403 protein-coding genes, 3 rRNA genes, 9 pseudogenes and 2 riboswitches (2 of these 417 running past the window's edge) are annotated in these 457,606 nt (G+C 72.5%); of the genes and pseudogenes, 167 read left to right on the top strand and 248 right to left on the bottom strand.

Translation table 11 applies throughout. From position 1 onward, the window contains the following. From PV796_RS33725 to PV796_RS33700, 6 genes are all read right to left on the bottom strand, one after another. A protein-coding gene (locus PV796_RS33725) for an ABC transporter substrate-binding protein (protein WP_274917510.1) crosses the window boundary here: on the bottom strand, positions 1-694 show its 5' portion. Its footprint begins 395 nt before the window's first position; 694 of the gene's 1,089 nt are visible here — the first part of the coding sequence; its start codon is at positions 692-694; its stop codon lies beyond the left edge, outside the window. A 245-nt stretch (positions 695-939) separates the two neighbouring features. Continuing rightward, positions 940-1,401: a cyclic nucleotide-binding domain-containing protein gene (locus tag PV796_RS33720; protein ID WP_274917508.1), complete on the bottom strand. Its 462-nt coding sequence runs from the start codon at positions 1,399-1,401 to the stop codon at positions 940-942. A gap of 125 nt (positions 1,402-1,526) precedes the next feature. Further along, on the bottom strand, positions 1,527-4,373 hold the full coding sequence (locus PV796_RS33715; RefSeq protein WP_274919344.1) for an NHLP bacteriocin export ABC transporter permease/ATPase subunit: 2,847 nt from the start codon (positions 4,371-4,373) through the stop codon (positions 1,527-1,529). 40 nt (positions 4,374-4,413) lie between these two features. Beyond that, complete coding sequence (locus PV796_RS33710) at positions 4,414-6,693, bottom strand: NHLP family bacteriocin export ABC transporter peptidase/permease/ATPase subunit (RefSeq protein ID WP_274917507.1); 2,280 nt, start codon at positions 6,691-6,693, stop codon at positions 4,414-4,416. Further along, entirely contained in the window at positions 6,690-7,496 is an 807-nt protein-coding gene (locus tag PV796_RS33705; RefSeq protein ID WP_274917506.1) for an HlyD family efflux transporter periplasmic adaptor subunit, read from the bottom strand. The genes PV796_RS33710 and PV796_RS33705 overlap by 4 nt, the downstream gene beginning before the upstream one ends. A 228-nt stretch (positions 7,497-7,724) precedes the next feature. Next, a complete protein-coding gene (locus tag PV796_RS33700) occupies positions 7,725-7,940 on the bottom strand; it encodes a type A2 lantipeptide (RefSeq protein ID WP_274917504.1) in 216 nt (71 codons plus the stop codon). 675 nt (positions 7,941-8,615) lie between these two features. Between PV796_RS33700 and PV796_RS33695 the strand changes: the two genes are divergently transcribed. Next, positions 8,616-9,656, top strand: coding sequence for a PHP domain-containing protein (locus tag PV796_RS33695; RefSeq protein WP_274919343.1), 1,041 nt, complete (start codon positions 8,616-8,618; stop codon positions 9,654-9,656). A 56-nt stretch (positions 9,657-9,712) separates the two neighbouring features. On the opposite strand, the gene PV796_RS33690 is transcribed toward PV796_RS33695, so the two are convergent. From PV796_RS33690 to PV796_RS33675, 4 genes are all read right to left on the bottom strand, one after another. Beyond that, positions 9,713-10,624 (bottom strand): LysR family transcriptional regulator, encoded by a 912-nt coding sequence (locus PV796_RS33690; RefSeq protein WP_274917503.1) that lies wholly within the window; start codon positions 10,622-10,624, stop codon positions 9,713-9,715. A gap of 49 nt (positions 10,625-10,673) precedes the next feature. Beyond that, a complete protein-coding gene (locus PV796_RS33685) occupies positions 10,674-11,867 on the bottom strand; it encodes a glycine C-acetyltransferase (protein WP_274917502.1) in 1,194 nt (397 codons plus the stop codon). A gap of 57 nt (positions 11,868-11,924) precedes the next feature. Beyond that, positions 11,925-12,953 carry an L-threonine 3-dehydrogenase gene (tdh, locus tag PV796_RS33680; RefSeq protein ID WP_274917501.1) on the bottom strand — a complete coding sequence of 343 codons (1,029 nt, stop codon included), beginning with the start codon at positions 12,951-12,953 and terminating at the stop codon, positions 11,925-11,927. A 218-nt stretch (positions 12,954-13,171) separates the two neighbouring features. After that, a complete protein-coding gene (locus PV796_RS33675) occupies positions 13,172-13,966 on the bottom strand; it encodes a VOC family protein (protein ID WP_274917500.1) in 795 nt (264 codons plus the stop codon). Between the two features lie 213 nt (positions 13,967-14,179). Here PV796_RS33675 and PV796_RS33670 point away from each other — a divergent pair, with 213 nt between their 5' ends. The 4 genes from PV796_RS33670 to murJ all read left to right on the top strand — a co-directional run bounded on the left by PV796_RS33670 (position 14,180) and on the right by murJ (position 19,734). After that, the gene (locus tag PV796_RS33670) at positions 14,180-16,591 is read left to right on the top strand and encodes a SpoIIE family protein phosphatase (protein WP_274917498.1); all 2,412 of its coding nucleotides are present in this window, start codon (positions 14,180-14,182) and stop codon (positions 16,589-16,591) included. 100 nt (positions 16,592-16,691) lie between these two features. Further along, positions 16,692-16,883 carry a hypothetical protein gene (locus tag PV796_RS33665; protein WP_274917496.1) on the top strand — a complete coding sequence of 64 codons (192 nt, stop codon included), beginning with the start codon at positions 16,692-16,694 and terminating at the stop codon, positions 16,881-16,883. Positions 16,884-16,978: 95 nt separating this feature from the next. Then, positions 16,979-17,485, top strand: a complete 507-nt coding sequence (locus PV796_RS33660; protein WP_274917494.1) for a DinB family protein — start codon at positions 16,979-16,981, stop codon at positions 17,483-17,485. Between the two features lie 440 nt (positions 17,486-17,925). Beyond that, a complete protein-coding gene (gene murJ, locus PV796_RS33655; protein WP_274917493.1) occupies positions 17,926-19,734 on the top strand; it encodes a murein biosynthesis integral membrane protein MurJ in 1,809 nt (602 codons plus the stop codon). Between the two features lie 47 nt (positions 19,735-19,781). Here the strand turns inward: murJ and PV796_RS33650 are convergent, their stop codons facing one another. Beyond that, positions 19,782-20,240: an Lrp/AsnC family transcriptional regulator gene (locus PV796_RS33650; RefSeq protein ID WP_274917492.1), complete on the bottom strand. Its 459-nt coding sequence runs from the start codon at positions 20,238-20,240 to the stop codon at positions 19,782-19,784. A gap of 179 nt (positions 20,241-20,419) precedes the next feature. Between PV796_RS33650 and PV796_RS33645 the strand changes: the two genes are divergently transcribed. Together PV796_RS33645 and PV796_RS33640 are read left to right on the top strand one after the other, a co-directional pair. Then, positions 20,420-21,064: an AzlC family ABC transporter permease gene (locus tag PV796_RS33645; RefSeq protein WP_342456971.1), complete on the top strand. Its 645-nt coding sequence runs from the start codon at positions 20,420-20,422 to the stop codon at positions 21,062-21,064. Next, on the top strand, positions 21,057-21,386 hold the full coding sequence (locus tag PV796_RS33640) for a branched-chain amino acid transporter permease (RefSeq protein WP_274917490.1): 330 nt from the start codon (positions 21,057-21,059) through the stop codon (positions 21,384-21,386). The genes PV796_RS33645 and PV796_RS33640 overlap by 8 nt, the downstream gene beginning before the upstream one ends. A gap of 180 nt (positions 21,387-21,566) precedes the next feature. On the opposite strand, the gene PV796_RS33635 is transcribed toward PV796_RS33640, so the two are convergent. Together PV796_RS33635 and PV796_RS33630 are read right to left on the bottom strand one after the other, a co-directional pair. After that, the gene (locus PV796_RS33635; protein ID WP_274917489.1) at positions 21,567-22,601 is read right to left on the bottom strand and encodes an alpha-hydroxy acid oxidase; all 1,035 of its coding nucleotides are present in this window, start codon (positions 22,599-22,601) and stop codon (positions 21,567-21,569) included. After that, a complete protein-coding gene (locus tag PV796_RS33630) occupies positions 22,588-23,283 on the bottom strand; it encodes a nitroreductase (protein ID WP_274917488.1) in 696 nt (231 codons plus the stop codon). Before PV796_RS33630 ends, PV796_RS33635 begins: the two co-directional genes overlap by 14 nt. A gap of 111 nt (positions 23,284-23,394) precedes the next feature. Between PV796_RS33630 and PV796_RS33625 the strand changes: the two genes are divergently transcribed. Next, entirely contained in the window at positions 23,395-23,826 is a 432-nt protein-coding gene (locus PV796_RS33625) for a PPOX class F420-dependent oxidoreductase (RefSeq protein ID WP_274917487.1), read from the top strand. 211 nt (positions 23,827-24,037) lie between these two features. Continuing rightward, positions 24,038-24,205 (top strand): hypothetical protein, encoded by a 168-nt coding sequence (locus PV796_RS33620; protein WP_274917486.1) that lies wholly within the window; start codon positions 24,038-24,040, stop codon positions 24,203-24,205. Between the two features lie 168 nt (positions 24,206-24,373). Here PV796_RS33620 and PV796_RS33615 read toward each other — a convergent pair whose 3' ends face one another. The 4 genes from PV796_RS33615 to PV796_RS33600 all read right to left on the bottom strand — a co-directional run bounded on the left by PV796_RS33615 (position 24,374) and on the right by PV796_RS33600 (position 29,431). Then, positions 24,374-25,261: a GNAT family N-acetyltransferase gene (locus PV796_RS33615; protein WP_274917485.1), complete on the bottom strand. Its 888-nt coding sequence runs from the start codon at positions 25,259-25,261 to the stop codon at positions 24,374-24,376. Between the two features lie 32 nt (positions 25,262-25,293). Next, positions 25,294-26,745, bottom strand: a complete 1,452-nt coding sequence (locus PV796_RS33610) for an amino acid permease (protein ID WP_274919342.1) — start codon at positions 26,743-26,745, stop codon at positions 25,294-25,296. A gap of 169 nt (positions 26,746-26,914) precedes the next feature. After that, positions 26,915-27,871, bottom strand: a complete 957-nt coding sequence (locus PV796_RS33605) for a hypothetical protein (protein WP_274917483.1) — start codon at positions 27,869-27,871, stop codon at positions 26,915-26,917. 219 nt (positions 27,872-28,090) lie between these two features. Then, on the bottom strand, positions 28,091-29,431 hold the full coding sequence (locus PV796_RS33600) for an MFS transporter (RefSeq protein ID WP_274917482.1): 1,341 nt from the start codon (positions 29,429-29,431) through the stop codon (positions 28,091-28,093). A gap of 599 nt (positions 29,432-30,030) precedes the next feature. Between PV796_RS33600 and PV796_RS33595 the strand changes: the two genes are divergently transcribed. After that, a complete protein-coding gene (locus PV796_RS33595) occupies positions 30,031-30,573 on the top strand; it encodes a winged helix-turn-helix domain-containing protein (protein WP_274917481.1) in 543 nt (180 codons plus the stop codon). A 57-nt stretch (positions 30,574-30,630) separates the two neighbouring features. Here the strand turns inward: PV796_RS33595 and PV796_RS33590 are convergent, their stop codons facing one another. Beyond that, positions 30,631-32,364 (bottom strand): enoyl-CoA hydratase-related protein, encoded by a 1,734-nt coding sequence (locus PV796_RS33590; RefSeq protein ID WP_274917479.1) that lies wholly within the window; start codon positions 32,362-32,364, stop codon positions 30,631-30,633. 378 nt (positions 32,365-32,742) lie between these two features. Between PV796_RS33590 and PV796_RS33585 the strand changes: the two genes are divergently transcribed. The 8 genes from PV796_RS33585 to PV796_RS33550 all read left to right on the top strand — a co-directional run bounded on the left by PV796_RS33585 (position 32,743) and on the right by PV796_RS33550 (position 39,494). Continuing rightward, positions 32,743-32,907: a hypothetical protein gene (locus PV796_RS33585; protein ID WP_274917478.1), complete on the top strand. Its 165-nt coding sequence runs from the start codon at positions 32,743-32,745 to the stop codon at positions 32,905-32,907. A 121-nt stretch (positions 32,908-33,028) separates the two neighbouring features. Continuing rightward, a complete protein-coding gene (locus PV796_RS33580; protein WP_274917477.1) occupies positions 33,029-34,270 on the top strand; it encodes a hypothetical protein in 1,242 nt (413 codons plus the stop codon). Next, a complete protein-coding gene (locus PV796_RS33575) occupies positions 34,267-34,806 on the top strand; it encodes a hypothetical protein (protein WP_274917476.1) in 540 nt (179 codons plus the stop codon). Before PV796_RS33580 ends, PV796_RS33575 begins: the two co-directional genes overlap by 4 nt. Further along, the gene (locus PV796_RS33570; RefSeq protein WP_274917474.1) at positions 34,803-36,026 is read left to right on the top strand and encodes an MFS transporter; all 1,224 of its coding nucleotides are present in this window, start codon (positions 34,803-34,805) and stop codon (positions 36,024-36,026) included. The genes PV796_RS33575 and PV796_RS33570 overlap by 4 nt, the downstream gene beginning before the upstream one ends. Before the next feature lie 263 nt (positions 36,027-36,289). Beyond that, positions 36,290-36,700: a hypothetical protein gene (locus PV796_RS33565; protein WP_274917472.1), complete on the top strand. Its 411-nt coding sequence runs from the start codon at positions 36,290-36,292 to the stop codon at positions 36,698-36,700. Positions 36,701-36,800: 100 nt separating this feature from the next. Next, positions 36,801-37,403: a carbonic anhydrase gene (locus tag PV796_RS33560; RefSeq protein WP_274917471.1), complete on the top strand. Its 603-nt coding sequence runs from the start codon at positions 36,801-36,803 to the stop codon at positions 37,401-37,403. Positions 37,404-37,419: 16 nt separating this feature from the next. After that, positions 37,420-38,874 carry a SulP family inorganic anion transporter gene (locus PV796_RS33555; RefSeq protein ID WP_274917470.1) on the top strand — a complete coding sequence of 485 codons (1,455 nt, stop codon included), beginning with the start codon at positions 37,420-37,422 and terminating at the stop codon, positions 38,872-38,874. A gap of 173 nt (positions 38,875-39,047) precedes the next feature. Further along, complete coding sequence (locus PV796_RS33550) at positions 39,048-39,494, top strand: nitroreductase family deazaflavin-dependent oxidoreductase (protein ID WP_274917469.1); 447 nt, start codon at positions 39,048-39,050, stop codon at positions 39,492-39,494. Between the two features lie 141 nt (positions 39,495-39,635). Here the strand turns inward: PV796_RS33550 and PV796_RS33545 are convergent, their stop codons facing one another. The 3 genes from PV796_RS33545 to PV796_RS33535 form a co-directional block, all read right to left on the bottom strand. Then, positions 39,636-41,711, bottom strand: a complete 2,076-nt coding sequence (locus PV796_RS33545; protein WP_274917468.1) for an ABC transporter permease — start codon at positions 41,709-41,711, stop codon at positions 39,636-39,638. A gap of 100 nt (positions 41,712-41,811) precedes the next feature. Next, the gene (gene modA, locus PV796_RS33540; RefSeq protein WP_274917467.1) at positions 41,812-42,600 is read right to left on the bottom strand and encodes a molybdate ABC transporter substrate-binding protein; all 789 of its coding nucleotides are present in this window, start codon (positions 42,598-42,600) and stop codon (positions 41,812-41,814) included. 183 nt (positions 42,601-42,783) lie between these two features. Next, positions 42,784-43,179 (bottom strand): TOBE domain-containing protein, encoded by a 396-nt coding sequence (locus tag PV796_RS33535; protein WP_274917466.1) that lies wholly within the window; start codon positions 43,177-43,179, stop codon positions 42,784-42,786. Positions 43,180-43,517: 338 nt separating this feature from the next. On the opposite strand from PV796_RS33535, the gene PV796_RS33530 reads away from it, so the two are divergent. Further along, positions 43,518-43,940, top strand: a complete 423-nt coding sequence (locus tag PV796_RS33530) for a TOBE domain-containing protein (RefSeq protein ID WP_274917465.1) — start codon at positions 43,518-43,520, stop codon at positions 43,938-43,940. 18 nt (positions 43,941-43,958) lie between these two features. On the opposite strand, the gene PV796_RS33525 is transcribed toward PV796_RS33530, so the two are convergent. The 3 genes from PV796_RS33525 to PV796_RS33515 all read right to left on the bottom strand — a co-directional run bounded on the left by PV796_RS33525 (position 43,959) and on the right by PV796_RS33515 (position 48,330). After that, positions 43,959-44,471 (bottom strand): molybdopterin-dependent oxidoreductase, encoded by a 513-nt coding sequence (locus PV796_RS33525; RefSeq protein ID WP_274917464.1) that lies wholly within the window; start codon positions 44,469-44,471, stop codon positions 43,959-43,961. A gap of 221 nt (positions 44,472-44,692) precedes the next feature. Next, positions 44,693-47,491 (bottom strand): molybdopterin-dependent oxidoreductase, encoded by a 2,799-nt coding sequence (locus PV796_RS33520; protein ID WP_274917463.1) that lies wholly within the window; start codon positions 47,489-47,491, stop codon positions 44,693-44,695. Beyond that, on the bottom strand, positions 47,488-48,330 hold the full coding sequence (locus tag PV796_RS33515) for an FAD binding domain-containing protein (RefSeq protein ID WP_274917462.1): 843 nt from the start codon (positions 48,328-48,330) through the stop codon (positions 47,488-47,490). The genes PV796_RS33520 and PV796_RS33515 overlap by 4 nt, the downstream gene beginning before the upstream one ends. A 205-nt stretch (positions 48,331-48,535) precedes the next feature. Here PV796_RS33515 and PV796_RS33510 point away from each other — a divergent pair, with 205 nt between their 5' ends. Next, positions 48,536-50,044, top strand: coding sequence for a helix-turn-helix domain-containing protein (locus tag PV796_RS33510; RefSeq protein WP_274917460.1), 1,509 nt, complete (start codon positions 48,536-48,538; stop codon positions 50,042-50,044). Positions 50,045-50,078: 34 nt separating this feature from the next. Here PV796_RS33510 and PV796_RS33505 read toward each other — a convergent pair whose 3' ends face one another. Both PV796_RS33505 and PV796_RS33500 read right to left on the bottom strand, forming a co-directional pair. Further along, positions 50,079-50,486, bottom strand: coding sequence for a TOBE domain-containing protein (locus tag PV796_RS33505; protein ID WP_274917459.1), 408 nt, complete (start codon positions 50,484-50,486; stop codon positions 50,079-50,081). A 32-nt stretch (positions 50,487-50,518) separates the two neighbouring features. After that, entirely contained in the window at positions 50,519-51,403 is an 885-nt protein-coding gene (locus tag PV796_RS33500; protein WP_274910934.1) for an IS982 family transposase, read from the bottom strand. 163 nt (positions 51,404-51,566) lie between these two features. Here PV796_RS33500 and PV796_RS33495 point away from each other — a divergent pair. The 7 genes and pseudogenes from PV796_RS33495 to PV796_RS33465 form a co-directional block, all read left to right on the top strand. After that, a pseudogene (locus PV796_RS33495) lies at positions 51,567-51,931 on the top strand (TetR/AcrR family transcriptional regulator); the annotation flags it as partial. Positions 51,932-51,976: 45 nt separating this feature from the next. Then, positions 51,977-52,759, top strand: coding sequence for a GNAT family N-acetyltransferase (locus PV796_RS33490; protein ID WP_274919341.1), 783 nt, complete (start codon positions 51,977-51,979; stop codon positions 52,757-52,759). A gap of 179 nt (positions 52,760-52,938) precedes the next feature. Next, the gene (locus tag PV796_RS33485) at positions 52,939-53,124 is read left to right on the top strand and encodes a hypothetical protein (RefSeq protein ID WP_274917458.1); all 186 of its coding nucleotides are present in this window, start codon (positions 52,939-52,941) and stop codon (positions 53,122-53,124) included. Positions 53,125-53,135: 11 nt separating this feature from the next. After that, positions 53,136-53,837: a hypothetical protein gene (locus PV796_RS33480; RefSeq protein WP_274917457.1), complete on the top strand. Its 702-nt coding sequence runs from the start codon at positions 53,136-53,138 to the stop codon at positions 53,835-53,837. Then, the gene (locus PV796_RS33475) at positions 53,834-54,820 is read left to right on the top strand and encodes a DUF6895 family protein (protein ID WP_274917456.1); all 987 of its coding nucleotides are present in this window, start codon (positions 53,834-53,836) and stop codon (positions 54,818-54,820) included. Before PV796_RS33480 ends, PV796_RS33475 begins: the two co-directional genes overlap by 4 nt. After that, the gene (locus PV796_RS33470; RefSeq protein WP_274917455.1) at positions 54,817-55,761 is read left to right on the top strand and encodes a DUF6895 family protein; all 945 of its coding nucleotides are present in this window, start codon (positions 54,817-54,819) and stop codon (positions 55,759-55,761) included. Before PV796_RS33475 ends, PV796_RS33470 begins: the two co-directional genes overlap by 4 nt. Further along, the gene (locus tag PV796_RS33465) at positions 55,761-56,834 is read left to right on the top strand and encodes a serine hydrolase domain-containing protein (RefSeq protein WP_274917454.1); all 1,074 of its coding nucleotides are present in this window, start codon (positions 55,761-55,763) and stop codon (positions 56,832-56,834) included. Before PV796_RS33470 ends, PV796_RS33465 begins: the two co-directional genes overlap by 1 nt. On the opposite strand, the gene PV796_RS33460 is transcribed toward PV796_RS33465, so the two are convergent. Continuing rightward, positions 56,818-58,848: an ATP-binding protein gene (locus PV796_RS33460; protein WP_274917453.1), complete on the bottom strand. Its 2,031-nt coding sequence runs from the start codon at positions 58,846-58,848 to the stop codon at positions 56,818-56,820. The genes PV796_RS33465 and PV796_RS33460 overlap by 17 nt on opposite strands. A 388-nt stretch (positions 58,849-59,236) precedes the next feature. On the opposite strand from PV796_RS33460, the gene PV796_RS33455 reads away from it, so the two are divergent. The 5 genes from PV796_RS33455 (at position 59,237) to PV796_RS33435 (ending at position 63,565) form a co-directional block, all read left to right on the top strand. Beyond that, positions 59,237-59,824, top strand: coding sequence for a carbonic anhydrase (locus tag PV796_RS33455; protein ID WP_274917452.1), 588 nt, complete (start codon positions 59,237-59,239; stop codon positions 59,822-59,824). Positions 59,825-59,951: 127 nt separating this feature from the next. Further along, positions 59,952-60,422, top strand: a complete 471-nt coding sequence (gene cynS / locus PV796_RS33450) for a cyanase (protein WP_274917450.1) — start codon at positions 59,952-59,954, stop codon at positions 60,420-60,422. Between the two features lie 140 nt (positions 60,423-60,562). Then, the gene (locus PV796_RS33445) at positions 60,563-61,060 is read left to right on the top strand and encodes a nucleoside deaminase (protein WP_274917449.1); all 498 of its coding nucleotides are present in this window, start codon (positions 60,563-60,565) and stop codon (positions 61,058-61,060) included. Between the two features lie 202 nt (positions 61,061-61,262). Continuing rightward, positions 61,263-62,699, top strand: a complete 1,437-nt coding sequence (locus PV796_RS33440) for an MFS transporter (RefSeq protein ID WP_274917448.1) — start codon at positions 61,263-61,265, stop codon at positions 62,697-62,699. Positions 62,700-63,418: 719 nt separating this feature from the next. After that, on the top strand, positions 63,419-63,565 hold the full coding sequence (locus PV796_RS33435) for a hypothetical protein (protein WP_274917447.1): 147 nt from the start codon (positions 63,419-63,421) through the stop codon (positions 63,563-63,565). Positions 63,566-63,681: 116 nt separating this feature from the next. On the opposite strand, the gene PV796_RS33430 is transcribed toward PV796_RS33435, so the two are convergent. Further along, positions 63,682-64,122 carry an SPW repeat protein gene (locus PV796_RS33430; protein ID WP_274917446.1) on the bottom strand — a complete coding sequence of 147 codons (441 nt, stop codon included), beginning with the start codon at positions 64,120-64,122 and terminating at the stop codon, positions 63,682-63,684. Positions 64,123-64,261: 139 nt separating this feature from the next. Next, the gene (ribA, locus tag PV796_RS33425) at positions 64,262-64,909 is read right to left on the bottom strand and encodes a GTP cyclohydrolase II (RefSeq protein WP_274917445.1); all 648 of its coding nucleotides are present in this window, start codon (positions 64,907-64,909) and stop codon (positions 64,262-64,264) included. A 3-nt stretch (positions 64,910-64,912) separates the two neighbouring features. Between ribA and PV796_RS33420 the strand changes: the two genes are divergently transcribed. Both PV796_RS33420 and PV796_RS42460 read left to right on the top strand, forming a co-directional pair. Continuing rightward, on the top strand, positions 64,913-65,809 hold the full coding sequence (locus PV796_RS33420) for a creatininase family protein (protein WP_274917444.1): 897 nt from the start codon (positions 64,913-64,915) through the stop codon (positions 65,807-65,809). Then, positions 65,793-66,818 carry a RibD family protein gene (locus PV796_RS42460; RefSeq protein ID WP_446750648.1) on the top strand — a complete coding sequence of 342 codons (1,026 nt, stop codon included), beginning with the start codon at positions 65,793-65,795 and terminating at the stop codon, positions 66,816-66,818. The genes PV796_RS33420 and PV796_RS42460 overlap by 17 nt, the downstream gene beginning before the upstream one ends. Here PV796_RS42460 and PV796_RS33410 read toward each other — a convergent pair. From PV796_RS33410 to PV796_RS33390, 5 genes and pseudogenes are all read right to left on the bottom strand, one after another. Beyond that, positions 66,732-67,562: pseudogene (locus PV796_RS33410) on the bottom strand (lysylphosphatidylglycerol synthase domain-containing protein); the annotation flags it as partial. The gene PV796_RS42460 and the pseudogene PV796_RS33410 sit on opposite strands and share 87 nt — an antisense overlap. Continuing rightward, on the bottom strand, positions 67,562-68,434 hold the full coding sequence (locus PV796_RS33405) for an SAM-dependent methyltransferase (protein ID WP_274919340.1): 873 nt from the start codon (positions 68,432-68,434) through the stop codon (positions 67,562-67,564). The pseudogene PV796_RS33410 and the gene PV796_RS33405, both read right to left, overlap by 1 nt. Beyond that, positions 68,431-69,540, bottom strand: coding sequence for a glycosyltransferase family 4 protein (locus PV796_RS33400; RefSeq protein WP_274917442.1), 1,110 nt, complete (start codon positions 69,538-69,540; stop codon positions 68,431-68,433). Before PV796_RS33400 ends, PV796_RS33405 begins: the two co-directional genes overlap by 4 nt. Before the next feature lie 19 nt (positions 69,541-69,559). Next, positions 69,560-69,958 carry a 6-pyruvoyl trahydropterin synthase family protein gene (locus PV796_RS33395; protein WP_274917441.1) on the bottom strand — a complete coding sequence of 133 codons (399 nt, stop codon included), beginning with the start codon at positions 69,956-69,958 and terminating at the stop codon, positions 69,560-69,562. Between the two features lie 36 nt (positions 69,959-69,994). Next, positions 69,995-70,993, bottom strand: coding sequence for a zinc-dependent alcohol dehydrogenase (locus PV796_RS33390; protein ID WP_274919339.1), 999 nt, complete (start codon positions 70,991-70,993; stop codon positions 69,995-69,997). A 121-nt stretch (positions 70,994-71,114) separates the two neighbouring features. Here PV796_RS33390 and PV796_RS33385 point away from each other — a divergent pair, with 121 nt between their 5' ends. Further along, on the top strand, positions 71,115-71,861 hold the full coding sequence (locus PV796_RS33385) for a CDP-alcohol phosphatidyltransferase family protein (protein WP_446750647.1): 747 nt from the start codon (positions 71,115-71,117) through the stop codon (positions 71,859-71,861). A gap of 7 nt (positions 71,862-71,868) precedes the next feature. On the opposite strand, the gene PV796_RS33380 is transcribed toward PV796_RS33385, so the two are convergent. Then, positions 71,869-72,270, bottom strand: a complete 402-nt coding sequence (locus PV796_RS33380) for a hypothetical protein (RefSeq protein ID WP_274917440.1) — start codon at positions 72,268-72,270, stop codon at positions 71,869-71,871. Positions 72,271-72,332: 62 nt separating this feature from the next. Then, on the bottom strand, positions 72,333-72,512 hold the full coding sequence (locus tag PV796_RS33375) for a hypothetical protein (RefSeq protein WP_274917439.1): 180 nt from the start codon (positions 72,510-72,512) through the stop codon (positions 72,333-72,335). 257 nt (positions 72,513-72,769) lie between these two features. On the opposite strand from PV796_RS33375, the gene PV796_RS33370 reads away from it, so the two are divergent. Then, positions 72,770-73,546, top strand: coding sequence for an alpha/beta fold hydrolase (locus PV796_RS33370; RefSeq protein ID WP_274917438.1), 777 nt, complete (start codon positions 72,770-72,772; stop codon positions 73,544-73,546). Between the two features lie 5 nt (positions 73,547-73,551). Here the strand turns inward: PV796_RS33370 and PV796_RS33365 are convergent, their stop codons facing one another. Further along, complete coding sequence (locus tag PV796_RS33365; protein WP_274917436.1) at positions 73,552-74,433, bottom strand: siderophore-interacting protein; 882 nt, start codon at positions 74,431-74,433, stop codon at positions 73,552-73,554. A 38-nt stretch (positions 74,434-74,471) separates the two neighbouring features. After that, a pseudogene (locus PV796_RS33360) lies at positions 74,472-75,116 on the bottom strand (ATP-binding cassette domain-containing protein); the annotation flags it as partial. Positions 75,117-75,291: 175 nt separating this feature from the next. On the opposite strand from PV796_RS33360, the gene PV796_RS33355 reads away from it, so the two are divergent. The 3 genes from PV796_RS33355 (at position 75,292) to PV796_RS33345 (ending at position 78,700) form a co-directional block, all read left to right on the top strand. Further along, complete coding sequence (locus tag PV796_RS33355; RefSeq protein ID WP_274917435.1) at positions 75,292-76,125, top strand: TetR/AcrR family transcriptional regulator; 834 nt, start codon at positions 75,292-75,294, stop codon at positions 76,123-76,125. A gap of 332 nt (positions 76,126-76,457) precedes the next feature. Continuing rightward, complete coding sequence (locus PV796_RS33350; protein WP_274917433.1) at positions 76,458-77,606, top strand: right-handed parallel beta-helix repeat-containing protein; 1,149 nt, start codon at positions 76,458-76,460, stop codon at positions 77,604-77,606. 65 nt (positions 77,607-77,671) lie between these two features. Further along, complete coding sequence (locus PV796_RS33345) at positions 77,672-78,700, top strand: methyltransferase (RefSeq protein ID WP_274917432.1); 1,029 nt, start codon at positions 77,672-77,674, stop codon at positions 78,698-78,700. 108 nt (positions 78,701-78,808) lie between these two features. Here the strand turns inward: PV796_RS33345 and PV796_RS33340 are convergent, their stop codons facing one another. The 7 genes from PV796_RS33340 to PV796_RS33310 all read right to left on the bottom strand — a co-directional run bounded on the left by PV796_RS33340 (position 78,809) and on the right by PV796_RS33310 (position 84,133). After that, positions 78,809-79,141, bottom strand: coding sequence for a TcmI family type II polyketide cyclase (locus PV796_RS33340; protein WP_274917431.1), 333 nt, complete (start codon positions 79,139-79,141; stop codon positions 78,809-78,811). A 61-nt stretch (positions 79,142-79,202) separates the two neighbouring features. Then, a complete protein-coding gene (locus tag PV796_RS33335) occupies positions 79,203-79,679 on the bottom strand; it encodes an SRPBCC family protein (protein ID WP_274917429.1) in 477 nt (158 codons plus the stop codon). A gap of 2 nt (positions 79,680-79,681) precedes the next feature. Further along, complete coding sequence (locus PV796_RS33330; RefSeq protein ID WP_274917427.1) at positions 79,682-79,942, bottom strand: acyl carrier protein; 261 nt, start codon at positions 79,940-79,942, stop codon at positions 79,682-79,684. A gap of 12 nt (positions 79,943-79,954) precedes the next feature. Continuing rightward, positions 79,955-81,208 carry a ketosynthase chain-length factor gene (locus PV796_RS33325; protein WP_274917426.1) on the bottom strand — a complete coding sequence of 418 codons (1,254 nt, stop codon included), beginning with the start codon at positions 81,206-81,208 and terminating at the stop codon, positions 79,955-79,957. Next, complete coding sequence (locus PV796_RS33320) at positions 81,205-82,473, bottom strand: beta-ketoacyl-[acyl-carrier-protein] synthase family protein (protein ID WP_274917424.1); 1,269 nt, start codon at positions 82,471-82,473, stop codon at positions 81,205-81,207. Before PV796_RS33320 ends, PV796_RS33325 begins: the two co-directional genes overlap by 4 nt. Next, positions 82,470-82,913 carry a cupin domain-containing protein gene (locus tag PV796_RS33315; protein ID WP_274917423.1) on the bottom strand — a complete coding sequence of 148 codons (444 nt, stop codon included), beginning with the start codon at positions 82,911-82,913 and terminating at the stop codon, positions 82,470-82,472. Before PV796_RS33315 ends, PV796_RS33320 begins: the two co-directional genes overlap by 4 nt. 92 nt (positions 82,914-83,005) lie before the next feature. Then, positions 83,006-84,133 carry a SchA/CurD-like domain-containing protein gene (locus PV796_RS33310; protein ID WP_274917422.1) on the bottom strand — a complete coding sequence of 376 codons (1,128 nt, stop codon included), beginning with the start codon at positions 84,131-84,133 and terminating at the stop codon, positions 83,006-83,008. 291 nt (positions 84,134-84,424) lie between these two features. Here PV796_RS33310 and PV796_RS33305 point away from each other — a divergent pair, with 291 nt between their 5' ends. Further along, complete coding sequence (locus PV796_RS33305; protein ID WP_274917421.1) at positions 84,425-86,059, top strand: FAD-dependent oxidoreductase; 1,635 nt, start codon at positions 84,425-84,427, stop codon at positions 86,057-86,059. A 125-nt stretch (positions 86,060-86,184) separates the two neighbouring features. Here the strand turns inward: PV796_RS33305 and PV796_RS33300 are convergent, their stop codons facing one another. Together PV796_RS33300 and PV796_RS33295 are read right to left on the bottom strand one after the other, a co-directional pair. Further along, positions 86,185-86,838: an FAD-dependent monooxygenase gene (locus PV796_RS33300; protein WP_274917420.1), complete on the bottom strand. Its 654-nt coding sequence runs from the start codon at positions 86,836-86,838 to the stop codon at positions 86,185-86,187. Positions 86,839-86,896: 58 nt separating this feature from the next. Beyond that, positions 86,897-88,600: a chloride channel protein gene (locus PV796_RS33295; protein WP_274919337.1), complete on the bottom strand. Its 1,704-nt coding sequence runs from the start codon at positions 88,598-88,600 to the stop codon at positions 86,897-86,899. Positions 88,601-88,815: 215 nt separating this feature from the next. Between PV796_RS33295 and PV796_RS33290 the strand changes: the two genes are divergently transcribed. Beyond that, a complete protein-coding gene (locus PV796_RS33290; RefSeq protein WP_274917419.1) occupies positions 88,816-89,307 on the top strand; it encodes a MarR family winged helix-turn-helix transcriptional regulator in 492 nt (163 codons plus the stop codon). 308 nt (positions 89,308-89,615) lie between these two features. Here the strand turns inward: PV796_RS33290 and PV796_RS33285 are convergent. The 5 genes and pseudogenes from PV796_RS33285 to PV796_RS33265 form a co-directional block, all read right to left on the bottom strand. Then, positions 89,616-90,449: pseudogene (locus tag PV796_RS33285) on the bottom strand (helix-turn-helix domain-containing protein); the annotation flags it as partial. Then, positions 90,446-90,955 carry a hypothetical protein gene (locus PV796_RS33280; RefSeq protein ID WP_274917418.1) on the bottom strand — a complete coding sequence of 170 codons (510 nt, stop codon included), beginning with the start codon at positions 90,953-90,955 and terminating at the stop codon, positions 90,446-90,448. The pseudogene PV796_RS33285 and the gene PV796_RS33280, both read right to left, overlap by 4 nt. 20 nt (positions 90,956-90,975) lie before the next feature. Beyond that, positions 90,976-92,031: a DNA polymerase III subunit beta family protein gene (locus PV796_RS33275; RefSeq protein WP_446750704.1), complete on the bottom strand. Its 1,056-nt coding sequence runs from the start codon at positions 92,029-92,031 to the stop codon at positions 90,976-90,978. 51 nt (positions 92,032-92,082) lie between these two features. After that, positions 92,083-93,690 carry an MDR family MFS transporter gene (locus PV796_RS33270; protein WP_342456937.1) on the bottom strand — a complete coding sequence of 536 codons (1,608 nt, stop codon included), beginning with the start codon at positions 93,688-93,690 and terminating at the stop codon, positions 92,083-92,085. Positions 93,691-93,718: 28 nt separating this feature from the next. Then, positions 93,719-94,315: an NADPH-dependent FMN reductase gene (locus tag PV796_RS33265; protein WP_274917416.1), complete on the bottom strand. Its 597-nt coding sequence runs from the start codon at positions 94,313-94,315 to the stop codon at positions 93,719-93,721. Positions 94,316-94,432: 117 nt separating this feature from the next. Between PV796_RS33265 and PV796_RS33260 the strand changes: the two genes are divergently transcribed. Next, positions 94,433-95,167, top strand: a complete 735-nt coding sequence (locus PV796_RS33260; protein WP_274917415.1) for a TetR/AcrR family transcriptional regulator — start codon at positions 94,433-94,435, stop codon at positions 95,165-95,167. Positions 95,168-95,230: 63 nt separating this feature from the next. Here the strand turns inward: PV796_RS33260 and PV796_RS33255 are convergent. Continuing rightward, positions 95,231-96,519 (bottom strand): annotated as a pseudogene (locus PV796_RS33255) (transposase). Positions 96,520-96,835: 316 nt separating this feature from the next. On the opposite strand from PV796_RS33255, the gene PV796_RS33250 reads away from it, so the two are divergent. Together PV796_RS33250 and PV796_RS33245 are read left to right on the top strand one after the other, a co-directional pair. After that, the gene (locus tag PV796_RS33250; protein WP_274917414.1) at positions 96,836-97,258 is read left to right on the top strand and encodes a hypothetical protein; all 423 of its coding nucleotides are present in this window, start codon (positions 96,836-96,838) and stop codon (positions 97,256-97,258) included. A gap of 420 nt (positions 97,259-97,678) precedes the next feature. Continuing rightward, positions 97,679-97,996, top strand: a pseudogene (locus PV796_RS33245) (helix-turn-helix domain-containing protein); the annotation flags it as partial. 24 nt (positions 97,997-98,020) lie between these two features. Here PV796_RS33245 and PV796_RS33240 read toward each other — a convergent pair. Beyond that, complete coding sequence (locus PV796_RS33240; protein WP_274917413.1) at positions 98,021-98,557, bottom strand: hypothetical protein; 537 nt, start codon at positions 98,555-98,557, stop codon at positions 98,021-98,023. A 419-nt stretch (positions 98,558-98,976) separates the two neighbouring features. On the opposite strand from PV796_RS33240, the gene PV796_RS33235 reads away from it, so the two are divergent. Further along, on the top strand, positions 98,977-99,510 hold the full coding sequence (locus PV796_RS33235; RefSeq protein WP_274917412.1) for a GNAT family N-acetyltransferase: 534 nt from the start codon (positions 98,977-98,979) through the stop codon (positions 99,508-99,510). Positions 99,511-99,671: 161 nt separating this feature from the next. Here PV796_RS33235 and PV796_RS33230 read toward each other — a convergent pair whose 3' ends face one another. The 7 genes from PV796_RS33230 to PV796_RS33200 form a co-directional block, all read right to left on the bottom strand. Next, positions 99,672-100,232, bottom strand: coding sequence for a hypothetical protein (locus tag PV796_RS33230; protein WP_274917410.1), 561 nt, complete (start codon positions 100,230-100,232; stop codon positions 99,672-99,674). Continuing rightward, positions 100,196-100,762 (bottom strand): hypothetical protein, encoded by a 567-nt coding sequence (locus tag PV796_RS33225; RefSeq protein ID WP_274917409.1) that lies wholly within the window; start codon positions 100,760-100,762, stop codon positions 100,196-100,198. The genes PV796_RS33230 and PV796_RS33225 overlap by 37 nt, the downstream gene beginning before the upstream one ends. A 389-nt stretch (positions 100,763-101,151) precedes the next feature. Beyond that, on the bottom strand, positions 101,152-102,321 hold the full coding sequence (locus PV796_RS33220) for an acyltransferase family protein (RefSeq protein ID WP_274917407.1): 1,170 nt from the start codon (positions 102,319-102,321) through the stop codon (positions 101,152-101,154). 203 nt (positions 102,322-102,524) lie between these two features. Then, on the bottom strand, positions 102,525-104,393 hold the full coding sequence (locus PV796_RS33215) for a trypsin-like serine peptidase (RefSeq protein ID WP_274917406.1): 1,869 nt from the start codon (positions 104,391-104,393) through the stop codon (positions 102,525-102,527). Positions 104,394-104,526: 133 nt separating this feature from the next. Next, positions 104,527-105,777, bottom strand: a complete 1,251-nt coding sequence (locus PV796_RS33210; RefSeq protein WP_274917404.1) for a lytic transglycosylase domain-containing protein — start codon at positions 105,775-105,777, stop codon at positions 104,527-104,529. Positions 105,778-106,506: 729 nt separating this feature from the next. Beyond that, positions 106,507-108,138: a S1 family peptidase gene (locus tag PV796_RS33205; RefSeq protein WP_274917403.1), complete on the bottom strand. Its 1,632-nt coding sequence runs from the start codon at positions 108,136-108,138 to the stop codon at positions 106,507-106,509. A 249-nt stretch (positions 108,139-108,387) separates the two neighbouring features. Then, positions 108,388-108,807 (bottom strand): hypothetical protein, encoded by a 420-nt coding sequence (locus PV796_RS33200; protein ID WP_274919334.1) that lies wholly within the window; start codon positions 108,805-108,807, stop codon positions 108,388-108,390. 490 nt (positions 108,808-109,297) lie between these two features. Here PV796_RS33200 and PV796_RS33195 point away from each other — a divergent pair, with 490 nt between their 5' ends. From PV796_RS33195 to lnt, 11 genes are all read left to right on the top strand, one after another. Then, a complete protein-coding gene (locus PV796_RS33195) occupies positions 109,298-112,711 on the top strand; it encodes an ALF repeat-containing protein (protein WP_274917402.1) in 3,414 nt (1,137 codons plus the stop codon). A 1,073-nt stretch (positions 112,712-113,784) separates the two neighbouring features. After that, positions 113,785-115,329, top strand: coding sequence for an IS21 family transposase (gene istA, locus PV796_RS33190; protein WP_274919657.1), 1,545 nt, complete (start codon positions 113,785-113,787; stop codon positions 115,327-115,329). A 75-nt stretch (positions 115,330-115,404) separates the two neighbouring features. After that, positions 115,405-116,247, top strand: coding sequence for an IS21-like element helper ATPase IstB (istB, locus tag PV796_RS33185; protein ID WP_274911130.1), 843 nt, complete (start codon positions 115,405-115,407; stop codon positions 116,245-116,247). Between the two features lie 207 nt (positions 116,248-116,454). Beyond that, positions 116,455-116,826 (top strand): DUF6188 family protein, encoded by a 372-nt coding sequence (locus PV796_RS33180; RefSeq protein WP_274917401.1) that lies wholly within the window; start codon positions 116,455-116,457, stop codon positions 116,824-116,826. 591 nt (positions 116,827-117,417) lie between these two features. Then, on the top strand, positions 117,418-117,585 hold the full coding sequence (locus PV796_RS33175; RefSeq protein WP_274917400.1) for a hypothetical protein: 168 nt from the start codon (positions 117,418-117,420) through the stop codon (positions 117,583-117,585). Beyond that, a complete protein-coding gene (locus PV796_RS33170) occupies positions 117,582-117,923 on the top strand; it encodes a hypothetical protein (RefSeq protein WP_274917399.1) in 342 nt (113 codons plus the stop codon). The genes PV796_RS33175 and PV796_RS33170 overlap by 4 nt, the downstream gene beginning before the upstream one ends. A gap of 477 nt (positions 117,924-118,400) precedes the next feature. Beyond that, positions 118,401-118,724, top strand: a complete 324-nt coding sequence (locus PV796_RS33165; RefSeq protein WP_274917398.1) for a hypothetical protein — start codon at positions 118,401-118,403, stop codon at positions 118,722-118,724. Positions 118,725-119,425: 701 nt separating this feature from the next. Next, entirely contained in the window at positions 119,426-119,914 is a 489-nt protein-coding gene (locus PV796_RS33160) for a glutathione peroxidase (RefSeq protein WP_274917397.1), read from the top strand. 258 nt (positions 119,915-120,172) lie between these two features. Continuing rightward, positions 120,173-121,756: a sensor histidine kinase gene (locus PV796_RS33155; RefSeq protein ID WP_274917396.1), complete on the top strand. Its 1,584-nt coding sequence runs from the start codon at positions 120,173-120,175 to the stop codon at positions 121,754-121,756. 267 nt (positions 121,757-122,023) lie between these two features. Then, positions 122,024-123,991 (top strand): ABC transporter ATP-binding protein, encoded by a 1,968-nt coding sequence (locus PV796_RS33150; protein ID WP_274917395.1) that lies wholly within the window; start codon positions 122,024-122,026, stop codon positions 123,989-123,991. Positions 123,992-124,221: 230 nt separating this feature from the next. Further along, on the top strand, positions 124,222-125,748 hold the full coding sequence (lnt, locus tag PV796_RS33145) for an apolipoprotein N-acyltransferase (protein ID WP_274917393.1): 1,527 nt from the start codon (positions 124,222-124,224) through the stop codon (positions 125,746-125,748). 24 nt (positions 125,749-125,772) lie between these two features. On the opposite strand, the gene PV796_RS33140 is transcribed toward lnt, so the two are convergent. The 10 genes from PV796_RS33140 to PV796_RS33095 all read right to left on the bottom strand — a co-directional run bounded on the left by PV796_RS33140 (position 125,773) and on the right by PV796_RS33095 (position 134,401). Further along, a complete protein-coding gene (locus tag PV796_RS33140) occupies positions 125,773-126,669 on the bottom strand; it encodes a Gfo/Idh/MocA family protein (protein ID WP_274917391.1) in 897 nt (298 codons plus the stop codon). A gap of 78 nt (positions 126,670-126,747) precedes the next feature. Further along, positions 126,748-127,122, bottom strand: coding sequence for a hypothetical protein (locus PV796_RS33135; protein ID WP_274917390.1), 375 nt, complete (start codon positions 127,120-127,122; stop codon positions 126,748-126,750). A 110-nt stretch (positions 127,123-127,232) separates the two neighbouring features. Beyond that, a complete protein-coding gene (locus PV796_RS33130; protein WP_274919333.1) occupies positions 127,233-127,760 on the bottom strand; it encodes a hypothetical protein in 528 nt (175 codons plus the stop codon). 167 nt (positions 127,761-127,927) lie between these two features. Further along, a complete protein-coding gene (locus PV796_RS33125) occupies positions 127,928-128,596 on the bottom strand; it encodes a uracil-DNA glycosylase (protein WP_274919332.1) in 669 nt (222 codons plus the stop codon). Positions 128,597-128,901: 305 nt separating this feature from the next. Beyond that, entirely contained in the window at positions 128,902-129,672 is a 771-nt protein-coding gene (locus PV796_RS33120; RefSeq protein WP_274917389.1) for an SDR family oxidoreductase, read from the bottom strand. 43 nt (positions 129,673-129,715) lie between these two features. Beyond that, entirely contained in the window at positions 129,716-130,477 is a 762-nt protein-coding gene (fabG, locus tag PV796_RS33115) for a 3-oxoacyl-ACP reductase FabG (protein WP_274917388.1), read from the bottom strand. Positions 130,478-130,707: 230 nt separating this feature from the next. Next, the gene (locus tag PV796_RS33110) at positions 130,708-131,103 is read right to left on the bottom strand and encodes a DUF3037 domain-containing protein (protein ID WP_274917385.1); all 396 of its coding nucleotides are present in this window, start codon (positions 131,101-131,103) and stop codon (positions 130,708-130,710) included. Continuing rightward, positions 131,100-131,924: a HipA family kinase gene (locus PV796_RS33105; RefSeq protein ID WP_274917384.1), complete on the bottom strand. Its 825-nt coding sequence runs from the start codon at positions 131,922-131,924 to the stop codon at positions 131,100-131,102. Before PV796_RS33105 ends, PV796_RS33110 begins: the two co-directional genes overlap by 4 nt. A gap of 91 nt (positions 131,925-132,015) precedes the next feature. Then, on the bottom strand, positions 132,016-132,588 hold the full coding sequence (locus tag PV796_RS33100) for an SRPBCC domain-containing protein (RefSeq protein WP_274917382.1): 573 nt from the start codon (positions 132,586-132,588) through the stop codon (positions 132,016-132,018). A gap of 172 nt (positions 132,589-132,760) precedes the next feature. Continuing rightward, positions 132,761-134,401: an MFS transporter gene (locus PV796_RS33095; RefSeq protein ID WP_274917380.1), complete on the bottom strand. Its 1,641-nt coding sequence runs from the start codon at positions 134,399-134,401 to the stop codon at positions 132,761-132,763. 392 nt (positions 134,402-134,793) lie between these two features. On the opposite strand from PV796_RS33095, the gene PV796_RS33090 reads away from it, so the two are divergent. After that, on the top strand, positions 134,794-135,420 hold the full coding sequence (locus tag PV796_RS33090) for a TetR/AcrR family transcriptional regulator (RefSeq protein ID WP_274917379.1): 627 nt from the start codon (positions 134,794-134,796) through the stop codon (positions 135,418-135,420). Between the two features lie 645 nt (positions 135,421-136,065). Next, on the top strand, positions 136,066-138,117 hold the full coding sequence (locus tag PV796_RS33085) for a S9 family peptidase (RefSeq protein ID WP_274919331.1): 2,052 nt from the start codon (positions 136,066-136,068) through the stop codon (positions 138,115-138,117). Between the two features lie 22 nt (positions 138,118-138,139). Here PV796_RS33085 and PV796_RS33080 read toward each other — a convergent pair whose 3' ends face one another. Next, positions 138,140-138,784: a cysteine hydrolase gene (locus PV796_RS33080; RefSeq protein ID WP_274917378.1), complete on the bottom strand. Its 645-nt coding sequence runs from the start codon at positions 138,782-138,784 to the stop codon at positions 138,140-138,142. Between the two features lie 253 nt (positions 138,785-139,037). Between PV796_RS33080 and PV796_RS33075 the strand changes: the two genes are divergently transcribed. The 3 genes from PV796_RS33075 to PV796_RS33065 all read left to right on the top strand — a co-directional run bounded on the left by PV796_RS33075 (position 139,038) and on the right by PV796_RS33065 (position 142,628). Beyond that, the gene (locus PV796_RS33075; RefSeq protein ID WP_274917376.1) at positions 139,038-139,538 is read left to right on the top strand and encodes a pyridoxamine 5'-phosphate oxidase family protein; all 501 of its coding nucleotides are present in this window, start codon (positions 139,038-139,040) and stop codon (positions 139,536-139,538) included. Between the two features lie 179 nt (positions 139,539-139,717). Beyond that, positions 139,718-141,226: an acyl-CoA synthetase gene (locus PV796_RS33070; RefSeq protein WP_274917374.1), complete on the top strand. Its 1,509-nt coding sequence runs from the start codon at positions 139,718-139,720 to the stop codon at positions 141,224-141,226. Further along, positions 141,219-142,628, top strand: a complete 1,410-nt coding sequence (locus tag PV796_RS33065; RefSeq protein WP_274917373.1) for a carboxyl transferase domain-containing protein — start codon at positions 141,219-141,221, stop codon at positions 142,626-142,628. Before PV796_RS33070 ends, PV796_RS33065 begins: the two co-directional genes overlap by 8 nt. A 390-nt stretch (positions 142,629-143,018) precedes the next feature. Here PV796_RS33065 and PV796_RS33060 read toward each other — a convergent pair whose 3' ends face one another. Further along, positions 143,019-143,972 (bottom strand): LysR family transcriptional regulator, encoded by a 954-nt coding sequence (locus PV796_RS33060; RefSeq protein ID WP_274917372.1) that lies wholly within the window; start codon positions 143,970-143,972, stop codon positions 143,019-143,021. Between the two features lie 75 nt (positions 143,973-144,047). Here PV796_RS33060 and PV796_RS33055 point away from each other — a divergent pair, with 75 nt between their 5' ends. Continuing rightward, entirely contained in the window at positions 144,048-145,052 is a 1,005-nt protein-coding gene (locus PV796_RS33055; protein ID WP_274917371.1) for a DMT family transporter, read from the top strand. Positions 145,053-145,530: 478 nt separating this feature from the next. Here PV796_RS33055 and PV796_RS33050 read toward each other — a convergent pair whose 3' ends face one another. Beyond that, complete coding sequence (locus PV796_RS33050; RefSeq protein ID WP_274917369.1) at positions 145,531-146,862, bottom strand: aminotransferase class I/II-fold pyridoxal phosphate-dependent enzyme; 1,332 nt, start codon at positions 146,860-146,862, stop codon at positions 145,531-145,533. Positions 146,863-146,897: 35 nt separating this feature from the next. Between PV796_RS33050 and PV796_RS33045 the strand changes: the two genes are divergently transcribed. Continuing rightward, complete coding sequence (locus PV796_RS33045) at positions 146,898-147,566, top strand: pyridoxamine 5'-phosphate oxidase family protein (RefSeq protein WP_274917368.1); 669 nt, start codon at positions 146,898-146,900, stop codon at positions 147,564-147,566. A 9-nt stretch (positions 147,567-147,575) separates the two neighbouring features. Further along, positions 147,576-148,253, top strand: a complete 678-nt coding sequence (locus tag PV796_RS33040; RefSeq protein WP_274917367.1) for an FMN-binding negative transcriptional regulator — start codon at positions 147,576-147,578, stop codon at positions 148,251-148,253. Between the two features lie 129 nt (positions 148,254-148,382). Here PV796_RS33040 and PV796_RS33035 read toward each other — a convergent pair whose 3' ends face one another. Beyond that, complete coding sequence (locus PV796_RS33035; RefSeq protein ID WP_274917366.1) at positions 148,383-149,402, bottom strand: NAD(P)/FAD-dependent oxidoreductase; 1,020 nt, start codon at positions 149,400-149,402, stop codon at positions 148,383-148,385. An 82-nt stretch (positions 149,403-149,484) separates the two neighbouring features. Between PV796_RS33035 and PV796_RS33030 the strand changes: the two genes are divergently transcribed. After that, positions 149,485-150,099: a helix-turn-helix domain-containing protein gene (locus tag PV796_RS33030; RefSeq protein ID WP_274917365.1), complete on the top strand. Its 615-nt coding sequence runs from the start codon at positions 149,485-149,487 to the stop codon at positions 150,097-150,099. Between the two features lie 244 nt (positions 150,100-150,343). On the opposite strand, the gene PV796_RS33025 is transcribed toward PV796_RS33030, so the two are convergent. The 3 genes from PV796_RS33025 to PV796_RS33015 form a co-directional block, all read right to left on the bottom strand. Continuing rightward, positions 150,344-151,339 carry a DMT family transporter gene (locus PV796_RS33025; RefSeq protein ID WP_274917363.1) on the bottom strand — a complete coding sequence of 332 codons (996 nt, stop codon included), beginning with the start codon at positions 151,337-151,339 and terminating at the stop codon, positions 150,344-150,346. Positions 151,340-151,583: 244 nt separating this feature from the next. Then, positions 151,584-152,699, bottom strand: coding sequence for an EamA family transporter (locus PV796_RS33020; protein ID WP_274917362.1), 1,116 nt, complete (start codon positions 152,697-152,699; stop codon positions 151,584-151,586). A gap of 101 nt (positions 152,700-152,800) precedes the next feature. After that, on the bottom strand, positions 152,801-153,334 hold the full coding sequence (locus PV796_RS33015) for a Clp protease N-terminal domain-containing protein (RefSeq protein ID WP_274917360.1): 534 nt from the start codon (positions 153,332-153,334) through the stop codon (positions 152,801-152,803). Between the two features lie 463 nt (positions 153,335-153,797). On the opposite strand from PV796_RS33015, the gene PV796_RS33010 reads away from it, so the two are divergent. Then, the gene (locus tag PV796_RS33010; RefSeq protein ID WP_274917359.1) at positions 153,798-154,226 is read left to right on the top strand and encodes a type II toxin-antitoxin system Rv0910 family toxin; all 429 of its coding nucleotides are present in this window, start codon (positions 153,798-153,800) and stop codon (positions 154,224-154,226) included. A 51-nt stretch (positions 154,227-154,277) separates the two neighbouring features. On the opposite strand, the gene PV796_RS33005 is transcribed toward PV796_RS33010, so the two are convergent. Continuing rightward, positions 154,278-154,901, bottom strand: coding sequence for a PadR family transcriptional regulator (locus tag PV796_RS33005; protein ID WP_274917358.1), 624 nt, complete (start codon positions 154,899-154,901; stop codon positions 154,278-154,280). 187 nt (positions 154,902-155,088) lie between these two features. Between PV796_RS33005 and PV796_RS33000 the strand changes: the two genes are divergently transcribed. Next, the gene (locus PV796_RS33000) at positions 155,089-155,910 is read left to right on the top strand and encodes a PhzF family phenazine biosynthesis protein (RefSeq protein ID WP_274917356.1); all 822 of its coding nucleotides are present in this window, start codon (positions 155,089-155,091) and stop codon (positions 155,908-155,910) included. 69 nt (positions 155,911-155,979) lie between these two features. Here PV796_RS33000 and PV796_RS32995 read toward each other — a convergent pair whose 3' ends face one another. Together PV796_RS32995 and PV796_RS32990 are read right to left on the bottom strand one after the other, a co-directional pair. Beyond that, entirely contained in the window at positions 155,980-156,822 is an 843-nt protein-coding gene (locus tag PV796_RS32995) for a CPBP family intramembrane glutamic endopeptidase (RefSeq protein ID WP_446750646.1), read from the bottom strand. A gap of 456 nt (positions 156,823-157,278) precedes the next feature. Further along, a complete protein-coding gene (locus PV796_RS32990; protein ID WP_274917354.1) occupies positions 157,279-158,835 on the bottom strand; it encodes a glutamate-cysteine ligase family protein in 1,557 nt (518 codons plus the stop codon). A 564-nt stretch (positions 158,836-159,399) separates the two neighbouring features. Here PV796_RS32990 and PV796_RS32985 point away from each other — a divergent pair. Both PV796_RS32985 and PV796_RS32980 read left to right on the top strand, forming a co-directional pair. Then, complete coding sequence (locus tag PV796_RS32985; protein WP_274917352.1) at positions 159,400-159,984, top strand: hypothetical protein; 585 nt, start codon at positions 159,400-159,402, stop codon at positions 159,982-159,984. 343 nt (positions 159,985-160,327) lie between these two features. After that, entirely contained in the window at positions 160,328-160,534 is a 207-nt protein-coding gene (locus PV796_RS32980) for a DUF5999 family protein (protein ID WP_342456969.1), read from the top strand. 94 nt (positions 160,535-160,628) lie between these two features. On the opposite strand, the gene gcvP is transcribed toward PV796_RS32980, so the two are convergent. After that, entirely contained in the window at positions 160,629-163,514 is a 2,886-nt protein-coding gene (gene gcvP, locus PV796_RS32975) for an aminomethyl-transferring glycine dehydrogenase (RefSeq protein ID WP_274917350.1), read from the bottom strand. 190 nt (positions 163,515-163,704) lie between these two features. Then, a riboswitch (glycine riboswitch) is annotated at positions 163,705-163,801 on the bottom strand. A gap of 114 nt (positions 163,802-163,915) precedes the next feature. Here gcvP and PV796_RS32970 point away from each other — a divergent pair. Continuing rightward, positions 163,916-164,296: a PRC-barrel domain-containing protein gene (locus tag PV796_RS32970; protein ID WP_274919330.1), complete on the top strand. Its 381-nt coding sequence runs from the start codon at positions 163,916-163,918 to the stop codon at positions 164,294-164,296. On the opposite strand, the gene PV796_RS32965 is transcribed toward PV796_RS32970, so the two are convergent. The 13 genes from PV796_RS32965 to PV796_RS32905 all read right to left on the bottom strand — a co-directional run bounded on the left by PV796_RS32965 (position 164,209) and on the right by PV796_RS32905 (position 179,582). Further along, positions 164,209-165,651 (bottom strand): DNA polymerase IV, encoded by a 1,443-nt coding sequence (locus PV796_RS32965; protein ID WP_274917349.1) that lies wholly within the window; start codon positions 165,649-165,651, stop codon positions 164,209-164,211. The two genes, PV796_RS32970 and PV796_RS32965, sit on opposite strands and share 88 nt — an antisense overlap. A 67-nt stretch (positions 165,652-165,718) precedes the next feature. Further along, positions 165,719-166,324 carry a MerR family transcriptional regulator gene (locus tag PV796_RS32960; protein ID WP_274917348.1) on the bottom strand — a complete coding sequence of 202 codons (606 nt, stop codon included), beginning with the start codon at positions 166,322-166,324 and terminating at the stop codon, positions 165,719-165,721. Positions 166,325-166,509: 185 nt separating this feature from the next. Beyond that, complete coding sequence (locus PV796_RS32955; RefSeq protein ID WP_016571419.1) at positions 166,510-166,980, bottom strand: bifunctional nuclease family protein; 471 nt, start codon at positions 166,978-166,980, stop codon at positions 166,510-166,512. Between the two features lie 53 nt (positions 166,981-167,033). Beyond that, the gene (gene ftsR, locus PV796_RS32950) at positions 167,034-167,780 is read right to left on the bottom strand and encodes a transcriptional regulator FtsR (RefSeq protein ID WP_274917346.1); all 747 of its coding nucleotides are present in this window, start codon (positions 167,778-167,780) and stop codon (positions 167,034-167,036) included. Positions 167,781-167,796: 16 nt separating this feature from the next. Then, on the bottom strand, positions 167,797-168,642 hold the full coding sequence (locus tag PV796_RS32945; RefSeq protein WP_274919329.1) for an FHA domain-containing protein: 846 nt from the start codon (positions 168,640-168,642) through the stop codon (positions 167,797-167,799). 118 nt (positions 168,643-168,760) lie between these two features. Then, on the bottom strand, positions 168,761-169,729 hold the full coding sequence (locus PV796_RS32940; protein WP_274917345.1) for a DUF881 domain-containing protein: 969 nt from the start codon (positions 169,727-169,729) through the stop codon (positions 168,761-168,763). Between the two features lie 5 nt (positions 169,730-169,734). Continuing rightward, positions 169,735-170,067, bottom strand: coding sequence for a small basic family protein (locus PV796_RS32935; protein ID WP_274917344.1), 333 nt, complete (start codon positions 170,065-170,067; stop codon positions 169,735-169,737). Beyond that, positions 170,064-170,996, bottom strand: a complete 933-nt coding sequence (locus PV796_RS32930; protein WP_274917343.1) for a DUF881 domain-containing protein — start codon at positions 170,994-170,996, stop codon at positions 170,064-170,066. The genes PV796_RS32935 and PV796_RS32930 overlap by 4 nt, the downstream gene beginning before the upstream one ends. A 77-nt stretch (positions 170,997-171,073) precedes the next feature. Continuing rightward, positions 171,074-173,569, bottom strand: coding sequence for a mannose-1-phosphate guanyltransferase (locus PV796_RS32925; protein ID WP_274917342.1), 2,496 nt, complete (start codon positions 173,567-173,569; stop codon positions 171,074-171,076). 117 nt (positions 173,570-173,686) lie between these two features. Next, the gene (locus PV796_RS32920) at positions 173,687-174,295 is read right to left on the bottom strand and encodes a CDP-alcohol phosphatidyltransferase family protein (RefSeq protein ID WP_274917341.1); all 609 of its coding nucleotides are present in this window, start codon (positions 174,293-174,295) and stop codon (positions 173,687-173,689) included. Positions 174,296-174,441: 146 nt separating this feature from the next. Next, a 5S ribosomal RNA gene (gene rrf, locus PV796_RS32915) occupies positions 174,442-174,558 on the bottom strand. A 71-nt stretch (positions 174,559-174,629) separates the two neighbouring features. Next, a 23S ribosomal RNA gene (locus PV796_RS32910) occupies positions 174,630-177,750 on the bottom strand. Positions 177,751-178,054: 304 nt separating this feature from the next. Continuing rightward, positions 178,055-179,582, bottom strand: a 16S ribosomal RNA gene (locus PV796_RS32905). The 16S, 23S and 5S rRNA genes sit together here, the layout of an rRNA operon. A 632-nt stretch (positions 179,583-180,214) precedes the next feature. On the opposite strand from PV796_RS32905, the gene PV796_RS32900 reads away from it, so the two are divergent. After that, complete coding sequence (locus tag PV796_RS32900) at positions 180,215-180,664, top strand: PTS sugar transporter subunit IIA (RefSeq protein WP_274917340.1); 450 nt, start codon at positions 180,215-180,217, stop codon at positions 180,662-180,664. Between the two features lie 80 nt (positions 180,665-180,744). Beyond that, positions 180,745-182,415 carry a phosphoenolpyruvate--protein phosphotransferase gene (ptsP, locus tag PV796_RS32895; RefSeq protein WP_274917338.1) on the top strand — a complete coding sequence of 557 codons (1,671 nt, stop codon included), beginning with the start codon at positions 180,745-180,747 and terminating at the stop codon, positions 182,413-182,415. A gap of 94 nt (positions 182,416-182,509) precedes the next feature. Here ptsP and PV796_RS32890 read toward each other — a convergent pair whose 3' ends face one another. Then, positions 182,510-183,436 (bottom strand): hypothetical protein, encoded by a 927-nt coding sequence (locus PV796_RS32890; protein ID WP_274917336.1) that lies wholly within the window; start codon positions 183,434-183,436, stop codon positions 182,510-182,512. A gap of 146 nt (positions 183,437-183,582) precedes the next feature. Continuing rightward, positions 183,583-185,607 (bottom strand): acetoacetate--CoA ligase, encoded by a 2,025-nt coding sequence (locus PV796_RS32885; protein WP_274917335.1) that lies wholly within the window; start codon positions 185,605-185,607, stop codon positions 183,583-183,585. Between the two features lie 277 nt (positions 185,608-185,884). On the opposite strand from PV796_RS32885, the gene PV796_RS32880 reads away from it, so the two are divergent. The 5 genes and pseudogenes from PV796_RS32880 to glpK all read left to right on the top strand — a co-directional run bounded on the left by PV796_RS32880 (position 185,885) and on the right by glpK (position 193,201). Continuing rightward, positions 185,885-188,305 carry a glycoside hydrolase family 31 protein gene (locus tag PV796_RS32880; protein ID WP_274917334.1) on the top strand — a complete coding sequence of 807 codons (2,421 nt, stop codon included), beginning with the start codon at positions 185,885-185,887 and terminating at the stop codon, positions 188,303-188,305. 79 nt (positions 188,306-188,384) lie between these two features. Further along, positions 188,385-189,245, top strand: coding sequence for a M15 family metallopeptidase (locus PV796_RS32875; RefSeq protein WP_274917333.1), 861 nt, complete (start codon positions 188,385-188,387; stop codon positions 189,243-189,245). A gap of 128 nt (positions 189,246-189,373) precedes the next feature. Then, positions 189,374-191,110, top strand: a complete 1,737-nt coding sequence (locus tag PV796_RS32870; RefSeq protein WP_274917332.1) for a bifunctional diguanylate cyclase/phosphodiesterase — start codon at positions 189,374-189,376, stop codon at positions 191,108-191,110. A gap of 154 nt (positions 191,111-191,264) precedes the next feature. Next, positions 191,265-191,537, top strand: a pseudogene (locus PV796_RS32865) (aquaporin); the annotation flags it as partial. Between the two features lie 86 nt (positions 191,538-191,623). Beyond that, positions 191,624-193,201: a glycerol kinase GlpK gene (glpK, locus tag PV796_RS32860; RefSeq protein WP_274917331.1), complete on the top strand. Its 1,578-nt coding sequence runs from the start codon at positions 191,624-191,626 to the stop codon at positions 193,199-193,201. A 131-nt stretch (positions 193,202-193,332) separates the two neighbouring features. Here glpK and PV796_RS32855 read toward each other — a convergent pair whose 3' ends face one another. The 5 genes from PV796_RS32855 to PV796_RS32835 all read right to left on the bottom strand — a co-directional run bounded on the left by PV796_RS32855 (position 193,333) and on the right by PV796_RS32835 (position 198,727). Beyond that, on the bottom strand, positions 193,333-193,944 hold the full coding sequence (locus PV796_RS32855) for a GTP-binding protein (protein ID WP_274917330.1): 612 nt from the start codon (positions 193,942-193,944) through the stop codon (positions 193,333-193,335). Positions 193,945-194,158: 214 nt separating this feature from the next. Continuing rightward, positions 194,159-195,025, bottom strand: coding sequence for an alpha/beta fold hydrolase (locus tag PV796_RS32850; protein ID WP_274917329.1), 867 nt, complete (start codon positions 195,023-195,025; stop codon positions 194,159-194,161). Positions 195,026-195,130: 105 nt separating this feature from the next. Further along, the gene (locus PV796_RS32845; RefSeq protein ID WP_274917327.1) at positions 195,131-195,544 is read right to left on the bottom strand and encodes a DUF742 domain-containing protein; all 414 of its coding nucleotides are present in this window, start codon (positions 195,542-195,544) and stop codon (positions 195,131-195,133) included. 31 nt (positions 195,545-195,575) lie between these two features. After that, entirely contained in the window at positions 195,576-196,001 is a 426-nt protein-coding gene (locus PV796_RS32840) for a roadblock/LC7 domain-containing protein (protein ID WP_274917326.1), read from the bottom strand. After that, the gene (locus PV796_RS32835) at positions 195,998-198,727 is read right to left on the bottom strand and encodes a sensor histidine kinase (RefSeq protein ID WP_274917324.1); all 2,730 of its coding nucleotides are present in this window, start codon (positions 198,725-198,727) and stop codon (positions 195,998-196,000) included. Before PV796_RS32835 ends, PV796_RS32840 begins: the two co-directional genes overlap by 4 nt. A gap of 258 nt (positions 198,728-198,985) precedes the next feature. On the opposite strand from PV796_RS32835, the gene PV796_RS32830 reads away from it, so the two are divergent. Beyond that, positions 198,986-199,483, top strand: coding sequence for a hypothetical protein (locus tag PV796_RS32830; RefSeq protein WP_376568962.1), 498 nt, complete (start codon positions 198,986-198,988; stop codon positions 199,481-199,483). A gap of 28 nt (positions 199,484-199,511) precedes the next feature. On the opposite strand, the gene PV796_RS32825 is transcribed toward PV796_RS32830, so the two are convergent. Continuing rightward, positions 199,512-199,841, bottom strand: coding sequence for a bifunctional 3-phenylpropionate/cinnamic acid dioxygenase ferredoxin subunit (locus PV796_RS32825; RefSeq protein ID WP_274917323.1), 330 nt, complete (start codon positions 199,839-199,841; stop codon positions 199,512-199,514). Positions 199,842-200,006: 165 nt separating this feature from the next. Here PV796_RS32825 and PV796_RS32820 point away from each other — a divergent pair, with 165 nt between their 5' ends. Beyond that, positions 200,007-200,810 (top strand): IclR family transcriptional regulator, encoded by an 804-nt coding sequence (locus PV796_RS32820; protein ID WP_274917322.1) that lies wholly within the window; start codon positions 200,007-200,009, stop codon positions 200,808-200,810. A 37-nt stretch (positions 200,811-200,847) separates the two neighbouring features. On the opposite strand, the gene PV796_RS32815 is transcribed toward PV796_RS32820, so the two are convergent. The 7 genes from PV796_RS32815 to PV796_RS32785 form a co-directional block, all read right to left on the bottom strand. Further along, a complete protein-coding gene (locus tag PV796_RS32815; protein ID WP_274917320.1) occupies positions 200,848-205,530 on the bottom strand; it encodes a hypothetical protein in 4,683 nt (1,560 codons plus the stop codon). A 53-nt stretch (positions 205,531-205,583) separates the two neighbouring features. Further along, positions 205,584-206,537, bottom strand: a complete 954-nt coding sequence (locus PV796_RS32810) for a hypothetical protein (RefSeq protein WP_376569900.1) — start codon at positions 206,535-206,537, stop codon at positions 205,584-205,586. A gap of 109 nt (positions 206,538-206,646) precedes the next feature. After that, on the bottom strand, positions 206,647-208,185 hold the full coding sequence (locus PV796_RS32805) for a hypothetical protein (RefSeq protein WP_274917318.1): 1,539 nt from the start codon (positions 208,183-208,185) through the stop codon (positions 206,647-206,649). A gap of 132 nt (positions 208,186-208,317) precedes the next feature. Then, positions 208,318-208,983, bottom strand: a complete 666-nt coding sequence (pcp, locus tag PV796_RS32800; RefSeq protein ID WP_274917317.1) for a pyroglutamyl-peptidase I — start codon at positions 208,981-208,983, stop codon at positions 208,318-208,320. Between the two features lie 57 nt (positions 208,984-209,040). Next, positions 209,041-210,009: a DUF979 domain-containing protein gene (locus tag PV796_RS32795; RefSeq protein ID WP_274917316.1), complete on the bottom strand. Its 969-nt coding sequence runs from the start codon at positions 210,007-210,009 to the stop codon at positions 209,041-209,043. Continuing rightward, positions 210,006-210,716: a DUF969 domain-containing protein gene (locus PV796_RS32790; protein ID WP_274917315.1), complete on the bottom strand. Its 711-nt coding sequence runs from the start codon at positions 210,714-210,716 to the stop codon at positions 210,006-210,008. Before PV796_RS32790 ends, PV796_RS32795 begins: the two co-directional genes overlap by 4 nt. 157 nt (positions 210,717-210,873) lie before the next feature. Continuing rightward, entirely contained in the window at positions 210,874-211,617 is a 744-nt protein-coding gene (locus tag PV796_RS32785) for a GntR family transcriptional regulator (RefSeq protein ID WP_274917313.1), read from the bottom strand. Positions 211,618-211,809: 192 nt separating this feature from the next. Here PV796_RS32785 and PV796_RS32780 point away from each other — a divergent pair, with 192 nt between their 5' ends. The 4 genes from PV796_RS32780 to PV796_RS32765 all read left to right on the top strand — a co-directional run bounded on the left by PV796_RS32780 (position 211,810) and on the right by PV796_RS32765 (position 214,633). Beyond that, positions 211,810-212,586, top strand: coding sequence for a LamB/YcsF family protein (locus PV796_RS32780; RefSeq protein ID WP_274917312.1), 777 nt, complete (start codon positions 211,810-211,812; stop codon positions 212,584-212,586). After that, entirely contained in the window at positions 212,583-213,296 is a 714-nt protein-coding gene (locus PV796_RS32775; protein WP_274917311.1) for a 5-oxoprolinase subunit B family protein, read from the top strand. Before PV796_RS32780 ends, PV796_RS32775 begins: the two co-directional genes overlap by 4 nt. Further along, positions 213,293-214,186, top strand: a complete 894-nt coding sequence (locus tag PV796_RS32770) for a 5-oxoprolinase subunit C family protein (protein ID WP_274917310.1) — start codon at positions 213,293-213,295, stop codon at positions 214,184-214,186. The genes PV796_RS32775 and PV796_RS32770 overlap by 4 nt, the downstream gene beginning before the upstream one ends. A gap of 156 nt (positions 214,187-214,342) precedes the next feature. After that, entirely contained in the window at positions 214,343-214,633 is a 291-nt protein-coding gene (locus PV796_RS32765; RefSeq protein WP_274917309.1) for a hypothetical protein, read from the top strand. A gap of 60 nt (positions 214,634-214,693) precedes the next feature. Here PV796_RS32765 and PV796_RS32760 read toward each other — a convergent pair whose 3' ends face one another. From PV796_RS32760 to PV796_RS32740, 5 genes are all read right to left on the bottom strand, one after another. Next, entirely contained in the window at positions 214,694-218,326 is a 3,633-nt protein-coding gene (locus tag PV796_RS32760) for a hydantoinase B/oxoprolinase family protein (RefSeq protein ID WP_274917308.1), read from the bottom strand. After that, complete coding sequence (locus PV796_RS32755; protein WP_446750645.1) at positions 218,323-219,183, bottom strand: SGNH/GDSL hydrolase family protein; 861 nt, start codon at positions 219,181-219,183, stop codon at positions 218,323-218,325. Before PV796_RS32755 ends, PV796_RS32760 begins: the two co-directional genes overlap by 4 nt. Further along, entirely contained in the window at positions 219,180-220,400 is a 1,221-nt protein-coding gene (locus PV796_RS32750; RefSeq protein ID WP_274917306.1) for a glycosyltransferase, read from the bottom strand. Before PV796_RS32750 ends, PV796_RS32755 begins: the two co-directional genes overlap by 4 nt. After that, entirely contained in the window at positions 220,397-221,530 is a 1,134-nt protein-coding gene (locus PV796_RS32745) for a glycosyltransferase family 4 protein (protein WP_274917305.1), read from the bottom strand. The genes PV796_RS32750 and PV796_RS32745 overlap by 4 nt, the downstream gene beginning before the upstream one ends. A 113-nt stretch (positions 221,531-221,643) precedes the next feature. After that, positions 221,644-223,068, bottom strand: coding sequence for a HEAT repeat domain-containing protein (locus PV796_RS32740; RefSeq protein WP_274917304.1), 1,425 nt, complete (start codon positions 223,066-223,068; stop codon positions 221,644-221,646). 312 nt (positions 223,069-223,380) lie between these two features. Here PV796_RS32740 and PV796_RS32735 point away from each other — a divergent pair, with 312 nt between their 5' ends. Further along, positions 223,381-224,847 carry a PP2C family protein-serine/threonine phosphatase gene (locus PV796_RS32735; protein WP_274917302.1) on the top strand — a complete coding sequence of 489 codons (1,467 nt, stop codon included), beginning with the start codon at positions 223,381-223,383 and terminating at the stop codon, positions 224,845-224,847. A 403-nt stretch (positions 224,848-225,250) separates the two neighbouring features. On the opposite strand, the gene PV796_RS32730 is transcribed toward PV796_RS32735, so the two are convergent. After that, positions 225,251-226,777 (bottom strand): DNA-binding protein NsdB, encoded by a 1,527-nt coding sequence (locus tag PV796_RS32730; RefSeq protein WP_274917301.1) that lies wholly within the window; start codon positions 226,775-226,777, stop codon positions 225,251-225,253. 284 nt (positions 226,778-227,061) lie between these two features. Here PV796_RS32730 and PV796_RS32725 point away from each other — a divergent pair, with 284 nt between their 5' ends. Further along, on the top strand, positions 227,062-228,195 hold the full coding sequence (locus PV796_RS32725; RefSeq protein WP_274917300.1) for an aminoglycoside phosphotransferase family protein: 1,134 nt from the start codon (positions 227,062-227,064) through the stop codon (positions 228,193-228,195). Positions 228,196-228,521: 326 nt separating this feature from the next. Then, the gene (locus PV796_RS32720) at positions 228,522-230,534 is read left to right on the top strand and encodes an N-acetylmuramoyl-L-alanine amidase (RefSeq protein ID WP_274917299.1); all 2,013 of its coding nucleotides are present in this window, start codon (positions 228,522-228,524) and stop codon (positions 230,532-230,534) included. Between the two features lie 82 nt (positions 230,535-230,616). Here the strand turns inward: PV796_RS32720 and PV796_RS32715 are convergent, their stop codons facing one another. From PV796_RS32715 to PV796_RS32690, 6 genes are all read right to left on the bottom strand, one after another. After that, positions 230,617-231,117 carry a hypothetical protein gene (locus PV796_RS32715; RefSeq protein WP_274917296.1) on the bottom strand — a complete coding sequence of 167 codons (501 nt, stop codon included), beginning with the start codon at positions 231,115-231,117 and terminating at the stop codon, positions 230,617-230,619. Positions 231,118-231,294: 177 nt separating this feature from the next. Then, positions 231,295-231,537: a DUF397 domain-containing protein gene (locus PV796_RS32710; protein WP_274917295.1), complete on the bottom strand. Its 243-nt coding sequence runs from the start codon at positions 231,535-231,537 to the stop codon at positions 231,295-231,297. Positions 231,538-231,624: 87 nt separating this feature from the next. Beyond that, on the bottom strand, positions 231,625-232,806 hold the full coding sequence (locus PV796_RS32705) for a thiolase domain-containing protein (RefSeq protein WP_274917294.1): 1,182 nt from the start codon (positions 232,804-232,806) through the stop codon (positions 231,625-231,627). After that, positions 232,803-233,852 carry a thiolase domain-containing protein gene (locus PV796_RS32700; protein ID WP_274917293.1) on the bottom strand — a complete coding sequence of 350 codons (1,050 nt, stop codon included), beginning with the start codon at positions 233,850-233,852 and terminating at the stop codon, positions 232,803-232,805. The genes PV796_RS32705 and PV796_RS32700 overlap by 4 nt, the downstream gene beginning before the upstream one ends. Then, positions 233,852-234,988 carry an OB-fold domain-containing protein gene (locus PV796_RS32695; RefSeq protein ID WP_274917290.1) on the bottom strand — a complete coding sequence of 379 codons (1,137 nt, stop codon included), beginning with the start codon at positions 234,986-234,988 and terminating at the stop codon, positions 233,852-233,854. Before PV796_RS32695 ends, PV796_RS32700 begins: the two co-directional genes overlap by 1 nt. Positions 234,989-235,012: 24 nt before the next feature. Continuing rightward, on the bottom strand, positions 235,013-235,858 hold the full coding sequence (locus PV796_RS32690; protein WP_274917289.1) for a crotonase/enoyl-CoA hydratase family protein: 846 nt from the start codon (positions 235,856-235,858) through the stop codon (positions 235,013-235,015). Between the two features lie 163 nt (positions 235,859-236,021). On the opposite strand from PV796_RS32690, the gene PV796_RS32685 reads away from it, so the two are divergent. Continuing rightward, positions 236,022-237,650 carry an acyl-CoA synthetase gene (locus PV796_RS32685; RefSeq protein ID WP_274917288.1) on the top strand — a complete coding sequence of 543 codons (1,629 nt, stop codon included), beginning with the start codon at positions 236,022-236,024 and terminating at the stop codon, positions 237,648-237,650. A gap of 93 nt (positions 237,651-237,743) precedes the next feature. Here the strand turns inward: PV796_RS32685 and PV796_RS32680 are convergent, their stop codons facing one another. Together PV796_RS32680 and PV796_RS32675 are read right to left on the bottom strand one after the other, a co-directional pair. After that, the gene (locus PV796_RS32680) at positions 237,744-238,388 is read right to left on the bottom strand and encodes a chorismate mutase (protein ID WP_274917287.1); all 645 of its coding nucleotides are present in this window, start codon (positions 238,386-238,388) and stop codon (positions 237,744-237,746) included. Positions 238,389-238,602: 214 nt separating this feature from the next. Further along, a complete protein-coding gene (locus tag PV796_RS32675) occupies positions 238,603-239,295 on the bottom strand; it encodes an alpha/beta fold hydrolase (RefSeq protein WP_274917286.1) in 693 nt (230 codons plus the stop codon). Between the two features lie 123 nt (positions 239,296-239,418). Between PV796_RS32675 and paaK the strand changes: the two genes are divergently transcribed. Further along, positions 239,419-240,756: a phenylacetate--CoA ligase PaaK gene (gene paaK, locus PV796_RS32670; protein WP_274919327.1), complete on the top strand. Its 1,338-nt coding sequence runs from the start codon at positions 239,419-239,421 to the stop codon at positions 240,754-240,756. Between the two features lie 87 nt (positions 240,757-240,843). Here paaK and PV796_RS32665 read toward each other — a convergent pair whose 3' ends face one another. The 5 genes from PV796_RS32665 to PV796_RS32645 all read right to left on the bottom strand — a co-directional run bounded on the left by PV796_RS32665 (position 240,844) and on the right by PV796_RS32645 (position 247,702). Beyond that, on the bottom strand, positions 240,844-241,644 hold the full coding sequence (locus PV796_RS32665) for a VOC family protein (RefSeq protein WP_274917285.1): 801 nt from the start codon (positions 241,642-241,644) through the stop codon (positions 240,844-240,846). Between the two features lie 79 nt (positions 241,645-241,723). Continuing rightward, on the bottom strand, positions 241,724-243,259 hold the full coding sequence (locus tag PV796_RS32660) for a fatty acyl-CoA synthetase (protein WP_274917284.1): 1,536 nt from the start codon (positions 243,257-243,259) through the stop codon (positions 241,724-241,726). A 111-nt stretch (positions 243,260-243,370) separates the two neighbouring features. Beyond that, positions 243,371-244,921, bottom strand: coding sequence for an acyl-CoA synthetase (locus PV796_RS32655; RefSeq protein WP_274917283.1), 1,551 nt, complete (start codon positions 244,919-244,921; stop codon positions 243,371-243,373). Positions 244,922-244,956: 35 nt separating this feature from the next. Continuing rightward, the gene (locus PV796_RS32650) at positions 244,957-246,060 is read right to left on the bottom strand and encodes an NAD(P)H-dependent flavin oxidoreductase (RefSeq protein ID WP_274917282.1); all 1,104 of its coding nucleotides are present in this window, start codon (positions 246,058-246,060) and stop codon (positions 244,957-244,959) included. Between the two features lie 79 nt (positions 246,061-246,139). Then, positions 246,140-247,702 (bottom strand): phytoene desaturase family protein, encoded by a 1,563-nt coding sequence (locus PV796_RS32645; protein WP_274917281.1) that lies wholly within the window; start codon positions 247,700-247,702, stop codon positions 246,140-246,142. 192 nt (positions 247,703-247,894) lie between these two features. Between PV796_RS32645 and PV796_RS32640 the strand changes: the two genes are divergently transcribed. Continuing rightward, positions 247,895-249,193 (top strand): glycoside hydrolase family 27 protein, encoded by a 1,299-nt coding sequence (locus PV796_RS32640; protein ID WP_274917280.1) that lies wholly within the window; start codon positions 247,895-247,897, stop codon positions 249,191-249,193. 49 nt (positions 249,194-249,242) lie between these two features. Here PV796_RS32640 and PV796_RS32635 read toward each other — a convergent pair whose 3' ends face one another. From PV796_RS32635 to PV796_RS32610, 6 genes are all read right to left on the bottom strand, one after another. Continuing rightward, a complete protein-coding gene (locus tag PV796_RS32635; RefSeq protein WP_274917278.1) occupies positions 249,243-251,231 on the bottom strand; it encodes a serine/threonine-protein kinase in 1,989 nt (662 codons plus the stop codon). Positions 251,232-251,258: 27 nt separating this feature from the next. Further along, positions 251,259-252,191 carry an oxygenase MpaB family protein gene (locus PV796_RS32630; protein ID WP_274917277.1) on the bottom strand — a complete coding sequence of 311 codons (933 nt, stop codon included), beginning with the start codon at positions 252,189-252,191 and terminating at the stop codon, positions 251,259-251,261. Between the two features lie 19 nt (positions 252,192-252,210). Beyond that, positions 252,211-253,410 carry an acyl-CoA dehydrogenase family protein gene (locus PV796_RS32625; protein ID WP_274917276.1) on the bottom strand — a complete coding sequence of 400 codons (1,200 nt, stop codon included), beginning with the start codon at positions 253,408-253,410 and terminating at the stop codon, positions 252,211-252,213. A gap of 212 nt (positions 253,411-253,622) precedes the next feature. Continuing rightward, entirely contained in the window at positions 253,623-254,135 is a 513-nt protein-coding gene (locus tag PV796_RS32620; RefSeq protein ID WP_274917273.1) for an SH3 domain-containing protein, read from the bottom strand. 187 nt (positions 254,136-254,322) lie between these two features. Then, complete coding sequence (locus PV796_RS32615; protein WP_274917271.1) at positions 254,323-255,087, bottom strand: VOC family protein; 765 nt, start codon at positions 255,085-255,087, stop codon at positions 254,323-254,325. A gap of 103 nt (positions 255,088-255,190) precedes the next feature. After that, positions 255,191-256,366, bottom strand: coding sequence for an FAD-dependent oxidoreductase (locus tag PV796_RS32610; protein ID WP_274917269.1), 1,176 nt, complete (start codon positions 256,364-256,366; stop codon positions 255,191-255,193). Between the two features lie 449 nt (positions 256,367-256,815). Between PV796_RS32610 and PV796_RS32605 the strand changes: the two genes are divergently transcribed. From PV796_RS32605 to ku, 3 genes are all read left to right on the top strand, one after another. Continuing rightward, positions 256,816-256,998 carry a hypothetical protein gene (locus PV796_RS32605; RefSeq protein WP_274917268.1) on the top strand — a complete coding sequence of 61 codons (183 nt, stop codon included), beginning with the start codon at positions 256,816-256,818 and terminating at the stop codon, positions 256,996-256,998. 156 nt (positions 256,999-257,154) lie between these two features. After that, positions 257,155-257,391 (top strand): DUF5133 domain-containing protein, encoded by a 237-nt coding sequence (locus PV796_RS32600; RefSeq protein ID WP_274917267.1) that lies wholly within the window; start codon positions 257,155-257,157, stop codon positions 257,389-257,391. Positions 257,392-257,528: 137 nt separating this feature from the next. Continuing rightward, on the top strand, positions 257,529-258,662 hold the full coding sequence (gene ku, locus PV796_RS32595; RefSeq protein ID WP_274917266.1) for a non-homologous end joining protein Ku: 1,134 nt from the start codon (positions 257,529-257,531) through the stop codon (positions 258,660-258,662). 26 nt (positions 258,663-258,688) lie between these two features. Here the strand turns inward: ku and PV796_RS32590 are convergent, their stop codons facing one another. Then, positions 258,689-260,281, bottom strand: coding sequence for an alpha/beta hydrolase (locus PV796_RS32590; RefSeq protein ID WP_274917265.1), 1,593 nt, complete (start codon positions 260,279-260,281; stop codon positions 258,689-258,691). 142 nt (positions 260,282-260,423) lie between these two features. On the opposite strand from PV796_RS32590, the gene PV796_RS32585 reads away from it, so the two are divergent. Further along, positions 260,424-260,876: a DNA-binding protein gene (locus PV796_RS32585; RefSeq protein WP_274917263.1), complete on the top strand. Its 453-nt coding sequence runs from the start codon at positions 260,424-260,426 to the stop codon at positions 260,874-260,876. Between the two features lie 3 nt (positions 260,877-260,879). Next, entirely contained in the window at positions 260,880-261,824 is a 945-nt protein-coding gene (locus tag PV796_RS32580; RefSeq protein WP_274917262.1) for a GNAT family N-acetyltransferase, read from the top strand. Between the two features lie 48 nt (positions 261,825-261,872). Here the strand turns inward: PV796_RS32580 and PV796_RS32575 are convergent, their stop codons facing one another. Continuing rightward, positions 261,873-262,820 carry a LysR family transcriptional regulator gene (locus tag PV796_RS32575; RefSeq protein WP_274917261.1) on the bottom strand — a complete coding sequence of 316 codons (948 nt, stop codon included), beginning with the start codon at positions 262,818-262,820 and terminating at the stop codon, positions 261,873-261,875. A gap of 235 nt (positions 262,821-263,055) precedes the next feature. Here PV796_RS32575 and PV796_RS32570 point away from each other — a divergent pair, with 235 nt between their 5' ends. Beyond that, positions 263,056-263,289, top strand: coding sequence for a hypothetical protein (locus PV796_RS32570; protein ID WP_274917260.1), 234 nt, complete (start codon positions 263,056-263,058; stop codon positions 263,287-263,289). On the opposite strand, the gene PV796_RS32565 is transcribed toward PV796_RS32570, so the two are convergent. After that, positions 263,286-263,603: a hypothetical protein gene (locus tag PV796_RS32565; RefSeq protein WP_274917259.1), complete on the bottom strand. Its 318-nt coding sequence runs from the start codon at positions 263,601-263,603 to the stop codon at positions 263,286-263,288. The genes PV796_RS32570 and PV796_RS32565 overlap by 4 nt on opposite strands. A gap of 326 nt (positions 263,604-263,929) precedes the next feature. On the opposite strand from PV796_RS32565, the gene PV796_RS32560 reads away from it, so the two are divergent. Genes PV796_RS32560 through PV796_RS32550 form a run of 3 tightly spaced genes read left to right on the top strand, consistent with a single transcriptional unit; the run spans position 263,930 to position 265,598 of the window. Then, a complete protein-coding gene (locus PV796_RS32560) occupies positions 263,930-264,694 on the top strand; it encodes a 2OG-Fe(II) oxygenase (RefSeq protein ID WP_376564585.1) in 765 nt (254 codons plus the stop codon). Beyond that, the gene (locus PV796_RS32555) at positions 264,691-265,020 is read left to right on the top strand and encodes an Ada metal-binding domain-containing protein (protein ID WP_274917258.1); all 330 of its coding nucleotides are present in this window, start codon (positions 264,691-264,693) and stop codon (positions 265,018-265,020) included. Before PV796_RS32560 ends, PV796_RS32555 begins: the two co-directional genes overlap by 4 nt. Further along, on the top strand, positions 265,020-265,598 hold the full coding sequence (locus PV796_RS32550; protein ID WP_274917257.1) for a hypothetical protein: 579 nt from the start codon (positions 265,020-265,022) through the stop codon (positions 265,596-265,598). Before PV796_RS32555 ends, PV796_RS32550 begins: the two co-directional genes overlap by 1 nt. Positions 265,599-265,687: 89 nt before the next feature. Here PV796_RS32550 and PV796_RS32545 read toward each other — a convergent pair whose 3' ends face one another. Continuing rightward, positions 265,688-266,608, bottom strand: a complete 921-nt coding sequence (locus PV796_RS32545) for an SGNH/GDSL hydrolase family protein (RefSeq protein ID WP_274917256.1) — start codon at positions 266,606-266,608, stop codon at positions 265,688-265,690. A gap of 177 nt (positions 266,609-266,785) precedes the next feature. Between PV796_RS32545 and PV796_RS32540 the strand changes: the two genes are divergently transcribed. Beyond that, positions 266,786-267,979 carry a PucR family transcriptional regulator gene (locus PV796_RS32540; RefSeq protein ID WP_274917255.1) on the top strand — a complete coding sequence of 398 codons (1,194 nt, stop codon included), beginning with the start codon at positions 266,786-266,788 and terminating at the stop codon, positions 267,977-267,979. Between the two features lie 51 nt (positions 267,980-268,030). On the opposite strand, the gene PV796_RS32535 is transcribed toward PV796_RS32540, so the two are convergent. From PV796_RS32535 to PV796_RS32525, 3 genes are all read right to left on the bottom strand, one after another. Then, positions 268,031-269,257, bottom strand: a complete 1,227-nt coding sequence (locus tag PV796_RS32535) for a cytochrome P450 (RefSeq protein WP_274917254.1) — start codon at positions 269,255-269,257, stop codon at positions 268,031-268,033. Between the two features lie 207 nt (positions 269,258-269,464). Further along, positions 269,465-270,313, bottom strand: coding sequence for a DUF4097 family beta strand repeat-containing protein (locus PV796_RS32530; RefSeq protein WP_274917253.1), 849 nt, complete (start codon positions 270,311-270,313; stop codon positions 269,465-269,467). 84 nt (positions 270,314-270,397) lie between these two features. Next, positions 270,398-270,916, bottom strand: coding sequence for a hypothetical protein (locus tag PV796_RS32525; protein ID WP_274917252.1), 519 nt, complete (start codon positions 270,914-270,916; stop codon positions 270,398-270,400). 497 nt (positions 270,917-271,413) lie between these two features. On the opposite strand from PV796_RS32525, the gene dhaK reads away from it, so the two are divergent. The 3 genes from dhaK (at position 271,414) to PV796_RS32510 (ending at position 273,505) form a co-directional block, all read left to right on the top strand. Next, entirely contained in the window at positions 271,414-272,406 is a 993-nt protein-coding gene (dhaK, locus tag PV796_RS32520) for a dihydroxyacetone kinase subunit DhaK (protein ID WP_274917251.1), read from the top strand. A 74-nt stretch (positions 272,407-272,480) separates the two neighbouring features. Continuing rightward, positions 272,481-273,095 (top strand): dihydroxyacetone kinase subunit DhaL, encoded by a 615-nt coding sequence (dhaL, locus tag PV796_RS32515; protein WP_274917250.1) that lies wholly within the window; start codon positions 272,481-272,483, stop codon positions 273,093-273,095. Then, positions 273,092-273,505 (top strand): PTS sugar transporter subunit IIA domain-containing protein, encoded by a 414-nt coding sequence (locus PV796_RS32510; RefSeq protein ID WP_274917249.1) that lies wholly within the window; start codon positions 273,092-273,094, stop codon positions 273,503-273,505. Before dhaL ends, PV796_RS32510 begins: the two co-directional genes overlap by 4 nt. 16 nt (positions 273,506-273,521) lie before the next feature. Here PV796_RS32510 and PV796_RS32505 read toward each other — a convergent pair whose 3' ends face one another. Continuing rightward, the gene (locus PV796_RS32505) at positions 273,522-274,340 is read right to left on the bottom strand and encodes an SAM-dependent methyltransferase (protein ID WP_274917248.1); all 819 of its coding nucleotides are present in this window, start codon (positions 274,338-274,340) and stop codon (positions 273,522-273,524) included. Positions 274,341-274,779: 439 nt separating this feature from the next. Here PV796_RS32505 and PV796_RS32500 point away from each other — a divergent pair, with 439 nt between their 5' ends. Together PV796_RS32500 and PV796_RS32495 are read left to right on the top strand one after the other, a co-directional pair. Then, on the top strand, positions 274,780-275,325 hold the full coding sequence (locus tag PV796_RS32500; protein WP_274917247.1) for an RNA polymerase sigma factor: 546 nt from the start codon (positions 274,780-274,782) through the stop codon (positions 275,323-275,325). 39 nt (positions 275,326-275,364) lie between these two features. Next, a complete protein-coding gene (locus PV796_RS32495; RefSeq protein ID WP_274917246.1) occupies positions 275,365-276,129 on the top strand; it encodes a hypothetical protein in 765 nt (254 codons plus the stop codon). Positions 276,130-276,153: 24 nt separating this feature from the next. On the opposite strand, the gene amaB is transcribed toward PV796_RS32495, so the two are convergent. The 3 genes from amaB to PV796_RS32480 are packed head-to-tail and all read right to left on the bottom strand — an operon-like array spanning position 276,154 to position 280,410. Beyond that, entirely contained in the window at positions 276,154-277,734 is a 1,581-nt protein-coding gene (amaB, locus tag PV796_RS32490; protein WP_274917245.1) for an L-piperidine-6-carboxylate dehydrogenase, read from the bottom strand. Positions 277,735-277,763: 29 nt separating this feature from the next. Further along, positions 277,764-279,182: a 2-oxoadipate dioxygenase/decarboxylase gene (gene hglS / locus PV796_RS32485; RefSeq protein ID WP_274917244.1), complete on the bottom strand. Its 1,419-nt coding sequence runs from the start codon at positions 279,180-279,182 to the stop codon at positions 277,764-277,766. A gap of 22 nt (positions 279,183-279,204) precedes the next feature. Continuing rightward, complete coding sequence (locus tag PV796_RS32480; RefSeq protein ID WP_274917243.1) at positions 279,205-280,410, bottom strand: NAD(P)/FAD-dependent oxidoreductase; 1,206 nt, start codon at positions 280,408-280,410, stop codon at positions 279,205-279,207. Between the two features lie 199 nt (positions 280,411-280,609). Here PV796_RS32480 and PV796_RS32475 point away from each other — a divergent pair, with 199 nt between their 5' ends. After that, a complete protein-coding gene (locus PV796_RS32475; protein ID WP_274917242.1) occupies positions 280,610-281,578 on the top strand; it encodes a LysR family transcriptional regulator in 969 nt (322 codons plus the stop codon). Between the two features lie 21 nt (positions 281,579-281,599). On the opposite strand, the gene PV796_RS32470 is transcribed toward PV796_RS32475, so the two are convergent. Continuing rightward, positions 281,600-282,010, bottom strand: a complete 411-nt coding sequence (locus tag PV796_RS32470) for an STAS domain-containing protein (RefSeq protein ID WP_274917240.1) — start codon at positions 282,008-282,010, stop codon at positions 281,600-281,602. 336 nt (positions 282,011-282,346) lie between these two features. On the opposite strand from PV796_RS32470, the gene PV796_RS32465 reads away from it, so the two are divergent. From PV796_RS32465 to PV796_RS32450, 4 genes are all read left to right on the top strand, one after another. Further along, positions 282,347-283,108 carry a DeoR/GlpR family DNA-binding transcription regulator gene (locus tag PV796_RS32465; protein WP_274917238.1) on the top strand — a complete coding sequence of 254 codons (762 nt, stop codon included), beginning with the start codon at positions 282,347-282,349 and terminating at the stop codon, positions 283,106-283,108. Positions 283,109-283,208: 100 nt separating this feature from the next. Next, positions 283,209-284,594, top strand: a complete 1,386-nt coding sequence (locus tag PV796_RS32460) for an ABC transporter substrate-binding protein (protein ID WP_446750644.1) — start codon at positions 283,209-283,211, stop codon at positions 284,592-284,594. Then, positions 284,575-285,486: a carbohydrate ABC transporter permease gene (locus tag PV796_RS32455; RefSeq protein ID WP_274917237.1), complete on the top strand. Its 912-nt coding sequence runs from the start codon at positions 284,575-284,577 to the stop codon at positions 285,484-285,486. The genes PV796_RS32460 and PV796_RS32455 overlap by 20 nt, the downstream gene beginning before the upstream one ends. Continuing rightward, positions 285,483-286,331 (top strand): carbohydrate ABC transporter permease, encoded by an 849-nt coding sequence (locus tag PV796_RS32450; protein ID WP_274917233.1) that lies wholly within the window; start codon positions 285,483-285,485, stop codon positions 286,329-286,331. Before PV796_RS32455 ends, PV796_RS32450 begins: the two co-directional genes overlap by 4 nt. Positions 286,332-286,381: 50 nt before the next feature. Here PV796_RS32450 and PV796_RS32445 read toward each other — a convergent pair whose 3' ends face one another. Then, the gene (locus tag PV796_RS32445; protein WP_274917231.1) at positions 286,382-286,885 is read right to left on the bottom strand and encodes an NUDIX domain-containing protein; all 504 of its coding nucleotides are present in this window, start codon (positions 286,883-286,885) and stop codon (positions 286,382-286,384) included. Continuing rightward, a complete protein-coding gene (locus PV796_RS32440; RefSeq protein ID WP_274917230.1) occupies positions 286,882-288,417 on the bottom strand; it encodes an ATP-dependent DNA ligase in 1,536 nt (511 codons plus the stop codon). The genes PV796_RS32445 and PV796_RS32440 overlap by 4 nt, the downstream gene beginning before the upstream one ends. An 82-nt stretch (positions 288,418-288,499) precedes the next feature. Between PV796_RS32440 and PV796_RS32435 the strand changes: the two genes are divergently transcribed. Beyond that, a complete protein-coding gene (locus PV796_RS32435) occupies positions 288,500-289,198 on the top strand; it encodes a histone deacetylase (protein WP_274917229.1) in 699 nt (232 codons plus the stop codon). Between the two features lie 86 nt (positions 289,199-289,284). Continuing rightward, the gene (locus tag PV796_RS32430; protein WP_274917227.1) at positions 289,285-290,604 is read left to right on the top strand and encodes a phosphoribosyltransferase family protein; all 1,320 of its coding nucleotides are present in this window, start codon (positions 289,285-289,287) and stop codon (positions 290,602-290,604) included. A 75-nt stretch (positions 290,605-290,679) separates the two neighbouring features. Here the strand turns inward: PV796_RS32430 and PV796_RS32425 are convergent, their stop codons facing one another. Further along, positions 290,680-291,795, bottom strand: a complete 1,116-nt coding sequence (locus tag PV796_RS32425; protein ID WP_274917225.1) for a baeRF3 domain-containing protein — start codon at positions 291,793-291,795, stop codon at positions 290,680-290,682. 369 nt (positions 291,796-292,164) lie between these two features. On the opposite strand from PV796_RS32425, the gene PV796_RS32420 reads away from it, so the two are divergent. Continuing rightward, a complete protein-coding gene (locus PV796_RS32420) occupies positions 292,165-292,599 on the top strand; it encodes a CBS domain-containing protein (RefSeq protein WP_274917223.1) in 435 nt (144 codons plus the stop codon). 140 nt (positions 292,600-292,739) lie between these two features. Here PV796_RS32420 and PV796_RS32415 read toward each other — a convergent pair whose 3' ends face one another. Continuing rightward, positions 292,740-293,606, bottom strand: coding sequence for a 3-hydroxybutyrate dehydrogenase (locus PV796_RS32415; RefSeq protein WP_274917221.1), 867 nt, complete (start codon positions 293,604-293,606; stop codon positions 292,740-292,742). A gap of 159 nt (positions 293,607-293,765) precedes the next feature. On the opposite strand from PV796_RS32415, the gene PV796_RS32410 reads away from it, so the two are divergent. After that, positions 293,766-294,305: a hypothetical protein gene (locus PV796_RS32410; RefSeq protein WP_274917219.1), complete on the top strand. Its 540-nt coding sequence runs from the start codon at positions 293,766-293,768 to the stop codon at positions 294,303-294,305. A 7-nt stretch (positions 294,306-294,312) separates the two neighbouring features. Here the strand turns inward: PV796_RS32410 and PV796_RS32405 are convergent, their stop codons facing one another. From PV796_RS32405 to PV796_RS32395, 3 genes are all read right to left on the bottom strand, one after another. After that, positions 294,313-294,807: an NUDIX hydrolase gene (locus PV796_RS32405; RefSeq protein WP_274917218.1), complete on the bottom strand. Its 495-nt coding sequence runs from the start codon at positions 294,805-294,807 to the stop codon at positions 294,313-294,315. A gap of 59 nt (positions 294,808-294,866) precedes the next feature. After that, a complete protein-coding gene (locus PV796_RS32400) occupies positions 294,867-295,481 on the bottom strand; it encodes a hypothetical protein (RefSeq protein WP_274917217.1) in 615 nt (204 codons plus the stop codon). A gap of 67 nt (positions 295,482-295,548) precedes the next feature. Then, positions 295,549-296,346, bottom strand: a complete 798-nt coding sequence (locus PV796_RS32395) for a glutamate racemase (RefSeq protein ID WP_274917215.1) — start codon at positions 296,344-296,346, stop codon at positions 295,549-295,551. Positions 296,347-296,481: 135 nt separating this feature from the next. On the opposite strand from PV796_RS32395, the gene PV796_RS32390 reads away from it, so the two are divergent. Beyond that, on the top strand, positions 296,482-297,630 hold the full coding sequence (locus tag PV796_RS32390; protein ID WP_274919324.1) for a glycosyltransferase: 1,149 nt from the start codon (positions 296,482-296,484) through the stop codon (positions 297,628-297,630). Between the two features lie 4 nt (positions 297,631-297,634). Here the strand turns inward: PV796_RS32390 and PV796_RS32385 are convergent, their stop codons facing one another. Continuing rightward, positions 297,635-299,002 carry a TerD family protein gene (locus tag PV796_RS32385; protein ID WP_274917213.1) on the bottom strand — a complete coding sequence of 456 codons (1,368 nt, stop codon included), beginning with the start codon at positions 299,000-299,002 and terminating at the stop codon, positions 297,635-297,637. Between the two features lie 254 nt (positions 299,003-299,256). Between PV796_RS32385 and PV796_RS32380 the strand changes: the two genes are divergently transcribed. From PV796_RS32380 to PV796_RS32355, 6 genes are all read left to right on the top strand, one after another. Continuing rightward, positions 299,257-299,718: a DUF6643 family protein gene (locus PV796_RS32380; protein WP_274917212.1), complete on the top strand. Its 462-nt coding sequence runs from the start codon at positions 299,257-299,259 to the stop codon at positions 299,716-299,718. 41 nt (positions 299,719-299,759) lie between these two features. Continuing rightward, positions 299,760-300,584 (top strand): MOSC domain-containing protein, encoded by an 825-nt coding sequence (locus PV796_RS32375; protein WP_274917211.1) that lies wholly within the window; start codon positions 299,760-299,762, stop codon positions 300,582-300,584. Between the two features lie 118 nt (positions 300,585-300,702). Beyond that, positions 300,703-301,602 carry an MEDS domain-containing protein gene (locus tag PV796_RS32370; protein WP_274917210.1) on the top strand — a complete coding sequence of 300 codons (900 nt, stop codon included), beginning with the start codon at positions 300,703-300,705 and terminating at the stop codon, positions 301,600-301,602. Further along, positions 301,596-302,054, top strand: a complete 459-nt coding sequence (locus PV796_RS32365) for an ATP-binding protein (protein WP_274917209.1) — start codon at positions 301,596-301,598, stop codon at positions 302,052-302,054. The genes PV796_RS32370 and PV796_RS32365 overlap by 7 nt, the downstream gene beginning before the upstream one ends. A 222-nt stretch (positions 302,055-302,276) precedes the next feature. Next, complete coding sequence (locus tag PV796_RS32360) at positions 302,277-302,879, top strand: Rv1733c family protein (protein ID WP_274917208.1); 603 nt, start codon at positions 302,277-302,279, stop codon at positions 302,877-302,879. Positions 302,880-303,046: 167 nt separating this feature from the next. Beyond that, positions 303,047-305,470 carry a right-handed parallel beta-helix repeat-containing protein gene (locus tag PV796_RS32355; RefSeq protein ID WP_274917207.1) on the top strand — a complete coding sequence of 808 codons (2,424 nt, stop codon included), beginning with the start codon at positions 303,047-303,049 and terminating at the stop codon, positions 305,468-305,470. Here PV796_RS32355 and PV796_RS32350 read toward each other — a convergent pair. Further along, a complete protein-coding gene (locus PV796_RS32350; protein WP_274917206.1) occupies positions 305,440-307,860 on the bottom strand; it encodes a hypothetical protein in 2,421 nt (806 codons plus the stop codon). The two genes, PV796_RS32355 and PV796_RS32350, sit on opposite strands and share 31 nt — an antisense overlap. Before the next feature lie 257 nt (positions 307,861-308,117). Between PV796_RS32350 and PV796_RS32345 the strand changes: the two genes are divergently transcribed. After that, positions 308,118-308,966 (top strand): DeoR/GlpR family DNA-binding transcription regulator, encoded by an 849-nt coding sequence (locus PV796_RS32345; RefSeq protein WP_274917205.1) that lies wholly within the window; start codon positions 308,118-308,120, stop codon positions 308,964-308,966. 58 nt (positions 308,967-309,024) lie between these two features. After that, complete coding sequence (locus PV796_RS32340; protein WP_274917204.1) at positions 309,025-309,498, top strand: SRPBCC family protein; 474 nt, start codon at positions 309,025-309,027, stop codon at positions 309,496-309,498. Positions 309,499-309,526: 28 nt separating this feature from the next. Here PV796_RS32340 and PV796_RS32335 read toward each other — a convergent pair whose 3' ends face one another. Then, the gene (locus PV796_RS32335) at positions 309,527-310,687 is read right to left on the bottom strand and encodes a PLP-dependent cysteine synthase family protein (protein ID WP_446750643.1); all 1,161 of its coding nucleotides are present in this window, start codon (positions 310,685-310,687) and stop codon (positions 309,527-309,529) included. Positions 310,688-310,930: 243 nt separating this feature from the next. On the opposite strand from PV796_RS32335, the gene PV796_RS32330 reads away from it, so the two are divergent. After that, entirely contained in the window at positions 310,931-311,218 is a 288-nt protein-coding gene (locus tag PV796_RS32330; RefSeq protein ID WP_274917202.1) for a hypothetical protein, read from the top strand. A gap of 175 nt (positions 311,219-311,393) precedes the next feature. Next, the gene (locus PV796_RS32325) at positions 311,394-311,894 is read left to right on the top strand and encodes an ATP-binding protein (RefSeq protein WP_274917201.1); all 501 of its coding nucleotides are present in this window, start codon (positions 311,394-311,396) and stop codon (positions 311,892-311,894) included. A gap of 12 nt (positions 311,895-311,906) precedes the next feature. On the opposite strand, the gene PV796_RS32320 is transcribed toward PV796_RS32325, so the two are convergent. Next, complete coding sequence (locus PV796_RS32320; RefSeq protein WP_274917200.1) at positions 311,907-312,236, bottom strand: SHOCT domain-containing protein; 330 nt, start codon at positions 312,234-312,236, stop codon at positions 311,907-311,909. Positions 312,237-312,486: 250 nt separating this feature from the next. Between PV796_RS32320 and PV796_RS32315 the strand changes: the two genes are divergently transcribed. From PV796_RS32315 to PV796_RS32305, 3 genes are read left to right on the top strand one after another with little or no spacing between them, the layout of a single operon-like run. Beyond that, complete coding sequence (locus PV796_RS32315; RefSeq protein ID WP_274917199.1) at positions 312,487-313,131, top strand: TetR/AcrR family transcriptional regulator; 645 nt, start codon at positions 312,487-312,489, stop codon at positions 313,129-313,131. Between the two features lie 23 nt (positions 313,132-313,154). Beyond that, entirely contained in the window at positions 313,155-313,742 is a 588-nt protein-coding gene (locus tag PV796_RS32310) for a DUF4865 family protein (RefSeq protein WP_274917197.1), read from the top strand. Continuing rightward, the gene (locus PV796_RS32305; RefSeq protein WP_274917196.1) at positions 313,739-314,716 is read left to right on the top strand and encodes a phosphotriesterase family protein; all 978 of its coding nucleotides are present in this window, start codon (positions 313,739-313,741) and stop codon (positions 314,714-314,716) included. Before PV796_RS32310 ends, PV796_RS32305 begins: the two co-directional genes overlap by 4 nt. Positions 314,717-315,361: 645 nt before the next feature. Here PV796_RS32305 and PV796_RS32300 read toward each other — a convergent pair. Then, positions 315,362-316,573 carry an ROK family protein gene (locus PV796_RS32300; protein WP_274917194.1) on the bottom strand — a complete coding sequence of 404 codons (1,212 nt, stop codon included), beginning with the start codon at positions 316,571-316,573 and terminating at the stop codon, positions 315,362-315,364. Between the two features lie 17 nt (positions 316,574-316,590). Between PV796_RS32300 and PV796_RS32295 the strand changes: the two genes are divergently transcribed. Continuing rightward, positions 316,591-317,967 (top strand): MFS transporter, encoded by a 1,377-nt coding sequence (locus tag PV796_RS32295; RefSeq protein ID WP_446750642.1) that lies wholly within the window; start codon positions 316,591-316,593, stop codon positions 317,965-317,967. A gap of 161 nt (positions 317,968-318,128) precedes the next feature. Then, on the top strand, positions 318,129-318,878 hold the full coding sequence (locus PV796_RS32290) for a maleylpyruvate isomerase family mycothiol-dependent enzyme (protein WP_274917190.1): 750 nt from the start codon (positions 318,129-318,131) through the stop codon (positions 318,876-318,878). A gap of 493 nt (positions 318,879-319,371) precedes the next feature. On the opposite strand, the gene PV796_RS32285 is transcribed toward PV796_RS32290, so the two are convergent. The 3 genes from PV796_RS32285 to PV796_RS32275 form a co-directional block, all read right to left on the bottom strand. After that, the gene (locus tag PV796_RS32285) at positions 319,372-320,037 is read right to left on the bottom strand and encodes a response regulator transcription factor (RefSeq protein ID WP_274917189.1); all 666 of its coding nucleotides are present in this window, start codon (positions 320,035-320,037) and stop codon (positions 319,372-319,374) included. Continuing rightward, entirely contained in the window at positions 320,034-321,290 is a 1,257-nt protein-coding gene (locus tag PV796_RS32280) for a sensor histidine kinase (protein ID WP_274917187.1), read from the bottom strand. The genes PV796_RS32285 and PV796_RS32280 overlap by 4 nt, the downstream gene beginning before the upstream one ends. Positions 321,291-321,405: 115 nt before the next feature. Then, a complete protein-coding gene (locus tag PV796_RS32275) occupies positions 321,406-322,689 on the bottom strand; it encodes a geranylgeranyl reductase family protein (protein ID WP_274917186.1) in 1,284 nt (427 codons plus the stop codon). Between the two features lie 180 nt (positions 322,690-322,869). On the opposite strand from PV796_RS32275, the gene PV796_RS32270 reads away from it, so the two are divergent. Next, on the top strand, positions 322,870-324,231 hold the full coding sequence (locus PV796_RS32270; RefSeq protein WP_274917185.1) for a dipeptidase: 1,362 nt from the start codon (positions 322,870-322,872) through the stop codon (positions 324,229-324,231). An 817-nt stretch (positions 324,232-325,048) separates the two neighbouring features. On the opposite strand, the gene PV796_RS32265 is transcribed toward PV796_RS32270, so the two are convergent. The 3 genes from PV796_RS32265 to PV796_RS32255 all read right to left on the bottom strand — a co-directional run bounded on the left by PV796_RS32265 (position 325,049) and on the right by PV796_RS32255 (position 329,745). Continuing rightward, positions 325,049-326,083, bottom strand: a complete 1,035-nt coding sequence (locus PV796_RS32265; RefSeq protein ID WP_274917184.1) for an NUDIX hydrolase — start codon at positions 326,081-326,083, stop codon at positions 325,049-325,051. A 308-nt stretch (positions 326,084-326,391) separates the two neighbouring features. Beyond that, a complete protein-coding gene (locus PV796_RS32260) occupies positions 326,392-328,392 on the bottom strand; it encodes a serine/threonine-protein kinase (protein ID WP_446750641.1) in 2,001 nt (666 codons plus the stop codon). A 396-nt stretch (positions 328,393-328,788) separates the two neighbouring features. Next, positions 328,789-329,745, bottom strand: coding sequence for an ROK family protein (locus tag PV796_RS32255; protein ID WP_274917183.1), 957 nt, complete (start codon positions 329,743-329,745; stop codon positions 328,789-328,791). Between the two features lie 211 nt (positions 329,746-329,956). Here PV796_RS32255 and PV796_RS32250 point away from each other — a divergent pair, with 211 nt between their 5' ends. Further along, positions 329,957-330,997 (top strand): LacI family DNA-binding transcriptional regulator, encoded by a 1,041-nt coding sequence (locus PV796_RS32250; protein WP_274917182.1) that lies wholly within the window; start codon positions 329,957-329,959, stop codon positions 330,995-330,997. Positions 330,998-331,596: 599 nt separating this feature from the next. On the opposite strand, the gene PV796_RS32245 is transcribed toward PV796_RS32250, so the two are convergent. After that, the gene (locus PV796_RS32245; protein WP_274917181.1) at positions 331,597-332,877 is read right to left on the bottom strand and encodes a DUF6986 family protein; all 1,281 of its coding nucleotides are present in this window, start codon (positions 332,875-332,877) and stop codon (positions 331,597-331,599) included. 226 nt (positions 332,878-333,103) lie between these two features. On the opposite strand from PV796_RS32245, the gene PV796_RS32240 reads away from it, so the two are divergent. Continuing rightward, positions 333,104-333,622 (top strand): DinB family protein, encoded by a 519-nt coding sequence (locus PV796_RS32240; protein WP_274917180.1) that lies wholly within the window; start codon positions 333,104-333,106, stop codon positions 333,620-333,622. Positions 333,623-333,744: 122 nt separating this feature from the next. Here the strand turns inward: PV796_RS32240 and PV796_RS32235 are convergent, their stop codons facing one another. From PV796_RS32235 to PV796_RS32220, 4 genes are all read right to left on the bottom strand, one after another. Next, on the bottom strand, positions 333,745-334,707 hold the full coding sequence (locus PV796_RS32235; RefSeq protein WP_274917179.1) for an electron transfer flavoprotein subunit alpha/FixB family protein: 963 nt from the start codon (positions 334,705-334,707) through the stop codon (positions 333,745-333,747). Between the two features lie 146 nt (positions 334,708-334,853). Next, positions 334,854-335,642 (bottom strand): electron transfer flavoprotein subunit beta/FixA family protein, encoded by a 789-nt coding sequence (locus PV796_RS32230; protein ID WP_274917178.1) that lies wholly within the window; start codon positions 335,640-335,642, stop codon positions 334,854-334,856. Positions 335,643-335,854: 212 nt separating this feature from the next. Continuing rightward, complete coding sequence (locus tag PV796_RS32225; RefSeq protein WP_274917177.1) at positions 335,855-336,361, bottom strand: flavin reductase family protein; 507 nt, start codon at positions 336,359-336,361, stop codon at positions 335,855-335,857. Between the two features lie 231 nt (positions 336,362-336,592). Continuing rightward, complete coding sequence (locus PV796_RS32220; RefSeq protein ID WP_274917176.1) at positions 336,593-336,934, bottom strand: TlpA family protein disulfide reductase; 342 nt, start codon at positions 336,932-336,934, stop codon at positions 336,593-336,595. Between the two features lie 358 nt (positions 336,935-337,292). On the opposite strand from PV796_RS32220, the gene PV796_RS32215 reads away from it, so the two are divergent. Next, complete coding sequence (locus tag PV796_RS32215; RefSeq protein ID WP_274917174.1) at positions 337,293-337,994, top strand: lysophospholipid acyltransferase family protein; 702 nt, start codon at positions 337,293-337,295, stop codon at positions 337,992-337,994. Positions 337,995-338,701: 707 nt separating this feature from the next. On the opposite strand, the gene PV796_RS32210 is transcribed toward PV796_RS32215, so the two are convergent. The 3 genes from PV796_RS32210 to PV796_RS32200 form a co-directional block, all read right to left on the bottom strand. Beyond that, the gene (locus PV796_RS32210; RefSeq protein WP_274917173.1) at positions 338,702-339,790 is read right to left on the bottom strand and encodes a threonine aldolase family protein; all 1,089 of its coding nucleotides are present in this window, start codon (positions 339,788-339,790) and stop codon (positions 338,702-338,704) included. After that, positions 339,769-340,530: an SDR family NAD(P)-dependent oxidoreductase gene (locus PV796_RS32205; protein WP_274919321.1), complete on the bottom strand. Its 762-nt coding sequence runs from the start codon at positions 340,528-340,530 to the stop codon at positions 339,769-339,771. Before PV796_RS32205 ends, PV796_RS32210 begins: the two co-directional genes overlap by 22 nt. 104 nt (positions 340,531-340,634) lie before the next feature. After that, on the bottom strand, positions 340,635-342,032 hold the full coding sequence (locus PV796_RS32200; protein WP_274917171.1) for a DUF6421 family protein: 1,398 nt from the start codon (positions 342,030-342,032) through the stop codon (positions 340,635-340,637). Positions 342,033-342,480: 448 nt separating this feature from the next. Here PV796_RS32200 and PV796_RS32195 point away from each other — a divergent pair, with 448 nt between their 5' ends. The 4 genes from PV796_RS32195 (at position 342,481) to PV796_RS32180 (ending at position 345,898) form a co-directional block, all read left to right on the top strand. Further along, positions 342,481-343,164, top strand: a complete 684-nt coding sequence (locus PV796_RS32195; RefSeq protein ID WP_274917170.1) for a glycerophosphodiester phosphodiesterase — start codon at positions 342,481-342,483, stop codon at positions 343,162-343,164. 147 nt (positions 343,165-343,311) lie between these two features. Beyond that, positions 343,312-344,187 carry an ABC transporter substrate-binding protein gene (locus PV796_RS32190; protein WP_274917169.1) on the top strand — a complete coding sequence of 292 codons (876 nt, stop codon included), beginning with the start codon at positions 343,312-343,314 and terminating at the stop codon, positions 344,185-344,187. 17 nt (positions 344,188-344,204) lie between these two features. After that, positions 344,205-345,101 carry an amino acid ABC transporter permease gene (locus PV796_RS32185; protein WP_274917168.1) on the top strand — a complete coding sequence of 299 codons (897 nt, stop codon included), beginning with the start codon at positions 344,205-344,207 and terminating at the stop codon, positions 345,099-345,101. After that, positions 345,098-345,898 (top strand): amino acid ABC transporter ATP-binding protein, encoded by an 801-nt coding sequence (locus PV796_RS32180; RefSeq protein ID WP_274917167.1) that lies wholly within the window; start codon positions 345,098-345,100, stop codon positions 345,896-345,898. Before PV796_RS32185 ends, PV796_RS32180 begins: the two co-directional genes overlap by 4 nt. Before the next feature lie 24 nt (positions 345,899-345,922). On the opposite strand, the gene PV796_RS32175 is transcribed toward PV796_RS32180, so the two are convergent. Further along, positions 345,923-346,456, bottom strand: coding sequence for a GNAT family N-acetyltransferase (locus tag PV796_RS32175; RefSeq protein WP_274917166.1), 534 nt, complete (start codon positions 346,454-346,456; stop codon positions 345,923-345,925). Between the two features lie 157 nt (positions 346,457-346,613). Here PV796_RS32175 and PV796_RS32170 point away from each other — a divergent pair, with 157 nt between their 5' ends. The 10 genes and pseudogenes from PV796_RS32170 to PV796_RS32130 all read left to right on the top strand — a co-directional run bounded on the left by PV796_RS32170 (position 346,614) and on the right by PV796_RS32130 (position 356,690). After that, complete coding sequence (locus PV796_RS32170) at positions 346,614-347,000, top strand: VOC family protein (protein WP_274917164.1); 387 nt, start codon at positions 346,614-346,616, stop codon at positions 346,998-347,000. Positions 347,001-347,761: 761 nt separating this feature from the next. Next, entirely contained in the window at positions 347,762-348,046 is a 285-nt protein-coding gene (locus PV796_RS32165) for a hypothetical protein (protein WP_274917163.1), read from the top strand. A gap of 563 nt (positions 348,047-348,609) precedes the next feature. Further along, entirely contained in the window at positions 348,610-349,458 is an 849-nt protein-coding gene (locus PV796_RS32160) for a trypsin-like serine peptidase (RefSeq protein WP_274917161.1), read from the top strand. 508 nt (positions 349,459-349,966) lie between these two features. Next, on the top strand, positions 349,967-351,334 hold the full coding sequence (gene dctA, locus PV796_RS32155) for a C4-dicarboxylate transporter DctA (RefSeq protein ID WP_274917158.1): 1,368 nt from the start codon (positions 349,967-349,969) through the stop codon (positions 351,332-351,334). A gap of 1 nt (position 351,335) precedes the next feature. Further along, positions 351,336-351,428: pseudogene (locus PV796_RS42455) on the top strand (VOC family protein); the annotation flags it as partial. Positions 351,429-351,529: 101 nt separating this feature from the next. Beyond that, a complete protein-coding gene (locus PV796_RS32150) occupies positions 351,530-353,080 on the top strand; it encodes an FAD-dependent monooxygenase (RefSeq protein ID WP_274917157.1) in 1,551 nt (516 codons plus the stop codon). A 207-nt stretch (positions 353,081-353,287) separates the two neighbouring features. Continuing rightward, positions 353,288-353,878, top strand: a complete 591-nt coding sequence (locus PV796_RS32145) for a DUF5134 domain-containing protein (protein WP_274917156.1) — start codon at positions 353,288-353,290, stop codon at positions 353,876-353,878. 120 nt (positions 353,879-353,998) lie between these two features. Next, entirely contained in the window at positions 353,999-354,937 is a 939-nt protein-coding gene (locus PV796_RS32140; protein ID WP_274917155.1) for a M56 family metallopeptidase, read from the top strand. Between the two features lie 34 nt (positions 354,938-354,971). Further along, positions 354,972-355,763 (top strand): HAD family hydrolase, encoded by a 792-nt coding sequence (locus PV796_RS32135; RefSeq protein WP_274917154.1) that lies wholly within the window; start codon positions 354,972-354,974, stop codon positions 355,761-355,763. Between the two features lie 150 nt (positions 355,764-355,913). After that, positions 355,914-356,690, top strand: a complete 777-nt coding sequence (locus PV796_RS32130; protein ID WP_274917152.1) for an SDR family NAD(P)-dependent oxidoreductase — start codon at positions 355,914-355,916, stop codon at positions 356,688-356,690. A gap of 93 nt (positions 356,691-356,783) precedes the next feature. On the opposite strand, the gene PV796_RS32125 is transcribed toward PV796_RS32130, so the two are convergent. The 13 genes from PV796_RS32125 to PV796_RS32065 form a co-directional block, all read right to left on the bottom strand. Then, complete coding sequence (locus PV796_RS32125; RefSeq protein ID WP_274917151.1) at positions 356,784-357,734, bottom strand: phosphorothioated DNA-binding restriction endonuclease; 951 nt, start codon at positions 357,732-357,734, stop codon at positions 356,784-356,786. An 89-nt stretch (positions 357,735-357,823) separates the two neighbouring features. Further along, the gene (locus PV796_RS32120; RefSeq protein WP_274917150.1) at positions 357,824-358,153 is read right to left on the bottom strand and encodes a hypothetical protein; all 330 of its coding nucleotides are present in this window, start codon (positions 358,151-358,153) and stop codon (positions 357,824-357,826) included. Positions 358,154-358,253: 100 nt separating this feature from the next. Beyond that, positions 358,254-359,513, bottom strand: a complete 1,260-nt coding sequence (dxr, locus tag PV796_RS32115; protein WP_274917149.1) for a 1-deoxy-D-xylulose-5-phosphate reductoisomerase — start codon at positions 359,511-359,513, stop codon at positions 358,254-358,256. Further along, entirely contained in the window at positions 359,510-359,830 is a 321-nt protein-coding gene (fdxA, locus tag PV796_RS32110; RefSeq protein ID WP_274917147.1) for a ferredoxin, read from the bottom strand. Before fdxA ends, dxr begins: the two co-directional genes overlap by 4 nt. Next, entirely contained in the window at positions 359,827-360,858 is a 1,032-nt protein-coding gene (locus PV796_RS32105; RefSeq protein ID WP_274917145.1) for a 4-hydroxy-3-methylbut-2-enyl diphosphate reductase, read from the bottom strand. The genes fdxA and PV796_RS32105 overlap by 4 nt, the downstream gene beginning before the upstream one ends. Then, positions 360,855-361,934, bottom strand: a complete 1,080-nt coding sequence (locus tag PV796_RS32100) for a polyprenyl synthetase family protein (RefSeq protein WP_274917143.1) — start codon at positions 361,932-361,934, stop codon at positions 360,855-360,857. The genes PV796_RS32105 and PV796_RS32100 overlap by 4 nt, the downstream gene beginning before the upstream one ends. A gap of 77 nt (positions 361,935-362,011) precedes the next feature. Further along, on the bottom strand, positions 362,012-362,869 hold the full coding sequence (locus PV796_RS32095; protein ID WP_274917142.1) for a geranyl diphosphate 2-C-methyltransferase: 858 nt from the start codon (positions 362,867-362,869) through the stop codon (positions 362,012-362,014). Positions 362,870-362,882: 13 nt separating this feature from the next. Beyond that, the gene (locus tag PV796_RS32090; protein ID WP_274917141.1) at positions 362,883-364,040 is read right to left on the bottom strand and encodes a family 2 encapsulin nanocompartment cargo protein terpene cyclase; all 1,158 of its coding nucleotides are present in this window, start codon (positions 364,038-364,040) and stop codon (positions 362,883-362,885) included. Then, the gene (locus tag PV796_RS32085; protein ID WP_274917140.1) at positions 364,037-365,461 is read right to left on the bottom strand and encodes a family 2B encapsulin nanocompartment shell protein; all 1,425 of its coding nucleotides are present in this window, start codon (positions 365,459-365,461) and stop codon (positions 364,037-364,039) included. Before PV796_RS32085 ends, PV796_RS32090 begins: the two co-directional genes overlap by 4 nt. Before the next feature lie 102 nt (positions 365,462-365,563). Continuing rightward, a complete protein-coding gene (gene ispG / locus PV796_RS32080) occupies positions 365,564-366,709 on the bottom strand; it encodes a flavodoxin-dependent (E)-4-hydroxy-3-methylbut-2-enyl-diphosphate synthase (protein WP_274917138.1) in 1,146 nt (381 codons plus the stop codon). Next, complete coding sequence (gene dxs, locus PV796_RS32075) at positions 366,706-368,592, bottom strand: 1-deoxy-D-xylulose-5-phosphate synthase (protein WP_274917137.1); 1,887 nt, start codon at positions 368,590-368,592, stop codon at positions 366,706-366,708. The genes ispG and dxs overlap by 4 nt, the downstream gene beginning before the upstream one ends. Positions 368,593-368,783: 191 nt before the next feature. Then, positions 368,784-370,154 (bottom strand): hypothetical protein, encoded by a 1,371-nt coding sequence (locus PV796_RS32070; protein WP_274917135.1) that lies wholly within the window; start codon positions 370,152-370,154, stop codon positions 368,784-368,786. Positions 370,155-370,689: 535 nt separating this feature from the next. Next, a complete protein-coding gene (locus PV796_RS32065; RefSeq protein WP_274917133.1) occupies positions 370,690-372,057 on the bottom strand; it encodes a peptidase C39 family protein in 1,368 nt (455 codons plus the stop codon). Between the two features lie 154 nt (positions 372,058-372,211). Between PV796_RS32065 and PV796_RS32060 the strand changes: the two genes are divergently transcribed. Continuing rightward, positions 372,212-372,820: a uridine kinase family protein gene (locus tag PV796_RS32060; protein WP_274917132.1), complete on the top strand. Its 609-nt coding sequence runs from the start codon at positions 372,212-372,214 to the stop codon at positions 372,818-372,820. A gap of 494 nt (positions 372,821-373,314) precedes the next feature. Beyond that, entirely contained in the window at positions 373,315-375,207 is a 1,893-nt protein-coding gene (locus PV796_RS32055; protein ID WP_274917131.1) for an AAA family ATPase, read from the top strand. 133 nt (positions 375,208-375,340) lie between these two features. Here PV796_RS32055 and PV796_RS32050 read toward each other — a convergent pair whose 3' ends face one another. From PV796_RS32050 to ribD, 10 genes are all read right to left on the bottom strand, one after another. Next, positions 375,341-376,564, bottom strand: a complete 1,224-nt coding sequence (locus PV796_RS32050; RefSeq protein ID WP_274917130.1) for a hemolysin family protein — start codon at positions 376,562-376,564, stop codon at positions 375,341-375,343. Next, on the bottom strand, positions 376,561-377,934 hold the full coding sequence (locus PV796_RS32045) for a hemolysin family protein (RefSeq protein WP_274917129.1): 1,374 nt from the start codon (positions 377,932-377,934) through the stop codon (positions 376,561-376,563). Before PV796_RS32045 ends, PV796_RS32050 begins: the two co-directional genes overlap by 4 nt. Before the next feature lie 176 nt (positions 377,935-378,110). Then, positions 378,111-378,578 carry a PH domain-containing protein gene (locus PV796_RS32040; protein WP_274917128.1) on the bottom strand — a complete coding sequence of 156 codons (468 nt, stop codon included), beginning with the start codon at positions 378,576-378,578 and terminating at the stop codon, positions 378,111-378,113. A gap of 42 nt (positions 378,579-378,620) precedes the next feature. Further along, positions 378,621-379,469, bottom strand: coding sequence for an ATP phosphoribosyltransferase (gene hisG / locus PV796_RS32035; RefSeq protein WP_274917126.1), 849 nt, complete (start codon positions 379,467-379,469; stop codon positions 378,621-378,623). 52 nt (positions 379,470-379,521) lie between these two features. Then, positions 379,522-379,794, bottom strand: coding sequence for a phosphoribosyl-ATP diphosphatase (locus PV796_RS32030; RefSeq protein WP_274917125.1), 273 nt, complete (start codon positions 379,792-379,794; stop codon positions 379,522-379,524). Between the two features lie 83 nt (positions 379,795-379,877). After that, the gene (gene ribH / locus PV796_RS32025; RefSeq protein WP_274917124.1) at positions 379,878-380,363 is read right to left on the bottom strand and encodes a 6,7-dimethyl-8-ribityllumazine synthase; all 486 of its coding nucleotides are present in this window, start codon (positions 380,361-380,363) and stop codon (positions 379,878-379,880) included. Between the two features lie 45 nt (positions 380,364-380,408). Then, positions 380,409-381,722 carry a bifunctional 3,4-dihydroxy-2-butanone-4-phosphate synthase/GTP cyclohydrolase II gene (locus PV796_RS32020; protein ID WP_274917122.1) on the bottom strand — a complete coding sequence of 438 codons (1,314 nt, stop codon included), beginning with the start codon at positions 381,720-381,722 and terminating at the stop codon, positions 380,409-380,411. Continuing rightward, entirely contained in the window at positions 381,719-382,381 is a 663-nt protein-coding gene (locus tag PV796_RS32015) for a nicotinamide mononucleotide transporter family protein (protein WP_274917120.1), read from the bottom strand. The genes PV796_RS32020 and PV796_RS32015 overlap by 4 nt, the downstream gene beginning before the upstream one ends. Further along, a complete protein-coding gene (locus tag PV796_RS32010; protein ID WP_274917119.1) occupies positions 382,378-383,013 on the bottom strand; it encodes a riboflavin synthase in 636 nt (211 codons plus the stop codon). The genes PV796_RS32015 and PV796_RS32010 overlap by 4 nt, the downstream gene beginning before the upstream one ends. Positions 383,014-383,015: 2 nt before the next feature. After that, positions 383,016-384,110, bottom strand: a complete 1,095-nt coding sequence (ribD, locus tag PV796_RS32005) for a bifunctional diaminohydroxyphosphoribosylaminopyrimidine deaminase/5-amino-6-(5-phosphoribosylamino)uracil reductase RibD (protein WP_274919320.1) — start codon at positions 384,108-384,110, stop codon at positions 383,016-383,018. Positions 384,111-384,296: 186 nt separating this feature from the next. Then, positions 384,297-384,427: riboswitch (FMN riboswitch) on the bottom strand. A 972-nt stretch (positions 384,428-385,399) separates the two neighbouring features. Here ribD and PV796_RS32000 point away from each other — a divergent pair. The 4 genes from PV796_RS32000 to PV796_RS31985 all read left to right on the top strand — a co-directional run bounded on the left by PV796_RS32000 (position 385,400) and on the right by PV796_RS31985 (position 390,456). Continuing rightward, positions 385,400-387,079, top strand: coding sequence for a recombinase family protein (locus PV796_RS32000; protein ID WP_274917118.1), 1,680 nt, complete (start codon positions 385,400-385,402; stop codon positions 387,077-387,079). 969 nt (positions 387,080-388,048) lie between these two features. Further along, positions 388,049-388,504, top strand: a complete 456-nt coding sequence (locus tag PV796_RS31995) for a hypothetical protein (RefSeq protein WP_274917116.1) — start codon at positions 388,049-388,051, stop codon at positions 388,502-388,504. A gap of 47 nt (positions 388,505-388,551) precedes the next feature. Then, complete coding sequence (locus PV796_RS31990; RefSeq protein ID WP_274917115.1) at positions 388,552-389,394, top strand: phage major capsid protein; 843 nt, start codon at positions 388,552-388,554, stop codon at positions 389,392-389,394. A gap of 564 nt (positions 389,395-389,958) precedes the next feature. Continuing rightward, positions 389,959-390,456: a phage terminase small subunit P27 family gene (locus PV796_RS31985; RefSeq protein WP_274917113.1), complete on the top strand. Its 498-nt coding sequence runs from the start codon at positions 389,959-389,961 to the stop codon at positions 390,454-390,456. Positions 390,457-390,670: 214 nt separating this feature from the next. Here PV796_RS31985 and PV796_RS31980 read toward each other — a convergent pair whose 3' ends face one another. Both PV796_RS31980 and PV796_RS31975 read right to left on the bottom strand, forming a co-directional pair. Further along, positions 390,671-390,871 (bottom strand): DUF397 domain-containing protein, encoded by a 201-nt coding sequence (locus tag PV796_RS31980; RefSeq protein ID WP_274917112.1) that lies wholly within the window; start codon positions 390,869-390,871, stop codon positions 390,671-390,673. Then, positions 390,868-391,704, bottom strand: a complete 837-nt coding sequence (locus PV796_RS31975; RefSeq protein WP_274919319.1) for a helix-turn-helix domain-containing protein — start codon at positions 391,702-391,704, stop codon at positions 390,868-390,870. Before PV796_RS31975 ends, PV796_RS31980 begins: the two co-directional genes overlap by 4 nt. A gap of 112 nt (positions 391,705-391,816) precedes the next feature. On the opposite strand from PV796_RS31975, the gene PV796_RS31970 reads away from it, so the two are divergent. The 3 genes from PV796_RS31970 to PV796_RS31960 all read left to right on the top strand — a co-directional run bounded on the left by PV796_RS31970 (position 391,817) and on the right by PV796_RS31960 (position 393,546). Next, positions 391,817-392,029 (top strand): hypothetical protein, encoded by a 213-nt coding sequence (locus PV796_RS31970; protein ID WP_274917110.1) that lies wholly within the window; start codon positions 391,817-391,819, stop codon positions 392,027-392,029. Between the two features lie 201 nt (positions 392,030-392,230). Continuing rightward, positions 392,231-392,368 (top strand): hypothetical protein, encoded by a 138-nt coding sequence (locus PV796_RS31965; protein ID WP_274917108.1) that lies wholly within the window; start codon positions 392,231-392,233, stop codon positions 392,366-392,368. Beyond that, entirely contained in the window at positions 392,365-393,546 is a 1,182-nt protein-coding gene (locus PV796_RS31960; RefSeq protein WP_274917107.1) for a methyltransferase domain-containing protein, read from the top strand. Before PV796_RS31965 ends, PV796_RS31960 begins: the two co-directional genes overlap by 4 nt. Before the next feature lie 52 nt (positions 393,547-393,598). Here PV796_RS31960 and PV796_RS31955 read toward each other — a convergent pair whose 3' ends face one another. After that, positions 393,599-393,847: a GntR family transcriptional regulator gene (locus PV796_RS31955; RefSeq protein ID WP_274917106.1), complete on the bottom strand. Its 249-nt coding sequence runs from the start codon at positions 393,845-393,847 to the stop codon at positions 393,599-393,601. A 173-nt stretch (positions 393,848-394,020) separates the two neighbouring features. On the opposite strand from PV796_RS31955, the gene PV796_RS31950 reads away from it, so the two are divergent. Both PV796_RS31950 and PV796_RS31945 read left to right on the top strand, forming a co-directional pair. Continuing rightward, positions 394,021-394,347 (top strand): hypothetical protein, encoded by a 327-nt coding sequence (locus PV796_RS31950; protein WP_274917104.1) that lies wholly within the window; start codon positions 394,021-394,023, stop codon positions 394,345-394,347. A 419-nt stretch (positions 394,348-394,766) separates the two neighbouring features. Further along, positions 394,767-396,020, top strand: coding sequence for an MFS transporter (locus tag PV796_RS31945; protein WP_274917103.1), 1,254 nt, complete (start codon positions 394,767-394,769; stop codon positions 396,018-396,020). Between the two features lie 10 nt (positions 396,021-396,030). Here PV796_RS31945 and PV796_RS31940 read toward each other — a convergent pair whose 3' ends face one another. After that, the gene (locus PV796_RS31940; protein WP_274917102.1) at positions 396,031-396,519 is read right to left on the bottom strand and encodes an acyl-CoA thioesterase; all 489 of its coding nucleotides are present in this window, start codon (positions 396,517-396,519) and stop codon (positions 396,031-396,033) included. Between the two features lie 146 nt (positions 396,520-396,665). Here PV796_RS31940 and PV796_RS31935 point away from each other — a divergent pair, with 146 nt between their 5' ends. The 3 genes from PV796_RS31935 (at position 396,666) to PV796_RS31925 (ending at position 399,945) form a co-directional block, all read left to right on the top strand. Then, the gene (locus PV796_RS31935; protein WP_274917101.1) at positions 396,666-398,075 is read left to right on the top strand and encodes a uracil-xanthine permease family protein; all 1,410 of its coding nucleotides are present in this window, start codon (positions 396,666-396,668) and stop codon (positions 398,073-398,075) included. Positions 398,076-398,274: 199 nt separating this feature from the next. Continuing rightward, positions 398,275-398,928 carry a DUF5995 family protein gene (locus PV796_RS31930; RefSeq protein ID WP_274919318.1) on the top strand — a complete coding sequence of 218 codons (654 nt, stop codon included), beginning with the start codon at positions 398,275-398,277 and terminating at the stop codon, positions 398,926-398,928. Positions 398,929-399,012: 84 nt separating this feature from the next. Further along, the gene (locus tag PV796_RS31925; protein ID WP_274917100.1) at positions 399,013-399,945 is read left to right on the top strand and encodes a TIGR03619 family F420-dependent LLM class oxidoreductase; all 933 of its coding nucleotides are present in this window, start codon (positions 399,013-399,015) and stop codon (positions 399,943-399,945) included. Between the two features lie 19 nt (positions 399,946-399,964). Here the strand turns inward: PV796_RS31925 and PV796_RS31920 are convergent, their stop codons facing one another. The 3 genes from PV796_RS31920 to PV796_RS31910 form a co-directional block, all read right to left on the bottom strand. Next, positions 399,965-401,680, bottom strand: a complete 1,716-nt coding sequence (locus PV796_RS31920) for a flavin monoamine oxidase family protein (protein WP_274917099.1) — start codon at positions 401,678-401,680, stop codon at positions 399,965-399,967. 190 nt (positions 401,681-401,870) lie between these two features. Then, positions 401,871-402,677, bottom strand: coding sequence for a carbon-nitrogen hydrolase family protein (locus PV796_RS31915; protein ID WP_274917098.1), 807 nt, complete (start codon positions 402,675-402,677; stop codon positions 401,871-401,873). Positions 402,678-402,855: 178 nt separating this feature from the next. After that, positions 402,856-403,770: a LysR family transcriptional regulator gene (locus PV796_RS31910; protein ID WP_274917097.1), complete on the bottom strand. Its 915-nt coding sequence runs from the start codon at positions 403,768-403,770 to the stop codon at positions 402,856-402,858. A gap of 262 nt (positions 403,771-404,032) precedes the next feature. Between PV796_RS31910 and PV796_RS31905 the strand changes: the two genes are divergently transcribed. Continuing rightward, positions 404,033-404,536, top strand: a complete 504-nt coding sequence (locus PV796_RS31905; protein WP_274917096.1) for a nuclear transport factor 2 family protein — start codon at positions 404,033-404,035, stop codon at positions 404,534-404,536. A gap of 87 nt (positions 404,537-404,623) precedes the next feature. On the opposite strand, the gene PV796_RS31900 is transcribed toward PV796_RS31905, so the two are convergent. The 10 genes from PV796_RS31900 to fmt form a co-directional block, all read right to left on the bottom strand. Then, positions 404,624-405,079, bottom strand: coding sequence for an Lrp/AsnC family transcriptional regulator (locus PV796_RS31900; RefSeq protein WP_274917095.1), 456 nt, complete (start codon positions 405,077-405,079; stop codon positions 404,624-404,626). A 10-nt stretch (positions 405,080-405,089) separates the two neighbouring features. Further along, positions 405,090-406,559 carry an amino acid permease gene (locus PV796_RS31895; RefSeq protein WP_274917093.1) on the bottom strand — a complete coding sequence of 490 codons (1,470 nt, stop codon included), beginning with the start codon at positions 406,557-406,559 and terminating at the stop codon, positions 405,090-405,092. A 354-nt stretch (positions 406,560-406,913) separates the two neighbouring features. Then, positions 406,914-408,377 (bottom strand): GuaB1 family IMP dehydrogenase-related protein, encoded by a 1,464-nt coding sequence (locus PV796_RS31890; protein ID WP_274917091.1) that lies wholly within the window; start codon positions 408,375-408,377, stop codon positions 406,914-406,916. Between the two features lie 163 nt (positions 408,378-408,540). Next, the gene (locus PV796_RS31885; RefSeq protein ID WP_274917089.1) at positions 408,541-408,984 is read right to left on the bottom strand and encodes a barstar family protein; all 444 of its coding nucleotides are present in this window, start codon (positions 408,982-408,984) and stop codon (positions 408,541-408,543) included. Next, the gene (locus PV796_RS31880) at positions 408,981-409,454 is read right to left on the bottom strand and encodes a ribonuclease domain-containing protein (protein WP_274917088.1); all 474 of its coding nucleotides are present in this window, start codon (positions 409,452-409,454) and stop codon (positions 408,981-408,983) included. Before PV796_RS31880 ends, PV796_RS31885 begins: the two co-directional genes overlap by 4 nt. 57 nt (positions 409,455-409,511) lie before the next feature. Then, on the bottom strand, positions 409,512-410,501 hold the full coding sequence (locus tag PV796_RS31875) for a sugar-binding transcriptional regulator (RefSeq protein WP_274917087.1): 990 nt from the start codon (positions 410,499-410,501) through the stop codon (positions 409,512-409,514). A 208-nt stretch (positions 410,502-410,709) separates the two neighbouring features. After that, positions 410,710-411,390 (bottom strand): ribulose-phosphate 3-epimerase, encoded by a 681-nt coding sequence (gene rpe / locus PV796_RS31870; protein WP_274917085.1) that lies wholly within the window; start codon positions 411,388-411,390, stop codon positions 410,710-410,712. Positions 411,391-411,536: 146 nt separating this feature from the next. Next, the gene (locus tag PV796_RS31865; protein WP_274917084.1) at positions 411,537-413,759 is read right to left on the bottom strand and encodes an NADP-dependent isocitrate dehydrogenase; all 2,223 of its coding nucleotides are present in this window, start codon (positions 413,757-413,759) and stop codon (positions 411,537-411,539) included. A gap of 146 nt (positions 413,760-413,905) precedes the next feature. Continuing rightward, a complete protein-coding gene (locus PV796_RS31860) occupies positions 413,906-415,345 on the bottom strand; it encodes an RsmB/NOP family class I SAM-dependent RNA methyltransferase (protein ID WP_274917083.1) in 1,440 nt (479 codons plus the stop codon). Between the two features lie 103 nt (positions 415,346-415,448). After that, a complete protein-coding gene (gene fmt / locus PV796_RS31855) occupies positions 415,449-416,387 on the bottom strand; it encodes a methionyl-tRNA formyltransferase (RefSeq protein WP_274917082.1) in 939 nt (312 codons plus the stop codon). A gap of 251 nt (positions 416,388-416,638) precedes the next feature. Between fmt and PV796_RS31850 the strand changes: the two genes are divergently transcribed. Then, entirely contained in the window at positions 416,639-417,184 is a 546-nt protein-coding gene (locus PV796_RS31850) for a hypothetical protein (protein WP_274917081.1), read from the top strand. A 437-nt stretch (positions 417,185-417,621) separates the two neighbouring features. Here PV796_RS31850 and PV796_RS31845 read toward each other — a convergent pair whose 3' ends face one another. From PV796_RS31845 to pyrR, 14 genes are all read right to left on the bottom strand, one after another. Next, complete coding sequence (locus PV796_RS31845; protein WP_274917080.1) at positions 417,622-419,751, bottom strand: primosomal protein N'; 2,130 nt, start codon at positions 419,749-419,751, stop codon at positions 417,622-417,624. A gap of 115 nt (positions 419,752-419,866) precedes the next feature. Further along, positions 419,867-421,075: a methionine adenosyltransferase gene (metK, locus tag PV796_RS31840; protein WP_274917078.1), complete on the bottom strand. Its 1,209-nt coding sequence runs from the start codon at positions 421,073-421,075 to the stop codon at positions 419,867-419,869. A gap of 272 nt (positions 421,076-421,347) precedes the next feature. Further along, a complete protein-coding gene (gene coaBC / locus PV796_RS31835; RefSeq protein ID WP_446750640.1) occupies positions 421,348-422,613 on the bottom strand; it encodes a bifunctional phosphopantothenoylcysteine decarboxylase/phosphopantothenate--cysteine ligase CoaBC in 1,266 nt (421 codons plus the stop codon). Positions 422,614-422,722: 109 nt separating this feature from the next. Then, the gene (gene rpoZ / locus PV796_RS31830; RefSeq protein ID WP_274917076.1) at positions 422,723-422,998 is read right to left on the bottom strand and encodes a DNA-directed RNA polymerase subunit omega; all 276 of its coding nucleotides are present in this window, start codon (positions 422,996-422,998) and stop codon (positions 422,723-422,725) included. Positions 422,999-423,077: 79 nt separating this feature from the next. After that, the gene (gene gmk, locus PV796_RS31825) at positions 423,078-423,698 is read right to left on the bottom strand and encodes a guanylate kinase (protein ID WP_274917074.1); all 621 of its coding nucleotides are present in this window, start codon (positions 423,696-423,698) and stop codon (positions 423,078-423,080) included. A gap of 38 nt (positions 423,699-423,736) precedes the next feature. Next, entirely contained in the window at positions 423,737-424,060 is a 324-nt protein-coding gene (locus PV796_RS31820) for an integration host factor (RefSeq protein WP_016572363.1), read from the bottom strand. A gap of 205 nt (positions 424,061-424,265) precedes the next feature. After that, the gene (gene pyrF / locus PV796_RS31815) at positions 424,266-425,156 is read right to left on the bottom strand and encodes an orotidine-5'-phosphate decarboxylase (protein WP_274917068.1); all 891 of its coding nucleotides are present in this window, start codon (positions 425,154-425,156) and stop codon (positions 424,266-424,268) included. After that, a complete protein-coding gene (locus PV796_RS31810) occupies positions 425,153-426,262 on the bottom strand; it encodes a quinone-dependent dihydroorotate dehydrogenase (RefSeq protein WP_274919316.1) in 1,110 nt (369 codons plus the stop codon). Before PV796_RS31810 ends, pyrF begins: the two co-directional genes overlap by 4 nt. A gap of 77 nt (positions 426,263-426,339) precedes the next feature. Continuing rightward, positions 426,340-429,651, bottom strand: coding sequence for a carbamoyl-phosphate synthase large subunit (carB, locus tag PV796_RS31805; RefSeq protein WP_274917067.1), 3,312 nt, complete (start codon positions 429,649-429,651; stop codon positions 426,340-426,342). Beyond that, positions 429,644-430,801 carry a glutamine-hydrolyzing carbamoyl-phosphate synthase small subunit gene (gene carA, locus PV796_RS31800; RefSeq protein WP_274917066.1) on the bottom strand — a complete coding sequence of 386 codons (1,158 nt, stop codon included), beginning with the start codon at positions 430,799-430,801 and terminating at the stop codon, positions 429,644-429,646. Before carA ends, carB begins: the two co-directional genes overlap by 8 nt. Beyond that, positions 430,798-431,382 (bottom strand): PH-like domain-containing protein, encoded by a 585-nt coding sequence (locus PV796_RS31795; RefSeq protein ID WP_274917064.1) that lies wholly within the window; start codon positions 431,380-431,382, stop codon positions 430,798-430,800. Before PV796_RS31795 ends, carA begins: the two co-directional genes overlap by 4 nt. Further along, positions 431,379-432,665, bottom strand: a complete 1,287-nt coding sequence (locus PV796_RS31790; RefSeq protein WP_274917062.1) for a dihydroorotase — start codon at positions 432,663-432,665, stop codon at positions 431,379-431,381. Before PV796_RS31790 ends, PV796_RS31795 begins: the two co-directional genes overlap by 4 nt. 4 nt (positions 432,666-432,669) lie before the next feature. Continuing rightward, entirely contained in the window at positions 432,670-433,692 is a 1,023-nt protein-coding gene (locus tag PV796_RS31785; protein ID WP_274917060.1) for an aspartate carbamoyltransferase catalytic subunit, read from the bottom strand. A gap of 94 nt (positions 433,693-433,786) precedes the next feature. Beyond that, positions 433,787-434,422 (bottom strand): bifunctional pyr operon transcriptional regulator/uracil phosphoribosyltransferase PyrR, encoded by a 636-nt coding sequence (gene pyrR, locus PV796_RS31780; protein WP_274917059.1) that lies wholly within the window; start codon positions 434,420-434,422, stop codon positions 433,787-433,789. Positions 434,423-434,644: 222 nt separating this feature from the next. Here pyrR and bldD point away from each other — a divergent pair, with 222 nt between their 5' ends. Next, positions 434,645-435,145: a transcriptional regulator BldD gene (gene bldD, locus PV796_RS31775; protein WP_018539834.1), complete on the top strand. Its 501-nt coding sequence runs from the start codon at positions 434,645-434,647 to the stop codon at positions 435,143-435,145. A gap of 212 nt (positions 435,146-435,357) precedes the next feature. On the opposite strand, the gene nusB is transcribed toward bldD, so the two are convergent. The 15 genes and pseudogenes from nusB to PV796_RS31705 form a co-directional block, all read right to left on the bottom strand. Continuing rightward, on the bottom strand, positions 435,358-435,795 hold the full coding sequence (gene nusB, locus PV796_RS31770) for a transcription antitermination factor NusB (protein WP_274917056.1): 438 nt from the start codon (positions 435,793-435,795) through the stop codon (positions 435,358-435,360). A gap of 2 nt (positions 435,796-435,797) precedes the next feature. Then, on the bottom strand, positions 435,798-436,364 hold the full coding sequence (gene efp, locus PV796_RS31765; protein ID WP_274917055.1) for an elongation factor P: 567 nt from the start codon (positions 436,362-436,364) through the stop codon (positions 435,798-435,800). Between the two features lie 63 nt (positions 436,365-436,427). Next, positions 436,428-437,534 carry an aminopeptidase P family protein gene (locus PV796_RS31760; protein WP_274917054.1) on the bottom strand — a complete coding sequence of 369 codons (1,107 nt, stop codon included), beginning with the start codon at positions 437,532-437,534 and terminating at the stop codon, positions 436,428-436,430. A gap of 66 nt (positions 437,535-437,600) precedes the next feature. Further along, positions 437,601-438,224, bottom strand: coding sequence for an AAA family ATPase (locus tag PV796_RS31755; protein ID WP_274917052.1), 624 nt, complete (start codon positions 438,222-438,224; stop codon positions 437,601-437,603). 52 nt (positions 438,225-438,276) lie between these two features. Then, positions 438,277-438,504 (bottom strand): annotated as a pseudogene (locus PV796_RS42085) (hypothetical protein); the annotation flags it as partial. Positions 438,505-438,726: 222 nt separating this feature from the next. After that, positions 438,727-439,167 (bottom strand): type II 3-dehydroquinate dehydratase, encoded by a 441-nt coding sequence (gene aroQ, locus PV796_RS31750; RefSeq protein WP_274917051.1) that lies wholly within the window; start codon positions 439,165-439,167, stop codon positions 438,727-438,729. Beyond that, a complete protein-coding gene (gene aroB, locus PV796_RS31745) occupies positions 439,164-440,255 on the bottom strand; it encodes a 3-dehydroquinate synthase (protein WP_274917049.1) in 1,092 nt (363 codons plus the stop codon). Before aroB ends, aroQ begins: the two co-directional genes overlap by 4 nt. Then, positions 440,252-440,806: a shikimate kinase gene (locus PV796_RS31740; protein WP_274917047.1), complete on the bottom strand. Its 555-nt coding sequence runs from the start codon at positions 440,804-440,806 to the stop codon at positions 440,252-440,254. Before PV796_RS31740 ends, aroB begins: the two co-directional genes overlap by 4 nt. Next, complete coding sequence (gene aroC / locus PV796_RS31735; RefSeq protein ID WP_274917046.1) at positions 440,803-441,987, bottom strand: chorismate synthase; 1,185 nt, start codon at positions 441,985-441,987, stop codon at positions 440,803-440,805. The genes PV796_RS31740 and aroC overlap by 4 nt, the downstream gene beginning before the upstream one ends. A 112-nt stretch (positions 441,988-442,099) precedes the next feature. Continuing rightward, on the bottom strand, positions 442,100-442,936 hold the full coding sequence (locus tag PV796_RS31730) for a shikimate dehydrogenase (protein ID WP_274917045.1): 837 nt from the start codon (positions 442,934-442,936) through the stop codon (positions 442,100-442,102). A 10-nt stretch (positions 442,937-442,946) separates the two neighbouring features. Next, positions 442,947-444,767 carry an endolytic transglycosylase MltG gene (mltG, locus tag PV796_RS31725; RefSeq protein ID WP_274917044.1) on the bottom strand — a complete coding sequence of 607 codons (1,821 nt, stop codon included), beginning with the start codon at positions 444,765-444,767 and terminating at the stop codon, positions 442,947-442,949. A gap of 127 nt (positions 444,768-444,894) precedes the next feature. Then, positions 444,895-445,359 (bottom strand): Holliday junction resolvase RuvX, encoded by a 465-nt coding sequence (gene ruvX / locus PV796_RS31720; RefSeq protein ID WP_189857007.1) that lies wholly within the window; start codon positions 445,357-445,359, stop codon positions 444,895-444,897. A 14-nt stretch (positions 445,360-445,373) separates the two neighbouring features. Beyond that, the gene (alaS, locus tag PV796_RS31715; RefSeq protein WP_274917043.1) at positions 445,374-448,043 is read right to left on the bottom strand and encodes an alanine--tRNA ligase; all 2,670 of its coding nucleotides are present in this window, start codon (positions 448,041-448,043) and stop codon (positions 445,374-445,376) included. After that, on the bottom strand, positions 448,043-448,378 hold the full coding sequence (locus PV796_RS31710) for a DUF6167 family protein (RefSeq protein WP_274917042.1): 336 nt from the start codon (positions 448,376-448,378) through the stop codon (positions 448,043-448,045). Before PV796_RS31710 ends, alaS begins: the two co-directional genes overlap by 1 nt. 8 nt (positions 448,379-448,386) lie before the next feature. After that, the gene (locus PV796_RS31705; RefSeq protein ID WP_274919315.1) at positions 448,387-448,806 is read right to left on the bottom strand and encodes a DUF948 domain-containing protein; all 420 of its coding nucleotides are present in this window, start codon (positions 448,804-448,806) and stop codon (positions 448,387-448,389) included. A 176-nt stretch (positions 448,807-448,982) separates the two neighbouring features. On the opposite strand from PV796_RS31705, the gene PV796_RS31700 reads away from it, so the two are divergent. Next, positions 448,983-451,172, top strand: a complete 2,190-nt coding sequence (locus tag PV796_RS31700) for an ATP-binding protein (RefSeq protein ID WP_274917040.1) — start codon at positions 448,983-448,985, stop codon at positions 451,170-451,172. Between the two features lie 21 nt (positions 451,173-451,193). Here PV796_RS31700 and rpsD read toward each other — a convergent pair whose 3' ends face one another. Next, the gene (gene rpsD, locus PV796_RS31695; RefSeq protein ID WP_274917038.1) at positions 451,194-451,805 is read right to left on the bottom strand and encodes a 30S ribosomal protein S4; all 612 of its coding nucleotides are present in this window, start codon (positions 451,803-451,805) and stop codon (positions 451,194-451,196) included. 182 nt (positions 451,806-451,987) lie between these two features. Between rpsD and PV796_RS31690 the strand changes: the two genes are divergently transcribed. Continuing rightward, on the top strand, positions 451,988-452,740 hold the full coding sequence (locus PV796_RS31690; RefSeq protein WP_274917036.1) for a DUF2470 domain-containing protein: 753 nt from the start codon (positions 451,988-451,990) through the stop codon (positions 452,738-452,740). 28 nt (positions 452,741-452,768) lie between these two features. Here PV796_RS31690 and PV796_RS31685 read toward each other — a convergent pair whose 3' ends face one another. The 4 genes from PV796_RS31685 to PV796_RS31670 all read right to left on the bottom strand — a co-directional run bounded on the left by PV796_RS31685 (position 452,769) and on the right by PV796_RS31670 (position 457,060). Further along, positions 452,769-454,127 carry a replication-associated recombination protein A gene (locus tag PV796_RS31685; protein WP_274917034.1) on the bottom strand — a complete coding sequence of 453 codons (1,359 nt, stop codon included), beginning with the start codon at positions 454,125-454,127 and terminating at the stop codon, positions 452,769-452,771. A gap of 105 nt (positions 454,128-454,232) precedes the next feature. Beyond that, entirely contained in the window at positions 454,233-454,874 is a 642-nt protein-coding gene (locus PV796_RS31680; RefSeq protein ID WP_274917032.1) for a vitamin K epoxide reductase family protein, read from the bottom strand. A gap of 194 nt (positions 454,875-455,068) precedes the next feature. Next, positions 455,069-456,331 carry a histidine--tRNA ligase gene (hisS, locus tag PV796_RS31675; RefSeq protein ID WP_274917031.1) on the bottom strand — a complete coding sequence of 421 codons (1,263 nt, stop codon included), beginning with the start codon at positions 456,329-456,331 and terminating at the stop codon, positions 455,069-455,071. A gap of 12 nt (positions 456,332-456,343) precedes the next feature. Continuing rightward, positions 456,344-457,060, bottom strand: coding sequence for an MBL fold metallo-hydrolase (locus tag PV796_RS31670; RefSeq protein ID WP_274917030.1), 717 nt, complete (start codon positions 457,058-457,060; stop codon positions 456,344-456,346). 182 nt (positions 457,061-457,242) lie between these two features. Here PV796_RS31670 and PV796_RS31665 point away from each other — a divergent pair, with 182 nt between their 5' ends. Beyond that, positions 457,243-457,606, top strand: the start of a protein-coding gene (locus tag PV796_RS31665) for a peptidylprolyl isomerase (protein WP_274917028.1). It continues 470 nt past the right edge of the window; the window shows 364 of its 834 coding nt (coding positions 1-364); the start codon lies at positions 457,243-457,245; its stop codon lies beyond the right edge, outside the window.

Here is a 457,606-nt window from a genome sequence, read left to right as displayed (position 1 = left end):
AGAAGAAGTAGCGGGGCCGCTCGGCCTCGGGCACGTCGGCGACGGCCTTGTGGACGGCGGCGACCTTGGCGCGCATGCCGGCGACGAGTTCCCGGGCCCGTGGCGCGGTGCCGGTGACGGCGCCGAGCCGGGTCAGGTCGCCCTCGACACCGGACAGGTCACGCTGCGGGCCCTTGGCCATCGGGGCGCAGGCGGTGGAGGCGAGGTAGACGTGGCGGATGCCGGCCGCCTTGAACTCCTCGTCGGTCGGGGCGTCCCCGGCGCCGCCCATGCCGCCCATGCCGCCCACGCCGCCCATGGCGGCGAAGGTGTCGATGTAGAGGTCGGCGCCGGAGCCCAGCAGCTTCTCCTTCGGGATGACGGCCTTGCCGAGGACCGGCACCTTGGCGGCCCGGGCGCCGAGTCCACCCGGCAACGTCCCCCTGCCGGGCGGGAATCCGGTGCCGATGACCCGGTCGCCGGCGCCGAGCCGGAGCAGCATCTCCAGCGCGGCGGCGTTGCTGGTGACGATCTTCCGGGGCGGGGCGGTGAACGTGGTCTCCACGCCCTTGCAGTCGGCGACCCGTACGGGGAAGCCGTCGCGGCCCGGTGGACCGCCGTCCGCCCCCGTAGCGCGTGTCCCGCCGCCTGAACCGCATGCCGTGGCGGTCAGCGCGATAACCGCCGCGAGTCCGCACCACTTTCCTGGGCGCATGGGCCTTCTCCCCTACCACTGTGACGCTCCGGCCGGTCCGCCGGCCGCGGGCCACCCTCGTGGCCCGGCACAGGTAGTCGGGGAGGCGCCGCCTCCGGTTCCCGCCTCCTGGCGTTCATGTCGAGCGATCACTCATCGAGCGACTACTCGTCCTCGCACGCGCCCCACCGAGGAAGAGGAGGGGCGCCGCCGGCGGCGGGTCCGGCGGCACGGGTGACGCGCGGCGGGCGGTCGGCCGCCGGCGCTCAGGGCCCCTCTTGGCCGCTCCCCTGGGGGCCGTAGAGCTCCAGGAGGCGGGTGCGGGTGCCGTGGAGGCGTTCGGCGACGGTCTCCGCGACGTAGCGGTAGACGGCGCGGCCCAGGACGGCGTCGTCCGCGCAGAGGCCGCGGACGACGGCCGCGTCGAATTCGAGCGCCTCGACGGGGCCGAGGGTCTCCGCGCCGAGGTGCCAGAGGTAGGGCGGGAACAGCCAGGACCAGCCGAGGAGTTCGTCCCGGCCGAGGGTTTCGACGACGGCCGCGCGGCGACCGGGGACGCGCTGGTCGAGCGCGACCCGGCCGGAGCGGATGATCCAGAACCGCTCGGCGCGGCGGCCCTCCTCGAAGACGCGGGTGCCGCGGGGCAGCGACACGAGCCGGGCGAGCTCGGTCAGCCGTCGGCGCCGGTCGGGCGGCATCGCATCGAACAGGTGCTTCACCTTGGGCATCTCGCCCTCCGTCCACCACGTGGGATCACTTCAGAGCGTTCTGCACGATATGCGGAGGATGCGATGGATGCCGGGAATGGCCGACCCGGAACGCGGCAACCTGAGCGCCGTCCGGCCGTCCGGCCTCAGGCCATCTGACGGCGTACCAGGTCGTGCAGCCGGCCGCCGGTGTCGGCGAGGAGCTCGGCGGGGGTGCCCTGTTCGACGATCCGGCCATCGGCCATGACCAGGACCCGGTCGGCGTCCAGCACCGTGGAGAGGCGGTGCGCGATGACCACGCGGGAGGCGCTCAGCGCGCGGGTGCTGTCGATCACGATCCGCTGGGTCTCGTTGTCCAGGGCGCTGGTGGCCTCGTCGAAGAAGAGGATGCGCGGGCGGCGGACCAGCGCCTGGGCGATCATCAGCCGCTGCCGCTGGCCGCCGGAGATGGCGCCGCCGCCGGAGATCATGGTGTGCAGGCCCATCGGCATCCGCTTGATGTCCTCGGCCAACCCGGCCATCTCGGCGGCCGCCCAGACCTCTTCCTGGGTGAACGACTCGGCGCCGCTGATGCAGTCCAGGAGGGAGCCGGTGAGCGGCTGGGCGTTCTGGAGGACCACCCCGCACTGGCGGCGGACGGCGGCCTGGTCGAGCGCGCCGAGGTCCTGGCCGTCGTAGAGGACGCTGCCGAAGGAGGGGCGGTCGAAGCCGATCAGCAGGCGCAGCAGGGTCGATTTGCCGCAGCCGCTCGGGCCGACGATGGCGACGAACTCGCCGGGCCGCACCTGGAGGGAGACGTCGTCGAGGACCAGCGGGCCGTCCTCGCGGTAGCGGAAGGAGAGCCGGCGGGTCTCCAGGGCGCCGGAGAGCGCGCCCGGTTGGGAGCTGCCGCCGCGGACCTCGGGGGCCTCGTCCAGCACCGGCTTGATCTGCTCGAACATCGGCAGCGCCGCGGCGGCCTGGAGGAGCGCGCCGGTGATCTGGGTGACGGAGGTGAGCAGCATCGTCACCGAGGTGTTGAAGGTCAGGAAGGCGCCGGCGGAGAGGGTGCCGCGGGCCGGGCCGGCCAGCAGCATGAACAGCGCCAGGGAACAGACCGGCAGGTAGACGGCGTTGAGGACGGTGGTGAGGTTCTTGATCCGGCCGGCCCGCTGCTGGAGTTCCCGGGAGCGGGCGAACTCCCGCGCCCAGGCGGCGTAGGCGAAGGACTCCGCTGCCGCGACCCGCAGCTTGGGCAGGCCGCGCAGGGTCTGGAAGGCCCGGTTGTTGAGCTTGTTGCCGAGCACGATCAGGCGGCGCTGCCAGCGCAGTTCCCACAGGCCGAGGACGAGGAAGACCGCGCCGATGACGAGCAGCGCGGCGAGCGCGGCGAGCGCCAGCGGCACGCTGAAGAGGAGCAGCAGCACGAGGTTGATCGCACCGACCGTGCCGGCCTGGACGGCGACCGGTCCGACGCCGGCCAGGACCCGGCGGATGGTGCTGATCCCCATGGCGGCGCTGGCCAGTTCACCGGTGGAGCGGGCGGCGAAGAACTGGGTGGGCAGCCGCAACAGCCGGTCCCAGACGGCGGGTTGCAGGATGCTCTCGATCCGGCCCTCGACGCGCAGCACGGTGAGGTTCTGGAGCAGGGTGAAGGCGGCCGCGACGACGCTGGAGACGATGACGGCGAGCGCGACCTGGACGATCAGGTCGCGCTGGGCCGCCGGTACGTAGACGCCGAGGACCTTGCCGGTGGCGATCGGGACGAGGGCGCCGAGGGCGACCGTGACCAGTCCGGCCAGGGCGAGGTTGCGCAGGTCGGTGCGGGTGCCGCGGAGGCTGAAGCGCATCAGCCGCCACAGCGTCAACCGGCGCTCGGGCAGCGGCCGGTAGAACATCACCGCCTGCGGCTCGAACGCGTCGGCGTTGTCCTTGCCGATCCGGATCCGCAGCCCGGAGGCCGGGTTGACCGCTTCGTAGCGGCCGCGCCGCCACAGCAGCGCCACGGGGGCGCCGGACTTGGCGCGGTGGCCGACCAGGGGGCCGGCGTCGGAGCGCCACCAGCGGCCGTCGAGGCGGACGGCGCGGGTGCGTATCCGGGAGGCGAGGGCGATCCGCTCGACGGGGCTGACCCGGTCACCGGCCGCGGCGCCCTTGGGCGGTTCGGTGAGGGTGATCCCGGCGGCGCCGGCGACCTGTTGGCAGACCGCGAAGGTCAGGTCGTCACCGGCCCGGTCGCGCCCCGCGGCGGTGCGGGGGCCGCGCTCCTTGCCGATGGAGGCCAACAGCGCCTGGTCGGCGCGCTCGCGGACGGCCTCGCCGGCCTTGATGCCGGCGGCCGCCCGGTCCTCGTGGGCCCGCTCCTCCTGCTCGATCCAGCGGTCGACGGCGGACAGCAGCCGGTACTGCTGGTTGACCATGCGCTGCCACAGCGCGGCGTCGACGAGCAGATCGGCGGCGGCCTCGGCGCCGTAGGAGGCGCCGTAGTGGACGCTGCCGGGTGGCACCGGCATCCACAGCACGTCGTCGTCGGCCACCGCCTCGTCGCTGGGCCGGCCGTCCAACGGGGCCTCGAAGAGCACGCCCAGCCCGCGGGCGGTGCCGAGCGCGAAGGCGTGTTCCAAAGGGGTGGCGACCGGCGTCCCATAGGGGTCGTCGTATCCGTACGCGTGGGGGTCGCCGCCGTGGTCGGGGCGGGGCAGTTCGCGCAGCGCGATCCGGCGCAGGCCGCAGTCGCCCGACGGGCGGCCGACGAGGGTGTGTTGGGGGCCCTGGACGGGCCCGAGCAGCAGGGTGCCGGCTTCGAGGCGGCCGAGGAAGTGCCAGTGGCCTTCTTGCGCGGCGTCGACCGCGAACAGGTCGAGGGCGCCGCTGGTGACCAACCACAGGACGTGCGGGCCTTCGAGCGGGACGTTGCGCAGCCCGGTGCAGTCGACGGGGGTGCCGAGGGCGCCCAGGGCGTGGCTGACGGCATCGGCACCGGGGGCGGCGGCCGGTTCCGCGGGCGGCGGCACGCCGGGTCCGGCGTCCGGGGACGGGTAGGCGGAGGCCACGTCAGTGCTCCTTGACCAACTGGGCGTAGGTGCCCCCGGCGGCGACCAGTTCCTCGTGCCGGCCGCGTTCGACGATGGTGCCGTGGTCCAGGACCACGATCTCGTCGCTGTCGCGGACGGTGCTCAGCCGGTGGGCGATGATGACGCAGGCGCAGCCGCGGCGCCGCAGGTTGTCCATGATGACCGCCTCGGTCCCGGCGTCCAGGGCGCTGGTGACCTCGTCGAGGACGAGGACGCTGGGGCGCCGGACCAGCGCCCGGGCGATCTCCAGGCGCTGCCGCTGCCCGCCGGAGAAGTTGCGGCCGTCCTGTTCGACGCGGCTGTGGATGCCGTCGGGGCGGCGGGCGATGACGTCGTCGTAGAGGGCGGCGTCCTGGAGGGCGGCGATCACCGCGTCGTCCGGTATGGAGGGGTCCCACAGGGCGACGTTGTCCCGCACGGTGCCCTCGAAGAGGAAGACGTCCTGGTCGACGAAGGAGACCGAGGCGGCCAGCGCGCTGCGCGGGATGTCGACGAGGCGCTGTCCGTCGATCCGGATGGTGCCCTCCCAGGGCGCGTAGAGGCCGGAGATCAGGCGGGAGACGGTGGACTTGCCGCTGCCGGAGCCGCCGACCAGGGCGACCTGCTGCCCCGGGCCGACGGAGAGCGAGAAGCCGGTCAGCAGCGGGGCGTCGAGCGGGCTGTAGCCGAAGGTGACGTCGTCGAGGGTGACATGGCCCTTGAGGCGGCGGGTGCCGGCGTCCGCGTCCGGGCGGGAGTAGTGGCTGTCGGCGGGGAAGCTCTCGACGTCCTTGAGGCGGGCGACGTCGGCGGCGAAGTCCTGGATGCGCCCGGCGACGCCGTTGAGGCGGGTGACGGGGGCGGTGAAGCGGGTCACCAGGGCCTGGAAGGCGACCAACAGGCCGATGGAGAGGTGGCCTTCGACGGCGCGCAGGCCGCCGATCCAGAGGATCAGGGCGCTGTTGAGGGTGGCGAGGGTGGGGGCGACGATCGCGAGCCAGGCGCTGGGGACGCCGAGCCGCTGCTGTACCTCCAGAGTGGTGGCGTGCTGGCCGGCCCAGCGGCGGAAGTAACCGTTCTCGCCCCCGGTGGCCTTCATCGTCTCGATGAGCGTGAGGCCGGTGTAGGAGGTGTTGGTGAGGCGGGCGGTGTCGGCGCGCAGCTTCTGGGTGTGGGTGGCGCGCAGCCGGACGACGATGCGCATGGCGACGACGTTGAGCAGGGCCAACAGCACGCCGATGACGGTGAGTTGGGGATCGTAGGTCCACAGCAGTACGGCGTAGAGGATGACGACCACGCCGTCGACGGCGGCCGCGGCCAGGTCGCGGGCGAGGGTCTCGGCGACCGCGTCGTTGGACTGGAGGCGTTGGACGAGGTCGGCGGGCGAGCGCTGGGCGAAGAAGGTGACCGGCAGCCGCAGCAGATGGCTCAGGAAGCGGGCGCTGCTGAGGGTGGAGGAGATGATCCGGCCGCGCAGCAGGTTCGCCTGTTGCAGGCCGGTGAGGACGGCGGCGAGCGCCACCATCGCGGCCATCGCGGCGAACAGCGGGCCCAACAGCGAGGTTTGGTTGCCGATCAGGAACATGTCGATGTAGGTGCGGCTGAGCGCGGGCACCGCGGCGCCGACGCCGACCAGCAGCAGGCTGGCGAGCAGGGCGGCCAGCAGGGTGCCGGTGGTGCCGCGCAGCCGGGCCGGCAGGGCGTGCAGGACGCTGGGGCGCCGGCCGCCCTTCTCGAACGCCTCGGAGGGTTCGAAGACCAGCACGACGCCGGTGAAGCTGGTGTCGAAGTCCTCCACGGGCACGAAGCGGCGGCCCTTGTCGGGGTCGTTGAGGTGGACACCGCGGCGGCCCAGGCGGCGGCCCATGCCGTCGTAGACGACGTAGTGGTTGAACTCCCAGAAGAGGATGGCCGGCGCCTGGACCTCGGCGAGCGCGACCGTCTCCATCTGCATGCCCTTGGCGGTCAGGCCGTAACTGCGGGCGGCCTTGAGGAGGTTGCTGGCGCGGGAGCCGTCGCGGGAGACGCCGCAGGCGATCCGCAGCTCCTCCAGCGGCACGTGCCGGCCGTAGTGGGCGAGCACCATCGCCAGGGAGGCGGCGCCGCACTCCACGGCTTCCATCTGGAGGACGGTGGAGGTGCGCACCGGCTTCTTCGCCTTGGGGGCGCGCTCCGGTGCCCTGCGGCGGCGGGCGGGCGTCGCGCCCTCGGGGCGGTGCCGGCCGCGGCCGGCGGGCGGGAGGTGCTGCGGGGGCGCCGCGGAGGCATCGGGGGCGGTCACGAGAGCAGCCAATCGATCGGGTGCTGCGCGGCCAGGTGGACGGCGGCGGTGGCCTGGGTCATGGAGTCGAGCGCGAAGGGTGGTCCGGTGGTGGTGGACCAGGCATAGCCGGAGGCCGTGTGCGCGGCGTCGAGGGTGACCCGTACGGCGACGGGCTGGCCGTCGCGGGAGAACTGCTCGGCGAGTTGGGCGCTGCCGAGGAACGCCGCGATCCGTTGCCGGGGCTGGGCTGCGCGGCCGATGGCGGCGACCCGGCCGCGCAGCACGCCGTAGCGCTGGGTGGGGACGGAGGCGACGGTGAGGTCGACGGGGGCCCCGACCGGGAGCGTGGCGGCGCTCTCGGCCGGGACGTACAGGGTGGCCGTCAGCGGGTCTTGGACGCCGGTGGTCCGCTCCACGGAGGCGAGGTCGGCGCCCGTGGTGACCACCGCGCCGATGCTGGCGTCCAAACTGGTCAACCGGCCGGCGGCGAGCGCGCGGACGACGGTGGCGGTGCCCTGCGCGGTGCGTATTCGGACCAACGGGGCGCCGGACGCGACCTGTTTGCCCTCCTCGGCGAGGACCGTGGTGACCTGGCCGGCGACCGGGCTCTGGAGGACGTAGCTGCCGTGGCCGTGGGTGAGGATGCCGGGGGCGCCGAGGGTGGCGGTGACCGTGCCGGTGATCGCCCAGACGGTCGCGGCGATCATGACGAGGACGGTGACGGTGAGCACCAACCAGCCCTGGGGGCGGGCGAAGCGCACCGGCAGGTCGAGTTCCTCGGGCGACTGCAGCTTGGAAAGGGCCTGTTGGCGGAATTGCACGACACTCTTCCCTCAACTGCCTGGGCTGGTACGGACGTACGAGAGTACGCCGCCGATGCGGAGGTCCGGCGGCGGGCCCCGGCGGTGGACAGCCGGGTGCCCCGGAATCCGGCCGGAGCCGGATTGTCCGGGGCACTCGGTGCGGCAGATCGGCAGGGAGGGGGCGCCGACTACCGTCGTGGCCGTTCGATGCCGGCCGTGCCGCGGGGCGGCACGTGATCGGCTGGATCAGAGACCGTTGGTCGCGCCGCCGACGAGGCCCTGCACGTCCAGGCCGGTGGTCTGCTGGACCAGGCCGGTGGCGTTGGCGACGGCGCCCGAGACGGGGGCGACGGAGTCCACGGTGCCGGTGACGCTGCTCAGGACGCCGCCGACGAGGCCACCGGACACGTTGTCCAGGTCGGCGTCGGAGATTTCCTGGGTCTGAACCTGGGCGTTGTTCATGGTGTTTCCCTTCAGACGGATCAATATCAAGAAAAACTGCGGACGAGCCATCTGGTGGCCGGCCCGGCCGCGGCCACGGTAGTGCGGGCCCCGATTTCGGGAAACCCCGGCGACTGCCGCGGTGCGATGGATCAAAGCATGCGGGCGGGTTGCGCTGCTAATCGGATGAGCGGTGATCCGGGCGCGACTGCCCGAATGAATTACCGGACGTGTACGTACGTCCATGGCTTGGGCGAGGCATCTTCACATCTCCTCCGGTTTCCTTTCCGCGGAATCGTCGTTGCGAGACGCACGGAATGGGGCATTCCGGAAGCCGTCCAGCGATCGACCGGACCGCACCCCGCCCCGAAACACCGGCGCGTGTGCCGGCTGCGCATTCGGTGTGCAGATTTCCTGAAGGCCGTCGAACTTAACGCCCGACTAGCGCGCCGCGACCCCGCGAAGTCCGCCGCGCGTTTCCGCAGTACGACCCGGGCGTGACGGAGGTTTTAACCGAACATGATTGCCCGTGACTTCCCGTGCGGTATTGACCGGAATCGTCACCGCTATCGCCCCGCCATTCCGATGGAAACGGATCGACCACTAGAGAACGGACATATTCGCATAACTGCGGTGACGGCGTTCGGCGACCGCACCGCGGTGGCGGCCGACCCCCACCCGGTGCACGGTGGGGAGGTGGATCCCGCGGCGGCCCTGGACCGGATCGCGTTCCTGCTGGAACGGCAGGGCGCGGTGACGTACCGCGTGCAGGCGTTCCGCACCGCGGCCGCCGTGCTCGACCAACTGCCCCCGGACGAGCTGCGCGAGCGCGCCGCGCGCGGAACGCTGGGACGCCTCAAGGGACTCGGCCCCAAGACGACCCGGGTCATCGCGGAGGCGCTCGCCGGGCAACGCCCCGCCTACCTCGCCGCGCTGGAGCAGGAGGCCGGCGGCCCGCTGGTCGAGGGCGGGCGGGGCCGGGCACTGCGGCGGGCGCTGCGCGGCGACTGTCATCTGCACTCGGACTGGTCGGACGGCGGCAGCCCGATCGCCGCGATGGCCCGGACCGCCCGCGACCTCGGCCACGCCTGGTGCGCGCTGACCGACCACTCCCCCCGGCTCACCGTCGCCCGCGGGCTGACCGCCGAACGGCTGCGCCGACAACTGGACGTGGTCGCGGAGCTCAACGAAGAACTGGCGCCGTTCCGACTGCTGACCGGGATCGAGTGCGACATCCTCGACGACGGCTCGCTCGACCAGGAACCGGAACTCCTGGACCGGCTCGACGTGGTCGTCGCCTCGGTCCACTCCACGCTCCGCATGGACCGGGGCCCGATGACCCGCCGGCTGCTGGCCGCGGTGCGCAATCCGCTGGTGGACGTCCTCGGCCACTGCACCGGCCGGCAGCTCACCGGCAAGGGCCGCCCGGAATCGGCGTTCGACGCCACGGAGGTCTTCGCGGCGTGCGCCGCGCACCGCACCGCGGTGGAGATCAACTGCCGCCCGGACCGCCTGGATCCACCCCGCCGACTGCTGCGTCAGGCCCTCGACGCCGGCGCCCTCTTCGCGATCGACAGCGACGCGCACGCCCCCGGCCAGCTCGACTGGCAGATCTACGGCTGCGCCCGCGCCGAGGAGTGCGGCGTCCCCGCCGGCCGCTCCCTCACCACCTGGACGGCCCGCCAACTGACGACCTGGACCAGGACCGGTCGCACCCCGCGCCGGGCCGACGCCTGAACCCCATCCCACGCGACGGGCAATGGGGCATCAACCCGCCCCGGACACGCCCGACTTCACCCCTCCTGCGCGGCGGCCGCCGTCCGCAGCGCCGCCAACACCGGCCGGAACAACGGATGTTCCTCCGCCCCGCGCCGCACCGCCGCGAAGACCCGACGGGTGGGCGCCACCCCGTCGACCGGCCGGACCACCACTCCGCCCAGGTCCATCCCGCGCAGCGCCGAGCGCGGCACCAGCGCGACCCCCGCGCCCGCCGACGCCAGCGCCACCACCGCCCGGAAGTCGTCGGAGAAGTGCGTCAGAAGCGGCCGGAACCCGGCGTACTCGCAGGCCAGGACGACCACGTCGTGGCAGGGGTTGCCCGAATAGGGGCCGATCCAGGGGGCCTTGGCCAGCGCGGACAGCGGCACCGCCGCCGCGTCGGCCAGCGCGTGGCCGGGCGGCAGCACCGCGTCGAACGGCTCCGCGTACAGCGGGACGCGGGTCAACCGGGGGTCGTCCGCGTCCGGCGCGCCCCGGTACTCGACGGCCACCGCCACATCGACCTGCCGGTCCAGCACCATCGGCAGGCTGGCGTCCCCCTCCGCGTCCCGCACCCGGACGTGGATGTCGGGCGCGGACGCGGCCAGTTCGGCGAGGGCCGGCGCGAGCACCAACCCGATGACGGTGGCGAACGCCGCGACCGTCACCGTGCCCCCCTCGCCCTTGTCGTAGGCGGCCAGCTCCGCCTCGGCGCGCTCCAACTGGGCCAGTACGGCGTTGGCGTGGCCGAGCAGGATGTCCCCCGCCGGCGTCAGTCGGACCCCGCGGGCGCCGCGCTCGACCAGCCGGTGGCCGGTCTCCTGCTCCAACGCGGCGAGCTGTTGGGAGACCGCCGACGGCGTGAGGTAGAGCGCGGCGGCCGCGGCGGTCACCGTGCGGTGGTCGGCCAGCGCCCGCAGGATGTGCAGCCGACGTGCTTCGATCATGGGTCCAGTTTCGCAGGGCACGGCCGGATCGTGCCCCGCGACCGCCCGGTCAGCTCTCCAGGGCCGCGCGGGCGGCCACGAAGGCGTCCACGACGCGGTGCACGTCCTCGGTGGAGTGGGCGGCGGAGAGCTGGACGCGGATCCGGGCCTGGCCCTGCGGAACCACGGGGTACGAGAAGCCGATCACGTACACCCCGCGCTCCAGCAGCAGCTCGGCCATCCGGCCCGCCTCGGCCGCGTCGCCGATCATCACCGGCGCGATGGGGTGCTCGCCGGGCAGGATCGCGAAGCCCTCCTCGGTCATCCGGGAGCGGAACAGTGCGGTGTTGGCGTGCAGCCGCTCGCGCAGGTCGCCCGCGGACTCCAGCAGGTCGAGGACCTTGAGGGAGGCGGCCGCGATCACCGGGGCCAGCGAGTTGGAGAACAGGTAGGGGCGGGAGCGCTGGCGCAGCAGTTCCACGATCTCGGCACGGGCCGCGACATAGCCGCCGGAGGCGCCGCCCAGCGCCTTGCCGAGGGTGCCGGTGATGATGTCGACCCGGTCCATCACCCCGCACAGCTCCGGGGTGCCGCGGCCGCCGGGGCCGACGAAGCCGACCGCGTGCGAGTCGTCGACCATGACCATCGCGCCGTAGCGGTCGGCCAGGTCGCAGATCTCCGCCAGCGGCGCCAGGTAACCGTCCATGGAGAACACGCCGTCGGTGACGATGAGGGTGCGCCGGGCGCCCTCCGCCTCCTTCAACTGGCGCTCCAGGTCGGCCAGATCGCGGTTGGCGTAGCGGAAGCGGCGGGCCTTGCTCAGCCGGATGCCGTCGATGATGGAGGCGTGGTTGAGGGCGTCGGAGATGACCGCGTCCTCCGGGCCGAGCAGGGTCTCGAAGACGCCGCCGTTGGCGTCGAAGCAGGAGGAGTAGAGGATCGTGTCCTCCTGGCCGAGGAAGTGGGCGATCCGGCGCTCCAGTTCCTTGTGCACCTCCTGCGTGCCGCAGATGAAGCGGACCGAGGCCAGGCCGTAGCCCCAGCGGTCCAGGGCCTCGTGGGCGGCGGCGATGACCTCGGGGTGGTCGGCCAGGCCGAGGTAGTTGTTGGCGCAGAAGTTGAGGACCTCGCCGGGCTGGCCGCCGGCGGTGACGCCCACGGTGGCGGACTGCGGCGTGCCGATCACCCGCTCCGGCTTGTGCAGTCCGGCGGCGCGGATCTCGTCGAGGGTGACGCGCAGGTCGTCGCGTACGGCGTCGAACATGAAAGGGGTCTCCTTTTGGGGTGCGGGCGGGCGCTCGGGAAATTCCGGGAGCGAGGGTCAGGCGCTCCAGTCGAGGATGACCTTGCCGCCCTGGCCGCTGGCCGCGTCGGCGAAGGCGGCGTCGAACTCCTGGTAGGGGTAACGGCCGGTGATCACGGGCGAGAGGTCGAGGCCGCCCTCCAGCAGCACGGACATCGCGTACCAGGTCTCGAACATCTCCCGGCCGTAGATGCCCTTGATCGTGATCATCGAGGTGACGATCCGGGACCAGTCGACGGCGAACTCCTCGGAGGGCAGCCCGAGGACGGCGATCCGGCCGCCGTGCGTCAGGTTGTCGATCATGTCGCGCATGGCCTCGGGCCGGCCGGACATCTCCAGGCCGACGTCGAAGCCCTCGCGCAGGCCCAGTTCGCGCTGACCGTCCTCGATGGAGCCGCGGGCGACGTTGAGGGCGAGGCTCACGCCGACCTTGCGCGCCAGCTCCAGGCGCTGCTCGCTGACGTCGGTGATCACCACGTTGCGGGCGCCGGCGTGCCGGGCGACCGCCGCCGCCATGATGCCGATCGGCCCGGCCCCGGTGATCAACACGTCCTCGCCGACCAGCGGGAAGGAGAGCGCGGTGTGCACGGCGTTGCCGAACGGGTCGAAGATCGCGGCGATGTCCAGGTCGACCGGGACCCGGTGCACCCAGACATTGGTCGCGGGCAGCGCCACGTACTCGGCGAACGCGCCGTTCCGGCCGACGCCCAGGCCGACCGTGGCGCGGCACAGGTGGCGGCGGCCGGCCAGGCAGTTGCGACAACTGCCGCAGACCAGGTGGCCCTCGCCGCTGACCAGATCGCCGGCCTTGATTTCGGCCACGTCCCGGCCGGTCTCGACGACCTCGCCGACGAACTCGTGGCCGACGGTCAGCGGCGCACTGACCGCCTGCTGCGCCCAGCCGTCCCAGGCGCGGATGTGCAGATCGGTGCCGCAGATACCGGTCCGCAACACCTTGATCAGCACATCACCGGGGCCGATCTCCGGCTCCGGCACGTCGACCAGCCAGAGTCCCGGCTCCGCCTTCTCCTTGACCAGTGCCTTCACCGCAACGACTCCCGTTAGAAAGAGATGACTGGAGCGACCTCACCGGGCCCGATCCGGCCCACCGCCCTCTGGCCAGAAATCTTCCGTATGACGCCCCGTCCGGTCCATCGAGGTTTTCTTAACCGCGCCCTCAGCTCCCCTTCAGGCCCGCCCGCGGCCGAGGTTCCGGGCGTCGACATCCGACCGCCCAACCCACCCCCGTCCCAAGGGACTTGCCCTCAGCCCGGCGGCGCCCCCGGTGCCGTCACCGTGAACAGCCCGCCGTCCGGATCCCGCACCATCGCCTGACTGCCCGACCCGTCCCGGGTCGCGGTCACCGGGGTGACGGTCCCGCCGGCCGCCACCGCCGCCTCGGTCGCCCGCCGCACGTCGTCCACCCGGAAGTGCACATGCCACTGCGGCCGCACCCGCGGGTCCGGGGCGGCCTCCACCCCGCCGCCGCGCAGCACCGCCACCACATGCGTCCCGTCGTGCACGATGACCTCGTCGTGCTCGTACGTCACCTGGCAGCCGCCGGGCCGATCCGTCGCCCAGTCGAAGACCTCGGCGTAGAAGATGGCCGCGGCGAACGCGTCCCTGGTCCGCAGCTCCAGGATCGCCGGCGCGTGGCCCGTGCCCACCGACCAGGCCAGCGTCTGTCCCTCCCAGAAGCCGAAGGTGGCACCGTCCCGGTCCGCGGCGAGCGCGGCCCGCCCGGGGCCGAGCTTGAGCGGCCCGACCGCGACGGTGGCGCCGCGCTCGCGGATCCGGCCGGCGGTGTCGTCGGCGCGCTCCACCGCGAAGTACGCGGTCCAGGACACCGGCACCTGGAAGCTCTGCACCAGCGCCCCGACCCCGGCGACCGGCTCCCCGTCGAGCATCGCGACCGCGAACTCCTCGCCGAGTGTGGCCGGCCGGAACCGCCAGCCCAACACCGCGCCGTAGAAGCTCTCCGCGGCCCGCAGGTCGTGCGTCAGCAGGCTGACCCAGCAGGGCGCTCCGCGCACCGGCGAGGTCGGGCATGGGGACGGCATCGGCATCTGCCTCCTGTCGCTCGGGCCGGTCCGACGGGTGAGCGTGGATCAGCCCGCGCTGGTCGGCGGGGATCGCGGCGGGTCCTCGGCGCCCTCACCCCACTGTGCCAGCGACCGCCCGCCCCCGCAGGTCGCCCGCCCGGGGCAGGGTCGGTTGTGCTGCCGATGACCGGGCTCGATCCTGGAGGTACCGAACCGGGCTGGATTGATGCCATGAACGCGTGGACGGCGGCGACGAGCGCCGACTTCCGTGGGCCCCTCGACGTCACCAGGGCGGCCACGGCGGTGCTGGATGCCCGGGGGCTGGTGATCGGCTGGAGCGCGGCGGCCCGGCAACTGCTGGGCTACGCGCCGGAGGAGATCATCGGCCGGCCGGCCGCCACCTTCCTCCCGGAGCCGGACCTGCCCCCGGCGGGCGACCGCCCGACCACGGGGATGGCCACCATCGCGACGTGGTCCGCGCGGCACGCGGACGGTCACCGGCTGCCGGTCGCCCTCACGATGTGCCCGCTGGCCGATGCGCTGCCGGGCGTCGCGCCCGGCCCGGCCCGGGTGCTGGTCGCCACGGCGCTGGGCGACCTGCGGGCGTGGGAGTCGCGGCAGGCGATGCTGCACGGGCTGGCCACCCAGTCACCGGTGGGCCTGGCGATCTACGACGACGCTCTCCGGCTGACGTGGTTCAACGCCTCGTACGGGCAGGAGATCGGGCTGCCGCTGCGGGAGTTGATCGGCAAGCGGGCGGACGAGCTGTATCCGGGCACGTTCGTGACGGAGGGGTATCCCAGGACGCTGGACTCGGTGATGCGTCATGTGCTGGCGACCGGGCAGCCGTTCCTCGATCTGCACTTCGTCGGCGAGCAGCCCACCGACCCGGGCACCGAGCACGTCTGGTCCTGCTCGTACTACCGGTTGCAGGATCCGGACGGGCGGGTGTTGGGGGTCTGCGAGGACTCCTTCGACATCACCGACCGCTATCAGGCACAGCGCCGGTTGAACCTCCTGGTGGAGGCCGGCCGGAAGATCGGCACCACGTTGGACATGGTCGGCACCGCCCGGGAGATCACCGAGGTCGCGGTGCCCGACTTCGCGGCCGCGGTCACCGTCGACCTGCTGGGTTCGGTGCTGGCGGGCGGCGATCCGGAGCCGGGCGCGTCCGGGGTGCCGGAGCTGGTCCGGGTTGCCGCGCGCTCCTGCGGCGACCCGCCGGACCGGCCGCCGCGCCCGCCGTACCCGATCTCCTACGAGCCGGGCACCCTCCAGTACCGGAGCCTGTCGTCGGGCGGGATGATCCGCGCGGAGCGGACGATGGTGATGCCGCTGCGGGCCGGCGGCGCCTCGATGGGGCTGGTCACCTTCGACCGCGCGGACTCCCCGGCGGTCTTCGACGGCGGCGAGATCGACCTGGCCGACGAGTTGGTGATCCGGGCCGCCGTGGCGATGGACAACGCCCGCCGGTTCACCCGCGAACACGCCGCGGCCCTGACCCTCCAGCGCGATCTGCTGCCCCAGCACCTGCCGCCGCAGTCCGCGGTCGACATGGCCTACCGGTATCTGCCCAGCGACGACCGCGCCGGAGTGGGCGGCGACTGGTTCGACGTGATCGGGCTGTCCGGCACCCGGGTCGGGCTGGTGGTGGGGGACGTCGTCGGGCACGGCCTCCAGGCCGCGGCCACCATGGGCCGGCTGCGGACGACGGTGCGGGCGCTGGCGCGGCTGGACCTGGCGCCCGACGAGCTGCTGAGCAGGCTGGACGACCTGGTGGGGCAGACCCCCGAGGAGCGCGCGGCCGGAGCCGGCGCGGAGCCCGGCCCGGACGACGTGGCCACGGGGGTGACCTGCCTGTACGCGGTGTACGACCCGGTGTCCCGGCACTGCACGATGGCCCGGGCCGGGCATCCGCCGCCGGCGGTCGTGCACCCGACGGGCGAGGTGTCGTTCCCGGACCTGCCGGCCGGCCCGCCGCTGGGGCTGGGCGGTCTGCCGTTCGAGTCCTGGCAGACCGAGCTGCCGGTGGGCAGCCTGCTGGCCCTGTTCACCAACGGGCTGGTCCAGGGCCGCAACGGGGACGTCGACGCCGGGCTGGCGATCCTGGGCGACGTCCTGCGGGAGCACCGCCGGCCGCTGGCGGACCTGTGTGACCGGGCGCTGGCCGCGCTGCTGCCGGACGGTGCGGCGCCCGACGACGCGGCGCTGCTGCTGGTGCGGACCCGGGAGCTGGACACCCGGCAGGTGGCCGCCTGGGAGCTGCCCGCCGAGCCCGCCGCGGTCGGCACCGCGCGGGAGCTGGCCACCCGACAGCTCGCGCAGTGGGACCTGACGGAACTGTCGTACGCGACCGAGCTGGTGGTCAGCGAGCTGGTCACCAATGCGGTGCGGCACGCCGCCGGCCCGGTGCACCTGCGGCTGCTGCGGGACCTGGCGCTGGTCACGGAGGTCTCCGACACCGGTCACACCTCCCCGCACCTGCGGCACAGCGCGCTCGACGACGAGGGCGGACGGGGGCTGTTCATCGTCGCGCAGTTGGTGCAGCGCTGGGGGACGCGCTACACGCCGTACGGCAAGACGATCTGGGCGGAGCAGGCGTTCCCGCCGCGCTACCCGGGGGCTCCGCGGCCGGTGGGCTGAGGCGGCAACCCGGTGTACGCCGTGCGGGTCGCCGGGGCCGGTCCCATGATGGAAACCAGCGAGGTCCCGGCACTCGGCGGGCGCGGACAGAGGAGGACCTGTGACGACCAATGGCAGGAAGACCCCGGCCGAGCAGCGGCCGTCGGAGCTGTACACCGGTAGCGAGCGGCCCTTCGACGCGGAGGACCTGGTCAGGGCGTCCGGACGGGAGCCCACCCCGCAGAGCCTGGCATGGGCGCAGCGCCTGATCGAGGAGAAGGGCCGGGCCGCCATCGAGCGCTACCTGCCGTAACGGCGGTTCCGCCACGACATCAGTAACGGCCTGGGTGCGGCGGCGCCCGGGCCGTGGCGTACGGGGCGAACGGCCGGCGGCTAACCTCTGCGCGCATGACCATCGATCGGAGAGATCCGCCCCGGTGCGCCGGTGAGCGGGAGACGCTGCGCGCCTATCTCGACTACCACCGCGCCACGTTGGCGCGGAAGACCGAGGGCCTGACCGACGCCCAGTTGCGGCGGCGGTCCATGCCGCCGTCGACGCTGTCCCTGCTCGGCCTGGTGCGTCATCTGGCCGAGGTGGAGCGGGCCTGGTTCCGCCGGACGCTGGCCGGTGAGGACGTGCCGCTGGTCTGGTCCCAAGAGGTGGACTTCCAGGCGGCGTTCGACGATGCGGAGGGCACCGGGGCGGCGGCCTTCGCCGCCTGGCAGGCGGAGGTGGCCCACTCCCGGCGCATCGAGGAGGCCGCCGCGTCGCTCGACGTGACCGTCCACCAACCCCGTTGGGGCGAGGACGTCTCGCTCCGCCTGATCATGCTGCACATGATCCACGAGTACGCGCGCCACAACGGCCACGCCGACTTCCTCCGCGAGGGCATCGACGGGTCCGTCGGCCCCTGAGACGTTCGGCCGGGGACCGTCCAACCACCGCCGACCGCAAGGGAGTTGCGGGAACTCCACCCACTGGTGCAGCCAACGCGAAGGTCCCCTTCCCATTCGGGAAGGGGACCTTCTCTTGAGCGCCCGGCCGGCCTTGCACCTGCATCTCCCACCGGTTGGTGGACGTCTTTCCTTGGACCACAGACGCGCGACTCCCGCCCGTAGGACCGGAGTTGCACCATGATCATAGCGGACTGCGGAGGGCCCGGACGCCATGGCGGACGCGGCCCGCACGCCCGTCCCGGCCCGCGCCCGGCCCCGCACGGCAGACTTCCGGCCGATCATGACGGAAAAGTCCCCCTGCGCGGCATCCCGTGACGGAGGGCCCCGGACGGGGTGCGATCGTGGCACCTCGATCCGTGGCAGGCCGCCGGGGCCTGTGATGACGAGGAGGAACAGGCATGGCTGCGCCGAGTGAACGGCCCGACGGGCGGGGACGGGCCCGCGACCCGCTGCCGGACGACACGCTTCCGCTGCGCCTGTCCGCCCCGCGCACACCGTCGGCCGTCCTGCCCGGCGACGGCGAGCAGCACGCTCCCCCGCCGCCCGCGGGGGCCGAACCCGAACCGAAGGGCGGCGCCGGCCGGTTGGCCAAGTCCAGCGCGCTGATGGCGGCCGGCACGATCGTGTCCCGGATCACCGGCTTCCTGCGCACCCTGGTCATGGCGGCCGCGATCGGCGTCAGCACGCTCAGCGACTCCTATCAGGTCGCCAACGTCCTGCCGACGATGATCTACGTGCTGGTCGGCGGCGGGGCGCTGAACGCCGTGTTCGTACCGCAGTTGGTGCGCGCGATGAAGCGGGACGAGGACGGCGGCGAGGCGTACGCCAACCGGCTGCTGACGCTGGTCGCCGTGGCCCTGGCCGGCGCCACCGTGGTCTGCGTGCTGGGCGCTCCCCTGCTGGTGCGCACCTTGTCGCCGGACATCGCCGGCGACCCGTCGCGGATGGCGCTCACCGTCGCCTTCGCCCGGTACTGCCTGCCCACCATGTTCTTCATGGGCGTCCACGTCGTGCTGGGGCAGATCCTCAACGCCCGCGGCCGGTTCGGCGCGATGATGTGGACGCCGGTCCTCAACAACGTCGTCACCATCGCCACGTTCGCCACCTTCATCTGGGCGTTCGGCGGCTTCACCGACTCCGGCGTCAGCCCGTCGACCGTCACCCCCGAAGGCGTCCGACTGCTGGGCCTGGGCACCCTGCTCGGCCTGGTCGTCCAGGCGCTGGCCATGCTGCCCTATCTCCGGGACGCCGGCGTCCGGCTCCGCCCGCGCTTCGACTTCCGCGGACAGGGCCTGGGCAAGGCCATGGGGTTGGCCAAGTGGACGCTGCTGTTCGTGCTCGCCAACCAGATCGGCATGACCGTCGTCACCCAGCTCGCCACCAAGGCGGGCGCCGCCGCCGAGCGCGCCGGCCACACCGGCGCCGGCTTCACCTCGTACACCTACGCGTACCAGATCTGGCAGATGCCGCAGGCCATCATCACCGTGTCGGTGATGACCGCGGTGCTGCCGCGGATCTCCCGCGCGGCCCAGGAGGACGACACCGCCGCCGTCCGCGACGACCTCTCCTACGGCCTGCGGACCTCCGCCGTCGCCATCGTGCCGTGCGCCTTCGCCTTCCTGGCCCTGGGCGTCCCGATGGCCGGCCTGCTCTACGCCAGTTCCGGCACCGAGGGCGCGCAGAGCATCGGCCACGCGCTGATGGCGTTCGGCCTCGGCCTGATCCCGTACTCCGCGCAGTACGTCGTGCTGCGCGGCTTCTACGCCTACGAGGACACCCGCACGCCCTTCTCCAACACCGTCGTCGTCGCCCTCGTCAACGCCGTGGCCTCCTGGCTGTGTTCCGCCCTGCTCCCGGCACAGTGGGCGGTCACCGGCATGGCCGCCTCGTACGGGTTGGGGTTCGCCGTGGGCATCGCCGTGGCCTGGCGCCGGTTGCGCAACCGGCTCGGCGGTGAGCTGGACGGCCGCCGGGTGCTGCGCACCTACGCCCGGCTGAGCGCCGCGGCCGCGCCGGCCGCGCTCGCCGCCGGCGTCCTGGCCACCGTGCTGCGCCACACGGTGGGCGGCGACGCCCTGGGGTCCCTGGTCGCGCTACTGGCCGGCGCCGTCGTGCTGTTGGGCGGTTTCCTGCTCCTGGCCCGCCTGTTCCGGGTGCCCGAGCTCGACGCGATGCTCGCCATGGTGCGCGGTCGTCTGGGCCGCTGAACTCCCGGGCCCGGGCGGCCCGTTGGGCCCGGGCCCGGGCAGCCCGCTCACACCTCCGTCTTGATCTTCTTCATGGTCAGATGGGACTCCACCCGCAGGACGCCGCGCAGCCCGGTGAGCTTGCGGGTGAGGAACTCTTCGTAGGCGGCGTGATCGGCGACCGAGACGCGCAGGAAGTAGTCGGGGCGGCCGAAGAACCGGCGCAGTTCGACGACTTCTTCGTAGGACGCCACGGTGTTCTCGAAGTCCTCGACTGTCTTGCGGTCGGTGGCGTACACCTCGACGTCGACCAGGACCTCCAGGCCGCGACCGACCGCCGCGGGATCGATGACGGCCCGGTAGCCGGCGATGACGCCGGCCTCCTCCAGGCGCTTGACCCGCCGCAGGCACGGCGGCGGCGTCAGCCCGACCCGCTTGGCCAGTTCGACGTTGGTCAGCCGTCCGTCCTGCTGAAGGAGAAACAAAATTTCGCGATCAATGGCATCCAGGTCGATTCCCTTACCCATAGGGCGATCATAGGGCCACTATCGGCAACCAAATAAGATCGAATTCGATCTAAAATTGCGACATGGCAATACCCCCGGCCGCCGTCGACGGTCCCCCCAGGACCGATCCCCTCGTAGCCCCCGCTCCCCCGCCCGCAACGCCCGCCCCGTTCCGGGCCGCCGTCCAGGACTCCGCGTCCGTGGGCCTGGCGCTCGTGCCGCTCGGCCTCGCCTTCGGCGTGCTCGTCACACACTCCGGGCTGGCCTGGTGGTGGGCGACCCTGTTCACCACCCTGATCTACGCCGGCTCGTTCGAGTTCCTGCTCATCGGCCTGGTGACCGCCGTCGCCCCTCTGGCGACGGTCGCGCTGACCGCCTTTCTGGTCAACATCCGGCACGTCTTCTACACCCTGTCGTTCCCCCTGCACCGGGTGCGCGGTCGCCTGGCGAAGACCTACAGCACCTTCGCCCTCACCGACGAGACGTACGCGCTGACCACCACGGAGCGGGCCCGCTCCTGGCCCAGCGGCCGGATCCTCTGGCTCCAGTTCCTGCTGCACGTGTACTGGGCCGGCAGTGCCACCGTCGGCGCCCTGCTCGGCTCGTTGATCCCCGCGGGCGTCCGGGGGCTGGACTTCTCGCTGACCGCGCTGTTCACCGTGTTGGCCCTGGACGCCATCCGCGGGCGCCGCGGCGATCTGCCCACGCCCGCCCTCGCCCTGCTCAGCGCCCTGGCCGCCCGCCTCGCCTTCCCGGACCAGATGCTGCCGGCCGCCTTCGTCCTGTTCACCGTCGGCCTCCTGGTCCGACACCTCATCGCCCGCAGGAAGCCCGCCCATGCCTGACACCCCGTACCTGATCGCCGCGGTGGTCGTCTCCGCCGCGGTCACCTGGGCCCTGCGCGCCCTGCCGTTCGCCGCCCTGGCGCCGCTGCGGGCGAGCAAGACCGTGCAGTACCTCAGCAGCCGGATGCCGGCCGGCGTCATGGTCATCCTGGTCGTCTACGCCCTGCGCGACCTCCCGGTGACCCAACCGCGCGCGCTCGCCCCGCTCGCGGCCCTGGCGGTCACCATCGGCCTCCATCTCTGGCGCCGCAACGCCCTGTTGAGCATCCTCGGCGGCACCGCCGTCCATGTGGCCCTCGCCAGCACGGTCTTCGCACCCTGAGCCCGACGGCCCGGCCGCACCCGGGGCACACTGCTGGACGAGCGGATGGCCGCGACCAGCGGCGGGTGGATGCCCAACGCGGTCGGCGCGGGCGGTCTCGGGGCGGCGGCGGAGCAACTGGCGTTGATGGGGCCGGACCTTCCGGTGATCGTCAACGCCGTGCCGTCCACCGCCGGGCCCTCAGGTGCCGTCGGCGACCAGGTCGGGGGTGAGGGCGGCGAGGTCCGGGGCACCCACCAGGGCCATGGCGTGGGCCAGTTCCGCGGTGAGGTCGGTGAGCAGCCGTTGCACGCCGGACGCCCCGTCGACGGTCAGCGCCCACAGGGCCGGCCGCCCGACGAACACCGCGGTGGCGCCGAGCGCGAGGGCGAGGAGCGCGTGCCGGCCGGTGCGCAGACCGCCGTCGACGTAGAGTTCGGCGCCGCTGCCGGCCAGCGCCTCGGCGACCGGGCGCAGGGCCCGGGCGGTGGGGACGGCGCCGTCCAGCTGTCGCCCGCCGTGGTTGGAGACCCAGATCGCGGCGGCGCCGGCGGCCAGGCAGGTGCGCGCGTCGTCGGGCCGCAGCACCCCCTTGACCACCACCGGGAGCCCCGTGGTGGTGCGCAGCCAGTCGATGGTGGCGGGCGTCAGGTCGGCCGCCTTGTCCCAGCGCCAGTCGTCGAGCTCCCGGCGGTCGATGTTGGCCAGCAGGTGTTCCGGCGGAACGGTGTCCCAGACGCTCGGCCCGGTGCCGAACTTCTGCCCGACGACGGGGGTGTCCGCGGTCAGCACCACGGCCCGCGCCCCGGCCTCCTTGGCGCGCTCCAGCAACTCCGCCGTCAGCCGCCGGTCCTTGAGGACGTACGCCTGCACCCACCACGGGGCGGGGCCCGCCAGGGCGGCGAACGGCACGCCCGCGTTGCCGGTGACGCAGGTCAGCGAGCCGGCGGCGGCGGTGCCGTGCACCATGGCGACCTCGCCCTCCGGGTGCGCCTGGCGTTGCAGCGTCGTCGGGGCGACCAGGATCGGGGTGTCAACGTCCGCACCCAGGACGGACGTTGACGTGACGACGGCGCTGACGTCCCGCAGGACGCGGGGCAGCAGCCGCGGCTCGTCCCAGCACGCCGCGGCCTCCGCGGCCGACAGACCGGCGCCGGCGCCCTGCCGGAAGTAGGCCAGCACGGGGGCCGGCAGCCGCCACTCCGCCTCGCGCTCCCACTCCTCAACGCGCCGCATGCCGGCGCCAGTTCCCCTCGTCCCCGACGAAGGTGACCGTCTCGTCGAGGGGCGCCCGGTCAACGCGGACGGCCCCCACGGCCGGGTCCTCGTAGCCGATCGACAGTCCGCAGAACAGGACCAGCCCGTCCGGCGGCGAGACGACCTCGGCAACCGAGCTGCGGTACACCGACCAGGCCACCTGCGCGCAACTGTGCAACCCCTCGGCGCGGAGCAGCAGCATCACGCTCTGGAGGTACATGCCGAGGTCGGCCCATTGGGTCGCCCCCAGGTCGCGGTCGATGTAGCAGAACAGCGCGGCGGGGGCGCCGAAGCAGTCCCAGTTCCTGGCCACCTCCCGCCGGCGGGCCGCCGCGTCGTCCCGCGGGATGCCGAGCGCGCCGTACCGCTGGTCGGCGGCGGCCGATCGGCGTTCCTGGTAAGGGGACTTGAGCGCGGCCGGATACATCTCGTACTCGCGCGCGTCGCCGGGGTCCCCCGCGGCCACCCGCTCGGCGGTGCGCTTCTTGAGCGCGGCCAGCGGGGCGCCCGTCACCACATAGCTGTGCCACGGCTGGAGGTTGGCGCCGGACGGCGTGCGGGCCGCGGCGGACAGCACGCGCGCCAGTACCTGCCGTGGCACGGGCCGGGCGGTGAAGCCGCGCACCGACCGCCGGCTGTCCACCGCTTCGTAGACGTCCACGCCCAACGACCTCCCACGGAAGCTCACTTCGCCATGCGACACCCGAAGGCACCGGGGCGTCCACCGTAGACGGCCGGGAATAGCCGGTGCCGGGCGGCCCGTTGCCACGGCATGACTGCTACCCCTTTCGACCCGCGCGCACTGCTCGCGGAGAGCCGGCTCGGCGTGCTGGCCACGATCAAGTCCGACGGCCGCCCCCAGCTCTCCCCCGTCCTGCCGTTCTACGACCGGGCGGCCGACGTCCTCTATGTGTCGATGACCGAGGGGCGGGCCAAGACGGCCAATCTGCGCCGGGATCCGCGGGCCGCGCTGGAGGTCACCAGCCCCGACGGCCGGGCCTGGGCCACCGCCGAGGGCACCGCCACTCTCGTCGGACCGGGCGCCGACCCGAAGGCCCCCGAGGTCGAGGCGCTGGTGGAGTACTACCGCCGCGCCAGCGGGGAGCACCCGGACTGGGACGAGTACCGCACGGTGATGGTCTCCGACCGGCGGGTACTGATGACGATGTCGGTGGATCACGTGTACGGCGCCTCGCTGCGCTGAGGGAGGCCGCGCGTCCGCTCCGTGCCGGCCGGGCAGCCATCTCCCCGTCGCCGTACGGCCGTTGGGGCACCGCGGTCGTGCGGGCCCCGGCCGGCCGGAGGGCGTACGGCGCCTCGGCGTGGGCACGAGAGTGATATCAAGGGCAGAGGTTGCCACTATCATCCAAAAGCGGTAATGGCCCTAGACCATCCCAACGCATAAGATCTGCGGCATGGCGACTGCCTGCGTCCCGGACGCCACCGCCGAGGCCAATCGCGCGATACGCGAATTCATGGCCGCCCGTACCGGTCGGCCGTTATGGCCCGAGGAACAGGAACAGTACGAGCAACTGCTCGCCACCTGGGCGGAGTCCGTGCGCACACGGACCCTCTCGATCTGACGGTCGAGACTTTCGCCCCCTGGATGGCGCGCTAGGGGAGGCGATCCACGACGCCACACCTCATACGTCCGCATCTGCGCGGTAAACCCGTCCATGCCGCCCTGACCACCACGCCCCGGGAGGGGCGGTGGTCAGGGCGGCGCTCCGGTGCCCGGACGGCCGCTGTGGTCAGCCCAGTTCGAGGCTGGTCACGCCGAAGGTGCGCCCGGCGGCCACCGGCGGGACGGAGCCGGTGTACATCCGGATGGTGTGCGAACGGGGCGTCAGGCCGCGGTCGGTGGCCAACGTGCGGGCTACGGCGTTGGGTTCGGGGATGTCGAGGGTGACCTCGTCGGCGGGGTCGAGCTGCGCGGTGAGGGCGTCGAAGAGGGCCTCGGCGGTCGCCGGGGTGTCGGCGAAGAGCGGGCCGACGCGGTAGCCGGACCGGGCCGGGCGGAGCACGCCGTACCCGACGACCTCGCCGTCGCGCAGGTGAACCCGGGCGGTGCGGCCGGGGGTGGTCAACCAGCGGGTGACGAACTCCCGCCGGTCCGCGGGGAAGCAGCGGCGGTCGAAGGCGGCGATCGCGTCGTGGTGGGCGGCGGTCACCGGGTGGGTGTCCGGGGAGGGGCGGGCGCCGGGCGTGGGGCGGCCGGTGTAGCGGAGGGTGTCATGCGCGGCGGTGAAGCCCGCGCGCCGGTAGGTGGCCTCCTGGGCGGGGACCGCGTCCAGGCCGACGGTCCGGGCGCCGACGTGCGGGAAGGCGGCGCGCCAGGTGGCCAGCCCCAGGCCCTGGCCGCGGAGGCCGGGGGCGACGAGGTAGAAGCCCAGGAAGGCGTACGCGTCCGAGTAGTTGACGAGGGAGAGCGCCGAGACGGTGCGCTCGCCGCGGCGGCCGAGGAAGAAGCCGGCGGGGTCAGCGGCGTGGAAGCTGCTGATGTCGTCGTCGCCGGGGTTCCAGCCCTCCTCGGCGGTCCAGCCGACGACCTCGTGCCAGCGCTCCAACGGGGCGGCGGTGACGGTGAGTTCGCCGTCCGGGGCGGCGGTCCCGGTCGGGGCGGTGGTGGTCGGTCGCATCGGGGTCGAGTCCTTTCTGTCGTGGGCGTGGGTCAGATGAGGTCCATGGCCGCGACCTCGTCGGGGCTGCCGTAGCTCACCGGCCCCTGGAAGCGGCGGCGGGCGGTGGCGAACCACCAGACCGTGGCGATCACCAGGACCGCCGCGAGCGCGATCGGCGCGTAGTTGAAGGACTCCGGGGTGACCGGGTACTGCTGCGGCAGCATGAACAGGACGTTGCTGACGACGATCCAGAGCACGGCGATCGCGGCGATCGGCTTGCCGTAGCGGCCGAGGTTCCACGGGCCGGTCTGGAAGTCGTCGAGCCGGAGCCGGAGGAAGATGGGCACGCCGTAGGAGAGGAAGAGGCCGACGACGTTGACGCTGACGACGGCGGTGAAGGCGGTGTGCGACCACCAGCCGGGGATGACCAGGATCAGCGAGCAGACGGCGGCGAGCCACACGGCCTTGACGGGGGTCCGGGTGCGGTCGGAGACCGAGTGCCACCAACGGGAGCCGGGCATCGCGCCGTCGCGGGAGAAGGCGAAGATCTGCCGGGTGTTGCTGGTCATGTTGGCGAGCCCGCAGAAGAGCATGGCGCCGATGACGATCAGCAGCAGGAACTTGGCGGTGTGCACGCCGAGCGCGTCGATGAGGATCTGCACCGGCGGGGCGTCCGCCTGCGCGGCGTGGTCGTAGTCGCGGATGGCGTACACCAGAGCGAGCATCAGGATCAGACCGGCGAGCGCGGAGTAACCGATCGCCCGCATGATGCCGCGCGGGGCATTGACCGTCGCCTTCACCGTTTCTTCGGACATGTGGAAACTGCCGTCGAAGCCGGTGAACGTCCAACTGGTGACGAGCAGTCCGAGCATTCCGCCGTAAATGGCGTTGGTGAAGCCGGTGTTGTTGGCGAAGTGGGTGGCGAACGACGGCGCTTGGTGCTGCGCGGGAATGAACGCGAGCGCGGCGACGATGACCACCATGCCGATCAACAGCCACCACACGGAAATGCGGTTGACCAGCGCGACCAGCCGCACGGTGTAGGTGTTCGCGAGGGCCTGCACCAGCAAAATGGCCGCGGTGATGCCGACCGTCTGGGGAGCGGTGGGCTGATAGGCGGGCCATTGCATGGCGAGGAACGCCTGGATGAAGGTGGCGGCGGCGAAGTTGGTGGCGGCGGTGCCGCCGACCTGGCCGACGAAGTTGAGCCAGCCGGTGTACCAGGACCAGGCGCCCTGGTGGCGCTTGGCCAGCTTGCCCGCCGAGAAGTACAGCGCACCGCTGGTCGGGTACGCGGAGGCGATCTCGCCCATGGCGGCGCCGACGAACAGCACCATGACGGAGACCCCGATCCAGCCGAAGATCAGGATGCGGGGGCCGCCGGCGTTCAGCCCGAAACCGAAGGACGAGAAGATGCCGGAGATGATGTTGATGATGGTGAAGGAAATGGCGAAGTTGTCAAAGGCTCGGAATCTTCGGGTGAGTTTCCGCGGATAGCCCATGGCGTGCAGGGTCGCGTCATCATCGAGGGCGGCGGGGTCCACGCCGGGGAGGTTTTTCGAGCGGTTTGTGGCGCGGGGCGGGGAGGACGTACGCTCGGGCACTACCGAAACCTTTCTGTTGGTGGGGAGTCAACGGTTCGGTGAGGTGTGGGGGAAATTATTCGGCGCATCACGGATCGTGCGGAACGGGGAGTCCGCACGCCCTTCGAGCCCTGGTCAATTGCTCCTCGGGATCACCGAAGGCGCTCCAGGGCATCCGGGACGCATAGGGGCCCATGGCGGTGAGGACCTCGCGGGCCTCGAATTCGTGTTTCGCCATGAAAAGCGCATGGGCGAGATAGGCCAGATCCACGACCGGGGTGAAGCGGTAACCGGCCACGGTCGGGAACCAGTTGCGGTGGATGCCGGTCGCGGCGGTGATCCACTGCGGCTGCTCCCAGGTGCGGCCGGCCAACAGCGCGGCGGGGTTGTAGTCCTCGACGAGCGCCACCAGGGGCAGCAGTCGGAGCGGCGAGGCGGCCGCCGCGCGCTGGCTCAGGAAGGCGGCGACGTCCCAACTCGCGCTGGACGAGCCGCCGTGGCGGGTGAAGAAGAAGGACAGGAAGCGGTGGTGTGCCTCCCGGTGCCACGGGTCGAGCCGGAGGATGTGCGCGAAGAGGTACCAGGGTCCGGCGGGCGAGGTCAACAGCCCCTGCGGAGCGGGGTCCTGGGGGCGGTCGAGTCTGGCCAGGGCGAGCTGGGCGACCCAGGGGGTGGGGTCCTCGGGCGCCAGTTTCGCGGCCCGTTCGCAGGCGGTGCGCGCTATCCGGTCCAGGGCGCCGGCCCGCCGGTCGCCGGCGTCGGCCATCCGCAGCGTCCGCAGCATCGCCACCCGGGCCCACAACAGGGCCGCCTCCGGGCCCGGTTCTTCGGCCAGCCAGCGTTCGGCCAGGTCGGAGCCGGCGGCTTCGGAGGCGAGGACGAGCGAGCGGTGGGCCCGCAGCTCGAAATCCCCGCGGGTCTCCCGCAACACCTCGTGGGCGCTGAAGTAGCGCCCGGCCCGGACATCCATACACGCCTGCGCCAGCGCCCGGTCATCTGCTGCTGGACTCCATACGTACTGCCCCTCGAATGAGCCGGCCGGCATGTTCCCCTCCCGGTGTGCGCGGGAGGCTTGCGGCGCCCGCGCATTCCGTCCATGCCGAATTCGGCTGGACCGCCGCCGTTGGTCAGTCGGTGGCGGCCCACACCCTACTCATTTCCTCCTCTTTTCGAAAACAGTCGTCTGGAATATCTGGTTCCGCACCTTTTCGCCGGGAGGAGATTGAATCGCATACCAACGGGCCGGAGCTTTTGACCGGCATATTCACTCCTTCTGGCACACCAGCCACGCCACCACACCCCCGAGCGCCGCGACCGCCCCCGCCACCAGGAACACCGCGCCCAGCCCCGCCGCATACGCCCCGGGCGACGCGCCGGCGCCGGTGCCGGGTACGGAGCGGTGGAAGACGGTGCCCAACAGGGCGATGCCCAGGGCCAGTCCGAGCTGACGGGCGCTGTTGGAGGCCGCGCTGGCGACCCCGCTGTGGGCCGGATCCGCCGAGGCCATCGCCAGCGCCGGCAGGACCGGCGAGACCAGCCCGGCGCCGATGCCGGTGACGATCAGGCCGGGCAGCAACACCGGCCAGGACGAGCCCGGTTGGACCAGGAGGAGCAGCAGGTCACCGGCGGCCACCAGGAGGGTGCCGCCGCCGACGCTCCACCGGGCGGGCATCCGGTGCAGCGCCCCACCGGCCAGCGCGGAGGTCGCGAAGAAGGCCACCGGCTGGGCGGTGATGACCAGCGAGGTGGCGAACGAGCTGAGCCCGACGCCGTTTTGGAGCCAGAGGGAGAGCACCGGCAGGAAGGCGAACCCACCCAGGTAGTAGGCGCCGGAGGCGAGCAGCAGCCCGTTGAAGGCCGGGGCGCGGAAGAGGCCGAGCGGCACCATCGGGCGCTCCGCGGCGCGTTCCACGAGGGCGAAGGCGAACAGCAGCGCCGCACCGAGCCCGAAGCCCGCCAGGGTCGAGCCGGCGCCCCAACCGGCCTCGCCACCCCGGATGAAGCCGAAGGTGATGCCGGTCGCGGCGAGGCTGAAGGTGGCGATACCCGGCCAGTCGATCCGGGCGGCGGTGCGGGCGTGGTCGGCCGGCACCTTGGTGGCCAGCCAGAGCGCCACCGCGCAGACCGGCAGCGCACCGTAGAAGATCCACTGCCAGGAGAGCAGTTGGGTGAGCATGCCGCCGGCGACGTTGCCGATGCCGGCGGCGGCGCCGGCGACCGCGCCCCAGACGGCGAACGCACGGGCCCGGTCCCGTCCGGTGTAGGCCAGGCCGATCAGTGGAACGAGGGTGGCGAACATCGCGGCGCCCGCAATGCCCTGCACCGCACGCGCGGCGATCAGCAGGCGGACGTTTCCGGCCAGTGCACAGGCCAGGGTGGCGGCGGTGAAGACGGTCAGGCCCAGGACGTACAGGCGCTTGCGGCCCAGGACGTCACCGAGCGAGCCCATGCCCAGCAACAGCCCGGCCAGGGCGAGGGTGTAGACGTCGGTGATCCATTGCAGGGCGCCGAAGCCGGCGTGCCGCGCGCCGGCCATCCGCGGCAGCGCCACCGTCACGGCCGTCGCGTAGACCAGCAGCAGGAAGGTCCCCAGGCAGGCGGCCACCAGAGGCAGCCATCTTCCGCGTCCCGGTGGGGAGTTGTCGGGCGGGGGGAGGGTACGGGGCGGCCGGCCGGCCGTGTGCGCGTCCATGGCCTCACCCTGCGGTAAAGGTCTTGTGCGACAGAACCCTTACGGGAGACTCCCGGAATCCATAAGGAGGTTGTAAGGAAATCGAGGCCGGGGAGCCGATTCCCGACCGCCGGCGGCGCGGGACTCCGGGCCGCCGGCCGCCTCGAATCGACCCGACGGCAAGCCGGAAGTGCAAAAGATGAAATCGGCTCAAGAACGCCCGTCATTAGCGGAAGCTACTATCCGGAAGCGCGCGATCACATGTAGCGTTCGTTCGCACCGGTGCAGTGACGGTTCTTCTCGTCACCGCTGAGCACGGGCACGGGCGCGAACGCACTCCCCAACAGGGAGGGGAGGGCGATCGCCCCGCCGAGCGCACCCGCATCACGAGTGCCGGGGCGTCGGCCCCCGCTCCGCACACCGGACCGCGCAGCGACCGCGGTTGCAGCAAGAACCGTGGGTCGCACGTCGAGCACCGCCATGTCTGTCCGAACACGCCTGCTTTGCAAGAGGAATGGGCCCAGATCATGTTTATGAACGCGTCGACGACCCCCCTTGCGTTGCGCCCGGATGCCGATTACGGCCGGCCGGCAAAGGCCGCCTCCGGCGGAGGACCACCCCTGGCGGTCGACCGGCTCCCCGATGGCAAGTGGCAACTCACCCTGCACGACCTGGAGCCCGTATCGGTGCGCCGATTGGCCTCCGACAAGGTGCACATCATCCTCGCCCCGTCCTGCACCGACCCGTCCGTGATGCCCACCGAGCCGCAACAACCGGTCGGGGAGGCCGCGGCGGAACCGATCGAGATCGACACCGCGGCCCGCACGGTCGCCATCGACGGGCGACAGCTCGACGTCCCCCGGCTGGAGTTCGACCTGCTGGCCCACCTGGTACTGCACCCGCGGCGCGCCTTCACCCGACAGCAGTTGATGGTCGCGGTCTGGCCCGACTGCCGCTCCAGCGCGCGCACGGTGGACGTGCACATCGCCCGTCTTCGGCGCCGACTGGGCCCGGGCCGCCGGAAGTTGATCAGCACCGTCTTCGGCGTCGGGTACAAGTACCTGCCCACCGCCTGAGGCCGGGCGCGCGGGCGGGACGGGCCGGGGCCGGCGCACGGGCGGCCGCCGGCCCGCTCAGCCGGTGGTGCCCGCCGTGCAGCCGACCCGCGCTGCGGGGGCGTTGAGGTGCTCCGGGGTGCCGGCCGACGGCTCCTTGCGGACGAAGGCGCGGCGCAGCGCGTGGTAGGGGGCGTCCGGATCGAAGAAGGTGCGGTGCATACGGGCGAGTTCGTCGTCCCGGTAAGCGGCGAGCGGCCGCGCTGCCTCGTCGCGCTCCCGGCGGTCCTTCTTCGCGGCGATCCGGGACTGGACGCCGGGCGAGGCGGCCAACCGGCGGGCGAGCCGACCGACGCGGTCGCCGAACTCCCCCGCGGGGCAGTCGACGACCCGGTCGACCAGGCCGAGCCGTTGGGCGCGGGCCGCGGTGATCGGCAGCGCGCGGTGCATCAGGTAGTCGGCGGTCTCCGGGCCGACCCGGCGGGGCAGGGTGTACGTCCAGTATTCCGAACCGTGGAGGCCCATCAGCCGGTAGTGCGGGTTGAGGACCGCGGCGGCGCGGCTCCAGACCTCGTCGGCGGCGAGCGCGAGCATCGCCCCGCCGGCCGCCGCGTTGCCGCCGAGCGCGGCGACCACCAGCCGGTCGGTGGTGGTCAGTACGGCGTGGACGAGGTCGTCGATGGCGTTGATGTTGGCCCAGGACTCCGCGGCGGGGTCGGCGGCGGCCTCGATGACGTTGAGGTGGATGCCGTTGGCGAAGAAGTCCCGCTGCCCGCCGAGGACCAGGACGGAGGTGGGGCGGGTGCGGGCGTACTCGTAGGCGGCGAGCAGCCGGCGGCACTGGTCGGTGCTCAACGCGCCGCCGGGGAAGGAGAAGCGGAGGAATCCGGCCGGCCCGTCCTCGTGGTAGCGGATGTCGGCCCAGGTGCGGTGGGCGTCGTCGGGCTCCAACGGGGCCGGGATCTCGGGCAGTGGGGGGAGTCGGTCGCCGAGCGCCAGGGTGGCGGGCAGCTTGATGGGGGCGGGTTCACCGGGGGCGCGCGCCGGGCGGAGCTCGGGGATCCAGACCGCGCCGTCGACGGTCGCCCGGCAGAGCGCGCCGTGGCGGGTGGCGAGCAGTTCGCCGGGGCGCCCGGTGAGGGTGGACTCCCGGTGGCCACCGTGCAGGAACCAGGTGCCGCCGAGGAGTTGGTCCCGGACGCCGGGGCGGGAGTCGGCGGCGCGCAGGGTGCGCAGGACGGACGCGGTGGGGTCGGCGGCCCAGTCGATGCGGCGGTCGTCCTGACGGAGCCGCGGGCGGGGGCGGCCGAGGAGGCGCGCTGCGGGCAGGGTGTGCTGCGGCTGTGGGCGGTGGGTGCCGGCGGCGAAGCGGTCGACGGCGGTCAGCAGCGCCGCGAGGGCGGCGTCGGCGATCTCGTTGCGGTACAGGTCGCTCTTGCCGACCTCGGGGACCGGGCACTCGGCGGTCGCCCAGACATCGCCGCCGTCCCACTCGTCGTTGGCCTGGAGGACGGTGACGCCCCAGCGGTCCGCGCCCAGGTGGACCGCCCAGTCCACCGAGGAGGGGCCGCGGTCGCCGAGCGGGCCGGGGTGGACGATCAGGCAGGGCCGGGCGGACCAGACCTCCCGGGGGACGGCGGTGGTGAGCATCGGCGCGACGATCAGGTCCGGGGCGTGTCGGGGCACCAGCGCGGCCAACGGGGTGTCGCGGGTGACCAGTTCGACGCCGAGGTGGTGGCCGCGGTCGGCGAGTTCGGCGTGGACGCGCTGGGTCAGGCTGTTGAAGGCGCCGGCGAGGAGCAGGATGCGCACAGCGGGCTCCCTGAGGTGGCTGGAACCGGTGGACGTGGCGATCGTTCCGCGCGCGCCGCGGGTGGGCGGCGGACCCGCTGGGCAGGTCACCCGATCGCATCCGGGCCGGGGCCGCCAGGCGGTGGACGAGGGAGGACGGGCGGCGTTCCGCGGCGGCAGTGTCACGTTAGTTGACTACACGTCAGAAGTTCGGGGACCGGCCATTCCGGCGGAATCTCGCCAAAGTTGGCGCACCGCCCCTTGTTCCGCGCGGCTTCACATTGCCTTTCATTGACAGCCACTTGGCAATTCTTTTACTTTCGAAGTGCCGGCATCGGCGCAGGTCATCACGGACCGCGAGGCGCCGCGCTCCCCTCTTCCCACACCTTTGGAGGTCCCATGGAGCAGCTCATCAAGAAGATGGCCCAGGACGACGTCTGGCAGAGCTGGGTGGCCGCCAACTCCGCCGGGCAGGACCCGCGGACGGCGAAGCACGGCTGCATCAGCGCCGCCCCCAAGGCGGGCTGCATCAGCGCCGCGCCCAAGAGCGGCTGCATCTCCTGACGTCCGGCTGACGGCCCCGGCGGGCCGCCGACGGTCCAACTTCCCGCCACCGGCCCGCCGCGGGCACCGCACCACCCACGCAACGGGGCGCACCCCCGCCCGTACAGACCCGAGGTATCCCATGGAAGGCCAGCCGACCGCCGAGGTCATCGAGCAGATCCGCGACATCCCGATCTACCGCGAGGCACTGGCGAAGGGCCATTTCCCGGTGCTCGACAAACCGCAGATCGCCCGCGGCTTCCCGGACAACTGGATGACTCCCCGGCTGGCCGCCGCGCTGGAGTCCGGCGAGGCCGAGTTCGTGCTCTCCACGGGCACCAACCACGCCCGCATGCAGCTCATCCGGCCCCCGTACTTCCTGCTGCACTCCTACTACCGGTTGTGGAGCGAGCACCCCGACCTCGCCGCCACCTGGGAAGCGGGGTGCCACCGGGTCTCGTTGACCACCGTCCTGGCGACCGAGCACGTCGCGCGGGTCAACGCCGCCAAGCGCGGCGCCGTCCCCGACCCCGTGCCCGGCCCCGAGGACCGCCGGCTGGACGACCGCACCGGTTACCTCAACCTGCGGCTCGACCCGGCACTGTGGAGCCGCGACGACACCGTCCGCATGCTCGACGAGATCCGCACCGCCCAAGAGGCCCATCCCCAGGGCTGGTACCACCTCGACTGCTCCGGCTACCACCTCGCCCATCTGGTGCGGAAGGTCGGCGAGTGGGGTCTGTGGGACGACTTCCCGCCGCCCGCCAGCATCATCCACGCCTACGAGTACACCCCGGTGAACGTGCGGCGGTTCCTCCACCAGCACTTCGCCTGCCCGATCATCGACCTCTTCGGCAGCACCGAGCTCGGCTACCTCTACTCCAGCGACCGGCGCGGCAACTACCGCCCGCACCTGGACAAGATGAGCGTCGAACTGCACCCCGTCGCGCCCGGCAGCACCCTGTACCACCTCATCGTCTCCAGCGTCCGCAACCCCTACATGCCGCTGATCCGGTACCGCTCCGGCGACTGCGTACGGACCACGGACGGCACCCCCGACCCGCAGCGGATCGCCCAATTCTGCGGCCGGGAGAAGGAGTTGCTGCCCACCCGGCACGGCCCGGTGGCCCAGGGCGACCTGGACCGCTGCGTCGCCGGGGCGACCGCGCAGGTCTTCGTCCACCAACTGCGCCTGGAGGGCACCGCCGAGGCGCGCCTGGCGTACACCACCTTCAACGGCGCGCCCCTGAAGGCCTCGGAGTCCACCGCGTTGGAGCGCGCCGTCGGCGAACTCACCGGCCGGCACTGCCGGCTCGACCACCGCCCGCACATCCCCATCGGCCGGTCCGGGAAGTACTCCTGGCTCGCGAGAGGAGAGGCATGACCCACCGGACCACCGCGCCCACCGCGTCGGCCGCACCCCCGCCGGTCTCCGCCGAGGAGCTGCGGGACCTCCTCGGCCGGCCGCTGCACGACGAGGTCCTGGCCCACTTCACGGCCCTGACCGGGGAGTCCGAGGAGTACGTGGCGCGCCAGCTCACCGAGTGCCTGCGCTACCTCTACCTCGTCTCGCGCCACCGCGACCGGCTCGGCGGGCTGTTCCTCCCCGTCGAGCAGGACATCGACGAGATCTGGCACTACCTCATCCTCCAGACCCGGGAGTACCGCGCGCTGTGCGAGCAGCGGCTGCCCGGCCGGTACTTCATCGAGCACCGCAGCATCGGCTACGAGGAGTACCAACAGGAGCCGGGGCGCGAGCGGGCGCTCGACGAGGCGCTGCGCTGGATCCCCTTGTACTGCCGGGAGTTCGGCCCGTTCGACGAGGGCGCCCTGCCGCACTGGACCATCGTCCGCTTCCTGCACCGGCGACTGGGGTGGTCCCTGGCGGAGATCGCGGCGCTGGAGCCGCGGGCCGCATGAGCGTCGCCGCGCCGCGGCGGCCGCTGACCGTCCTGGTGTGCGCGCAGGTGCTCAGCGGGGCCGGCCTGGCGGCCGGGATCACGGTCGGCGCGCTGCTCGCCGAGGACCTGCTGGGCTCGACCGGGCTGGCCGGGGTGCCCAGCGCCCTGTTCACCGGCGGCGCCGCACTGGGCGCCGCGGCCATCGGCCGGCTCTCCCAACTCCGGGGCCGCCGCCTCGGACTCGCGCTCGGGTACGGGGCCGGCGCGCTCGGCAGTCTGGGGGTGGTGGCCGCCGCGGCGCTGCACAGCGCCCTGCTGCTGTTCCCGTCGCTGCTGGTCTACGGGGCGGGCACCGCGACGAACCTGATGGCCCGTTACGCGGGCGCCGAGCTGGTCCCGCCGGAGCGGCGCGGGCGCGCGGTGAGCACCGTGCTCGTCGCCACCACGCTCGGCGCGGTGGCCGGCCCCAACTTGGTGACGGTGACCGGGGACTTGGCCGTGACCTGGGGCGTGCCCCGGCTCGCCGGCCCGTTCCTGCTGGCCGCCGCGGCCTTCGGGGCGGCCGCCGCCGTCCTGGCCGTCCGGTGGCGGCCCGCACCGCCACCCGCGGCGGGGGAACCGGAGCGGAGCGGGACGAACGCACCGGCGCCGGACGGCCCCGGGCGGGTGCGGCGCCGCGCCCTGGCGGCCGGCGCCGCCGTCATGGTCCTCACCCAACTGGTGATGATCGCGCTGATGACCATGACGCCGGTGCACCTGCGGGCGCACGGCCACGGCACCCAGGCGGCCGGTCTGGTGATCGCCCTGCACGTCGGGGCGATGTTCCTGCCCTCGCCGCTCACCGGGGCGTTGGTCGACCGGATCGGGCCGCACCGGGTGGCCGCGGCGTCCGGGGTGACGCTGCTCGGCGCCGGGCTGCTCGCCACCCTCGCCCCGCCGCACTCGGTGCCCGCGCTCGCCGTGGCACTGGTGCTGCTGGGCCTCGGCTGGAACTTCGGGCTGGTCAGCGGCACCGCCCTGGTCACCGACGCGCTGCCGCCGGCCCGCCGCGCGGCGACCCAGGGGCTGGTCGACGTCGGGATCGCGCTGGCCGGCGCGACCGGCGGGGTCGCGTCCGGACCGGTACTGGCCGCCGGCGGCTTCCCCGTACTGGCCCTGACCTGTGGGGCGTTGGCGCTCGCGGTGGTCCCGGTGGCCGTACTGGCCGCGCGGGACGACGGCGGCACCCGATGCCCCTGAGACGGATGGCTAGTCCTGAAATGGACCGCAACATGCCGCAACTGGCGTCATTTAGCGTTTTCATGCCGGAAACCTGGATGGTGCACTATGAGAGTGCGGTTCCCCGAGGACGCGATCGACGCTCCGCGCTCACGACCGGAACCGCGCCCCGACGACCAGGGCCGTGCCTGCCCACGGCCGACCGCGCCACCGCCGCGCGGCGGCCCGCCCCCTGCCGAACGACCGGACGGCCCCGAGGACTTGGGGCGAAGCGGAGGACGACGATGCGGAAGGACACCGGGAAGCCGGGCATACGCCCCCGGATACCCGCCCCGTGCCGACTGCCGCTGACCGCGCTCGTCGTCGTCCTGACGTTCCTGCTGGGCGCGGCGGCACCGGCGTACGCGGCCCGCTCCGCGCCGCCGGCCACCGCGGCGCCCGGGTCGAGCAGCGCAGCGGCGGCCAACTCCAACTCCGAGGAGGAGAAGCACTCCCAGCGCGAGACCGAGCGCAGCCGCCCCCGGCGGATGCCCCCGGCCGCGGAGGGGGTGCCGGCCACCCGGCGGCCACTGCCGCCGTGCCGGAGCGGCGCCGCCGGCGAGGGTGCGCCCCCGGCGCGGTCCACCGCCGCCGATGCCCCGAGAGCCGCGAGACCCACCCAACTCCCCCTGATGCACTGCGTCTTCCGCTGCTGAGCGGTCCCGTGGCGGCCGGCCCCGCGCCGCGCCCCACCCCTCTCCCTGCCACATCCATGCCATCCCCACGGTGGCTTCACCCTCAGCAGGAGACCTCCTCGTGGAGACCTTCATCCAGCACGCCCGGGGCCTGACGGCCCGTATTGCCGCACACCGCGAAGAACAGGAGACCTACGGCCGGCTCGCGGCCGGCCAATCCCCCCTCGCCCTGTTCATCACCTGCTCCGACTCCCGGGTCATCCCGTCCCTGATCACCGGGTCCCGGCCCGGCGAACTCTTCGAACTCCGCACGGCCGGCAACGCCGTGCCCGCCTACCGCGAGAACATGCCGGCCAGCGCGGAGGCCGCCACCATCGAATACGCGATGCGGGTGCTGCGGGTCGCCGACGTCGTCGTCTGCGGCCACTCGCACTGCGGCGCGGTCGGCGCCCGGGCCCGCGGCGAGGACCTGACCGGCGCCCCCGCGGTCCGCGACTGGCTGACCCAGCAACTCCCCGACGAACTACCGGCCGACGACGGGCCGGCCGCCACCGCCGCCGTCCAGCGCCACGTGCGCCAGCAGGTCGACCGACTGCGCGGCTACCCGTGCGTCCGGGAGCGGCTGGACGCCCGTGACGTGCGGCTGCACGGCTGGTTCTACGAGGTGCACACCGGTTCGGTGTCCGTGCACCGGCCGGCCGCCGACGCGTTCCTCCCCCTGTGAAGGCGGGCCCTACGTGATGAAGCGATTCCCCTTCCTCCGGGCGGACTTCACCGCCTCGCTCGTGGTGTTCCTGGTCGCCGTCCCGCTGTGCGTCGGGGTGGCGGTGGCCTCCGGCGTACCGGCCGAACTGGGGCTGGTCACCGGCATCGTCGGCGGGCTGGTCACCGGGCTGCTGCCCGGCTCCAGCCTCCAGGTCAGCGGCCCGGCCGCCGGGCTGACCGTGCTGGTCTTCGAGGCGGTCAAGGAGTACGGCCTGGGCGCGCTGGGCGTCCTGGTACTGACCGCCGGGCTCCTCCAACTGGCCATGGGCGCCCTCAAATTGGGGCGTTGGTTCCGGGCGATCTCGGTGGCCGTGGTGCAGGGCATGCTTGCCGGCATCGGGCTGGTGCTGATCGCCGGGCAGCTCTACGCCCTGGCCGACGCCAAGGCGCCGGGCAGCGGACTGGCCAACATCGGGTCGCTGCCGCGGCTGGTGCTGGACACCGCGGGCTCCCCCGCCGCCCTCTCCGCGCTGGCCGTCGGGGCCGGCACCATAGCCGTGCTGGTGCTGTGGCCCCGGTGGCGGCGCGCGGCGCGGGTCCTGCCGGCACCCCTGGCGGCGGTCGCGCTGGCCACCACCTCGGTCTGGGCGCTGGACCTGCCGGTCGCCCGGGTCCGGGTCAGCGGGCTGCTGGACGCGATCCAGCCGCCGGGCCTGGCCGACATCGGCCGGCTGACCGAACTCGGCGTGCTGGGCACGGTGTTGGCGTTCACCCTGATCGCCTCCGCGGAGTCGCTGTTCAGCGCCGCGGCGGTGGACCGGCTGCACGACGGGGCCCGGACCGACTACGACAAGGAGCTGATGGCCCAGGGTGCCGGCAACACGCTGTGCGGAGTCCTCGGCGCGCTGCCGATGACCGCGGTGATCGTGCGCAGCGCCGCCAACGTGCAGGCGGGGGCGCGCACCAAGGCGTCGCGGGTGCTGCACGGGGTGTGGCTGCTGCTGTTCGCCGCGGCGTTCCCGGCGGCGCTGGGCGTGGTGCCGGTCGCGGCGCTGGCCGGCGTGCTGGTGCACGCGGGCTGGAAGTTGATCCCGCTGCGGGAGCTGCGGCCGCTGTGGCGGGCGCACCGCGGTGAGGCCGTGGTGCTCTGCGTGACCGCGCTCGCCATCGTGACGGTGAACATGTTCGAGGGCGTGCTGATCGGTCTGCTGCTGGCCGTGGCGAAGACCGCCTGGGAGACCTCGCAGGCGCATCTGGAGGTGCAGGTCCCGAGCGTCCCCGGACCGATCCGGGTCCGGGCCGTGGGCAGTGCGACCTTCCTCCGACTGCCCAAGCTGCTCGACCAGTTGGAGTCACTGCCCGCCGACCGGGACGTGGAACTCGACCTGAGCGGACTGCGCCACGTCGACCACGCCTGCCAGTCCGCGCTGGAGAACTGGGCGGAGCAGCACCGCCGCAACCGGAGCCGGGCGGTGGAACTGGTCTCCTGATCCCCGGGCGCCGGGCCGCGCTCCCCACCGGGGGCGCGGCCCGGCCGACCGCACTGGCCGGCGAGGTGGAGAGCGGCGACGGAAAATCGGGCCGCGGAGCCGGAATGATCGCGGCGGCCCCGCCGTTGACCCCAACACGAGGAGAGCTCGACGGAAGACGGAAGGCGGACGCAATGCCCCTGCAAGGAGAGTACGAGCCGAGCCCGACGGCATGGGTCCGTGAACAGGTCGAGCGGTACGAGGGCTCCGGCGGCACCGAGGGCACGACGATGCTCGGCCTGCCGGTGATCCTGCTGACCACCCGCGGCGCCAAGTCCGGCAAGCTCCGCAAGAGCCCGCTGATGCGGGTGGAGCACGAGGGGGCGTACGCCGCGGTGGCCTCCGTAGGCGGCGCGCCCAAGAACCCGGTCTGGTACCACAACGTCCTCGCCGACCCCCGGGTCGAGCTCCAGGACGGCGCGGTCCGGCGGGACATGACGGCCCGCGAGGTCACCGGCGAGGAGAAGGCACGCTGGTGGGCCCGCGCGGTCGAGGCGTTCCCCAACTACGCGGAATACCAGGCGAAGACGGACCGCGAGATACCGGTCTTCGTACTGGAGCCGACGGCGGCACCGCACTGACGGAGGCGGTGCGCTGGCGCGGGCACCGCGCTGACGGGCCCCGTACTGGCCGGGCCGCGCCGACGAGGTGCCCGCGCTGATGGCTTGCTGCCGGGAGGTCGGCCGGCCCCGCCTCGCACACCCCTGACGTTGCGCGTTGCGTCAGATCGCCACCAGCGTCACCTCAGTGGCCTTGACGCTGGTCCAGACGGCGGCGCCGTCGGCGAGCCCGAGTTCCAGGGCCGCGGCGGGGGTGATCTCGGCGACGAGGTCGGGCGCCTCGGGCGAGGTGACCAGGACCCTCAGTCGGCTGCCGGCGGCGGTGATCTCCCGTACGGTGCCGGGCCAAACGTTGCGCGGGCTGCCCGTGGGCCGGTCGAGGTGCACCGAGACCGCCTCGGGAGCGATCACCGCGAGCGCCCGGGTCCCGTCGGGCAGCGGATCGGCGACGACGAGCCGGCCCCCGCCGGTGAGCGCCAGCCCGCCGTCGGCCGCCGTGCCGGGCCAGGCGTTGCGGCCGAGCATCCGGGCCACCCAGGGCGAGCGCGGATGGCGGGTGACCTCGGCGGGCGGGGCGTCCTGGAGGGCGCGACCGCCGTCGAGGACGAGCACGCGGTCGGCGAGCGAGACCGCCTCGACGGGGTCGTGCGTGACGATCAGGCAGACCCCGCCGAAGCCCGCGAGATGGCCGCGCAGGGTGTGCCGGACATGCGCGCGGGTGGTCTGGTCGAGCGCGGCCAGCGGCTCGTCGAGCAGCAGCAGCCGCGGCCGGGCCGCCAACGCCCGGGCCAGCGCGACGCGTTGGGCCTGACCGCCGGAGAGTTGGGCGGGCCGGCGGTGGGCGAGCGCGCCGACGCCGAGCCGGTCGAGCCACTGCTGCGCGGTGCACCGGGCCTCGGCGCGCGGGACGCCCTGGGCGCGCAGCCCGTAGGCGGTGTTGGCCAGTGCCGTCAGATGCGGGAAGAGGGCGCCGTCCTGGGGGACCCATGCCACGCCCCGCCGGTGCGGGGGCAGCGCGGTGGCGTCGGTCTCCCCCAGGCGCAGGGCGGCCCGGGCCCGCGGGGTGAGCCCGAGCAGCGCGCGCAACAGGGTGGTCTTACCGGCGCCGTTGGGCCCGACGACGGCGACGGTGGTGCCGGGATCGGCCCGGAGGGTGAGGGTGGTGAAGCCGGTGACCTCGGCGTCCAGCGGCCAGCGCTCGTGCGCGGACGGTTCCGGTGCGAGGGGCTCCGCGGCTCGGGCGGCGTGGGCGGGAGCGCCGGCCGGCCCGCCGTCCACCTCTGTCAGGCCGCCGTCGGCCCTCGTTGCCGCGCCACCGACAGCACCCCCCTCACCCTCAACGCCGCCACCCGCGGAACGTCGCCCACGCCCCCCGTCGTCCCGACCGGCGCGCCGGGAGCGCTCGTTGGGCCCGCCCATCCAGCGCCCGCGCAGGCAGACCAGGACGGCCATGGCGATGACGAGCAGCAGCAGGGAGACCGAGGTGGCGGCCTCCGGGGAGTCCTGGAGCAGCAGATAGACCTGGAGCGGCAGGGTCTGGGTGGTGCCGGGGAGGTTGCCGGCGAAGGTGATGGTCGCGCCGAATTCGCCGAGCGCGCGGGCCCAGGTGAGCGCGGCGCCGGCGGCCAGTCCGGGGGCGACCATGGGCAGGGTGACGGTGCAGAAGACCCGTACCGGTGAGGCGCCGAGGGAGGCGGCGGTCTCCTCGTAGCTGGGGCGGAGCCCGGCGAGGGTGCCCTCCAGGCTGATGACCAGGAAGGGCATCGCGACGAAGGTGGCCGCGACCACCGCGCCCGAGGTGTGGAACGGCAGCACGATGCCGAAGGTGTTCTCCAGCCAGGGGCCGAGGAGCCCGCGGCGGCCGAAGCCGAGCAGCAGGGCGACACCGCCGACGGTCGGCGGCAGCACCATCGGCAACAGCACCAGGGAGCGCACCAGCACCTTGCCGGGGAAGTCGACCCGGGCCAACAGCCAGGCCAGCGGCACCCCGAGGAGCAGCGACAGGCCCAGCGCCCAGCACGACACCAGCAGCGAGAGCCGCAGCGCCTGGAGCACCGCGGGACTGGTCAGATGGGTGCCGAGCTCGCCCCAACTGGTGCGGCTCAGCACGCCGATGAGCGGCAGCAGCAGGAAGGCGACGGCCAGCAGCGCGGGAACGGCCAGTGCCACGGGGGTGCGGGCACCGGGCGCGCGGCGCCGGGCGGCGCGCACCGGGTCGGGGGTGCGAAGGCGGCTCATCGGGAGTCCTGGGATCGGGTCGGGCGGCGGGGCCGGGGGTCCGGCGGGCGGCGGGGGCGGGGCCGCTCCTCCGGGTCGGAGCGGCCCCGCCCCCGCGCGGTCACGGCTTCTGGAAGCCCGCCGCCTGCAGCAGCTTCTGCGCCTCGGGGGTGCTCAGCCACGCGACGAACGCGGCGGCCGCCGCGGAGTGCTGGGAGGACTTCAGCGTGGCCGCCGGGTAGGAGGCGACGGCGTTCTGCGCGTCGGGGATGTCGATGGCGTCGACCTTGCCGGGCGCGGTGGCGGCGTCCGTCTTGTAGACGATGCCGGCGTCCGCCTCGCCCAGTTCCACCTTGCTGAGCACGGCCCGGACGTTGGGCTCCTGGGAGACCGGCTTGACGGTCAGCTTCTGGGCGTCCAGGACCTTCTCGCTGTAACGGCCGACGGGGACCTCGGGGGCGGCCAGCACCACCTTCAGCTTGCTGTTCGCGAGGTCCTTCAGCGCACCGACCTTCTTGGGGTTGCCCTTGCCGGTGGCGATGACCAGGCGGTTCTTGGCGATGACGGTGGGCGTCCCGGTGTCGGCCTTGAGCCCGTCCATGGTCTTGGTGTCGGCGGTGACCAGGGCGTCGGCGGGGGCGCCCTGCTTGACCTGGGCGGCGAGCTCCTGCGAACCGGCGAAGGAGAAGGCGACCTTGGTGCCGGGGTGCTCCTTCTCGTAGGCGGCGCCGGCCTTCTTGAAGACGTCGGTGAGCGAGGCGGCGGCGAGCACGGTGAGCTTGGTGGTGGTGCCGCTGCCGTCCTTCTTGGCGCTGTCGCCACTGCCGCCGGAGCAGGCGGCGAGGGGGACGAGGAGGGCGGCGGTGACGAGGGCGGAGGCGGCGCGGCGCCCGGAGACGAAGGGGGACATGGTGCGGGACTCCTTGTGACGCGGGCGAGGCGGTCGCCCGGGCGGACGGGGACATCAGCCGCGCCGAGTGGGGTCTCCCCTGCTCAAGGACGTTCGAGAGCGCGGGGAGGGGCGACGCCGCTGGGTGGGCGGCCGCCCCGTCAGGGACGCACGGACCGGCCGCCGGATGGTGCGGTCGCGGGGTCAGGTGCGGTCGATGTGCACGCTGGTGGATTTCACCCGTGCCACGGCCTGCATGCCGACTTCCAGGCCGAGTTCCTCCACGGCCTCGCGGGTGAGCAGGGAGACCAGACGGTGCGGTCCGGCCTGGATCTCGACCTGGGCGGCGACGTCGCCGACCTTGACGGCGGTGACGATGCCCGGGAAGGCGTTGCGGACCGAGGTGTAGGCATCGTCCTCCTCGCCTCCCGCGGACTGGCCCACCTCGATCGAGAAGGCGGCCAGATCCCGGCCGTCGATGAGGCGGCGGCCGCTGTCGTCGCGGTGGGTCGCGACCCTGCCGGCGTCCGCCCAGCGGCGCGCGGTGTCCGGGCTGACGCCCAGCAGGCGCGCCGCCTGGCCGATTGTATAGGACTGCATGTGCGACACAATATGAGCTAATGCCTCGCATTTACAATCCTTAAGGCATTCCTCTATAGCAGATGCAAGGGCTATTGGAGGAAGGAACGAGCGCTGTTTCCGGGTGCCTGAATCCCGAGCAAAGGCCGCCGGAGCAGGGCCGGAACGCCGCACCCGGTGGGCCGAATCCCCCGAGGAATTCCCGCCCGAACGCGATTACAGTGCGAGGGACCGACGGGGCGATTCCCGACATTTCCCCGCCCCGTTCCGCGGCGGTTTCCGCTTGCGGCGACCGGCGCCGCATTCACCCCCGCGGATATCCCGCCCTCCTCCCCCCCAGCCCCGAGGAAGTGGTTCCCATGACCCTGAGCATCCGCAATCAGCTCCCCGGCACGGTTCTCGGCATCGCGTCGGGGGAGGTGCTGTCGACCGTCTCGGTGCGGCTGGCCGGTGGCCAGGAGATCACCGCCGCGATCACCGTGGAGGCCGTCAACGACCTCGGGATCACGGCGGGTTCACCGGTGCGCGTGCTGATGAAGTCCACCGAGGTCGCGCTCGCCACCGGCACCGTCGACGGGCTCAGCATCCGCAACCGGATCCCGGGCACCGTCGTCGCGGTGGCCACCGGCGGCGCGATGGCCGGGGTCAAGGTGGCCGTGGCCGGCGGCGAGTTGACCGCGGCGATCACCAAGGACGCGGCCGCCGAACTGGGCCTGGCCGCCGGCTCCGAGGTGACCGCGCTGGTCAAGTCCACCGAGGTCGCGCTGGCCACCGAGCGCTGACCGGACCGCCGGCCCCGACTACCGCTCCCCCGGCACCGGGCAGGCGCCCACCCAGATGTCGGTGATGGCGCTGATGTAGCGGGCGCCGCAGCGGTCGGAGGGCACCACGAGTTGGCTGCCGTCGCCGTCCAGCGGTCGGCCGTCCATGGCGGTGGCCAGCAGGATCGGGGCGTCACCGAAGTCGGCGTCGATCTCCGCCCAGGACAGCACCGTGTGGTGGCCGTCGCCGCCGGTGACGGCCAGCAGGAAACGGGAGCGGTCCTTGCGCCGCCGGGCGTCGAAGGCCGGGCCGGCCGCCGCCAGCACCTCGCGCAGCAGCGGGCCGTCGAAGGTGTGGTGCTGCGGCCCGTTGGTGGCGCAGTCGAAGACCACCGGGGCGTGCCGCTGCGGCCAGCGCTCCCGCAGATCGGCGACGGTCAGCGCGAGCGGGTGCCGGAGCTGACCGCTGATCAGGAAGGACCGGGCGGCGGGCGGCACGGCGTCCGGCGCGCCGCGGACGGCGGTGGCGCGGGGCGGGCTGAGACGGCTCATGGTGTCCCCCTGGAGAGGATCCGGGCGGCGACTGCCTCCCTCTGATGCCCCGGCGACAGTGGCCTCAATCACATATGCCATCCCACTACGTACGTTCTCCTTGCACAAGTGAGGCGAATGGGCGGATGGGGCGGCAGATCCGGGAACGCCACCGGTGCACCCCCGGACCCGTCGGCCCCGCGCCGGCCGCCGCGACAGCAGCGCGGCGGCCGGCGGGCAGGTCACACCGAGCCCTCCCGCGACGGGTGCGCCCGGGCCGACCAGCCCGCCGGGCCGCCCGCGGCACGGTGCTCCGCCAGGGCCAGCCACACCTTGTCGCGGAGGAACGGCACCTCCGTGAAGCGCACCCCGGTGGCGTCGCGCAGCGCGTTGCCGAAGGCCGGCGCCACCGGGTTGAACGGGCTCTCGCTCATCGACTTGGCCCCCAACGGCCCGATGGCGTCCGAGGTTTGGGTGAAGTGCACCTCGGTGCGCGGGACGTCGGCGTAGGCGGGCAGCCGGTAGCGGCGGAAGGCGGGGGTGAGGACCCTGCCGTCGCCGTCGACCAGGACCTGTTCGAAGAGGGTGGCGCCGAGCGCCTGGGCCACCCCGCCCTCGACCTGACCGCGGCACTGCATCGGGTTCATGACCCGGCCGGCGTCGGCCGAGTGCACGCTGCGCAGGATCCGGATCTCGCCGGTGTCGGGGTCTACGGCGATCTTGAACCACTGGGCGTTGAAGGCCACCGAGCGCGGTGAGCCGCCCCAGTGCCCGGCCGCGGTCAGTTCCTCGCCCTGCGCCCGGGCGGCCGCGTGCAGTTCCTTGAGCGGGACCGGCCGGCCGGCGCACTCCACCGCGTCGGCGAGCAGCCGGCACTGGCTCCGCGGGGTGCGGGCGTGCTCGGCGGCGAAGGTGAGGATCTTCTCGGCCAGCCCGTTGGCCGCCCGCATCACGGCCTTGCCGGCCACCACGGTGCCGGCCGAGCCGAAGGCGCCGGTGTCGTGCCGGACGACGTCGGTGTCGGACTGCCGGATGGTGATCCGGTCGACGGTGGTACCGAGCGCGCCGGCGGTGATCTGTTTGTGGACGGTGGTGGTGCCGTTGCCGAACTCGGCGGTGCCGACGGCGATGTCGTAGCCGCCGTCGTCCAGCAGGGTCACCGTGGCGTCGGCGTAGTGGCCGCCGGGCGGGCCGGTGGCGATCATCGCCATGGCGGCGCCCTGGCCGACCAGCCACCCCTCGGGAGCGTCCGCGGCGCCGCGGTCCTCGGCCATCGCGTCGCGGACGACCTTCAGGCACTGGTCCAGCCCGTAGCTGGCGATCTGGAGGTCCTCCTCCTCGCCCCCGGGGGTGATCATGTGCTCCCCGGGGCCGATGATGTTGCGCTCCCGGAAGACCAGCGGATCGATGCCCAGGCGGCGGGCCAGTTCGTCCAGGGCGGACTCCACGGCGAAGGTGACCTGCCCCAGCCCGTAGCCGCGGAAGGCGCCGGCCGGGACGCAATGGGTGTAGACGGAGAAGGCGTTGACCTTCTTGTGCGGGGCGCGGTAGACGGCCATCGACTCGCCGACGCTGTGGAACATCACCGCCGGGCCGTGGTTGCCGTAGGCGCCGGTGTTGGCGACCACCCGGAGTTGCAGCGCCGTCAGGGTGCCGTCCCGTTGGGCGCCGGCCTTGATCCCGATGGTGAACGGGTGCCGGGTGGTGGCGCCGAAGAACTGCTCGGCACGGGTGAACTCCAGCTTCACCGGGCGGTGTAGCCGCCTCGCGGCGAGTACCACGACGTCCTCGGTCAGCATCTCCTGCTTGCCGCCGAAGCCGCCGCCCACCCGGCCCGCGACCACCCTGACCTCGTCCTCCGGCAGGTCGTAGAGGGTGCACAGGGCGCGCCGGGTCAGGAAGGGCACCTGGGTGCTGGAGCGGACCACGATCCGCTCGCCGGCGCCGTCCTCGCGCTCCTCGAAGTAGGCGAGGGCGCCGTGCGTCTCCAGGCTCGCGTGCTGCACCCGTTGGGTGCGGAAGGTCTCCTCGTAGACCACGTCTGCCTCGGCGAAACCCCGTTCCACGCTGCCGATCTCGCCGTGCACCTCGCCGACGACGTTCTCCTGCGGACGGGCGATCCGGGAGGTTTCGGGGTCCTTGGGGTGCACCACCGGGGCGCCGGGGCGCATCGCCTCCTCCGGGTCGAGAACGTGCGGCAGCACCTCGTACTCCACCGCGATCCTGCGGCAGCCCTCCTCGGCGGCGGCCTCGGTGTCGGCGACCACGGCGGCCACCCGTTGGCCGACGAAGCGGACCACGTCGTCCAGGACGCGGGTGTCGTCCGGGTCCTCGGTGGGGTGCTCGTGGCGGGCGGAGGAGAACAGCCGCTCGGGGGCGTCGCGGTGGGTCAGGACGAGGTGGACGCCGGGGACCCGCAGCGCGTCGGCGGTGTCGACGGCGACGATCCGGGCGTGCGGGTGCGGGGAGCGCAGCAGCTTCATGTGCAGCAGTCCCGGGACCTCGATGTCGAAGGTGTAGCGGGCGGTGCCGGTGACCACCTGCGGGCCGGCGGGGGCGCCGAGGTTGGCGCCGACCGACTCCCCGGGGCGGGGCTCCTCGACGTGCGTGACGCCGCGGATCGCGTCCTCGATGGCGCGGTAGCCGGTGCAGCGGCAGAGGTTGCCCTTCAACGCCCGTGGAAGATCGGCGAGTTGGTCCTCGGCCAGCTTGGCGGTGGTCATCAGGAAGCCGGCGGTGCAAAAGCCGCACTGGAAGCCCTGGGCGGCGAGGAACTTCCGTTGCACCGGGTGGAGTTCGCCGTCCGGCTCGGCCAGTCCCTCGACGGTGGTGACCCGGCGCCCGGCGGCGCGGACGGCCGGGTAGAGGCAGCTGTGCACCGGCTCCCCGTCGACGTGGACGGTGCAGGCGCCGCAGTCCCCGGCGTCGCAGCCCTTCTTCACCCCGAACCAGCCGCGGTCCCGCAGATAGGTGCGCAGGCACTGGCCGGGCCGGGGCGCGGCGTCGAACTCCCGGCCGTTGACGTGGATGACGTGGCTCATCGGACGGCCTCCGTGGGGGACGGCGGGCGGGGGGCGAGTTCGGCGCGGACCTCCTCGGCGAGCCGCAGCGCCATGTGGCGGCGCCAGGCGGGCAGGCCGTGGAGGTCGTCGAACCACTCGGCGTCGGTGACGGCGTCGTCGAGGGTGGCGCGCAGCGCGGCGGCGGTGGGCGGGGAGGGGAACCAGAGACGGAAGGGGCGGACGGTGGCGGCGGTGACGGTGACGGCCAGGGAGCCGTCCAGGGGGTCGAGCGCGCCGATGACCAGGGCGGCGGAGCGGCCGAGTCCGTAGAGGGAGACCTGACGGAAGGCGGTCCGGCAGGTCAGGGAGCGGGCGGGCAGGGTGACCGAGCGGAGGAGTTCGCCCTCGGAGAGGTCCTTGCGGCCGGCGCCGGTGATGAAGTCGGCGACCCCGACCCGGCGTCGGGAGCCGTCCTGGGCCTGGAGCAGGCAGCTTCCGTCCAGGGCGGCGGTCAGCGAGATCATCGGTCCGGCCGGCAGGCCGTTGCAGAGGTTGCCGCCGACGGTCGCCATGTTCCAGATCTTGAACGAGGCGAGGAAGGCGCGGCAGCACTGCTCGAAGAGCGGCGCGGCCGGGGCCGGGAGGGCGGCCGCGAAGCGCGAGAGCTGGGCGATGGTGCAGGTGGCGGCGATCTCCAGGGAGCCGTCCGGGAGTTGACTGACCGGCTCCCAGCCCATCCGGCCGAGGTCCACCAGGCGGCGGAGGTGTGGCTGGGGTTCGGAGAAGAGGTAGGTGCCGCCGCCCAGCCAGGCGTCGCCGGGTCGCCACGGGGCGTGCAGCCGGGCGTCCCGCACCTCCAGCACGGTGTTCAGGTCCATGCCGCCGAGTGAAGCAAGGCGGCGGCCCGGCGCACGACTGGTCCGCAGCACGGAAAACGCACCAATGCCCCGGCCCGGAACTGGACGATCAACCAAGGGGGATTTCGGCGAGCTCGGCTGGCATTTACGATGCCAGAATCCGCATTTGCCTCGTGAATGTGAGATGCCGGGTCGGGTGCCCGGCAGCCGTCCAAGGAGCCACCGCATGCACGTCCACGACCTCCTCCAGCTCGATGCGCTCGACCTGACCCTCCTGTGGGGCGAGGAATCACTGCTCGCTCAAGAGGTCAGCGGGGTCACCGCGACCGACCTGGAGGCGCCGGCGCGGTTCCTCCAACCGGGAGAGCTGGTGTTGAGCGGGCTGGTGTGGTGGGCGCCCGAGGACGGCAGGGAGAAGGCGGACCGGTTCGTGGCGGCGCTGGCCGAGGCCGGGGCAGCCGCGCTGCTGGCCGGCGAGGAGACCCACGGAGCGGTCCCGGACGTACTGGTCGAGTCCTGTCGCGCCCATCGCGTCGCGCTGCTCGCGGTGCCCGCGCACATCACGTTCCGGGACATCACCGAGGCGGTGTACCTGCGACGCTGGGGCGACCTCAGCCGCCGCCCGGCCGGCCACTACGCGCTACCGGAGAACGTGCGCACCGAGCTCGCCGGGCTGCTCGCCGGCGGCGCCACGCCGGACGCCCTGCTGGACCGGGCGTTCGCGCACCTGGGCGGCCCGGCCTGCTGGCTGCTGACCGCCACCGGCCGGGTGGTCGCCGGTACCCCCGACGCGCCCGAACTGACGCCACGCCAGGCCCGACGGGAGCTCACCGCCGGCGCCGGCACCACCCTGCGCATCGAGGGGGACGCCGGCCCGTACGACGGCTGGTTCCTGCGGCTGCGCGGCGCGGACGACGCCCCGCCGCGGGTGCTGCACGAGATAGCCGAGGTCCTCGCCCAGTACCGGCACCACGCCGCAGCCCGGGAGACCACCGCGCGCCGAGCCGCGGACGCGCTGCTGGCGCTGACCGCCGAGGGGACCGGGGCGTTCGACGCGGCGCTGCACGACTGCGGGTTGCCCGCCGACGGCCCGTTCCGGGTGGTGGTGGCGGCGCTGGACGACGCCGAACCGGGGCCGGTGGTCCGGGCGTTGGCCGAGGCGCTGTGGCACCGCCCCGAAGCGCCGTTCGCGGCCGGCCGGTTGCCGGACGGCCGGGCGGCCGCGGTGGTCGCCGGGGCGCACGACGAGGGCGTCCGGGCCCTGCGCGAGGCGTGGCCGGCACTGCACGACTGCCGGCCAAAGACCGCGCTGCACGCCGGCGTGAGCGGCCCCGCGACCACCCCCGGTGACCTCAACGCCGCGCTCGGACAGGCCAGTTACGCCCTGGCCGCGGCCCGCTCGGCGGATCCGACGGGCGCCGGCGTCACCTCCGTCGACGATCTGACGACGCTGGGTGCGCTGCTCTCCGGGGTGCCCGCGGAGGTCCGCGCGGCGTTCAGCAGCCGGGTGCTCGGCCCGCTGGCGCGCGCCGGCAGCACCTCGCACCGGATGCTGCTGGAGACACTGGAGGTCTTCCTCGCCCAACACGGCTCCTGGGCGCGGACCGCGGAGATCCTGCACCTGCACGTCAACACCGTGCACTACCGCATCCAGCGGATCGAGACCCTCACCGGCCGCGACCTGTCCCGACTCGACCACAAACTCGACCTGCACGCGGCCCTGTTGTGCCGCTGACGCGGCCGGTCGGCCCACCGCGCGGCGGGCCCGCTCAGCCGCGCCCGTCCGGCCGGTCCACGTGCACATGGGTGGACTTGACCCGCGCGGTGGCCTCCATGCCGACCTCGATGCCCAACTCCTCGACGGCCTCCCGGCTGACCACCGACACCACCCGGTGCGGCCCCGACTGGATCTCGACCTGCGCGATCACGTCGTCGAGGGTGACCGCGGTGACGATCCCGGCGAAGGCGTTCCGGACCGAGGTGCGGACCTCGCCGGGCACCGGATGCGCCCCCGCGGCCCGCTCCTTGGCGAACGCGGCCAGACTCACCCCGTCGATCGCCCGGTTTCCGGCGCCGTCCCGGTCCATCCGCAACTGCCCGCCGTCGGCCCACCGCCGGACGGTCTCCGAGCTGACACCCAGCAGCCGCGCTGCCTGACCAATGCTGTACGAGGGCACGCCCGCACTCTAGATGAATGAGTCCGATGTCTTCAGTGGTCATAGGCGATCAGTGATCGCTTGGCTGGGGCGTTGGTGTTCCAGTTGTGCCAGATCGCCGTGGCCAGGGCGAGGAGTCGTTGGCCGGTGCGGGCGAAGACACCAGCGGGTGTCCGGCCTCCGTGTTGTTCGAGGCTGAGCTGGCCTTTGAGGGTGTCGAATACCGCCTCGATCCACTGGCGGACGTGGGCCAGGCGTCCATGCCGGACAGGCTCGTTCTTCAGGTCCGGCCGCACCAGATGGACGCCCAGGCGCTCTTCGAGGAACGCCTCGAACTCCCGCCCGGCGAAGCCCTTGTCCGCAAGAATCACTTGACCGGAGCGCATGAGGTGGTGGTCGCGTTCCAGCAGCGCGGTCATCACCTGGCGTTCGCCGAGTTTGGGGTTGGCCAGGCACCAGGACACCGGCATGCCCTCGGCTGTGGTCAGCAGGTAGAGCCGCAATCCCCAGAAGAAGCGAGAATGGCTCGCGCAGTAGCCGTATCCGGCGTGCCCTGCCAGGTCGGAGCGTTTGACTGTCTCGCGGGAGGCGGCGCACGGCAGTGGTGTGGAGTCGATCAGCCGCAGGTTGTCGTGCCAGGTGGGCACCTGCCTGGCCAGTGCCTGGATCACGGCCGAGATCAGTGGGCCGGCGGCGTTCAGGCGCTTGTTGTAGGCGGATTGCTGGGGCAGGTAGCGAAAGAGGTGTCCCAGTCGGGCGTGTACGAAGCGGATCCATTGCCGGGCCGAGGGAAAGCCCAGTAGGACCTGGGCGACGGCCAGGCACAGCAGTTCGGCGTCTGTCAGTTTCGGGGGTCGCCCGATCCGGCGACGAGGGGCCACATGGTCATCGATGAACACGTACAGTGCAGCCAGAAGGGCGTCCAGGTTTGTCGTCACACACGAGCCAACGGGCGCCCTTCGCCATGGTCGCGGCCAGCACAAACATCGGACTCATTCATCTAGATGACCAGCGCCCGACGCCCGACGCCGCGCCCCTCCCCCGACGACCTGATCACCGCCGAGCACCGGTCGGCGGTCCGCGACGCGCTGGACCGGGAGACCGAACGGCCCCCTCAGCCCCTTCCCGGCCGAGTCCGAGCACGCCCGCGAGGCGGCCATCGACGTGCACCGCGAGGCGCTGTCCGGCTCGAAGGCGCAGATGCCGGACGAACTCGCCGATGTGCTCCCCGAGTTGATGCGGCTGTCCCGGATGGGGCTCGTCCTGTACTGGGTCTTCGACCGCTCCCCCGGCCGCGGGCGCAGCCACCGGCTCGCCGCCCGCGGCGCCCGGCTGACCACCCGCGGGGGCCGCTGGCCCGCTTCCGGGTACTGCGACCACGGGGCCACCAGGTGCCCGAGCCGTTCACCGACTTCGTCCCCGGCATGGCACAGACCGCGGTCGCCCGCAAGGGGACGGCGGCGTAACACCTGGTCGGCCGCCCCGCGCCCACCCATACTGTGCCGATGAACATGACGGACACGGAGCTCGACGCGGTACGCGCGCGCTACGACCGACAGTTGCGACGGGCGGCCCCGGCCGACCCCGGCACCTCGGTGGAGCGCGACGGGCCGGTGGTACGGCAGACCGGCGGGCCCGACGACTGGAACGGCGTGCTCTGGTCGGACCTGGACGACACCACCGCCGACGCCGCCATCGCGGCGCAGCGCCACCACTTCGCGGCCCGGGGCCTGGCCTTCGAATGGAAGACCTACGCCCACGACCGCCCCGCGGACCTCGCCGACCGGCTGCGCGCGGCCGGCTTCGTCCCGGAGCCGCCGGAGTCCTTGATGGTGGCGCGGGCCTCCGACCTCGCCGCGGAGCCCGAGCCCCCGGCGGGCGTGCGGCTGGCGACGGTGAGCGGCCCGGCCGGGGTGGAGCTGACGGTGCGGGTCCACGCCGAGGTGTTCGGGACGCCCGCCGAGCGCCTGCGGCACCGGCTGCGCGCCCACCTGGCACGGGATCCGGACGCACTGGTGCTGGTGGTCGCCCTGGCGGGTGAGACGCCGGTGTCCGCGGCCCGCCTGGAACTCCCGGCCGGAACGGACTTCGCCGGCCTGTGGGGCGGCGGCACCCTACCCGCCTGGCGGGGCCGGGGCGTCTACCGGGCGCTGGTCGCCCGGCGGGCAGCGCTCGCCGCCGCGCGGGGATTTCGCTACCTCCAGGTAGATGCCTCCGATCGGAGCAGTCCGATCCTGTCCCGGCTGGGCTTCGCGACGTTGAGCACAACCACGCCGTACGTCCGCGAGCCCTGAGCCCGGGGCGGATTAACTCCCCTGGCCGCGCGACGAGTTGTGGCGGTGACGGCGGACGCTCCGCCCAACAGGCCCCCGACGGCGCCCCCGACGGTTACTCGCCCGTCGCTTTGGTTCGGATTGCGGCGGTTTGTGGCGGATGTAAGCCTGATATCCCATTCGTCGAAGGAGTTGATCGCATGGTTACGGATCGCACAGCGCCGGTCGAGACGGCCACCCTGACCGCCGAAGTCGAGGGACTGCTCAGCCCTGCAGAGCCCGACGGTGTCTACCGGGACACCCGCGAGTGCGGAGGTGGACTGCTGCTGCTCGGCCTGCTGCTGATCTCGCCCCCCGCCCCTCGTCCGAAGACCGGCGTTCGCTGAGGGGATTCGCGTTGGCTGAACAGACGCAGGGAGCAGTCCCGCTCAGCGCTGTGATCGCCGATGCCGCAACCGGGGTCGCCCTCGCCCTCCAGGGTGGGGGCGACCCCTATGCGCTCTCCCGGATCCTGCGCCAGGGCGATCCGCTCGCCCCGGCCGCGGTCCGGGTCCTGGGCGCCGACGCGCTCGCGCCGTACGCACTGGAGCACCGGGCGGTGCCGGTGGGCGCGGACGACGAAGCGGTGGTGCGGCAGACGCTGGCGGCTTATCCCCCTGGTACAGACGCCTCGGAGGTCTCGGCGTGGAGCTACCGCGGCCTGGTGGAGGCCACCCACGCCTACCTCTCCACGGGCGCGCAACCCTGGCCGCGCCCCCCGGAGACCGGCGCGGAGTGGACCGGCACCGACCCCTGGCCGCAGCTCGCCCACCGGGTCTCCCAACTCGCCGCGCTGGCGCTGCCCGGCCTGGCCGCCGACCTGGAAGAGCAACTGGCCTGGCGCACCGACGACTTGGCGCGCGGTTTCGTCCGGGCGGTGCGCCGCCGGGACTGGTTGCAGGCCGCCGGGGTGGGCCGCTGGCTGGCCCGGCTCCCGGCCGTACCGCCGACCCTGGGGCTGGACGCGGGGTTGGCCTTCGTCCGGCAGATGGGCGGCGGCGACCCTCGGGTGTCGCTCCACGTGGTGGCCGCGCAGCGGTTCTTCGGGCGGGGCTGGTGACCGCCGGCCGGGGCGACCCGGAGCTGCTGGACGACCTGGTCGGGCGGAGCCTGGGCTGGCTGACCGAGTGGCGGGACCACTTCCGGCTCCCGCCGGACGCGACGACCGACGCCGACCCCAACCTCACCCTCAAACCCCTCGGCGAACTGGCCGAGCTGACCCAACTGATCGCCTCCTGCCACCCGCGGGCCGACTTCCGGGCCGCGGCGCAGGGGCTGTTCACGTTCGCCTGGCGACAGGCCCGCGAGGGCGAGCTGTTCGCCGAGCTGATCCGCGGGGAGCCGCACGCCACCTACCCGGTGGAGATCTACGGCGCCTTCGCACAGGCCGGGCTGCGGCATCCGGCCGTGGAGGAGCTGGTGCTCACCACGACCGGGCTGCGCGGCTGGCGGGTGGCCCGCGAGGACCACACCCGCACCCTCGGGGTGCTCAACGCCGAGCGGCGGATCGGGCTGTCCCAACACGCCGCGTTCGACGCCGAGTTCGCCCTGACCGGGCTGGGGCTGCTGCCCGAGCCCTGGGCGCTGGACCGGAGGGCGGCGTACGGCGTGACGCACGACGTCTTCCACCTCACCGACTGGGGCCGCAACCGGCGGCGGCTGGCCCCGGAGGCCGCCGGCTATCTGCGGCTCTGGCTGCCCTCCTGGCTGGAGAACTGGCTGGAGGAGCAACTGTGGGACCTGGTCGGCGAGTTGCTGGCGGTCGCCGCGTGCCTGCCGGCCGCCCCGTACGACGCGGCGGCCTGGCGGCGGCTGGCCGACGCGCAGGCCGCCGACGGCGGCGTGCCCGAGACCGGTGCGGCGCCCCGGCCGGACGACCCGACCGAGGCGTTCCGGGCCTGCTACCACTCCACCCTGGTGACCGCGTTCGCCGGCACCCTCGCCCGTATCGCCTCGGAGGAGGCCGGGACCGGCCCGTTGCCGGTCCGGGACGCGGCGACGGTGGCCGGACGGACGCCCTGCGAAAGCGAGGCTGCGCTGTGACCCCGACGGCTGCGTCCCTGGCCACCCCGGCCTCCCCGGCACTGCTGCACCGGGTCGGCGACCGGGCCCTGGGCTGGCTCGACGCGCACCGCGAATACTTCCGGTTGACGCCCGAGGACCGCGCCACCGGCAGCGCGACGATCGAACGGCTCAAGCCCATCGGCGAGTTGGCGATCAACATGCGGGTGCTGTTCCGGGAGGGCGTCGCCGGGTCCCGGCAGCGCACCCGGGCCGGTGCGCTGCTGGACTTCGCCTGGCGGGAGCTGCTCGACGGCGGCAACGTGCTGGCCACGCTCCAGCGCGACGAGCCGCTCTCCCCGGTGCCGCTGGAGATCTACGCACCGTTCCACGAGCTCGGCCACCGCCACCCGGGTCTGGAGGCGGGCCTGGGCGCATCCCGCCGGACCAGTACCTGGACGGCGCTGGAGATGGTGCCCAACCGGCGGCTCGGGGTGCTCAACGCCGAGCGCAAGCTGGGCCTGGCCCCCAGCGCCGACTTCGGCGAGGCGCTCGCGCACACCTGGCTGGGCCGGCTGCCCGAGCCGTGGACGGTGCAACTGCACATCGCCTACGACATCACCCACACCGTCTTCCACGTCACCAACTGGGGCGAGGCGCCGGACCGGATCCCGCCGGACATCGCCGGCTACCTCGGCCGGTACCTGCCGGCCTGGCTGGAGGACTGGGCGGAGCTCGAACACTGGGACCTGGTCGGCGAACTCCTGGTCGTGGACGCCTGCTTGCCGCGTCCCACCCTGGACGCCCGGCTGTGGCAGCGGTACGCGGCCGCCCAGGCCGAGTCCGGGGCCATGCCGATCCAGCGGGCGATGCCCGAAGGCACGCCGGACCTGGTCTTCGACCAGGTCCACCACCCCACCCTGGTCGCCGCGTTCGCCTCGGCGATGGCCACCTCGCGCGCGCTGACCACCGACGCCGACTGATGCGGAGCGCAGCCGGCGGGCCGGCCATCGAAGAACGGCTGGCGGACACGCTGGCCCGCATCGACGCCCCGGACGTCGTGCTGGCCGTCACCCGGCAGGGCCACCGGACCGTGCTCAGCGGCGGCAGCGCGCTGGCACCGCCCACCCCGCGCCCCGCGCTGCGCTACGAACTCGGTTCGCTGTCCAAGACGTTCACCGTGCTGCTGCTGGCCGAGCTCGCGGTGAACGGGGAACTCTCCCTGGACGATCCGCTGACCGCCCGCCTCCCCCGCCTGCCGCTGAACCATCCGCGCTCCGGCCGGATCACCCTGCGGCACCTGGCCACCCACACCTCCGGGCTGCCCCGGATCCCCGCCGACCTGCTGCTCGGCGCGCTGCTCCGCCCGTACGACGACGGCTACTCCGGATACGCCACCGAGCACCTGCTGCGGACCTTCGCGCGGACCCGCCCCCGGCACCGGCCCGGCACCCGCTGGCGCTACTCCAACTTCGGTCTGGCGCTGCTCGGTTCGGCGCTGAGCCACACCACCGGCACCGCCTACCCGGACCTGCTCGCCGCCCGGGTGCTCAAGCCGCTCGGGCTCACCGGCACCACCCTGGCGCCCGGTGCGACCGGCACCGACGCCGTCGGTCACCGGGCCAACGGCACCACCCCGGTGCGCGGCACCGACATGGGGGCCTTCGCCGCCGCCGGGGCGGTCCGCGCCACCCCCGACGACCTGCTGACTTACGTGGAGGCGCACCTGTCCCCCGGGGGCAGCCCGCTGGCCGCCGCGCTGCGCACCGTGCAGGTGCCGCTGCTGCGGCGCGGCTGGCGGCACCGCAACACCCACACCCTGACGTGGTACCAACACCCGGCGCCGCGCGGCCCGTTGCTCTTCCACGTCGGGGCGACCTTCGGCCAGCAGGCGTTCGTCGGCTACCACCCGGCGTCCGGGACCGGGCTGATCGCGCTCGCCACCCGCCGCGGCCACACCTGCCGGATGGTGACCTCCGCCTACGAGTTGCTGTACGCGCTCGCCGGCGACGGCGGTCCCGCCGGGGCCGGCGCGCCGGTCACAGCTCCCCGGTGAGGATGCGGGCGAGCAGCACCTCGGGGTCCTGCTCGGCGGCCCGCCCGAAGGCCGCGGCGTACGCCGCGTCGCCCATCGCCGCCCGGGCCCGCCGCTCGCACTGCTCGCGCACCGCGCGGAGTTCGGGGGTGCCGCGCTGCGGATGGCCCACCGAGCGCCAGATGGCCTGGCCGCCGCCGTAGACCTGGGCGGCGACCGCTGCCTTGCCCTGGGCGGCGACCGCGGCCGCCAGGAGGTCCAGGCCGAGCCCGATCCCGAACTTGTCGCCGATCCGCCGCTTGGCGGCGAGCATCGCGCGGGCGTGGTCGGCGGACTCCTCGGGCCGGTCCTGGAAGAGGGCGACCAGGGCGAGTTGGTAGTCGGTGTAGGAGCGGGACCAGTACTCGCCGCGCTGGACGCAGCCGTGGCGCAGCGTGGTGGCCAGGCGCCGCGCTTCGTCGAGCCGGCCGAGGGCGGTGAGCGCGAAGAGCCGCACCAGGTGGCAGCGGAGCCGACTGGCGGAGGCGAAGGGGTCGTCCGGTGACGGCCCGAGGACCCGCTCGGCGGTGGCGTGGGCGGTCAGCGGGCGGCCGGCCATCAGGTGGGTCAGGCCGATGAGGTAGCCGGCGGCGAGCATCGCGTCGTGGTCGGCGGCCTCCCGGGCGGCGCGGGCGCACCGCCGGCCGAGGGCCTCGGCGGTGTGCAACTCGCCCTGGAGGAGCACCGCGACGCCCAGCGCCCACAGGGCGCGGGTGTGGCTCGCGCCCGGGTCGCCCTGGGCGGCCAGTGCCCGCTCCAAGTAGTCGCGAGCCTCGTGCAGATGGCCGCAACAGGTCCAGAAGAAGCCGACGGCCGCGCCGAGTTCCTGGGCGCCGGCGGGGTCGCTGACCAGAAGGTGGTCCAGGGCGGTGCACAGGTCGACGTACGCCTCGGCGACCCTGCCGTACCAGGCGACCTGGTCGGGGCCGAGCCAGCCGCGCTCGGCGCTGCGGCCGAGGCCGAGGAAGTGCGCGGCGTGCCGGTCGGCGACGACGGCCGTCTCGTCGAGTTCGGCCAGCCACATCCGGCCGTACTCGCGCAGCGTGTCGAGCATCCGGAAGCGGTGGCCGTCGCGGGTGAGCACGGACTTGGCGGATAAGCCGGCGAGCGCGGTGCGCACGCCGTCGGCGGTGAGCGGGCCGTCGGCGCAGACCGCGGCCGCGGAGTCGGCGTCGAAGGTGCCGCGGAAGACCGAGAGCCGGGCCCACAGCAGCCGCTCCAGCGGGGCGCACAGCTCGTGGCTCCAGCCGATGGCGGTGCGCAGGGTCCGGTGACGCGGGGTCCAGGACAAGCCGGTGCCGTCCAGCGCGTCGAGGCGGGAGCCGAGCCGCTCGGCGACCTGGGCGAGCGGGCGGTTGGCCAGTTGGGCACCGGCCAGCTCCAGGGCCAGCGGGATGCCCTCAAGGCGGCGGCAGATGAGGTCCGCGGCCTCGGCGTTGCCGGGGTCGGTGAGCCGGAGGTCGGGGGCGGCGGTGCCGGCCCGCTCGGTGAACAGCGCCAGCGCGTCGTTGTCGCCGGTGCACGACAGCGGGCCGATCTCGGTGACGCACTCCCCCGGGAGGTCCAGCGGCTGCCGGCTGGTGACCAGGACGGTGACGTCGGGGGCTGCGGTCAGCAGGTCGCCGACCAGGGCCCGGCAGGCGGCGACGAGGTGTTCGCAGGAGTCCAGGACCAGCAGCAGCCGTTTGTCCGCGAGCCATTCGCAGAGCAGTGCCACCGGCATCCGGGCCGAGTGGTCGGCCAGGCCGACCGCGTCGCAGACGGAGGCGACCAGCAACTGGTCGCCGTCTAATGGCCATAGTTGGGCCCAGCGGACGCCGTCGGGGAACCGGGCCGCGGCGGCGCCGGCGGCCCGTACCGCGATCCGGGTCTTGCCCACGCCACCGGCGCCGGTCAGGGTGATCAGCCGACGCTGCGTCAACACGGCTCCCAGATACCGGAGTTCGGCCTTCCGACCGACGAAGCTCGTCGACTCCTCGGGAATATTGCTCGCCACCGGCCCAGTTTGCCCCATGCCGGGAGCCTCGCTACCAGCCGCGCGATGGGCGCGCATCAAGGAGTGACCGGGGGGAAGTTGGGGTCCTGGGCGCTGAGCAGGGCGAGCAATACGCACAGGAGCGCACCCGGCTCACCCTCCCGAGTGACGTCGGTCGGGACCTTACCGCCGAGCAGCTCCCTGAACGGGGGGTGAGAGTGAGGCTCCGGCGCCAGGCGCGGGGCGTGCGGCCGGTGCGGCCCAGCAACTGCGCTCCGAGCGCGCCCTCAACTATAGATGAAATCAATAACTCTCATGCCTAACAACTCTTGGACACTATAGATGCAGGTCATGCATGGTGGAGCTCATCAGCCCACAGGGGCCGATCACCACCCGAAGGGAGTGACCAATGCAGGACCTCACCGAGGGCGTCGCCCGTTTCCAGAGGGACGTCTTCCCGGCCAAGGCGGAGCTCTTCGCGCATCTGGCCACGCACCACACACCGCACACGTTGTTCATCAGCTGCTCCGACGCCCGCGTCGTGCCGGAGCTGATCACCGGCACCGAGCCGGGCGACCTGTTCGTCATCCGCACCGCCGGCAACCTGGTCCCCGCCTACACGCCTGAGGCCGACGGGGTCGCGGCGAGCATCGAATACGCCGTCGCCGCGCTCGGCGTGAAGGACATCGTCGTCTGCGGTCACTCCGCGTGCGGCGCGATGACCGCCCTCGCCGAGGACCACGACCTCAGCGGCGCCCCGGCGGTCGCCGCCTGGCTGCGGCACGCGGATGCTTCCCGGGCTCGCACCGCCGCTGCCGGTGACGTTCCCGCCCTGGTGCGGCAGAACGTGCTCGCGCAGCTCGCGAACCTGGCCACGCACCCCTCGGTCGCCAAGGCCCTGGCGGAGGGGAACGTCGCCCTGCACGGCTGGGTCTACGACATCCCCACCGGCCGCGTGGCGGACCTGACCGCCGCCGGCCCCGCGTTCGCGGCCTGACCCTCCCGGCTCGGGTTTCCAGCCCGCGACAACGAGCGCGCCGGAGACCCGTATCCACCCCACCCACTGGCCACTTCACCCACCCCTGTCCGTGGAGTGGCAGATCCGAGAAAAGGACGTACTGATCATGGTGCACGCCCAGTTCGAGCAGACCGCTCGTGAGGCCCTGGCCGCCAAGGCCGTCGAGGCCAAGACCCGCAAGAACCTCTCCTGGAAGCAGATCGCGGAGACCTCCGGTCTGTCGGTCGCCTTCACCACCGCCGCCCTCCTCGGCCAGCACCCGCTGCCGCAGGACGCCGCGAAGGCCGTCGCCGAGCTGCTGGGCCTGGACGAGGACGCGGTGATGCTGCTGCAGACCATCCCGGTCCGCGGCTCGATGCCGAACCGGATCCCGACCGACCCGACCATGTACCGCTTCTACGAGATGCTCCAGGTCTACGGCACCACCCTCAAGGCCCTGGTCCACGAGGAGTTCGGCGACGGCATCATCTCCGCGATCAACTTCAAGCTCGACGTGAAGAAGGTCGCCGACCCCGACGGCGGCGAGCGCGCCGTCATCACCCTGGACGGCAAGTACCTGCCGACCAAGCCCTTCTGACCGGCGCCCATAGGCGTCACACGGACGGCAACGGGGCGGGCCGGAAACAGCCTTCCGGCCCGCCCCGCCGCGTTCCCCGAACCCCGCGAAGCCGCCCACGAGCGGCCTCGCCTCCCCCTTCCCTCTTTGGAGGATCTTTCATGGACTTCGCCCAGCGCACCATCGACCTCGCCCGTCAGAACGTCGCCGAGGGCGGCCGCCCGTTCGCGACCGTCATCGTCAAGGACGGCGAGGTCCTTGCCGAGAGCCCCAACAAGGTCGCCCAGACAGGCGACCCCACCGCGCACGCGGAGATCCTCGCCATCCGCGAGGCGTGCACCAAGCTGGGCACCGAGCACCTGACCGGCGCCACCATTTACGTCCTCGCCCACCCCTGCCCGATGTGCCTGGGTTCGCTCTACTACTGCTCGCCGGCCGAGGTCGTCTTCCTCACCACCCGCGACGCCTACGAGCCGCACTACGTCGACGACCGCAGGTACTTCGAACTCGCCACCTTCTACGACGAGTTCGCCAAGCCCTGGCAGGACCGCCGGATGCCGATGCGCTACGAGGAGCGCGAGGACGCCGTCGAGGTGTACCGGTTCTGGCAGCAGCGCAACGGCGGCGAGCGCCGCGTCGCGGGCGTTCCCACCGCGTGACCCGGGTGGTCAGGGAGGTGGCCGGGGTCCACGAGGAACTCAGCACCCGCGAGGCGCTCGACCGCCCCGCAGCCACCGGCCACCTCCCGCGCTGGTGAACCCCGGCGTGCACCGGCCCCGCACCTTCCGTCCCGGGGCCGGTGCACCGCTGCTGCTCCCCTCCCCACACCCCGTCCCGAACCGTGCTCCCCAAGGTGGTGCCATGTCCGAGCTGTCCCCGAGGCGGCGGCAGCTGGTCCTTGCCGTCTGCTGCTCAGCCCTGTTCCTCGTCAGCCTCGACAACACCGCCCTGAACACCGCGCTGCCCGCCATCCAGCGCGACTTCGACGCCTCCACCGCCGGGCTGCAGTGGACCGTCGACGCCTACCTCGTCGTCCTCTCCGCCCTGCTGCTGCTCGCCGGCTCGACCGGCGACCGGATAGGCCGCCGCCGCGTCTTCCGTGCCGGGCTCGCCCTGTTCACCACCGCCTCCCTGCTGTGCTCCCTGGCTCCCTCCCTGGGCTGGCTGATCGCCTTCCGTGCCCTCCAGGCCGTCGGCGGCTGCATGCTCACGCCCGTCGCCATGGCCCTCATCACCAACGTCTTCACCGATCGCCGCGAACGCGCCCGCGCCATCGGCGTCTGGAGCGCGGTCCAGGGCATCACCATGGCGGTCGGCCCCCTGCTCGGCGGGCTGCTGGTCGACACCGTCGGCTGGCGTTGGATCTTCCTGATCAACCTGCCCATGGGCTTCCTCGCGTTGGCCCTGACCGGCCAGGTGCCCGAATCCCGCGCCCCGCACCCCCGTCGCCTGGACGCGGCCGGCCAGGCGCTGGTCGTCGTGCTGCTCGCCACCAGCGTTTACGCGATCATCCAGGGCCCGGCCACGGGCTGGACCTCCCCCCAGGTACTGGCCTGCGCCGTCACCGCCGCCGTGGCACTGCCCGTACTGGTCATCACCGAACTCGCCCAGCGCGAGCCACTGATCGAACTGCGCTTCTTCCGGCAGCCCCCCTTCACCGCATCCGCCCTCAGCGCCGTGTGCGCCTTCGCCGCCCTGAGCGGCCTCCTCTTCCTCGCCGCCCTCGACCTCCAGAACGCCCGCGGCCTGGCCGCCTGGCAGGCCGGCCTCTACCTGCTGCCCATGGCCGCCATGACCATCGCCTGCCCGCCCCTGGCCGGACACCTCACCGCCACCCGCGGCCCCCACCTGCCCCTGACCCTCTCCGGCACCGCCACCACCCTCGCCGGACTCCTGGCCCTCCTCGGCGCCCAGCAGCACACCCCATTCCTCCTGGCCTGCTACCTCCTCTTCGGCATCGGCTTCGGACTCGTCAACGCCCCCCTCACCCACACCGCCGTCTCCGGCATGCCTCGCGCCCAGGCCGGCGTGGCCTCCGCCATCACCACCACCAGCCGCCAGATCGGCAGCGCCCTCGGCGTCGCCGTCATCGGCGCCACCCTCCCCGCCACCGGCTACACCGCCGCCACGTTCGCCCACGCGAGCCGCCCCGCCTGGTGGATCGTCACCGGCTGCGGCCTCGCCATCGCCGCCCTGGCCACCCTCACCCGGCACCACGCCCACCGCAGCACCCCTCCTGGCACAGAACCGAGGAGTACCAGCCGACACCGGCGGCAGGCTTCGCGGGCAAGCGGGTAGTCGACACGAACTTCTGGGGCAAGCCACGCACGGCAGGAGCGCGGCGCAGTGGGAGCCTGGCCGCTTCCATCAGCGCGCCCTCGGCGTCTCGGCCGCCCGGCCGACACCGACCTCGGCCACGGTGACGGCGTCGGCGTCGGCGGGAGCGGAGGGGCCCGCAGTGACCGCGCCAGGGTCCCGGGCTCGGTGACGCACTCCGCGGCGAGGTCGTCGGCGCTGCGCTCCCCGTCGCCGATCCGGCCCCTCACGTCGAGACGGGCGGCAACGGCCACCGTGTGCGCGGCGATGGCGCCGAAGGCCAGCTTCGCGACGGTGTTGCGGGACTCCTTCGAGGCGTGGGGCTGTTGGGGCTCGGGGTGTGGGTGGTTCTGCTGCGGCAGGGGGTCGGGCACGGTGTGGCCCCCCTCCGGTGATGTCCGATTCAACGGCGTTAGGCGCGAGCCCCAGCAGGGCACAACAACGCCTGTGTGCCGTTGCGCACCACCGCGGGGCCCTCAATGGGCAGGTAACCCTGAGTCGGCCCGATCTTCGCGGCAATGCCTCATTCGCCATCTGCCCGTTCGGCATGACCGGCAGTACCACCGGGAGAGGAGGGACGTCCCCTGTCCCCCGACGACGACCGTCAACTCCGCGACCTCGCGGAAGAGTTCCCGCCCGACGCCGCCCCCTACCCGCCCGCACGGACGACGGCGGCCCCCGCGGCGCCGCTCCGGCGCGGGGTGGTCTGGCTGATACTGACCACCGCGCTCGCGGTCCTGGTCACCGGCGTGGCGCTGGCGCATGGGCTGATCCTGGCGGGCGGACTGGTGCTGGCCGGGGTCGCCGGCCAACTCGTCGCACCGCCCGCCCGCGACCACCGCCGGTAGCCGCGCGGGGACCTTCCGCACGCCGCCGGACATGGCCGGCCCGCCTGCCGTCGCTTTGGGGCTTTCGAAGGGCAAGCGGGCCGGTGGTTCATGACACGCCCCGAGCGGGTGTGCCCCTAGGTGATGCGGCGGCTCCTCGATGCCACGGCGACGCACAGCGCGCCCAGCAGGAACGTCAGGGCGCCGATGACGACGTTGTTCCAGATGACCCCGGCGTCGGGCCCGCGCCCGACGACCCAGGGCGAGATGATCAGCCAGGCGCCGATCGCGCACATCGCGCCGCTCAGGCCGTACATGCGCTCAGGGGTGACGGTGAACCCGATGGCCAGCAGGGCGATCGCGATGCCGACGATGAGGTTGTGGGTCCTCAACGCCGGTTGCGAGGCCGCGAAGTGCACGACCCATGGGGATACCGCGCAGTACAGGCCGACCAGGAACACCGGCCCGTCGACGAGCACCACGTCCCGCCCGCCGAGCGTCCGCTCGAACCGGGCTCTCATCTCGGAAGCATCGGGGTGACCGGCGAGATCTCCCCTGGGGTGTGAGACGTCGGCCATACGACTCGCCTCCTTCGATCACGCGTCGGGGCCGCTGTGCGTGGCATCAGCCGCGCACCTTTATTTTGCGCTTATGTCGCCTTTATGTGTAGAGGTGCCCGATGAGAATCTGACCGGATCCGGCGGGTGGCACCGCCGCTCAGGGCAGGCCCGGGACACCGCCCAGATGCGGCAGGTCGTGATCCAGCCGCTCCCGTTTGGCGCGGAGGTAGCGGAGGTTCTCCGGACCGGGCGTCACCAGCAGTGGGACCCGCTCGGCGACCGCCACGCCGTACCGCCGCAGCGCCTCGCCCTTGCGCGGGTTGTTCGACAGCAGCCGCACCGAGCGGACGCCCAGGTCGCGCAGGATTCCGGCCGCGGCGCGGTAGTCGCGGGCGTCCACCGGCAGCCCGAGCGCGAGGTTCGCGTCCACCGTGTCCAGGCCGTCGTCCTGTTGGAGCCGCATCACCCGCAGCTTCGCCAACAGGCCGATGCCGCGCCCCTCGTGCCCCCGGAGGTAGACCAGCACCCCGCGCCCCTCCTGGGCGATCGCCCGCAGGGCCGCGGCCAGTTGCTCGCCGCACTCGCACGCCCGGGACCCGAAGACCTCTCCGGTCAGACACTCCGAATGCAGCCGGGCGAGCACCCGCTCGCCCGCCGACTCCCCCTTGACCAGGGCGACTTGCTCCGTCCCCGTTCGACGATCCAGATAGCCCACCGCCCGGAACGCACCGTAGGCGGTGGGCAGTTCGACCTCCACGACCCGTCGCACGTCCGGGTCCTCGGCAGCGCCATCGGAGTCCGTCATGGCATGATCGTACCCACGTTCGGACCCGCGCGGCGGTCCCGCACCGGCCGCCGCCGGATCGTCAACTTCCGCCCCCTACCGCCGGATTGCTGCCGATCGGAGCCGCCGATGCCGACGCCCGAACCGGGACGCCCGGGTCCCCCCACCGAGGACCGGAGCCGCCCCCGCACCACGCGGCCGGCCCCCGGACTGCCGACCGACACCACCGAGGACGTCCGCGCCCGACGCCCCGCCCTGGCCCTGCTGCCCATCGGCAGCTTCGAACAGCACGGCGCCCACCTGCCGTTGACCACCGACACCCTGATCGCCTGCGCCGTCGCCGAGGAGATCGCCGCCCGCCACGAGGCGCTGCTGCTGCCGCCGCTGACCCTCTCCTGCTCCCACGAGCACGCCGACTGGCCCGGCACCGTCAGCCTCTCCGCGCGGACCCTGCACGCCGTGGTCACCGATGTCGCCGCATCGCTTTGGCGGTCCGGCCTCACCGCGCTGGTGCTGGTCAACGGCCACGGCGGAAACTACGTGCTGCGCAACGTCGTTCAGGAGTCCTCGGCGGCCGACGGGATCCGGATGGCGCTCTTCCCCGGCCCGGCGGACTGGACCGCGGCCCGCGCCCGCGCCGGCCTGGCCACCCCCGCGCACGCCGACATGCACGCCGGCGAGACCGAGACCTCGATCCTGCTGCACGCCCGGCCCGACGTGGTCCGGGACGGCTACGCCGCGGCCGACCACCGCGCCGACGAGCGGCCGCACCTGCTCACCCTCGGCATGGCCGCCTACACCGCCTCAGGGGTGATCGGCGCGCCCTCCCTGGCCTCCGCCGAGAAGGGCGCGGCGCTGCTCGCCGGGCTGGCCGAGGCGTTCGACGCCTACCGGGAGGCGTGCGGTGTCCCCGACGCCTGAGCCGCTCGACGCGGACGCGGCCTGGGAGGCGCTGCTCACGGTCCGCGACGCCACCGGTGCCGGGGCCGCCGGGCTGCGGCTCGACGGCGACGGCACGGGCCACTGGTCGCGGCCGGCCACGCCCGCGGCGCAGGAGCTCGCCGCGCGGTACCTCCCGCTCTGCCTGGCCGGCCCCCGCGTGGCGTTCGCCCAGCTCGGGCAGAGCCTGGACGGCTTCATCGCGACCCGCACCGGCGACGCGGACTACGTCACCGGGGAGGCGGACCGCCGCCATCTGCACCGGCTGCGGGCCCTGGCGGACGCGGTACTGGTGGGCGCCGGGACGGCGGTGGCCGACGACCCCCGGCTGACCGTCCGCGCCTGCCCCGGGCCGGACCCGGTGCGGGTGGTGCTCGACCCGCGCGGTCGGGTGCCGCGGACGCGAGGGGTGTTCACCGACGGGGCCGCGCCGACGCTGTGGGTGGTCGGCCCCGAGGTGGCCGCGGGGCGCGTCAGGGACGGGGTCGAGGTGCTGGCGCTGCCGGACCGGGACGCGTTCGCCCCGGCGCGGCTGCGGACGGCGCTGGCGGCGCGCGGCCTGGGCCGGCTGCTGATCGAGGGCGGCGGGGTCACCGTCTCGCGGTTCCTGAGCGCGGGCGCGCTGGACCGGCTGTATCTGACCGTGGCGCCGGTCCTGCTCGGTGACGGCGTTCCGGGACTGCGGTTCCCCGGCACGCCGGTGATGCGCCGGGCGCTACGCCCGCCGGTCCGGCGCACCGGGCTCGGCGCGGACACCCTCTTCGCGCTCGACCTCCGGGCGACGGGCGGCGCGCAGCCGTGCGACCCAGCGGACCAACAGCACCCCGGCGCCGGGCAGGGCGGCGGCCAGCGCGAGCACGCCGTAGCCGACCGCGGTGGCCAGGCCCTGCGCGCCGCCCAGCCCGGCGGCGCCGAAGGCCCAGGCCGCGACGCCCTCCCGCGGCCCCCAGCCGCCGACGTTCAGCGGCAGCGCCATGGCCAGCAGGGCTAGCACCACCAGCGGCAGCAGCACCACGACCGGCGCCCGCACGCCCGCGGCCCGGGCCGCCAACAGGAACGTCCCCACGTAGCCGGCGAGGACGGCCAGCGACGACACCGCCACACCCGGCCAGACGGCGCGCGCCGGCAACGTCCGCCGGGCCTCGGCCCACCCGGTCCGCGGGCCGTCGGCGCCCCGGCCGCCGCGGCCGTTCCGCCGCCGGCGCGCCCGCCCGACCAGCCACGCCCCCAGGGCGCCCACCACGACCAGCGCGGACCCCACCGCGACCGCCGGCGCGCCCACCGCCCGGCCGAGCGCCGTCCGCACCGGCGACGGCCGGACGGCCAGCACCGCCGCCCCGGCCACCACCAACACGAGCTGCCCCGCGGCCCGTTCCAGCACCACGGCCCGCACGCCCCGCCCCACATCCCCGGCGTCCCGCCCGTGCCGCACCGCCCGGTGGACGTCGCCGAGCACCCCGCCCGGTAGCGCGGCGTTCAGGAACAGCGCCCGGTAGTAGTCCGCCACCGCCCGCCCCAACGGGAGCCGCAGGCCCAGGCCGCGGGCCACCAGGCACCACCGCCAGGCGCTGCCCAGGGTCGTCAGCGCGCCGAGCCCCGCGCCGGCGGCCACGGTGCCCGCGTCGATCCGGCGCAGCCCGTCCAGGAACGCCGCGGAGCCGAACCGCCACACCAGCCCGACCAGGATCGCCACGCCCCCGAACGCCCGCAGCCACGGCCAGAGTCGGCGCACCATCAGGCCACGGCGGCGGCGCCCGGCAGCGCCAGCAGATCGGTGTGGTGCACGGCGACCGCCAACTCGCCCGCCGCACAGGACTCCAGCCGGCGCCGCAGATACCCATCGGCCTCGGCGGCCAGCTCCGGCCGCTGCTCCCGGGCGGCTCCCACCCACCCGCGCAGCCAGCGCTCGGTCAGCACGCTCTCCGGCCCGCCCAGTTGCCAGGGGCTGGACCGCGCCATCACCCGCGCCCCGCGCCGGACGAACGCCCCGGTGGCCGCCGCGACCGCGTCCGGGCCCAGCAGCCGGCGACCGCCCGCGGCCCGGCGCTGATGCGCGTTGAACGCGGCGGAGAGGGCGGCGTCGAGCGGGTCGGGCGGGGCGAGTTCGACCCGGCCGGTGACCGAGAGCACCAGCAGCGCCGGGCAGCCGGCGCCCGTGCAGGCCGCGGCGACGGCCTCCAGCTCGTCGCGGGTCAGCAGGTCGAGCAGTGCGGAGGCGGTGACCAGGGAGGTGTCGGCGAGAGCGGCGGCGGTCAGGCCGGCGATGTCGCCGTAGGCGGTGACGGCCGTAACGGGCCGGCCGTCGGCGGCGGTTGACGGCATCCGCAGCGCGGCCTGGGCGAGCAGGACCGGGTCGTGGTCCTGGAGGACCCAGTGCTGGGGGCCGGTCAGCCGGACCGCGAGCCAGCGGCCCATCGCGGCCGTGCCGCAGCCGAGGTCCCGGATCACCAGACCGTCCGTGCCACCGAAGCGTTCCGGGGCGGGGGCCGCGGCGAGGTGGTCGCGCAGCGGGCGGAGCAGCTCCGGCGCGCGGGCCGCATCGTCCGCCCGCTCCCGCAACTGGAGCCACTGCGGGCAGAACCGGGGGCTGCCGGTCAGCCGCGTCAGCGGTCCGGCGGTGCGGTCCGCAGTCGTTCCAGCGCTCCGGCCAGGGTGTGCGACGTCGTCTCCCACCTCTCCAGCATGGCACGACGGCCGTGCGCCGCGGCCGTTAATCGCCGCCGCGCTTCCGGATCGCCGCACCAGGTGCGCAACGCGGCCACCAGCGCGGCCGGTTCGCCGGGCGGGACCAGCAGTCCGGGCACGGCGCCGTTCGGGGCCCGCCCGACGGCCTCCGGTATCCCGTCGACGGCCGTCGCCAGCACCGGGACCCCGCGCGCCAACGCCTCGGTCAGCACCATCCCGTAGGGCTCGGCGTGCGAGGCGAGCACGAACAGGTCGGCGGCGGCGTAATGGGCCGCCAGTGCGGCGCCGATCCGCGGCCCGGCGAACCGGATCCGGCCTGCCAGGCCCAACTCCTGCACCTTCGAGCGTAGTTGGGTCGCACATGCAGTGTCGCGTCCGCCGCCGACGAAGGTGCAGGTCCACGGCGCGTCGGCGACGGCGGCCAGGGCGTCGACCAGGCGGCGGTGGCCCTTGCGCGGGGTCAGCGACGCCACGCACAGCAGCCCGCCGGCGCCGTCGGTCCCCTGGGCGAGCGGCGCCGGGTCGACGCCGGGCCGGGCGACGGTCACCGGCGGCAGTCCGGGACCGTGGCAGGCGCGGATCCGGCGGGCCGTCCAGTCGCTGGTGGCGAGCACCGCGTGGACGGTGCGCAGGGCCCGCCGTTCGCGGCCGTCGAGCCGGGCGGCGGTGTCGGGGGCGAGCCCGGTCTCGTCGGCCAGCGGCAGATGGACCAGGACGGCGAGCCGCAGCCGGGCCGCCGCCGGCTCCAGTGCCTCGGGCACCCCGCAGGCCACCAGGCCGTCCAGCAGCACCACCGCGCCGTCCGGTAACCGGGCTAGCAGGCCGGCCAGTTCGGCGGTCGCGGTCGCGTCCGGGCGCGGCCAGGAGCCGGGCACCGGATGGCGGTGGACGCGCCAGCCCAGCGCCGGCAGGTCGTGGCAGACCCGCAGGTCGTAGGCGTTGCCGCCGCTGGGCGCCGCGGGGTCGGCGACGCCGCCGGGCAGGACGGCGTGCACCACCCGCGGGCCGGCCGGCCCGGGCCGGGTCACCGGACGGTCCCGCGCCGGGTCACAGCGTGCGCTCGTAACTGGCCCAGGCGATATGGGATTCGTGCAGGGTGACGGTGATGCCGGCCAGCGCGCGGGCGCCCTCGCCGAGGTTGCCGGCGTGCACCCGGTCGGCGAGCCGGTCGGCGATGACCCTGGCCAGCGCCTCGGTCGAGGTGTTGACGCCGGCGAAGGCGGGTTCGTCGTCGAGGTTGCGGTAGGTGAGCTCGGCGACCACCGCGCCGAGCTCCCGGGTGGCCAGGCCGATGTCGACGACGATGTTGTCGGCGTCCAACTCGGGGCGGCGGAAGGCGGCGTCCACGACGTAGGTGGCGCCGTGCAGACGCTGGGCGGGCCCGAAGACCGCGCCGCGGAAGCTGTGCGCGACCATCAGGTGGTCGCGGACGGTGATGCTGAACACGGGGGTTCCTCCAGGTGTCGCGGTCGGCGAGGGTACCTACGGGGGCGCGGGGGCGTCGGCGGCCGGATAGCGGATGCGGTGGCAGAGCGCCGGGAGCGTGCCGGAGGCCAACCGCGCGAGCACCGCCGGTAGTTCGGCGAAGGCGGACTCGCCGGTGATCAGCGCGTCGAAGGCGGGATCGGCGAGCAGTTCGAGGGCGAGCCCGAGCCGGTCGGCGAAGGACCGCCGGTCGCGCCGGGCCGGGGCGATCGCGCCCACCTGGCTGCCGCGGACGGTGAGCCGGCGGGAGTGGAAGGACTCCCCGAGCGGCAGGACCACCCGGCGGTCGCCGTACCAGCTCAGCTCGATCACCGTGCCTTCCGGGGCGAGGAGTTCGAGGGCGCGCGTCAGGCCCTCCTCGGTGGCGCTGGCGTGCACCACGAGGTCACAGTCGCCGCGGGCGTCACCGGGCAGCGCGAACGGGACGCCCAACGCCGCCGCGGTGGCGGCCCGCGCCGGATCGGCGTCGACCAACTGCACCCGCGCGGCCGGGTATCGGGCCAGCAGGGCGGCGACCGCCGACCCGACCATGCCCCCGCCGACCACCGCGATCCGGTCGCCGAGCAGCGGCGCGGCGTCCCACACGGCGTTCACCGCGGTCTCGACGGTGCCGGCGAGGACGGCGCGCGCCGCCGGCACCGCCTCCGGGACGGGGGTGACGGCGCGCGCCGGGACGACGTAGTGGGTCTGGTGCGGATAGAGACAGAAGACGGTGCGGCCGCGGAGCGCGGCGGGCCCCTCCTCCACCACGCCCACGTTCAGGTACCCGTACTTGACCGGCGCCGGGAACTCCCCCTCCTGGAACGGCGCCCGCATCGCCGCGTGTTGGCTCTCCGGGACACCGCCGCGGAAGACCAGGCTCTCGGTGCCCCGACTCACCCCGGAGTAGAGCGTGCGCACCAGCACCTCGTCGGTGCCGGGCGGCGGCAGCGGGGCCGCCCTGATCTCACCGCGGCCTGGGGCACTGAGCCAGAGGGCCTGGGCGACGCGCGGCAACGAACCCTCCTGGACGGTGCGGCGCTGCGTCATGAATGCTGAGCAACGCGTGCCGGGGCCCGGCGACGCCGTCACGATACGCGGCGCCCTCCGGCTCCGCCACAGTGTGGAGGGAGGCGCGGTGGCCGTACAACAGCGGTATCGGACACGGCCGTTCGCCCCGGACCGGGCGGCCGGCCCGCTCGCACAGCTGGTGCTGCTGGCGGTGCTCTACCGGGTGGTCGGGCTGGGCCCCGTCGGCTGGCTGACCGGGGCCGTCTTCGCGGTGGGCACCTGGGCGGCGCTCACCCGGGCGCTGCGCGGTTCCTGGCTGCCCTCGTTCGGGCCGGCCAACCGCGTCACGCTGGCCCGGGCCACCCTGGTCGGCGGGGTGACCGCGCTGGTCGCCGACTCCTTCGCCCGGCGGGCCCCGGTGACGGTGCTGGTCGGGCTGGCCGCGGTCGCGCTGCTGCTGGACGCGGTGGACGGCCGGGTGGCCCGGCGCACCGGGACGGCGACGGCGCTGGGTGCGCGGTTCGACATGGAGGTCGACGCGTTCCTGATCCTGGTGCTCTGCGTCTACGTCGCGGTGCCGCTGGGCCCGTGGGTGCTGGCCATCGGGGCGCTGCGCTATCTGTTCGTCGCGGCGTCCTGGGCGCTGCCGTGGCTGCGGGCGCCGCTGCCACCGAGCACGGCCCGCAAGACGGTGGCCGCGGTCCAGGGCGTGGTGCTGGTGGCGGCGGGCACCGGCGTGGCGCCGCGGGGGCTGGCGCTGGGGGCGGTGGCGGGGGCGCTGGCGCTGCTGGTGTGGTCGTTCGGGCGGGACGTGGGGTGGCTGTGGCGGACCAGGGGGCGGGCGGCCGGCGGGGGTGCCGGCACCGCGGCGTAGCCGCGCGTCAGGTCCCGGCGTGCCGTCCCAAGTAGACGACCAGCGCCAGGAACAGCAGCACCAGGTTGGTCACCGCGATGTGCAGCAGCACCCGTATCCACAGGCTGCGGCGGGCCGCCTCGTAGGCCACGATCCGGTGCGGCACCAGGACGGTGGCGGGCAGTCGCGCCAGCCGGGTGCCGGGGCGGACGGCGGTGGCCCGGGCCCGGCGGACGCCGCAGCGCGGCGAGGTGCGGCGCCGGGCGGCGATCTCGGGGCAGGTCCGCCCGTGCCCGCGGGCCCGGCGCAGCGGGCCGCGGCCGAGGTGGCGGCGGCCCCGGCAGTCCGACCCGGTGTCGGTGGGTATGCAGGTGCGGGAGCGGACCGCACGCCACGGCGGCGGTCCCTTGCGTCGTGGTGCGGCGGACATCGGCGGTCACCCGGCTCCGGTGGTGCCGGCTCCCGCGGAGCCCCGGCGCGGTGCCGCGTCGCTCACTGTGCCGCCCCGCCCCGGGAGGGGCCGCCGGCGCCGCGGTCCGGGTCGATACCGACGCTGTCCGCGGTCCGCAGCGCGTCGTCGAGTTCGTCCTCCGCCATGGCCAGCGCGTCGGGGTCGCCGGCGGCCCGTGCCGCGCGCACCCGTTCCCGTACCGACTCGACGAAACCGCCCACGCACGCCCTCCGCGTTCAGGCCAAGTGGCCATCGCGTTCATTCGTTGAACAGGGGAATTCCCCAACTGTAGACGAAGGACCCGTCGGGTTGAACGGGCGGGGCGCGACCGACGGGCCCGCCGGGGGTGCCGAATCGCGGGCCCGCGCCGGGCACTTGCGCCCTTGAACCTGCCGCTGCGGGAGCTTCTACGGTGCCCGGACCTGTGGCCGCCGCTCCCGGCGACCGCGCTGCGGACCGTTGTGGAGGAGCACGCGTCATGACCGCATTCGTCCTGGTGTCGGGCGGGTATACCGGTGGCTGGATCTGGCGGGAGGTGGCCGCGCTCCTACGGGAACGGGGGCACAGCGCGCACCCGGTGACGTTGACGGGGATGGGCGACCGGCGCCATCTGGCCGGCCCCGACACGGACCTGGAGACGCACATCGAGGACGTGGTGCAGGTCCTGGACCACGAGGACGTCCACGAGGCGGTGCTGGTGGGGCACTGCTACGGCCTGCACCCGTTGCTGGGCGCCGCGGACCGCCGCGTCGGGCGGGTGGGTTCGATGGTCTACCTGGACGGCGGGCTGCCCTCGGACGGCGACGCGGGCGTCGATGTGATGCCCGATCCGGCCGTGCGGGACCGGTGGTTGCGCCGCGCCGCGGAGCTGGGCGGGGGACATCTCGCGCCGCCCCCGCCGCTGGACGACGAGGAGTTGTGGGGCTCGCTCGCCGGGGTCTCGGCGGCCGATCGGGAGCGGCTGGCGCGGCTGGCGGCGCCCCAACCGCTGGCCACCATGACCCGGCCGCTCCGACTGACCGGCGGGGCGCTCGACCTGCCGGGCACCGGAATCTTCTGCACCGCCAACGGGACCGGCATCGCGCTGGTGAAGGCCCTGGTGGCCGCCGGCGACCCGCGCTCCGCCCGGCTGACCGACCCCAAGGTCGGCTACTTCGACCTGGACACCGGGCACTATCCGATGCTCTCGCGGCCCGGTGAACTGACGGAGGTGCTGGTCCGGGCGGCGGCCGGCGAGGGCCGCCGCCTGGGGTAGCGGGCTCAGCCGGCCTGTTCCCTGGCCGCCGCGACCCGCTCCCGGGCCTCGGCGAGGTCCTCCTCGGTGGGGGCGTCGTCCTGGCTGAGGCGGCGGCGCCAGTAGCCGGTGAAGTCGATCCGGCGGGCGTCCAGGCCGCGCTCGGCGAGCAGATGGCGGCGCAGCCCGCGGACCGCGCCGGCCTCACCGGCCAGCCAGGCGAAGGCCGGTTCCTCGGGGAGGCGGGCCGCGCGGACGGCGGTGAGCAGCGCGCCGTCCGCACCGGCCGGGGCGCGGTCCCGGTGGACCCAGTGGACGGTGAGGTCGGCGCGGGTCGGCAGCGGCTGCTCCTCGGCCCCGTCCGCAACCTCGATCCAGGCCACCGCGCGGGCGGTGGCCGGCAGCGCCTCGGCGAGCGAACCGATGGCCGGCAGCGCGGTCTCGTCGCCGGCGAGCAGGATCAGGCCCGGGGCGTCGAGCGGCAGCGGCCGGGCGTACTCGGCGGCCGGCCCGTAACGGGCGAGGGTGTCGCCCACGCGCGCGGTGGCCGCCCAACGGGTGGCCGGGCCGGCCTCCTCGTGCGCGCCACGGTGGCCGTGCAGCACGAAGTCGACGGTGATCCGCCGCCGTTCGGGATCGTGGGCGCGCACCGTGTAGCTGCGCATCACCGGCCGTTCGTCCTCGGGCAGCGCGAGGAACGCCTGGTACCAGCGCATCGCGTCGTCGCCGGGCGCCTCCGGCAGCCGGGGTGCGCGCTGGCCGGGCCGCGGGAAGAGGAGTTTCAGCTGCTGGTCGGGCCAGGTGGGGAGGGTGTCGAGGCCGTCCCCGGTGAAGGTGATGCGCGCCATGCGCGGGGTGATCCGTCGGACGTCGGTGACGCGGAGGTGCGCGACGGTCAGGGCTGTCATGGGAACTCCCGGTGACGAGGGGCGGGTGGGCGGTGGGATCAGCGACCCGGGGTGGCGCCGAGGTACTGCCGGAGGTGGTGTGCCGTCAGGGACGTTCCGCGCTCGACGAGTTCGCGCGGGGTGCCGGTGAAGACGACCCGGCCGCCGTCGTGGCCGGCGCCCGGTCCGAGGTCGACGAGCCAGTCGGCGTGCGCCATCACCGCCTGGTGGTGCTCGATGACGAGGACGGTGTTGCCGTCGTCCACCAACCGGTCCAGCAGGCGCAGGAGTTGGTCCACATCGGCGAGGTGGAGGCCGGTGGTGGGTTCGTCCAGGATGTAGACGGCCCCCTGCTCGGCCATGTGGACGGCGAGTTTGAGCCGCTGCCGTTCGCCGCCGGAGAGGGTGGTGAGCGGCTGGCCCAGGCCGAGGTAGCCGAGGCCGACGTCCTGGAGCCGGTCGAGGACGGCGCGGGCCCGCCCGGTGGGGAAGAACTCCCGCGCCTCGGCCACGGACATGGCCAGCACCTCGCGGCGCCGGTTCGGCAGGAAGGACTGCACGAAGGCGCTGTGCGTCTCGTTGATCAGCCGCTGCGACTCGGCGGCGACGGTGCCGAAGACCAGCGAGGACTTCCCCGATCCGGAGACCCCGGTGAAGACCGTCAGTCGCCGCTTGGGAATGTCGACGGAAATCCCGGCCAGATTGTTCTCCCGGGCACCCCGGACCTCGATGACGTCGTGCCCGTCCGCGGCGACCCACTGCCGCGAAGGGGCCCGCGCTCCCCTGCCCTGCTCGGATTCCATGACTCGCCCCCTGATATCCTTACGCCATAAAGAGTGAGGTCGAGGACAATAGCTTTACACCCTAAGGAGTGGCAAGTTGGTGGTATTCGCGGGCCAGGGCGACCCCCGCCGATCCCTCTCCCTGCTGTGGCGCACGAAGGACGACGGCGGCCGGACCCGCGCCCCCCGGGGCCCCAAGCCGGCACTGACCATCGAGGCGATCATCGACGCGGGCATCGCGGTGGCCGACGCGGAGGGCATGGCCGCGCTGTCGATGCGCACCGTCGGCGAGCGGCTGGGCCGCACGGCCATGGCGCTCTACACCTACGTCCCCGGCAAGTCCGAGCTGGTGGACCTGATGTACGACCGGGTGTTGGCCGAGCTCCCCACCGACTACGACCTGACGCCCGGCTGGCGCTCGGCGGTCACGTCCTGGGCCGCCGACTCCTGGGCGTTCTCCCTGCGCCACCCCTGGGTGCTCCAGGTCTCCCAGGCGCGCCCGGTCCTGGGCCCCAACGAGTACGCCTCCCTGGAGACCCTGCTACGGGTGCTGTACGCCACGGAGTTGGACCCCACCACGCTCCGCCGGATCGTCGGCCTGCTGTCCCACTTCGTCCGCGGCGCCGCCCGGACCGCCGCCGAGTCCCGGCAGGCGGCGGCCGCCACCGGCGTCACCGACGAGGACTGGTGGCAGGCCCGCGCCGGCACCCTGACCGAGGTCGTCCCCGACTTCGCCGAGCGCTTCCCGCTGTTGGTCCGCCTGGAAACCGAGGGCGCCTCCCCGCCACCCGAGGCGGACTCCGGCGAGTCCTACCTGGAGCGCGAGGCGCGCATGACCTTCGAGGCCGGCCTCGCGGTGCTCCTGGACGGCATCGAGACCACCGTCGCCCGACGGTCCGCGACGCCGCCGGCGCGGGGGCCGTTGGAGTGATGAAGCGGACGGGAGCAGCGCGGGCGGTGTCGTCCGGCCGCGCGCCGGCGTTGTCCATCCGTGACCGTCCCACGCCTCCGCCCGTGGTTCCTGCCCGCCAGCCTCGCGGCCCTGCTGGGAGAGGCACCGCCGAGCGAGCCGGCTGACGCTCCGTCCGATCCGGGGCCGGGCCCGGCGGCTGATCCGCGGTCGGCCACCGCGCGCACCGCCCGCCACCCCCCGCACCCCGCTCCCCCGACCCCCGTCCGCCCCGGGACAGTTGAGCGCCGCACACCGTGTTCATCGGGCTACCACATGTGGCGAGCACCGGTGATCGCCCATAGCTTCGGCTCATGGCACTACGACAGATGTCCCGCGGGTCACGGCGAATGACCCGCCTGGGCTGCGCGGCGGCGGTCCTGGCCGGCGTACTCGGTGCGGCCCCGCCGTCCCACGCCGTGCCGGACCAGGACGAGGGGGTCCTCGTCGTCCGGCCCGGGGAATCGATCCAGCGTGCGGTGGACGCGGCCCGCCCCGGCGACACCGTGGTGCTGCTCCCCGGCGTCTACCGCGAGAACGTGCGGATCAACAAGTCCCACCTGATGCTCCGGGGAACCGACGGTCATACCGTGCTCGCCCCGCCGCTCACCCCCACCGCCGCGCCCACCCCGCCCACCGCACCCCCCGCGCAGGCGGCGCCCACCTGCGACGCGGCCGGCGACGGCATCTGCATCGCCGGCGCTCCCGGCGCCCCCGGCGGCCCGCTCACCGACGTCCACCTCCGGTCGCTGACCGTCGAGGGTTTCCGGCACAACGGGATCTGGGCCTCCGGCACCGAGGGGCTGACGATCCACCACGTCGCCGCGCGGCGCAACGGCCAGTGGGGCATCGGCGTGGAGAAGTCCGTGCACAGCGTGCTCCGCGACAACCTCGCCACGGACAACGGCGACGCCGGCATCTTCCTGGCCAACACGGCCAACGAGGAGGCCCCCGGCCTCGACACCCGCGGCACCCTGCTGCTGGAGAACCGGCTGGGCGGCAACCGCATCGGCATCACCGCCCGCCGGGTGCGGAACCTGCTGATCGCCCACAACACCGTGCTCGGCAACTGCGGCGGCGTGTTCGTGGTCGGCGACGAGAACCGGCCCCCGGCCGGCGCGGTCACGGTCCGGGACAACGAGGTCCTGCGGAACAACAAGTTCTGCCCGGCGACCAAGCGGCTGCCCTTCCTCCAGGGCATCGGCGTGGTCCTCACCGGCACCGAGGACTCGCTGGTCCAGCACAACCTGGTCCGCGACAACGTCGGCACCTCGCCGATGTCGGGCGGCGTGGTGCTCTTCCGCAGCTTCGTCAAGGCCGCCAACAACCGCAATCTCATCCGCGACAACGTGGTGCTGCGCAACGTCCCGGCGGACCTGATCAACGCCGATCCGGCCGGTCAGGGCAACGTCTTCGTCGACAACGCCTGCCGGACCTCCAGGCCGCCCGGCCTGTGCCCCTAACCGTGCCGACAACCACGGACACGACCGCGGCCCCCTTGGGAACGCAACGGGAGAAGAGAGACGGAATGACCACCGTGAGCCCCACCCCCCAGCCCGCCATGCGGCTTCGAGAACTCATCTTCGGCGCCGCGTGTGCGGCGGCCGTCCGCGCCGCCGCCCGGCTCGGCGTGCCCGACGCGCTGGGCGACGAGCCCACCACATCGGACAAACTGGCCGCCTCGGTGGGCACCGAACCCCGGCCGCTGCAACGGCTGTTGCGGACGCTGGCCTGCTACGGGATCTTCGAGGAGACCGAGGACGGCAGCTTCACCCACACCGAGATGTCCCGGCTGCTGCGCGAGGACACCCCCAACAGCCTGCGCGCCATCTCGCTGTGGTGCACCGAGCCATGGACCTGGGACGCGTGGCCGCGGCTGGACGACGCGGTGCGCTCCGGCCGCGGCGTCGTCGAGGACCTCTACGGCAAGGGCTTCTTCGACTACCTCCACCAGGACGCCCAGGAGTCCGCCCAGGTCTTCGACCGGGCGATGACCACCTCCAGCAAGCAGTCGGCCCGCGACCTCGTCGAACTCCTCGACCTCACCGGGGTGTCGTCGGTCGCGGACATCGGCGGCGGCCAAGGCCACGTCGTGGCCGGCCTGTTGGAGAAGTACCCCTCCCTGCACGGCACGTTGCTCGACCTGCCGTCCGTCGTGGCCGACGCCGACCCCCGGCTGCGCGACGGCGGCCCGCTCGCCGAACGGGCCCGGATCGTGCCCGGCGACTGCCGCACGGACATCCCCGTCGAGGCCGACCTCTACATCATCAAGAACATCCTGGAATGGGACGACGACAGCACCCGCCGCACACTGGGCAGGGTCATCGAGGCGGCCCGCCCCGGTGCCCGGGTCGTGATCATCGAGAACCTCGTCGACGACAGCCCGTCGATGAAGTTCACCACCGCCATGGACCTGCTGCTGCTGTTGAACGTCGGCGGGGCCAAGCACACCAAGGAGAGCCTGGTCCGGCACATCTCCGAGGCCGGACTGCTGGTCCACGACATCCTCGTCGTCAACCCGTATCTGCACGCCTTCGAATGCACCGTCCCCGCCTGACACCCCGTATGACGGTACGGCCCGCTCGGAAGCGGGCCGTACCGTCATACGGCGGCGGCCTCCCCGCGGGACACGACGGAGAGGCCGGCCGCTGGGAGCCGCTGCGGATCAGCCGGCGCCGTCCCGCTCCCAGCGGTAGAACTCGCGGGCCATCGCGTCCTTCGGACTGCGCCAGGTCGCCGGGTCGTACGCGCTGACGTACGAGGACAACTTCCGGCTGATGGCCTGGAACTCCGGGTGCTGGTGCGCCTTGGCGATCTCCGGGCCGGGCGGGAGGTCGGACTCGATGAGGTGCAGGTACACCTCACCGAACTGGAACAGCGTCCGCCGGTTGACGCCCACCAAGTGGGGCAGCTCCGTCCGGTCCGAGTCCGCGAAGATCTCGGCGATGTCGGGAGCCGACCCGGGCTTCATCCGGGCGACGATCAGAGCGTTGTGCATCGGGGAGGTTCCCTTCGTTGCCGCCGGGCGGCGGGCGGTCCGCATCGGGCTGACGGGGCCTTCAGTTGGCCGGGGCGGCGGCGCGCAGCTCGCGGTCCCGCTGCTCGATCCGGTCCCGGATGAGCTCCATCTGGATCCGGGAGTTGCGGTTGATGTGCGCGGTCATGCCCTTGTCGTCGACCGGGGCCTCGGCCTTCATGGCGAAGTCCTGGGTCCAGTGCATCGACGTGCCGCCGGGGATCTCCTTGTACTTCCAGAAGATGTCCATGAACTTGAACGGGCCGGTCTCCACCCGGCGGGCGCGGACGGTCAACGCACCGCGGTCCGGGGTCCGTTCGGAGACCCAGCTCCAGACCTGCCCCTGCTCGTCGGGGTGCATGGTCAGCCGGAACGTCGTGGTGTCGCCCTCCTGGGACAGCACCTCGACCGAGGCGTACTCGCTGAAGAGGCGGGGCCAGTTCTCCAGGTCGTTGGTCATCTCCCAGACGAGGCTGAGCGGGGCGGCGATGGTGATCTCGTTCTCGGTGTGGCCGGACATGTTCAGGCTCCTGTCGTGACGGGGTCGGTGTTGACGAGGTCGAGGAAGTCGCGCGGCGTCTTGGCGCGTTCGGCGTCGGGGGGCAACGGGCGGCCGAACCGGTTCTCCAGCTCGCCCACGATGCCGAGCAGACCCAGCGAATCCAGGCCGTACTCGGCAAAGGTCACCTCGGGCCGGTTCGCCATCTCCTCCGGATCGACGGTCAGGCCGGCGGCCGACTTCATCAGCGTGGCCAGCCCGTCGAGGGTCAGTTGAGCGGTCATCGGAATCTCCTCTCAGGAGGGGGACTTCTCGCACCGGCGCAGCACCATCGCCGCGTTGGAGCCCATCAGCCCCCGGCTCAGCACCAGCGCCGTCTGGAGCTCGGCGGGCCGGGGCTTCCCGGTCACCACGTCGAGGTCCACGGTGACGTCGATGGCGTTGGGGGTCGGCGGCACCACGGAGCTCTCCATCGAGAGCACCGCGGCCGCGACGTCCAGGACAGGAGCGCCGCAATACGCCCGGCCGATACCGGTCTTGGGCGCGGTCACCGGCACCCGGGACGCGTACCCGCCCAGCGCATCGGCCAGCGCCTGCGCCTCCGCCCGGTCGGCCGAGGGCACCCCGAGGGCGTCCGCGAAGACCACGTCGATCTCCTCGGGCGCACACCGGGCGTCCGCCAGCGCGCCCTCGATCGCCCGGGCCAGCCCCTCCCGGGACTCCTCCCAGAGCGCGGCGCCGGTGAAGGTGGCGGCGTGCCCGGCCAGCACGGCACGGGGCCGGGCGCCCCGCTCCACGGCGGCCGACCGCTCCTCGACGACCAGCATCGCGCCGCCCTCGGCGGGCACGAAGCCACACGCGCCGTCGGTGAACGGGCGGTAGGCACGGTCCGGTTCGGCGCAGCGGCTGAGGTCCTCGTACCCGAGCTGGCAGACCACCGAGTACGGGGCCAGCGGGGCCTCGGCGGCGCCCACCACCACGGCCTCGGTGCCGCGGCGGATGGTCCGGCAGGCGTGTGCCAGCGCGTCCAACCCGCCCGCCTCGTCGCTGGCCACCACCCCGCACGGCCCCTTGAAGCCGCCGCGGATGGAGATCTGGCCGGTGCTGGCCGCGTAGAACCAGGCGATCGACTGGTACGGGCCGACGTAGCGCGAGCCCTGGCCCCACAGCCGTTGCAGCTCCCGCTGGCCGAACTCGCCGCCGCCGGAGCCGGCCGCGGTCACCACTCCCACCGCGAACGGCGAGCGGTTGTAGTCGGCCCGCCCCAACAGGGCGTCGTCCAGCGCCAGATTGGCCGCGGCCATCGCGAAGTGCGTGAACCGGTCGGTCTGGACGAGGAAGCGCTCCTCGATCAGCTCGGTCGGGTCGAAGCCGCGGACCTCGCCGGCGACCTTCAGCGGCAGGTCCTCGCACCCCTCGCGGGTGACCGTGTCGAGGACGCTGATGCCCTCCTTGGTGGACTTCCAGAAGGCTTCGGTGTTGGCCCCGTTGGGGGCGATCACACCGATGCCGGTGACGACGGAACAGCGGTCTTCGTGCGGGGAGTTCATCTCGTCCTCCCACCCGGACGGGTCAGGACCACGGCCGACTGGAATCCGCCGAATCCGCTGCCCACGGACAGCACCGACGAAAGCGGCAGCTCCCGTGCGGTCTTCGGCACGTAGTCCAGGTCGCACTCCGGGTCCGGGTTCTCGTAGTTGGCGGTCGGCGGAACCACCTGATGGGTCAGCGCCAGGACGCAGGCGACGATCTCGATCGCACCGATCGCGCCCAGCGAGTGGCCCACCATCGACTTGATCGAGCTCATCGGCACCTTGTAGGCGTGGTCGCCCAGCGACTTCTTGACCGCGGCGGTCTCGTGACGGTCGTTCTGCTGGGTGCCGGAGCCGTGCGCGTTGACGTAGTCGACCTGGCTGCGGTCGAGCCGCGCATGGGCCAGCGAGCGGTTGATCGCCTCGGCCATCTCCAGACCTTCCTGGGTCAGGCCGGTCATGTGGTAGGCGTTGCCGAAGGTGGCGTAGCCGCGGATCTCGCAGTGCACGGTGGCGCCGCGGGCCCGGGCGTGCTCCAACTCCTCCAGGACCAGCACGGCACCGCCCTCGCCCATCACGAAACCGTCGCGCTGCGCGTCGAAGGGCCGGGAGGCGTGGGCGGGGTCGTCGTTGTTCGCGGAGGTCGCCTTGATGGCGTCGAAGCAGGCCACGGTGATCGGGGAGATCGGCGAGTCGGACGCGCCCGCGACGCAGACGTCGGCCCGGCCCTCCTCGATGGAGTGGAAGGCGTAACCGATCGCGTCGAGGCCGGAGGTGCAGCCCGTCGAGACGGTCTGCACCGGGCCGTGCGCGCCGATCTGCTCCGCCACCGCGGACGCCAACGAGCTGGGCGAGAAGGCCCGGTGCAGATGCGGCCCGGCGGGCCGGTGGTCCACGTCCCAGCGGCTGCCGGACGCGCTGACCGCCACGTAGTCGTGCTCCAGGCGCGTGGTGCCGCCGACCGCGGTGCCCAGGGACACCCCGACCCGCCACGGGTCCTCCCGTGCCATGTCCAGACCGGACTCCCGCAGCGCTTCGGCCGCGGCGACCAGCGCGAACTGGACGTACCGGTCGGACTTGGCCACCTGCTCGCCGTCCAGGCCGTGCGCGGCCGGATCGAAGTCGCACTCGGCGGCGATCCGGGACCGGAAGCCGGTCGGGTCGAAGAGGGTGATGCCACGAGTGGCCGTCCGCCCGGTGGACAGCAGGTCCCAGAAGGCCGGGATCCCCACGCCGCCCGGGGCGACGATGCCGACGCCGGTGACCGCCACGCGGCGGGTCATGACACCGGCTCCGTACGTTCGGGTGGGGCGGCCGGTGTGCCCTCCTGCGCCCCCTCGGCCGCCTCCGTGTCCACGTGACCCAGCTCCGGGCGCGGGGCCAACGGGCCGAGGTGGAAGACCATCCGGGCCTCGACGTCCCCGACGTTGCGGAAACGGTGCCGCATGTACGGCGGGATCATCAGCCCCTGGTCCGGGCGGAGCGGATGGGTCTCCCCGTCGAGGTCGACCTCCAGCGCACCCTGGACGACGTAGACGAACTCCTCGGAGTACGGGTGGTAGTGCTCCCCGATGCGCTCGCCGGGCTGTACGAGGGCCATGCCCATGAAGCCGCTCGTGGATCCCACCGCGCTGGGCGTCAACATGGCGCGCAGGTCACCTCCGCGCCGGCGGTTGGGCTGGGTCTCGCTGAGGTCCACGATGCGTGGGCGGTGCGTGGTCATGGCTGATTCCTCCAGGGGCGTGCTGCCGGTGGATGGGTGGATGGTGCCGGCCTGATGACGGCCCGCGGGCCCGGTCGGCGGGCCTTCGACGGTCAGGCGTCCGACGCCCGGCGGTCGGTGATGAGATCCATGTCGGCGCGGGCCAGGAAGTGCGCCAGCTCGCGCTCGCTGGTCAGGCCGCCGGCGACGTCGCCGTCCAACAGCCGCCGCAGCACGGCCAGTTTGCGCGGACCGCGGGCACCGAGGGAGACCAGCGGGTCCCGGTCGAGGGGCTCGCGCATGTCGATGAGGCGGACGACGATGTCGTCGCGCTGGAAGATGGTGCTGCCGTACACGGGGCACGCCGGGTCGTCGGCGGCCTCCTCGTCCTGACGGGCCAGCATCTTGGCCAGCGTCATGCCGAAGCCGGGCTTGGCCGGGTAGTACAGCGCGTGCCGGGAGACGGCCTGCGCGCTCTCGGGCTCCGGACCGCCGGTCGCCACGTGGTGCACCGCGGGCAGCGCGGCGCGGGTGAAGAACACCCGGGCGGAATTGGGGTCGTTGAGGTCCCGGTCCTGCTCCAGGTACGGGTTGATGGCCTCCTCCACGGCCCGGACCTCGGGCTGTTGGGAGACGTGCCGCAGCGCGGCGATCAGGTCGCCCTGCACCTCGATGGCGCGCACCACGCGGTTGCCGTACATGAAGAGGGAGGTGCGGCGCAGCCGGGTCTTGTCGTCGACCCGGGCCGCCGGCGAGGTGTAGCCGGAGAGGATGTCGGCGACCATCGACTCGCTGCCGGGCTTCACGGTGAAGGTCAGCGCGTGCCGGACCACGCCGTCGCCGACGCGGGGGTTCGCCTGCAGCCGGCCCTTGGGGGGCTCGGGGGCGGCGACGGCGACGTTGGAGGTCTCTCGCAGGACGCTGAAGCGCAGGGAGCGGGTGTCGCGCACGCAGCTGTGCAGCGGCTGCACCATCTTGACGTGCTCCTCGCTGTTGACCCAGGCGAGGAACGGCGGGGCGCTCTCCCATTCACTGGTGATCAGCCACTGCGAGGGGTTCTCGATGGACTGGCACAACTGGTCGGTGATGTGCCCGGGGACGGAGGCCACCTGGTTCCGGAGTTGTTCGTAGGCTTCCAGGAACTGCTGCTGGGCACCGTCCTCCAGGTCCAGCATGAGCACGACCCGGAGCCGGGAGCCGTCGAAGGCGGACTGCGATATTCGTTCCGACAGCGTTGTCATCGTCTACGCATCTCCTCCGGGGCGCGAGGGCCCCTGTGGTGCGTCGTCAGTTCCGGCGCGATCCGGGATTCCGGTGCCTTCCGTTGCTCCCGATGCGGTCCGGGCGACTGAGCCGGATGGGCGGACCTTCTGCCCGGCGTGTCGCGGGGGCGGTCCGGATTCGATCGTGGCTAAGAGCCACGGTCGGCGCGAGATCTGTGAGCCATGCAGGTGAACCCTGATGGAAGGGGCCACGGGCCGGGCATGCGTTGCTCCATCTCCCGTACGCGCCGCTGGAGCTGGAGCCAACACATGAACCCCAAGGCCGAAGACCGGGTACCGGTCCTCATCGTCGGCGGGTCCCTGGTGGGCCTGTCCGCCTCGCTGTTCCTCGGACGCCTGGGTGTCCGGCACGTCCTGGTCGAGAAGCACGCGGGCACTTCCCGGCACCCCCGGGGTCGGGGCAACAACGTCCGCACGATGGAGCTGTACCGCGTGGCCGGCGCCGAGCGGCGGATCCGCGAGGCGGCCTCGGTCCTCGCCGCCAACCACGGGATCCTGCAAGCCCGTTCACTGATCGGCGACGAGCAGGAGTGGCTGTTCCGGGAGATCGACCCGGGCGGCGGGCTGGCCAAGTTCAGCCCGTCGGGCTGGTGCCTGTGCAGCCAGAACGACCTGGAGCCGGTGCTGCTGGAGTGCGCCCGGGAGTTGGGCGGCGATCTGCGGTTCAGCACCGAGCTGATGACCTGCGACCAGGACGCCGACGGCGTGACCGCGGTCGTCAAGGACCGGAACACCGGCGAGCACACCACCCTCCGCGCCGACTACCTCATCGCCGCGGACGGGCCGCGCAGCCCGGTGCGCGAGCGTCTCGGCATCGGGCAGACGGGCCCCGGCGACCTCTTCCACAACGTCAGCATCACCTTCCGCGCCCCGGAGCTGGCCGACGCCGTCGGCGACCGCCACTTCATCGCCTGCTACCTGACCAACCCGGAGGCCGACGGGGCCCTGCTGCCGGTGGACAACCACGCGGAGTGGGTCTTCCACGCGCCCTGGCACCCCGACCGGGGCGAGACGCTGGAGGACTTCGACGACCAGCGGTGCATCGACCACATCCGACGGGCAACGGGCGTACCGGGCATGGCGGTTGAGATCACCGGCAAGGCGCCCTGGCACGCCGCGGAGCGGGTCGCCGAGCGGTACTCCGCTGGCCGGATCTTCCTCGCCGGTGACGCGGCCCACGAGATGTCCCCCACCGGGGCGTTCGGTTCCAACACCGGCATCCAGGACGCGCACAACCTCGCCTGGAAACTGGCCGCCGTCCTCGACGGCGCGGCGGACCCCGCGCTGTTGGACACCTACGAGGACGAGCGCCGCCCGGTGGCCGAGGTGACCAGCGCCCGCGCCTCGGCCCGGTCAGCCGAGCACAGCCACCCCGGCTACGACCCGGCGCCCGGGGGCGGCGGCCGGCAGCGCGGCGTGCTGACGGTCGCGCTGGGCTACAGCTACCCGCGCGGTGCGGTCCTCGGTGCCGACCCCGAACTCCCGGTCGTCCCCGAGCGGATGCGGCTGACCGGCGAGCCGGGCACCCGGGCCCCGCACCTGTGGCTGCACGCGGACGACGGGCGACGCTCCACCCTGGACCTCTACGAGCGGTCCTTCGTCCTGCTGACCGGCACCGAGGACGGCAAGATCTGGCGCGCCGCGGCGGAGGCCACCGCCGCCCACTGGTCGACGCGGCTGGACCACTACCGCGTCGGCGTCGGTGCCGACGCCGACCTGGTCCCGGACGAGGGCATCGACTGGGCGGAGCTGCACGGGACGACGCCGGAGGGCGCGGTGCTGGTGCGGCCGGACGGCTTCGTGGCGTGGCGCGCGGAGGGGCAGGTGGCCGACCCCGAGGGCGCCCTGCGCGAGGTCCTCGGCGGCCTGCTCCGCCGGGCCTGACACCGCGGCTCCCCGCCGCCCCATCGCGGTGGGAACCAGGGGCCGACGGGCGCGAGCCGCCCGTCGGCCCCTGCCGCGTATGTCCCGTCCGCTTCCCGCCCACCCTGGAACGTAATTTCTGCCCATCACCGCCCAAGGGGGCATCTGCGGCCCGTACCGGCCCGGTCTCGTATCCCGCGGGGCGATGTGGTGTTGAGTGTCCGGGCATGGACGTCGGGTGCGTCGAAGACGTAGGCGGCGGTGTGGAAACCGAGATAGTGCAGGAACTCCTCCTCCGCCCCGAAGGCGAGGTTGCGGACGGTGGAGTGGATGCCGTCCGCGCCCACCAGAAGGTCCGCGGCGAGCGTGGTGCCGTCGGTGAGGGACACGTCAACGCCCGTGGGGGTGTTCTCGACCCGGTGGAGGCTGGTGGCGAAGCGCAGGTCGATGTGGTCTGGGAGGCTTTCGCGCAGGGCTCGTTCCAGGTCCGGGCGCATCAGGCTGAGCAGGCGTCCGTTCACGGCCCGGCTGAACTGGGTGTAGGTCAACCGGACCCGGGTGCGGCCGGTGTGATCGACGGTGGCGACCTCCCGTACTGGGTAGGCGAGTTCGTTCAGGCGAGGCAGGATCCCCAGGGCCTCGGCGGCGTCATAGCCGGGGCCGAAGAAGTCGATCATGTAGCCCTGTGTGCGTGGGCCGGGTGCTTTCTCCAGGAGGACGACGTGCCAGCCGAGGATGTCCAGGCGTTGGGCGAGGGCGAGGGCGGCGATGCCGGCCCCGCAGATGACGACGACCTTCACGCGTGATGCCCCTTCCGATGATTCAGCGGGGATGGTGGCCACAGGCCAGGGGCCCGGTTCAGGCCACGGCAGCCGGCGGCGTGGGGACGGCGCCGTGCATGGCGCGGAGGGCGCCTTGGTGGGTCAGCCAACCCACGAGGTGCTCCTTGCCCGGGTCAAGGACGGGCAGACCAGTGCCGGGGGCGGCCGCCAACGCGTGTACGGCGGTGGCCAGTTGCATCTGCGTCGTGATGACCGGGACGGGCTGGACAAGGTCGCCCACCCGCAGCGGTTGACCGTCGGGGTCGTCGGCGAGGGCCTTGGCGACAGCTCGGGCGGTGAGCATGCCCAGGCAGCGACCGTGGGCGTCGACGACGGGCAGGACGCCGTGATGGGAGCGGGTCAACTCGTCGGATGCCGCGAGTAGTTCGGTGTCCACGGGCAGCGGTTGTGGTGCGGCTTCCATCACCGTGTCCACCCACTTCGTGCCAAGGTGGCCTGGGGGCGCGGGGGTGCGGAGGTCGATGCCGCGGCGGCGGAGTTTGAGGGTGTAGATGGTGTCGTGGGAGAGCAGGCGGCCGGTGGCGGCGGCAAGGACGATGGCGAGCATCAGGGGCAGGATGATCGTGTACTGGCCGGTGAGTTCGAAGAGGATGACGACGGCGGTGATCGGTGCCCGTGAGGCGCCGGCGAAGGCTGCGCCCATGCCGACCAGGGCGTAGGCGCCGACGTTACCGGCGGTGCTCGGTATGAGGTGGCCGGCGATGGCTCCGTAGGCGGCGCCCAGCATCGCGCCGATGAACAGGCTGGGGGCGAAGACTCCGCCGGACCCGCCGATGCCGATGGTCAAGCTGGTGGCCAGGATCTTGCCAACCAAGAGGAGCAGCAAGAAGCCGATGACGTAGCCGCCTTGGGTGGCCTTGTGCAGTACGGGATAGCCGACGCCGTACATCTCGGGCAACGCCAGCAGCACCAGCCCGAGCAGCAACCCGCCGGCCGCCGGCCGCAACCACTCCGGACCGCGCCAGGCCCAGTCGCACGCGTCCTCGATCCAGTACAGGACGCGCGTGAAGCCGACGCCCACGACACCCGCCACCACACCGAGGAGGGCGAACAGCCCGTACTGTGCCACGTGTTGGACATGAAACGGAGGCAGCGCGAGGAAGGCGGTATTGCCGAACGCCGCACGTCCAATGACGCTCGCCGTGACGCTGGAGAGCACCGCCGCTGCGAACGCCTCGGCGCTGAAGGTGCCCAGGATCAGCTCCATGGCGAAGAAGACGCCGGCAAGCGGGGCGTTGAAGGTGGCAGCGATGCCGCCGGCCGCGCCGCAGGCCACCAGCAGCCGCAGTTGCTCCGTGGGAACCTTCGCCACGCGGCCCAGCGTGGAGCCGAGGGCGGAGCCGATCTGAACGATGGGCCCCTCCCGTCCGACGGAGCCGCCGGAACCGATGCACAGCGCGGAGGCGAGCGCCTTGACAACGCAGACCTGGGGGTTGATCCGTCCGCCGCGCTGCGCGACCGCGAGCATCACCTCAGGCACACCGTGCCCACGGGCCTCCTTGGCGAACCGGTCAACCAACGGCCCGTACAGCAACCCGCCCACGACAGGGGCTACGACGACGAAGAATGGGCCGAGCCAGGGCACATGAGGGTTCGCGCGGCCGCCAGCACTCGCGTAGTCGGCGTGGCCGGAGAAGAGGTGGGTGAACGTCGTGATGAGCCAGCGGAAGGCGACCGAGCCAAGCCCGGCACCGGCGCCCACCACAACTGCGAGCACCAACACGCCCCACGGCGCCCCGCGCAGTCGCGCTACCGAGAAGGTGGGTCGAGCCTCGACGACCGGTGTCCGGATGGCGGAATCATCTGGGGAGGCCGCGTCTGTTCCGGTCATACTTTTCCTCTCCTCGCTCTTTTTGCATTATGCAAACGCTGTCAAGTGCGCGTGCGTGCGAGGTAGAAAGGAACGTGATCAAACGCGAGGGGAAGGCATCAGAGATGGCGGACGTCGACGCGGTCACCCGCGCGGTACTCACCGCCTCTCGCGTTCTGGTCGGCGTCTCCGCGCGCTCCCTGGCCGCCACCGAAGACACGGTCACACTGCCCCAGTTCCGCCTACTGGTGACACTGTCCGTGCACGACGACACCAACCTCTCCGCCGTGGCCGAACTCCTGGGCGTCAACCCCTCCACGGCGATGCGCATGATCGACCGGCTCACCACCGCCGGCCTGACCAAACGACACCCCAACCCCGCCAACCGACGGGAATCCCTGATCCAACTCACCGAAGACGGGCGCCGGATCGTCGACGAGGTCACCGCCCGCCGCCGCGCGGAAATCGCCACCATCGTCAGCCACATGGACCCCGCCCACGGCCAGGCCCTCATCGACGCCCTCACCGCCTTCGCCCACGCCGCGGACGAACCAGCCGTCCCCACCACCGGACCGGACGCCTACCCCCTGGGCTGGACCGACAGCACCACCGGCTGACGCACCACCACACGCACCCTCCCACCCCGCTCATGCGGGAGACGGGCGCGAGCGTGCTCCGATCCACGCGACGCCATCGGAAACCAACGACACAAACGGAAAGCGGAGTTGCGGTCCGCCCTACCCATGCACCGGCGGGCGACGGGCGCGCAGCAACGAGCCGACAATGCCGACAGGACGATGCTCAGCGCCAGACCCATCACCATCCCGTACAACGGCACGCCGGGATGCGAGACCCCAGGCGATCAAGAGTGTGGTAGCCGCCGCCGGCCGATGCGCGACCCGGGCCCACACAGGCAAGAAGCGGGCTCTTCCGCCAGGATGCGGTTGTATCGCTCGACTTTGCCGTTGTGGCGTGGGGTGTAGGGCTCGATGCGCTGGTGCCTGGCGCCGAGGAGGGCCCGGGTGAAGCTCTCGGCGCGATAGCAGGCGCCATTGTTTGTCACGATCCGTTCGATGCGTGCGATCCCATGTGCGGCCAGCCAGGCGCGCGCACGGTGGAGATAGGCGATCGCGGTGGTGGCCTTCTCGTCTGGCAGGGCTTCGGTGTAGGCGAGTCGGCTGCACCCGTCTAGGGCCGAGTGCAGGTAGACGTAGCCGCCGTGGCTGGTCTTCTTTCTCCGGTTGACGGCTTTTGCCTGGTCGCTGCCGCGTCCGTGGGCGCGCCAGCCGCCGCCGTCGGGGATACGGCCCACCTTCTCCACATCGACGTGGATCATGTGCCCTGGCCGTCGAGCTTGGATTTTCCGCGCTTGTCGGTTGACCTCACCGTTCGGGTCGATGAATCGGCGTCGGTTGATGCCGAGCTCAGCAAGGTGCCTGCTGATGGACCGCCGGCTGATTGACGTTCCGGCCTGAGCCAGCTCGAAAGCGATCCGGGACGCGGAGCACTTGTGGTTCCGGCGCAGCTGTTCGATGAGGACGAGGGCCTCGGACGGCGTCGCGGTCGGCTGGTGGTGCGGCGCAGAGGAGCGGTCCTCCAGCCCGAGTTCGCCGTGGCTGCGATATCGATTGACCCACTTCGATGCACACGCCCGGGAGATCCCCATCTCGGCCACGACATGCGCAATCGGCCTCGTCCGGCAACGCTCGACCGGCCGACGGCGCCCTTCGACGGTGAGGGGCGTATTCCGATGCGTCACGCGGTGGGACCAGGCGCGGAGGGCCGCTTGGTGATGTCCCGCTGGGAGATGGCCTCTGACACCTCGTCCAGGGCGGTGCGCAGGAAGGCACCGTATGCGTCCTGAGGGAGGTTGGGGGCGTGCTCCTGGGCTGCGTTGATGTGCTCGGTAGCCGCGTCGAAGGACCCGAGTCGGCGGTAGTTGTCGGCCAAGTTGAGGTGGAGGGAGGGGTAGAACCCGGCGATGTGGAGACTGGCGTGGTGCTCCTGGGCACGCTGTTCGGTCACGGCGTCAGCAGCGTCCAGGGCCCGGACGTCCCAGACGAGGGCCTGGGCGGGATCTTCGTAGAGGTCCGCCAGGTAGTGGGCGAGCGAGCAACGGTGCAATGGGTCTCCCGTGACGCCGATCTCCGACCACAGGTTCAGGAGCTTGTGGCGGGCGGTAGGGATATCGCCCGTTCGACCTTCGCCGACGGCTTGGCCGATGGCTTCCATGGTCGGATCAGGTGTGGCAGGTGTGTTGGTCATGAGGTTCCTCGTCGTCGTTCTCAGGCTGAGGGGTCGAACTTGATGGGCATGGACAGGGTGGTGAGATCGCCTCGGTCGGCGGAGCGGATCGTGACGGGCTGGTCGTGTCCCCTCAGATCGAGCATCACGTCGGGGCCAATCGCCGTGCTCACGGCGGGATAGAGCGTGGTCATCTCGAACCGGATCTGGAGGGCCTCGCCCGTCACCGTGGCGGAGAGTGGGATTCCGGGGTGTTTGTCGTTCGGGGGCCGGACGTTCACGCTGTGATCGGTGATGTGCAGTAAGACGTGTTCGTCGGGGTGCTCTTCCAGAACCCGCAGCAGCAGGTCCTTCGAGACCGTCACGCGGGTGGTGACCTCGTCCAGGGCGTCAAGCATCAGACGGTGGTCGGGGAACTCCTCAGGCAGTGTCCGGCAGTGCCGGTCCTCCCGCTCGGGCATGCGCAGCCAGATCCCGTGCGGCACCGCTTCGATACGGATCAGCGCACTGCGCCGGACGTCGGCTACCGCAGCCCGGAGGTCGTCGCCGTCGACCGTGCCGGCCCAGGTCTGCTCGGCTGCCCGCGCTGGCACCAGGGTCCGAGTGGAGAGCCGGTACCGGTCGGTCGCCGTCAGTGCGATTGCCTCGTCACTCGCCTCGATGTGCAGGCCGGCGAGCACCGCCATCCCCGGCTCGCAGGCGGTCGCGGTCAGAACTTGCTCGACCGCATCTGCCAGCACTGGACCCTTCAGCGTGGCGATCAGCAGACCAGGCACGTTGCCACCGAGCGCGGACTTGATGACCGCCGCCTTCCGCCGCGCTGCCGCCGCGTCCCCTTCGATCTTGGCGACATGCTCGTCGAGCAGCCGCGCCGCCTCGTCCGCCCCGGCGGCAAGGACCGCCTCGACCGCAGCCAGCGACATGGCGATCTCGCGGAGCTGACGCAGCGTGGTCGCCCGCTCCAACTGGACGGCGGCGTAGTAGCGGTAGCCCGTGACCGGATCTACGTCGGCAGGCGGCAGTAGCCCGGAATCGGCGTAGAACCGCAACGCGCTGGAGGTCAGGCCACTGCGCTGGGCAAAGACGCCGATTGGCATCATCTCGGAATTTGGCACCTCGCCATCATTGAGCTTCAACCAACTTGAAGGTCAACATCGACGTGGCACGTCACCAACGTCACGGCCAGCAACACCGTCCGCCGCGCCCGGGGCCGTCCGCAGCGGCACCTCGCGGATCAGCCAGGCGGCCGCGAAGGCGACGGCACACAGCGCGGCCGTGCCGATCATGACGCTGTGCAGTCCGCCGGTGACCCCGGCACGGAAGGCGTCCCGCACGCCGTCGGGCAGCCCGAGCAGCACCGCGGGGGTCACTTCGTGGCCGCCGGCGAGCCGCTCCTCGTCCCGGCCGAGCCGGTCCGTGAGGGTGGCGGCCATGCGGCCTGTGTAGACGGAGCCGAGCACGGCGACGCCGAGCGAGCCACCGATGGTCCGTAGCAGCGTGGTGGTGCCGCTGGCCGCGCCCATGTCGCGGGGCTCCGGGCTGTTCATGGTGATGAGCATCGCGGGCTGCATCAGACAGCCCAGGCCCAGGCCGAGGACGAGCGTCAGCGCGGAGGCCACCGCCGTGGCGGTGTCCGCGCCGACCATGAGCAGGGCCAGGGCGCCTGCCGTGGCGACCGTGCCGCCCGCGATGGGGTACCCGCGGTACCCGCCGCCGTTGGCCACCGCCCGCCCGATGAACAGCTGCGCGCCCATCATGCCGAGCATCAGTGGGAGCAGCAGCAGCCCGCTTTCCGTCGACGACATGCCCCGTACGAACTGCATGTACTGCGGCAGATAGCTCGCCGCGGCCAGCATCGCCGCGCCCACCAGGAAGCTCAGAGTCTGGGCGAGGGTGAAGTTGCGGTCGCGGAACAGGCGCGGCGGGATGATGGGTTCGGGTGCTCGTCGCTCCACGTGGACGAACCAGCCGAGGGCGCCCACCGAGAGTGCGGCGAGCCCCGCGATCTGCGGTGAGATCCAGTCGTACGCCGCGCCGGCCCAGGTCCCGATCAGGGAGAGCGCCAAAACGCCCGCCGTGAGGAGTGCGGCGCCCAGGAAGTCGATGCGGGCCGGGCCGCGCTCGCCGCGCAGTCGGATGCGGAGCCCGACGATCAGGAGTGCGGCGGCGCCGACGGGCACGTTGACGTAGAAGACCCAGCGCCAGTCCATCTGGTCGGTGAGGAAGCCGCCGAGCAGCGGGCCGCCGATCATGGCGACCGGCAGCAGTACGCCGATCATCGACTGGGAGCGCCCCGCCTGCGCGGGCGGCAGGAGGGTCCCGAGGAGGGAGAGCGCACCCACGAAGAGGCCGCCCGCGCCGAGCCCCTGGAGTGCCCGGAAGGCGATCAACTGCCCCATGTCCTGGGCGAGTCCGCAGAGCACCGACCCGACGAGGAAGACCGCGATCGAGGTCAGGTAGCTGCCCTTGCGGCCGTAGAGGTCGCCGGCCTTTCCCCAGATCGGAGTGGAGACGGCGGTGCTGAGCAGATAGGCGGTCACCACCCAGGAGAAGTGGTCCAGGCCGCCCAGTTCGCCGACGATCGTGGGCAGGGCGGTACCGACGATCGTGCCGTCGAGTGTCGCCAGGATGATGCCGAGCAGCAGTCCCAGGATGGCGAGGCGCGACGGTGGCGCCATGGCCGGCGCCGCGGTCGGTGACTGGTCGGCACCGGGCTCCGCTGTCTTGGGCGCGGCTTCTCCCATACGCTGATTCATGGTTTCCCCCATTGTTGTTGACGTGGCATCAGGTGGTGTAGGGGCGGGCGTTCCTGGCGTCCCGCAGTGCCTGGGCCCACCAGGCGAGTTGGTCGAGCATCGTCTTGGCCGCGGCGTCGCTCTGCGTGTCCCTCATCGCGTACTCCTCGTCGAACAGGCCCCAGGCGTTGTGCAGGCTGACCGTGTTGCGGATGGCGGTCGCATGCAACTCCGCCATGACGAGCCGGAGTTGCTCGACCGCGCGCAGGCCGCCCGAGATGCCGCCGTAGGAGACGAAGCCGATTGGCTTGGCGTGCCACTGCTCGTTGTGCCAGTCGATGGCGTTCTTCAGGGACGCCGGAAAGCTGTGGTTGTACTCCGGCGTGACGAACACGAACGCGTCGGCGGCCGCCAGGCGCGGTGAGACCTCGGCGAGGGCTTCTTCGGTGCCGGGCGCGGGCGGCTGACCGAAGGCCGGGAAGACGGTGGACAGCGGGGTCTCGGCCAGGTCGACGACGTCGACGCTCATGTCATCGCGCTGGTCGAGGTGGCTCTTGATCCACCGTGTGACGACGGGTGCGAAGCGGCCCTCCCGGGTGCTGCCGACGACGACCGCTACGCGGAGCTGCTGCGGCTGCTCACTCATGGGAAATCCCCCTGACGTGTACGACGTATCGGGATGCGTACAACGTACGCTTCACTGTGTACACCGTCTACCGGCGATACGCTGTACACGAACGGTCGACCGGAGAGGAGCCCACTCGTGGCAGCCCAGAAGAAGAGCGGAGATGCGGATGCGCCCGTGCTGTGGGAGCGCATAGAGCGCCCCACCGCCGCGCCCCGCGCCTCACTGACGCCGCAGAAGATCGCCGCCGTGGCGGTGCAGGTCGCCGACACCGAGGGCTTCGCCGCCGTCACCATGCGCCGCCTCGCCACCGAGCTGGGAGTCGCGCCCATGGCCGCGTACCGCCACGTCTCGGGCAAGGACGACCTGTGGGCGCTGATGGTCGACCAGGTCACGGCCGAACTCGCCGTACCCGACGAGGCGACCGGCTGGCGCGACATCCTGCACGCCTACGCCACGGCCAGTCGCGCCATGATGCTGCGGCATCCCTGGCTGGCCCAACTGCCCACACAGCACTTCGTACTGACGCCGAACCGGATGGCGATCGCGGAACGCCAGCTTGCCGCGCTCGACGGCCACGGCATGGACACCGACTCGGTGATGGCCGCCTTCCGCGCGGTCAACGCCTATGTGCACGGCGCGGCGCAGTCCGAGGTGGCGCTACGCCAGTACATGGAGGACAACGGCTGGGCCAGCGGCGACGAAACACGCCGCGCGCTCGCACCCCAGATGACCTATCTGATGGAGACCGGCCGCTACCCGACCTACCGGCGCTACACCCTCGGGGCCGGGCGCAAGGACGACGCCGCCTGGCAGTTCGAGACGGGACTCGACTGCGTACTCGACGGCATCGCGGCCAGGATCGACAGCTAGAGCAGCCCTATGGGTCAGGGCCGGGCCTGACCCTCACCCATAGGACAGACCCCAGCTTGATCTTTAACCTTTGCGGTGGGGTCGTGGGGTTGTTGCTTTCTTCGTTCGTCGTTTCGTTGTGTCTGTTTTGCGGACTGTGTGGACGTCGTGGCGGGGTGTGGGGTGGGTGTTCTTGCGGCCGGGAGGTCTGCCTGGGCCGGGGCGGGAGGGTTTCGGTGCTTCGGCGGGGCAGAGACCCTTCGGGCGCAGGTGCCTGAAGTCGCGGCGGACTCGGGCAGGGGTGAGACGGTCGGACAGATTCGGTTTCTCCCACGGCCGCCGCAGGTCGGCCGCCAGTGGCCGGGCCAGACGTAGTTGGGTGTATGCGGCCAGGATGAGCCAGGTCCACCGGTCGGCGGCTTCGGGAGTGCGGATCTTGGGGCGGGTCCAGCCGAGGGTCTGCTTGAACAGCCGGACGGTGTGCTCGATGTCGAAGCGTCGCAGGAAGACCTGCCAGATCAGGTCGACCTGAGTGGGGGTGGCGTCGGTGCCCGACCACCACAGCCACACCGGTTCCGGGATGGCGCCGCTGGGCAAGTGCTCGACCTGCAGGTGGATCACCGTTCCCTCGATGACCGGGAGGGTTCCCAGTTCGGCGACCCAGGCGGAACGGTGTGTCAGCCGCGGGTGGAGGCGGTCCCATGCCTGGGCGGTGGCGGTGCCATACAGACGGGTCTGCGTTACGGCAGGAATGCCAGGCGGGGCACGTCGTATCCGGCATCCACCACGATGAGGATCTCCGGGTCGCCGTCCTTCCACTGCCCCGCCTCCACCAGCCGGCCGACCAACTCGCGCATCTGCCTGGCGGTGGCGGCGGCGTCGCCCGGCGCCAGTCGGAGCCCGTCCAGCGGCGCGGTCCACGAGCTGCGGCCCGTCTCCAGTGCGCAGATCACCGAGTACGGCCAGCCCGGAACGGGAATGTGTTGGTCTTTGCCGCGGCCGTAGGTGTGGCACAGGATCCGCTGCGGTGAGGTGTGTGCATCAGGCCGCAGCCAGCAAGTGATGTCAGCGGCCAGTACAAGTCGGCCGTCCGCAGCCCGTGGCAGAGGTACTGCGGCCACTGCTCGCCGCAGCCGGCTGATGTCCATCCGGCCCGCGACCAAGGCGTCGTAGAGGCCACCGTGCCCGCGGCGATGTTCCCCCACCAGCGACAGTTCAACCAGAGAACGGACCGGACCGTCCGCACACAGCACGGCATCGACCAACTCGAACAGGGCGTCCGCACGCCTGGTCAGACAGGAGTAGAACTCGCCTCGGAAGCGTGACAGTTCTGCGAACTGCCCATGTTCAACGGCGTGGTGCGACAGACTCATCCTTACGGCCTTTGTGCTGAGTGTGTGCGTTCCTTGGTCGGAGCACATGATCAACCGAAGGCCGCCTTCACGCCCGCTGAACTGCGAAAACGCTGATCAAGTTCGAAGCACATTCGAGACTGGATCTTAAAAAACAAGCTAGCTACATCAGGGAATACGGGTGGCAGCGAGGCGGATGGGAACTGCTCAAGGGCGCGGTCGACTCGTTCGGCTTCTCAATGGAACAGGGTCCCTTCTGCCCCGAGGACAATGGTGACGGGGGTGGCGGATCCATCTGCGATCCCTCGTCCGGCAACTGCGCCTGACAGGAAACACGATGAGTGGTATTCGAGGAGAAGACGTTCCCGCGCTGCTACTGCGCATGGTGCCGGAAACGCCGGAGCACATCGCCGGGCTGTATGAGATGCCCGCGGGCGAGGCTGTTGTCAGCGAAGCCGCTCGGTTCGACACTTACGTGCTCCTGCAGGAGGCGTTCACGGAACCGATCGTCGTGCCGGAGCTCAGGAAAGCCACGCCAGACCCTGAACTCATGTACAGATGCTTCCAGTTCGTGGACATCCTCGTGCACAATTCCAGTGCACACTTCACCGGAGCCGTGTACTTCCAGGTCCTTGAGGAATTCTTCGACGAGGACCTCTTGGAGAAGGCCATCTCTTTCCTGCAGGAGGGAACCAGGGAGCGTACGGCAGAGATGCTGACCGGTCACGAGCTTCCGGTACCCGAAGGACTACTCCGATGAGATAGCCCTTACGTGAATTTGAGCCCCTTTTCTCTAAGGAAGGGGCTCACATTCCTCTTCCCACCACAGCAACTACGCTGAGCAGTCACCATACGCGAGCGAATACGTCACAGGAGCCGAGCCGTGTACTTCCTCCTTGAGGCACGTCTGGAAGACGAAATGTTCCTCGACAGAGCCATCCCCTTCATGAGGGAAAAGACCCGGGAGAAAACCACGAAGATGCTGATCGGAAACGGCAACACCGTTGCTGACACGCCACTCCGTGAAATGGTAGGCACTGAACCTCTTTCGTCCTGTTCCGCAGGGGGTAAATGGCCTGGCCAGCGGGGTGATGGGTGACATGGCAGAGCCCCTTGTCGTTGGGGTGTTGATCTCACTCGACACCGGCGCCAAGGGGCTCTGTTGGTTCCGTATCCTGCCATGCTCGACGTCCCCCACGAACTCGTCGAGCACGTCTCGTGGCTCATCCATGCCCGCCGGCGTGAGGTGAACTCGCCGTGGCGGAGGCTGGATTGCTTCAAGCAGGCTCTCCTGGTGCTGGCGCTTCTGCGGAAGAACGAGACGTTTGCGCAGGTCGGAGCAGGCTTCAGGGTCTCCGAATCCACGGCCTGGTGGTACGCCGACGAAACACTCGAACTCCTGGCTTCGTGGGCACCGGGCCTACCGGAGGCACTGGTGGGCCCGGGTGAAGGCGACTTCGTCATCGTTGTCGGCACCCTGATCCCCACCGACCGCATCAAATCCGGAGCGGTCTGAGGTTCCTCAGCTTGAGCCGAAGCCGTCGTCTTCCTCGTCCGGGGTCCTGGGTGGGCAGTCGTGGAATGCTGAGGAGACGGCCTTGTTCAGCGTCGCATCCGCGAGCGGAGGCTCCTCATCGCCTTCGGTGGTGACGAACACAAACCCCGTCCGGGTCCCGTCCACCTCAGTCTCCACGGTGCACTGCCCGGGGAGGTCCCGCCCCCGGCTCCAGTCGCATCCCTCGGCGTCCAGCGCGGCGGTGAACTGGGAGTAGGACACCCCTGACGGATAGCTGACCATCGTGTTCGCCCGTGCATCGGGGACTTCAATCTCCCCGTGCCACACCGGGACGATGACCTGGACCACCAGCCGACAGCTACAGACGACCAGTTGCAGGTTGCCGTAACCGAACCAGCGAGGCCAGCGGCACTTCTCGTACACGGGGTCACCGATGAAGGGCTGCCCCAACGCCTCCACCAGTTCTGGCAGGGAGGCGTTACAACCGATCGGCCCGATTCTGGCCGTCCGGCCGAACTCTGCCAGTATCCGGGTCGCATCCATGGTGAGAATTATGCCCGTAGGCATGCTGAGCTGCGGAAACGGTCGCGCCTTGAGCATGACGGCAATACCAGCCGATGCAAGGTCTCGGCCCTGCTACACCACCGAGCGAAGATCACCAACAGCACCGATTCCGTGAACCGTCTTCGCACTTCGGCAGGTTGCCGTCGCAATGGGTCTCAACTCTCGACCACGTAGGTCTCGCTGTCGAAGTCCGACTTCACCGCGGGCTCATCGACGTGCTGGAAGCGGTTGTACGGCCACATGTCGTCTCACCTGGCGATGGGCTTGGTGTTGGTCCCCGTCGCGGTGTGCGGTGCAGGCAGCCTGATGCCCTGGGTCCAGGGAGCGGCAGCATGGCGAGTACCGATTACCAAGTACCGGATACCGGTGAGGCGCTTACCTTCGGCAGGATGGACGCCATGACTGAGATCCGTACCCCCCGTCTCCTGCTCCGTCGCTGGTGTGACGACGACCTTGCGCCGATGTCGGACATCAACGCAGACCCTCGGGTCATGCGCTGGATCGGCGACGGTTCGGTTCGCGATCTGGACCACACGGCGCAAGCCATCGAGCGGTGGGAGGAGGAGTGGGACAAGGAGGGCTTCGGCCTCTACGCCGTCGAGCTGCTGGCCTCGGGTGAACTGGCCGGCTTCACAGGTCTGTCCGTGCCCGCCTTCCTGCCGGAGGTGCTGCCCGCTGTGGAGATCGGCTGGCGGCTCGGTCAGCAGTTCTGGGGCCAGGGATACGCCTCCGAAGCCGCCCACGCCGTACTGGAGTTCGCGCTCCAGGTTCGCGGTCTCGACCGCGTCATCAGCATCGCCCGAGTCGGCAACGACGCTTCCGAGAACGTGATGCGCAAGCTCGGCATGGTGCCGGAACGCGAAACGAAGCACCCGGTGTACGGCCATCCGCTGCGCGTCCACACCATCGACCTCACCGAGTACCAGGCGTGAGCCAGCCGAGCCACCGGGCCATCACGCGACAGTCGACCGCCACGCGTACGCCCTCAACAGTGCCGATCGCCACGGAGTTCGACGTCGAGGCGAAAGACGCCGCTTTCCCGCCGTGCCCCGCGCTTTCACGCAACTGCGGCCACAACCCTGAAGTTTCGCCGTTACGCGACGGTAGCGTGGCTGGTCGGGGTGGGCTCGGTGAATAGGCTGGGTGTGTCCTGGGCTGCGGTGACGTCTGTTATCCGGGCACGTCGGAACGCGGTGATCATGTCCTCGATGGAGGCATGGCGCTTGCGGCGGTACCACGGCGCTTGGTGGCGGCGGGAGTTGAGGTCGGTGTCGGGGTGGCCGGCTTGGTCGTACCACAGAACCAGGACGGTCAGGTTGGCCAGGCCAAGCGGTGTGGTGCGCTCGACGGCGGCGGGCAGCCGGTTGTGGGCGTCGCCCGCGCCGAGGAGCTGCTTTCCGTCCTTGATCGACTGTTCGATGGACCAGTGAGAGGCGTACCGGGCGACGATCTGCTCGCCGGTGCTGGTGAGGTCGGTGGTGGCCAGGGCCAGGGTGTAGGGCTTCGTCTCGTTAAGGTCTCGTACCAGGACCACACGAGTGGGGGTGCGGTGCAGGCTGCCCCACCACAGGCAGGTGATCACTGCGAGGTCCACCGTCCCGGTCACCCCGTAGCCGGTCACCCGGGTGCGTCTCCAGGCCGCGGTGGCCGCCATCTCGGCGGCGGTGCCCAGGCGTTTGCCCTTCCAGGCGGGGTGTCCGCGCCTGCCCGTGCGCGGCGGCTCGGGCCCGTACAGGACCGCGTTGGCGGCCAGGCGGGTTGGGCGGGCAGGCCGCGCCAGGCCGGACCGCGGTACAGGGCGTCGCCCACCACGTGGACGGTGCGGCCGGGCAGCGCGGCGGCGAGCAGGTCGGTCAGCGCGCGGGCCTGCTCGGGCTTGAACGCGCTGGTCCTGGGGATGTGCAGGCGGAACAGCACCGACAGGCAGACCCGCCAGGCCAGGAATGGCATCGCCACCACGACCCCGACGATCACGAAGCCGTCGCGTCCCCTGGCCGACCCGTCGTGCTGGTACCTCGCGCCGTGCACCTTCCTGCCGTAGCGATGGAAGTTCCCGGTGACCGTGCGCGGACCGGTCGCCCACAGCGCCCCGGTGACCAGCACCGAGAAGGTCGCGAACGATGGTGCGGTGAAGCACGGCCGCAGGACTTCGAGAACGATCAGCAACGATGGCGGTACGGTCACCGGCAACAGGGCCTCCCCGGCGCGGCACCGCCGGACGGCGGCGCATCGTCAACTCCCGGCGCCTTCACATTGCCAGAATTCGGCAAACCGCAGAGGCCCCCAGCGCGCACTGCGCCGCGAGGCGGCGGCAGTGGGAGGAGCGGGAGCGGCGGCCCCGGCGAAGCGGCCGGCCGGCAATCACTGACCCCGCCCCAGGGCACTTCGTCCCCCGCGCACTCGTCCCCGAGGCGCTCGCGGTCCGGGGCGCTTCCTCCCGATGGCGCGTCCAGGACACTCCCTCCGGCCGGTGTCCCGGAGGTCTTCCCCGCCCGACGTCCCCGAAGGTCCTCCCTGCCGCTGACGCGGGCCCCAGCGGGCGGCGACGGCATGGGCTGTAGCCGGTACGCCGGTTACGCCGATTCGAATGTGCGGGTGTCTGACGGCGTCCGCTCGCCGTGGGACGCGACGGGTGTTGGTGATGTCGAGCGTCGTGCGTGTCGGCGTCGTGGGGTGACGTTTCGGCGGACGTCGTCGATACCGCGGCGCATGGTGGTGCGGAGCCACATCCCGAGGGGGCGTTCGATGAGGCGGTGGATGAGCCAGGCGGCCAGGAGCATGAGTGCGGTTACCGCGGCTACCAGGACTGGGGCGGGGATGCGGTTGCGGTAGTGGTGGATGAGGGTGATGCCGATGTTGAGGTGGATGACGTAGAGGGGGTAGGTGAGGGCTCCGGCGGTGGTGAGCCACTTCCCTTGGATGCGGTCGCAGGCGCCGAGCGCGATGGCGCCGATGACGGCGAACGCCGCGATGATGAGGAAGCGGGCGGGCCAGCTGGGCAGGGCATCCGCGGCGGCCTTGCCGAGGTTGGTGGCTAGGCGGTAGCCGATGTAGCGCTGGGCCAGGAGGAGTTGCAGGATCACGATCGCCCAGAGGATCGCGTTGGGCCTGAAGCGGCGCATCAGGTAGAAGGCGATGCCGGCGATGAAGAACGGCGCGTACTGCGGCATCGCGAACGCGGTCAGCAGGGGCGTCCTCAGGACGGGGGCGAGGGCGGCAGCCGCGGTCCATATCCCGCACAGGATCAGGCAGTTGCGGTAGGTGACGCCGAACAACATCACCACGACCATGATCAGGTAGAACTTCAGCTCCACGAAGAGCGTCCAGTACACCGGGTCCACGTTGGGCGTGTTGTTGCCGCCCTGGAGCATGGTCAGGTTGGTGATCAGCGAATCCCAGCCGCGCAGGGAGGTGACCTCCGGCCACGTCTTCACCACCAGGGCGGTGAGCAGGATGCCGACCCAGTAGGCGGGGAACAGACGGGTCAGGCGGGAGACGGCGAACTCACCCACCGTGCGGCCCCAGGCGCTCATGCAGATGACGAAGCCGCTGATCAGGAAGAAGACCTCCACTCCGAGCCAGCCGTACTGGGCCAGCTTGTGTGCGGTCGGGAAGATCGTGTTCGTACTGTGGCCCCATGGTCGGGCCAGGGCGACGTAGTGGTAGAAGACCACCATCAGTGCGGCGAGCAGCCGCAGTCCGTCGAGTACGGCAAGTCTGTTTGCCGAGTGGCGTTTGGCCATCGTGTATCCCCCTGGCGCCCTGGTCAGGGGCGCTCTGTGTCCGAAGAAACGCACAGGCCGGATGGGGCCTGTGAACACGTTGTGGCGTTCTCGCTTCGTGGGCGGTGAACGGCCGGTCCTGCGGAGCCGCGCGTTGCCTGCGCCGGGATCAGCAGCGCAAGTCGGTGTGCCGGGCCCGGCATTGACCGGGCCCGGCGAGGAGTTCAGCGGAGCGTGCTGCCCAGCACAGGCACGAGGGTGCGTCCGGGGGCTACGGAGGTTGTGGTGGTGTCGGGGTGCAGGGTCAGCCCGCCTCCGGTCCACAGGGCGACGACGTCGTCCTGACGGTCGGGCCCGCCGAAGGATCCGAGGGTGGCGAGGGTGGCGTTGCGCCACGGTGACTGGCCGGGCTGGAGCTGGTGTTCCTTCCGCTTCGGCCCGATCCCGTTGCCGGCGATGTCCTCGTAGACGCTGACCTCGCCGTCGACCCAACGGACGAAGAGGTCCTGGTCACCCGTCGTCGCATCGAAGTCGCCTGCGGCGAGGTCACGGGCGTAGGGCCAGGTGCGGTTGGGCGGTGGCATCAGCTGTCGCTCGCCGTGCACGCCCTCACCATCGATGTTGGGGTAGAGCGTCACCTCACCGTCGGACCATGCCACGACGAGGTCGTCGCTGCGGGTGTTGCCATCGCCGAAACGGCCGGCGGTCATCGCGACGACGTGCGACCAGGTGCCGTTGGGGCCGCGCAACTCCACCCTGTTCTTCAGTTTGTTGGTTTCGTTGACGTCCTTGTAGAGGTTCACCGTGCCGTTGGTGAAGGAGACGAAGAGGTCTTGGCTCCCGCTGCCGGTGAAGTCGCCCGCGGCCATGAAGTTCGCCTGCTGCCAGGTCTTGTGCTTGGCGAGCTGGATGTCCTTGCCGAAGCCGTACTTGCCATCGCCGGGGTAGAGGGAGACCTCGCCGTCGGACCAGCGCACGATGAGATCGCTGGTCTTGTTGCGGACGGAGGCGGTGTGGAAACGGCCGGCGGTCATGGCCCCGGCATGCTGCCAGGTGCTGGAACTCCCCATACCAGCAGCGCCGTTGGTGTCGGTGGGGACGTCGTTGACGGCCTGGTTGTAGAGGCGGAAGACGTCGTCGTCGAATTGGGAGGTGTAGGAGGTGTGGTCGTAGGCGCCGCCGGTCTTGTAGCCGCCGATGACGCCGACGAGATCACCCCGGATGCCGTCGAAGTTCTCCAGGAACGGTCCCCCGCTGACGCCGGCGCGGAAGCCGTCGCACTTGATTTCCATGAACCGGCCCTGGAAAGCGGTGGTGTCGTTGGTGCACCGCAAGGGCGTCCGCTGCCCGCCGGGGTAGCCGGCGACCGTGATGTCCTGGCGGGCGAGGTTGGTGGCGGGCACCTTGGTGAGGGTGTTTCCGCGACCGGTGGCATCCTCCAGCAGCCGCCCCTGGGAGTTGGGGCCGACGCGCAGGAACGCGAAGTCGACGTCGTCATCGGGCGTCGATGCCTGGTAGCGAGAATCGATCCAGATCTTGCCGGGCTTGACCGGGAAGATCCCGTAGGGGGTCTCGCCCACTTGGCCGGCCGCTGAACTGCCGGCCCGGTAGCCGGGAACGAAGGCGATGTTGCCGTCGGAGGCGTTCTTGAGGCAGTGCGCCGCCGTGACGATCAGGCTCTTGGTGGGCGAGGCCACGGAGGAGGCCGTGCAGAACTGATTGGGGGTCGCCTCGTCCTTGTCGTTGCGGATGAGAAAGACCCCGACCGTGGCCATGCCCTCGTCGATGGGGTGACTGGGCTCCAGGAGCGAACGCTTCTGCCGTCCGCCGGGCGGGGTAGGCGCATTCTGTGGGCCATCCCCCAGACGTTGGCGCTGCGCACCGTCCGGGGCATCGGCCGGTACGGCGGAGCGGATGCGCTCCGAGGTCCAGTAACGCTCGGTCTGCTCGGCCTGTCGGATCTCCTCCGACGTCGCGCGCTGGACGGGTTTGGGCGGCTTGCCCGTGGCGAGCGCGGCCGACGCGGGTGCGGTGAAGGCGAGGGCAGTGCACAAGCCCAAGGTGGCGGTGCGTGCCCAAGGTATTCGTCTCATGAAACTTCCGTTGAGGGCAGGAATGCGGGAATGGTCTACGCGAACAGGAAGGGACTCGGTCCGTCGCGGCCCCGTGCCGGTGTCTGTGCGCATGCCGCCGAACGGCGCGGCGATCACACGGCACGGGGCGGGCTTAGGAGACAGGGCGATCGGGAGCCGACTCACCGACGATGAGGGGCACGCCCAGACGTACACCCTTGGGGGTGGTGAGGCGGAGGGTGTAGATGCCCGGGTGTGCGTCGGTGAAGAGCTGCGGGAGGTCGAGGCGTCCCTCGGAGTCCGTGCCAGGGAGGACGAGGGTACGGATCGGATGGCCGTGGTCGTCCTTGAAGTACGGGCCGACGGTGGCCTGTTGGGCCTCTTCCTCTTCCTTGCTACCGGTGCCGTTGAGCAGGGTCGCGGTAATGCGTACACCAGAGCTGGGCTCGTTGTGGGCCGTCGCTCGGACCTGCGGGAGTTCGAGGAATCGACTGTTGGCGTCAGCCCGCAGGGGCTCGGCGGTGAGCAGTTCCAGTCGATCGACCGCGGGCGCGGGCGCTGGTTGGACCGTGGCCGCGAAGGTGCCGCTGACCGGGCCGTGCTTCCCGGGAACGGTGGCGATGACGCCGAGCGGCCCGGGCAGGTTGCCGGCCAGGAGGGCGGGAGCGGTAGCGATGCCGCGCCGGTCGGTGGCGACGGTGGCGGTCGTGGCCTGACTGGCGAAGGACGTCCCGGTGGATCCGGTGATGCGGAAGGTCACCCGGGCCCCGGACACACCGTGCCCGTGGGCGTCCAGGACGCGCACCTGCGCACGCCGCCCGACTGCCTTGCCAGCCGTCCAGTCCCCCAGGCCCTTCCCCCCGACGAGCTCCAGGCGAGCGACGGTGCGGTGGTCGGTGACTGGACGGTGGCCCGCGCCCTCGTTCTTGCCTGAGACCTCCGCAGGCTTCTCGACCGGCCTGTCGCTGGGGCGGGACGGCGTGGACGGCTCAACGGTCTTGCCGGAACGACTCGTTGATGAACCCACCGCCCCCCGATCCTGCTTGGCCTGGGGAGTGGCGGCGGATCCGGCCCTGACAGGCCGGGGCTGTGGCGTGGCGACAGACGCTCGGTCGTCTGCGGGGTCGGGATGATGCGGAACGGCGGGCGCATCGTCCGGCGTCGCGCCGACCTCCCCCCCTTGGTAGGTGCGCATCCAGTCCCGTACGGCGTTGACGTACTCACGGGAGTTGTTGTAGCTGAGGACGGCCTTGTCCAAGTCGGCCGGGCGGTTCAGGTCACGGCCGCCGGCGCAGAGATAGTGGCCGGTGGCGAGGGCGGCATCGTAGATGTTGTTGGGATCGCTGACGCCGTCGCCGTTCCCATCGGCCCCCATGGTGGCCCAGGTGGAGGGGATGAACTGCATGGGGCCGATGGCACGGTCGAACTCGGCGTCACCATCCCAACGGCCCCGGTCCGTGTCACGGATGAGGGCGAACTGCTCGCCGTCCAAGCGCGGACCACGGATCGGCTTCGCAGTGGACCCGTCGGCACGCAGGCCATAACCGGAGGCGTGCACGGACTCGACACGGCCGATGCCCGCGACCAGTTGCCAGGGCAGGTGACAGGACGGCCGGGCGCTGCTCAGCGTCCGCTCGGCCTTCTTGTAGGCGTCCAGAGCGGTCGCGGGTATTCGCGTACCCTCATCGGCCCCAGTAGCGCGTTGCGACTCTCTTGCGCCTCGGTCTCGGCCCTGCCGCGGAAGGCTGGGCAGCTTGAGGTCGGGGACGCCACGGGGCTGCGCCTGCGGAGCATCCCCATCAGGAGCGGCGCCGCGAGCGTCGGCGCTGGGTGGCCCGGCAACTGGCAGCGGGCTCAGAGCAGAGCCAGCAGTGAGGCCGACTGCGAGCACGCAGACACACAGGCCCTGACGCACACGGCGCGCCAGCAACACGGAGAGGGCAGACGAGGAAGAAGGCGACAGCTTCACGAGTGAGTAGATCCTCGGTGTCAAGCAGATACAAGATGAGGACAAGGGGAGGCGCAGAAATCGAGGCAAGAGACAGCAGCAACGCGGCCGGCGTCCTGCACCGCCAGTTCCGAAGGGTCCGACCGACCACGCTGGCCAGCCGGACCCTTCAACTCAACTGCCGTTTTAGCCCCAGAGCTTGATCTCGTCGTGGAGACCAGCGGCGTCGACGGCCGGGAACATGGTGAACTTCCCATCCGCCCATCGGACCAGGACATCGTTGGGCACGTCGTTGGCAACGAAGGCACCGACACCCATGACGGTCGCGTTGGTCATGTAGGACTTCCTCGGCTTGATCTGGATCTCACCATGGAGACCTGCTGCGTCGACACCCGGATAGATGGTCGTCTCGCCATCGACCCAGCGCACCAGCAGATCGGCGGTCTTCTTCCCGGTGAACTCACCCGAGGCAATCTGCGTCGCGGACGGCCAGGTCGTGTTCTTCTGAACCAGCGTCTTCTTGGCCTTCTCCGTCACGCCGTTGGCGTTCAGGTCGGGGTGCAAAGTGACCCGGCCGTCATCCCAGACAACCAAGAGGTCATCGCGCTGCGCATTGCCGGTGTACCGGCCCGCGGTCATCTGCTTGACGTGGTCCGCAGCCCACGGCCCTGTGTGGTCCCCTGCGGCGAGCGTCTTCTCGCCGTGGAAGCCATCCTTGTCCACGTGCGTGTACTGCGTCAGCTCGCCATCGCCCCAACGCACCACGATCCCATCAGAACCATCGCCGAAGCTCGCGCCCGTGATGTTCTTGGCGTACTGCCAGATGTTCTTCGGGTCTTCCTTCAACGGCTTCGCCAACTGGTACTCAGCGACGAACGGATGACGGGCATCCTTGTCGTCCGAGCCCTGGTACAACGTGACCTCGGAGTCCGCCCAGCGCACGATCATGTCCATGTGCCGAGTGCCACCAGCCGAACCACCGGTGAAGTAGCCCGAGACGATGTCAGTGGCCTTCCCCCAAGGCGCCTTGGGGAAGACATCGCGGTAACTGACCTTCTGCACCCAGGTACCGAGGTCATCCACGCGGGTATCGAGCGCACTGTTACGGGTCTCGGACGCATCTGTGCCCAGGCAACCACCCTGCCAAGAGGTGCTGTTGACACCGACCAGCTCCATCCGTCCGGCGTTCTCCCGTAGCGCCGGACCACCGGTGTCGCCCTTGCAGATCGCTCCGTCTGCTGGGGACTTGGGACTGATGGACATCGAGACGTCCTGCGTCGAGTCCACCGTGAACGAGGTGGCGTGCAACTGGTCGGGAACCCATTGCGTCTTGGTACGACCGAAGCCTGCGACCTTCAGTTCTTCGCCCTGCTTGGGCGCATCGCTGGCCACGGGTACGGGGGTAACTCCGGTGACTGGCTTGGCGAGCTTTGCCATCACCAGGTCACGGTTGTCATGCGGGACCAGCTCAACGACGTCCGTCACACTGCCAGTCGCCTGGGTAAGGTCGGTCCGGCCAATGGTGGCCGTGGTCTTCCACTTCGGTGCGCCAGCAGCAATCCTGAAGCCCTCGCTGGGATTCTCCGCGAAGCAACTGGAGGCGGTGAGCACCCACTGCCTGTCCACGAGGGCACCGGTGCAGGCACGCGCAGAATCGCCCTCACCGATGGTGAGCTTCGCCGCGAAGGCGTATGCGTCCGCCTTGGCTTCCCCGCCAGCCAGTGCACCCGCAGGTGTGGCGGCGGTGATGCCGGCCGCCAGCACAGTGGCGGTGAGCAGGCCAGTGGTCCACGCCGCGCGTGAACGCTTTCCAGACATGATGGTCCTAGGGGGTTTCGACAGTAGGGGCAGGCCGCACGGACAGTTGCCGTGCAGCGTGCGGTGTGACGGAGCAGGATGCTGCTGCCGCTGACGCCGCCCATGCCGGTCACATGGCGGCGGGGACTGCGGTGTGCCGGTGGGCGCAGAGTGAAGCGCGATGTTCCCGGCACGGTTGTCCGACGCGGAGGCGGGGCCTGATCAGGCCAGGGCCCGGGTCGGCTCGGAGGTCGTCCAGGCTGGGCTGGGTCAGCCGGTGACGCGGAGCTCGACCAGGAAGGAGCGCTTCTTACCGTTGCCGGATTCACCAAGAGGCTTGTAGGCCCCCTGGGGGGCGTCGATGACGGTTTCCTTGCCGTCGGCGGTGATCTTGGCCTGGACGGGGTGGGCGTTGGGCCAGATCCCGAAGGAGTCGGGCAGTTCCAGGGTGAGGTAGCCCTGCTTGCCGATGACCGAGAAGCAGAACTGTTCCTGGCCGGTGCGGGATTCGACCATGATGTCCTGGTTGGTCTTGCAGTCGGCCAGCATGATGTGGCCATCGCCGCGCTTGAGGGTGATCTTCTGGTCCTGGAGGATCTTCGCGGCCCCCGGGTAGGCGAAGTCCTCGACGGCCGACGGCATCTCGGCCGCGGGCGCCGCGGGGGCGGGCCGGGGGGCGGCCTGGGCCACCGCCAACCCAGCAATTCCGACACATGCCGCTATCGATGCGATAGCCCCAGCAAAGACAGTCTTTCGGGTGCGATTTTTCGCCACGATTACCTTCCAACGAGAGCCAGTTGGGGTAACAAACACCCCGTAGTGCGGTAAGTAAAGCACATGTAAGATGACGCCCAATACGCCCCCAAGCACCCTTAATAACTTGGGCTGTTGCGGCATCCGGGCACCGTGAAGGCACCCGTGCACCCTTGGATCTCGTCACTCAGATTTCACCTTCATTGCACCCAAAAGGACATGTCGGTGGGCGGCTGGGGTTCAACGGCGACGCCGCAGCTGACGGCGTCCGACCAGGAGGGAAACGCACGACGTGAAACGGGGACTGCGCTCTGCGAGAGCGCCACAGCAGCCCGGACCGAGACAGACAGGCACAGACGGCAGGCGAGGGTTGTGGCTGCGCGGCGCATGTTCCCTGCTGCTTCCTGCCACGCTGCTGACTGGGCTGTTGGGCACCACTCCCGCTGCCGCGACCGATGCGGATGACGACCCGGATGCACTGTCGGAGCGCGGACAGGCGGTCGACCTGTGGCGGTCCGGCGGTACGGGGATCAAGGAGGCGGCCGAGCAGGCCCTGCGGGGCAGCGACGAGGACATCACGAAGTTCCTCGCCGCCAAGGACAACATCCAGAACATCGACGACCGCGTCGATGCCAGCCGCATCTTCAACGCGGGCGGCCCCGCCGTGCGCGATGCCGCGCAGAAGGCACTCAAGGGCAGCCGGGACGATCTGCACGCGTTCTTGAAGGACGGCTGGAAGGCGCCACTGGCGCAGGACCAACGGGTCGAGGCCTCGACGGTCATCAACTTCGGTGGTGCCGGCGTCAAGGACGCCGGCACCACCGCGCTCAAGGGCACCCCCGAGGACGTCGCAAAGTTCCTCAAGACCGGCCAGTACAAGGCTCAGGAGACGGACGACCGGGTCCTGGTTTCACAGCTCATCAATGACGGCGGTCCGAACGTGAAGGCCGCCGGACAGCTCGCGCTCAAGGGCACCCCGGCCGACATCACCGAGTTCATTGAGGTCGGCCAGTTCGTGGCCCGCAACCGCGACCAGGAACACGCCACCATCGCCCAACTCAACGAGCAGGCCAAGAAGTCCGGCCAGCAGGCCGAGCAGGCAACCCGGAAGGCCGAGGAGGCCTCCGCCAAGGCGAATGCGGCCGCCAAACTCGCCAAGGAGGCCGCGCAGACCGCGGCCAAGGAGACCGAGGCGGCCAAGGACAACTCACAGACGGCCGCTGTCAAGGCCAAGCAGGCCGCCGAGGCCGCCCGGGCCGCCGCCGAGGCCGCTCAGACAGCAATCGGTTCCGCCAACGCCGCCCAGCGCGCCGCCCGGGTCGCTGCCCTGGCTGCCGCCCAGACCGCCAGCGCCGCCAACGTCGCCGCCGAGGCCGCCACCAAGGCCTACGATGCGGCCATCGCCGCCGGGCAGGACGCCAGCCAGGCCGGCGCAGCCAGGGACGCGGCCAAGAACGCCCGGTCCGCCGCCGCCATGGTGCGCACCTCGATCCTGGCCACAGAGCAGGCCGGCAAGGCCTCCCTCGCCGCCCGCAAGGCTGTCCTGGGGGCCAAGGACGCCGTGGGGGATGCCAAGGACGCGGCCGATGCCGCCGACGAGGCCAACCGGGCCGCGAACGCGGCCGGCGTACACTCCGACGAGGCACAGGCCGCCGCCGCCGAGGCGCGCCGGCACGCCAACGAGGCCGACCGGGCCGCCAATGCGGCCGCCGTGTTGGCGCAGAAGTCCGCCGATGCCGCCTTCGAGGCGCGTAATGCGGCCAACAGCGCCGCCGACCACGCGGACAAGGCCGCCACCGCCGCCGAGGAGGCGGCCAAGCACGCGGGCGAAGCCACCGCCGCGGCCGCGGAGGCCACCAAGCAGGCCGCCGCAGCGAAGGAAGCCGCCGACACAGCCACCGCCGCGGTCGCCACCGCCAAGAAGGTCTTCACCATCGCCCGGGAGAGCGAGGCGGAAGACCTCACCACCCGCACCAACGCGGCCATCGAAGCCGCCAGGTCCCAAAAGGCACAGGCCGACCAGTTCACCTCCAAGGCCGCGGCCGCCGTGGTCGACGACCGCGGCCTGGACGACACCGCCGCCACCCTCGCCGCCGAGACCGCCAAGCCCGGCGCGGACCTGAAGGTGCTCGCGACCAAGGGCCGTGACCTGGCGATGCGGGCCATGAAGAGCCGTGGCCCCTGGGAAGAGGAAGCCGCCGCCCACGCCCTGTCCGGCACCGACCAGGACGTCCTGGACTACCTGCGCACCGGCTGGAACAAGGCCATGCAGGACGAGATCCGCAACCAGGTCTTCCAGCTGTCCACGCAGAGCCCGTTCCAGTCCGTGCGCACCGCCGCCCAGGACGCGCTCAAGGGCACCGACCAACAGATCCGAGACTTCTACACCACCGGCCAGTTCACCGCCGGCCGCATCGACTACCGGGTGCGCGTCTCGCAGATCTACAACGACGGCGGACCAGGCGTAAAGGAAGCCGCCACCGCCGCCCTCAAGAGCACCGACCCCAAGGCACTGGCCAACTTCATCACCATCGGCCAGTACAAGGCGCGCAACACCGACGAACGCGTCCTCGCCTCCAGCCTGGTCAACGACGGCGACCCGGAAGTCAAGGCCGCCGCCACCATCGCCTTGGCCGGCCCCGCCGACAAGCTGCACACCTTCATCCAGGTCGGCCAGTACATGGCCGACCGAAAGGACCAGCTCGCCAACACCCACATCGCCCAGGTCCAGCGCCTGATCAACGAGGCCGACGGGGTGGCGGCCGAGGCCCAGAAGAACCGCTGGCTGGCCGCCCAGGCCGCCGCCGACGCCAACAAGGCGGCCCAGGAAGCCCGGAACGCCGCAGCCCAAGCCCAGGAGAACGCAGCCAAGGCCCAGGGTTACGCCAGCGACGCCGACAAGTCCGCCACCAAGGCAGAGAAGTCCGCCGCCCAGGCCGCCAAGTCCGCCACCACCGCACGCAACGCCGCCGACCGCGCCGACCAGGCCGCCAACGACGCCGCCGAATCCGCCGCCCAGGCCGAATTCTCCGCCAACTACGCCCGCAGCTCGGCGATTTCCGCCCAGGAATCCGCAGACGAAGCCCAAGCCTCCGCCCTGGCGGCCGGCAAGAGTGCCACGGAAGCCAAGACCCTGGCCTCCCAGGCCTGGCAAGAGGTGCTGACCAAGCGCGAGGCAGAAGAAGCCGAAGCCAGGCGGCAGGCCGAAGAATGGCGTAAGAAGCAGCAGGAGCAGAAGCAGAAAAAGCCCTGCTACATACCCATCAACCGCGATAGCCTCCCGCCCTGCGCCTACGACCCGGAGCACATCGACCTCAAGCAGTGGGAACCCGACCCCAGACTCGTCGCGTTCGTCTGGGCAGCTACCGGCCTGGACGACCTCAAGGCATGCATCAAGGACCCCACCGTCGGCGGCTGCGTCGGCGCGGGAGCAGCGATGGCGATGACAATCGTGCCCGGGGTCGGCGAACTCAAAGCAGCCGAAGGAATCGGCGAAGGCGTCGCAGCTGTGGCAAAGGCCTCGCGCATCGGGAAGCTTGAAGCTGTGACTTCCGTCATTCACAATGACTCGTACCTCGTGAAGGCGGCAGAAGCAGCCGGAAAGAATCAGAGAATTCAGAAGGAAATGGATGACCTGGTCGCACAGTTCTTGGGAGGGAACGCAAATCCCGGGCTCGGAAACAAATCTCTCGCCGGCACAGACGTCTCCTACCTTCGAGGGCGTAACGGTGGCCGCGTTTTCTTTCGGAACACCAGTGACGGGATGCAGATTGTGGCAAAAGCTGACAAATCAAATGAGCCTAAGGTAATCAGTCGCCTCAAGGAAATCTACGGAAAGTAGCGATGCACGAGATCAGTGAAGATGGCTTGATCCTTCAGGTGGAATTGGGAGGGGGTAGCCCGGACGAGGTTGAAAATGCAGATGGGTGGATCACCCTCCCCAACAGGGAAAGATGGTCTGCTACCTTCCTGACGTACCCTGAACTGGGTCGCATCATGGACAGGTGGGTGACCACCGGCGAATGCCTCGGCGGCGCGTACTTTTCGTGTCCCGACTTGGTCTTGACCCGACGCCCAGGAGTCCGTGAAATGTTCGCGGCGGTACGCGATATGGTCGCCAATGGAGACCATGAAATGTCTCTCCGCCGGGTCCAGTAACGGAGCAGCGCTGCCTAGATGAGGCAAACGGCTTCTGGCCCGCCGGACGCACACCGCGCCGGCGGGCCTGCCTGCGCTATGTCACGGCAACTGAAGTGATGACGGGAGACAATCATGCGGATTGCGGTAATGGATGCAGTGGACTGCACAGGGGTGGCCCTGGAGAGGCATGATTGGATCCCAATGGATGTCACCTGGGAACCCTGGCCGGACAACAGACCGCTCTATCTCAGGATCTCTGGGACTAATGGCGGAGAGGTCGAGCTGAAGGTCGCCCCCGGTCACCGGGATGCTGGTACAGGCAATCGATATCATCACGCCTCCACAGATCATGGGAACCCGCTCAATTCATTCTGACTGTGAAGCGCAAGGACAGGCGCCAGCCATCGACCTGCCCCCTTGGGGACGGCTGGAAAGCGCGGGTTGCCGACAACGGCAAGGGCAGTGTGTGGCAGGCCCCTGGGGCTGCTGGAAATGCCGACATGACGCGGTGATGAGCCCGACCGCCAGGTACCCGAACGGATATGTACGCTTCTACAACAAGAACGGTGACAGCGGACAGCGCAAGATCCAGGTAGACGGTCATTCCGGGTCTTGGCTGGCGGACAGCTCATCTCCCTGGTGATTGGGCTATTCGAGGCAGTCCGAACATCCATTCCGAACAGATGAATCCCTCCGGGGGTTTGCTCGTGATTGCCCGATCACATATGAGCGACTCCTCCCGGAGGGATCGTGAAGAAGAATGCCAGGGAAGTGATGGAGATCTTCGAGGCGTTGGATGCCACCGAGTGCGTGTACTCGGCGGCTCAGCTGGCGGGGGTTGATCCCAAGACCGTGCGCCGGTACGCACGGATGAGGGACAGGGGGATGCCCGTCGACGGACCGATCGTCCGCCCGAAGCTGATCGACCCGTTCATGCCGAAGATCGAGGAGTGGGTCGAACGTTCGCAGGGCAAGGTCCGTGCCGACAAGCTCCACGAACGCCTGCAACTACTGGGTTTCACCGGTGATGAGCGCACGACCCGCCGGGCGGTGGCGAAGGCGAAGGAACGGTGGAAGGCCGGCCACCGCAGAACGTATCGCCCATGGATCGCTGAACCTGCGCTCTGGTGCCAATTCGACTGGGGTTGGGGACCGAAAGTGCCTGGCCCAGGCGGTGGCGAGCCCCGCCAAACGCTGTTGTTCTGCGCGTGGTTGGCGTGGTCCCGTTACCGGGTGGTGGTCCCGGCCTGGGACCGGTCGCTGGGCACGCTGATCTCGTGCATCGACTCCATGCTGCGGCAGTTCGGTGGGGTCCCGACCTATGCGCTGACCGACAACGAGAAGACCGTCACCATCGACCGCGTCGCCGGTGTCGCCGTCCGCCACCCTCAGGTGGTGGGCACGGGCCGCCACTACGGCGTGCAAGTGCACACATGCGTCCCCTTCGATCCGGAATCCAAGGGCGGTTCGGAGGCCACGGTCCGCATCGCGAAGGCCGACCTGGTGCCCACTGATGCCAATCTGCTGGGCGAGTACGACAGTTTCACCGAACTCCGCGGGGCCTGCGCGGTGTTCTGCCAGCAGGTCAACCAGCGCATCCACCGCGAGACCGGCAAGACGCCGGCGGCCATGCTCGACATCGAAAAGAAGCGGCTTCATCCGTTGCCCGAGGCCCCCCACACCCTCGCGTTGGGCGAGTCGAGGCAGGTCCTCAAGGACCAGACGGTCCGCTTCGGATCGGTCCGCTACTCGACCCCGCCGGGCCTGGTCGGTTCCGAAGCCTGGGTTCGTGCCGACGGCGACGAGTTGGTCATCGTCGTCGACCTGTCCCGCCTTGCCCACCGGCCCGAGTGGATGCACGGCCCCGCCGGCTTGGTGGAAGTCGCCCGGCACCAACTCTCCCTGCCCGGACGGCCGGTGATCGACCTGACCCACTACCCCAACCACCCCCAGGACATGGACGGTGGTCCCCGCCAGCCCAAACCCAAGCCCAGCACGGACGCGGAGAAAGCATTCCTCGACCTCGGCCCGGGGGCCAAGTCGTGGCTGATCGAAGCCGCCGCGGCCGGCACCAGCAGGATGCGGGTCAAGATGGCCGCCGCCGTCGAACTGGCCGCTCTGGTCGGTGTCGGCGAGGTCGACATCGCCCTCGGGCTCGCGGCGACCGCCGGACGGTTCGCCGAAGAGGACCTCATGTCCATCGTCCAACACCGCCGCCACGGTTCCCGCCCCGCCGACCTGGTCGTCGCCGATGAGGCCCACTCCGTCCAACCCGGCACCTCCGCCTGGGCCGACTTCGGCCGCGTCAAACCCGCCTGATCTTCCGTTCCCGGGCCGCTTTGCGGCCCGGGAACGGGGACCCTCCCAACCCGGCACCATGGAAAGGAAGTTGACATGACAGCCCCCGTGATGGATCCCGTCGAGGTCGTCACCCAGACGCCCCCGACACCGCTTCCCCCGCCGCCGACGGCCCCGCCGATCCCGCCCGAGCTGGAGTCCGTCCTTCGGCGCATGCGTTTTCCCTACCTCCGCAGGGCCGCCCCCGAAGTCCTCGCGACCGCGAGATCACAACGGTGGGACCCCGCTGAAGTGGTCCGCATCCTGCTGGAGGAAGAGATCAAGGGCCGCGACGCGGCCACCAGACGCAACCACCGCAAGCAGGCTCAACTCCCCTCGGGCAAGACCTTCGAGTCGTGGAAGGAGGACATCTCCTCCATCCCCGTCCCAACCCAGCACGCGTTGATGACGCTGGAGTGGATCGGCCGGGCGGAGAACTTGGCGGCCGCCGGCCCCAGCGGCACGGGCAAAAGCCACCTGGCCGAAGCACTCGCCAACAAGGCCATCGACGAAGGGATGAAAGTCGCCTGGTTCACCCTCGAATCCCTCACCGCCCACCTCGGCCGGGCCGTCGTCGACAACACCGTCTCCAAGGCCGTCGCGAAGATCACCCGATGTGATCTGATCGTCGTGGATGACATTGGCATGCTGCCCTGCGGCCAGGCCGCCGCCGAAGCCTTCTACCGCGTCATCGACGCCGCCTACGAACGCCGTTCGGTCATCGTGACCTCGAACCTTCATCCCTCAGGATTCGATTCGATCATGCCCAAGACACTGGCCACCGCCGCTGTCGATCGCCTCCTGCACCACGCTCACATCGTGCTGACCGAAGGCTCCTCACTCCGCCTCACCCAGGCCACCACCGGCCAGGGAGTCCAACCTCTCATCACCGCCAACTGACCGCCAACCGAGGGACGAAAAGTCATACCGCGACGGGAGATGAGCTGTCCGCCCAGCAAGACCCGAACTGACCGCTCACCCAGACGGGCCGATGTCCGTGGACAAACGGCCAGCCGATCGGCCTCAACGGCAAGCCAGGACCCAACTCCGAAACACATATCCCCGTGACCCCGATGGCACCTATCCGCTCACGGCAGGATGGTAAGAATGGACCTCAACCTTCAGGGCCAATCAGTAGCCCGTGTCTGCTTCGACACGCCCCTCGTCGTGCTCACCAGCGATAGCTACGAACTACGCGTCGAGACCGAGGCATCCTTCACCACGCCCGAAGGATCCCTCATCTCATTCCATCCAGAATCCCCCGGCGAGGCCGCCATTCATCTGGTAGGCATGAATCAAACCACCATCAGCTCAGCCACGGCGGCGCCGGACGGGGAACTGACCGTGGTATTCGACGACGGCAGCGCGCTGACCGTGGCCGCAGACCCCGACTACGAGGCCTGGGGTACCGTCGGTCCGAAGGGAGAACGCGTAACATGCATGCCCGGCGGCGAGTTTGCACTGTGGAGCAGCGAGTGATCTCCACTCCGGGACCCCAGGCAACCACCTGACGACTTTTAGCGGTGCCCTGAAGCGGGTGGAGACCCACAACTGGACTGTCTGACCGTCCACACCGTGACGATTCAGGACCACTGAGGCTCCGAGCCATCGGCTGGGAGCCTCAGTGTGAGCCTCGGGTTTCCCGGACAGGGATCTGATCACAGCCTCGGCGTAGTTCCAGTTTGATGCGGTAAATTCGGTTTGCTGTACGGGTATCGGCAGTGATTTGTCTGCGTCATCGCTGACCATGCAAGGCATGCATCAAGGACCCCGCCGTCGGCGGCTGCGTCGGAGCAAGGGCCGCAATAGCGATGACAATCGTGCCCGGGGTCGGCGAACTCAAAGTGCTCGAAGGAGCCGAAGCGGGTGTCGAAGTCGTACCGCTGGCACACGACTCGGTAAAATCGGACGAGCAGGCGAGGTAACCCTAAAGGACGGAAACCCCCTCGGACGGGAAGACCGGAAGGGCGTTTTCCTGATCAGCAAAGAACAGATCGAAACGATTCAGCAGGCAATTCGTAAAAGTTCGACCCGCCGGATACCGTCTCTACTGTTCCAGGAAAGGGTACAGTGGAGACCTGGACACTTGAGGGTGGCGGAAAAATCAACTACCGAAAGTTTAGCTCCTCAGGGAAAGAGGCCGGGCGCACGGTGGACCCGACGATCGACTTCAATAAGCCCCTGCAGAAAGAATACGGTTTCAATCGCTACCACGTCGACCGCGAGGGGAGTGAGTGATATTCATGGAAAACGCTGAAGAATACACCGAAGAAGTCGAATACCTGGTCGACTACGCCAGGATGACCCTCCTGAACTTTCATCCAGTTTGGGACTCGGTGGAAGGACTAGCTGGCAACGGGGCATCTTTCGAAGTGGTGATGGATGTGACCCTCCGACTAATCTCGGACATGCTCGACCATGGGGTCACCCTGGGGGATATGAGCTCACACCCAGACGAAGGTTTCATTCCCTGGGATACAGCCAAGGATGAATCACTTCGGAGGGTTTCCGAAAGAATGAAACGACATCCAAACCGCTCCGATTTCCTGAAGGTCTGTTGGTTTAGTTTCTCCTGACTACCCTCAATAAGAAATAGAAGAGGTAAGGTAATGTGAGCCTAAAGGCCTGCCGGCGAAGACTGGCGGGCCTTTCCTGTCAGTGGCGCCACATCCCACCCTGCGCGTACAAACCGGACCACATCGAGCTCAAGCAGCGGGAACCCGACCCGGGACTCGTCGTGTAGTCGGGGTCAAGGGACAACAAGGTATTAGTAATCATCGTTGATAACGATGGCAGGGTCTTGAACACCTTCCCCTTCAATCCGTAGCGTGAAAGGATTCCCAATGGAGTTGTCAACCCGGTTCGGTGACTCGCTGTGAGTGTGCCAGACGAGTACGACAGGGCTTGGCGGCGCCGTGATCTCGAAGGGACGGCCGTCGCGTATGAGCGCCCACAGGACGTTCAGACGGCGGCGTGCGAGGGCGATGATCGCCTGTCAATCCCCTAAGCCCGTACAAGCCGACGCCAACAGCCGGTTCTCCGATCTCCCGCAGATGCGAGCGACAGCCCGCAACAAGCCCACCCCGGGTATCCGCCTTACCGCCACCCCGCTCAACAGCACCCCCGAGCAGGCGCAGGCGCAGGCGCAGGCGCAGGCGCAAGAGAGCACGTACGGGCCCTATTTCGAGGACGAGCACGGCACCCCGTCCGCACCCTGGCCCTCCTGCCTACCGACTCCGCAGGCCAGCTCACCCTCCCGCAGTTCTTCACCGACGAGCACCCCGGGAACTACACGCTCCGCCTCGCCCCCCGAGGGCGTCACGTTGGACATCCCCCTCACCGTCGCAGCGATAGCTACTGACGGGCCCGCCGCCTGAGACGAAGCGGGAATCCGGTGCTCCGGATTCCCGCTTCATCCACACATGACGATGTTGCCAGCCAAGACAGCACGGCGATCAGGGTGTCTCGACTTTCGCCGTTCTGGCTGACGGACGTCACCCACACTGGCGGCGGGGCGTGGTCGGCGCGGTGAGACGGCGGGCAGCAGAGAAGCATCGGCGGTGTTCACGTAGCACGGTGGTAAGGCCGGGAGCCGGAGACTGTTGCTGGTCTCCAGCCCTCGTAACGTCTCGCTCGCGTGTCTCGCCTCCCGGCCGGATCAGGCGGGAAACTGGGAAACCAATGGGAAAACGATCATGCAAACCCCTTCGAGGTACTGCACGAAGACGCAGCGAACTACCCGAACATGCATGCCATGACGCAGGTCAGGTGATGGTCACCGCCCTGACCTGCAGTGTGGTATTGAGTCCGGGCATGGACGTCAAGCGGGCCACGGGCCACCCCTTCCAGCGCATCTCGCTCCCCCACCAGCCGCCCCGGTTGCCGCCACCGCCCGCCCGGCGCCCGGTGGCGGAGGACACGCCGATCTTCGACCAGTTGCTCAAGGAGTGGCGGGCCGGCACGCTGCGGCCGGTGGTGACCTGGCCGGTGGACGATCCTGGGAAGAGTAGGCAGGGCACGGTTGTTGGGGGTGACGATGGACGTCCCCGACCACGGAACCGCACCGAGGAGCCCGAGCATGAGCCTGTACGACATTCCGCTGCGCACCCTGACCGGTGAGCCCGCCTCCCTCGCCGACTACCGGGGCAAGGCCCTGCTGGTGGTGAACGTGGCGTCCAAGTGCGGACTGACCCCGCAGTACACGGGGCTGGAGCGGCTCCAACAGCGGTTCGCCGACCGCGGGTTCAGCGTGCTGGGCTTCCCCAGCAACCAGTTCGCCGGCCAGGAGCCGGGCACCGCCGAGGAGATCGCCACGTTCTGCTCGTCGACGTACGGCGTCAGCTTCCCGCTCTTCGAGAAGACTGACGTCAACGGCGAGGACCGCCACCCGCTCTACGCCGAGCTGACCGGCACCCCGGACGCGGAGGGGGCGGCCGGCGACGTCCAGTGGAACTTCGAGAAGTTCGTCCTCGACCACACCGGCGCGATCGCCGGCCGCTTCCGCCCGCGGACGGAGCCGGAGGCGGACGAACTGGTCAGGGCGATCGAGGCGGCGCTGCCGGCCTGACCCCGGGGCGCCGGGAGAGGCGGGCCGTGGCCTCGTCCGGCCAGGGCCCGCCGTCCCTCGGGTGCGGCCGGGCGCGTTGGCGGTCGCGGCGGAGCGGTGGCGCTGTCGGCCGCGGCGGCGGGGCGTCGTCGGCGGGGCGAGGGCGGCGGCATCGCCCCGGTGCGTCCGTTCCGTAACCTCCCCGATGTCATCCTTCCGGGCGAATTAGACTGGTCGCAGCCGTACCGTCCGACACTGTCAGCCCAGAAGGCGCCGCTCATGCCGCCTGTGCCGCCGTTCCCCGAGCCCGTCGACCCGCACGACGGTGCCGGGCCCGTGGGTTCGGCGGCGGAGCTCGCCGAGCGCACCGCGCAGGACCTGCGGAATCTGGCCGGCGGCCCGCTGGCGCGGCTGCCGCAGTTGCTGGAGGCGATGGTCGCCATCGGCTCCGACCTGGACGTGCACCGGGTGCTGGACCGGATCGCCGATACCGCCGCGTCGCTGACCGGCGCCCGTTATGCGGCCGTGGAGGTGCTGGACGAGGACGGCGAGGGGCGGCGCGATCTGATCGCCCACGGCAGCCCGCCTGAGGGCCGGCCGACCGCCCCGTTCGCGCTGCGGGTGCCGATCAAGGTGCGGGGCGAGCTGTTCGGGAGCGTCTACCTGGCCGGGAAGGCGGGCGGCGGGGCGGCGCGGCCGTTCGGCGAGGTGGACCTGCACCTGGTGCGGGTGCTGGCCACCGAGGCCGGGATCGCCATGGGCAACGCCCGGATGCACGCCGCGGCCCGGCAGCGCAGGCGCTGGATCGACGGGGCGGCGTCGGTGACCACGGCGCTGCTGGCCGGTCCGGAGAGCGGCTCGGCGGCCGAGCACGCGCTGACCGTGGTCGCCGAGAAGGGGCGGGAGTTGGCGGAGGCGGCGACCGGGGCGGTGCTGCTGCCGCGGTCCGACGGCGCGATGGAGGTGGTGGCGATCTCCACCCTGCTGTCGGATTCCGTGCGGGCCGAGGCGTACGGCGGCACGATCCCGCCGGAGAGCCCGGTCCTGCACCAGATCCACGCGGGGCTGGCGGTGTTCTCCGACGACTTCGCCGACGACCCCCGGTCGATCTCCCCGATGTCGCGCCACTACGGGCCGACGATGCTGCTGCCGCTGCGCAGCGGCGACCGGGTGCTGGGCGCGCTGGCGCTCTGCCGGGCGTCCGGGGACCCCCGCTTCACGCATGTGGAACGGACGTTGGGCACCCAGTTCGCCTCCCAGGCGGCGCTGGCGCTGGTGCTGGCCGACCGCCACCACGACCGCCAGCGGCTCGCGGTCTACGAGGACCGCGACCGGATCGCCCGCGATCTGCACGACCTGGTGATCCAACGGCTGTTCGCCACCGGGATGTTGTTGGAGAGCGCCCACCGCACCGCCGTCCGCCCGGACGTGAAGGAGGACGTGCGGCGGGCGGTGGACGAGCTGGACGCGACGATCCAGGAGATCCGCACCGCGATCATCGCGCTCCAGCAGGGGCCGCCGGAGGCGCCGGCCGGGCTGCGCACCCGGATCCTCCGGGAGGCCGGCGCGGCCACGGCGGTGCTGGGCGCCCGGCCGTCGGTGCTGTTCGTGGGGCCGGTGGACGCCCGGGTCGGCGCGGAGTCCGGCCGGGCGCTGGTGGCCGCGGCCGGCCGGGCGCTGACGGAGCTGACGCCGGCGGCGGACCCGGCCCGGGTCGTCGTCGACGCCACCGTCACGCTGGCCGACGGCCGGGCGGGCGTCCGGCTGACGGTGATCGGCGGGAGGGAGCGCGATGGCGCGGAGCGTGGGGCCGAGGCCGACCCGGACGGGGCGGTGGTCTGGGAGGGGCCGCTCCAGCCGTAGGCGGGGCGGGGTGCGGGGCGATGGCGTAACGTCGGCCGGGCCAGGGGGTGTTGGGGAAGGCGATCACTCAAGGGTCGGCGGTTCGACGGCGGTGCGGTCCTCGGTGGGGCCCGCCCCGACGATGATCGCGGCGGGCCGCGGCGCTCCCCCGGGTGCCCCTGGCCGGAATCCCTTGACCTCAAGATTGGTTTAGGTTCTAGGTTCTTTCGTGTCGCCGGTCATCCACGGCGATCCCGTGACGACGACCCCGGCAATCAGGAGGCCGCGATGGACATGGAAGTCACCGCCTGGCATTCGTTGCACAGCACGATCACCGCTCAGCAGGGGAAGCGCCGCCTCTCCCCCGGGACGCTGCGCCGGATCGCGGCCTTCGCCCGCCCGCACCGCCGGATGCTGGTGTGGTTCCTGGTGCTGAGCACGGTCACCGCGCTGCTCGCGGTGGCCACCCCGCTGCTCGCCGGGCGGGTGGTGGACGCGATCGTCGGCGGCAAGTCGGCCGGGCTGGTGCTCAGCCTGTCCGGGCTGATCGCGGGGATCGCCCTGGCGGAGGCCGGGCTCGGACTGCTGACCCGCTGGCTGTCGGCGCGCATCGGCGAGGGCCTCATCCTCGACCTGCGCACCACGGTCTACGACCACGTCCAGCGGATGCCGATCGCGTTCTTCACCCGCACCCGCACCGGGGCACTGGTCAGCCGGCTGAACAACGATGTGATCGGCGCCCAAAGGGCGTTCAGCGACACCCTCTCCGGCGTCGTCAGCAACATCGTGACGCTGCTGCTCACCCTCGGCGTGATGCTCACCCTGTCCTGGCAGATCACCCTGATCGCGCTGGTGCTGCTGCCGATCTTCGTGCTGCCCGCCCGTATGGTGGGCCGGCGGCTGGCGGCACTGCGACGGGAGGGCGCCGACCACAACGCGGCGATGGGCACGCAGATGACCGAGCGGTTCTCCGCGCCCGGCGCGACCCTGGTGAAGCTGATGGGCCGGCCGGCGCGCGAGTCCGCGGAGTTCGCGGCCCGGGCCCGCCGGGTGCGCGACATCGGCGTCCGTTCGGCCATGGTGCAGACGTACTTCGTCACCGCGCTCACCCTGGTCTCCGCGCTGGCGCTGGCCGTGGTCTACGGGCTGGGCGGGTTCCTGGCGCTGCGCGGACAGTTGGAGGCGGGCGCGATCGTCTCGCTCGCGCTGCTGCTCACCCGGCTCTACGCCCCGCTGACCGCGCTGTCCGGCGCGCACATCGAGGTGATGAGCGCGCTGGTCAGCTTCGAGCGGGTCTTCGAGGTGCTGGACCTCAAGCCGCTGATCACCGAGCGGCCGGACGCCCGCCCGGTGCCCGAGGGCCCGGTGTCGGTGGAGTTCGACGCGGTGCGGTTCGGCTACCCGGCCGCGGACAAGGTGTCGCTGGCCTCTCTGGAGGAGGTCGCCACGCTCGACACCCGGGGCGGCGAGGAGGTCCTGCACGACGTCTCCTTCCGCGCCGAACCGGGTCACATGGTCGCGCTGGTCGGCTCGTCGGGCGCCGGCAAGTCGACGATCGCGCAGTTGCTGCCGCGGCTGTACGACCCGGATTCCGGCGCGGTGCGGCTGGCCGGAGTGGACGTCCGCGAGCTGACCGCGGCCTCGTTGCGGACCACCCTGGGCATGGTCACCCAGGACGGCCACCTCTTCCACGACTCGATCCGGGAGAACCTGCTGCTGGCCAACCCGGAAGCCACCGAGGACGAGCTGTGGGACGCGCTGCGCCGGGCCCGGCTGGAGGCGCTGATCGCCTCGCTGCCGGACGGTCTGGACACCGTCGTCGGCGAGCGCGGCTACCGGCTCTCCGGCGGCGAGCGGCAGCGGCTGACCATCGCCCGGCTGCTGCTGGCCCACCCCCGGGTGGTCATCCTGGACGAGGCCACCGCCCACTTGGACAACACCTCGGAGGCGGCCGTCCAAGAGGCGCTCGCCGAGGCGCTGGAGGGGCGGACCGCGCTGGTGATCGCGCACCGGCTGTCGACCGTGCGGGCCGCCGATCTGATCCTGGTCGTCGAGGCCGGCCGGATCGTCGAGCGGGGCACGCACGAGACGCTGCTGGCGGCCGGCGGTCGCTATGCCGAGCTGTACCGGACGCAGTTCGTCGCGGCGCGGCACGGGGCGGCGGACCCCGGCGAGTCCCCGGACCCGCTGGGCATTCCGGCCGGGCCGGACGACGGCCGTCCCGAGCCGGCCGCCGAGCCCTCGCTGGTGAACTGACGCCCCGAATCCCCCGGCACCGTGCGGCCCCCGTCCCCAAGGCGGGGGCCGCCCGCATGCCCATAACGGGTCCGCCGGTGCGCGCCAGTAAGACCGCACCACGCCGCGACATTCCGGATGCGCAAGAAGTGGCGGAAGTCGCCCATGCCTGATCACCCTTGAGCGTGGCAAGAGATATCGACGTGACACGGCAGCACACGTTGGGGCGCGCACGGCGACAGGGGGCCCGTATGGACATACCGCTCGGCCACCGGGTACGAGGGGACGGCTCCCTCTGGACACGCGGTCCGGCCGCCGCCCTCGCCGGCGCGCTGCCGGCCCTCGCCTTCCCGGCGCCGTCCCTGTGGTGGCTGGCGTATGTGGCGCTGATGCCGTGGCTGCTGCTGGTGCGGTCGGCCGGCAGCGCGCGGCGGGCCGCGCTGTACGGCTGGTGGGGCGGCGCCGGGTTCATGCTGGCGGTGCACCACTGGCTGCTGCCGAGCCTGCACGTCTTCATCGTCGTCCTGGCACTGCTGTTGGGGGCGCTGTGGGCGCCGTGGGGGCTGCTGGTGCGGGCGCTGCTGGGCGGGGCGCCGGGCCGGGGGCGGTGCGCCGCGGCACTGGTGTTGGTGCCGGCCGGCTGGCTGATGGTCGAACTGGTCCGGTCCTGGGAGTACTTGGGCGGACCCTGGGGGCTGCTGGGCGCCAGTCAGTGGCAGGTGCCGCCCGCACTGCGGCTGGCCTCGCTCGGCGGGGTGTGGCTGCTGAGCCTGCTGATCGTGGCGATGAACACCGCGCTGGCCGGGCTGCTCACCGTCCCGACGGCCCGGGTGCCGGCCGTCGCCGGGCTGTTGGTGTGCGCGCTGGTCGGCGCCGCGGCCTGGTGGTGGGCGCCGCTCCCGCGGCCCGCCGGGACGGTACGGATCGCGGTCGTCCAACCGGGCCCGGGCGGCACGCCCACCCAGCGGCTGACCCGCAGCGAGGCGCTCACCGCCGCGCTGGCGGGCCGCGGGGTGCGCCTGGTCGTCTGGGGCGAGAGCAGCCTCTACGAGGACCCGGCTGACCACCCGGCGCTCGCCGCCCGGTTGGCCGCGCTGTCCGCGCGCACCGGCGCCGACCTGCTGGTCAACGCCGACGCACCGGACTCCGGCCGGCACGGCATCTCCAAGAGCGCGGTCCTCATCGGCCCGCACGGCCCGACCGGGGACCGCTACGCCAAGATGCGGCTGGTGCCGTTCGGCGAGTACGTCCCGGCCCGGTCCGTGCTGGGTTGGGCGACGAAGGTGGGCAAGGCCGCCACCAGCGACCGGCGGCGCGGCACCCACCAGGTGGTGATGCCGCTGCCCGCCGCGGGCGGCCTGCGGGCCGGCCCGCTGGTGTGCTTCGAGACGGCGTTCCCGGACATGAGCCGCCATCTGGCCGCCGACGGCGCGCAGTTGCTGGTGGCCCAGTCCTCCACCGCGACGTTCCAGGACAGTTGGGCGCCCGCGCAGCACGCCTCCCTGGGGGCGCTGCGCGCCGCCGAGACCTGGCGCCCCATGGTGCACGCCACGCTCACCGGGATCAGCGCGGTGTACGGGCCGCGCGGCGAACCGGTCGGCGAGCGCCTCGGCACCGACCGCAGCGCGTCGGCCGTCTACGACCTGCCGCTGGCCCAGGGCACCAGCCCGTACACCCGCTGGGGCGACTGGGTGCTCTACGGGGCGGTCGCCGCGCTGCTCGCCTACGGGCTGACCGGGGCGGTGCGGGCCACCGTGCGGCGCGGGGCCGCCGGTTGACGCGGTGCCCGCGCCGGTCCCCGGTTACCCGAGCGCCTCGGTGACCACCCGTTCGCACAACTCGTGCGTGCGGAGGGCGTCCTGGGCCGAGGGCCGCCGCCCGGCCCGCACGTCGTCGAGGAAGGACCGCACGATCTGCTCGATGCCGCGCTGGCGGGCCACCGACTCCCAGTCGCCGCGGCGCCGGATGCTCGGCCGCCCGTCGTGGTCGATGACCTCGGCGAGGTTGATCACCTGGCGCCGCGCGTCCCGGCCGGACACGTCCAGCACCTCCTCGGCGGAGCCGCTGCGGCGGTTCATGGTGCCGATGGCGGTGAACCCGTCGCCGGACAGGTGGAGCACCACGTGGTCCATCAGGCCGTCGCGAACCCGGGCCCGCACGTCGACGTGCTCGATCTCCCCGGGCGCCAGGAAGCGCAGGGTGTCGACGACGTGGATGAAGTCGTCCAGGACCAGGGTGCGCGGGTCCTCGGGCATCCCGGTGCGGTTCTTCTGCATCAGGATCAGCTCGCGGGGGTGCTCCCGGCACCCGGCGTATCCGGGCGCGTGGCGGCGGTTGAAGCCGACGGCCAGGCCCACCCCGCGGCGTTCGGCGAGGGCCACGATCCGCCGGGTCTCGGCGAGGTCGTAGGCGATCGGCTTGTCGACGTAGGTGGGGATCCCGGCCTCGATCAGCCGGGTCACGATCTCCGGGTGGGCGACCGTCGCGGCGTGCACGAAGGCGGCGTCCGGGCCGGCGGCGAGCAGCGCGTCCAGGTCGGCGTGGAGCTGCCGGTCGGCCAACCGGTAGGTCTCGCCGGCCTGTTGGAGCGCGACCGGGTTACGGGTCTGCAGGTGCAGCTCGATCCCGGGCTGGACGCCCAATACGGGGAGGTACGCCTTGCGCGCGATGTCTCCGAGTCCGATGCAGCCGACCTTCACTCAACTTCTCCCTTGCGGTTCCGGGGTCCGGGCGCCCGGGTCCGCCGTGGCGGGTAACGGGAAGCCCGTCCTGGCAGCTTACGGGGCGGTCGGCGGCCGCCGGTCGGCGATGCCGTCCGGGCCGCGCAGCGCGAGGTCCGCTGCCAGGCGGGCGGTGGCCGCGATCAGGGCGGCGCGCAGCGCGCAGGCGGGCCGGGAGCGCCAGGTGGTGAGCCGGCCGATCCGTCCCGACCGGCGGACCACCTCCATGGTGCGGGGCAGCCGCTGCCAGGTGTGAGGCGGCCGGCGCGGTCGCCAACGGGGCGTCCGGGGCGGCCTCATGGGCGAGGACGACGGCGTCCTCGACGGCTGGCAGCCGCCCTGCCCGAGGTTGGGGGGCATCGGGTGCACCGCGTCGCCGAGCAGGGCGACCCGGCCGTGGTGCTCTTCTCCTGCGTCGCGGGGCAGTTCCATGCCGCCGGACCCCACCCGCGAGGCGCTGCGCGCCTCCTGCGCGGAGCTGGAGAGGATGTTGGGCGGCTGAGGAGGGGCGGGCCGCCCCTCTGGGAACGTCCCGCCGCTGCCTAACGGAACGGGCCCGCCGCGCCCTCGATGCGGAGTTCCAGGCGGTCGATCGCCTCGGTGAGGCGCCGGCGGTACTCGCCTTCGGCGAGGGCGCGGACCGAGGTGCGGGCCCGGCGGAGCTGGGCGCGGGCGTCGGCCGGGCGGTCGAGTCCGGCGTAGTCGGCGGCGAGGTTGAGGTGGAGGGCGGGGAAGAACGCCCGTAGCGCGGCGAGCGGTTGACGGGGGCCCGGCCCCTCGGCGGCGCCGCTGGGACGGGCCCGCGCGGGGCGCTCGGTGACGAAGCCCTCCGCCGCCGCCAGGGCGCGCAGGTCCCAGTCCAACTCGTCCCGGGGATCGTCCTGGGTGTCGGCCATGTAGTGCGCGAGGGCGCAGCGGTGGAAGGCGTCGCCGAGCGGCCCGATCTCCTGCCACAGGGCGGCGAGGCGGTTGCGGGCCTCTTCCCGGTCGCCGGCGCGATGCAGCATGATCGCCTGGCCGATCCGGGTCAGCACACCGTCCTCGCGCTCCGCCGACCGCCGCTGCTCCACCACCGCGCACTCCCCGTCCTCGCTCGCCGCCGCTGGCTCCCCCGACGCTGGGGTCCGTCCGATGGGTCAGGGCCGGGGCCGGGGCCCATCGGACAGACCCTAACCGCCGGGCGGGGGCCGCGCGCGGTGTGCGCGACGCGCCGGGAGCCGGGGGCCGGGGGCCGGGGTCAGCCCAGGTCGGGGATGCGCCAGTCGATCGGGGTGTGGCCCTGGGCGGCGATCGCCTCGTTGATCTGGGTGAAGGGGTGGGAGCCGAAGAACTTCTTCGCCGACAGCGGGGACGGGTGCGCGCCCTGAACCACCGCGTGCCGCTGCTCGTCGATCAGCGGCAGCTTCTTCTTGGCGTAGTTGCCCCACAGGACGAAAACGGCCGGGTCCGGCCGTTCGGCGACGGCGCGGATCACCGCGTCGGTGACCTTCTCCCAGCCCTTGCCCTTGTGCGAGTTGGCCTCGCCGCCGCGGACGGTGAGCACGGCGTTCAGCAACAGGACGCCCTGCTGCGCCCAGGGCATCAGATAGCCGTTGTCCGGCACCGGGTGGCCGAGCTCCTCCTTCATCTCCTTGTAGATGTTCCGCAGCGACGGCGGGGTCTTGACGCCGGGCTGCACGGAGAAGCACAGGCCGTGGCCCTGGCCGGGGCCGTGGTACGGGTCCTGGCCGAGGACGAGGACCTTGACCTGGTCGTAGGGCGTGGCCTCCAGCGCCGCGAAGACCTGCTCGCGGGGCGGGTAGACCGGCCCGGCTGCCCGCTCCTGCTCGACGAAGTCGATCAGCTCCTTGAAGTAGGGCTTCGCCAACTCCTCGCCCAGGACCCCGCGCCAGGACTCGGGCAGCATGTCGGTGACCACGTCAACAACCTCCGGTGTGCGTTCCGTTCTCGTCACACGAACCTACCGGCGACCACTGACAGTTCCCGCCGCGGGCCGCCCGCCGGGGCCGTGCACGGCAGCATCCCCCGCGCCCTCACACGGTGTCCAACCGGGCCGCCCCGGGCACCGGAGCCGACTCCGCCGGAGCGCGCGGTTGCCGAGCCAAGAGTGCCGGTCCCCCAAGGGGACCGGCACCAAGCACCCCGCCTCTTGGAACGCACGCGGCGGAGCCACACCTCTTCGGGGCCGCCCGGACCGACGGCCCCGGGTCGTCACACCCCGGCCTTCAGGAACAGTCCGCCGTCCACGACGAGGTTCTGCCCGGTGACCCAACCGGCCGCGTCGGACAGCAGGAAGGCCGCGGCCCCGCCGATGTCCTCCGGAACGCCCAGCCGCCCCATCGGGTAGGCGGCGGCCGCCTCCTCCTCACGGTCCTCGTAGAGCGCGGCGGCGAACTTGGTCTTGATCACCGCGGGGGCAATGGAGTTGACCCGTACCGCCGGCGCGAACTCGTGCGCCAGTTGGAGCGTCAGATTCACCATCGCCGCCTTACTGATCCCGTAGGCGCCGATGAACGGTGAGGGCGCGACGCCGGCGATCGAGGCGATGTTGATGATCGCGCCGCCGTTGTCCTTCTGCCAGGCGTGCCAGGTGCGTTGGGCGAAGCCGAGCGCCGAGACGACGTTGGTCTCGAAGACCTTGCGCGCCACGCCGAGGTCGAGGTCGGCTATCGGGCCGAACACCGGGTTGGTACCGGCGTTGTTGACCAGGTAGTCGACCCGGCCGAAGGTCTCCATGGTCCGCTCGACGGCGGCGGCCTGGTGCGCCTCGTCGTGCGCCTTGCCGGCGACGGCGAGCACCCGGTCGGCGCCCAGCGTCCCGGCGGCCTCCTTGAGGGCGTCCTCGTTGCGCCCGGTGATGACCACCCGGTCGCCGCGGGCGACGAGAGCCTCGGCGATGCCGTAGCCGATGCCGCGGCTGGCCCCGGTGATCAGTGCGACCTTGCCGGAGGGCGCCGGGAGAGCGCTGTCCTGCTCTGTCATGTCCTGTTCTCCTGCTCCTGTGGTCCTGCGGTCGGTCCGGAGGTCAGCAGAGCGGGCCGCCGGCGACGTACAGGACCTGGCCGGAGACGAACCCGGCCGCCTCGCCGGTGAAGAAGGCGATGGCGTTGGCGATGTCGTCGGGGTCGCCGACGCGGTGTACCGGGATCTGGGTGGCGGCCGCGGTCTTGAAGTCCTCGAAGTCCATGCCGACGCGGGCGGCGGTGGCGGCGGTCATGTCGGTGGCGATGAAGCCGGGGGCGACGGCGTTGGCGGTGACGCCGAACTTGCCGAGCTCGATGGCGAGGGTCTTGGTGAAGCCCTGCAAACCGGCCTTGGCAGCCGAGTAGTTGACCTGACCGCGGTTGCCGAGCGCCGAGCTGGAGGAGAGGTTGACGATCCGGCCGAACTTGGCGTCCACCATGTGCTTCTGACAGGCCCGCGACATCAGGAACGCACCGCGCAGGTGCACGTTCATGACGGTGTCCCAGTCGGTGTCGCTCATCTTGAACAGCAGGTTGTCGCGGAGCACGCCCGCGTTGTTGACCAGGATGGTCGGCGCGCCGAGCTCCGAGGCGACCCGGTCGACCGCGGCCGCCACCTGGTCACTGTCCGAGACGTCGCAGCCGATCGCGACGGCCCGGCCGCCGGCCGCGATGATCTTCCCGACGGTGTCCTTGCAGGCCGACTCGTCGAGGTCGAGTACGGCGACGGCGCGACCCTCGGCGGCCAGGCGGACGGCGGTGGCCGCGCCGATGCCGCGGGCCGCGCCCGTCACGATGGCGACGCGCTGCTCGGTGGTGGACATGCGGGTTCTCCTCACCCTCGTTCGTCGAAACCTCGAACACCTCGACCGGCGGCCGCCCCGCTACAAGTGAGCAACCGCTTAGTAGCCTCAGCAGGGCTGACGCTAGAAGCCCGGCCACCCCCTGTCAACGCCCCACCACCGCACGCCCACCCACACACGACGAACGGGGCGGGCCTCCGTTGAAGGAAACCCGCCCCGCTCCTCACGCCCGAGGCACTGTCATCGCGCCGTCACCGCACCAGCAGCTCCAACAACCGCTCCGCCTCCACGGTCGGATCGACGGTCAACCCGGTGTGCACCGGCCCCGGCTGGACGATCGTGCTGCGCGGCGCGATCAGCCAGCGGAAGCGCTGCCCCGGGTCATCGTCGGCGGCCTGGCCGGCCCGCGCGCCGCCCGCGCAGACGCCTTCGACGGCGCACAGCGCGGCCCGTACGCCGGCCACGTCCACGGTGGGGTCCAGCGCCAGCAGCCGGGCCTCGTCCAGGTGCGTACGCGCCTCGACGAACCGCCGCGCGCGGCAGTACACCACCACCCCGGCGTTGATCATCTCCCCGCGCTCGACCCGCGGGACGACCTTCAGCAGCGCGTACTCGAAGACGTCGCGCCCATTGTGCAGTCCGCTCACGTCACGGCCCTCCGCGGCAACTTGCCCGCCAGCCACTCCGGGGCCTGCGACGGCTTGTCCTTCGTCGGCTGCCCGATGGTGATGTGGTCGCTGATGGTCCGCGCCCGGGCCAACAGCGTGCGCACATACGCCGCGCGCAGCTCGTCCGGCGAGTCGAAGCCGGGCTCGCCGGCCAGCCACTCGTCGGGCACGTCCGCGGCGATCTCGTCGAGCAGCTCCTGGGTGATCCGCGGCGCGAACTCCTCGGCCGCGGCGGCCACATCGGGCCCGAACGTCGCCAGCGCGTGATCGGAGGCGTCGTACGGCCGGGCCGAAGCCTTCTCGGCGGTCGGCCAGTTGTGGTGCCAGATCATCGCCGCGCCGTGGTCGATCAGCCACAACTGGCCGTGCCACACCAGCAGGTTGGGATTGCGCCAGGACCGGTCCACGTTGTTGATCAGCGCGTCGAACCACACCACCCGGCCGGCCTCGCGCGCGCTCACCTCGAAGGCGAGCGGGTCGAACCCCAGCGAACCGGGGAGGTAGTCCATCCCCAGATTCAGCCCCCCGCTGGCCTTCAGCAGCGCCTGGACCTCCTGGTCCGGCTCGCTCAGTCCGATGACCGGATCGAGCTGCATCCCCACCAGATCGGGCACCCGCAGCCCCAGCCGACGCCCCAACTCCCCGCAGATGACCTCCGCGACCAGCGTCTTGCGGCCCTGCCCGGCGCCGATGAACTTCATGATGTACGTCCCGCAATCGTCCCCCTCGACGATCCCGGGAAGCGACCCGCCCTCACGCAATGGCGTGACGTAGCGGGTCGCTGTGACTTCGGTCAGCATTTGCCCAGGTTACCCGGCTTGGCGGGACGGGTTCCGGGGTATTTCGCGCAGGCTCCGGCGGAGCGTGGCCCTCCGGTTGCTCGGCGGTCGTTCAGCCGCCGCCTTCGACCCAGCGGGCGAGGTTGGTCAGGGTCATGCGCGTGCCCGCTTCGTTGTCCGCCCGGGGGACGGCGTCGGGCACTCCCTCGTGGACGAGCACCACGGTGGTGCCGTCACCCGTGGGCACCAGGGTGGTGGTGATCGTCATGGTGCCGGCGAACCGCGCGTCGTCCGTGGCGAATTGGAGCACCTCGACGACCTTCTCGTAGGGCACCAGCGCCACGAACCGCCCGTGGTAGGTGTCGGTGCGTGCCGTCGACTTCCCGGCGTTGCCCCGCCCCTCGTCGTAGGCGACCCCCTCGTCGCAGGCGACCCCGTCCTCGTGGGTGAGCTCGTCCTCGTAGCTGAGCCCGCCTTCGTGGATGAGTCCATCCCCATAGGCGAGCTCGTCCTCGTAGGTGAGCGAGATGCGGAAGGCGCCGCCGATACGGACGTCGAAGGCGTGCACCCGGCAGCTCATGCCGTTCGGGGCCCGCCACTTGGCGACGGCCTGCGGGTCGAGCAGGGCTTGGTAGACGGCGGCGGGCGGGGCATCGATGTAGCGGGACACCTCTGTCACGTACATGCGGCAAGCGTAGGACGTCGCGGGCGGGAGCCTCCGGCGCGTCGCCCGTGGGACGTCGGTCCGCACCGTCGCCCAACGGGCGGCACCGTTGCCCGTGGGGCGGCACCGTTGCCCGTGGGGCGGCACCGTTGCCCGTGGGGCGGCACCGTTGCCCGTGGGGCGGCACCCCGCCCTACGGGCGCTCGTGCCCATGCCTGGCCCTCGCCTCAGTGGGCCTCGGCGTGGGCCTTCCCCGCCGCCGCGGGTTCCCCGTCGGACCGGTGTCGTGCCGCGCGCCGGCCGGCAGCACGATGAGGACGAGCAGCACACCGGCGGCCATGATGGCGCCGCCGATGAGGCTGGTGTGGGCGACGGCCCGGGCGAACGCCTCGTGGACCGCGCTCACCAGCGGCGCCGCGCGCTCCGGCCCGACGGCCGGGTCGTGTGCGAGGCGTTCGGCCACGGCCAGGCCACCGCCCACCGAGTCCTTGGCAGCCCCCAGGGCCGCCGGCGGGAGGTGCCGGCCAACCAGATCGGTCAGTTCCTCCCGGTATGCCGTGCCGAGCAGCGAGCCGAGGACGGCGATGCCGAGGGAGCCTCCGAGTTCCAGCGCCGTGTCGTTGGCGCCGCCGCCGACGCCCAGTTGGGCCTCCGGGAACGAGCCCATGATGGTGTCGGTGGCCGGGGAGACGCTCAGGCCGATGGCGAAGCCGAGGAGCATCATCGGGGCCAGGAAGTCGGCGTACGTGGAGCCCTTGTCGACGAGCGTGAGCAGGAGCACCCCGGCGGTGCCGATCGCCATGCCGGTCACGACCATGGCCTTCACGCCGAGTCGTGGGGTCAGTCGGCCGGTCACCGCGGCGCCGAGGAAGACGGCGCCGGCCAGCGGCAGCAGCCGCACACCGGTGGCCAACGGGCCGTATCCGAGGACGAATTGGAGGTGCTGGGTGGCGTAGTAGAGCGCGCCGAACGTGCCGAAGAAGAAGAGCAGCACCGCGATCATCGAGCCGGCGAACTCCCGCTGCCGGAACTTCCGGACGTCCAACATGGGATGTGGGTGCCTGAGTTCCCACGCGACGAACGCGATCAGGCCCGCGCCGGCGAGCGCGGCCGCGGTGATCGGCGCGGCGCCCCATCCGAAGTGCGGCCCCTCGATGGTCGCGTAGATGAGGCACCCGATGGAGACGATGGAGAGCAGCCCTCCCACGTAGTCGATCCGTCCCATGTTCGCCGCCTTGGACGGCGGCACGAGGACCAGCGCGCCAACGAGGGCGACGACGGCAACCGGGACGTTGATCAGGAAGGTGGAGCCCCAGGAGTGCTCCCCGAGCAGCCATCCGGCAACCAGGGGGCCGATCGCGATGGCCAGCCCTGAGGTGGCGGTCCAGGCCGTGATGGCGCCGGCCCGTTCACCCTTCGGGAAGATCGCGACCAAGAGGGAGAGGGTGGCGGGCATGACCACGGCGGCGCCGACGCCCATGACGGCGCGGGCGGTGATGACCAGTTCGGTCTGGTGCACCAGGCTGCCCAACACCGCGCCGCTGGCGAAGATCACGAGCCCCGCGAGCAACGCCCCGCGCCGGCTGTACTTGTCGCCGATCGCGCCCAGAACCAGCATCAACGCGGCATACGGGACGGTGTAGCCGTCGATGACCCACTGGAGGTCGCTGCTGCTGAGCCCCAGGTCCCGGGTCATGTCCGGCGCCGCGACTATCAGGGACGTGTTGGCCATGACCACGATCAACAGGCTGAGGCACAGCACGAGCAGCGCCCAGCGGCGCCGTGGATAGGGCGCGGTCATCTTCTCGACCGGCGTGTTCGCGACGAGCGGCATGGCGGCTCCTGGACGGATGCGGGGGGAGGGGGCGACGGGGCGCGACGGGTCACACCCACCCTTAATTGCCCATCGATGTGCAGATTAGTGTCGCGATGCAGAGTAGTTTCTTGCACGTCGACGTGCAAATAAGCGAGATGACGGCTGACCTCGGGCGGGCACAGCAGGTGGGCTTGGGTGAGCGAACAAGTGGGCGCGCATTGACGCGCTCGGGCCAGTGCCGCCCACCGACCGGCGCGGCCCCGACCACGTCTGAGCACCCCGGACGGCGTCCCGCACCCGTGCGAGAATGATTCCCGCCCGCCTCCCGTAGTGGCGCGCCCCGCCGTCCCTCCTGGCGAGCCGTCGTCCGTACCGCCCGTCTCCCGTACCGATCCGCTGGGGTTCCGTTGGTGAACAAGCCCGTGGCCCGCGAGCCCGTGAGGCGCAACGCGCGCTCCAACCGGGCGCGCATCCTGGCCACGGCCCGGGACGAACTCGGCCGGAACCCGGACGCCACGCTGGAGGAGATCGCGCGGGCCGCCGGCGTCGTGCGCCGCACGCTCTTCGGCCACTTCCCCGGGCGCGCCGCCCTCTTGGAGGCCCTGGCCGACGAGGCGTCCGAGGCGCTGCGCGACGCGGCGGAGCAGCGGCCGGACGCCGCGGAGCCGCCCGAGCGGGCCTTTGCGCGCTTCGTGCTGTCGATGTGGCCGGTGGGCGACTGCTACCGGCTGCTCCTGGCCCTCGCGCGCCGGGACTTGGGCGTGGAGCGGGTGACCGAAGTCCTGGCTCCGGCACGCGAGGAGGCCACCGCCCTACTGGAGCGGGGGCAGGCATCCGGCGTGTTCCACGCCCACGTCCCGCCGGCGGCCCTCAGCGCGGGGCTGGAGGCCCTCACCCTGGCGCTCCTTGAGAGCGTCAACTCGGGCGCGTGGGAGGACGACGGGCGGCGGACGGCCACCGCGATCCTGCTGGCCGCCGGCGTCCCGGAGCGCCGCGCACAGGACGTCGTCGACGACGTCGCCTCGGAACTTCCCTAAGACATCACCTCGGCACTTCCGCAAGGCATCGCCTCGGGACTTCCGTGAAAAGGCTGCGCCGGCTCCCCCGGCTGTGAGTATGATCCGCTGGTCCTGCTCAGCGATCGACCATCGACCAACTGCCGTGTCAACGCGAGGACTTCCCCGACCGGCTCCCGGCTGATCGACCGTAGCCAGACCCCAGCCCGTCAGCCGCCGGGCGCCGCCCCTGCGCGCACCGATGCACGTCCGTCACTGCCTGCCCAGCGGCCCCACCGGCACCTAACAGCCATGGCCGCTTTGGCGACTTCGGTGGCTTTGGCAGCTCTGACCACGGCAGACGCATGCCCGGCATGCCGGCGCACCCTGCACTCCCGACACGCCCAGCGCATGCATCCCGCACGCCTGGACCCCCGAGAACCCGGATTTCCAGATACCTGGGCACCCGGATACCTGCACACCTCGGCTTGCCCCCGTAGGCGCCTGCCGTAACCCCACCACCCCTTGGAGGAAACCACCTTGACGCAACAACCGGCCAACGCCGCACCGAAGGCAGCAAGCACCGACAACAGCGACGAAGCCGCCCAAGCGACCAAGGCAGCCACAGCCACCAACACCGACGACTTTCCGGAGCAGTTCGCCCGCACCCGCCGCTTCTCCCTCGGTATACCAAGGGAGTTCGCCGTCTCCCCCGACGGTAGGCGCGTGGTGTTCGTCCGCACCGGCTCGGGCCGCGATCCCGTGGGGCGGCTGTGGGAGTACGCGGAAGGAGAGGAGCGGCTGTTGGCCGATCCGGCGCTCCTGGTAGGGGCCGGCGCCGAGGACGTCCCGGAAGAGGAGCGCCTGCGGCGCGAGCGGGCGCGGGAGCGTTCCGTGGGCGTGGTGGGGTTCGCGATCGATGACGCGGCGCGAGTGGTGGCGTTCGCGCTGTCCGGCGCGCTGTGGGCGGTACGGACGGACGGCGGCGCGCCGTTCGCGGTACCGGCCGCCGGGCCGGTGGTCGACCCCAGGCCGTCGCCGGACGGGCGGCACGTCGCGTATGTGACCGGGCGCTGCCTGCACGTCGTCGGCCTGGAGGGCGACGACGACCGGCAACTGGCGCGGGCCGAGGGGCCCGAGGTCTCCTACGGGCTCGCCGACTTCACCGCCGCCGAGTCGATGGGCCGGTCGCGCGGCTACTGGTGGGCGCCGGACGGTCACCGCCTCCTGGTGGCGCGGGTCGACACCTCCTCAATGGAGCGGCGCTACCTCAGCGACCCGGCGGACCCGTCCCGTCCACCGCGGATGATCCGCTACCCGTCGGCGGGTACCGCCAACGCCGAGGTGACGGCGCATCTGCTGACCCTCGACGGCGGCCGCACAGAGGTCCGTTGGGACCGCGGGGCGTACGAGTACCTGGTGGACGCCGGCTGGGACGCCCACGGCCCGTTCCTGGCCGTACAGAGCCGCGACCAGGGCGTGCTGCGGACGCTCGCGGTCGATCCGGCGACCGGCGCCACCGAAGTGCGGCACGAGCGGACCGATCCCGCCTGGGTGGAACTGGTACCCGGCACCCCGTCCCGTACGGCAGCCGGCGCCCTGGTGCTCCCGGAGGACGCGGGCGGCACCCGCTTCCTGACCGTGGGCGGGCAACGGGTCACGCCCGAGGGCCTGCAACTGCGCGAGGTGTTGGGCGTCGAGGGCGAGCGGGTGCTGTTCACGGGCAGCGAGGAGCCGACGGAGACCCATGTGTGGCGCTATGAGCCCGGCGCCGGGTGCCGTCGTCTGAGCGGCGGCCCTGGCGTCTGGACGGGCACCGGGCGCGGGGGCACGACCGTTGTGGCGGGCCTGACGCCGGACGGACACGAGGTGCGCGTCCTACGGGACGACGAGGTGGAGCCGCGGCCGTCCGGGACCATCGCCTCGTTCGCCGAGGAGCCGCTGGTCGCGTCGCGGCCGATCCATCTCACCCTGGGTGAACGGGAGTTGCGTGCGTGCCTGTACTTCCCGTCCGGGCACCGCCAGGGCACGAAGCGGCTGCCGGTGCTGCTCGACCCGTACGGGGGCCCGGGGATGCAGCTCGCCGTACGGGCGCGGGGGTGGACCGGTTGCGTGTCCCAGTGGTTCGCCGAGCAGGGCTTCGCGGTCCTGGTGACGGACGGGCGCGGTACGCCCGGGCGCGGCCCCCTCTGGGAGAAGGCCGTCCACGGCGACCAGTTGGGGCCGGCGTTGGAGGACCAGGTGAACGCGGTGCGCGCGGCGGGGGAGCACTTCCCCGATCTGGACCTCGGGCGGGTGGCGATCCGCGGTTGGTCGTTCGGCGGGTTCCTGGCCGCGGCGGCGGTCCTGCACCGCCCGGACGTCTTCCACGCGGCGGTCGCCGGCGCCCCGCCCACCGACCAGCGGATGTACGACGCCCACTGGAAGGAGCGGTTCCTGGGCCACCCCGACGAGCATCCGGAGAACTATGCGCGCTCCTCCCTGGTCGGCAGCGGCCACCTGCTGCGCCGCCCGCTGCTGCTCATCCACGGGCTGGCCGACGACAACGTCGCCGTCGCGCACACCCTGCGGTTCTCCGCCGAGCTGCTGGCCGCGGGCCGTCCGCACACCGTGCTGCCGCTACCGGGCGCCACGCACCTGCCCGCCGACGACGCGGTCAACGCCAACCTGCTGCGCTTCCAACGGGACTTCCTCAAGGGCGCGTTGCCCGCCCCGGAGGAGAGCGCCGCGGCACGGTAGCGGTAACGGGGCCGAGGCCGGCTCAACGGGCGCGGCGCGGGCGCCGCCAGCAGTCGAGGACGGCGTCGGCGGTGGTGATGGTGGCGACCAGGGAGAGGGTGTTGCGGACCATCGCGGGGGTGTAGTCGGCGGGCACCCCCGCGATGGCGTCCGCCGGAACCACCGCGGTGTAACCGAGGTTGACCGCGTCGAACACGGCATTGGGGATCGCCACGTTCGCCGAGACCCCGGTGACGACGAGCGTGCGGCAGCCGAAGTTGCGGAGCAGCGCGTCGACGTCGGTGCCGGCCAGAGGGGAGAGGCCGTGCAGCCTGCGCACCACCAGGTCCTCCTCCGCCACCGGGATGGGGTCGGCGACGCGCACCGCCGTGGATCCGGTGAGCTGCCGCACCGGCAGTCGTTCGGCCGCGCGGAAGAGCCGGGCGTTGCTGCTGGCGCCACGGCCGTCGGGACGCCGTTCGGCGACCGCGTGCAGCACCTGGACACCGGCCTCGTGCGCCGCCGCCACCAGGCGGGCGATCCGCACCAACGCCCCAGAGGTGCGCGCCACTTCGGCCAGCTCGGGCAACGCGCTGTCGGCCCCGACGACTCCACGTTGGCACTCGACGGTGAGCAGCACCGTCGTGGCCGGGTCCACCTGCGCGACGAGCCCGGAGTCCGAAGGCACGGGCACTCCCCTCTGTGGAAGGCGCGACGACGTCCGGGGATACGGGCAGCGAGCGCCGGCGACGGGCCGGAAGGCGCGAGGGTATCGGCCATTGCGCCCACCAGGAAGAGCCCCCATGCTTTCCTGACGAAGCATCAGATCAGCCTCGATGTGCCCGTCGGACACGACACCGGGCACGCGAACCAAGCGTTCCATCAAGGCAATTCACCAGCAATCACCCGAGACTCCACCGGACAGGTGAGGGGCGGCGAGGATGACCGAGACACCGCGCACGGCCGGCACGGACGACGCGACCACGACCCAACGGCGCGGACGCCGGATCATGATGAGCCCGGACGAGCTGGACGCCTTCCTGGCGGCGCAGCGGACCTGCCGGGTCGCGACGGTCGCCGGCGACGGCGCACCGCACGTCGGCGCGCTGTGGTTCGTCTGGGACGGGGCGGCGCTGTGGCTGTACTCGATCACCCGCAGCCGGCGGTGGGCGCAGCTCCGCAAGGACCCGCGGCTCGCGGTGCTCGTCGACGACGGCCATGCCTACGGAGAGTTGCGCGGCGCCGAACTGACCGGGCGCGCGGAGTTCGTCGGCGAGGCGCCGCGCGCGGGGGACCCCTGCCCCGAACTGGCCGCTCCGGAGCGGCTCTTCGCGCAGAAGTACTTCGGGCTCGGGGAGATGCCGCACGACGGCCGGCACGCCTGGCTGCGGCTGACGCCCGATGCGGTGGTGTCCTGGGACTTCGGCAAGATCCCGGGCTGACCGCACGACGCCGGCGGGCCCCGCCCGCCGAGTTATCCACAGGCCGACGGTGCGGCGATCACAATGTCAGCGGTCTCTGCGAAAGTGGTCCCTGTCAGCCCGTTCCGCGCGGCGGCGCGTGCGGGATCGGGATGGTTCCGGCCCATCGGCCGGAAGCCGACGAGGACGAAGGAGACCCGGTGAACGTGCTCTTCCCCGCACTGCGCGACGGCTCGCCCGCCCCCGCGCTGCGCTTCGGCGACCGTGCGCTCAGCCATCGCCAACTGGCCGCCGTGGCCGGCCCACTCGCCGAACGGATCGACGAGCTCACCCCCGGCAGCGGCGCCACCCGCGTCGCGATCTGGGCGACGCCGACGCTGGAGACGGCCGTGGGCGTGGTCGCCGCGCTGCTCGCCGGAGCGGCCGCGGTGCCGATCAACCCCAAGATCGGCGAGCGCGAGTTGGCGCACATCGTGGCGGACAGCCTCCCCTCCCTCGTCCTGGCCGAGCCGGGCGCCGACCTGCCCGGCCCACTGGCCACGCTCCCCCGCCTCGACGTGGAGGTCGTCGAGCCCGACGAGCAACAACTGCCCGGCCCCCTCCCGTTGGAGCCCGGCGACGAGTCCCCCGCCCTCATCGTCTACACCTCCGGCACCACCGGCCCACCCAAGGGCGTCGTCCTCCCCCGGCGCGCCCTCGCCCACACCCTCGACGCCCTGGAGGACGCCTGGCAGTGGACGGCCGACGACGTGCTGGTCCACGCCCTCCCCCTGTTCCACGTCCACGGCCTGATCCTCGGCATCCTCGGGCCGTTGCGCCGCGGCGGCAGCGTCCACCACCTCGGGCGCTTCAGCACCGAGGCGGTCGCCCGGGAGCTGTCCGCGGACGGCACGATGCTCTTCGGCGTACCGACGATGTACCACCGCCTCGCCCTCGACGCCGGGGAGAACGCCGACCTCGCCGCGGCGTTGGGCCGCGCCCGCCTGCTGGTCTCCGGCTCCGCCGCGCTGCCGCTCACCGACCACGCACGGCTCACCGCCGCCACCGGCCGCCGGGTGATCGAGCGCTACGGCATGACCGAGACGTTGATGAACACCAGCGTCCGCGCGGACGGCCCGGACTCCACCGGCACCGTCGGCGTCCCCCTCCCCGGCGTCTACGTCCGGCTGGTGGACGACGCGGGCCAGACCATAGAGGGGAGCGACGGCGAAACGGTCGGCGAGATCCAGGTGCGGGGCCCGAACCTCTTCTCCGAGTACCTCAACCGCCCCGACGCCACCGACGCCGCGTTCGACGGCGGCTGGTTCCGCACCGGCGACATGGCCGTGCGGGACGCCACCGGCAACTACCGCATCGTCGGCCGGAAGGCCACCGACCTCATCAAGAGCGGCGGCTACAAGATCGGCGCCGGCGAGATCGAGAACGCCCTGCTGGCACACCCGGGCGTCGCCGAGGCGGCCGTCACCGGCGAGCCCGACGAGGACCTGGGCGAGCGGATCGTCGCCTGGATCGTGCCCGTCACGGGCCCCGATGCAGGCCCGCGCCCGGACGCCCAGGAGCTCGCCGACCACGTCGCCCGCCAACTCGCGCCGCACAAGCGCCCCCGCACCGTGCACTTCCTCGAAGCCCTCCCCCGCAATGACATGGGCAAGATCCTCAAGCGGGACCTCCGGGCGGCCACACCCCCCGCGGGAGCCGGCGATGCATGAGCAACCGCCGCCCAGCGCGACCCCCTTGCCCAGCCTCCGCCTGACGGCCCGCCAAGCCATCTCCGCAGTCACCGACTCCTACACCGAGTTCACCCCCACCACCGGCCCACCGTCCATCTCCCCGCCCACCGACGGCCCACTCGACTGGCACGGCTACGACGCCTCCCGGGAACGGGCCCGCACCCGCACCGGCGAGGAGGAATCGGTGCTCACCGCGCTCGCCACCATCGGCGGCACCGAAGCCGTGGTGCTCTCCTTCGAGTTCGGCTTCCTCGGCGGCTCGCTCGGCGAACGCACCGGCGACCGGCTGGAGGCCGCCTACACCACCGCACGCGAGCGGCGCCTGCCACTGGTATCGCTGATCGCCACGGGCGGCAGCCGGATGCAGGAGGGCATGCGGGCACTGTCCCAACTCCAGCGCGTGGCCGGACAGTCGGCGCTCCACCGCGCCGCGGGACTCCCACAGATCGCGGTGCTCCGCGATCCGACCACCGGCGGCGGCTGGGCGACTCTGGGCGCCGGAGCCGATGTGATCCTCGCGCTCCCCAAGGCTCAGATCGGCTTCGCGGGCTCCCGGGTCCGCCCTCCGGACGCCGATCCCACCGCCTACAGCGCCGAGGGCCAGTTCGCGGCCGGCCAAGTCGACGCCGTCGTCCCGGCCGACGAACTCCGCGCCACCCTCCAGCGCTGGCTCCGCCTGCTCGCCGACACCCCACGACCGCCCACCACCCCGCCCGGCCCAGCGCCCCCGCCCTCCGCCCTGGGCACCGCGGACATGCCGGAATCCGGCTGGGCCGCCGTGCTCCGGGCCCGCGACACCAACCGCCCGCGCGCCGAGTCCTACCTCCGGGCGTACTTCGACGACTGGGAGGAGTTCAGCGGCGACCGGTGCGGCGGCCGCGACCCGGGGATGCGCTGCGGCTTCGGCCACCGCGACGGCCGCACCATCGCCTTCGCGGCCCAGTGCGGCACGGCCACCCGCCCCTCCGGCTTCCGTACCGCAACCCGGCTGATACGACTCGCGGACCGGCTCGGCATCCCGGTCCTCACCCTCGTGGACACCCCGGGCGCCGCCAACGACGCGGACGCCGAACGCGCGGGCGCCGGCGCAGCCATCGCCGACACCTTCGCCGCGCTCGCCTCCGCCCGCGTACCGGTCACCTCGCTCCTGATCGGCGAGGGCGGATCGGGCGGCGCACTGGCCCTCGCCGCCCCGGGCCGACTCTGGGCCACCCCTGACAGCTATTTCTCCGTGATCGCCCCGGAAATGGCCGCCGCCATCCTCAAGCGCGACACAGACGAAATCCAGCACACCGCCGACCAGCTCCGCATCCGCCCCCAAGACCTGCTCGAACTGGGCATCATCCGGGGCATCGTCACGGCAGAGGCTGACAGGAGGTAGACACCACGCACTTGGAGGCTTCGGTCGCACCGACCGGCGGCGAAGGAAGGAGCGGAGGACCGGAGGAACACCGAGCGGACGCCCCGGCACGTCATTCAAGTCGCCGCCTGCCGGGGGGCGTTGGGCGTGCCCGGAGCGAGCGGGCGGGGCCAACGGCACACCGTCCGGGTCCCGGCCTGCACCAGGGCCGTTCGGGTCCCCGCCCTACCAGGGTTGTTCGGCATGCCCGGGGCGATCGGAGGAAGGGCGCGCGGCGGAGCGGCTTGGCGGGGAGGGAGGCGGGGGTGGGGGTGGGGGTGGGGGTGGGCGGGGCGGGGGGGAAGCCCAAGAACTGCGCGCAGCCCCCGCCATCCCACCCAACTCCCTCACCCCACCCACCCCACGGACCGCCTACACCCCACGCCCCGCCCCCGCCGAACGCCTCCCTTCCACTCCTATCCCCGACTCCACGCGCTCGCCGGCCTTCCGCAGCGCCTCCACGGCCGCCCTGATCGAGGGCCGACGATCCGCGTCCGCACGCCAGATCGCGTAGACATGGCGCCGCATCGGGTCACGCACCGGCACCACGCTCACCCCGTCCGGCACCGGCCCCCGCCCCAGCCGCGGCGCGACCGCAACGCCCAACCCCGCCGCGATCAGGGCAAGCTGGGTGTGATGCTCCTCGGCCATGTGCGAGATGCGCGGCTCAACACCCTTGCTCCGTAGCGTGAACATCAACCAGTCATGGCAGAACTCCGCCTGCGGCCAGGAGATCCACTCGTCGTCCGCGAACTCCTCCAGTTCCACGTACCGGCGCCCGGCCAACGGGTGGTCCGACGGCATCGCCACGTCCGAGGGATCGTCGAGCAACGGCGCCTTCGCCAGCCCTTCGGGCACGGGGAGCGGCCGGTTGTACCAGTCGAGAACAACGGCCACATCGACATCGCCCCGCACCACACCACGCACCGACTCGTCCGGCTCCAACTCGTAAAGCCTCGGGCGAAGTTGCGGGTGTTCGGCACGTAGCGCAACGAGCGCGGAGGGGAAGAGCCCACGCGCCGCCGTCGGGAAGGCCCCCATCCGCAGCTCACCCACCGGCTGCCCGCGATGTGCTTCCAACTCAGCCTGAGCCAGCTCCACCTGGGACAGGATCCGCCCGGCATGATCGGCGAGCAACCGTCCGGCATCGGTGAGCCGGACCCCCCGCCCGTTCTTCGCCAGCAGTTGCTGCCCGGTCTCGCGCTCCAGCTTGGCGATCTGCTGCGAGACCGCCGAGGTCGTCACGTGGAGCCCCTCGGCAGCCGCGCTGACCGAACCGTGCCGGGCGATCGCGGACAAGGTCCGGAGGCGATCAAGATTCAACATGTAAGCAATGCTAAGCGATACCTGCCATTAATTCTCGCTTGTGCTACGAATTTGCTTCGCTGCATCGTAGACACCATGAGCACCACCACCGACGCGTCCACCGGATCTCCCGCATCCCCCTCCGCCGCCCCGGCCCCCAGCCCCGCACCCGCCAACCACCGCGATACCCCGCGCCCTCATCCGGACAGGCCCGCACCGCGCCGCGGCAGCGCCTGGCAGGTGCGTTTCGCCCTCCTCTGCCTGGTCTGGGGCTTCAGCTTCCTCTTCATCAAACTGGGCACCGAGGGGTTCGCGCCGCTCCAAGTCACCCTGGGACGCGTGGCGTTCGGCGCGCTGGTGTTGCTGGTGTTCCTCGTCGTCAAGCGCGAACGCCTCCCCCGCTCCGCCCGCACCTGGGGGCACCTCACCGTCGCGGCCTTCCTCCTCAACTCGCTTCCGTTCTCCCTCTTCGCCTACGCCGAGCTGACCATCCCCTCCACCTTGGCCAGCATCTGCAACGCCACCTCGCCGCTGTGGGGCATGCTGCTGTCGATCGTGGCGCTCTCCGAGGACCGGCCCAGCCGGCGCCGGGTCGCGGGCCTCGGACTCGGATTCCTCGGCGTCCTCACCGTCCTCGGCGCCTGGCAGGGCTTCTCCGGGGTCGATCTGACGGGTACCGCCATGGCACTGGGCGCCTCGCTGAGCTACCCCATCGGCTGGATCTACGTCCGGCGCACCCTCGCCCGGGACGAGCACTCGCACCTCGCCATGTCCAGCACCCAACTACTGCTCGCGACTCTCCAACTGGCCGTCGTCACCGCGCTGTTCACCCCGATGCCGACCGCGTTCCCACTCGTCCCCGTGCTCGCCGTCTTCGGCCTGGGCGCACTGGGCACCGGCGTCGCTTTCCTCCTGCAGTACGGCATGGTCGCGGAGGTCGGGCCCACCACGGCCCAGATGGTCACCTACTTCATCCCGGTCATCGCCACCGCGGCCGGCGTGGCACTGCTCGACGAGCACCTCACCTGGAACACACCCGTCGGCGCCCTCATCGTCCTGGCGGGCGCGGCCCTCACCCAGAGCAAGCCCCGTACCCCGTAACCGACCACGATCACCGCCTCGAAGCAGCAGCCCCGGGCCAAGCCGGACACGGCTAAGCCAAACCGAGCAGAGCTGAGGCGAGCAGAGCTGAGGCGAGCCGAGCCGGCGGAAGCTAAACCGGCAGCCCCCAATCCGGCGACTACCACCCAACCCCCGGCCCTCGCCCGGGGGTTAACGCCTTCACCACTCCCCTCAGGCGCGTCCTCCCCCTTCTACGCTCGCCAAGGCTCCCGCCGCCACGTGAGCCCCCCTTTCTTGCTTCCCCCAGCACCAACACCCCCGCCTAAGGCCGCGCGCTTGGCCATCAGCCGACGCCTTCGGCGACACACCTCTCCTTTCCCTCCCCCCCGGGGGTCCCCCATCCCACCCGCCACCACCACCTCACCAACACACCCGCACCTCACCCTCCGGCCCACCATCGACGCCCACCCCACCCCGGCCTTCCTACGGCGCCCAGCCCCCACCCCGCGCCCACTCCTCACTCATACCGCCGCGCCTCCCCCGCCCCCCTGGCCTCGGCGACCGCGTCGGCGAGGGGGACGGTGTCGTCGGCGGTGAGGCCGGAGACGGTGATTCGGATGCCAGGGGGTGACTGCATGCGGAAGCGGGCGCCGGGGGCGACCGCCCAGCCGGAGTGCAGGAGGCGGGCCACCGCGCTGGTCTCGTCGGGGACCGGTACCCAGACGTTCATCCCGCTGCGGCCGTGGGCCCGTACCCCGCGCTGCTCCAGAGCCTGTATGAGCGCGTCGCGACGCTCGCCGTAGGCGGCTGCGACCGCGGTGGGGTCGATCGCGGACGTTCTCCAGAGGTGGACGACGGCGCGTTGGAGCAGGTGGCTCACCCAGCCGGGGCCGAGGCGCTGGCGTCCTCGGACCCGGTCGACGGTGACGGTGTCGCCGGTGAGGGCGGCCAGGCGCAGGTCGGGACCGTATGCCTTGGCCGTCGAGCGGACCAGGACCCAGTGGTCGGTGACACCGGAGAGGCGGTGCAGCGGGAGGTCGACTATGCCGTGGCCGTGGTCGTCCTCGATGAGGAGCACTCCGGGGTGCCCGGCCAGGAGGGTGCGGAGCTCGGCGGCGCGGGGGGCGCTGATGGCGGCGCCCGTGGGGTTCTGCGCGCGGTCGGTGACGACCACCGCGCGGACCCCCTGCTTGAGCGCCGCCGCCAGCCGGTCGGGCATCGGGCCGTCGTCGTCCACCCCGACGGGTACGGGGCGCAGGCTGAGTGCCGGGATGAGGTCCAACAGGCTGCCCCAGCCCGGGTCTTCGACCGCTACCGCGTCGCCGGGGCGCAAGTGTGCCGCGAGGACGCGCTCGATGGCGTCGAGCGAACCGCTGGCGACGGCGATGGGACCTTCGGGCAGCCCGGCACGGAGGAAGGCGGCTCGGGCGAGCGCCTCGAAGTCGTCGTCAACGGCGGGCATGCCGTAGAGGACGGGGCGGTGTGCGTTGCGCGCGGCGGCTTCGGCGAATGCTTCCCCAAGGGAGGGGAGCAGGGCCGGGTCGGGGTTGCCGTCGGCGACGTTCCGGACGCCGGGGGGTGCCACCACCCGCACCGCCTCGCGCGAGGTGCTGGCGGGTCGGGGGCGGACTCGGCTGCCGCGCCGGCCGGCCGTCTCGATCACTCCGCGGTCGCGGAGCGTGCGATATGCGGCCGCGACCGTGTTGGGGTTCACCTCCAGATAGACGGCCAACTCCCTGAGCGGGGGCAGGACTTCGCCTGGTTGGAGCTCGCCCGCACCGACGGCTCGCTCAACACTTGCGGCAATTTCCGATGCGCGCCGCCCTTCGATCCGATACTCTCCTAGCACAAAGTTGATTATGCACTAGTGCAATGGAGTTGGCAATGACCGAGGCAAAGTCTTTCGCCGCGACGGACCGCACCGTCCCGACCCGGGCCCGGGAGCGTGCCAGCTACGACGAGGCCACGGTGCACGCGATCCTCGACGAGGGCTACGTCTGCCACCTCGGCTTCGTCCGCGACGGCGCCCCGGTCGTCCTGCCGACCCTCTACGCCCGGGTCGACGACCACCTCTACCTCCACGGTTCGACCGGCTCGCGCCCGCTGCGGATGACCGGCGAGCGGGGCACCGATCCCGGCCTCCCGGTCTGCGTCACCGTCACCCACGTCGACGGCCTGGTCCTCGCCAGGTCCGCGTTCCACCACTCCATCAACTACCGCAGCGTCGTCGCCCACGGCACCGCCCACCAGGTCACCGACCCGGACGAGAAGACGGCCGCGCTCGACGCCCTCGTCGAGCACGTCCTGCCCGGCCGCGCCGCGGACTCCCGCCCCGCCAACGCCAAGGAGTTGGCCGCGACGGCGGTGATCCGCCTCGATCTGCGCGAGGTCTCCGCGAAGATCCGCACCGGCGGCCCCAGCGACGAGCCCGAGGACCTCGGCCTGCCCCACTGGAGCGGCGTGCTCCCCGTCTCCCCCGTGTACGGTGCGCCGATAGCGGCCGATGACCTCGCTCCCGGTATCCCCACGCCGGACTACCTCTCCGCCCGCTGAGGAGCCTCGATGCTCATCCACCCCTGGGACGCCCCCACCGACGACGCCGAATGGCAGGAGTGGCTGGCCGGGCACGACTTCGGGCAGCTCGCCGTCAACGGCGCCCCCGGAGAGCCTCCGTGGGTCCAGCCGCTGCACTTCGCCTACGACCCCGCCCACCGCGAGGCCGTCACCCACCTCGCCCGCCCGAACCCCATCTGGTCCGCGTTGCAGGACCGACCGACGGTCCTGCTCAGCGTCGTCGACGACTACACCTTCATCCCCGGCCCCTGGCAGGCGAACGAGGACCAGCCGCCCGAGCACGGCGTCCCCACCAGCTTCTACGCGGCGGCCCAACTCATCTGCACCGCACACGTTGTGGACGACCTGGAGACCAAGGCCACGCTGTTGCAGCGGCAGATGGCGCACTTCCAGCCGGACGGCGGCTCGGCCCAGGTAGTCGCCGGCGAGGCCCCCTACGGGCGGCAGTTGCCCGGCATCCGTGGACTGCGCCTCGAAGTGCACGACATACGGGCGAAGTTCAAGTACGGCGGCAAGCGGAGCGAGACGGTCCAGCACCGCATCTCGGAGCGGCTCGCCGACCGGAACGGCCCCGGCGACGTCGCGGCCCGCCGCCACCAACTGCGCCGCCTCGCGGCCGCCCGCAATGCCGCACCCGCGACGGACGGGCCGGACACACGGCACTAGCTAGGCGGTTCCGGTTCAGCCCGGGCCACATCGACCTGGCCCGGCCCGTAGGAGTGCACCCGACGAGCGCCCCCGGAGAGCTGCCCGCTCCCCGGGGCGCCTTGGCCCCTCCTCGCCCCGCCCCTCCCGTCAGCGACCCGCGCCGGCCCGCGCCCGGCGGTCCGCCACTGCCCGTTCGACCTCCTCCTCCACCAGATCGAGATTGAGGGTGAAGGCGGCGGACGTCCCCATTCCGGCGGCCGTCACCACCTGGGCGCGTGGGTCGACCACGTTCCCCGCGGCCCACACCCCGGGCACGCTGGTCCGCCCCGATGGATCGGTGATCACCCGACCGTCCTCGTTGCGGGCGCAGCCGAGTTCGGTGAGCAGGGCGTCCCGCGGCACCATCCGCGGGACGACGTAGACCGCGGCGCGCGGCACCACCCGCCCCTCGGCGAGTTCGACGCCGCGCAGCCGGTCGTCCTCGATCACCAGCCGCTTGACCGTTCCCTCGACGCTCCGCACGCCGCGTGCCGCCAGGCGCTCCCGCTCGTCGTCCGTCGGGGCCAGGTCGTGCGGGAAGAAGACGACGTCGTCGGACCACTGTCGCAGCAGCAACGCCTGGTGGATCGCGCCGGGGTGGGTGCCCAGCACCCCGAGCGGCTGGTCGCGCACCTCGTAGCCGTGGCAGTACGGGCAGTGCAGCAGGTCCCGGCCCCAGCGCTCCCGTATTCCGGGGATTTCGGGGAGTTCGTCGCGCAGTCCGGTGGCCACCAGGACGCGGCGGGCCCGGAGCTCGGGGCCGCCCGCGAGCCGTACGCCGAGGTCGGGGGTGAGCCCGGCGACGTGCCCGGTGATGATCTCGGCCCCATAGGTGGCCAGTTCGGCCCGACCGACCTCCAGGAGGGCCGCGGGTGTCATGCCGTCCCGGCTGAGGAAGCCGTGCATCCGATGCGCCGGTGCGTTGCGCGGCGCTCCGCCGTCGATCACGGTGACCCGTCGGCGGGCCCGGGCCAGGACCAGCGCCGCGTTGAGTCCGGCGGCGCCGGCCCCGATGACCACGACGTCCCGGTCCGTCTCACCGGCCGGGACGCCCTCGCGGTGCGCCGCGGCCGCTTCGTCCGTGTCGCTCTCCGGCCCCGTCTCGGGGCGGTTGTTCGTCTCGCTCATCGCGATCACCTCCGCCCACAGGCTGCGCGACCCGTCGCCGTCGCAGCAATCTTTGTTGCCAAATTCGGGAACGAGCGGTGCAATGGGCGATGTGGAACACACTGCTGCCATTTCCCAGGCCCTCGCCGAGGTCGGCCCACGTCTCAAGCGGTTGCGGACGGAGCGCGGTGTGACGCTGTCCGCCCTGGCGGAGGCCACCGGGATCTCCAAGAGCACCCTGTCCCGTCTGGAGTCCGGTCAGCGCCGCCCCAGTCTGGAGCTGCTGCTCCCCATCGCGCAGGCCCATCAGGTGCCCTTGGACGAGCTGGTCGGGGCGCCCGAGGTCGGCGATCCGCGGATCCGCTTGAAGCCGCGGCAGTTGAACGGCTCCACGGTGCTGCCGCTGACCCGCCACCCCGGCCCGTTGCAGACGTTCAAGATGGTCATCCCGGCCGAGCGCCGCACCCCGGAGCCGTGCACACACGAGGGCTACGAGTGGCTGTATGTGCTGGCGGGGCGGCTGCGGTTGGTGTTGGCCGATCATGACCTGGTGATGGGGGCCGGCGAGGCCGCCGAGTTCGACACCCGGTTGCCGCACTGGTTCGGGAGCACCGGGGACGGGCCGGTGGAGGTGCTCAGCCTCTTCGGACGGCAGGGCGAGCGCATCCACGTGCGCGCCAAGCCCCGGTCGCGCGCGGCGGACGCCGACGAGCAGTGAGCGCGGGAGCGGGAAGCCGAGAGCGGAACGCCCCCAACTCGCCCGAGAGTCCGCCGGTTTGTGGCCCCACCGCCTCACCCGGGCCTTCCGCGCACACGGTTGCGCCCGAGCGGACGGGGGAGCTCACGCCCCCCAAACGGGAACGCGTCCCGGCGGCCGGCCCTACAGACACCGCAGGTCCCACAGGCCCCATGAACCCCCAGGTCCGGTAGTCCCCGCCCTCGTAGGACCAGCCACCCCGCCACTACCCCAGTTGACGGCGGACCCGACCCCGCTCTCGGCGGCGCCCCCGGCCCCCACCCCGCGCCTCCGTCACCGCGAGCCCCCCGACGGCCGTCAGCAGGACCGTGGTGCCGGCCACCGTCGCCGCGGTGAGCCGTTCCCCGAGGAACAGCACCGCGACGGCCGCCGCCGAGACCGGTTCGATCAGGGAGACCACCGAAGCGGTCGCGGCCCGTACGGCGGCCAGGCCGGCGAAGTAGAGGCCGTAGGCGAGGGCGGTGGGGACGGCGGCGATGTAGCCGAGGAGGGACAGGCTGCGCCCCAGGTCGTGGGCGTGCGGCCAGAGCCCCTCGGCCGCGGCGAGGGGCAGCAGGCACAGCGCGCCGGCCGCGAACGCGCCGGCCGTTGCGGCGTAGGGATCGTTGCCGCCGCCCCTGCCGAGTCGGCGGGTGGTCAGGGTCAGCACCGCGCAGCCGGCGGCGGAGAGCAGGGCGTAACCGACGCCGGCCGGGCAGACGGTGGCGGTGCCGTCGCCGCCGACGACGAGGACGAGCAGGCCGGTCAGTGCCCCGGCGACGGCCAAGATGCCGCCGACGCCCAGCCGTTCGCCCATGGTGAAGCGCGCTCCGACGGCGATGAGGACGGGGCCGGCGCCCATGGTGACGACGGTGCCGACGGCCAGGCCGGTGGCTTCCACCGAGGCGAAGTAGGCGGCTTGGAAGACGGCGAGGGCGAGGCCGGTGACCGCGAGCCGCGCGGCGCGGCGGCGGAGCGGCTCGGTGGGGAGCGGGGTGGCTCCGTGCGCGGCGCTGGTGCGGTGTCGCCGCACCGCCCGTACGGCGAGCAGGAGCAGCAGGCCACCGAAGGTGCGCCAGAAGGTGAGGGCGAGGGGGCCGAGCCCGCTGCCCCGGTAGAGGCGGGCGGCGGCCGCGCCGGCGGTACCCCAGGCGGTGGCGGCGAGCGAGACGTAGGCCAGCCCCCGGCCCACGGGCAGGGCGGAGTGAGGTGTGGTGTGCATGGGAGGTGTGCTCCGGGAAATCCATGGCGGCGCGCTGCGCCGCTCAGTGGTCGCGTGGTCCCGTATGCGGGCAGCGTCGACCGGCTCGGGGCTCAGCCCGGGCCGGGATTTCCTCGGTGGTCGCCGCCCGCTCTAGGCGGCAGGCGGGGACAGCACGGTCGAGTACATGATCACGAGCCTATGTCGTGGGCGAATCGGTCGGCAAGCCATCCACAGGCGGCGCCTGGAGGGGAGCCGTCGGCCTCTAAGGGCCTTTGGTGCGCAGCGCGTTGGGGGTGGTGTCGGTGTCCGTGACGGGTGTTCCTCCGGAGGCCACTGTGACGGAGCCGTTCCCGTCCCGCTTGGCCGCCGGCTTGGCCAACTGCGCGATGAAGGCACCGATCAGGACCACCGCGCCGCCCGCGATCTGGGCCGCGGAGAGGTGTTCGCCGAGCAGCACCCAGGCGAGCACGGTGGCGATCACCGCTTCCAGGCAGGCGACGACGCCGGCGACCTGCGGGGAGAGCCGCCGGACCGACACCACGCCGGTGAGGTACGCGGCGACCGTCGCGACCAGCACGATCCAGGCGAGCAGCAACACGGCGGGGACCGCGGCGTCGTTGAGGTCCGCGGTGCCGCGCAGCACCGACCAGTGCATGCTCCAGGGGCGGGCGACGAGGGTGAGGACGACCGCACCGATCAACAGGCCGTAGGCGATCACGCCGAGCGGGTCCGGTGCCGCGTCGGCGTCGCCGTCCGTGCCGTGGTCGGACAGGACGAAGTAGCCGACCTGGCAGCAGGCCGCGCCGAGGGCGAGGGCCAGTCCGAGGGGGTCGAGGCTGAGCCCGGACCACACCTCGACGACGCAGGCCAGACCGCCGACGGCCAGCACCGCGCCGAGCGCGGCGGCGCGGGTCACGGGCCGCTTCTGCACGAAGCGCACCCACCCCAGCACCAGGGCGGGGGCGAGGTATTCGATGAGCAGCGCGACTCCGACGGGGATGCGGGAGAGCGCGGCGAAGTAGCAGGCTTGGACGCCGGCGACGGCCAGCAGACCGAAGCCGACGAGGAGCGCGGGCCGGCGGCGCGGCAGATCGCGGTGGCGCCAGGCGACGGGGAGCATCACCAACGCGGCGCCGGCCACCCGCAGCCAGGTGACGTGCAGCGGTTCGAGGCCGGCGGTGATCAGCGGCTTGGCGGCGACGCCGGAACCGCCGAATGCGAGCGCGGAGAGCAGGGCGATGCCGAGCCCGGCGCCGCGCCCGGTGGGCCGGTCGGCGTCCGGGCCGACGGTGGCCGGCTGTTGGGTCCCCCAGGACCCGGAGGTTCCCTGGGCCGGGCCGGCCATGTGACCCGCCGAGCTCCCCGATGAGGCGTGCATCGGGTCATCATGACAGCCGTGATCAGCAGCGTCATCTCTCAACGCCCCTGTCTCACAAGGCGATACGGGCAGGGGGTGAGGGCGGTGTGGGGCCGGGTCGGTCAGACCGGTTCGGGACGCTGGTCGCCGTCGAGGCGGGCGGCGAGCCGGGTGGTGTCCACGGAGGCGCGGCGCAGGACCTCGACGGCCCGGGATTCGGGGTCGTCCACGAGGGCGGCGAGGAGGTCGAGGCAGTCGGCGCGGGTGTCGTAGCGGGCGTGGGCGCGGTCGAGCGCGCCGTCCATCGCGGCGGCCGCGGCCGGCGACCATCCGGGGACGCCGCCCTCGCCGACCATGGGGACCGCGCCGGAGTCCTCGACGGTGCCGTGCCATTGCAGGCCGTAGCCGATGCTGCGCTGGACGAGATAGCCGAGGAGCCGGGCGACCTGGGTGCCGTCCTCGAAGACCTCGCGGACCGCAGGGTCCCACTCCAGGAGCCCGTGCAGCAGGTGCGCGGTGTCGACCTGGCGGTCGCCGTCGCGGGTGGCCCGTCTGCGGGCAGCGGAAACCACCGACGCCAGCTCCACGGTGAGCAGGCTGTCGGGGTGTTCCTGGGCGGAGTGGTCCCCGCCGCTGTACGCAGTACGGTTTTGCACAGCCCCACCCCACCAGTCCGCGAAGGCCGGAGCATCCCCGGCGGGAAGCATTTGCGCATCCCACCCTGGTTGGGGAAGCCCACACAAGATCTCATCCTTACGGAGGATATGCGGAGAGATCATGAAGGTCGGGCCTTCCATCCCATACAGGCACAGGCCCCCTCCCCCTCCCCGCCGAACCGCGCGCGGCAACCAGCGGCCCCGCCCCAGCCCCCTCTCCCCGCAGCCTGCCGGCGGACCTCCGTTCGCCCAGGTCAACGAGCCAACAACGCGGAGGAACCTGCCTCGGAGTCATCAGCGCCACCCCGATACCCCACGCCCCGGCGCCTCAGGCAACAGCCCGACGCCCCACAACAGAACTGATTCCCCGTCAGCAATTCCGAACCGTCACCCTTGCACCTTCACCCCCGCCCCGCTACGTTCCGCGCACCAGCCAGGACGCCGTCACCGAAGGGGTGCCCGCATGGCCGATGTCACCGCCCAGGCCCGGATCGAGGCACCGACCGAGAGGCTCTGGGACCGGCTCACCGACTTCGACTCCTACGGACAGTGGAACGCCACCCACACCAACTTCCCGCACGGCGGCCCGCACCCCCTGGAGGTGGGCGCGACCTACGCGGAGAACATGAAGCTGATGGGCTTCCCGGCGGAAGTGGCATGGTCCGTGCGGGAGTTGGAGCCTGGCCGGCTGCTCGCCGTTCACGGCAAGGGACCGATGGGCGTCAGTCTCGGCATGCGCTATGAACTAACGCCCGACGGCGGGGCGACCTCGATCCGGATCGACGGCTCCTTCACCGGCGCCGCGGTCTCTCTGATGGCGGCCAAGCTGAAGGACTCGGCGGGCGCCGCGCTGGAGGAGTCCCTGCGCAAGCTGGCCGGCCTGGTGACCTGAGCCGCCGGGGCGACGACACCCTCCGGCGTCGCCACCCCGACCCGTCGCACCTCAGTCCTCCTCGGCGAGGATCAGATACAGCTCCTTGCGGGCCTTGTTGACCACCGCCATGGCCTTCTCCCGCTGCTCGGGACTGCCGGTGGCCCACACCTGACGGAACGCCTCGACGAGACCGCCGCCCGCCTTGCGTATCTCGTTCATCGCCTCCCAGTCGACGCCGCGGCCGGCGTCCTCCCAGGGGGCGTCGGAGCCGTCGTCCGCCTCGGCGCGCCCCTCGTCGGTCAGCGAGAACAGCTTCTTGCCGCCCTCACTGGCGCTGGTGATCAGCCCCTCGTCCTCCAGCAGTTGGAGGGTGGGGTAGACCGAGCCGGGGCTGGGCTTCCACGCCCCGCCGCTGCGCTCGGCGATCTCCTGGATCATCTCGTAGCCGTGCATCGGGCGATCCTTGAGCAGCGCCAGTATCGAGGCGCGCACATCGCCGCGCCGGGCCCGGCCGCGCGGCCCCCCGCGTCCTCGACCACCCCCGAAGGGCGGGCCTCCGAACGGCGGGCCGAAGCCACCGAAGGAGGAGCGGCGACGCTCGAAGCCGCCGAACTCCCCGCGCTCGCCACGGCGTCCGGGGCCGTAGTTCTCGTGCCGGTGGTCGCGTCCGTGCTCGTATCCCTGGGAACGCATGGTGCGCCCTCCTTCTCGTCGTCAGTGCATCACGCACGTTCTATCGCTCGCGATCGCTGACCGATCGCGATGCTTCAACGATATATCGAGACTGTTCGCCGAACAAGGGTCCGCCTGAAATTTCCGGGTCCAATTCCCTGGGATTGGCCTTGGCCTGCGGCTTTGCCCCGCACCTAGGCTCCGGACCATGAGGATCCGCATCGTCGACGCCTTCACCTACCATCCGTTCGCCGGCAACCCCGCGGGGGTCGTCCTGCTCGACGCCGCCGCCTTCCCCGAAGACGACTGGCTCCAGCACGTCGCCACCGAGGTCAATCTGTCCGAAACCGCCTTCGCGCACCCGCTGCCCCCGGGCGGCGACGCCGACTGGGCGCTCCGCTGGCTCACCCCCACCGCCGAGGTCACCATGTGCGGGCACGCCACCATGGCCACCGCACACGTGCTGCACACCACGGGCACGGCCACCGGCGCCGTCCGCTTCCGCACCCGCAGCGGCGTGCTGATCACCACCGCCGACGGCGACGGCTCGATCGCCATGGACTTCCCCACCGCCCCGCTGACTCCCGTTGACGTGCCGGACGCCGTCGCCCGGGCGCTCGGCGCCGAGATCCGCTCCGCCCACGACACCGGCCCCAACGTCGGCGACCTGCTGGTCGAGTTGGCCGACGAGAAGTCCGTGCGCGCGCTGTCACCGGACCTGCCGCTGCTGGCCGGGCACGGCGGGCGGGGCGTGATCGCCACCGCCCGCGCCGAAGACCCCGACGGCGGCTACGACTTCGTCTCCCGCGGCTTCTTCCCCTGTGTGGGCGTCGACGAGGACCCGGTCACCGGTAGCGCGCACACCGCGCTCGCCCCCTTCTGGTCGGCGCGCCTGGGCCGCGCCAACCTGGTCGGCCGCCAAGGCGGCGCCCGGACCGGGCTCGTCCGCACCGAACTGCGCGGCGAGCGCACGCTGTTGACCGGCTCGGCGGTGACCGTCATCGACGGTGAACTGCTCGCCACCGCCTGACACCGCCCCGGTACGGCACGGGGCGGGGGCCATCTGGCCGCCCGCCCCGTACTCCGGTTTCCCGTCCGCTCACACCGTGGGCAGCCAGGACACGTGCCCCGCCAGCAACGCGTAGCCCAGGAACGCCACGATGTCGATCAGCGCGTGCGCCGCGACCAGTGGCCCGACCCGGCCCCAACGCCGGTACACCAGGGCGAAGATCACGCCCATCACCATGTTGCCGAAGAAACCGCCGATGCCCTGGTAGAGGTGGTAGGAGCCGCGCAGCACCGAACTGGCGGCCACCGCCGCCCAGGGTGCCCAGCCCAGTTGCCCCAGTCGGCGCAGCAGATAGCCGACGACGATGACCTCTTCCAGGACAGCGTTCTGCACCGCGGAAGCGATCAACACCGGGATCTTCCACCACACCTCGGGCAGCGCCTCGGGCACCACCGTCAGATTGGCCCCGGCCGCCTGCGCTCCCAGATAGAGCAGCAGCCCGCTGCCCCCGATGAGCGCGGCCAGTCCGGCGCCCATCCCCAGGTCGAAGCCGGGCCGCCGCCGGTCGAAGCCGATGGCGCGCAGCCCGCCGGCCCGCTCCCGGAGCAGCAGATGGGCCACCAGCACGACCGGGACCAGGGCCGTCGCGATCCCGAACAACTGCCAGGCCAGATCCAGCCAGGGCCGGCCGGGCGCGTGCGAGGCGTTGAGCGTCGCCGCCTGGTGTTTGAGTCCGCCGGGCCTGGTCAGCGACCCGACCAAGCTGATGAGCGCGGAGACCGCGCTGGCTCCCAGGGAGAGCGCCAGGACGATCAGCGTCTCGTTGCGCAACATGCTCCGGGCCGGCTCCCCGGCCGTCGTCACGGGGCGCCCCGAGCCGTCGCCGGCGCCCGGAACGTCGGCGTCCGCCACGGGACTCGCATCCGACTGCAAAGGTTCCTCCACTTCCGCGATACCGCCTCTTCACCACCGTCGCCCCACCAGGGTCTCGAAAGCAGGTGCGAAGATCGCGCGCGACAGGCCGGCGACGAGCCCCCTCCCCAAAGGGACGCCCGCCCGCATCGCTCCCGACGGAGGCCCGGGCCGGACCTCCGTACATCAGGAGAGGCGCTACCGCATGAGACGTCTCAGCTTGCCCGACGGCTCCACACCGCACCGAACGGGGTCCCTCCGGCACTGGGCGCGGTGACCGCCAGGGCCCACCGGGACGCGGCGCGCACCGACGGCACGCACCTGGACGTCACGGTGCACGCACGGTCCTCCTCCGGGGCCACCGACTCGCTCGCCCAACGGCCGGCCGCCCCGGAGCTCCAGTTGTGGGCGCCGGGTGCGGACCCATCGGCGGACCGGGTCGCGTTCAACGGACCGGCGGAACAAGTCCGATCGGCCCTACGGGACGCTCCCCTCCGCCGCCGTGCGCCGCTGCGCCGGCACCCCGGCCTTCCCTATGGGCCACGCCACCGGCCAGGTATGCACCGGCTCGCCGCTGTGCATCAGCTCGCTGTAGCGCCGGGTCATCGCGGCCAGCGCGGCGTCCCGGTCCAGGCCCTGCCGGCGCGCGTGGTGGAACGCCGCGGCCTGCCAGGACGCCCCGTTGACCCGCCGTGCGCAGCGCTCCTCGATGATGCCCAAATAGTGCTCGCGGTCGGCGACTTCGACGCCCCAGGCGTCCAGCCCGGCGGCCGCCAGTGGCAGCAGTTCCTGCTGGACCAGGCGCACGGCGGGGATCTCGGTGACGCCGCCGACGCGACCGGGGCGGGGCCAGCGGAGGGTGGCGTCGATGCCGTACTGGCAGGCGGCGTCGAAGTTGGCGGCCGCGGCCCGGAACGGCAGCCGGCTCCATACGGGGCGCGGCTGTTCGGCCAGCGCGCGCACCAGGCCGTAGTAGAAGGCGGTGTTGGCGATGACGTCGGCTACGGTGGGGCCGGCCGGCAGCACCCGGTTCTCGACGCGGAGGTGCGGGACGCCGCCGGCGACCGCGTAGACGGGGCGGTTCCAGCGGTAGATGGTCCCGTTGTGCAGCACCAGTTCGGCGAGGTCGGGCACGCCGCCCTCGTCGAGGACGCGCAACGGCTCCTGGGGTCCGCACAGCGGCAGCAGCGGCGGGAAGAAGCGCAGGTTCTCCTCGAAGAGGTCGTAGGCGGAGTCCACCCAGCGCTCGCCGAACCAGGTGCGCGGCCGCACCCCTTGGGCCTGGAGTTCGGGGGCGCGGGTGTCGGTGGCCTGTTGGAAGACCGGCGGCCGCGACTCCCGCCACAGCTCCCGCCCGAACAGGAACGGCGAGTTGGCGCCGACGGCGATCTGGACGGCGGCGATCGCCTGTGCCGCGTTCCAGACGGCGGCGAAGCGGCCGGGTGTCACCTGGAGGTGCAGTTGGACGGAGGTGCAGGCGGCTTCGGGGGCGATCGACGGGGAGCGGGTGACCAGGTGGTCGACGCCCCGGATGTCGATGACGAAGTCCTCGCCGCGGGCGGCCCGCATCTGGTCGTTGAGCAGCACATAGCGGTCGTTGGCGGAGAGGCTGGCGGCGGTGAGGTCCGCGGCGTTCAGAGTGGGCAGGATGCCGATCATGACGATGCGGGCGGCGGCCTCGCGGGCCTTGCGCTCCGCGTAGCCGAGCCCGGTGCGCAGTTCCTCGGCGAGCTGGTCCATGACGCGCCCGGACAGACGGTGCGGGGTGATGTTGACCTCTAGATTGCACTGGGCGAGTTCGGTCTGGAAATCACCGCTGGCGATCTTTTCGAGGACCTGGGAGTTCAGCATCCGGGGCAGTCCGTCGGCGCCCGCGAGACTGAGCTCGATCTCCAGTCCCATGAGATTCTTGGGGCGGTCGAACCGTTTCTCCACCAGGAGCCGGTGCAATCCCTCCAGACAGTCGTGCAGCTTTCTTCGATAGCGCTCGCGATCCGCCAGGTCGTTCCCGTCGGCGGCGACCTTCTCCCCCATCGGCGGGTCCCTCCTAGAGTGAACGGCCCGCAACCACGGGCTGTGTGGCGCCGCGTCCCCGGCACCCCGGGGCACGGGCTACGGTCGATGATGCCCGGCAATCTGATCGATAACGCGTCAGATGCATGCCGGGACCACTAGGCTCACAGGGGCACGCACACGGCACTTTCCGACGGCATATCTCGCGGGCCAACGCCCTCCGCATTTCGCTCGTAAAAAACACCGACGAGTTCCGGCCTACCGCACCGTGAATGAATTCCGAGGTGACTTCTCGCAATCCCCGTACAAAGCGGCGAAAATCACCCTGAACAGCGGTCCGGATTCCGCCTTGCCGGAAATCCGCAAGGCGAGTAGCCGAAACACTTCCAGAACAAATGTCGTATAAACTTCGCAGACGAGGCAGAGATTCGGCGCCCAGCGCGGCGGCGTGCGCACCGGTGCCCCGGCACCGCGGCCGACCCGTCGCCCCCCACGCTCCGGTCGGCCAGGCTCTGACCCGCCCGCAGACAGCACCGTCCGCACCGCCGCGCTCCACCGTGTCTCCGAAGTGAGAGGCGACCAGCCATGCCGCTGCATGTTCCCCCTGCTCCCGCGCCCGCCCTACGCAGCATCCTCACCGCCCTCGGCTCCCCCAGCGCCATCCGCGAGGCCCCCGCCACCGCGCTCCGCACCCACCAGGGGCCGTTGAGCCCCGATCACCCGCTACCCATCCACGTCTGGGACGACGTCAGCCAGGCCGGCCCGCCGCGCACCCGCCTCGCCGGCTGGCGCTTCCTGGTCCGCGGCGGGGGACGTGCCGTGGCCGCCGCCGAGGCCCGGCTCACCGCCGACGGCTGGGCGTTCTCGCACTTCTGCGACGGCCCCTACGTCACCGCGACCGAACGGGCCCTGGTGCAGGCCGAATCGCTGACCGCGCCCTACCAGCCACGACTGCTCTCCGTACCGGAGCTGTACATGCTCACCCTGTGGCTGCACCACGACCTCTCCGCGGACGGCGCCGTCGGGTTGCCCGCCCCCGGTGATCTCCTGGTGCCGCTGGCCCCCGCCCCGCCCGGGATCGCCTCCCACCTCCCGCAGCGGGTCGCCGACCTGCTGCCCCGGCTCGCCCTCCGGCTGGGAACGCCACCCCTGCTGCGCGAGCCGGCCTGACCGTTCACGCACACTTCCGACCGCACTCGATCAGGACCGAGGAAGCACCACCCCGCGCGCCCACCCTGCTCCTGTGCGCCCCATGGCCGCCCCGGCCGCGGGGCGCACCACGTCGTCCGCCCCCTGCCCGCCGGTAGCGCGCCAATCCCCGGGGAGACAGGCTCACTTGGGAGCAACCGCCCGCACGGGTGACACGTCCGTATCGAGTGAGTACCGCTGCTGCGAAATCCCTGCGGAATCCCTTCCGTGGGGCAAGACTGGGACCGACAGAAACGGGGGAGCGGCCATGAACACCACATCGAGCCGCACGACGTTCACCACTCCGCAGCGAAAGACAACTTCCATGTGCCAGCACCAACCACCATGCCCATCAGCCGACTCCACGGACCGGGAGGCCGCGCACCTGGTGGCGCACCACCCGGAGCAGGGCTGGAGCCTGCTGTGCAACGGTGTCCTGCTCTTCGAGGACACCGGTGAACTGCTGCCGGACGGGCAGGTCATCGCTCCGCACCGACCGCTCGGCGCTCCTCGGGTCACCGCCGCCGCCTGATCTCCCGCGGCCACCCGGCACGTACACCAGGGCCCCCGGCGCATCCGCCGAGGGCCCTTTGATGTGGCCACCGGTCACCGGTGGCGGGGGTTGATCAGACGTCGTACTCGTCCAACGGGGGGCAGGAGCAGACGAGGTTGCGGTCGCCGAAGGCGCCGTCGATCCGGCGCACCGGCGGCCAGTACTTGTCCGCGGCGCCGACCCCGGCCGGGAAGACGGCCTCCTCACGGCTGTAGGGGTGGTCCCACTCACCACCGAGCGCGCCCGCGGTGTGCGGGGCGTTGCGCAGCGGGTTGTCGTCCTTGTCCCACTCCCCCGAACCGACCTTGTCGATCTCCGCGCGGATGGCGATCATCGCGTCGCAGAACCGGTCGATCTCGGTCAGGTCCTCGCTCTCGGTCGGCTCGATCATCAGCGTGCCGGCCACCGGGAACGACATCGTCGGCGCGTGGAAGCCGTAGTCGATGAGCCGCTTGGCGACATCGTCGATGCTCACCCCGGTCGCCTTGGTCAACGGCCGCACGTCGACGATGCACTCGTGGGCGACGAGCCCGCCGGGGCCGGCGTAGAGCACCGGGTAGTGCGGCTCCAGGCGCTTGGCGATGTAGTTGGCCGACAGCACCGCGACCTGGGTGGCGCGCTTGAGCCCCTCACCACCCATCAGCCGGACGTACGCCCAGGAGATCGGCAAGATGCCGGCCGAGCCCCAGGGGGCGGCCGAGATCGGCCCGACGCCCGTGGCCGGACCCGCGGTCGGCTGGAGCGGGTGGTTGGGCAGGTACGGCGCCAGGTGGGCGCGGACGCCGACCGGGCCGACGCCGGGACCGCCGCCGCCGTGCGGGATGCAGAACGTCTTGTGCAGGTTGAGGTGCGAGACGTCGCCGCCGAACGTGCCCGGCTCCGCCAGGCCGACCAGCGCGTTGAGGTTGGCGCCGTCCACGTAGACCTGGCCGCCGGCCTCGTGCACCGCGGCGCAGATCTGCGTGATGTGCTCCTCGAACACCCCGTGCGTGGACGGGTAGGTGACCATCAGAACGGCCAACTCGTCCCGGTGCTTGGCGATCTTGGCGTGCAGGTCCTCGGCGTCCACCTCGCCGTCCTCGCCGGTCTTGACGACGACGACCTTCATGCCGGCCATCACGGCGCTGGCGGCGTTGGTGCCGTGCGCCGACGACGGGATCAGGCAGACGGTGCGCTGCTCGTCACCGTTGGCCCGGTGGTAGGCACGGACCGCGAGCAGACCGGCCAACTCGCCCTGGGAACCGGCGTTGGGCTGGATGGACACCTTGGCGTAGCCGGTGATCGCGGCGAGCCGCTCCTCCAACTCCTGGATGAGCGTGAGGTAGCCCTGCGCCTGGTCGGCCGGCGCGAAGGGGTGGAGCTGGCCGAACTCCGGCCAGGTGACCGGCTCCATCTCGGTGGTCGCGTTCAGCTTCATCGTGCAGGAGCCGAGCGGGATCATGCCGCGGTCCAGCGCGTAGTCCTTGTCGGCCAGCGTGCGCAGGTAGCGCAGCATGCCGGTCTCGGAGCGGTGCTGGTGGAAGACCGGGTGGGCGAGGTAGTCGTCGGTGCGCAGCAGCGACTGCGGCAGGGCGTCGGCGACGGCCACGTCCAGCGCGTCGATGTCGCCCCGGACGCCGAACGCGCCCCAGACGCCGGCCAACTGGGCGCGCCCGGTGGTCTCGTCGCAGGCGATGCCGACGAGATCGGCGTCGACCTGCCGGAGGTTGATGCCGGCCTCGCGGGCGGCGGCGACGACCTCGGCCGCCCGACCGGGCACCCGCGCGGTGAGGGTGTCGAAGTAGGCGCCGTGGACGAGCTCGACACCGCCGTCCGTCAGCCCCTTGGCCAGGATCGCGGCGTACCGGTGGGTCCGCCGGGCGATGGTGCGCAGCCCCTCCGGACCGTGGTAGACGGCGTACATGCCGGCCATGACGGCGAGCAGCACCTGTGCGGTGCAGATGTTGCTGGTGGCCTTCTCGCGGCGGATGTGCTGCTCACGGGTCTGCAACGCCAGCCGGTACGCCTTGCCGCCATCGGCATCCACCGAGACGCCCACCAGACGGCCGGGCAGGCTGCGGGCGTGCTGCTCGCGGACGGCCATGTAGCCAGCGTGCGGACCGCCGAAGCCCATCGGGACGCCGAAGCGCTGGGTGGTGCCGACCGCGATGTCCGCGCCGAGCTCGCCGGGCGGGGTGAGCAGCGTCAGCGCCAGCAGGTCGGCGGCGAGGGTGACGATCGCGCCCAGCTCGTGCGCCCGCTCGATGACCGCCCGCGGGTCGCGCACCGCACCGGACGCGCCGGGGTACTGGAGCAGCACGCCGAAGACGCCCCGCTCGGCGATCTCGTCCGGGATGCCGTCCGTGAGATCGGCGACCACGACCTCGACGCCGGTCGGTTCGGCGCGGGTCCGGATCACCGCGACGGTCTGCGGCAGACAGTCCGCGTCGACGAGGAAGACGCCCTGCTTGACCTTGCCGACCCGGCGGGAGAGCGCCATCGCCTCCGCGGCGGCGGTGCCCTCGTCCAGGAGGGACGCACCGGAGGTCGGCAGTCCGGTCAGGTCGGCGACCATGGTCTGGAAGTTCAGCAGGGCCTCCAGGCGCCCCTGCGAGATCTCCGGCTGGTAGGGCGTGTAGGCCGTGTACCAGGACGGGTTCTCCATGACGTTGCGCAGGATCACCGGCGGGGTGAACGTGCCGTAGTAGCCGAGCCCGATCATGGACGACAGGACCTGGTTGCGGTCGGCCAGGGCGCGCAGCTCTCCCAGGACCTCGGCCTCGGTGCGGCCCTGCGGCAGGCCGAGCGCCTCGGTGCTCTTGATCACGTCGGGGACGGCGACGGCGGTGAGCTCGTCCAACGACCCGAAGCCGACCTGCGCGAGCATCTTGGCCTGCGCCTCGTGGTCGGGGCCGATGTGCCGGTGCTCGAACGGGGTGCCACGCTCCAGCTCGGACAGGGGGATGCGATTGATGGTCATCGTGCGGGGGCCTCCTGGTCACTACGACCTGCGAGGGGCACCACGGCGCTGGTGCCCGGACGGCCTCCCCCTCTGTCATCGCAACCTGAGAGCTTCACCGGCCCGCGGGCTGCGGTCCGGCTTTCACCGTCGGTGAGGAGGGGTTCCGGCATGGTGCCTGACCGTGGCCCGCCCTGCTTTCCAGAGTGACCTCGTCCATGCGGTACGTGTGCCTGAGAGATTCCGGGGAGGATTTGCTCCTTCGGCGCCCTGCCGCGAACGACAAAGGACTCTCCCGCATGGGGTCGACGGCCAATCGCCAGCCTACCAGCGCACTGCTGGAACGATCCTTCGAGTGGCCGAGGCATGAAATGTGCCGTTTCGTAGTTGTCACAAGGCAGTTGCGACCAATTGGAGGGACCGTGCAAGCCGATATCGATCCCCGGAGCCTGATCGGCCGCAAAGCGTTCGACCGCAACGGCGCGAAGATAGGGACCGTCGACGAGGTGTACCTCGACGACGCGACGGGCGAACCGGAGTGGGCGGCCGTCCGCACCGGCCTGTTCAGTCGGGACGCGTTCGTCCCCCTGGAACCGAGCAAGATGGTCGGCGAAAGCCTGCATATCCCCTATGACCGCAAGCTGATCAAAGACGCCCCCGATTTCGGCGTCGGCCGGCACCTCTCCCCCGAGCAGGAACTGCAGCTCTACCACCACTACCGCCTGGATATCTCCTCACCCGCGGACTCCGCCGCGTCCGCCGGCGACACCGACTTCGGCCGGATCGCCGGCGCGGAAGACTGATCCGGCCCGCCCACCAGCGGCAACGGTTCCCCCGGCCGCAGCGCCGGATCATCGACGGCAAAGGTCCGCACCCGCCCCGGTGCGGACCACGGCGTCTCGAACCGCACGGTCACCCTCCCCACACCGCTGCCCTGCACCCACCCGGCGCCGAACTCCTCGTGCACCACGTCCAGTCCCGGGTGCCAACGCCGTGGCAGCTCCGGGGGCGCCTCCGGCTCACCGGCCGCCTCCCCTTCCGACTCCGCCGCCTCGACGGCCGCCTGCTCCTCCGCCTCCCGCTCCGTGGCGATCTGGGCGAACAGGTCCTCCTGCGTGAAGTCCGCCAGCCCGCTCACCCCCACGCCCAGCAGCCGGACCCCGCCCGTGGTGTCCACCGTCTCCAACAGCCGCACAGCCGCCTCCCGAACGACCGCCGGGTCGTCGGTCGGCCCACGCAACGTCTCGGACCGGGTCAGCGTCGAGAAGTCGTAGTTCCGCACCTTGATCACCACCGTGCGTCCGGACCGACCGGCCTCCCGGAGCCGCGCCACGCACCGGTCGGCCAACCGCAACACCTCGGTCCGCACCCGCGTCCGGTCCGTCAGATCGACCTCGAAGGTGTCCTCCACCGATACCGATTTCGCGTCCCGTTCGGCCACCACCGGCCGGTCGTCCTGCCCCAACGCCATCGCGTACAACCCGGTGCCGTGCGCTTTGCCCAACAGCCGCACCAGCTCCGCCTCGCCGGCCTCGGCGGTCTCCACGACGGTATGTATCCCGGCCCGCCGCAACGTCTCCGCCGTAGCCGGCCCGACCCCGGGCAGCGTCCGCACCGGCATCGGCCCCAGCAACTCCCGCTCGGTGCCCGGCTCGATCACCACCAGGCCGTCCGGCTTCGCCGCCTCCGACGCGATCTTGGCGAGCATCTTGGCACCAGCCAGCCCCACCGAACCCGTCAACCCCGTGACCGCCCGGATATCGCGCCGCAGTTGCTCCCCCACGACCCGCGCCGCCGCCGACTCCGCCGGCACCCCGCCCGCCTCCAGGTCGACGAACGCCTCGTCCAGGCTCAACGGCTCCACGAGCGGCGAGAGCGCCCGCAGCAGCTCCATCACCGATTCACTCACCTGGCGGTACAGGCTGAACCGAGGGCTGAGATAAGCGGCGTTGGGACACAACCGCCGCGCCTGCGCCGTCGGCATCGCCGACCGCACCCCGAAGACCCGCGCCTCGTACGAGGCCGTGGCGACCACCCCGCGCGGCCCGACCCCGCCGACGACCACGGGCTTTCCCCGCAGGCTCGGCTTGGCCGCCTGCTCGGCGGCCGCGTAGAAGGCATCCATGTCCAGATGCAGGATCGTCGGCGCACGTCTCACACCACTGATGCTGCCGCACACCACTGACAATGGCCCCGACCCCGGGCCGAGAACCGCCCGCCGGCCCTCAGCCGGCCCGGTTGCGCCGTCGCGCCAACTCGTCGTGCGGGTTCTTCCCGATCAGCGTCTCGCCGGTGTCCACCCGCTCCCCGTGGAGCTGTGACAGCGCGCCTTCCACGTCCCGCCACACCACACCCACGGCGATCCCGAAGACACCCTGGCCCCCCTGGAGCAGATCCACGACCTGGTCGGGCGAGGTGCACTCATAGACCGTCGCACCATCACTCATCAACGTCATCCGGGTCAGGTCCGCCAGCCCGCGCGCCCTCAAGTGCTGCACGGCGGCACGGATGTTCTGCAACGAAACCCCGGTGTCCAGCAGCCGCTTGACGATCTTCAGGACGACGACGTCGCGGAAGCTGTAGAGCCGCTGGGTCCCGGAACCGAAAGCGGGCCGGATGCTGGGCTCCACGAGCCCCGTCCGCGCCCAGTAGTCCAACTGTCGGTAGGTGATGCCCGCCGCCGCGCACGCGGTCGGTCCGCGGTAGCCGACGTTCTCCGCCTCGCAGTCCCCCGACACCTCGGCGGCCTGCACCGGACCCCGGTTCGCCGCCGCGCCCGTGTGGAGCGGCAATGCCCCTTCCGCCGCCGTACCGTCGCCGGTGATTGCCACGCCGCCCTCCGTCCTCCACGTCCCGGACGGGACCTGCCATATCGACGGTATGCAGTCACTCGGGGTGCGTCAACGATCGCCGCGCTCGCCACGCCGAGTGATAATCACCCTACGAGTGGTTTCTCGTGACTTGTCACGGGGAAGGGATGAAAGGTTGGCCAGAAACAGGCGGTCGACCTGGCCGATCACTGGTTGGTGCCGAAGTCCTCGGGCGAAATCTGGTCGAGGAACTCGCGGAACTTCTCCACCTCGTCCTCCTGCTCGTCCGGGATGGCGATGCCCGCGTCGTCCAGCACACCGTCGGTACCGAAGATCGGCGTCCCGGTGCGCAACGCCAGCGCTATCGCGTCCGACGGACGAGCACTGACCTCGACTCCACTGGCGAAGACCAGCTCGGCATAGAAGACCCCCTCGCGCAGATCCGTGATCCGGACCTGCGTCAGCTCCTGGCCCACGGCTTCGAGCACATCCTTGAAGAGGTCATGCGTCAGCGGCCGGGCGGGCACCATGCCCTGCTGGGCGAACGCAATGGCGGTGGCCTCTCCCGGACCGATCCAGATGGGCAGGTAGCGATCGCCTCCCACCTCCCGCAGCAGCACGATCGGTTGGCTGGAAGGCATCTCCACCCGGACACCCACGACGTCGAGCTCGTTCACACAGCAACCCTAGGCCGTGCCCGGCCGGTTTGGGTAGTCGGGCACTCGTTTGCTCACGGCAGACGAACCCGCAGCGCGCTCTGCAACAGCGCCGCGTGCAACCGCACCGACAGCGTGGCCAGCTCGCGGACGGTGGCCTCGGCGTGCGCCCGGGTCTGCGGATTCCGGTGCCGCCGAAGGGGTGCCACGACCTGCTCGACGAGCCCCGCCTCGCGCTCCGCGGCCGCCTTCACGGCGCGCAGGTGTCGCGACTCCAGGCCGAATCGGCCGAGGTCCGCCACGAGTTTGGCGACCGTGACCGCCTCGATGTCGTAGCCCCCGTCCCCGTGCGGGACGATGAGTCCGTACGACTCCCAGTCAGCGAGCGCCGCCTCGTCCACCTCCGCGGCGGCCAGCAGCTCCGCCCGGCCGATCCGGGCGGTCGTCGGGCGCTCCTCGTCCGGATCGGACATGCCCTCGACCAAATCGCGGGGCGCCGCCGGAGCGGGCAGTTGCACCTGCTCGCCCCGCTCCAGGGCGTCCAGATGCTCCCTGATGACCTTCAGGGGGAGGTAGTGGTCCCGCTGCATCCGCAGCACGTTCGCCAAGCGCTCGACGTCCGCGGCCGTGAACTTGCGGTACCCGGACGGCGTGCGCTGCGGCTCGACCAGCCCCTCGGCCTCCAGAAAACGAATCTTGGAGATGGTGACCTCGGGGAACTCCTCGCGCAGCGCGTTGAGCACCGAGCCGATGCTCATCGGCGTGCGGTCCGAGGAGGCGGTGCCGGACGAACCGGCACCGCCTGTCGGTGATTGGCGCATATGCCTTCCCTGACGGTCAGATACCGACGCCCCGCTGGCTCGCGTAGAAGACCAGGCGGTACTTGCCGATCTGCACCTCGTCGCCGTTGGCGAGGGCCACGGAGTCGATCGGCTCGCGGTTGACGTAGGTGCCGTTGAGGCTGCCGACGTCGGTGACCGTGAAGCGGCCGTCCGACCCGCGCCGGAACTCCACATGACTGCGGGAGACCGTCACGTCGTCGAGGAAGATGTCGCCCTGCGGATGCCGGCCTGCGGTCGTCAGCTCGCTGTCCAGGAGGAAGCGGCTGCCCGCGTTCGGCCCGCGACGGACAATCAACAGCGCCGAGCCCAACGGAAGGGCGTCGACGGCAGCCTGGGCCTCCGGGGAGAGCGCCGGCGACAGGTTCTGCCCGGTCGCCTCCGCGTCGTACGCCTCGATCCCCGAGATGGAGATCGTCGACGTCGTCTCCGAGGCCCGGTCGGGCTGGGCGCCCGGGCGCAGCGGGGCACCACAGTTGGAACAGAACCGGCTCGCCTCGGCGTTCCGGTGCCCGCACCTCGTACAGACCAAGGCCGACCCTCCACCCGTGCGTGCGGCTGATGGTTCCTCGGAACCTATGCGGCCGGCACCGGAGGGGTCAACAGAACCCGCGCCGTGCCCCCCGGACGGACCGCCGACCTCATCACGGAACAGCGGACGGCTCTCCGGCGCTGCCTCTTCTTCCGAACGACGCGGAGCGCGGTGCCGCGCCGAACCGCCGTCGCCTTCCTGGCGCGCGCTCTTGCCGAACAGCTTTGCAAACAACTTCACGGGCGATTCCCCTTGTACGACACAGACCCGCCCGTGGGGCAGGACGAACCCTCGATGCACACACCGGCCGATCCGGACATCCTGTGAACGTCCGTGGCCTCCAGACAGTTTCCACCACACACCACACGCACGGTGCGTCGACCCCCCGCTACCTCATGCCCTTGCCGGGCCATCACCATACGTGGACGCCTCACTGGGATGACGACCGAGCGTAGTCAGGCCGCTTCGCCTGCCGCAAGGCATCCACCACGATCTTCTCTTGTCGGGACACAGACACCTTGGCCTGCTCCTTTTCCAGCGTCTGGACCACTCCGCCGGGGATGTTGAGCGCCGGTTCGAGGTCCTCCGGCTTCCCGATGACCTTGAACCGGTACGGCGGCGTGACGCGCTTGCCGTCGACGTCCACCCCGCCCCGGAGATCCGAGAAGTAAGTGCTCGCAACGACGCGGACGTTGTTGACCTGGACGGCCTCGGCCCCCGCCGCCCGCAGCTCCTGGATGGTGTCCAGCAGCTTGTCCGCCTCCACGGAGTGGTGCGGATCGTCGATGGTCAGGTTGATGCCGGGGCCCTGCGCCGCGACGGTCCCCGCCAACACTCCCAACTGCTGTTCCTTCTCCACGGTCTGCTTACGGGCCTCCTCCGCCTGGTCCGAGCTGTTCTCCAACTCGGTCTTCTGTCCCTCCAGGCGCCGCTGCTCCTCCGTCAACCGCTGGGAGCGATTGTCCAGTTCGTCCAGAATGCGCACCAGATCCTCCTGACGCGCACCCCGCAGCGCACTGCTGTCACTGGTGGAACGTACCTGAATCGCGAGGCCGAGGCCGAGAATGAACAGGAGCAACGCGACGATCAGTTGAGGCCGGGTCAGCCGCGGCGGCCACAGGCTGGCGATCAGCCGCTGCCGACCGGTCATCGACGGCGGCGCGGCCTTCGCCTCCGCGGCCGAGGACGCGCCGGCGGCGGCCGCCGGTTCGTCGCCCTCCTGTCCTGCGCTCTGCTGCTCCTGTGCGACTTCCGGCCGTTCGGGCCGCTCCGCCGCCCCCTGGGGCTCACGCGGCATCTCGGGCGGCATCGGCCGCCGCTCCGCCGGACGCTGCCCCTCATGACCCTCGCGCGCCCGCTCCGGCCCGCGCTCCGGCTCCGGCGTCTCGTCCGCTGGCATCGGCCTCACGCCTGGAACACGTGCCGACGGATCGCGGCAGCGTTGGAGAAGATGCGGATTCCGAGCACCACCACTACGCCGGTGGAGAGTTGGGCACCGACGCCCAACTTGTCCCCGAGGAAGACGATCAGGGCTGCCACCACGACGTTCGACAGGAAGGAGACCACGAAGACCTTGTCGTCGAAGATCCCGTCCAGCATCGCGCGCAGACCGCCGAACACGGCGTCCAGCGCGGCCACGACAGCGATCGGCAAGTAGGGCTCGACCACCGTCGGCACCACGGGTCGGACGAAGATTCCGACCACGACTCCCACGATGAGGCCCAGTACGGCGATCACGATGTGCCCTTCCCTGTGTCGGCGCCGTCCGCCTTCGCGGCACCGGCCTCCGGCTTTGCGGTACGTACGGTCAAACTGGGCGCGGGCGGCAGTTTGATCTCGTTCTCCACGGAAATCTTGGCGCGCACGCCGTAGTTCTCCTGCAACACGTGCAGATACTGGCCGTCGGCGCTGTCCTGGAACGCGGTGCTCAGCCGCTGCCCGTCCCCCACCGCCAGCACCGTATAGGGCGGCACCAGCGGCTTGTTGTCGACCAGTATGGCGTCTCCCGCGGCCCTGACTGCCGAGAGCGACGTCAACCGCTGCCCGTTGACGGAGATGGCCTCCGCACCGGACTGCCAGAGCCCGTTCACCACGCGTTGCATGTCCCGGTCACGCACCCGCCCGGTGTCCGAGAAGTCACTGCTCTCCCGAGGGCCTCCGGCGCCGGCCGAGGCTCCCTTGGCATCGTCCACCACCAGCTTCACGCCCGGACCCGTGACCTGCGTCGAACCGGCCAGCAGCGACAGCAGTTCAGCCTTGCCGTCACCGTGCTGCTTGAGCGCCTCGCGCTGCATCCGGTTCACCGCGTCCCGGGCCGTGTCCACCTTCTGCTGCTGGGTGTCGGCCTCCGTGGTGCCCTTCTGGATGCGGTGGATCAGCTCCTCGCGCTCCTTGGCCAGCGTCGGCGCCGAGACCCGCGCCTGCGCCGCCCCCACGGTCACCACCAGCGCCGCCAGCACCAGACCGGCCGCCAACCCCAACTTCGCGCGCAGCGTGCGCGGTAGGCCGCTGACGCCCTCGGCGGACTTCCGCGCGGCCGCCTCGGCGTACCCGTCGTCGAGGCTGTGGTCCATCACGTTGGTGAGCAGCGACATGGACGCATCGGGCCGCCCCGCCGAGGGGTGGGGGTTGCTCCGATCGGGGCGCTGCTGCGACATGCCGCACATCGTCGCACGTCGGCGACGCCGGCTCCCAACGGCCCCACCGGCGTGCCGATCGGGCGGCACGCCGGTGGGATCGGGGCTCAGCGTCCCGCGCTGTCCACCACCGCCGCCCACTCGTCGAGCAGTTGCTGGGCGGAGGCGTCATCCGGTCCTTCCGCCCAGAGATGGGTGACCGCCTCCGCCACATCGGGCAGCACCAGCACCCACCGCCCGTCGGCCTCCACGATCCGCACGCCGTCGGTGGTGTCCACGTCCCGCTCGCCGGCCGCCTCCACGACGTGCCGCATCACCAGGCCCTTGACCGCCCACGGCGTCGCCAGGTCGCGCCGCTGGACGTGCGCCCGCGGGATCCGCGCGTCGATCTGACTGAGCGTCAGTTGCGTGCGGGCCACCAGACCGATCAGCCGGACGAACGCGGCGGAGCCGTCGAAGACGCTGCTGAACTCCGGGATGATGAAGCCGCCCTTGCCGTCCCCGCCGAACACCGTGCCGTCCAACCGCCCCACCCGCGTCAGGTCGTCCGGCGAGGTCGTCGTCCACTCGACCTGCGTCCCGTGGTACGCCGCCACCTGCTCCGCGATCCGCGTCGTGGTCACCGGCAGCGCCACCCGCCCGCTGCGGCGCTCGGCCGCGATCAGATCCAGCATCACCAGCAACGCCCGGTCGTCCTCGATGATCCGGCCACGCTCGTCCACCAACGAGAGCCGCTCGCCAACGGGATCGAAACGCACGCCGAACGCGGCCCGCGCCGACGCCACGATCTCTCCGAGCCGCACCAGGCCGGTACGGCGGGCATCGGCGGTCTCGGTCGGCCTCGCCTCGTCGAGGCCGGGATTGATGGTCAACGAGTCGACGCCGAGCCGCCCGAGAAGGCTGGGCAGCACGAGACCGGCGCTCCCGTTCGACGCGTCCACGACGACCTTCAGCCCGGACTCGCTGATCCCCCGGGTGTCCACGGCCCGCAACAGCGCGCCCGTATAGGAGTCGAAGACGCTCGCCGGGAAACTGAGGTCACCGATCTCGCCGGGGAAGGCACGCCGATATTCCTGCCGGGCGTAGACCCGGTCCAGCTTGCGCTGACCGCCCTGCGAGAGGTCCGCGCCCCGCTCGTCGAAGAACATGATGTCGACGGAGTCCGGCACACCGGGCGTGGTGCGCACCATGATCCCGCCGGCACTGCCCCGCGCGGTCTGCTGACGGGCGACCGGCAGCGGCACGTTCTCCAAGTCCCGTACGTCGATGGCGCTCGCCTGCAACGCGGAGATCACCGCCCGCTTCAACGCCCGGGCACCACGGGAGTGGTCACGCGCCGTGGTGACCGTCGACCCCTTCTTCAGCGTGGTGGCGTACGCGCCCGCGAGCCGCACGGCGAGTTCCGGAGTGATCTCGACGTTGAGGATTCCCGATACCCCGCGCGCCCCGAACAGATGGGCCTGGCCGCGGGATTCCCAGATCACCGAGGTGTTGACGAACGCACCGGCCTCGATCGTCTTGAACGGATAGACCCGCACATTGCCCTGGACGATCGACTCCTCACCGATCAGGCATTCGTCGCCGATGACCGCGCCGTCCTCGATCCGCGCGGCCCGCATGATGTCGGTGTTCTTGCCGATCACGCACCCGCGCAGATTGCTCTGCTGGCCGATGAAGACGTTGTCGTGCACCACCGCCTTGTGGAGGAACGCGCCGCTCTTCACGACGACGTTGGAGCCCACGATGGTGTGCTCGCGAATCTCCACGCCCGCCTCGACCTTGGCGTAGTCGCCGATGTACAGCGGGCCGCGCAGCACGGCGTCCGGATGCACGTCGGCGCCCTCGGCCACCCACACGCCCGGCGAGATCTCGAAGCCGTCGATATCGACGTCGACCTTGCCCTCAAGCACGTCGGCCTGTGCCTTCACATAGCTCTCGTGCGTACCGACGTCCTCCCAATACCCCTCGGCCACATAGCCGAAGATGGGCTTGCCCTCCTTCATCAACTGCGGGAAGACATCCCCGGACCAGTCCACCGGAACGTCCGGCTCGACGTAGTCGAAGACCTCCGGCTCCATCACGTAGATACCGGTGTTGACGGTGTCGGAGAAGACCTGACCCCAGGTGGGCTTTTCCAGGAAACGCTCGACCCGACCACCCTCGTCGACGATGGTGATGCCGAACTCCAGCGGATTGGGCACCCTCGTCAGGCACACGGTGACGAGGGCGCCCTTGTGCTTGTGGAAGCGGATGAGGTCGGTCAGGTCGAAGTCGGTGAGGGCGTCACCGGAGATGACGAGGAAGGCATCGTCCCGGAGGGCCTCCTCGGCGTTCTTCACACTGCCGGCGGTGCCGAGTGGCTTTTCCTCATTGGCATAGGTGAGCTCCATGCCGAGCTCTTCCCCGTCACCGAAGTAGTTCCGGACGAGCGAGGCCAGGAATTGCACAGTCACGACGGTCTCGGTGAGACCATGCCTTTTCAACAGCCGCAGTACGTGCTCCATGATCGGCCTATTGGCCACGGGAAGCAGCGGCTTGGGCATGCTGGACGTCATGGGGCGAAGGCGTGTTCCTTCGCCGCCGGCCATCACAACAGCCTTCATGTCGGAAGCGTCCTCCTCGAAGAGACGACGGTCTTGCCGACTTCACCTGTCAAGAGCGCCCACTGTTTTCCCCGACACGGGCGCTGACACTTGGCACAATCTGCCGGTTCGGCGAGCTCAGTCGGCCGTGGCGTCCGCTCTGATGATCCGGCGGACCTGGACCACGTAGAGGATCCCTGCCCACCAGTACAGCGCCGTACCCCACCCAGCGAACGCCCATCCGAAAATAGCAGCGAGTGTGTGAAGCCAGCCAGGTCCGTCACTGAGCAGCAGCAACGGGAAGGCATACATCAAGTTGAACGTAGCCGCTTTGCCCAGGAAGTTCACCTGGGGAGGACCGTAGCCATGGCGTCCGAGGATTCCGACCGCGATCAACAGCATCAGCTCGCGGGCGAGCAGTGCCGCGGTGAGCCAGACCGGAAGGATCTCCCGCCAGGTCAGGCCGACGAGGGTGGAGAGGATGTAGAGGCGATCGGCAGCCGGGTCGAGGATCCGGCCCAGGCTACTGATCTGGTTCCAGCGTCGGGCCAGCTTGCCGTCGAGGTAGTCGCTGACGCCGCTGAGCGCAAGAACCAGCAGCGCCCAGCCATCAGCCCTCGGGCCGCCGAATTTCGGCCAGAGGATCAACCACAGGAACACGGGCACGCCGACCAGGCGCGCCATGCTCAGAATATTCGGGATGGTGAGGACACGATCTGTCTGGATCCGCGTCTCCTGGACCTCCACGCGGAAGCCTCCTGTGGGAAATATGCCGATGATGCCCCAAACATTACCTGGCCCGCCGGCCCGGCCGTGCCGCGGGGGCCCGTCACGGAACGCGAGAAAGCCCCGCCCGGAACCGAAGTTCCCGACGGGGCTTTCTCTGAAAAATTGTTCGGCGGCGTCCTACTCTCCCACAGGGTCCCCCCTGCAGTACCATCGGCGCTGAAAGGCTTAGCTTCCGGGTTCGAAATGTAACCGGGCGTTTCCCTAACGCTAAAACCACCGAAACACTATGAAACTTAGAACAACCGTTGGTCTGTTCGTGGCTTCAGAACCAACACAGTGGACGCGAGCAACTGAGGACAAGCCCTCGGCCTATTAGTACCAGTCAACTCCACACCTTACGATGCTTCCATATCTGGCCTATCAACCCAGTCATCTACTGGGAGCCTTACCCCATCAAGTGGGAGGGAGCCCTCATCTCGAAGCAGGCTTCCCGCTTAGATGCTTTCAGCGGTTATCCTTTCCGAACGTAGCCAACCAGCCATGCCCTTGGCAGAACAACTGGCACACCAGAGGTCCGTCCGTCCCGGTCCTCTCGTACTAGGGACAGCCCTTCTCAAGACTCCTACGCGCGCAGCGGATAGGGACCGAACTGTCTCACGACGTTCTAAACCCAGCTCGCGTACCGCTTTAATGGGCGAACAGCCCAACCCTTGGGACCGACTCCAGCCCCAGGATGCGACGAGCCGACATCGAGGTGCCAAACCATCCCGTCGATATGGACTCTTGGGGAAGATCAGCCTGTTATCCCCGGGGTACCTTTTATCCGTTGAGCGACGGCGCTTCCACAAGCCACCGCCGGATCACTAGTCCCTACTTTCGTACCTGCTCGACCCGTCAGTCTCACAGTCAAGCTCCCTTGTGCACTTACACTCAACACCTGATTACCAACCAGGCTGAGGGAACCTTTGGGCGCCTCCGTTACCCTTTAGGAGGCAACCGCCCCAGTTAAACTACCCACCAGACACTGTCCCTGATCCGGATCACGGACCCAGGTTAGACATCCAGCACGACCAGAGTGGTATTTCAACAACGACTCCACACCAACTGGCGTTGGCGCTTCACAGTCTCCCACCTATCCTACACAAGCCGAACCGAACACCAATATCAAGCTATAGTAAAGGTCCCGGGGTCTTTCCGTCCTGCTGCGCGAAACGAGCATCTTTACTCGTAATGCAATTTCACCGGGCCTATGGTTGAGACAGTCGAGAAGTCGTTACGCCATTCGTGCAGGTCGGAACTTACCCGACAAGGAATTTCGCTACCTTAGGATGGTTATAGTTACCACCGCCGTTTACTGGCGCTTAAGTTCTCAGCTTCGCCTGAACGAATCCAGACTAACCGGTCCCCTTAACGTTCCAGCACCGGGCAGGCGTCAGTCCGTATACATCGCCTTACGGCTTCGCACGGACCTGTGTTTTTAGTAAACAGTCGCTTCTCGCTGGTCTCTGCGGCCACCCCCAGCTCAGACAGAAAATGTCATCACCAGAAATGGCCCCCCTTCTCCCGAAGTTACGGGGGCATTTTGCCGAGTTCCTTAACCATAGTTCACCCGAACGCCTCGGTATTCTCTACCTGACCACCTGAGTCGGTTTAGGGTACGGGCCGCCATGAAGCTCGCTAGAGGCTTTTCTCGACAGCATAGGATCATCCACTTCACCACAATCGGCTCGGCATCAGGTCTCAGCCTTAACATGTGACGGATTTACCTACCACACGGCCTACACCCTTACCCCGGGACAACCACCGCCCGGGCTGGACTACCTTCCTGCGTCACCCCATCGCTTACCTACTACAAGTCTGGTCCGTCGGCTCCACCACTCCCCTTTGCCCGAAGGCTCCAGGGCGGCTTCACGGACTTAGCATCGCCTGATTCAGTATTGGGCGCTCCAAAGCGGGTACCGGAATATCAACCGGTTGTCCATCGACTACGCCTGTCGGCCTCGCCTTAGGTCCCGACTTACCCTGGGCAGATCAGCTTGACCCAGGAACCCTTAGTCAATCGGCGCAAGAGTTTCCCACTCTTGTATCGCTACTCATGCCTGCATTCTCACTCGTGAACCGTCCACAACTCGTTTCCACGGCTGCTTCACCCGGCACACGACGCTCCCCTACCCATCACCACACCCGTTAGGGCTCTCATGGCAATGACACGACTTCGGCGGTGTACTTGAGCCCCGCTACATTGTCGGCGCAGAATCACTTGACCAGTGAGCTATTACGCACTCTTTCAAGGATGGCTGCTTCTAAGCCAACCTCCTGGTTGTCTCTGCGACTCCACATCCTTTCCCACTTAGCACACGCTTAGGGGCCTTAGTCGATGCTCTGGGCTGTTTCCCTCTCGACCATGGAGCTTATCCCCCACAGTCTCACTGCCGCGCTCTCACTTACCGGCATTCGGAGTTTGGCTAAGGTCAGTAACCCGGTAGGGCCCATCGCCTATCCAGTGCTCTACCTCCGGCAAGAAACACACGACGCTGCACCTAAATGCATTTCGGGGAGAACCAGCTATCACGGAGTTTGATTGGCCTTTCACCCCTAACCACAGGTCATCCCCCAGGTTTTCAACCCTGGTGGGTTCGGTCCTCCACGAAGTCTTACCTCCGCTTCAACCTGCCCATGGCTAGATCACTCCGCTTCGGGTCTAGAGCGTGCAACTCAACGCCCTCTTCGGACTCGCTTTCGCTACGGCTTCCCCACACGGGTTAACCTCGCTACACACCGCTAACTCGCAGGCTCATTCTTCAAAAGGCACGCAGTCACGACGCAGAAACAAAGTCTCTGCGCGACGCTCCCACGGCTTGTAGGCACACGGTTTCAGGTACTATTTCACTCCGCTCCCGCGGTACTTTTCACCATTCCCTCACGGTACTATCCGCTATCGGTCACCAGGGAATATTTAGGCTTAACGGGTGGTCCCGCCAGATTCACACGGGATTTCTCGGGCCCCGTGCTACTTGGGTGGCTCTCAAGCAAGCCGCTGACGTTTCAGCTACGGGGGTCTTACCCTCTACGCCGGACCTTTCGCATGTCCTTCGCCTACATCAACGGTTTCTGACTCACCGACCGGCCGGCAGACCGATCAAGAAAGCTCCCACAACCCCGCACTGGCAACCCCTGCCGGGTATCACACCAATACGGTTTAGCCTCATCCAGTTTCGCTCGCCACTACTCCCGGAATCACGGTTGTTTTCTCTTCCTGCGGGTACTGAGATGTTTCACTTCCCCGCGTTCCCTCCACACTGCCTATGTGTTCAGCAGCGGGTGACAGCCCATGACGACTGCCGGGTTTCCCCATTCGGACACCCCCGGATCAAAGCTCGGTTGACAGCTCCCCGGGGCCTATCGCGGCCTCCCACGTCCTTCATCGGTTCCTGGTGCCAAGGCATCCACCGTGCGCCCTTAAAAACTTGGCCACAGATGCTCGCGTCCACTGTGCAGTTCTCAAACAACGACCAGCCACCCGTCACAACCTGCACCAAGCAGACCTACACCGGGACCGGCACACCGAAGGACGAGCAACGCTCGCACCCTCAGACACCCAACAGCGCGCCCAACACAACCAGCCAAGACCCCGCGTTCCACGCCGAAGCAGTACTAACAGTCCCAAACCGATCGTGCCGAATAGTCAACGTTCCACCCATGAGCAACCAGCATCAGACACTCGCCGATGTACTGGCCCCTGACCAAGCACAAAACTTGGTAAGAAGTGCTCCTTAGAAAGGAGGTGATCCAGCCGCACCTTCCGGTACGGCTACCTTGTTACGACTTCGTCCCAATCGCCAGTCCCACCTTCGACGATTCCCTCCCACAAGGGGTTGGGCCACCGGCTTCGGGTGTTACCGACTTTCGTGACGTGACGGGCGGTGTGTACAAGGCCCGGGAACGTATTCACCGCAGCAATGCTGATCTGCGATTACTAGCAACTCCGACTTCATGGGGTCGAGTTGCAGACCCCAATCCGAACTGAGACCGGCTTTTTGAGATTCGCTCCACCTCACGGCATCGCAGCTCATTGTACCGGCCATTGTAGCACGTGTGCAGCCCAAGACATAAGGGGCATGATGACTTGACGTCGTCCCCACCTTCCTCCGAGTTGACCCCGGCAGTCTCCTGTGAGTCCCCATCACCCCGAAAGGCATGCTGGCAACACAGAACAAGGGTTGCGCTCGTTGCGGGACTTAACCCAACATCTCACGACACGAGCTGACGACAGCCATGCACCACCTGTACACCGACCACAAGGGGGCGACCATCTCTGGCCGTTTCCGGTGTATGTCAAGCCTTGGTAAGGTTCTTCGCGTTGCGTCGAATTAAGCCACATGCTCCGCTGCTTGTGCGGGCCCCCGTCAATTCCTTTGAGTTTTAGCCTTGCGGCCGTACTCCCCAGGCGGGGAACTTAATGCGTTAGCTGCGGCACGGACGACGTGGAATGTCGCCCACACCTAGTTCCCAACGTTTACGGCGTGGACTACCAGGGTATCTAATCCTGTTCGCTCCCCACGCTTTCGCTCCTCAGCGTCAGTATCGGCCCAGAGATCCGCCTTCGCCACCGGTGTTCCTCCTGATATCTGCGCATTTCACCGCTACACCAGGAATTCCGATCTCCCCTACCGAACTCTAGCCTGCCCGTATCGAATGCAGACCCGGGGTTAAGCCCCGGGCTTTCACATCCGACGCGACAAGCCGCCTACGAGCTCTTTACGCCCAATAATTCCGGACAACGCTTGCGCCCTACGTATTACCGCGGCTGCTGGCACGTAGTTAGCCGGCGCTTCTTCTGCAGGTACCGTCACTCTCGCTTCTTCCCTGCTGAAAGAGGTTTACAACCCGAAGGCCGTCATCCCTCACGCGGCGTCGCTGCATCAGGCTTTCGCCCATTGTGCAATATTCCCCACTGCTGCCTCCCGTAGGAGTCTGGGCCGTGTCTCAGTCCCAGTGTGGCCGGTCGCCCTCTCAGGCCGGCTACCCGTCGTCGCCTTGGTAGGCCATCACCCCACCAACAAGCTGATAGGCCGCGGGCTCATCCTTCACCGCCGGAGCTTTCCACACGAAACCATGCGATCCCGTGTCATATCCGGTATTAGACCCCGTTTCCAGGGCTTGTCCCAGAGTGAAGGGCAGATTGCCCACGTGTTACTCACCCGTTCGCCACTAATCCCCTCCCGAAAGAGGTTCATCGTTCGACTTGCATGTGTTAAGCACGCCGCCAGCGTTCGTCCTGAGCCAGGATCAAACTCTCCGTGAATGCTTTACCCGACTGCGTTTAACTAAAAACCGCCGGTGAGACACTCGCGTTGAGCGGAACCACAAGGAGGAATAATCCCCGTGGTTCACAGCGTCCTCGCTGTGTGCGCCTCCCAAGAAACTTGGAAGGACTTTTCAAAGGAACCTCATCCCCCACGATGTGGGGAACGGGGTATCAACATATCTGGCGTTGACTTTTGGCACGCTGTTGAGTTCTCAAGGAACGGACGCTTTCTTTGGATTCCCTTTCGGGTTTCCGCCGGGCGCTTCCCTTCGGTGTTTCACACTCTATCAGGGCTTTTCCGGCTTCCGGACCACCGCTTTTCTGCAGGCATGCAGAAGCGCATGATTCGGGAATCAGGATCATGACTCTGAGGAGTGCTGCCCACTCAGTCGGTTACGCCGAAGCGCTTCCTGGCTGTCCGGGGCAGGGCCCAGACATTACAGGGGCGGTGTGGGCGAGGCAAATCGATTCCGCGTGACCGCGGAGGCACCGGTGGGGTTGCCGCGGGCATCAACCGGGCTCTGTCATGCGGAACCGTCAGTTCTTATGACTTACGCTTCTCAACGGTGCGCCGCCCGGGACAGGCAGTGGCGGCGGCCTCATGAATCTTCACCCCTGGGAGGTTTCCCATGACCACCGTGACGTCCCCTCTTGCAGGACGCGCCATCGGGCTGGCGGCAGTGCCGGACCCGGTCTTCTCCGGCGCGATGGTGGGTCCCGGTACCGCCATCGACCCCGTGCGTGAGCCGTCGGAGGCGGTTTCGCCCGTGGACGGCGTCATTGTTTCGCTGCACCCGCATGCGTTCGTCGTCGTGGACGGCGAGGGGCACGGCGTGCTGACGCACCTTGGTATTGACACCGTGCAGCTCAACGGCGAGGGCTTCGAGCTGCTGGTGAACAAGGGCGACACCGTGACCCGCGGGCAGGCTGTCGTGCGTTGGAACCCGGCCGCGGTCGAGGAGGCCGGCAAGTCGCCGGTGTGCCCGGTCGTCGCGCTGGAGGCCACCGCGGACTCGCTCGGCGAGGTACGCGAGGACGGCGAGATCAAGGCGGGCGACGCGCTCTTCTCCTGGCAGTAGCAGCCGGGTGCCGTTGCGAGGCGGCAGGTACGACATCCACCGCGGCGGCCGGGCCCGCCGCAAAACCGGAGACGGGTGACATGGAGACAACGCTGCGGGGCGTCGGGGTGAGCCACGGCGTGGCCATCGGCGAGGTGCGGCACATGGGCACGCCGGTGCTGGAGCCGCCGGCCAAGCAGATTCCGGCGGAGGAGGCGGAGCGTGAGCAGGGGCGCGCCCGTCAGGCCGTGGAAGCTGTGGCTGCCGACCTGATCGCGCGGGGCAACCTGGCCGGTGGCGAGGCCCAGCACGTGCTGGAGGCCCAGGCCATGATGGCGCAGGACCCCGAGCTGATGGCCGATGTCGAGCGGCGGATCGTCGTGGGCAGCACGGCCGAGCGGGCGGTGTACGACGCGTTCGCCGCGTACCGGGCGCTGCTGGCCGGGGCGGGCGAGTACCTGGCGGGGCGGGTGGCCGACCTCGATGACGTGCGCAACCGCATCGTGGCGCGGCTGTTGGGCGTGCCGATGCCGGGCGTGCCGGACAGCGACGAGCCGTATGTGCTGATCGCGCGGGACCTGGCGCCGGCGGACACCGCGCTGTTGGACCCGGCGCTGGTGCTCGGTTTCGTGACCGAGGAGGGCGGGCCGACCAGCCACAGCGCGATTCTCGCGCGGGCGCTGGGGGTGCCGGCCGTGGTGGCGATGCCGGGTGCGGGTGAGCTCGTCGAGGGCACCGTGATCGCGGTGGACGGCAGCACCGGTGAGGTCTTCGTCGATCCCAGTGCGGAGAAGCGGGCCGAGCTGACGCAGGCCGCCGAGGCGCGGAAGGCGGCGCTGGCGGCGTCGTCCGGTCCGGGTGCGACGTCCGACGGGCACAAGGTGCCGCTGTTGGCGAACGTCGGCGGGCCGGCGGACGTGCCGGCGGCGGTGGAGGCCGGCGCGGAGGGCGTCGGGCTGTTCCGCACGGAGTTCCTGTTCCTGGATGACAGCGAGCGGGCGCCGTCGGAGGAGAAGCAGGTCGAGGCGTACCGGCAGGTGCTGGCGGCGTTCCCGGAGGGGCGCGTGGTGGTCCGCGTGCTGGATGCCGGGGCGGACAAGCCGCTGAACTTCCTGACGCCGGCGGACGAGCCGAACCCGGCGCTGGGCGTGCGGGGGCTGCGGACGCTGCTGGACCACCCCGAGGTGCTGCGGACGCAGCTTTCGGCGCTGGCGAAGGCCGCCGAGGGGCTGCCGGTCTACCTTGAGGTCATGGCGCCGATGGTGGCGGACCGGATCGATGCGAAGGCGTTCGCGGATGCCTGCCGGGAGGCCGGGCTCCAGGCGAAGTTCGGCGCGATGGTGGAGATTCCGTCGGCGGCGCTGCGGGCCCGGTCGATCCTGCAGGAGGTGGAGTTCCTGTCGCTGGGCACCAACGACCTGGCGCAGTACACCTTTGCGGCGGACCGTCAGGTGGGCGCGGTGTCGCGGCTTCAGGACCCGTGGCAGCCGGCGCTGTTGGACCTCGTGGCGGCCTCGGCCGAGGCGGCGAAGGCCGAGGGCAAGAGCTGTGGGGTGTGCGGTGAGGCGGCCTCCGATCCGTTGTTGGCGTGCGTGTTGACGGGGCTCGGGGTGACCAGCTTGTCGATGGGTGCGGCGTCGCTTCCGTATGTGCGGGCGACGCTGGCCAAGCACACGCTGGCGCAGTGCGAGCGGGCGGCGGCCGCGGCGCGGGCCGCGGACACCGCGGCGGATGCCCGGGCGGCCGCGCAGGCGGTGCTCTCCGGGGAGTGATCCGGGCGGCGCGCGGCGCCGTGTGAGGTGTTGTGGGACGGCCGTCCCGCCTGGGTGGCGGGGCGGCCGTTTCGTGTGTGCGGGCCCGGCCGGGTCAGGGGTGGCAGTGCGGGGCGGGTGGGGGTGGGAGGGGCAGGCCGGGGGCGTGGTCGACGCCGGGCTCGGGCGGGATGGGTTCGTCGGTTTCGGGGTCGGTGCAGTAGGCGTCGAAGATCTCGGCGGCGGTGATGGGGTCGGGCCAGGCGTCGCGCAGGCGCCAGCCGCGGACGGTGGCGGGGGCGGTGGGGTCGCCGGTGGGGGTGTCGGTGACGGGGGTGGTGCGGCAGACGAGGGCGCCGGTGTCGGGGCGGGCCAGGGCGGCGGCGAGGACGGTGCAGAAGACGAGCGTTTCGGATTCGGGGAGTTGGGGCGGGCGGCCGGGCGGGGCGGTGGTCACCTGGAGGTAGGCGCGGAGGGGGCCGGTGGTGTCGGGGAGGGTGCAGACGAGGTGGTGGGTGCCCTCCCCCAGGGCCGTCAGGAGGTGTTGGAGGGCGGTGGTGGCGCGGGTGAAGGCGGCGTGGGCGAGGTCCTGGCCGCAGGTGGTGCAGCGGCCGGCGCGGGCCAGGAGGGCGGTGGCGCGGTCCCAGGACGCCTGGCGGGCGGCCTCCTCGGTGAGTAACGGCAGGAGGTGGTCGAGCGGGGCGCCGTCGTAGGGGACGGTGGCGCCGGTGCAGGCGACGGCGGCGGTGTAGCGGCTGCGGCTGCCGGGGTCGTCGGGGTCGAGGCCGTGGTCGGCGCAGTAGCGGGCGTAGGCGGCCGGGTCGAAGAGGCAGAGGGTGGTGTGCACGCCCTGGGCGGCGAGGGTGCGCAGCAGGGTCTCCAACTGGCGGAGGTAGCCGCGGTGGTCGTCGAACGGGAAGGTGCGGTAGCGGCGCATGGCGGCGAAGGCGCGGGCGTCGGCCAGGACGGCTGCGGTGCTGGGGAGTTCGCGGCGCAGCGGGTGGTCGGCGGGGTGGGGCGTGGGTCGGGTGGTGGGTGTCATGGTGTCCCCCTTGGTGGGTGCACGGCGGGGTGTGCGTGCACGGTCGGTGTGGGTCGTCGGCACGACCTCGTCACCGAGAGTAATCGGGGGGACTGACAACGGCGGTCCGGCGCCGGGGCGTTGGGGCCGCCGGCGCCGGGGCGCGGTCAGGTGGCGCGGTCGGCGGCGATCCGCTCGTAGAAGCGGAGGAGTTCGAGGTCGTCGACGGAGCCGGGGTTGACGGCCTTTTCGAGGGGGGTGCCGGCGAGGAGGCGCTTGATCGGGACCTCGATGCGCTTGCCGGTGAGGGTGTGCGGGACGCCGGGGGCCTCGATGATCTCGTCGGGGACGTGGCGGGGGGAGAGCTGTTCGCGGATGGTGCGCTTGATGCGGTCGCGCAGGGCGTCGTCCAGGGTGGCGCCGGGGGCGAGGTGGACGAAGAGCGGCATCCAGTAGCCGCCGTCGGGGAGTTCGAGGCCGATGACGAGGGATTCGCGGATCTCGGGGAGGCGCTCGACGACCTCGTAGATGTCGGCGGAGCCCATCCGGACGCCCTGGCGGTTGAGGGTGGAGTCGGAGCGGCCGTGGATGATGACGCTGCCCCGGGAGGTGAGGGTGATCCAGTCGCCGTGCCGCCAGACGCCGGGGTACAAGTCGAAGTAACTGTCGTGGTAGCGGGTGCCGTCGGGGTCGTTCCAGAAGCGGGTGGGCATGGACGGCATGGGGTTGGTGACGACGAGTTCGCCGACCTCGTCGACGACGGGCTTGCCCTGGGGGTCCCATGCCTGGAGGTCGGTGCCCAGGCAGGCGGCCTGGAGTTCGCCGATGTGGACAGGGAGGGTGGGGACGGCGCCGGCGAAGCAACTGCACACGTCGGTGCCGCCGCTGACGGAGGCGGTCCACAGGTCGGTGCCGGCTTCGGCGAAGGTGTCGTGCAGCCAGCGGAAGCCGTCGGGCGGGAGCGGGGAGCCGGTGGTGGCGACGCAGGTGACGGTGGACAGGTCGAGGTCGCGGGCCGGGTGCAGGCCGGCCTTGCGGCAGGCCATGACGTAGGCGGCGGAGGTGCCGAAGACGGTGGCGCGGGTGGCGGCGGCGACCTGCCATTGGGCGGCGACGTCGGGGTGGCCGGGGCTGCCGTCGTAGAGGACGATCGTGGATCCGACCAGCAGGCCGCCGACCAGGAAGTTCCACATCATCCAGCCGGTGGAGGTGTACCAGAAGAAGCGGTCGTCGGGGCCGAGGTCGCAGTGCAGGCCGGCCTGCTTGAGGTGTTCGAGGAGGATGCCGCCCTGGGACTGGACGATGGCCTTGGGGAGGCCGGTGGTGCCGGAGGAGTACAGGACCCACAGCGGGTGGTCGAAGGGGACCTGTTCGAAGACCGGTTGGGTGTCGTCCGTGGTCAGGTCGGACCAGTTCAGGGCGCCTTCGGGGGCGGGGGTGCCGAGCAGCGGGACGTGGACGGTGGCGCGCACGGTGGGGAGTTCGGCGCGGAGTTCGGCGACGGTGTCGCGGCGGTCGTGTTCCTTGCCGCCGTAGCGGTAGCCGTCGACGGTGAACAGGACGACGGGCTCGACCTGTTGGAAGCGGTCCAGGACGCTGCGGGCGCCGAAGTCGGGGGCGCAGGAGGTCCACACGGCGCCGACCGCGGCGGTGGCGAGGAGGGCGACGACGGCCTCGGGGATGTTGGGGAGGTAGCCGCTGACGCGGTCGCCGGGGCGGACGCCGAGGCGGCGGAGGGCGGCGGCCAGCGAGCCGACCTGGGTGCGGAGTTCGGCCCAGGTGAGGGGGGCGGGCTCCTGGCGCTCGTCGACGTGGAGGAGGGCGGGGGTGTCGGCGCGGGCGGGGTCCTCGGCGGCGCGCAGGGCGTGTTCGGCGTAGTTGAGGGTGGCGCCGGGGAACCAGCGGGCGCCGGGCATGGTGCGGTCGGCGAGGACGGTGTCGTAGGGGGTGGCGAAGCGGACGTCGAACCATTCGGCCACGGCCCCCCAGAAGGTGGGGAGTTGGTCGACGGACCAGCGGTGCAGGGCGGCGTAACTGGCCGCGGGGTCGCCGGGGGTGGGCGCGGGGGCGCCGTGGTGGGTGGCGGCCCAGGCGTGGAAGCGGGTGACCTGTGCACCGGCGATCCGGTCCGGGCCGGGCTGCCAGAGGGGTTCCGGTGTCGGCTGGGCGGCGGAGTGCGGTGCGGTGGTCATGATGCGGCTCCTGGCGGTTACGCGTCGTGGGCGTCGGTCGCGCGCCGTGGTGGGGGTCGCCCGGTGGTGCGCGTGATCGGCTTGTTGGGACGATGCCATGTGATCGGGTCGGGCACCAGGGTGGGCTGGTCACATTCGCCGCTGGCGGGGTCGCCCCCGGGGTGGGGCGGGCGTTCGGGGATGTGGTGCGGGCGGGGTGTGGCCGGTTGGCCGTGGTCAGGTGAACGACAGTTGAACGATTCCCCCGCGCGGAGCGGTCGATGGCAGGCTGACCGGCATGAACGGGCGTGAGCTGGTGCGGTCGGTACGGATGGTCAGGGCGGTCGGGCCGGCGCAGGGGCTGCGGGCCGTGCGTGCGGCGTGGCGCCGGAGCAGAGCGGACGCGCGGGCGTTGCCGCGGCGGGGTGCGGAGCGGGCGCGGGTGCCGGGGACGGCCCACGGGGCGGAGCCGCTGCCCGGTGGCGGCGTGATCCGCTTCGCGCGGTCGTCGCTGCGGGTGCGGGTCGCGGTGGGCGGTGCGGTGTTCTGCGGGTGGGACGGGGCCTGTCCCGAGCCGTCGTACGCGCTGGCCGGGGCGTGTCCGGGGGTGGATCCGCGGGCGGTGCTGGAGCCGGACACGGAGGGCGGCTGGCGGGTCGTCTCGGAGCGGGTGCTGGTGGTGGTGTCGCGGTTCGGTGCGGTGGAGGTGCGGACGCCGGGCGGGGCGATGCTGCGGCGGGAGTTGCCGCCGCGCTGGTGGGACCGGGCGGAGGCGTCCGGGGACGGTGCGGAGGGGGCCGTGGTCGAGGAAACCGGGGCCGAGGGGGCGGCCGGGTCGCGGTGGGTGCAGCGGTCGGAGGTGGCGGCGGATGCGCGGTTCTTCGGGCTGGGCGGCCGGGCCGGCGGCCCGCGGCTGCGGGACGGGGTCTACCGGCTGTGGAACACCGATCCGGGCGGCGCGTTCGGACCGCAGGACGATCCGCTGTATCTGGCGATGCCGGTGCAGTTGGTGGTGGCCGACGCGGGGACGCACCTGGTGTTCCACGACAACTCCTGGGACGGCCGGGTGACGCTGCGCGAGGGCGCGGAGGGCGCCGGTTCCGGGCATGACCGGCCGGGCACCTGTGAAGTGCGGGTGGACGGCGGGCCGTTGCGCTATTGGGTGTTGGCGGGGACGCCGGCCCGGGTGCTCCAGGGGTGGACGGCGCTGACGGGTGCGCCGGCGCTGCCGCCCCGTTGGGCGCTGGGGTATCAGCACGCCCGGTGGGGGTTCGGCGGGGCGGACGAGGTGCGGCGGGTGGTGGCCGGCTATCGGGAGCGGGGGTTGCCGCTGTCTGCGGTCCATCTGGACATCGACCACTACGACGGCCATCGGGTGTTCACCGTGGACCGGGAGCGGTTCCCCGATCTTCCGGGGCTGGCCGGGGAGTTGCGGGAGCAGGGCGTTCGCCTGGTGTCGATCGTGGATCCGGCGGTGAAGGCGGAGCCGGGGAACGCGGTGTACGACGGCGGGGCGGCGGTGGACGCCTTCGTGCGGGACGCGCGGGGGCGGGTGGTGCGGGGGGTGGTGTGGCCGGGCGAGTCGGTGTATCCGGACTTCACCGACTCGCGGGTGCGCAAGTGGTGGGGTGCGCTGTACGCGGAGCGGTTGGCGCAGGGGTTCGCGGGGTTCTGGCACGACATGAACGAGCCGGTGTCGTTCGCGGCGTTCGGGGAGGCGACGCTGCCCCGGTCGGCGCGGCACGACCTGGAGGGGCGGGGCGGTGACCACCGGGAGGCGCACAACGTCTACGGGTTGGCGATGGCCCAGGCCGCCTTCGAGGGGCTGTGTGAACTGCGCCCCGGGGAGCGGCCGTTCCTGTTCTCCCGGTCGGGGTGGGCGGGGTTGCAGCGGTACGGGGGCACCTGGTCGGGGGACGTGGCGACCGGGTGGCCGGGGCTGCGGGCGTCGTTGGCGCTGGTGTTGGGGCTGGGGTTGTGCGGGGTGCCGTACAGCGGGCCCGACGTGGGCGGTTTCTCGGGGGTGCCGTCGCCGGAGCTGTATCTGCGGTGGTTCCAACTGGGCGCGTACCTCCCGCTGTTCCGGACGCACTCGGCGTTGTGGGCGGGGCGGCGGGAGCCGTGGGAGTACGGGGCGGAGGTGGCGGAGCACGCGGCGGCGGCGCTGCGGGAGCGGGAGCGGTTGCTGCCGTACTTCGTGACGCTGGGGCAGTTGGCGCGGCTGTCGGGGGCGCCGTATGTGCGCCCGGTGTGGTGGAACGCGCCGCGGGACCGGGCGTTGCGGGAGTGTGAGGACGCGTTCCTGTTGGGGGACGCGCTGTTGGTGGCGCCGGTGTTGGAGGCGGGGGCGGTGCGGCGGGTAGTGCGGCTGCCGCGCGGCCGGTGGTACGACACCGCCACCGGGCGGGCGTACGACGGGCCGGGCCGGGTGTGGGTGGCGGCGCCGCTGTCCCGTATTCCGGTGCTGGCGCGGGCCGGTTCGGTGGTGCCGGTGGCGGGCGCGGACGGCGGGACGGAGCTGGAGGTGTGGGCACCGGTGGCCGGGCGGCCGGGCGCGGGGTTGGTGGTGCCGGACTGCGGGGACGGCTGGCGGCGGCCGGAGGTGGCGCGGTTCAGCACGCGGCTGGCGGGCGGCAGGGTGGTCGTGGAGCGGCGGGACGGGGGGCCGGTGGGGTATCCGGTGCGGGTGCGGGGGCTGGCCGGGGAGGGGGACGGGTAACGGGGCGGTGGGGCGGGCCCGTTGGGAAGGCGGGGCAGATGGCTTCCCTCGTGCCCGCCGCGCCTGGTAGAGGAGGGGCATGCCGAGACTTGCTGCTACGCGGCGCGGCCTGGCCGCCGCTGCCGCCGCCCTGTTGACCGTGGTCGCCGTCCCGTCGAGCGCCGAGGCGGGCAGCGGGGGCGTACCGCCGTCGTCACGGCGCGCCGGGGCCGGCGCGCTGGCCCATGACCCCAAGGCGCCGCCGGAGTTCGTGGCGCTGCGCGACGTCGACCCCACGATCATCCAGGAGATCCGGTACGCCACCCCGCACGATTTCCTGGGCGTGCCGGCGACGGGATACCGCGAGCCGATGTGCATCCTGACCCGGGACGCGGCACGGGCGCTGCACCGCGCGCAGCTCTCCTTCCTGCGTCGCGGCTATTCCCTGAAGGTGTATGACTGCTATCGCCCGCAGCGGGCGGTGAACCGCTTCGTGGCGTGGGCGAAGGACCTTTCCGACCAGCGGATGAAGGCGGAGTTCTATCCGCGGGTGGACAAGTCGGTGCTGTTCCGGGACGGATATATCGCTGAGAAGTCCGGGCACAGCAGGGGCAGTACGGTCGATCTGACGCTGGTGCCGCTGCCGGCGCTGCCGACCCGGCCGTATGTGCCCGGGGAGCCGCTGTCCTCGTGCTTCGCCCCGAAGGCGGTCCGTTTCCCGGACAATTCGCTGGACATGGGGACCGGCTTCGACTGCTTCGACACCCTCGCGCACACCCTCGATCCGCGGATTCGGGGAAAGCAGCGGGCGAACCGGTTGTTCCTGAAGGCGGGGTTGGAAAGGGCCGGATTCGTCAATTACGCGCCCGAGTGGTGGCACTACACCTTCACGCCGGAGACCTTTCCTGACACCTATTTCGACTTCCCGATCGCGCGGAGTTCGCTGACCCGGCACCGATGAGGTGACGCCACGTCAAAGTCCGCTGCCGCGACGCCCGTTGCCACCCGCCGCCACCCGCTCCGGAAGGGTGCGTGAACAGTGCGTGAACGAGGCGCCACGGGTGCTCGTGGGGCGGCATCCTGCTGCTCGTGCCTGCCTGGACCGACCAGCTCCGCTTCGCCTTCCAGCCCGTGGTGAACCTCGCGACCGGCTCGGTCGCCGCGCTGGAGCCGCTCGCCCGCCATGAGGACGGCGACGTCGACGTGTTGACCTGTGCGAGACGCGCCCCCGATCTGGACGCCGAGGTGGCCGCGCTCGCCGTCCGGGCCGCGGCGGAGCAGGAGACGCTGCTGCCGCTGCACGTCAACGTGTGCGCCGGGACGGTCGCGCAGCGGCCGGAGCTGATGCCGCTGGGCAAGGCGGTGCGGGACGTGGGGCGTCGGCCCGGGGAGATCACCCTGGATCTGGTCGGCCCGTTCACCGAGGTGCCCGAGCGGGAGCTGCGGGCGGCGGTGGCGGGGCTGCGGGACGAGGGGTACCGGATCTGCGCGGACGGCGTCGGGGACGGCGATCTGCCGCTCCGGCTGCTTGGCGAACTAGCGCCGGATCTGGTCAAGTTGGACCGTTCGCTGTGCGTGCGGCTGGAGCGCGATGCGGGGCGGCAGGCGGCGGTGGCCGCGATGCGGCAACTGTGCGAGCGGGTGGGCGGGCTGCTGGCGATCGAGGGGGTGGAGACCGAGCGGCAGTACGCGGCGGTGCGGGAGGCCGGGGTGCAGTTGGCGCAGGGGCACCTGTTCGCGCCGCCGTCGCGGCGGGCGACGGCGGAGGTGTACCTGCCGGTCCCGCAGCCGTCGCCGGCGGGCGGCCGGCCGGCGCCGTACCGCCCGCCGTCCGGCCCGCCGGTGGCGCAGTTCCTGCAACCGGCGGCGCTGCTGCCGATGTCGGCGTCGGCGGACGCGGTGCGCAACCATCTGACCGGCTCACCCGAGGTGTCGGGGGTGCTGCTGGTGGACGCGGACGGGGTGCCGGTGCGGGCGATCCACCGGGACCGCTTCCTGCTGTCGCTGTCCGGGCGTTACGGGCACGCGCTGTACGCGGACCGGCCGGCGCTGCGGCTGGCGGACCGGCCGCGGACGGTCGGGGTGGACGCCACCGCCTGGCAGGTGCTGGATGTGATCGCGGACGGGGAGCGGGCCCGTACCGGGGACGACGTGGCGGTGGTGGACGAGCGCGGCCGGTGCATCGGAGTGGTGCACCTCGCCGACATCCTGCGGGCGCTGGCCGAGAGCCGGGTGGAGGAGGCGGCCCGGCTCAACCCGCTGACCCGGCTGCCTGGTTCGGACGCGGTCAACGGCGAGGTGGACCGGCGGATCGCCGAGGGGCGGGAGTTCGCGCTGAGTTGGCTGGACGTGGACGGGTTCAAGCAGGTCAACGACGGGGCGGGGTTCGCGGCGGGCGATGAGCTGATCCGGGCGGTGGGCCGGACGCTGGCGGAGGTGGCGGCGGCGGAGCCGGCCAGCCGGGTGGGGCACATCGGCGGGGACGACTTCCTGGTGCTGGCCGAGTCGGACGGGCTGGAGCCGTTCGCCGCGGCGCTGTTGGACGTGGCCTGGGCGGCGGGCACGATGCCGGTGACGCTGTCGCTGGCGACGGTGGTCTGCCCGCCGGGCAGCGTCACCGGCCACGGGGCGGCGGCGGCCGCGCTGGCGCCGTTGAAGAAGGCCGCCAAGGAACTGCCGGGCGCGAGCTGGGTGGTGGGGCGCCCCGGCGCCGAGCGCACCGAGGTGCGGCGCGGGGCGGACGCGCGGGTGCCGGCACCGGCGGAGGCGGCGGACCGGGCGGGCGCGGGCAGCGGTGCGGAAACCGGGAGCGGCGCACGACCTTGACGCTCCCCCACCCGCGGAGAACACTTCCGGTTGCCGGTCGCCGGATGCCCGCGGGCATCCGCCGCGCCCAGGCATGGCACGCACCCTGCACGGAGGACCGGGGCCCGCCCCGGGCAAGGGCGAAGGAGCCGCCATGTACGCCAACGGGGACGTCGTCGGCCAGGTGCCGGGGGCACGGGTGGGCGTCCACGGCTCCGGGATCAATGTGCTGCTGGTGGCGTTGCTCGCGGTCGGCATCGGGCTGTCCCTGGGCGGGCCCACCGGGTACGCCGTCAATCCCGCCCGCGACCTCGGCCCCCGGCTCGCGCACGCGCTGCTGCCGATCCCCAACAAGGGCTCGTCGGACTGGGGTTACGCCTGGGTCCCGGTGGCCGGGCCGCTGATCGGGGCGGCGCTGTCGGGGCTGGTGTACGCGGCGGTGTTCTGACGGCGGACGGGGTGCGCCCGGGCCGCCGGCCGGGGCGGGCCGCGGGATCGGGCCGGGACCAGCCAGCACGTCGGGAGGCATGACCGATGACCAGCCAGCACACCGCTCCGTCGAGGAGCCGGCGGGGCGCGGCGGACGGCAGCTACGTCGCCGCGATCGACCAGGGCACCACGTCCAGCCGCTGCATCGTCTTCGACCGCTCCGGCGCGGTGGTCGCCGTCGACCAGCGCGAGCACCGGCAGATCTTCCCCCGGCCCGGCTGGGTGGAGCACGACGCCGGCGAGATCTGGGCGAAGGTGCAGGACGTGGTGGCGGGCGCGCTGGCCAAGGCGGGCCTGCGGGCCGACCAGTTGAGCGCGCTGGGCATCACCAACCAGCGGGAGACCACGGTGTTGTGGGACCGGGCCACCGGCGAACCGGTCCACCACGCCGTGGTCTGGCAGGACACCCGCACCGACCGGCTCTGCGTCGAACTGGGCGGCGCGGAGGGTCAGGACCGCTTCCGCGAGACCACCGGGCTGCCGCTGGCGAGCTACTTCTCCGGGCCGAAGGCGGCCTGGCTGCTGGACGCGGTACCGGGGCTGCGGGCCCGCGCCGAGCGCGGCGAGATCGCGTTCGGCACCATCGACTCCTGGCTGATCTGGAACCTGACCGGCGGCACCGAGGGCGGGGTGCACGTCACGGACGTGACCAACGCCAGCCGCACGATGCTGATGGACCTGACCACCCTCCAGTGGGACCCGGCGCTCCTGTCGGCGATGCGGATACCGGAGGCGGTGCTGCCGGAGATCCGGTCGTCGGCCGAGGTGTACGGGACGGCGGTGGGTCAACTGGCCGGCGTGCCGGTGGCGTCGGCGCTGGGCGACCAGCAGGCGGCGGTCTTCGGGCAGGCGTGCTACGGCGTCGGCGAGGCCAAGAACACCTACGGCACCGGCTCGTTCCTGCTGCTGAACACCGGCGACCGTCCGGTCCGGTCGAAGAACGGGCTGCTGACGACGGTGGGCTACCGGCTCGGCGGGGAGCGGCCCGTCTACTGCCTGGAGGGCTCGATCGCCGTCACGGGCGCGCTGGTGCAGTGGTTCCGCGACCAGCTCGGGCTGATCGCGTCGGCGGCCGACATCGAGCCGCTGGCGGCGAGCGTCCCGGACAACGGCGGCGCCTATGTCGTCCCGGCGTTCTCCGGCCTGTTCGCGCCGTACTGGCGCGCCGACGCCCGCGGGGTGATCACCGGGCTGACCGGCTACGTCACCAAGGCCCATCTGGCGCGGGCGGTGTTGGAGGCGACCAGTTGGCAGACCCGCGAGGTGGTGGACGCGATGGTCCAGGACGCGGGGGTGCCGATCACCCGGCTGAAGGCGGACGGCGGGATGACCGCCAACGGGCTGCTGATGCAGCATCAGGCCGATGTGCTGGGGGTGCCGGTGATCCGCCCGGTGGTCGCGGAGACGACCTGCCTGGGCGCCGCGTACGCGGCCGGACTGGCGACCGGGGTGTGGCAGGACCTGGACGAGCTGCGGTCCCATTGGCAACCGGACGCCGAGTGGACGCCGCGTCTGGAGGCGGCGGCCCGGGAGCGGGAGTACGCCAACTGGCGCCGGGCGGTGGCGCGGAGCCTGGGTTGGCTGACCCCGGACGGCGCTCCGGAGCCCGATCCGGCGCCCTGAACCGGCACCCTGGTCCGGGGTCCTGAGGCGCGGTCCCGATCCGGCCCCGACCCGGCGCGCCGATGCGCCGGCCGAGAAGCGTACGGCCCGTGCCCCGGGCGGCGGGGTACGGGCCGTACTTCCGCGCCCCGTCAGGGAAGCGCGGGCTCCGGCTGCTGGGCGCTGCGCTGCATCGCGTGCTCGACGACGGCGACCAGCACGTCCCGCGCGGAGCCCTGGACCCGGGCGTCGCAGAGCAGCACCGGCACCCCGGGGTCGAGGTCGAGGGCGTCCCGGACGGACTCGGCGGGGTAGCGGTCAGCGCCGTCGAAGCAGTTCACGGCGACGACGAAGGGCAGGCCGCGGCGCTCGAAGTAGTCGATGGCGGCGAAGCTGTCCTCCAGGCGGCGGGTGTCGGCGAGCACCACCGCGCCGAGCGCGCCGCGGGCCAACTCGTCCCACAGGAACCAGAAGCGGTCCTGGCCGGGGGTGCCGAAGAGGTAGAGGACCAGGGCGTCGTGGACGGTGATCCGGCCGAAGTCCATCGCCACGGTGGTGGTGGACTTGGCCTCGACGCCGTGCAGGTCGTCGACCGGCCGGCCGGCCTCGGTCAGATGCTCCTCGGTCCGCAGCGGCCGGATCTCGCTGACCGCGCCCACCAGGGTGGTCTTGCCGACGCCGAAACCGCCGGCGACGAGGATCTTGAGCGTCACCGGCTCGGCCGGGGCAGACCGGCGACGGCGCTCAGCACGCCCGAAGACCATGGGATTCCTTCTCCTGACGTGCCGGGGATGCGGTGGACCGTGGGGCACCGGGGCAGCACGAGGCGGCCCGGATGCCGGGCGGCCGCCGAGGGCGGTCCGCCAGTGCACCGTACAACGTCGGCCGTACGACGCCCACTTGAGGTGTGCTCGGACCGGTTCCGGCCACCGGGCCAAGGCCGCCAACCGCATCAAAGGGGGCCGTCCTGCGGGTGGTTCAGCCTCGTTGATTGACGGCGAGGTGGTCGAGGATCGTGGGCGCGAGGAGCGCGGGGACCTCCTCGGGCAGCCAGTGGCTGACGCCCTCCAGGGCCTCGAAGCGGTACGGGCCGTCCACCCACTCCCCCGTCGACTCGGCGGCGCGCCGCCCCAGGGCGACGTCCCCGCTGCCCCACAGGAAGAGGGTGGGCGCGGCGATCCGCCCGGCGGGGACGGAGATCACCGCCTCGGGGGCGCGGTACCAGTTCAACGTCGCGGTCAGCGCGCCCGGTTCGGACAGCCGCCGGACGTTGGCCTCGATCAGCTCCGCCGGCACCTTGCCGCCGTAGACGGCGCGCAGCCGGGCCGCCGCGTCGGCGAGCAGGGCGGACTCCGCGGCGCCGTCGTCGCGGCGGAAGAAGCGGACGTAGTCCAGCCGGTGGTGCTGTTCGGGGTCGCCGGCGGCGGCGCGGTTCAGCGCCTCGGGGTGCGGGGTGGCGAGCACGGTCAGCGACGCCAGCCGTTCGGGGTGGGCGCCGGCCAGCGCCCAGGCGACCAGGCCGCCCCAGTCGTGGCCGACGAGGTGGAAGCGGTCGGCGCCCTGGGCGTCGGCGAACGCGAGGGCGTCCGCGACGAGTTCGGGGACGGCGTAGTCGGCGATCCGCGGCGGGCGGGCGGCCGGCGAGTAGCCGCGCTGGTCGACGGCGAGGGCGCGGTAGCCGGCAGCGCCGAGGGCGGGCAGCAGCGCGCTGAAGGAGTCGGCGAACTCGGGCCAGCCGTGCAGCAGCAGGACGAGCTCGCCGTCGGCCGGGCCGCAGGCCAGCGCGTCGAAGGTGTGCGGCCCGACGGTGATCCGCGGGCGCTCGAAGGGGGTGGCGTCGGCCATGACGGCGGCTCCTGGGTCGGATACGGGGCCGCCCGCCCTCAGGTATCGGGCGGGCGGCGGGAGTTGGCTTCCGGGCCGGGCCGGCCCTGGCCCCTCGGACGGGCCCTAGAGCGCGCGCAGGCCGTCGATGACCTCGCGCAGCACCTGCTCGTCCGGCAGCTCGGCCGGCGGCACCGGGCGGGTGACGTGCACCAGCCCGGCGTCCAGCAGATCGCCGATGAGGACCCGGACCACGCCGAGCGGCAGGTCGAACTCGGCCGCCAGCTCGGCGACCGACTGCGGTGTCTCCCGGCACAGCTCGACGATGTCCACGTGCTCCGGGGAGAGCGTCTGGTCGACGATCGTCTCCTCGGCCCGGCTCTCCGCGATGACCAGCGCGATCAGGTCCAACCGCCCCTCGGCGTCGGTGCGGGTGCGCCCGCGCGTCATCGCGTACGGGCGGACGACGGGGCCCGCGTCGTCGTCGAACCACCGGGCCGGATGCCGTTCCGGCGTCGGCGCGTCCTCCTGATCGGTCATGGCGTCACCGTAGTCGTACTCGGCCGGCCGGTCAGGACCGGGGCGCGGTGCCCAGGTGTGTGCCCACGCGCTTGACGAGCAGGGTCATCTCGTAGGCGATCAGCCCGACGTCGGAGTCGGCGTCGGCGAGCACCGCCAGGCAACTGCCGTCGCCGGCCGCGCTGACGAACAGGAACGCGTCGTCCAGCTCGACCATGGTCTGGCGGACCTGCCCGGCGTCGAAGTGCCGGCCGACGCCCTTGGCGAGGCTGTGGAAGCCGGAGGCGACCGCGGCCAGGTGCTCGCTGTCCTCGCGGGTGAGGTCCTTGGAGGCGCCGGTGGCCAGGCCGTCGCTGGAGAGGACCAGCGCCTTGCGGATGCTGCCGACCCGCTCGACCAGCTCGTCCAGGAGCCAGTTCAACTCCCCGGATCCGTGCGGCGAGACTGCGGTGGAAGCGGATGCCTTCGGTGCGGTCATGGACCGTCCTCTCCCGATGTGGTTCGTGGTGCGGTTGCGCCCCCGGTGACGCCGTCCTCGGCGCCCGGGTCCGGGGGTGTGGGGGCGTGCGGGCCCTCGTCGTTCTCCCGGCGGCCGCGCTGCCAGCCGCGCTGGAGCGAGGCCATCCGGGTCCGGACCGCCGCGGCGTCCCGGTCGTCGTCGGCCGGTGCGGCCGGCCGCTCCGCCGGGGGTTCGGCGGTCGGGTCGGTCTTGAGCTGGGGGGCGAGGCTGGCCTGCCGGACCCGACGGGGCAGGCCCTTGGGCGTGGCGGCCGGCGGCTCGGTGTCGGGCCGCTCGCCGGCCGACGGCTTCGCGGGCTCCAACGGGCCTTCCGTTCCGCCCGGTTCGTCCGGCGTCCGGGCGTCGCCGCCCGAGGACCCGGCGTCGTCCTGGGCCCGGGCATCGTCCACGGTACGGCCGTGGTCGGAGACCAGGACCGGCGGGCGGGGGCGGCGCGGCAGCGGGGTGAGGCCGCCGGACGGCGTCTGGTCGCCGGCCTGTTGGTGCTGCTCGCCGGACGGGACGGGGGACGGCTTGGGGAGGGCGCGCGGGCGGCGCGGGGCGCCGGACGGCCCCCGGCTCCCGCGGCCGCGGGCCCGGGCGCGGGACGCGGTGCCCTCCCGGTCGGCGTCCGCCGCGTCCCGGCCGATCTCCGGTAGCGGCGCCTGCGGTTCGGCCGGGCCGTCGAGCTCGCCCCGACGGTTGCGGCGCGGCAGCGGCACCGGTACCTGGGCGAGCGGATCGCCGGCGTCCTCCTCCGGCGCGGGCTTGGCCCCGGCGGTCTCCGGGGCGATCTCGCGGGTGCCCTCACCGGTCTCGGTGAGCAGCGCGCCGGGGACGAGGACCACGGCGGTGGTGCCGCCGTACGGCGAGGGCTGGAGGGAGACCCGCACGCCCTGCCGCTGGGCGAGCCGGCTGACCACGAACAGGCCGAGCCGGTCGGTGTCGGAGAGCTGGAACTCCGGGGTCTCGGCGAGCCGGAGATTGGCGTCCAGCAGTTGCTCGGGCGCCATGCCCAGGCCGCGGTCGTGGATCTCCAGGGCGTAGCCGTTGGAGACCCGCTCGCCGTGTACCTGGACGGGGGTGTGCGGCGGGGAGAACACGGTGGCGTTCTCCAGGAGTTCGGCGATCAGGTGGGTCAGGTCGGAGACCGCGGGGCCGTCCACCGCGAGCCGCGGCAGCCGGCGGACCTCGATCCGCTCGTAGTCCTCGACCTCGGCGACCGCCGCCCGCACCACGTCCATGAGCTGGACCGGCTTGCGCCACTGCCGGGAGGGGGCGGCGCCGGAGAGGATGACCAGGCCCTCGGCGTGCCGCCGCATGCGGGTCGTCAGGTGGTCGAGCCGGAACAGGTCGGCGAGTTCGTCGGTGTCCTCGGTGCGCCGCTCCATGGCGTCCAGGAGGGTCAGTTGGCGGTGCAGCAGGACCTGGCTGCGGCGGGCGAGGTTGACGAACACCTCGGAGACGCCGCGGCGCATGTCGGCCTGTTTGACGGCGGCCTCGACGGCGGCCCGTTGGAGGGTGTTGAGCGCCTGGCCCACCTGGCCGGTCTCCTCCGGGCCGAACTCCAGCCGGGGCGCCTCGGTTTCCACGTCGACCCGCTCGCCGGCCGCCAACCGGCGCATCACGCTGGGCAGTCGGACCCCGGAGACCTCGTGCGCGGTCTTGCGGAGCCTGGTCAGGTCGCGGACGTGCCGGCGGCCGATGCGCAGCGAGACGACGACCGAGACGAGCAGGGCGAGGAAGCCGAGGACGCCGGTGGCGACGGCCTTGACCACGATCCGGGTGGCGATCGGCGCGACCCGCTCCTGGTAGCGGTCGCCGGCGTCCCGGCCCATCTGGCCGAGGTCGCCGAGGACCTTCTCCGCGGCGGTGTTCCAGCGGTCGGCGTCGACCGCGTGCGCGGCGGTCGCGGGGTCGGCGGAGACCACCCGGTTCTCGTAGGAGATGAGTTCGCGGGTGGCGGCGGAGTGCCAGTAATCCTCGTAGATGTTGCGGTCGTTGGCCGGCAGCAGCGAGAGGTTGGTGCTGTAGAGGATGCGGCGCTCGGCGATCCGGTCGATGAGGTCGCGCTGGTCGCGCTTGGTGATGCTGCCGGAGGCGAGGATCGCGGACATCAGGGCGTCCTCGCGGGAGAGCGCCTCGCGGGCGCGGGTGACGTTGACCAGCGCGCGGCCCTGCTTGTCCATCTCGACGTTCTCCAGGGCGTGGAGGGCGGCGAGCAGGTCGTAGCCGGGGTCGACCAGGGTGTCGTAGGACTCCATGGCCTCGGTGCGGCTGAGCCGGTTCTCCTCGACCTGGGTGCGCAGGGCCTCCAGGCCGTCCAGGCCCTTGACGAGCGCGTCGACGCGGTTCGCGGCCTCGCCGGAGAGGTCCGAGCGGACGTCCTGGACGTCCACGTCGTCGTGCAGGCGGGTCACCGCGTCGTCGGTGGCGCGGGCCTGGTTGCGGAGCTCGGTCAGCGCGTTGGCGCCGCGGCGGTCGGCGAGGTAGAGCAGGCCCTGGCGGCGCTCGCGCTGGAGGGCCTGGATGACGTCCTCGACCGGGTAGCCGAGGCCCCGCACGACGTTGCCGACGTCGAGGAGTTCGTTGGCCTGCCGTCCGGTGACATAGGTCGTCACGCCCCACATCGCCGTCAGGGAAACCAGCGGCACGAGCAACAGCGCCACGATCTTCCGGCGGACCGACCTCCCGCGAAAGCGCATGGCCTCCCCTACGTCAACCCCGGCGTGCGCGGGGGTGGTGTTCCGTCAACAGCGGCGCGAGCCTACTACTCTCGGGGGGCCGATCCGTAGGCCCGGCGGAGCGGCGGGGGCGACGGGCGGGGCGGGAACGTCACGAGTTGTCCGGCGATGCCCGGACGGGCGGGCGTCGAGTGTGTCCACGGCCACCCGGGCGCTCGGTCGGCCCGGTCGCTCCCGGATGCGTTCGCGCGCCCCACTGTGTGGCGGAGGTGAGGGATCCTGGGGTGGACAGCGGGCCGACCGGTGTGGCATGTATCCGATGAAATCCGGGCAGCCACCGAGGAGTCGGGCAGGCCGGGACGGGGCCCGGGCGAGTGCGGGGAGTGTGACGCGATGGGCGGCGACCGGCGTCCCTTGTGGCAGGAGGAGCCGGCGACCCGGCGGCGGATGGCCGACCCGGTGCGCACGGCGGCGGTGCGGGCCGTCATCATCGTGGCGGTCACCCTGATCCTGGCCATGGTGGCCTTTCTGTGCACGCTCGCGCGGTCGTGGTTCGCGTTCCCCGCGGTGCTGGCCACGGTCACCAGCACGATCGTCGCCACCTGGGCGGTGCTGGACGTCTGGGTGACCCGTCAGGTCTGGGTCCAGCGGTTCGGGGTGCGGTCCGAACCGAGCAGCACCGCCCGGGAGTTGCGGCGGGAGCGCCGGGAGGCGCGGCGCAGGGGGCGCGGGCGGCCGGCGGAGGAGAGCGGGCGGACGGACCGCGCGGCGGCCTGACGGTCCGGGCGGCCGGCCGCTCCGGCGGTCAGGCCACCGCCTCCTCGCGCACCGCGGGTCGGACGTGGATCATCCCGTCCAGGACGTCGACCTCGTGGGTGCGGACGGGGCGGCGGGCGGGCAGGCAGGTCGGCGCGCCGGTGCGCAGGTCGAACAGCGCGGCGTGCAGCGGGCATTCGACGTAGCAGCCCTCGATCCAGCCCTCGGAGAGCGAGGCGTCCTGGTGGCTGCAGAGGTCGTCGACGGCGTAGAGCCCGTCCTCGGTGTGGAAGACGGCGATGGCGGGTGTGGTGGCGTCGATCTCGATCCGGACGGACTCGCCGACCGGCAGTTCCTCGATGCGGCAGACGGCAAACATCTGGCCCCCCTCACGCTGATCGGTATCATGACATCGTTGTGAATCGCGCATCACATCTCGCGATGCGCAACAGAATCCAAGCCGAGGAGCGCCCCGTCAAGGGCTTCCCGGACAGCGGCCCCAGGACGTGCCCGTCGGGGGCAACGGGTAGTGAGGCGAAGAGCCATGGCGAACACGACCGATACGCCCCAGGACCGCGCCGAGGAGCGCCGCCACGCCGGCTCCGTGCAGTCCGTGGACCGCGCGGTGAGCGTGCTGGAGAGCCTGGCCCGGCTGGGCGAGGCCGGAGTCACCGAGCTCGCCGACGAGTTGGGCGTCCACAAGTCCACGGCCTTCCGCATCCTCGGCGTGCTGGAGCACCGCGGCCTGGTGGAGCAGGAGAAGGAGCGCGGCAAATACTTCCTGGGCGCGGGGGTGTTGCGGCTGGCCGGCGCGGCGGCGATCCGGCTCGACATCTCGCAGGAGGGGCAGCCGGTGTGCCGGGCACTGGCCGACGAGACCGGGGAGACCGCCAACATCGCCGTGCTGGACGGCGACGCCGCGGTCAACATCATGCAGGCCCGGGGCCCGGCCGCGGTGACCGCCTTCAACTGGCTGGGCCGCCGCACCCCGTTGCACGCCACCGCCAGCGGCAAGGTCCTGCTGGCCCACCTGCCCCAGGAACGCCGGGACGCCCTGCTCGGCCGGAAGTTGGCGCGGTTGACCGGGAACACCCTGACCGCCCCGACCGCCGTGCGGGAGCAACTCACCGCCGCCGTCGCGGACGGATTCGCCCGCACCGTCGAGGAGTTCGAGACCGGGCTGAACGCCGTCGCGGCGCCGGTCCGGGCCTACGACGGCGCGGTGACGGGGGCGATCGGGGTCTCCGGGCCGGCCTACCGGATGGCGCCGGAGCGCCTCCCGGAGCTGGCGAAGGCGGCGGTGGCGGCCGCCGCCGACCTCTCCCGCCGCTTGGGGTACGGCGGTTGAGACGCCCGCGGCGGCCGCCCCGGGCGGGGCGGCCCGCTCAGCCGCCCACCGATCCGGTCGCCGCCTCCGCCGCCGGCTCCTCCGGGCGGCGGTACATCCGGGTCGCGGTGATCTGCCCGTGCACCGCCTCGTCGGACGCGTCCGCCTGCGGCAGGCCGGGGCGCAGATGTTCCTCGACGCTGATGTACTTCAGGCCGGCGCGCAGGTCGGCGTCGTTGCGCAACCGGATGACCAGCGGGAACTCCGCGAGCGCGGTGGTGTCGAACAGGCCGGTGGTGTAGAGGAGTTGGACGCCCAGTGCGTCGGCGACGGCGCGCTGGAGCTCCAGCAGATAGGTGGCGTTGGCGCGGCCGATGGGGTTGTCCAGGAACAGCGTGCCGGCGTGCCGCTGCTTGTCGCGACCCCGGTCGTTGCTGCGCAGCGCCGCCATCGTGCAGTACAGGGCGATGGCCGCGGTGAGCAACTGGCCGCCGGAGAACACGTCGCCCATCTGCCCGACCGGCACCCGCTCGGCCCGCAGCACCGCGTCCGGCTTGAGGATCTCCACCGCCACCCCGCGCGGCTGGAGCGCGGCCTGCACGCCGCGCAGCAGCAGGGACATCCCGTCCCGGCGCAGATCGCTGTTCTTCCTCACCGCCGCGCGGGTCGCCTCGTCGATGACCTCGCCCAACCGCTCGCTGAGCGTGGCCTGGTCGGGGTCCTCGAAGCGGATCCGCAGGAACTCCTGGCCGGACCACTCCCCCAGCCCCTCGGGCAGTCGGGAGAGCCGCTGCGCGGAGCGGAGCGTGGTCAACGAGGACTCCACCAGGCCGCGCAGCCGGTCCACGATGGAGTCGCGGTTGCGCTCCAACTGCGCCAACTCGTCGGTGAGCACCCGCAGTCGGGGCGCGAACGCCTCCGCCCACTTGGCGGCGTGGTCCGGCAGCGCCGCGGCGGGCAGCTCGCGGATCTGCTGGCGGGCGGGGGTGCGCACCTGCTCGTAGCGGGTGGAGTTGGCGTGCCGGACGAGGACGTCGGCGGCCTCGCGGACCGCGGACTCGGCGGCGGAGAGGTCGGCGGCGCAGCCGCGCAGCGAGCGGCGGGACTCGGCGGCCGCCTGCCGGGCCTCGGCGAGGCTTCCGGCGTACGGCTCGATCGACGCCTCGGCACCCTCCGCCCCCCTTTCGGCGTCCGGGTGGTCCCGCAGCAGATCGCGCAGCAGCGCGGCGGTCTCGTCGAAGCCGCCGGCCGCGTCCTCGGCCGCGCGGTGCGCGCGCAGCAGCTCCTCGTGCTCGCCGCGGGCGGCCTCAAGTGCCTCGGTGGCGGTGGCCAGTTCGGCGCCCGCGGTGCGCAGCAGCTCCTTGGCCCGCTCGGCGTCGGCGGGCACCAACTCTTCGGGCAGCTCGGTGTGCGCCTCGCCGTCGATGGGCGCCAGCCGCTCCGCCTCGCCGCGCAACCGGCCGAGCTGCTCGCTGGCGGTCGAGGCGCGGGTCTCCAGCATCTGCACCAGCGACTCGGCGCGGGCCGCGGCGGCCTGCCGGGACGGGCCGTCGGCCGCGTCCGGGCTCTGCAGCAACTGCTCGGCGCGGGTGCGGACCTTGTTGGTGAGGCGGTTCAACTCGGCCAGCGCGGCGGACTCGTCGCCCTCCGCGCGGGCCTGCTCGGCACGGAGGTCGGCGCCGACCCCGACCTTCTCGTAGAGCTGGGAGGCCGCGCGGTACGCCTCGCGCAGCGCGGGCAGCGACGTGCCGGGCTCCTCAGCGGACGCGCCGAGGTCGTCGGGGACGCCGGCGATCTCGGCGCGCTCGGCGCGCAGCGCGCTGGCGGTGCGGCGGGCGTCGTCGGCGGCCCGCTGGGCGGCCCGGCGGTCCTCGTCGGCGGCCCGGGCGCGGTCCACGCACTCCTCGGCGCGGGCCTCGAACTCCGCCGCCTCGTCGGCCAGTTCCCGCATCCGGGACTGCCAGCCGGCGCGCTCGCGGAGCCGGTGGGCGAGGCCGGCGAGCAGGTCGGCGGCGCGGCGGGCGCGCTGGGCGGCCTCCTGCCGCTCGTCGCGCACCCGGGTGGCCTCGGTGGCGGTCTCGTCGGTCTCGGCGCGGGCCGCGCGGGCCTCGGCCAGCTCGGCGGCGGCCTCCTCCGCGGCCGCCCGCGCGGCCTCGGCGGCCTCGGCGAGCTCGGCGAGCCGGCCGGCCGGGCAGCCGGCGCGCCAGGAGCCGAGGCGGGCGGCGAGCGCGCGGTCGCCGGCGAGCCGGGCGGCCAACGCCCGGATCTCCTCGTCCCGTTCGGTGGCGCGGGCGCGCAGCGCGCGGCGCTCCTCGTCGGCGGCGGACTCGTCGTGCATGGCCGGGTTGGGCGGCACGAGGAAGACGCCGGTGTCCTCGGCGTCCTGGGGCGGGGTGGGTGCCAGCAGCGCCGCGGCGGTGCCCACCGCGACGGCGGAGCGCGGCAGCAGCGCGGCCTGCGCCAGCACCTCGCGGGCCCGGGCGTGGGTGTCCGGGTCGGTGATGATCACGCCGTCGACGAGCTCGGGGCGGGCGGCCAACACCCGGGCGTGGTCGGCCGGGTCGACGGACTGGGCGAGATAGCGCCAGCCGGGCAGCGCGGGAACGCCGTGCTCGCCGAGGAACTCCACCGCGGCCAGCACGTCCGGGCCGGGCGGCAGCAGCCCGCCGTCGCCCAGCGCCCCCAGGATGCGGGCGTCGTCGGCGGCGGCCGTGCGCAGCTCGAACAACTGGCGCTCGGCGGCCGCGACGCCGCCCTCCAACAGCTCGTGCAGGGCATCGGCGCTGCGGTCCACCTCCTCGGCGGTGAGCGGCCCGGCGGGGCGGCGCGGGGCGGCGGACCCGGCGCCATCAGCCGTGCGGGGGCCGGGCAGGGCGATCGCCGACGCCTCGGGGAGGCCGAGGAGTTCGGTGAGCCGCTGCTCGGCGCCGATCGACTCGGCGGCCCGGCGCTCGGCGTCGTGGGCGCGCTCGGCGGCCTGGGCGGCGTCCTCGGCGCGGGCCGCGGCGAGCTCGGCGGCGGAGTGCCGCGCGGTGGCCTCGCGGGCCCGGTCGGTGGCCTGCCGGGCGGCCTCACGGGCGACGTCCCACGCCTCCACGGCGGTCTTCTCGGCGTCGGAGGCGGCGAGCGCGGCGCGGGCCGGGTCGGCGTCCGGGGCGCTGTCGTCGAGCCAGCCGGCGCGGACCGCCTCGGCGGTCTCCTCGGCGACCTCGGCGAGCCGCTGCTTGAGGTGGTCGGCCTCGCTGCGGGCGCGCTGGGCGTGGGTGGCGGCGGAGGTGGCGTCGCGGTGGGCCGACTCGCCGGCCTCCTGGAGGGCGGCGGACCGCTCCTCGCCCTCGCCCGCGAGGCGTTCGCTGGCCTCGGCGGCGCGCTGGAGGGCGCGCACCAGGTCGGCGGCGGCGGTGGCGCGGGCGGCCAGCGCCGGGGCGGCGTCCCGCTCGGCCTCCCGGATGGCGGCGGCGACCCGGGCGGAGCGGTCGGCGGCGGCGCGGTGCCGCAGCGCGATCTCGGCGGCCTGCCAGGCGCTGTGCAGGGTCCGGGCGTCGTTGAGCTCGCGGCGCTGGGCAGCGGCGCCCTTCTCGGCGGCGGCCAGCGCCAACGAGGCGTGCCGGTAGGCGAGTTCGGCGGAGACCAGGGCGCGGCGCCCGCGGGTGCGCTCGGCGTCGGTGACCCGGTGCGCGGCGCCGGCCACCGCCTCGGCCAACTCGGCGGCCCTACCGCGCTCCTCGGTGCCGCGGGCGTGCAGCCGCTGGGCCAGGGCGCGGGTGCGGCGCTCGGCGCCGGTGTGCACCTCGCGGGCCAGGTCGCGGGCCCCGGCGGCCTCGACGATCTTGGAGAGCAGGTCCAACGAGCCGGCGGTGAAGTCGCGTTCGGCGGTCAGCTCGGCGCGCCGGCCCAGCTTGTGGGCGAAGCCGTGCACGAGGTCGGCGAGGCCGTCGGTGTCCCGGGTGTCGGTGACCGCGCGCAGCAGCAGGTCGGTGAAGTCGGAGTCGTTCTTGACCGCGAAGAGGCCGGCCGCCTCGCCCTCGTCGGCGTTCATCTCCCGCTGGTAGCGGAAGAGTTCGGGGTCCAGGCCGAGGTCGCCGAGGTGCTCGTTCCAGCGCTCGTGGACCTCCTCCCAGACCACGTCGAGGTGGGGGTAGTTCTTGCCGGCCTCGGTGAGCGCGTCGCGGAAACCCTTCATGGTGCGGCGCCGGCCGTGCGCGCCGGAGTTGCCCTCGCCGCCCTCCGTGCGGGGGCGGACCAGGGTGGCCTCGGCGACCGGGAGGGAGTCCAGGCTCATGCCGGGGCCGGGCCGGAAGCTGTACCACGCCTCGGCGAACTTGCGCGGGTCGTTGGAAACTTGGCGGCCGCGCCACTCGCTGACCTTGCCGACCACGACGGACTCGCCGGTGACGACGTGCTGCCACTCCAGGGCGACATGGCCGCAGTCGTCGGCCAGCAGGAACTTCCGCAGCACGCCGGAGCTGGCGCCGCCGAGGGTGTTGCGGTGGCCGGGCAGCATCACCGAGAAGATCAGCTTCAGCAGGACGGACTTGCCGCCGCCGTTCTCCAGGAAGAGCACGCCGGCCGGGGCCGGGCGGCGCGGCGGGCCGACCGGCTCGTCCTCGAAGAAGTCCGCCTGGGCGGGGGCCGGCTGCGGCACCGGTGCGCCGACCCCGCGCAGGTCCAGCACGGTGTCGGCATAGCGCGCACCGGCCGGCCCGATGGAGTAGAGGCGGACCCGGGACAGCTCGTACATGGCGGACTCTCGTTGGTGTGTGGGTGGGTCGGTGGTCGGGATGGGCGGCGGCGTCAGCCGGAGTGGAACGGCAGTCCGGCCTCGGCGACCAGGTCGAGGTCCTCGGTCTCCTCGCCGGGCAGCAGCGAGGCGCTGCCGTCGGAGACCGGGACCACGCCCAGTTCGAGGAGTTCGGCCATGGCGGCGGTGCCGGCCATGTCGCGGACCTGGAGCTGATAGCGGGCGGTGGTGCGGTAGGTGCCGCCGGCGTCGTCGCCGGTGCGCTGGAGGAAGCCGGAGTCGACGAGGAAGGTGACCGCCTTGGCGATGATGCCGGTGGTCGAACCGGCCAGCCGCCGGGCGTCCTTGGTGGCGCCGGTGGCGCTGCGCCGGGCGTAGACCCGCCAGGCGGACTCCAGGCCGGGGGCGTCGCTGACCGGGTCGGTGTTCTCGCCGTCCGCCTCGGCGCGCTCCTCAAGCCGGCGGCACGCCTGGCGGACGAAGGCGTCGACGCCGTTGACGGTGATCCGGCCGATGTAGCCGTCGTCGGCGAGGTCCTCGGGGCGCGGGAACGCCATGGCGGCGACGGCCAGATGGGCCAGGCCGTGCAGGAAGCGGTCGGCGGAGTCGGCCGAGGCGCGGCGGGCGTAGTCGCCCATCCGGACCGCGAAGACGGAGTCCTCGGCGGCGGTGACGGCCATCCCGGCGCGGGTGGAGACCTCCAGGACGACCAGGCCGAGGCCGCTGGCGACCGCGTCGGCGAGGCGGGCGAAGGCGGGCTCCTCGCGGTACCGGCGGAGCAGGTCGCCGTATTCGGCGTCGCGGGCCGGCAGCAGCTTGGGCTGGAGGCCGAAGGAGACCAACCGGGCGGCGTCGGCGGCGTCCGCGGGAGTCAGCGCAGGGGGTCTCCCCTGTTCGAGCGGAGCCGAGAACTCGGGGAAGGGCCCGGCCGGGGCCGGTTCGGGGGCGTCGGCGGGCGCGCCCCAGGCCGCCTCGCCGGTGCCGGGCGCCGGGTCGGGCTGCGGCACCTCGTCGGCGTCGTACTGGGTCACGGGGCAGGCTCCTTGCGGGGGACGGTCGGGGGTATCTCGTGGCGGGGCGGGGGCGCTATCCGGGGCGCGCGCGGCGCGGTGGGCATCAGGCCACCTCCGAGCGGTCGGCGGCCATCCCGGCGGCGTCCAGCAGGGCGGTGCCGACGATGAGGTCGGCGCCGCCGAACTCGGGGTCTGTCAACTCGGTGCCGTCGTCCACCGCGAAGAGCAACTGCTGCTCGCCCTGGCGGTAGGCGGTGCCGACCGGGGGGCTGGCGGCGTGCACCGCCAACAGGGCGACCAGGTACGGGAGTTCGGGATCGCCGCGGCGGGCCTCGGCGAGCAGGCCGGAGAGCCGGCGGGGGGCGTCGGCGGGGAGGTCGAGCAGCGCCATCGCGGCGTCGAGCTGGGCCTCGCTGAAGCGGCTGTCGTCGGGCGTGGCGATCAGGTCGGGCTCGGGCATCTCGGCGCCGAGGTGCTCGCGCTCCACGGGCGGGGTGAGCAACACCTCGACCAGATCGACGATCCGGACGGCGGCGGGGGTGCGCAGGCCGGTGCCGCGGGCGAAGAAGGCGTCGGTGACCCGGGTGGCCTGCTCGACGGGGAGCGGCAGTACGGGGGCGACGAGTTGGCCGTAGAGGTCGAGGCCGGTGCGGGCGGCGGGGGCGGCGAACGCCTGGCGGTCCTGCTCGGCGCGGAAGAGCGGGCCGGCCTCCAACAGGCGGGACTGGAGCTGGGTGTGCCGGCGGATGCAGTCCTTGACGATGTCCACCAGCTCGGCGGCGCGCCGCTTGTGCTCACCGGTCTTCTCGTCGACGGCCTCGGCCTCGTCGCGGGCCTTGCGGATGTTGGTGAGGATGGCGTTCTCGTGGCGGTAGCGGTCCGCCACGTGGTCCAGCGCCTCGCTGATCATGTCGGGGACGGCGCGCAGCCAGTCGACCGAGCGGACGTTGCGCCGGGTGGCCTCCAGGGTCTTGCGGAGGGTCTCGGCGTACTGGACGGTGCGGTAGCGCGCCTGCTCGGCGGCGAGCTGGGCGTCGGCCAGCCGGCCGCGGCTGATCAGCACCTCCAGCTTGACCTCGGCGGCGATCTGGGCGCTGGTGACGTCGGTGTCCAGGGCGCCGACGAGGACGTTGACCGCCTCGTCGGTGGCGCGGAGGTAGACGCTGCCGCCGGCGCCGGGGACCTCCTCGATGAGCTTGAAGTCGTAGTCGCGGCGGACGTACTCGCCGTCGGCGGTGAAGGTGCCGTAGACGGCGCGGAAGCCGCGGTCCACGCTGCCGACGTTGATGAGGTTCTCCAGCACCCAGCGGGCGACCCGCTCGTGCTCCGCCGCGAGGCGGTCCGGGGCCTGGGCGGCGACCCGCGGGAGGACCTTGGCCACTATCTCCTCGTGGTCGGCGCCGGTGTCGAAGTCCATGTTGAGGGTGACCAGGTCGATGACGGCGAGCGCCACCTCCGCCATCGCGTACACCCCGTACTCGCCCGCGAGGTTGGCCTTGCGCGCGTCGAGGTCGTGCAGCGGCGCGGTGCACGCCAGCGCGCGCAGCCGGCGGGCCAGTCCTTCGTCGGCGGCCGGGCCGGGCGCGGGCCGGCTCTGGCCGTTGAGCTGGGGCGCAGCCGCGCCCGGGGCGGAAGAAGTCACGCCGCACAGCGTAGGCGCTGGCACTGACAACGGACGAAACGGCACGGATCCCCTCATGGGCGGACCGCGCCCGGACCCGTTGACGGGCCCGCGAGCCGGCCGACCGGCCATTTTACCGGGGGCGTCACCGGCTCAGTGCGTGGCCCCCTCCGCGACCCGCAGGTCGGTGCGGGTGCGGGCGGCGGTGGCGGCGACCTCCCGCAGCGCGGCGGCGATCGCGGCGATCGGCAGCGACGGCTGGGCGCGGTCGGTGACCTGCTCCGGCGCATACGGGACGTGCACGAACCCACCGCGCATCTGGGGCAGTTCGGTGGCGATGAGGTGCGCGAGCCCGTAGAAGACGTGGTTGCAGACGAAGCTGCCGGCGGTGTGGGAGACCGAGGCCGGCAGGCCCGCGGCACGGACGGCGGCCACGCACGCCTTGATCGGGAGGGTGGCGAAGTAGGCGGCCGGGCCGCCCGGCACGATCGGTTCGTCGATCGGCTCCGCGCCCGCGCCGTCGGGCATGCGGGCGTCGTCGATGTTGACGGCGACCCGTTCCACGGTGATGTCGGGGCGCCCACCGGCCTGCCCGACACATACCACTACATCGGGACGAATCCCCGCGATCGCGGCGCGCAGGGCCGTGACCGATCCACCGTAGACGCAGGGCAGTTCGGCGGCGTACAACTGCACGCCGTCGAGCGGGGCGGCCACCGCGGCGCGCACCGCCTCCCAGGACGGGTTGAGGGATTCGCCGCCGAAGGGCTCGAATCCGGTCAGCAGGACGCGGGTCGGCTCGGTGGTGGGGGCGGTCATGCGGTCCCTCCTCGTGGGTGCGGGCGGCGGGGGCCGCCGGGGGTCAACGGGCGGACGCTAGAAGGCGAACAGCGCCATGATGACGATGTTGCAGCCCAGCAGGACGCCGGCGGTCGGCAACTGCGCCTTGATGGGGCCGTACTGGTCCTTCAGTTCCAGCAATGCCGCCGGGACGATGTTGAAGTTGGCGGCCATCGGGGTCACCAGGGTTCCGCAGAAGCCGCAGAGCATGCCCAGCGCCAGCACCGCGGCCGGATTGCCGTGGAAGTGCCCGATCAGGACGGGCCAGCCGACCGCGGCGGTCATCACGGGGAAGGCGGCGAAGGCGTTGCCCATGATGAGCGTGAAGGCGAACATGCCCACGCAGTAGACGGCCACCGCGACGTAGAGGGAGTCCTTGGGCAGCAGCGCGGTGGCCAGTTTGCCGACCTGGCCGCCGACCCCGGAGACCTGGAAGATGGTGCCGAGCGTGGCCAGCATCTGGGGCAGCAGCATCGCCCAGCCCATCGCCTCCAGCATGGTGCGGCCGGACTCCACGGGCACCGAGAGCCGCTTCTCGCGCAGCAGCACCATGCCGACGACGAGCGCGACGACCGCGCCGATGCCGAGCCCCAGAATCGTCTCGCTGCCTTCCTGGAGGACCGGTTGGCCCCCGAGGGAGAGGTGCTTGACGCCGATGGCGCAGGCCATCGCCACGGCCGGGATGGTTAGGGCGGGGAGGAAGAGCTTGTTGCCCAGGCGGGCGGCGCTGGCGGCGCGCTCCGTGGGCGTGGTGGTGCGCGGGGTACCGCGCCCGGTACAGCCGAAGCCGGCCAGGGCGGCCATGACCAGCACCGCGACGCCCAACGGCTCGGCCGGCGCCCGCTTGGTGACGACCCAGCTGCTGTAGATGAACCCGGCGCCGACCAGGCCCCAGAAGGCGCCGGTGCCGAAGCGCTTGGGGTTGCCGCGGTCGGTGACCATCTGGCCGGCCATCACCAGGAAGCTGAGGCCGACGAGCCAGTAGAACCACTCAGCCTTGATCATCGGGTGGCCTCCGCTGCGGGGGTGGACTGGACGTTGGCGGCGAGCAGTTCGCGCTCCAGGTAGCGGTCCAGCCGCAGCAGCCGCCAACCGTGGACGACGAAGGCGCACACCGCGGTGGGGATCGCCCACAGCGCCAGGTGCAGCGGTTCGAGGTGGGTCCCGTAGGTGGTGTTGACGAAGCCGGTGATCAGCAGGATGGAGCCGACGGCGAGGAAGACGTCCTCGCCGAAGAAGAGGCCGACGTTGTCCGCGCTGGCCGCGAACGAACGGACCTTCTCCCGGGTGTGGGACGGGAGTTGGCCGTGCCGGCGCTCGGCGGCGCCCTCCGCCATCGGGACGGCGAGCGGCCGGACGGTCTGGGCGGGTCCGAAGACGTTGGTGAGTCCGACGGCGGCGCCGATCTGCCGCAGGCCCAGGTAGAGCGCGAGGAAGCGCCCGGTGGTGAGCCGGCCGAACTTGGCGATGAGGGTGCGGGCCTGCTCCTGGAGGCCGTAGCGCTCCAACAGGCCGATCACCGGGAGGGTGATCGCGAAGATGGTCACCGCGCGGCTGCCGGCGAAGCCCTCGCCGAAGGCGGCCAGCACCTTGGTGGGCGTCAGCCCGCCGAGCAGCCCGGTGAGGATGCCGGCCACCGCCACGACCAACAGGGGATTGCGTTTCGTGGCGAAGCCGATGACGACCACGAGCACGCCGAGCAGCACGATCATGGAGATCCGCCTTCCGCGTACGGGGAGTGCCCCCGCGTGCGCGCCGGCCGCTGAGCGGGGGCACGGACGTCAAGGGAGCGACAAGAGATTGCAGCGGAGGCTATGCGATTGTTGAACGATCCGACAAGGGGTCGGCGCCGACAAAACGGGAGCGCGCTCAGCCCTCGGCAATGCGCTGGGCGTACGCCGCCGACAACTGGCCGCGCGAGTCCTCCAGATAGGCCCGCAGCAACCGCTCGCCCGCGACCGCGTCACCGGCCAGCAGCGACTCCGCGATCTGCCGGTTGCGGACCAGGTAGGGCGCGTAGAACCGCTGCGGGTCGGCCATCACATGGAAGACCAGCCGCAGTTCGGCCAGCACCCCGCGCATCAGCTCGTCGGTCCGCGGGCTGCCGGCGAGCGCCACGATCGCCTGGTGGAAGCGGAGGTTGGCGGTCGACAGCTCCTCCCAGACCCGGTTCGCCGCCGCCTCCTCGCCGGCCCGCACCGCCGCCTCGATCGCCGCCACCGACGCGGCGACCTCGGGCCCGTACGGGCCCTGCCCCAGCCCGCGCACCGCGGCGCACTCCACCAGCGCCCGCACCCGGAAGATGTCGTCCAGGTCCTCGACGGTGACCATCCGCACGAAGACCCCGCGGTTGAGCCGGTGTTCCAACAGCCGCTCGTGGGTGAGCAGCCGGAAGGATTCGCGCAGGGTGTTGCGCGAGACGCCCAGCGCGCCGCCGATGCTCTCCTCCGACAGCCGTGCGCCGGGCGGGAAGTAGCCCTCGGTGATCCGGTCCCGCAGGATGTCGGCGACCCGCTCGGCCGTGCTGGCGCGGCCGAGCAGCGCGCGGTCCTGTTCCAGCCCCGCGACCTCGGCGAGCCGCCGCCGGTCGTTCCTCGTCACTCCGCCCGCCATACCGCCTACCGCTTTCGTCCCGTTCGGCCGGACCGCCGGCCCGTCCCGCTGCGATGTCAGCCGCAGTCAATCCCAGATGACGGGACGGGACAACACACCTCTTGTCGGATCGTTCAACGATCGGTACGTTGGCTTGCGCTTCGGCACTCCCGCATCCGCCTCCCGCAACCCGCGCACCCGGAACGGACATCCATGAGCGATTCGGCGGCCCCCGGCCTCATCGACCTCAACGCCGACCTCGGGGAAGGGTTCGGCCGCTGGCAACTCACCGACGACGAGGCGCTGCTCTCCGTCGTCACCAGCGCCAACGTCGCCTGCGGCTTCCACGCCGGCGACCCCTCCACCATGCGCCGGGTCTGCGAACTGGCCGCCGCCCGCGGCGTGGTGATCGGCGCCCAGGTCTCCTACCGGGACCTGGCGGGCTTCGGGCGCCGCGCGATGGACGTGCCCCCGGAGGAGCTGGCCGACGAGATCACCTACCAGATCGGCGCGCTGGAGGTCTTCGCCCGGGCCGCCGGCGCCCGCGTCGGCTACGTCAAGCCGCACGGCGCGCTCTACAACCGCTGCGTGCACGACGCCGAACAGGCCACCGCGGTGGTCGCCGGCATCCGCGCCGCGGGCGGCCGCCTCCCGGTCCTCGGGCTGCCCGGCTCGCTCCTGCACCGCGCCGCCGGGGAGGCCGAACTCCCCGTCGTCGCCGAGGCGTTCGCCGACCGCGCCTACACCGACCGGGGCACCCTCGTCCCGCGCCGGGAGGCGGGCGCGGTGGTCCACGACCCCGACGCGGTGGTCAAGCGCGCCGTCGGCCTGGCCCGCGACCACGCCGTCACCGCCCGCGACGGCGCCCGGATCGCCGTCGCCGCCCGCTCCCTGTGCCTGCACGGCGACACCCCGGGCGCCGCGGAGCTGGCCCGGCGGGTCCGGGCTGAACTGACCGCGGCCGGCGTCCGCATCCGGAGCTTCGTGTGACGGCCCAACGCCCCGGCGCGCCCGGGCCGTTGCCACTGCGGGCCCGGCCGGTCGGCGAGCACGGGCTGCTGGTCGAGTTGACCGGCGACGAGGACGTCGAGGCGCTCCACGCCGAACTGCTGCGCCGGGCCGCCGACGGCACCCTGCCCGCGGTCCGCGAGGTGGTCCCGGCCGCCCGCACGGTCTTCCTCGACGGCCTCGCCGACCCCGGCGCGCTGGGCGCGGAGCTCGCCACCTGGCGCGTCCCGCCGCCGGCCGCCGGCGACCGCCCGGCCGTGACGATCCCGGTCCGCTACGACGGGCCCGACCTCGCCGAGGTCGCCGCCCTGTGGGGCGTCACCCCCGACGAGGTGGTCCGGCTGCACTCCGGCACCGCCTTCCGGGTCGCGTTCTGCGGATTCGCGCCCGGTTTCGGCTACTTGACGGGGCTCGCCGAGCCCCTGCACGTGCCCCGTAAGGAGACCCCCCGCACCCGCGTCCCGGTGGGCTCGGTCGGCCTGGCCGGCCCGTACACCGGGGTCTATCCGCGCGCCTCCCCCGGCGGTTGGCGGCTGATCGGCCGCACCGACGCCGCGCTCTGGGACCCGGGGCGGGTGCCGGCGGCGCTGCTCGCCCCCGGCACTCCCGTCCGCTTCGTCCCCGAGGACCTGCCGCTGCCGGCCCCCCGCACCGCTCCCTCCCGCCACGCCTCCGAGGAGCCCGCCCGATGACCGACCGCGCCCTGACGGTGGTCCGGGCCGGCGCGCTGACCTGCGTCCAGGACCTCGGCCGGCCCGGCCACGCCCACCTGGGCGTGCCCCGCTCCGGTGCGCTGGACGAGCCGGCGCACCGGCTCGCCAACCGCCTGGTGGGCAACGGGACTTCGGCCGCCACCCTGGAGACCACCCTCACCGGGTGCGCGGTCCGGCTGCGCACCGCCACCACCGTCGCGGTCACCGGCGCCGCCTGCCCGGTGACGGTGGACGGCCGCCCCGCCCCCTGGGGCGCACCGGTCCGCGTCCCGGCCGGTGCGGTGCTGGAGGCCGGTACCGCCACCCACGGGGTGCGCTGCTACCTCGCCTTCGCCGGCGGCGTGGACGCCGAGCCGGTGCTCGGCAGCCGCGCCACCGACCTGCTCTCCGGCCTGGGCCCGGACCCGCTCTCGGACGGCGCGGTGCTCCCGTTGGGGACCCCGCACGGGCCCCCGGCCGCCGCCGACGCGGTCCCGCACGCCGGCCCGGCCGCCGAGTTGGTGCTGCCGTTCCTGCCCGGGCCGCGCGCCGACTGGTTCACCGCCACCGGGCTGCGCACCCTGGCCACCGGACGGTTCCGGGTGTCCCCGGCCTCCAACCGGATCGGGCTGCGCACCGAGGGCCCGCCCCTGGAGCGCGCCCGGGACGGCGAACTCCCCAGTGAGGGCATGCCGTTGGGCGCCCTCCAGGTACCGCCCGACGGACTACCGGTGCTCTTCCTGCACGACCACCCCACGACCGGCGGCTATCCGGTCGCGGGCGTCGTCCCGGAGCGCTTCCTCGCCGCGGCGGCGCAGGCTACACCAGGGACTCCGGTCCGGTTCGTACGGATGGGCCGGCGGCCGGGCCGGGCGGCACACTCCGGTTGACACTGGAGCACACCACCGGCACAAGTGCGCTTCGTGCGCCGGCAGTTCACGCCTGACGCCCCTCCTCCTCCCGCATCGCGGGCACCACAAAGGGGCACTGTCCGTAGCGGATCAACCGCACCGAGTGAACATCTCGGGCTCCGCACGGAAGGAACCATGACCACCATGCGCCTCGTCCCACGCCTCGCCGCTGCACTCAGCGGTCTCGCCCTCGCCCTCGGCGGCGTCACGGCCCTCGCCCCGGCCGCCCACGCGTCGCCGCAGAGCTGCTTCTACCACGTTCTGCAGCAGAATCCCAGCGCGATTCCGGAGCTGCTCGAACGGGCCTGCCTCATCGGGGCGTCGGGCACCCCCGAAGGCTTGCGGGGCTGCTACGCCGAGTTGCGGAAGGACTGGGTCCCCGCCGCGCTCGCCTTCGAGGCGTGCCGCCACGCCGCCCGGGAGTAGCGGCAGCCGACCCCGCCCGCCCGGTTGCGGACGCCGCGGCGTCCGCAACCGGGCCGCCGACTACGCCACCCCGTACCCCCCGCCCCCCGGCGTGCGGATCACCAGCACGTCGTCCACGCCGACCTCGGCCGTGTCGCAGCCCCGCAGCTCCTCGTGCGAACCGTCCGCCCGCTCCAGGGAGTTGGCGCCCAGTGCACCGGGCCCGCCGCCGGCCATCCCGTAGGGCGGCACCCTGCGGTGCCCGGTGAGCAGCGCGATGGTCATCGGCTCCAGGAACCGCAGCCGCCGCTCCGCCCCGCGGCCGCCGCGCCAGCGGCCGGTGCCGCCGCTGCCCTCGCGCAGCGCGAAGCCCTCGACGCGGACCGGATAGCGCCACTCCAGCACCTCGGGGTCGGTGAGCCGGGAGTTGGTCATGTGGGTCTGCACCGCGTCCGCCCCGTCGAAGCCGTCGCCGGCGCCCGCGCCGCTGGCCACCGTCTCGTAGTACTGCACCCGCGCGTTGCCGAAGGTGAGGTTGTTCATCGTGCCGGAGCCCTCGGCCTGGACGCCCATCGCCGCGTAGAGCGCGCCGGTCACCGCCTGGGAGGTCTCCACGTTCCCGGCGACGGTGGCCGCGGGGAAGACGGGCGCCAGCATCGAGCCCTCCGGGATGCGCACCTCGACGGGCTTGAGGCAGCCGCTGTTGAGCGGGATGTCCTCGGCGACCAGGGTGCGCAGCACGTACAGCACCGCGGCCAGCACCACCGAGCTGGGCGCGTTGGCGTTGCCGGGCAACTGCGGGGAGGTGCCGGCGAAGTCGAGCACGGCGCTGCGGGCGGCCCGGTCGACGGTCAGCGCGACGCGGATCTCCGCGCCGCCGTCGGTCTCGTAGCGGTACCGCCCGTCCGGCAGCCCGGCGAGGATCCGGCGCACCGACTCCTCGGCGTTGTCCTGGACGTGCCCCATGTAGGCCCGCACGACGTCGAGGCCGAACTGCTCGACCATCCGCCGCAGTTCGCGGATGCCCTTCTCGTTGGCGGCGATCTGGGCGCGCAGGTCGGCGAGGTTGACGTCCAGGGCGCGCGAGGGGTACAGCCCGGAGGCGAGCAGCGCGCGGGTCTCCCGCTCGCGCAGCCGTCCGTCCCGGACCAGCAGCCAGTTGTCGAAGCGGATGCCCTCCTCCTCGATGGTGCGGCTGAACGCGGGCATCGAACCGGGGGTGATGCCGCCGATCTCGGCGTGGTGGCCGCGGGAGGCGACGAGGAACAGCAGTTCCCTGCCCCCGGTGTCGAAGACGGGGGTGATGACGGTGACGTCCGGCAGGTGGGTGCCGCCGTGGTACGGGTCGTTGACGGCGTAGGCGTCACCGGGCCGCAGGTCCTCGCCGCGCCGCCGCAGCACCTCCTTGATGGACTCCCCCATCGATCCCAAGTGGACGGGGATGTGCGGGGCGTTGGCGATCAGGTTGCCGGTCGCGTCGAAGAGCGCGCAGGAGAAGTCCAACCGCTCCTTGATGTTGACGGAGTGCGCGGTGTTCTCCAGGCGGACGCCCATCTGCTCGGCGATGGCCATGAAGAGGCTGTTGAAGACCTCCAGCATCACCGGGTCGGCACCGGTGCCGACGGCGGTCCGGGCGGGACGCGGCCGGGCCCGGGTCAACCGCAGGTGGCCGCGGGCGCCGACGGTGGCCCGCCATCCGGGATCGAGGACGGTCGTGGCGTCCTCCTCGGCGATGATCGCCGGGCCGGTGAGGGTGTCGCCGGGCCGCAGCTCGGCGCGGCGGAAGAGACCGGCCTCCCGCCACCGCCCACCGGCGTGCATCCGGACCGTCGCGACCGGCGCCAACCCGCCCTCCCGCTCGCCCAGTTGGACGTCGTGGTCGGCGGCCCCGCCGGCCGCGCCGCTGGCCTCCACCGACACCGCCTCGGCGACCAGCGGCTTGTCCATGGTGAAGGCGTACCGCTCGCGGTGCGCCCGGACGAACTCCGCGGCCATGGTGGCGGCGTCGGCGAGCGGCACACCGATGGTGGAGTCGGTGCCGGCGTAGCGGACCAGGACCCGGGCGCGGGTGGCGAGCGACGCCTCCGGCACGCCGTCGGCCAGGAGTTCCCGCCGGGTCTGCCGGGCGAGGTCGGCGCAGACCGCGCGCACCCGCGCCATCGCCGCGGCGTCCTCCAGCGGCTCCTCGACGGCCTGTTCGCGCATCGCGGTGGCGTCGGCGACCCCGATGCCGTACGCGGAGAGCACCCCGGCCAGCGGCGGCACCAGGACGGTGTCGACGCCCAGCGCGTCGGCGACCGCGCAGGCGTGCTGGCCGCCCGCGCCGCCGAAGCTGACCAGCGTGTAACGGGTGATGTCCCGGCCGCGCTGGACGGAGATCTTCTTGACCGCGTTGGCCATGTTGAGCACCGCGATGTCCAGGAAGCCGGCGGCGACCTCCTCCGGGCCGCGGTCGTCGCCCGTCTGCGTGGCGGCGCGGGCGGCCAGCTCCGCGAACCGCTCCCGGACGACCCCGGCGTCCAGCGGCCGGTCGCCGTCCGGGCCGAACACGGCCGGGAAGTGGTCGGGTTGGATGCGGCCGAGCATCACGTTGGCGTCGGTGACGGTGAGCGGGCCGCCGCGCCGGTAGCAGGCGGGGCCGGGGTCCGCGCCGGCGGAGTCGGGGCCGACCCGGTAGCGGCGGCCGTCGAAGTGCAGGACGGAGCCGCCGCCGGCGGCGACGGTGTGGATGTTCATCATCGGGGCGCGCATCCGCACCCCGGCGACCTCGGTGCCGAAGATCCGCTCGAACTCGCCCGCGTAGTGCGAGACATCGGTGGAGGTGCCGCCCATGTCGAAGCCGATCACCCGGTCCGCGCCGCCGTCCGGGCCGTCCGGGCCGTCCGCGCGGGCGGCCTCCGCGGCCGTCCGCACCATGCCGACCACCCCGCCCGCCGGGCCGGACAGCACCGCGTCCTTCCCCCGGAAGTGGCCGGCCTCCCGTAGCCCCCCGTTGGACTGCATGAACAGCAGCCGGATTCCGGGGAGTTGGGCGGCCACCTCGGCGACGTAGCGGCCCAGGATCGGCGAGAGGTAGGCGTCCACGACCGTGGTGTCGCCGCGCGCCACCAGCTTCATCAGCGGACTGACCTCGTGCGAGCAACTGACCTGGGTGAAGCCCGCCTCCCTGGCGAGCGCGGCGACCGCCCGCTCGTGCGCCGGGTAGCGGTAGCCGTGCATCAGCACCACGGCCGCGCTGCGCAGGCCCCGCGCGCGGGCCCGCCGCAACTCCTCGCGCACCGGCGCCCGTTCCAGCGGCCGGAGCGGCTCGCCACGGGCGCCGACCCGTTCCGGCACCTCGATCACCCGGTCGTAGAGCGCCTCCGGCAGCACGATCCGCCGGTCGAAGATCCGCGGCCGGTTCTGGTAGGCGATCCGCAGCGCGTCCCGGAAGCCCGCGGTGGTCAGCAGCACCGTCGGCTCGCCCGTGCGCTCCAGGAGGGCGTTGGTGGCGACCGTGGTGCCCATCTTGACCACCGCGACCCGCTCGGCCGGGACCGGCTCGTCCGGGCCGAGCCCCAACATCATCCGGATTCCGGCGACCGCGGCGTCCCGGTAGCGCTCGGGGTGGTGGGAGAGCAGCTTGCCGGTGACCAGGTGCCCGTCCGGCCGTCTGCCCACCACGTCGGTGAAGGTGCCGCCGCGGTCGATCCAGAACTCCCAGCGTCCGGTCATCCCGCCATTGTCGCAGCGCCGCCCGGCTCGGTCAGGGCCGCGAGGGCACTGCGGGTGGCGTTCTCGGCCGCCGCGTCCAACAGCCGCACGGATCCGGCCAGGCCGTACCGGCACTCCTGTACGGCCAGCGCCAGCAGGCCCGGCAACAGGTCGGTGCACCGGTCGGCCACCCACCGGGTGCCGCGGGTCGCCATCCACACCGCCGAGCCGGTGCGGGTCGGCGGCGGGCCGTCGAGGGTGAGCGGGGGCGGCGGTCCGACGGCCAGATCGCGGGCGGCGAGCACGGTGTGGAAGCCGCGGGCCAGCAGCCGGTGGCCGCGCTCACTGGGGTGCAGCCGGTCCACGCTCCAGGTGGCCCGCTCCGCCACCCAGGGATGGTCGGCGAGGTGCAGATGGACGCCCCCGTAGCGCGCGGAGACCGCGTGCACCACGGTGTTGACGGCCCGCATCCGGCGCGCCAACGGGCGGGCCAGCGGGGCCGGCAGCCCCAGCATCCGGCCGGGGTCGGGCAGGCACGCGGTCAGCACCACCGTCCCGCCGGCGCTCAGCGCGCCGTGCGCCCGGTCCAGCGCGGCCGCGACCCGCTCGATGGCGAAGGCGGCGCGCAGGGTGTCGTTGGCGCCCGCCAGGAGGGACGCGTAGCGCGGCGCGAGCGCGCGCGCCACCGGCAGTTGCTCGCGCGCCACCTCGTCCGCCAATGCGCCGCTGCGCGCCAGGTTCACCAGCGCGACGCCGCCGGGCCGCTCCCCCAACGCCTCGGCGAGCAGCGCCGCCCAGCCCCGCCAGCCGCCGCCGGCCACCGGGTCGCCGAGCCCCTCGGTGAGCGAGTCCCCGAGGGCCACGAACCGGGGCGTCACCGCGGGCCCCGGGGCGCCACCGGGCGCGCGGGTTCCGCCCCGGCCGGCCGCGGCGCGTCATGGGCGGCCAGGAAGGCGGCCACCGCGGGCCGCCAGCCGTAGTTCTCGGCGCACCGCCGGGCGGCGGTCCGGCGCGCCGACTCCGGCCGCGCCAACACCCGTTGGACGGCGTCCGCGAAGGACGGTCCGTCGTCGAGCGCGGTCTCCCCGCCGTCGGCCACCAGCCCGGCCAGCGCCGAGGCCGCGCTGGCGACCACCGGGGTGCCGCAGGCCAGCGCCTCCAGCGCGGCGAGCCCGAACGTCTCGGCCGGCCCCGGAGCCAGGACCACATCGGCGCTCGCCTGGAGCGCCGCCAACCGGGCCGGGTCGGCGAGGTGCCCCAGGAACGCCACCGGTTGCCGCGCCGCCCGCGCCCGTCCCTCCAGGCGCGCCCGCAGCGGCCCCTCACCGGCCACCACCAGCGCCGCGTCAACGCCCCGCCGTCGCAGCGCGTCCAGCGCCTCCAGGGCCCGTCCCGGCCGCTTCTCCGTCGACAGCCGGGAGCACAGCAACAGCAGGACCCGGTGCCGCCCGGCGTACCGACCGCGCAGCGCGGCGCTGTGCAGCTCCGGGTGGCGGGCGACCAGATCGACGCCGAGCGGGGCCCGCACCACGTTCCGTGCCCCGGCCCGCACGAACTCCGCCGCCGCCCACTCGGTCGTGCACACCACCCGGCTGTAGGCGTACCCGGTACGGGAGTTGACGCGGTCGGCGACGGCACGGGCCAGCGGGCGCGGCACGCCCCAGGTGGCCAGCACCCCGTCCACGCTCTCGTGCGACACCATCACCGCTGGGACCCGGGCCCGCCGCGCCCACTCCCCCGTCCACCGCAGCGTGGTGCGGTCCGAGACCTCCAACCGGTCCGGGGCCAGCCCCTCCAACAGGCGGCGGAGCCGGCGGCGGTCGGTCAGCACCCGGTAGCCGCCGCTGCCCGGCACCACCGCCCCGGGGAGGGTCAACACCCGCCCCTGGGCGGTCTCCTCGTCCCGTATACCGCGCGGGCCCAGCGCGTCCGGCGGGCCCGGCACGATGAGCACCGGCTCGTGGCCCGCGGCCCGGTAGCCGGCGCCCAGTTCGCGCAGCGCGGTGCGCAGCCCGCCGGAGGCCGGGGTGACGAAGTTGGCGAGCCGGACGATCCGCAGCCCCGCCCGGCCGCCCCGGGCCCGGCGCGCCGTCATGCCGCCACCGCCGTCCGGTCGGCCAACACGTCCCCGTAGTGGCCCAGCAGTTGGTCGCCGACCGCCTCCCAGGTGCGGGTCGCGACCGCCCGCCGGCCCGCGGCGCCGTACCGCACCCGCAGCTCCGCGTCCCCGCCCAGCGCCCGCACCGCGTCCCGCAGGGCACCGCCGTCCCCGGGCGGGACCAGCAGCCCGGTCCGCCGGTGGTCGACGAGGTCCAGCGGCCCGCCGGCGGCCGGCGCGACCACCGGCACCCCGGACGCCATCGCCTCCTGCACCGTCTGGCAGAACGTCTCGAACGGGCCGGTGTGCACGAAGACGTCCAACGAGGCGTGCAGCCGGGCCAGTTCGTCGCCCGTACGCCGGCCCAGGAACCGCACCCCGGGCAACTGGGACCGCAGTGCGGCGGCGCTGGGCCCCTCGCCGATCACCACGGTGCGGACCCCGGGCAGCCGGGAGGTCTCGGCCAGCAGCCGCACGTCCTTCTCCGGCGCCAGCCGCCCCACATACCCCACCAACAACTCCCGCCCCGCCAACAGGGAGCTGCGCAGCACCGCGTCCCGGCGCCCCGGATGGAACCGCTCCGAGTCGACCCCGCGCGGCCACAGCCGCACCCGGGGCACCCCGTGCTCGGTGAGGTCCAACAGCGCCGCGCTGGACGGCGCCAGGGTCAGGTCGGCGGCGGCGTGCACCGCCCGGATCCGCCGCCAGGCCGCCGCCCCGCCGCGCCCCAGGTACGTCCGCGCGTACCGGGCCATGTCCGTCTGGTAGACCGCGACCGCCGGCACCCCCCGCCGTGCCGCGGCCGCCATCCCCCGCGCCCCCAGGACGAACGGGCTCGCCAGGTGCACCAGATCGGGCCGGTGCCCGTCCAGCGCGGCGGTCAGTCGCCGCCCCGGGAGCGCGATCCGCACCTGCGGGTATCCGGGCAGCGGCATCGAGGGCACCCGCACCACCGGGCACGGGCTCTCCTGCGCGTACGGCGCGGCGGCGGGCGCGGAGTTCGCCAGCGGCGCGATGACCAGCGGTTCGTGTCCGCGCCGGACGAGGTGGCGGGCGGTCTGGAGGGCGCAGTGCGCGACGCCGTTGACGTCGGGCGGGAAGGATTCGGTCACGAGGACGACACGCATACCGCTGTTGTCGACGCGCCGTGCGTGGACCGGGCCAAGGGGATCTTTCCAACCGGCGAACGTCCCATGAGCGTTCGCCCACCCGCCCGGTCAGGCGGTTCTGCCGGGCCGCCTCACACCGCGGGGGCGTCCGGCTCGATGCGGGCCCGCACGGCGGTCTGCACCTCGGCCTCCTCGGCCGGGTCGGCGGCCAGCCGGCGGAGCTGCTCGACGACCCGGTCGTCGGCGGTGGCCGCGTGCCGGGCGGCCAGCTCCCGGGTGGTCTCCTCGCAGTCCCACAGGCACTCGACGGCGAAACCGGCCGGGAAACCGGGGTCGGTCGCGGCGAGCGCGGCGGCGGCCCGGCCGCGCAGTTGGGAGGAGGACGTCTCGCGGTAGAGGTGGCGCAGCACGGGCGCGGCGCAGGCGATCTTGAGGCGGCCGGCGCCGTCCACCAACTCCCACAGCGCGCAGGCGTTCGGCCCCTCCTCCCGCACGGTGCGGCGCAGCGCGGCCAGCACCAGCCCGGTGTCGCGGCGGGCGCCCCGGCGGGCCAGCATGGCGGCGGCGGACGCGCCCAGCCGGTCGCCGCGCGACGCCCAGATCCGGGCCCGCTCGACCGCGGCCACGCTGCGCATCCGCTCGTACGCGCAGAGCGCGGCGGCGATCAGCGGCTCGGCGGCGAGCGGGTCGGTGACGGCCTCCTCGACGAGGTCCAGGACCGCCGCATCGCCGCGCTCGGCGAGGTGGTGGAGGACGGCGGCGCGCGCCGCGTCCGGCCCGCCGCGACCGGCCCGCAGCAGCTCGACGCGGTCCTCGGGACCGGCGACGGCGCTCAGGCAACGGGCGGCGGCGAGATAACGGTGCTCCTCGGGGCGCGGTTCGAGCTCCTCCTGGGCCCACTCCAGCACCTCGGTCACGCTCCAACCGGGGCGCGGCCCGCGCGGCCGCAACTGCCGCTGCCAACGGCCGAAGGACCCGTCCTCCTTGGCCGCGACCAACCGCGCGCCATAACGGGCGTCCTCCGCCCACAGCCGCCACGGCCGGGGCTCGAAGGCGTCGCGCACGGCGGCGGCCAACTCGGCCGCGCCCTGGGCGGTCTGGGGGAAACGGGCCAGCACGGCGGGGGCCAGGCTCATCAGCCCGGCGTCGTCGTCGCGCAGCGCCAGCTCGTCGAGGGCCCAGCGCCAGTTGCTGCCGACCGCGGCGTAACTGCGCAGCAGCAGCCGGGCGGCGTCCCTGCCGTAGGAGGCGAGGTGGCCGAGGACGGCGAGGGCGAGGCCGGTGCGCTCCTCCTCGGTGTCGGTGCGGTCGTCGGGGTGGAAGAGGTGGCGTTCGATCTCCTCAAGACCGCCGTCGAGCTGCATGTAGAGGCGCGCGTAGTAGAGCGAGCGGTTCTCCACCTGCCAGTCCCGGCGCGGGTCGCGCAGCACACTGTCGTTGAGTGCCGCGAGCGCCTCGGCCCGCGGCGCCGCGAGGGCATGCAGGGTCCCGTCGCCGCGGCCTCGCTGGAGGAGGCCGAGCAGGGTGCCACTGGGCGCTATGTCTGGATCGAACATGAGGTCAGCATCCGGTGCGGGGGGCAGGCTGGCAACGGGATTTCCGCTGACCGGCATTCTTGCCGGTGGCCGCGGGCCCTATGCGTCGTTCCCCCCGTGGATCGGTGGGGTAGACAGCTCTACGGCGGCCGCAGCCTAGCGTGGAACGCTTCATTCCGCCGATTCGGGCCCGGTTGCCGAAGGGAAGCCGTTGGCATATGCCGGTCGCACCACCGTATCGGGTAATGCCAAATCCCTTACGCACCGTCGCAGCCTGTGCAAGAGTCGTAACCGGCCCATACGTTCCGGCGCCGCCTGATCACGGAGTACGTCATGCCGCCCCCTCTCTTCGCGGATCACCCAGCCGATCGGACCCCCGAGCGCGACGCGGTCGAGGCACTCATCTCGCAGGCCCGCACCCTGCGCGGTGGCCTCGACGCGGTACGCAGAGAGTCCTCGGTGGCCGGTGACCTCGCCGCCGACCCGCAGCTTCGCTGGCAGCGGGCGCTGTGCGAGCTCGCCGTCCATCACCTGGACGACCTCGGGGGCCATCTCGACCAGCTCAGAGAGGGCCTGCCGACCGTGCCCGCCGGGGCGCCGGGGGCGCTCGCCGAACTGCCGGCCGCCCCGCCCGCACCGGCGGCGCCCGCGCCCGGCGCACTGCTGCGCCGGGTCGGCAGCGCCGAATGGAATCTGCTCACCGACGAGGTCAACTGGTCCGACGAGCTCTTCACGATGTTCGGCCGCGACGAGACCGACGGCCCGTTGACGCTGGACGAACTGCCCTCCCTGGTACACCCCGACGACCAGGAGCAGCTGGCCGTGATGGTCACCGACTGCCTGGTGGACGGCCGGCCGATCGACGGCGAGTTCCGCATCGTGCGCACCGACTCCGGCATCCGCACGGTCCACATGGTCGGCGAACCGGTGCTCGACGCCGACGGCGGCACCGCCTGCATGTGGGCCGTGCTCCGGGACGTCAGCGAGCTGCGCCGCAGTCAGATGGCGGTGCGCGAGACCGGCGACTCGCTCCAGCGCCAGCAGCACATCGCACAGACCGAGCACCGGCTCGCGGTCGAGCTCCAGGAGGCCGTACTGCCGCCGTGGCGCGGCCCGCTGCGGTTCCCCGGGAGCGGCCCGGTCACGCTGGAGCTCGCCGGCCGCTATCTGCCCGCCGGCACCTCCGCCCTGATCGGCGGCGACTGGTACGACGCACTGCAACTCCCCGACGGGCGCACGCTGTTGAGCGTCGGCGACCTCACCGGGCACGGCGTGGCGGCGACATCAGGAATGGCCATGGTGCTCGGCGCGCTGCGCGGGATGGCCGTGGCCGGGCACCGACCGGGCCAACTGATGGGCTTCCTCAACCAACTGCTGGACACCGCCACCCAGCCGGCACTGGGCAGCGCGGTGTGCTGCCAGTTCGATCCGGCGACCCGGACGCTGGAGTGGGCCCAGGCCGGACACCCCGCGCCGCTGCTGTTCCGCGGCGGCACGGGGCGCGCGCTGGACCCGCCGGAAGGCGTGCTGCTCGGCGCCACCTCCGGCGCGAGCTACGGCCAGCGCACCGAGCGGCTGGAGCCCGGCGATCTCCTGGTGCTGCACACCGACGGCCTGGTCCCGCGCCGCACCCACGGCCCGGAGAGCGCCCACGGGGGCACCGAGCGACTCCTGGCCCTGGCGCCGCGGTTCGCCGCGGCCCGCAGCGCGCAGGACAGCGTCCGCGCGGTGGTCGAGGAGTTCGGCGCCATCGAGCGCGAGGACGACGCCTGCGTGCTGATCGCCCGGGTCGGCGACTGACGCGACGACGCGGCCGTCGGGGGCGGGCCGGCCGCGGCCGCGCCGCCCGCCCCGGGGGCTCGGCGCGCCCTACGGAATGACAGCGCGCCACCCGTATCGCTTTTGCGGCGTTTACGCCATGTGTCAACGAGGGCCGTGCAGTTGAGGAGTCGATCAGCGGGTCGGCGGGCGGGGTAGACGGCGGCGGGACGGTCAGCAACTCGATCGGCATCGGCGGACCGATCGACGGTGCGACTACGGGTTCGGTGATCGGCAGGATTGTCGTAGGCGTTGCCGGGCGGTTTCGCCGTCGGCGGGGCGTCAACGGGCTTCAGGGGCCGCGGACATGGGGGACGGTGTCCCGAGGCCGGGCGCGGGCCTGGCCGGCGGATTCCCGTGGGCACCCGGGGGCGGGCGGCACGGATCAGATCCCGAAGTTCGGCTCCCCGGCCGCCCTGAGGCCCGGCGCCAGGCCCCCGCCCTTCCCCTTGGGCTTCGGCTTCGGCAGGACCTGCTGGAGCTCCTCGCGGAGGTCCTGGATCTTGCCGCAGCCGGCGTACTGCCCGGTGAGCCGGAACATCTCCCGCAGCCGGTCCCAGGTGCGGTGCGAGGAGTTCTCCCCGATGCAGACCAGCGCCAACCGGGCGTAGCGGTCGGCCCGTTCGGGATCGTCGCCGATGAAGCAGGCCGAGGCCATCGAGATGTAGTCGAAGATCTGCGACCGCTGATGACCGGTCTTGCGCAGTTGGAGCGCCTTCGTGGCGTGGCTCTGTGCCATCTTGGCCGCGGCGGGGTCGTGTTCGGCCAGGGTGCGGAACGCCAGCGCCTGCATGCCGTGCAGATCCGCCTCGTCGAACATCTGCATCCAGGCCGGCGGCGGCACATCGGCCCGGTCCGAGACGAACAACTCCTCGGCCTCGCCGAGGGTGCGGCGCATCGCCTGGCCGTGCCCCTTGGACGCGTGCGCCCACGCCTCGATGGTGTGCAGCATGGCGCGGGTACGCGGCAGGGTCTCCTGGCCCGAACCGGACTTGGCCAGCTTCATCAGGTCGAGGGCGTCGTCCGGGCGGCCCAGGTGGACCATCTGCCGGGCGGCCCGGGAGAGCGCCTCGCCGGCGCGCGGGCGGTCGCCCCCCTCGCGGGCCGCGTGCGCCGCGATGATGAAGTACTTCTGCGCGGTGGGCTCCAGGCCCACGTCGTGGGACATCCAGCCGGCCAGCACCGCGAGGTTGGCCGCCACACCCCAGAGCCGGCGCTGGAGGTGCTCGGGGTGGCGGTAGGCGAGCATCCCGCCGACCTCGTTGAGCTGGCCGACCACGGCCTTGCGCTGGAGGCCGCCGCCGCGGGCCGCGTCCCAGCGGCGGAACACCTCGACGGAGTGCTCCAGGGCGTCGATCTCCTGCGACCCCACGGGGGCCGCCTCGTAGCGGTCGAGGCCGATCTGGTCGAGTTCGTGCAGGGATTCGTGGGCGAGCGGATCGTCGTGGCGGAGGGCGAGCGGAGCGGGGTCGGTGTGCAGCCAGTCGTGCAGGGCGCCGGTGAGTGCGGAACCCGCGGCGAGCGCCGCGCCGGCCCCCACCAAGCCGCGTCGATTGAGCATGAGGTCCATTCCCGTGAATTCCGTGAGGACCGCTGCGGTCCGCTCGGGCGCCCACGGCAGACCGTCCATGGCCTGCCGCTTCCCCGCGCGACCGGTCCGGGCGAACCCGAGGTCCTCGGTGGTTACGACACGGCCGAGGCGCTCGGTGAAGAGGGAGGCCAGCACCTTGGGCACCGGATCCCTGGGGGTCTCCCCCATGTCGATCCAGCGCCGCACCCGCGAGGTGTCGGTCGCCAGCTGCGGATGGCCCATGGCCGCCGCCTGCCGGTTGACCAGCCTCGCGAGTTCTCCCTTGGACCAGCCGGCCAGGCCGAAAAGGTCCGCGAGACGCGTGTTTGGCTCCCTGCTCACGTCAAGCCCCCAGGTTCCTCGACTGAGTTGACAGTAACGGCCGTTGACGTGCGCTGCGAGCATTCGCCAGGGTTCGCCAGGGTGCGCCAGATGGTCTGCCACCCGCACCCGCGTGTTCGGTAGGTGTGCAGCCCCCGGCCCGGTGGCGGGACCGCATTCCCCAGGGTGCGTGCCCTACACGGGGACCCGCGGACGGCCGCCTGTACGGGGCCCGTTCACGGGTTCCCGCCACCGGGCCGGGAGCGCACGCAACTCGTCGGCGCACGAAGGGATCTGTCTCACCCATGTATGCAGCATCGTCCGCCGTGACCGCCCCCACCCGGACGTACCGCCCGCACCCTGCCGGCAGCGGGCCGTATCTCGATCCCTCCCCCTCCGCGGGGGCGGTGACCGGTCTGGCCGGCGGCCGGAACCGGCGGGCACAGGGGTTGGGCACCCAACCGCTCAGCGGGAGACTCGACTTGTCCGGCCCCCAGGGCGCCCAGCTCCGCGCCGCCGTCGCCTCGGTGCACCGCATCTGTCCGGAGTTCAACCCGGTCCAGGTGCTCCGCCGGGGCGGGAGGACCGTGCTGCTCCTGGGGACGACCGGACGGATGAGCGCCGTCGCGAAGTGTTTACTGGACCACTCTCCCTCGTGGGTCGACAGCTTCCGGCAGGAAATAAGCGCGTACCGGGCCTTCGTCCGGCACCGTCCGCCGGTCCGGGTGCCGCGGCTGGTGGCGGCCGACCCCGACAACTGCACGCTGGTGCTGGAGCGGATGCCCGGCCGGGTGGCGGCCCTGGCCCGGCACCCCTCGGAGGCGCCGCCGCGGGCGGACGTCCGGGCCGCGCTGGGCGCGGTCTGCCGGGTCAACTCCTGGCGCCCGCCGGCCGGTCTGTTCGACGCCCCGCTGGACTACGCGGGCCGGATCGGGCGCTACCACGACCTGGGACTGCTCACCGACCGGGATCTGGGCGACCTCCAGAAGCTGCTGCACGGACTGGCGCACACCCAGGGCCAGTTCTGCCACGGCGACGCCCTGTTGAACAACGTCCTGCTCTCGCCGGCCGGCCCGGTGCTGCTGGACTGGGACAACGCCGGCTGGTACCTCCCGGGGTACGACCTGGCGACGCTGTGGGCGGTGCTCGGCGACGCCCCGGTGGCCCGCCGGCACATCAGCCAGCTCGCCCAGGCACCGGGCACCGCCGCGCGGGACTCCTTCCTGGTGAACCTGATGCTGGTGCTCACCCGCGAGATCCGGCGGTACGAGACCGCGGTGCAGCGGACCATGCGCGAGCCCGCGCCGGCCACCCCGCCGGCCGCGGGGCACCCCGGGGCGCCCACGCCCGGGGAGGAGCAGCGGTTGCTGCTGCGCAGGCTGCACGACGACGCGCAGATGGCGCGGCGGGCGGTGCGGGCGGCGGTCGGCACCCGCTGACCCCCGGCCCCGGAGGGGCACTACGTGAGCGGCGCGGCCCGGTTGGGCCGCGCCGCTCACGTATGCGTTGGTCCATTCCACTGACGCCCCGCAGGTCCCGGGCCGGGCCCGGGAAGGCTCCTGGCGGTGCTGCCCCGACATGCGGAATCCCGTCCGGGTGAGGCGTTTGACGGCTCGTTAGGCAAACCCATGGTCTCGGCCGACCCCGGGGCTTACCCTCGGGGTCTCCCGCACGGCAGCGGCCTGGCCGATTCACGCTCCACCGGGCAGGCCCTGGCACACCACCGTCACACCGCCCCGACTCGGGCCGGCTTGAGGAGGCCGTTTTGCGAGGATCCGCACCGGAAGGCGCGCCGAGAACCCGCCACTTGGCGCTGCGCAGACCCGCCACCACCGCCGTCGCGGCGGCGGCACTGCTGCTGCCACTGGTCTCGGCGGCCCCGTCCGCGGGCGCCGGGCAGCCCCCGTCCGCCGCGCTGCAACGCGCCTTCGACGTCGCCGCCGCGCGCTACCACGTGCCGCGCAGCGTCCTGCTGGGCGTCTCGTACCTGGAGTCCCGTTGGGACGCTCACGGCGGCGCGCCGAGCGTCTCCGGGGGCTACGGGCCGATGCATCTGACCGACGCCCGGGCGGCCGTGGCGGGGGCGCCGGAGTTCAGCGCGGACGCCGAGGACGCGCGGGGCGATGCGGCCCGGCCGCGCCGGACGGAGCCGGCGGCGCGCCGGTCGGTGCTGCCCGCCGAACTCCCGGCCCGCTTGCGGACGTTGCGGCGGGCCGCGCGCCTGGCGAAGCTGTCGGCGGCGAAGCTGCGGACCGACTCGGCGGCGAACGTGCTGGGCGGCGCCGCGCTGCTGGCCGCCGCCCAGCGCGAGCTGGGGCTGCCGGCCAGCGCGGACCCCGCCAAGTGGTACGCGGCGGTGGCCCGCTACGGCAGCGCGGACGATGCGGCGAGCGGCGCGGCCTTCGCCCGGGACGTCTTCGACGTGATGCGGCACGGGCAGGCCCGCACCACCGACGCGGGGCAGCGGGTCGCGCTGGCCGCCGCGCCCCGGCTGACCGCGGACGCCGCCCAGGAGAAACGTCTCGGCGGGGCCGCCGTGCAGCGCGCCTCGGCGCCCGGTTCCGGCGGGGCGGTGGAGTGCCCGTGGACGGTGGCCTGCGAGTCCTGGCCGGCGCCGTACCAGCAGTACGACAACGGGACCAACTACGGCAACCACGATCTGGCCGACCGGCCCAAGGAGCAGCGGATCGACACCCTCGTGATCCACGACACCGAGGGCTCCTGGGAGACCACGCTCCGGCTGATCAAGGACCCCAAGTACGTGTCCTGGCACTACACCATCCGCTCCTCGGACGGGCTGATCGCCCAGCACGTGCCCACCAAGGACGTGGCCTGGCACGCGGGCAACTGGTACGTCAACTCGCACTCGATCGGCATCGAGCACGAGGGGTTCCTCGCCGCGCCGGACGCCTGGTACACGGAGGCGATGTACCGCACCTCGGCGCGGCTGGTGAAGTACCTGGCGAAGAAGTACGACATCCCGTTGGACCGGCAGCACATCCTGGGCCACGACAACGTGCCGGGCATGATCCCGTCGACGATCCCGGGGATGCACACCGACCCCGGCCCGTATTGGGACTGGGCGCACTACTTCGCCCTGTTGGGCCGGCCGTTCAAGCGGACCGCGGGGTCGCACGGCGGGCTGGTCACCATCCGCCCGTCCTACGACGCCAACCGGCCGGTCTACACCGACTGCGAGAAGGCCGGTCAGCCCTGCGCCGAGCACGGGTCCACGGCGGTGCGGCTGCACACCGCGCCCAGTGAGAGCGCGCCGCTGGTCCAGGACATCGGGCTGCACCCGGACGGTGCGGCGACCACGACCGGGGTGAACGACACCGGGGCGCGGGCCTCCACGGGGCAACGGTTCGCGGTGGCGGGCCGGTCCGGTGACTGGACGGCGATCTGGTACCTCGGGCAGGAGGCGTGGTTCCGCAACCCGCGCTCGCACCCGACGGCGGTGAACGCCAAGGGGCTGGTCGCCACTCCAAAGGAGGGCCGCTCGGAGATCCCGGTCTACGGGCGGGCCTATCCGGAGCAGTCGGCGTATCCGTCGCAGGTGCCGGTGCAGGCGGTGATCCCGCTGCCGTACAAGTTGCTCGCGGGCCAGAAGTACGCCGTCGGCGGGCGGGTGCGGTCGGACTACTTCTTCTCGCCGACCTTCGACATCACCAAGCACGCGGTGGTGCGGGGCGACGACGTCTACTACGAGATCCAGCTCGGGCACCGGGTCGGCTATGTGCGGGCGGCCGATGTGGAGGTGCACTCCTCGCGGTCGTAGCGGCCGGGACGCCCGCGCGGGCGGTGGTCGGCCGTGGGGCCGTCCGCCGGGCGCGGGTCCGTGCGCCGTCGGTCGTGCCGGGTCAGCCCTGCTGGAAGAGCTCCGCGGGCAGCGGCTTGAGCAGCGCGTAGAGGTCGTCGGTGATCGGGCGGTCCCAACTGGCGATGGTGACCAGCACGCCGTCGCTGCGGTCGAACTGCACGCAGGAGATGCGGCTCTCGGAGCACTTGATGCGCTTGACGATCAGGAGGTTGTCCTGGTGCATCACGGGGGTGTCCTCGGTCTCCACGACCGTCACCGGCTCGTCGTTTTCGAGCGCCGCGAGGAGCTGGGCCACCTCGAAGGGGACCTGCCCCTCCTCGCACTCGCGGGCCGGCGAGCCCTCCGGGAGGTTGCCGATGATCATCGCCGGGCCGCGGCCGCCGAACAGGTCGTAGCGGAGGAACACGCCCTGGCAGCTCCCGTCGGGCGCGGGCAGCAGCCCGGCCCCGAGATTGCCGGGCCAGTCACCCGGGTCCATGGCGAGTACGTCGAAGTCTGGACCGGCGGGCGTGGCTGCGCTGCGGCGACGGAGGAAGGACATGTCGCCATCGTACGTGGCCCGGCACGCCAGCCGGCGCGGACGTCGGGCCGCCGCGGGCGCGGTGCGAGGGCCGTCAGCCGGCAGCGGTTCCGGTGGGGTCGGCCCCGTCTTGGCGGCCCGGCCCGCGCCTCGGCGGCGGGGCCGGCGCCGGCGCCGGTCGTGGGGCGTCGGTGGGGATCAGGTCAGGTCGAACTCGCCCTCGCGGGCGCCGAGGACGAAGCCGCGCCACTCGGCGGGGGTGAAGATCAGCGCCGGTATCTCCGGGCTGCGGCCGTTGCGCATCGCGATATAGCCCTCGACGAAGGCGATCTGGAGATCTCCGCCCACGCCCCGGGTGCTCGATTGCCACTCGGCGCGGGAAAGGTCGAGTTCCGGCCTGGTCCCGCCCGCGAGCCGCTGGTCGGTGATGCTGTCGGCCACGTATCCGCTCCTCCCGATCGTCATCGGTGGCCAGGGTAACGACTGATCCCCGGGGCGGAACAGGGGACGTGCGACGGGTGCGGGACGTCAGGTGGTGGGGGCTTCGGCGCCCACCAGCCACATGGAGAAGAACTGCGAGCCGCCCCCGTAGGCGTGCCCCAACGCCCTTCGGGCGCCGTCGATTTGGTGCTCGCCGGCCCGGCCGCGGACCTGGAGGGCGGCCTCGGCGAAGCGGAGCATGCCGGAGGCGCCGATGGGGTTGGTGGAGAGCACCCCGCCGGAGGGGTTGACGGGCAGGTCGCCGTCGAGCCCGGTGACCCCGGACTCGGTGAGCTTCCAGCCCTCGCCCTCGGCGGCGAAGCCGAGGTTCTCCAGCCACATCGGCTCGTACCACGAGAACGGGACGTACATCTCGACGGCGTCGATCTGGCGGCGCGGGTCGGTGATCCCGGCCTGCCGGTAGACGTCCGCGGCGCAGTCCTTGCCGGCCTGCGGGGAGACGAAGTCCTTGCCGGCGAAGAGGGTGGGCTCGCTCCGCATCGCCCCGCCGTGCACCCAGGCCGGCGGGTGCGGGGCGCGGGCGGCGCCGGTGCGGTCGGTGAGGACCATGGCGCAGGCGCCGTCCGAGGAGGGGCAGGTCTCGGAGTAGCGGATCGGATCCCAGAGCATCGGGGAGGACTGGACCTTCTCCAGGGTGAGGTCGTGCTCGTGGAGGTGGGCGTAGGGGTTCTTCAGGGCGTTGCGGCGGTCCTTGTAGGCGACCAGGGAGCCGATGGCGTCGGGGGCGCCGGTGCGGCGGAGGTAGGCGCGGACGTGCGGGGCGAAGAACCCGCCGGCGCCGGCCAACAGCGGCTGTTGGAAGGGGATGGGCAGGGACAGGCCCCACATCGCGTTGGACTCGGACTGCTTCTCGAAGGCGAGGGTGAGGACCGTGCGGTGCACCCGGGCGGCGACGAGATGGGTGGCGACCAGGGCGGTGGAGCCGCCGACCGAGCCGGCGGTGTGCACCCGGAGCATCGGCTTGCCGACGGCGCCGAGCGCGTCGGCGAGGTAGAGCTCCGGCATCATCACCCCCTCGAAGAAGTCGGGGGCCTTGCCGATCACCACCGCGTCGATGTCACCCCAGCCCAACTCGGCGTCTGCCAGGGCCCGTTGGGCGGCCTCGCGGACCAGGCCGGCGATCGAGACGTCGCGCCGGGCGGCGACGTGCTTGGTCTGACCGACGCCGACGACGGCCACCGGTTCCTTCGCGGTCGCTGCGTTGCTCATCGCTCCCCCTCCAGGACGGCGACCAGGTTCTGTTGCAGGCACGGGCCCGAGGTGGCGTGCGCCAGGGCGCGGTCCGCCTCGCCGCGCTGGACGGCGGCGGCGGCCGCGCCGAGCCGGATCAGGCCGGCGGCCATCATGGGGTTGGCGGCCAGCGCGCCGCCGGACGGGTTGATCCGGACCGTGCTGCCGGGCGCGTCCAGCCGCAGCGCGCGGCGCAGCACGACCTCCTGGGAGGTGAACGGGGCGTGCAGCTCCGCGAGTTGGACGGGTGCCTCGAAGGCGCCGGCGCGTTCGGCGGCGAGCCGGGTGGAGGGCGAGTCGGTGAGGTCGCGGACGCCGAGGGCGTGCGCCTCGATGCGGTGGTCCAGGCCGCGGATCCAGGCGGGGCGGGCGGTCAGCCGGCGGGCGGTGTCGCCGGCGGCGAGGACCACCGCGGCGGCGCCGTCGACGACCGGCGGGCAGTCGCCGGTGCGCAGCGGCCCGACGACCTGCCGGCCGGGTGCGGCGCCCGGGCGGTCGCCCCGGCTGCGCGCGCCGATCGCGGCCAGTTCGCGGGCGTCGGTGTGGCCGGCGTCGAACAGCGCCTGGGCCTGGAGGGCGGCGAGCGCCACGGAGTCGGGCCAGAGCGGGGCGACGTAGTACGGGTCGAGTTGGCGGGTGAGGACCTCGCGCAGGTCGCCGGGCGAGGACTTGCCGTACGCGTAGACCAGCGCGGTGTCGGCCTCGCCGGTGAGGATCTTGACCCAGGCTTCGTAGAGCGCCCAGGCGCCGTCCATCTCCACGTGGGACTCGGCGATCGGCGGCCAGGCGCCGACGCCGTCCAGCGCCATGGTGAACGAGAAGGCGCGCCCGGCGAGGTAGTCGGAGGAGCCGGAACAGGTGAAGTCGATGTCCCGGGCCTTCAGGCCGGTCTGCGCGAGGACGTCGTGCAGCACCGGCATCAGCATCTCGACCTCGGAGGTCTCGGCGCTGTCCGGGACGTGCGCGCTCTGTCCGAAGGCGACGACGGCGACCTCGCGCACCGGGCCGCGCACGGGCTCGGGCATCAGATCAGCTCCTTGTAGCTGTCGTAGTCGGCGTCGGGTTCGCCGGTGGGGCGGTAGTGGTCGGGGAATCGGGCGCCCTCGGTCCAGACGGGCTCGACCCGCAGTCCCATCCGCACCTGGTCGTAGGGGATGCCGCCGATCCGGGCGTGCAGCGCCAAGTCGGCACCGTCCAGGGCGATATGGGCGTAGACGTAGGGCACCTCGATGTCGAGGTTGCGGGCCTTGATGTTGACGATGCAGAAGGTGGTGACGGTGCCGCGGGGGCCGACCTCCACCTGTTCGCCGGTGGCGACCCCACAGGTGGGGCAGGCGCCGCGGGGCGGGACGTAGACCTTGCGACAGGCCGGGCAGCGCTCCCCGAGGGTGCGCCGCTCGGCGAGCGCCTGGATGTACCGGGACTGGGCGCGCCCCGGCGCATAGGTGTAGTCGAGCCGGGCCGGGGCGGTGATGCCGGTGACGGGGTCGTCGAACTGCCCGGAGTGCGGGGCTGGTTGCGGCCCACCGGCGGCCTCGCGCATACCGCCTTCGGGAGCACCCCCTTCGGGGACGTCTCCTTCGCGAATGCCCCGGCCGGGATTTCCCCCGCCGGGATCTCCCTCGCCGGGAATACCGCCCCGCCCGTCCACGTTGTGGCCCCGCAGGGGGTCCGCGCCACCCCTACGGGATCCGTTCGCCCCCTCCCTAGGTACGCCCGCCGCCCCTTCCGCGGGCTCGAAGCAGGCGATGTCGGTGATCGCGCCGGTGCGTTCGGCGGCCCAGCGGATGCGGACCCGCATGCCGGTGCGCACGGCGTCCGGGCCGGGCGCGGCCAGGGCGTGCAGCAGGGCGGTGTCGGCGCCGTCGAGCCGGACCAGGACCCAGGCGAAGGGGTCGGCCAGCGGCTGGCCGCGACGCGGGGACGGGTTCCAGGCCCAGGTGGTGACGGTGCCGGTCGGGGCGACCTCGACCAGGTCGCGGAGCTCGTCGGCGGTGACCGGGTCGTACTCGACGGGCGGCACCACCACCCGGCCGTCGCGGGCCCGGACGCCGAGGACGGTGCGCTCGCGCAGCCCGGTGAGGAAGGCGCCGACGACCGGGCCGAGCGAGCGGGTGAAGGGGAATTCCACGACGAGCGGCGCGGTGAGGACCTCTGACATGGGGGACTCCTCGATGGGGTGGGATCAGGCGCGCCGGAAGACCGGGGGGCGCTTCTCGGCGAAGGCGCGGGAGCCCTCCTTGGCGTCGGCGGTGTCGAAGATCGGCCAGCCGCGGGCGAGTTCGGCGGCGAGCCCGTCGGCCTCGGCCATCCCGGCCGTCTCGTAGACGGACGCCTTGACGGCCTCGACGGCGAGCGGGCCGCAGGCGTTGATCCGCTCGGCGATCTCCAGCGCCTTCTCCAACGCGGTGCCGTCGGGGACGACATGGCCGATCAGGCCGATCCGGGCCGCCTCGGGCGCCGGGTAGGGCCGGCCGGTGAGCAGCATCTCCAGGGCGTGGGTGCGGGGGATCTGCCGGGGCAGTCGGACGGTGGAGCCGCCGATGGGGAACAGACCGCGCCGGACCTCGTAGAGGCCGAAGGTGGCGCCCTCGCCGGCGACCCGGATGTCGGTGCCCTGGAGGACCTCGGTGCCGCCGGCGACGCAGTGGCCCTCGACGGCGGCGATGACCGGTTTGCGCGGGCGGTGGTGCCGCAGCATCGCCTTCCAGTGCAGGTCCGGGTCGGCGCGCAGCCGCGCGCGGTACGCGTCGCCGGTCAGTCCGCCGCCGGCCAGCGCCTTGAGGTCCATGCCGGCGCAGAACGAGCCGCCGGCGCCGGTCAGCACGATCGACCGGATCCGGTCGTCGGCGTCGGCGGCGAGCCAGCCGTCGTACAGGCCGACCAGCATCGGCAGGGAGAGCGCGTTCTTGGCCTCCGGCCGGTTGAGGGTGAGCACCAGCGTCGCGCCGGCGCGCTCCACGGTGAGGTGTTCGGTGGCCGCGTCCTCCGGCCGAGCCGGTGCGGTCGCGGCGTGTTCGGTCCCGCCCATTCGGTCCTCCCGTCTCACGACGTAGAACAGGTTGCAGTAGCCGGACGACGAGTTCAAGGCTTTTCTGACGCTCAGTCAGTTTTCTTGGTCCGGGCCCCTTCCCTGTGTTCGGCTACGGCGCTCTAATGACCGTCGAGCCGACGCCGCCCGGTCTGGAGGAGCCATGGAGTACAACCTCGCCGACCTCTTCGAGTCGATCGTCGACACCGTCCCGGACCGCGAGGCGTTGGTATACCTTGACCATCCGGGCACCGGCGCCGAACGACGGCTGACCTACGCGGAGTTGGACCGGGCCGCCAACCGCCTGGCCCACCACCTCGCCGACCGCGGCATCGGCCCCGGCGACCACGTCGGACTGCACCTCTACAACGGCGTCGAGTACCTCCAGTCCGCCTATGCCTGCCTGAAGCTCCGCGCCGTGCCGGTCAACGTCAACTACCGCTACGTCGAGGAGGAGTTGGTCTACCTCTACCGGGACGCCGATCTGGTGGCACTGGTCTTCGAGGCGGAGTTCACCGACCGGGTCGCGGGGGCGCTGCCGAAGGCGCCGAAGCTGCGGCACCTGGTACGGGTCGGTACCCCGCCCGCCGGGGTCGGCGAGCCGGCGATCGCGCCGGTGCCGCTGGCGGAGGCCGAGGCGGCCGGCTCCCCCGCCCGCGACTTCGGGCCGCGCTCCGCCGACGACCGCATCGTGATCTACACCGGCGGCACCACCGGCATGCCCAAGGGCGTGGTCTGGCGCCACGAGGACATCTTCTTCTCCGGGATGGGCGGCGGCGCACCGACCGGCGAACCGGTCGCCCGCCCGGAGGAGTTGGCCGAGCGGGTGGCGGCCGGCGGCGAGGGCCTGGTGTTCTTCCCGACGCCACCGCTGATGCACGGCACCTCGACGCTCACCGCGTTCATCGCCTTCCACTTCGGCCAGAAGGTCGTCGTGCACCGCAGGTTCGCGCCGGAGGAGGTGCTGCGCACCATCGAACGGGAGCGGGTCACCAGCGTCTCCCTGGTGGGCGACGCGATGCTGCGCCCCCTGGTGGACGCGCTCGCCGGCCCGCTCAAGAGGATCGACTGCTCGTCCCTGTTCAGCGTCAGCAGCTCGGGGGCGATCCTCTCCGACACCGTCCGCGCCCAGTTCGCCGCGCTGGTCCCGAACGCGCTGCTGCTGAACAACTTCGGCTCCTCGGAGTCCGGCTTCAACGGCACCGCCACCGACGACTCGGGCCCCGACAAGGGCTTCCGCCTCCACGTCAACTCCCGTACGGCGGTGGTCGATCCGGCCACTCACCGGGCGGTCGCGGCCGGCGAGGTGGGCCGGCTGGCGCTGCGCGGCCATGTGCCGCTCGGCTACTACAACGACCCGGCGAAGACCGCGGAGACGTTCTTCGCGGCGGACGGGGACCGCTGGGTACTGCTCGGCGACATGGCCACCGTCGGCGCGGACGGCGTGGTCACGGTGCTGGGCCGGGGCTCGCAGTGCATCAACTCCGGCGGGGAGAAGATCTATCCGGAGGAGGTGGAGCAGGCCCTGAAGGCGCATCCGGACGTCTATGACGCGCTGGTGGCCGGCGTCCCGGACGACCGCTGGGGCAGCCGGGTCGCCGCCGTCGTGCAACTCCGGCCGGACGCCGGCCCGTTGGATCTCAGCGGCATCCAGTCCCACTGCCGGACCCGGCTGGCCGGCTACAAGATCCCCCGCCAGGTCGTCTTCACCGACCGGATCCAGCGGTCACCGAGCGGCAAGGCGGACTACCGGTGGGCGAAGGCGGTGGCGGCGGGGGAAAGGGAGGCGTGAGGGGAGCCGAACGGGGCCGAAGCGGGGCATTTGCCCAACTGGCTGGCCCCGGCCGCCTGTCCGCCCCGAACCGTCTTCCCCGCCGCCCGTCGCCTATCCCCCGCACACCGACCGCAGCGAACGGGCCAACCCGGCCGCGTGCAGCAGGTCCAGCCGGCGCTCGTCGCCCACCCGCAGCGCGGCGAGCGCCAGCCGCGGCCCGCAGCCCGGTGCCGTACGGGCCCGCGGTGACGCGGCGATGGCCCGTACCAGCTCCCGGTTGAGGCGGTTGATCACCTGACGGACCCGGGCGAGATCCGGGCGGGTGGTGGGCGCGTGCGCCGGGTCCGCGTCCCAGCGGCGGTACAGCCCGCGCTGGACCAGCTTGTTCGCCTCGATCTGGTCCCGGAAGATCCGCACGGTCGGTACCGGATCGGCACCCGCCTCGCGGGCCTGCGCGGCCACCGCGGCCAGCACCTCCCGCTCCCGCACCGGATCGTCGATCGGGCTGCCGGTGCCCCACTTCGCCGCGGCCACCAGGTCGGCGGTGGCCAGCCGATCGGCGGAGAGCGCGGCCAACGGCCGGAGTTGACCGGCCGGTGACGGCGCGGGCGCGGCGGTACCCACCGGGCCGGCGGCCGGCCGCGGTGCGGCAGCGGCGGGCACCGCGGCGGCGCTGCCGGCCCCGCCCCCGGCGAACAACACCGCCGCAGCGGTCCCGCCCAGCAACGCACGGCGCATCGAGAGGGTCACCTGCACATCGAGCCTTTCATTGAGCCTTTCATCGAACCGTCTGTCGCCTTCTGCCAGCTTCTGCCGAACCGTCCGTCGGGGCGTCCGTCGCGACCCTCATGGAACCGTTCGTCGAGCCGTTCATCAAGACGTCGAGCGCGCATCGATCCGTTCACGAGCATTTCGCGCAACCACGGCGGCACCTTGAACGCCCGCCGGTCACCTGACAGTTGACCATGCGTCAATTCCGCAGGAGCGACGTCACCGCCGCCAGATACTCGCCCGGCCGCTCCTCGTGGACGAGATGGCCGGCGCCCTCGACGGTGACCAGGCGGGCGTCGGGGATGGCGTCGGCCAACTCGGCGAGATGGCGTTGGGGGATGTGGCTGGTGGAACCGCCGGCGACCACCAGCGTGGGGGCGGTGATCGCGGACAGGGACGCCCACCAGTGCGGCGCGGGGGCGTTCCGTTCGGCGACGGCGGCGACCTTGGCCTGCCAGTCGAAGGCCGCGGGGCCGGGCGGCGGTGCGGGGACCTGCTGGAGTGGGTCGGCGGGGACCGGCGGGGCCGGTTCCTCGGCGATCAGGCGGGAGACCAGGTCGGGGCGGTGGGCGGCCAGCAGCAGGGCGGTGGTGCCGCCCAGCGAGTGGCCGATCAGCGCGACCGGGCCGAGGTCGAGCGCCCGGACGAAGCCGATCGCATCGTCCCGCCAGCGTTCGAAGCCGTACTCCCCGGGCCAGTCGCTGCGGCCGTGCCCGCGCTGGTCGAGCGCGAAGACCCGGTGCGTGGTGGCCAGTCGGCCGACCACCCCGCGCCAGTCCTCACCGTCCTCGCCGAGGCCGTGCAGCAGGACCGCCGGGGGCGCGTCCGCCTGGCCCCACCCGCGGTATGCCAACTGAACGTCACCGACCTGCACCTTCCGTACGTCACCCATGCGCGGGAAGCTACCCGTGGGGCGTCCGCGGCACGCCCCTTGACGTGCTCGCCGCGCGCTGATTACTTGGTTCCGCAATCGCGGCTACCGAATGATCGGTAGGGAGACGAGGCGGTGAGATCCATGCCGGAAGCGGCGACGGACAGCGGAACGGGCGACGGGGTCTGCGAGGCCGACTGGTGTGACGACGCGGAGCGGCTGTCGGCGGACGCCCTGCGCGCGCTGCAACTCACCAGGCTGCGCAGCTCGTTGCAGCACGCCTACGACCACGTCCCCTTCTACCGGAGCGCGTTCGACCGGGCGGGCATCCGGCCCGAGGACTGCCGCACGCCGGCGGACCTGGCCCGCTTCCCGTTCACGGTGAAGGACGACCTGCGGGCGCACTATCCGTTCGGCATGTTCGCGGTGCCGAAGGAGCGGGTGCGGCGGCTGCACGCCTCCAGTGGGACCACCGGGCGGCCCACGGTCGTGGGCTACACCGAGCGGGACCTGTCGAACTGGGCCGATCTGGTGGCCCGTTCGCTCCGCGCGGCGGGCGGCCGACCGGGCCACACCGTCCATGTCTCCTACGGATACGGGCTGTTCACCGGCGGGCTGGGGGCACACTACGGCGCGGAGCGGCTCGGCTGCACCGTCGTCCCGGCCTCCGGCGGAATGACCAGCCGCCAGGTGCAGCTCATCCAGGACTTCCGCCCCGAGATCATCATGGTGACGCCGTCGTACCTGCTCACCCTGCTCGACGAGTTCGAGCGCCAGGGCATCGATCCCCGCACCACCTCGCTGAAGGTGGGGATCTTCGGCGCCGAGCCCTGGACGGAGGAGATGCGCCGGGAGATCGAGGAGCGGTTCGCCCTCGACGCCGTGGACATCTACGGGCTGTCGGAGGTGATGGGGCCCGGCGTGGCGCAGGAGTGCGTGGAGACCAAGGACGGACTGCACATCTGGGAGGACCACTTCTATCCGGAGGTGGTCGATCCGATCACCGGCGAGGTGCTACCGGACGGCGAGCACGGCGAGTTGGTCCTCACCTCGCTCACCAAGGAGGCCATGCCGGTCATCCGCTACCGCACCCGGGACCTGACCCGGCTGCTGCCCGGGACCGCCCGCCCGGCCTTCCGCCGGATGGAGAAGATCACCGGGCGCAGCGACGACATGATCATCCTGCGCGGGGTCAACCTCTTCCCCGCGCAGGTCGAGGAGATCGTGCTGCGCACCCCCGGCGTCGCCCCGCACTTCCAGCTCCGGCTGACCCGCGAGGGCCGGCTGGACCGGCTGACCGTCCGCGCCGAGGCCCGGCCGGACGCCACCGCGGACGACCGCGCGGCGGCCGCCGACCGGATCGCCCGCGGCGTCAAGGACGGCATCGGGGTCACGGTCGCGGTGGAGATCGTCGATCCGGAGACGCTGGAGCGCTCGGTGGGGAAGTTCAAACGGATCGTGGACGCCCGCCGGGACAACTGACGGGCGCCGAACCGGCGTCCCGCAACGCGTCGCCCCGTCAGCCCGCCCACCGGCAGCCTTGCCATCCCGTCACCCCACCGACCGTCATCAGGCCGTCTTCGGCTCCCCCTTGAGCAGCGCGAAGGGTGCGCCGGCCGGGTCCATCACCATCGCCAGCCGGCCGATGCCGGCCGCGTCCATCGGCGCGATCAGCGGCGTGGCGCCGAGCTGGGTGGCGGTGTGGTACATCGCGTCGCAGTCGGTGACGCCGAAGTACGGGTGCCACTCCGACGTCGAACCGGCGTCCAGATGCATCTGTTGGAGCTGGAGGATGCCGCCGTGCGCGGTGTCGTCCCCGCTGCCGGCGCCGGGCGCGGAGGCGACGCTGTAGAGCAACTCCCCGCCCATCGTCATGTCCTGGTAGGTCCAGCCGAACACGCTGCGGTAGAAGTCCTGGGCCGCGGCGGCGTCGGTGGTGTAGAGCTCCGTCCAACACAGGGTGTTCGGCTCCATGACCGCTTCCAGTCCCTTGACGTCGCCCGGCTGCCAGACCGCGAAGTCGGCGCCCGTCGGGTCGGTGAACGTGGCGAGCCGGCCGGCGGTGAAGACGTCCATCGGCGCGGTCCGGACCCGGCCGCCGGCCTGCTCCACCGCCTTGCTGGTGGCGTCCGCGTCCGCGGTGAGGAAGTACGGCGTCCAGGCCGGCCCCGCGCCCTCCTCCTGGCAGGGGCCGACCGCACCGACCGTCTTACCGTCGAGCTGGAAGAAGCCGTAGCCACCGGCGTCCGGGCCGGCCGACTGGAAGGTCCAGCCGAACAGCGCGGAGTAGAACGCCGCGGCGGCGTCGACGTCGGGGACGCCGAGGTCGAGCCAGTTCGGTGCGCCGGGGACGAAGCGGGTCGTCAACATGAGGTACTCCGATCACGTGCTGGTCAGTGCCGGTTCCCAGCATGGCAGCGGGCACTGACAGTCGCCCTCCGCGCGCCGCTCAGCGGGTGCCGAACCGCTCGCGCAGCGCCCGCTTGAGGACCTTGCCGCTGGCGTTGCGCGGCAGCGCGTCGACGAACACCACGCGCTTGGGCACCTTGAACGACGCCAGGCGGGCCCGCGCCGCGGCGATCAGCTCCGCCTCCCCCACCGCGCCGTCCCCGTCGCCGGTGCGCCGGACCACCACCGCGGTCACCGCCTCGATCCACCGCGCGTCCGGCAGCCCGACGACCGCGACCTCGGCGACCTGCGGGTGCGCGTACAGCACGTCCTCCACCTGACGCGAGGCGACCAGCACGCCACCGGAGTTGATGACGTCCTTGACCCGGTCGACGACCGTGAAGTAGCCGGCCGCGTCCCGGACAGCCAGGTCCCCGGAGTGGAACCAACCGTCCCGGAACGCCTCCGCGGTCTCCTCGGGCTTCTCCCAATAGCCCGTGCAGAGCTGCGGCGAGCGGTAGACCACCTCGCCCGGGGTGCCGTCGGGCGCCTCCCGGCCGGCCTCGTCCACCACCCGCGCCTCGACGAACAGCACGGGGCGCCCGCAGGAGTCCATCCGCCCCTCGTGCTCGTCCGGTCCGAGGACGGTGGCCAACGGGCCGATCTCGCTCTGGCCGAAGCAGTTGTAGAAGGCGAGGTGCGGCAGCCGGGCGCGGAGCCGTTCCAGTACGGGCACCGGCATGATCGAGGCGCCGTAGTACGCCTTGCGCAGCCCGTCCAGGTCGCGGGTGCCGAAGCCGGGGTGGTTGGCGAGCGCGATCCAGACGGTCGGCGGGGCGAACAGGCTGTCCGCCAGGCCCGCTTCCACCAGCTCGAAGATCCGCTCCGGGGCGGGCCCGTCCAGGATGGTGTTCTCCGCGCCCACCGCCAGATAGGGCAGCAGGAAGACGTGCATCTGGGCGGAGTGGTAGAGCGGCAGCGAGTGGACCGGACGGTCGTCTTCCGTGAGGTCGAGGGCGACGATCGCGCTGGTGTACTCGTGCACCAGCGCCCGGTGGGTCATCATCGCCCCCTTGGGGAGGGCGGTGGTCCCGGAGGTGTAGAGGAGTTGGACGAGGGCGTCGTCGGCCGGCGCCGGCAGCGCCTCACCGTCGGCCGGCTCGCGGTGCTGCGGCAGCCGCTCCAGCAGCCCGTCCGGTGCGCCGTGCAACGGGACGGCTCGCACCGCGTCCGGCAACCGGGGCGCCAGCGCGACGTCCGTGAGCACCAGGGTGCTGCCGGACTGCGTGAGCAGGTACTCCAACTCCTCGCCGGTCAGGGCGTGGTTGACGGGGACGTGCACCAGGCCGGCGCGGGCGCAGGCCAGGAAGCCGATCAGGTAGGCGTCGGAGTTGTGCCCGTAGGAGGCGACCCGGTCCCCCGGGCGCAGCCCCTCGGCGCGCAGCAGTCGGGCGGCGGCGGTGACCGCGTCGTCCAGTTCGCGGTAGTTCCAACTCCGTTCGCCGTAGCGGACCGCCGGCCGTTCCGGCACCCGGCGCGCGCTGCGCCGCAGGATCCCGTCCACCGTGTTGCCGCGCGCGTGCCTCGCATCCGTCATGCGGCGATCCTGGGGCGCGCCCGGATGCCCGGTCAAGGCACCGCGCGTCGCCCGGTGGCCCGCGGCGGGTCCGCAACGGCCCCGGCTGCCCCCGGGGGCACCGGCCCCCGGTCAGACGGCCCGCTCCCGGCCCTCCCAATACGGGGCGCGCAGCCGGCGCTTGTAGAGCTTGCCGTTGGGGTCGCGGGGCATCGCGGTGGTGAAGTCGACCGAGCGGGGGCGTTTGTAGCCGGCCAGATGGCGGGCGCAGTGGTCGAGGAGGGCGGCGGCCAGTTCGGGGCCGGGCCGGTGCCCCTCGGCGGGTTCGACGACCGCCTTGACCTCCTCGCCCCAGTCGTCGTGCGGGATGCCGAAGGCGGCGGCGTCGGCGACGGCGGGGTGGGCGAGCAGCGCCGACTCGATCTCGGCCGGGTAGATGTTGACCCCGCCGGAGATGATCATGTCGATCTTGCGGTCGCGGAGGAAGAGATAGCCGTCCTCGTCGAGGTAGCCGAGGTCGCCGACGGTGAAGAAGTCGCCGATGCGGTTCTTGCGGGTCTTGCCCTCGTCCTTGTGGTAACTGAAGCCGCCGGTGGTCATCTTCATGTAGACGGTGCCGAGTTGGCCGGCCGGCAGGCGGTTGCCGTCGTCGTCGAAGACCGCCAGTTCGCTGATCGGCCAGGCCCGCCCGACCGTGCCGGGCTTCTTCAGCCAGTCCTCGGCGGTGGCGAACGCGCCGCCGCCCTCGCTGGCCGCGTAGTACTCCTCGACGCAGCCGCCCCACCAGTCGATCATGGCGCGTTTTACGTGGTCGGGGCAGGGCGCGGCACCGTGGATGGCGTGCCGCATGGACGTCACGTCGTAGCGGCCGCGGACCTCCTCCGGGAGTGCGAGCAGCCGGTGGAACTGGGTGGGCACCATGTGCGTGTGGGTGCACCGGTGGCGTTCGATCAGCCGGAGCATCTCCTCGGGCGTCCACTTGTCCATCAGGACGACGCGGTGGCCGATGTGCAGGGCGGCGCCGGCGAATTGCAGGACCGCGGTGTGGTACAGCGGCGAGCAGACCAGGTGGACGTTGTCGTCGAACGGCCGGATGCCGAAGATGGCGAGGAAGCCGCCGAGGTAGGTCTCCTCGGGCGGCTTGCCGGGCAGCGGGCGGCGGATGCCGCGCGGGCGGCCGGTGGTGCCGGAGGTGTAGTTCATCACCCAGCCCAGGGTCCGGTCGGTCGGCGCCGACTCCGGTTGCCCGTCCAGGAGTTGGGCGTAGGGGCGGAATCCGGCCACGGCGCCGACCGCGTACCGCCGTTCCGCCGCCAGCCCCGCCTCGTCGGCCGCCTGCCGGGCCGCGTCGCCGAACCGCTCGTGGGCGATCAGCACCTTGGCCCCGGAGTCGGCGACGATCCAGGCGATCTCCGGGCCGACGAGGTGGTGGTTGACGGGGACGAGGTAGAGGCCGGCCTGGGCGGCGGCGAGGTGGGCGGTGAAGAACTCCACGCCGTTGGGGAGGACCACGGCGAAGGCGTCGCCGCGCTCCAGGCCGGCCGCGCGCAGTCCGTGGACCAGCCGGTTGGTGGCGGCGTGCAGCCGGCCGGCGGTCCACTCCTCGCCGTCCGGGGCGATCAGGACCGTCCGGTCGGGGTCGGCGGTGGCCTGGGCCCAGAAGCCGTTGGGGGTGTCGGTCATGTCGGGTCCTCCTGGGGCGTTGGCGGATCGGCGGCTCAGGCGCGGCCGGCGATCCGGTCGATGCGGTCGACGGCCCGCTCGAAGCCGCGGGTGAGGTCGTCGAAGACCGCCTGAACGCTGCGTTCGCTGGTCATCCGGCCGACGATCTGGCCGACCGGGGTGCCGAGCAGCGGCTCGACCTCGTGCCGCTGGATGCGGGAGTTGGCCTCGGCGACCAACAGGCCCTGGAGCGGCATCGGGAGGGTGCCGGGGCCCTCGGGGTCGTCCCAGGCGTCGGTCCAGGCGGTGCGCAGTTGGCGGGCGGGCTTGCCGGTCAGGGCGCGGGAGCGGACGGTGTCGCCGGGTCCGGCGGCGAGGAGTTTGGCGGTCAGCCGCCGGGAGTGCAGATCGGCCTCCTCGGTGGTGAGCCAGATCGAGCCGAGCCAGACGCCCTGGGCGCCCAGCGCGAGCCCGGCGGCGATCTGCTCGCCGGTGCCGATCCCGCCGGCGGCCAGCACCGGCAACGGGTCGACGGCCGCGACCACTTCCGGGGTGAGCACCATGGTGGCGATCTCCCCGGTGTGCCCGCCGGCCTCGTACCCCTGGGCCACCACGATGTCGATCCCGGCGGCCTTGTGGTGCCGGGCGTGCCGCGGGCTGCCGGCCAGCGCGGCGACCCGGACGCCGTGCGCGTGGGCGCGCTCGATGACGTCCGCCGGCGGGGAGCCCAGCGCGTTGGCGAGCAGCCCGATCGGGTAGTCGAAGGCGACGTCGAGCTGGGTGCGGGCCACCTGCTCCATCCACCCGGTGATCCGCCACCCGGACGCCTCCCCCGCCGGCATCGGCGGCACGTCGTACTTGGCCAGCACCTCCTCGACGTACCGGCGGTGCTCCGGCGGGATCATCGCCTCCACATCGGCCTCGGTGACGCCCTCCACCTTCGTGGCGGGCATCACCACGTCCAGCCCGTAGGGCAGCCCGTCGGTGTGCTCCTGCATCCAGTCCAGATCGCGGGCCAGTTCACCGGGCGCGGTGTAGCGGACCGCGCCGAGCACCCCGAACCCGCCGGCCCGGGTGATCGCCGCGGCGACCGCGGGGAAGGGCGTGAACCCGAAGACGGCGTGCTCGACTCCCAGCGCGTTGCTCAACTCCGTCTGCATGGGCGCAGGATGCCGCACCCCACCGCACGAGGGAAGAGATTTTCTGACGCTACGTCAGAATTCCGGGCGGCCGCGCGCCTCACCCCTCCTCCAGCACCGCCCGCGCCGCGTTGTGCCCCGGGATGCCGCTGACGCCGCCGCCGCGGAGCGCGCCGGCGCCGCAGAGCAGGATGGCGGGGTGGTCGGTGGCGACGCCCCAACGGGCCGCGGGGGTGGCCAGCGACGCGGAGTCCTCGGCGTACGGGAAGGCCAGCTCGCGGTGGAAGATGTTGCCGCCGGGCAGGCCGAGTTCGCGGTCGAGGTCGAGCGGGGTGCGGGCCTCGATGCAGGGGCGACCGTCGGCGTCGTGGGCCAGGCAGTCGGCGAGCGGTTCGGCGAGGTGCGCGTCGAGTTGGGCGAGGGTGGCGGCCAACAGCCGCTCGCGGGTGGCGTCGTGGTCGGTGGCGAACAGTCGGGCGGGGGCGTGCAGCCCGAAGAGGGTGAGCGTGTGGAAGCCCGCGCGGACCAGGTCGGCACCGAGGATGGAGGGGTCGGTCAGCGAGTGGCAGTAGATCTCCGAGGGCGGGGCGGCGGGCAGGCGGCCGGCCGCGGCCTCCCGATGCGCGGTCTCCAACTGGTCGTAGCCCTCGGCGACGTGGAAGGTGCCGGAGAACGCCTCGCGGGGGTCCGCGTGCGGGTCGCGGAGCCGCGGCAGGCGGGTGAGCAGCATGTTGACCTTGAGCTGGGCGCCCTCGGCGGGCGGCGGTGCCTGCTCGCCGAGGAGCGCGGCCAGTTCCCGCGGGGCGGCGTTGACCAGCACCCGGCGGGCGCCGATCGGGCCGCCCTCGACGGTGCTGATCTCCGCGGTCCGGCCGTCGGTGGCCAGCCCGGTGACCGGGCAGCCGGTGACGATCTCCGCGCCGGCGCGGCGGGCGGCGTCGGTCAGCGCGTCGGTGAGCGCGCCCATACCGCCGAGCGGGACGTCCCAGTCGCCGGTGCCGCCGCCGATGACGTGGTAGAGGAAGCAGCGGTTCTGACGGAGCGTGGAGTCGTGGGCGGCGGCGAAGGTCCCGATCAGCCCGTCGGTGAGGACCACACCGCGCACCAGGTCGTCGCGGAAGGTGGTCTCGACCAGCTCGCCCAGGGGGCGTTCGAAGAGGGCGTGCCAGATGGCGTCGTCGTCGATCCGGGCGCGCAGCGCGGAGCGGGTGGGCAGCGGCTCGGTGAGGGTGGGGAAGACCCGCTCGGCGAGCCGGCGGGTGGTGCCGTAGAACTCCTGCCAGGCGGTGAACTCGGCTTCTGAACCGGTCAGTTCGGCGAACGAGGCCCGGGTGCGGGCCTCCCCGCCGCCGACCAGCAGGCCGGTGGGGCGGCCGTCGCGCACGGTCGGGGTGTAGGAGGAGACGGTGCGCTTGCGGACCGCGAAGCGCAGCCCGAGGTCCCGCACGATCTTCGGCGGGAGCAGGCTGACGAGGTAGGAGTAGCGCGACAACCGGGCGTCCATCCCGGCGAACGCCCGGGTGGAGACGGCGGCGCCGCCGGTGTGGTCCAGCCGCTCCAGGAGCAGCACGCTGCGGCCCGCGCGGGCGAGATAGGCGGCGGCCACCAGTCCGTTGTGCCCGCCGCCGACGATGACGACGTCATAGGAAGTCCGTTCCGGCATGCCCCTTGGTAGCACGCGGGATCGATGGCCGCCAGGGAAGCGCCCGGTGGCAGCGGAATGAATCATCTGTTCCGATCGGTGCGGCTTCTTGACCAGCGCGCACGGCGCTTCTAGCGTCCCGGCGTGCGCCGCCCTGGAACCGTTCACCCGGCCGTACGCCACGGCCGCCCCACCCACCACGTGAGGTGACTCGTGTCCCATCCGTCGGTATCCCGCATCGGCCGCACCCTCACCGGACTCACCGCCGTCGCCGCCTGCTCGGCGGCGTTGCTCCCCACCACCGCCACCGCCGACCCCGCCCGCGCCCCCGGCACCCAGCTCGCCTCCGGCTACCCCAACCTCGCCCCGACGCCCCCGATGGGCTGGAACAACTGGTCCTACTACCAATGCGGCGGCCTCAACGAGAAGGTGGTCCTGGACAACGCCCGGGCGCTGGTGCGCAACGGGCTGGCGCACAAGGGCTACCGCACCGTCACCGTCGACGACTGCTGGATGACGAAACAGCGCGGCCCCCAGGGTGAACTGGTCCCCGACCGGACGAAGTTCCCGCACGGCATGGGCTACGTCGGGCGGGAACTCCACAAGATGGGGCTGAAGTTCGGCATCTACGAGGACGTCGGCACGCTGACCTGCGGTAAGTACCCGGGCAGCCTCGGCCACTTCGCGCAGGACGCCAGGCTGTTCGCGAGCTGGGGGGTGGACTACCTCAAGGCCGACGGCTGCAACGTGCCGGTCGCCAAGGGGCAGAGCAAGGAGCAGGCGTTCCACGACCTCTACGCACAGCAGAGCCGGGCGCTGCGGGCCACCAAGCGGCCGATCACCTTCTCCGTCTCCGCACCCGCCTACTTCCAGTTCTCCGGTGACGCGGTCTGGCACCGGGTCATCAAGTGGTCGGCGCAGTTGGGCAATCTGTGGCGGGGCGGCGCGGACATCGCGGTGCAGCAGAGCACCTCGGCCGCGAAGTGGAAGTCCATCGAGGGCAACTTCCGCTACAACGCCAACCTCGCCGACCTCCAGCGCCCCGGCCGTTGGAACGACCCCGACTTCCTGCTGGTCGGCGACCCGGGGCTGCCGCGGAACGAGATGCAGAGCCAGATGTCGCTGTGGGCGGTGATGGCCGCGCCGCTGATCTCCAGCACCGACCTCGGCAAACTCTCGCCGCAGGCGCAGGCGATCCTCGGCAACCGCGAGGTGATCGCGGTCGACCAGGACCCGCTGGGCGTCCAGGGCCACATCGTGCAGCAGGACGGCGACGCGGCCGTGCTCAGCAAGCCGCTGCGCAACGGCGACCGGGCGATCGCGCTGTTCAACGGGGGCAACACCACCCGCACGCTGTCCCTCACGGCGTCCTCGGCCGGCCTGCCGGCGGCGAGCTCCTACCGGCTGCGCGACCTGGTGACCGGCCGGTCCGGGCGGACCGCCCCGACCATCGTCGCCCGGGACGTCCCGCCGCACGCCACGGTCCTCTACCGGGTCCGGGCGGCACGCTGACCCCTGTACGACCCGACGGCCCGGCGCGTCCGGGCCGGGCGGCCGTCCACTACCGCCGGCGTCCGGCGCGCTCCCGGCGCAGCGCCGCGATCCGGCGGTAGAGGGCGGCCGCCTCGTCCGTGCGGCCCAGCCGCTCCAGGCACTGGGCCTCCTCCCCGTGGCTGGCCAGCGCGTCGAGATGGGCCGCGCCCAGGGTCCGTTCGCGGGCGTCGGCGACCGCGCGGTAGGCGTCCAGCGCCTCGGCCCAGCGGCCCAGCCGGCCCAGCGCCACGGCGACCTCACGGCGGCTGGCGAGGGTGTCGGGATGGTCGCCGCCCAGCACCCGGACGCGGGCCGCGGCGACCTCGCGGGCCTCGGCCAGCGCCTCCGTCCAGCGGTCCAGCCGCCCGTAGTTGACGCCCAGGCCGTGCCGGGTGCGCAGGGTCTCGGGGTCGTCGGGGCCCTGGGCGCGGGTCCGGGCGGCGATCAACTCGCGGTAGTGGGCCAGCGCCTCCGCGCTGCGGCCCAGCCGGCCCAGGGCGACCCCGGTCTCGTAACGGGCGGCGAGGGTGTCGGGATGGTCCGGGCCGAGCGCGACGGCCCGCCCCGCGGCCACCCCCTGGTAGGCCGTCAACGCCTCCGGCCACCGCCCCAACTGGCCGGCCACGCAGGCCAGTTCCCAACGGGTGGTGAGGGTGTCGGGGTGGTGGGCGCCGAGCACCCGGGTGCGCGCCTCGGCGACGTCCCGGGCGGCGGTCCGGCCCTCCTCCAGCCGGCCCAGCCGGCACAGGCCGACCGCGACGTGGTGGCGACAGCCGAGGGTGTCGGGGTGGTCGGGGCCGAGCAGCCGCTCCCGGCCGGCCAGCACCTCGCCGTAGCGCTCCTGCGCCTCGAAGTGCCGGCCGGCCCTGGCCAGCGCGTGGCCCAGCGCCAACCGCTCGGCCAGCGAGGCGAGGAGGGCGTGGTGGTCGACGGGCGGCGCGGGCCGGTCCGGGCCGAGGGCGGACGACGCCTCGCCGCGCAGCGGGTCGCGGGCGACGGTCCAGGCGTCGGTGAGGATCGCGGCCGCGGTGTCCGCCGGGGTGCGGCGGGGCGGCCGGACGCCGGCGGACGGGGCGCCGGGGGTGATCCCGCGGGTCCAGGAGGGCAGCCGCGGGGCCGGCACCGTCAGGTCGTCCGACTCGTGGCCGGTGCCGCGGTGGGCGCGCCGGTGGCGGGCGTCGGCGAGGCGCTTGGCCAGTTCGTCGGCGTCCCGGGGCCGGTCGTCCGGCTCCTTGGCGAGCAGGTCGAGGATGATCCGCTGGTACTCCTCGGGGAGGTCGGGCCGGGCCGCGCGCGGCGGGGCGGGCGGGGTGTCCCGGTGGCCGACCAGCACCGCCCAGGCGTCGCCCTGGGCGAACGGCGGGGCGCCGGTGGCGATTTCGTAGAGCACGCAGCCGAGCGAGTACAGGTCGCTGCGGTGGTCGACGGTGCCGCCGCCGATCTGCTCGGGCGACATGTAGTGCGGGCTGCCCATGGCGACGCCGGAGCCGGTCAGCCGGGCGGTGAAGCCGATGTCGTGACCGAGGCGGGCGATGCCGAAGTCACAGATTTTGACCGTGCCGTCGGCGATCCGCACGATGTTGGCCGGTTTCAGGTCGCGGTGCACCACGGCCTGTTCGTGGGTGTAGGCGAGCGCCGCGGCGATCTGCTCGGCGACCTCGATCACGTCCGGGACGGGCAGCGGCTGACGCCGGTTGTCGTCCAGGAGTTGACTGAGATTACGGCCGTTGAGCAACTCCATGACGATGAAGAGGATGCCGTCGTCCTCGCCGAAGTCGTGGACGACGGTGATGCCGCGGTGCTGGAGCGCCGCGGCCACCCGGGCCTCGCGGCGGAAGCGCTCCCGCAACACCCGTAGGAAACCCGCTTCCTGGCGCTGTCCCATGGGCTTGAGGCACTTGACGGCGACCTGGCGGCCCAGCGCCTCGTCCCGGGCCCGCCACACCTCCCCCATGCCGCCGCGTCCGATGGTGTCGAGCAGCCGGTATCGCTCCCGGACGAGCCTGTGCTCCGCCATTCCTCTCGCCGCCCCCCGCTCCCACGTTCAGCCGCGTGGATCCCCCGGTGTGTCCTGCCCGTCCAGTATGGCGGCGGAGTCGCGCGGCTTGAAGGTTCCCGGCCGCGTGCCGGGCCCGAGCCTGGCCACGGCCCGTAGGACGTGCCGCGGCGGGAGCTGCCAACGGACGGTGGGGGGCACCGCCCGCAGCAGCCGGCCGGCGGTGCGCAGTTGGCGGGTGACGGTGGCGGGCGGGGGCGCCGGCCGGCCGTACAGGCGGTGCGCGTAGCCGGGCAGCGCCGCGTACGCCAGCCCCGTCACCGGCCGCCAGAGCAGGGCACGGGCCGGGACGAGCGGGGCGGCGATCGGCGGGCGCCGCAGGAAGGCGACGACCTGGCGGGCCTCGGGGGTGAGCGCCAGCTCCGGCCGGACCCGGGCGAAGTAGGCGTCGAGCGCGGCCCGGTCGCCGGGGACGGTGTCCGGGTCGAGGCCGACGAGGCGGGCGGCGGTGCGCTGTTCGTCGAGGTAGCGGTCGGCCTGCCGGTCGGTGAGCGGGTAGCCGGAGCGGCGCAGCACCTGGAGGTAGGAGTCCACCTCGGCACAGTGCACCCAGCGCAGCAGCTCCGGTTCGTCGATCCGGTAGCGGGCGCCGGCGGCCGGGTCGGTGGCGGTCAGCCGGCGGTGGAGGGCGCGGACCGCGGCGCCGGCCCGTTCGGCGGCGCCGGTGGTGCCGTAGCTGAGGGTGCCGACGAAGTCGGCGGTGCGCCTCAGTCGGCCCCAGGCGTCGCGCCGGCCGCGCTCGTTCAGTTGGAACGCGGCGGAGTTCTGGAGCACGCCGCGGACCGCGCGCGGGTGCAGCGCCTGGAGGTAGAGCGCCTGGAGGTAGAGCGCCCTGATGCCCGCGATCCACATCATCGGGTCGGCGTGCAGTTGCCAGGTCACCGAACGGGGCCCGAACAGGCCGGGGTCGCCCGCGCTCACCGCGCCTCCCGTAAGCCGGTCACCGTCGCACCCGCGGCATGCCGAGGCCGATCCAGGAGATGATCTCGCGCTGGATCTCGTTGTTGCCACCGCCGAAGGTGAAGATGACGGCGGAGCGGTAGCCGCGCTCCAGTTCGCCGCGGAGCACCGCGCCCGCCGAGCCCTCGGTGAACGGCCCGGTGGCGCCGGCCACTTCGAGCAGCCAGGCGTAGGCGTCCCGGCGGGCCTCGGAGCCGTAGACCTTGACCGCCGAGGCGTCCTGCGGGGTGAGCGTGCCGTTTTGGAGGGCGTCCACCATGCGCCAGTTGAGCAGCTTCATGGCCTCCAGTCGGGCGTGGGTGCGGGCCAGCCGGCCGCGCACCCAGCCGAGGTCGATGACCCGGCGGCCGTCGGTCAACTTGGTGCCGGCGGCCCACCGTTGGACGTCGTGGAACGCCCGGATGGCCATGGTGCCGTGCGCGGCGAGGGTGACGCGCTCGTGGTTGAGCTGGTTGGTGATGATCCGCCAGCCCTGGTTCTCCCGGCCGACGCGGCGGGAGGCGGGGACGGTGATGTTCTCGTAGTAGCTGGCGGTGGTGTCGTGCGAGGCGAGCGTGTTGATCACGGTGCAGGAGTAGCCGGGGTCGCTGGTGGGGACCAGGAGCATGGTGATGCCCTTGTGGGGCGGGACGCCCTCCTCGACGGGGGCGGTGCGGACGGCGAGCCAGACCCAGTCGGCGGTGTCGCCGTTGGTGGTCCAGATCTTCTGGCCGTTGACGACGTAGTGCCCGCTCTCCTCGTCGCCCTCGCGCACCGCGCGGGTCTTGAGGGCGGCCAGGTCGGTGCCGGCGTCCGGTTCGCTGTAGCCGATGGCGAAGTCGAGCTCGCCGGAGAGAATCCGGGGAAGGAAGTACGCCTTCTGCTCGTCGGTGCCGAACCGCATCAGGGTCGGGCCGACGGTGTTCAGCGCCATGAGCGGCAGCGGCACCCCGGCCTGCGCGGCCTCGTCGAAGAAGAGGAACTGTTCCATGGGGGTCAGCCCGCGCCCGCCGTACTCCTTGGGCCAGCCGACGCCCAGCCAGCCGTCGGCGCCGAGCCGGCGCACCGTTTCGCGGTAGAAGCGCTTCTGTGCGGCCGGGTCGGCGTACCGGACGTGGGCGTCGTCCGGCACCAACGTGCCGAAGTACGCGCGCAGTTCGGCGCGCAGCCGCTGCTGTTCCGGGGTGTATTCCAGGTGCACGGCCCCTCCACCAGTCGTCCGGTCCGGTCCTCCGGTCGCCGCGGCCGCCGGTTCGCTGACGGTCCGTCGGATTCCGGGGTCGGGGGGAACAGTAGAACGCGTTCCAGTAATTCGGAAGGGTGACGACCGCCCGGACACCGGCACGCGAAGGGCCCGGCGCGGCCTCGGACGGGCACTGCGCCGGGCCCGTTGCGGACCTCCGGCGGGCGGGCTCAGCCGGCGTGCTTGGCGGCGTCGCTCGGCTTGACGCGGTTGGGCTGACCGTCCTTGCAGTACTTGACGAAGCCGGTGTTCGCCACGTGCTTGGCCGAGATCCAGGTGCGCCGGCTCCCCCGGATCAGGTACCAGACGTCGTTGCCGCGGATGTTCTGGGCGCGGACCTTGCAGACCAGGTAGACCCGGGTGCCGTTGCGGAGGTCTCCCTGCGAAGCGGAGTCCGTGCTGGGGTACTCGCGCTCGTTCATCCCGCGGGCCGCGCTGACGGTGCCGTAGGCCGAGCCCGGACCGGTCTGCGGCCGGGCGCTGCTGGCCTGCGGCCGGAGGCTGTTGGCCAGCGACCGGGGGATGTTGACCTGCGGCTGGGGCCCCCTGGGCTGGGGCTGGGGCTTCGCCTGGGCCGGAGCCGCTACGAGCAGCGTCGCCCCCAGAGCGACAGCCGTGGTGAGTGCGCCCGCACCGGCCGCGAGCTTCTTGCCTCGGGCCACGAGGTTGTCGGTCGTGGACATAGGGGTCTCCTGTTCTTGACGCGCAAAGGCTTGGCGCGCAATGCCACCCATTGGCGCAGTGCGGACATTACGCGCAAACCCCCCAAGAAATGTGGTGAAACGACGACTTGGCGGCCGATCGTGTGAGGCCGTGTGGGGCCGGTGGCCGAAGGAAATCACCCGTCCCCCGGCGCGCCGGTGCGCGCGGTCAACCCTCGGTACCCGCCTGGTGGATGCCGAACACGGCACCCTGCGGGTCGCGCACCATCGCGATCCGCGGACCGTCCGGGACGTCCGTCGGCGCCATCAGCAGCGCGCCCCCGGACTCGGCGGCCCGCGCCGCCGTGCCGTCGACGGACTCGACCGCGAAGTACGGCAGCCAGTGCGGCCGGACGTCCTCCCGGTCTCGCGCCTCCACGGTGCTCATCCCGCCGAAGTCGGCGCCGCCGATGCCCCATTGGGCATAGGCGCCGTGGGACCTGACGGTCCATCCGAAGACCCGGGTGTAGAAGGACACCGCGGACTCGGCGTCGCCGGTGGCCAGTTCCACCCAGCCGAGCGAGCCAGGCTCGTTGAGCAGCTCGGCACCGGCGAAGGGGCCGGCCTGCCAGAGCGCGAAGGCCGCGCCCGCCGGATCGGCGAGCACCGCGAAGCGGCCGAGTCCGGGGACGTCCCGCGGGGGCACCAGGACCTTGCCGCCGGCGTCGGTGGCGGCCGCGGCCAGCGCCTCGGCGTCGCGGGTGGCGAACGTGACGGTCCAGGCGGTCTGTTGGCCGGGGGCGTAGAGCGGGGTCGCGGCGGCGACCTTGGCGTCGCCCGCGGAGAAGAGCGTGTAGCCGTCGGCCTCGGCACCCGGGGCGGTCGCGGCGTGCCAGCCGAAGACCTGGCGGTAGTACACCGCGGCAAAGGCCACGTCCGAGGTGCCCAGCTCCACCCAGCACGGGGCGCCGGGCGTGGGCTCGGTGATCTTCACGCGCTGCTCCGTCCCTGAAGCGGCGGGGCCGGCGCGGCCCCGGTTCGTGCTGCCGATCGTCCGACGGTCGGATACCGCCCGCAAGCCGGCGCCGGCGGGCGGGTCAGGAACCGTGCGGGTGCAGATGACGGCGGCGGAACAGCCGGTGGGTGGGGCGCGGGGCGTCCGGGGCGAGGGCGGCGTCCAGGTCGGCCGCGGCGGTCTCGGCGGCCGCCACGGAGCGGGGGAAGAGGATCGCCTCGTACGCGCGGACCGCGTGGTCCGGGTCGGTCTGCCAGGTGTGCGCCTCGACCAGGTGCCGGGCGAGCTCGCAGCCGTCCTGGAGGGCCAGGTCGGCGCCCGGGCCGGACAGCGGCGTCATCAGGTGAGCGGCGTCGCCCAGCAGCGTCAGGCCGGGGGTGTGCGGCCAGGTGTGCGGCACCGGCAGCGCGAACAACGGCCGGTTGACGAACCCGTCGTCGCTGTCCCTGAGGAGGGCGCGCAACCGGTCGTGCCAGCCGTCGAAGGCGGCCAGCAGGGCGGACCGGACCGCCTCGGTGTCGGTGGTCTGCACGCCGGCCGGCCGCGCCCAGTCCTCGGCGCCGCGGAAGGCCGCGTAGACCCGGACCCGGCCGTGGGCGTCGCGCCGGGCGATCAGCCCCTTGCCGCCGGACAGCGCCATCATGGTGCCGCGGCCGACCAGTTGGGCGGCGTCCGGGTGGCGCGCGTCGACGTCGTCGAGCCCGGTCTCGACGAAGGTGACGCCGGAGTAGTGCGGGGTGGCGTCGGACAACCCCGGCCGGACCCGGGACCAGCTTCCGTCGGCGCCGATGACCAGGTCGAAGGTGGCGGTCTCGCCGTCGTCGAAGACCGCCTGGTGGCGGCCGCCGCCGCGCGGGTGCAGGGTCCGCAGATATCGGCCCCAGCGGACGGTGCCGGGCGCGAGGGAGTCCACCAGGAGCCGGCGCAGGGCGCGCCGGGCGATCTCGGGGCGCTCCTGCGTCGTGCCGGGCTCCGGGGCTTCGCAGTGCAGCACCGCGCCGGTGTGGTCGAGCAGCCGCGCCTCCAGCCCGGCGGGGTGGGCCAGCGCCCGGAACTCCTTCTCCAGGCCGGCCGCGCGCAGCGCCGCCGGCCCGGTCGCCGCCCGGAGCTCCAGGGGGCCGGCGGGCGCCGACCCGACCGGGCCGAGGTCCCGCTCGTAGACGGTGACCGGCACGCCGTGGCGCTGGAGCACCCGGGCGCAGACCAGCCCGCCCGGGCCCGCCCCGATGATCGCGATGTGGAAGGTGATGGCGGGCATGGCGCGGCGCTCCTCGGGTGTTCCTCGGCCCGCGGTCCGTCCCCGGTACCGGGACCGCCCTCGCTACCAGAGGAGCACAGCCGCCCCGAAAGTGCGATCGGGCCGGTGGGCGGGCCGACCGAGGGCCGTCCGGGAGCCCGCGCAGCGGGACCAACGAGCCCTCCGGGAAGGGCTGTTGGCACAGCGCGCCGCGGCGGGCGCCCCAGGTGCCGTCGACCGGATCACTCGCGGAGCCCGGCCGCGGCGGCGCGCCACTGGTGAACGCCGAAGGTGAGCAGCACGGTGGTCGTCGCGGCGTCGAGGGAAGCGTCGGGGATACGGGGACGGGGCGACGGCGCGTCGCGTCGCCACCGCCGATTGGCGCCGGGCCGCGACGGCCGGTGTGCGTCGGGGGGCGACGGGCCGCGGACCGGCGGAGGATGGAACCACCAGGAGGGAGGGTCGCCAGGATGACGACGGAATGGACGGGCAACGGGCCGGCGCCCGTGCCCAGTACACCGCGACCGGTGCCCCGCGACCCGGGACCGCTCGACCCCGACCGGGAGCCGGCGGCGGAGCCCGAGCCGGACCCCGAGGAGTCACCCGGCACCCGACCCGACGAGCACCCGCCCCCCACGGAACCGCCCGACTGAAACCGCCCGGCACCCACCGCGAGCGGGCCCGCCGGCCGTCCGGTTGCAGCGGCCGCACGCCCGGCGCAAGGTGGGAGCCACTCCGGTTCCGGGCGCGCTCTCGACGCGCCGGTCGGCCGCCCGGGTACGCCGGGCCGACGTCGGGAGAAGACGGAAATGTTGCTGCCGGACAAGTCCGTGCTCGCCTCGCTGCTGCGGCGCTACCGCGTCTGTGAACGGGTGGTGCTCGCCGATCCGCACGACCCGGTGGCCCGGCGGCGGTTGGAGGACCTGGCGTACACGCTGTGCGTGCTGATGGGCCGGCGGAACGTCCACGAGGCGATCATCGAGGGCGAGCGCTACCTCGCCGAGGGCCGGACCGTGCCCCGCACCGCCGAACGGCACCGCGGCTAGGGCGCTCCCGACGGATCTCCGCGGCGTCGCGGCGTCCGGCACGCCCGCGCCGCCCGGGCGGAGCGGTCCGGGAGGTGGGCGCGGGGCCGGCCTCCTAGCATGGAACGGCATCGCACCGCACCACGAAGGCGGCCCCCATGCGCCCCACCGCGAAGTTCTCCCTCAGCTTCGGCCTGGTCACGATCCCGGTGGCCGCGTACAACGCCACGGACAGCTCCGCCTCGGTCAGCTTCGTGCGGATCCACACCGCGGACGGCGGGCGGGTCCGCAACCAGCCGGTCTGCTCCCTGGAGGGCACCGAGGTCTCCCCCGACGAGATCGGCCGCGGCTACCGCACGGAGGACGACACCGTCGTCCCGTTGACCGACGAGGACCTGGACGCGCTGCCGCTGCCGACGGCCAAGACCCTGACCATCCTCGCCTTCGTCGCCGGCGGCGACATCGACCCGCTCCAGCTCGGCAAGGGCTACTACCTCGGCGTCGACGGGCCCGCGGCGGCCAAGCCCTACGCCCTGCTGCGGGACGCCATGGAGCGGCACCAGCGGGTGGGGCTGGGCAAGGTCGCGCTGCACGGGCGGGAGTCCCTGGCGATGATCCGGCCGATGGGCGACCTGCTGGTGATGCAGGTGCTGCTGTGGCCGCACCAGATCCGCCCGATGACCGGGGTGCTCCCGGAGCGGGAAGTGAAGGTCGCCGCCAACGAGGTGCGGGCCGCCGAGACGCTGATGGACTCCTTCGGTGAGCTGTCCGAGGAGGACGTGCACGACCACTACCGGGAGGCGCTGGAAGAGATCGTGGCGGCCAAACTGGCCCACCGGGAGCCGGAGTTCGAGGCCGGCGGGGAGCCGCCCGCGGGCCAGGTGATGGACCTGATGACCGCCCTCCAGGACAGCGTGCGGGCCGCGAAACGGGCGCGCGGCGAGACCGACGAGGAGGGCGGGGCGGGCGGCGGCTCCGGGCCGTCCGGCCGCTCCGCGACGAAGACCGCGGCCCGGAAGGCCACCGCCGGCCGCACGGCCCCCGGTCGCACCGCCACGGGCCGCGGCACGGCGAAGAAGGCGACCACCGCAGCGACCGCCACGGAGAAGACCGCCGCGAGGACAACCGCCGCGAAGCAGGCAGCCCCGAGGAAGGCGACCGCGAAGAAGGCGGCCGCCGAGGGCGCTTCCACCGCGGGGCGGAAGGCGACCGCCGGCCGGGGTTCCGGGGCGAAGAAGACGGCGGGTGCGGCCCGGAAGACGACCGCCGGCCGCGGGCGCAAGGCGGGCTGAACCGCCCTCGCATCAGGACTGGCCGGTCAGCGGCAGCCCGTGCCGCCCACCGGCAGCACCCCGTCCAGCAGGAACGCGTCCACCCGCTCCAGCACGCACGGGTTGCCGGAGGTGTACGCGGCGTGCCCCTCGCCGTGGTACGTCAGCACCACGCTGCCGTTGCCCAACGCCCGGGCCATGTGCGCGGCGCCGTCGTACGGCGTGGCGGGGTCGCCGGTGGTGGCGACGAGCAGGGCGGGCGGCGCGTCGTGGGCGGCCACCTCGCGGGCGGCGTCGTCGCCCGGGACCGGCCAGTCGTAGCAGTCCAGCAGGGTCGGGGCGATGTCGGGGCCGAACAGCGGGGACGCCTGGGTGAGTTCGCGCTGGGCTCGGGGGTAGTCGGCGGGGCCGTAGCGCTCGGAGGTGTCCCGGCAAGTGATCGCCCGCAGGGCCAGTTGGTCCTGCGGGGGCATGTTCACGGTCGCGCTGCGCCCGGGGAGCGCGCCACCATACGGGCCGCGCCCCTTAGCGCCGCTTTCGTCGCTTCCGCTGCCGGTACCGCTGAGTTGGAGGATCCCGGAGGCGTCGCCGGCGCGGAGTTGGGCCAGCGCGTCCCGGAGGGCGGGCCAACTGGCCCGGCTGTAGAGGGACTCCCGCAGGGCGTAGACGTAGGCCGTCCCGTCGACCGTAGTGCCGTGCACCTGGAGCGGACGGTCGGTCAACGTGTGGTACCAGTCGGTGAGTTGGCGCCGGGCGGCGTCGGGGTCGGCGCCGAGGGGGCAGCCCTTGATGCGGGCGCAGTCGGCGGCGAAGTCGTCGAGCACCCGTTGGAAGCCGCGGGCCTGGGCGACGGCGGTCTGCCAGGTGTTGGCGGTCGGGTCCTCGACGGCGTCCAGGACGAGCCGGCCGGCGTTGCGGGGGAAGGCGTGGGCGTAGACCGAGCCGAGCCGGGTGCCGTAGGAGAAGCCGAGGTAGTGGAGCTTGCGGTCGCCGACGGCGGAGCGCAGGAGGTCCATGTCGCGGGCGACGCTGACGGTGCCGACGTACGGCAGCAGCGCGCCGGAGTGGCGGCCGCACGCCTCGTTGATGCGGCGCTCGTTGGCGGCGAGGGCGTCCGCGCCGCTGCCGCCGACCGGCGTGTAGCTGGTGCCGCAGGAGATCGGGTCGGTGTGGCCGGTGCCGCGCGGATCGAAGCTCACCAGGTCGTAGCGCTGCCCGAGGCGCGCGAAGGCATCGCTGTTACTCATGAGGTAGTTGACGCCCGAATCGCCGGGGCCGCCGGGGTTGATGACCAGTGAGCCGAGCCGCCTTCCGGGGCCGGTCGCGGGCAGTCGGACCAGTTGGACGTGCAGGGTGCCGCGGTCCGGGTGGGCGTAGTCGAGCGGGACCTCCAGCCGGGCGCACTGGAACCGGTGGGCCGCGTCGGACGGTGGTGCGGAGCCGCCGGGGGGATCGGCGGTACCGGGGAAGCCCGCGGGGCAGGTCTGCCAGTCGGGCCGCTGCGCGGCGAGGCGCGTGAGGTCGGGGCCGCCGCCCGACGACCCAGGAGCGGCGGCCGGCAACGGGGCCGGGATACCCACCAGGGCGCCGGTCAGCACGCCCGCCGCCAGCACCGCGAGGGTTCCGCGAACACCCGGCATACCCCGAGGGTAGGACCCCGCCCCCGGGGCGGCGACCGGGCCGGAAACGGGCCCGAGACGCCGTTGAACGCCCACCACCATTGAACACTTTGTTTACAACACTTCCTTGACAGTGGATGGTGTCGCCCCGCATCCTGACGTCATGTCATCGACGTCAGAGCAGTCAGCCTCGTCCGCCGACCCCTTCACTCCCCCCGATCCCGGGCAGGCGCGGGCGCACCGGGCCGCCGCCTCGCTGTTCCGGATCGCCGAGCGGCACGCCGGCAGCGACGAGCAGCGCCGGCGCCAGGTCCACCCGGCCGTGCTCGGCCCCCACGAGGCCGTCCGGCTGGTGTCGTTCCTGCTCAGCGGGGCGGCCCAACTCCACGAGGGGGAGCCGGAGGTGGACCGGGCCGACGTGACCGCCGCGCTCAGCCTGGTGCCGCTGGTGCGCGGGGAGATGGACGAACTGGAGGCCGGGCTGCTCCAGATGGCGCGCGGGCGCGGGATGACCTGGCAGGAGATCTCGTTCGGCCTCGGGCTCGGCACCCCGCAGGCCGCCCGGCAGCGCTACGAGCGCCTGGTCGGCCGCACCGCCGACCCCGCGACGGACTGAGCGGTGCCGCATCCGCCGCCGGCGCTGCCCGCCGACCACCAGGGCCGGCCGGCGACCGCCGACGACGTCGACGCCCTGCACGCCCTGGTCACGGAGTGCGAACGCGCGCTGCACGACCGGGCGCAGACCGATCCCGGCGGCATCGCCGCCGACCTCAACCGCCCCGGCCTGATACCGGAGTTGGACACTCTGGTGGTCCACGACCGGGCGGGGCGGCTGCCCGCCCGGGCCTGGGTGAACCGGCGGTCCGAGGTGGACGTGCACCCCGCGCACCGGGGCCGCGGGCTGGGGGCCGCGCTGCTGGACTGGGCCGAGGCGCGGGCCCGTCGGGCCGGGAGCGAGGCGATCGTGCAGACCGTGCCGGACACCGACCGGCCCGCCGCGGCGCTGCTGCGCTCCCGCGACTACCAACCGCTGGTCGCGGCCTGGGAGTTGACGTACGCGATGGCCGAGGAGCCGGCGGTGCCCGGGCCCCCGGCGGGCGTCACGGTCCGGCCGTTCGACTCCGGGGACGCGCGGGCGGTGCACCGACTGGTCGAGGACGCGTTCGCCGCGTGGCAGCCGCGCCGCCGGTCCTACGAGGAGTGGGCCCGGCACACCGTCGACCGGGCCGCCTTCGCCGCCGACTGCTCGGCGGTGGCGCTGGTCGACGGCCAACTGGTCGGCGCCGTCCTCGCGTTGGACCTGCCGGACGCGGACGGCGGCCATCTCGAACAGGTCGCCGTCCGCCGCGACCACCGCGACCGGGGCATCGCCCGGCTGCTGCTGCGCCAGGCGTTCCGCGCCTTCCACCGGCACGGCCGACGGAACTGCACGCTGTGGACCCACTCGGACACCGGCGCGCTCGACCTCTACCTACGGGTGGGCATGACGGTCAGCCAGAGCTCCACGGTCTTCCGGAAGGAGCTCGGGCGGGAGGAACTGGTCCGGGAGGAGCTCGCCCCGTAGGCGCGCACCGGAAGGCGCCCGACGGGGCGCGCCGCCGCCCCCGTCGGCCTACTCCAGCGACGCGGTCGACTCCGCCCAACTGGGCAGCCACAGCTCGCCGTCGGGCCGCTTCGGGCGCAGGCCGGCGAGGTGGTCGCGGAGCGCGGCGAGCCCGGGATGGGGGTTGTCGGCGCGCCAGACCAGGGAGTGCGGGTACACCGGGATCGGGTCGCGCAACGGGATGCGCCGCAGGTCGTGGCCGGCGGGCCAGACCAGCGGGGTCCGTGCGCCGAAGATGCTCACCAGCGTCGTGGAGTCCGCGATGGCGTCGAGGAGGGCCTCCACGCCGAAGTCGGGCCCGATGGTGTCGACGGTCAGGCCGAACGCGGCGGCGAGGTCGTCGTAGTAGGCGCCCCACTCCGTACCGGGGGCGTTCCCGGGCATCCAGATGCGGTGGCCGGCGAGGTCGGGCAGGGGGACCGACGGGGCGGTGGCGAACGCGTGGGCCGGACCGACGCACAACTGGAGCGGCTCGTCGAACACCGGGACCGACCGGACGTCGTCGGGGAGTTGCCGGCCCGGCATGGTGACGGCCCGGAAGGCGGCGTCGATCGCCCCGCTGTGGACGGCGGCGACCGCCTCGTCGGCGTCGAAGAGCGTGACGACGTCGAGGGCGGTCCCGGGGTGGGCGCGGTGGAAGGCGCGCAGCAGCCCGGCCGGGGCGACCCGCCGACCGATCACATCGACGCGCAGGGCGCGGCTGCCGGGCCGGACGGAGGCGGCGGCCCGCTCCTCGGCCTGGAGCAGGGCGCGGGCGTGCGGCAGGAACGCCTGCCCGTCGATGGTGAGGCCGGCGCCGCGCGCGGTGCGGGTGAACAGCCGCACCCCGAGCTCCGTCTCCAGGGCACCGACGCGCTTGGAGACGGCCTGCTGGGTCAGCGAGAGGTCCACGGCGGCCTTCTGGAACTGGCCCGTCTCCGCGACCGCGACGAAGGTGCGCACGGCGTTGAGGTCCACGGCGCCCACCCTAGCGCCACAGCGGATGGTTGTGGCTCGTCGGGCCGTTGGCTGTTTGATCTGCCGGGTGGGTGCCCGCTTTGATGGCGGTCGCCAACGGGGCTCCCGGGCCGGACGGCGGCAAGTTGCGCGTATGCACTGGTCAGATGGGCGTCGGGGCGATGGCGCGCGGGGCGCGGAGCGGGTGCCACGCCCCTGTCGGTCCACGGCGGCTCGACGACGACATGCACAACGAATGGTTGTTCACAAGATCACCGTCGCCCTCTACCCGTTGCGCGGTCGGTCATCCGTGGCCGTGCTCAGCCCGCTGGACGACGTCAGGACCTACCAACTGCGCGCCGGGGGCGACACGTTCGGCGTCTTCCAGCTCGACGGCGGCGGCATGCGGGCCCTGCGCCAGCTCATGGCCCCGGCCCGTCACCGCGCAACGGTGGCGGGCCGGGGAGCGACGGTGGGCCGGTGGGTTTAGCGGGGGTTGAAGACGACGCTGGCGAAGCGGGCGCCCGAGGGGGCCACCGTGCCCGGGGCGAGCTGCGTCTCGTGTCCCCTGCAGCGCTTGCCGGAGTAGACGGCCGCCGGCTGCTTCAGCGCGTTGCGGGCCCCACGGGCCTCCTGGCTCATGTCGAGGCACCGGTTGTCCGGCGGGTTCTGGAGCGAGTACGCCTTGCCCCCCGGTCCCAGCCAGGTGAACGTCCCGTTGGAGGCGAGCGCCGCGCCGGCGGGGAGGGTGAGGGCCAGGGCGAGCCCGCCGAGACCGACGGCTAGTGGACGGAACAGACGCATGATGACGTGCCCTTCGTGGGAGGCGGAACTACCGACGCCGGGACCAACGGCGGGCCGGCGGGAAGGAAACGGTTCGGCGGTCCGTTCAGGGGGTGGCCGGTTCGGGGTGGCCGGTTCGGGGCCGTCCGTTTCAAGGGCGGCCCGCCCCGCGCCACGCCACGCCAGTGCGACGTCCGATTTCCGCCGGATTCCGATGCCGGAAGGGAGCAGAGTGGGCCCCGAGACCAGAACCACTCCCGAGGGCCCGCCATGACCACGCACCGCACCGCACACCACCGTCCCCCGGCCCGGCAGTCGGCCGCCGATCGGGCACCGAGGAGGCACGGATGACCACCGACGCCGTCACCGACACCTCCGTCGCCACCGCCGCCGACGTCGCCGTCGAGGGCGTCCGGCGGCGCGTGGCGGGGGCCGACTGGGCCGCCGTGGCCCAGGAGTTGGACGAGCTCGGCTGCGCCCTCACCCCGCGGCTGCTCACGCCGGCGCAGTGCCGGGAGATCGCCGGCCTGTACGAGCGGACCGACGCCTTCCGCACGACGGTGGACATGGCCAGGTACCGCTTCGGCTCCGGCACCTACCGCTACTTCACGCACCAACTACCGCCGCTGGTAGCGGCGTTGCGCGCGGCCCTGTATCCGCCGCTGCTGGCGGTGGCCCGGGACTGGAGCGCGCGGCTGGACCGTCCGGCCCCCTGGCCCGACGACCTCGACGCCTGGCTGGCCGCGTGCCACGAGGCCGGGCAGGACCGCTCGGCGCAGATCCTGCTGCGCTACGAGCCGGGCGATTGGAACGCCCTGCACCGCGATGTCTTCGGGGAGATGGTCTTCCCCCTCCAGGTCGTCATCGGGCTGGACGCGTACGGCACGGACTACACCGGCGGCGAGTTCCTGCTCGTGGAGCAGCGGGCCCGGGCCCAGTCCCGGGGCACCGCGGTGCCGCTGCCGCAGGGACACGGGCTGGTGTTCACCACCCGGGACCGGCCGGTGCGCTCCAAGCGGGGCTGGTCCGCGGGCGCGATGCGGCACGGGGTGAGCACCCTGCGCTCGGGCCGCCGCCACGCGCTGGGGCTGGTCTTCCACGACGCGTCATGACGGCGGCGCACCGGAGCGGGTACCGGCTGGTGGGGGCCGACGGGCTGCCGTACTGCAGCCCGGTGCCCGGCACGCTCGGTGGGCACCGGCGCGCCCGGCTGTACGGACGGTTGGACTGCCCCTCGGCGCAACGGGCGCTGGCCCGCGGCGGTTACGTACGGGACCGGGTGTTCTTCGCCGACGAGGCCACCGCCCGCGCCGCCGGTTACCGGCCGTGCGCGGTGTGCCTGCCCGACGCCCACGCCCGGTGGAAGGCCGCCCGCACCGATACCCGGACCCGACTGGACAGCGGCGCCCACGAGCACCCCACCCCCGGAGCCCCCTGATGGACCCCAGCCGACCCGACGCGTTCCCCGACTTCGCCGACTCCCCCCGCTCCCCCCTCCTCGGCCCGGTCGAGCGCGCCGCCTACGGCGAGCTGCCGGCCCCCGCCCCGCACACCCCCGCCGAACTCGCCGCCCTCATGGCCCTGTTGACCGCGCCGCGGGCCCGGATCGGGAGCGTGGTGGTCGGGCACGGGCGGGATGCCGCGTCGGTGGCCGCGGGCGCGGCCTTCGTCGAAGCCTGGGAGGCCCGCGGCGGCGCCGTCCTGGCGGCGGTCGACTGGCCCGAGACGGCGGCCTCCTGGCTGCGCCCGGCCCGCCGGCTGACCGCTCAGCGCCCGGACGCCTGGGTGATCGCCGCGGCCCCGTACGGCTTCGTGCAGTTGGCCCGCCGGCTGCGGCACAGCACCGACTGGGACCCCGCCCGCAGCTTCGCCTTCGCCGCGCTCCACGACCCCCGCGTCCCGGCTCTGGCCGGCCCCGGAGCGCTCCACGGACTGCGCGGTGCGCTGCCCGACGGCGGCACCTGGGAGGTACGCGGCGACTGGGTCGTCGGCTTCCCGGCGCGCGCCGAGGGGTGAGGCGGCGGCGCGGGGCCGCGCTGGCGCACGACGCGGGGGCCGAGCTGGTGCCCGACCCCCGCGCCCGACGCGTCTACGCCTTACGTCGTTCAGCGCCCCAGCGCCTTCAACACCGCCTGCGCCATGACGCGTTCGCCGGTGGCGTTGGGGTGCAGCGGCACGGCGGGCGAGGTCGGCAGCAGGCCCTCGACCCAGCGGTTCGCGGAGCAGGCGTCGTGGCCCTTGGTCGGGCCGAAGGTGTCGACGTAGCTGGCGCCCGCGGCGGTGGCGGCCTTGGCCACCTTGGTGTTGAGTTCGCCGAGGACGGAGCGCAGGAAGCGGAGATCGCCGGTGGTGGCGGGCATCTTGCCCAGGCACCTCGTCGGGTCGTCGGGGAGCACGGCCGGGTAACCGACGACCATCACCTTGGCGTTGGGGGCCTTGGCGGACAGCTTGCGCAGGCCGTCGGTCAGCCGGGTCGCCGCGGAGTCGAGCCGCTTGTCGAGCGTGTCGCCGTAGAAGTTCTTGCAGGGCGTGCCGAACGGGTTGGTGAGGGACAGCCCGATGCAGGCGGCCACGACATCGACGAAGCCGACGTCGGAGGTGCCCAGGTCGTTGCCGCCGAGGGTGAGGGTGACCAGGGACGTGTCGGGCGTGACGGCGTCGAGTTGGGGGTCGTTGACGACGATCCCGAGGTCCGTCTGGCGCGTGGTGAGCGCGCTCACCTTGGCGCCGGCGCAGGTCTTGTCCGCGTACGAGGACGGGGCGAGGGCCGCGGCGACGAGGCGTCCGTAGTTGTGGTCGGAGCGCAGGCAGAGGCCGGCGGACTGTCCGGGGACGCCGGCGCCGGCGGCGTAGGAGTCCCCCAGCGCCACGTACTTGCCGGTGCCGACCGGGGTCGCGGCGTGCGCGGAGGCCGGGAGGGCGGCCGCGGTGAGGGTCGAGGCGAGGAGCGCGGCACCGGCCAGTAGGGACGGGGTGCGCTTGGTGTTCCTGGTGCGTGTCCTGTGGGGTGTGGCGGCTCTGGGCACGGTTCCTCCTTCGGGAGGCAGCACGGGGAAAGCGGTCCGATACCGGCCGGTAACGTCCTCGTATCGTGGCGTTCGAAAACCTCAGGGGCCATGTGCCGACGCACAGCACCACACCCGCCCCTGTTGTCCCAGGGCACAACCGCCCCCGCCCCGGACCACCCTTTGTAACCTGCGGGAATGAGCCGCACCCCCGACGCACCCCCCGAAATCGCCCCCGTGGCGGCTTCGTTGCTGTCCCGCTCCGAGGAGCTGGGCGCCCGGATGGCCCGCCGTATCCGCACCGAGGTGCCGTACTACCGGCGCGACGAGCACGTGCCCATCGAGGAGTTGGCCGCCTCCTGCCGACGCAACTGCGAGCTGGTGCTCCGGCAGCTCGTCGACGACCACACCGGCGACATGACGTCGGCCCGGGACACCGGCCGCGAACGGGCTCGCCGGGGCACCCCGTTGGCGGAGTTGCTGCACGCCTACCGCGTCGGGTCCGAGGTGCTGTGGTCCGCGATCGCCGATGAGGCCCGTGCCGCCGAGGGCCTCACCACCGAGACGATCATGTCGCTGGCCGCGTGGTGGGTGAACGGCGGCCTCGCGGCCTCGGCCAGCGACGCGTACCGCGAGGAGGTCTCCGAACTGGTGCTGCAACGCGAGCGGGAGCGCTCGGCGATGGTCGAGGCCCTGTTCACCGGGCTGCTCACGGACCGCACGACGCTATGGGAGGCCGCCGACGTACTGGGTCTGCCGACCGGCGGGCCCTATCTCGTGGTGGCCGCGGAGGTGCCGGGGCCCGGTCGGGAGGCGCTGCCCGGGATCGAGGCCCGGCTCCGGGGCGAACAACTGCGTTCGGCCTGGCGCCTGTTGCCGGACCTGCACGTCGGCGTGGTCGCCGTGCCGCGCCCGGACGCCGATGACGCGGTACTGCGCCTCCTGGAGCGGTCGCTCGCCACCCGGGGAGGCATCAGCCCCGCCTACCGGGACCTGCGCGAGACCCCCAGGGCGCTCCGGCTCGCCCGCCTGGCGCTCACCGGTGCCCGCGCCCGGCCCACCGGGAGCATCGCCCGCTTCGACAGCAGCCCCGCCGCCCTGCTGGTGGCGGCGGCGCCGGACGAGGCGGCACGGATCGCCCGCGCCGCCCTGGAGGGCGTGCTGCGGCTGCCCGCCGACGAACGGGACCGGCTGCTGGAGACCCTGGAGTGCTGGTTCGCGGCGGCCGGCTCCACGGCCGCCGCGGCGCGCCTGTTGTTCTGCCACCGCAACACCGTCCGCTACCGGCTCAACAGGCTGGAGGAGTTGACGGAACGCTCGCTCCGCGACCCCCGCGCGGTGGCCGACCTCGCCGTGGCCCTGCACGCGCTGCGCCTGACGCCCGGCGAGTAGGACCTCACCACCGGGCGGCGAGGTCCCCTGCGGGGTGGCGCGCCCGTTGCCCTAACCGGCCGACTCCGCCCAGGTGACCGGCAGTTCGTGGACCCCGTAGATGTTCATGTCGGTCCGCAGCCGCACCTCGTCGGCGGGGACGGCCAGTTCGAGGGTCGGGAAGCGGCGCAGCAGCCCGGCGAAGCCGGCGCGCATCTCGATGCGGGCCAACTGCTGGCCGAGGCACTGGTGGATGCCGTGGCCGAAGGAGAGGTGACCGCGGGCCTTGCGGTGCAGGTCCAGGGCGTCGGGGTCCTCGAAGCGCCGGGGGTCGCGGTTGGCGGTCAGCAGCGAGACGACGACGGTCGAGCCCCTGCCGATCGTCTCCCCGCAGAGCTCGATGTCCTCCGTGGCGTAGCGGTAGAAGACGTCGCCGACGGAGAGGTAGCGCAGGAGTTCCTCGACGGCGTTGGGCAACAGGTCCGGGTCGGACCGCAGTTCGGCCAGTTGCTCGGGGTGTTCCAGGAGCGCGAAGGTGCCCAGCCCCAGCATGTTCGCGGTGGTCTCGTGGCCCGCGAGCAGCAGCAGGAAGGCGACGCCGGTCAGCTCCTCGATGCTGAGGTCGTCCTGGCGGGCCAGGTCGGAGAGGATGTCCTCGCCCGGCTCGGCCCGCTTGCGGGTGACCAGTTCGGCGAGGTACGAGGTCAACGCCCCGTAGGCGGCCATCTTGTCGTCGAGCGTCACCTCCTTCTCCATGAACGTGGCGGAGTTGGTCTGGAAGGTGTCCCGGTCCGCGTAGGGAACGCCGAGCAGTTCGCAGATCACCAGCGACGGCACCGGCAGCGCGAACTCCTTGACCAGGTCGACCGGCGGGGCCATGCGCGCGAGTTCGTCCAGTCGCCGCTCGGTGATGTCGACGATGTGCTCTTCCAGCTGCTTCATGCGTTTGACGGTGAAGGCGCCGGTGAGCCTGCGCCGCAGCCGGGTGTGGTCCGGCGGGTCCATGGCGACGAACAGGCCCGGCACCTGCGGGGACGGCTCGGTCGGCACGGGCATGCCGGGCGTCTCGTACGGCACGTGCAGCACGCCGATGTCCTGGCGGGAGCTGAACCGGGTGTCGGCCAGGAGCTGGCGGACCGCCTCGTAACCGGTGACGACCCAGCCCTCGTGACCGTCCGGGAAGCGCATGGGGCAGACCGGGCGGGACTCGCGCAGTTGCGTGAGGTAGCGGGGCGGGTCGAACGGACCGGCGTCGCGCTCCATGGGGAGGCCGTTCGGGAGGGGAATCGGGTCACTCATCGGACTTCCTTTCGTGGCGGGAATGCGGTGCGGAATCGCGGCGCGGCACTGCGGTGGGGCATGGCGGCGCGGCACCACGGTGCGGCACCACGGTGCGACTTTGACGCAGGCATGACAGAGAGAGGTGTGGCGCCCATCCACTCGCGGAGCTCGAAGAGGGAGGGGGTGAAGTCGCCCTAGGAGCGGGCGGGTTGAACGTCCCGGCGGTCAGACGCGGGCGCGGCGCACGTCGATGTTGCCGTAGCGGCTGCGGGCGCGGACCTCGACGGTGTCCTCGGCCTCCGCCGGGCTCTCGGAGGCGTCGAGCGTGTTGCGCACCTGGCCCCGCTCGGAGCTCACGTCGAGCCAGGCGGCGGTGCCCTCGCGGATGCCGACCTCGATGGCGCCGTAGGAGTTCTCCAACTGGACGGTGCCGCGGGCCACTTCGCCGACCCGCAGGGTGCCGTGGGCGGCGGTGACGGCGACCGAGTCCTCGGCGCGCTGGATGTCGATGTCGCCGTGGGCACCGCTCACCCGCAGCTCGCCGATGGCGGCGCCGACGACCGTGGAGCCGTGCGAGTTCTTCAGGACGGCGGGGCCGTTGACGGTGCCGACGCGCAGGCTGCCGGAGCTGGTGGCGATCTCGGCCAGGCCCTCGACCCGGTCCACGGTGATCGAGCCGTGCGCCACGTTCAGTTGGAGCGGTCCGGTGGCGTCGAGCCGCACGTCGCCCGAGGCGAGCTTCTTCACGCGGACCTCGCCGAGCCGCCCCTCGCCGAGCAGTTGGGCCCAGTCGCCGGTCATCTCGACGTGCGAGCCGGTGGGCAGCTCGACGGTCACGTCGACGGTGCCGGTGCGCCCGAGGAGGTAGCGCTGCTTGGGCGTCCGGACGGTCAACACGCCGCCGGCGTAGGTGACCTCGGTCCCCTCGGCGGCCCGCACGTCCACGTCCTTCTTCGGATCGCGGGGGCGCACCTCGACGACGGTGTCGGCGCGGTCGCCGGCGGAGAACCGCAGGGAGCCGGCGGTCAGGTGGGCGGTGGTCGAAATCGGTTCGGGAGTGTCGAAAGAAGGCATGGCCGTACCGTCCTCATGAGTCCTTGGGCCGTCCCCGCCAGTGGGGGACGTGAGAGAAGTGAAGTGGTGCGGAGCGGGGCGCGGCTAGCGCACCCAGCCCGTGAAGCTCTGCCCCATGCTGCGGGTCCGCTCCGTCGCCCGCGGCTGCGCGCCGCCGCCGACCGCGGCCGAAACCGCGCGCACCAGCCAGGCGTTGACCGACAGGCCCTCGCGGCCGGCGGCCTCCTCGGCGCGCGCCTTGAGGTGCGCCGGCAGCCGCAGGTTGACGCGGGCGGTGCCGCCCTCGTCGCCGTCGGCGGGCGTCGGCGCGGCGAGCGGTTCGACGGGCGGGGCGGCCGCCTCCGCGGGGCCGCCGCCGGTGGGCGGCGGCGTCACCACGAAGTCGGGGTCCAACCCGCGCAGCCGTACGTCGACCGAGCCGGGGGCGAGCTCGCGGGTGATCTCGTCCATCGCGGCGGAGAGCACGTTGAGCATGGTCAGCCGGGTCGCCGACTCCAGCGGGGCGGTGAGCCGCTCGGCCAGCTCGCGGGCGTCTTCCCCGCCGGCTTCGGCGGCCACCGCGAGTTCACGGCGGAGGGTCTCGACATACGGAGTGAGGTCCATGACGTCATCATGGCACCATGATGGCGCCATGCGCAAGCGCGCATGGCACCGGACGCGGGGCCAGCCCAAATTCACCCCCCTGACCTGGGAAAACGTCGAGGGGCCGGGCCGAGCAGCGATGGCGCCACGCCTCCCCCTCGCTCTCCGATGGCACGGAATGGCGCCACGTGACACCGGACGGCACCGCCCGACACCGGACGGCGCCACGTGGCACCAGGCGACACCGGTCGGCGCCACGCCGTGCCGTCCGGCGTCGGGCGGGGCGCGGGCGCCGCCGTTCAGGTGAGGACGGAGCGCACAGCGCCCAGGGAGGCGCCAGTTCTGCGGCCCAACGGGCCCCGCGTGACGCTGCGGTCGCCCCCTGCCGGCCCGATACTTGATCCCCCCGAGGCAGTCGCGTAGGAAGGGCGTCACCCGATTGGCCGATGGTCGTTCAGGGAAGTCAGCAGCGCGAACGCTGGTCGGAGCACCGGCTGTCGAGTCTCCAGGAGGTACCCGTGAGGATGCTGATCAACGTCCCCGAGACGGTGGTGTCGGACGCCCTGCGCGGCATGGCCGCGGCGCATCCGGAGCTGGTGGTGGACGTGGCGAACCGGGTGATCGTGCGGCGGGACGCGCCGGTGGCCGGGAAGGTGGCGCTGATCTCCGGCGGCGGGAGTGGGCACGAGCCGTTGCACGGGGGGTTCGTGGGGCCGGGGATGCTGGATGCGGCGTGTCCGGGCGAGGTGTTCACCTCGCCGGTGCCCGATCAGATGGTGCGGGCCGCGGCGGCGGTGGACAGCGGGCGCGGGGTGCTGTTCGTGGTGAAGAACTACACCGGCGACGTGCTGAACTTCCGGATGGCGGCGGAGCTGGCGGAGGACGAGGGGGTGCAGGTCGCCAGCGTGCTGGTGGACGACGATGTCGCGGTGCGCGACTCGACCTTCACGGCCGGGCGGCGCGGCACCGGGGCGACGCTGTTCGTGGAGAAGATCGCGGGGGCGGCGGCCGAGGAGGGGATGCCGCTGGAGCGGGTGGCGGCGGTGGCCCGGCAGGTCGTGGCCTCGTCGCGCAGCTTCGGGGTGGCGCTGAGTGCCTGCTCGACGCCGGCGAAGGGCGGCCCGACGTTCGAACTGCCCGAAGGCGAGCTTGAGTTGGGCGTGGGCATCCACGGCGAGCCGGGGCGGGAGCGGCGCGGGATGATGACCTCGCGGGAGATCGCGGACGTGGCGATGGAGGCCGTACTGGAGGACCTCAAGCCGCAGTTGCCGGTGCTGGTGCTGGTGAACGGGATGGGGGCGACGCCGCTGCTGGAGCTGTACGGCTTCGGCGCGGAGGTGCGGCGGGTGCTCGACGAGCACGGGGTGTCGGTGGCCCGTACGTTGGTGGGGAACTATGTGACCTCGCTGGACATGGCCGGGTGTTCGGTGACGTTGTGTCAAGTGGACGGCGAGTTGCTGCGGTTGTGGGACGCGCCGGTGGAGACGGTCGGGCTGCGGTGGGGGCGGTAGACGGTGGTGCTGGACGGTGACCGGGGGTCACTGATGGGGTGTCGTCGGCTGGTTGTCGTTCGAGGAGAGGGGTGATGGGCGTGGTGGACGCGGCGCTTGACGGTGGGTTCTTCGTGCGGTGGCTGACCGCGGCGGCCGGGCTGGTCGAGCGGGAGGCGGACCGGCTCACGGAGCTGGACTCGGCCATCGGCGATGCCGATCACGGGGCCAACATGCAGCGGGGGTTCGCCGCCGTGGTGAAGGCGGTGGACAGCGAGCCGCCCGGGGCGCCGGGGGCCGTACTGGTCGCCGCCGGGCGGCAGTTGATCTCGACGGTGGGGGGTGCGTCGGGGCCGCTGTACGGCACGTTGTTGCGGCGGGCCGGGAAGAGCCTGGGCGAGGCGCCCCAGGTGTCGGTTGCCCAGTTGCAGGCGGGGCTGCGGGCCGGTGTGGACTCGGTGCGGGAGCTCGGGGGAGCCGCGCCCGGGGACAAGACCATGGTGGACGCGTTGGTGCCGGCCGTGGAGGCGCTGGGCGACTCCCTCGACGCGGCGGCCGCGGCGGCCGAGGAGGGGGCGCGGGCCACCGTGCCGATGCTGGCGAAGAAGGGCCGGGCCAGCTATCTCGGGGAGCGGAGCATCGGGCATCAGGACCCGGGGGCGACGTCCTCGGCGCTGTTGTTCGCGGCGCTGGCGGAGGTGGCGCGATGAGCGGCGAGGGGCCGCTGGTGGGCGTGGTGCTGGTGTCGCACAGCAAGGCGGTCGCGGAGTCGGTCGCCGCGCTCGCGGCGGGACTGGCCGGGGACGGCGGACGGGTGCCGTTGGCCGCGGCCGGCGGCACCCCGGGCGGCGGGCTGGGCACGAGCTCCGAGCTGATCGCGGCGGCGGCGCGGGAGGTGGACCGGGGCGCGGGGGTGGCGCTGCTGGTCGACCTCGGGAGCGCGGTGCTGACGGTGAAGGCGCTGCTCGCCGAGGGCGATGAACTCCCGGACGGCGCGCGGCTGGTGGACGCCCCGTTCGTCGAGGGGGCGGTGGCCGCCGTGGTCAGCGCGTCGGCTGGGGCGGACCTGGCGGCCGTGGTGGCGTCGGCCGAGGAGGCGTACGGCTACCGGAAGCAGTGAGCTCGGCGGGGCGGTCTCAGGGCTTGCGGGCGACGGCGGCGTAGCAGGCGGCCTCGGCGTCGGTGACGTGGGTGGCGTCCTCGGGGCGCTCGGGGCGCCACTGGTGGGAGAGCGCGATGCCCGGGTCGAGCAGTTCCCAGCCGTCGAAGAAGCGGAGGAACTCGGCGCGGGTGCGGAGCTGCAACTCGGTGCCCGCGTCGCGGTAGATGTCGATGAGCCGCTGCATGGTGCCGGGGCTGAAGTCCTGGGTGGCGTGCGTCATCGCCAGCGTACTGCCGCTAGTCAGGGCCGACTTGAGGGTCTCGACGACGGTGTGCGCGCGGTCCTGGCCGTCGTCGGTGACGAAGTGCATCAGGGCGTTGAGGCTGAGCGCGACCGGGCGGGTCAGGTCGAGGGTGGCGCGGAGGTGCGGGGCGGACAGGATGCTGCGGGGGTCGGTGACGTCGGCCGGGACGTAGGCGGTGCGGCCCTCGGGGGTGCCGTGCAGCAGGGCCGCGGCATGGGCGAGCACGATGGGGTCGTTGTCGGTGTAGACGACGCGGGCGGCGGGGGCGACGCCCTGGGCGATCTCGTGGAGGTTGGGCGGGGTGGGGATGCCGGTGCCGATGTCCAGGAACTGGCGCAGGCCGGCGGCGGCGAGGTGCCGGGTCGCCCGGTGCATGAACTCGCGGTTGATCCGGGCGGCCACCAGGGCGGCGGGGAAGACGCCCAGGACCCGGCCGGCGGCCATCCGATCGGCCAGGAAGTTGGTCTTGCCGCCCAGCATGTAGTCGTAGATCCGGGCCGAGTGCGCCCGGTCCAACTTCAGGTCCACCACGGGCTCGTGCTCGGTCATGGCGCACTGCCTCCCGCCGCCGGACGGGGCGCCGATCGGCCGCCGGCCCCCGCCGCTGCCCCGCTCCGCCGCCGGGAGCGCTGTCGTAGCAGCACCCTGCCCTGCGCGCCCGTGTTCATGCGCCGGAAACGCTGTGCGCGCGGGGTCGTCACCGGTGTGCGCCGGGCGGACGGTGGTCGCATGGCGCACACCGGGGCGCGGGTTTTGATCGTTCCCGGTCAGGAGTAGTCATCTGCGTACGGAGCGCAGGAATATCTGTCGCCCGGTGCCACAAATCAGCGGGGTTTCCTGTTGATTGGAAGGTGAGGACAGACCGTCCTCCCGGCGCGGCCACCGTCCTCGGTGAAGCTGCGGCGGTGCACGGCGACGGGAACGAGGACGGCGCGTGAGCACAGACCGGGACCGACTTCTGCCGGCCAGAAGGCCGGCCCCTGCTGTCATGGCGGAGATAGCCGTTCCCCAGGAATCGGGGCCGGAGTTGGCGCTCACCTTCGAGGCGTTCTTGGCGACCCACGCCCGCAAGTGGCTGGCCTACGCCTATCTGCACACCGGCAGCCGGACCGCCGCCCGCGAGGTGACCCTGGCGGCGTACGAGCAGTTGGGCCGGGTGTGGCCGCACGCGTTACGGCAGGCGTCGGTGGAGGCGTACGCATGGTCGGTGCTCAAGGAGCGGGTCACCGAGTGGCTCTACGACCGGCGGCAGCCGACCGCGCTCACCGAGACCGCCGCCTTCGCCGTCGTCACCCAGGCACTGCTGCGCGAGTGCCAACAGCAGTTCGCCATGTTGGAGAGCCAGTTGGGGCTCTATGCGGCGATCGCGCGGCTGCCCGAGCGGCAGTGCGACGTGATCGTGCTGCGGCACGTCATCGGGTACGGCGACGCGCAGATCGCCGCGCTGCTCGGGGTGGACGAGGTCACCGTGCGTTCGTACGCGAGCCGGGGCAGGCGGAAGCTGGCCGCCGCGCTCGGCATCGATCAGGGTTAGCCGACCGGGCAACGGCCGGGAGTTCAGCGGGAGTCGGACATGGGGGAACATGAGATGACGAGGGCGTACCGGGACCGGGGCGAGCGCCGGGAAACCGTCGAGTCGCTGCTGAGCGCCGCCGCGGCGGTGGCCGGGATCGACGGGCTGGCGGACTTCGGCGCGCTGGACGACGCCGGGGCGCTCGACGGGCTGGGCTGCCTGGCGCCCGCCGCGGCCGTGGGTGACCGGCCGGCGGTGGTGCCGCCGGGGCGGGCCGCGCCCAGCGGGTATCCCACCGCGCGGGACGAGGCCACCGGCGAGCTCCAACTGGCCTGCGCGCTGGTCATCAACGCCGCGGCGGCCGCGGCGAGCCTGGAGCGGTTGGTGGACGACCACCACATCGACCCGGAGGGCGCGCTGGTCTTCGGGTGCCTGCTGCACATCACGGGCCGGACCCAGGCGGCGCACTTCTGGTGGCGCTTCGGCGCGGGGGCCGGCAGCCGGACCGCCGCGTACTGCCTGTACCTCGCGCACCGCCGGGACGGCGAGTTCCGCGACGCCGCCTACTGGCGCGAGCAGGCGGCGCACCCGTCCGACGAGGAGCCCCGGGCGCCGGCGGCCCTCGACGAGCAGCAGTTGCTGCCCGACGAGGCCCGGCACAACCTCCTCGTCCAGTGGCACAGCGGGCTGGCGCCGACGCTGCCGGCGGCGTTGGAGCAGGTGATCAACCGGCTGGTGGTGGAGGGCGACGACGAGGACTTCGGGGCCATCCCCCGGCCCTCGCCGACCCTGGTGCAGGACCTGGGGCGCGCCGTCCTCCGCTGAGGCCGGCCGCCACTCGCCGGGGTTTCAGAGGAAGTTGACGCCCTGGGCGAGCGGCAGGTCGGCCGAGTAGTTGACGGTGTTGGTGGCCCGGCGCATGTACGCGCGCCAGGCGTCCGAGCCGGACTCCCGGCCGCCGCCGGTCTCCTTCTCGCCGCCGAACGCGCCGCCGATCTCCGCCCCCGAGGTGCCGATGTTCACGTTGGCGATGCCGCAGTCGGAGCCGTCGGCGGCCAGGAACCGTTCGGCCTCCCGCTGGTCGCGGGTGAAGATGCTGGACGACAGGCCCTGCGGCACGCCGTTGTGCAGGGCGAGGGCCTCGTCCAGGGTGCGGTAGGTCAGGACGTAGAGGATCGGGGCGAAGGTCTCGGCGCGGACGATCTCGGCCTGTTCGGGCATCCGGACGAGGGCGGGGCGGACGTAGGCGGCGTCCGGGGCCTCGGCCTCGAAGCGGCGGTCGCCGCCGGTGAGCACGGTGCCGCCGGCGCGCCGGGCGGCGTCCAGCGCCCGGGCCATCGCGGTGTGCGCGGCGGGGTTGATCAACGGGCCGACGAGGGTGGCCGGATCGTCGGGGTTGCCGACCGGGAGCTGTTCGTAGGCGTGCACCAGGCGGGCGGTGAGGGTGTCCGCGACGTCCTCGTGGACGATCAGGCGGCGCAGGGTGGTGCAGCGCTGGCCGGCGGTGCCGGCGGCGGCGAAGACCACGCCGCGGACGGTGAGGTCGAGGTCGGCGGAGGGGGTGACCACCGCGGCGTTGTTGCCGCCGAGTTCCAGCAGGCAGCGGCCGAAGCGGGCGGCGACCCGGGGCGCGACCTGGCGCCCCATCCGTACCGAGCCGGTGGCGCTGACCAGGGCCACCCGAGGGTCGTCGGCGAGCAGTTCGCCGAGCTCCGCGCCGCCGAGCAGCAGGTGGTGGACGCCGGGCGGGGCGCCGGCGTCGGCGGCGGCCCGGGCCAGCAGCGCGGCGCAGGCGAGCGCGGTGAGCGGGGTGAGTTCGGACGGCTTCCAGACCACCGGGTCGCCGCAGACCAGGGCGAGGGCGGTGTTCCAGGACCACACGGCCACGGGGAAGTTGAAGGCGGAGATCACCCCGACGACGCCGAGCGGGTGCCAGCTCTCGGAGAGCCGGTGGCCGGGGCGTTCGCCGGCGATGGTGCGGCCGTAGAGCTGGCGGGAGAGCCCGACCGCGAAGTCGCAGATGTCGATCATCTCCCGGACCTCGCCGAGCGCCTCGGAGCGGATCTTGCCGGCTTCGAGGGTGACCAGGTCGGCGAGGTCGTCCTGGTGGGCGGTGAGCAGTTCGCCGAGCCGCTTGACCAGCGCGCCGCGGACCGGGGCGGGGACGGTGCGCCAGGTGTGGAAGGTGTGTTGGGCGTCGGCGAGGGCGGCCTCGGCCTGCTCGGGCGTGGTGGCGGGCAGGTGGGCGAGGACGGCGCCGGTGAGCGGGGTGCGGGCGGTGACGGTGGCGCCGGGCGCGCCGGGGGCCTGCGCGGCGTACGCGTCGAGACCGGCGGCGCCGCAGCGGCGCAGCGCGGCGCTGGCGCGGGCCCGCAGGGCGTCGGTACCGGGGAGGCCGAGGGTGCCGGGGTGCGCGCTGGTGGCGGTCATGGGATCTCCTACGAGGGCGGTGGGGGCGGCTAGTTGACGGCCGGGGCGTCGAGGACCCGGAGGGCGGCGTCGGCGCCCAGGGTGGTCAGGGCCCCGCGCAGGGCGCGGTCTTGCTGCTCGGCGTAGAGGGTGAAGGGGTCGAGCACCGGGCGGTCGAGGGCCTCGGCGAGGCGGTGGGCGTCGAACGGGGTGCCGTCGCGGAGCGGGTCGCGGGTGCCGTCGCCGGTGAGGTTGGAGTGGAAGATGCCGGCGGCGGAGCGGGGCAGGAAGTCCTCGTAGACGAGGGGTTCGGCGGTCAGCCAGCCGTCGGTGAGCAGGCCGGCGAGGTCGGCGGGCGGGCGGCGGCCGTCGCGGGGGCGGTCGGTCACCGGCCGGTGGGCGAAGAACGCCAGCCCCTCGACGGCGAGTTGGTGCTCGGTGCGGGGGAAGTCCCGTTCCCACAGGGCGCGGGCGGTGCGCTCCCGGTCGGCGGCGGGGCGGCCGGCGGCGCGGCGGTCGGTCTCCGCGGTGAGGGCGTCGTAGCGGGCCCGGCCGGCGCGGGTCAGGGCGATGCCGCGGGCCTCGACCTCGCCGAAGCGGACCCGCAGGGCGCCGCGGGTGAGCCGGCCGTCGGGCTCGCGGAAGGTGCGGGCCTCGTCCAGCGCGCGGAAGGAGGTCTGGCGCAGCAGCACGTCGGGGCCGGCCCAGCGCGGTGGGCCCTGGATGCGGTCGATCATGGTGATGCCGCGCTCCCCCATCCGCCGGTAGAGGGCGTCGATGTCCAGGACGCGGGGCGTGAGGTGGTTGATGTGGGTGCTGGTGACGCCGCCGATGTCGGCGGCGACCGCGGAGATCCGCTCCAACTCGGCGTACCAGGCGCGGTCGACGGGCTCGGCGGCGAGGGTGAACGCGCCGACGGCGAGGGTGAGGAGCCGTTCGGCGTCCGACTCGTCGAGGCCGGCGTCGCGTTCGGCCCGTTCGGCGAGCAGGAGGAGTTCGGGCGGGAAGAGTTGCCGGCGGGCGAGGAAGGTCGTCAGCCGGGCTTCCAGCTCCGGGTCGAAGAAGCGGCGGTCGCCGGTGGTGAGGAGGGAGGTGAAGACCCGGAAGGGGTTGCGGTCGAGTTCGACGGGGTCGGTGGGGCGGAAGGCGGTGGAGACGACGGGGACCGCGCCGATGTCGCCGTCCCGCAGGTCGTAGAAGCCGACCGGGTGCATGCCGAGGGCGGCGAAGACCTGGGCGGCCTGGCGGAGTTCGGCGGGGGTGCCGACGCGGATGGCGCCGTGGCGTTCGGCGGTGACCCGGTCGATGCTGCCGAGCCGGCCGGCGTCCGGATCGCGGCGGGCGACCTCGTCGTTGATCCGCCCGGCGACCTCCAGGAGCGTGGTGTAGGCGGGGACTTCGGTGCCGTACATGTCGGAGAGCCGGCGGGCGAAGGCGGCGCGCAGTCGCCAGGTGGGGAGGTGGGGCATGGGGTCGCTTCCTTCGGACGGGTCAGATGATGTGGGCCTCGGGGCGGGCGGCCGGGCGGCCCTCGAAGCGGCTGGCGGCGAGCGGGCCGATGTCGAGGAACGGTTCGCGGTGCAGGTAGAGGTCGCGGACGAGCTCGCCGACGGCGGGGGCCTGGAGGAAGCCGTGGCCGGAGAAGCCGGTGGCGTAGAGGAAGCGGCCGGGGTGCGGGGCCTCGCCGATGAGGGCGTTGCGGTCGGGGGTCATCTCGTAGAGGCCGGCCCAGCCGCCGGTGATCGGTACCTCGGCGAGCTCCGGGGCCCGGCGGGCCGCGGCGGTGCGGAAGGGGGCGAGCCATTCGCGGCTGAACTCCCGGTCGAAGCCGGGTGGTTGGGCGGGGTCGGAGAGGCCGAGGAGCAGGCCGTCGGCGCCGTCGTTGTGGAAGTAGAGGGCGGAGGCGTAGTCGAGGGTGAAGGGGATGCGGGGCGGGCGGGGGCGCAGCGGTCCGGTGAAGGCGATCTGCCGGCGCAGCGGGGTGACCGGGAGGGCGACCCCGGCCAACGCGGCGACCTGCCCGGACCAGGCGCCGGCGCAGCAGATCACGGTGCGGGCGCGGACGGTGCCGTGCGGGGTGCGGACGGCCTGGAGGTGGCCGTCGGTGACGTCGATGGCGGTGACCGGGCAGCGGGTGCGGACGGTTGCGCCGAGCCGGCGGGCCGCGCGGAGGTAGCCGGCGACCGCGGCCTTCGGCGTGGCGTAGCCGTCGGTGGGCGAGAAGGCGGCGGCGACGAGGGTGGTGGGGTCGAGGTAGGGGCAGAGGTCCTGGGCGGCCCGCGGGGTGATCATGCGGCTGGGCACGCCGTGGGCGTGCTGGATCTCCATGCCGCGGGTGAAGGTGTCGCGTTCGGCCTCGCTGCCCAGGAGGAAGAGGTAGCCCACGGGGTCCAGTCCGACATCTGCGCCGGGGCGGCGGGCGAAGTCCCGCCAGGCGTCCAGACTGCGTTGCCCTAGGCGGATGTTGAGCGGGTCGGAGAACTGCGCGCGGACTCCGCCGAGGGGCTTGCCGGAGGATCCGGAGGCCGGCAGGTCGCGCTCCAGCAGCAGCACCCGGCCGGCGTCCGCCTCGGCCAGGTGGAAGGCGATGCTCGCGCCGATCACCCCGCCGCCGATGACCACGACGTCGACGGACGCCGGGAGCGGGGCGGGCGGCGGATCGGTGACGGGGGGAGCCGAAGTCGTGGGGTGGACCATCCGGGCCGCCTTCCCTGTCGCGTCGTCACGGGGGACGTCCGGCCTCGGCGGGACCACCGGGCCGGTGCCCTTCGATGGTGACCGTCGGGGGGTCGCCCGTCCATGCAGCGTCGTTGGAGGTGATCTATCAGGAGGTGTGCGGCCGCGGGGGTTTGCGGCGGTGCGGATGGCTTCGGTGAGGGGTGGGTAGGGTCCCGCCGTGGAATTGCCGGGGGTGCAGCTACGGACGCTGTTGGAGCTGACCCGCAGCCGCACGATGACGGCCGCCGCGGTGGCGCTGGGCTACACGCCGGGCGCGGTCTCCCAGCACGTCGCCGCGCTGGAGCGGGCCACCGGCACCGAGTTGGTCCGTCGGGCCGGGCGCCGGATGGAGCTGACGGACGCCGGGCAGACGCTGGCGGAGCACGCCGAGCGGATCCTGGGGGCGCAGGCCGAGGCGGTGGCGGCCCTGGAGCGGTCCCGCGGGATGGTGGGCGGGCGGCTGCGGCTGGGGGTCTTCGGGACGGCGGCGGCGATGCTGCTGCCGCCGGCCCTGCGCCGGTTGGCCGCGCAGCACCCCGCGGTGCGGGTGGTGGGGCACGAGGTGGACGTGGACCAGGCGTACGCGGAGGTGCGGGCGGGGCGGGTGGACGTGGCGCTCGGGCTGGACTATCCGGACGCGCCGCTGGACCGGGACGGCGCGGTGGAGTTGGTGCGGCTGCGGTCGGAGCGGTTCTCGCTGGCGATGCCGGCCGGGCGGGCGCCCCGGGAGAGGGAGCGGGTCCCGCTGTCGCTGGCCGGGGCCGCGCGGCACGACTGGATCCTGCCGCCGGCCGACTCGTATTACGGGCGGGCGATCCGGACGGCCTGCCGGCGGGCGGGCGGTGAGCCGCGGGTGGTGCACGAGATGACGGACACCGCGACGTCGCTGGCGATGGTGGGGGCCGGGCTGGGGGTGGCGCCGCTGACCGCGCTGATGCTGCGGCTGCGGTCGGAGGGGATCGTGGCGGTGCCGCTGCGGGAGACCGTCGAGCGGCACATCGTGGTCGCGGTCGGCGCCGCCGCCCGGGGCCGGCCGTCGGTGACGGCGCTGATCGCGGCGCTGCGGGCGGAGGCGGAGCCGGGTGCGGGGAACGTCACACTCAGGAGTCAGACCGCCCGGTCGGCGGCGCTTCGCTCGCAGGCGTGAGTCCACGGCGCCGTGGCCGAGTCAGTCCGCGCCGTCGGCGTCACCGGCCGGTGGCCACGCGGGGCGACTGGCGGCGGGGACCGCGGCCAACGCGTGGCCGACCGTCGGGTAGCAGGAGAAGACCCCCAGGGACTGCGTGCCGACCAGCAGCTTCAGCATCCGTACGCCCAGCGACGCCAGCAGCAGCCGGCCCTCCAGTCGCCGGCAGAGCCACTCCAGGGCGAGCAGGCAGCTCAGGCCGCGGGAGTCGCAGAACCGCAGCGCGGTCAGGTCCAGCACGAGGAAGCGGTGCCCGGCCGAGACGACGGACCGGGCCTCGGCGAGGAACGCCTGCTCGGTGCGGAGGTCCAACTCCCCGCTGACCCGCAGCACCGCGCACTCGTCCTCCTGGACGAGTGCGGTGACCGCCAACGACCGCATCTCCGAGCTCATGGCGTCCAGCCTAAGCGCCGTCGAACCCCGCACCACCGGTGTGGCACCGGCGTGCGCGGGCCGGCTCGGGGCGCGGTGACGGACGTGTGCAGAGGCGGGAACGGGCCCGGCACGCGCGCCGGGGCCCGGAAGACGGCCTTCGGAAGCGGGCAAAACCGGGCGGCTTTGGTTCCGTAACGGGCGGCGGCGGGCAGGTGATCTGTTGCTATAAACCTGGCTGCGGGCAGAAACGGGCGCCGCCGTGACCGAACGGAAAGCGATCCACCAAGGACGCGACCGTTCGGAAGCGGGCGGACGGAGCGCGGCGGGCGATCCCGCCAGGGGCAGGAGTGAGCGATGAGGGCAGAGGAACGCCAGAGCCGTCTGCTGGTGCTCGCCCGGCAGTCCGGGCGGGTGGAGGTGGCCGAGGCGGCCGACGAGTTCGGGGTGGCCCGCGAGACCGTCCGGCGCGACCTGCGGGAGCTGGAGCGGCGCGGGCTGGTCCGACGCACGCACGGGGCGGCCTACCCGGTCGAGAGCGCGGGCTACGAGACCACGTTGGCGCGGCGGGAGACCCAGCAGGTGCCGGAGAAGCGGCGGATCGCGGCGGCCGCGGCCCAGCTCGTCGGCGAGGCGGAGACGGTCTTCGTCGACGAGGGGTACACCCCCGAGCTGGTCGCGATGCTGCTGCCGACGGACCGGCCGCTGACCGTGCTGACCGCGTCGCTGCGCACCGCCTCGCTGGTGGCGGCGTCCGACACCACGACCGTGCTGCTGGCCGGCGGGCGGGTGCGGGCCGGGACCCAGGCGACGGTCGGGCCGTGGTGCCGGGACATGCTCGCCGGCTTCGTGGTCGACCTGGCGTTCCTCGGTGCCAACGGGATCTCCCGCGAACACGGCCTGACCACGCCCGATCCGGCGGTCGCCGACGTGAAGGCGCAGGCGGTGCGCTCGTCGCGGCGGCGGGTGCTGGTCGGGGTGCACAGCAAGTTCGGGGCCAGCAGCTTCTGCCGGTTCGCCGCGATCGGCGACGTCGACGCGATCGTCACCGACACCGGGCTCTCCGCGCCGGAGGCCCACCGCTACTCCCTCCTGGGGCCGCAGGTGCTCCGGGTCTGACGTCCGACGTCCCCCCTCACCGCCGCCGGCCCGGCCGGCAACACCCCTGGCATGCCCATGCCCGTCCCCTCGGGCCGAACCACCCGGAAAGGCAGGAGCCGTGCGCGCACGATCCCCCGGAGCCGTCGGCGGCGCGGGCCGCCGCCTGAGGCGGCTGGCCGCCCTCGCGGCCGCCCTGTCGCTGACCGCCACCGGCTGCTACCGCGGCGCCGGCGGCAGCGGCGACGGCGGTCCGCACACCCTCAACGTGCTGATGGTGAACAACCCGCAGATGGTGGACCTCCAGCGGCTCACCGCCGAGCACTTCACCAAGGAGACCGGCATCCGCGTCCACTTCACCGTGCTGCCGGAGGACGACCTCCGCGACAAGATGAGCCAGGACTTCTCCAGCCAGGCCGGACAGTACGACGTGGCCAGCCTCAGCAACTACGAGACGCCCATCTACGCCCGCAACGGCTGGCTCGCTCCACTGGGCCAACTGGCCGCCAGGGACCGGACGTTCGACCAGAAGGACATCCTCGCGCCGGTGCGCTCCTCGCTCACCGCCGCCGACGGCGAGGTCTACGCGGAGCCGTTCTACGGCGAGTCGTCGTTCCTGATGTACCGCAAGGACCTGCTGAAGGCGGCCGGGCTGACCATGCCCGCCCGGCCGACCTGGACCCAAGTTGCCGCGCTCGCCGCCAAGTTGGACGGCATCCGCAAGGGCCTGAAGGGCATCTGCCTGCGCGGACAGCCCGGTTGGGGGCAGTTGGCCGCGCCGCTGACGACGGTGGTCAACACCTTCGGCGGCACCTGGTTCGACAAGGACTGGAAGGCCGGGGTGGACAGCCCGGAGTTCGCCCGGGCGGTCCGCTTCTACGTCGATCTGGTCCGCGCGCACGGCGAACCCGGCGCGCCCCAGGCCGGCTACACCGAGTGCCTCAACGCGATGCAGCAGGGCAAGGTCGCCATGTGGTACGACGCCACCGCCGGCGCCGGGTCGCTGGAGAGCGCGGACTCCCCCGTCGCCGGCACGATCGGCTACGCCCCGGCGCCGGTCGAGCGGACCCGCAGCGCGGGCTGGCTCTACACCTGGGCCTGGGGCATCCAGAAGGCCAGCACGCACCAGGGCGCGGCCTGGCAGTTCGTCCGCTGGGCGTCCGGCAAGGGCTACGAACGGTTGGTGGGCCGGGAGTTGGGCTGGTCGCGGGTGCCGGGCGGCAAGCGCGCCTCGACCTACCGCGACCCGGCGTACCGCACGGCGGCCGGGGCGTTCGCGGCGGCGACCGAGCGGGCGATCACCTCGGCGCGGCCGGATGACCCGGGGGTGCAGCCGCGGCCGGCGCCCGGCATCCAGTTCGTGGGCATACCGGAGTTCTCGGACCTGGGGACCACGGTGTCGCAGGAGATCAGCTCGGCGATCGCCGGCAAGCAGAGCGTCGCCGACGCGCTGCGGACCGGCCAGCGGCTGGCGCGGGAGGTGTCCGATGCGTACACCGCGCACTGAGCGGGCCGCGAACTGGGCCCGGCGGGCCCCGCTGCTGCCCGCCCTGGTCTTCCTGATCGCGGTCACTCAACTCCCGTTCGTGGCAACGGTGGTGATCTCCTTCCTGCGCTGGAACGCGCTCGCGCCCGACCACCGCGGATTCGCCGCCCTGGACAACTACCGGGCGGTGGTCACCGACCCCGCCCTGCGCTCGTCGATCGCCACAACGGTGCTGCTGACGGTGTCGGTGGTGCTGACCAGCCTGCTGCTGGGGCTCGGCCTGGCGCTGCTGCTGGACCGCAGGTTCATCGGCCGGGGCGTCGTCCGCACCCTGCTGATCACCCCGTTCCTGGTGGTGCCGGTGGCCGCCGCGCTGCTGTGGAAGCACGCGCTCTACAACGCCTCGTACGGGCTGCTCAACGGCGTGCTGACGTGGGTGTGGCGGCTGTTCGGCGCCGGCGACCCGCCGCAGCCGGACTGGATGACCAACTCCCCGCTGGCGGCCGTCGCGTTGTCGCTGGTCTGGCAGTGGACGCCGTTCATGATGCTGATCCTGCTGGCCGGCCTGCAGAGCCGGCCGGCGGACGCGGTGGAGGCGGCCCGGATGGACGGGGCGTCCGCCTTCGGCATCTTCCGCCACCTCACCCTGCCGCACCTGCGGCGTTACCTCGAACTCGCGGCGCTGCTCGGCACGGTCTACATCGTGCAGAACTTCGACGCGGTGTTCACCATCACCTCCGGCGGACTGGGCACCGCCAACCTGCCGTACACCATCTACCAGACCTTCTACCAGGCCCATGACTACGGCCGGGCGTCCGCGCAGGGCGTCGTGGTGGTGCTGTGCTCACTGCTGGTGGCGAACTTCGCCCTGCGCACCGTGTCGTCCCTGCTGCGCGAGGAGATCACCCGATGACGCGAGGAGAGAACCGGGTCGACCGGCGGACCCGGGGCGTGCTGGGGCTGGTGGCCTGGCTGTGCGGGCTGGCCTTCTTCCTGCCGGTGGCCTGGATGGTGCTGACCTCCTTCCACCGCGAGACGGACGCCGCGACCAACCCGCCGAGCCTGACCGCGCCGCTCACCCTCCACGGCTACCGGGAGTTCTTCGGCGCGGGCGGCGCGGGGGTGAGCCCCTGGCCGCCGCTGATCAACTCGCTGACCGCATCGGTGGCTTCGACGCTGCTGGTGCTGGTGCTGGCGGTCCCGGCGGCGTACGCGCTGTCCATCAGGCCGGTGCGCAAATGGCGCGATGTGCTGTTCTTCTTCCTGTCGACCAAGATGCTGCCGCTGGTGGCCGGGCTGCTGCCGATCTATCTGGTCGCCCAGAACACCCGGATGCTGGACAGCATTTGGCTGCTGGTCATCCTCTACACCTCGATGAACCTGCCGATCGCGGTGTGGATGATGCGGTCCTTCCTGGCCGAGGTGCCGGTGGAGATCCTGGAGGCCGCCTCGCTCGACGGGGCCGGGCTGCCCACCACGCTGCTGCGGATCGTGGCGCCGGTCGCCCTGCCGGGCCTGGCCGCGACCGCCCTGATCTCCTTCATCTTCAGCTGGAACGAGCTGCTGTTCGCCCGGGTGTTGACGGGAATCGTGGCCGGCACCTCCCCGGTGTTCCTGACCGGCCTGGTCACCAGCCAGGGCCTGTTCCTGGCGAAGGTGTGCGCGGCGGCCACCGTGGTCTCGCTGCCGGTGCTGGTCGCCGGCTTCGCCGCCCAGGACAAGCTGGTACAGGGGCTGTCGTTGGGCGCGGTGAAGTGAGGGCGCAGCGGTGGAAGCTACCGGGGCGGCGGGAGTGACAGGACCGGCGGTCAGCCGGCGGGCTCGTCGGGCTCGTCGTCGAGGGTCGCCAACAGCCGGTCGACGAAAGCCCGTTGGGCCGTGACCAGCCGCCCGCGCGCCTCCTCCGGGGTGCACCAGGCCACCCGGTCGATCTCCGGGAAGCTGCGGACCGCCCCGGAGCCGCGCGGCCACTCCATCTCGAAGGTGCCGGGCACGATCCGGTCCGGGTCGAGGGCGCCCGCGACGGCCCAGACCGTCACCACCTTGCCGCCGGACTGCCGGACCTCCCCCAGCGGCAGGTACCGGCCGTCCGGCGGCGCCGTCCCCAACTCCTCGGCGAACTCCCGCCGGGCCGCGGCCAACGGCTCCTCCGGCGGCAGGTACTCCCCCTTCGGCACCGTCCACGCACCCGCGTCCCGACGGGCCCACAGCGGCCCGCCCATATGCGCCAACAGCACCTCGACCCCGCCGTCCGCACCCCTGCGGTGCAGCAGCAGCCCGGCGCTCCGCCTCCCGGCCGTGCGTCCCGTCACGGCCGCTCCGCCAGCACCGTCTCGATCGTGTCGGCCTCCGCCGCCGTCTTGTCCTCCCGGTAGCGCAGCACGCGGGCGAACCGCAGGGTGACCCCGGCCGGATAGCGGGGCGAGGTCTGGAGCCCGTCGTAGGCGATCTCCACGACGAGTTCCGGGCGGACCGTGACCACATGGCCGTCGTCCGCCACCGCCCGCTCCCGCAGTTGGTCGGTCTGCCAGTCGAGGGTGGCGTCGGTCAGGCCCTTGAAGGTCTTGCCCAGCATGACGAAGCCGCCGTCCGCGGCCCGCGCCCCGAGGTGCAGGTTGGAGAGCCGGCCGGTGCGCCGACCGTGCCCCCACTCGGCCGCCAGGACCACCAGGTCCAGGGTGTGCACCGGCTTCACCTTGAGCCAACCGGCGCCCCGGCGGCCGGCGTTGTAGGGCGCGTCGAGCGCCTTGACCACGACGCCCTCGTGGCCGCGGCGCAGGGTGTCGGCGAAGAACTCCGCGGCGGCGGCCCGCGCCCCGGCGTCGTCCGGGTCCTCGACGACGAGCCGCCGCACCCGCGCCGACTCCGGGACGAGCGAGGCGAGTTCGGTGGCCCGCTCCACCCCCGGGAGGTCCAGCAGCTCGCGGTCGCCGAGCGCGAGGAGGTCGAAGAAGACCGGAGTCAGCGGGAGGGCCGCACGGGCCGCGGCGACGTCCGCGCGGGAGCCGAACCGGCCGGCGACCCGCTGGAACGGCACCGGCCGCCCGTCCGCCCCCAGGGCGATCACCTCCCCGTCGAGGATGCACCGCGCGACGGTCAACCCCCGTACCAGCGCGACGACTTCGGGCAGCCGGTCGGTGACCTCGTCCAGGGTGCGGGTGTGGATCCGCACGTCCGGGCCGTCCCGGTGCACCTGGACCCGGATGCCGTCCAACTTCTCCTCCACCGCGCAGCGGCCGAGCCGGTCGATCGCCTCGTCCACGGAGCCGGCACTCGCCGCGAGCATCGGCCCGACGGGTCGGCCGACGGTGAGCCGGAAGCCGGCCAGCGCGGGCGGGCCCTGGGCGAGCAGCGCCGCGGCGACGTCCGGGAGCGAACCGGCGAGCATCACGGCCCGCCGCACCGCGTCCGCGGGCGCGCCGGTGGCCGCGGCCAACCCCTCGACGGCCAGCGCGTCCAGGGCGCCCTGCCGCACCTCACCGGTCAGCAGCCCGTACAGGAACCGCTGCTCCTGGGCGGTGGCCGCGGCGAACAGCTCCCGGACCAGGCGCCGCCGTTCGGCCTGCGCGCCGGGGCCGGCGACCCGGGCCAGGGTGGTCAGCGCGGCGTCCACCGCGCGGACGGTGAGGGTGGCCGCGTCCGCGGGCGGCGGCGGGTCGCGCAGCACGCTCCAGCCGACGCCGATCCGCCCCTGGGGCAGCCGCCCGGCCAGATAGGGGATGACCAGCGGGGCGTCCTGTGGGCCGGCGGCCCGGAACAGCCCGGCCAGCAGCGCGGCCTTCCGCGACCGGGCCGAGGTGGCGGCGACCTCCGCCGACACCTGTGCGAGCGCCGCGAGCAACATACGGTCATCCTGCCCCCGCGGCACCCCGACCGCTTCCGCAGGCGGCCCGGCACCGGCCCCACCCGGGCGCTACCGTGAAGAGGTGACCGCGCCCCGCGTCCCGGCCCCCCTCGACGTCCCCTCCGACGGCGCCGCCGCCGTCCGGCACGTCTGGTACGCCGCGTACGGCTCCAACGCCCACCCGGAACGGCTCGGCTACTACCTCACCGGCGGCCGCCCACCGGGCGGACTGCGCGACTTCCCCGGGTGCCGCGACCCCCGCCCGCCGCGGCGCAGCACGCCCCTCCTCCTGCGCGGCCGCCTGTACTTCGCCACCGAGTCGGCGGTCTGGACCGGCGGCCGCGCCTTCTACGACCCCGACGCCGACGGCGAACTCCCCTGCCACGCCTACCTCCTGACGCTCCCCCAATTCTCCGACGTGGCCGCCCAGGAGATGTACCGGGACCCGACCACGGACCTCGACCTGACGCCGGTCCTCACCCACGGCCGGGACCGACTGGGCCCCGGCCGCTACGAGACGCTGGTCTGCCCCGGCCGGCTCGACGGCCACCCGGTGCTGACCTTCACCGCCCCCTGGCGCAGCACGGACGTCCCCCCGAACCCGCCGTCCGCCGCCTACCTCCGCCACATCGCGGCCGGCATCGGCGCCGCCCACGGCTGGCCCCCGCACCGCACCGCGGCCTATCTCGCCGCGTGCCCGGGGGTGCACCCACGGTGGTCGGCGCCGGACATCGCGGCCCTGCTCGCCCCGGACCGCCCGGGCCCCGCCCCCACCGGGTGACCGACTTGCGCGGGCCCCCGAGCGGCGTTATGCCGGACTTAGGTGTGGACGTGGCTTCCGTCTCCCCTGAGTAGGGGGTGCACACTGTGCTGTTCACTGACCGTGCGGACGCCGGACGGCGACTGGCCGAGGCGTTGCGTCATCTGGAAGAGGAAGAGCCGGTCGTCCTGGGCCTGCCCCGTGGCGGGGTCCCGGTGGCGTACCAGGTGGCCCTGGCCCTGCACGCCCCCCTCGATGTGATCGTGGTCCGCAAGCTGGGCGTCCCGTACCAACGGGAGCTGGGCTTCGGCGCGATCGGCGAGGGCGGGGTGCGGGTGCTCAGCGACGACATCATCCGCCGCGGCCGGGTCGGGCCCGAGGACGTCGACGCGGTGCAGCGCACCGAGGAGGCCGAACTCGCCCGCCAGGCCGGGCGCTTCCGGGCCGGCCGAGCACGTCTGCCGCTGCACGGCCGGACCGCGATCGTCATCGACGACGGCATCGCGACCGGATCGACCGCGGCGGCCGCCTGCCAGGTCGTCCGCGCCCAGGGCGCGGCCCGGGTCGTGCTGGCCGTCCCGGTGGCGCCGCCGGACGCCGCCGAGCGACTGCGCACCCTGGCCGACGAGTTCGTCTGCCTCTCCACCCCGTACGCGTTCTCCGCGGTGGGCGAGTGGTACGAGGACTTCTCCCAGACCTCGGACGACGAGGTGGTCGCCCTGCTCGCCCACGCCGCGGCCGGCACCGCTCCCCGGGCCGGCGCCCGCGCCCGGGCGGTGCGCGGCGCGGGCGAGCCGGAGGAGGTGCGGATCGAGGCCGGTCCGATCCGGCTGACCGGGGACCTGACGCTGCCCGCGCCGGGCGGGCCGGTGGTGATGTTCGCACACGGCTCCGGCAGCAGCCGGCACAGCCCCCGCAACCACGCGGTGGCCGTGGCCCTGAACCGCGCCGGCCTGGGCACCCTGCTCTTCGATCTGCTCACCCCGGCCGAGGAGTTCGACCGGGCCAAGGTCTTCGACATCGACGCCCTGGCCCGGCGGTTGGCCGACGCCACCCGCTGGCTGCGGGACCGCGAGTCCGTGCCGATCGGCTACTTCGGCGCCAGCACCGGCGCCGCGGCCGCGCTACGGGCCGCCGCCTACCCCGATGCGGACATCGGCGCCGTGGTCTCCCGCGGCGGCCGCCCCGACCTCGCCGGCCGCTCGCTGCTCGCCTCCGTCCGGGCCCCGACGCTGCTGATCGTCGGCGGCGCCGACACCCTGGTCATGGAGCTCAACCGTCAGGCCCAGTCGGCGTTGACCTGCGAGAACAAGCTCGAAATCGTCCCCGGCGCCACCCATCTCTTCGAGGAACGGGGCGCCCTGGACCAGGTCTCCGCGCTCGCCCGCGACTGGTTCACCCGCCACTTCCACCTGCTGCCGGCGTAACACGCACCTCACGCGGACCGCAACGGCGGCCGGCGCCCGCCTCGTTGGGGCGCCGACCGCCGCGCGCTCGCGGCCTCAGTACCGCAAGGTCCCCGCGATCCCGCCCACCTCGGCGAGCACGCCGTCGGGGACGAACCGTACCTCGGCACCGGTGTCCAACGACCGCTCCACGATCGCGTCCACGATGTCGTCGACGGAGTCCGGGTCGCCGGGCTCGGCCGGCATGAGGTGATCGCCGGCGTCCCGCACGGTCTCCCGGTAGTTCTCCTCCACCGCCAGCAGCGCGACCCGGCCCACCTCGGCGTTCTGCCGGATCTCGTCCACGCCGGCCGCGAAGGTGCGGCGACCGCGCGCCCGGTCCAGTTCGGCCAGCACATCGGCGACTTCGGCCTCCGCGCGCTTCTCGGCGTACGGGCGGATCGCCTGCCAGAGGGCGTCCGGCGGGCCACCCGCCAGCCCCGTGTGCGGCACCTGCGTCACCGTGATCTTGGTGCCGGTGCCGCCCCGCACGACCGTCCCGGCATCGTCGAACAGCGAGAGCGCCGCCGCCTCGCCGACGACGTAGAGCGGCCGGGGGTCAGTCCTGACGATGGCCGCGAGCGCGGTGTCCGCGTCCCGCAGGAACCTGCGGGTGTGCTCGTCACGGAAGGTGCTGGGCACGTCGCCCACCTGCAACTGGTCCTCGGGATCGGGGTCCACCAGGCTGCGGGTCAGCGGGAATCCGCCGCGGTGCACCTCGGTGACGCGGTCCAACGCACCGCTCCACAGGCTGACGCGGTCGGCGGAGAGCGCCAGCACCCAGAACGGGTGCTCGGCGGCCTGCGCGGCGACGAGGTTGCGGGTGAGGAAGGTGTCCGAGAGCACCACCCGGGCCGGGACCGTGCGCCCCAGCGACCACACCTGGTGCTCCCCCGGTGCCGCGAAGACGGCCATGCCCTCCTCGGCGTGCGTCAGGTCGATCTCCGACACCGCCCGGTCCAACTGCTCGATGACATCGATCCGTCGCTCCCTGGAGACGTCCGGATCGTCCTGGAGCCGCTCCTTGGCCTCCGCCAGCATGTTCCGCAGCAGGACCGGGTCCTGTGCGTTGTCCGGCTCACGGCGGTGCGTGGGCAGCAGGACCGACACGGCCGGATAGGGCCGCTGCCGGCGGAGTTCGGCGAGGTCAGCGGAGCTGAGCGCAGCATGCATCGGAACCCTTCTTTCGGTGCGGGGATTCACGAAGCGGAAGCGGAACCGCAAGGGGGGCGGCGGAACCGCGGTACTACGAACGATATGCCCGATTCCCCGGTCGGGCAGCAGGTGCGCGGACCGCCGCATCGCGCCCCTGTGGCCGCGGGATTGCGGCCCACGCGACGGCGTCCCGGCCCCGGAAGCGACCTTGCACCATCCGTGGTGTCATCGAAGAAAAGACGCCCCGCGCATCGCGGGGACGCCATGCGACGAACATCCCCAGGAGCCCTCCCCAGAGCGAAGAGCACACCCAAAACCCGCTCCCGAGGACGCTCCGTAGCACCCCCAGAACCCAGAACACCCAGCCCTGCGACAGCGGGAGGAATCATGGCCGGCAACCTGCGAGCCCGGGACATCATGACCGGTGGCGTGCAATGCGTCGGCGCGCACCAGTCGTTGAAGGACGCGGCACAGATGATGCGCGACCTGAAGGTCGGTGCGCTGCCCATCTGCGGCGACAACAACAAGCTGACGGGCATGATCACCGATCGTGACATCGTGATCAAGTGCTGCGCCGAGGGCATCGACCCGTCTACGGTGCAGGCCGGTTCGCTGCAGAGCAAGATCCACTGGATCGACGCCGACGCGGACGCCGGCGACGTCCTGCGCACCATGGAGCAGCACCGGATCAAGCGCCTCCCGGTGATCGACGTCAAGGGCGGTCACCAACTGGTCGGCATGATCACCGAGGCCAATCTGGCCAAGAGCCTCACCGACGCCCAGGTCGCCGAGTTCGCCAACCGCGTCTACGCGAGCGCCTGATCCCCCTTCCCCATCCCTGACTGCGCTGCGCCCGCGGCGCGTTGCGCATCAGCCCGGCCAACGACCCGCGTTGGCCGGTGCGTTGACGCATGCCACCACGGGCGCACACGGAGTCCCCTTGGCCCTGACGGCTCGGCCGCTCAGTGCGCGGTCCACCCCCCGTCCAGGGCCAGCGACGTCCCGGTCATGAACGACGCCTGCGGGGTGCACAGATACGCCACCGCCTCGGCGACCTCCGCCGGCTCGATGAGCCGCCTGAGCGCCGAGTCGACCAGCAGCACCTCGGTCAACACCCGCTCCTCGGGGATGCCGTGGGCGGCGGCCTGGTCGGCGATCTGCCGCTCCACCAGGGGCGTGCGGACATAGCCGGGGTTGACGCAGTTGCTGGTCACCCCGTGCGCGGCACCCTCCAGCGCGGCCGTCTTCGAGAGCCCCTCCAGCCCGTGCTTGGCGGCGACGTACGCGGACTTGAACGGCGAGGCCCGCAGCCCGTGCACGGACGAGACGTTGACGATCCGGCCCCAGCGCTGCCCGTACATGTGCGGCAGGGCCCCGCGCAGCAACCGGAACGGCGCCTCCAGCATCACCGTCAGCACCTGGTGGAACACCTCGGGCGGGAACTCCTCGATGGGGCGGACGAGTTGGATGCCGGCGTTGTTGACCAGCACGTCGCAGCCGGCCGCGCTCCGCTCCGCGGCGTCCAGGTCGGTGAGGTCAAGGGGGTGCGGCTCGATGGTGCCGGGGGTGGTGTCGGGCGCCTCCGCCACCAGATCGGCGAGGCCGTCGGCGTCCCGGTCGACGGCGCGCACGGTGGCGCCGGCGGCCGCCAACCGGTGGGCGCAGGCCCGCCCGATGCCGCTGGCGGCGCCGGTGACCAGGGCGACCCGGCCGCGCAGATCGAGGGCGACCGGCCCCGGCACACCGGGTACGGGAGGGGCGCCTGGGGAATCGGGGCTGGGAGGGGTGCCCGGCGCGGCCGGCACGCCGGGTCTGCTGCTCGCGGTCATCTGCGCATGATCGCAGCGAAGTCCCCGCCGCAACAGCCTCCCGGGGCGGCCCGTGACGCTCACCCGAACGGCCGCCCCCGGGTGCCACCGCCACGCCCGGCCTCCTAGCGTCGAACGACGCGGCGGGCCGACTGCGCACCGCCGTCCTAGGAGGCCGACATGCACAGGCTGCTCGCCGTGCCGACCGTGCTGCTCGCCCTGGCGGCCACCGGCTGCGGGGCCGGAGACGGCCTGGGGGAGGCGCCGGCCACCTCATCCGCGTCCGACCCGGGCGCCGGCCCGTACGGCACCCCGGAAGCCCCGGCCTCCCCCACCGTCCCGGGCCAGCCGGTGAGCTGCGGCGAGATCGCCGACGCGCTGGGCCGGGCGCACGGCGTCGCGCTGTTCGCGGATCCCGGCGCGGGCGGCACGGTGGGCTGCGGGGAGGTCCGCGCGGTGATGAAGGAGTTCTTCCTGCGGGCGCCGCCGCAGTCCCGCAAGCTCCCCGGGGCGCTGGCCGTGCGGGGCTGGTCCTGCCACTACGACGGCGGGCCGACCGGCACCTGGGTCACCGAATGCCGGCGCGGCGAACGGGAGATGCACACCGAGGAGGCCGACCAGGGCGGCGGCCCCAGCGGCCCGCCGGACGGCTCGGAGCTCCCCGGCGTGCCCGACGAGTCCTCGCTCCCGAACGGTCAGCCCTCGACCACCGAGCTGTAGCGGGCCGCTACCCCTGGGGCGACTTCGCCTGCCGCATCCCCCGGAACCACGTCGGGCCGGGCTCCAGCGCCCTCTCGATGCGGCTGCGCGCGTAGTCGTCCAACTCCGGGAGCGCGTCGAGGGGGAACCAGCCGACCTCCAGCGACTCGTCGTCGTTGACCCGCGCCTCGCCGCCGACCGCCCGGCAGCGCAGTGTGACGTCCATGAACTGGCACGCGTCGCCGTTCGGATACCGGACCGGCGGCATGGCCTCGACCAGGACCACGCCCTCGGGGACGACCTCCACCGCGGTCTCCTCGTGGACCTCGCGCACCGCGGTCTCGGCGGGCTGTTCACCGGGCTCGGGGATGCCGCCGATCACCGACCAGCCGCCGGTGTCCGCGCGCCTGGCGAGCAGCACCCGCCCCTCGTCGTCGAAGACCACCGCGCTCACCCCGGGCAGCCACAGCAGCTTGGTGCCGATGTCGGCCCGGAGGTCGCGGATGAAATCGGGGGTTGCCATGCATCGACCCTACGGGACCCGACGGCCGGTGCCGCCCGGCGCTGTCGAGGGCCGGCGCGCTACGCCGCCGACGCCGGCCGGCGCAGCCGGAGCCGCTCGCGGACGCAGGCCACCGCGCCCTGGGCGTCGTCCACGGTGACGGTGAAGGTCCGCCCGTCGCCGAGCCGGAGCACCAGCGCCTCGCCGCGGCGGACGACCACGGCGGTGCCCTGCTCGGGGCGCCAGCGGTAGCCCCAGCCACCCCAGTGGCGCGGGGTGACGCGGGGCGCGAAGTCGGCGTCGACGACCGTGTCCAGGGGGATCCGGCGGCGCGGCACTCCCATGTGGCCGCAGCGCACCTCCAGGTAGTCCGCGTCGACCCGGACCGCGACGCGGACGAAGGCGAGGGTGCCGTAGAGCACCAGCAGCCCGGCCGCGACGCAGCCGACCACGGCCATCACCAGGGGGGCCAGGCCGGTGGTCCAGGTGCTGTTGACGGCGAGCTCGACGCCCAGCGCCAGGCAGGCCGCGCCGATGCCGGCCAGCAGCCACTGGAAACGGTTGGTGGCGCTGCCCTGCCAGACCTCGGGGATCTCGGCGTGGGAGCCGCCCGTGGGGCGGACACCGCCCGGGACGGCGTCCGCGCCGGGGTGCTCATCGGGGGCTGCGGCCCCCTCGTGGGGGTGGTCCCTCATGGGACGCAGGGTACGCGCCTTCGCACCCTGGGGCAGCGCACGGAACGGGCGGGTGGCGCCCGGTGCGTCAGGCGGTGTGCGGGGCGGCCGGGACGGCGCCGGCGAGCAGCCGGCCCTCGGCGTACGCCAGGACCACCTCGGGCAGCGGGCCCGGGCGGCCGCTGAGCAGCACCTGGAGGGTGCCGGTGGGGGCGGCCGCGGGGGCCGGTTCGGCGCCGGCCCGGCGGAGCGCCTGGGCGGCGACCGCCTCGGCGGAGCCGTGCAGCACCAGGCGCGCGCCGCCGGGCTGTTGGACGGCGGCGCGGATCCGCTCGGCGACCAGCTCGTAGTGGGTGCAGCCCAGGACGACGGCCCGGACGTCGGGCGGGGTGAGCGCGGCGGCCGCGGCCACCGCGGCGTCGATCGCGTCCTCGTCGGCCTGCTCGACGGCGTCGGCGAGGCCCGGGCAGGGCACGCCGGTGACATCCACGCCCTGCGCGAAGCGGGCGATCAGGTCCTGCTGGTACGGGCTGCCGGTGGTGGCCGGGGTGGCCCAGATGGCGACCGGGCCGCCACCGGCCGCGGCGGGCTTGATCGCCGGGACGGTGCCGACGACCGGGATGGTCGGCTCCAGCTCGGCGCGGAGCGCGGGCAGCGCGTGCACAGAGGCGGTGTTGCAGGCGACGATCAGCGCGTCCGGGCGGTGGGCGGCGGCGGCGCGGGCCACGGCCAGGGCGTGCGCGGTGACGTCGTCGGGGGTGCGCGGGCCCCACGGCATGCCGTCGGGGTCGGTGGAGACGATCAGGTCCGCGTCCGGCCGCAGGCGTCGCACGGCGGCGGCCGCCGGGAGCAGGCCCGTTCCGGAGTCCATCAGCGCGATCTTCACCCGGACACTTTACTCAACGGGCCGGCCCGTTTGTCATACCGGGCCGGGGAGGCCGGACAGGGTGGAGGCCCTGCGGTGCGTGTCGGGCGCCGGTCCGCGGCGGCTCCGGTGGGGCACACTGCGGCCGTGGAAGCGATTGCGTGGATCGGCGCCGGGTCGCTGCTGGCCTGGCTGTGGCTGCTGTTGGGGCAGGGCTTCTTCTGGCGGACCGACGTCCGGTTGCCGGCCCGCCGGGATCCGGAGCGCTGGCCGTCGGTGGCGGTGGTGGTGCCGGCGCGAGACGAGGCGGCGGTGCTGCCGTCGAGCCTGCCGACGCTGCTGGCGCAGAAGTACCCGGGCCGGGCCGAGGTCTTCCTGATCGACGACGGGAGCACGGACGGCACCGGCGCGCTCGCCCGCGGGCTGGCGGCCGTCGGGGGCGGGCTGCCGCTGACCGTCGCCTCGCCCGGCGAGCCCGAGCCGGGGTGGACGGGGAAACTCTGGGCGGTCCGGCACGGCATCGCGCTGGCACGGGAGCGCTGCGCCCCCGAGTACCTGCTGCTGACCGACGCGGACATCGCCCACGAGCCGGACAGCCTGCGGGAGTTGGTGGCCGCGGCCCGCTCCGGAGAGCTGGACCTGGTGTCGCAGATGGCCCGGCTGCGGGTGGCGACGGGCTGGGAGCGGCTGATCGTGCCGGCCTTCGTGTACTTCTTCGGGCAGCTCTATCCGTTCCGGTGGGTCAACCGGCGCGGCGCCCGGACCGCGGCGGCGGCCGGCGGGTGCGTGCTGCTGCGGCGGGAGGCGGCGGAGCGGGCCGGCGTCCCGGAGGCGATCCGGCACGCGGTGATCGACGACGTGGCGCTGGCGCGGGCGGTGCAACGGGCCGGCGGCGCCGTGTGGTTGGGGCTGGCCGACCGGGTGTCCAGCGTGCGCCCGTATCCGCGACTGGCGGAGCTGTGGCGGATGGTGTCCCGCACCGCCTACGCGCAACTACGGCACCGGCCCGTGGTCCTGTTGGGCACGGTCCTCGGGCTGGCGCTGGTGTACCTGGCACCACCGGCCGCCCTGGTGGCCGGAGTTGCGGCCGGCGCCCCGTTGGCGGCGGTGCTGGGCGGCGCGGCCTGGGCGGTGATGTGCGGGACGTTCCTGCCGATGCTGCGCTACTACCGGCAGCCGCCGTGGCTCGCACCGCTGCTCCCGTTCACCGCGCTGCTCTACCTCCTGATGACCGTGGACTCGGCCGTGCAGCACTACCGGGGGCGCGGCGCCGCCTGGAAGGGCCGCACCTACGGGGCGCCCTGAGCGCTCACTTGGTGGCCGGGGACCACGTCAGGCCCCAGCCGTAGGCGTGGTCGACGGTGCGTTGGGGGCTGACGCCGGGCGCGGGGACGAGGTAGCGGGCCTCGCGCTGGACGACGAGTTCGCCGCCGGTGTTGGTGATCAGGGCCAGCGCGCAGACGGTGGCCGGCACCGTGCAGGCGTCCAGCGCGAACTCCACCGGGGCGCCGTGCTGCGGCTGGAGGGTGACGGTGGCGTCCAGGCCCTCGAAGCTGCGGGCGCCGGCGTAGACCGTCACGAAGATCAGGATGCGGCGGAAGCGGGCCTGGTGGTCGAGGTTGATGGTGAGGTTCTCGCCGGTGGCGACGGCGCCGGTGCGGTCGTCGCCGTCGAGTTGGATGTACGGCGGGGCGTGCAGGTCGCCGAAGGCGCCGGCGAGCGGGTGCACCACTCCGGCGGAGCCGTCGGTGAACTCGTAGAGCGCGCACAGGTCCAGGTCGAGGTCGCCGGTGGACGGCAGCAGCGCGCCGCGGGCGCCCAGCGCCACCATCGCCGTGCGGCCCAGCTTCTTGCCGAGGCGCTTGCCGGCGCCGCCCGCGCGCCAGTTGAGGTTGACCCGCATGACGCCGGAGGTTCCGCCCTGCTTCGTCAATGAGACGGCCGGCGCCTCCTTCGTCAGGGTGACCTTCGTCAGCCGGACCGGAGCGGGCGCCGGGGCGGGCGCCGCGTGACCGGGCGGGCGCGGAATTGACGCCACCGGTTGACCGGTGGGCGGCGGGGCCACCGGGGGCGCGGGCGACGCCATGGGGGCGGGCCGGGCGGGCGGCGGCACCGGAGCCGCCGCGGCCGGCAGTACGGGCGCGGGGGCCGGCTCGTCCGTGACGCTGATGCCGAAGTCGGTGGCCAGCCCCGCGAGTCCGGAGGCGTATCCCTGCCCCACCGCGCGGAACTTCCAGCCGCCCTGGCGACGGTAGAGCTCGCCGAGCACGAACGCGGTCTCGGTGGTGGCGTCCGTGCTGTCGAAGCGGGCGAGTTCGGCGCCGCTGCCCGCGTCCAGCACCCGTATGGAGAGGCCGGGGACGGCGCCGAAGCCGCCGCCGTCGGCGGAGGCGGCCAGGACGACGGTGTCGACGGCCGCCTCGACGGCCGCGAGGTCGATGCTCAGGGCGTCGACCAGCGTCCCGTCGGCCGGCCGCTTGCCCTCGTGGCGGACCGCGCCCGAGGCGTGCACGGGCTGGTTGTAGAAGACGAAGTCGGCGTCGCCGCGCACCCGTCCGGCCGTCAGGAGCAGCGCGGAGGCGTCCACGTCCGGCGTCCCGGGGGCCGATCGCCAGCCCAGTTCCACCCGCACCGCCGGCGCCGGGACCGGGACGTTGCCGCCCTTGAGCATCGACATCGCCGCACCCTCCTGTCGTCCTGTGGCCGCGTGCACCGTCAGCCGTGGCCCCCACCAACCTACTTGGCCGGGAACGCCCCGAACGCCCCCCTGTTCACCCACGGGAAGCGAGCTCTTTACACGATCCCTACGGGCGATCGCGACCGATTTTCACAACTTCGCTCACATTGGCGACCCGGAGCCGTTCCGAACACCTGAAACAACCCCCTTGCCAGGCTCCCCATTCGGCACATCGTGGGCTTAACTTATGAGGCATGACCTCCCCCCGCTCCACTTACAGCGGCGGCTACTACGCATCGCCCTCCTTCCCGGACACCCCCATCTACGACAGCCTCGTCGCAGAGCGGGGCACCCCGCAGATCGCCCCGATCCGTGTGAACCCCTCCCCCTGGGACACCGGTTCCTCGTTGCCTGCGCTGCCCTCGGCCCTGCCCGCGCTCCCCTCGGCGTCCTCGCCGCCGCCCGCGCCCGGCGGGTATCCGGGTGCCGCGGCGCAGCCGGTCGCCCCGTTGCAGCACACCCCGGCGCCGTATATCCCGCAGCAGGCCGGGACCCGCGGCTACCCGCCCCCGCAGCAGTACCAGCGACCGGCGCCGGGTCCCGGCACGGGGTACGAGGCGATGCGCCCGGCCGCCCCGGCCGCCCCGGTCGCGCCGCGGCCCGCCTCGCCGTTCGACGACCCGGGGTACGGCCGCCCGTACCCGCGCGGCTACTGACTCTTCGTCCGCACGTCCGAAGCGACTGGCAGGATGGGTCCATGTCGATGCCACGGGTCCAGTCGCTGCACATCTACCCGGTCAAGGCCACGACGGCCTCCGACCGGACCGAAGCGGTGGTCGAGCCTTGGGGGCTGGCCGGGGACCGGCGCTGGCTGGTGGCCGACACCGCGGGGCGACAGTTCACCCAACGCCAGCGCCCGCGGCTGGCGTTGGTCCGGGCCGAGGAGTTGCCGGGCGGCGGTCTGCGGCTGACCGCGCCCGGGGCGGAACCACTGGTGGTGCCGGTGCCCGAGCCGGTGGCCACGATCCCGGTCGAGGTCTTCGCCGACGTCGTCCAGGTCGTGCCCGCGGGCCCGGAGGCGGCCGCGTGGTGGACCGCCTACCTGGGCGTCGAGTGCCAACTGGTGCACATGGACGCCCCCGACAAGCGCCGGCCCGTGGACCCGCGCTTCAGCGAGCCCGGCGACACGGTCAGCTTCGCCGACGGCTTTCCCCTGCTGGTGACCACCAGCGCCTCGTTGGACGCCCTCAACTCACTGATCGCGCAGGGCGATCGGCCCGACGAGAGCCCCCTGCCCATGGAACGTTTCCGGCCCAATGTGGTGCTCGACGGCACCGCTCCCTGGGCCGAGGACGACTGGCGCCGGGTGCGGATCGGCGAGGTGGTCTTCCAGGTCGCCAAGCCCAGCGGACGCTGCGTGGTGACCACCGTCGACCAGCGCACCGCCACCCGCGGCAAGGAGCCGCTGCGCACGCTCGCCCGGCACCGACGCTTCGACGACCGGCTGCTGTTCGGCCAGAATCTGATCCCCCGCGCGACGGGCGTGCTCCGCGTCGGCGACCCGTTCGAGATACTCGACTGACCCGGGCGCATGCGGCGGCCGCCACCCTCATTGCGGGCCGCCCGGCGGCTGCCTACAGTGAGCGCACCGCGCCGCCGACGGGACGGGTCTCGGGGGGAGACAGAGAGCTGTTGTGCCGATGCCTGCCAGCCACGCCGCGAGCGGTCGCCTCATCCCCGTTCAGCGCCTGGGGCCCGGGGACCACGCCTTCGTCGGCTACGGCGACGACGAGGTGCGGTGGGAGGCGGTCACGGCGTTCGTCCGGCTCGGGCTGGCCCGCGGCGAGAAGGTCCTGGTGCTGCCGTGCCCGGAGGTGCCGACGGACGAGGTGCTGGCCCGGATCGACTTCCCCAACCGCAGCCCGGCCCGGGCCCGTGAGCGCGGCCAACTGGTGATCACCACCATGCGCGAACTGATCCGCCCGGACGCCGAGTTCACCGCCGCCCGGCAACTGGCGCGGCTGCGCGCGGCCACCGACCGGGCGACGGCCGAGGGGTACACCGGGCTGCGGGCGTTCATCGACATGGGCTGGGTGGCCGACCTCGGTGCCGACGTCTCGGCGGTGGCGCGGCGCGAGACCGGCTCCCGGTCGCTGTTCGCCGGCCGGCCGTACACCGAGGTCTGCGCCTACGACCGGCGGCGGTTCGGCCGGGAGTGGGTGGGGGCGATGGAGCGGGCGCATCCGCGGGCCGTCCTGGAGCGGTTGGGCGGTCTGCGGGTGGCGCTCGGGGCGGGCGGGGTGCTGTGCTTCGTCGGTGAGGCGGACGCGGCCAACCGGCCCGCGTTCGTGCGGTCGTTGGAGCTCGCGCTGGCCCGGACCGCGGCGGCCCGGCGGCTGACCGTCGACCTGACCGGGCTGCACTTTTTGTCGGTGGGCTGTGCGGTGGGCCTGCTCGTGCGGGTCCGGGGGGCGGCCGGCCACGAACTGGTGGAGGTGCGCTGCGCCCCCGGGCAGCACCGGATGTTGCGGCGGCTGGGCGCGGAGGCGGTGCCCCGACTGGCGCCGATTCAGACCGAGGGAGGAGCGCGGCCGTGCTGAACCCGGAACCCGCGGGTCACGGTGGGGCGGAGGGCCCGGCGGAGGAGCCGGGCCGTCGGTTACTGCAGCGGCGCTTCACCGCGCGGCTGCTGCCGCAGTTGCGGCTGCTGGTCGAGGAGTGCGCCGCCCGCGAGGGGCTGAACGAGCCGCGGCGCGGGGAGTTCGTGCTGGCCGTCGACGAGATCGCCGGGAACGCCGTGGAGCACGCCGGCGGCGCGGGGCGGCTGGTGCTGCGGCGGGTGGGCGACGAGTTGGAGTGCCGGATCAGCGATGCCGGCCCCGGTTTCAGCGAGACGGTGATCCCGGAGCTGCTACCGGGCCTGGACGGGGCGCCCAAGGGGCGGGGGCTGTGGCTGGCGCGCCTGGTGACGGACCGGTTCGCGGTTGCCCCGGGCACCGGCGCCGCCGGCCGGCAGGGCGCGGTGGTGACGGTGGCGGTCAAGCTGCACTGACCGTGCGGGGGCGCGATCCAGCCGACTCCGCGGGACGGCGCAAGTCCGCCGAAATGCCGTCAACTCCCTCAGATTCACGGGCAGTTCGGGACGGTTGAGCCTGTTGGGACGGGAGGTACCCGGCCGCCGGCCGGCCGCGCGGCCCGATGTTGCCGCCCCCGTCCCGGGCCGCGCGCAGGGGCACCGCTCTGTGCGGTATCCACGGAACGGAAAGGGGGCACGATGCGGGCGATCAGGGGCATCTGGCACTGGCGGGGCAATCCGCTCCGGCGCCGCACCGACCGGTGGGAAGCCTGGCTGGCACTGGGCGCCGCACTGCTCATCGCCGTCGGGGCGCCGGCCGCCGGCTGGTTCGCCGGACGGGCCGCGCACGGCGCCCTGTTGACGACCGTGCGGCTCCAGCGCCACGAACGCCGACCGGTGTGGGCGACCGTGACCCGGCCGGCCTCCGGCACCCGGGTCGTCCCCGACCCGGACACCTCCGTGCCGCACCCCGGGCACCCGCGGGTCCTCGCCCGTTGGGCCGGGCCGGACGGTGGCCCGCGGAGCGGGGAGGTGGCCACGCCGCGTCCGGTGCGGGCCGGCGAGCGGTTCCGGCTGTGGACCGACGCCCACGGGCGGCCGGCGCCGCCGCCGATGGACGAGGGCACCGCTGGCACCCATGCGGGGCTGGCCGGGGCGGGCGCCGCGGTGGCGTTCGGGGGGCTCGTCGAGGGCGCCCGGCGGCTCGCGGTACGGCAGTTGATGGTGCGTCGGTTCCGGCGCTGGGACGCGGCGTGGGAGCGCGCCGGACAGGACTGGGGCCGTGCCGACGCCGGGAGTTGAACCCGGCTGACCAGGCCGGTGGACCGTGGCAACCGGCACCCCTCAGGCGCGCTACGGTGGTGCCTCCAGCCTGACGGCTGGGGCCCCGCAGACCTCAGAGCGGACATCCGCTGACGGATGGCTGCCGGGCCGACATCCGCCGTACGAAGTGGGGACACGACACCGCCATGGCACAGGGTTCGGTCCAGGTGACGCACTCCGGAACGTCGCGTTGGCGGCGCCGCACCGGTGAGTACAGTTCGCTCGCCGCCGCCCTGGAGGCCGCCGGGGACGGTGACGTCCTGACCGTGCCGGCCGGCACCTACCGCGAGAACCTGGTGCTGCAACGGGCGGTGACGCTGCGCGGCCCGGAGGGGTCTCGCGGCTCGGTGCGGATCGCGCCGGCCGACGGGGTCGCGCTGACGATACGCGCCTCGGCCACCGTCCACGACCTGCACCTGGAGGCCACCGACTCGGCGGCGCCGGCGCTGTTGGTGGAGGACGGCGCCCCGGAGTTGACCGACATCCGGGTGGTGACCCGGTCCGCGGCGGGGATCGAGGTGCGCGGCGGGGCCCGTCCGACGGTGCGGCGGTGCACGGTCGACAACGCCGGCGGCGTCGGCATCAGCGTCCTGGACGGCGCCGGCGGGGTCTTCGAGGAGTGCGAGGTGATGGCCGCGGGGCAGGCCGGGGTGGCGGTGCGCGGCGGCGCCCACCCGCGGCTGGAGCGCTGCCGGATCCACCACGCCTCGGGCGCCGGGCTGTCGCTGTCCGGCGAGGGCAGCGCGGTCGAGGCGGTGGGCTGTGAGCTGTACGAGATCAAGGGCACGGGCGTCCAGGTGGCGGCGCGGGCCACCGGCCACCTCACCGACTGCACGGTGCACCGCACCACCGCGGACGGTGTCACCCTGGACACCGACGCGGTGCTCACGCTCGCCGACTGCGACATCCACGACATTCCGGAGAACGCGGTGGACCTGCGCTCCCGTTCGGTGCTGACGCTGACCCGCAGCACGGTGCGGCACTTCGGGCGCAACGGCCTGTCGGTGTGGGACCCGGGCACCCGGGTGGACGCCAACCAGTGCGAGATCCACGACAGTACGGGCGACTACCCGGCGGTGTGGGTCAGCGACGGGGCGACCGCGGTGCTGGACTCCACGCGGGTGCACGACGTCCCCGACGCGCTGTTCGTGCTGGACCGGGGCTCCCGGGCCGACGTGGTCGACTGCGACCTGGCGCAGGTCCGCAACACCGCGGTGTCGGTGAGCGACGGCGCCACCGTCCAGTTGGACGACTGCCGGATCCGGGAGTCCTCGACCGGCGCCTGGTTCCGCGACCACGGCAGCGGCGGCACGCTCGCCAACTGCACCATCGACGGGGCGCAGACCGGGGTGATCGTCACCAAGGGCGCGGACCCCACCATCGAGGGCTGCACGGTCAGTTCGCCGACCGAGGCCGGGTTCTACGTCTCCGCGGAGGGCCGCGGCACCTTCCACGGCTGCCGAGTCACCGGCAGCTCCGGCTTCGGCTTCCACGTGATCGACGGCTGCCGGACGACGCTGACCCGGTGCCGCACGGAGCGGTGCGCCCGCGGCGGCTACGAGTTCGCCGACGCGCTCGGCGGCGGCGGGCCCACGGTCGAGGACTGCACCAGCGACGAGAGCCGGACGGCTCAGGCACCCACGGTGACCGTTCCGCCCGTCCAACAGGCCACGCAGACCGCCGGGTTGCTGGGCAACGTCCCCAGCGCGCGGCCGGCGCCGGCCGCCACCGCGACCCCGGAGGCGGCGCCGACGCCCGGCCGCCCCTCCGAGGAGGTGCTGGGCGAACTGGACACCCTGGTGGGGCTGGAGAGCGTCAAACGGGAGGTGCGCACCCTGATCAACATGATCGAGGTGGGGCGCCGGCGGCAGGAGGCCGGCCTGAAGGCCGCATCGGCCCGCCGCCACCTGGTGTTCACCGGCTCCCCCGGCACCGGCAAGACCACGGTGGCCCGGCTGTACGGCGAGATCCTGCACGCCCTGGGGGTGTTGGAGCGCGGCCACCTGGTCGAGGTGTCCCGGGTGGACCTGGTGGGCGAGCACATCGGCTCGACGGCGATCCGCACCCAGGAGGCGTTCGACCGGGCGCGCGGCGGGGTGCTGTTCATCGACGAGGCGTACGCCCTGGCACCCGAGGACTCCGGGCGGGACTTCGGCAAGGAGGCCATCGACACCCTGGTGAAGCTGATGGAGGACCACCGGGACGCGGTGGTGGTGATCGTGGCCGGCTACACCGCGGAGATGGAGCGCTTCCTGGCCACCAACCCCGGTATCTCGTCCCGTTTCTCACGCACCATCAGGTTTGGTGACTACGCCCCGGAGGAGCTGCTGCGGATCGTCGAGCAGCAGGGCGAGGAGCACGAGTACCGCCTCGCCGAGGGAACCGGCGAGGCGCTGCTCAAACACTTCACGGCGCTGCCCAAGGGGCCGTCGTTCGGCAACGGGCGCACCGCCCGGCAGACGTTCGAGGCGATGGTCGAGCGGCACGCGGGCCGGGTCGCCAAGCTCACCGACCCGAGCACCGACGACCTGACCCTCCTCTACGCCGAGGACCTGCCCGAACTCCCCTGATGCGGCGGCTCGTCAGCACGTTGGCCCGGCATTCCCGGGTCCAGCCGGGCGAGTAGTTCGGCGCGCACCCGGTCGAAGACGGGGTCGGCCTGATAGTCGCCGTGGCCCAGGATCTGCGCCGGCAGCGGGTTTTGCAGGGTGCGGCCGAAGGCGAGCGGGTCGCGCAGCGGGCCCTCGTCGACCGACCGGCCGTCCTCGCAGGTGAGCCGGATCGGCCCGCCGATGGGGTCGGTGAAGCGCCAGAGGTTGCGCCAGTCGTCCATCTCGCGGTGCAGGCCGGCGAGGAACGGCGGGCCGAAGAAGGCGGGGAACCAGCGGCCGTAGAGGCGCTCCAGCGGGCTGCCGTAGGTGAGCAGCGCGACCCGGCTGCGGGTGACCAGGTCCAACTGCCATACCGCGGCCGCGGCCAGCACGCTGCCCTGGGAGTGGCCGGAGAGCACCAGCCGGCCGTCGAACTGCTCGGTCCACGTGGCCATCCGCCAGGTCAGGTCGGGCACGGCGCGCTCGGCGTAGCAGGGCGGGGCGAAGGGGTGCGCGGCGCGCGGCCAGAAGGTGCCGACGTCCCAGAGGATGCCGACGGTGCGGCGGGCTGACTGGTCGCGGTAGGCGCGCCGCCCCATGGTGAGCAGCAGGACCACGCCGGCGCCCATCAGCCAGGAGCCGAGGGATTCGGCGGTGTCGGCCGCGGCGTGCACGAACGGCGGGGCGCCCGCGGTGGCGCGGCCCGGGGCCAGGTCGGTGAGCCAGGCGCCGACCACCGCGCCGGCGCCCAACAGCAGCGTGACGGTGGCGATCGCGGCGACCAGGACGGGCGCGGCGTCGGTGAGGCCGGCGCGGGCGATGGTGCCCGCGATGCGTTCGGTGCGCAGCACGTCGGGCCGCTCGCGCGGGTCGTACAGGCCGGGGACGTCCTTGGCGACCCGCTTCCGGACGACCAGCACCCGGATCCCGGCCAGCGCGGCGATCGCGGCGACCACGACCAGCAGCGCGGGCAGCACCGACGCCTGCCAGGACAGCAACACCGGCGGCCCGGGGACCGCGGCGTGGTCCTGGCCGGGGGTGGCGGCCCCGTCGATCCAGTCCGCGAACCGCTGGGCCACTCCCCCGGACAACACCCCGCCGAGCGCGCAGGACAGCAGGGCGACGGCCGGGCCGCCCATGCCGCGCAGCGCGGTGCGGGCCTCGCCCCGGGCGGCGCGCTGGAGGAACCACGCGGTCACCGCCAGGGCCAGCACCAACGCGCCCTGGATGACGGCGATTCCGCCGAACGTCGCGACGCCGGGCAGCGCGCCGTGGCTGCGCGCCGCCGGCCGCGCCCAGGCGGCATAGCCGGCGGTGAGCGCGAGCGCCACCAGCGCGGCGATCGGCAGCGCCCGCACGGTGCGGCGGTCGGACTCCTCGTCCCGGTCCGCCTCGCTGCGGGCGGTGCGCCAGACGACGGCCAGGGTGGCGACGGCCAACAGCACGAGCAGGCCGGCGAGGACCTGGCCGACGGCGGTCAGGTCGGCGGCGCCGGCCCGCCGGTCGGTCCGCAGGGAGGCGAGCACCAGCGCGGCGGCGATGATCAGTACGCCGGCCGCGGTGTGCGCGGCGCGCAGCCGGGCGACGACCCGGCGGCCGTACCAGAAGCCGTCCAGGCCCAGCGCGGTGCGCTCGTGGGCGGGGGTGCCGCGGGAGGCGCCGGGGCGCCGCGGCGGCGGTGAGGCGGACTCGTAGGCGCTCCAGGTGCGGTGCGAGAGCCACCACAGGAAGCCGACGGCGGCCAGCGGCAGCGCGGCGCCGAGGACCAGGCGGCGGCCCGGGGCGCTCCACCAGCCCCCGTCGGCGGGGTCGAGGAAGCCCAGCCAGGATTTCCCGGCGGTGCAGGCCGGGGTGCCGGCGCACTGCCAGGCGGTGAGGTCGAGGGCGACCTCGCAGGCCGCGGAGGCCAGCAGGACGGTGAGGCTGAGGGCGAGCAGCCGCACCAGGAGGTCGTAGATCCGCTGCCCCCGGTGGTCGGGCGGGGCGGCCGGGCGCATCCAGTGGGCGAGGTTGGCGACCATGAACGGCAGCAGGACCAGCCAGAGCGCGCGGGCGCCGTTGCCGGAGGTGAGGTTGGACCAGCAGTACGCCTCGCGGACGGGGCGGGTGCGGTAGTCGTCGGGGCGGCGCTCGGCGTCCGCGTCGTCGGTGCGGCGGTAGCAGGCGGCGGTGTCGTCGCCGGTGATCCGTTGGACGCGCGGGTCGCCGAGCATCTTCTCGGGCGTGGTGCCGCCGACGCCGTGGACCAGCAGCTCCAGGGCGAGCTGGGGCCGTTGCGGGGCGGTGACGGGTGCGGTGGCTGGTGCGCTGGTGGCTGCCGGGCGCGGTTCTCTCGCGCGGGCGGGTGGTGGTGTGGCGACGGTCTCCACTGGCTTCCCCCGATGTCAGTGCGTGCGGTGTGAACGGGCGGGCGGGTGTGCCGCACCGGATTGTGCCTGTCTTCTGGGAGCGCCGGCACCCCGGTTGCGGTTCCCGGGGCGCCGGTTGCGGTTCCCCCGGCCGACGTTCACCCGGGCCGGGGCCGCTGTCAGACCCACGTGCGAGGATGAGGAACGAAAGTGCCAGGGCGGCGAACAGCCGGCTGACGGACCCGGGGTGGAGAACCGGGCGGAAGGGACGGGCCGCGGTGGGCGACAACCAGAATCTGCTCGCGGAGCAGCGACGGGCCCTGATCCTCGACGAGGTCAGACGGCGCGGCGGCGCGCGGGTCAACGAGCTCACCCGGCGCCTGAGCGTCTCGGACATGACGGTCCGTCGCGATCTGGACGCGCTGGCCCGCCAGGGCGTGATCGAGAAGGTGCACGGCGGGGCCCTCCCGGTGGGCGAGCCCAGTGCGCACGAGCCGGGCTTCGAGGCCAAGTCGGGGCTGGAGCTGAGCGCCAAGGCCGAGATCGCCAAGGCGGCGGCCGAGTTGGCGGTGCCGGGCAGCGCGATCGCGCTGGCGGGCGGCACGACGGCGTATGCGCTGGCGCAGCGGCTGGTGGAGGTACCGGAGCTGACGGTTGTGACGAATTCGGTCCGGGTGGCCGAGGTGTTCTACGACGCCCAGCGGGCCGCGGCCAGCGGCCGCGAGGGACCCGCGCCGGCGAAGGCGGCGACGGTGGTGCTGACGGGCGGCATCCGCACCCCGTCGGACACCCTGGTCGGCCCGGTGGCGGACGCCGCGATCCGCTCGCTCCACTTCGATCTGCTCTTCCTCGGCGTGCACGGCATATCGGTGGAGGCTGGGCTCTCCACGCCCAACCTCGCGGAGGCGGAGACCAATCGGCACTTCGTGCGCTCCGCGCGGCGGGTGGTGGTGGTCGCGGACCACACCAAGTGGGGCACGGTCGGCCTGAGTTCGTTCGCCGCCCTGGACGAGGTGGACGTGCTGGTGACGGACGCCGGGCTGCCCGCCGAGGCCCGTGCGGAGTTCGGCGACCGGCCGACGGAGCTGGTGGTGGCGGGCGAGACGCCGCCCTCCGCGGACGATTGACGCGCCGTCAACCAAAGCGACCCGCGCCCGCCCCACCGGCCCCAGGAGGTGTTCGCCCTTGTCCCGACGGCTCCGCCCCGTCGCGCTCGGCTTCGCCGCCTCGGCGCCGCTGCGGCTGACGTTCAGCACCGAGGTCGCGGCGCCGCCCGGGGCCGTCTACGCCGCGCTGGCGGACGACGTCCCGGGCCTACCCGAGTGGTTCGCCGCGGTGTCCCGGGCGGAGCCGACGCCCGACGGCCGGGGCCGGGAGATCACCCTCACCGGCGGTGTCCGCTTCGCCGAGACGCTGCTGGCCACCGAGCCCGCCGCGCGCTACGCCTACCGCATCGACACCACCAACGCCCCCGTGGTGCGGGCCCTGTTGGAGGACTGGCGGCTGACGCCGGCCGGCGCCGGGACCCGGGTGCGGTGGACGTTCGCGGCGGACGGCCCGGCGGCGTTCCGCTGGCTGATGCCGCTGGCCCGGCCGGCCCTCGGCCGCGCCTTCCGGGTCGCGCTGCGGGCCCTGGACCGCCGGCTCGCCGCGGGCTGACGACCGCGCCCACCCGATGGCCGGGCCGTCAGCCGTCCCAGGACCCGCTGGCGAGGAAGTGCTCGATGGTCCGGGCGTAGGGCGCGATGTCGAGCCCCTGGGCGGCCAACCAGTCGTCGGAGTAGTACTTGTCGAGGTAGCGCTCGCCCGGGTCGCAGAGCAGCGTCACCACGGACCCGGTGCGCCCCTCGGCGACCATCTCCGCGACGATCCGCAGCGCGCTCCACAGCCCGGTGCCGGTCGAACCGCCCGCCTTGCGGCCGATCGCCCGCTCCAGCGCGCGGATGGCCGCGATGCTCGCCGCGTCCGGCACCTTCATCATCCGGTCGATCGCCCCGGGCACGAAGCTGGGCTCCATCCGCGGCCGGCCGATGCCCTCGATCCGGGAGGCGGTGGCGCAGTCGGTCTTCGCGTCTCCGGTGCGCCAGCCGTCGAAGAAGCAGGAGTTCTCCGGGTCGGGGACGCAGATCCGGGTGTCGAACTGCATGTAGTGGACGTAGCGGGCGATGGTCGCTGAGGTGCCGCCGGTGCCGGCGGTGGCGACGATCCAGGCGGGCTCGGGATAGCGCTCCAGCCGCAGTTGCTGGTAGATCGACTCGGCGATGTTGTTGTTTCCGCGCCAGTCGGTGGCCCGCTCGGCATAGGTGAACTGGTCCATGTAGTGCCCGCCGGACTCGGCGGCCAGCCGCGCCGAGACCTCGTAGACGGTCCGCGGGTCCTGCACCAGATGGCAGGTGCCGCCGTGGAATTCGATCAGCCGGGTCTTCTCCCGGCTGGTGGTGGCCGGCATCACGGCGATGAACGGGACGCCGATCAGCGCGGCGAAGTACGCCTCGGAGACGGCCGTGGAACCGCTGGACGCCTCGATCACCGGCTTCCCCGGGCGGATCCAGCCGTTGCACAGCCCGTAGAGGAACAGCGAGCGGGCCAGCCGGTGCTTGAGGCTGCCGGTGGGGTGCGTCGACTCGTCCTTGAGGTAGAGGTCGATGCCCCACCGCTCGGGCAGCGGGAAGCGCAGCAGGTGGGTATCGGCGGTGCGGTTGGCGTCCGCCTGGACCTTGCGGACGGCTTCTTTCAGCCAGTCCCGGTAGTCCGGATCCGAACGGTCCACGTCGACGGTCGGCAGGACCGGGATCTGGGTCGCCCCCTGGTCCCCGGGCCGGCCCTGCGGCTGTTGTGCGGTGCTCACCGGCGCGCTCCTCAAGGGTCTACGGGCCCGCCGGGAAGGCCGGCCGGGTAACGACTATAACCACCCGGCGCACGCTTCTCACCTGCATAAACATCGCTTTGAGCGACCCCAAGAAGGGCCTGGGGGAAGGGTGTTGTGCGCCTCTGCGCCCCGTACGGCACTGGTGTACCGCGAGCGATGTCGGCAAAATTCCCTCAGGGGGGCGGCGGACGGTACCGCCCACGGCATCGGGGAGTGGTGAAGATGGCGGACCAGGAGTACAACGCGACCGGCGTGCGGATCGAGCGGGCGTTGCGATCCTTGACCAGGGCCGGACAGATCCGCATCAGCGGGGGCCGGCTGGCCCTTCTGACCAGCTACGGAACGGAAATCGACAGCGCGCCACTGGGCGCCGTGGAGGCGCACAAGCCGCTCTTCGCGGCCCGCGACCGGGCGCTCGCCACCCTCAACGGCAACCGCTACTCGCTGACGTTGGGCACCCGGGACCGCTTCCTGAAGGCCGTGGAAGCAGCACGTCAGCCACGCGCGTGAACGCCGCCCGCGGCTGAGGCGGTGCGGTTGCGGCGGTGCACCGCCTGCATGACCCTGGACGAGTATCACCGAGGGTTCAACAGCGGTGACGCTGTGGTGCAGCCGGCATCGCTGGTTCCGATCTTCGCCCCTCCCCGGTACGAGGGGCGCCCGACCTCATCAGGGAGTCGCGGTCGTGATCAGGCAGCCCAGCAGACACTGCACGGTGGAGCTCCAGGCCCTTCCGGCCCGCATCGGGCACGTGCGCAGGATCGTCACCGCGCAGCTGCGCTACTGGCAGCTCGACGCCCTGATCGACCCGGCCGCACTCGGGGTGACCGAACTCCTCGCCAACGTCCACCGGCACGCCCGTCCGAGCAAGCAGTGCACGGTCGAACTGTGCGTGCTGCTCGACCAGTTGACGGTTTCGGTGCACGACCTCGACCCCCGGCTGCCGCGGCTGCGGACGGCCGGCGGTTGGGAGACCTCCGGCCGCGGGCTGGCACTGATCGCGGCCCTCAGCGAGAGCTGGGGGGTGCGCCCACGCGACCCGGGGAAGATCGTGTGGTTCACCCTCCCCGCCCTCACCACCGCCCCCGCGGAGGCCCGTCAACGGCACGCCGGGTGGGACGCCGCGCCGTTGACGGAGCCGGCCACCGACCCCCGGCCCCGCACCCGGAGCGCGCAGGTCGGCTGAAGCCCCCGCCCGTCAGGCGGCCTTCCCCCTGGGGTTGGCGCCGAAGTGCTCCTCCAGGACGGACAACCGCCGCCAGTACTCCTCCTCGTCGATCTCGCCGGCGGCGAACCGGCGCCCGAGGACGGCGATCGGCGTGGGCGCGTCCCCACCGCCCGCGGGCCGGGCCCCCGACCACGGGCCGCGGAAGGCCCGCCCGGGACCGCCACGCCGCCACCCGGCGCGGCGCAGCAGCGTCACCACCCCGAAGGCGGCGGCCGCCCAGACCAGCGGGACGAACAGGATCCAGGGCCCCGGCCCACCGCCGGACCAGTGCTGTGCCAGCGCGTTCGCGGACGTGCTCATGGCTGCATTCACGGAAGTCAACTCCTCGACGGGACGCCCCGGATGCGCACCGCCCGCGGATCGGCCGGCCCCTCCGGGGACGTCTTCGAGACTCGCCCCCGGAGGTCCACGCGTCGCCGTACGGGCGGCGACAGTGGGGGTACGACGGGGGGCGTAGGGGCCGGGAGGGGAAGGCCCTGGGGGCGTACGACCCCAGGGACGCGGGGACATCTCCTTGATCTCTGTAACTACTGGTATGTACAGTCAAGGCATGAGCAACAGCGCGCAGAGCGGGGCGGCGGCCGAGTCGCAGGCACCCCCGGCCAGCACCAGGGAACGGCTCGTCGCCAGCACCCAGGAACTCCTGTGGGAGCGCGGCTACGTGGGCACCAGCCCCAAGGCGATCCTCCAGCAAGCCGGGGTGGGCCAGGGCAGCATGTACCACCACTTCGCCGGCAAGTCCGACCTCGCGCTGGCGGCGATCCGGCGCACCGCCGAGGACATGACGGCGGCGGCCGAGGAGATCTTCGCCGGCCCCGGCACCGCGTACGACCGGGTCGAGGCGTATCTGCTGCGGGAGCGGCGGGTGCTGCGCGGCTGCCCGATCGGACGGATGACGCAGGACCGCGACGTGGTCCAGGACCCCGAACTACGGGCCCCGTTGGACGAGATGTTCGGCTGGCTCCGGCGCCGGATCGCCGAGGTCCTCGCCGAGGGCCGGCGGCGCGGCGAGCTGTCCGCCGACCTCGATCCGACCGCCACCGCGGCGAGCGTGGCCGCCGTCGTCCAGGGCGGCTACGTCCTGGCCCGGGCGGCCGAGGACACCGCGCCGTTCGACGCGGCCGTGCACGGCCTGCTGGCGCTGCTGGCCGCCCAGCGCACGCCGGACCGCCCCGCCGCGCCCGACGCCCCCTGACCGCACGCCCTCCCGGAGTCGCCATGCACGCCATGCAGTACCGCATCACCCTGCCCGCCGACTACGACATGGGGATCATCCGCCAACGGGTCACCACCAAGGGCCCGTTGCTGGACACCCTCCCGGGCCTCGGCCTCAAGGCGTACGGCGTCCGCGAACGCGGCACCGACGGCTCGCCGGTCAACCAGTACGCGCCCTTCTACCTCTGGGTCGACCAGGAGGCGATGACCCGCTTCCTGACCGGCGCGGGGTTCCGCGCCCTGTCCGACGACTTCGGGCGCCCCGCGGTCCACAACTGGCAGGGCCTGTACCACCGTTTTGGCCCCGCCGCCGGACACGCCCCCGCCGCCTACACCCGGCGCGCCGAACTCCTCCCGGAGGACGCCGACCCGACCACCGCCATCGAGAACGCCACGGCGGCGCACGAGGAGTTGGCGCATACGGACGGCGTCCACTCCACGGCCCTCGGCCTCGATCCCCGGCACTGGGAACTGGTCCACTTCACGCTGTGGGCCTCCCCCACCCCCGAGTCCGCGGACGGGGAGCGCTACCGGGTGCTGCACCTGTCCGCCCCGGGCACCGAGCTGTTGGGCACCGGGCGGCAACGGTGAGCCCGTCTGCCGCCGCCACGCCCGTCATCCGCACCGTGCTCGGCGACCTCGCCCCCGAGCAGCTCGGCGTCTGCGACGCACACGACCACCTGTTCCTCACCAGCCCCCAACTGCCGGGCCAGGAACTGGCCGACGCCGACGCGGCCGCCGCCGAGCTACGGGCCTTCCGGGACGCCGGCGGGGCGGCGGTGGTCCAGTGGACGCCGTACGGCATGGGCCGGCGCGCCGCCGAACTGCCGCGGCTGGCCCGCGAGTCGGGCGTGACGATCGTGGCCGCGACCGGCCTCCATCAGGAGGCGCACTACGCCCCGGAGGTCCTGGCGAACCTCCCGACAGACCTGGCCGCGCTCTTCGTCGCGGAACTCACCGAGGGGATCGGGAGCGTGGGCCGCGGCGGCCGGGCCGACGGCGACGCCGGGGCCGACGCGGACCGCCCCCGGGCCGGCCTGATCAAGGTGGCCGGCGGCTTCCACGGGCTGGACCGGCACGCCCGGCGCACCATGACGGCCGCCGCCGAGGCCCACCGGGAGACCGGCGCGGCCATCGGCGTCCACCTGGAGCTCGGCACCGGGGCACTGGACGTCCTCGACCTGCTCTGCGGCGAGTTGGCGGTCCCGCCGGACCGGGTGATCCTCGGCCACCTCAACCGCTCGCCCGACCTCACGGTCCACCGGATGGCCGCCAAGACCGGCGCCTACCTCGCCTTCGACGGGCCGTCGCGCGCTCACCACGCCACGGACTGGCGCCTACCGGAAGCGGTGACGGCACTATGCGACGCGGGGTTCGCCGACCGCATCCTCCTCGGCGGCGACACCACGACGGCCGCCGCACGCTCGGTGAACGGCGGGCCCGGCATGCCGAATCTGCTACGCAGGTTTAGCCGACGACTTGGGTTCGCGGTGGGCGAGGCGTTGGTCCGACAGATGTTGGTCGCCAACGCTGGGATGGCGTTTGGCCTACGCGTTGTCGGCTGACGCCTGGTTGGTTCCCACGTTGTCGGCCTTCCCGCCGTGGGCCGGCGGCCGGCTGTTCCCCACGTGGTTGGCTTTCCCGCCGCGCGGGTTGCTGTTTTGCGCCTTGCGGCGCCGGTCCGCTGCGCGGCGGGGCGGGTGGATTGTTGTCCGCTGCGCGGGGCTGTCGGGGTGCGGTGACGGCCCTCCGGGGTGGGTGTGCAGGACTGCTTCGCTTTACGTCCTGCACACCCACCCCTCCGGCCCGTCCCCTCCCGTTGGGGGTGGGTGAAAACGGTGGATGCCACATCCGCCCGGTGGGCCAACTCGGGCCGCTGGGTTGAGTGGTGACCGTAAGAGGACAGGGTGACCCAAGCAACTAGGCAGTGACGGTCACTGGACCACAATGACCAGCCCCCGACTAGAGAAATCCACCCCTCAACGGGAGGGGACGGGCCGGAGGGGGCGGTGTGCCAGACGTAAAGCGAAGCAGTCTGGCACACCGCCCCCGGAGGCCCGTCACCGCAACCCAACAGCCCCGCGCAGCGGACCGGCCCCGCGCCGCAGGCGCCACGGCGGGACAGCCAAAAACGTGGGCAGCAGCCGGCCGCAGGCCCACGGCGGGAAAGCCACCAACGTGGGCAGCAAGCCAAGCGCAGCGGACCGGCGTCACAGCACCAACGGATCGTCAAGAATCGGCTGCCACGCCAGTTCCGCCGCGCCCACCAAACTGTTGTGGTCCAGGCTGCAAGAGAGGATGGGGACCCCGCCGCTGCGTCCCCACAGGCTGCGGTCCGCGACGACCGCTCGTAGGCGTTCGGGGTCGGCCTCCAGGAGGGCGCGGTGGAGGCCGCCGAGGATGATGCGGTCCGGGTTGAGGATGTTGACGAGGCCGGCGAGGCCCAGGCCGAGGCGGTCGATGAGCAGGTCGGCGGCGGTGCGGACGCCGGGGTCGGCGAGTTCGGTGCGGAGGAGTTCGACGGCCTGGTGCAGGAGGGAGACCTCCGGGCCCGGTTCGCGGCCGGCGGCCACGAGGAAGGCGAGCGGGTCGGCCTCGACGTCCAGGCAGCCGCGGCTGCCGCAGTGGCAGGGCGCGCCCTCGGGGTTGACGGTGAGGTGGCCGACCTCCAGGGCGAGGCCCGAACTGCCGCTGTGCAGGCGGCCGTCGAGGACCAGCGCGCCGCCGACGCCCCGGTGGCCGGAGGCCACGCACAGCAGGTGGCGAGCGCCGCGGCCGGCCCCGTGCCGGTGTTCGGCGAGCGCGCCGAGGTTGACGTCGTTGCCGGTGAAGCCGATCTTCTCGGTGACGCCGGGGATCTCCGCGGCGGCCAGCGCGCGCAGGAACAGTTCGCGCACCGGGGCGCCCGAAGGCCAGGCGAGGTGGAGGGGGTTGAGCGCCTCGCCGTCCGGTTCGGCGACCGCGGAGGGCACCGCGAGGCCCGCACCCAGGCAGCGGCGCCCGGTCTCGCGGAGCAGGGCGGCGCCGGCCTCGACGACCTCGGCGAGGACGTGGGCGGGGTCCGCGGGGATGATGCCGCAGCTGGGCGTGGTGGCGACGATCCGGCCGCCGAGGCCGACCAGGGCCGCGCGGTAGCCGTCGGCGTGGATCTGCGCGGCGAGCACGACCGGGCCGTCCTCGTTGATGGACAACCGGTGCGAGGGTCGCCCCTGGGAGCCGGCGGAGGCGTGCGGCCGGGAGTCGACGGTGATCAGGCCGAGCGCTTCGAGCTCGGCGGCCACCGCGCCCGCGGTCGCCCGGGTCACGCCGAGTTCGGAGGTCAGGACGGCACGGGTGGGTGCGCGTCCGGTGTGTACGAGCTCCAGTGCGGGTCCGAGGGCGCCGCGGCCCCGCTCCAGCCTGGTTGTCCGAGTCTGGGTCACGCCTCTATTCTGGCTTTGTGCCGACGCTAAACAAAATACGGACGGTCTTCACCCGCCATCGGCCCCCTCTCTCCCCTCGATCCTCAAATCCCCCAATGGGGGCGCATATCGGAACGACGGCCGCGGCTTCGGGCGCGCCCGGTGACCCGCTGGCCCGCCGGCGCGCCGCGATCACCGCGTTCTTCGCCATGGACGGCTTCCTCTTCGCGGGTTGGGTCGTCCGGATCCCCGCGATCAAGGCGCAGACCGGCGCCGGCGCGGGCGCCCTGGGACTGGCGCTGCTCGGCGTCTCCGCCGGGGCGGTGGCGTTCATGATGCTCACCGGGCGGCTGTGCCGGCGCTTCGGCAACCACGTCGTGACGGTCGTCTCCGGCACCGCACTCGGCCTGAGCATCCTGCTGCCCCCACTGGCCCATTCGGCCACCGCGCTGGGCCTGGTGCTCCTGGTCTTCGGCGCCGCCTACGGGTCCCTCAACGTCGCCATGAACAGCGCCGCCGTCGACCTGATCGCGGCCCTGCGCCGCCCGGTGATGTCCAGCTTCCACGCCGCCTTCAGCCTGGGCGGCATGCTCGGCGCCGGCCTCGGCGGACTGGTCGCCGGGCACCTCTCCCCCACCGCACACCTCTCGGCGCTGGCGGTCTGCGGCCTGTTGGTGACGGCCGCCGCCGGCACGGCGCTACGACGCGGGCACGTACCGGAGCCCGGGCGCGGGCAGCAGCCGTCCGCCACCCCGGACAGCGCGCCGAGCCACCGCCCCGGGGGGAGGGACCGCCCGCATCCCGGCTCCCGTTACCTCCCCCTCGTCCTCGTCTTCGGCGTGATCGCGCTGTGCACGGCGTACGGCGAGGGCGCGATGGCCGACTGGGGCGCCCTGCACCTCTCCCAGGACCTGGCCGCCTCGCCGGGTCTCGCGGCCGCCGGCTACGCGGTGTTCGCGCTGGCGATGACGATCGGGCGGCTCTCCGGGACCGCGCTCATCGAGCGCCTGGGGCCCGTGCGGGCCCTGGTCGGGGGCGGCGGCACGGCGGCGGTCGGGATGCTGCTCGGGGCGCTCGCGCCGACCGCGTGGGCCGCCTGCGCCGGGTTCGCGGTCGCCGGTCTGGGGCTGGCCAACATCTTCCCGATCGCCCTCGCGCGGGCCGGGGCGGCCGGCGGCGCGGGCGGGGTCGCGATGGCCTCCACGATCGGGTACGGCGGCATGCTGCTGGGCCCGCCCGCCATCGGCTTCCTCACCGAGTTGTGGAGTCTGCCGGTCGCGCTGACCACGGTCGCGCTGCTGGCCGCGGTGGCGGCGCTGATCGCGCACCTGACGCGCGGGGCGCACCACAACAGTGCGGACGAGGCCGTCGACGCCCCTCCCTCTCGGGGAACGTCCCCCTCACGGGGAAAATGAGGGGGAGTCAAGTTCCCTTGTGGCGCTGCTTGGTGGGCTGCACCGAGGGGTAGCGTCGCTGGTCGGCGGGGTGTTGACGGGTTCCGGCGGCGCCGTGCGCGGGGCCGGCGGCGATGCCCCGGCGACGTCGGCTGTCAGTGGCGGCTGGCACACTCGGACGCATGGAGATCACTGAGTTCGTCGAAACCCTGCGCCTGGACGGTGGGCTGCTCGCGGACGCCGCCGACGAGGCCGGCCCCGATGCCCCGGTCCCGACCTGTCCCGACTGGCGCATGCGGGATCTGGTGCTGCACACGGGGCGGGTCCACCGCTGGGCGACGAGATTCGTGACCGAGCCGCAGGAGACGCCGGGCAGCTTCCCCGAAGCCCCGGACGTGACCGACGACGAGCTGGTCCCCTGGCTGCGCGAGGGCCACCACCAGCTCGTGCTGGCCCTCCACTCCGCCCCGGCCGATCTGCGGACGTGGACGTTCTTCCCGACCCGGTCCCCGCTCGCCTTCTGGGCGCGCCGCCAGGCCCACGAGACGTCGGTGCACCGCGCCGACGCCCAGTTGGCCGCCGGCGTCCCGCTGACTCCGCTGCCGGCGCGCTTCGCGGCGGACGGCATCGACGAGCTCCTGACCCGATTCCACTCCGGCGACCGGAGCCGCCTGCGCCCGAACGCACCCCTGACCCTGCGCCTGCGCGCCAGGGACACCCCCGGCGCCGACTGGACGGTCCACCTCACGCCCGACGCACCGCCGCGCACGGTGTCCACGCCGACGGACGAGGAGTCCAAGCCCGACTGCACCGTCGAGGGCCGCGCCGAGGAGCTCTATTTGACGCTGTGGAACCGCCTCCCCTGGGACGGCCTGACGATCTCCGGCGACGCTTCCGTATCGACCCTGTGGCGGGGGCGCGGCGGTATCTGACCGACCGCGCCCCGACCAGCCGGCCGGGGCGACAGCGGCCCGCCGGCTCGGCGCCCCTCCGGGCGGCCGCCGACCGTGCCCTGGCTCAACACCCCATCGAGACCTGGGCGTTCACCTGTCCGTTCAGGGGATCGACCGTCCGACCGGACACCGACCGTCCGCGGGCTCGCCAAGCGGCTGGGCCCGCGGGCTCGGCTGGGCCCGCCGGCCGGTGGCTCGGCATCCGGGCGGGGACGGGACCCGACCGTTCGCGGTCTCGTCCCCGGACCGGAACCTTCCGTTCGCGGGTTGGACTGCCGGCACCGAACGGCCACCGCACGCCGCCCCGGTGCCGGCCGGCCGACGACCCAGCAGTCGGCGACGGGCGGCAAGGACCCGGCGGCACGGCCCAAACGGACAAGCGCCAAACGGACAGACCCCGAGCGGACAGGCGCCGAGCGGACGGCGATCCCGCCGCCGGCCCGCGATCATCGGCGCACGGCAGGCCGCACCCTCACCCCAGCCACCCCGGCCGCACCAACCCCGACTCGTAGGCCAGCACCACCAGTTGGGCGCGGTCTCGGGCGCCCAGTTTGACCATCGTGCGGCTGACGTGGGTTTTGGCGGTGAGGGGGCTCACCACCAGGCGGCGGGCGATCTCCTCGTTGGAGAGGCCGAGGCCGACCAGGGCCATGACCTCGCGTTCCCGGTCGGTGAGGACGGCGAGTTCGGCGGTCGGCGCCGGGGTCTTGGAGCGGGCGGCGAACTCGGCGATCAGGCGGCGGGTCACGCCCGGCGAGAGCAGCGCGTCGCCGGCCACCACCGCGCGCACCGCCCGCAGCAGTTCCTCCGGTTCGGTGTCCTTGACCAGGAAGCCGGAGGCCCCGGAGCGGATCGCCTCGAAGACGTACGCATCGAGTTCGAAGGTGGTCAGCATGACGACCTTGACGTCCGCCAGCGCGGGGTCCTCGGTGATCTTCCGGGTGGCGGCCAGGCCGTCGAGCAGCGGCATCCGGATGTCCATCAGGACGGCGTCCGGGCGGCGCGCCCGTACGGCGGTGAGCGCCTCCTGGCCGTCGGCCGCCTCGCCGACCACCTCGATGTCGGGCTGGGCGTCCAACAACGCCTTGAAACCGGCCCGGACCAGGAGTTGGTCGTCGGCGAGCAGTACCCGGATCACGACTCCTCCTCGGGGGTGCGGGACTCGGAGGTGCGGGCCGCGGTGGTGAGCGGCAGGCGCGCGCGGACCCGGAAGCCGCCGTCCGGCCGCGGACCCGCCTCGATGGTGCCGCCCAGCGCCGCGGCCCGCTCCCGCATGCCGGCCAATCCGTTGCCGCCGCCGACCAGTTCGCCGGCGCCGGCGGTGGCCGGTCCCGCGTCGTCGACCCGGATCTCCAAGGCGCCGGGGACGTAGCGGAGGAGGACCCGGGCGGTGCGCGAGCCCGAGTGCCTGACGATGTTGGTGAGCGCCTCCTGGACGATGCGGAAGGCGGCGAGGTCGGCGCCGGGCGACAGGCGCGCGCGGGTGCCCTCGGTGGCGATGTCCACGGCGAGGCCGGCGCGTTGGGCCTGCTCGGCGAGTTCGGGCAACCGGTCCAGGCCGGGGGCGGGGGCGCGCGGGGCGTCGCCGGGGGCGCGCAGGGTGTCGAGGACCTGCCGGACCTCGCCGAGCGCCTCCTTGCTCGCGGCCTTGATGGTGGTCAGGGCCGTTCGCGCCTGCTGCGGGTCGGAGTCCAACAGCGCCAGCCCGACGCCGGCCTGGACGTTGATGACGGAGATGCTGTGCGCGAGCACGTCGTGCAGTTCCCGGGCGATCCGCAGCCGCTCCTCGTCGGCGCGGCGGCGCTCGGCGGCGGCCCGTTCCGCCCGCATCCGGGCCAGTTGTTCGCGGCGGACCCGGGCGAGTTCGGAGGCCGCCAGGACGGCCATCACCCAGGCGGTGACGACGAGTTCCTGCCCCCAGGGCGCGGGCCCGAGGTGCGGGGGCAGCCAGCGGTAGAGCCAGTGCGCGACCAACAGGTGGGCCAGCCACACTCCGCCCACCGCGCACCAGGCGACCACCCGGTGGCCGGCGACGATCGCCGCGTAGGCGCCGAGGGCGAGGGTGACGAAGACCGGCCCGTAGGGGTAGCCGGCGGCGAAGTAGACGGCGCAGCAGGCGGCGGTGCCCAGGGCCGTGGCCCGTGGATGGCGGTGCCGGAAGAGCAGCAGTACCGCTCCGGCGACGAGCAGCGCATGGCCGAGGGCGTCGAGCGGGACGCGTCCGTGCTGCCCGTGGGCGGCGGCGTTGGTGCCGACGGTGACCAGCACCAGCACCAGCAGCGTCGAGCGCCAGGGCAGCCGGCCGCCGGCCTGCGGTCCCGGCTCCGGCGGCCACCACGCCTGCGGCCCATCGGGGCGGCGCCGCGCCCACGGCGGCCGTGCGTTGTCCATGGTGGACACGCTAGACGGCGGCGGGCCCGGGCGGCGTCCGCCCGGTGAGGGGTCCGCGGCTACTCCCCGGGGAGTAGCCGCCGCGCGGCCGGTCGTCCCGGCCGCTCCCCTTCGTTCACCCCCGCTCGGCCACCGGCTCCACCTCGCCGGCCTCGTCCGGGCGGCCGTCGGCGGGCGCGGTGCCCGCGGGCGTCTCCGCGCGGTCGATGACGTCCAGCGCACGCCGGGCGAACGGGTGGGTGCGGACCAGTTCGCCGAGTGTCGTGGTCCCCTGGGTGATCCTCGCGAACGCCCGCCAGACGGGCCGGAATCCGGTCAGCGCGGCGTGGAACATCCCCGGGCTGCGCTCGAACAGCGCCAGCATCCGGCGCCCGACACCCATCTCCACGCCCAACCCGGCCTTGATGGCGAAGGCGTAGTTCAGCGCCTGGCGGCGGGCGTCCACCGCGTCGTGCGCCTCGGCGATCCGCACCGCCCACTCGCCCGCCTGCCGCCCCGAGCGCAGCGCGAACGAGATGCCCTCCCGGGTCCACGGCTCCAACAGGCCGGCCGCGTCGCCGCAGACCAGCACCCGGCCGCGGGACAGCGGGGAGTCATCCGCGCGGCAACGGGTCAGATGCCCGGAGGAGATCTTCGGCTCGAACCCGGCCAGGCCGAGCCGGCCGATGAAGTCCTCCAGATAGCGCTTGGTGGCCGCGCCCTCGCCGCGGGCCGAGATCACGCCGACGGTGAGGGTGTCGCCCTTGGGGAAGACCCAGCCGTAACTGCCCGGCATCGGGCCCCAGTCGATGAGCACCCGCCCCGCCCAGTCCTCGGCGACCGTCTCCGGCACCGGGATCTCGGCCTCCAACCCCAGGTCGACCTGGTCGACCTTCACGCCGACGTGCGCGCCTATCCGACTCGCGCTGCCGTCCGCGCCGACCACCGCCCGGGCCAGCACCACCTCGCCGTCCCCGAGCACCACCGCGACGGTCCGCCGGTCCGGGACGTTGGCGCCGTGCTGCTCGACCCGCGAGACGGTGACACCGGTCCGGACCCGGGCGCCGGCTTCCTTGGCCGACTCCACCAGCGCGGCGTCGAACTCGGGGCGGTTGATCAACCCGAAGAGCATGTGCTTGGAGCGCCGGGTGCGGGCCAGCTTGCCGTTGAACGAGAACGTCACCGCGTGCACCCGGTCGCGCAGCGGCAGTTGGAACCCGGGCGGGAGGGAGTCCCGGGACGGGCCGATGATGCCGCCGCCACAGGTCTTGTAACGGGGGAGTTCGGCCTTCTCCAGGAGCAGCACCCGGCGTCCCGTACACGCCGCGGCGTGCGCCGCCGAGGCGCCCGCGGGCCCTCCGCCCACCACCACGACGTCCCACACCTGCTGGTTGCCCTCGGCCGCCTGCTCGCTGCTCACCTGTGCTTCCGCTCCCGTCCGATGCCTGGCTGCGCGTACCGCCGCATCCTACGGGCCGCGTCCGCACGGACTGCCTGTGGGAAGATCGGGGGCACGCACATCCGTACGCCCGGGCCCGCCCGGCCCACCCCGCCGGACGTGGCCCACGTATCCGATACCGCGCCCACAAGGAGCGTTTTCATGTCTGACAGCCCGCTCGCCCAGACCGTCGCCGCCCTGCAACCGCGGGCGAGGGCCGAACTCGCCGAGTTGGTGGCCTTCAAGTCGGTCGCGGACTTCGCCCAGTTCCCCAAGAGCGAGAGCGAGGGCGCGGCCCGCTGGATCGTGGACGCGCTGCGGGCCGAGGGCTTCGAGGACGTCGCACTGCTGGACACCCCCGACGGCACCCAGTCCGTCTACGGCTACCTCCCCGGCCCGGCCGGCGCACCGACCGTGCTGCTCTACGCCCACTACGACGTGCAGCCCCCGCTGGACGAGGCCGCCTGGGTCTCCCCGCCCTTCGAGCTGACCGAGCGCAACGGCCGCTGGTACGGGCGCGGCACCGCCGACTGCAAGGGCGGCGTGATCATGCACCTGACGGCGCTGCGGGCGCTCAAGGAGCACGGCGGCGTCCCGGTCAACGTCAAGGTGATCGTGGAGGGTTCGGAGGAGCAGGGCACCGGCGGCCTGGAGCGGTACGCCGAGGCGCACCCCGAACTCCTGACCGCCGACGCCATCATCATCGGCGACTCCGGCAACTTCCGCCCCGGGCTGCCCACGGTGACCGCGACGCTGCGCGGCATGACGATGGTGCAGGTCCAGGTGGACACCCTGGAGGGCAATCTGCACTCCGGCCAGTTCGGCGGCGCCGCCCCGGACGCGCTGGCCGCGCTGATCCGCACCCTGGACTCGCTGCGCGCCGAGGACGGCTCGACCACGGTGCGCGGCCTGGCCGCGGACGCCACCTGGGAGGGACTCGCCTACCCCGAGGCCGACTTCCGCAAGGACGCCAAGGTCCTCGACGGCGTCGAGCTGATCGGCACCGGCGCGGTCGCTGACCGGCTCTGGGTCCGCCCGGCGGTGACGGTGCTCGGCATCGACTGCCCGCCGGTGGTCGGCGCCACCCCGTCCGTCCACGCCTCGGCCCGCGCCCTGGTGAGCCTGCGGGTGCCCCCGGGCACGGACGCCGCCGAGGCCACCAAGTTCCTGAAGGCGCACCTGGAAGAGGCCACCCCCTGGGGCGCCCGCGTCACCGTCGAACAGGTCGGCCAGGGCCAGCCGTTCCGCGCCGACACCACCAGCCCCGCGTACGCCTCCATGGCGGAGGCGCTGCGCGAGGCGTACGACGGCCAGGAGATGCAGACCTCCGGCCTGGGCGGCTCCATCCCCCTCTGCAACACCCTCGCGGGGCTCTACCCCGACGCGGAGATCCTCCTGATCGGCCTCAGCGAGCCGGAGGCCCAGATCCACGCGGTGAACGAGAGCGTGTCTCCGGAGGAGCTGCGCCGCCTGTCGTTGGCCGAGGCGATGTTCCTGCGGAAGCTGGCCGCCGAGCGGGGTTGATCCCCACGCAGTCGGCTGCGGCCGACTGTTCCCCACGTGGTTGGCTTGGCTTCCCACGTGGTTGGCTTTCCCGCCGCACGGGTTGCCGGTCCGCTGCCGGTCCGCTGCGCTTGGCTTGCTGCCCACGTTGTCGGCTGTCCCGCCGTGGCGCCTGCGGCTCCGCTGCGCGGGGCCTCGCCCACGTTGTCGGCTGTCCCGCCGTGGCGCCTGCGGCGGGCCGGTCCGCTGCGCGGGGCTGTTGGGTTGCGGTGACGGGCCTCCGGGGGCGGCATGCCAGACTGCTTCGCTTTACGTCTGGCATACCACCCCCTCCGACCCGTCCCCTCCCGTTGGGTGGGTGGAATTCTCTGAGATGGGGCTGGCCACTGTGGTCCGCTGACAGTCACCGCCCGGTTGCTTGGGCCACCTGTCCTCTTACGGTCACCACGCAGGCTCACACGTACCCGTCATCTGACGGCCACCACCCAACCCAACGGCCCGAGTTGACCCACCGGCAGAACGTGGCACCCACCGTTTTCACCCACCCCCAACGGGAGGGGACGGGCCGGAGGGGCGGGTGTGCCAGACGTAAAGCGAAGCAGTCTGGCATGCCCGCCCCGCAGGCCCGTCACCGCACCCCAAAAGCCCCGCGCAGCGGACAACACAACTCGCCCCCGCCCCGCGCAGCGGCACCGCAAGGCGCTAAGAACAGCAACCCGCGCGGCGGGACAGCCAACAACGTGGGGAACAGCCGGCCGCAGGCCCACGGCGGGAAAGCCAACAACGTGGGAAGCCAAGCCAACAACGTGGGGAACAGCCGGCCGCAGGCCCACGGGGCTCACTCCACGGGAACGCCGGCCTCAAGGTGCAAAGGGCAACCCCGTTCACGCGCCCGTAGTGCCCAGCGGAGGCGATTCAGGCGGACCGGTGGCAGCATCGATTCGGCCTCGGATTCCGTGACGAAGCGCCAGTCGCGGAGTTCGGCGCCGGGGAGGCGGAGTTCCTGGATGCGGTCGTCGGTGAGCGTGCCGCCGTCGAAGAGGAGGCGGAGGCCGCCGAAGCCGGGGGGCTTGGGGGCCTCCCAGTCCAGGACCAGCAGGCGCGGGGCGCACGGGAGTTGGATGCCGAGTTCCTCGGCGACCTCGCGGATGCCGGCGCGGGCGGGGGCTTCGCCGGGTTCCACGATGCCGCCGGGGAACTCCCAGCCGGGCTTGTACGTGGGGTCGACGAGCAGTACGCGGTCCTGGTCGTCGAAGAGCAGCACCCCGGCGGCGAGGGTCTCCGCGGTGGGCTCGGGCGTCTGCACGATCCCGCAGGCGCCGGCGCCGGTGCGGACGGCCTCGGCGACCCGCTCGGCGGTCTGACGCGGCGTCAGCGCCGTGGTGTCCACGACGTGGGCGTCGTTCTTGAGCCAGTTCAGGGCCTGCGCGTAGGGCCCGAGGTGCGCCAGGCCCCGGCGACGGACGGCGGCGTTGCCCTCCGGGTCGTCGGCAATCTCCTCACGGTGCGCTATCCGCTCGCGCAGGATCGTTTCCTCCGCATGGAGGAGAACGTGGACGACGGGTATCCGGCGGGCGGCGAGGGCGCCGAAGATCTCGTCGCGGTACTCCTGGCGCAGCAGCGTCATCGGCGTGACCAACGGGCCCGGCACCTCGGTGAGCAGCGCGGCCGCGGTGTCCACGACCAGCCGCCGCCAGGACGGCAGGTCCTGGTAGTCGTCGACCTGCTCGAACCGCTTGGCCGGCAGCATCAACCGCAGTCCGCTGCCGAGGAGTTCGGGGTCGTAGAGCGTGCTTCCGGGAAGCAGGTCGAGCAGTTCATGAGCCGCAGTGGTCTTGCCCGCACCGAACGTGCCGTTCAGCCAGACGATCACGGTTTCCCCTCTTCCCTAGACCCAGGTTGAGTTGCCCGCAACACCCTGCCACGGAAACGCTCGGGACCACGGGCCGCGCGCGGGGCCGGGAACACCGCTGGAGGAACACACCGCACGAGGACACCCGTTCGTCTCCCCCGCCGCGAAGCCCCGGCAAACAAGCGCTCCCCCGCCCCTCCAGCACCGAAACCCCCACCCGCGCACCGCGTCCGACCGGCCGCCGGCGGGGCGGTACGTCGCATATGCCGGAGTCCCATGGGTGGGAGAATCGTGGGGATGGGGCGCGCCCCGTGGGCAGCCCCGCCCCCTCAGCAGACCCGCAGCCCGGGCACCGGCTGGTCGTTCGCGCCGCCGGTCAGGTACACCACGCTGACGTAGACGCCCGCGTTGCCGTTGTCGTCGTCGGTCTTGGCCCACCAGACGTTGGTCCACTTCCCGTACGTCTCGCGGCGGCCCAACTTGGCCTGGCAGTAGAAGTAGTTGGTGCCCGCGTTGACGTGGCCGACCTGTTGGAAGGAGGCGGTGTACGACGTCGCGGCGCGCCACACGGCGCAGTTGGTCTTACCGCCGCCGGCGTCGGTGCAGGACGGCGCCTGGGACGGCGCGCCGGTGCCGGCGCTGGACCCGCCGGCCGCGGCCCCGGATCCGCCGTTGGTCGTACCGCCGTGCGTACCACCGGAGGCGCCGCCGTTCGAGGCGCCGCCCTGCGTGCCTCCGTGGTTGCCGCCGGCGGCCGCCCCGCCGCTCTGGCCGCCCTGGGCACCGGAGTTGGGGCTCCTGGGCGAACCGCTCGGGGACGGGTTCGCCGAGCCGGGCGGGGAGGCGCTGGCGGCCGCGCCGTCGCCGGCGTTGCCCTTGCCGGACGAGACGCTCGACCCGCCCGTCGACGGCGGGGCGGCCGGGACCGCCGGCTGTCGTCCGTCGGCGGTGTCCCTGCCTCCGGAGCCGCCGCCACCGATCAGCGCGTAGGTGATCCCGCCGCCGGCGGCCAGTACGGCCAGGGCGGCGGCCACCGTCAGCAGCCCGCGGCGGCGCCGGCGGACCGGCACCCGCGCGGTCTCGCCGTCCGGGCCCGCCGGGTAGGGGTGCGGACCGGTGGCGGCCGTCGGGGCAGATGCCCCGTCAACGGGATGGCCGGACGACGCGTAGGGGCCCGGCGGCGGCGCGGCCGGGCCGCCCTGGGCACCCGGTCCGCCGAGCCAGCCGGGCGGCGGCGCACCGGCGCCCGCGGGACGGGGCAGCGGCCCGGCCCCGGCCGTCGCGTCGGTGGCGGTGGGCGCGTAGGGCGTGCCCGGTTGCGGAACGGGCGGCAGCGCCACCCCCGGATCACGGCCCTCCGCCACCGCCCGGAGCATCTCGCGGGCCTGCGCGGCGGACGGGCGGTCGGCCGGGTTCTTGGCCATCAGGGCGTGCAGGACGGGCGACAGTGGGCCGGCGCGCTGCGGTTCGGGCAGCGGTTCGCTGACGATCGCGGTGAGCGTCGAGAACACCGACGTGCGGCGGAACGGCGCGCCGCCGCCCTCGACCGCCGCGTACAGCGTCATGCCCAGCGACCAGATGTCCGAGGCCGGGGTGGGGTCCATGCCCTGGGCCCGCTCGGGCGGCAAGTAGTCGAGCGAGCCGACCAGTTCGCCGCTGCGGGTGAGGTTGGTGGTGGCGCCGTCGCCGGGGGCCTCGATGCTGGCGATGCCGAAGTCGGTGAGCACCGCCCGGCCGCCACCGGGACGCCCCCACCGCTCCAACAGGACGTTGCCGGGCTTGACATCGCGGTGCAGCACGCCGACCTGATGGGCGGCGTCCAACGCGTCCATCACCTCGGCGCCCACACGGGCGACCGCCCGGGGCTCCACCGGACCGCGCTCGCCGATCGCGTCGTCCAACGACGGCCCGTCCACCAGCTCCATGACGATGACCGGGCGGCCGGCCTCCTCGATGACGTCGTGGACGGTCACCACGCCGGCGTGCCGGATGCGGGCGGCGGCCCGCGCCTCGCGCTGCATCCGGGTCCGCAGATCGGCGAGTTCCGGGCCGGAGGCGTCCGTGTAGGCCCGCAGCACCTTGAGCGCGACCTCGCGCCCCAGGACCTGGTCCTCGGCCCGGCAGACCACGCCCATGCCGCCGCGACCGATCCGGCCGGTGACGCGGTAACGCCCGCCGAGCACCCGTCCCGTCAGGTCGTCGTCGACGCCGCGCTTCGGCCCACTACGGGCGGCCGCCCGCGGCACTCCACCACCGGGCGCCTCACCCGCCGGCCCGGGCCCCTGCGCGCCGCCCACCCCGCGCTGCTCGTGCTGCTCCCCCGAAGTCACCGTGCCGATCCCCTCGCTCCGCGTCCACGTACCCCACCGCGGCCCGTACGTCCCGGATGCCGACGCCTACGCCACGGCCCTCGGGCGGTCCCGACCAGACTACGGGCCAGCGGGCCGACCCTGCGCCCCCTAGGCACGGTCGCCGAACTCCCTTGTGGTGGTGGGGAGTGGAATGACGGAGTGGCCTCCCCAGTACGGGGCGACGGGCTCGCGCCCTGGGGACGCCTTCCGGTGTCAGCCGTCGAACTCCCGTCGCCCGCCCGGCAGGTGGGGCGGGACGACAGTCCCGCTCACGTCGGCACGACGGACACCCGCCCCGGGAACGCCGCCCACCGCAAGCGACCATCGACGACCAGCAACCAACAGGGCCGCAGGGCCGCAAACCGCCATCGGGCCCTACGACGCGGGTGCGAACGCCGCGAGGCTGGTTCGTTGGGCGGCTGCCGCGGCGGCACCCACGACGCCCGCGTCGGTCCCCATCTGGGCGGGCACCACGGTGAGTCCGGAGACGAAGGAGAGCGTCGCGTACTCGCGCAGAGCGTCGCGCAGCGGGGCGAACAGGACGTCACCGGCGCCCGCGACGCCGCCGCCGATGACGGCTATGTCGATCTCGACGAGGGTGGCGGTGGCGGCGATGCCGGCGGCCAGCGCCTGGCCGGCCCGTTCGAAGGAGCGGAGCGCCACGCGGTCGCCGGCGCGGGCCGCGGCGGCGACCGCGGCGGCGCTGTCGTCCCCGTCGGGGCCCGGCTGCCAGCCGTTGGCCAGCGCGCGGCGGGCGATGTTGGGGCCGCTGGCGATCCGCTCCACGCAGCCGCGCGCCCCACAGGGGCACGGGTCCCCGTCGAGGTCCACGCTGATGTGGCCGATGTGCCCCGCGTTGCCCGAAGGGCCCGGGTGCAGCCGCCCGTTGAGGACGAGTCCGCCGCCCACCCCGGTGGAGACCACCATGCACAGCGCGTTGTCGTGCCCCCGCGCGGCGCCCTGCCAGTGCTCGGCGGCGGTCATCGCGACGCCGTCGCCGACCAGCACCACCGGCAGCCCGCCGACCAGCGCCCGCACCCCGGCGACCAGCGGGAAGTCGCGCCAGCCGGGGATGTTGACCGGGCTGACGGTCCCGGCCGCGGCATCCACCGGGCCGGCGCTGCCGATGCCGACGGTCGCCACCCGCGCCCACTGCGGCCCGGCGGCGAGCTCCCGGACGACCCCGGTTACCGCGCGCATCACGGTAGCCCCGTCCTGGTCCGCGGGCGTCGGCCGGGCGGCCCGGACGACGATTCTGCCGCGCCCGTCCACCAAGGCTCCGGCGATCTTGGTGCCGCCGATGTCCAACGCTGCGCTGAGGTCCGTCTGCATCGGTGTCGAATTCTCCTGGTGGGCCCGGGGAGGGCCGGGGTACCGGCCCGGCGTGAGAGCGCCAGTCTTCCGAGATTTGACAACGTTGTCTAGGGGCTATGCTCGTCGCCATACGGCGGCGCCTCCGCACGCCCCTCCCGGCTGCCCGGTCGCGCACCCCCGCGCCCGGATACCGCCCCGCCCCGTTCTACCGGCAGACAGGACCGCACCCGTGACCGAGACCGCCCGCGGCACCTCCCATCGCTACGGCACCCGCCCCACGATGAAGGACGTCGCGGCGCGCGCCGGGGTCGGCCTGAAGACCGTATCCCGGGTCGTCAACGGCGAACCGGGCGTCACCCCGGACACCGAGCGCCGCGTCCAGGAGGCGATCACCGCACTCGGCTTCCGCCGCAACGACTCCGCCCGCATCCTCCGCAAGGGCCGGACGGCCAGCATCGGCCTGGTCCTCGAAGACCTCGCCGACCCCTTCTACGGGCCGCTCAGCCGCGCCGTTGAGGAGGTCGCACGCGGCCACGGCGCCCTGCTGTTCAACGGTTCCAGCGCCGAAGACCCGGCGCGCGAACAGGAGTTGGCGCTGGCGCTGTGCGCCCGCCGGGTGGACGGACTGGTCGTCATCCCGGCCGGCGACGACCACCGCTATCTGGAGCCGGAGATAGCCGCCGGCGTCGCGACCGTCTTCGTCGACCGCCCGGCCGGCCGGATCGACGCCGACGTCGTCCTCTCCGACAACTTCGGCGGCGCCCGGGCCGCGGTCGCCCACCTCATCGCCCACGGCCACCGCCGGATCGGCTTCATCGGCGACCAGCCGCGCATCCACACCGCCAAGGAACGGCTACGCGGCTACCGCACCGCGATGGCCGAGGCCGGGCTGCCGATCGACGACTCCTGGGTCTCGCTCGGCTCCACCGCCCCGGACCGGGTCCGGGCCGCGACCGCGTCCGTACTCTCCGCCCCGGAACCGGTCACCGCCCTCTTCGCCGGCAACAACCGCGTCACCGTCACCGCCGTCCGCGTGCTGCGCGGGCACCCACGCCCGGTCGCCCTGGTCGGCTTCGACGACTTCGAACTGGCCGATCTGGTCCACCCCGCGATCACCGTCGTCGCCCAGGACTCCGCCCAACTCGGCCGCACCGCCGCCGGCTTGCTCTTCCGCCGCCTTGACGGCGCCGACGAGCCGCCCCGACGGCTGGAGATCCCCACGCGCCTGATCGCCCGCGGGTCCGGGGAACTCCGCCCCACCACGGGATGACTTTCCCACGTTGTTGACTCTCCCGCCGTGGCGGCGGATGCCGCAGGTCCCGTACGTCGTCGGCTGCCCCGCCGCGGGAGTTGCTGTTCTCCGCCTTCGGCGGAGGGGTGTGTTGGGCGGCGGCGCCCCGCTGGGTGGCGGGTGCGGCCCTCCGGGGGCGGGGTTTTCGGACTGCTTCGCTTTACGTCCGAAAACCCCGCCCCCTCCGGCCCTCCCCCTCCTGTGAGTTGAGCGCCCCCGCCCGGTAGGGGTGAGGGAAGAGGGGGCGGAGTGGGGTGCTGTCTATATCCCTGCTTCCGCCGGAGGGAGAGTCGGAAACGGGGCGGTGCTTGTACCTCTTCTCCCACCGGGGCGGGGTCCCGTCCATGTGCGGGAGGGGGCGGTGCCGGAGGGGTGGGTGTTTCGGACGTAAAGCGAAGCAGTCCGAAACACCCACCCCGGAGGCACCGAACCCGGCACCCACCACCCAGCGGGGCACCCCGCCCCAACAACCCCTCCGCCGAAGGCGGAGAACAGCAACCCCCCACGGCGGGGAAGCCGGCAACGTACGGGACCTGCGGCATCAGCCGCCACGGCGGGAGAGCCAAAAACGTGGGATGTCAGCCAAGCGCGGAACGACCCGCCAACCCCTCCAGATCCGCACGCGTCAGGCCCGTGAGGCGGGCCACCTCCGCGGGGTCGACCGCGCCGCAGTCGAGGCCGCGGAGGAGGTATCCGCTGAGGGCCTTGGCGGTGGCGGGCTCGTCCATGACGTCGCCGCCGGCCTTGGCCACGTAGGCGGCGAGCCGGGCCGCGGCCTTCTCCAGGCCCTCGCGGTAGAAGGCGTAGACGGCGGCGTAGCGGGTCGGGAGGTGGCCAGGGTGCATGTCCCAGCCCTGGTAGTAGGCGCGGGCCAGGGCGCGGCGGGTGAGGCCGTGGTGCAGCTTCCAGGCGTCGTGGACCTGGGCGGTGGGGCCGACCGGCAGCACGTTGGTGGAGCCGTCGGAGAGGCGGACGCCGGTGCCGGCGGCGGCGACCTGCATGACGGCCTTGGCGTGGTCGGCGGCGGGGTGGTCGCTGGCCTGGTAGGCGGCGCTGACGCCGCAGGAGGCGCTGTAGTCGAAGGTGCCGTAGTGGAGGGCGGTGGCGCGGCCCTCGGCGGCCTCGATCATGCGGGAGACGGTGGCGCGGCCGTCGGGGCCCAGGATGGACTGGGTGGTCTCGATCTGGATCTCGAAGCCGATCCGGCCGGGCGTCAGGTCGCGGGCCTTCTCGAACGCCTCCAACAGCCGGACCATGGCGGTGACTTGCTCGGCGTAGGTGACCTTGGGGAGGGTGAGGACCAGGCCGTCGGGCAGGCCGCCGGCCTCCAACAGGCCGGTGAGGAAGATGTCCAGGGTGCGGATGCCGCGGTCGCGGACGGCCGCTTCCATGCACTTCATCCGGATGCCCATGTACGGGGCGGCGGTGCCGTCCCGGTAGGCGGCGGCGACCAGGGCGGCGGCGCGGGCCGCGGCCTCGTCCTCCTCGGCGTCGGGGCGCACGCCGTAGCCGTCCTCGAAGTCGATCCGCAGGTCCTCGATGGGCTCGCGCTCCAGCTTGGCGCGGACGCGCTCGTGGACCGGGCCGGCGAGGTCGTCGGGGAGGCCGAGGACGGCGGCGAGGGCGGCGGCGTCGGGGGCGTGCTCGTCGAGCATGGCCAGCGCCTGGTCGCCCCAGGAGCGGATGGTGCCGGCGGTGAAGGCGTCACCGGGGACGTAGACCGTGTGGACGGGCTGACGGGTGCCGGGGTCGCCCGGGTAGCGCCGCGCCAGGTCGGCGTCCACCTCGGCGAGGGCGGCTCCGATGCCCTCGCGTACGGTGTCCGCGAGGCTCATCGCCACGGTCTCCTGCTGCCCCATTTCGGTACCCTCCCGATGCTCGTGCCCGGCGCCGCCACCGGCCCGGGCATTTCCGCTTAACGGAATCAACAATCCGTATAGCGAAGCTAACCGTGTCCCTGGGTGAGGTCAACACTTTCCGGGATGTGGCGGGGCAACGGCCCTGTACTTGGCGGTGCAGGTCAGCGGGGTGCCCGGCCCGACAAATCCGTGGCGCCGGCCGCCCGCCGCGGCCACAATCGCCGCCATGACATGGACCGCACCCACGAGGGAACGCCGGGAAGCGCCCGCCGCGGCCGGCGAACGCGCGATGTTGCAGGGCTGGCTGGATTTCCACCGCGACACCCTGCTCACCAAGTGCGCCGGCCTGACCGCCGAACAGCTCGCCCGACCCGCCACCCCGCCGTCCACGCTCACCCTGCTCGGCCTGGTGCGCCACCTCGCCTACGTCGAACGCTGCTGGTTCCGGCAGCGGTTCGCCGGCGAGGACGTCGACGTCCTGTACGTCACCGAGGAGGACCCGGACGCCGACCTGCACGCCCTCGACCCGGCCCGCGCCGCGACGGACCACGCGGCCCTTGGCGCCGAGATCGCGGCCTGCGACGCGGTGGCGGCCGGGCGCGACCTGGAGGAGACCTTCACCGCCCCCAGCGGCCGCACCCTCAACTTGCGCTGGGTGTATGTCCACTTGATCGAGGAGTACGCCCGGCACAACGGGCACGCGGATCTGCTGCGCGAGGCGATCGACGGCGCGACCGGCGCCTGAGGGAGACGCCGGCGGCGAGCGCCACAGGGGGTGTTTTCCGGCCACGGCCGAAGGCCCCGTACGCCCGATGCGTACGGGGCCTTCGGCCGTGCGATGCCTACGGGCGCGCGGGCCCGACCGGGTCAGCCCTTGCGGGTCTTGACCTCGTCGGTGAGCGCCGGGACGACGTTGAACAGGTCGCCCACCACGCCGTAGTCGACCAGGTCGAAGATCGGCGCCTCGGCGTCCTTGTTGATGGCGACGATGGTCTTCGAGGTCTGCATGCCGGCGCGGTGCTGGATCGCGCCGGAGATGCCCGCGGCGATGTAGAGCTGCGGCGAGACCGACTTGCCGGTCTGCCCGACCTGGTTGGTGTGCGGGTACCAACCGGCGTCCACCGCGGCGCGGGAGGCGCCGACGGCCGCGCCGAGCGAGTCGGCGAGCGCCTCGATGACCGGGAAGTTCTCGGCGCCGTTGACGCCGCGGCCACCGGAGACCACGATCGCGGCCTCGGTCAGCTCCGGGCGGCCGGTCGACTCGCGCGCGGCGCGCGAGACGATCTTGGTGCCCTTGGAGGCGTCGGCGACGGTCACCGCGAGCTGCTCGACCGCGCCGGCGGCCGGAGCGGCCTCCGGGGCGGCGGAGTTGGGCTTGACGGTGATGACCGGAGTGCCCTTGGTGATCCGCGACTTGGTGGTGTACGAGGCCGCGAAGACCGACTGGGTGGCCACCGGGCCCTCGTCGCCGGCCTCGACGTCCACGGCGTCGGTGATGATGCCGGAGCCGATCCGGACGGCGAGGCGGGCGCCGATCTCCTTGCCCTCGGCGGAGGACGGCAGCAGGACGGCAGCCGGCGAGACCGCGTCGTAGGCGGCCTGCAGTGCGTCGACCTTGGGGGCGACGAGGTACTCGGCGAACTCCGGGGCGTCCGCGGTCAGGACCTTGACCGCGCCGTGCTCGGCGAGCACCGGCGCGGCGGTGTCCGCGCCGGCGCCGAGGTGCACGGCGACGGGCTCGCCGATGCGGCGGGCCAGGGTGAGCAGTTCGAGGGTGGGCTTGCGGACGGCACCGTCCACGTGGTCGACGTAGACAAGGACTTCAGCCATGGGAATTGCTCCTGCGAGAAGAGTGCGGGCGGAGGGAGGACGGATGGTTCCGACGGGCCGTCAAGTGCGGGCGGGAGGCCGGGAGTTGCCCCCGGGCCCGCGGTCGGCCGCGGCGCCGGTCCGGGGCCGGGCCCCGGACCCGCGGCTCAGATGAACTTCTGGCCCGCGAGGAACTCGGCGAGCTGCTTGGCGCCCTCGCCCTCGTCCGTGACGATCGTGCCCTTGCTGCGGGCCGGACGCTCGTCGGCCGACTCGACCGTGGTCCAGGCGCCGTCCAGGCCGACCTCGTCCGCCTCGATGTCCAGGTCCTCCAGGTCCAGCGTCTCGACCGGCTTCTTCTTGGCGGCCATGATGCCCTTGAAGGAGGGGTAACGCGCCTCGCCCGACTGGTCGGTGACGGAGACGACGGCCGGCAGCGCGGCCTCCAACTGCTCGCTGGCGGTGTCGCCGTCCCGGCGGCCGGTGACCTTGCCGCCCGCGACGGCGACCTGGGAGAGCTGGGTCACCTGCGGGACGTTGAGGCGCTCGGCGAGCAGCGCCGGCAGCACGCCCATGCCGCCGTCGGTGGAGGCCATGCCGCAGACGACGAGGTCGTAACCGGTCTTCTCAATGGCCTTGGCGAGCACGAGCGAGGTGCCGAGCGCGTCGGTGCCGTGCAGGTCGTCGTCCTCGACGTGAACGGCCTTGTCGGCGCCCATCGACAGCGCCTTGCGCAGCGCGTCGGTGGCGTCCTCGGGACCGACGGTCAGGACCGTGATCTCCGCCTCGTCGTCGTTGGCTTCCTTGATCTGCAGGGCCTGCTCGACGGCGTACTCGTCGAGCTCCGAGAGCAGACCGTCCACGTCGTCCCGATCGACGGTCAGGTCCTCGGCGAAGTGCCGGTCGCCGGTGGCGTCGGGCACGTACTTCACACAGACAACGATCCTCAAGCTCACGCCGGCTCTCCTACCTGCTTCGTCTCTTCAGAACTGCCTTGTGCTGGCAGCATAGGCGCCTCACGGGGCGGCTCCCGGTCGGTTACGGATCCCCGCGCCGACCGCCATGTTACTCGCTAGTACACCCAGTCTGCTGCCCCGAATCAAGGCCGTCGAAATGTGACCTTCCCAACGGCCCGACCGGGGCATGCGACGACTCCGCGCGGAACCCGTCAGTCGCGCAACGCGTTGAAGCGGCCCTGGTGGTAGAGGAGCGGACGGCCCGGCCCCGCGGGGTCGCCGACGAGCGGCTCGGCGAGCACGATCCGGTGGTCGCCGGCCGGAATCCGGGTCACGACCCGGCACACCAACCAGGCCAGCACGCCGTCCAACAGGGGCACGCCCTCCGGGCCGGTGCGCCAGGAAGTGGCGGGCCCGAAGCGGTCGGCGCCGCTGCGCGCGAAGGTGGCGGCCAACTCCTGCTGGTGCTCGCCCAGGAGGTGCACGCCTATGTGCTCGGCCTCGGAGACGGCCGGCCAACTGGAGGCGCCGACGCCGATGCCGAACGAGAGCAACGGCGGTTCGGCGGCGACGGAGGTGAGGGAGGTGGCGGTGAAGCCGACGGGTCCGGAGCCGTGCGCGGTGATCACCGCGACGCCCGCGGCGTGTTGGCGGAAGACGGAGCGCAGGAGATCGGGGGAAGCGGTGCGGGGCGTGCCGAGGTCGGGCGAGGCCGTCATGGAGTTGTCCTTCTGCTGTGGGCGGTGAGCCCGGGCGGAGCCACCGGCATCCGTGCGGCGCGCGGCGGCGGTGAAGTCGTCGCTGCTCACACGCCGGGACAACGCGCGCTGGCGGTCCGCAGAAGGTCAACGTGCGCGCGTCCGTACAGAAGGAGGAGGAATCCTGGCCGCATCACGTCAGGCTGACGATGCGTGACCGGGAGCGTCAAGTGCCGCCCGCCATCTGGGAGATCAATCACGGACCGCCGCCCCCAGCGCGGCGATGACGTCCGCCTTCCGGGGCTGTCCCGCCGCGCGCCGGACTATCGCGCCGTCCCCGTCGAGCACCAGCACCGTCGGCGTCGCCACCACCTCCAGGCGCCGCACCAGCTCCAGCCGGTCCTCCGCGTCGATCTCGACGTGGGCCACCCCGTCGATCATCCCGGCGACGTCGGCGAGCACCCGTCGGGTGGCCCGACAGGGCTGACAGAACGCGCTGGAGAACTGCACGAGCGTGGCCCGCTCCCCCAACTCCGCGCCGATCTCGGCGCCAGCCAGCCGCGCCCCCTCGCCCCGTTCATCCCGATCACGCACCTTCGTCCTCCCCTCCCCTCGACGCGCCCGCCGCCTCCGCGGTCCCCGACGTCTCCTCGACCGTCCGGCTTCAGCCCTCCGGCTCGCCGCATTCCCACAGTGCAGCGTTCGCGGAACCGCGAACATTCCCCTCACCGACCACCGTTTTCCGACGGACCGTACGACGACACCGGCCGACACCGTCCCGCTCCCCCTCCCCCGCCCCGTTCCACGTGACGAGAATCTCCCGCCTGGAACCGCGTCCCGGCTGGCCGCAGGGACGGACATCGGGCACGATCTCCCGGAAGCCGCAGAGTTACGGCGGCGTAGGTTTCCGCCGGGAGAACCCTCCCCAGGCACAGAGAAGGGGCCCCCGGACATGGCCGAGTTCGTCTACCCGCCCGTCATCGGCGCCGCCCGCACGCTCTTCAAGACGCTGGACCTGAAGTTCGACATCGCCGGCACCGAGCACATCCCGCGGCGCGGCGGGGCGGTGCTGGTGAGCAATCACATCGGCTACCTGGACTTCGTCTTCTGCGGCCTGGCGGCCCGGCCGGCCAAGCGGCTGGTGCGGTTCATGGCGAAGGAATCGGTCTTCCGGCACAAGGTTTCCGGCCCATTGATGCGCGCCATGAAGCACATCCCGGTGGACCGCACACAGGGGATGCACGCCTACAAGCACGCGCTCTCCGCGCTGCGTTCGGGCGAGATCATCGGGGTCTTCCCGGAGGCGACGATCTCCGAGTCCTTCACCCTGAAGAACTTCAAGTCGGGTGCGGCACGGCTGGCCCAGGAGGCCGGCGTTCCGCTGCTGCCGATGGCCCTGTGGGGCACCCAGCGCCTGTGGACCAAGGGCCACAAGCAGCAACTCGGCCGCAACCACTTCCCCATAACGATCCGCATCGGCGAGCCGGTGGCGGCGGACGCCGCCGAGCAGCCGGAGAAGGTCACCGATCGCCTCCGGGCCCGCGTCCAGGACCTCCTGGAGGCGGCGCAACGCGCGTACCCGGTAAAGACGCGGGGCCCGGAGGACACGTGGTGGATCCCGGCACACCTTGGCGGCACGGCGCCCATCCCGTAGGGACGTCTCCCACGTTGTCGGCTTTCCCGCCGCGCGGGTTGCCGGTCCGCTGCGCTTGGCTTGCTGCCCACGTTGGTGGCTTTCCCGCCGCGCGGGTTGCTGCCTGTCGCGCCTGCGGCGCGGGGCGGATCCGCTGCGCGGGGCTGTTGGGTTGCGGTGACGGGCCTCCGGGGGCGGCATGCCAGACTGCTTCGCTTTACGTCTGGCATACCACCCCCTCCGACCCGTCCCCCCCGTTGGGTGGGTGGAATTCTCTGAGATGGGGCTGGCCACTGTGGTCCGCTGACAGTCACCGCCCGGTTGCTTGGGCCACCTGTCCTCTTACGGTCACCACGCAGGCTCACACGTACCCGTCATCTGACGGCCACCACCCAACCCAACGGCCCGAGTTGACCCACCGGCAGAACGTGGCACCCACCGTTTTCACCCACCCCCAACGGGAGGGGACGGGCCGGAGGGGCGGGTGTGCCAGACGTAAAGCGAAGCAGTCTGGCATGCCCGCCCCGCAGGCCCGTCACCGCACCCCAACAGCCCCGCGCAGCGGACCGGCCCCGCGCAGCGGACACGTCGGCCCGCCCCGCGCAGCGGACCGGCAGCGGAACCGCAACCCGCGCGGCGGGAAAGCCACCAACGTGGGGAACAGCCGGCCGCAGGCCCACGGCGGGGAAGCCACCAACGTGGGCAGCAACCGGCGTCAGCCGGCACGGTTACCGGGACATCTCCTCGCGTAGCGCCGAGAGGAACCCGTCGACGTCCGCCTCCTCCGTGTCGAAGGCGCACATCCAGCGGACGATCCCCGCGCTCTCGTCCCAGAAGTAGAAGCGGTACCGCTTCTGGAGGCGTTCGCTGACGTCGTGGGGGAGGCGGGCGAAGACGCCGTTGGACTGGACGGGGTAGAGGATCTCGACGCCGGGGATCTCGCGGACGCCGGTGGCGAGGCGTTGGGCCATCGCGTTGGCGTGGCGGGCGTTGCGGAGCCAGAGGTCCTTGGCGAGCAGGGCCTCCAACTGGACGGAGACGAAGCGCATTTTGGACGCGAGTTGCATCGACAGCTTGCGCAGGTGCTTCATGGCGCCGACGGCGTCGGGGTTGAGCACGACCACCGCCTCGCCGAAGACGGCGCCGTTCTTGGTGCCGCCGAAGGAGAGGATGTCGACGCCCACGACGTTGGTGAAGGCGCGCATCGGGACGTCGAGGGTGGCCGCGGCGTTGGCTATCCGGGAGCCGTCGAGGTGGACGAGCATCTTCCGCTCGTGGGCGTGGTCGCAGATGGCGCGGACCTCGTCCGGGGTGTAGACGGTGCCGAGTTCGGTGCTCTGGGTGATCGAGACGACCTGCGGCATGGCGCGGTGTTCGTCCTCCCAACCGTGCGCCTCGCGGTCGATCAGCTCGGGGGTGAGCTTGCCGTCGGGGGTGGGGACGGTGAGCAGCTTGAGGCCGCCGATCCGCTCGGGGGCGCCGCACTCGTCGACGTGGATGTGCGCGGTGTCGGCGGCGATCACCGCGCCCCAGCGGTCGGTGACCGCCTGGAGCGCGACGACGTTGGCGCCGGTGCCGTTGAACACCGGGAACGCCTGGGCGCGTTGGCCGAAGTGGCTCCGGAAGACGCGCTGGAGGTGCTCGGTGTACTCGTCCTCGCCGTAGGCGACTTGGTGGCCGCCGTTGGCGAGGGCGAGCGCGGCGAGCACCTCGGGGTGCGCGCCGGCGTAGTTGTCGCTGGCGAAGCCGCGGATCTGCGGGTCGTGGTGCTGGCGGGCGTCGGTCTTCGCCCGGTTCACGGCTTGGGGGTCAGCCACAGACGCTGTCCATTCACTTCCTGGGCGGGCCGGTCCCAGACCCCGGCGATGGCCTCGGCCAGCTCCGTGACGTCGGTGAAGCCCGCGAACTTGGCGTTCGGTCGCTCGGCGCGCATCTGATCGTTGACGAGCGCCTTCACGACCAGGATCGCAGCGGCGGCGCGGGGTCCGGCGTCGCCCCCCGACTTGCGGAGGCCGTCCGCCATGGCGAGGGTCCACGCCTCGGCGGCGGCCTTGGAGGCGGCGTAGGCGGCGTTGCCCGCGGTGGGCTTGCTGGCGCCGGCGGCGCTGATCAGCAGGTAGCGGCCGTTGCCGCTGCGTTCGAGGCCGTCGTAGAAGGCGAGGGAGGTGTGCTGAACGGTGCGGATCAGCAGCTTGTGGAGGGTGTCCCAGTCCGCCAGGTCGGTGTCGGTGAACGTCGAGCAGCCGCGCCAGCCGCCGACGAGGTGGACCAGTCCGTCGACGCGGCCGAATTCCTTCTCCGTGCGGATGGCCCATTCGCGGGTCTGGTCGCGGTCGAGGAGGTCGACGGTCTCGCCGATGACCGTGGCGCCGCCGTGGGCGTAGCGCGCCGCGTCGACGGCCTCCGCCAGTCGTTCGGGGTTGGAGTCCGAGCCGACCACCGTCGCGCCGGCCTCGGCCAGCCGCAGGAGGGTGGCGCGGCCCGCCGGGCCGGCCGCTCCGGCCACCGCGATGACCGCGCCCTCCAGCGCCCCCTGTCCGCCCGTCGAAGTACCCATCTCCGTCGCCTCCTCGTCGTCCTGCCCCTGGACGGCCGCCGACCGGGGATCCCGGTCGGTCCGCACGCTCTGCACCTGGTGATCCTGCTCGTTCCGCGCGCCCGTCACGCCGCCGCCGGCGTGTCACTGTGAGCGGTGATGCCCTTGGTGGAGGCGATCACGGCGCGCAGCTTCTTGGCGAGCGCCTCGTAGAACATGCTCAGCGGGAACTCGTCGGGGAGCACGTCGTCCACGAGTTTGCGGGGCGGCCGGTCCAGGTCGAGGGCGTCGGGGCCCTTGGCCCAGGCTGAGCCGGGGTGCGGGGCGAGGTAGCCGGAGACGAGGTCGTAGGCGGCGAACCAGTGGACCAGCTTGGGCCGGTCGATGCCGTCGCGGTAGAGCTTCTCAATCTCGCCGCAGAGCTGGTTGGTGACCTTGGGCGCCCGCTCCCAGTCGATGTGCAGTGTGTTGTCCGTCCAGCGTACGACGTCGTGCTTGTGGAGGTAGGCGAAGAGGAGCTGGCCGCCGAGGCCGTCGTAGTTGCGCACCCGCTCGCCGGTGACCGGGAAGCGGAACATCCGGTCGAAGATCACCGCGTACTGCACGTCGCGGGCCTGCGGGTAGCCCTCGGCCTCCAGTTTCACGGCCTCCTTGAAGGCGGTGAGGTCGCAGCGGAGTTCCTCCAGGCCGTACATCCAGAACGGTTGGCGCTGCTTGATCATGAACGGGTCGAACGGCAGGTCGCCGTGGCTGTGCGTGCGGTCGTGGACCATGTCCCAGAGGACGAACGCCTGTTGGCACCGCTGCTGGTCGTCGAGCATCGTGCGGATGTCGTCGGGGAGTTGGACGCCGAGGATCTCCACGGCGGCGGCGCTGACCCGGCGGAAGCGGGCGGCCTCGCGGTCGCAGAAGATGCCGCCCCAGCTGAAGCGCTCGGGGGCCTGGCGGACCGCGATGGTCTCGGGGAAGAGGACGGCGGAGTTGGTGTCGTACCCGGCGGTGAAGTCCTCGAAGGTGATGCCGCAGAAGAGGGGGTTGTCGTAGCGGGTGCGCTCCAGGTCGGCGAGCCAGTCCGGCCAGACCATGCGGAGCACGACGGCCTCGAAGTTGCGGTTCGGGTTGCCGTTCTGGGTGTACATGGGGAAGACGACGAGGTGCTGGAGGCCGTCGGCGCGCGCCTGCGCGGGCTGGAAGGCGAGCAGCGAGTCGAGGAAGTCGGGGACGCCGAAGCCCTCGTCGGCCCAGCGGCGCAGGTCGCCGACGAGCGCCTGGTGGTAGGCGGCGTCGTGCGGGAGCAGCGGGGCGAGTTCGCGGATGGCCGTTATGGCGCGCTCGACCTCGTGGCGGACGGCGGCGGCGGTCGGTGCGCCCTCGGCGGCGAGGTCGATCGAGCCGTCCTTGGACTGCCACGGGCGAAGGGTCTCGACGGCGTCCTTGAGCACCGGCCACGCGAGGTGCGCGACCACCGGCTCATCGGAGAGAGCGTCGCCCCGGACACCCACAGGCGAAAGAATTTCCGTCATGACTGCCCTCCGGCGGTAGATCGTCCTGTTGAGACCACGGTAACCAGCCAGGGATCACCCATTCAAGTGGGGATGCTGAAAATTATTCTGCTGACTCGCATGGTCACGGATGTTTTTCCTGTGTGTTACGGCTTCGAGCTCACTTCCTGGCCCCCAGTGGCATGGTCACCGCGTTTTCTGCGGCGCGACTTGGGTAGGTGGGAAGGTCGGCTCTGGGCCGAACGGGTGAGGGGCGCCGGGGACCGGGCGCCGCTGCGGTCGGCGGGCGGGCCGGCGGGGCGTAGCGGGTGCGGCGCGGGGGCACTCGTACGGGCTAGAGGGCACTTGTCCCTACGGCGCTGCCGCACGTCAGCGGATTAGGCTGTGCGCCATTTCGGGCGGCAGTGCGCCGGTGGCCGACTTGTGCACGGAGCCGACAGCAACCGAGCCGACCAGAAGCGAGGCAGCCTTGTCCTTTCTGACCATCGGGCACCGCGGATTGATGGGTGTGGAGCCGGAGAACACCCTGCGCTCCTTCGTGCGGGCCGAACGCGAGGGCGTCGACGCCATCGAGCTGGACCTGCACCTGAGCAAGGACGGCGCGCTGGTGGTGATGCACGACCCGGACGTCGACCGGACCACCGACGGCGCCGGGCCGATCGCCGAGCGCACCCTCGCCGAGCTGCGGGAGCTGGACGCCGGGCGGGGCGAGCGGATCCCGGTGTTCGAGGAGGTCGTGGAGGCGGTGCGGCTGCCGCTCCAGGCCGAGATCAAGGACGTCGCGGCGGCGCAGGCGCTGGCCGAGGTGGTGGGCGCGCGCGATCTGACCGGCCGGGTGGAGGTGATCTCGTTCCACGACGAGGCGTTGGCGGCGGTGCGCGGTGCGCTGCCGGGGGCCCGCACCGGGCTGGTCGCCGAGCACTACGGTGCCGAGGTCATCGAACGCGCGAAGGCGGTGGGCGCGGAGCTGGTGTCGTTGGACATCCGGCGGCTGACCCTGGAGCTCGTCGAGCGGGCGCACGCCGCGGGGTTGCGGGTACTTGGGTGGACGGTGAACACCCATGACCACCTGCGGCTGGCACGGGGGTTGGGGCTGGACGGCGTGGTGACCGACCGGCCGGAGATCCGGCGGGCGGTGCGTTTCACGGCGTAGCGGTCGGCCGGGTGCGGTCCGAACCCGGCGCGCGGGCCGCCGGGTTCGGGAAACACGCAGTTCACCGCGGTGCAATCTGCTTCCAGCATGCGGACGTTCGGGCCGGTGATCTCGACAGATCGGGCGGTGCGCTGCCACTCTCCGGGCATGCATCCCTCCCGACGCCGTGTGCGTCTGACCGTCTGCGCCACCGTCGTGCTGCTCGGCACGGCGGTCGGCTGCGCCCCGCAGGACGCCGCCCCGGGCGGCACGCAGGCCGCCGGGAAGCGGAGTTGCGCGCCCGGCAAGCTGGCCACCGTGACGCCGGGGACGGTGACCGTCGGCACGGACGAGCCCGCCTACCCGCCCTGGTTCAACGACGACGACCCGGCCAACGGCAAGGGCTACGAGTCGGCGGTGGCCTACGCCGTGGCGAGGGAACTGGGGTACGGCAAGGGCGCGGTGCGGTGGCGGAAGGTGCCGTTCAACAGCGCCTTCGCGCCCGGGGCGAAGGCGTTCGACTTCGACATCAACCAGGTGTCGATCAGCGCATCGCGCAGGCAGGCGGTGGCGTTCTCGTCCGGCTACTACGACGTGCGGCAGGCCGTGGTGGCGCTCAAGGGCTCCAAGGTGGCCGGCGCCAAGAGCGTCGCCGACCTCAAGGACGTGCGGTGGGGCGCGCAGGTCGGCACCACCAGCCTCGATGTCGTCAACGACACCATCCGCCCCAGCCGGCCCGCCGCGGTCTTCCAGAAGAACGACCTGGCCAAGTCCGCGCTGAAGAACGGCCAGGTGGACGCGATCCTGGTCGACCTGCCGACCGCCTTCTCCATCACCTCGGCGGAGCTCAAGGACGCCGTGGTCGTTGGGCAGTTCGCGCAACGGGGCCCGGCCGAGGAGCAGTTCGGGCTGGTGCTGGACAAGGAGAGCCCGCTGACCGGCTGCGTCACGGCGGCGGTCGACGCGCTGCGCCGCAAGGGCACGCTGGCCGCGCTGGAGAAGCGGTGGCTGGCCGACGCGGTCGACGTCCCGGTGCTCAAGTGAACTACGGGGAAGGGGAGATGACGGAGACGGGGGCGGCGGGGAGCGCCGGGTCCGGCGTCGTCGACGACGGGTACGTGCCGTCGCGGCGACGGATCGAGCGGGAGCGGTACCGGCGGGTCCGGGCGCGGCGGGCCGTCGCCATCGCGGCGCTGAGCACGCTGGTCACCGGCGCTGTGCTGGTCGTTGCGGTGGTCAACTCGCCGGGCTGGCCGCGCACTCGGGAGACGTTCTTCAGCCCGGCGTATGCGCGGATCGCGCTGCCGAAGGTGCTGGAGGGGCTGCTGTTGAACCTGCGGCTGCTGGTGGTGTGCGGGGCCGCGGTGTTGGTGTTCGGGCTGCTGCTGGCGGTGGCGCGGACGCTGCGCGGGCCGGTGTTCTTCCCGCTGCGGGCGCTGGCTGCCGCGTACACCGACGTCTTCCGCGGAATGCCGTTGATCATCTGCCTGTTGATGGTGGTGTTCGGGGTGCCGGCGCTGCGGCTCCAGGGGGTCACCACCGACCCGGTGGTCCTCGGTGGCGCGGCACTGGTGCTGACGTACTCGGCGTATGTGGCGGAGGTCTTCCGGGCCGGCATCGAGTCGGTGCACCCCTCGCAGCGGGCCGCGGCCCGGTCGTTGGGGTTGACCAGCGGGCAGGCGCTGCGCTTCGTGGTGCTGCCGCAGGCGGTGCGGCGGGTGGTGCCGCCGCTGCTCAACGACCTGGTGTCGCTGCAGAAGGACACCGGGCTGGTGTCGATCGCGGGCGCGGTGGACGCGGTGTACGCGGCGCAGATCATCGCCGGCAAGGACTTCAACTACACGCCGTACGTGGTGGCCGGGCTGGTCTTCGTGGCGCTGACGATCCCGATGACCCGCTTCACGGACTGGGTCACCGCCCGGATGGACCGCCGGCGCGCCCAGGGAGGGACGGTATGAGCACGACGGACGGGGCGGTGACGGCGGGGACGGCGGACGGGGCCGGCGGGCCGGTGCTGCGGCTGGAGGCGGTGCGCAAGACCTACGGGCGCGGGCGGAGCGTCGTGCTGCGGGACGTGGATCTGACCGTCGCCCCGCACAACGTGACCGTGCTGATCGGGGCCTCCGGGTCCGGCAAGTCCACGCTGCTGCGGTGCGCCAATCTGCTGGAGGAGATCGACGACGGGGCGATCTTCCTGGACGGCGAGGAGATCACCGATCCGCGGGTGGACGCGGACGCGGTGCGCCGCCGGATCGGCGTGGTCTTCCAGGCGTACAACCTCTTCCCGCACATGAGCGTGCTGGACAACGTCACGCTGGCGCCGCGCCGGGTACACGGGGTGCCGCGCGCCGAGGCCGAGGAGCGGGCCCGGGCGCTGCTGGCGCGGCTGGGGCTCGGCGAGCGGGCCGGGGAGTATCCGGACCGGCTCAGCGGCGGCCAGCAGCAGCGGGTGGCGATCGCCCGGGCGCTGGCCGGGCGGCCGCGGTTGCTGCTGCTCGACGAGATCACCGCGGCGCTCGATCCGGAGCTGGTCGGCGAGGTGTTGACGGTCGTGCGGGACCTCAAGGAGGAGGGCCTGACGATGGTGATCGCCACCCATGAGATGGGGTTCGCCCGGGAGGTCGCCGACCAGGTGTGCTTCCTGGAGGACGGGGTGGTGCTGGAACGCGGGGCGCCGGAGCGGGTGTTCGGCGCTCCCGAGCACGCCCGGACCCGGCGGTTCCTCCAGCGGATCATCGAGGCCGGGCGGCTGTGAGCGGCCTGCCGGTCGGCCGGGCGGTCAGCCCAGCGGCTTGACCAGCAGCTCGAACTCCAGGTCGGCGCGCTGCGGGACGCCGAACCGCTCGTCGCCGTACGGGAACGGGCTGAGCTCGCCGGTGCGGCGGTAGCCGCGCCGCTCGTACCAGGCGATCAGTTCCTCGCGCTGCCGGATCACGGTCATCCGCATCTCCCCGGCGCCCCAGGTGGCGCGGGCGACCCGCTCGGCCTCGGCGATGATCGTCTTGCCCAGGCCGCCGCCCTGGAGGGTGGGCCGGACCGCGAACATCCCGAAGTAGGTGTGGTCACCGCGGTGCTCCAACTGGCAGCAGGCGATCAACTCGCCGTCCCGCTCGGCGATCAGCAGCCGGCCGCTCTCGTGGCGCACCGCCGCGCCGACGCCCTCGGGGTCGGTCCGCTGGCCCTCCAGCAGGTCCGCCTCGGTCGTCCACCCGGCCCGGCTGGCGTCCCCGCGATAGGCCGCCTCCACCAGGTCGACGAGCCCGGGGATGTCGTCCTCGGTGGCGGTGCGGAAGGTCAGCGAGGTGGGGGACATGGCGCGCGGGGTCCTCTCGGGTCGTAAGGATGACTGACCGCGAGGCTAACAAGAGGCGGTCGGCGGCGGCAGGGCCGGAGGTCCCCCGCTCCGGGCGGGGTGTCGGGTGTGCCGTGTCAGGCACCCGGGGCCCGTCGCCCGGCGTAGGGTCCCTGGCATGGTGCAGGTACTGAGCAGCAGGGTGCTGTTGCGGCCGACCGATCCGGAGCGGTCGCGGACGTTCTACGGCGAGGCACTGGGCCTGGCGATCTACCGGGAGTTCGGTACGGGGCCGGAGCGCGGCACGGTGTACTTCCTCGGCGGCGGCTTCCTGGAGGTGTCCGGGCGGTCGGCGGAGGCGCCCACGCCGACGCTCCAGTTGTGGCTCCAGGTGGCCGACGCGGCGCGGGCGCACGAGGAGTTGGTCGGGCGCGGGGTGACGGTGCTGCGGCCACCGGTGCGGGAGCCGTGGGGACTGATCGAGATGTGGATCGCGGACCCGGACGGGCACAGGGTCGTCATCGTGGAAATCCCGGCGGACCATCCGTTGCGTTACCGGCCCTGAGGAAACGCGGCCTACGAACCCGCTGGGACCTGCCCGGCGGCATGGCCGAGGCGAACGAACCGCCCGAAGTCCGGCCGCCGGAGCGGCAAGGGGGCACGCGAAGTCGACCGGCGGGACGGCTAGCAGCTTTGTGCGATGTGGTTCCTGTGAATTGCCTGACGCGTACGCAATCCCCTGGTAAAGGACCATCCACGTCACCCCTGGTAGCGAATTCCGTGACGGGTGGGGCCCTTGTTGCTCGGTGACGGACGCGGTTCGCTGAAGTGTGGCGATCCGTCATCCTGGAACAGGAGTGCCCTGCCTGCCGAAGCCGGGGGGGCGACCGGAGTGCCAAGCTTGCGTCAACACTTGCGTTCTTGCGCAGTTATGGCGCTAGTCTCAGGCCCGAGGCGGCTGCGCAAACAAAAGCCGGCCACCTCCGCATGCTCGGAACGGGACAGGGCTCCTGGGAGTGCCCATGAGTAGGCCCAATCGGCTTTCTCACCACAAGGGTTGCTTCCGCGACGCGAATCCCTGGCGAGAATAGCCACATCGGCCACCGATGTCCGATGTGGCCTCAGCTTCCGCAGTCACGCGTCCGCTGTATCCCGCATCAAGGAGAAGGCCGTTCGCATGCCTCCTCGCGGGTTTGAGTAACCCTCGCTCGTGTGCAATCGACTCACACCTCCAGGAGGTGCCTCATGGGGCTTCCACCTCGTCTGCGCTTAGTGCGTTCCGAGGATTCTGCGCGCCCCGTCGCGGTGCACTGCGCACTTCGCATCGTGTGCGACCAGCAAGCGGAGGAGACGGTACGCGAACTGTGCGTTGGCATGTTCGCGAGAATCAACGTGCCTTTGGACAGCCGATACGTCATCGATCCGAGTGGCACCACCACTGTGCTCGTGGAGATCGGCCTCGCCGCCGGTGGTTCCGCAACCGCCGTCCTGGAACGGCTGGTTGTCCAACTGACCCGCGAACCCGGGGTGCGTAACGTGTCCTGGCGTATGGATATGGATACCGAGGATTTCCCCGCGGCCGACCCGCCAACCGGTAGATCCGGCCCCTGAGTTGCCCCTCGCGGGTTTCTTCAACGCGATGCTCTGAGAGTGACCACTCTTGGGGCTCGCCGCTCTGCGGCGCTTGAGCCCGTCATTTCGGTTTCGGCCTGCGACACACCGTCTGGCGGGGCCCGTTGACGGCAGCTGCCGAAGCGGCGAAGTAACGGCGATGCAGCCCACCGCGGTTGCTTCCGCCGGAACGAGCGACGGTGTTTGTCGACAGCGTCAGCCGCGCTCCACGGCTCAGCCACATCACCTTCATGGAAACTCCCGTCGAGGCATCTGACGGCATTTACCCAGGGCCCGTCGTGGCCCGCGCTCTTGGTGAAAGGGATTCGGTGTCAGTGCGTAGGAGATGGCTCGTAGGAATGGTGGGGCTCGTGTTGTGCGCGGACGTGCTCCGCGTCGGATGGGGAGTGGTGGCTCCCGCCTCGGCCGGGCAGGAGTCGGGCGAGGTCATTCCCTCGACGGTGCGCGGGGGAACTCGGCTGGCAGCAGGGGTGTTGGGGCATCTTCCTCTGCCCGGGCCCGCGCGGAACCGTGAGGAGACGGCATACTGGACCGCTCAACGGATGGCTGAAGCGGTGCCGGTCGACATAGCGGACGCCGTTCGCCTGGGCACGGGCCTGTTGACGTCCACCGGGAAATTCCTCCGCACCGGGGTGCCGCTTCGAGCGGCCGAGCACTTCGACGGCATGCCCATGGTGGGGACCTTCTTCTACGACGGCAGCCCCGTCAACGGTAGGGCCACGTACTGCACGGGCAGCGTGGTGCACAGCACCGGTCACGGCCTCGTCCTGACGGCCGGGCACTGCGTCCTCGGTCTCACCCACGCCAAGCACGCCATCTTCGTGCCCGACTACCGCTTCGGCCGCTCCGCCACCGCCCAGCCCTACGGCATCTATCCGGTGACCCGCTTCTTCGTGGACCCCCGCTACCGGGCCAACACCAAACAAGCGACATCCGACCTGGACCTCGCCTTCCTCCAGGTCTCCACGAACGCCAACCACCACACGGTTGAAGGCAACACCGGAGCTCTGACATTCGGCCGGACACCCGGCTACCACAACCGTGTCACGGTGATCGGTTATCCCTACTCCGCCGCGGTCAACCGAGGCCACCAGGCCGTGCGTTGCGACGTCACCACCAGCCGGCTGCCGGGCTTTCGGCAGATGCGGATGGAGTGTGGAGGGTTCTACGGCGGCGTCTCCGGAGGCCCGTGGATCAGCGGCTACCGCCCTTCCGCGAGGGCCGGCAAGGTCATCGGGAACGTCGGCGGCTACAACGGTGGCGGGAACGACGCCAACGACGACAGCGTCACCTACTCACCCCTGTACGGCAAGGACGCCCAGGACCTCTACGACGACGCCAACGCGGGCCGCACGGTCCACCGCCCGCGCACCTACCACCCACAGCCGTGATCCCACCCGACCGTGCCCACCGACGCCCGTAGGACCACGACGGGGACCGGGGAGAGCCAACCCCAGCCGTCGGTGCTGCCGGGTTGCCGGTCGGTGGTCGGATGCCTGGCGGTGATGCGGGCGCGGCGCACTTCCTCCACCCCGACCGCCGGCGTCCTGGCCCCTGTACTCGATGCCGTCGGGCGCTGGCAGAGGCGCTTATAGGTCGGGCTTATAAGGCAGATCGGCAGAGTGTCTTGGACGGCCCCGCGGGCTGATTGCTGCAATCAGCGCATGACTCATCACGGCATCGTGCTGGTCCCCGGAGAGTGCTCTGCGCGAACCCCCGGGCCGAGGGCGGCACGGGCGACATGCCCCGGCCCGCCCACGGCGGGGTAACCGTCCCGAGCCGATCACCGGACACCTGCGTCTGTCCGCTACCGAGCCGCGCCCTCCCCGTCGGTCTTCACGCCGGGAAGACCGCCCCGCGTCCCGGCTGCGTCCACGTTCCTCGACGAGGAGAAACGCCATGGCAGCAACCGCGTACCCCGCTCCCGGCCCGTCTCCTGCCACACCACCCGACACCCCCTGGTACAGGCAGCTGTACTTCTGGGTCCTGACCGCGATCGTCTGCGGCAGCCTGACCGGCTGGCTCTGGCCGGGCATCGGCTGCGCGCTGGAGCCGGTCGGCACCACCTTCGTGTCCGCCGTCAAGATGCTCATCACGCCGATCGTCTTCCTGACGATCGTGGCCGGCATCGGCGGTGCCGACAGCCTGCGCCGGGTCGGCAGGGTCGGCCTCAAATCCCTGCTCTACTTCCAGGCCGGCACCCTGGCCGCCCTGGCCGTCGGACTGATCGCCGTCAACGTCTTCCAACCCGGTGCGGGAGTCCATGCCCACCCCGGCGCACTGCATCTGGCGGGCGACGCCGCCCAGTACGTCAAGGACGGCGAGGGCCGGAGCTGGTGGCACCTCCTCACCGACATCGTGCCCTCCAGCGCGGTGGGCGCCTTCGCCGACGGCAACATCCTCCAAGTCATCTTCCTCTCGGTGTTGTTCGGCATCGCGGTCAAAGCGGTGGGGGCGACGGGGGTTGCGATCGTCGACGGCATCAACCGGCTGAGCGCCGTGGTGTTCAGGATCCTGCACCACCTCATGCTGGCCGCACCCGTCGGCGCGTTCGGCGCGATGGCCTTCACCATCGGCAAGTACGGCATCTCCACCCTCACCAGCCTCGGCCAGCTCATCGGAGTGTTCTACGGGACCTCGCTGTTCTTCGTCGTCGTGGTCCTCGGCGGCGTTCTGGCCCTGCTCAGGATCAACGTCTTCCGGCTACTGCGCTACCTGCGCGAGGAGTTCCTCATCGTCCTGGGCACCTCCTCCTCCGAGAGCGTGCTGCCGCGGCTGATGGACAAGCTCGAAGGGCTCGGCGTACACCGCGACATCGTCGGCCTGACCGTGCCGACCGGCTACTCCTTCAATCTCGACGGCAGCTCCCTCTACCTGTCCCTGGCCGCCGTCTACATCGCCCAGGCCACCGACACGCCCCTCGGCCTCGGCCACCAACTCGGCCTGCTCGCCGTCATGATCCTCACCGCCAAGGGCTCCGGAGGCGTCACCGGCGCCGGCTTCATCGCCCTGTCCGCCACCCTCTCCACCGTCGGCACCGTGCCGGCCGCGGGCATCATGTTGATCTTCGGTATCGACAAGTTCATGTCCGAGTGCCGTGCCCTGACCAACCTCGCCGGAAACAGCGTCGCCACCCTCGTCGTCGCACGCTGGGAACACGCCCTCGACACCGCACGCGTCAACCGCGTCCTGCACGCCCGAACTCCCGAGCCCGCCCAGGCACCACCACACGACACCGAGGCCGAACCGGCACCCGCCAAGGCATGACCCCCCAAGCGCCCCGTGGTCACGAGGCGGCCCGGACGGGCACCGGATCGTGCCGACCGAGGTGCCCGCGGACCATCCGCTCCGGTACCGGCCCAGACCCGACGGCGAGGTCGGGCGGCACGCGTGCGTGTGGTGCAACTCTGGCCTGCGCAACGGTAACTGGTGGGAGGGGGCCGCGGTCGCTAGCGTCGCGGCATGACCACTACGGAACACCCGCTGGGCGGGGAGCACTTCGACGTCGTCATCGCGGGCGGCGGGCCGGTCGGCCTGGCGTTGGCGGGGGAGTTGCGGCTGCACGGGGTCGCGACGCTCGTCCTGGAGAGGGGCCGCCCCGGGGAGGGCGAGCCGCGCACGCTGATGGTGCACTCCCGGACGTTGGAGAGCCTGGACCGGCGCGGGCTGCTGACGGAGTTCGCCCGGGCCCAGGAGCGGCTTCCGGGGCTCGCGGCCTTCCGGCGGAACCTCGACGACCGCGGCGCCCGCGGCCACTTCGCCGGGCTGTTCCTGCTCGGCCGGCACACCGCGGAGCCGGCCGAGCAGCCGCACAACCTGATGCTGACGCACGAGGTCCTCACCGAGTTGTTCGGCCAACGGGCCGCCGCGCTCGGCGCGGTGGTCCGGCACGGCCACGAGGTGACCGGGCTGACGCAGGACGACACCGGGGTCACCGTCCGGGTGCGGACTTCGGACGGCGAGTCGGAGGTGCGCGGGGACTTCCTGGTCGGGTGCGACGGCGGGCGCAGCGCGGTCCGCAAGGGCGCCGGGATCGACTTCCCCGGCACCGATGCGTCCCTGATCAGCCGGATGGGGCGGGGCACCGTCGAGGTCCACGGGGGCGGGGAGTTGCCGGCCGCCTGGGAGCGGACCGACCGGGGCTGGTTCATGCGGATGCCGGACGGGCGGATAGCCGTCGTCGAGTGGGACGCGTCGAAGGCGCCGGAGGGGCCGGCGACCGCGGCGGAACTGGCCGCGGGCATCGAGCGGGTGACCGGGGTGCGGATCACCCTGACCGACGTGGACTTCGTCAACCGCTTCTCCGACAGCACCCGGCAGGCGGACCGGTACCGCGCGGGCCGGGTGCTGTTGGCCGGGGACGCCGCGCACATCCACTTCCCGGCCGGTGGGCAGGGCGCCAACCTCGGCCTCCAGGACGCCTTCAACCTGGGGTGGAAGCTGGCCGCCCAGTGCCGGGGCTGGGCGCCGGCGGGGCTGCTGGACAGCTACCAGGTCGAGCGGCATCCGGTCGCCGCGCGGGTGTTGGCGAACACCCGCGCCCAGGTGGCGCTGATGCGCCCCGGCCCCCAAGTCGACGCGCTGCGCGGGCTGTTCACCGAACTGATGGCGATGGACGAGGTCAACAAGTACCTCACCGAGACCATCTACGCCACCGGCATCCGCTACGACCCGGGCCCGGACGGGCACCCGTTGGCGGGGACGTTCCTCCGCGATCTGCCGCTGACGACGGCGGACGGGCCGACCCGGCTGGTGGAACTGCTGCGCTCGGGGCGGCCGTTGCTCCTGGGGCTCGACGGGGAAGTGGGCGCGGACGGTCTGCGCAAGGCCGCGGCGGGGTGGGCCGACCGGGTCGCGATCGTCCCGGCCGATGCCGAGGGGGTGGGAGCGGCGGCGCTGCTGGTGCGCCCGGACGGCTATCTCGCCTGGGCGGGCGACGCCCCGGTGACCGAGGACGCGCTGCGGGCGGCGCTGACCGCCTGGTGCGGCCCGGAGCGGCCGGCGGCGGGCTGATCGGCCGCGCGCCGCGGCGCCGTCAGGACCGGGTGTCGGTGGCCTCGCCCCGGGGGCGGTCGGTGGCCGGCGCGCCGGGGACGAAGGTGCCGGGCGGCGCCCTGCGCTCCCGTATGCGCCCGTGCGCTCCCATGCGCCCCGCCCCGGGCGGGAATCCTGCGGGTGATCTCCGTCCCGCTCTCCGTCCCCCGGTCCAGGAGGTGTGCCATGCACACGTCGCCGCTGGTCGGCTGGTTGCTGGTGGCGCTGTGCGCAGCGACCGGCGGCTACTGCCTGTCCCGTATGCGCAGCGGGCCGCCGGCCCAGCGGGCGACGGCCCGTAGCGAGGCGCTGATGGCGGGGGGCATGGCGGTGATGGCGCTGCCCGCGTCCGTGGTGGCGCCGCCGGCGTGGGCGCCCTGGCCGTACGCCGTGGTGTTCGGCGCGGCGGGGCTGTGGGCGCTGCTGCGGCGCCATCTGCACCACGCGGTGGGCGCGCTGGCGATGGTCTACATGGCGCTCGCGATGGTCGGCATGCGGGACATGCCGGGGATGCAGGGGATGCCGAGTGCGCACGGCATGACCGGGATGACGGGGGCGGCCGGGGCGGGACATGCGGTGCCGGCCGGAGTGCCGCTGGTGACCGGGGTGTTGCTCGTCTACTACGTGGTCTATGTGCTCGCCGCCGGCGTGCGGTTGGCGCCGGCCGGTCCGGCGTCCGACGGCGGTACCGCCGTGCGCCCGGGTGCGCCCGGTGTACTACGGGCCTGCCAAGTGGCCATGGGGGTGGGCATGCTCGCCATGCTGCTGGCGCTCTGACGGGCGCCGCCGGGAGGGGATTGCGCCGGGCCGCGGGGCGCGCCGGACCGTGGCGTGGCGTGCGTCACTTCCGCCGCGGGAGCGTACCAACCGGTAGTCGGCCGCTCATAGGCTGTGGCCATGATGGTCCCCCTCACGCTGATGACCCTCGGCGTGCTGGCCGCGGCGACCGCGCCGCGCCTGATGGCCCGTTCCAACTGGCCGGACCGGGAGCCGGTACTCGCCTTGTGGGTGTGGCAGTGCGTGGTGGCCGGGGTGCTGCTCTGCTGTGTGCTCGCCATGGCGCTGAGCGCGGCCGCCGCCTGGGACGCGGTGCGCAGCCCGGTGTTCGGCTTCGCCCCGCGGGTGGTCGTCGAGGCGTACGCGCTCAACACCTACGGGCCGTGGGCCGGCGTGCTGGCGCTGCTGTTGGCGGGCGGCGGCGCGTGGACGGTGGTGGCGCTGACCCGCGAAGTGCGGGCGGCGCGGGCCCGCCGCCGGCGACGCCGGGCCGAACTCCGGCGCCGTTCGCCGCTGCTGCCCGGCGAGGACCCGCGCGGCGGCCGCCTGGTGGTGCTGGAGGGCGACCGGCCGGCCGCCTGGCTGTTGCAGCACCACCCCGCGACCCAAATGGTCATCACCACCTCGGCGTTGCGGCGCCTGAAGGGCCGCCAGCTCGATGCGTTGATCGCCCACGAGCAGGGGCACCTCCGGGCCCGGCACGACGTGCTGTTGCACTGCGCGTCGGCGCTGGCTGCCGGCTTCCCGCAGATCCCGGTGTTCGCCGCGTTCCGCGACCAGGTGCACCGGCTGGTCGAGTGGGCCGCCGACGACGTCGCCTCGCGCCGCTTCGGCCGGCTGACGATAGCCCTGGCACTGGTCCAACTCAACGAGGACAGCGGGGTGTTCGGGCCGTGCCCGCCCCAGCTCGCGCAGGTCCCGCAGCGGGTCGACCGGCTGCTGGCGCCGGCCGCCCGGCTCACCCCCGGCCGCCGCCTGGGGATGACCGCCTGTGCCGTCCTGCTGCCCGCCGTCCCGCTCGTGGTGACGTTCTGGCCGGGCCTGAACGCGCTGACCTGACCCGCGGCGGCCGGGCCGGGGTCACCATGGAGCCATGACGACCCTCAACGGCACGTCCGACGGGCCGGCCGCCGGCCGGATCGCCGGCGTCCTGTTCGACTTCTCCGGGACGCTGCTGCGCATCGAGCCGGCCGGAGCCTGGCTCCGGGCCTCCCTCGCCGCCTTCCACGCCGCCCCGGGCACGGCGCCCTGCCCGCTCGGCGACGCCGAGATCACGGCGCTGGCCACCGCCCTGGAACGGGCCGGCGCCCTCCCCGGCGGGCCCTCGCCGGCCACGCTCCCCGACACCCTGACCGCCCTCTGGGAGGCCCGCGACCGCGAGGCCCGCCACCACCGCGCCCTCTACACTGGCCTGGCCCGCCAAGTCCCCCTCCCCCGCCCCGAGTTGTACGACCCGCCGGGTGGCCGCTCGCTCTACGACGTGCTCTACGACCGCCATATGACCCCGGACGCCTGGCTGCCCTACCCCGACGCCGCCGAGGTGCTCACCGCGCTGCACCGCCGCGGCATCCGCACCGGCGTCCTCAGCAACATCGGCTGGGACCTCCGCCCGGTCCTGCGCGCCCACGGCCTGGACCGCCACCTCACCGCCTGCGTCCTCTCCTACGAGCACGCCCTCCAGAAACCGGACCCACGCCTCTTCGCGCTCGCCTGCGGTGCGTTGGGCCGCTCCCCCGCGCAGGTTCTGATGGTCGGCGACGACCGGACCGCGGACGGCGGCGCCACCGCCGTCGGCTGCGGCTACTTCCCGGTCGACCACCTCCCCGTCGACCGCCGCCCGGACGGATTGCGGCCCGTTCTGGACCTGGTCGACCGAACGGTGTGATCGTCCACGACCGGGGACCGCCGGGACACGACGAGCGGCCGGCGACAACACCGGCCCACCGCGCCCGCCCCGCTCCCCCGCGTCCCCTTTCATTCCGCTTTCATTCCGTTTCATTCCGCTTCATTCCGTCGTATCCCGGAGGCCCGTCCCATGTCCACCCCGTACCTCGACGCGCTGTTCTCGCTCTCCGGTCGGCGGGTCCTGGTGACCGGGGGCGGCTCCGGGATCGGCCGGGCGATCGCCGAGGCGCTGGGCCGGGCCGGCGCGGAGGTGGTCCTGATGGCGCGCCGCCCGGAGCCGTTGGTAACCGCCGCCGAGGAGTTGCGGGCGGCGGGCGTCGCCGCGGACTGGGTCGCCGCCGACCTGGGCGACCGGGCGGCGGTGCGGGCCGGTGCGGACGAGGTGGCGCGCCGGTTCGGCGAGCCGGACATCCTGGTCAACTCTGCCGGCGTCAACCCCCGCCCGCCCATGGGCGAGTTGAGCACCGAGGAGTGGGACCGCACGATGGCGGTCAACCTGGACGCCCCGTTCCTGCTGGGCCAGCGGTTCGGGCCCGGGATGGCGGAGCGGGGCTGGGGCCGCATCCTGCACCTCGCCTCCCAGCAGTCGATCCGGGCGTTCGGCAACAGCGGCGCCTACGGGGTGTCCAAGGCCGGACTGGCGGCGCTGACCCGCTCGCAGGCCGAGGCGTGGTCCCGGCACGGCGTGTGCGTCAACGCCCTCGCCCCGGGCTTCGTGCGCACCCCGCTCACCGCGGAGGTCTACGCCGACCCGGACCGCGTCGAGGCGATCGCCCGCCGGACGATGGCCGGCCGCACCGGCGAACTGGCCGACTTCGCCGGCGCCGCGGTGTTCCTGGCCGGCCCGGGCGCGGCGTATGTGACCGGCCAGACGGTGTTCGTGGACGGTGGGTTCTCCGTGACGTGAGGGGCGGCAGGGACCCTCTCGGCCGTGGGGCCATCGCGCCCGCGCCCGACGCGCGCCCGCACCGGGCCCAACGAGCCCAACGGGCCTGGATGATCAGTCCGTTGCCAGGGTGTGGTAGTTCGTGGGGGTGAGGACGGGGTCGCGGGGAGCGCCGCGGAAGACCTGTTTGGCGTGCCAGGCGCGGTGGCGTTCGGCGACCGGCGCGAAACCGGGCTGGGGGCCGAGGACCGGCTGGCCGGCGAGGGCGAGGACCAGCCGTCGGCTGGCCTCGTTGCGGCCGACGAAGCGCTGGGAGACCTGGATGCGGTGGTCGTTGCCGAGGCCCAGGACGCCCTTGTCGAAGAGCTTGTAGTGCAGGGCGCACAGGCACAGGCCGTTGTCGACCGCGTCCGGCCCGTCGTGGCTCCACCAGCGCACGTGCACGGCCTCCAGCCCGACCGCGCTCGTGCGCAGCCGCGCGTCGCCGAGCGCCCCGTCGTAGCCGCAGAACGCGCACTGGTACTCGTAGGCGGTGAAGACGAGTTCGCGGATCCGCGGGTCCCGTTGGCGTCGGGCCGGGCCGTCCGCGGGGTGTGCGGGGCCGAGTTCGGCGCGCTCCAGGTCGAGGCCGACCGCCTCGCACAGGTCGCCGTGCAGGGACGGCGGGAAGTGGGCGTCCAGCGCCACCCTGACCAGGCGGCCGAGCAGTGCCGGGTCCGCGGCGAGGGCGTCCCGCAGGCCGGGCGCGAGGCTGCCGGTGGCTCCGCTGGCACGGAGTTCGCCGACCTTGGCGCCGGGGCTGCCCGGTCCCCGGTCGGTGTGGACCTCCCACACGCCGTCGCTGACGAGGTGGTGGAAGGGGTAGGCGGGGGTCGTCGGGTTCGGCGGTCCGTACTCGGTGAGCAGGCGCTTGAGGTCGTCCTCGACCGCGGTATAGCGGAGTTCGGCATCGGCATCCCGCTGGTAGCTGCCGAGGGCGTAGAGGAGCAACAGCGGCTTGTGCGGGGCGCGGACGCCGTTCTGCGTCCACCGTCTGAGGTCCACCACCCGTTCGAGCCAATCCATAACGGGTCAGGGTAGTTCGTTGCACAGACGTTTCTGCAGGGGAGGTGGGTTGGCGGTGGGTGTCCTGGGAGGCCGGTGCACGATCGTGCTCAGGGGGTCGGATGGTCGGGGGGTGGGGAGGCGGCGATCACGTCGTCGTGGATCTGTTGGCGCGTGGAGTTGACCATCTTGTTGATGGCCGCGGCCAGGGGGAGGATCTCGCCGGGGTGGTCCAGGGTCGCGAACCGGTCGGTGGACTCGTCCAGGAAGGCCATGGTCCGGTGCATCAGGGCGCGCGCCTCGGGGGTCACGGGCAGGGCGTCGGCCTTGATCAGGTTGAGCATCGTCTCCAATGCCCGGGCCAGTTCGCGGACCACTTCGCGCATCTCGACGTCGTCGCCGTCGCGGTCGGGTGGGTGGTCGCAGTCGCCGGAGTTCATTTCTCTACGATCCCGGATCGGGGGTGCGGAATCCAGGCTTTCCGCCGCATCTCACCGATTCGGGGCGGTAGTTGGCGAGGGGGGACGGTTGGTGACCGCTTCAGCGCCGCGATCCGCGGCGCGCGGCCGGCCGGCCCGCCCGCGTCGCCAGTTCGCGGGCCCGGGCGTGCGCCCAGGCTTCCGCCGCCACGATGTCCGGCAGGGTGAGCGCGGCCCCGTTGACCGGGGTCCCGTGTTCGGCCACCACCGCGGTGACCGTCTCCACGATGCCGGTGAACGGCAGCCGGCCGGCGAGGAACGCGGTCACGCACTCCTCGTTCGCGGCGTTGAAGACCGCCGGGGCCGTACCGCCCAACTGCCCTACGTGTCGGGCGAGTTGGACCGCGGGGAACGCCGCCGCATCGAGGGGGAGGAACTCCCAGGCGAGGGGCGCGGTCCAGTCGAAGGCGGGCGCCGCGTCGGCGATCCGCTCGGGCCAGCCGAGCCCGATGGCGAGCGGGCCGCGCATGTCCGGCGGGGCGGCCTGCACGAGCGTCGAACCGTCGACGAACTCCACCATGGAGTGCACGGCGGACTGCGGGTGGATGACGACCTCGATGCGGTCGAAGGGGACGCCGAAGAGCAGGTGCGCCTCGATGACCTCCAGGCCCTTGTTGACCAGGGTCGCGGAGTTGACGGTGATCGTCGGGCCCATCGACCAGGTGGGGTGGGCGAGCGCGTCGGCCGGCGTGACATCGGCGAGTTGGGCCCTGGTGCGGCCCCGGAACGGGCCGCCGGACGCGGTGAGCAGGAGCCTGCGCACGTCCGTCCGCGCGCCGGCGGCGAGCGCCTGGAAGAGCGCGGCGTGCTCGGAGTCGACCGGGACGATCTGCCCGGGCCGGGCGAGTTCCGCCACCAACGGGCCGCCGGCGATCAGCGATTCCTTGTTGGCGAGCGCCAGGGTGCGCCCGGCCTCCAGGGCGGCGAGCGTCGGGGCCAGGCCGATGGAGCCGGTGATGCCGTTGAGCACCGTGTGGCAGTCGGAGGCGGCGAGTTCGGCCGCCGCGCCGGGGCCCGCGAGGATCTCGGGCGGCGGCTCGGCCCGGTACTGCGCGGCCAGCGCCTGACGCAGCGCCGGCACCACGTCCGCGCGGGCCACCGCCACGGTGCGCGGCCTCAACCGTCGCGCCTGCGCGGCGAGTTGACCGAGCCGCTGGCCGCCGGCGGCGAGCCCGGTGACGCGGAAGCGGTCGGGGTTGCGCCCGATCAGCTCGACGGCCTGGGTGCCGATCGAACCGGTCGAACCGAGGACGACGACGTCCCGGCGGCCCGCGGCCGGTGCCGGGGGGCGGTGCGGATCCGCGAGCGGTCCCGGAGTCATGGGGTGCGGGCCGTCTGCCGGGCGATGAGGGGGTGGTCGCGGGCGATCGGGCCGAGCCGGGCGGCGCCGCCGGGCGCACCCAACTCGGCGAAGAACTCGGCGTTGGCCACGTGGTAGCGCTGCCACTCCTGCGGGGTGTCCTCCTCGTAGAAGATCGCCTCGACCGGGCAGACCGGCTCACACGCCCCGCAGTCGACGCATTCGTCCGGGTGGATGTACATCGAGCGGGAGCCCTCGTAGATGCAGTCGACGGGGCACTCCTCGATGCAGGACTTGTCCTTGACGTCGATGCAGGGCAGCGCGATGAGGTAGGTCACGGGTGACTCCCAGGCAGCGGGGTGGGTCGGGTCGGGGGCTCAACTGTCGTCGTGGGGAAGGAGGGGCGGGGCAGGGCGAAGCGCTGGGTCTCCTCGGTGGAGCGGACGACCTCGACGTGGTCGAAGCCGCGGTCGGCCAGCCGGTCCAGGACGCCGTCGACCAGCACGTCGGGGACGGAGGCGCCGGAGGTGACGCCGATGGTGCGCACCCCGTCGAGCCAGTCCGGCGCCAACTCCCCCGCGGTGTCCACGAGATGGGCCGCGGCGGCGCCCGAGGCGAGGGCGACCTCGACCAGCCGGACGGAGTTGGAGGAGTTCGGGGAGCCGACGACCAGGACCAGATCGGCCTCGGCGGCGATCCGCTTGACGGCCTCCTGGCGGTTCTGGGTGGCGTAGCAGATGTCGTCGCTGGGCGGGCTGGTCAGCGCCGGGAAGCGGTCCTTGAGGGCGGTCGCGGTGTCCATGGTCTCGTCGACGGAGAGCGTGGTCTGGGACAGCCAGGCGACCTTCCGCTCGTCGCGGACGTGGACGTCGGCGACGCCCGACGGGCCGTCGACCAGGTGGATGCGGCCGGGGGCCTCGCCCATGGTGCCGACGACCTCCTCGTGGCCCTCGTGGCCGATGAGCAGGATGTCGTAGCCCTCGTCGGCGAAGCGCCGGGCCTCCTTGTGGACCTTGGTGACCAGGGGGCAGGTGGCGTCGATGACGGTCAACCGGCGTCGGGCGGCCTCGGCGTGGACCGGCGGGGCGACGCCGTGGGCGGAGAAGATCACGGTGGCGCCCTCGGGCACCTCGTCGGTCCGCTCGACGAAGACGGCGCCCTTGCGCTCCAGGGTGCGCACCACGTGGGCGTTGTGGACGATCTGGTGCCGTACGTAGACCGGCGGCCCGTGTCGCTCCAGGGCCTGCTCCACGGTGGCGACGGCGCGCTCCACGCCGGCGCAGTAGCCGCGGGGCGCGGCCAACAGCACACGCCGCGGGGTGAGTTGACTGGCGGCGGCGAGCGCGGGTTGGTCGGGAGTGGTCATGCGGACCTCCGTACGGCGGCCTCGGCGAGGGTGTGCAGGGCGGTCGTGGCGGGCGGCGGGAAGTCGGCCGCGTCCAGCGCCGCCAGGGCCTGTAGGTAGCGGGTCTCGATCATTTCCTCGACGGTGTCGTGGGCGCCGGTGGCGCGGATGATGTCGCGGACCGCGGCCGCGTCGGCGGCGCGCAGGTCCGGCCGGCCCAGGTGGCGGCGGAGGAAGGAGCGCTGGTGCGGGTCGGCGCGGCGCAGGGTGAGGGCGATCAGCGGGGTGTGCTTGCCCTCGCGCAGGTCGTCGAGGTCGGACTTGCCGGTGCGCCGCGGGTCGCCGAAGACGCCCAGGAGGTCGTCGCGCAGTTGGAACGCCTCGCCCAGCGGGATGCCGAAGTCGCTGCACGCGGCGAGGAGTTCGGGCCCGGCGCCGGCCAGCGCGGCGCCGGCCTGGAGGGGGCGTTCGACGGTGTAGTGGGCGGTCTTGTAGCGGGTGATGGCCAGCGCGCTGTCCAGGTCGTCGCCGGGGGTGCCGGTCGACAGCAGGTCCAGGTACTGGCCCAGCAGCACGTCGCGGCGCACGGCGTCCAGCACCGGCAGCACGGCCCGGTACTCGCCGTCGGTGAGGTGCGCGGTCCGCAGCAGGTGGTCCGACCAGACGAGGGCGAGGTCCCCGAGCAGCAGGGCGGCGCTGGTCCCGAACCGCAGGGCGTCCGGCCCGCGACCGGTCAAGTGCCGGGCGGCCAGGGCGCGGTGGACGGTGGGGCGGCCGCGGCGGGTGGCGGAGTCGTCGATCAGGTCGTCGTGGATGAGCACGGCGGCGTGCAGCAGCTCCAGCGAGGCGGCCACGCGCAGCGCGGCGCCCCGGCCGCCGGTGCCGCCGGCGGCGTGCCAGCCGACGACGCACAGCAGGGGCCGCAGCCGCTTGCCGCCGGCCCCGACGAACCTCCGCAGGGCACGGACGAGTTCGGGGAGTTGGGGGTGGGGCGCGGTCCGTTCGAGGTCGCCGAGGAACGCCGTGAGGACCTCGTCGACGCAGGCGCGGATGTGGTCCAGGTCCAGGGGGGCCGCCATGAGGGGCGTGGGAGTCATGACCGGGGTCCTTTCCCCCTCCGCCCGGGCCGGGAGGCCGGTAGCTGCCCGGGCGGAGGGTGCTCGCGGGCGGGGGGTCAGACGCGGTCGGCGGCGATCAGCAGGTACTGGAAGCTGCCGTTCTTGTACGCGGTGAGGAACGCGTCCTCGATGCCGGTGACCAGGGACGACTGGGCGCGCAGCTCCCAGTACGGGAGGGTCGCCTCGGTGAGGTCCACCACGCTGATGGGGACCAGGCGGTTGGCGGCCATCTCCCTGAAGTAGGTGGAGCGGGGGTGGATGTCGCAGATGTAGTGCGCGTTGATCGTGGAGACCTCGCGGGAGGGGAGTCCGTAGGCGTCGTTGTAGCAGCCGGTGACGGTGACGTAGCGGCCGCCGCGGGCCAGCAGCCGGGAGTACTCGGCGAACAGCAGCGACAGGTCGACGTACATCGTGGACTCGTTGTTCCAGATGGCGCGGTACGAGCCGGTGTCGAAGCCGGTGTCGAGCATGTTCCTGAGGTGGAAGCGGACCTTGTCGGCCACGCCGCGCTTCTCGGCCTGCGCCTTGGCGAAGGCCACCTGGGTCTCGGAGATGGAGATCCCGTCGACGTGGCAGCCGAACCGCTGGTTGGCGACCAGGCTGCCGCCGCCCCGGCCGCAGCCGGAGTCCAGCAGGCGGTCCTCGGGGGCGATGGCGCCGAGGTGGTCGGCGAGGAACTCGGCCTGGGCGGACTCCAGTCGGTGCAGCTCGGCGGTGATCGCCTCGTCGCGGGTGTCCTTGGGGGTGTCGAGCACGGTCCAGTCGGCGCTGCCGATGCCGTAGTGGTGGTGGTAGAGACCGTCCACGTCGCCCAGGCGGAGGTTGACGTCGTTCTTCTCGCGGTTCCAGTAGTCGGCGACCGACTGCTGGTACCGGCTGGCGAGGACCGGGGATGCGCTGTCGTGGAGGGTCATGATGGGGGCTCCTTCAGTTCCAGTAGGCGGGCAGCGAGTAGCGGTAGGTGTTGGTGCAGTGCCATGCGTGGTTGCCGGCGACCCAGGCGGCGAGGCCGGTGGTGTAGCGGCCCACGAGCGGGTCGCGGGCGGCGAGGGTGGCGGCCTCGTCCTCGAAGGCGTGCATGATCTCGTTGTGGATCTCGACGGCCTTGAGGTAGGCGGCCCGCAGACCGCGGCCCTCCTCGGCGGCGAGCACCACGGGCAGGTTCAGGTGGTGCTCGTCGTTGTTCAACTCCTTGGTGAAGGAGTACAGGTCGTTGACGAGGGTGGTGGCGTTGCCGGCCAGCGCGGTGACGCGCTGGAGCTCGGGCCGGGAGTAGAGCGGTTCGGGCAGTTCGTAGCCGTCCACCGCGTCCACCAGGGACAGGCAGGGGCGGAAGCTGTTGAACTGCCGCATCACCAGGTACTTCCACACCGGCGGGGTGGTGCGGGTCTGGGCCCAGGCGGCCTCGCCGAGGTAGCCCAGGTGCAGGCGCGCGGCGTCGTGGAGGAACCGGGTGACCTGACTGGGCGTGGCGAACTCCCGGTAGGCGCGGATCGCGTCGGCGTAGGAGCGCAGCGGGGCGTCCGCGCCCAGCCCCTCGCACCACTGCCGCTGGTAGGGCTCGGCGGTGTGCACGGGGTCCAGGGCGCCCTGGGCGATGATCAGCCGGCCGCCCAGGCCGATCGGGGAGCCGCCGTAGTCCTCGCAGTAGCAGTCGTCGACGACGTTCTCCGCGACCAGCAGCTTCCCGGCGGCGACCAGGCGCTCCATGTCCGCGGCGCCGGGGTGTTGCAGGACGACCGCCCGGCCGGTCTGGAACCCGGCGAAGTCGCCCGCCCATTCGGGCGGGAACAGCTCCAACTCGTGGGCCCAGGCTTCGAGTCGGCGGTCCACCTCGGCGACCTTGGCCGGGTCGGCCGGCACGGCGGGCTGGTGGTACAGCCCCGGGATCGGGTCGCCGGGGCGGGGCGGGCCCGCGGGCCGTCGCACCACCCCGGCGGCCGGGGCGGACCCGGTGGGGACACAGGGAGGTTGGTCCCCACCGGGCGTCGCTGCACCCGGTGGGCGCGGGGGGCGGGGGCCGGCGGCGAGGGTGCCCAGCCCCGCCGGCCCCGACAGCAGCGCCCGCAGCGCCTGGGACGTCATGACCGGGCCGCCGCGATCTCGACGTTCTCCAGGATGCCGATGGCGTCGGGCACCAGGATCGCCGTCGAGTAGTAGACGCTCACCAGGTAGGAGATGACCGCCCGGTCGTCGATGCCCATGAAGCGGACGTTCAGGCCGGGTTCGAACTCGTCGGGGAGGCCCACCTGGTGCAGCCCGATGACGCCGTGGTCCTCCTCGCCGGTGCGCAGCGCGACGATGGAGCTGGTGTGGCCGTCGGTGAGGGGGATCTTGTTGCAGGGGAAGATCGGGACGCCGCGCCAGGCGGGGATCTCGTGCCCCTCCACGGTGGCCGAGGCGGGGCTCAGGCCGCGCTTGTTGCACTCGCGGAAGAACGCCGCGATGGCCTTGGGGTGGGCGAGGAACATCCGGGTCTTGCGGCGCATGCTCAGCAGGTCGTCCAGGTCGTCCGGGGTCGGCGGCCCGGACCAGGTGTTGATCCGCTGGTCGTAGGCGGCGTTGTGGAGCAGGCCGAACTCCCGGTTGTTGAGCAGCTCGGACTCCTGGTTCTCCCGCATCTCCTCGATGGTCAGGCGGAGTTGCTGCTCAAGCTGGTTCATCGGGTGGTTGTAGAGGTCGGCGACGCGGGAGTGGACCCGCAAGACGGTCTGGGAGACGCTCAGTTCGTACTCGCGCGGGCTCAGGTCGTAGTCGACGAAGGTGCCGGGGAGGGTGGGCTCGCCCGCGTGGCCGGCGGAGACCTCGACGCTGGCCTCGCCGCGGGTGTTGGTCGGGCGGCTGGTCCTGGCCAGGTGGCGCTCGATGTGCGTCACGAGGCCGGGCCGGCGGCTGAGCAGGTCCTGGAAGACGGGCCAGGGCAGGACGAGAACGGTGCCGGCGGTGGTCGCCTTCACGGTGTGCAGCCACCGCGGGAGGTCGGACTGGCCCAGCGCCTCGTCGCCGATCTGGTCACCGTCGGCGAGCGTGCCGAGGAGTTCCTCGGTGCCGTACTTGCCGGTGGCGTACCGGTTGAGGCGGCCGTGCGCGATGAGGAACGCCTCCTGGACGGGGGTGCCGGCCCGGGTCAGCACGTCGCCGGCCCGGAAGTCGCGCGGGACGAAGAGGGCGGCGAGCTCCTCCAGTACGCCGGGGTCGGCGAAGCCGCGCAGCACCGGCACCTCGCACAGCGTCTCGGGGATCACCCGCACGTCGTCGGCGCCGTTCTGGACGAAGCCGACCCGGCCGCGTCCGACCGCGTGGATCAGGCGCCGGTTGACGCGGTAGGTACCGGCGGCCACGTGCACCCAGGGCAGCATCCGCAGCAGCCACCGCGAGGTGATGCCCTGCATCTGCGGTTCGGTCTTGGTGGTGGTCGCCAGGGTGCGCGCGGCCTGTGTGCTGAGGCTCGACTGGGGCTGGGCCCCGTCGAGTTGGTCGGGCCCCGGTGGCAGGTGGGTGGTCATGACAGCGGTTCCTCCCTGTTGGTCATTGCGTGCTGCGTCGGGCGTTCCTTGGTGTGGGCAGATGCGGTCACGAAGTGGGCGTCAGGGGTCTCGGAGAGGGCGTCACGGATCGGTCAAGACGTCTCCCGACAGTCCGGGGCCGGGGCCGGCCCGGGTGAGCTTGAGGGCCTCGTCGAGCAGCGCGTCGACGATCTTCGATTCGGCGACCGTCCGCACGACCCGGCCCTGGACGAAGATCTGGCCCTTGCCGTTGCCGGAGGAGACCCCGATGTCGGCCTCGCGGGCCTCGCCGGGGCCGTTGACGACGCAGCCCATGACGGCCACCCGCAGCGGGTGCGGGAAGCCGTCGAAGGCGGCCTCGACCTGGTCGGCCAGCTTGTGGATGTCGACCTGGAGGCGGCCGCAGCCGGGGCAGGAGACGATCTCCAGCTTCCGGGGCCGCAGCCCGAGGGAGGACAGGATGTGACAGCCGGCCTTGACCTGCTCGACCGGCGGGGCGGACAGCGAGACCCGGATGGTGTCGCCGATCCCCGCCGCCAGCAACACACCGAACGCCACCGCCGACTTGACCGAACCCTGAAAGGCCGGGCCCGCCTCGGTCACGCCCAGATGCAACGGGTAGTCACAGCTCTCCGCCAGCAGCCGGTTGGCGGCGATCACGGTCAGCGGGTCATGGTGCTTGACCGCGAGCTTCAGGTCGCGGAAACCGTGCTCCTCGAACAGCGAGCACTCCCACAGCGCGGACTCCACCAGCGCCTCCGGGCTGGCCTGCCCGTACTTGGTGAGCAGCCGCTTGTCCAGCGAGCCCGCGTTCACCCCGATCCGGATCGGCACCCCGGCCGCCGACGCCGCCGCGGCGATCTGAGCGACCTTGTCGTCGAACCGCTTGATGTTGCCGGGGTTGACCCGCACCGCCGCGCAGCCGGCGTCGATGGCCTGGAAGACGTAGCGCGGCTGGAAGTGGATGTCGGCGACGACGGGGATCGGGGACTTGCGCGCGATGGTCGGCAGCGCGTCGGCGTCGTCCTGGGAGGGGACCGCGACCCGGACGATGTCGCAGCCGGCGGCGGTGACTTCGGCGATCTGCTGGAGGGTGGCGTCGACGTCGGCGGTCAGGGTGGTGGTCATGGTCTGCACGGAGATGGGTGCGCCGTCGCCGACCGGGACGCCGCCGACGTCGATCCGGCGCGAGGGGCGGCGGTCGGGGAGGCGGGGCGGCACGGCGGGCAGGCCCAGGTCGATGGTCATGGCCGGATCTCCGGTTCCAGGTGGGGGAGGTGGGCGCGGGCGCGCAGGACGGAGTGGACGATGCCGGACCGGTTCAGGCCGGCCGCGGCGAGCAGTTCCTCGCGGGTGCCGTGGCGGATGAACCGCCCGGGCAGGCCGAGCACGCGGACCGGCACGGTGGAGCCGGCGTCGGCCAGGGCGCGGGCGACGGCGGTACCCATCCCGCCGGAGCGGGTGTTGTCCTCGACGGTCACCACCACGCGGTGCCGGCCGCCCAGTTCCGTGAGCTCCTCGGGCACCGGGAGCACCCAGCGCGGGTCCGCGACGGTGACCCCGACGCCCTTGGTCGCCAGATAGCGCGCGGCCTCCAACGCCGGCCCGGCCAGCGGGCCGACCGGCACCAGCAGCACGTCCCGGGTCTCGGTGCGGTGCAGGACGTCGACGGGCCCGATGCGTTCGACGGCCGGCAGGTCGGTGCCGGCGGTCGCCTTCGGGAAGCGCAGCGCGGTCGGCCCCGAGGCGCAGTCCAGCGCCTCGGGGAGCAGTTCGCGCAGCCGCGCCGCGTCCCGTGGCACCGCCACCCGCATGCCCGGCACCGCGCCGAGCACGGTCAGGTCCCACATGCCGTGGTGGCTCGGCCCGTCCGGGCCGGTGATGCCGGCCCGGTCCAGGGCGAAGGTGACCGGCAGCCGGTGCAGCGCGACGTCCATCAACACCTGGTCGAAGGCGCGCCCGAGGAAGGTGGCATAGACCGCGACCACCGGGTGCAGCCCGGCCATCGCCAACGCCGCGGCCGAGGTCACGGCGTGCTGTTCGGCGATCCCCACGTCGAAGAGCCGCTCGGGAAACCGCTCCCCGAACCGCGCCAGCCCCGTCGGCCCCGGCATGGCCGCCGTGACCGCGACCACGTCCCGGCGCCGCTCCCCCACGTCACGCAGCGCGTCCGCGAAGACCTGCGTCCACGACGGCCGCTCCGAGGAGGAACGGGGCCGCCCGGACACCGGGTCGAGCACCCCCACCGCATGCATGCGGTCGGCCTGGTCCGCCAGCGCCGGCGGGTACCCCTTCCCCTTGACGGTGACGACGTGCACCACCACCGGCCGGGACAGCTCGCGGGCGACCCGCAACGCCTCCTCCACGGAGGGCAGATGGTGGCCGTCCACCGGCCCGAGATAGCAGAACCCGAGCAACTCGAAGAGGTTCCCCGCCACCGGCAGCGGCCCCAGGTTGCCCCCGGCCCGCGCCCCGCCCCCGTCCACCAACCAGTCGACGCTGTCCGTGCCGTCACCGCGCAGGTACTGGAGGTGATCCGCCAACGCCCCGATGGTGGGCGCGTAGGAGCGCTCGTTGTCGTTCAGCACCACGACGACCGGCCGGTCCGGATGCGCCCCCAGGTTGTTCATCGCCTCCCAGGCCATGCCCCCGGTCAGCGCCCCGTCGCCGATCACGGCCACCACGGCCCGGTCGCGCTCCCCGCGCAGCCGACGCGCCTTGGCCAGCCCGTCCGCGTAGGAAAGGGCCGTCGAGGCATGGGAGTTCTCGATCACGTCGTGCGGGGACTCGGCCCGCGACGGGTAGCCCGACAGCCCCCCGCGCCGTCGCAGCCCGTCGAAGTCCGCGGCCCGTCCGGTCAACAGCTTGTGCACGTACGCCTGGTGACCGGTGTCGAACAGCAGGGTGTCGTGCGGCGAGTCGAAGACCCGGTGGAGCGCGAGCGTCAGCTCCACCATCCCGAGGTTCGGCCCGAGGTGGCCGCCGACGGCGGTGACCTTCTCGATCAGGAACGCGCGGATCTCCTGCGCGAGGGATTCCAACGCCTCGTACGGCAGGCCGCGCAGCGACGCGGCGCAGTCGGGGTCGGCCAACGGGGGGAGCGTTACGGGATGGTGCGTGGAAGGGGTCATCGGAACCTCACATCGAGAACCGGATGCCGGCGGGGCACCCCTGGGAGGCGCCGGCTCGGGCTTCCATCAAGCGCCGAATCCGGCCACCCCGGAACCCCGTACCGCCGCGCGAGCCATGAACGCGTTGAACGCTCGTGCGCTTGTGAAGCCGGGGGCCCGCGCGGGCGGGCGGCGCAATGACGCGGCGTCCGTCAGGCCGTTCGGGCCGGACGGGTCGGACGGGTCGGACGGGCTGGATGAGTCAAACGGGTCGGGCGCGAGACGCCCCGCGCCCGCTCCTGCACCCCCGCCGCGTGCGGATGGCGGACGAAGCTGCGCAGGGTGCGGGTGAGGCGGCCGAGGGCCTGGTCGGCCTGGACGGAGTGCAGGCGCGGATAGACGTCGAGGAAGGCGTGCCAGCGCGCACAGGCTTCCTCCAACCGCCCCTGCTCCAACAGCATTTCGGCGATCCGCGCCTGGGTCAGCGCGTCCCCGCGCTGCTCACCGCCGGAACGGTGGCGCACCGAGTCGTGCAGGGCGGCCAGCGCGTCGTCCGTCCGCCCGAGGGCCCGGAACGTCAGCGCGCGTTGGTAGTCGAGCCCGGACCGGGGATAGGCGGTGAACGGCCCGGGCGCGCCGGAAGCCCGCTCGTGCGCCCCCTCCGCCGCCCCCAAGTCCGCCAACGCCTCCCGCGCACGACGCTGCGTAGCCCGCACGAGAGCACGCTGGACCAGCACGAACGCCTGCACGTCGAGCCCCGCCGCATCCACCCCCACCGCGGCCTGGGCAAGCTCCGCGGCGTGGTGCAGATACCCCAACCGCAACGCCTGACCACTCATCACCCGCAGCGTGATGGCCCGCACGGCCCGGCTCCCGGCCTCACGAGCCAGCGACAGCGTCGTGCGGAAGTACCGCCGGGCCAGGCCGTGGTGCCCGGCGTCATCGGTCATGGCCGCCAACACATGCGTCAACTGGGCGCAGCCGGTGAGCAGTTCACGGTGCCACGACTCGCTCCCCGAGGCGTCCAGCAGCGGAACGACGTCATCCCCGAGGTAGGCGGCCAACGCCGTCCGCGCATGCCCGCCCCCATGCGTCTGCGCCAGGGACGCGAACACCCCGCTCATCTCCGTCAGCCCCTGCACGTCGGACGGATGAACCGCCCGCCGCCGCGCCGCCACCCGGGCGGGGGGCGGGGCGGGCCCGGGCCGCGCGGAGGGCGCGGTCGTCACCGTGTAAACGGTCCGCGCCAGCTCGGCCCGCTGCGCCGGGTCCGACTCCCCCCGGCACAACGCGCCCAACCGCCGCAGCGGCTCCCCCTCCTCGGCCAACCCGGACCGTACGGCCGCCGCTCTCGGAAACTGCGTGAGCCCGGTCTCCCGAGCGGTGACCGGACGCCCACTGCGACGGCTCAACGCCTGCGCGGCCAGGTCCGGGACGGGCGCCCGCGGCCGGGAGCCGGTGAGCCAGTGCGCAACGGACGTGCGGTCGTACCGCAGCGCCAACCCCTGTGCCGTCCCCAGGGCGTTGACCGCCCGGGCCAGATCAGCGGCGCTCCAGTCGGCCTCCAACAGAAGCGCGGACAACTGCCGATTGGGAGTGCAGCGAGACACAACGCCCCCACCCTCACATCGCCTCGACTCCCCCGCCACGCACCCACCTCCGCGCGGCAGGACCAGACCAGCGATTCAAGGCCCCCCGCCCCCGCCCGGGAACCCCTCCCACCCGCCGAACCCCGTGAAACCAGTGAAACGACACCCCCGGCAAAGACCCCCACCCAGCCCCAAAACGCCCGCCACGCCCCACACCTACGGAATCACCTCCCCAGCACTCAACGCGCGGGGAAACGCCGCCATGATGCCCGCTCTCCAGGAACCAACACGGTCCCCCGCCCCCAACTCATGGGCGCCACAAATGGGCGACCGTGACCCCGTGACCCTGACGAATGGAGTCTCCCTTCACGAGGTGTCGCGTTGGCTCGGACACCGGTCCATCAAGGTCACGGTCGATCGATACGGGCGCCTCACCCAGGACGGGCGTGAGCGCTCCCGTTCGGTGGTCGCGATGGCCTTCCGGGGCTTTCTGCCGGAGGGGTTGGCGGTTGGGCTCGCCGTCTGGGCGCTAGCGGATGCCGAGTTCGCGCAGGACGCGGTGCTGAGTTGGTGTTGGGTTCGCCGGGAAGTAGAGGTAACACACGCCGCCCGAGCCGGACTTGACCTGGCCTGTTGCGTCCTTGCGCTTCGTCCGTAGCCAGATGGTTTCGAACTGGTGGCGTTGGTAGACGCGGCGGACGGCGGGGTCGTTGGGGGCGGCCGGGTCGTTGGCGATGACGTCGCCGGTCGAGGTGAAGCCGATGACGGTCATGAGGTGGCCGGCGGTGCCGTAACCGGCGCCGTCGAGTTCGGACTTGAGGAAGGACTGGGAGGTGATGACGGGGATGCCGGCGTGGACGAGGCGTTCGACGTCGTTGAGGGAGGAGAGGCGGGTGACGACGGCCTGGAGGTCGCGGTAGGTGGCGGCGTAGGCGGCGTTGAAGGGCCAGTTGCCGCAGCCCTTGTACTGGTAGTCGAAGGTGTAGCGGGCGGCGTGGCAGACCTGGGGGTCGGCGTAGGTGGGGTCGACCCAGGCGAGCTGTTTGCGGGTGGGGCGGCGGCCCCAGTGCTCGATGATCGTCTCGGAGGAGGTGGGGCTGCACCACGCCTCTCCCCCGTTGTCGTACTCGGGGTACTGCCCTTTGTGGATCTCCTGCGAGTAGCGGGGGACGCGGAGTTCGTGGCCGACCAGGCCGGGGGTGGAGGGCGGGACCTCGAAGCGGGCCGGGACGTCCGAGGCCATCGCGCCCAGGCGCCAGACAGTGGGGGTCTGGGGGCTGCCGGGACGGCGGAGGAGGGTGAGGCGGAGCTGGTAGGCGGTGAAACGGAGGCCGGTGGTGGGGTCGTTGAGGGCGAGGGTGTCGGTGGAGACGGCGCTGCGGCCGTCCTTCTGGTCGTCGACGGAGGTGCGCCGGATGTCGGCGTCGCCGTCGCCGGCGGTCCAGCGGCCCATGACGTACCAGGGGGTGCGGCCGCCGTCCGAGTAGGTGGCGCGCAGTTCCACGGCGATCCAGGTGCCGGGCGGGGTGTGCGCGTTCCAGGAGGCGACGGCCTCGGTGGCGGGCACCGGAAGGCGGTGGACGGGGCCGGTCCAGGTCGCGTATTCCCAGGTGGCGGACTTGCCGGTGTGGGGGTCGTGGTAGTCGGTGGTGCCGACGGGGCGGGCGATGCGGATGCCGGGGCGGTAGCCGGCGGCGACGCGGGTGCCGTGGGCGGTGCCCCGGTGCCAGTCGGTGGGGGTGGTCCAGGCGTGGTAGTCCACGGGGTTCGTCGTCCGGGTCGGGTTCGGTGGAGTGGCGTGGTGGGGGGCGGCGGCCGCGGGGAGGGGGGTGGCGGCGGCCGCGGCGGCGGCGAGCGCGGCGGCCAGGACGGTGCGCCGGGGCGCGGAGCTGCTCATGGGGTCCCCCTGTCGGACGTCGGACGTGATCGGGACGTGCGGGGCTGGTGCGAGTGGGCTCAACTATCTCCGTTCCGGGCGGGCTTCGGAAGGCGCTGCGACGCGCGTCGCGCCAGGAACATTGGTGTGGACCACTGATGCGTAGGCTGGTGGGATGACCCCCGCCCCAACCTCCGCCCCGGACCCCGTGCTGGACCCGCTCGCCGCCCGGCTGCACACCCTGCCGCCCTCCTGCGGCCCGGTGCGGCTGATCGCGGTGGACGGGCACGCGGGCTCCGGCAAGAGCACCTTCGCGGCGCGGCTGGCGGAGGCGCTGGGCGGCGCCCCGGTCGTGCACACCGACGATCTCGCGACGCACGAGGAACTGTTCGAGTGGAGCGACCGGTTCCGGGAGCAGGTGCTCGACCCGCTGTCCCGTGGCGAAACGGCGCGCTACGGGGTCTACGACTGGGTGCGCCGGGAGTTCGCCGAGGTGCGGGAGCTGCCGCCGGCCCCGGTGGCGCTCGTCGAGGGCGTCGGCACCGGACGGCGCGCGCTGCGGCCGTACGCGGCGTGCCTGCTGTGGATGGAACTGGCGAGCGAGCATTCATGGGAACGGGGTCAACTCCGGGACGGGCCGGGGCAGTCAGCGTTCTGGGATGGCTGGATCCCGGCGGAGCGAGCGCACTTCGCGGCCGATCCGTCCCGGCCGCACGCCGATCTCCTGGTACTCCAGGGGCAGATGGGATACGAGGTACGGGTGGGACCCGCCGGACGGCCGTGAACAGGCCCGGAATTCACCCTGCGTAGCCGTCCGTGGCTGACACGCCGACAGTCGACGAACGGGACCCGCCGAGTGCGCCAACTCGGCTTGACCCAGGGGGCGTACAGGACTTACGTTCTGAATGTGCGGTTCTTCGGACCGCCTGCAGACGCGAAGCCCCCGGTTGTTCCCCCGTGATCGGGGGCTTCGTTCTGCGTGGATTCTCCGCGCGGCGGTCACCACGGCGCACTTTCTTCACCCAGGGTCACCGCTCTCTTCCCGCCGACACGCCCCCGTTCACGCCCCCGTTTCCACCTCGTGCGGCCCTCTACGACCTGCACCGACAGCGCAGGTACGATGCGAGTCTGTGCCACCGCAGGACCCGGACCAGGGCGCGTGGCGGGGCAACTCCCGTCCCTCACACATCGGTTCGGCCAGGGCCAGCCGGCCCTGGGAGCGCGGCCCGGCACACGTCCGGTGGTACACCACGGGGGGACGTTTTGTGGGGGGACGGGATGGATGTCGGCACTCAGGGTTCGCCCGCCCCGGCCGAACTCGCCTGGCTGCGCGCGGTGGACGCCTACACCATGGGGGCCTACCCCCAGGCCGAGGAGGAGTTCCGGGCCGCGGTGCGGCTCGACCCGTCGATGGCCGACGCCTGGCTCGGCCTGCACGCGCTGCGCGCCGACACCACCATGGCGCTGCTGCGGATGCACCAGCACCGCGACCGCTTCGGCGAACAGCGCGCCCGGCACCGACGCGCCCTCAACTCCTGGTACTGGCTGGGCTGGTGGGTCCAGCCCGTACTGGAGACCGGCCGTGACCTCCTCCTGGCGCACGCCTCCCACTGGCTCGACGGCCGGCACGTCGCCGAGCTCGACCAGGCGCTGGCCGGCTGCCCGCCGGTGGACACCGACCCCCAGGTGCGGTTCCTGCACGCCTGCCGCGCCTATCTCGTCAAGGACTGGGACCAGCTCGTCCGGCACACCGAACCGCTGCTCGGCGACCCGGTGCTGGGCATCGAGGCGGGGCTGTTCGGCGGCATGGCGCGGGTCCGGCTGGAGACGTACGGGCAGGCCGAACCGCTGCTGGCCACCGCGCTGATGCGGTGCCGCAGCGAGCAGCCGCAACGCAAGGAGCTGCGCTACTGGCTCGCCCGCGCCTACGAGGGCACCGGCCGCAGCGCCGCCGCCCTCCCCCTCTACCGCGCGGTGCACCGCGTCGACCCGACGTTCATGGACACCGCCGCCCGGCTGGCCGCCATAGCCGAGGCGGACGGGCTGGACGAGGGCGGCGGCCTGGCGACCGTCCCCGCCCAGGGCCCGGCCCAACAGGCCGGCGGCGACCTCGATCCGCTGGACCCGGTGGACGGGCGGGAGTTGCTGGTGACCGGCGAGGGGGCCGGGCAGGAGGCGGAGCCGGCGGTGCCGCCCACCGGGGACGGCCGCGCGGCCCGCGCCAAGGTCACCGTGCCGGGCCGCTACGGCGGCGACCGGCTGCCCACCGGGCCGGCCGATCCGGTGCTGCTGGAGAAGGCGCTGGCGGAGCTGGAGCGGATGGTCGGCATGGAGCCGGTCAAGCGGCATGTGCGGGCGCTCTCGGCGCAGTTGCGGATGGCCCGGCTGCGCGCGAGCCAGGGCCTGCCGGTGGCGCCCCCGAAGCGGCACTTCGTCTTCTCCGGGCCCTCGGGGACCGGCAAGACCACGGTGGCCCGGATACTCGGCCGGGTCTTCTACGCGCTGGGGCTGCTCGGCGGCGACCATCTCGTGGAGGCCCAACGGGCGGATCTGGTCGGCGAGTTCCTCGGCCAGACCGCGGTCAAGGCGAACGAACTGATCGACTCGGCGCTGGGCGGCGTGCTCTTCGTCGACGAGGCGTACAGCCTCGCCAACTCCGGCTACAGCAAGGGCGACGCGTACGGCGACGAGGCCCTCCAGGTGCTGCTGAAGCGCGCCGAGGACAACCGCGACCGGCTGGTGGTCATCCTGGCCGGCTACCCCGAGGGCATGGACCGGCTGCTGGCCGCCAACCCGGGCCTGTCGTCGCGGTTCACCAGCCGGGTGGACTTCCCCAGCTACCGGCCACTGGAACTGACCAAGATCGGCGAGGTGTTGGCCGCGGAGAACGGCGACCGCTGGGACGAGGAGGCCCGCGAGGAGCTGTGCAGCATCAACGGCCACGTCGTCGAGCAGGGGTGGATCGACGAACTGGGCAACGGCCGCTTCCTGCGCACCCTGTACGAGAAGAGCTGCGCCTACCGCGATCTGCGGCTGTCCACCTGGCAGACCACCCCGTCCCGGGACGACCTCGCCACGCTCCGCCTGCCGGACCTGATGCAGGCGTACGGCGAGGTGCTCTCCGGCCGCGGCCCGGACCCGCAGGCGCCGCCGCAGGAGCTCGACCTGTAAGAGGGAGCCGGTGGGCAACCGGCCCGGTAGGAGCGCCGGAACGGACCCGGCCAGTAAGGGCGCAGGAACGGACGCGGGGCGCGCCGGTGGTCCCGGCACGCCCCTTTCCCATCCCGCGGCCGCTCGGCGCCGCTCAGCTCGCCAGCGCGGGGTTCTCGGCCGCCGACGGCACCCCCTCGCGCGACGCGTCCGGCTCGTCCGACGCACGCGGCTCGGCCAACTCGTGCACCTCGCCGCGCCGCTCGCCCGTCTCGTCGGCGTCGTCGGCCTCCGTACCGGCCGCGGCCCCCGAAGGCACCGCCGCCGCCGAAGCGGTCGCCGCCGCCTCCGTCCGGTGCGCCGGGTCGCGGACCTCGCCGACCAGCATCTCCAGGACGTCCTCCAGCGTGACCAGGCCGAGCACCCGACCGGTGGCGTCGGCGACCGATGCGAGGTGCGAGGCGGCCCGGCGCATCGCCGTCAGGGCGTCGTCCAGGGGCAGTTCGGCCCGGAGCGTGGCCATCGGGTGCCAGAACCGCTGCGGCACCGCCCGATCCCGTTCCTCCAGGTCCAGGACGTCCTTGACGTGCAGATAGCCCATGTAGGCGCCGCCCGGCGCGCACACCGGGAAGCGGGAGTAGCCGGTCCGCACGGTCAGCTCCTCCACCTGTCGGGGCGTCACCGTCGGTTCGACGGTGATCAGTCCGGCGGGGTCCAGCAGCACGTCGGTGACCGGGCGGCTGCCGAGCTCCAGGGCGTCGGAGAGCCGCTCCTGCTCGACGGGGTCGAGCAGTCCCGCCTGGCCGGAGTCCTCGACGAGATGGGTGAGTTGCTCGCTGGTGAAGACCGCCTCGACCTCGTCCTTGGGCTCGACGCGGAAGAGCCGCAACACCCCGCGGGCCAGCGCGCCGAGCAGCGCGGTGACCGGGCGGCACAGCCGGGCGAAGGCGACCAGCCCGGGGCTGAACCACAGGGCGGTCTTCTCCGGCGCGGCCATCGCGAGGTTCTTCGGGACCATCTCGCCGATGACGAGGTGGAGGAAGACCACCAGGGCCAGGGCGATGGCGTAGCCGAGCGGGTGGACCAGGGCGGTCGGCAGCCGGGCAGCCGCGAAGGCCGGCTCCAGCAGGCGGGCGACGGTCGGTTCGGCGACCGCGCCGAGGGTCAGGGAGCAGATGGTGATGCCGAACTGGGCGGCGGCCATCATCTGCGGCAGGTTCTCCAGGCCGTGCAGGACCCGGCGGGCCCGCTTGGAGCCCATGACGGCGAGCGGTTCGATCTGGCTGCGGCGGACCGAGACCAGGGCGAACTCGGCGCCGACGAAGAAGCCGTTGGCGAGCACGAGCAGGACGGCGAAGAGGAGTTGGGCCATGGTCATCGGGCCACCTCCGCACCGGCCGCGACCCGCTCCCGGGCGGCCGCCTCGGGGACCGCGGGAGCCGCGGGGGCCAGCCGGACCAGTCGTATCCGCTCGGCGCGGTGGTGCGAGACCAGCCGCACCCGCAGCCGCCAGCCGTCGAGTTCCGCGGTGTCGCCCGGGGCCGGGATCCGGCCGAGTATGTGCGCGACCAGCCCGGCGACGGTCTCGTACGGGCCCTCGGGGGCGGACAGGCCGATCCGGCGCAGGGTGTCGACCCGGCAGCCGCCGTCGGCGTCCCACGCGGGCCGGCCGTCCTCCGGCGGAGCCTGGCCGAGCTCGGGCAGGTCCGCCCGGTCGTGCTCGTCGCGGACCTCGCCGACGAGCTCCTCGATGATGTCCTCCAGGGTCACCACGCCGGCGGTGCCGCCGTACTCGTCGACGACCACGGCGATCGGCTGCTCGCTGCGCAGCCGCTCCAACAGCGGCTGCACCGGCAGCGTTTCGGGGACCAGCAGCGGCGCCACCGCGATCCGGGCCGCGGGGACGCGCATCCGGTCCTCGGCGGGGACCGCCAACGCGTCCTTGAGGTGCACCATGCCGACGATCTCGTCGAGCCGGGTGCGGTAGACGGGGAAGCGGGAGAGCCCGGTGGCACGGGTGAGGTTGACGACGTCCTCGGCGGTGGCGCTCGCCTGGAGGGCGCTGACCCGGACGCGGGGCGTCATCACGTTCTCCGCGGTGAGGTCGCCCAGCGAGAGGGTGCGGACGAAGAGGTCCGCGGTGTCCTGCTCGATCGCCCCGGCCCGGGCCGAGTGCCGGGCCAGCGAGACCAGTTCGCCGGGGGTGCGGGCGGAGGCGAGTTCGTCGGTGGGCTCCACGCCCAGGGCGCGGACCAGCCGGTTGGCGACGGTGTTCAGCAAGGTGATCACCGGTCGGAAGAAGCGGGAGAAGGCGTTCTGCGGCCCGGCGACGACCCGGGCGACCTGGAGCGGCTTGGAGACCGCCCAGTTCTTGGGCACCAGTTCACCGACGACCATCTGGACGGCGGAGGCCACCAGCATGCCGATGACGACCGCGATGCCCGGTATGGCGCCCTCGGGCAGGTGGAGGGCGCGCAGCGGGTCGGAGAGCAGCTCGGCCAGCGCCGGCTCGGCGAGCATCCCGACCACCAAGGAGGTGATGGTGATGCCGAGTTGGGTGCCGGAGAGCTGGAAGGAGAGTTCCCGCAGTGCGGAGACGACGGTGCCGGCCCGGCGGTCGCCGTCGGCCGCGGCCCGTTCGGCGTCCGCCTTCTCGACGGTGACGAGTCCGAACTCGGCGGCCACGAAGAAGCCGTTGGCGAGGATGAGTGCGAGTGCCGCAAGGAGGAGCAGCAGGGGGCCGGTCATGCCGCCGCCTCCGTCGTATGCGGGGGTTCGGGAGGGGCGGCGCAGGTACTACAGGACGATCCGTCCATTGCCGGAGGGAGTCACTCCTCGGGTCGTTGGGTTCCCCTCTACGGGGACGGGGCGCGGGCGCGCCCCGGAGAACAGAGTAAACAGCGGGGCCGGCGTCAGGGCCAGGGTCATCGGCCCGTGTGGTCGACGGCACCGTGCCGCTCGACGAGGTCGCGCAGCGCCCGGGCGTCGCGGATGGCCTGCTCCCGGGCGATGCCGGGCTGGATGCCCATCGCGGGCAGGCTGGTGCCGTCGGCGAGGTCCAGATGGACCCAGGGGTCGCCCGCACGGAGGTTGACGCGCAGCACCTGGGCCCAGGCCAGGTCGCGCCGGGTGGTGAGGTTGACGATCCGCACGCCCTCCGGGTGGGCGACCACCTTGGGGCGGCTGAGCAGCATCAGGACGGCGGCCACCAGGACGCCGGTGGCCACGAAGCTGATCCGCTCGCCGCCGCTCAACTCCGGCAGCAGCAGCGCGATCGCGACGAGGGCGGCGAGCTGGGCGATGCCGACGGTGTACAGGACGGCCCGGGTGCGGGTCGGCCGGAAGGTCACCGGGAGGTCGGGCAGGGCGGCGGGGGACGCGGGCGCGGACACGGGTCGTCTTCCGTCAGGGGGTGTGGGCGGGGCGGGGGATGTTCAGAGCCGGCAGGCGTGGATGCCGGTGGTCAGGATCGCGCGGGCGCCGAGGTCGTAGAGCTCGTCCATGATCCGCTGGGCGTCCTTGGACGGGACCATCGAGCGGACCGCGACCCAGCCCTCGTGGTGCAGCGGGGAGACGGTCGGCGACTCCAGGCCCGGCGTGAGCGCCACGGCCTTCTCGACCTGGTCGACGCGGATGTCGTAGTCCATCATCACGTACCGGCGGGCCACCAGGACGCCCTGCATCCGGCGGAGGAACTGGCGGACCTTGGGGTCGTCGTCCGGAGCGCCGGTGCCGCGGATGACCACGGCCTCGGACGTGAGGATCGGCTCGCCGATGACCTCCAGTCCGGCGTTGCGCAGGGTGGTGCCGGTCTCCACCACGTCGGCGATGATCTCGGCGACGCCGAGCTGGATCGCGGTCTCCACCGCGCCGTCGAGGTGGACGACGGAGGCGTCCACGCCGTTGTCGGCCAGGTGCTTGGTGACCAGGCCGGAGAAGGAGGTGGCGATGGTCATGCCGCCGAAGTCGGCCACGTCCTTGGCCGTGCCCGGGCGGGTGGCGTAGCGGAACGTGGAGCCGGCGAAGCCGAGCTGGAGGATCTCCTCGGCCGGCGAGCCGGAGTCGAGCAGCAGGTCCCGGCCGGTGATGCCGATGTCCAGCTTGCCCGAGCCGACGTAGACCGCGATGTCGCGGGGGCGCAGGAAGAAGAACTCGACCTCGTTCTCGGCGTCGACCAGGACCAGCTCCCGACGGTCCTTGCGCTGGCGGTAGCCGGCCTCATGGAGCATCGCCGACGCAGGCTCGGACAGTGAACCCTTGTTGGGGACAGCGATGCGCAGCATGACGGCGATTTCCTTTACGGCTGGGAGAGTTGGGGAGTGCGGGGAGGGTGGTTCAGAGGTGGGCGTAGACGTCGTCGAGGGAGATGCCCTTGGCGACCATCATCACCTGAAGGTGGTAGAGGAGCTGGGAGATCTCCTCGGCGGCGGCGTCGTGCGACTCGTGCTCCGCGGCCATCCAGACCTCGGCGGCTTCCTCGACGATCTTCTTGCCGATGGAATGGACGCCGGACTGCACCAGCTCGGCGGTGCGGGAGGTGGCCGGGTCGCCGGTGGCGGCCTTCTGCTGGAGCTCGGCGAAGAGCTCCTCGAACGTCTTCTTGGACATGATGCCGCCTAGCCTACGCGGTGATGTCACAGTGGCGCGCAGCGCCTCGACCCAAGGGCGGTGGCGGGTGACGGGCGGGCCGGTCAGCGCCAGGGCTCGGCGACGGTGCGGAGCGTGGCGGCGGTGGCGACCGCGGCGGTGACCGCCTCGTGGCCCTTGTCCTCGACCGACCCGGGCAGGCCGGCGCGGTCCAGCGCCTGCTCCTCGGTGTCGCAGGTCAGCACGCCGAAGCCGACCGGCACGCCGGTGTCCACCGAGACCTGGGTCAGGCCCTGGGTGACGCCCTGGCAGACGTAGTCGAAGTGCGGGGTGCCGCCGCGGATGACGACGCCGAGCGCGACCACCGCGTCATAGCCGCGGCCGGCCAGGACCTTGGCGACCACCGGGAGTTCGAAGGCGCCGGGCACCCTCAGCAGCGTCGGCTCGTCGATGCCCAGTTCCGACAGGGCCCGCAACGCGCCGTCCACCAGGCCGTCCATGACCTTCTGGTGCCACTGCGCGGCGATCACGGCCACCCGCAGGTCGCCACAGTTCTTCACGGACAGTTCGGGTGCGCCCTTGCCGCTCATGCTTCTCCTCTTACGGGTGGTGGTGTGGGGTCCGGCTGACGGTCGTCACTGGTTGCCGCAGGGGCCGGCCGCGGCGGGGTCGGCGGCCGGGCCGGCGGCGCCGTCCAGCCAGGGCAGGTCGTGCCCCATCCGGTCGCGCTTGGTGCGCAGGTACCGCAGGTTGTGTTCGCCGGCCTGGACGGGCATCGGCTCGCGGCCGGTGACGGTGAGGCCGTGCCGCACCAGGGCGTCGGTCTTGTCGGGGTTGTTGGTCAGCAGCCGCAGCGAGCGGACGCCGAGGTCGGTGAGCATCTGGGCGCCGGCGCCGTAGTCGCGGGAGTCGGCGGGCAGCCCCAGTTCGAGGTTGGCGTCGAGGGTGTCCCGGCCGTTCTCCTGGAGTTCGTAGGCGCGCAGCTTGGACAGCAGGCCGATGCCGCGTCCCTCGTGGCCGCGGAGGTAGACCACCACGCCGCGGCCGGCCTGGCTGATCCGGCGCAGCGACGCCTCCAGTTGGGGGCCGCAGTCGCAGCGCAGCGAGTGGAAGACGTCCCCGGTCAGGCACTCGGAGTGGACCCGGACCAGGACGTCCTCGCCGTCGCCGAGGTCGCCGGCGACCAGGGCGATGTGCTCGACGCCGTCGACCGTGGAGCGGTAGCCGTGGGCGGTGAACTCGCCGAAGGCGGTGGGAAGTCGGGTGGTGGCCTCGCGGCGGACGGTGGGCTCCGCGGAACGCCGGTAGGCAATCAGGTCCTCGATGGAGATGATCGACAGGCCGTGCTTGCGGGCGAACGGGACGAGCTCGGGCAGCCGCAGCATGGTGCCGTCCTCGCCGGCGATCTCGACGATGGCGGCGGCGGGGCGCAGTCCGGCCAGCCGGGCGAGGTCCACGCCGGCCTCGGTGTGGCCGTTGCGGACCAGGACGCCGCCGGGCTTGGCGCGCAGCGGGAAGATGTGGCCGGGCCGGACGAAGTCGCCGGGAACGCTGTCGCCGGCGGCCAGCAGGCGCAGGGTGGTGGCGCGGTCGGCGGCGGAGATGCCGGTGGAGACGCCGTGCGCGGCGGTGGCGTCGACGGAGACGGTGAAGGCGGTCCGCATCGACTCGGTGTTGTGCTCGACCATCTGCGGCAGGCCGAGCCGGTCCAGCTCGGGGCCCTCCATGGGGGCGCAGATCAGGCCGCGGCACTCGCTCATCATGAACGCGATGATCTCGGGGGTGGCCTTCTCGGCCGCGACGATCAGGTCGCCCTCGTTCTCGCGGTTCTCGTCGTCCACCACGACGACCGGCCGGCCGGCGGCGATGTCGGCGATGGCCCGCTCGACCGGGTCCAGGGTGAGGTCGTCGGACTCGACCTCGGCGTACCAGCTCTGCAGTGCGGTCATGCCGCGACTCCTTCCAAAGCGGAGCTCTCCGCGACGGTGGCGGCCCGCGAGCGGAGCCACCAGTCGCGCATGCCCCATGCGACGAGGGCGAGGTAGACGACGTAGACGAGGCCGGAGAAGGCCAGGCCGCTGCTGAAGGCGAGCGGGACGCCGACCACGTCGACCAGCAGCCAGGCGAACCAGAACTCGACCAGCCCGCGGGCCTGGGCGACCATCGCGGCGAGCGTGCCGACGAAGATGTAGGCGTCCGGCCAGGGGTTCCAGGACAACTGCGGGACCAGGGTGAACAGCCCGCCGACGGCGAGCGTGCCGACGGCGGTGCCGCCGATCAGCAGCCCGCGCTCGCGCCAGGTGGCGAACCGGACGGCGATCGAGCCGTCCTGGGCCTGCCGGCGGCCGCGCTGCCACTGCCGCCAGCCCCACAACGCCACCCCGATGACGAGCAGTTGCTTGCCGACGCCGCCGCTGAGGTGGGCGGAGGCGTAGGCGGCGACGAGGATGACGCCGGAGAGGAACTGGGCGGGCCAGGTCCAGATCGAGCGCCGCCAGCCGAGCGCCAGGGCGGCCAGGCCGACGGTGTTGCCGATCATGTCGGACCAGATGACGCGCTGCCCGAAGGCCGTGAACGCCGGGCCGTTGAGCCAGTCCAGGACGCTCACCGGTCCGTCTCCTTCAGCTCCGCGAGGTCGTCCGCGCCCTTGCCGCCCCGGCCGAGCAGCCGCTCGACGTACTTGGCGAGCACGTCCACTTCGAGGTTGACGGGGTCGCCGGGCTGCTTGATGCCGAGGGTGGTCAGGGCGAGCGTGGTGGGGATGAGGCTGATGGTGAAGTGGTCGTCGGCGGCATCGACGACGGTGAGGCTGACGCCGTCGACGGTGATGGACCCCTTCTCGACGACGTAACGGGCGAGTTGGGCGGGCAGTCCGACCTTCACCAACTCCCAGTGCTCGCCGGGCGTGCGCTCAAGAATCGTGCCCGTGCCGTCGACATGGCCCTGGACGAGGTGCCCACCGAGCCGGCCACCCAGCGCCATCGGGCGCTCCAGGTTGACCCGCGAGCCGGGGGCCAGCGCGCCGAGGCTGGAGCGGTTGAGGGTCTCGGCCATCACATCGGCGGTGAACTCGCCGCCGCCGGTGTCCACCACCGTCAGACAGACGCCGTTGACGGCGATCGAGTCGCCGTGCTTGGCGTCCTCGGTGACGACGGGGCCGCGCAGGCGGAAGCGGGAGGAGTCACCGAGGTTCTCGACGGCGACGATCTCACCCAGTTCTTCGACGATTCCGGTGAACACGGTCAGTTCTCCTCGGTGCGGGCGTGGCGGTTGAGGGTGGCGGTGATGCGTAGATCGGGGCCGAGGCGGGCGGTGTCGGTCACATCGAGCCGCAACGCCTCGGTGAGGGTGGTGATTCCGGCGTCGCCGGCGGCGGCCGGGCCGGCGCCGAGCAGCACCGGCGCGAGATAGCCGACGACCTTGTCGACGGCCCCGGCGGCGAGGAAGGCCCCGGCGAGCGTGGGCCCGCCTTCGAGCAGCACCGACCGCACGTCGCGGGCCGTCAGGGCCCGGAGCAGGGCGGGGATGGACAGGCCGCGGCCCTCGGGCGCGCGCGGCAACCGGACGATCGGCGCGAGCCCTTCGAGGTGGGTGGCGTCCGCGTCCTCGGCGACCGCGATCAGGGTCGGTGCGGTCCCGTCCAACACCCGGGCGCCGGCCTTGACCACGCCGGCGTCGGAGTCGAGGACCACCCGCAGCGGCTGGCTGACCTCGCCGTCCGCGAGATCGGCGAGCCGCGCGCCGAGGTGCGGATCGTCCGCGCGGGCGGTGCCGGAGCCGACCACGACCGCGTCCGCCGCGGCCCGCAGCCGGTGCACATCGGCCCGCGACTCGGGCGAGGAGATCCAACGGCTGGTGCCGTCGGCGGCGGCGATCCGGCCGTCCAGGGTGGCCGCGTACTTCCACAGCACGAACGGGCGGCCGCGCAGCACCGACGTCAACCACGCCTCGTTGCCGGCCGCCGCCTCGTCGGCGAGCAGCCCGCCCTCGACGTCGACGCCGGCCTCGGCCAGCGTCAGCGCGCCGCCGGTGGCGGTGGGGTTGGGGTCGGCGACGGCGTAGACGACCCGGGCGATGCCGGCGTCGATCAGCGCCCGGGCGCACGGCCCCGTCCGCCCGGTGTGGTTGCAGGGCTCCAGGGTGACCAGCGCGGTCCCGCCCCGGGCCCGCTCGCCCGCGGCGCGCAGCGCGTGGACCTCGGCATGCGGCCCGCCAGCCCGCTGGTGCCAGCCCTCGCCCACGATGTCGCCCGCGGCGTCCAGGACGACGCAACCGACGACCGGGTTCGGGCTGGTGTGACCGAGGCCGTGGGCGGCGAGCTCGATGGCCCGGCGCATCGCCGCGATCTCCACGGGGGCTTCGGTGGCCACCGGGTCCTCCTGCCTCTTCGGGCACGGACTCCGGGGCTGTCGAGAACGACAGGAGCGGACGCGAAACGCACGACGACACCGGTGCCGAAAGGAGTGGCCCGCCCGAAAACGTTCGGACGCGCCGCCGACGGCGGTGTACGTCGAGCTCGCCCGCCGCGCACTGCCTCCCATCCGGACTTTCACCGTCGGTGCAGGAATTCCACCTGCTCAACCGGCCGCTGGCTGCGGACGGGTCGCGGACTATTACCGCCGGTTCGGAATTACACCGACCCCGGAGTGCGCTGCTGCTTATGTCTGTACGCGCCCAGTCTGCCATGGGGGTCGGGGGCGGGGGGAGCCCGGCGTTGTGGGCTGCCTCACGTTTCCGGCCTGGCGGCCGGGTGTTCCCCACGTTGGTGGCTGTCCCGCCGTGGGCCTGCGGCCGGCTGCTGCCCACGTTGGCGGCTTTCCCGCCGCGCGGGTTGCTGTTTTGCGCCTGCGGCGGGGCCGCTGCGCTTGGCTTGCTGCCCACGTTGTCGGCTGTGCCACCGTTGCGCCTGCGGCTCCGCTGCGCGGGGCCTCGCCCACGTTGTCGGCTGTCCCACCGTTGCGCCTGCGGCGGGCCGATCCGCTGCGCGGGGCTGTCGGCTGCGGTGACGGGCCTCCGGGGGCGGCATGCCAGACTGCTTCGCTTTACGTCTGGCATACCACCCCCTCCGACCCGTCCCCTCCCGTTGAGTGGGTGGAATTCTCTAGTCGGGGGCTGGCCACTGTGGTCCACTGACGGTCACCACCCGGTCGCTGAGGCCACCCGTTCCTCTTACGGTCACCACCCAACCCAGTGGCCCGAGTTGACCCACCGAGCGGACGTGGCACCCACCGTTTTCACCCACCCCCAACGGGAGGGGACGGGCCGGAGGGGCGGGTGTGCCAGACGTAAAGCGAAGCAGTCTGGCATGCCCGCCCCGCAGGCCCGTCACCGCACCCCAACAGCCCCGCGCAGCGGACCAGACAACTCGGCCCGCCCCGCGCAGCGGCACCGCCCGCGCCGCAAGGCGCAAAACAGCAACCCGCGCGGTGGGAAATCCCGAAGCTCCAGATTCATAGTTCTGGAGTGATCCGCCGTGGTGGCAGCGCGAGCTAGGAAGTCGCAGAATGCGCCCGACCCTGCAAGGGACATGACAAGCAGGGTGTCGACATCTGTGCAGGTCAGCCCTGGTTCGGGAAACCGTCGCTCTCCTAAGAATGTCGTGAAGAACGATGCGACAGTAGGAACCGTGTTCACCGAGACCCTGCGCGGGGTCCGGTGCATCCGCCTCTCGGTGCGGACGGACGAGACGACCAGCCCCGAGCGGCAGCGCGAGGCCGACGACATCGCGGCGGCAGCCCTCGGAATCGACTTTGGCGAGGGTGATGAGCTGCGGGAAGCCGTGGACTTGGACGTGTCCGCGTCCAAGATCGGGCCGTTTGATCGTCCGCAGCTCGGCGGCTGGCTCGCCCGGCCCGCCGACTTCGATGCCCTGGTGTTCTGGCGCTTCGATCGCGCAATCCGGTCCATGGAGGACATGCACGAGCTGGCGAAGTGGGCCCGCATGCATCGGAAGATGATTGTGTTCGCCGAGGGGGTCGGTGGGGATCGCTTGGTCCTGGATTTCCGCAACCCCATGGACCCCATGTCCATGCTCAGGATGACGATGCTCGCGTTCGCGGCACAGGTGGAGACGGATTCCATCAAGGCCCGCGTGACCGGCGCCCAAGCGGCCCTGCGGAAGATAGCACTTCGGTGGCGTGGCTCGCGTCCGGCCTACGGCTACCTTCCGGCCCCTATGCCGGCGAATCACGGCGGGGTCGGCTGGACGCTCGTCCCCGATCCGGACGCCGTGCGTGTCATTGAGCGGATCATCGCGGCCCTGTTGGAGGGCAAGACGGTGCACGCCGTCGCGCGGATGCTCAACGCGGACGGGGTGCTGTCGCCCTCGGCGCACTGGACGGCATACAAAGCCCGCCGCAAGGGCACCCCCGACATCGACGAGCTGAAGAACACGCGCGGTGCGTGGCGTGGTCAGACCATCGTGCGGATGCTGACGAGCCCCGCACTGCTGGGCTGGAAGATGCACAAGGACAACCCCGTCCGTGACGACCAGGGCAACCCCGTCATGGCGTCCGAAACGGCGCTCGTGACCCGCGAGGAGTTCGACCAGATCGGCGCACTGCTCGCACCGAAGCCCACGGCGGAGAAGGCGCCCACGCGTAAGGACTCGGTGGCGCTGCTGTTGCGGGTGATCCACTGCACCGGTTGCGGCAGCCGCATGTACCTCAACAAGGCGTTGCGCAACTACGGTTGCGGGTCCTACAAGAACGGATCGCGCTGCCCGGCCCCGGTCACCATCCGCGATACATGGGTGGATGAGTACGTCACCGCCGAGTTCCTGCGCCTGGTCGGCCCGGTGCAGTTCACTCGCGTCACCGAGATACCCGGCTACGACCCACAGCCCGAAATCGACGCCACCGCAGCCGAGTTCGCCGAACACCAGCAACAGAAGGGGCGCCAGAAGTCCAAGGCAGCCCAAGCCGAGTGGCAGCGCCGAGCAGATGCACTTGACGCGAGACTGGCGGAGTTGGAGACGCGGGAGAAGACCGAGCCCCGGCGCGAGATCATCCCCACGGGGCGCACGTTCGCCGACGAATGGCACGCAGCCGACACCGCAGGCAAACGCGCCATGCTCATCGAGGCAGGCGCCCGCCTGGACGTGAAGCGCGGGACCAAGGGCGGGTGGCGGAAGCTCGATCTGCGGCGGGTGGAGTTCACCATCACCGGGGACCTTGACCCCTGCATCGGCGAAGCCGCAGCCATGGCCGATCACCTCGCAGCGGAAGACAACCCCGACCACGCACCCACACCCGGGGCAAACGCACACCGGAACCTGACACCGCAGACACTCACAACCGCCGCGTAACCGGTCATCACAGCCCCGAACAGCCCCGGTTGACCCCTCAAGGTCGCCGGGGCTTTCGCATGGTCGCAGACGGGCGTACAGGCCGCTTTGCGGGGCCTGGCCGGCTCCGGGGTCGGGCCGAGGCTGTCCTACAGCGGAGAGGAATGGTGTTGGAGTGACGGTTTACAACACAACCCAGATATCCCTAGAAAAACCTAAGGGATACCGAGCCGGTGATTCATTCCGGCACTTTGACACTTCTCCAGCCCCGGCAAGGCTTGCACCCTACCCAATCCGGGAGACGTGCCGTTCCGCCTAGTTCGAGGTGAGGGCTTACCAGGCTTGCTCCCTGCCGCTTCCGAGAGCGGGATTACCGCGCACCTAACGCCGAGGGCGAAGGCGCACCAGAACCTGTCTGCGCAGGTGCTCGCAACAGCCGCGTAACCAGGCACCACAGACCCGAACAGCCTCGGCTGACTCCCAAGGTCGCCGGGGCTTTCGCGTGCCCGCAGACGGGCGTACAGGCGCCCTGCGGGGTCCGGTCGGCTCCGGGCTCGGGCCGGGGCTGCCCTACAGCGGAGAAGGATGGTGATGGAGTGACGGTTTACACCACTTTTTTAGAACACGTAGAAAAAATAAGAGAGAAGAGAGACCGGACCACATTTCGGCACACCGTCACGGTTCGACACTGCGGGAAACCTCCGCTCTCCACTACAGCCCGGAGGAGAGACCGGTGATCCTGCTTGGCGCCCCTCGGGGCGCGGGAAACCTCCGGTCTCCCTCCCATCCTGGGAGCGAGACCGTTCCGCGCACAACATGTAGCCGCGCGAGCACTGCTCAAGTCCCCTGCGTTCGACTCGCAGCACAGTTAGCCGAACCGCATAACAGGCAACTGCCTGAACTCTGTTCGCCCCTGAGTGACCACACGCAGGGGCTTTTTCATGCCCACTCTCGAAAGGAGCACCGCCCCGACCAGGGCGGCAACCGCCTATGGAAACCATCGAGAACATGCACGACCAGGACGAGCACGCCAAGACCCCCGAGGACCCCGCCACGGCGTCCGCTGAGCGCCCCGCAGTCGATGGCGGGGAGTCTGTTCCGGAGGATCACCGCCAGGCCCTAGACGAAGCGCACAGCCGCTTGGAGGCAGCGCAAAAGCGGATTGACGCGATGCTGTTGCGAGAGATCGAACGCCAGGCGGCGCAGCGTCTTGACGTTCCCTCCGACCTTTTCGACCTCGGAAAGCAGCAGGTTGCCGATCTGCTCGGCGAGGACGGCGACGTTGATACCGAAAAGGTCACTGCCGCACTTGATGCGCTGTTGAAGTCCCGCCCCAACCTTGCAGCCCGTCCAATCGGTTGGGGTGACGTTGGGGGCGGGGCGCACAGCAGCGCCGATGACGACGCGCCCAACTGGAAGTCGGCACTTCGCGGGCAGCGTCACTGACACGCCGTAGCCACTAACCCGACACACCGAAGAGAACCGAGGAAAGCATGTCCATTTACACCAACACGCCCGGCACGCAAGGGATTCTGCCCGACGAGTACGGGGCACTGGTCGAGAAGCCCGTACAGGAACTGTCGCTCGCCATGCAGGTGGGAACCATCATTCAGACCGGCAGCACCCGCTACCGCGTTCCGCTGCTCGCATCCGACGTCACGGTTGGCGCCGTGGAAGAGGGCGCAGAAATCACCCCGTCCGACGTGAAGTTCGATGAAATCGTGGTGACTCCGGCCAAGTTCGCGGGACTTACCGTGATCAGCCGGGAGATGGCGGAGGACAGTTCCCCGTCCGCTGGTGACCAGGTCGGCCGGTCCATTGCCCGCCAGATCGCCAACAGCGTGGACAACGCACTGTTGAACAAGCTCAATGCCCCGAACCCCTCGGGCCTCGCTGCTCTGGACGGCATATCGAAGGTGCCCGCGCCCGTTACGTACACCAACCTGGACCCGCTGGAAGAAGCGTTGTCGTTGTCTGAGGCTGCGGGCGGCAACATCACCGCATGGGTCATGAGCGCGGCAACTGCGCTGGAACTGGCCAAGCTCAAGGATCAGGCGAATTCGAATCGCGGTTTGCTCAACTCCGATATGACTGCCGTGGGTCGGCGGCAGATCCTCGGACGTCCGGTGTTCGTTTCGCCGTATGCGCCGGCCGATGTGGTCTACGGAATTAGCCGGGCCGACATGCTCACCGTTGTTCGCGAGGGCACGCGCTTGGACGTGGATAAGTCCGTCTACTTCACCAGTGACCGCGTGGCCGTCAAGGGCACCATGCGCGTCGGATTCGCATTCCCCGTCGCCGGGGCGCACGTGATGATTCAGAACGCTGCCAAGTAACCACCATGGGCCGGGGGTTCAACATAAGCCCCCGGCCCCCCATTGGAGCCCCCATGCCAAAGAAACCCCGCCCCCCTTGCAGTGTCCCCGGATGCCCCGAGCTGACGACGGGTGGACGATGCAAGGATCACCAGCAACAGGCGAACAAGCAACGCGCGTCGCGTGGTGGCGCGGTATACACGACGCGATGGCAGCGAATCCGTAAGGAATTCCTGTATGCGAATCCGTGGTGTGCGCTGTGTGGTCGTGCGGCGAATGTCGCCGATCATTTCCCGCTGAGTAGACGCGAGTTGATGGCGAAAGGCGAGGTGAATCCGGATTCGACAAAGCATCTTCGCTCGCTGTGCGCGAATTGCCATAACCGCGAAACGGCGAGGAATCAGCCAGGCGGATTCGCCGCCGAAGCCCGTTCGCGACGTGAATCACGCGAACGCTCGTCGCACTGACCAGGCACCACCCCCGATGCGCTGTTCAGAATGAGCGAGAGGGAGAAAAGAAACTTGCGCCGGTGCTGGAGTAAAGTTTGGGAGCCCCGAAACGGGCTAGTCAAGTAAGCGAGAGTGAATGGCAGACAGATACCGACCCAAACCAGCAATCCAACGGAGGAGAGAAGGCAACCCGGCAAAGACCGCAATCAAAGAAGGCGTGGTTGTCCCGCGCGCCATCCTCGCCGAGCCGGATTGGAACGAGGTTTTCAAGGCATCACCCGATCCCGCTGTTGAGGCAGCGAACACCCGATGCCGGCAAGTCGCTTCGGCCGAGTGGCGCCGGGTCGTCCCGATCCTGGAAGTGGCAGCCGGTATCGGCGAAGTGGATCACACCACGGTCAAAGATCTGTGCGTGTGCGTCGCCCGCATCGACCAGGCGGAGCGGGACCTGTCCGAGCGCGGGCTCATGGTGACCGCCGAGCGAGGCACGGTGAAGAACGGCGCAGCTACGATCGCAGGGCAGTACCGTAGTCAACTAGCCCGGTATATCCGCGAGTTGGGCCTGTCGCCAAGTGCTCGCTCGGCGATCACGGCACCGGAACCCGAGGACGACGACTCGGATATCTGGGACTGACCTCCGTCGGCGGTGGTGCGGCATGCGGACCATCAAGGGCGATGAGTTTCGACGGGTGTTCCGTCATAACCCTTTCTAAGGGCCGTCAGCCCTCCGCGCAGATCTATCCGCGCCGTTCCGTGCTCCTGGCATGTTGAAGCCCCGGTTCCTTCCGTCACAGGAGGGAGCCGGGGCCGTTGGCGTTTCCGAGCGGCTAGCGGCCGGCCTGTCAGCCTTACAGGGCCGGCCGTGACCCTGACTTCACCTGGCCCACGAACGCCTGCCACGCGAGCGCAGAGAAGGCCAGCGCCGGGCCGTGCGGGTCCTTACTGTCACGGACGGGGACGGCGCCGGGGACATTGGCGGCGACCTCGACGCAGTTACCGCCGTTGCTGCTGTAGGAGGACTTGAACCAGCGGGGGGAGTTGGTCGTCATGGGGTGCCCTTCCGTACCTCATTGATCATGTCCACCGATGCCGTCTGGGACAGAGCTTCGGCCTGCAACTGATGGTAGGCCGTCAACAATGGCAGCACGGCTGCCGTATCGCGCTCCAGGTGCCCCCGCAACTGGGATTCCGCGTACGCGACCGCAGACAGGTCTGACATCGTCAGTAAGTTCATTGGGAGGTTGAACGACCGCCGCGCCCCTATGCCAAAGGGTGACACCTGCAGCACCCAGTTGGGGAGAGAGGCGACTTCGACCAACCGCCGAAACTGAGCTTCCATCACCTCGGCACCGCCGACCGCATGGCGAAGACAACTCTCGTCCATCACCACAAGCACCATAGGGGACCGGGGTCGCACCAACGCGGCTTGCCTCCTCGCGAGGAAGGAAACCCGCCCCTCTGCTTGTTCGGGCGTGATGGCTCCGCGCTGTACGTCACCATCTGCCACCGCCCGCGCGTACTCCGGCGTCTGCAACAGGCCGGGCACCAGTCCGATCTCAAACAGCCTGATCTCTGCCGCCTTACCCTCGTACTTGACGTACTCCGGGAAGCCCTCCAACAAGTTGCCGTGCTTGATCTGCCGGTACTCGCGTTCGAACGAGGCGTCCGTTCCGACCAGCCCAAGCACCGCGTCAACTCCCTTGGAAAAGCGGAGGGTTGGAGGTTTCCGACCATTTTCGACGGCGGAAACGTGCACGCTGGAATAGTCCGTGCGGCTGGCAAGATCCTCTTGGGTCCAGCCGCGCGCTTCCCGCAGGCTGCGTAGACGCGCTCCGTAGGCCGCCTCGGGTGATGCATCCGGGTTCAACTCGTTCTTGTTTATGGCCCGTTCGCCTACCTTCCGTCCATCGGCAACACGTTGAACGCTTCCCAGGTGTGAGCCACGCTGAACCTCCCCGGTAGTGGAAGCGCTACTGAGAGCCAAGGAGGCGAGCATGTGCGCTACCCCCGCAACGGCACGCACGGTCGAAGAGTTGTGCAAGCGCCTGAACGACGCGCTCAAATCGGCCGGATTCCTTGACGGTGAACCAGTCGTCGCCACTCTCAAGAGGGCCAGCGGCGCCCTGGTGGAGAAGGTCGCACCCCCGCCGTTGTCTGACTCGGACACGGAGCGGCTGTGCCGGATCCTGGAGGCGGCCCGGCGATGAGTGAGAAGCCGAAGGAGAAGGGCTCCGCCAAGGACTTGCGCGAGCGGGCCGCCGAGGAGAATCGCCGCTCGTCGTACGGCTCGGACACGGGTAAGAACACCGGCCGGAAGTGGTAGCGCGGTGGCTGCTCCCCTGCCCTTCCCCCACATACTCCCGTCCCAGGGGGCGGGTATCCAGCACCATCAACAAGGAGGTAACGACATGAACGCATGGTGGTTGACGATGGCGACCGGCGGTAACCCGCAGGACGACAGCGACAGCGGCAACAAGCACGGCGGTGGCGGCTCCGACGAGGGTGGCAACACCAACGACGGCCAGGGCCCGGCGGACGGCAAGTGACCGAGCACGAACTCAAGGAGGCGGGCCCCAAGCGGCTCGCCTCCGCGCTCATGGAAAAGGGAGCGCTGACAAGCGATTGGTTGCCCGCCTTCGAGGCGGTGCCCCGTCACCTGTTCGTGCCCGACACGATTTGGCCGGGACAGGCGGGCATGAACCGCCAAGACGACCGCGTGGCCCGGGACGAACAGCCCGACGTATGGTGGGAGGCGGTCTACCGCGACGCACCGATCACCACCCAGTGGGACAACGGGGAGTACACGGGCCCGAAGAAGGGCCGAACCCCGACTAGTTCCAACTCCATGCCGACCATGGTCTTTTCGATGCTGGACGCGCTAAGCGCCGAGGCCGGGCACGAAGTGTTGGAGATCGGCACCGGAACGGGATGGAACGCGAGTCTGCTGTCACACCGGTTGGGCCCCGATCACGTCGTGTCCGTCGAGGTTGACCCGGCGACGGCCGAGGACGCGCGAACGCGCTTGAACCTGGCGGGGTTTCACCCGCTGGTGCATGTCGGCGACGGGGCGGCGGGCTACCCGGAGCGGGCCCCGTTCGACCGCGTGATCGCCACGTGTTCGGTCCGGTCTGTCCCCCCTGCCTGGCGGACGCAGACGCGGCCTGGGGGTGTCATCGTGACCCCGTGGGGCCCGACGTACGGCGGGGAAGCGGTAGCGCGTCTCACGGTCGCCGAGGACGGATCGGCATCCGGCCCGTTCGTAGGCTCGTCGGCGTTCATGCGAATCAGCGCACAGCGCAAGCAACTGCCGCCGACTAGCGCGTACTTGGACGGAGAGGAGTGGCCCGGCACTGGCGCCCGGTCCGAGACCGAGCTCTCCCCGGACAGCGTGGGCGACTGGGTGCACATGTTTGCCATCGGCGTGCAGGTGCCGGACTTGTTCTGTCGCGTCGAGTGGGGCGACGACGGGGCCTACCGACTGTGGCTCATGGACACGGGCGTTACATCGTGGGCAACGGCCGACTACGAGAAGGGCCGCGAGAGGTTCCCGGTCATCCAGTCGGGCCCCCGTCAGCTCTGGGACGAACTAGAGGCCGCGTGGCGCTGGTGGGACAACCAGGGCCGCCCCGGTTTCGAGCGGTTCGGGCTCACCGTGGACGACGACGGCGAGCGGGTGTGGCTCGACTCGCCAGACGACCTGGTACCCGACCGGCCTGTCACCTAGTGACAGCCCCGAAGCCCCGTCCGTGCACTGCCCCCGTGGCGTGCGGGCGGGGCTAGTCGCCGTTCTGGTCGGCCGCGCGCTCGCTGACGAATGACCCCATCCCGGGCGTTGTGATGATTAGCCCCTCTTCGCGCAGCGCCGCAGTCGCCTTGCGGACCGTGGTCCGGGTCACGTCGAACTCGTTCTCTAGTTGAACCTCGGATACCAGGTGCCGCGCTGGGTACTCGCCACTGTCAATGCGTCGGCGCAATACTTCGGCGATCTGGTGCCACTTGGGCCGGGTGGGGTCGAACTCAAACACGCGCGGAACCTACCTATCACCTCCAGTGGCTGCATAGAGACCCCTGTATACACCTGCACATAGACATCTCTATGCATGCTCGCTACCGTCGAACGCGAAAACGCCCCGGAAGACCGGTCCTAAGCGGTCCGCCGGGGCTTAGCCGACACAGCTATCTAGGAGCTGACCGACTCATGCGCGATCGTATCGCCAACGCCCTGGTGTGGATGCTGCGGTTACTGCTGCCCGCCCAAGGACGACACGCAGCAACCCCCACCCCCGAACCGAACACCGAACCCGCACCCGTGAGCCCCTGGTCCCGCCCCTGGACCGGACCGACCAAAGAGGAAGCTGCCGAGTTCTTCCGACAGCAAGCCGAGACCACGCTCGAACTGCACGCGGTCCGTGAGCGGCGGCGCGCCGCAGTGCTCGCCACCATGGGCGCGGACTACCCGTACAGCTATCCCGGTGCCCCGTTCCCCGCGAGCGCGTTCGCCGCTGCCGGGGCGGTGTCCGCATGACCCGCGACGGGATAACCGGCCCGATACCGGACGTGCGCGTCGCACTGTGCATCCGATGCCGCACGCTCACCACCGCCCCCGTTGCCGTGCGCTGGATCGAGAGCAGTTGCGGGCCGGGGACGATCCTCTACGCCTGTCCGACGCACGCCGTAGAACTCGGCGCCGGCCCCACTCCGGATGACGGTGATCCGCACTCGCTGAACGCACGACCCCGCCCCGTCTGGGCTCGTCCCCGGGCGGGGCTCTCTCAGGTCCAACGCAGGAGTACCAGTTTCGAGCTTCGGGAAAGCCAACAACGTGGGGAACAGCCGGCCGCAGGCCCACGGCGGGAAAGCCAACAACGTGGGAAGCCAAGCCAACGCCGCATGGCGGGATCGTCGCCCTTATGGGCAGGCAGGGGCCCTGATAATTTGCCGGCCATGGCTGGCAACGGCGTTCCCGACGCCATTTCGCGTGCCCCCTACCCCCGACGCCCCGACCGCCAACTGCGCCGCGCCCGCTGGGCGATAGCCGCGGTCTTCCTCGTGCACGGCTCGGTCACCGGCAACTTCGCCACCCGCATACCGTGGCTCCAGGACCACACCCAGCTCCCGCCCGGCCAACTCGGTCTGGCCCTGGCCTTCCCCGCGATCGGCGCGTCGCTGGCGATACCGTTGGCCGGCCGGATCACGCACCGCCTCGGCGCCCGCACCGCCCTGCGCGCGCTGCTCGCACTGTGGACGCTCGCCCTGGCCCTGCCCGCCCTCTCCCCCGACCTGTTCGTGCTCTGCGGCGCGCTGCTGGTCTACGGCGCCACCTCGGGCATGGCGGACGTGGCGATGAACGCGCTGGGCGTGGAGACCGAGGACCGGCTGGGCCGGCCGATCATGTCGGGGCTGCACGGGATGTGGAGCGTGGGCGCGCTGCTCGGCTCGGCGGCCGGCACCGTCGCCGCACACACCGGCACCGACGCCCGGCTCCATCTCGCCGGCGCCGCCCTGGTGTTGACCCTGCTCGGCGCGCTCGCCTGCCGAGGCGTGCTGGATCTGCGCAGCGCGCCCGAGGAGCATCCGCCGCCGCGCTTCGCGCTCCCGCCGCGGTCGGCACTGGTCATCGGCGCCATCGGGTTCTGCGCGGTGTTCGCCGAGGGCGCCTCGCTGGACTGGTCGGCGGTCTACCTCCGCGACCGGCTGGGCACCGACGCGGGGCTGGCGGCCGCGTGCACCACCGCGTTCTCCTGCACGATGGCCCTCGCCCGGCTGGCCGGGGACCGGACGGTGGCCCGCTTCGGCCCGGTCCGCACGGTCCGGGCCGGCGGGGTGCTGGCCACCGCCGGCGGGCTGCTGATCGTCACCGCGGGCCGGCCGGTCCAGGCGATGGCCGGCTTCGGCCTGGTGGGGCTGGGGATCGCGGTGGTGGTGCCGCTGGCGTTCGCGGCGGCCGCGCGCAGCGGCCCGGCGCCCAGCCAGGCCATCGCGGGGGTGGCCACCATCACCTACACCTCGGGGCTGATCGCCCCCTCGGCGATCGGCGGCATCGCCCAGGCGACCTCGCTGACCGGGTCGTTCGTGCTGGTGACGACGTTGACCTTCGGACTGGTGGCGGGGGCCCGGGTGCTGCGGATGCCGTCCCGGACGGCCCGCGCGGGCGCCCCGGCCGCCGCCGAGCGCGGCAGCGACCTGGAGCGCTCCTGACCGCGGCGGCTCAGGCCGCGTCGGCGGCCCCGGTGCTCTCCGGGGCCGGCCGCAGCAGGTCCGCGGCGATCGAGCGGGCCCGCTCCGACCACGGGGTGGGGCGCAGCGTCTGCGGGTCGACGCGGACCAGCACGCGGTGGCCGTACGCGTGGGTCTCGGCGCCGTCGGCGGAGCAGATCCGGAAGCCGTAGGTGAGGCCGGTGCGGCCGAGGCGCTCGACCCACAGGTGCGCGGCGTAGTGGCCGGCGCGGGTGAGCGGGCGCTCGTAGGAGACCTTCATCTCCTTGATGACGTTGCACATGTCGCCCGCGGCGGCCCAGTCGCCGTCGAATCCGTAGCCGAAGCCGTGCCAGTACTCGGCCCAGGCCCGCTCGGCCAGCAGCGGGTAGCGGGAGTTGTGGAGCATGCCGAGCGCGTCGAGGTCGTCGAAGTGGACGGTGACGGGGACCAGTTGACCGAAGTCGACGGGTCCGGCGGTCTGGAGGGGTTCGACGCTCACGGGTGGTGCTCCTGGGGTTTACGACGGGGTGATCGGGGCGCGCGGGGCCAGCCGGGCCGGCGCGACGAGCCCGAGCCATCGTAAGCGGCTGCTTAGAATGCTTTTGAAGTCCCCCCGTGAAGAACACCTGAACAACTGGAGCAGTCATGGGCCTCGGCGTGCGCTGGACCGTGCATGGCGACGGGCGCAACCCGGCCCCTGGTGCCGTGGTCAGACCGGACGAGCGGCTGTCGTGGCCGCGCACGATCGGCCTGGGTGCGCAGCACGTCGTCGCGATGTTCGGGGCGAGTTTCGTCGCCCCCGTCCTCATGGGGCTCGACCCCAACCTCGCGATCATGATGTCGGGCGTCGCGACCGTCATCTTCCTGCTGGCCACCCGCGGACGGGTGCCGTCCTACCTCGGCTGCTCGCTCTCCTTCGTCGGGGTCGCGGCCGTCATCCGGGCGCAGGGCGGCACCAGCGCCACGGTCACCGGCGCGGTGCTGGTGGTCGGGGTGGTGCTGTTCCTGATCGGGCTGGCCGTGCAGCGGTTCGGGGCGCGGATCATCCATGCCGCGATGCCGCCGGTGGTGACCGGTGCCGTGGTGATGCTGATCGGCTTCAACCTGGCGCCGGTGACGGCGAGCACGTACTGGCCGCAGGACCAGTGGGTGGCGCTGTTGACCATGCTGTTCACCGGGCTCGCCGTGGTGTGTCTGCGCGGCTTCTGGTCCCGGATCGCGATCTTCCTGGGGCTGGTCTTCGGCTACGCGATCTCCTGGGTCTTCGACCGGGCCTTCGGGATGATCCACTCCGTCAACGGCGCGGGGAAGGTGACCGACCACTGGCGGCTGGACTTCTCCGCGGTCGGCAAGGCCGACTGGATCGGCCTGCCGTCCTTCCACGGGCCCAGCTTCCAGTGGTCGGCGGTCCTGGTGGCGCTGCCGGTCGTGATCGCCCTGGTGGCGGAGAACGCCGGACACGTCAAGGCGGTCGGCGAGATGACCGGCGACCCGCTCGACGACAAGCTGGGCACCGCGATCTCCGCGGACGGTGCGGCCTCGGTCCTCTCCACCGCGCTGGGCGGCCCGCCGAACACCACCTACTCCGAGAACATCGGCGTGATGGCGGCGACCCGGGTCTACTCCACCGCGGCCTACTGGGCGGCGGCCGGCTTCGCGCTGCTCTTCGGACTCTGCCCGAAGTTCGGCGCCGTGGTGGCCGCGATCCCCGGCGGGGTGCTGGGCGGCATCACGGTCATCCTCTACGGCATGATCGGCCTGCTGGGCGCCCAGATCTGGGTGCACAACAAGGTGGACCTGCGCAATCCGCTCAACCTCGTCCCGGTCGCCGCGGGCATCATCATCGGCATCGGCGGCGTCGGCCTGCACCTGACCAACACCTTCCAGCTCAGCGGGATCGCCCTGGGCACCATCGTGGTGCTCACCGGCTACCACGCCCTGAAGGCCCTGGCCCCCGCCCACCTCAAGGAGCAGCGTCCGCTCCTGGACGAGGGCACCTCGGCGTACGACCGGCCGGAGGGGCCGGCGGAACCGGGCGGTCCCCAGAAGCCGTAGCGGCGGGGCCGGCCGGGCGGAAGGAGCCTCAAGACGGCGCGCCGCCCGTTACCCCGATCCGGGCAACTCGCCATGTTCATCCGCATATTTCGGGGCATTTCGCTGTCACGCTGACCGGATGACGACCCTTCAGCAGCACGGCGGTGGCGGCCCGCACCCCGCCACCGCCACGGAGCCCGCCGCCCCGCCGACCGCGGGCGTGGCACACGTACTGGCACGGATGCGGGAGCTGGACCGCACGCTCCCCGCCGACGACGGGGTGGCCGTCTTCAACCGCGTCTACCTGACCGTCACCGAGGCCGTCGCCCAACGGGTGGGCGACGGCGCCTTCGAGGACCCGAAGGCCACCGGCGAACTCGACGTCCAGTTCGCCCACCGCTACCTCACCGCGGTCGACGCCGACGCCACCGGGCTGCGGCCGCCGGCCTGTTGGCGGCCGCTGTTCCACCTGCGCCGCCACCCCCGGATCCGTCCGCTCCAGTTCGCGCTGGCCGGGATCAACGCGCACATCGGTCACGACCTCGCACTGGCCGTCGTGGACACCTGCCGGGCGCTGGAGTGCGAACCGCCCGCCCTGGAGGGCGACTTCGACCGCATCGGCACCGTCCTGACCGACCTGGAGGAGGGCATCCGGGAGACCCTGATGCCCGGCCCCGACCTCCTGGACATCGCCGATCCGCTCACCCACCTCATCGGTTCCTGGAGCCTGGCAAAGGCCCGCGACGGCGCCTGGGCCGCGGCCCGGATGATGTGGGGCGTCCGCCACTTCCCGGAACTGGTCGAGGAGTTCGCCGACCGCCTGGACGCGAGCGTGGGCCTGATCGGGCGCTGCCTGCTGACGCCCCTTGGATAGCCCGGCAGGCGAACGGGAGGGCGGCACGCCGCGCCCCGCGCCGCCGCGTTCCGCTTCCCGGCGGCCCGTCGTAGGGTGCCGGCCATGACCTTGCGACTGGGACTGGGGTTGCCCCAGATGCCGCAGTACGACCCGCGGCGCGACGTGCGGAGCGTGGCCCGCGCCGCGGAGGAGACCGGCTACGACAGCGTGTGGGTCTTCGAGCGGACGGTGTTCCCGCGCGAGCCGCTGGACGGCCTCTACGGCGTGCCGGGCCTGCCCTGGCCCGACTTCTACCGCCACTGCGCCGACCCCCTGGTCACCCTCGCGCTGGCCGCCGCGGTCACCGACCGGGTCCGGCTGGGCAGCAGCGTGTTGGTCTCCGGGCTGCACGCGCCGTTCCCGCTCGCCCGGACGCTGGCGACGCTCGACGCGGCCGGCGGCGGGCGGGTGCTGGCGGGCCTGGGTACCGGCTGGTCGCGGGACGAGTACCGCGCCGCGGGGATCACCGCCTTCCCCGACCGCGGCGCCCAGTTGGACGAGTTGCTGGACGTCTGCGCGGCGGTCTGGGGCCCCGACCCGGTCGGGTACCGGGGCCGTTGGACTCAGATCGGGCCGGCCTCGGTCGGCCCCAAGCCGGCCCGGCCGATCCCGGTCTACCTGGCCGGGAGCAACGGCCGGGCCCTGGAGCGGGTGGCCCGGCGCGCCGACGGCTGGCTACCGGCCCACCTGACCGGCGGCCAACTGGCCCCGCTCATGGGGCGGTTGGCGGAGGCCGTCGAGCGGCACGGCCGCGACGCCGGGGAACTGGACGTCGTCCTGCGGGTCGGGGTGGAGCTGACCGGCGCGCCGCTGCCCGAGGGCGACCGCCGTCCGTACCGCGGCAGCCACGAGCAGGTACTGGCCGACCTCGCCGGGGCGGCCGAAGCCGGTGCCCGGGAGGTGCTGTTGGACCTCCAACAGCACTGCCGGGACGGCGCGGAGCTCACCGACCGGGCCGCCGACCTGCACGCCCGGATCCGGGCGGCCGGGCTGTAGGGCGGCGGCCCGCGGGCGCTCAGTCCTCCGGGAGCTCCACCGGCGCGAGCTCGTCGTAGGCGTCGCCCGGGCCCGGGTTGGCCGCGTCGGTGGAGCCGCCGAGGTGGTGCATCACGCCCCACACCGCGTTCAGCGCGGTCTGCACGGCGCCCTCGGCCCAGCCCGCCGTCCACGAGATGTCGTCGCCGGCGAGGAAGATGCCGCGCTTGTCCTCGGGGAGCAGCTCCTGCATGAAGTGGGTGAACAGGCGCCGCTGGTAGCGGTAGTGGCCGGGCAGGTTGGCCTTGAACGCGCCCATGAAGTACGGCTCGTTCTCCCACGACACGGTCACCGGGTTGCCGATGATGTGCTTGCGGATGTCGACCTTGGGATAGATCTCGCCGAGCGACTTGAGCATGACCTCCATGCGCTCGTTGGCCGACAGCGGCAGCCACTTCAGGCTGTCGTCGCACCAGGTGTAGGAGAGGCAGATGACGGCCGGCTGGTCCGGACCGTTGTCGAGGAGGTAGGTCCCGCGCGTCATGCGGTCGGTGAGCGTCATCGACATGACGTCCCGGCCCGTCTCGTTGCCCTCGTCGTCGACGGCCTTGTCCAGCCAGAACGGCCGGTCCACGGGCACGAAGAGCTTGCTGGACTCCATGTAGTGGGTGCGCTCGATCGCCGTCCAGTGGTCGATCGGGAACAGGTCGTCGTCGCAGTCGATCTTCGACAGCAGCATCCACGACTGGGCGGTGAAGACCACCGCCTTGTAGGAGCGGATGTCGCCGGAGGAGTCGGTGACGGTGATGCGGTTGCCGGCGGTGCGGTGCAGCCGGGTCACGGCCGGGCGGGGCGCGCCGTCGTGCAGCGACGACAGCGAGGTGCCCGGCGCCCAGTGCACGATCTTCTGCGGCTCCCGCTCCCACAGGCGCAGCGGGAGCTGCTGGGAGCCGCCGACGATGCCGCGGTGGTGGTCGTCGGCCTCGGTGTAGACGACGCGGAGGATCTCCAGGATGGAGTTGGGGAAGTCGGTGTCCCAGCCGCCGGTACCGAAGCCGACCTGGCCGAAGATCTCGCGGTGCCGGAAGGACTTGAACGCCTCGGAGTCGCAGAGGAAGCCGTAGAAGGTCTGGTTGTCCAGCTTCTCGACCAGCTTCGCCCAGATCTCGCGGATGCGCGGCACGTCGCGCTCGCGCATCGCCTGGTTCATGTCGGAGAAGTCGGCGCCCTCTTCGAGGCAGGCGTTCCACGCCTCGGCGACCTGGCGGTAGACCGCGGGCAGGTCGTCGACGGTCTCGGCGTAGTGCGACTCGCCCTTGAGGTCGACGACGGTCGAGGGGGTGGCCTCGGCCAGCGGGTTGGGGAACGGGCTGGTCTCAAGGCCCACCAGGTCGATGTAGTGCTGGAGGGCGGTGGAGGACGGCGGGAAGCGCATCGCGCCCAGCTCGCAGTTGAGCCCCTCCGCCGGAATGCCGCAGCCCTCGAATCCGACGGTGCGCAGCCGGCCGCCTATCTGGTCCGCCTCGTAGACGACGGGCTTGAGGCCCATCTTCATCAGCTCGTACGCGGTGACGATGCCGGAGAGGCCGCCGCCGACGATGGCCACCTCGGTGCCGTGTTCGGTCGCCGGGATCTGCCCGAGGCCCGTCGGGTGGGCGAGGAAGTCGTCGTACGCGTAGGGGAAGTCCGGGCCGAACATGGTGATCGGCGGCTGCGCGGTGGTGTGCGGGACGGCGGGGGGCACCGTGGACGTCATCGGGCGGACTCCTTGCGGACGGGCAGGCAGGACGGGCAGGGGGATGCATACGGCGGTATGCGGGCGTTTCGGGCGCACCGTGGGCGCGCGGGGCGGGGTGCGCGCGGGCGCGACGGGTCGGTGGCGGGGCGTGCGCGGTGACGGACCGGGGCGCGGCAGGGCCGGGTGGGGCCGCCGGGTGCGGGACCGGTCAGGTCAGGTCGGTGTAGAGCTCCGGCCTCCGGTCGTGCAGGTAGGGGTTGTTCTCCCGCGATTCCTTGAGGAAGGCGGGGTCGACCGCGGCCTGCACCAGTTGCTCGGCGTGCCCGGCGCGGGCGCGGACCACGCCGTCCGGTCCGGCCAGGCAGCTCAGCCCGATGAACTCGAACTCCCCTTCCGTGCCGACCCGGTTGACGTACGCGATGTACATCTGGCTCTCGAAGGCGCGCACCGGGATCATCTGCTCCGGCACGATCTGGAAGGGGTGCATCTGCGCGGTGGGCACCAGCAGCAGATCGGTGCCGGCCAGCGCGTGCGCCCGGACGTTCTCCGGGAACTCCACGTCGTAGCAGATCAGCAGGCCGATCCGGATTCCGTCCAACTCCGCCTGCACGACCGGGTCTTCGCCGGGGGTGAACCACTCCCGCTCGAAGCAGCCGAAGAGGTGGGTCTTGCGGTAGTTGGCGAGCGGGCTGCCGTCGGGGCCGATCAACTGGACGGAGTTGTGCACCACGCCGTGCTTCTCGGGGGCGCGCTCCGGGTAGCCGTAGAGGACCGCGATGCCGTGTTCGGCGGCGATCCCGGCGATGGTCCGGGCGCTGACGCCGTCGGCCGGCTCGGCCAGGCGGTGCAGGTCGGCGCCGATGGCGTAGCCGGTGAGGAAGAGCTCGGGGCAGACCAGCAGCCGGGCGCCGGTCGCGGCCGCCTCGCGCGCCGCGTCGGCGAGCGCCGCGAGGTTGTGGGCGACGTCGCCGGGCCGTCCCGAACTCTGGAGCAGGGCGGTGTGCAGCGGCGACATGGGACCCCTCGGCGATGGCGGTGCGGGCGGGACGCAATGACGGTACGGGCCGGCGGTGATCCACGACAAGGCTCCAGCGTTGCGCGACGCGGGACGATTCGTTGCGCGTTCAAGGGTTGGCGCGGCGATTCGTTGCACGACCCCTCCGTGCCGGCCGGACGGGACGCCGACGGGTGACTCAGACCACCGTGGCGGCGACCGTCTCGCGCACCACCTCGCGCAGCCAGCGGTGGCCCGGATCGGCCTCCTGCCGCGGGTGCCAGGCCATCGCCATCGGCATCGGCGGGAGGTCCAGCGGGACGGGCAGGGCGCGCAGGCCGAGGCCACGGATCATCGGGGCCGCGGTCCGCTCCGGGGCCAGGCCCACCGCGTCGCTGTCCCGCACCATCATCAGCATGGCCGCCAGGGTCGGGACGGTGGCGATCACCCGACGGCGCAGCCCTCGTTCGGCCAGCGCGGTGTCGAGGGGGCCGGCCAGCCGCCCGCGCCGGGAGAAGCCGAGATGCGGGCCGGCGACCAACCGGCGGGCGGTGAGCGGCTGTTCGGCCAGCGGATGGCCGCCGCGGACGACCGCGACGATCCGGTCCTCGAAGAGCGGCGCCGTCCGCACCTCAGGCTCCGGGCTGTCGATCACGCCCAGCTCCAGGTCGGCCACCCCGTCCCGCAGCAGCGGCAGATCGACGTGGCTCTCGCCGAGGAAGCGCAGCACCACCCCGGGCGCCTCCCGGGCGACCCGGGCGACCAGCGGAGGGCCGAGGATGGTGACCATGACGTCGCTGGCGTTGAGGGTGAAGACCCGGTTCAGCCGGGCCGGGTCGGCGGGCCCGGCCGGACTCAGCACCCCGTGCGCCGCCTCCACCAGCCGCCGCACCTCGGCCTTGATCTCCACCGCCCGCGGGGTCGGCACCATGCGGCGGCCGGCGCGGACCAGGATCGGGTCCCCGACGGTCCGCCGGATCCGGCCGAGCGCGCGGCTCATCGCGGGCCCGGAGAGCCCGAGCCGGTCGGCGGCCGCGGTGACGCTCTCCTCCTCCAACAGGGCGTCCAGGGCGGTCAACAGGTTGAAGTCGATGTTCGCGGTTGGCTCGATCATGGAGTGCACACCTTGCCTTCGGGATCGACAACGGGCGGCCGTAGTGCCCGGCCCATGATCACGTCAGCGCCGCCGGCGGCCGGCGGCATTCCGCACCGAGGCGGTCGCGGCGGACCGTGACGTCCGCGCCGGCGCACCGGACCCGAACTCCACTACACCGCACGGAAGGTGGCCGCCCCGACGCCGCTCCCCCACCCCGCGACGGAACGCCCGTCACCCCCACCCTTGACCTCAAGTCCGCTTGAGGCAGCAGGATCCCCGCATGACCACACACCAGACCACCGCCGCCCGACGCCCCGACGACCGGCGGCTCCAACTCCTCCTCGACCGCGCCGAGATCACCGACCTGCTGGCCCGCCTTCAGCACTCCCTCGACGAGGGCGTCTTCGACGAGGCGTGGGGCCGTGCCTACTACGCCGAGGACGCCACGGCCGAGATGCCGATCGGCACGGTCCGCGGCCGGGACGCCGTGGTGACCCGGATCCGGGAGGGGATGGCGCTCTTCGCCCGGACGATGCACCTGGGCGGCGCCGCCGTCATCGAGGTCGACGGCGACCGGGCCACCGCCCGCGCGCCCCAACTGAGCACCCACGTCCTGGCGGACGGCTCCGGGGCCCTGTTCGTCTCCGGCGGCCACGCCGCCACCGAACTGGTCCGCACCCCGGACGGCTGGCGGATCACCGCCTCCACCCTGCGCATCGCCTGGACCCAGGGCACCCCACCCCGTCTGCCGACGGGAACGGGCCCGGCGGCGGACGCGGCCTAGGTGTATTGCCCTGTGAGGTTGGGGACGCGGCAGGCGGGACTTGTCGCCCCGGGGCCCCTGCCCGGCGGATCAGGGTCGGGAGAGGACCTAGCCCGGCGCCCCCGCCCCGTACCGTCGCAGCAACGGGGAGAGGACCAGCACCGACTTGGTGCGTTCGACGAACGGCTCGCCGGCGATCCGTTCCAGGACCCGCTCGAAGTGCCGCATGTCGGAGGCGAAGACCTGCACCAGGGCGTCCGCCTCACCGGTGACGGTGGAGGCGGACGCCACTTCCGGGTAGCGCGACAGGCCGCGGTGGATCGCCTCGGGCGAGGTGTTGCGGCGGCAGAAGATCTCGATGAACCCCTCGGTCTCCCAGCCGAGGGCGGCCGGGTCGACGCGCACCGTGAAGCCGGTGATCGCGCCGTCCGCCCGCAGCCGGTCCACCCGCCGTTTGACCGCCGGGGCGGACAGCCCGACCTCCTGGCCGATGTCCGCGTAACTGCGGCGGGCGTCCTCGGCGAGGGCGTGGACGATGCGTTCGTCGAGATCGTTCAGTCGCACTGCGGGTGGATCACTTCTCTGCGGTGGCCAATCGGGAGCGGCGCATGCCGTATCCGAAGTAGATCACAAGGCCGACCACCATCCAGACTCCGAAGACCACCCAGGTCACCGGGCCGAGGCTGCCCATCATGTAGAGGCAGAGCAGGAAACCGATCGCCGGGAAGAGCGGCGACAGCGGGGTGCGGAACGCCCGCGGCATGTCCGGCCGGGTCCGCCGCAGCACGATCACTGCCACGTTGACCAGCGCGAACGCGAAGAGCGTGCCGATGCTGGTGGCGTCCGCGAGCTGGCCGAGCGGCACCGCGGCGGCGAGCACGCCGCAGAACAGCGAGACGATCACGGTGTTCACCCGGGGCACGCCGCTCTTGGGGTGAATCTTGGAGAACACCGTGGGCACCAGCCGGTCGCGGGACATCGCGAAGAGGATCCGGGTCTGTCCGTAGAGCACGGTCAGCACGACGCTGGCGATGGCGACGACGGCGCCGAAGGCCAGCATCACCGACCAGTAGCCCTGCCCGGTGACGGTCTTGAGGATCCCGGCGAGCGCGGCCTCCGACCCCTTGAACTCCTGCCAGGGCAGGGCGCCGACCGCGATGGCCGCGACCAGGCAGTACAGGGTGGTGACGATCACCAGCGAGAGCATGATGGCGCGCGGCAGGTCGCGCTGCGGGTTCCGGGCCTCCTCGCCGGCCGTGGAGGCGGCGTCGAAGCCGATGTAGGAGAAGAACAGGGTGGCGCCGGCGGCGCTGACGCCCGCCATGCCCATCGGCATGAAGTTGGCGTAGTTGCCGGACTTCACGCCCTGGATCGCGACGGCGCAGAAGAGCAGCAGCGTGACGATCTTGACGATCACCATGATGGTGTTGGCCCGGGCGCTCTCCTTGGCGCCGCCCAGCAGGAACACCATCGCCAGCAACACCACCAGCAGCGCCGGCAGGTTGAAGTAACCGCCCTGGCCCGGGGGCGCGGAGAGCGCGGCGGGGATGGTGAAGCCCACCGTCCCGCCGAGGAACTCGTTGAGGTACTGGCCCCAGCCGACCGCGACCGCCGCGACCGAGACGCCGTACTCCAGGATCAGGCACCAGCCGCAGACCCAGGCGATCAGTTCGCCGAGGGTGGCGTAGGCGTAGGAGTAGGACGAGCCGGAGACCGGGATGGTGCCGGCCAGTTCGGCGTAGGAGAGCGCGGAGAACAGCGCGGTGATGCCGGCGATGACGAAGGAGAGCACGACCGCGGGGCCGGCGTCCGGGACCGCCTCGCCGAGCACCACGAAGATGCCGGTGCCGAGCGTGGCCCCGATGCTGATCATCGTGAGCTGCCAGACGCCCATCGAGCGGCGGAGGGTGCCCCCTTCGCCCTGGCCGCCCTCGGCGACGAGTCGCTCGACCGGCTTGCGGCGCATCAGACGCGTGCCGAGCCCTCCGGCCGGTGGCCGGGGCGAGCTGCCCCCTGGGGGCGGGGCGGCGCCGTTCTCCAACACTGGGGGCTCCTTCGTCACTGCCGGTCAGATTCGCAGATTCCGGCACATTCCGGTGAGCGGGACCGCAGCGGTCACCCAGGCAGGACGAACCACCCTGTAGCAGGAGACCGCCGAGCAGGCGGTCTCCGCCACTCCACGTACAGCGCATGACCTTACGGCCCCTCGTTGACCTGCCGTAATGCAGGTTCCTTGCGCAACCGCGGTGGATCGTTGCGCGCGGCGGCGAAGGGCGGCGGATCGTTGCGCTCCACCGCAGTCAATCACGCCCGCCGCCGCAGAACGCGACCGGCCCCGCACCAGGTCGGTGCGGGGCCGGTGAGCGGCGGTTGCGTCGGCCCTCGACGGGCCGGCGGGTCAGCTCCAGCTGTTGTGCAGCGGCTTGCCCTCGGCGTAGCCGGCGGCGCTCTGGACGCCGACCACGGCCTTCTCGGCGAACTCCTCGACGGAGGCGGCGCCGGCGTAGGTGCAGGAGCTGCGGACGCCCGCGATGATCGAGTCGATCAGGTCCTCGACGCCGGGCCGGGCCTGGTCGATGAACATCCGGGAGGTGGAGATGCCCTCCTCGAACAGCGCCTTGCGGGCGCGGTCGTAGGCCGACTCCTCGCTGGTGCGGTTGCGCACCGCACGCGCCGAGGCCATCCCGAAGCTCTCCTTGTACGGCCGGCCGTCGGCGGTGTGCTGGAGGTCGCCGGGCGACTCCAGCGTGCCGGCGAACCACGAGCCGATCATGACGTTGGACGCGCCCGCGGCCAGCGCCATGGCCACGTCGCGGGGGTGCCGGACGCCACCGTCGGCCCAGACGTGCTTGCCGTACTTCTTGGCCTCGGCCGCGCACTCCAGGACCGCGGAGAACTGCGGCCGGCCCACGCCCGTCATCATGCGGGTGGTGCACATGGCGCCCGGACCGACGCCGACCTTGATGATGTCCGCACCGGCCTCGATGAGGTCGCGCACGCCGGAGGCGGCGACGATGTTGCCCGCGACGATCGGGACCTGCGGGTCCAGCGCCCGGACCGCCTTGATCGCGCTGATCATCGACTCCTGGTGACCGTGCGCGGTGTCCACCACGAGGGTGTCCACGCCGGCGTCCAGCAGCGCCTTGGCCTTGCCGGCCACGTCGCCGTTGATGCCCACGGCGGCGGCGATCCGCAGCTTGCCGTTGGCGTCGGTGGCGGGGGTGTAGAGGGTGGCGCGCAGCGCGCCCTTGCGGGTCAGGATGCCGACCAGCATGCCGTCCGCGTCGACCGCGGGGGCCAGCTTGCGGTTGGCCGCGTCGAGGCGGTTGAACGCCTCGCGGGGCTCGATGTCGGCGTCCAGGACCAGCAGGTCCTTGGACATGACCTCGGAGACCTGGGTGAAGCGGTCCACCCCGGCCAGGTCGTGCTCGGTGACGACGCCGACCGGCCGGCCGCCCTCGACGACGATGCCCGCGCCGTGCGCCCGCTTGGGCAGCAGCGACAGCGCGTCCGCCACGGTCGAGACCGGGGACAGCACGATCGGCGTGTCCAGCACGAGGTGGCGCTGCTTGACCCAGGTGATGACCTCGGTGACGACATCGATCGGGATGTCCTGGGGGATGACGACCAGACCGCCGCGGCGGGCCACGGTCTCGGCCATGCGGCGACCGGCGATCGCCGTCATGTTGGCGACGACCAGCGGGATGGTCGTGCCGGAGCCGTCGCGCGAGGCGAGGTCCACGGCCTGGCGGGAGCCCACCGCCGAGCGGCCGGGCACCATGAACACGTCGTCGTAGGTCAGGTCGTAGGGCACCGAAGAACTCTCTTCGAGGGCGCCGTTCTTCGGATTGAGGAATCGCATACCGCCAGGATACGGGCCCTGACCAGGACTCATGCGATAGTCCTACGAGCCCGCGAGGCGTGTGTGTGATCCGCCAACGCGCCGTCCGGCCACCGGGCCGCCGCCTCACCCGACGCATCCGTAACGTCGCGGAACGGCGTCCCGGGCGGCCCGGTGCCGGCGGCTACGCGCCCCGCCGGCCGCGCCCACCGGCCATGATCACCACGAGCCCGGTGTCGGTGTCCCGCCAGTACCCGACGGCGTCCGCCACCACCCCCTCGACCACGCCCCACTCCTCCGGGGCTGCGGCCGCGTACTCCTGCCACCCGGTGACGACCAGCAGTCGGCCGCGCGCGGGCGGGCACCAGGACAGATCGGTCAGGCAGTCCGCCAGCGCGTCCCAATTGCCGCCGAAGTAGGCGGGGAAGTCCAGCGCGGCGGCGCACCGGTCCATGAAGGCGGCCTTGTCGACGACCCCGGTGAGGTCGAGCGCGGCCGCGTGCCACCCCGCGTCCCGGGCCGCGGCCAGGGCGTCCGCAACCGGCCGGTCCGCCGGCCACGGCAGCACCCCCGCCGGCGTCCGCCCGTCGAGCACCGAGACCAGCGCCGGGGGCACCTCGGGGGTCACCGGAGCACCGCCTTGAAGGACTTGTAGTGGTCGTCGGTGTAGAAGAACTCGTGTTGCTTGCCGGTGATCAGGCGCCGGGCTCCGCGATTGCGGGCGCCGGGGGTGTCGACCGTGTACTCGTGGTAGTAGCCGCGCGGTTCCTTGGGCAGTTGCTTCTCGTAGTTCCCGAAGACGGTGCCGTCCTTCGGGTACGGGAACGGGCCGCCGGCGTCGATCAGCTTCAGGGTGCGCTGCGCCTCGGCGGGCAGGCTCTTCGCCGGGACGGTCGGGTGGCCCTTCGCCCAGGGCGGTGCGGCGGTGCCGCCGGGCGACCGGCCGTCGGCCGTGGCGCTCGCGGCCGGGTGGTGCGCGCCGGCCGAACTCCCTTTGCCGGCACCGCCGGTGGAGCAGCCGGTGAGGACGAGGAGCAGGGCGGCGAACAGCGCGCCGAGCACGGCGGCGGCCCGGCGCGGAGCGGATTGGATCAGCATGCGCCGATGCTGTCACAGCCGCGCGCGGGCTGCGCGCCGATGGTGGTGCGGGCCCGCTCAGCGCCCGTCGGGGTCCGCCCGGTCCAGCGCGGGCCGCGGGCCGGGGCCGGTCTCCAGCAGCAGGTGGTCGGCGGCCGCGGTGTCCGTGACCAGGCTCGTCACCAGGCCGGAGCGGAGCACCGCGCCGATGGCCGCGGCCTTGCGCCGGCCGCCGGCGATCGCCACCACCTCGGGAATCCGGCGCAGCCGGTCCGCCTCGACGGTGATGCAGCGCTCGCCCAGGTCGCGGCCGATGCGCCGGCCCTCACCGTCGAAGAGGTGCGCGGACATCTCGGCGGCCGCGCCCAGCGAGGCGTAGTGCTCCCGCTCGTCCTCGGACAGCATGTCGTAGACGGTGGAGACGCCCGGCTCCCAGGAGCCGATGGAGACGCAGGCGACGGTGACCTTGTCGAAGTAGTCGAAGGCGCGGGCGATGCCGGTCTGGCCGCGCAGCGCGGCGGCGGTCGCCGAGTCCGGCAGCAGCATCGGCGCGTAGATCGGGTGCGCCTCGCCGCCGGAGACGTCGGCGGCGCGACGGACCGCCTCGACCGAGCCGCGGTCGGCGGTCCCGGCGTCGTAGACCCCGGTCAACTGGACGACGGTGCACGGCGGAAGCTGGTGCAGCGCGGCCGCCATGTGGATCGTCGAACGGCCCCAGGCGAGGCCCAACACATCGCCCTCGGTGACGAGTTCGCCGAGCAGGTCGGCGGCCACCTCACCGAGGTTCTCGGGGTCGGCGGCGTCCTCCGTGGCGTCGGCGGGCGATTCGACGACGACCGCGTGCCGCAGGCCGTACCGGGCGCGCAGGGCATCGGAGCGCTCCGCGTCGAGCTCGGAGGGCACCCGGATCTCGATCCGCACGAGATCGCGCTCCAGGGCCGTCTCCAGAACGCGGGCGACCTTGAAGCGGCTGACGCCGAACTCCTCCGCGATCTGGATCTTGGACTTGCCCTCAAGGTAGAAGCGGCGGGCCATGGCCGCGGCCTGCACCAGCTCGGCAGGGCCCATTCCGGACTGTGGGCGGCTGGCTACCACGAAAATCTCCCCTTTTGCGCATCTGATCGAGTCTTTGCTCATCCTTTCAGAAACCCGAGGTGTACGGGGACCATGACCGGCACGACGGGCATGAACGCTCGGTGGCCGGCAGGTCAACCCCCGCCGCACACCGCGCCGTACGCCCCGGAACCGGGCCCCGCGGGCTTCGCCGACGACTCGATCAGTGGGCGCAGCCCCAGCTCGCGGCCGTCGCCGCCTCGGCCTTCTCCCGCAGGTCGCGGACGGCCTTGGCCGGGTCGTCCGCCCCGTACACCGCGGAGCCCGCGACGAACACATCGGCGCCGGCCTCCGCGCAGCGCTCGATGGTCTCCGCCGAGACCCCGCCGTCCACCTGGAGCCACACCTGGAGGCCGTGCCGGGAGATCAGCTCTCGGGTGCGGCGGATCTTCGGCAGCATGATGTCCAGGAACGCCTGGCCACCGAAGCCCGGCTCGACGGTCATGATCAACAGCATGTCCAGCTCGGGCAGCAGGTCCTCGAACGGCTCGATCGGGGTGGCCGGCTTCAGCGCCATCGACGCCCGCGCGCCCTTGGCCCGGATCTCCCGCGCCAGCCGCACCGGCGCCCCGGCCGCCTCCGCGTGGAAGGTGACCGAACCGGCCCCGGCCTCCACGTACTGCGGCGCCCAGCGGTCCGGGTCCTCGATCATCAGGTGCAGATCGAGGGGGGTCTCCGTCGCCTTGCTCAGCGCCTCGACGATCGGCACGCCGAGGGTGAGGTTGGGGACGAAGTGGTTGTCCATCACGTCGACATGGAGCCAGTCGGCGCCCTCGACGGCCTTCGCCTCCTCAGCGAGGCGGGCGAAGTCGGCGGACAGGATGCTGGGGTTGATCAAGGCCATGCCCCCAGTATGGCGGTCCGCCCACGCACGGTCCGCGCCGGGCCGGGAGACTCCCGTCACCCCGGCACGGGCCCCCGGCACCGGTCCGCCCCGGCCGGACGCGCGGCCCGGCCGGGGCGGACGAGGTGGTGCCTGACGGCGGTGGGTCAGCCCTTCAGGGCCGTCAGCGCCTGGTTCAGCGTCTTCGACGGACGCATCACCGCGGACGCCTTGGCGGCGTCGGGGCGGTAGTAGCCGCCGATCTCGGCCGGGGAGCCCTGCACCGCGATCAGCTCGTCGATGATGGTCTGCTCCTGCTCGGTCAGCGTCTTGGCCAGCGGCCCGAACGCCTCGGCGAGCTGCGCGTCGTCGGTCTGCTTGGCCAACTCCTGGGCCCAGTAGGTGGCCAGGTAGAAGTGGCTGCCGCGGTTGTCGATACCGCCCAGGCGGCGGCTCGGCGACTTGTTCTCGTTGAGGAACGAGCCGGTCGCGCGGTCGAGGGTGTCGGCGAGGACCTTGGCGCGGGCGTTGCCGGTGGTCGTCGCAAGGTGCTCGAAGCTGACCGCGAGGGCCAGGAACTCGCCCAGGCTGTCCCAGCGGAGGTAGTTCTCCTTGACCAACTGCTGGACGTGCTTCGGGGCGGAGCCGCCGGCGCCGGTCTCGAACAGGCCGCCACCGTTCATCAGCGGCACGACCGAGAGCATCTTGGCGCTGGTGCCCAGCTCCAGGATCGGGAACAGGTCGGTCAGGTAGTCGCGCAGCACGTTGCCGGTGACCGAGATGGTGTTCTCGCCGCGGCGGATCCGCTCCAGGGAGAACGTGGTCGCCTCGACCGGGGCCAGGATCTTGATCTCCAGGCCGTCGGTGTCGTGCTCCGGCAGGTACGCCCTGACCTTCGCGATCAACTGGGCGTCGTGCGCGCGGGTCTCGTCGAGCCAGAACACCGCCGGGTCACCGGTGGCGCGGGCGCGGGTGACGGCCAGCTTGACCCAGTCCTTGATCGGGGCGTCCTTGGTCTGGCACATCCGGAAGATGTCGCCGGCGCCCACGGTCTGCTCCAGGACGACGTTGCCCGCGCCGTCGAGGACCCGCACCGTGCCGGTGGTCGGGATCTCGAAGGTCTTGTCGTGGCTGCCGTACTCCTCGGCCTTCTGCGCCATGAGGCCGACGTTGGGCACCGACCCCATGGTGGCCGGGTCGAAGGCGCCGTGGGCGCGGCAGTCCTCGATGACGGCCTGGTAGACGCCGGCGTAGCTGCTGTCCGGCAGCACCGCGAGGGTGTCGGCCTCCTCGCCGTCCGGGCCCCACATGTGGCCGGAGGTGCGGATCATGGCCGGCATCGAGGCGTCCACGATGACGTCGCTGGGCACGTGCAGGTTGGTGATGCCGCGGTCGGAGTCGACCATCGCCAGCTCCGGGCCCTCGGCCAGCTCGGCGTCGAACGACGCCTTGATCTCGGCGCCGTTGGGCAGCGCGTCCAGGCCCTTGTAGATGCCGCCGAGGCCGTCGTTCGGGGTGAGGCCCGCGGCGGCCAGCGCCTCGCCGTACTGGGCGAAGGTCTTGGGGAAGAAGGCGCGCACGACGTGACCGAAGACGATCGGGTCGGAGACCTTCATCATCGTGGCCTTGAGGTGCACGGAGAACAGCACGCCCTCGGCCTTGGCCTTGGCGACCTGCGCGGCCAGGAACTCGCGCAGCGGACCGACCCGCATCACGGAGGCGTCCACGACCTCGCCGGCCAGGACCGGTACCGACTCGCGCAGCACGGTGGTGGTGCCGTCGTCGCCGGCCAGCTCGATGCGGAGCGTGCCGTCCCCGGCGATCACCGCGGACTTCTCGGTGGAGCGGAAGTCGTCCGCGCCCATGGTCGCGACGTTGGTCTTGGACTCGGAGGTCCAGGCACCCATGCGGTGCGGGTGCGCCTTGGCGTAGTTCTTGACCGACGCGGGGGCGCGGCGGTCCGAATTGCCCTCGCGCAGCACGGGGTTGACGGCGCTGCCCTTGACCTTGTCGTAGCGGGCGCGGATCTCGCGCTCCTCGTCGGTCTTCGGGTCGTCCGGGTAGTCCGGGAGCGCGTAGCCCTGCTCCTGAAGCTCGGCGACGGCCGCCTTGAGCTGCGGGATGGAGGCCGAGATGTTCGGCAGCTTGATGATGTTGGCGCCGGGCGTCTTGGCCAACTCACCGAGCTCGGCGAGGGCGTCGGGGATCCGCTGCTCCTCCTTGAGGTACTCGGGGAACACGGCGATGATCCGGCCGGACAGCGAGATGTCGCGGGTCTCCAGCGTCACCCCGGCCGTCGCCGCGTACGCCTCCGCCACCGGCAGGAACGAGTACGTCGCCAGGGCCGGGGCCTCGTCAGTGTGGGTGTAAATGATGGTCGAGTCAGTCACCGGGTCCGCTCCATCCACGTCTGCAAAATTGCTCGACATCAAGATATCAACATTGCTCGACATCAAGATATCTCCTCGTCCGGTCCGGCTCCCCGGGGGTGTGCCCCTCGTCTCCATCGGAACCGGCCACCCCCGCGACGGCCCCGTCAGCCGGTCCGCCGCAGCAGCGCCAGATACATCGCGTCGGTGCCGTGCAGATGCGGCCACAACTGCACGTCCGGGCCGTCGCCGAGCTCCGGGACCCCGGGCATCAGCGGCCGGGCGTCGACCCACTCGGCCTCGGCCGCCGGGCCGCCGCGCCCCTTGAGGACGTCCTCCACCACCGCCCGGGTCTCCGCCGGATGCGGCGAGCAGGTCGCATAGCCGACCACCCCGCCGACCCGCACCGCCGCCAGCGCCTGCCGCAGCAACTCCCGCTGCAGCGGCGCGAATCCGTCCAGGTCCTCGGGGCGACGCCGCCAGCGCGCCTCGGGCCGCCGGCGCAGCGCGCCCAGCCCGGTGCACGGCACGTCCACCAACACCCGGTCGAAGGCCCCGGGCCGCCACGCCGGGCGGGTGCCGTCGGCGGCGATCACCGCGTACGGACCGGGGTTGCCGTCCAGCGCCCGGGCCACCAACCGCGCCCGGTGCGGCTGCTTCTCGGACGCCAGCAGCGCCGCGCCCCGCTGCGCCGCCAGCGCGCCCAACAGTGCCGCCTTGCCGCCCGGCCCCGCGCAGCCGTCCAACCAGGCCCGGTCCGGGCCCTCCAACGGGGCGTTGGCCAGCGCCAGCGCCACCAACTGGCTGCCCTCGTCCTGCACTCCGGCGCGCCCCTCGCGCACCGCGTCCAGCGCGCCCGGCTCCCCGCCCTCGGCGAGCCGGACCGCGTACGGCGACCACCGGCCCGGCACCGCGCCCTCCTCGCCCGCGGCGGCCAACAGCTCCTCCGCGGTGGCCCGTCCGGGCCGCGCCACCAGCGTCACCTCGGGACGCTCGTTGTCCGCCGCCAACAGGTCCTCAATGCCCGCCCGGCCACCGCCGAGCGCGTCCCACAGGGCGGAGACGACCCAGCGCGGATGCGCGTGCACGATCCCCAGGTGCTCCTCGGGATCGTCGTCGTACTCCGGCGCCACCCGCTCCAGCCAGCCGTCCAGATCGTCCGCCGCGACCTTGCGCAGCACCGCGTTGACGAACTTCGCCCGGCCATCGCCCAGCACCACCCGGGCCAGCTCCACGGTGGCGCTCACCGCGGCGTGCGTCGGGATGCGCGTGCCGAGCAACTGGTGCGCGCCCAGCGTCAGCACGTCCAGCACCGGCGGGTCCACCTCGCGCAGCGGCCGGTCCACGCAACGGTCCAGGATCGCGTCGTAGGTGCCCTGGCGGCGCAGCGTCCCGTACACCAACTCGGTTGCCAGCGCCGCGTCCCGGGCGTCGAACTCCCCGCCCTCGCGCGCCTTGCGCAGCAGCGGCGGCAGGACGAGGTTGGCGTACGCATCCCGCTCGTCCACCGCCCGCAGCGCCTCGAACGCGAGGATCCGGACCGGGTCCTTCTTCGGGCGGCGGTAGGGCTTACGGGTGCCGTGGCGGCGGGGCGGCTGCTGACTCACGAAAAGGTGCTCCGGTATTACGGGACGGGGGTCCGCCCCAGCCTACGCGGGCCCCCGACCGGCAGCGCGCGGGGACGACCCCCGGCCCGCGCCGCCGGACCGGTCAGCCGCCCAGCCGCTCGCCGGCCGCGATCCGCACCCCGCGCGCCCAGTCCGCGCCCTTCATCGGCTTCTTGCCCTGCGGCTGCACCCACACCAGCTCGACGGGGTGGCTGCCGGTGCCCACGTGAACCGCCTTCTTCGTGACGGCCAGTTCGCCCGGGGCGAGCTCCGGACCCTCATAACCGGGGGCCAGGGCGCCCGACATCACCTTCAGCCGCTCCCCGCGGAAGACCGTCCAGGCGCCGGGCGCCGGCGCACAGCCCCGGATCACCCGGTCCACCCGCAGCGCCGGCGCGCTCCACTCGATCCGGGCGTCCTCGACCTCGATCTTCGGGGCCAGGGTGACCCCCTCCGCCGGCTGCGGCACCGCCTTGAGGGTGCCGTCCTCGATGCCGTCCATCGTGGCCACCAGCAGCCCGGAGCCGGCGAACGCGAGCCGGGTCAGCAGATCGCCGCTGGTGTCCGCCGACCGGATCTCCTCGGTGATCACCCCGTACACCGGGCCGGAGTCCAGCCCCTGCTCGATCTGGAAGGTGGCGGCACCGGTGATCTCATCGCCGGCCAGCACCGCGTGCTGCACCGGCGCCGCCCCCCGCCACGCCGGCAGCAGCGAGAAGTGCAGGTTGACCCACCCGTGCGCGGGAATCTCCAACGCCGCCTTGGGCAACAGCGCTCCGTACGCCACCACCGGGCAGCAGTCCGGCCCGATCTCCCGCAGCCGCGCGAGGAACTCCTCGTCCCGCGGCTTCGCCGGCTTCAACACCTCGATGCCGGCCTCCTCCGCGCGCTCCGCGACCGGGCTGGCCACCAGCCGGCGGCCCCGCCCGGCCGGCGCGTCGGGCCGGGTCACGACGGCCACCACCTCGTGCCGGTCCGAGGCGATCAGGGCATCGAGGGCAGGCACGGCGACCTCGGGGGTACCGGCGAAGACAAGCCTCATGGGTGACGGACTACCTCTCACACGCAGCGGAACGGCGCACCAGTCTAAGAGTCTTGGCGCAGGTCATGGGCCGGAACGCCGGGGGGCGTGCGAACTTACCCACGCCCCGCGCACAAGCTCGTACGCCCCCATACCGTGACCAGAGCCGCTCCTGACGCGTTGGTCAAGCAGCATTGACCGAATTTCGGGCCGCTTTGGCGGCCCGATCGCGCTTCACCCTTCCTTTCCACGCCGGTTCGAGAGGCTTGCTCATGGCCGACCACGCAACCCACGACGCCCAGGCGCGCGCCAGCCTGCATCTCCTGGTGCGGGACATCGAGCGCGTCCGCCGGCAGGTGGACGCCCTGCGCACGCTCACCGCGCAGCTCGGCAACGTCTACCGGCCGCGGCGCACGGGCCCGTCCGCGGGCTTCGTCGTCTACGGACGCGCCCCCGCCCCGACCGTGCGGCTCGCGCAGGAACTCCGCGACAGCGTCGAAACCCTCGTCACCGCCGCCGTCGACTTCGACCGCTCGCTGGGCTTCTCCTGGGACGCGGTGGGCTCCGCACTCGGCGTCACCAAGCAGGCGGTGCACCGCCGTTACGGCGCCCGGCGCGCCGCCGCCCAGCCGTCCGGCGACGGCACCGACCCCGCGGTGCGCTCCTCCGACGCCTCCGCCGCCCGCGCCGTCAGCATGGCCGGCGGCCTGTCCGGACCCCCCTCCGTCCCCGCCGCCCGCTCCATGCCCACCCAGCCCTCCGCGGTCTCCCGCGACGAGGCCCGCCCCGGCGCCTTCCCCGGCCCTCGCAACGGCTGACCTCCCGCCGTTCCCCTCGTACTCCTACGCCCCACCCTCACCCCCGCCCCCTTACGCCCCCACGTTTCCGACGGCCCGCCGCCCCGGTGCCCGGGGCCGCCTGCCGACCACGGTCCCGGAGCGGGGAGGTCGGCGAAGCGAGGCCGCGACGGCGCGCGCGGAGGGTGCGGGCGGTGCGCACGGCCCGCCCGTGATCCGGACCGCTCGCGGCTACGGGTCCGGCGACGCGCGACGCGCACGACCCGGGTGTCCGGGACCACGGGCCGATGCCGGCAGTTGGGCGGATGCGGCCCCGGGGCGATGCGTCGACGCGGGCCGCGCCTCGGGCCACCGACCGTCAACCACCGCGCCACCGGCGAAGGTTGAGTGACCGCCCCCGGGCCCCGGCCCAAGCCCCGCTCGGGCCGCCCGCCGGCGGCGGCCGGTGGCCCCGCCCCTCAGCCCAGGTCCGGCGGGTCGATCCGGACCCGGACCGGCTCACCCTCGCGTTTGACCAGGCGGGCCGCGCGCGCGGACTTCAGCGCCGCGGCCAGTGCGGCGCCCTGGCCGGGGCGGACCCGTACGAGGGCGCGCTCCCACGCCTCACCCGGCGGGGGATCGCCCGGCCGACGGGGCCGCCCGGCGTCCGGTATCGGCAGCGGCACCGGGCCCAACACCTCAGCCCCCGCGGGGAGTTCGGCCGCGCCCAGCAAGCCGGCCACGTCCTCGGGACGGCCCGCCACCGAGGCCATCCGCGACACCGGCGGGAAGCCCAACTCCGCCCGCTCGGCCAACTCCCGCACCGCATGGCCGACCGGATCCCACCGCACCAGCGCCTGCACCGGACGCAGGGTCGGCTCCGCGATCACCGCGACCGTGCCGCCCGCCTCCTGCCCACGGACCAGCGCGGCCGCGCCCAGCCAGCGGCGCAACGCCTCCTCGCCGGCCCGCAGATCCGGCCGCCCGAGCAGCGCCCAGCCGTCCAGCAGCAGCGCGGCCGCGTACCCCGCGCCGTCCGCGACCGGCTCGGCGCCGGGCGTGCTGACCACCAGCGCGGGCGTGCCGGGCACCGTCGTCAGGACGTGGTCCCGCCCCGATGTGCGCACCGGAACCGCCGGGAACGCCCGGCCCAGCTCCTCCGCGGTGCGCCGCGCCCCGACGATCTGCGCCCGCAACCGGGACCCGCCGCATTCCGCGCAATGCCAGGCCGACTCCTCGCGACCGCACCAGGCACAGGCCAACTCGCCGGCCTCGCGCGCCTCCAACGGGCCGGCACACGCCCGGCAACGGGCCGGCGTCCGACACCGCTCACACGCCAGCCGGGGTGCGTACCCCCGCCGCGGCACCTGCACCAGCACCGGGCCGCGCGTGAGCCCGTCCCGCACGATCTGCCACGCCATCGACGGCAACCGGGCGGCGCGCGCCGCGGCGTCCCGCGCCTCGTCGCCGTCCCCGACCGTACGCACCAAAGGAGCGGCGGCCCGGACCCGCTCGCGGCCGGCGGTCAACGGCCGCGCCCAGCCGGTCTCCACCAACTGCGCCGCCTCGACCGTGCAGCTCAGCCCGCCGAGCAGGAACCCGGCTCGCTCGCTGACCGCGCGCTGGATCAACACCTCCCGGGCGTGCGGCTGCGGGGCGTGCGGATCGCTGTGGCTGGGGTCCCCGTCGTCCCACAGGGCGACCAACCCCAGCCCGGCGACGGGCGCGAACATCGCCGCCCGGGTGCCGATCACCGCCCGCACCGAGCCCCGGCTGACCGCCAGCCAGCGCCGGTAGCGCTCCTCGGGCCCGCACTCCGCCGTCAGCACCACATGCCGGTCGGCGCCGATCAGCGCACCCAGCGCCGCGTCCACCCGCGCCGCGGCCCGCCCGTCGGGCACCACCACCAGCGCCCCGCGCCCCCCGGCGAGCGCCGCGGCCACCGCCCGCGCCAGCTCCTCCGGCCAGCTCGGCCCGGGCAACGCCGTCCACACCGCCCGCGGCGCGTCCCCCCGCGCCAGCGCGGCCAGAAACCCGGGGCCGGCCCCGTAACGCTCCCAACTCCCCGGCTCCGGCGGGGCGTTCGGCGGCAACGGCGCCGGCGACGGCTTGGCCTCGACGCGCGCCCGGCGCGGCGGCACCGCGAGCTGCACCACGTCCGCCAGCGACCCGGCGTACCGGTCGGCGACCGCCCGGCACAGCGCCAGCAGCTCCGGGCTCAGCACCGGCTCCGGCGAGAGCACCTGGGCGAGCGGCGCCAGCACCCCCCGGAAGTCGCTCTCCGCCACCCGCTCCACGATGAAGCCGCTGACCAGTCGGCCGCCCTCGCGCCGCCCGCCCTTCTCCCCCGCCCCGAAGCGCACCCGCACCCGCACCCCGGGCCGCGCCTCGGAGTCCATCGCGGCGGGCACCGCGTAGTCGAAGAACCGGTCGAGGTGCACCAGCCCCTTGTCCACCAGCACCCGCGCCACCGGCAGCTCCGCCGCCAGCGCGGCCCCCCGCCACGTCCGCGGCTTGGCGCGCTCCGCCTTCGTCTCCCGCACGGTCTCCCGGATCAGGGCCAACTGCTCGCCCTGCTCCCCCGGCTCCCGCCCGTTCTCCCTGCTCACAGCAACCAGTCTTAGCAGACGCCACTGACAACGGCCGGTGCCGGCGAACGGCCAGGGGCCCCGAACCGCCGAAGCGGTCCGGGGCCCCTGGAGGGTTCCCTTGCGGTGCGGTGCCTTACAGGCCCGCGGCCTTGCGGAGGGCGTCCACCCGGTCGGTGCGCTCCCAGGTGAACTCCTCCTGCTCACGGCCGAAGTGGCCGTAGGCGGCGGTCTGGGCGTAGATCGGGCGGAGCAGGTCGAGGTCGCGGATGATCGCGGCCGGGCGGAGGTCGAAGACCTCGCCGATGGCCTGCTCGATCTTGTCGGTGTCGACGGCGTTGGTGCCGAAGGTCTCGACGAACAGGCCGACCGGCTCGGCCTTGCCGATGGCGTAGGCGACCTGGACCTCGCAGCGCGCGGCGAGGCCGGCGGCGACCACGTTCTTGGCGACCCAGCGCATCGCGTACGCGGCCGAACGGTCCACCTTGGACGGGTCCTTGCCGGAGAAGGCACCGCCGCCGTGGCGGGCCATGCCGCCGTAGGTGTCGATGATGATCTTGCGGCCGGTCAGGCCGGCGTCGCCCATCGGGCCGCCGATCTCGAAGCGACCGGTCGGGTTGACCAGCAGCCGGTAGTCCTCGGTGTCCAGCTTGATGCCGTCCTCGACGAGCTGGGACAGCACGTGCTCGACGACGAACTCGCGGATGTCGGGCGCCAGCAGCGAGTCCAGGTCGATGTCGCTGGCGTGCTGGGAGGAGACCACCACGGTGTCGAGGCGGACGGCCTTGTTGCCGTCGTACTCGATGGTGACCTGGGTCTTGCCGTCGGGACGCAGGTAGGGGATGGTCCCGTTCTTGCGGACCTCCGACAGCCGGCGCGACAGGCGGTGCGCCAGGTAGATCGGGAGCGGCATGAGCTCGGGGGTCTCGTCGCAGGCGAACCCGAACATCAGGCCCTGGTCGCCGGCGCCCTGCCGGTCCAGTTCGTCGTCGTCGCCCTCGACGCGGTTCTCGTAGGCGGTGTCGACGCCCTGGGCGATGTCCGGTGACTGCGCGCCGATGGACACCGAGACGCCGCAGGAGGCGCCGTCGAAGCCCTTCTTGGACGAGTCGTAACCGATCTCAAGGATCTTGTTCCGGACGAGGTTGGGGATGTCGGCGTACGCCTTGGTCGTCACCTCGCCGGCCACGTGCACCAGGCCGGTGGTGATCAACGTCTCAACGGCGACCCGAGAGGTCGGGTCCTCCTTGAGGAGCGCGTCGAGAATGGTGTCGCTGATCTGGTCAGCGATCTTGTCAGGGTGGCCCTCGGTAACAGACTCCGAGGTGAACAGGCGGCGGGACACATCGCTCCCTGGGGTTGCAGCGGCTGCTGGCTGATCATTTAGCGGAACGGCCGAGAGCTGCGCTCGGCCGGACCGCTGCCAGTTTATCGGTCTAACGTGGCGCGCGGGCACCCAGTCTCGTTTTATGGAACCCCCGTGACCTGGGACACCACGCCTCACGGTAGTGACGATCACCTCGGCGATCGGTCCGGTCAAGAGGGCACGCCGAATTTCGATGGGGCGGCGAAGGCCCTCCCGGAGGCGGTATCGGGGATTCCGCTGGGCGTTTCCGGTCAGGCTCCCGGGGCGGCCAGACGGGGCGCGACCAGGTCCCAAACCGTGTCGGCGAGGGCTTCTTTCGGGCCGTACGGGACGGGGGTCTCGGTGCCGTCCGTGGCCAGGATCACGGCCTCGTTTTCGGCCGAACCGAAGGTCTTGCGCTCGCCGACCTCGTTGACCACCAGAAGATCGCAGCCCTTGCGGGCCAGCTTGGCGCGGCCGTTGGCGAGGACGTCATCGGTCTCCGCGGCGAAGCCGACGACCACCTGGCCGGGGCGGGCCCGGTCGGCGGAGAGCTCGGCGAGGATGTCCGGATTACGCACCAGAGTGATGGGGTCCGGCTCCTGCCCCTCCCGCTTCTTGATCTTGCCGGTGGCGTAATGGGCGGGTCGGAAATCGGCCACCGCGGCGGCCATCACCACCGCGTCGGCGTCGGCCGCGGCCTTGAGCACGGCCTCGCGGAGCTGCCGGGCGGTGCCGATGCGGACCACGTCCACCCCCGCCGGGTCGGGCAGCTCGGTGTTGCCGGCGACCAGGGTGACCCGGGCGCCGCGGGCCGCGGCCGTACGGGCCAGCGCGTAACCCTGCTTGCCGGAGGAGCGGTTGCCCAGGTAGCGCACCGGGTCCAGCGGCTCCCGGGTCCCACCGGCGCTGACCACGACGTGCCGGCCGGCCAGGTCCCGCGCCAGGCCCTGGGCCCCGCGGGCCAGCACCTGGCGGCACAGGTCGAAGATCTCCACCGGGTCGGGGAAGCGGCCCTTGCCGGTGTCGACGCCGGTGAGCCGGCCCACCGCGGGCTCGATGACCAGCGCGCCGCGGCGGCGCAGCGTGGCGACGTTCTCCTGGGTGGCGGGGTTCTCCCACATCTCGGTGTGCATCGCGGGGGCGAAAACCACCGGACAGCGGGCGGTGAGCAGGGTGTTGGTCAGCAGGTCGTCGGCGAGGCCGTGGGCGGCCTTGGCCAGCAGGTCGGCGGTGGCCGGGGCGACCACGACGAGGTCGGCGGCCTGGCCGATGCGGACGTGCGGGACCTCGTGGACGGACTCCCAGACCTCGGTGGTGGCCGGGTTGCCGGACAGCGCCGACCAGGTGGCCTCCCCGACGAAGTGCAGCGCCGAGGCGGTCGGCACGACCCGAACGTCGTGGCCGGACTCCGTGAGCCGCCGCAGCAGCTCGCACGCCTTGTACGCGGCGATCCCGCCGCTGACCCCCAGGACAACCCTGGGCCGCTCCCGCTTCTCCATCGCTTCCCCGCTCCCCGAGTTCAGCTCCGAACGCATGTCCCTCAACCTATGCCCTCCGGGCACGCCAAGGGCCCGGCAGGTCCGCCCAGCCACACGCTGGGAGGCGCCCCTGCCGGGCCCTTGGTGAGGTAAAGCCTTGTGCCGCTTACTGGCCGACGGGGCCCTCGACGGCCTCCGAGGTCAGCAGACCCGCGTTGATCTCGCGGAGCGCGATCGACAGGGGCTTCTCGTGGACGTGGGTGTCGACCAGCGGGCCGACGTACTCCAGCAGGCCCTCGCCGAGCTGGGAGTAGTAGGCGTTGATCTGGCGCGCGCGCTTGGCGGCGTAGATCACGAGGCTGTACTTCGAGTCCGTGGCCTCAAGAAGCTCATCAATGGGCGGGTTGATGATGCCCTCGGGTGCGGTGATGGAAGAGGACACTCTCTACCTTCCGAAAGGGGATGAAGCAGGTGATAGCGCGCGGCCGCGCTGAAATCCGTGGCGCCGGGATCGGGACCGGTCAGTCTCCGGTGGTCCGGTCCTCAGAGCGACGCAACATCAAGGCTAGCAGCTCACGGCTGACGTCCTCGACGGAGGTGTTGACGAGTGTGACGTCGAACTCCTTCTCCGCCGCCAGCTCGATCCGGGCCGCCTCCAGGCGCCGCTCGATGACCTCCGGCGCCTCCGTGCCGCGGCCGGTGAGCCGGCGGACCAACTCCTCCCAGCTCGGCGGGGCCAGGAAGACCAGGTTGGCGTCGGACATGGACTCGCGGACCTGGCGGGCGCCCTGGAGGTCGATCTCCAGCAGGACGGGCTCGCCGGACTCCAGCCGGTCCAGGACCGCCTTGCGCGGGGTGCCGTAGCGGTTGCCGGCGAACTCGGCCCACTCCAGCAGTTCGCCGTTGGCGATCAGCTTGTCGAACTCCTCGTCCTCGACGAAGAAGTACTGGACGCCGTGACGCTCCCCCGGGCGCGGCTTGCGGGTGGTGGCCGACACCGAGAGCCAGATTTCGGGGTGGACCTTGCGCAGATGCGCGACGACCGTGCTCTTGCCGACCCCCGAGGGGCCGGAGAGCACGGTCAGGCGCGGTTGTCTGGCCGGGGGTACGGGGGCGGACCCCCGGGAGACTGCTGAACTCATGCAGCGATTATTCCAGCTACCCGGCAGTGCCGGGAAACTCAGGAACCAGTGCTGCCGAACTCGCGCTCCAGCGATGCGATCTGGTTCGAGCCCAGGCCGCGGACGCGGCGGCTCTCGGAGATGCCGAGCCGCTCCATGATCTGCTTCGCGCGGACCTTGCCGACGCCGGGCAGGGACTCCAGGAGGGCGGAGACCTTCATCTTGCCGATGACATCGTTCTTCTGGCCCTGCTGGATGACCTCGTGGAGGGAAGCTCCCGAGTGCTTGAGCCGATTCTTGACCTCGGCGCGCTCCCGGCGAGCCGCGGCGGCCTTTTCGAGCGCGGCAGCGCGCTGTTCAGGGGTAAGGGGCGGAAGAGCCACGCCTACGTCACCTCGGATGTCGAACTGTCGGATACGGACCGGTGTGGAACCTAGTCGCCCCGTCACAACGGAGCAACGAGCAACGCGCTTACGTGCAGTGCTCTCGACGGAGACTAGCGGCCGATGGCGCTCCAGTCAGCGAGAACAGACGAAAAGTCCTGGTCAGACTCTGCTGACCAGGACATTTCGGGACTAACTGACCTCGTTATGCAACCGCCGCGCGCACTTCGTCGGCGAACCGGGCCGCCGCCGCGCGTAGTGCGCCGGCGTCCGGGCCGTGCTTGAGCACTCCCCGACTGACGCTCGGGACCACGTTGCGGACCGTCCCGCCGAAGACCGTGGGCAGGTCCGCGGGGGTGGCGCCCTGCGCGCCGATGCCGGGAGCCAGCAGCGGGCCGTTGATCGCCAGGTCGAACGCGGAGAGATCGCCGAGCGTGGCGCCGACGACCGCGCCGAAGGAGCCCAGCGGCTCCGCCCCGGCGTTCTCGGCGGCGAGGTGGCCGAGCATCGTGGCGGCGACGGTGCGGCCGTCCTCGCGGACCGCGCGCTGGACCTCCGCGCCCTCCGGGTTGGAGGTCAGGCCCAGCACGAAGAGCCCGGCGCCGCTCTGCCGCGCCAGCTCCACGGCTGGCCGCAGCGAGCCGTAGCCGAGGTACGGGGAGAGCGTGAGCGCGTCCGAGAAGAGCGGGGAGTCCGGGCGCAGGAACGCCTCGGCGTAGGCGCCCATGGTGGAACCGATGTCGCCGCGCTTGGCGTCCATCAGGATCAGCGCACCACGTTCCCGGGCCTCCTCGACGGCGGTCTCCAGGACCGCGATGCCGCGCGAGCCGAACCGCTCGAAGAAGGCCGACTGCGGCTTGAAGACCGCGACCTGCTCGCCGAGCGCCTCGACGACGGTCCGGGTGAACCGGGCCAGACCCGCCACGTCGTCGTTGAGGCCCCAGTCGGCCAGCAGCGACGCGTGCGGGTCGATGCCGACGCAGAGCGGGCCGCGCTCGTCCATGGCGCGGCGGAGGCGGGCACCGAAGGGCGGAAGGGGGTCCGGCCGCCCGGAGGGCGCCGTTGCGGGGCGGTGGTCGGGCGACGGGCGGGTCACGGGGTCACCTGCTTGTGGTCGGCGCCGACCGCGTCGGCGAGGGTGGCGTAGGGGCTGGTGCGCAGCCGCGCGGCCAGGCCCCGGTGGATCGCGCGGCACCAGAACGGGCCCTGGTAGATGAAGGCGCTGTAGCCCTGGACGAGGGTGGCGCCGGCGAGGATGCGCTGCCAGGCGTCCTCGGCGGTCTCGATGCCGCCGACGCCGATCAGGGTGATCCGGTCGCCGACCCGGGCGTACAGGCGGCGCAGGACCTCCAGGGAGCGCTCCTTGACGGGGGCGCCGGACAGGCCGCCGGTCTCGGCGACCAGCTCCGGGTCGGAGGTCAGGCCCAGCCCCTCGCGGGCGATGGTGGTGTTGGTGGCGATGATGCCGTCCAGGCCCAGCTCCAGGGCGAGGTCGGCGACCGCGTCGACGTCCTCGTCGGCCAGGTCGGGGGCGATCTTGACCAGGAGCGGGACGCGGCGGTCGGTGACCGTGCGGTCGGCGGCCTCGCGGACCGCGGTGAGCAGCGGGCGCAGGTGGTCCGTGGCCTGGAGGTTGCGCAGCCCGGGGGTGTTCGGCGAGGAGACGTTGACGACCAGGTAGTCGGCGTGCCGGGCCAGGCGCTCGGTGGAGGTGACGTAGTCGGCGACCGCCTCGGCCTCCGGCACGACCTTGGTCTTGCCGATGTTGACGCCGACGGTGGTGCGGAAGACCGGGTTCCGGGCGGCCAGGCGGGCGGCGACCGCCGCCGAGCCCTCGTTGTTGAAGCCCATCCGGTTGATCAGCGCGCGGTCCGGGACGAGCCGGAACAGCCGCTTCTTGGGATTGCCGGGCTGCGGCTGGGCGGTGACCGTGCCGATCTCGACGTGGTCGAAGCCGAGCATGGCCATCCCGTCGATGGCGACGGCGTTCTTGTCGAAGCCGGCGGCCAGGCCGAACGGGCCGTGCATCCGGCGGCCCAGGGCCTCGGTGCGCAGCTCCTTGTGGCGGGGGGCCAGGACGGCCGCGACGAAGGTGCGCAGCACCGGGACGCGCGCGGCCAGGCGGATCCAGCGGAAGGCCAGGTGGTGGGCCTTCTCGGGGTCCAGGCGCTGGAAGAAGAGCTGGAAGAACAGGCGGTACATGGGGGCGGTGGCCTTACGGGAGAGGGTGGGCGGGCTCATGAAGAGGGGGACACCGCTGTGGTGTCCCCCTCCGGGCCTCACTCCTCGCGGGCCGCCGTCAGGTGCCTGGCGTGCTCCTGGAGGGAGCGCACCCCGACGTCACCCCGGGACATCGCCTCGATGCCCTGGACGGCGGCGGCCAGCGCCTGGACCGTGGTCAGGCAGGGGATGCCGCGCGCCACGGAGGCGGTGCGGATGTCGTAGCCGTCGAGCCGACCGCCGGTCCCGTAGGGGGTGTTGACGATCAGGTCGACCTCGCCGTCGTGGATGAGCTGGACGATGGTCTTCTCGCCGTTCGGGCCCTCGCCCTCGGAGTGCTTGCGCACCACGGTGGTCTTGATGCCGTTGCGGCGCAGCACCTCGGCGGTGCCGGAGGTGGCCAGCAGCTCGAAGCCGTGGGCGACCAGCTCGCGGGCCGGGAAGATCATCGTGCGCTTGTCGCGGTTGGCGACGGAGACGAACGCCCGGCCCTTGGTGGGCAGCGCACCGTAGGCGCCGGACTGCGACTTGGCGTAGGCCGTGCCGAAGACCGAGTCGATGCCCATGACCTCGCCGGTGGAGCGCATCTCCGGGCCGAGGATGGTGTCCACGCCACGGCCGGAGCGGTCCCGGAAGCGCGACCAGGGCATGACCGCTTCCTTGACGGAGATCGGGGCGTCCAGCGGCAGCGTGCCGCCGTCCCCGGTCTTGGGCAGCATGCCCTCGGCGCGCAGCTCGGCGATGGTGGCGCCCAGCGAGATCCGGGCGGCGGCCTTGGCCAGCGGCACCGCGGTGGCCTTCGAGGTGAACGGCACGGTCCGCGAGGCGCGCGGGTTGGCCTCCAGGACGTAGAGGATGTCACCGGCCATCGCGAACTGGATGTTGATCAGGCCGCGGACGCCAACCCCCTTGGCGATGGCCTCCGTTGAGGCCCGCAGCCGCTTGATGTCGAAGCCGCCGAGGGTGATCGGGGGCAGCGCGCAGGCGGAGTCGCCGGAGTGGATGCCGGCCTCCTCGATGTGCTCCATGACGCCGCCGAGGTAGAGCTCGTGGCCGTCGTAGAGCGCGTCGACGTCGATCTCGATGGCGTCGTCGAGGAACCGGTCGATCAGGACCGGGTGCTGGTCGATCAGGCCGGCGTGCCGCTGGAGGTACTCGGCCAGCGAGGGCTCGTCGTAGACGATCTCCATGCCGCGGCCGCCGAGGACGTACGACGGGCGGACCATGACCGGGTAGCCGATCTCGGCGGCGATCGTCCTGGCCTCGTCGAAGGAGAAGGCGGTGCCGTACTTGGGGGCCGGCAGCCCGGCCTCGGTCAGCACCCGGCCGAACGCGCCGCGCTCCTCGGCGAGGTCGATCGCCTCGGGCGACGTGCCCACGATCGGCACGCCGTTGTCCTTGAGCGCCTGCGCCAGGCCGAGCGGGGTCTGCCCACCGAGCTGGACGACGACGCCGGCGACCGGCCCGGCCTCCTGCTCGGCGTGCACGACCTCCAGCACGTCCTCCAGGGTGAGCGGCTCGAAGTAGAGCCGGTCGGAGGTGTCGTAGTCGGTGGAGACGGTCTCCGGGTTGCAGTTGACCATCACGGTCTCGTAGCCGGCGTCGCTGAGCGCGAAGCTGGCGTGGACGCAGGAGTAGTCGAACTCGATGCCCTGGCCGATGCGGTTGGGGCCGGAGCCCAGGATGATCACCGCGGGCTTCTCGCGCGGTGCGACCTCGGTCTCCTCGTCGTAGGACGAGTAGAAGTACGGGGTGCGGGCGGCGAATTCGGCGGCGCAGGTGTCGACCGTCTTGTAGACCGGGCGGAGGCCGAGGGCGTGCCGGACCTCGCGGACGACCTCCTCGCGCAGGCCGCGGAGGGCGGCGATCTGGGTGTCGGAGAAGCCGTGGCGCTTTGCTTCCGCAAGGACTTCCGGGTCCAGCTTGTCGGCGGCCGCGATCTCGTCCGCGACCTCCTTGATCAGGAAGAGCTGGTCGACGAACCACGGGTCGATCTTGGTGGCGTCGAAGACCTCCTGTGGGGTGGCACCGGCCCGGATCGCGGCCATCACGGTGTTGATCCGGCCGTCGGTGGGGACCTCGGCCCGCTCCAGCAGCTCCGCCTTCTCGCCGGGCTCGCCGGTGAAGTCGAACTGGCTGCCCTTCTTCTCCAGCGAGCGCAGCGCCTTGTTGAGCGCCTCGGTGAAGTTGCGGCCGATGGCCATCGCCTCGCCGACCGACTTCATGGTGGTGGTGAGGGTGGCGTCGGCGGCCGGGAACTTCTCGAAGGCGAACCGCGGCACCTTGACGACGACGTAGTCCAGGGTCGGCTCGAACGACGCCGGGGTCTCCCGGGTGATGTCGTTCGGGATCTCGTCCAGGGTGTAGCCGACGGCCAGCTTGGCGGCAATCTTCGCGATCGGGAAGCCGGTGGCCTTGGAAGCCAGGGCGGAGGAGCGGGATACCCGGGGGTTCATCTCGATGACGATGACCCGGCCGTCCTCGGGGTTGACCGCGAACTGGATGTTGCAACCACCGGTGTCCACGCCGACCTCGCGGATCACCGCGATGCCGATGTCCCGGAGGATCTGGTACTCCCGGTCGGTGAGCGTCATCGCCGGCGCGACGGTGATCGAGTCGCCGGTGTGCACGCCCATCGGGTCGAAGTTCTCGATGGAGCAGACGACCACGACGTTGTCGTGCTTGTCGCGCATCAGCTCCAGCTCGTACTCCTTCCACCCGAGGATGGACTCCTCCAGGAGCACCTCGGTGGTCGGCGAGAGCGTCAGGCCCTGGCCGGCGATCCGGCGCAGCTCCTCCTCGTCGTGGGCGAAGCCGGAGCCGGCGCCGCCCATGGTGAAGGAAGGGCGGACCACGACCGGGTAACCGCCGAGCTCCTCAACGCCCTTGAGGACGTCGTCCATGGAGTGGCAGATCACCGAGCGGGCGGACTCGCCGTGGCCGATCTTGGCGTTGACCGCCTCGACGACCTCCTTGAACAGGTCGCGGTCCTCGCCCTTGTTGATCGCCTCGACGTTGGCGCCGATCAGCTCGACGCCGTACTTGTCGAGGGTGCCGGCCTCGTGCAGCGAGATGGCGGTGTTGAGCGCCGTCTGGCCGCCGAGGGTCGGCAGCAGGGTGTCGGGGCGTTCCTTGGCGATGATCTTCTCGACGAACTCCGGGGTGATCGGCTCGACGTAGGTGGCGTCGGCGATCTCCGGGTCGGTCATGATCGTGGCCGGGTTGGAGTTGACCAGGATGACGCGCAGGCCCTCGGACTTGAGGACCCGGCAAGCCTGGGTGCCGGAGTAGTCGAACTCGGCGGCCTGACCGATGACGATCGGGCCGGAGCCGATGACCAGGACGGACTGGATATCGGTGCGCTTAGGCACGCTGGCCCTCCATCAGGACGGTGTTCATCAAAGACGTGAAGCGGTCGAAGAGGTACGCGGCGTCGTGCGGGCCGGCGGCCGCCTCGGGGTGGTACTGCACGCTGAAGGCCGGCTGGTCCAGGAGTTGGAGCCCCTCCACCACGTTGTCGTTGAGGCAGACGTGGGTGACCTCGGCGCGGCCGAAGGGGGTGTCGGAGACCTTGTCGAGCGGCGCGTCCACGGCGAACCCGTGGTTGTGCGCGGTGACCTCGACCTTGCCGGTCGTGCGGTCCTGCACCGGCTGGTTGATGCCGCGGTGCCCGTACTTGAGCTTGTACGTGCCGAAGCCCAGCGCCCGGCCCAGGATCTGGTTGCCGAAGCAGATGCCGAACAGCGGGGTCTTCCGGGAGAGCACCTCGCGCATCACCGAGACCGCGTGGTCGGCGGTGGCCGGGTCGCCGGGCCCGTTGGAGAAGAACACGCCGTCGGGGTTGACCGCGTAGACGTCCTCGGCGGTGGCGGTGGCCGGCAGGACGTGCACCTCGATGCCGCGCTCGGCCATCCGGTGCGGGGTCATGCCCTTGATGCCGAGGTCGATCGCGGCGACGGTGAACTTCTTGGCACCGATGGCCGGGACGACGTACGCCTCCTTGGTGGCGACCTGCGCGGAGAGGTCGGCGCCCTGCATCTCGGGCTGCTGACGGACCTCGGCGAGCATGGTGCCCTCGTCGGGCAGCGCGTTGCCGGAGAAGATCCCGACCCGCATCGCCCCGCGCTCGCGCAGGTGGCGGGTGAGCGCCCGGGTGTCGATGCCGCTGATGCCGACGACGCCCTGGCGGCGCAGCTCCTCGTCGAGGGAGCGGCGGGAGCGCCAGTTGGACGGGATCCGGGCGGGGTCGCGGACGACGTAGCCGGAGACCCAGATCCGCTGGGACTCGGAGTCCTCGTCGTTCACGCCGGTGTTGCCGACGTGCGGGGCGGTCATGACGACCACCTGGCGGTGGTAGGAGGGGTCGGTCAGCGTCTCCTGGTAGCCGGTCATGCCGGTGGAGAACACCGCCTCGCCGAAGGTCTCCCCCACGGCCCCGTAGGCGCGGCCGCGGAAGGTGCGACCGTCCTCCAGGACGAGTACGGCGGGGATCTTGGCGGTCCCCTTGGTGGAGGTCGTCATCGTGCGCCTTCCGTTTCGGTGTGCTCGGTGGTGTGCTCGCTGCTGAGCCGGTTCAGGGCCGCGACCCAGGCCGGGTGCTCCTCGGCCCGGTCGGAGCGGAACCCGGAGTCGATCTGCCTGTCGCCGTGCTCCCAGGTGACGACCAGCAGGCCGCCCTCCGGGAGGACCTTGCCGGCGATGCCCTTGTCGAGGCGGGCGCCGCGCAGCGCGGCGGCCGGGACGAAGAAGTCCGTGGCGCCGGGCCGTTCGACGATCAGGCCCCGGTCGGTCAGGGTCAGTTCCGCGCGGCTGCGGGTGCCCAGGCCGTGGGCGACGATCCGGTCGAGCCACTGCCCGGCGGTGGTCGAGCCGTGGTAGCGGCCGCTGAGGGTGAGGTGGGCCTCGCCCGCGTCCGCGGGGGCGGCCGGCAGCTCCGGCAGGTCGCCCTGGAGGGTGCCGCGCCACTTCCAGCCCTGGCGCATCAGCCAGTAGACGAAGGCGACGAAGACCAGGAGGCCGACCACCCAGGCGATGCGCCCGGACCAGTCGGTGACCGGGGCGGAGTGCTGCGCCGCGGCCAGGGGGATGAGTTGAGGAGTCACGCGAGCTTCCCGTCGACGACCGTTGCGCGGCCCCGCAGGAAGGTGTGGGTGACGCGTCCCGGCAGCTCACGGCCCTCGTAGGGGGTGTTGCGGCTGCGGGAGGCGAAGCCCGCGGGGTCCACCTCTCCACGGTAAGCGGAATCGAGCAGGGTGAGGTTGGCGGGCTCACCGGCGGCGACGGGGCGCCCCTGGCCGGCCAGCGACCCGATCCGCGCCGGGGTGGCGGACATCCGGTCGGCGACGCCGGCCCAGTCCAGCAGCCCGGTCTCGACCATGGTGTGCTGGACGACCGACAGCGCGGTCTCCAGGCCCACCATGCCCATCGCGGCCGCGGCCCACTCGCAGTCCTTGTCCTCGTGCGGGTGCGGGGCGTGGTCGGTGGCGACGATGTCGATGGTGCCGTCGGCGAGGGCCTCGCGCAGCGCCATGACGTCGCGCTCGGTGCGCAGCGGCGGGTTGACCTTGTAGACCGGGTTGTAGCTGCGCACCAACTCGTCGGTGAGCAGCAGGTGGTGCGGGGTGACCTCGGCGGTCACGTCGATGCCGCGGGACTTGGCCCACCGGACGATCTCGACGCTGCCGGCGGTCGACAGGTGGCAGATGTGCACCCGGGAGCCGACGTGCTCGGCGAGCAGCACGTCCCGGGCGATGATCGACTCCTCGGCGACGGCCGGCCAGCCGCCCAGCCCCAACTCGGCCGAGACGACACCCTCGTTCATCTGGGCGCCCTCGGTCAGCCGCGGCTCCTGGGCGTGCTGGGCGACGACGCCGCCGAACGCCTTCACGTACTCCAGGGCCCGCCGCATGATCACCGCGTCGTCGACGCACTTGCCGTCGTCGGAGAAGACCGTGACGCCGGCCGCCGACTCGTGCATCGCGCCGAGTTCGGCCAGCTTCTTGCCCTCCAGGCCGACGGTGACGGCGCCGATGGGCTGCACGTCGCAGTAGCCGTGGTCCCTGCCGAGCCGGTAGACCTGCTCGACGACGCCGGCGGTGTCGGCGACCGGGAAGGTGTTGGCCATGGCGAACACCGCGGTGAAGCCGCCGCTGGCCGCGGCCCGGGTGCCGGTCAGCACCGTCTCGGAGTCCTCGCGGCCCGGCTCGCGCAGATGGGTGTGCAGGTCCACGAGGCCGGGCAGCAGGATCTTCCCGTCGGCCTCGATCACCTCGGCGCCCTCGGCGGACAGCCCGACGCCGACGCCCTCGATGGTCTCGCCGTCGATCAACACGTCCTGGGGCGCGCCGCCGAGCACCTTCGCACCGCGGATCAGGATCTTGCTCATGGTCTTACTTCTCCTCGGTACGGGATTCGGAGGTGGGCGCGGAGCCCCTCGATCCAAGGGTGGTGGTGGGCGACGGGCGGGCGGGCTCGTTGCCGCCGAGCAGCAGGTAGAGCACGGCCATGCGGATCGAGACGCCGTTGGCGACCTGCTCGATGACCGTGCAGCGGTCGGAGTCGGCGACCTCGGCGGTGATCTCCATGCCGCGGACCATCGGACCGGGGTGCATCACGAGGGCGTGCTCGGGCATCCGCGCCATCCGGTCGCCGTCCAGGCCGTAGCGGCGCGAGTACTCCCGCTCGGTCGGGAAGAAGGCCGCGTTCATCCGCTCCCGCTGGACCCGCAGCATCATCACCGCGTCGGACTTGGGCAGCACGGCGTCGAGGTCGTAGGAGATCTCGCACGGCCAGGTCTCGACGCCGACCGGTACGAGGGTGGGCGGCGCGACGAGGGTGACCTCGGCGCCGAGGGTGTGCAGCAGGTCCACGTTGGAGCGGGCCACCCGGCTGTGCAGCACGTCGCCGACGATGGTGATGCGCCTGCCGTCGAGGTCCCGGCCGAGTCCGGCGTCCGGGCCGACCAGCCTGCGCCGCATGGTGAACGCGTCCAGCAGGGCCTGGGTGGGGTGCTGGTGGGTGCCGTCGCCGGCGTTGATGACGGGGGCGTCGATCCAGCCGGAGGTGGCCAGCCGGTAGGGGGCGCCGGAGGCGCTGTGCCGGATGACGACGGCGTCGACGCCCATCGCCTCCAGGGTCTGGGCGGTGTCCTTGAGGGACTCGCCCTTGGAGACGCTGGAGCCCTTGGCGGCGAAGTTGATGACGTCCGCGGAGAGCCGCTTCTCGGCGGCCTCGAACGAGATCCGGGTCCGGGTCGAGTCCTCGAAGAAGAGGTTGCAGACGGTGCGTCCGCGGAGGGCGGGCAGTTTCTTGATCGGCCGGTCGGCGACCCGGGCCATTTCCTCGGCGGTGTCGAGGATCAGCACGGCGTCGTCCCGCGTGAGATCGGCGGCCGAGATGAGGTGACGCTTCATCCGGTTTCTCCGGGGGTGAGGGAGGTGTACGGGAATGTCCGTCGAGCGGGCATGACTGTCGGCCCGGGGTCACCGGGTCCGTACGCGTGCGGCGTCAGCGCCCGCCGGCCGGAGCTTCTCGCTCGGCTTCCGCGGACTCGGCGTCGCCGGGGCGGGGCGTGGTGGAGCGCAGCCCGAGCAGCACGGCGTCGCGGCCGTCCTCCTCGGTGAGCTGGACCTTGACCGCCTCCCGCAGCGAGGTGGGGAGGTTCTTGCCCACGTAGTCGGCGCGGATGGGCAGCTCGCGGTGGCCGCGGTCGACCAGGACGGCGAGCTGTACGGCGCGCGGTCGCCCGATGTCGCCGAGGGCGTCCAGGGCGGCCCGGATGGTGCGCCCGGAGAAGAGCACGTCGTCGACGAGGAGGACCAGCCGGCCCTCGATGCCGTCACCGGGGATCTCCGTGCGACCCAGCGTGCGGGCCGGGCCCAGCCGCAGGTCGTCGCGGTACATCGTGATGTCGAGCGAGCCGACCGGAATGGCGCGGCCGGTGATCTCTTCCAGCTTGGCGGCCAACCGCCGGGCGAGGAAGACACCGCGGGTGGGGATTCCCAGGAGCACCACGTCGTCCGCGCCCTTGGCGCGCTCGATGATTTCGTGGGCGATACGGGTGAGCATCCGCGCGATGTCCGGGCCTTCGAGCACCGGGCGCGCGGGGGTTTGAGTTCTCGCGTCGGAACTGCGTGCGTCCATACGAAACGGACCTCCTTCTCCGCCTCACGGGACGGACTTTAAAGGACGTCGAAATTACGGCCCTAAGGCTATCAGGAGCCGCTTTGGAACCCGTACACCCCTCTGACGGGTGAGGGTCTGGCCCATTCGGCTTGACGAAGTCAGATTACGCTGCGTAACCTCACAGTGAGTTACCAGCCACGCGGCGGAGCCGCATGTCGATACAGCCGTCTGGGGAGCTTTATGTCCAGCGAATACGCTAAACAGCTCGGGGCCAAGCTCCGCGCCATCCGTACCCAGCAGGGCCTCTCTCTCCATGGCGTCGAGGAGAAGTCCCAGGGCCGCTGGAAGGCCGTGGTGGTGGGGTCTTACGAGCGCGGCGACCGTGCCGTGACCGTACAGCGCCTCGCCGAGCTGGCGGACTTCTACGGCGTGCCGGTGCAGGAACTGCTGCCGGGCACGACGCCGGGCGGCGCCGCCGAGCCGCCGCCGAAGCTGGTGCTGGACCTGGAGCGCCTGGCCCACGTCCCGCAGGAGAAGGCCGGCCCGCTCCAGCGTTACGCCGCCACCATCCAGAGCCAGCGCGGTGACTACAACGGCAAGGTCCTCTCGATCCGCCAGGACGACCTGCGCACCCTCGCGGTGATCTACGACCAGTCGCCCTCGGTGCTCACCGAGCAGCTCATCAGCTGGGGCGTGCTGGACGCGGACGCCCGTCGGGCCGTGCAGCACGAGGAGATCTGACGGGCCAAGGCCCGCGCTTCCTAAGCAGAAACGTACCGCCGCTCCGGGCCGCCGCCCGGGGCGGCGGTCGTCGTTGGGGCCCCTGGAGACCCCCGAGAGGGCCGGCGGCGGGAACAGACGGACGAGGGGCCCGGGAGCGATGAGAACATCGCTCCCGGGCCCCTCGTCGTGCCTCGGGTCCGGTCAGCCGGTCACCGGCCGCCGCGACCGGCTCAGCCGGCGTCCTCGCGGCGCAGCCCCGGCTTCAGCTCCTTGAAGCGGGCCAGCAGGCCGTTGACGAAGGCCGGGGAGTCGTCCGTGGAGAATTCCTTGGCCAACTGCACGGCCTCGTCGATCGCCACCGCGTCCGGCGTACCGTCCACCCACAGCAGCTCGTAGGCGCCGAGCCGGAGGATCGAGCGGTCGGCCGCCGGCATCCGGTCCAGGTCCCAGTCGACGGAGTAGGTGGAGATCAACTCGTCGATGCGGGCGACGCGCTCCGCGTACCCCTCGACCAGCTCCAGGGTGTACTCGTGCACGGGCGGCTGGCGCGGGTCGGTCCGGGCGTGGCGCATCCAGTCCGCGAGCACGGACTGCACGTCGGCACCGCGCTGGTCGGCCTCGAAGAGGATCTGGAAGGCGCGCTTACGGGCCTTGGTGCGGGCAGCCACGGTTAGCTGTTCACCCGGCCGAGGTAGTCGCCGGTACGGGTGTCGACCTTGATCTTCTCACCGGTGGTGATGAAGAGCGGGACCTGGATCTCGTAGCCGGTCTCCAGCGTCGCGGGCTTGGTGCCGCCGGTGGAGCGGTCGCCCTGGACGCCCGGCTCGGTCTCCTTGATGGTCAGCTCGACCGCGGCCGGCAGCTCGACGTAGAGGACCTGGCCCTCGTTCTGCGCGACGACCGCCTCGAAGCCCTCCAGCAGGAAGTTGGCGGCGTCACCGACGGTCTTGCGCTCGATGTGGAGCTGGTCGTAGGTGTCCATGTCCATGAAGACGAAGTAGTCGCCGTCCATGTACGAGAACTGCATGCCCCGCTTGTCGACGGTCGCCGTCTCGACCTTGGTGCCGGCGTTGAAGGTCTTGTCCACCACCTTGCCGGAGAGCACGTGCTTGAGCTTGGTGCGGACGAAGGCCGGGCCCTTGCCGGGCTTGACGTGCTGGAACTCGACGACGGACCAGAGCTGGCCGCCTTCGAGCTTGAGCACCATGCCGTTCTTGAGGTCGTTCGTGGAAGCCACGGTTGCGGAATCTCCTGGACAGGTGGTGGGTACCGCAGAACCGCCCGCAGCGAGCCCGGTGGCTCAGAGGGCGAGCAGCTCCTTGGTCGTGATCGTGAGTAGCTCGGGTCCGCCGTCCGCCTCGGGGCGGACGACGAGGGTGTCGTCGATCCGGACACCCCCACGGCCCGGGATGTGGACCCCTGGCTCGACGGTGACCGGCACGCAAGCGTCCAGTTTACCCATGGCTCCGGGTGACAACTGAGGGTCCTCGTCGATTTCCAGTCCGACACCGTGCCCGGTCCACGGTCCGAGGCCGTCGCCGTGCCCCGCGGTCTCCAGGATCTGACGGGCCACCCGGTCCACTTCGTGGCACTCCACGCCCGGTGCCAGCGCCTCCCGGCCGGCCTTCTGGGCCGCGAAGACCAGGTCGTAGAGGTCGATCTGCCAGTCCGCCGGGGTGGTGCCGATGACGAAGGTCCGGCCGATCTCGCAGCGGTAGCCACGGTAGTTGGCGCCCAAGTTGACGGTGAGGAAGTCGCCCTCCTCGACGCGGCGGTCGGAGGGCAGGTGCCCGGCACGGCCGGAGTTCGGGCCGGTGGCGACGGAGGTCGGGAAGGCCGGGCCGTCCGCGCCGTGGTCGACCAGGCGGCGCTCCAGTTCCAGCGCGAGGTGCCGCTCGGTGCGGCCGACCAGGATCGACTCCAGGAGCTCGCCCAGCGCCTGGTCGCTGATCTCGGCGGCGATCCGCAGGCAGGCGATCTCGTCGTCGTCCTTGACGAGCCGCTGCGCCTCGACGGCGCAGGCCAGGTCGGCCAGGCGCAGGCCGGGGGCGATGTGGGCGAGCGCCCGGTGGCGGGTGACGGTGAGGTGGTGCTCCTCCACCGCGAGGGTCCTGGCGCCCTCCTTGGCGGCGAGGCCGGCGGCGGCCACGACGGGGTCGCCGCCGCGGGCGGGGAGCACCGAGATCCGGACGTCGTCGTCGGGCCGCCCCTCGGTGGGGTCGCCGGTCAACGGGCGGCCGCAGAGCAGGACATCGTCGCCGGGGCCGAGCAGCAGGGCCGCTCCCGGCGGGGTACAGCCGGTGAGGTAGCGGACGTTGGCGGGGCGCGAGATCAGTGCGGCGGTGCTTCCGGTTGCTGCGCAGCGGTCGCGCAGCCGCGCGCGTCGGACCGCGTACAACTCGGACATACCGTCAGCGTACGACCGCTGTCCCGGGGCGGCCGTTCGAGAGCGCCGCCCGGGGGAAGGGCGCGGTTACCAGCTCGGCGGGCTGGCGATGCTGCCGGCGACGACCTCGTCGAGGGCGCGCACGGTGGTGGCGACGTCGTGCTGGGAGTTGTCGATGATCGGCAGGCCGGAGCCGTACCAGCCGGCCATCCGGCCGTGGATGCGGGCCACCTCCTCGTCGGAGAGACGGCGGTTGCCGGAGCGCCGGGCGTTGCGCTCCAGGACGACCTCCAGGCCCGGGAGCAGGACTATCGGCAGCAGTCCCGGGCCCACGTGGCGCTTCCAACCGCCGAGGCCGACGACCGGGCGGTCCGGGAAGACCGCGTCGTCGAGGATGCAGGAGATGCCGTTGGCGAGGAAGTTGCGGGCGGCGAAGCCGCAGGTGCGGCGGGCGAGGCGGTACTGGGCCTCGGAGTTGTCGTTCCAGCCGGACTGCGGGTCGGCGAAGCCGGAGCGGACCCACTCGCGGACGTCGTCGAGGCTGATGTGCGCGGTCGGCACCCGTCGGGTGTCGGCCCAGTGGCGGGCGACGCTGGTCTTGCCGGCGCCGGCCGGGCCGATCAGCAGCACCGCGACGGCGGTCCGCGAGACGTCGGGGGCGGCGCTGCCGGGCGGCGGGCTGGGGAGCGGGACGGGGGCGCCGGGGGGCAACTGGACGTGGCCCGGGGGGCAACTGGACGTGGCCGGTGACGTCCCCGCTGTGCGGGGCCTGATGCGGGGCGGGGGCGGGCCAGCCCTGGCCGGGGGCGCCGGGCGCCGGGTGGGGCGGGCGGGGGCGGCGGGACCGCAGGGGCATGCGGGGCGCCCGGCGGGGTGGGGCGGGCCGGGGTGGGGCGTCCAGTTCATGGTCATGCGGCGCCGCCGGTGTGAAGCCGGTGGTGTGAAGCGGGCCGCGGGGCGGTGGCAGCGGAGCCCCCACTGCGTACTGCATCCGGTGGCTCTCCGTCTCGTGCGGTCGACGTGGTGCGGGACGGCGCACCGGGCTCGTGGCCCGGTGCGCCGGCGACAACTGCGGGGCGGGCACGGGTCGTTGGTGCCCCGCCGGTGGTGCTGCGGTGAACCGTACTCCCCCGGCTGCTGCCGGGAGGTCTTCCTACCCCCGGGGTCCGTCGAATGAACGGGCGAGGGTGCGGATGTCCGAACGGGGCGGCGGTCAGTCGTCCAGTTCCTCGGCGAGGGCGCGCAGCGCCAGCCGGTACGAGCCGATGCCGAAACCGGCGACGGTGCCGCTGGCGACGGCCGCGATGACCGAGGTGTGGCGGAACTCCTCGCGGGCGTACGGGTTGGAGATGTGCACCTCGATCAGCGGGGCGGTGCGCTGCGCCGCCGCGTCCCGCATCGCGTACGAATAGTGCGTGAACGCACCGGGGTTGATGACGACCGGGAGCGCGCCGTCGGCGGCCTCGTGCAGCCAACGGACCAGCTCGCCCTCGTCGTTGGTCTCCCGCACCTCGACCTCGAAGCCCAGCTCCTTGCCGAGCCGGGCGCACTCGGCGACCAGCCCGGCGTAGGAGGTGGCGCCGTAGACGTCGGGCTCGCGGGAGCCCAGCCGGCCGAGGTTGGGGCCGTTGAGGACCAGCACCCGGCGGGTCACTGGGCGATCTCCGCGTGAGCGGCGAGCAGCATCGCCGGGTCCGGGCTCTCCAGGACGGTCGGCTTGGCCAGGCCGTCCAGCACGATGAAGCGGAGCCGGTCGCCGCGGGACTTCTTGTCGACCTTCATCGTCTCCAGCAGCTTGGGCCACTGGTCGCCGCGGTAGGTCAGCGGCAGCCCGACGGAGGCCAGCACGGCGCGGTGCCGGTCGGCGGTGGCGTCGTCCAACCGGCCGGCGATCCGGCCGAGTTCGGCGGCGAAGACCATGCCGACGGAGACCGCGGCGCCGTGCCGCCAGTTGTAGCGCTCGTTCTTCTCGATGGCGTGCCCGAGGGTGTGGCCGTAGTTGAGGATCTCCCGCAGGCCGGACTCCTTGAGGTCGGCGGAGACCACCTCGGCCTTGACCCGGATCGCCCGCTCGATCAGCTCGGCGGTGTGCGGCCCGTCGGGACGCTTGGCGCCCTCGGGGTCCGCCTCGATCAGGTCGAGGATCGCCGGGTCGGCGATGAAGCCGGCCTTGATGACCTCGGCCAGCCCGGAGACGTAGTCGTGGACCGGGAGGGAGTCGAGCGCGGCCAGGTCGCAGAGCACCCCGGCCGGCGGGTGGAAGGCGCCGACGAGGTTCTTGCCCTCGGCGGTGTTGATGCCCGTCTTGCCGCCGACCGCGGCGTCCACCATGCCCAACACCGTGGTCGGGACGGCGATCCAGCGCACCCCGCGCAGCCAGGTCGCGGCGACGAAGCCGGCCAGGTCGGTGGTGGCGCCGCCGCCCACGCCGACGATCACGTCGGTGCGGGTGAAGCCGGTCTGCCCCAGCGCCTTCCAACAGTAGGCGGCGACCTCGGCGGTCTTGGACTCCTCCGCGTTGGGGAGCTGGATCGCGATCGCCTCGTAGCCCTGGGCGGCCAGGTCCTCGCGCAGCGCCTCGCCGGTGGCGGCCAGCGCCTCCGGGTGCAGCACGGCGACGCGCTTGGTCTGGGTGCCGATCAGGCCGGGGAGTTCGCCCAGCAACTGCCGCCCGACGAGCACCTCGTAGGGGTCGGTGTCGGCGGTCCCGCCGACGTGGATGCGGGTGGCGTGCTCCGTCATGCCTGTTCCTCCCTGCCGGCGGGTCGCGCGGCGTCCGCGGCCGGCCGTAGCTCCAAAGCGTCCACGATCGCGGCGGCGATGTCCTCGGGGGTCCGCTCCCCCGTGGCGATCACGGCGCGCGCGACCTCGGTGTAGAGCGGGCGGCGCCGCTCCATCAGCTCGCGCCACTGCTTGCGCGGGTTGACCGCGAGCAGCGGTCGGGGGGCGTCCAGGCCCACCCGCTTGACGGCGTCGGCGAGTTCGACGTCCAGGAAGATCACCGGCAGGCCGGTCAGCAGCTTCCGGGTGCCGTCGTCCATGATCGCGCCGCCGCCGAGCGAGAGCACCCCCGCGTGGGTCTCCAGGGCGGCGCGCACCGCCTCCCGCTCCAGGTCGCGGAAGTGCGGCTCGCCGTCCTCGATGAAGATCTCGGAGATCGGCTTGCCGGCGGTGGCGACGATGTCGGCGTCGGTGTCGCGGTAGCCGACGCCCAGCCGGTCGGCCAGCAGTTCGCCCACGGTGGACTTGCCGGCGCCGGGTGGGCCGACCAACACGGCGACGGGCGCGGTCACTTGATCGCCAGGTTGTCGAGGAAGCCGCGGACGTTGCGCCGGGTCTCCGGGACGCTGTCGCCGCCGAACTTCTCCAGCACCGCGTCGGCCAGCACCAGCGCCACCATCGCCTCGGCGACGATGCCGGCGGCCGGCACCGCGCAGACGTCGGAGCGCTGGTGGTGCGCCTTGGTGGCCTCGCCGGTGGTGACGTCGATCGTCGCCAGGGCCCGCGGCACGGTGGCGATCGGCTTCATCGCCGCCCGCACGCGCAGGAGTTCACCGGTGCTCAGGCCACCCTCGGTGCCGCCGGCACGACCGGAGGAGCGCTTGATGCCCTCGTCCGTGGCGACGATCTCGTCGTGCGCCTTCGAGCCCGGCACCCGCGCCAGGTCGAAGCCGTCGCCGACCTCGACGCCCTTGATGGCCTGGATGCCCATCAGGGCGGCGGCCAGCCGCGCGTCCAGCCGGCGGTCCCAGTGGACGTGCGAGCCGAGGCCGACCGGGACGCCGTAGGCCAGCACCTCGACGACGCCGCCGAGGGTGTCGCCGTCCTTGTGGGCCTGGTCGATCTCGGCGACCATCGCCTTCGACGCGTCGGCGTCCAGGCAGCGCACCGGGTCGGCGTCCAGCTTCTCGACGTCGGCGGGGGTGGGCAGGACGCCGTAGGGGGCCTTGGCGGCGGCCAGTTCGACCACGTGCGAGACGATCTCGATGCCGGCGGTCTCCTTGAGGAAGGAGCGGGCGACGGTGCCGAGGGCGACCCGGGCCGCGGTCTCGCGGGCGGAGGCGCGCTCCAGGATCGGGCGGGCCTCGTCGAAGCCGTACTTCTGCATGCCGGCGAGGTCGGCGTGGCCGGGGCGGGGGCGGGTCAGCGGGGCGTTGCGGGCCAGCTCGGCGAGTTCGGCCTCGTCCACCGGGTCGGCCGCCATCACCTGCTCCCACTTGGGCCACTCGGTGTTGCCGACCATGATCGCCACCGGGGAGCCCAGCGACCGGCCGTGCCGCACGCCGCCGAGGAAGGTGACCTCGTCGCGCTCGAACTTCATCCGGGCACCACGGCCATAGCCGAGCCGGCGGCGGGCCAGGGCGTCCGCCACCATCTCCGTGGTGATCGGCACGCCGGCGGGAAGGCCCTCCAGCGTCGCCACCAGTGCGGGGCCGTGCGACTCCCCCGCCGTCAGCCAGCGCAACCTGCTCAACGGTGCTCCTCAGTCCTGCTCATCGTTCGCGCATCCGCGTGTCTGCTCCGATCCTCCCACGTCGCGGGGGCCGTGCGGCGCCCCGTCCAGGGTGCGGACCGCCCGGGACCCGTCAGCGGGCCGCCAGCGCCGCCTCGCCGGCCCGGCGCATCGCGGCCAGCGGCGCCGGCGCCCGGCCGGTCATCTGCTCGACCTGGAGGACGGCCTGGTGGACCAGCAGGTCCAGGCCGCCGACGACGGCGCCACCGCGCTCGGCCCAGGCGGCGGCCAGGGCGGTCGGCCAGGGCTCGTAGAGCACGTCGAAGAGGGTGCCGGGCCGGTCGGGGACGGCGGCGGCCAGCAGATCGGTGCTGCCGGCCGGGGTGGTGGCGATGACCAGCGGCGCCTCGAAGGCCGCGGCGGCGGCGTCCCAGGGGGCGGTGCGGACCGCGACGCCGAGCCGTTCGCCCCAGCCGCGCATCTCGTCGGCCCGGGCCGCGCTGCGCACGTACGCGGTGACCTCGCCGGTGCAGATCCGGGCGAGTGCGGCCAGCGCCGAGGAGGCGGTGGCGCCGGCGCCCAGGACGGCGGCGCGCTCGACCCGTTCGACGCCGCGCTCGCGCAGCGCGGCGAGCAGGCCGGGGATGTCGGTGTTGTCGCCGCGGCGGCGCCCGTCGGGGGTGAACACGACGGTGTTGACCGCCTCGACCGAGGCCGCGGTGGGGCTGATCTCGTCCAGCAGCGGGATCACCGCGCGCTTGAGCGGCATGGTCAGCGACAGGCCGGCCCACTCGGGGCCGAGCCCCTCCAGGAAACCGGGGAGCGCGGCCTCGTCGACCTCGTGGCGGCCGTACTCCCAGCCGGTGAGCCCGAGTTCGTCATAGGCGGCGCGGTGCAGGACCGGCGAGAGGGAGTGCGCGATGGGCGATCCGAGGACCGCCGCCTTCTTGTTGTCGGACCTGTGGGACACGGCCTGGCCTTCAGCTTCCGTTCTTCTTCTGCGCCTGTTGCTGCTGGAATTGCCGGTAGAGCTTGTTGAATTCGGTGAGATTCGTGGTGAAGTCCGTCTTCTTGCCGTCCAACGAGATGAAGTAGAGCCACTTCTCGGAGTCGTCCGGATTGATCGTCGCCTGCAACGCCTCCGCACCGGGGTTGCCGATCGGTCCGGGCGGCAACCCCTTGTAGAAGTAGGTGTTGTAGGGGTCGTTGTAGCTCCGGATCTCCTTGATGCCGATGTCGATCTTGCTCTGTTTCTTGAGGTAGTTGAACGTCGAGTCGAATTCCAACTTCTGGTTCGTGGCCGTGTTGGTCGGGGCCAGTCGGTTGTAGACGACCGCGGCCATCTTCCGGAAGTCGTCGTGCGTCATGCCCTCGGCCTGGGTGAGGCTCGCGACGGTGAGCAGTTGGAGCGGGGAATCCAGATGGAATTTCTTGGCGTTCGTTTCGAGATCGTACTTCTGGTATTCCTGGGTGGCCCGCGAGACCATCTCCCGGAGCACTTCCTCGGGTTTGGCGTGCTCGCCGACGCTGTAGGTCGACGGGTAGAGGAAGCCCTCCAGCGGGTCCTTGATCTTCGGGGAGTCGTCGGCCCAGGACGGCAGTCCGAGATTCTTGCTCTGGGTCTTGGCGACTTCCTTGGTGGTGCCCGCCTTCAACTTGAGCTTCTGGTCGATCAGTTCGTAGACCCCGTCGGCCCGCAGCCCCTCCCGGACCGTCAGGCCGTTGCGGCTCTTGGGGTCCAGCATGAGTTGGATGGCGGCCGCGGCCGACATCTGCTTGCGCAGGGTGTACGTGCCGGGCTGGAGGCTCCGCGACTGTTTGTTGTCGTTGGCCGCCTCGGTGAACGCGCCGGCGCTCTTGATCACACCGTCCCGGGCGAGGATCGTGCCCATCTCGGAGAGCGGGACGCCGTCCGGGATGGTCACCTGGATGTCGCCGCTGCCCTCGCCCTCGTAGTCGGGCGACGAGACGAAGTGGCGCTTGATGAAGTCGTAGCCGAAGTAGCCCACGCCACCGACGACGCCGGTCAGGGCCAGGACCACGACCAGGCAGGCGGTGCCGCTGCGGCGCTTGTTCGGCTTGCTCTTCCGGCTCCGGCGCTCGCGGCCGGACCGCCGGTCGTCCTCGTCGTCGCGGCCGGCGTCCTCGCCGTCCGGGGTGTCGGCGAAGAACGGATGGTCCCGCTCCGGTGCGCGGCCGCGCGCCGGCTCCTCGGCGTCCGGCACCGCCCGCCAGTCGTCCCCGACGGCCGCCGGGTCCTCGTACGAGGGCCCGGCCTGCGGGTGGTGCGGGCCGGGCCCCTCCTGATGACCGCCCGGTCCCTGCGGCGGCACCTGCTCGTACTGCTCGTGCTGCGGGTGCGGATCGGGCACCCCCGGCATCCCGTGCTGCGGGGCGGCCTGTTGGGCCGGCAGTTGCTGGGTCTCCTGGATCCCGTAGCCGTCCGGGGCCCCGTAGAGCTCCTGGCCCGGGTAGTCCTGACCGGTGTGGTGCGGGGCCGGGTAGCCCTGGTCGGGGTGGAGGTACGGGTCGGGCTGCGGGTGCTGCCCATAGGGGTCGTACGCCGGCCCGCCGCCCTGTGGCTGCGCGCCGTCCCAACCGCCGTGCCCCGCCGGGTACTGCTGCTGCGGGTACTGCTGGTGCTGGGCGTGCTGGGGGTACTGCTCCTGGGGATACCCGGCGGGCCGCTGCCCGGCCCACTGAGGCTGCTGGTCCTGGCTTCCGTACGGGCCCCGGTCTCCGTAGAGCGGGTCGTCGGGGTGCCACGGTTCGGAGCCGTAGCCCCGGCCATACTCGGTCATCGATCCCCTAGAGACGAGAGGCGGGGCGTGCCGTCCGGGCAGCGCCTGCGGAACCGATCCGCCTCTGCTTTGCACGCGCGGCCGTTCGAACCGCCGCCACAACCCGCGGAACGTTACCGTACCGCGATCAGATGACCACTTCGACGGGCTCCCCGGGCGGCCGCCCGGACGTGCGTTCGGTCTCCAGCGCGCTCTGGAGGATGACCACCGCGGCGGCCTGGTCGACCACCGAGCGTCCCTTCTTGCTGCGGACGCCGGAGGCCCGCAACCCGTGGGTCGCGGTGACCGTGGACATCCGCTCGTCCACCAGCCGGACCCCTACGGGGGCGATGTTCCGCGCCAACTCCTGGGCGAACGCCCGGACTTTGGCCGCGGCCGGCCCCTCTCCCCCACTGAGGGAGCGGGGCAGGCCGACCACGACCTCCAGCGGTTCGTACTCCTCGACGATCGCCTTCAGCCGCCGGTGCGCGGCCGGGACGTCCCGGCCCGGCACGGTCTCGACGGGGGTGGCGAGGACCCCGTCGGGGTCGCACGAGGCGACCCCGATCCGGGCGTCCCCGACATCCACGGCGATGCGGCGACCGCGTCGCATCTCACTCACGACCGTCAGGCCGCCTCGGCCACGAGGTGCTCGACGGCGCCGATCGCCTCGGGCACCGCGGCGGCGTTCTGGCCACCGCCCTGGGCGACGTCCGGCTTGCCGCCGCCGCCACCGCCGAGCGTCTTGGCGGCCGTGCGGACCAGGTCGCCGGCCTTGATACCGCGCTCGCGGGCGGCCTCGTTGGTGGCGATGACGGTCAGCGGGCGGCCGTTGGCGACGGTGAACAGGGCCACCACGGCGGCGCGGTCACCCTGGATCCGGCCACGCACGTCGAGGACCAGCTTGCGCAGGTCGTCGGCGGCGGTGCCGTCCTGGACCTGGGCGGCGACCAGGGCCACCCCGCGGACGTCCTTGGCGTCCTGCGCCAGCCCGGCCGCGGCCTGCAGCACCTTCTCCGCGCGGTACTTCTCGATCTCCTTCTCGGCGTCCTTCAGCTTGGCCAGGACACCGGAGATCTTCTCCGGCAGCTCCTCCGGGCGCCCCTTGACCAGCTCGGTGAGCTGCGAGACGACGGTGTGCTCACGGGCCAGGAAGTTGTAGGCGTCCACGCCGACCAGGGCCTCGACGCGGCGCACGCCGGAGCCGATGGAGGACTCGCCGAGCAGCTTCACCAGGCCCAGTTGGGCGGTGTTGTGGACGTGCGTGCCGCCGCACAGCTCCTTGGAGAAGTCGCCGATGGTGACCACGCGGACCCGCTCGCCGTACTTCTCGCCGAACTCGGCGATGGCGCCCTGCTTCTTGGCCTCGTCCATGCTCATGACCTCGGCGTGCACGTCGAGTTCGCGGGAGAGCACGTCGTTGATCTTCTGCTCGACGTCGGTGAGGACCGAGCCGGGCACCGCGGTCGGCGAGCCGAAGTCGAAGCGGAAGCGGCCCGGGGAGTTCTCCGAACCGGCCTGCGCGGCGGTCGGGCCCAGGGCGTCGCGCAGCGCCTGGTGGGTGAGGTGGGTGGCGCTGTGCGCGCGGGCGATGGCCCGGCGGCGCTTGATGTCGATGCTGGTGTACGCGGCGGAGCCGAGCACCACCTCGCCGACCTGCACCACGCCCTTGTGGACGATGACGCCGGGGACCGGCTGCTGGACGTCGCGCACCTCGACGACGGCGCCGTTGTCCAGCTTGATCCGGCCGGTGTCGGCGAGTTGGCCGCCGCCCTCGGCGTAGAACGGCGTGCGGTCCAGCACGACCTCGACCTCGTCGCCCTCGTGGGCGGCGGGGGCGGAGGCGCCGTTGACCACCAGGCCGGCCACGGTGGACTCGCCCTCGGTGTCGGTGTAGCCGGTGAAGACCGAGGAGCCGGACTTGTCGGCGATCTCGCGGTAGGCCGACATGTCGGCGTGACCGTGCTTCTTGGCCTGGGCGTCGGCCTTGGCGCGCTCCCGCTGCTCCTTCATCAGCCGGCGGAAGCCGTCCTCGTCCACCGACAGGCCCTGCTCGGCGGCCATTTCGAGGGTGAGGTCGATCGGGAAGCCCCAAGTGTCGTGGAGCAGGAACGCCTTGTCGCCGGGGAGCACCGTGCCGCCCGCGGCCTTGGTCTCGGTGACGGCGCCGTCGAGGATGTTGGTGCCGGCCTTGAGGGTCTTGAGGAAGGCGGCCTCCTCGGCGAGGGCGACCGTCTCGATCCGCTTGCGGTCCGTCAGCAGCTCCGAGTACTGCTGGCCCATCGTCTTGATGACGACGTCGAGCAGCTCGGCGACGACCGGGCCGGTGGCGCCCAGCAGCCGCATGTTGCGGATGGCGCGGCGCATGATGCGGCGCAGGACGTAGCCGCGGCCCTCGTTGCCGGGGGTGACGCCGTCGCCGATGAGCATGGTGGAGGTGCGCATGTGGTCGGCGACCACGCGCAGCGAGACGTCGGAGTCATCGCCGGCGCCGTAGCGGACGCCGGTGAGCTCGCCGGCCTTGTCGATCACGACCCGCAGGGTGTCGGTCTCGTACATGTTGCGGACGCCCTGGAGGATCATCGCCAGGCGTTCCAGGCCGAGGCCGGTGTCGATGTTCTTCGACGGCAGCTCGCCGAGGATCTCGAAGTCCTCCTTGCCGAGGCCCGCGCCGCGCTCGTACTGCATGAAGACCAGGTTCCAGATCTCCACGTAGCGCTCGTCGTTGACGGCCGGGCCGCCCTCGACGCCGAACTCGGGGCCGCGGTCGTAGTTGATCTCCGAGCACGGGCCGCAGGGGCCCGGGACGCCCATGGACCAGTAGTTCTCCTTCTTGCCCAGGCGCTGGATGCGCTCCTTGGGCACGCCGACGACCTCGTGCCAGATGCGCTCGGCCTCGTCGTCCTCCAAGTAGACGGTGATCCAGAGCTTTTCCGGCTCCAGGCCGTAGCCGCCCTCCGCCACGGGAGTCGTCAGCAACTCCCAGGCGTACTTGATGGCGCCTTCCTTGAAGTAGTCGCCGAAGGAGAAGTTGCCGCACATCTGGAAGAACGTGCCGTGCCGGGTGGTCTTGCCGACCTCTTCGATGTCCGGCGTGCGCACGCACTTCTGGACGCTGGTGGCGGTCTTGAAGGGCGCCTTGACCTCGCCGAGGAAGTACGGCTTGAAGGGGACCATGCCCGCCGGGACCAGCAACAGCGTCGGGTCGTCCGCGATGAGTGACGCCGACGGCACGACGGTGTGCCCGCGCTCCTCGAAGAAGCGCAGCCAGCGGCGGCGGATTTCAGCCGACTCCATCAGTGGTCCTCTTTTCCGGTCGGTCCGGTCAGTCCGGGGGTTCTCGTGGTTCGGTACGACGTGTCCAGCACCGCGCGGCGCGGTGCGGGCAGCTCGCGCACCTCGGCGGGCTCGGCCAGCCCGAGGGCGTCGTGCAGTTGCTCCTCACGGTCCGCCATTCCGGCCCGCACGTCCAATGCAAATTGGCGCAGCCGGTGTCCGGTCTCGACGGCCTTGTCCGCGGCCTGCGCGGCGAGGCTGTCGGGCTGCAACTTGCGCAGCTTTCGGTGGACCTTGTTGGTGGCCCACACTCCGGCGGCGGCGCCGGTGGTGAACCAGAATGCGCGGCGGAACATCGCGGTGATCAGTCCTTGGAGCGACGGGAGCGGCGCCCACCGCGGCGGGCGCCGGGCAGGCTGCGGCCGACGACGACGGTGCGGTCCGGCTCGGGCTGGCCCTTCTTGCCGATCGCGCGCCGCACGCCGTAGCCGAACGCGGCGACCTTGACCAGCGGTCCGCCGAAGGCGGAGGAGACGGTCGAGGAGAGCGCCGAGGCGTTGGCGGTGACCTCTTGGACGTCGGCGGCGATGGCGTCGACGCGGGCGAGCTGGGTGTGCGCGGAGCGGACGGTCGCGGACGCGTCGGCGAGCAGCGGAACGGCCTGCTCGGACACCTCGGTCACCATCTTGGTGGTCGCCTTGAGGGTCCCTGCGAGCCTCACCAGCACGAGGGCGAGGAACGACACGAGGATCGCCCAGAAGACGGCCACGAGGATCCCGGCCACCTCTCCACCGGACACGCTGGCACCACTCTCCGACTGGTCTGGATTCGTCTGCTCGAACGGCAACCTTGACCTTATCGCGCCGCGACTGTCCGCCCGTACCGCGCTCCCGGTCCGAACCGGGGTACCGGAAGGGGTGATTGTACGTTCCGTATCACCCCGAGTACGCTCCGTTGGCCATGCGACGCCTCACGCGCTCCGGTGCCCCGTCCCGCCGCTCCCCCGCGCGTGCGCGGGTCCGCGGCAATCTGCCCGCCGAGCTGAATCGCTTCGTCGGTCGGGCGGACGAACTCGCCGCCCTCGACCGGCGGCTGTCCGCCGCCCGCCTGGTCACCCTCGTCGGCCTCGGTGGCGTGGGGAAGTCCCGACTGGCCCGCCACGGCGGAGCGATCTTGCAGGATCGCTTCTGCGACGGGGTGTGGCTGGTCGAGCTGTCCGCGCTGCGCGAGGCGCACCTGCTGGACCACGCGGTCGCCGAGGCGTTGGCGCTGGCCGACCACTCCGGCCGACCGGTGCGCACCGCGCTCGCCGACCACGTCGCCGACCGCGAACTCCTGCTGATCCTCGACGGCTACGAGCAGCTGACCGACGACTGCGCCGAGCTCGCCGCCGAGTTGCTGCGGCGCGCGCCCGGGCTGCGGGTACTGGCCGCCGGCCGCCGCCCGTTGGGCCTGCCCGGCGAACAGGCGCTGCCGGTGGCCCCGATGGTCGACGCCGACGCCGCCGCCCTGTTCGCCGACCGCGCCGCCGCCGTGCTCCCCGGTTTCGCCCTCGACGCCGGCAACGAACCGGCCGTCGCCGAGCTCTGCCGTCGCCTGGACGGCATCCCGTTGGCCCTGGAACTGGCCGCCGGCCGGCTCCGCGCGCTCTCCCTGGAGCAGGTGCTGGACCGGCTCGACGACCGCTTCCGGCTGCTGACCGGCACCGTCCGCGGGGCCCCCGAGCGGCACCGGACGCTGCGCACCGCGATCGGTTGGAGCCACGAGCTGTGCACCCCACAGGAGCGGCTGTTGTGGGCGCGGCTGTCGGTCTTCGCCGGGCAGTTCGACCTGGAGGCGGCCGAGTACGTCAGCTCGGGCCCTGAGCTGCCGGTCGAGGAACTCCTCGACGTCGTCGAGGAGTTGGTCACCCAGTCGCTCCTCGTGCGGGAGGAGACCGCGGCCGGGGTGCGCTACCGGATGCTGGACACCGTACGGGCCTACGGGGCGGGCTGGTTGGCGGCGACCGGGGACGGCGAGCGGCTGCGGCGCCGACACCGCGACTGGTACCTCGGGCTGGCGACCTGGTGCGAGCTGGACTGGTTCAGCCCCCGGCAGGCCGAGATCGCCGCCCGGATCGACGCCGAACTGCCCAATCTGCGGGTCGCGTTGGAGCACAGTCTGGAGAGCACCCAGGAGACCCACCTCGGCCAGTACCTGGCCGGCGCCCTGTGGTTCTACTGGGTCGGCTGTGGACACCTGGCCGAGGGCCGGCACTGGCTCGACCGCGCGCTGGAGCTGGACGGCGGCCACGACGAGACCCGGCTGAAGGCGCTGTGGGTGGCCGGCTATGTGGCGGTGCTCCAGGGCGACACGGTGGGGGCGTTGGGGATGCTCCAGGAGTGCCGCGAGGAGGCCGACCGGACCGGCGACCCCACGGCCGCCGCGTACGCGCTGCACCGCACCGGCTGCCTGGCGCTGGTCTGCGACGACCTGCCGCGCGCGGAGACGCTGCTGCGCGGGGCGCTGCACAGCTACCGCGAGATCGGCGAGCTCAACAGCAATGTGCTGATGGGGCAGGTGGAGCTGGCGATGGCGATGGCGTTCCGGGGCGAGCTGGACGACGCGGTGCGGCTCTGCGAGGACGTGCGGGAGATCTGCGGGGACCACGGGGAGCGCTGGACGCTGGCGTACGCGCTGTTCGTGCTGGGGTTCGCGGCGTGGTCGCGCGGGGAGGGCGGGCAGGCCCGGGCCCTGCTGGAGGAGGCGCTGGCGATCGACCATTCCTTCCACGACCTGCTGGGCGCGGTGTTGGCGATCGAGCTGCTGGCCCTGGTGACGCTGGGCGAGGGCGATGTGGAGGAGGCGGCGGTGCTCCAGGGCGCCGCGGGACGGATCTGGCCGTCGGTGGGGCTGCCGCTGTTCGGCTCCCGCCACTTCAACCAGCCGCACGCGCTGTGCGAGCGGCAGGCCCGGGACCGGCTGGGGGCGGAGCGCTACGAGCGCTGCCTGCGGGCCGGCGGGCGGCTGGACCTGGACGCGGCGGTGGCGCGCATCCTGCGGCCCGCGCGGGAACTGCCCGGCCCGCGCAGCGTGCTGCGCTTCACCGCGCCGGCCGTGCACCGGCCCGCCGCCTCCCCGTCCGCGAGCGGAGGGGAGCCGGCGGGCTGAGCGGTGCGCCTGCTTAGGGGATCAGCGGGCGTAGTACTCGACGACGAGCTGCTCGTCGCAGATCACCGGGATCTCCTTGCGGTTGGGGTCCCGGTCGAGGCGGAACGCCAGCGCCTGGAGGTTGACCTCCAGGTAGCGCGGGGTCTCGCCGTCGGGGGCGTAGCCACCCTCACGGGCCACCTGGAAGGGGTGCTTCTCGCGGCTGCGCTCGCGGACCATCACGACGTCGCCGGGGCGGACGCGGAAGGACGGCTTGTCCACCTTGCGGTCGTTGACCGAGATGTGGCCGTGGACCACCATCTGGCGGGCCTGGTAGATGGTCCGGGCCAGGCCCGAACGCAGGACGAGCGCGTCCAGACGGCGCTCAAGCTCGACGATCAGGGCCTCGCCCGTCTTGCCGTCGACCTTCCGAGCGCGGTCGTAGGCACGGGCCATCTGGCGCTCGCTGATGTCGTACTGAGCGCGCAGACGCTGCTTCTCCAGCAGTCGGACCTTGTAGTCACTGCTCTGCTTGCGGCCACGGCCGTGCTCGCCGGGCGGGTAGGGACGGGCCTCGAAGTACTTGACGGCCTTCGGCGTCAGCGCGATGCCGAGCGCACGGGACTTCTTGACCTTGGGACGCGACTGGTTCACGTGGAACGTTCCTCCATGTAAGTTAGGTGAGGCTTACCTTAGCGCGAGGAGAACGCATGTTTCGACCTGGGATCCCCCTGACCGGCGCGGATCGCACCGGGGCGGGTCAGCCGCGTCCCGCGGAAGACGCCCAGCGGCCCTCGGCGGCTGAGCGCGTACGAACTCTCGTCGAGTCCCATGGTATGGCGTCGCTGGACATCCCCGGAGTCGAGGATCCCGACGACAGCGGCCTCTCGGCCCCCGTCTGCCGGACCGTGACGCCGGAAGGGGACGTGCTGTTGCTGGTTCCTGGGGACTCCGTCGCCGCCCGGTCCGCCGCACACGCCCAGGACGACGACCTCCCCGCCGTGATGGAGATCACGGATGTGGCGCCGGTCTCGGTACCCCACCGGATCCGCGGCCGCGCCTGGGTCGCCGGCTGGCTCACCCCCGTGCGCAACGAGCAGCGCGCCCGGGCCGCGATGCTGCTCGCCGAGCGGCACCCGGTCGGCGAACTCCTGGGCATCGGCGAGGCGTTGGCCCCCGACCCGACCCCCGGCCAGTACGGCCGACCCGCCTGGATGCTGCTGCGTCTGGAGGTGGGCGAGGGCGCCGTGGACGACCTGTGGGGCGCGGAGCCCTTCGAGCCCGACGAGTTCGCCGCCGCGGCACCCGACCCACTGGTCGCGCACGAGGCGGAGCTGCTCCAGCACCTGCACTCCGCCCACGCCGAGCAGGTGCGCGGGCTGTGTTCGCTGCTCGGCGAGCGCGGCGAGAGCTGCGGGGTGCGGGACCACGCCGTCCCGGTCGGCCTGGACCGCTTCGGACTGCGGGTGCGCTTCAGCGACGGCGACCGGCGGACCTTCGACGCCCGCTTCGACTTCCCCGAGCCGGTGCGGGACATCGCCGAGCTGCGCCGGGCCATGCACGTGCTCTTCGAGGCCGCGGCGGACTGACCGCCGCCACGGCCCGCCGGCCGTCGGATCAGTCGCCGTTCTCGCCGCGCAGCCGGGCCCTGACCCGCTCGGCGACATCGGCGTAGCGCGCCTCGGCGCCGTGCCGGGTGGGGGCGTAGTAGCGCGTGCCGTGCACCTCGTCCGGGGCGTACTGCTGAGCCGCGATGCCGCCCGGCAGGTCGTGCGGGTACTGGTAGCCCCGGCCGTGGCCCAACTTCTGGGCGCCCTGGTAGTGGCTGTCGCGCAGGTGCGCGGGCACCGGCCCGGCCTTGCCGGCGCGGACGTCCGCCAGCGCGGCGTCTATCGCCAGATACGCGGCGTTGGACTTCGGCGCCAGGGCGAGCGCGATGGTGGCCTGGCTCAGCGTGATCCGGGCCTCGGGGAAGCCGATCAGCGCCACCGCCTGGGCCGCGGCCACCGCGGTCTGCAACGCCGTCGGATCGGCCAACCCGATGTCCTCGCTGGCCGAGATCATCAGCCGGCGGGCGATGAACCGCGGGTCCTCCCCGGCCTCGATCATCCGCGCCAGATAGTGCAGCGCGGCGTCCACGTCGGAGCCGCGGATCGACTTGATCAGCGCGCTGGCGACGTCGTAGTGCTGATCGCCGGCCCGGTCGTACTTCACCGCCGCGCGGTCGACCGACTCCTCCAACGTCCGCAGGGTGATCTCCTGCTCCCCCTTGGCCAGCGCCGATCCGGCGCCCGCCTCCAGGGCCGTCAGCGCCCGCCGGGCGTCCCCGCCCGCGATCCGCAGCAGATGCGCCTCGGTGTCCTCGGGGAGGGTGACCGCCCCGCCCAGGCCGCGCTCGTCGGTGAGCGCCCGGCGCATCAGGCCGCGCAGGTCGTCGTCGGTGAGCGGTTCGAGGGTCAGCAGCAGCGAGCGGGAGAGCAGCGGGGAGATCACCGAGAAGTACGGGTTCTCGGTCGTGGCGGCGATCAGGGTCACCCAGCGGTTCTCCACCGCGGGCAGCAGGGAGTCCTGCTGGGCCTTGCTGAAGCGGTGGATCTCGTCCAGGAAGAGGACCGTCTCCTTGCCGTAGCCGCCCGAGGCGCGGCGGGCGCCGTCGATGACCGCCCGGACCTCCTTGACCCCGGCCGTGATCGCGGAGAGCTCCACGAAGCGCTTCTTCGTCGCCTGGCTGACGACGTACGCCAGGGTGGTCTTCCCGATGCCCGGCGGCCCCCACAGGAACACCGAGGACGGCCCCGCCGGCCCGCCGGCCCCCTCCCCCACCAACCGCCGCAGCGGCGATCCGGGCTTGAGCAGGTGCTGCTGCCCCACGACTTCGTCGAGGGTGCGCGGGCGCATGCGCACGGCGAGCGGGGACCCCGCGGGGTCCTTCTCCTGACGGTCTTCTGCGGCGGCGGTGAACAGGTCGGGCTCCACGTCTACGGAGCCTATGCCACCCCACTGACAACGCCCCGGCCGCCGGGGTACGGCGGCCGGGGCGAGAGGCTTCCTGACGGGTCCGAACGGCTCCTCAAGGGCCGGTCAGAGCAGGCTGCTCCAGTACGACCACCAGCGGGTCAGGATCAGCAGCGCGATCACGCCGTACCAGAGCACCGGGACCACCCAGTGGAACTCCACCACCGCGTCCCGCAGCCCCCGGGGCGCCGGCAGGATGCCGTGCTTGAGGTTGTGCACCGTGGTGTACCAGAACATCGCGATGGTGACGCACCAGGTCAGCGTGCACCACAGGCACAGCGCGTTGATCGAGTACAGCGACTGGGACATCAGCCACATGCAGAAGACCGCGGCCAGCAGCGTACCCACGTTGAGGCCGAGCCAGTACCAGCGGCGGAAGCGGGCGCCGGCCAGCAGCGCCATACCGATCCCGACGACGATGCCGAAACCGATCAGGCCGGCCCACGGGTTCGGGAAGCCGAAGACCTCCGCCTGCTTGCTCTGCATCACGCTGCCGCAGGAGATGATCGGGTTGAAGCTGCAGGCGGGCTTGAAGTTCGGGTCCTTCAGCAGCTCCAGCTTGTCCAGGCTGATGATCCAGGCGGCCAGCAGACCCAACGCGCCGGTGATCACCAGGAGCACGGCGAAGCCGCGACCCGAGCCGGTGGTCCCCGCCGCGCTCGTGCGGTCGTCGTCGGTGGACACGTCGTCAAGCGCTGTCGTCGTCATATGGCCGTTTCCGTCGGTCCCGTGGGGAGAGGATCCCGGCCGGCGTGACCCGGCCGCGTCCTTCATTGTGCCGCACCTCCCTGTGAGACCGGGGCGCCGAGCACGGATCCGGGGTGATTCCGCGGACCCGGCATTGACGCGGGGGCCCGGACGGCGCGCTGCCGTCCGGGCCCCCGGGTGCGTACGGGTACGGGTCAGCCGAGCGCCCGGCGGACCTCCTCGACCACCGCGTCCAGCACGACCGGGGTCTGCTCGCCGCTCTGCAGGTCCTTGAGCTGGACCAGGCCCTCGGCCAGGTCCCGCTCGCCGGCCACCAACGCCAGCCGCGCACCGGAGCGGTTGGCGGACTTCATGGCGTTCTTCAGGCCCTTGCCGCCGTACGCGAAGTCGGTCGCGACGCCGGCCTGGCGCAACTCGGTGACCTTGCCGAACAGCACCCGGCGGGCCTCCTCGCCGAGCGGCACGGCGTAGACGGAAGTGGCGGCCGGGATGTCGAGGTTGACGCCCTCGGCCTCCAGGGCCAGCACGGTGCGGTCGACACCCAACGCCCAGCCGACGGACGGCAGTTCGGGGCCGCCGATCATCTCGGAGAGGCCGTCGTAGCGGCCGCCGCCGCCCACCGCGGACTGCGAGCCCAGGCCGTCGTGGACGAACTCGAAGGTGGTGCGGGTGTAGTAGTCCAGACCGCGGACCAGCTTCGGGTCGTCCTCGAAGGCCACGCCCGCCGCGGTCAGCAGCTCGCGCACCTGCTCGTGGTACGTCTTGCACGCCTCGCAGAGGTAGTCGCGCAGCATCGGCGCGCCGATCAACTGCTCCTGGACCGCCTCGCGCTTGTCGTCCAGGACCCGCAGCGGGTTGATCTCGATCCGGCGGCGGGTGTCCTCGTCCAGCTCCAGCCCGCGCAGGAAGTCCTGGAGCGCGGCGCGGTAGACGGGACGGCACTCCTTGTCGCCCAGCGAGTTCAGCAGGATCCGGAAGTCGCGCAGCCCCAGCGAGCGGTACGCCTGGTGCGCCAGGATGATCAACTCGGCGTCCAGCGCCGGGTCCTCGGCGCCGATCGCCTCGGCACCGACCTGCGAGAAGTGCCGGTAACGGCCCTTCTGCGGGCGCTCGTAGCGGTAGTACGAGCCGGAGTACCAGAGCTTGACGGGGAGGTTGCCGCCCTTGTGGAGGTTGGCCTCCAGCGCGGCGCGCAGCACGGACGCGGTGCCCTCGGGGCGCAGCGCCAGCTTGTCGCCGCCCTTGGTCTCGAAGGCGTACATCTCCTTGGTGACGATGTCGGTGGACTCACCGACACCGCGGGCGAACAGCTCGACGTTCTCGAAGCCGGGCGTCTCGATGTAGCCGTAGCCGGAGTTCCTCAGCGGTGCGGCGATCGCCTCGCGCACCGCGAGGTACGTCGCGGAGTTCGGCGGGATCAGGTCGTAGGTGCCCTTGGGTGCCTGAAAGGTGCTCACGGAAGGTTCTCGTCACATTCCTCGTCGCGGAGCGGCGGTCTGCGTGCCGTCTCCGAGGCCGGCGGCCACCTGCCGGAGGAAGGGGTTGGTGGCGCGTTCGCGGCCGATGGTGGTCTGGGGGCCGTGGCCGGAGAGGACCACGGTCGAGTCGTCCAGCGGGAGGCATACGCGCTCCAGCGACCGGAGGATCTCGGCGTGGTCGCCGCCCGGCAGGTCGGTGCGTCCGATGGAGCCGGCGAACAACAGGTCGCCCGAGAACAAGACCGGCGGAACGTCGGCCTGTTCGGGCATCCGGAAGGTCACCGACCCCTTGGTATGGCCCGGTGCGTGCGCGACCGAGAACTCCATCCCGGCCAGTTCCAGGGTGCTGCCATCGGCCAGCTCCTTGACGTCGTCCGGCTCGCCCACGGTCAGCTCGCCCATGAGCTGCTGACCGATGGAGCGGCCCAGGGCCTTCTCCGGGTCGCTCATCATGTAGCGGTCCTCGGGGTGGATCCAGGCGGGGACGTCGTGCGCACCGCACACCGGGACGACCGACGCGACGTGGTCGAGGTGGCCGTGGGTGAGGATGACCGCGACGGGCTTGAGCCGATGCTTCCTGAGCGCGTCCTCAACGCCGGGGGCCGCCTGGTGGCCCGGGTCGATGATCACGCACTCCTCGCCGGCGGCGGGGGCGACCAAGTAGCAGTTGGTCCCCCAGGCCCCGGCGGGGAACCCGGCAATCAGCACGTTCGTCCTTAAAGATCGGCGGGGGGCGGGCCTGCGGGACCGCGCCCGGAACATCTCGGCAGCTCCAGAGCCTACCGGCGCGACTCCCGCCAGGGCGAACCCGTATACGGTACGGCCACGGCCGTGACCCATCGGACAGGCCCCAGGGGCAACGATCGACGCTCAGGACAAGGAGACGACCGGTGGCCAGCAAGGACCAGCGGCGGCGCCAGCTCGCCCGGCAGAAGTACGAGCGCCAGCAGCAACGACGGACCGACAGCACGCGGCGGACCAAGCGGCGCAACGTGGTCATCGCCGGCGTCGTGGCGGTCGTGCTGGCCGCCGGCGCGACGGCGTACGCCTCCGCCTCGCTGATCGGCGGTGACCGTGCGGACACCTCCGACCAGGCCGCCGCCAGCCCCTCCCCGACCGCCGCCGACCCGTGCGCCCGGCCCGCCAAGGGCAGCCCGTCGACGAAGACCTGGTCGAAGGAGCCGGCGATGACGGTCGACGCCTCGGCGTCCTACACCGCGGAGTTGGCCACCACCTGCGGGCGGATCACCTTCA

It is taken from the genome of Streptomyces sp. WZ-12 (assembly GCF_028898845.1).
Lineage (GTDB): Bacteria > Actinomycetota > Actinomycetes > Streptomycetales > Streptomycetaceae > Streptomyces.
This window is presented reverse-complemented; position numbering and strand designations above follow the sequence as displayed.

Bases quoted from the DNA above. Each gene is read 5' to 3' on its own strand.
- PV796_RS33720 (WP_274917508.1), bottom strand. From the start codon at position 1,401: ATGCCCAAGGTGAAGCACCTGTTCGATGCGATGCCGCCCGACCGGCGC.
- PV796_RS33700 (WP_274917504.1), bottom strand. From the start codon at position 7,940: ATGAACAACGCCCAGGTTCAGACCCAGGAAATCTCCGACGCCGACCTG.
- PV796_RS33690 (WP_274917503.1), bottom strand. From the start codon at position 10,624: ATGATCGAAGCACGTCGGCTGCACATCCTGCGGGCGCTGGCCGACCAC.
- PV796_RS33685 (WP_274917502.1), bottom strand. From the start codon at position 11,867: ATGTTCGACGCCGTACGCGACGACCTGCGCGTCACCCTCGACGAGATC.
- PV796_RS33675 (WP_274917500.1), bottom strand. From the start codon at position 13,966: ATGCCGTCCCCATGCCCGACCTCGCCGGTGCGCGGAGCGCCCTGCTGG.
- PV796_RS33670 (WP_274917498.1), top strand. From the start codon at position 14,180: ATGAACGCGTGGACGGCGGCGACGAGCGCCGACTTCCGTGGGCCCCTC.
- PV796_RS33660 (WP_274917494.1), top strand. From the start codon at position 16,979: ATGACCATCGATCGGAGAGATCCGCCCCGGTGCGCCGGTGAGCGGGAG.
- murJ (WP_274917493.1), top strand. From the start codon at position 17,926: ATGGCTGCGCCGAGTGAACGGCCCGACGGGCGGGGACGGGCCCGCGAC.
- PV796_RS33650 (WP_274917492.1), bottom strand. From the start codon at position 20,240: ATGGGTAAGGGAATCGACCTGGATGCCATTGATCGCGAAATTTTGTTT.
- PV796_RS33640 (WP_274917490.1), top strand. From the start codon at position 21,057: ATGCCTGACACCCCGTACCTGATCGCCGCGGTGGTCGTCTCCGCCGCG.
- PV796_RS33635 (WP_274917489.1), bottom strand. From the start codon at position 22,601: ATGCGGCGCGTTGAGGAGTGGGAGCGCGAGGCGGAGTGGCGGCTGCCG.
- PV796_RS33625 (WP_274917487.1), top strand. From the start codon at position 23,395: ATGACTGCTACCCCTTTCGACCCGCGCGCACTGCTCGCGGAGAGCCGG.
- PV796_RS33620 (WP_274917486.1), top strand. From the start codon at position 24,038: ATGGCGACTGCCTGCGTCCCGGACGCCACCGCCGAGGCCAATCGCGCG.
- PV796_RS33615 (WP_274917485.1), bottom strand. From the start codon at position 25,261: ATGCGACCGACCACCACCGCCCCGACCGGGACCGCCGCCCCGGACGGC.
- PV796_RS33610 (WP_274919342.1), bottom strand. From the start codon at position 26,745: ATGGGCTATCCGCGGAAACTCACCCGAAGATTCCGAGCCTTTGACAAC.
- PV796_RS33605 (WP_274917483.1), bottom strand. From the start codon at position 27,871: ATGCCGGCCGGCTCATTCGAGGGGCAGTACGTATGGAGTCCAGCAGCA.
- PV796_RS33595 (WP_274917481.1), top strand. From the start codon at position 30,031: ATGAACGCGTCGACGACCCCCCTTGCGTTGCGCCCGGATGCCGATTAC.
- PV796_RS33585 (WP_274917478.1), top strand. From the start codon at position 32,743: ATGGAGCAGCTCATCAAGAAGATGGCCCAGGACGACGTCTGGCAGAGC.
- PV796_RS33580 (WP_274917477.1), top strand. From the start codon at position 33,029: ATGGAAGGCCAGCCGACCGCCGAGGTCATCGAGCAGATCCGCGACATC.
- PV796_RS33575 (WP_274917476.1), top strand. From the start codon at position 34,267: ATGACCCACCGGACCACCGCGCCCACCGCGTCGGCCGCACCCCCGCCG.
- PV796_RS33570 (WP_274917474.1), top strand. From the start codon at position 34,803: ATGAGCGTCGCCGCGCCGCGGCGGCCGCTGACCGTCCTGGTGTGCGCG.
- PV796_RS33565 (WP_274917472.1), top strand. From the start codon at position 36,290: ATGCGGAAGGACACCGGGAAGCCGGGCATACGCCCCCGGATACCCGCC.
- PV796_RS33555 (WP_274917470.1), top strand. From the start codon at position 37,420: ATGAAGCGATTCCCCTTCCTCCGGGCGGACTTCACCGCCTCGCTCGTG.
- PV796_RS33550 (WP_274917469.1), top strand. From the start codon at position 39,048: ATGCCCCTGCAAGGAGAGTACGAGCCGAGCCCGACGGCATGGGTCCGT.
- PV796_RS33545 (WP_274917468.1), bottom strand. From the start codon at position 41,711: ATGAGCCGCCTTCGCACCCCCGACCCGGTGCGCGCCGCCCGGCGCCGC.
- modA (WP_274917467.1), bottom strand. From the start codon at position 42,600: ATGTCCCCCTTCGTCTCCGGGCGCCGCGCCGCCTCCGCCCTCGTCACC.
- PV796_RS33535 (WP_274917466.1), bottom strand. From the start codon at position 43,179: ATGCAGTCCTATACAATCGGCCAGGCGGCGCGCCTGCTGGGCGTCAGC.
- PV796_RS33530 (WP_274917465.1), top strand. From the start codon at position 43,518: ATGACCCTGAGCATCCGCAATCAGCTCCCCGGCACGGTTCTCGGCATC.
- PV796_RS33525 (WP_274917464.1), bottom strand. From the start codon at position 44,471: ATGAGCCGTCTCAGCCCGCCCCGCGCCACCGCCGTCCGCGGCGCGCCG.
- PV796_RS33520 (WP_274917463.1), bottom strand. From the start codon at position 47,491: ATGAGCCACGTCATCCACGTCAACGGCCGGGAGTTCGACGCCGCGCCC.
- PV796_RS33515 (WP_274917462.1), bottom strand. From the start codon at position 48,330: ATGGACCTGAACACCGTGCTGGAGGTGCGGGACGCCCGGCTGCACGCC.
- PV796_RS33510 (WP_274917460.1), top strand. From the start codon at position 48,536: ATGCACGTCCACGACCTCCTCCAGCTCGATGCGCTCGACCTGACCCTC.
- PV796_RS33490 (WP_274919341.1), top strand. From the start codon at position 51,977: ATGACGGACACGGAGCTCGACGCGGTACGCGCGCGCTACGACCGACAG.
- PV796_RS33485 (WP_274917458.1), top strand. From the start codon at position 52,939: ATGGTTACGGATCGCACAGCGCCGGTCGAGACGGCCACCCTGACCGCC.
- PV796_RS33465 (WP_274917454.1), top strand. From the start codon at position 55,761: ATGCGGAGCGCAGCCGGCGGGCCGGCCATCGAAGAACGGCTGGCGGAC.
- PV796_RS33455 (WP_274917452.1), top strand. From the start codon at position 59,237: ATGCAGGACCTCACCGAGGGCGTCGCCCGTTTCCAGAGGGACGTCTTC.
- cynS (WP_274917450.1), top strand. From the start codon at position 59,952: ATGGTGCACGCCCAGTTCGAGCAGACCGCTCGTGAGGCCCTGGCCGCC.
- PV796_RS33445 (WP_274917449.1), top strand. From the start codon at position 60,563: ATGGACTTCGCCCAGCGCACCATCGACCTCGCCCGTCAGAACGTCGCC.
- PV796_RS33440 (WP_274917448.1), top strand. From the start codon at position 61,263: ATGTCCGAGCTGTCCCCGAGGCGGCGGCAGCTGGTCCTTGCCGTCTGC.
- PV796_RS33430 (WP_274917446.1), bottom strand. From the start codon at position 64,122: ATGGCCGACGTCTCACACCCCAGGGGAGATCTCGCCGGTCACCCCGAT.
- ribA (WP_274917445.1), bottom strand. From the start codon at position 64,909: ATGACGGACTCCGATGGCGCTGCCGAGGACCCGGACGTGCGACGGGTC.
- PV796_RS33420 (WP_274917444.1), top strand. From the start codon at position 64,913: ATGATCGTACCCACGTTCGGACCCGCGCGGCGGTCCCGCACCGGCCGC.
- PV796_RS33380 (WP_274917440.1), bottom strand. From the start codon at position 72,270: ATGTCCGCCGCACCACGACGCAAGGGACCGCCGCCGTGGCGTGCGGTC.
- PV796_RS33370 (WP_274917438.1), top strand. From the start codon at position 72,770: ATGACCGCATTCGTCCTGGTGTCGGGCGGGTATACCGGTGGCTGGATC.
- PV796_RS33365 (WP_274917436.1), bottom strand. From the start codon at position 74,433: ATGACAGCCCTGACCGTCGCGCACCTCCGCGTCACCGACGTCCGACGG.
- PV796_RS33350 (WP_274917433.1), top strand. From the start codon at position 76,458: ATGGCACTACGACAGATGTCCCGCGGGTCACGGCGAATGACCCGCCTG.
- PV796_RS33345 (WP_274917432.1), top strand. From the start codon at position 77,672: ATGACCACCGTGAGCCCCACCCCCCAGCCCGCCATGCGGCTTCGAGAA.
- PV796_RS33340 (WP_274917431.1), bottom strand. From the start codon at position 79,141: ATGCACAACGCTCTGATCGTCGCCCGGATGAAGCCCGGGTCGGCTCCC.
- PV796_RS33335 (WP_274917429.1), bottom strand. From the start codon at position 79,679: ATGTCCGGCCACACCGAGAACGAGATCACCATCGCCGCCCCGCTCAGC.
- PV796_RS33330 (WP_274917427.1), bottom strand. From the start codon at position 79,942: ATGACCGCTCAACTGACCCTCGACGGGCTGGCCACGCTGATGAAGTCG.
- PV796_RS33325 (WP_274917426.1), bottom strand. From the start codon at position 81,208: ATGAACTCCCCGCACGAAGACCGCTGTTCCGTCGTCACCGGCATCGGT.
- PV796_RS33320 (WP_274917424.1), bottom strand. From the start codon at position 82,473: ATGACCCGCCGCGTGGCGGTCACCGGCGTCGGCATCGTCGCCCCGGGC.
- PV796_RS33315 (WP_274917423.1), bottom strand. From the start codon at position 82,913: ATGACCACGCACCGCCCACGCATCGTGGACCTCAGCGAGACCCAGCCC.
- PV796_RS33310 (WP_274917422.1), bottom strand. From the start codon at position 84,133: ATGACAACGCTGTCGGAACGAATATCGCAGTCCGCCTTCGACGGCTCC.
- PV796_RS33305 (WP_274917421.1), top strand. From the start codon at position 84,425: ATGAACCCCAAGGCCGAAGACCGGGTACCGGTCCTCATCGTCGGCGGG.
- PV796_RS33290 (WP_274917419.1), top strand. From the start codon at position 88,816: ATGGCGGACGTCGACGCGGTCACCCGCGCGGTACTCACCGCCTCTCGC.
- PV796_RS33280 (WP_274917418.1), bottom strand. From the start codon at position 90,955: ATGACCAACACACCTGCCACACCTGATCCGACCATGGAAGCCATCGGC.
- PV796_RS33275 (WP_446750704.1), bottom strand. From the start codon at position 92,031: ATGCCAATCGGCGTCTTTGCCCAGCGCAGTGGCCTGACCTCCAGCGCG.
- PV796_RS33270 (WP_342456937.1), bottom strand. From the start codon at position 93,690: ATGAATCAGCGTATGGGAGAAGCCGCGCCCAAGACAGCGGAGCCCGGT.
- PV796_RS33265 (WP_274917416.1), bottom strand. From the start codon at position 94,315: ATGAGTGAGCAGCCGCAGCAGCTCCGCGTAGCGGTCGTCGTCGGCAGC.
- PV796_RS33250 (WP_274917414.1), top strand. From the start codon at position 96,836: ATGAGTGGTATTCGAGGAGAAGACGTTCCCGCGCTGCTACTGCGCATG.
- PV796_RS33240 (WP_274917413.1), bottom strand. From the start codon at position 98,557: ATGGATGCGACCCGGATACTGGCAGAGTTCGGCCGGACGGCCAGAATC.
- PV796_RS33235 (WP_274917412.1), top strand. From the start codon at position 98,977: ATGACTGAGATCCGTACCCCCCGTCTCCTGCTCCGTCGCTGGTGTGAC.
- PV796_RS33230 (WP_274917410.1), bottom strand. From the start codon at position 100,232: ATGGCGGCCACCGCGGCCTGGAGACGCACCCGGGTGACCGGCTACGGG.
- PV796_RS33220 (WP_274917407.1), bottom strand. From the start codon at position 102,321: ATGGCCAAACGCCACTCGGCAAACAGACTTGCCGTACTCGACGGACTG.
- PV796_RS33215 (WP_274917406.1), bottom strand. From the start codon at position 104,393: ATGAGACGAATACCTTGGGCACGCACCGCCACCTTGGGCTTGTGCACT.
- PV796_RS33210 (WP_274917404.1), bottom strand. From the start codon at position 105,777: ATGCAGTTCATCCCCTCCACCTGGGCCACCATGGGGGCCGATGGGAAC.
- PV796_RS33205 (WP_274917403.1), bottom strand. From the start codon at position 108,138: ATGTCTGGAAAGCGTTCACGCGCGGCGTGGACCACTGGCCTGCTCACC.
- istA (WP_274919657.1), top strand. From the start codon at position 113,785: ATGGAGATCTTCGAGGCGTTGGATGCCACCGAGTGCGTGTACTCGGCG.
- istB (WP_274911130.1), top strand. From the start codon at position 115,405: ATGACAGCCCCCGTGATGGATCCCGTCGAGGTCGTCACCCAGACGCCC.
- PV796_RS33180 (WP_274917401.1), top strand. From the start codon at position 116,455: ATGGACCTCAACCTTCAGGGCCAATCAGTAGCCCGTGTCTGCTTCGAC.
- PV796_RS33165 (WP_274917398.1), top strand. From the start codon at position 118,401: ATGCGAGCGACAGCCCGCAACAAGCCCACCCCGGGTATCCGCCTTACC.
- PV796_RS33160 (WP_274917397.1), top strand. From the start codon at position 119,426: ATGAGCCTGTACGACATTCCGCTGCGCACCCTGACCGGTGAGCCCGCC.
- PV796_RS33155 (WP_274917396.1), top strand. From the start codon at position 120,173: ATGCCGCCTGTGCCGCCGTTCCCCGAGCCCGTCGACCCGCACGACGGT.
- PV796_RS33150 (WP_274917395.1), top strand. From the start codon at position 122,024: ATGGACATGGAAGTCACCGCCTGGCATTCGTTGCACAGCACGATCACC.
- lnt (WP_274917393.1), top strand. From the start codon at position 124,222: ATGGACATACCGCTCGGCCACCGGGTACGAGGGGACGGCTCCCTCTGG.
- PV796_RS33135 (WP_274917390.1), bottom strand. From the start codon at position 127,122: ATGGAACTGCCCCGCGACGCAGGAGAAGAGCACCACGGCCGGGTCGCC.
- PV796_RS33125 (WP_274919332.1), bottom strand. From the start codon at position 128,596: ATGCTGCCCGAGTCCTGGCGCGGGGTCCTGGGCGAGGAGTTGGCGAAG.
- PV796_RS33120 (WP_274917389.1), bottom strand. From the start codon at position 129,672: ATGACAGAGCAGGACAGCGCTCTCCCGGCGCCCTCCGGCAAGGTCGCA.
- fabG (WP_274917388.1), bottom strand. From the start codon at position 130,477: ATGTCCACCACCGAGCAGCGCGTCGCCATCGTGACGGGCGCGGCCCGC.
- PV796_RS33105 (WP_274917384.1), bottom strand. From the start codon at position 131,924: ATGCTGACCGAAGTCACAGCGACCCGCTACGTCACGCCATTGCGTGAG.
- PV796_RS33100 (WP_274917382.1), bottom strand. From the start codon at position 132,588: ATGTACGTGACAGAGGTGTCCCGCTACATCGATGCCCCGCCCGCCGCC.
- PV796_RS33095 (WP_274917380.1), bottom strand. From the start codon at position 134,401: ATGCCGCTCGTCGCGAACACGCCGGTCGAGAAGATGACCGCGCCCTAT.
- PV796_RS33075 (WP_274917376.1), top strand. From the start codon at position 139,038: ATGACCGAGACACCGCGCACGGCCGGCACGGACGACGCGACCACGACC.
- PV796_RS33065 (WP_274917373.1), top strand. From the start codon at position 141,219: ATGCATGAGCAACCGCCGCCCAGCGCGACCCCCTTGCCCAGCCTCCGC.
- PV796_RS33060 (WP_274917372.1), bottom strand. From the start codon at position 143,972: ATGTTGAATCTTGATCGCCTCCGGACCTTGTCCGCGATCGCCCGGCAC.
- PV796_RS33055 (WP_274917371.1), top strand. From the start codon at position 144,048: ATGAGCACCACCACCGACGCGTCCACCGGATCTCCCGCATCCCCCTCC.
- PV796_RS33045 (WP_274917368.1), top strand. From the start codon at position 146,898: ATGACCGAGGCAAAGTCTTTCGCCGCGACGGACCGCACCGTCCCGACC.
- PV796_RS33040 (WP_274917367.1), top strand. From the start codon at position 147,576: ATGCTCATCCACCCCTGGGACGCCCCCACCGACGACGCCGAATGGCAG.
- PV796_RS33035 (WP_274917366.1), bottom strand. From the start codon at position 149,402: ATGAGCGAGACGAACAACCGCCCCGAGACGGGGCCGGAGAGCGACACG.
- PV796_RS33030 (WP_274917365.1), top strand. From the start codon at position 149,485: ATGGGCGATGTGGAACACACTGCTGCCATTTCCCAGGCCCTCGCCGAG.
- PV796_RS33025 (WP_274917363.1), bottom strand. From the start codon at position 151,339: ATGCACACCACACCTCACTCCGCCCTGCCCGTGGGCCGGGGGCTGGCC.
- PV796_RS33020 (WP_274917362.1), bottom strand. From the start codon at position 152,699: ATGCACGCCTCATCGGGGAGCTCGGCGGGTCACATGGCCGGCCCGGCC.
- PV796_RS33010 (WP_274917359.1), top strand. From the start codon at position 153,798: ATGGCCGATGTCACCGCCCAGGCCCGGATCGAGGCACCGACCGAGAGG.
- PV796_RS33005 (WP_274917358.1), bottom strand. From the start codon at position 154,901: ATGCGTTCCCAGGGATACGAGCACGGACGCGACCACCGGCACGAGAAC.
- PV796_RS33000 (WP_274917356.1), top strand. From the start codon at position 155,089: ATGAGGATCCGCATCGTCGACGCCTTCACCTACCATCCGTTCGCCGGC.
- PV796_RS32990 (WP_274917354.1), bottom strand. From the start codon at position 158,835: ATGGGGGAGAAGGTCGCCGCCGACGGGAACGACCTGGCGGATCGCGAG.
- PV796_RS32985 (WP_274917352.1), top strand. From the start codon at position 159,400: ATGCCGCTGCATGTTCCCCCTGCTCCCGCGCCCGCCCTACGCAGCATC.
- PV796_RS32980 (WP_342456969.1), top strand. From the start codon at position 160,328: ATGTGCCAGCACCAACCACCATGCCCATCAGCCGACTCCACGGACCGG.
- gcvP (WP_274917350.1), bottom strand. From the start codon at position 163,514: ATGACCATCAATCGCATCCCCCTGTCCGAGCTGGAGCGTGGCACCCCG.
- ftsR (WP_274917346.1), bottom strand. From the start codon at position 167,780: ATGCGCCAATCACCGACAGGCGGTGCCGGTTCGTCCGGCACCGCCTCC.
- PV796_RS32940 (WP_274917345.1), bottom strand. From the start codon at position 169,729: ATGCCAGCGGACGAGACGCCGGAGCCGGAGCGCGGGCCGGAGCGGGCG.
- PV796_RS32930 (WP_274917343.1), bottom strand. From the start codon at position 170,996: ATGTGCGGCATGTCGCAGCAGCGCCCCGATCGGAGCAACCCCCACCCC.
- PV796_RS32925 (WP_274917342.1), bottom strand. From the start codon at position 173,569: ATGAAGGCTGTTGTGATGGCCGGCGGCGAAGGAACACGCCTTCGCCCC.
- PV796_RS32900 (WP_274917340.1), top strand. From the start codon at position 180,215: ATGACCACCGTGACGTCCCCTCTTGCAGGACGCGCCATCGGGCTGGCG.
- ptsP (WP_274917338.1), top strand. From the start codon at position 180,745: ATGGAGACAACGCTGCGGGGCGTCGGGGTGAGCCACGGCGTGGCCATC.
- PV796_RS32890 (WP_274917336.1), bottom strand. From the start codon at position 183,436: ATGACACCCACCACCCGACCCACGCCCCACCCCGCCGACCACCCGCTG.
- PV796_RS32885 (WP_274917335.1), bottom strand. From the start codon at position 185,607: ATGACCACCGCACCGCACTCCGCCGCCCAGCCGACACCGGAACCCCTC.
- PV796_RS32880 (WP_274917334.1), top strand. From the start codon at position 185,885: ATGAACGGGCGTGAGCTGGTGCGGTCGGTACGGATGGTCAGGGCGGTC.
- PV796_RS32875 (WP_274917333.1), top strand. From the start codon at position 188,385: ATGCCGAGACTTGCTGCTACGCGGCGCGGCCTGGCCGCCGCTGCCGCC.
- glpK (WP_274917331.1), top strand. From the start codon at position 191,624: ATGACCAGCCAGCACACCGCTCCGTCGAGGAGCCGGCGGGGCGCGGCG.
- PV796_RS32855 (WP_274917330.1), bottom strand. From the start codon at position 193,944: ATGGTCTTCGGGCGTGCTGAGCGCCGTCGCCGGTCTGCCCCGGCCGAG.
- PV796_RS32850 (WP_274917329.1), bottom strand. From the start codon at position 195,025: ATGGCCGACGCCACCCCCTTCGAGCGCCCGCGGATCACCGTCGGGCCG.
- PV796_RS32845 (WP_274917327.1), bottom strand. From the start codon at position 195,544: ATGACCGATCAGGAGGACGCGCCGACGCCGGAACGGCATCCGGCCCGG.
- PV796_RS32840 (WP_274917326.1), bottom strand. From the start codon at position 196,001: ATGACCGCACCGAAGGCATCCGCTTCCACCGCAGTCTCGCCGCACGGA.
- PV796_RS32835 (WP_274917324.1), bottom strand. From the start codon at position 198,727: ATGCGCTTTCGCGGGAGGTCGGTCCGCCGGAAGATCGTGGCGCTGTTG.
- PV796_RS32825 (WP_274917323.1), bottom strand. From the start codon at position 199,841: ATGTTTGCCGTCTGCCGCATCGAGGAACTGCCGGTCGGCGAGTCCGTC.
- PV796_RS32820 (WP_274917322.1), top strand. From the start codon at position 200,007: ATGGCGAACACGACCGATACGCCCCAGGACCGCGCCGAGGAGCGCCGC.
- PV796_RS32815 (WP_274917320.1), bottom strand. From the start codon at position 205,530: ATGTACGAGCTGTCCCGGGTCCGCCTCTACTCCATCGGGCCGGCCGGT.
- pcp (WP_274917317.1), bottom strand. From the start codon at position 208,983: ATGACCGCCCCCACCACCGAGCCGACCCGCGTCCTGCTGACCGGATTC.
- PV796_RS32795 (WP_274917316.1), bottom strand. From the start codon at position 210,009: ATGATCAAGGCTGAGTGGTTCTACTGGCTCGTCGGCCTCAGCTTCCTG.
- PV796_RS32790 (WP_274917315.1), bottom strand. From the start codon at position 210,716: ATGATCGTGCTGCTCGGCGTGCTCGTGGTCGTCATCGGCTTCGCCACG.
- PV796_RS32785 (WP_274917313.1), bottom strand. From the start codon at position 211,617: ATGGCGGGCGGAGTGACGAGGAACGACCGGCGGCGGCTCGCCGAGGTC.
- PV796_RS32780 (WP_274917312.1), top strand. From the start codon at position 211,810: ATGAGCGATTCGGCGGCCCCCGGCCTCATCGACCTCAACGCCGACCTC.
- PV796_RS32770 (WP_274917310.1), top strand. From the start codon at position 213,293: ATGACCGACCGCGCCCTGACGGTGGTCCGGGCCGGCGCGCTGACCTGC.
- PV796_RS32765 (WP_274917309.1), top strand. From the start codon at position 214,343: ATGACCACCATGCGCCTCGTCCCACGCCTCGCCGCTGCACTCAGCGGT.
- PV796_RS32760 (WP_274917308.1), bottom strand. From the start codon at position 218,326: ATGACCGGACGCTGGGAGTTCTGGATCGACCGCGGCGGCACCTTCACC.
- PV796_RS32750 (WP_274917306.1), bottom strand. From the start codon at position 220,400: ATGACGGCGCGCCGGGCCCGGGGCGGCCGGGCGGGGCTGCGGATCGTC.
- PV796_RS32745 (WP_274917305.1), bottom strand. From the start codon at position 221,530: ATGCGTGTCGTCCTCGTGACCGAATCCTTCCCGCCCGACGTCAACGGC.
- PV796_RS32740 (WP_274917304.1), bottom strand. From the start codon at position 223,068: ATGTTCGATCCAGACATAGCGCCCAGTGGCACCCTGCTCGGCCTCCTC.
- PV796_RS32735 (WP_274917302.1), top strand. From the start codon at position 223,381: ATGCCGCCCCCTCTCTTCGCGGATCACCCAGCCGATCGGACCCCCGAG.
- PV796_RS32725 (WP_274917300.1), top strand. From the start codon at position 227,062: ATGTATGCAGCATCGTCCGCCGTGACCGCCCCCACCCGGACGTACCGC.
- PV796_RS32715 (WP_274917296.1), bottom strand. From the start codon at position 231,117: ATGTCCTTCCTCCGTCGCCGCAGCGCAGCCACGCCCGCCGGTCCAGAC.
- PV796_RS32705 (WP_274917294.1), bottom strand. From the start codon at position 232,806: ATGAGCAACGCAGCGACCGCGAAGGAACCGGTGGCCGTCGTCGGCGTC.
- PV796_RS32700 (WP_274917293.1), bottom strand. From the start codon at position 233,852: ATGCCCGAGCCCGTGCGCGGCCCGGTGCGCGAGGTCGCCGTCGTCGCC.
- PV796_RS32695 (WP_274917290.1), bottom strand. From the start codon at position 234,988: ATGTCAGAGGTCCTCACCGCGCCGCTCGTCGTGGAATTCCCCTTCACC.
- PV796_RS32690 (WP_274917289.1), bottom strand. From the start codon at position 235,858: ATGGGCGGGACCGAACACGCCGCGACCGCACCGGCTCGGCCGGAGGAC.
- PV796_RS32685 (WP_274917288.1), top strand. From the start codon at position 236,022: ATGGAGTACAACCTCGCCGACCTCTTCGAGTCGATCGTCGACACCGTC.
- PV796_RS32675 (WP_274917286.1), bottom strand. From the start codon at position 239,295: ATGGGTGACGTACGGAAGGTGCAGGTCGGTGACGTTCAGTTGGCATAC.
- paaK (WP_274919327.1), top strand. From the start codon at position 239,419: ATGCCGGAAGCGGCGACGGACAGCGGAACGGGCGACGGGGTCTGCGAG.
- PV796_RS32665 (WP_274917285.1), bottom strand. From the start codon at position 241,644: ATGTTGACGACCCGCTTCGTCCCCGGCGCACCGAACTGGCTCGACCTC.
- PV796_RS32660 (WP_274917284.1), bottom strand. From the start codon at position 243,259: ATGACGGATGCGAGGCACGCGCGCGGCAACACGGTGGACGGGATCCTG.
- PV796_RS32655 (WP_274917283.1), bottom strand. From the start codon at position 244,921: ATGACCGACACCCCCAACGGCTTCTGGGCCCAGGCCACCGCCGACCCC.
- PV796_RS32650 (WP_274917282.1), bottom strand. From the start codon at position 246,060: ATGCAGACGGAGTTGAGCAACGCGCTGGGAGTCGAGCACGCCGTCTTC.
- PV796_RS32645 (WP_274917281.1), bottom strand. From the start codon at position 247,702: ATGCCGGAACGGACTTCCTATGACGTCGTCATCGTCGGCGGCGGGCAC.
- PV796_RS32635 (WP_274917278.1), bottom strand. From the start codon at position 251,231: ATGGCGGAGCACAGGCTCGTCCGGGAGCGATACCGGCTGCTCGACACC.
- PV796_RS32620 (WP_274917273.1), bottom strand. From the start codon at position 254,135: ATGTCCACGACCGACAACCTCGTGGCCCGAGGCAAGAAGCTCGCGGCC.
- PV796_RS32610 (WP_274917269.1), bottom strand. From the start codon at position 256,366: ATGCCCGCCATCACCTTCCACATCGCGATCATCGGGGCGGGCCCGGGC.
- PV796_RS32605 (WP_274917268.1), top strand. From the start codon at position 256,816: ATGACGACGGAATGGACGGGCAACGGGCCGGCGCCCGTGCCCAGTACA.
- PV796_RS32600 (WP_274917267.1), top strand. From the start codon at position 257,155: ATGTTGCTGCCGGACAAGTCCGTGCTCGCCTCGCTGCTGCGGCGCTAC.
- ku (WP_274917266.1), top strand. From the start codon at position 257,529: ATGCGCCCCACCGCGAAGTTCTCCCTCAGCTTCGGCCTGGTCACGATC.
- PV796_RS32590 (WP_274917265.1), bottom strand. From the start codon at position 260,281: ATGCCGGGTGTTCGCGGAACCCTCGCGGTGCTGGCGGCGGGCGTGCTG.
- PV796_RS32585 (WP_274917263.1), top strand. From the start codon at position 260,424: ATGTCATCGACGTCAGAGCAGTCAGCCTCGTCCGCCGACCCCTTCACT.
- PV796_RS32570 (WP_274917260.1), top strand. From the start codon at position 263,056: ATGGTTGTTCACAAGATCACCGTCGCCCTCTACCCGTTGCGCGGTCGG.
- PV796_RS32565 (WP_274917259.1), bottom strand. From the start codon at position 263,603: ATGCGTCTGTTCCGTCCACTAGCCGTCGGTCTCGGCGGGCTCGCCCTG.
- PV796_RS32560 (WP_376564585.1), top strand. From the start codon at position 263,930: ATGACCACCGACGCCGTCACCGACACCTCCGTCGCCACCGCCGCCGAC.
- PV796_RS32555 (WP_274917258.1), top strand. From the start codon at position 264,691: ATGACGGCGGCGCACCGGAGCGGGTACCGGCTGGTGGGGGCCGACGGG.
- PV796_RS32550 (WP_274917257.1), top strand. From the start codon at position 265,020: ATGGACCCCAGCCGACCCGACGCGTTCCCCGACTTCGCCGACTCCCCC.
- PV796_RS32540 (WP_274917255.1), top strand. From the start codon at position 266,786: ATGAGCCGCACCCCCGACGCACCCCCCGAAATCGCCCCCGTGGCGGCT.
- PV796_RS32535 (WP_274917254.1), bottom strand. From the start codon at position 269,257: ATGAGTGACCCGATTCCCCTCCCGAACGGCCTCCCCATGGAGCGCGAC.
- PV796_RS32530 (WP_274917253.1), bottom strand. From the start codon at position 270,313: ATGCCTTCTTTCGACACTCCCGAACCGATTTCGACCACCGCCCACCTG.
- PV796_RS32525 (WP_274917252.1), bottom strand. From the start codon at position 270,916: ATGGACCTCACTCCGTATGTCGAGACCCTCCGCCGTGAACTCGCGGTG.
- dhaL (WP_274917250.1), top strand. From the start codon at position 272,481: ATGGGCGTGGTGGACGCGGCGCTTGACGGTGGGTTCTTCGTGCGGTGG.
- PV796_RS32510 (WP_274917249.1), top strand. From the start codon at position 273,092: ATGAGCGGCGAGGGGCCGCTGGTGGGCGTGGTGCTGGTGTCGCACAGC.
- PV796_RS32505 (WP_274917248.1), bottom strand. From the start codon at position 274,340: ATGACCGAGCACGAGCCCGTGGTGGACCTGAAGTTGGACCGGGCGCAC.
- PV796_RS32500 (WP_274917247.1), top strand. From the start codon at position 274,780: ATGGCGGAGATAGCCGTTCCCCAGGAATCGGGGCCGGAGTTGGCGCTC.
- PV796_RS32495 (WP_274917246.1), top strand. From the start codon at position 275,365: ATGGGGGAACATGAGATGACGAGGGCGTACCGGGACCGGGGCGAGCGC.
- amaB (WP_274917245.1), bottom strand. From the start codon at position 277,734: ATGACCGCCACCAGCGCGCACCCCGGCACCCTCGGCCTCCCCGGTACC.
- hglS (WP_274917244.1), bottom strand. From the start codon at position 279,182: ATGCCCCACCTCCCCACCTGGCGACTGCGCGCCGCCTTCGCCCGCCGG.
- PV796_RS32480 (WP_274917243.1), bottom strand. From the start codon at position 280,410: ATGGTCCACCCCACGACTTCGGCTCCCCCCGTCACCGATCCGCCGCCC.
- PV796_RS32470 (WP_274917240.1), bottom strand. From the start codon at position 282,010: ATGAGCTCGGAGATGCGGTCGTTGGCGGTCACCGCACTCGTCCAGGAG.
- PV796_RS32465 (WP_274917238.1), top strand. From the start codon at position 282,347: ATGAGGGCAGAGGAACGCCAGAGCCGTCTGCTGGTGCTCGCCCGGCAG.
- PV796_RS32455 (WP_274917237.1), top strand. From the start codon at position 284,575: ATGCGTACACCGCGCACTGAGCGGGCCGCGAACTGGGCCCGGCGGGCC.
- PV796_RS32450 (WP_274917233.1), top strand. From the start codon at position 285,483: ATGACGCGAGGAGAGAACCGGGTCGACCGGCGGACCCGGGGCGTGCTG.
- PV796_RS32440 (WP_274917230.1), bottom strand. From the start codon at position 288,417: ATGTTGCTCGCGGCGCTCGCACAGGTGTCGGCGGAGGTCGCCGCCACC.
- PV796_RS32425 (WP_274917225.1), bottom strand. From the start codon at position 291,795: ATGCATGCTGCGCTCAGCTCCGCTGACCTCGCCGAACTCCGCCGGCAG.
- PV796_RS32420 (WP_274917223.1), top strand. From the start codon at position 292,165: ATGGCCGGCAACCTGCGAGCCCGGGACATCATGACCGGTGGCGTGCAA.
- PV796_RS32415 (WP_274917221.1), bottom strand. From the start codon at position 293,606: ATGACCGCGAGCAGCAGACCCGGCGTGCCGGCCGCGCCGGGCACCCCT.
- PV796_RS32410 (WP_274917219.1), top strand. From the start codon at position 293,766: ATGCACAGGCTGCTCGCCGTGCCGACCGTGCTGCTCGCCCTGGCGGCC.
- PV796_RS32405 (WP_274917218.1), bottom strand. From the start codon at position 294,807: ATGGCAACCCCCGATTTCATCCGCGACCTCCGGGCCGACATCGGCACC.
- PV796_RS32400 (WP_274917217.1), bottom strand. From the start codon at position 295,481: ATGAGGGACCACCCCCACGAGGGGGCCGCAGCCCCCGATGAGCACCCC.
- PV796_RS32385 (WP_274917213.1), bottom strand. From the start codon at position 299,002: ATGTCGATGCTCAAGGGCGGCAACGTCCCGGTCCCGGCGCCGGCGGTG.
- PV796_RS32380 (WP_274917212.1), top strand. From the start codon at position 299,257: ATGACCTCCCCCCGCTCCACTTACAGCGGCGGCTACTACGCATCGCCC.
- PV796_RS32375 (WP_274917211.1), top strand. From the start codon at position 299,760: ATGTCGATGCCACGGGTCCAGTCGCTGCACATCTACCCGGTCAAGGCC.
- PV796_RS32370 (WP_274917210.1), top strand. From the start codon at position 300,703: ATGCCTGCCAGCCACGCCGCGAGCGGTCGCCTCATCCCCGTTCAGCGC.
- PV796_RS32360 (WP_274917208.1), top strand. From the start codon at position 302,277: ATGCGGGCGATCAGGGGCATCTGGCACTGGCGGGGCAATCCGCTCCGG.
- PV796_RS32355 (WP_274917207.1), top strand. From the start codon at position 303,047: ATGGCACAGGGTTCGGTCCAGGTGACGCACTCCGGAACGTCGCGTTGG.
- PV796_RS32330 (WP_274917202.1), top strand. From the start codon at position 310,931: ATGGCGGACCAGGAGTACAACGCGACCGGCGTGCGGATCGAGCGGGCG.
- PV796_RS32320 (WP_274917200.1), bottom strand. From the start codon at position 312,236: ATGAGCACGTCCGCGAACGCGCTGGCACAGCACTGGTCCGGCGGTGGG.
- PV796_RS32315 (WP_274917199.1), top strand. From the start codon at position 312,487: ATGAGCAACAGCGCGCAGAGCGGGGCGGCGGCCGAGTCGCAGGCACCC.
- PV796_RS32310 (WP_274917197.1), top strand. From the start codon at position 313,155: ATGCACGCCATGCAGTACCGCATCACCCTGCCCGCCGACTACGACATG.
- PV796_RS32290 (WP_274917190.1), top strand. From the start codon at position 318,129: ATGGAGATCACTGAGTTCGTCGAAACCCTGCGCCTGGACGGTGGGCTG.
- PV796_RS32280 (WP_274917187.1), bottom strand. From the start codon at position 321,290: ATGGACAACGCACGGCCGCCGTGGGCGCGGCGCCGCCCCGATGGGCCG.
- PV796_RS32270 (WP_274917185.1), top strand. From the start codon at position 322,870: ATGTCTGACAGCCCGCTCGCCCAGACCGTCGCCGCCCTGCAACCGCGG.
- PV796_RS32255 (WP_274917183.1), bottom strand. From the start codon at position 329,745: ATGCAGACGGACCTCAGCGCAGCGTTGGACATCGGCGGCACCAAGATC.
- PV796_RS32245 (WP_274917181.1), bottom strand. From the start codon at position 332,877: ATGGGGCAGCAGGAGACCGTGGCGATGAGCCTCGCGGACACCGTACGC.
- PV796_RS32240 (WP_274917180.1), top strand. From the start codon at position 333,104: ATGACATGGACCGCACCCACGAGGGAACGCCGGGAAGCGCCCGCCGCG.
- PV796_RS32235 (WP_274917179.1), bottom strand. From the start codon at position 334,707: ATGGCTGAAGTCCTTGTCTACGTCGACCACGTGGACGGTGCCGTCCGC.
- PV796_RS32225 (WP_274917177.1), bottom strand. From the start codon at position 336,361: ATGACGGCCTCGCCCGACCTCGGCACGCCCCGCACCGCTTCCCCCGAT.
- PV796_RS32215 (WP_274917174.1), top strand. From the start codon at position 337,293: ATGGCCGAGTTCGTCTACCCGCCCGTCATCGGCGCCGCCCGCACGCTC.
- PV796_RS32205 (WP_274919321.1), bottom strand. From the start codon at position 340,530: ATGGGTACTTCGACGGGCGGACAGGGGGCGCTGGAGGGCGCGGTCATC.
- PV796_RS32200 (WP_274917171.1), bottom strand. From the start codon at position 342,032: ATGACGGAAATTCTTTCGCCTGTGGGTGTCCGGGGCGACGCTCTCTCC.
- PV796_RS32190 (WP_274917169.1), top strand. From the start codon at position 343,312: ATGCATCCCTCCCGACGCCGTGTGCGTCTGACCGTCTGCGCCACCGTC.
- PV796_RS32185 (WP_274917168.1), top strand. From the start codon at position 344,205: ATGACGGAGACGGGGGCGGCGGGGAGCGCCGGGTCCGGCGTCGTCGAC.
- PV796_RS32180 (WP_274917167.1), top strand. From the start codon at position 345,098: ATGAGCACGACGGACGGGGCGGTGACGGCGGGGACGGCGGACGGGGCC.
- PV796_RS32175 (WP_274917166.1), bottom strand. From the start codon at position 346,456: ATGTCCCCCACCTCGCTGACCTTCCGCACCGCCACCGAGGACGACATC.
- PV796_RS32170 (WP_274917164.1), top strand. From the start codon at position 346,614: ATGGTGCAGGTACTGAGCAGCAGGGTGCTGTTGCGGCCGACCGATCCG.
- PV796_RS32160 (WP_274917161.1), top strand. From the start codon at position 348,610: ATGGCTGAAGCGGTGCCGGTCGACATAGCGGACGCCGTTCGCCTGGGC.
- dctA (WP_274917158.1), top strand. From the start codon at position 349,967: ATGGCAGCAACCGCGTACCCCGCTCCCGGCCCGTCTCCTGCCACACCA.
- PV796_RS32150 (WP_274917157.1), top strand. From the start codon at position 351,530: ATGACCACTACGGAACACCCGCTGGGCGGGGAGCACTTCGACGTCGTC.
- PV796_RS32145 (WP_274917156.1), top strand. From the start codon at position 353,288: ATGCACACGTCGCCGCTGGTCGGCTGGTTGCTGGTGGCGCTGTGCGCA.
- PV796_RS32140 (WP_274917155.1), top strand. From the start codon at position 353,999: ATGATGGTCCCCCTCACGCTGATGACCCTCGGCGTGCTGGCCGCGGCG.
- PV796_RS32135 (WP_274917154.1), top strand. From the start codon at position 354,972: ATGACGACCCTCAACGGCACGTCCGACGGGCCGGCCGCCGGCCGGATC.
- PV796_RS32130 (WP_274917152.1), top strand. From the start codon at position 355,914: ATGTCCACCCCGTACCTCGACGCGCTGTTCTCGCTCTCCGGTCGGCGG.
- PV796_RS32125 (WP_274917151.1), bottom strand. From the start codon at position 357,734: ATGGATTGGCTCGAACGGGTGGTGGACCTCAGACGGTGGACGCAGAAC.
- PV796_RS32120 (WP_274917150.1), bottom strand. From the start codon at position 358,153: ATGAACTCCGGCGACTGCGACCACCCACCCGACCGCGACGGCGACGAC.
- dxr (WP_274917149.1), bottom strand. From the start codon at position 359,513: ATGACTCCGGGACCGCTCGCGGATCCGCACCGCCCCCCGGCACCGGCC.
- PV796_RS32105 (WP_274917145.1), bottom strand. From the start codon at position 360,858: ATGACCACTCCCGACCAACCCGCGCTCGCCGCCGCCAGTCAACTCACC.
- PV796_RS32100 (WP_274917143.1), bottom strand. From the start codon at position 361,934: ATGACTCCCACGCCCCTCATGGCGGCCCCCCTGGACCTGGACCACATC.
- PV796_RS32095 (WP_274917142.1), bottom strand. From the start codon at position 362,869: ATGACCCTCCACGACAGCGCATCCCCGGTCCTCGCCAGCCGGTACCAG.
- PV796_RS32090 (WP_274917141.1), bottom strand. From the start codon at position 364,040: ATGACGTCCCAGGCGCTGCGGGCGCTGCTGTCGGGGCCGGCGGGGCTG.
- PV796_RS32085 (WP_274917140.1), bottom strand. From the start codon at position 365,461: ATGACCACCCACCTGCCACCGGGGCCCGACCAACTCGACGGGGCCCAG.
- ispG (WP_274917138.1), bottom strand. From the start codon at position 366,709: ATGACCATCGACCTGGGCCTGCCCGCCGTGCCGCCCCGCCTCCCCGAC.
- dxs (WP_274917137.1), bottom strand. From the start codon at position 368,592: ATGACCCCTTCCACGCACCATCCCGTAACGCTCCCCCCGTTGGCCGAC.
- PV796_RS32065 (WP_274917133.1), bottom strand. From the start codon at position 372,057: ATGAGCAGCTCCGCGCCCCGGCGCACCGTCCTGGCCGCCGCGCTCGCC.
- PV796_RS32060 (WP_274917132.1), top strand. From the start codon at position 372,212: ATGACCCCCGCCCCAACCTCCGCCCCGGACCCCGTGCTGGACCCGCTC.
- PV796_RS32055 (WP_274917131.1), top strand. From the start codon at position 373,315: ATGGATGTCGGCACTCAGGGTTCGCCCGCCCCGGCCGAACTCGCCTGG.
- PV796_RS32050 (WP_274917130.1), bottom strand. From the start codon at position 376,564: ATGACCATGGCCCAACTCCTCTTCGCCGTCCTGCTCGTGCTCGCCAAC.
- PV796_RS32045 (WP_274917129.1), bottom strand. From the start codon at position 377,934: ATGACCGGCCCCCTGCTGCTCCTCCTTGCGGCACTCGCACTCATCCTC.
- hisG (WP_274917126.1), bottom strand. From the start codon at position 379,469: ATGCTGCGCATCGCTGTCCCCAACAAGGGTTCACTGTCCGAGCCTGCG.
- PV796_RS32030 (WP_274917125.1), bottom strand. From the start codon at position 379,794: ATGTCCAAGAAGACGTTCGAGGAGCTCTTCGCCGAGCTCCAGCAGAAG.
- ribH (WP_274917124.1), bottom strand. From the start codon at position 380,363: ATGAGCGGCAAGGGCGCACCCGAACTGTCCGTGAAGAACTGTGGCGAC.
- PV796_RS32020 (WP_274917122.1), bottom strand. From the start codon at position 381,722: ATGACCGCACTGCAGAGCTGGTACGCCGAGGTCGAGTCCGACGACCTC.
- ribD (WP_274919320.1), bottom strand. From the start codon at position 384,110: ATGCGCCGGGCCATCGAGCTCGCCGCCCACGGCCTCGGTCACACCAGC.
- PV796_RS31995 (WP_274917116.1), top strand. From the start codon at position 388,049: ATGGAAACCATCGAGAACATGCACGACCAGGACGAGCACGCCAAGACC.
- PV796_RS31990 (WP_274917115.1), top strand. From the start codon at position 388,552: ATGTCCATTTACACCAACACGCCCGGCACGCAAGGGATTCTGCCCGAC.
- PV796_RS31985 (WP_274917113.1), top strand. From the start codon at position 389,959: ATGGCAGACAGATACCGACCCAAACCAGCAATCCAACGGAGGAGAGAA.
- PV796_RS31980 (WP_274917112.1), bottom strand. From the start codon at position 390,871: ATGACGACCAACTCCCCCCGCTGGTTCAAGTCCTCCTACAGCAGCAAC.
- PV796_RS31970 (WP_274917110.1), top strand. From the start codon at position 391,817: ATGTGCGCTACCCCCGCAACGGCACGCACGGTCGAAGAGTTGTGCAAG.
- PV796_RS31965 (WP_274917108.1), top strand. From the start codon at position 392,231: ATGAACGCATGGTGGTTGACGATGGCGACCGGCGGTAACCCGCAGGAC.
- PV796_RS31950 (WP_274917104.1), top strand. From the start codon at position 394,021: ATGCGCGATCGTATCGCCAACGCCCTGGTGTGGATGCTGCGGTTACTG.
- PV796_RS31945 (WP_274917103.1), top strand. From the start codon at position 394,767: ATGGCTGGCAACGGCGTTCCCGACGCCATTTCGCGTGCCCCCTACCCC.
- PV796_RS31935 (WP_274917101.1), top strand. From the start codon at position 396,666: ATGGGCCTCGGCGTGCGCTGGACCGTGCATGGCGACGGGCGCAACCCG.
- PV796_RS31925 (WP_274917100.1), top strand. From the start codon at position 399,013: ATGACCTTGCGACTGGGACTGGGGTTGCCCCAGATGCCGCAGTACGAC.
- PV796_RS31920 (WP_274917099.1), bottom strand. From the start codon at position 401,680: ATGACGTCCACGGTGCCCCCCGCCGTCCCGCACACCACCGCGCAGCCG.
- PV796_RS31915 (WP_274917098.1), bottom strand. From the start codon at position 402,677: ATGTCGCCGCTGCACACCGCCCTGCTCCAGAGTTCGGGACGGCCCGGC.
- PV796_RS31910 (WP_274917097.1), bottom strand. From the start codon at position 403,770: ATGATCGAGCCAACCGCGAACATCGACTTCAACCTGTTGACCGCCCTG.
- PV796_RS31905 (WP_274917096.1), top strand. From the start codon at position 404,033: ATGACCACACACCAGACCACCGCCGCCCGACGCCCCGACGACCGGCGG.
- PV796_RS31890 (WP_274917091.1), bottom strand. From the start codon at position 408,377: ATGCGATTCCTCAATCCGAAGAACGGCGCCCTCGAAGAGAGTTCTTCG.
- PV796_RS31880 (WP_274917088.1), bottom strand. From the start codon at position 409,454: ATGCTGATCCAATCCGCTCCGCGCCGGGCCGCCGCCGTGCTCGGCGCG.
- PV796_RS31875 (WP_274917087.1), bottom strand. From the start codon at position 410,501: ATGGGCCCTGCCGAGCTGGTGCAGGCCGCGGCCATGGCCCGCCGCTTC.
- rpe (WP_274917085.1), bottom strand. From the start codon at position 411,390: ATGGCCTTGATCAACCCCAGCATCCTGTCCGCCGACTTCGCCCGCCTC.
- fmt (WP_274917082.1), bottom strand. From the start codon at position 416,387: ATGAGGCTTGTCTTCGCCGGTACCCCCGAGGTCGCCGTGCCTGCCCTC.
- PV796_RS31850 (WP_274917081.1), top strand. From the start codon at position 416,639: ATGGCCGACCACGCAACCCACGACGCCCAGGCGCGCGCCAGCCTGCAT.
- coaBC (WP_446750640.1), bottom strand. From the start codon at position 422,613: ATGCGTTCGGAGCTGAACTCGGGGAGCGGGGAAGCGATGGAGAAGCGG.
- gmk (WP_274917074.1), bottom strand. From the start codon at position 423,698: ATGAGTTCAGCAGTCTCCCGGGGGTCCGCCCCCGTACCCCCGGCCAGA.
- PV796_RS31810 (WP_274919316.1), bottom strand. From the start codon at position 426,262: ATGTACCGCCTGTTCTTCCAGCTCTTCTTCCAGCGCCTGGACCCCGAG.
- carA (WP_274917066.1), bottom strand. From the start codon at position 430,801: ATGACGACCTCCACCAAGGGGACCGCCAAGATCCCCGCCGTACTCGTC.
- PV796_RS31790 (WP_274917062.1), bottom strand. From the start codon at position 432,665: ATGAGCAAGATCCTGATCCGCGGTGCGAAGGTGCTCGGCGGCGCGCCC.
- PV796_RS31785 (WP_274917060.1), bottom strand. From the start codon at position 433,692: ATGAAGCGTCACCTCATCTCGGCCGCCGATCTCACGCGGGACGACGCC.
- pyrR (WP_274917059.1), bottom strand. From the start codon at position 434,422: ATGGACGCACGCAGTTCCGACGCGAGAACTCAAACCCCCGCGCGCCCG.
- bldD (WP_018539834.1), top strand. From the start codon at position 434,645: ATGTCCAGCGAATACGCTAAACAGCTCGGGGCCAAGCTCCGCGCCATC.
- PV796_RS31760 (WP_274917054.1), bottom strand. From the start codon at position 437,534: ATGTCCGAGTTGTACGCGGTCCGACGCGCGCGGCTGCGCGACCGCTGC.
- aroB (WP_274917049.1), bottom strand. From the start codon at position 440,255: ATGACGGAGCACGCCACCCGCATCCACGTCGGCGGGACCGCCGACACC.
- mltG (WP_274917044.1), bottom strand. From the start codon at position 444,767: ATGACCGAGTATGGCCGGGGCTACGGCTCCGAACCGTGGCACCCCGAC.
- ruvX (WP_189857007.1), bottom strand. From the start codon at position 445,359: ATGCGACGCGGTCGCCGCATCGCCGTGGATGTCGGGGACGCCCGGATC.
- alaS (WP_274917043.1), bottom strand. From the start codon at position 448,043: ATGGAGTCGGCTGAAATCCGCCGCCGCTGGCTGCGCTTCTTCGAGGAG.
- PV796_RS31710 (WP_274917042.1), bottom strand. From the start codon at position 448,378: ATGTTCCGCCGCGCATTCTGGTTCACCACCGGCGCCGCCGCCGGAGTG.
- PV796_RS31700 (WP_274917040.1), top strand. From the start codon at position 448,983: ATGCGACGCCTCACGCGCTCCGGTGCCCCGTCCCGCCGCTCCCCCGCG.
- PV796_RS31690 (WP_274917036.1), top strand. From the start codon at position 451,988: ATGGCGTCGCTGGACATCCCCGGAGTCGAGGATCCCGACGACAGCGGC.
- PV796_RS31680 (WP_274917032.1), bottom strand. From the start codon at position 454,874: ATGACGACGACAGCGCTTGACGACGTGTCCACCGACGACGACCGCACG.